Annotated in this window: 414 protein-coding genes, 6 pseudogenes and 1 other annotated feature (2 of these 421 only partly in view); of the genes and pseudogenes, 252 read left to right on the top strand and 168 right to left on the bottom strand. The window is 60.4% G+C overall.

Annotated elements, in window-relative coordinates:
* Positions 1–176 carry the end of a 2-hydroxyacid dehydrogenase gene (locus RC54_RS13880; protein WP_061790499.1) on the top strand. 823 nt of this gene lie to the left of the window's left edge, so only the last 176 of its 999 coding nucleotides appear in the window; its start codon lies beyond the left edge, outside the window; the stop codon is at positions 174–176.
* Here the strand turns inward: RC54_RS13880 and RC54_RS13875 are convergent, their stop codons facing one another.
* Both RC54_RS13875 and hmpA read right to left on the bottom strand, forming a co-directional pair.
* Complete coding sequence (locus tag RC54_RS13875) at positions 177–533, bottom strand: hypothetical protein (protein ID WP_017450564.1); 357 nt, start codon at positions 531–533, stop codon at positions 177–179. It abuts the gene before it with no gap.
* Positions 534–833: 300 nt separating this feature from the next.
* The gene (gene hmpA, locus RC54_RS13870) at positions 834–2,027 is read right to left on the bottom strand and encodes an NO-inducible flavohemoprotein (protein WP_061790500.1); all 1,194 of its coding nucleotides are present in this window, start codon (positions 2,025–2,027) and stop codon (positions 834–836) included.
* 168 nt (positions 2,028–2,195) lie between these two features.
* On the opposite strand from hmpA, the gene norR reads away from it, so the two are divergent.
* A complete protein-coding gene (gene norR, locus RC54_RS13865) occupies positions 2,196–3,785 on the top strand; it encodes a nitric oxide reductase transcriptional regulator NorR (protein ID WP_058895726.1) in 1,590 nt (529 codons plus the stop codon).
* Positions 3,786–3,874: 89 nt separating this feature from the next.
* Here the strand turns inward: norR and RC54_RS13860 are convergent, their stop codons facing one another.
* Positions 3,875–4,075: a hypothetical protein gene (locus tag RC54_RS13860; RefSeq protein ID WP_058895725.1), complete on the bottom strand. Its 201-nt coding sequence runs from the start codon at positions 4,073–4,075 to the stop codon at positions 3,875–3,877.
* Between the two features lie 766 nt (positions 4,076–4,841).
* Here RC54_RS13860 and glgA point away from each other — a divergent pair.
* From glgA to RC54_RS13825, 7 genes are all read left to right on the top strand, one after another.
* The gene (gene glgA, locus RC54_RS13855) at positions 4,842–6,449 is read left to right on the top strand and encodes a glycogen synthase GlgA (RefSeq protein WP_061790501.1); all 1,608 of its coding nucleotides are present in this window, start codon (positions 4,842–4,844) and stop codon (positions 6,447–6,449) included.
* A 119-nt stretch (positions 6,450–6,568) separates the two neighbouring features.
* Complete coding sequence (gene glgB / locus RC54_RS13850) at positions 6,569–8,959, top strand: 1,4-alpha-glucan branching protein GlgB (protein ID WP_082803201.1); 2,391 nt, start codon at positions 6,569–6,571, stop codon at positions 8,957–8,959.
* 2 nt (positions 8,960–8,961) lie between these two features.
* Positions 8,962–11,223, top strand: coding sequence for a glycogen debranching protein GlgX (glgX, locus tag RC54_RS13845; protein WP_061790502.1), 2,262 nt, complete (start codon positions 8,962–8,964; stop codon positions 11,221–11,223).
* On the top strand, positions 11,220–13,112 hold the full coding sequence (gene treZ / locus RC54_RS13840) for a malto-oligosyltrehalose trehalohydrolase (RefSeq protein ID WP_017450572.1): 1,893 nt from the start codon (positions 11,220–11,222) through the stop codon (positions 13,110–13,112). Before glgX ends, treZ begins: the two co-directional genes overlap by 4 nt.
* Positions 13,109–15,370, top strand: a complete 2,262-nt coding sequence (malQ, locus tag RC54_RS13835; RefSeq protein ID WP_061790503.1) for a 4-alpha-glucanotransferase — start codon at positions 13,109–13,111, stop codon at positions 15,368–15,370. The genes treZ and malQ overlap by 4 nt, the downstream gene beginning before the upstream one ends.
* On the top strand, positions 15,370–18,348 hold the full coding sequence (gene treY, locus RC54_RS13830) for a malto-oligosyltrehalose synthase (protein WP_061790504.1): 2,979 nt from the start codon (positions 15,370–15,372) through the stop codon (positions 18,346–18,348). The genes malQ and treY overlap by 1 nt, the downstream gene beginning before the upstream one ends.
* A 246-nt stretch (positions 18,349–18,594) precedes the next feature.
* Positions 18,595–18,945, top strand: coding sequence for a KGG domain-containing protein (locus RC54_RS13825; RefSeq protein WP_058895719.1), 351 nt, complete (start codon positions 18,595–18,597; stop codon positions 18,943–18,945).
* Between the two features lie 203 nt (positions 18,946–19,148).
* Here the strand turns inward: RC54_RS13825 and RC54_RS13820 are convergent, their stop codons facing one another.
* Together RC54_RS13820 and RC54_RS13815 are read right to left on the bottom strand one after the other, a co-directional pair.
* Positions 19,149–20,558 (bottom strand): Fic family protein, encoded by a 1,410-nt coding sequence (locus RC54_RS13820; protein WP_244216348.1) that lies wholly within the window; start codon positions 20,556–20,558, stop codon positions 19,149–19,151.
* A 198-nt stretch (positions 20,559–20,756) separates the two neighbouring features.
* Positions 20,757–21,515, bottom strand: a complete 759-nt coding sequence (locus RC54_RS13815) for a YoaK family protein (protein ID WP_058895717.1) — start codon at positions 21,513–21,515, stop codon at positions 20,757–20,759.
* Between the two features lie 274 nt (positions 21,516–21,789).
* On the opposite strand from RC54_RS13815, the gene RC54_RS13810 reads away from it, so the two are divergent.
* Positions 21,790–22,017 carry a hypothetical protein gene (locus RC54_RS13810; protein ID WP_061790506.1) on the top strand — a complete coding sequence of 76 codons (228 nt, stop codon included), beginning with the start codon at positions 21,790–21,792 and terminating at the stop codon, positions 22,015–22,017.
* Positions 22,018–22,363: 346 nt separating this feature from the next.
* Here the strand turns inward: RC54_RS13810 and RC54_RS13805 are convergent, their stop codons facing one another.
* On the bottom strand, positions 22,364–22,894 hold the full coding sequence (locus tag RC54_RS13805) for a CBS domain-containing protein (RefSeq protein ID WP_058895716.1): 531 nt from the start codon (positions 22,892–22,894) through the stop codon (positions 22,364–22,366).
* Between the two features lie 270 nt (positions 22,895–23,164).
* Between RC54_RS13805 and RC54_RS13800 the strand changes: the two genes are divergently transcribed.
* From RC54_RS13800 to RC54_RS13790, 3 genes are all read left to right on the top strand, one after another.
* On the top strand, positions 23,165–23,452 hold the full coding sequence (locus RC54_RS13800) for a SemiSWEET family transporter (RefSeq protein WP_231738631.1): 288 nt from the start codon (positions 23,165–23,167) through the stop codon (positions 23,450–23,452).
* 130 nt (positions 23,453–23,582) lie between these two features.
* Positions 23,583–24,158, top strand: a complete 576-nt coding sequence (locus tag RC54_RS13795) for a DUF4142 domain-containing protein (protein ID WP_061790507.1) — start codon at positions 23,583–23,585, stop codon at positions 24,156–24,158.
* Positions 24,159–24,280: 122 nt separating this feature from the next.
* Positions 24,281–24,529: a hypothetical protein gene (locus RC54_RS13790; RefSeq protein ID WP_044527909.1), complete on the top strand. Its 249-nt coding sequence runs from the start codon at positions 24,281–24,283 to the stop codon at positions 24,527–24,529.
* A 143-nt stretch (positions 24,530–24,672) separates the two neighbouring features.
* Here the strand turns inward: RC54_RS13790 and RC54_RS25295 are convergent, their stop codons facing one another.
* From RC54_RS25295 to RC54_RS13770, 4 genes are all read right to left on the bottom strand, one after another.
* Complete coding sequence (locus RC54_RS25295; protein WP_156481341.1) at positions 24,673–24,894, bottom strand: hypothetical protein; 222 nt, start codon at positions 24,892–24,894, stop codon at positions 24,673–24,675.
* Positions 24,895–24,965: 71 nt separating this feature from the next.
* The gene (locus RC54_RS13780; protein ID WP_061790509.1) at positions 24,966–25,196 is read right to left on the bottom strand and encodes a hypothetical protein; all 231 of its coding nucleotides are present in this window, start codon (positions 25,194–25,196) and stop codon (positions 24,966–24,968) included.
* Positions 25,197–25,341: 145 nt separating this feature from the next.
* A complete protein-coding gene (locus RC54_RS13775; protein ID WP_058895711.1) occupies positions 25,342–25,599 on the bottom strand; it encodes a hypothetical protein in 258 nt (85 codons plus the stop codon).
* Between the two features lie 2 nt (positions 25,600–25,601).
* Positions 25,602–27,296 (bottom strand): thiamine pyrophosphate-binding protein, encoded by a 1,695-nt coding sequence (locus RC54_RS13770; protein WP_061790510.1) that lies wholly within the window; start codon positions 27,294–27,296, stop codon positions 25,602–25,604.
* A gap of 244 nt (positions 27,297–27,540) precedes the next feature.
* Between RC54_RS13770 and ku the strand changes: the two genes are divergently transcribed.
* From ku to RC54_RS13750, 4 genes are all read left to right on the top strand, one after another.
* Positions 27,541–28,530, top strand: a complete 990-nt coding sequence (gene ku, locus RC54_RS13765) for a non-homologous end joining protein Ku (protein ID WP_061790511.1) — start codon at positions 27,541–27,543, stop codon at positions 28,528–28,530.
* Positions 28,527–31,112, top strand: a complete 2,586-nt coding sequence (gene ligD / locus RC54_RS13760; RefSeq protein ID WP_061790512.1) for a DNA ligase D — start codon at positions 28,527–28,529, stop codon at positions 31,110–31,112. The genes ku and ligD overlap by 4 nt, the downstream gene beginning before the upstream one ends.
* A gap of 193 nt (positions 31,113–31,305) precedes the next feature.
* Entirely contained in the window at positions 31,306–32,370 is a 1,065-nt protein-coding gene (locus RC54_RS13755; RefSeq protein ID WP_244216347.1) for a nucleotide excision repair endonuclease, read from the top strand.
* A gap of 111 nt (positions 32,371–32,481) precedes the next feature.
* Positions 32,482–33,852 carry a hypothetical protein gene (locus RC54_RS13750; RefSeq protein ID WP_244216346.1) on the top strand — a complete coding sequence of 457 codons (1,371 nt, stop codon included), beginning with the start codon at positions 32,482–32,484 and terminating at the stop codon, positions 33,850–33,852.
* Positions 33,853–33,941: 89 nt separating this feature from the next.
* Here RC54_RS13750 and RC54_RS13745 read toward each other — a convergent pair whose 3' ends face one another.
* From RC54_RS13745 to RC54_RS13735, 5 genes are all read right to left on the bottom strand, one after another.
* Positions 33,942–35,075 (bottom strand): hypothetical protein, encoded by a 1,134-nt coding sequence (locus RC54_RS13745; RefSeq protein ID WP_061790514.1) that lies wholly within the window; start codon positions 35,073–35,075, stop codon positions 33,942–33,944.
* Positions 35,076–35,667: 592 nt separating this feature from the next.
* Complete coding sequence (locus RC54_RS25290; RefSeq protein ID WP_156481342.1) at positions 35,668–36,144, bottom strand: YncE family protein; 477 nt, start codon at positions 36,142–36,144, stop codon at positions 35,668–35,670.
* A complete protein-coding gene (locus tag RC54_RS25285) occupies positions 36,131–36,466 on the bottom strand; it encodes a hypothetical protein (protein WP_156481343.1) in 336 nt (111 codons plus the stop codon). The genes RC54_RS25290 and RC54_RS25285 overlap by 14 nt, the downstream gene beginning before the upstream one ends.
* Positions 36,441–38,318 (bottom strand): M23 family metallopeptidase, encoded by a 1,878-nt coding sequence (locus tag RC54_RS13740; protein WP_123020453.1) that lies wholly within the window; start codon positions 38,316–38,318, stop codon positions 36,441–36,443. The genes RC54_RS25285 and RC54_RS13740 overlap by 26 nt, the downstream gene beginning before the upstream one ends.
* Before the next feature lie 9 nt (positions 38,319–38,327).
* Positions 38,328–41,087, bottom strand: coding sequence for a type VI secretion system Vgr family protein (locus RC54_RS13735; protein ID WP_244216345.1), 2,760 nt, complete (start codon positions 41,085–41,087; stop codon positions 38,328–38,330).
* A gap of 278 nt (positions 41,088–41,365) precedes the next feature.
* Here RC54_RS13735 and RC54_RS25280 point away from each other — a divergent pair, with 278 nt between their 5' ends.
* A complete protein-coding gene (locus RC54_RS25280) occupies positions 41,366–41,539 on the top strand; it encodes a hypothetical protein (RefSeq protein WP_156481310.1) in 174 nt (57 codons plus the stop codon).
* A 175-nt stretch (positions 41,540–41,714) separates the two neighbouring features.
* On the opposite strand, the gene RC54_RS13725 is transcribed toward RC54_RS25280, so the two are convergent.
* On the bottom strand, positions 41,715–42,512 hold the full coding sequence (locus RC54_RS13725) for a transporter substrate-binding domain-containing protein (RefSeq protein WP_058895703.1): 798 nt from the start codon (positions 42,510–42,512) through the stop codon (positions 41,715–41,717).
* Between the two features lie 252 nt (positions 42,513–42,764).
* On the opposite strand from RC54_RS13725, the gene RC54_RS13715 reads away from it, so the two are divergent.
* The 3 genes from RC54_RS13715 (at position 42,765) to RC54_RS13705 (ending at position 45,296) form a co-directional block, all read left to right on the top strand.
* Entirely contained in the window at positions 42,765–43,718 is a 954-nt protein-coding gene (locus tag RC54_RS13715) for an HDOD domain-containing protein (protein WP_061789849.1), read from the top strand.
* Positions 43,719–44,233: 515 nt separating this feature from the next.
* Complete coding sequence (locus RC54_RS13710; protein ID WP_061789848.1) at positions 44,234–44,974, top strand: transporter; 741 nt, start codon at positions 44,234–44,236, stop codon at positions 44,972–44,974.
* 115 nt (positions 44,975–45,089) lie between these two features.
* Complete coding sequence (locus tag RC54_RS13705) at positions 45,090–45,296, top strand: hypothetical protein (protein WP_017453574.1); 207 nt, start codon at positions 45,090–45,092, stop codon at positions 45,294–45,296.
* Between the two features lie 84 nt (positions 45,297–45,380).
* Here the strand turns inward: RC54_RS13705 and RC54_RS13700 are convergent, their stop codons facing one another.
* Positions 45,381–46,148 (bottom strand): SDR family NAD(P)-dependent oxidoreductase, encoded by a 768-nt coding sequence (locus RC54_RS13700; protein WP_061789847.1) that lies wholly within the window; start codon positions 46,146–46,148, stop codon positions 45,381–45,383.
* Between the two features lie 187 nt (positions 46,149–46,335).
* On the opposite strand from RC54_RS13700, the gene RC54_RS13695 reads away from it, so the two are divergent.
* The 9 genes from RC54_RS13695 (at position 46,336) to dld (ending at position 57,207) form a co-directional block, all read left to right on the top strand.
* Positions 46,336–47,802 carry an aldehyde dehydrogenase family protein gene (locus RC54_RS13695; RefSeq protein WP_061789846.1) on the top strand — a complete coding sequence of 489 codons (1,467 nt, stop codon included), beginning with the start codon at positions 46,336–46,338 and terminating at the stop codon, positions 47,800–47,802.
* Between the two features lie 2 nt (positions 47,803–47,804).
* A complete protein-coding gene (xylB, locus tag RC54_RS13690) occupies positions 47,805–49,334 on the top strand; it encodes a xylulokinase (protein WP_061789845.1) in 1,530 nt (509 codons plus the stop codon).
* Positions 49,331–50,047 carry an HAD-IA family hydrolase gene (locus tag RC54_RS13685; RefSeq protein ID WP_061789844.1) on the top strand — a complete coding sequence of 239 codons (717 nt, stop codon included), beginning with the start codon at positions 49,331–49,333 and terminating at the stop codon, positions 50,045–50,047. Before xylB ends, RC54_RS13685 begins: the two co-directional genes overlap by 4 nt.
* Positions 50,044–50,883, top strand: a complete 840-nt coding sequence (locus RC54_RS13680; protein ID WP_058895697.1) for a MurR/RpiR family transcriptional regulator — start codon at positions 50,044–50,046, stop codon at positions 50,881–50,883. The genes RC54_RS13685 and RC54_RS13680 overlap by 4 nt, the downstream gene beginning before the upstream one ends.
* Positions 50,884–50,938: 55 nt before the next feature.
* On the top strand, positions 50,939–51,652 hold the full coding sequence (rpiA, locus tag RC54_RS13675; protein WP_017453568.1) for a ribose-5-phosphate isomerase RpiA: 714 nt from the start codon (positions 50,939–50,941) through the stop codon (positions 51,650–51,652).
* Between the two features lie 166 nt (positions 51,653–51,818).
* Complete coding sequence (locus RC54_RS13670; RefSeq protein ID WP_058895696.1) at positions 51,819–52,898, top strand: sugar ABC transporter substrate-binding protein; 1,080 nt, start codon at positions 51,819–51,821, stop codon at positions 52,896–52,898.
* A gap of 35 nt (positions 52,899–52,933) precedes the next feature.
* The gene (locus RC54_RS13665; protein WP_058895695.1) at positions 52,934–54,457 is read left to right on the top strand and encodes a sugar ABC transporter ATP-binding protein; all 1,524 of its coding nucleotides are present in this window, start codon (positions 52,934–52,936) and stop codon (positions 54,455–54,457) included.
* Positions 54,458–54,491: 34 nt separating this feature from the next.
* Positions 54,492–55,502, top strand: coding sequence for an ABC transporter permease (locus tag RC54_RS13660; RefSeq protein WP_082803144.1), 1,011 nt, complete (start codon positions 54,492–54,494; stop codon positions 55,500–55,502).
* A gap of 10 nt (positions 55,503–55,512) precedes the next feature.
* The gene (gene dld, locus RC54_RS13655) at positions 55,513–57,207 is read left to right on the top strand and encodes a D-lactate dehydrogenase (RefSeq protein WP_174526108.1); all 1,695 of its coding nucleotides are present in this window, start codon (positions 55,513–55,515) and stop codon (positions 57,205–57,207) included.
* 13 nt (positions 57,208–57,220) lie between these two features.
* Here the strand turns inward: dld and prpF are convergent, their stop codons facing one another.
* From prpF to RC54_RS13640, 3 genes are read right to left on the bottom strand one after another with little or no spacing between them, the layout of a single operon-like run.
* Positions 57,221–58,411 (bottom strand): 2-methylaconitate cis-trans isomerase PrpF, encoded by a 1,191-nt coding sequence (gene prpF / locus RC54_RS13650; RefSeq protein WP_061789842.1) that lies wholly within the window; start codon positions 58,409–58,411, stop codon positions 57,221–57,223.
* Positions 58,408–61,029, bottom strand: coding sequence for a Fe/S-dependent 2-methylisocitrate dehydratase AcnD (acnD, locus tag RC54_RS13645; RefSeq protein ID WP_061789841.1), 2,622 nt, complete (start codon positions 61,027–61,029; stop codon positions 58,408–58,410). The genes prpF and acnD overlap by 4 nt, the downstream gene beginning before the upstream one ends.
* 53 nt (positions 61,030–61,082) lie before the next feature.
* Positions 61,083–61,805: a GntR family transcriptional regulator gene (locus RC54_RS13640; protein ID WP_061789840.1), complete on the bottom strand. Its 723-nt coding sequence runs from the start codon at positions 61,803–61,805 to the stop codon at positions 61,083–61,085.
* 262 nt (positions 61,806–62,067) lie between these two features.
* Here RC54_RS13640 and RC54_RS13635 point away from each other — a divergent pair, with 262 nt between their 5' ends.
* The 25 genes and pseudogenes from RC54_RS13635 to RC54_RS13520 all read left to right on the top strand — a co-directional run bounded on the left by RC54_RS13635 (position 62,068) and on the right by RC54_RS13520 (position 86,228).
* Positions 62,068–62,805, top strand: coding sequence for an IclR family transcriptional regulator (locus tag RC54_RS13635; protein ID WP_058895690.1), 738 nt, complete (start codon positions 62,068–62,070; stop codon positions 62,803–62,805).
* A 120-nt stretch (positions 62,806–62,925) separates the two neighbouring features.
* Complete coding sequence (locus tag RC54_RS13630; protein WP_082686059.1) at positions 62,926–63,687, top strand: transporter substrate-binding domain-containing protein; 762 nt, start codon at positions 62,926–62,928, stop codon at positions 63,685–63,687.
* A gap of 155 nt (positions 63,688–63,842) precedes the next feature.
* Entirely contained in the window at positions 63,843–64,508 is a 666-nt protein-coding gene (locus RC54_RS13625; RefSeq protein ID WP_058895688.1) for an amino acid ABC transporter permease, read from the top strand.
* Positions 64,508–65,281: an amino acid ABC transporter ATP-binding protein gene (locus tag RC54_RS13620; protein ID WP_061789839.1), complete on the top strand. Its 774-nt coding sequence runs from the start codon at positions 64,508–64,510 to the stop codon at positions 65,279–65,281. The genes RC54_RS13625 and RC54_RS13620 overlap by 1 nt, the downstream gene beginning before the upstream one ends.
* Entirely contained in the window at positions 65,271–65,930 is a 660-nt protein-coding gene (locus RC54_RS13615; RefSeq protein WP_058895686.1) for a HutD/Ves family protein, read from the top strand. Before RC54_RS13620 ends, RC54_RS13615 begins: the two co-directional genes overlap by 11 nt.
* A gap of 115 nt (positions 65,931–66,045) precedes the next feature.
* On the top strand, positions 66,046–67,491 hold the full coding sequence (locus tag RC54_RS13610) for a formimidoylglutamate deiminase (protein ID WP_082803143.1): 1,446 nt from the start codon (positions 66,046–66,048) through the stop codon (positions 67,489–67,491).
* A gap of 12 nt (positions 67,492–67,503) precedes the next feature.
* On the top strand, positions 67,504–68,304 hold the full coding sequence (hutG, locus tag RC54_RS13605) for an N-formylglutamate deformylase (RefSeq protein ID WP_058895684.1): 801 nt from the start codon (positions 67,504–67,506) through the stop codon (positions 68,302–68,304).
* 219 nt (positions 68,305–68,523) lie between these two features.
* Positions 68,524–68,961, top strand: coding sequence for a universal stress protein (locus RC54_RS13600; protein ID WP_058895683.1), 438 nt, complete (start codon positions 68,524–68,526; stop codon positions 68,959–68,961).
* A gap of 378 nt (positions 68,962–69,339) precedes the next feature.
* Complete coding sequence (locus tag RC54_RS13595; protein ID WP_058895682.1) at positions 69,340–69,765, top strand: hypothetical protein; 426 nt, start codon at positions 69,340–69,342, stop codon at positions 69,763–69,765.
* 19 nt (positions 69,766–69,784) lie between these two features.
* Complete coding sequence (locus RC54_RS13590; RefSeq protein WP_231738616.1) at positions 69,785–70,711, top strand: DUF2145 domain-containing protein; 927 nt, start codon at positions 69,785–69,787, stop codon at positions 70,709–70,711.
* A gap of 79 nt (positions 70,712–70,790) precedes the next feature.
* Positions 70,791–71,987, top strand: a complete 1,197-nt coding sequence (gene nhaA / locus RC54_RS13585; protein ID WP_061789838.1) for a Na+/H+ antiporter NhaA — start codon at positions 70,791–70,793, stop codon at positions 71,985–71,987.
* A gap of 490 nt (positions 71,988–72,477) precedes the next feature.
* On the top strand, positions 72,478–72,609 hold the full coding sequence (locus RC54_RS25885; RefSeq protein ID WP_017453549.1) for a hypothetical protein: 132 nt from the start codon (positions 72,478–72,480) through the stop codon (positions 72,607–72,609).
* A 419-nt stretch (positions 72,610–73,028) separates the two neighbouring features.
* Positions 73,029–73,973: a sugar ABC transporter substrate-binding protein gene (locus RC54_RS13580; protein WP_017453548.1), complete on the top strand. Its 945-nt coding sequence runs from the start codon at positions 73,029–73,031 to the stop codon at positions 73,971–73,973.
* Positions 73,974–74,064: 91 nt separating this feature from the next.
* On the top strand, positions 74,065–75,633 hold the full coding sequence (locus tag RC54_RS13575; protein WP_061789837.1) for a sugar ABC transporter ATP-binding protein: 1,569 nt from the start codon (positions 74,065–74,067) through the stop codon (positions 75,631–75,633).
* Between the two features lie 50 nt (positions 75,634–75,683).
* Positions 75,684–76,667: an ABC transporter permease gene (locus tag RC54_RS13570; RefSeq protein ID WP_017453546.1), complete on the top strand. Its 984-nt coding sequence runs from the start codon at positions 75,684–75,686 to the stop codon at positions 76,665–76,667.
* A 12-nt stretch (positions 76,668–76,679) separates the two neighbouring features.
* A complete protein-coding gene (locus RC54_RS13565) occupies positions 76,680–77,693 on the top strand; it encodes a LacI family DNA-binding transcriptional regulator (protein WP_061789836.1) in 1,014 nt (337 codons plus the stop codon).
* A 16-nt stretch (positions 77,694–77,709) separates the two neighbouring features.
* Positions 77,710–78,609, top strand: a complete 900-nt coding sequence (rbsK, locus tag RC54_RS13560) for a ribokinase (RefSeq protein ID WP_061789835.1) — start codon at positions 77,710–77,712, stop codon at positions 78,607–78,609.
* A 20-nt stretch (positions 78,610–78,629) separates the two neighbouring features.
* The gene (gene rbsD / locus RC54_RS13555; RefSeq protein WP_058895677.1) at positions 78,630–79,022 is read left to right on the top strand and encodes a D-ribose pyranase; all 393 of its coding nucleotides are present in this window, start codon (positions 78,630–78,632) and stop codon (positions 79,020–79,022) included.
* 229 nt (positions 79,023–79,251) lie between these two features.
* Complete coding sequence (locus tag RC54_RS13550; protein ID WP_061789834.1) at positions 79,252–80,997, top strand: methyl-accepting chemotaxis protein; 1,746 nt, start codon at positions 79,252–79,254, stop codon at positions 80,995–80,997.
* 189 nt (positions 80,998–81,186) lie between these two features.
* Positions 81,187–83,154 carry an AsmA family protein gene (locus RC54_RS13545; protein ID WP_058895675.1) on the top strand — a complete coding sequence of 656 codons (1,968 nt, stop codon included), beginning with the start codon at positions 81,187–81,189 and terminating at the stop codon, positions 83,152–83,154.
* 290 nt (positions 83,155–83,444) lie between these two features.
* Positions 83,445–83,672, top strand: a pseudogene (locus tag RC54_RS13540) (response regulator); the annotation flags it as partial.
* A 316-nt stretch (positions 83,673–83,988) separates the two neighbouring features.
* Complete coding sequence (locus tag RC54_RS13535; protein ID WP_061789832.1) at positions 83,989–84,930, top strand: hypothetical protein; 942 nt, start codon at positions 83,989–83,991, stop codon at positions 84,928–84,930.
* A 43-nt stretch (positions 84,931–84,973) separates the two neighbouring features.
* Positions 84,974–85,369, top strand: coding sequence for a hypothetical protein (locus RC54_RS13530; protein WP_058895672.1), 396 nt, complete (start codon positions 84,974–84,976; stop codon positions 85,367–85,369).
* A gap of 14 nt (positions 85,370–85,383) precedes the next feature.
* On the top strand, positions 85,384–85,662 hold the full coding sequence (locus RC54_RS13525; protein ID WP_164471218.1) for a calcium-binding protein: 279 nt from the start codon (positions 85,384–85,386) through the stop codon (positions 85,660–85,662).
* A 152-nt stretch (positions 85,663–85,814) separates the two neighbouring features.
* Positions 85,815–86,228 (top strand): DUF2306 domain-containing protein, encoded by a 414-nt coding sequence (locus RC54_RS13520; protein ID WP_082686058.1) that lies wholly within the window; start codon positions 85,815–85,817, stop codon positions 86,226–86,228.
* 3 nt (positions 86,229–86,231) lie between these two features.
* Here the strand turns inward: RC54_RS13520 and RC54_RS13515 are convergent, their stop codons facing one another.
* The 7 genes from RC54_RS13515 to RC54_RS13485 all read right to left on the bottom strand — a co-directional run bounded on the left by RC54_RS13515 (position 86,232) and on the right by RC54_RS13485 (position 90,589).
* Entirely contained in the window at positions 86,232–86,927 is a 696-nt protein-coding gene (locus RC54_RS13515; RefSeq protein ID WP_058895670.1) for a VIT1/CCC1 transporter family protein, read from the bottom strand.
* Between the two features lie 132 nt (positions 86,928–87,059).
* Entirely contained in the window at positions 87,060–87,944 is an 885-nt protein-coding gene (locus RC54_RS13510) for an MBL fold metallo-hydrolase (RefSeq protein ID WP_061789831.1), read from the bottom strand.
* A gap of 28 nt (positions 87,945–87,972) precedes the next feature.
* Positions 87,973–88,401 carry a DUF6691 family protein gene (locus tag RC54_RS13505; protein ID WP_061789830.1) on the bottom strand — a complete coding sequence of 143 codons (429 nt, stop codon included), beginning with the start codon at positions 88,399–88,401 and terminating at the stop codon, positions 87,973–87,975.
* A 12-nt stretch (positions 88,402–88,413) separates the two neighbouring features.
* Entirely contained in the window at positions 88,414–88,848 is a 435-nt protein-coding gene (locus tag RC54_RS13500) for a YeeE/YedE family protein (protein WP_061789829.1), read from the bottom strand.
* A 2-nt stretch (positions 88,849–88,850) separates the two neighbouring features.
* Positions 88,851–89,168, bottom strand: a complete 318-nt coding sequence (locus RC54_RS13495) for an ArsR/SmtB family transcription factor (protein WP_058895666.1) — start codon at positions 89,166–89,168, stop codon at positions 88,851–88,853.
* Positions 89,169–89,280: 112 nt separating this feature from the next.
* On the bottom strand, positions 89,281–89,502 hold the full coding sequence (locus RC54_RS13490) for a hypothetical protein (RefSeq protein ID WP_061789828.1): 222 nt from the start codon (positions 89,500–89,502) through the stop codon (positions 89,281–89,283).
* A gap of 193 nt (positions 89,503–89,695) precedes the next feature.
* Positions 89,696–90,589 (bottom strand): LysR family transcriptional regulator, encoded by an 894-nt coding sequence (locus tag RC54_RS13485; RefSeq protein WP_058895665.1) that lies wholly within the window; start codon positions 90,587–90,589, stop codon positions 89,696–89,698.
* Positions 90,590–90,688: 99 nt separating this feature from the next.
* On the opposite strand from RC54_RS13485, the gene RC54_RS13480 reads away from it, so the two are divergent.
* The 3 genes from RC54_RS13480 to RC54_RS13470 all read left to right on the top strand — a co-directional run bounded on the left by RC54_RS13480 (position 90,689) and on the right by RC54_RS13470 (position 95,269).
* The gene (locus tag RC54_RS13480) at positions 90,689–92,236 is read left to right on the top strand and encodes an NADH-quinone oxidoreductase subunit L (protein ID WP_058895664.1); all 1,548 of its coding nucleotides are present in this window, start codon (positions 90,689–90,691) and stop codon (positions 92,234–92,236) included.
* Positions 92,237–92,258: 22 nt separating this feature from the next.
* Positions 92,259–94,787: a YbcC family protein gene (locus RC54_RS13475; protein WP_061789827.1), complete on the top strand. Its 2,529-nt coding sequence runs from the start codon at positions 92,259–92,261 to the stop codon at positions 94,785–94,787.
* Between the two features lie 113 nt (positions 94,788–94,900).
* Positions 94,901–95,269 (top strand): hypothetical protein, encoded by a 369-nt coding sequence (locus RC54_RS13470; protein WP_058895662.1) that lies wholly within the window; start codon positions 94,901–94,903, stop codon positions 95,267–95,269.
* Between the two features lie 30 nt (positions 95,270–95,299).
* Here the strand turns inward: RC54_RS13470 and RC54_RS13465 are convergent, their stop codons facing one another.
* The 4 genes from RC54_RS13465 to RC54_RS13450 all read right to left on the bottom strand — a co-directional run bounded on the left by RC54_RS13465 (position 95,300) and on the right by RC54_RS13450 (position 98,971).
* A complete protein-coding gene (locus RC54_RS13465; protein ID WP_058895661.1) occupies positions 95,300–96,094 on the bottom strand; it encodes a sulfite exporter TauE/SafE family protein in 795 nt (264 codons plus the stop codon).
* A 39-nt stretch (positions 96,095–96,133) separates the two neighbouring features.
* Positions 96,134–97,801, bottom strand: coding sequence for a bifunctional protein tyrosine phosphatase family protein/NAD(P)/FAD-dependent oxidoreductase (locus RC54_RS13460; protein ID WP_058895660.1), 1,668 nt, complete (start codon positions 97,799–97,801; stop codon positions 96,134–96,136).
* Positions 97,802–97,877: 76 nt separating this feature from the next.
* A complete protein-coding gene (locus tag RC54_RS13455) occupies positions 97,878–98,072 on the bottom strand; it encodes a YgaP family membrane protein (RefSeq protein WP_058895659.1) in 195 nt (64 codons plus the stop codon).
* 23 nt (positions 98,073–98,095) lie between these two features.
* Entirely contained in the window at positions 98,096–98,971 is an 876-nt protein-coding gene (locus tag RC54_RS13450; protein ID WP_058895658.1) for an MBL fold metallo-hydrolase, read from the bottom strand.
* A 269-nt stretch (positions 98,972–99,240) separates the two neighbouring features.
* On the opposite strand from RC54_RS13450, the gene RC54_RS13445 reads away from it, so the two are divergent.
* Positions 99,241–100,569 carry a sigma-54 interaction domain-containing protein gene (locus RC54_RS13445; RefSeq protein ID WP_061789854.1) on the top strand — a complete coding sequence of 443 codons (1,329 nt, stop codon included), beginning with the start codon at positions 99,241–99,243 and terminating at the stop codon, positions 100,567–100,569.
* Positions 100,570–100,656: 87 nt separating this feature from the next.
* A complete protein-coding gene (locus tag RC54_RS13440; RefSeq protein ID WP_156425841.1) occupies positions 100,657–100,821 on the top strand; it encodes a hypothetical protein in 165 nt (54 codons plus the stop codon).
* Positions 100,822–100,920: 99 nt separating this feature from the next.
* Here RC54_RS13440 and RC54_RS13435 read toward each other — a convergent pair.
* A pseudogene (locus tag RC54_RS13435) lies at positions 100,921–101,850 on the bottom strand (cation diffusion facilitator family transporter).
* 342 nt (positions 101,851–102,192) lie between these two features.
* Between RC54_RS13435 and RC54_RS13430 the strand changes: the two are divergent.
* The 3 genes from RC54_RS13430 to RC54_RS13420 are packed head-to-tail and all read left to right on the top strand — an operon-like array spanning position 102,193 to position 104,869.
* Positions 102,193–103,008, top strand: coding sequence for a MetQ/NlpA family ABC transporter substrate-binding protein (locus RC54_RS13430; protein WP_058895655.1), 816 nt, complete (start codon positions 102,193–102,195; stop codon positions 103,006–103,008).
* Positions 103,009–103,044: 36 nt separating this feature from the next.
* The gene (locus RC54_RS13425; protein WP_082803142.1) at positions 103,045–104,217 is read left to right on the top strand and encodes a methionine ABC transporter ATP-binding protein; all 1,173 of its coding nucleotides are present in this window, start codon (positions 103,045–103,047) and stop codon (positions 104,215–104,217) included.
* Entirely contained in the window at positions 104,207–104,869 is a 663-nt protein-coding gene (locus RC54_RS13420; RefSeq protein WP_017453513.1) for a methionine ABC transporter permease, read from the top strand. The genes RC54_RS13425 and RC54_RS13420 overlap by 11 nt, the downstream gene beginning before the upstream one ends.
* Positions 104,870–104,902: 33 nt before the next feature.
* Here RC54_RS13420 and RC54_RS13415 read toward each other — a convergent pair whose 3' ends face one another.
* Positions 104,903–106,234, bottom strand: a complete 1,332-nt coding sequence (locus RC54_RS13415; protein WP_061789826.1) for an APC family permease — start codon at positions 106,232–106,234, stop codon at positions 104,903–104,905.
* Positions 106,235–106,271: 37 nt separating this feature from the next.
* Complete coding sequence (locus tag RC54_RS13410; RefSeq protein WP_061789825.1) at positions 106,272–107,669, bottom strand: amidase; 1,398 nt, start codon at positions 107,667–107,669, stop codon at positions 106,272–106,274.
* A gap of 322 nt (positions 107,670–107,991) precedes the next feature.
* Between RC54_RS13410 and RC54_RS13405 the strand changes: the two genes are divergently transcribed.
* Positions 107,992–108,693 carry a TetR/AcrR family transcriptional regulator gene (locus RC54_RS13405; protein ID WP_061789824.1) on the top strand — a complete coding sequence of 234 codons (702 nt, stop codon included), beginning with the start codon at positions 107,992–107,994 and terminating at the stop codon, positions 108,691–108,693.
* 168 nt (positions 108,694–108,861) lie between these two features.
* Here the strand turns inward: RC54_RS13405 and RC54_RS25275 are convergent, their stop codons facing one another.
* Positions 108,862–109,227 (bottom strand): hypothetical protein, encoded by a 366-nt coding sequence (locus tag RC54_RS25275; protein ID WP_164471177.1) that lies wholly within the window; start codon positions 109,225–109,227, stop codon positions 108,862–108,864.
* Between RC54_RS25275 and RC54_RS13400 the strand changes: the two genes are divergently transcribed.
* The 8 genes from RC54_RS13400 (at position 109,199) to RC54_RS13365 (ending at position 121,287) form a co-directional block, all read left to right on the top strand.
* On the top strand, positions 109,199–110,578 hold the full coding sequence (locus RC54_RS13400; RefSeq protein ID WP_061789823.1) for a DUF1329 domain-containing protein: 1,380 nt from the start codon (positions 109,199–109,201) through the stop codon (positions 110,576–110,578). The two genes, RC54_RS25275 and RC54_RS13400, sit on opposite strands and share 29 nt — an antisense overlap.
* A gap of 106 nt (positions 110,579–110,684) precedes the next feature.
* Entirely contained in the window at positions 110,685–112,370 is a 1,686-nt protein-coding gene (locus RC54_RS13395) for a DUF1302 domain-containing protein (RefSeq protein WP_061789822.1), read from the top strand.
* A gap of 80 nt (positions 112,371–112,450) precedes the next feature.
* The gene (locus RC54_RS13390; RefSeq protein WP_061789821.1) at positions 112,451–114,847 is read left to right on the top strand and encodes an efflux RND transporter permease subunit; all 2,397 of its coding nucleotides are present in this window, start codon (positions 112,451–112,453) and stop codon (positions 114,845–114,847) included.
* Positions 114,848–114,856: 9 nt separating this feature from the next.
* Entirely contained in the window at positions 114,857–115,864 is a 1,008-nt protein-coding gene (locus RC54_RS13385; protein ID WP_061789820.1) for a WD40/YVTN/BNR-like repeat-containing protein, read from the top strand.
* A 53-nt stretch (positions 115,865–115,917) separates the two neighbouring features.
* Entirely contained in the window at positions 115,918–116,685 is a 768-nt protein-coding gene (locus RC54_RS13380; protein ID WP_061789819.1) for a gamma-glutamyl-gamma-aminobutyrate hydrolase family protein, read from the top strand.
* A gap of 143 nt (positions 116,686–116,828) precedes the next feature.
* Positions 116,829–118,199: a glutamine synthetase family protein gene (locus tag RC54_RS13375; RefSeq protein ID WP_017453504.1), complete on the top strand. Its 1,371-nt coding sequence runs from the start codon at positions 116,829–116,831 to the stop codon at positions 118,197–118,199.
* A 103-nt stretch (positions 118,200–118,302) separates the two neighbouring features.
* Positions 118,303–119,754 carry an aspartate aminotransferase family protein gene (locus RC54_RS13370; RefSeq protein ID WP_061789818.1) on the top strand — a complete coding sequence of 484 codons (1,452 nt, stop codon included), beginning with the start codon at positions 118,303–118,305 and terminating at the stop codon, positions 119,752–119,754.
* 45 nt (positions 119,755–119,799) lie between these two features.
* On the top strand, positions 119,800–121,287 hold the full coding sequence (locus RC54_RS13365) for an aldehyde dehydrogenase (protein ID WP_061789817.1): 1,488 nt from the start codon (positions 119,800–119,802) through the stop codon (positions 121,285–121,287).
* Between the two features lie 127 nt (positions 121,288–121,414).
* Here the strand turns inward: RC54_RS13365 and RC54_RS13360 are convergent, their stop codons facing one another.
* Complete coding sequence (locus RC54_RS13360; RefSeq protein WP_058895654.1) at positions 121,415–122,206, bottom strand: IclR family transcriptional regulator; 792 nt, start codon at positions 122,204–122,206, stop codon at positions 121,415–121,417.
* 319 nt (positions 122,207–122,525) lie between these two features.
* On the opposite strand from RC54_RS13360, the gene RC54_RS13355 reads away from it, so the two are divergent.
* The 4 genes from RC54_RS13355 (at position 122,526) to RC54_RS13340 (ending at position 126,065) form a co-directional block, all read left to right on the top strand.
* Positions 122,526–123,293 carry an ABC transporter substrate-binding protein gene (locus RC54_RS13355; RefSeq protein ID WP_058895653.1) on the top strand — a complete coding sequence of 256 codons (768 nt, stop codon included), beginning with the start codon at positions 122,526–122,528 and terminating at the stop codon, positions 123,291–123,293.
* Between the two features lie 81 nt (positions 123,294–123,374).
* Positions 123,375–124,031 (top strand): amino acid ABC transporter permease, encoded by a 657-nt coding sequence (locus RC54_RS13350; protein ID WP_061789816.1) that lies wholly within the window; start codon positions 123,375–123,377, stop codon positions 124,029–124,031.
* Complete coding sequence (locus RC54_RS13345; protein ID WP_061789815.1) at positions 124,028–124,756, top strand: amino acid ABC transporter ATP-binding protein; 729 nt, start codon at positions 124,028–124,030, stop codon at positions 124,754–124,756. The genes RC54_RS13350 and RC54_RS13345 overlap by 4 nt, the downstream gene beginning before the upstream one ends.
* 16 nt (positions 124,757–124,772) lie before the next feature.
* Entirely contained in the window at positions 124,773–126,065 is a 1,293-nt protein-coding gene (locus RC54_RS13340) for an NAD(P)/FAD-dependent oxidoreductase (RefSeq protein ID WP_061789852.1), read from the top strand.
* Between the two features lie 19 nt (positions 126,066–126,084).
* On the opposite strand, the gene pntB is transcribed toward RC54_RS13340, so the two are convergent.
* From pntB to RC54_RS13305, 7 genes are all read right to left on the bottom strand, one after another.
* Entirely contained in the window at positions 126,085–127,494 is a 1,410-nt protein-coding gene (gene pntB, locus RC54_RS13335; RefSeq protein ID WP_061789814.1) for a Re/Si-specific NAD(P)(+) transhydrogenase subunit beta, read from the bottom strand.
* A 2-nt stretch (positions 127,495–127,496) separates the two neighbouring features.
* Complete coding sequence (locus tag RC54_RS13330; RefSeq protein ID WP_058895649.1) at positions 127,497–129,083, bottom strand: Re/Si-specific NAD(P)(+) transhydrogenase subunit alpha; 1,587 nt, start codon at positions 129,081–129,083, stop codon at positions 127,497–127,499.
* A gap of 96 nt (positions 129,084–129,179) precedes the next feature.
* Positions 129,180–130,661 (bottom strand): aldehyde dehydrogenase family protein, encoded by a 1,482-nt coding sequence (locus RC54_RS13325; RefSeq protein WP_061789813.1) that lies wholly within the window; start codon positions 130,659–130,661, stop codon positions 129,180–129,182.
* Between the two features lie 29 nt (positions 130,662–130,690).
* A complete protein-coding gene (locus RC54_RS13320) occupies positions 130,691–131,854 on the bottom strand; it encodes an iron-containing alcohol dehydrogenase (protein ID WP_197416712.1) in 1,164 nt (387 codons plus the stop codon).
* 261 nt (positions 131,855–132,115) lie between these two features.
* Positions 132,116–132,715: a hypothetical protein gene (locus RC54_RS13315; RefSeq protein ID WP_058895646.1), complete on the bottom strand. Its 600-nt coding sequence runs from the start codon at positions 132,713–132,715 to the stop codon at positions 132,116–132,118.
* A gap of 214 nt (positions 132,716–132,929) precedes the next feature.
* On the bottom strand, positions 132,930–133,232 hold the full coding sequence (locus tag RC54_RS13310) for a hypothetical protein (protein WP_061789812.1): 303 nt from the start codon (positions 133,230–133,232) through the stop codon (positions 132,930–132,932).
* Positions 133,233–133,414: 182 nt separating this feature from the next.
* Positions 133,415–134,800, bottom strand: a complete 1,386-nt coding sequence (locus tag RC54_RS13305) for an aminotransferase (protein WP_058895644.1) — start codon at positions 134,798–134,800, stop codon at positions 133,415–133,417.
* Between the two features lie 133 nt (positions 134,801–134,933).
* Here RC54_RS13305 and RC54_RS13300 point away from each other — a divergent pair, with 133 nt between their 5' ends.
* Together RC54_RS13300 and RC54_RS13295 are read left to right on the top strand one after the other, a co-directional pair.
* On the top strand, positions 134,934–135,662 hold the full coding sequence (locus RC54_RS13300; protein ID WP_061789811.1) for an SDR family oxidoreductase: 729 nt from the start codon (positions 134,934–134,936) through the stop codon (positions 135,660–135,662).
* A 538-nt stretch (positions 135,663–136,200) separates the two neighbouring features.
* Positions 136,201–136,965, top strand: coding sequence for an IclR family transcriptional regulator (locus tag RC54_RS13295; protein ID WP_058895642.1), 765 nt, complete (start codon positions 136,201–136,203; stop codon positions 136,963–136,965).
* Between the two features lie 102 nt (positions 136,966–137,067).
* On the opposite strand, the gene RC54_RS13290 is transcribed toward RC54_RS13295, so the two are convergent.
* Positions 137,068–137,658: an RNA polymerase sigma factor gene (locus RC54_RS13290; protein ID WP_058895641.1), complete on the bottom strand. Its 591-nt coding sequence runs from the start codon at positions 137,656–137,658 to the stop codon at positions 137,068–137,070.
* A 359-nt stretch (positions 137,659–138,017) separates the two neighbouring features.
* Here RC54_RS13290 and RC54_RS13285 point away from each other — a divergent pair, with 359 nt between their 5' ends.
* The 10 genes from RC54_RS13285 (at position 138,018) to RC54_RS13240 (ending at position 149,224) form a co-directional block, all read left to right on the top strand.
* The gene (locus RC54_RS13285) at positions 138,018–139,226 is read left to right on the top strand and encodes a porin (RefSeq protein WP_058895640.1); all 1,209 of its coding nucleotides are present in this window, start codon (positions 138,018–138,020) and stop codon (positions 139,224–139,226) included.
* 128 nt (positions 139,227–139,354) lie between these two features.
* The gene (locus RC54_RS13280; RefSeq protein ID WP_082803141.1) at positions 139,355–140,110 is read left to right on the top strand and encodes an IclR family transcriptional regulator; all 756 of its coding nucleotides are present in this window, start codon (positions 139,355–139,357) and stop codon (positions 140,108–140,110) included.
* Between the two features lie 54 nt (positions 140,111–140,164).
* Positions 140,165–141,742 (top strand): ABC transporter substrate-binding protein, encoded by a 1,578-nt coding sequence (locus RC54_RS13275; RefSeq protein WP_061789810.1) that lies wholly within the window; start codon positions 140,165–140,167, stop codon positions 141,740–141,742.
* A gap of 321 nt (positions 141,743–142,063) precedes the next feature.
* The gene (locus RC54_RS13270; protein ID WP_061789809.1) at positions 142,064–143,035 is read left to right on the top strand and encodes an ABC transporter permease; all 972 of its coding nucleotides are present in this window, start codon (positions 142,064–142,066) and stop codon (positions 143,033–143,035) included.
* Positions 143,036–143,048: 13 nt separating this feature from the next.
* Complete coding sequence (locus RC54_RS13265) at positions 143,049–144,014, top strand: ABC transporter permease (protein ID WP_061789808.1); 966 nt, start codon at positions 143,049–143,051, stop codon at positions 144,012–144,014.
* 9 nt (positions 144,015–144,023) lie between these two features.
* Positions 144,024–144,983 carry an ABC transporter ATP-binding protein gene (locus tag RC54_RS13260; RefSeq protein ID WP_058895636.1) on the top strand — a complete coding sequence of 320 codons (960 nt, stop codon included), beginning with the start codon at positions 144,024–144,026 and terminating at the stop codon, positions 144,981–144,983.
* 2 nt (positions 144,984–144,985) lie between these two features.
* Positions 144,986–145,969, top strand: coding sequence for an ABC transporter ATP-binding protein (locus RC54_RS13255; protein ID WP_058895635.1), 984 nt, complete (start codon positions 144,986–144,988; stop codon positions 145,967–145,969).
* A gap of 29 nt (positions 145,970–145,998) precedes the next feature.
* A complete protein-coding gene (locus tag RC54_RS13250) occupies positions 145,999–146,889 on the top strand; it encodes an N-formylglutamate amidohydrolase (protein WP_058895634.1) in 891 nt (296 codons plus the stop codon).
* Positions 146,890–146,950: 61 nt separating this feature from the next.
* Positions 146,951–147,802, top strand: a complete 852-nt coding sequence (locus tag RC54_RS13245; RefSeq protein WP_058895633.1) for a serine hydrolase — start codon at positions 146,951–146,953, stop codon at positions 147,800–147,802.
* 39 nt (positions 147,803–147,841) lie between these two features.
* Complete coding sequence (locus RC54_RS13240) at positions 147,842–149,224, top strand: CapA family protein (protein WP_058895632.1); 1,383 nt, start codon at positions 147,842–147,844, stop codon at positions 149,222–149,224.
* A 92-nt stretch (positions 149,225–149,316) separates the two neighbouring features.
* Here RC54_RS13240 and RC54_RS13235 read toward each other — a convergent pair whose 3' ends face one another.
* The 3 genes from RC54_RS13235 to RC54_RS13225 form a co-directional block, all read right to left on the bottom strand.
* Positions 149,317–149,811 (bottom strand): CesT family type III secretion system chaperone, encoded by a 495-nt coding sequence (locus RC54_RS13235; protein ID WP_061789807.1) that lies wholly within the window; start codon positions 149,809–149,811, stop codon positions 149,317–149,319.
* A gap of 31 nt (positions 149,812–149,842) precedes the next feature.
* Positions 149,843–150,937, bottom strand: a complete 1,095-nt coding sequence (locus RC54_RS13230) for an aspartate/glutamate racemase family protein (RefSeq protein WP_231738611.1) — start codon at positions 150,935–150,937, stop codon at positions 149,843–149,845.
* A 113-nt stretch (positions 150,938–151,050) separates the two neighbouring features.
* Positions 151,051–152,892, bottom strand: coding sequence for a hypothetical protein (locus RC54_RS13225; RefSeq protein ID WP_058895629.1), 1,842 nt, complete (start codon positions 152,890–152,892; stop codon positions 151,051–151,053).
* 378 nt (positions 152,893–153,270) lie between these two features.
* On the opposite strand from RC54_RS13225, the gene RC54_RS25880 reads away from it, so the two are divergent.
* Together RC54_RS25880 and RC54_RS13220 are read left to right on the top strand one after the other, a co-directional pair.
* The gene (locus RC54_RS25880; protein WP_255220997.1) at positions 153,271–153,396 is read left to right on the top strand and encodes a hypothetical protein; all 126 of its coding nucleotides are present in this window, start codon (positions 153,271–153,273) and stop codon (positions 153,394–153,396) included.
* A 75-nt stretch (positions 153,397–153,471) separates the two neighbouring features.
* Positions 153,472–153,921: a CesT family type III secretion system chaperone gene (locus RC54_RS13220; protein WP_231739117.1), complete on the top strand. Its 450-nt coding sequence runs from the start codon at positions 153,472–153,474 to the stop codon at positions 153,919–153,921.
* A 170-nt stretch (positions 153,922–154,091) separates the two neighbouring features.
* On the opposite strand, the gene RC54_RS13215 is transcribed toward RC54_RS13220, so the two are convergent.
* Complete coding sequence (locus tag RC54_RS13215; RefSeq protein ID WP_231738607.1) at positions 154,092–154,514, bottom strand: hypothetical protein; 423 nt, start codon at positions 154,512–154,514, stop codon at positions 154,092–154,094.
* Between the two features lie 150 nt (positions 154,515–154,664).
* On the opposite strand from RC54_RS13215, the gene RC54_RS13210 reads away from it, so the two are divergent.
* The 11 genes from RC54_RS13210 to RC54_RS13175 all read left to right on the top strand — a co-directional run bounded on the left by RC54_RS13210 (position 154,665) and on the right by RC54_RS13175 (position 165,523).
* A complete protein-coding gene (locus RC54_RS13210) occupies positions 154,665–155,951 on the top strand; it encodes a J domain-containing protein (RefSeq protein WP_244216343.1) in 1,287 nt (428 codons plus the stop codon).
* A gap of 15 nt (positions 155,952–155,966) precedes the next feature.
* Positions 155,967–156,509, top strand: a complete 543-nt coding sequence (locus RC54_RS13205; RefSeq protein ID WP_058895626.1) for a hypothetical protein — start codon at positions 155,967–155,969, stop codon at positions 156,507–156,509.
* A gap of 115 nt (positions 156,510–156,624) precedes the next feature.
* Positions 156,625–156,777 carry a hypothetical protein gene (locus tag RC54_RS25270; protein ID WP_164471176.1) on the top strand — a complete coding sequence of 51 codons (153 nt, stop codon included), beginning with the start codon at positions 156,625–156,627 and terminating at the stop codon, positions 156,775–156,777.
* Between the two features lie 133 nt (positions 156,778–156,910).
* A complete protein-coding gene (locus RC54_RS13200; protein ID WP_017453475.1) occupies positions 156,911–157,120 on the top strand; it encodes a hypothetical protein in 210 nt (69 codons plus the stop codon).
* A 121-nt stretch (positions 157,121–157,241) separates the two neighbouring features.
* Positions 157,242–157,403 carry a hypothetical protein gene (locus RC54_RS25265; protein ID WP_164471217.1) on the top strand — a complete coding sequence of 54 codons (162 nt, stop codon included), beginning with the start codon at positions 157,242–157,244 and terminating at the stop codon, positions 157,401–157,403.
* A gap of 395 nt (positions 157,404–157,798) precedes the next feature.
* Positions 157,799–160,717 carry a hypothetical protein gene (locus tag RC54_RS13195; protein WP_123020451.1) on the top strand — a complete coding sequence of 973 codons (2,919 nt, stop codon included), beginning with the start codon at positions 157,799–157,801 and terminating at the stop codon, positions 160,715–160,717.
* A 75-nt stretch (positions 160,718–160,792) separates the two neighbouring features.
* Positions 160,793–161,377: a hypothetical protein gene (locus RC54_RS13190; protein ID WP_061790311.1), complete on the top strand. Its 585-nt coding sequence runs from the start codon at positions 160,793–160,795 to the stop codon at positions 161,375–161,377.
* Positions 161,378–161,447: 70 nt separating this feature from the next.
* A complete protein-coding gene (locus tag RC54_RS25260; protein WP_164471216.1) occupies positions 161,448–161,615 on the top strand; it encodes a hypothetical protein in 168 nt (55 codons plus the stop codon).
* A 98-nt stretch (positions 161,616–161,713) separates the two neighbouring features.
* Positions 161,714–163,300, top strand: a complete 1,587-nt coding sequence (locus RC54_RS13185; protein WP_058895623.1) for a class I SAM-dependent methyltransferase — start codon at positions 161,714–161,716, stop codon at positions 163,298–163,300.
* A gap of 47 nt (positions 163,301–163,347) precedes the next feature.
* Positions 163,348–164,889: a class I SAM-dependent methyltransferase gene (locus RC54_RS13180; RefSeq protein ID WP_061790312.1), complete on the top strand. Its 1,542-nt coding sequence runs from the start codon at positions 163,348–163,350 to the stop codon at positions 164,887–164,889.
* Between the two features lie 190 nt (positions 164,890–165,079).
* On the top strand, positions 165,080–165,523 hold the full coding sequence (locus tag RC54_RS13175) for a hypothetical protein (RefSeq protein ID WP_231738602.1): 444 nt from the start codon (positions 165,080–165,082) through the stop codon (positions 165,521–165,523).
* A 117-nt stretch (positions 165,524–165,640) separates the two neighbouring features.
* Here RC54_RS13175 and RC54_RS13170 read toward each other — a convergent pair whose 3' ends face one another.
* Entirely contained in the window at positions 165,641–166,249 is a 609-nt protein-coding gene (locus RC54_RS13170; protein ID WP_058895621.1) for an RNA polymerase sigma factor, read from the bottom strand.
* Positions 166,250–166,536: 287 nt separating this feature from the next.
* Here RC54_RS13170 and RC54_RS13165 point away from each other — a divergent pair, with 287 nt between their 5' ends.
* The 36 genes from RC54_RS13165 (at position 166,537) to RC54_RS12995 (ending at position 196,758) form a co-directional block, all read left to right on the top strand.
* The gene (locus RC54_RS13165; protein ID WP_244216342.1) at positions 166,537–167,340 is read left to right on the top strand and encodes a hypothetical protein; all 804 of its coding nucleotides are present in this window, start codon (positions 166,537–166,539) and stop codon (positions 167,338–167,340) included.
* A 93-nt stretch (positions 167,341–167,433) separates the two neighbouring features.
* Positions 167,434–167,568, top strand: a complete 135-nt coding sequence (locus tag RC54_RS25875) for a hypothetical protein (protein ID WP_255221008.1) — start codon at positions 167,434–167,436, stop codon at positions 167,566–167,568.
* A gap of 107 nt (positions 167,569–167,675) precedes the next feature.
* Entirely contained in the window at positions 167,676–168,191 is a 516-nt protein-coding gene (locus RC54_RS13160; RefSeq protein WP_231738597.1) for a hypothetical protein, read from the top strand.
* A 1-nt stretch (position 168,192) separates the two neighbouring features.
* A complete protein-coding gene (locus RC54_RS13155) occupies positions 168,193–168,519 on the top strand; it encodes a hypothetical protein (protein WP_061790314.1) in 327 nt (108 codons plus the stop codon).
* Complete coding sequence (locus RC54_RS13150) at positions 168,516–168,968, top strand: hypothetical protein (RefSeq protein WP_058895618.1); 453 nt, start codon at positions 168,516–168,518, stop codon at positions 168,966–168,968. The genes RC54_RS13155 and RC54_RS13150 overlap by 4 nt, the downstream gene beginning before the upstream one ends.
* Positions 168,946–169,257, top strand: a complete 312-nt coding sequence (locus RC54_RS13145) for a hypothetical protein (RefSeq protein WP_058895617.1) — start codon at positions 168,946–168,948, stop codon at positions 169,255–169,257. The genes RC54_RS13150 and RC54_RS13145 overlap by 23 nt, the downstream gene beginning before the upstream one ends.
* A gap of 8 nt (positions 169,258–169,265) precedes the next feature.
* Positions 169,266–171,356 carry a type III secretion system export apparatus subunit SctV gene (gene sctV, locus RC54_RS13140; RefSeq protein ID WP_058895616.1) on the top strand — a complete coding sequence of 697 codons (2,091 nt, stop codon included), beginning with the start codon at positions 169,266–169,268 and terminating at the stop codon, positions 171,354–171,356.
* A gap of 202 nt (positions 171,357–171,558) precedes the next feature.
* Positions 171,559–172,188, top strand: a complete 630-nt coding sequence (locus tag RC54_RS13135) for a hypothetical protein (protein WP_061790315.1) — start codon at positions 171,559–171,561, stop codon at positions 172,186–172,188.
* A gap of 65 nt (positions 172,189–172,253) precedes the next feature.
* Entirely contained in the window at positions 172,254–172,679 is a 426-nt protein-coding gene (locus RC54_RS13130) for a hypothetical protein (RefSeq protein ID WP_244216341.1), read from the top strand.
* 55 nt (positions 172,680–172,734) lie between these two features.
* A complete protein-coding gene (locus RC54_RS13125) occupies positions 172,735–173,772 on the top strand; it encodes an FHA domain-containing protein (protein ID WP_061790317.1) in 1,038 nt (345 codons plus the stop codon).
* 14 nt (positions 173,773–173,786) lie between these two features.
* Complete coding sequence (locus RC54_RS13120) at positions 173,787–175,166, top strand: FliI/YscN family ATPase (protein ID WP_058895612.1); 1,380 nt, start codon at positions 173,787–173,789, stop codon at positions 175,164–175,166.
* Positions 175,163–175,570 (top strand): hypothetical protein, encoded by a 408-nt coding sequence (locus tag RC54_RS13115; RefSeq protein WP_244216340.1) that lies wholly within the window; start codon positions 175,163–175,165, stop codon positions 175,568–175,570. The genes RC54_RS13120 and RC54_RS13115 overlap by 4 nt, the downstream gene beginning before the upstream one ends.
* A 364-nt stretch (positions 175,571–175,934) precedes the next feature.
* Positions 175,935–176,279, top strand: coding sequence for a hypothetical protein (locus RC54_RS13110; protein ID WP_058895610.1), 345 nt, complete (start codon positions 175,935–175,937; stop codon positions 176,277–176,279).
* A gap of 58 nt (positions 176,280–176,337) precedes the next feature.
* Positions 176,338–177,435: a type III secretion system cytoplasmic ring protein SctQ gene (gene sctQ, locus RC54_RS13105; RefSeq protein WP_058895609.1), complete on the top strand. Its 1,098-nt coding sequence runs from the start codon at positions 176,338–176,340 to the stop codon at positions 177,433–177,435.
* The gene (gene sctR / locus RC54_RS13100; protein ID WP_017453235.1) at positions 177,429–178,088 is read left to right on the top strand and encodes a type III secretion system export apparatus subunit SctR; all 660 of its coding nucleotides are present in this window, start codon (positions 177,429–177,431) and stop codon (positions 178,086–178,088) included. The genes sctQ and sctR overlap by 7 nt, the downstream gene beginning before the upstream one ends.
* 41 nt (positions 178,089–178,129) lie before the next feature.
* Positions 178,130–178,393 (top strand): type III secretion system export apparatus subunit SctS, encoded by a 264-nt coding sequence (gene sctS / locus RC54_RS13095; RefSeq protein WP_058895608.1) that lies wholly within the window; start codon positions 178,130–178,132, stop codon positions 178,391–178,393.
* 13 nt (positions 178,394–178,406) lie between these two features.
* Positions 178,407–179,201, top strand: a complete 795-nt coding sequence (sctT, locus tag RC54_RS13090) for a type III secretion system export apparatus subunit SctT (protein ID WP_017453237.1) — start codon at positions 178,407–178,409, stop codon at positions 179,199–179,201.
* Positions 179,198–180,298, top strand: coding sequence for a type III secretion system export apparatus subunit SctU (gene sctU, locus RC54_RS13085; protein WP_058895607.1), 1,101 nt, complete (start codon positions 179,198–179,200; stop codon positions 180,296–180,298). Before sctT ends, sctU begins: the two co-directional genes overlap by 4 nt.
* 8 nt (positions 180,299–180,306) lie before the next feature.
* Positions 180,307–180,900, top strand: a complete 594-nt coding sequence (locus RC54_RS25255) for a hypothetical protein (RefSeq protein ID WP_156481332.1) — start codon at positions 180,307–180,309, stop codon at positions 180,898–180,900.
* A gap of 83 nt (positions 180,901–180,983) precedes the next feature.
* Entirely contained in the window at positions 180,984–181,385 is a 402-nt protein-coding gene (locus tag RC54_RS13075; RefSeq protein ID WP_061790318.1) for an EscI/YscI/HrpB family type III secretion system inner rod protein, read from the top strand.
* A 4-nt stretch (positions 181,386–181,389) separates the two neighbouring features.
* The gene (sctJ, locus tag RC54_RS13070) at positions 181,390–182,322 is read left to right on the top strand and encodes a type III secretion system inner membrane ring lipoprotein SctJ (protein WP_231738590.1); all 933 of its coding nucleotides are present in this window, start codon (positions 181,390–181,392) and stop codon (positions 182,320–182,322) included.
* Entirely contained in the window at positions 182,319–182,945 is a 627-nt protein-coding gene (locus RC54_RS13065; RefSeq protein WP_058895603.1) for a hypothetical protein, read from the top strand. The genes sctJ and RC54_RS13065 overlap by 4 nt, the downstream gene beginning before the upstream one ends.
* A gap of 34 nt (positions 182,946–182,979) precedes the next feature.
* A complete protein-coding gene (locus tag RC54_RS13060; protein ID WP_058895602.1) occupies positions 182,980–183,588 on the top strand; it encodes a FliH/SctL family protein in 609 nt (202 codons plus the stop codon).
* A gap of 101 nt (positions 183,589–183,689) precedes the next feature.
* Complete coding sequence (locus RC54_RS13055) at positions 183,690–183,917, top strand: hypothetical protein (protein WP_017453244.1); 228 nt, start codon at positions 183,690–183,692, stop codon at positions 183,915–183,917.
* Between the two features lie 4 nt (positions 183,918–183,921).
* A complete protein-coding gene (locus tag RC54_RS13050; protein WP_058895601.1) occupies positions 183,922–184,338 on the top strand; it encodes a hypothetical protein in 417 nt (138 codons plus the stop codon).
* Positions 184,335–186,440 (top strand): type III secretion system outer membrane ring subunit SctC, encoded by a 2,106-nt coding sequence (gene sctC, locus RC54_RS13045; RefSeq protein WP_058895600.1) that lies wholly within the window; start codon positions 184,335–184,337, stop codon positions 186,438–186,440. The genes RC54_RS13050 and sctC overlap by 4 nt, the downstream gene beginning before the upstream one ends.
* Positions 186,441–186,792: 352 nt before the next feature.
* A complete protein-coding gene (locus tag RC54_RS13040; RefSeq protein ID WP_244216339.1) occupies positions 186,793–187,401 on the top strand; it encodes a toxin co-regulated pilus biosynthesis Q family protein in 609 nt (202 codons plus the stop codon).
* Positions 187,401–189,122, top strand: a complete 1,722-nt coding sequence (gene pilN / locus RC54_RS13035) for a PilN family type IVB pilus formation outer membrane protein (protein WP_061790320.1) — start codon at positions 187,401–187,403, stop codon at positions 189,120–189,122. The genes RC54_RS13040 and pilN overlap by 1 nt, the downstream gene beginning before the upstream one ends.
* Positions 189,123–189,139: 17 nt before the next feature.
* Complete coding sequence (gene pilO2 / locus RC54_RS13030) at positions 189,140–190,405, top strand: type 4b pilus protein PilO2 (protein ID WP_061790321.1); 1,266 nt, start codon at positions 189,140–189,142, stop codon at positions 190,403–190,405.
* The gene (gene pilP, locus RC54_RS13025; RefSeq protein ID WP_058895596.1) at positions 190,395–190,898 is read left to right on the top strand and encodes a type IV pilus biogenesis protein PilP; all 504 of its coding nucleotides are present in this window, start codon (positions 190,395–190,397) and stop codon (positions 190,896–190,898) included. Before pilO2 ends, pilP begins: the two co-directional genes overlap by 11 nt.
* The gene (locus RC54_RS13020) at positions 190,895–192,514 is read left to right on the top strand and encodes a GspE/PulE family protein (protein ID WP_058895595.1); all 1,620 of its coding nucleotides are present in this window, start codon (positions 190,895–190,897) and stop codon (positions 192,512–192,514) included. Before pilP ends, RC54_RS13020 begins: the two co-directional genes overlap by 4 nt.
* On the top strand, positions 192,504–193,580 hold the full coding sequence (locus tag RC54_RS13015; RefSeq protein ID WP_164471243.1) for a type II secretion system F family protein: 1,077 nt from the start codon (positions 192,504–192,506) through the stop codon (positions 193,578–193,580). Before RC54_RS13020 ends, RC54_RS13015 begins: the two co-directional genes overlap by 11 nt.
* A 19-nt stretch (positions 193,581–193,599) precedes the next feature.
* Complete coding sequence (locus RC54_RS13010) at positions 193,600–194,169, top strand: type 4 pilus major pilin (RefSeq protein ID WP_244216338.1); 570 nt, start codon at positions 193,600–193,602, stop codon at positions 194,167–194,169.
* 111 nt (positions 194,170–194,280) lie between these two features.
* The gene (pilM, locus tag RC54_RS13005; RefSeq protein ID WP_058895592.1) at positions 194,281–194,778 is read left to right on the top strand and encodes a type IV pilus biogenesis protein PilM; all 498 of its coding nucleotides are present in this window, start codon (positions 194,281–194,283) and stop codon (positions 194,776–194,778) included.
* A 101-nt stretch (positions 194,779–194,879) separates the two neighbouring features.
* A complete protein-coding gene (gene pilV / locus RC54_RS13000; RefSeq protein WP_058895591.1) occupies positions 194,880–196,286 on the top strand; it encodes a shufflon system plasmid conjugative transfer pilus tip adhesin PilV in 1,407 nt (468 codons plus the stop codon).
* Complete coding sequence (locus tag RC54_RS12995; protein ID WP_058895590.1) at positions 196,267–196,758, top strand: lytic transglycosylase domain-containing protein; 492 nt, start codon at positions 196,267–196,269, stop codon at positions 196,756–196,758. The genes pilV and RC54_RS12995 overlap by 20 nt, the downstream gene beginning before the upstream one ends.
* Here RC54_RS12995 and RC54_RS12990 read toward each other — a convergent pair.
* Positions 196,743–197,420: a response regulator transcription factor gene (locus tag RC54_RS12990; protein WP_231738584.1), complete on the bottom strand. Its 678-nt coding sequence runs from the start codon at positions 197,418–197,420 to the stop codon at positions 196,743–196,745. The two genes, RC54_RS12995 and RC54_RS12990, sit on opposite strands and share 16 nt — an antisense overlap.
* A gap of 318 nt (positions 197,421–197,738) precedes the next feature.
* Here RC54_RS12990 and RC54_RS12985 point away from each other — a divergent pair, with 318 nt between their 5' ends.
* The 4 genes from RC54_RS12985 (at position 197,739) to RC54_RS12970 (ending at position 204,625) form a co-directional block, all read left to right on the top strand.
* A complete protein-coding gene (locus RC54_RS12985) occupies positions 197,739–198,833 on the top strand; it encodes a type IV pilus twitching motility protein PilT (protein WP_058897566.1) in 1,095 nt (364 codons plus the stop codon).
* Positions 198,834–199,292: 459 nt separating this feature from the next.
* Positions 199,293–199,748 (top strand): CesT family type III secretion system chaperone, encoded by a 456-nt coding sequence (locus RC54_RS12980; protein WP_058895588.1) that lies wholly within the window; start codon positions 199,293–199,295, stop codon positions 199,746–199,748.
* A 35-nt stretch (positions 199,749–199,783) separates the two neighbouring features.
* Positions 199,784–201,994 (top strand): hypothetical protein, encoded by a 2,211-nt coding sequence (locus tag RC54_RS12975; protein WP_061790322.1) that lies wholly within the window; start codon positions 199,784–199,786, stop codon positions 201,992–201,994.
* 264 nt (positions 201,995–202,258) lie between these two features.
* Complete coding sequence (locus RC54_RS12970; protein ID WP_061790323.1) at positions 202,259–204,625, top strand: hypothetical protein; 2,367 nt, start codon at positions 202,259–202,261, stop codon at positions 204,623–204,625.
* A gap of 4 nt (positions 204,626–204,629) precedes the next feature.
* Here RC54_RS12970 and RC54_RS12965 read toward each other — a convergent pair whose 3' ends face one another.
* A complete protein-coding gene (locus tag RC54_RS12965) occupies positions 204,630–206,240 on the bottom strand; it encodes a methyl-accepting chemotaxis protein (RefSeq protein ID WP_061790324.1) in 1,611 nt (536 codons plus the stop codon).
* A gap of 91 nt (positions 206,241–206,331) precedes the next feature.
* The gene (locus RC54_RS12960) at positions 206,332–211,149 is read right to left on the bottom strand and encodes a hypothetical protein (protein ID WP_156481333.1); all 4,818 of its coding nucleotides are present in this window, start codon (positions 211,147–211,149) and stop codon (positions 206,332–206,334) included.
* 488 nt (positions 211,150–211,637) lie between these two features.
* On the opposite strand from RC54_RS12960, the gene RC54_RS12955 reads away from it, so the two are divergent.
* The 14 genes from RC54_RS12955 (at position 211,638) to RC54_RS12890 (ending at position 226,605) form a co-directional block, all read left to right on the top strand.
* Positions 211,638–212,051: a biopolymer transporter ExbD gene (locus tag RC54_RS12955; protein WP_058895583.1), complete on the top strand. Its 414-nt coding sequence runs from the start codon at positions 211,638–211,640 to the stop codon at positions 212,049–212,051.
* A gap of 5 nt (positions 212,052–212,056) precedes the next feature.
* Positions 212,057–212,758, top strand: coding sequence for an energy transducer TonB (locus tag RC54_RS12950; protein ID WP_244216337.1), 702 nt, complete (start codon positions 212,057–212,059; stop codon positions 212,756–212,758).
* A 138-nt stretch (positions 212,759–212,896) separates the two neighbouring features.
* Positions 212,897–215,368, top strand: a complete 2,472-nt coding sequence (locus tag RC54_RS12945; RefSeq protein WP_058895581.1) for a TonB-dependent receptor — start codon at positions 212,897–212,899, stop codon at positions 215,366–215,368.
* 67 nt (positions 215,369–215,435) lie between these two features.
* Complete coding sequence (locus tag RC54_RS12940; RefSeq protein ID WP_082686055.1) at positions 215,436–216,116, top strand: MotA/TolQ/ExbB proton channel family protein; 681 nt, start codon at positions 215,436–215,438, stop codon at positions 216,114–216,116.
* A 112-nt stretch (positions 216,117–216,228) separates the two neighbouring features.
* Complete coding sequence (locus RC54_RS12935) at positions 216,229–216,984, top strand: GntR family transcriptional regulator (RefSeq protein WP_058895580.1); 756 nt, start codon at positions 216,229–216,231, stop codon at positions 216,982–216,984.
* Positions 216,985–217,004: 20 nt separating this feature from the next.
* The gene (locus RC54_RS12930) at positions 217,005–218,117 is read left to right on the top strand and encodes a BMP family lipoprotein (protein WP_061790327.1); all 1,113 of its coding nucleotides are present in this window, start codon (positions 217,005–217,007) and stop codon (positions 218,115–218,117) included.
* Entirely contained in the window at positions 218,114–219,709 is a 1,596-nt protein-coding gene (locus tag RC54_RS12925; protein WP_061790328.1) for an ABC transporter ATP-binding protein, read from the top strand. Before RC54_RS12930 ends, RC54_RS12925 begins: the two co-directional genes overlap by 4 nt.
* Complete coding sequence (locus tag RC54_RS12920; RefSeq protein ID WP_061790329.1) at positions 219,706–220,851, top strand: ABC transporter permease; 1,146 nt, start codon at positions 219,706–219,708, stop codon at positions 220,849–220,851. Before RC54_RS12925 ends, RC54_RS12920 begins: the two co-directional genes overlap by 4 nt.
* Positions 220,841–221,812 (top strand): ABC transporter permease, encoded by a 972-nt coding sequence (locus RC54_RS12915; RefSeq protein ID WP_058895576.1) that lies wholly within the window; start codon positions 220,841–220,843, stop codon positions 221,810–221,812. Before RC54_RS12920 ends, RC54_RS12915 begins: the two co-directional genes overlap by 11 nt.
* A gap of 46 nt (positions 221,813–221,858) precedes the next feature.
* Entirely contained in the window at positions 221,859–222,941 is a 1,083-nt protein-coding gene (locus RC54_RS12910; protein ID WP_244216336.1) for an ADP-ribosylglycohydrolase family protein, read from the top strand.
* Positions 222,938–223,873, top strand: coding sequence for a carbohydrate kinase family protein (locus RC54_RS12905; protein WP_061789562.1), 936 nt, complete (start codon positions 222,938–222,940; stop codon positions 223,871–223,873). Before RC54_RS12910 ends, RC54_RS12905 begins: the two co-directional genes overlap by 4 nt.
* Positions 223,870–224,778: a nucleoside hydrolase gene (locus RC54_RS12900; protein WP_061789563.1), complete on the top strand. Its 909-nt coding sequence runs from the start codon at positions 223,870–223,872 to the stop codon at positions 224,776–224,778. Before RC54_RS12905 ends, RC54_RS12900 begins: the two co-directional genes overlap by 4 nt.
* A gap of 121 nt (positions 224,779–224,899) precedes the next feature.
* The gene (locus tag RC54_RS12895) at positions 224,900–226,015 is read left to right on the top strand and encodes an esterase-like activity of phytase family protein (protein WP_082803115.1); all 1,116 of its coding nucleotides are present in this window, start codon (positions 224,900–224,902) and stop codon (positions 226,013–226,015) included.
* A 143-nt stretch (positions 226,016–226,158) separates the two neighbouring features.
* Positions 226,159–226,605, top strand: a complete 447-nt coding sequence (locus tag RC54_RS12890) for a VirK family protein (protein ID WP_061789565.1) — start codon at positions 226,159–226,161, stop codon at positions 226,603–226,605.
* Positions 226,606–226,633: 28 nt separating this feature from the next.
* On the opposite strand, the gene RC54_RS12885 is transcribed toward RC54_RS12890, so the two are convergent.
* Entirely contained in the window at positions 226,634–226,864 is a 231-nt protein-coding gene (locus tag RC54_RS12885) for a hypothetical protein (RefSeq protein WP_058895571.1), read from the bottom strand.
* A 265-nt stretch (positions 226,865–227,129) separates the two neighbouring features.
* Positions 227,130–227,267 carry a hypothetical protein gene (locus RC54_RS25250; RefSeq protein WP_156425838.1) on the bottom strand — a complete coding sequence of 46 codons (138 nt, stop codon included), beginning with the start codon at positions 227,265–227,267 and terminating at the stop codon, positions 227,130–227,132.
* Between the two features lie 342 nt (positions 227,268–227,609).
* Here RC54_RS25250 and xopF2 point away from each other — a divergent pair, with 342 nt between their 5' ends.
* Positions 227,610–229,520, top strand: coding sequence for a type III secretion system effector XopF2 (gene xopF2, locus RC54_RS12880; RefSeq protein ID WP_156481289.1), 1,911 nt, complete (start codon positions 227,610–227,612; stop codon positions 229,518–229,520).
* A 145-nt stretch (positions 229,521–229,665) separates the two neighbouring features.
* On the opposite strand, the gene RC54_RS12875 is transcribed toward xopF2, so the two are convergent.
* The 4 genes from RC54_RS12875 to RC54_RS25740 all read right to left on the bottom strand — a co-directional run bounded on the left by RC54_RS12875 (position 229,666) and on the right by RC54_RS25740 (position 232,523).
* Positions 229,666–230,475: a TOBE domain-containing protein gene (locus RC54_RS12875; protein ID WP_061789567.1), complete on the bottom strand. Its 810-nt coding sequence runs from the start codon at positions 230,473–230,475 to the stop codon at positions 229,666–229,668.
* The gene (locus tag RC54_RS12870) at positions 230,472–231,473 is read right to left on the bottom strand and encodes an LLM class flavin-dependent oxidoreductase (protein WP_061789635.1); all 1,002 of its coding nucleotides are present in this window, start codon (positions 231,471–231,473) and stop codon (positions 230,472–230,474) included. Before RC54_RS12870 ends, RC54_RS12875 begins: the two co-directional genes overlap by 4 nt.
* An 89-nt stretch (positions 231,474–231,562) precedes the next feature.
* A complete protein-coding gene (locus RC54_RS12865) occupies positions 231,563–232,009 on the bottom strand; it encodes a globin family protein (RefSeq protein WP_061789568.1) in 447 nt (148 codons plus the stop codon).
* Between the two features lie 58 nt (positions 232,010–232,067).
* Complete coding sequence (locus tag RC54_RS25740) at positions 232,068–232,523, bottom strand: hypothetical protein (protein ID WP_156481290.1); 456 nt, start codon at positions 232,521–232,523, stop codon at positions 232,068–232,070.
* A gap of 154 nt (positions 232,524–232,677) precedes the next feature.
* On the opposite strand from RC54_RS25740, the gene nifA reads away from it, so the two are divergent.
* From nifA to RC54_RS12795, 14 genes are all read left to right on the top strand, one after another.
* Positions 232,678–234,306, top strand: a complete 1,629-nt coding sequence (gene nifA / locus RC54_RS12860) for a nif-specific transcriptional activator NifA (protein WP_058895567.1) — start codon at positions 232,678–232,680, stop codon at positions 234,304–234,306.
* 392 nt (positions 234,307–234,698) lie between these two features.
* Positions 234,699–236,276, top strand: a complete 1,578-nt coding sequence (nifB, locus tag RC54_RS12855) for a nitrogenase cofactor biosynthesis protein NifB (protein ID WP_006463072.1) — start codon at positions 234,699–234,701, stop codon at positions 236,274–236,276.
* Between the two features lie 33 nt (positions 236,277–236,309).
* Positions 236,310–236,528 carry a 4Fe-4S binding protein gene (locus RC54_RS12850; RefSeq protein WP_013234835.1) on the top strand — a complete coding sequence of 73 codons (219 nt, stop codon included), beginning with the start codon at positions 236,310–236,312 and terminating at the stop codon, positions 236,526–236,528.
* 9 nt (positions 236,529–236,537) lie between these two features.
* On the top strand, positions 236,538–236,912 hold the full coding sequence (locus RC54_RS12845; RefSeq protein WP_061789569.1) for a HesB/IscA family protein: 375 nt from the start codon (positions 236,538–236,540) through the stop codon (positions 236,910–236,912).
* A gap of 4 nt (positions 236,913–236,916) precedes the next feature.
* Positions 236,917–237,675 carry a 4Fe4S-binding leucine-rich repeat protein gene (locus tag RC54_RS12840; RefSeq protein WP_061789570.1) on the top strand — a complete coding sequence of 253 codons (759 nt, stop codon included), beginning with the start codon at positions 236,917–236,919 and terminating at the stop codon, positions 237,673–237,675.
* Between the two features lie 17 nt (positions 237,676–237,692).
* Positions 237,693–237,989: a nitrogen fixation protein NifZ gene (locus RC54_RS12835; protein WP_061789571.1), complete on the top strand. Its 297-nt coding sequence runs from the start codon at positions 237,693–237,695 to the stop codon at positions 237,987–237,989.
* Between the two features lie 17 nt (positions 237,990–238,006).
* Positions 238,007–238,255 carry a nitrogen fixation protein NifZ gene (locus RC54_RS12830; RefSeq protein ID WP_006463078.1) on the top strand — a complete coding sequence of 83 codons (249 nt, stop codon included), beginning with the start codon at positions 238,007–238,009 and terminating at the stop codon, positions 238,253–238,255.
* Positions 238,252–238,626: a DUF3024 domain-containing protein gene (locus RC54_RS12825; RefSeq protein ID WP_061789572.1), complete on the top strand. Its 375-nt coding sequence runs from the start codon at positions 238,252–238,254 to the stop codon at positions 238,624–238,626. The genes RC54_RS12830 and RC54_RS12825 overlap by 4 nt, the downstream gene beginning before the upstream one ends.
* A gap of 11 nt (positions 238,627–238,637) precedes the next feature.
* Positions 238,638–239,777 carry a cysteine desulfurase family protein gene (locus RC54_RS12820; protein ID WP_061789573.1) on the top strand — a complete coding sequence of 380 codons (1,140 nt, stop codon included), beginning with the start codon at positions 238,638–238,640 and terminating at the stop codon, positions 239,775–239,777.
* 35 nt (positions 239,778–239,812) lie between these two features.
* Positions 239,813–240,022 carry a putative nitrogen fixation protein NifT gene (gene nifT / locus RC54_RS12815; RefSeq protein ID WP_026052155.1) on the top strand — a complete coding sequence of 70 codons (210 nt, stop codon included), beginning with the start codon at positions 239,813–239,815 and terminating at the stop codon, positions 240,020–240,022.
* A gap of 12 nt (positions 240,023–240,034) precedes the next feature.
* The gene (locus RC54_RS12810) at positions 240,035–240,295 is read left to right on the top strand and encodes a hypothetical protein (protein ID WP_061789574.1); all 261 of its coding nucleotides are present in this window, start codon (positions 240,035–240,037) and stop codon (positions 240,293–240,295) included.
* 30 nt (positions 240,296–240,325) lie between these two features.
* Positions 240,326–241,474: a DegT/DnrJ/EryC1/StrS family aminotransferase gene (locus RC54_RS12805; RefSeq protein WP_058895562.1), complete on the top strand. Its 1,149-nt coding sequence runs from the start codon at positions 240,326–240,328 to the stop codon at positions 241,472–241,474.
* A gap of 60 nt (positions 241,475–241,534) precedes the next feature.
* Positions 241,535–241,840 (top strand): 2Fe-2S iron-sulfur cluster-binding protein, encoded by a 306-nt coding sequence (locus tag RC54_RS12800; protein ID WP_061789575.1) that lies wholly within the window; start codon positions 241,535–241,537, stop codon positions 241,838–241,840.
* Between the two features lie 35 nt (positions 241,841–241,875).
* Entirely contained in the window at positions 241,876–242,727 is an 852-nt protein-coding gene (locus RC54_RS12795; RefSeq protein WP_061789576.1) for an SIR2 family protein, read from the top strand.
* Between the two features lie 4 nt (positions 242,728–242,731).
* Here the strand turns inward: RC54_RS12795 and RC54_RS12790 are convergent, their stop codons facing one another.
* The 4 genes from RC54_RS12790 to RC54_RS12775 form a co-directional block, all read right to left on the bottom strand.
* On the bottom strand, positions 242,732–242,968 hold the full coding sequence (locus RC54_RS12790) for an FmdB family zinc ribbon protein (RefSeq protein WP_058895560.1): 237 nt from the start codon (positions 242,966–242,968) through the stop codon (positions 242,732–242,734).
* Positions 242,969–243,051: 83 nt separating this feature from the next.
* On the bottom strand, positions 243,052–243,639 hold the full coding sequence (locus RC54_RS12785; RefSeq protein WP_058895559.1) for a hypothetical protein: 588 nt from the start codon (positions 243,637–243,639) through the stop codon (positions 243,052–243,054).
* A gap of 9 nt (positions 243,640–243,648) precedes the next feature.
* Complete coding sequence (locus tag RC54_RS12780) at positions 243,649–244,053, bottom strand: group II truncated hemoglobin (RefSeq protein WP_061789577.1); 405 nt, start codon at positions 244,051–244,053, stop codon at positions 243,649–243,651.
* A 52-nt stretch (positions 244,054–244,105) separates the two neighbouring features.
* On the bottom strand, positions 244,106–244,537 hold the full coding sequence (locus RC54_RS12775; RefSeq protein ID WP_061789578.1) for a response regulator: 432 nt from the start codon (positions 244,535–244,537) through the stop codon (positions 244,106–244,108).
* Positions 244,538–245,069: 532 nt separating this feature from the next.
* Here RC54_RS12775 and nifH point away from each other — a divergent pair.
* The 13 genes from nifH (at position 245,070) to modC (ending at position 256,842) form a co-directional block, all read left to right on the top strand.
* Positions 245,070–245,948, top strand: coding sequence for a nitrogenase iron protein (nifH, locus tag RC54_RS12770; protein ID WP_013234820.1), 879 nt, complete (start codon positions 245,070–245,072; stop codon positions 245,946–245,948).
* 167 nt (positions 245,949–246,115) lie between these two features.
* Positions 246,116–247,570: a nitrogenase molybdenum-iron protein alpha chain gene (gene nifD / locus RC54_RS12765; RefSeq protein WP_006463091.1), complete on the top strand. Its 1,455-nt coding sequence runs from the start codon at positions 246,116–246,118 to the stop codon at positions 247,568–247,570.
* Between the two features lie 106 nt (positions 247,571–247,676).
* Positions 247,677–249,236, top strand: a complete 1,560-nt coding sequence (gene nifK / locus RC54_RS12760; protein ID WP_058895556.1) for a nitrogenase molybdenum-iron protein subunit beta — start codon at positions 247,677–247,679, stop codon at positions 249,234–249,236.
* A gap of 88 nt (positions 249,237–249,324) precedes the next feature.
* Entirely contained in the window at positions 249,325–250,704 is a 1,380-nt protein-coding gene (nifE, locus tag RC54_RS12755) for a nitrogenase iron-molybdenum cofactor biosynthesis protein NifE (protein ID WP_058895555.1), read from the top strand.
* Between the two features lie 4 nt (positions 250,705–250,708).
* Positions 250,709–252,097: a nitrogenase iron-molybdenum cofactor biosynthesis protein NifN gene (gene nifN / locus RC54_RS12750; protein WP_058895554.1), complete on the top strand. Its 1,389-nt coding sequence runs from the start codon at positions 250,709–250,711 to the stop codon at positions 252,095–252,097.
* Complete coding sequence (nifX, locus tag RC54_RS12745; protein ID WP_006463095.1) at positions 252,094–252,495, top strand: nitrogen fixation protein NifX; 402 nt, start codon at positions 252,094–252,096, stop codon at positions 252,493–252,495. Before nifN ends, nifX begins: the two co-directional genes overlap by 4 nt.
* A 3-nt stretch (positions 252,496–252,498) precedes the next feature.
* Positions 252,499–252,969 (top strand): NifX-associated nitrogen fixation protein, encoded by a 471-nt coding sequence (locus RC54_RS12740; protein WP_013234815.1) that lies wholly within the window; start codon positions 252,499–252,501, stop codon positions 252,967–252,969.
* 26 nt (positions 252,970–252,995) lie between these two features.
* A complete protein-coding gene (locus RC54_RS12735) occupies positions 252,996–253,202 on the top strand; it encodes a CCE_0567 family metalloprotein (protein WP_058895552.1) in 207 nt (68 codons plus the stop codon).
* Positions 253,199–253,504: a ferredoxin III, nif-specific gene (gene fdxB, locus RC54_RS12730; protein WP_006463098.1), complete on the top strand. Its 306-nt coding sequence runs from the start codon at positions 253,199–253,201 to the stop codon at positions 253,502–253,504. Before RC54_RS12735 ends, fdxB begins: the two co-directional genes overlap by 4 nt.
* Positions 253,505–253,564: 60 nt before the next feature.
* Complete coding sequence (locus tag RC54_RS12725) at positions 253,565–254,164, top strand: nitrogen fixation protein NifQ (protein ID WP_061789579.1); 600 nt, start codon at positions 253,565–253,567, stop codon at positions 254,162–254,164.
* 47 nt (positions 254,165–254,211) lie between these two features.
* Entirely contained in the window at positions 254,212–254,967 is a 756-nt protein-coding gene (modA, locus tag RC54_RS12720; protein WP_061789580.1) for a molybdate ABC transporter substrate-binding protein, read from the top strand.
* A 7-nt stretch (positions 254,968–254,974) separates the two neighbouring features.
* A complete protein-coding gene (modB, locus tag RC54_RS12715; RefSeq protein ID WP_017453294.1) occupies positions 254,975–255,727 on the top strand; it encodes a molybdate ABC transporter permease subunit in 753 nt (250 codons plus the stop codon).
* Entirely contained in the window at positions 255,724–256,842 is a 1,119-nt protein-coding gene (gene modC / locus RC54_RS12710) for a molybdenum ABC transporter ATP-binding protein (RefSeq protein WP_061789581.1), read from the top strand. Before modB ends, modC begins: the two co-directional genes overlap by 4 nt.
* A gap of 81 nt (positions 256,843–256,923) precedes the next feature.
* Here modC and RC54_RS12705 read toward each other — a convergent pair whose 3' ends face one another.
* The 14 genes from RC54_RS12705 to RC54_RS12640 all read right to left on the bottom strand — a co-directional run bounded on the left by RC54_RS12705 (position 256,924) and on the right by RC54_RS12640 (position 270,391).
* Positions 256,924–257,217, bottom strand: coding sequence for a ferredoxin family protein (locus RC54_RS12705; protein ID WP_006463103.1), 294 nt, complete (start codon positions 257,215–257,217; stop codon positions 256,924–256,926).
* The gene (locus tag RC54_RS12700; RefSeq protein ID WP_058895548.1) at positions 257,214–258,512 is read right to left on the bottom strand and encodes an FAD-dependent oxidoreductase; all 1,299 of its coding nucleotides are present in this window, start codon (positions 258,510–258,512) and stop codon (positions 257,214–257,216) included. Before RC54_RS12700 ends, RC54_RS12705 begins: the two co-directional genes overlap by 4 nt.
* A 20-nt stretch (positions 258,513–258,532) precedes the next feature.
* Complete coding sequence (locus RC54_RS12695; protein WP_058895547.1) at positions 258,533–259,627, bottom strand: electron transfer flavoprotein subunit alpha/FixB family protein; 1,095 nt, start codon at positions 259,625–259,627, stop codon at positions 258,533–258,535.
* A gap of 31 nt (positions 259,628–259,658) precedes the next feature.
* Positions 259,659–260,504, bottom strand: a complete 846-nt coding sequence (locus tag RC54_RS12690; protein WP_013234807.1) for an electron transfer flavoprotein subunit beta/FixA family protein — start codon at positions 260,502–260,504, stop codon at positions 259,659–259,661.
* Positions 260,505–260,526: 22 nt separating this feature from the next.
* Positions 260,527–260,856: a nitrogenase stabilizing/protective protein NifW gene (gene nifW, locus RC54_RS12685; RefSeq protein WP_013234806.1), complete on the bottom strand. Its 330-nt coding sequence runs from the start codon at positions 260,854–260,856 to the stop codon at positions 260,527–260,529.
* A 67-nt stretch (positions 260,857–260,923) separates the two neighbouring features.
* On the bottom strand, positions 260,924–262,054 hold the full coding sequence (gene nifV / locus RC54_RS12680) for a homocitrate synthase (protein WP_058895546.1): 1,131 nt from the start codon (positions 262,052–262,054) through the stop codon (positions 260,924–260,926).
* 209 nt (positions 262,055–262,263) lie between these two features.
* The gene (fdx, locus tag RC54_RS12675) at positions 262,264–262,602 is read right to left on the bottom strand and encodes an ISC system 2Fe-2S type ferredoxin (protein WP_058895545.1); all 339 of its coding nucleotides are present in this window, start codon (positions 262,600–262,602) and stop codon (positions 262,264–262,266) included.
* Positions 262,603–262,653: 51 nt separating this feature from the next.
* The gene (hscA, locus tag RC54_RS12670; protein WP_061789582.1) at positions 262,654–264,582 is read right to left on the bottom strand and encodes a Fe-S protein assembly chaperone HscA; all 1,929 of its coding nucleotides are present in this window, start codon (positions 264,580–264,582) and stop codon (positions 262,654–262,656) included.
* 3 nt (positions 264,583–264,585) lie between these two features.
* Positions 264,586–264,906 carry an iron-sulfur cluster assembly protein IscA gene (gene iscA / locus RC54_RS12665; RefSeq protein ID WP_013234802.1) on the bottom strand — a complete coding sequence of 107 codons (321 nt, stop codon included), beginning with the start codon at positions 264,904–264,906 and terminating at the stop codon, positions 264,586–264,588.
* A 12-nt stretch (positions 264,907–264,918) separates the two neighbouring features.
* Complete coding sequence (gene erpA, locus RC54_RS12660; protein ID WP_058895543.1) at positions 264,919–265,281, bottom strand: iron-sulfur cluster insertion protein ErpA; 363 nt, start codon at positions 265,279–265,281, stop codon at positions 264,919–264,921.
* 43 nt (positions 265,282–265,324) lie between these two features.
* On the bottom strand, positions 265,325–265,774 hold the full coding sequence (gene iscU / locus RC54_RS12655; protein ID WP_013234800.1) for a Fe-S cluster assembly scaffold IscU: 450 nt from the start codon (positions 265,772–265,774) through the stop codon (positions 265,325–265,327).
* A 13-nt stretch (positions 265,775–265,787) separates the two neighbouring features.
* The gene (locus tag RC54_RS12650; protein ID WP_058895542.1) at positions 265,788–267,011 is read right to left on the bottom strand and encodes an IscS subfamily cysteine desulfurase; all 1,224 of its coding nucleotides are present in this window, start codon (positions 267,009–267,011) and stop codon (positions 265,788–265,790) included.
* Between the two features lie 663 nt (positions 267,012–267,674).
* Entirely contained in the window at positions 267,675–269,177 is a 1,503-nt protein-coding gene (locus RC54_RS12645) for an amidohydrolase family protein (protein WP_058895541.1), read from the bottom strand.
* Between the two features lie 92 nt (positions 269,178–269,269).
* Positions 269,270–270,391, bottom strand: coding sequence for an FAD-dependent oxidoreductase (locus tag RC54_RS12640; RefSeq protein WP_061789583.1), 1,122 nt, complete (start codon positions 270,389–270,391; stop codon positions 269,270–269,272).
* A 270-nt stretch (positions 270,392–270,661) separates the two neighbouring features.
* Here RC54_RS12640 and RC54_RS12635 point away from each other — a divergent pair, with 270 nt between their 5' ends.
* From RC54_RS12635 to RC54_RS12620, 4 genes are read left to right on the top strand one after another with little or no spacing between them, the layout of a single operon-like run.
* Positions 270,662–271,825 (top strand): alpha/beta hydrolase family protein, encoded by a 1,164-nt coding sequence (locus tag RC54_RS12635; RefSeq protein ID WP_058895539.1) that lies wholly within the window; start codon positions 270,662–270,664, stop codon positions 271,823–271,825.
* Complete coding sequence (locus RC54_RS12630; protein ID WP_058895538.1) at positions 271,822–272,127, top strand: subunit of meta cleavage enzyme; 306 nt, start codon at positions 271,822–271,824, stop codon at positions 272,125–272,127. Before RC54_RS12635 ends, RC54_RS12630 begins: the two co-directional genes overlap by 4 nt.
* The gene (locus tag RC54_RS12625) at positions 272,120–272,947 is read left to right on the top strand and encodes a DODA-type extradiol aromatic ring-opening family dioxygenase (protein WP_058895537.1); all 828 of its coding nucleotides are present in this window, start codon (positions 272,120–272,122) and stop codon (positions 272,945–272,947) included. The genes RC54_RS12630 and RC54_RS12625 overlap by 8 nt, the downstream gene beginning before the upstream one ends.
* A gap of 1 nt (position 272,948) precedes the next feature.
* Positions 272,949–273,728: an alpha/beta fold hydrolase gene (locus RC54_RS12620; protein ID WP_058895536.1), complete on the top strand. Its 780-nt coding sequence runs from the start codon at positions 272,949–272,951 to the stop codon at positions 273,726–273,728.
* 68 nt (positions 273,729–273,796) lie between these two features.
* Here the strand turns inward: RC54_RS12620 and RC54_RS12615 are convergent, their stop codons facing one another.
* Positions 273,797–274,672 carry a helix-turn-helix domain-containing protein gene (locus RC54_RS12615; protein ID WP_058895535.1) on the bottom strand — a complete coding sequence of 292 codons (876 nt, stop codon included), beginning with the start codon at positions 274,670–274,672 and terminating at the stop codon, positions 273,797–273,799.
* 428 nt (positions 274,673–275,100) lie between these two features.
* On the opposite strand from RC54_RS12615, the gene RC54_RS12605 reads away from it, so the two are divergent.
* Genes RC54_RS12605 through RC54_RS12595 form a run of 3 tightly spaced genes read left to right on the top strand, consistent with a single transcriptional unit; the run spans position 275,101 to position 278,119 of the window.
* Entirely contained in the window at positions 275,101–276,213 is a 1,113-nt protein-coding gene (locus RC54_RS12605; protein ID WP_058895533.1) for a porin, read from the top strand.
* Positions 276,214–276,254: 41 nt separating this feature from the next.
* Entirely contained in the window at positions 276,255–277,526 is a 1,272-nt protein-coding gene (locus RC54_RS12600) for an MFS transporter (protein WP_164471214.1), read from the top strand.
* A gap of 29 nt (positions 277,527–277,555) precedes the next feature.
* Positions 277,556–278,119 carry a carboxymuconolactone decarboxylase family protein gene (locus RC54_RS12595; protein ID WP_197416710.1) on the top strand — a complete coding sequence of 188 codons (564 nt, stop codon included), beginning with the start codon at positions 277,556–277,558 and terminating at the stop codon, positions 278,117–278,119.
* A 302-nt stretch (positions 278,120–278,421) separates the two neighbouring features.
* Here the strand turns inward: RC54_RS12595 and RC54_RS12590 are convergent, their stop codons facing one another.
* From RC54_RS12590 to RC54_RS12570, 5 genes are all read right to left on the bottom strand, one after another.
* Positions 278,422–280,308 (bottom strand): family 2A encapsulin nanocompartment cargo protein cysteine desulfurase, encoded by a 1,887-nt coding sequence (locus RC54_RS12590; protein ID WP_061789585.1) that lies wholly within the window; start codon positions 280,306–280,308, stop codon positions 278,422–278,424.
* 12 nt (positions 280,309–280,320) lie between these two features.
* A complete protein-coding gene (locus RC54_RS12585) occupies positions 280,321–281,253 on the bottom strand; it encodes a family 2A encapsulin nanocompartment shell protein (RefSeq protein ID WP_058895529.1) in 933 nt (310 codons plus the stop codon).
* A 75-nt stretch (positions 281,254–281,328) separates the two neighbouring features.
* Positions 281,329–281,646 (bottom strand): helix-turn-helix domain-containing protein, encoded by a 318-nt coding sequence (locus RC54_RS12580; RefSeq protein ID WP_058897563.1) that lies wholly within the window; start codon positions 281,644–281,646, stop codon positions 281,329–281,331.
* Positions 281,647–281,657: 11 nt separating this feature from the next.
* A complete protein-coding gene (gene epsC / locus RC54_RS12575; protein ID WP_058895528.1) occupies positions 281,658–282,584 on the bottom strand; it encodes a serine O-acetyltransferase EpsC in 927 nt (308 codons plus the stop codon).
* Positions 282,585–282,650: 66 nt separating this feature from the next.
* Positions 282,651–283,157, bottom strand: a complete 507-nt coding sequence (locus tag RC54_RS12570; RefSeq protein WP_082686053.1) for a rhodanese-like domain-containing protein — start codon at positions 283,155–283,157, stop codon at positions 282,651–282,653.
* A gap of 328 nt (positions 283,158–283,485) precedes the next feature.
* Between RC54_RS12570 and RC54_RS12565 the strand changes: the two genes are divergently transcribed.
* Entirely contained in the window at positions 283,486–283,785 is a 300-nt protein-coding gene (locus RC54_RS12565) for a hypothetical protein (protein WP_058895527.1), read from the top strand.
* Positions 283,786–283,816: 31 nt separating this feature from the next.
* Here the strand turns inward: RC54_RS12565 and RC54_RS12560 are convergent, their stop codons facing one another.
* The 3 genes from RC54_RS12560 to RC54_RS12550 form a co-directional block, all read right to left on the bottom strand.
* On the bottom strand, positions 283,817–286,459 hold the full coding sequence (locus RC54_RS12560) for an EAL domain-containing protein (RefSeq protein ID WP_244216334.1): 2,643 nt from the start codon (positions 286,457–286,459) through the stop codon (positions 283,817–283,819).
* A gap of 97 nt (positions 286,460–286,556) precedes the next feature.
* A complete protein-coding gene (locus RC54_RS12555; RefSeq protein WP_061789587.1) occupies positions 286,557–287,738 on the bottom strand; it encodes an acyl-CoA dehydrogenase family protein in 1,182 nt (393 codons plus the stop codon).
* 171 nt (positions 287,739–287,909) lie between these two features.
* Positions 287,910–288,956, bottom strand: a complete 1,047-nt coding sequence (locus RC54_RS12550) for a purine-nucleoside phosphorylase (protein WP_061789588.1) — start codon at positions 288,954–288,956, stop codon at positions 287,910–287,912.
* Between the two features lie 385 nt (positions 288,957–289,341).
* On the opposite strand from RC54_RS12550, the gene copC reads away from it, so the two are divergent.
* From copC to RC54_RS12530, 4 genes are all read left to right on the top strand, one after another.
* Positions 289,342–289,707 (top strand): copper homeostasis periplasmic binding protein CopC, encoded by a 366-nt coding sequence (gene copC, locus RC54_RS12545; RefSeq protein WP_061789589.1) that lies wholly within the window; start codon positions 289,342–289,344, stop codon positions 289,705–289,707.
* Positions 289,708–289,715: 8 nt separating this feature from the next.
* The gene (gene copD / locus RC54_RS12540) at positions 289,716–290,588 is read left to right on the top strand and encodes a copper homeostasis membrane protein CopD (RefSeq protein WP_244216333.1); all 873 of its coding nucleotides are present in this window, start codon (positions 289,716–289,718) and stop codon (positions 290,586–290,588) included.
* A gap of 155 nt (positions 290,589–290,743) precedes the next feature.
* Positions 290,744–291,130 carry a DUF2946 domain-containing protein gene (locus RC54_RS12535; protein ID WP_156425835.1) on the top strand — a complete coding sequence of 129 codons (387 nt, stop codon included), beginning with the start codon at positions 290,744–290,746 and terminating at the stop codon, positions 291,128–291,130.
* 195 nt (positions 291,131–291,325) lie between these two features.
* Positions 291,326–292,417, top strand: coding sequence for a site-specific integrase (locus RC54_RS12530; RefSeq protein ID WP_244216332.1), 1,092 nt, complete (start codon positions 291,326–291,328; stop codon positions 292,415–292,417).
* 54 nt (positions 292,418–292,471) lie between these two features.
* Here the strand turns inward: RC54_RS12530 and nikR are convergent, their stop codons facing one another.
* Entirely contained in the window at positions 292,472–292,945 is a 474-nt protein-coding gene (gene nikR, locus RC54_RS12525) for a nickel-responsive transcriptional regulator NikR (RefSeq protein WP_061789591.1), read from the bottom strand.
* A gap of 59 nt (positions 292,946–293,004) precedes the next feature.
* A complete protein-coding gene (locus tag RC54_RS12520) occupies positions 293,005–294,072 on the bottom strand; it encodes a HoxN/HupN/NixA family nickel/cobalt transporter (RefSeq protein WP_061789592.1) in 1,068 nt (355 codons plus the stop codon).
* 786 nt (positions 294,073–294,858) lie between these two features.
* Here RC54_RS12520 and RC54_RS12515 point away from each other — a divergent pair.
* Both RC54_RS12515 and RC54_RS12510 read left to right on the top strand, forming a co-directional pair.
* Positions 294,859–295,836: a sigma-54 interaction domain-containing protein gene (locus RC54_RS12515; RefSeq protein WP_058895517.1), complete on the top strand. Its 978-nt coding sequence runs from the start codon at positions 294,859–294,861 to the stop codon at positions 295,834–295,836.
* A gap of 16 nt (positions 295,837–295,852) precedes the next feature.
* Entirely contained in the window at positions 295,853–296,395 is a 543-nt protein-coding gene (locus RC54_RS12510) for an SPOR domain-containing protein (RefSeq protein ID WP_061789593.1), read from the top strand.
* Positions 296,396–296,413: 18 nt separating this feature from the next.
* Here RC54_RS12510 and RC54_RS12505 read toward each other — a convergent pair whose 3' ends face one another.
* Positions 296,414–296,701 carry a 7(1) septoil knot domain-containing protein gene (locus RC54_RS12505; RefSeq protein ID WP_058895515.1) on the bottom strand — a complete coding sequence of 96 codons (288 nt, stop codon included), beginning with the start codon at positions 296,699–296,701 and terminating at the stop codon, positions 296,414–296,416.
* Positions 296,702–296,729: 28 nt separating this feature from the next.
* Here RC54_RS12505 and RC54_RS12500 point away from each other — a divergent pair, with 28 nt between their 5' ends.
* The gene (locus RC54_RS12500; protein WP_058895514.1) at positions 296,730–297,086 is read left to right on the top strand and encodes a hypothetical protein; all 357 of its coding nucleotides are present in this window, start codon (positions 296,730–296,732) and stop codon (positions 297,084–297,086) included.
* A gap of 34 nt (positions 297,087–297,120) precedes the next feature.
* Here RC54_RS12500 and RC54_RS12495 read toward each other — a convergent pair whose 3' ends face one another.
* From RC54_RS12495 to tssC, 18 genes are all read right to left on the bottom strand, one after another.
* On the bottom strand, positions 297,121–297,747 hold the full coding sequence (locus RC54_RS12495; RefSeq protein ID WP_156425834.1) for a hypothetical protein: 627 nt from the start codon (positions 297,745–297,747) through the stop codon (positions 297,121–297,123).
* 73 nt (positions 297,748–297,820) lie between these two features.
* Positions 297,821–298,807, bottom strand: a complete 987-nt coding sequence (locus tag RC54_RS12490) for a hypothetical protein (protein WP_123020448.1) — start codon at positions 298,805–298,807, stop codon at positions 297,821–297,823.
* 30 nt (positions 298,808–298,837) lie between these two features.
* A complete protein-coding gene (locus RC54_RS12485) occupies positions 298,838–301,030 on the bottom strand; it encodes a GNAT family N-acetyltransferase (RefSeq protein WP_082803100.1) in 2,193 nt (730 codons plus the stop codon).
* Between the two features lie 42 nt (positions 301,031–301,072).
* Positions 301,073–302,245, bottom strand: a complete 1,173-nt coding sequence (gene tssA, locus RC54_RS12480) for a type VI secretion system protein TssA (RefSeq protein WP_061789595.1) — start codon at positions 302,243–302,245, stop codon at positions 301,073–301,075.
* Between the two features lie 23 nt (positions 302,246–302,268).
* On the bottom strand, positions 302,269–306,243 hold the full coding sequence (locus tag RC54_RS12475; protein ID WP_061789596.1) for a type VI secretion system protein: 3,975 nt from the start codon (positions 306,241–306,243) through the stop codon (positions 302,269–302,271).
* 6 nt (positions 306,244–306,249) lie between these two features.
* Positions 306,250–307,095, bottom strand: coding sequence for a DotU family type IV/VI secretion system protein (locus tag RC54_RS12470; protein WP_164471213.1), 846 nt, complete (start codon positions 307,093–307,095; stop codon positions 306,250–306,252).
* A 7-nt stretch (positions 307,096–307,102) separates the two neighbouring features.
* Entirely contained in the window at positions 307,103–308,551 is a 1,449-nt protein-coding gene (gene tssK / locus RC54_RS12465; RefSeq protein ID WP_061789636.1) for a type VI secretion system baseplate subunit TssK, read from the bottom strand.
* Between the two features lie 64 nt (positions 308,552–308,615).
* Positions 308,616–309,131, bottom strand: a complete 516-nt coding sequence (locus RC54_RS12460; protein WP_058895507.1) for a hypothetical protein — start codon at positions 309,129–309,131, stop codon at positions 308,616–308,618.
* A gap of 2 nt (positions 309,132–309,133) precedes the next feature.
* Positions 309,134–309,526, bottom strand: coding sequence for a DUF4150 domain-containing protein (locus tag RC54_RS12455; protein WP_058895506.1), 393 nt, complete (start codon positions 309,524–309,526; stop codon positions 309,134–309,136).
* A gap of 26 nt (positions 309,527–309,552) precedes the next feature.
* Positions 309,553–310,110 (bottom strand): DUF3540 domain-containing protein, encoded by a 558-nt coding sequence (locus RC54_RS12450; protein WP_231739088.1) that lies wholly within the window; start codon positions 310,108–310,110, stop codon positions 309,553–309,555.
* Positions 310,107–311,195: a pentapeptide repeat-containing protein gene (locus tag RC54_RS12445; protein ID WP_061789598.1), complete on the bottom strand. Its 1,089-nt coding sequence runs from the start codon at positions 311,193–311,195 to the stop codon at positions 310,107–310,109. The genes RC54_RS12450 and RC54_RS12445 overlap by 4 nt, the downstream gene beginning before the upstream one ends.
* Entirely contained in the window at positions 311,192–313,927 is a 2,736-nt protein-coding gene (locus tag RC54_RS12440; protein ID WP_061789599.1) for a DUF2169 family type VI secretion system accessory protein, read from the bottom strand. The genes RC54_RS12445 and RC54_RS12440 overlap by 4 nt, the downstream gene beginning before the upstream one ends.
* 7 nt (positions 313,928–313,934) lie before the next feature.
* The gene (locus RC54_RS25870) at positions 313,935–317,003 is read right to left on the bottom strand and encodes a contractile injection system protein, VgrG/Pvc8 family (protein ID WP_058895502.1); all 3,069 of its coding nucleotides are present in this window, start codon (positions 317,001–317,003) and stop codon (positions 313,935–313,937) included.
* Positions 317,000–318,085 carry a type VI secretion system baseplate subunit TssG gene (gene tssG / locus RC54_RS12430; protein WP_058895501.1) on the bottom strand — a complete coding sequence of 362 codons (1,086 nt, stop codon included), beginning with the start codon at positions 318,083–318,085 and terminating at the stop codon, positions 317,000–317,002. Before tssG ends, RC54_RS25870 begins: the two co-directional genes overlap by 4 nt.
* Positions 318,049–319,875, bottom strand: coding sequence for a type VI secretion system baseplate subunit TssF (gene tssF, locus RC54_RS12425; protein ID WP_058895500.1), 1,827 nt, complete (start codon positions 319,873–319,875; stop codon positions 318,049–318,051). Before tssF ends, tssG begins: the two co-directional genes overlap by 37 nt.
* A 64-nt stretch (positions 319,876–319,939) precedes the next feature.
* Positions 319,940–320,323 carry a GPW/gp25 family protein gene (locus RC54_RS12420; protein ID WP_058895499.1) on the bottom strand — a complete coding sequence of 128 codons (384 nt, stop codon included), beginning with the start codon at positions 320,321–320,323 and terminating at the stop codon, positions 319,940–319,942.
* A 52-nt stretch (positions 320,324–320,375) separates the two neighbouring features.
* On the bottom strand, positions 320,376–320,948 hold the full coding sequence (locus RC54_RS12415; RefSeq protein WP_058895498.1) for a type VI secretion system tube protein Hcp: 573 nt from the start codon (positions 320,946–320,948) through the stop codon (positions 320,376–320,378).
* 68 nt (positions 320,949–321,016) lie between these two features.
* Positions 321,017–323,626: a type VI secretion system contractile sheath large subunit gene (gene tssC, locus RC54_RS25625; protein ID WP_061789601.1), complete on the bottom strand. Its 2,610-nt coding sequence runs from the start codon at positions 323,624–323,626 to the stop codon at positions 321,017–321,019.
* A gap of 519 nt (positions 323,627–324,145) precedes the next feature.
* On the opposite strand from tssC, the gene RC54_RS25240 reads away from it, so the two are divergent.
* The gene (locus tag RC54_RS25240) at positions 324,146–324,310 is read left to right on the top strand and encodes a hypothetical protein (protein ID WP_164471175.1); all 165 of its coding nucleotides are present in this window, start codon (positions 324,146–324,148) and stop codon (positions 324,308–324,310) included.
* 62 nt (positions 324,311–324,372) lie between these two features.
* Here the strand turns inward: RC54_RS25240 and RC54_RS12400 are convergent.
* From RC54_RS12400 to RC54_RS12390, 3 genes and pseudogenes are all read right to left on the bottom strand, one after another.
* A pseudogene (locus tag RC54_RS12400) lies at positions 324,373–324,521 on the bottom strand (transposase); the annotation flags it as partial.
* Positions 324,522–324,580: 59 nt separating this feature from the next.
* A complete protein-coding gene (locus RC54_RS12395) occupies positions 324,581–325,786 on the bottom strand; it encodes an MFS transporter (RefSeq protein ID WP_061789602.1) in 1,206 nt (401 codons plus the stop codon).
* Positions 325,783–326,148, bottom strand: a complete 366-nt coding sequence (locus RC54_RS12390; protein ID WP_061789603.1) for a RidA family protein — start codon at positions 326,146–326,148, stop codon at positions 325,783–325,785. The genes RC54_RS12395 and RC54_RS12390 overlap by 4 nt, the downstream gene beginning before the upstream one ends.
* 115 nt (positions 326,149–326,263) lie before the next feature.
* Between RC54_RS12390 and RC54_RS12385 the strand changes: the two genes are divergently transcribed.
* A complete protein-coding gene (locus RC54_RS12385; protein WP_061789604.1) occupies positions 326,264–327,085 on the top strand; it encodes a TrmB family transcriptional regulator in 822 nt (273 codons plus the stop codon).
* 17 nt (positions 327,086–327,102) lie between these two features.
* Here RC54_RS12385 and RC54_RS12380 read toward each other — a convergent pair whose 3' ends face one another.
* A complete protein-coding gene (locus tag RC54_RS12380; RefSeq protein ID WP_058895493.1) occupies positions 327,103–327,906 on the bottom strand; it encodes a methyltransferase domain-containing protein in 804 nt (267 codons plus the stop codon).
* Between the two features lie 161 nt (positions 327,907–328,067).
* Here RC54_RS12380 and RC54_RS12375 point away from each other — a divergent pair, with 161 nt between their 5' ends.
* Positions 328,068–328,961 carry a LysR family transcriptional regulator gene (locus tag RC54_RS12375; protein ID WP_061789605.1) on the top strand — a complete coding sequence of 298 codons (894 nt, stop codon included), beginning with the start codon at positions 328,068–328,070 and terminating at the stop codon, positions 328,959–328,961.
* A 9-nt stretch (positions 328,962–328,970) separates the two neighbouring features.
* On the opposite strand, the gene RC54_RS25865 is transcribed toward RC54_RS12375, so the two are convergent.
* Positions 328,971–329,105, bottom strand: a complete 135-nt coding sequence (locus RC54_RS25865; RefSeq protein ID WP_255220994.1) for a hypothetical protein — start codon at positions 329,103–329,105, stop codon at positions 328,971–328,973.
* 471 nt (positions 329,106–329,576) lie between these two features.
* Between RC54_RS25865 and RC54_RS12365 the strand changes: the two genes are divergently transcribed.
* On the top strand, positions 329,577–330,365 hold the full coding sequence (locus tag RC54_RS12365) for a hypothetical protein (protein WP_156425828.1): 789 nt from the start codon (positions 329,577–329,579) through the stop codon (positions 330,363–330,365).
* A 175-nt stretch (positions 330,366–330,540) separates the two neighbouring features.
* On the opposite strand, the gene RC54_RS12360 is transcribed toward RC54_RS12365, so the two are convergent.
* Positions 330,541–330,978, bottom strand: a complete 438-nt coding sequence (locus RC54_RS12360; RefSeq protein WP_123020447.1) for a hypothetical protein — start codon at positions 330,976–330,978, stop codon at positions 330,541–330,543.
* 494 nt (positions 330,979–331,472) lie between these two features.
* On the opposite strand from RC54_RS12360, the gene RC54_RS25235 reads away from it, so the two are divergent.
* Positions 331,473–331,625: a hypothetical protein gene (locus tag RC54_RS25235; protein WP_156425829.1), complete on the top strand. Its 153-nt coding sequence runs from the start codon at positions 331,473–331,475 to the stop codon at positions 331,623–331,625.
* A 105-nt stretch (positions 331,626–331,730) separates the two neighbouring features.
* Here the strand turns inward: RC54_RS25235 and RC54_RS25230 are convergent, their stop codons facing one another.
* Positions 331,731–331,880: a hypothetical protein gene (locus RC54_RS25230; RefSeq protein WP_156481291.1), complete on the bottom strand. Its 150-nt coding sequence runs from the start codon at positions 331,878–331,880 to the stop codon at positions 331,731–331,733.
* Positions 331,877–332,251 carry an aminotransferase class III-fold pyridoxal phosphate-dependent enzyme gene (locus RC54_RS12355; RefSeq protein WP_058895474.1) on the bottom strand — a complete coding sequence of 125 codons (375 nt, stop codon included), beginning with the start codon at positions 332,249–332,251 and terminating at the stop codon, positions 331,877–331,879. Before RC54_RS12355 ends, RC54_RS25230 begins: the two co-directional genes overlap by 4 nt.
* 576 nt (positions 332,252–332,827) lie before the next feature.
* Between RC54_RS12355 and trxA the strand changes: the two genes are divergently transcribed.
* Positions 332,828–333,160 (top strand): thioredoxin, encoded by a 333-nt coding sequence (gene trxA / locus RC54_RS12350; RefSeq protein ID WP_058895475.1) that lies wholly within the window; start codon positions 332,828–332,830, stop codon positions 333,158–333,160.
* Positions 333,161–333,163: 3 nt separating this feature from the next.
* Positions 333,164–334,063, top strand: coding sequence for a hypothetical protein (locus RC54_RS12345; RefSeq protein WP_058895476.1), 900 nt, complete (start codon positions 333,164–333,166; stop codon positions 334,061–334,063).
* 41 nt (positions 334,064–334,104) lie between these two features.
* On the opposite strand, the gene RC54_RS12340 is transcribed toward RC54_RS12345, so the two are convergent.
* The 3 genes from RC54_RS12340 to RC54_RS12330 all read right to left on the bottom strand — a co-directional run bounded on the left by RC54_RS12340 (position 334,105) and on the right by RC54_RS12330 (position 337,273).
* Positions 334,105–335,643: an aminotransferase-like domain-containing protein gene (locus tag RC54_RS12340; RefSeq protein WP_156481292.1), complete on the bottom strand. Its 1,539-nt coding sequence runs from the start codon at positions 335,641–335,643 to the stop codon at positions 334,105–334,107.
* Between the two features lie 109 nt (positions 335,644–335,752).
* Positions 335,753–336,679, bottom strand: coding sequence for a DUF4880 domain-containing protein (locus tag RC54_RS12335; RefSeq protein ID WP_244216483.1), 927 nt, complete (start codon positions 336,677–336,679; stop codon positions 335,753–335,755).
* A gap of 18 nt (positions 336,680–336,697) precedes the next feature.
* Positions 336,698–337,273, bottom strand: a complete 576-nt coding sequence (locus tag RC54_RS12330; protein WP_244216482.1) for a sigma-70 family RNA polymerase sigma factor — start codon at positions 337,271–337,273, stop codon at positions 336,698–336,700.
* 460 nt (positions 337,274–337,733) lie between these two features.
* Between RC54_RS12330 and RC54_RS12325 the strand changes: the two genes are divergently transcribed.
* From RC54_RS12325 to tldD, 8 genes are all read left to right on the top strand, one after another.
* Positions 337,734–338,195: an Lrp/AsnC family transcriptional regulator gene (locus tag RC54_RS12325; protein WP_082686150.1), complete on the top strand. Its 462-nt coding sequence runs from the start codon at positions 337,734–337,736 to the stop codon at positions 338,193–338,195.
* 414 nt (positions 338,196–338,609) lie between these two features.
* The gene (locus RC54_RS12320; protein ID WP_174526102.1) at positions 338,610–340,991 is read left to right on the top strand and encodes a TonB-dependent siderophore receptor; all 2,382 of its coding nucleotides are present in this window, start codon (positions 338,610–338,612) and stop codon (positions 340,989–340,991) included.
* Positions 340,992–341,001: 10 nt separating this feature from the next.
* Complete coding sequence (locus RC54_RS25730; RefSeq protein WP_244216481.1) at positions 341,002–341,787, top strand: TonB family protein; 786 nt, start codon at positions 341,002–341,004, stop codon at positions 341,785–341,787.
* A gap of 54 nt (positions 341,788–341,841) precedes the next feature.
* Positions 341,842–342,573 (top strand): MotA/TolQ/ExbB proton channel family protein, encoded by a 732-nt coding sequence (locus RC54_RS12310; protein WP_058895479.1) that lies wholly within the window; start codon positions 341,842–341,844, stop codon positions 342,571–342,573.
* Positions 342,574–342,583: 10 nt separating this feature from the next.
* Positions 342,584–343,003, top strand: a complete 420-nt coding sequence (locus RC54_RS12305) for an ExbD/TolR family protein (protein ID WP_058895480.1) — start codon at positions 342,584–342,586, stop codon at positions 343,001–343,003.
* Complete coding sequence (locus tag RC54_RS12300; RefSeq protein ID WP_058895481.1) at positions 343,000–344,784, top strand: ABC transporter ATP-binding protein/permease; 1,785 nt, start codon at positions 343,000–343,002, stop codon at positions 344,782–344,784. The genes RC54_RS12305 and RC54_RS12300 overlap by 4 nt, the downstream gene beginning before the upstream one ends.
* 32 nt (positions 344,785–344,816) lie before the next feature.
* Complete coding sequence (locus RC54_RS12295; RefSeq protein WP_061789606.1) at positions 344,817–346,154, top strand: TldD/PmbA family protein; 1,338 nt, start codon at positions 344,817–344,819, stop codon at positions 346,152–346,154.
* A 95-nt stretch (positions 346,155–346,249) separates the two neighbouring features.
* Positions 346,250–347,692, top strand: coding sequence for a metalloprotease TldD (gene tldD / locus RC54_RS12290; protein WP_061789639.1), 1,443 nt, complete (start codon positions 346,250–346,252; stop codon positions 347,690–347,692).
* 802 nt (positions 347,693–348,494) lie between these two features.
* Here tldD and RC54_RS12280 read toward each other — a convergent pair.
* The 5 genes from RC54_RS12280 to RC54_RS12260 form a co-directional block, all read right to left on the bottom strand.
* Positions 348,495–348,980 carry a GNAT family N-acetyltransferase gene (locus tag RC54_RS12280; protein WP_164471212.1) on the bottom strand — a complete coding sequence of 162 codons (486 nt, stop codon included), beginning with the start codon at positions 348,978–348,980 and terminating at the stop codon, positions 348,495–348,497.
* Positions 348,981–349,180: 200 nt separating this feature from the next.
* Entirely contained in the window at positions 349,181–349,708 is a 528-nt protein-coding gene (locus tag RC54_RS12275) for a GNAT family N-acetyltransferase (RefSeq protein WP_164471211.1), read from the bottom strand.
* A gap of 136 nt (positions 349,709–349,844) precedes the next feature.
* On the bottom strand, positions 349,845–350,159 hold the full coding sequence (locus tag RC54_RS25995) for a GrpB family protein (protein WP_061789607.1): 315 nt from the start codon (positions 350,157–350,159) through the stop codon (positions 349,845–349,847).
* Positions 350,152–350,565: a GNAT family N-acetyltransferase gene (locus RC54_RS25990; RefSeq protein WP_123020499.1), complete on the bottom strand. Its 414-nt coding sequence runs from the start codon at positions 350,563–350,565 to the stop codon at positions 350,152–350,154. The genes RC54_RS25995 and RC54_RS25990 overlap by 8 nt, the downstream gene beginning before the upstream one ends.
* Before the next feature lie 462 nt (positions 350,566–351,027).
* The gene (locus tag RC54_RS12260; RefSeq protein ID WP_061789608.1) at positions 351,028–351,339 is read right to left on the bottom strand and encodes a transcriptional regulator; all 312 of its coding nucleotides are present in this window, start codon (positions 351,337–351,339) and stop codon (positions 351,028–351,030) included.
* Between the two features lie 247 nt (positions 351,340–351,586).
* Here RC54_RS12260 and RC54_RS12255 point away from each other — a divergent pair, with 247 nt between their 5' ends.
* The 20 genes from RC54_RS12255 to RC54_RS25205 all read left to right on the top strand — a co-directional run bounded on the left by RC54_RS12255 (position 351,587) and on the right by RC54_RS25205 (position 360,895).
* Positions 351,587–351,772, top strand: a complete 186-nt coding sequence (locus RC54_RS12255) for a hypothetical protein (RefSeq protein ID WP_061789609.1) — start codon at positions 351,587–351,589, stop codon at positions 351,770–351,772.
* A gap of 104 nt (positions 351,773–351,876) precedes the next feature.
* Complete coding sequence (locus RC54_RS12250; RefSeq protein ID WP_156481293.1) at positions 351,877–352,113, top strand: hypothetical protein; 237 nt, start codon at positions 351,877–351,879, stop codon at positions 352,111–352,113.
* Complete coding sequence (locus RC54_RS12245; RefSeq protein ID WP_061789611.1) at positions 352,113–353,888, top strand: replication endonuclease; 1,776 nt, start codon at positions 352,113–352,115, stop codon at positions 353,886–353,888. Before RC54_RS12250 ends, RC54_RS12245 begins: the two co-directional genes overlap by 1 nt.
* Entirely contained in the window at positions 353,872–354,024 is a 153-nt protein-coding gene (locus RC54_RS25225) for a hypothetical protein (RefSeq protein ID WP_156481294.1), read from the top strand. The genes RC54_RS12245 and RC54_RS25225 overlap by 17 nt, the downstream gene beginning before the upstream one ends.
* 1 nt (position 354,025) lies before the next feature.
* Complete coding sequence (locus RC54_RS12240; protein WP_061789612.1) at positions 354,026–354,349, top strand: hypothetical protein; 324 nt, start codon at positions 354,026–354,028, stop codon at positions 354,347–354,349.
* A gap of 223 nt (positions 354,350–354,572) precedes the next feature.
* Positions 354,573–354,764, top strand: coding sequence for a hypothetical protein (locus RC54_RS25220; protein WP_156481295.1), 192 nt, complete (start codon positions 354,573–354,575; stop codon positions 354,762–354,764).
* Positions 354,765–354,771: 7 nt separating this feature from the next.
* Positions 354,772–355,158 (top strand): hypothetical protein, encoded by a 387-nt coding sequence (locus RC54_RS12230; RefSeq protein WP_061789613.1) that lies wholly within the window; start codon positions 354,772–354,774, stop codon positions 355,156–355,158.
* Positions 355,142–355,855, top strand: a complete 714-nt coding sequence (locus tag RC54_RS12225) for an ATP-binding protein (RefSeq protein WP_244216480.1) — start codon at positions 355,142–355,144, stop codon at positions 355,853–355,855. Before RC54_RS12230 ends, RC54_RS12225 begins: the two co-directional genes overlap by 17 nt.
* A 92-nt stretch (positions 355,856–355,947) precedes the next feature.
* The gene (locus tag RC54_RS25860; RefSeq protein WP_255220995.1) at positions 355,948–356,082 is read left to right on the top strand and encodes a hypothetical protein; all 135 of its coding nucleotides are present in this window, start codon (positions 355,948–355,950) and stop codon (positions 356,080–356,082) included.
* 263 nt (positions 356,083–356,345) lie between these two features.
* The gene (locus tag RC54_RS12220; RefSeq protein ID WP_061789614.1) at positions 356,346–357,197 is read left to right on the top strand and encodes a major capsid protein P2; all 852 of its coding nucleotides are present in this window, start codon (positions 356,346–356,348) and stop codon (positions 357,195–357,197) included.
* 12 nt (positions 357,198–357,209) lie between these two features.
* On the top strand, positions 357,210–357,476 hold the full coding sequence (locus RC54_RS12215) for a hypothetical protein (RefSeq protein WP_061789615.1): 267 nt from the start codon (positions 357,210–357,212) through the stop codon (positions 357,474–357,476).
* A gap of 3 nt (positions 357,477–357,479) precedes the next feature.
* The gene (locus RC54_RS25215) at positions 357,480–357,758 is read left to right on the top strand and encodes a hypothetical protein (protein WP_156481296.1); all 279 of its coding nucleotides are present in this window, start codon (positions 357,480–357,482) and stop codon (positions 357,756–357,758) included.
* A complete protein-coding gene (locus RC54_RS12210) occupies positions 357,734–358,126 on the top strand; it encodes a hypothetical protein (RefSeq protein ID WP_061789616.1) in 393 nt (130 codons plus the stop codon). The genes RC54_RS25215 and RC54_RS12210 overlap by 25 nt, the downstream gene beginning before the upstream one ends.
* A complete protein-coding gene (locus tag RC54_RS12205) occupies positions 358,123–358,557 on the top strand; it encodes a hypothetical protein (RefSeq protein WP_061789617.1) in 435 nt (144 codons plus the stop codon). The genes RC54_RS12210 and RC54_RS12205 overlap by 4 nt, the downstream gene beginning before the upstream one ends.
* Positions 358,554–359,321, top strand: coding sequence for a hypothetical protein (locus RC54_RS12200; protein ID WP_061789618.1), 768 nt, complete (start codon positions 358,554–358,556; stop codon positions 359,319–359,321). The genes RC54_RS12205 and RC54_RS12200 overlap by 4 nt, the downstream gene beginning before the upstream one ends.
* Positions 359,314–359,904, top strand: a complete 591-nt coding sequence (locus tag RC54_RS12195) for a lytic transglycosylase domain-containing protein (protein WP_061789619.1) — start codon at positions 359,314–359,316, stop codon at positions 359,902–359,904. Before RC54_RS12200 ends, RC54_RS12195 begins: the two co-directional genes overlap by 8 nt.
* On the top strand, positions 359,901–360,260 hold the full coding sequence (locus RC54_RS12190; RefSeq protein WP_061789620.1) for a hypothetical protein: 360 nt from the start codon (positions 359,901–359,903) through the stop codon (positions 360,258–360,260). Before RC54_RS12195 ends, RC54_RS12190 begins: the two co-directional genes overlap by 4 nt.
* Positions 360,260–360,547 (top strand): hypothetical protein, encoded by a 288-nt coding sequence (locus tag RC54_RS12185; RefSeq protein WP_061789621.1) that lies wholly within the window; start codon positions 360,260–360,262, stop codon positions 360,545–360,547. Before RC54_RS12190 ends, RC54_RS12185 begins: the two co-directional genes overlap by 1 nt.
* Before the next feature lie 10 nt (positions 360,548–360,557).
* Positions 360,558–360,719 (top strand): hypothetical protein, encoded by a 162-nt coding sequence (locus RC54_RS25210; RefSeq protein ID WP_164471210.1) that lies wholly within the window; start codon positions 360,558–360,560, stop codon positions 360,717–360,719.
* Positions 360,719–360,895, top strand: coding sequence for a hypothetical protein (locus tag RC54_RS25205; RefSeq protein WP_156481297.1), 177 nt, complete (start codon positions 360,719–360,721; stop codon positions 360,893–360,895). Before RC54_RS25210 ends, RC54_RS25205 begins: the two co-directional genes overlap by 1 nt.
* A 100-nt stretch (positions 360,896–360,995) precedes the next feature.
* Here the strand turns inward: RC54_RS25205 and RC54_RS12180 are convergent, their stop codons facing one another.
* Positions 360,996–361,355 carry a hypothetical protein gene (locus tag RC54_RS12180; protein ID WP_244216479.1) on the bottom strand — a complete coding sequence of 120 codons (360 nt, stop codon included), beginning with the start codon at positions 361,353–361,355 and terminating at the stop codon, positions 360,996–360,998.
* A 502-nt stretch (positions 361,356–361,857) separates the two neighbouring features.
* On the opposite strand from RC54_RS12180, the gene RC54_RS12170 reads away from it, so the two are divergent.
* Together RC54_RS12170 and RC54_RS12165 are read left to right on the top strand one after the other, a co-directional pair.
* Positions 361,858–362,202: a helix-turn-helix domain-containing protein gene (locus RC54_RS12170; RefSeq protein ID WP_061789623.1), complete on the top strand. Its 345-nt coding sequence runs from the start codon at positions 361,858–361,860 to the stop codon at positions 362,200–362,202.
* 30 nt (positions 362,203–362,232) lie between these two features.
* Positions 362,233–362,517 carry a coiled-coil domain-containing protein gene (locus tag RC54_RS12165; RefSeq protein ID WP_017453330.1) on the top strand — a complete coding sequence of 95 codons (285 nt, stop codon included), beginning with the start codon at positions 362,233–362,235 and terminating at the stop codon, positions 362,515–362,517.
* A 102-nt stretch (positions 362,518–362,619) separates the two neighbouring features.
* Here RC54_RS12165 and RC54_RS12160 read toward each other — a convergent pair whose 3' ends face one another.
* From RC54_RS12160 to RC54_RS12150, 3 genes are read right to left on the bottom strand one after another with little or no spacing between them, the layout of a single operon-like run.
* On the bottom strand, positions 362,620–363,696 hold the full coding sequence (locus tag RC54_RS12160) for a type VI immunity family protein (RefSeq protein ID WP_061789624.1): 1,077 nt from the start codon (positions 363,694–363,696) through the stop codon (positions 362,620–362,622).
* A 7-nt stretch (positions 363,697–363,703) separates the two neighbouring features.
* Positions 363,704–364,420 (bottom strand): VRR-NUC domain-containing protein, encoded by a 717-nt coding sequence (locus tag RC54_RS12155; RefSeq protein ID WP_082803106.1) that lies wholly within the window; start codon positions 364,418–364,420, stop codon positions 363,704–363,706.
* Positions 364,417–364,980: a PAAR domain-containing protein gene (locus tag RC54_RS12150; RefSeq protein WP_082803107.1), complete on the bottom strand. Its 564-nt coding sequence runs from the start codon at positions 364,978–364,980 to the stop codon at positions 364,417–364,419. The genes RC54_RS12155 and RC54_RS12150 overlap by 4 nt, the downstream gene beginning before the upstream one ends.
* A gap of 487 nt (positions 364,981–365,467) precedes the next feature.
* Between RC54_RS12150 and RC54_RS25200 the strand changes: the two genes are divergently transcribed.
* Positions 365,468–365,605 carry a hypothetical protein gene (locus RC54_RS25200; protein WP_156481299.1) on the top strand — a complete coding sequence of 46 codons (138 nt, stop codon included), beginning with the start codon at positions 365,468–365,470 and terminating at the stop codon, positions 365,603–365,605.
* A gap of 377 nt (positions 365,606–365,982) precedes the next feature.
* Here RC54_RS25200 and RC54_RS25195 read toward each other — a convergent pair whose 3' ends face one another.
* Positions 365,983–366,129 carry a hypothetical protein gene (locus tag RC54_RS25195; RefSeq protein ID WP_156481300.1) on the bottom strand — a complete coding sequence of 49 codons (147 nt, stop codon included), beginning with the start codon at positions 366,127–366,129 and terminating at the stop codon, positions 365,983–365,985.
* 338 nt (positions 366,130–366,467) lie between these two features.
* Positions 366,468–367,370: a rolling circle replication-associated protein gene (locus RC54_RS12135; RefSeq protein ID WP_061789625.1), complete on the bottom strand. Its 903-nt coding sequence runs from the start codon at positions 367,368–367,370 to the stop codon at positions 366,468–366,470.
* Between the two features lie 636 nt (positions 367,371–368,006).
* Between RC54_RS12135 and RC54_RS12130 the strand changes: the two genes are divergently transcribed.
* The gene (locus tag RC54_RS12130; protein ID WP_017453335.1) at positions 368,007–368,306 is read left to right on the top strand and encodes a hypothetical protein; all 300 of its coding nucleotides are present in this window, start codon (positions 368,007–368,009) and stop codon (positions 368,304–368,306) included.
* Position 368,307: 1 nt separating this feature from the next.
* On the opposite strand, the gene RC54_RS12125 is transcribed toward RC54_RS12130, so the two are convergent.
* The 8 genes from RC54_RS12125 to RC54_RS12095 all read right to left on the bottom strand — a co-directional run bounded on the left by RC54_RS12125 (position 368,308) and on the right by RC54_RS12095 (position 374,343).
* Entirely contained in the window at positions 368,308–369,615 is a 1,308-nt protein-coding gene (locus RC54_RS12125; protein WP_244216478.1) for a type II secretion system protein GspD, read from the bottom strand.
* Positions 369,612–370,679, bottom strand: coding sequence for a zonular occludens toxin domain-containing protein (locus tag RC54_RS12120; RefSeq protein ID WP_061789627.1), 1,068 nt, complete (start codon positions 370,677–370,679; stop codon positions 369,612–369,614). Before RC54_RS12120 ends, RC54_RS12125 begins: the two co-directional genes overlap by 4 nt.
* 2 nt (positions 370,680–370,681) lie before the next feature.
* Positions 370,682–370,969: a DUF2523 family protein gene (locus tag RC54_RS12115; protein WP_017453338.1), complete on the bottom strand. Its 288-nt coding sequence runs from the start codon at positions 370,967–370,969 to the stop codon at positions 370,682–370,684.
* Positions 370,970–370,981: 12 nt separating this feature from the next.
* Positions 370,982–372,430 carry a hypothetical protein gene (locus RC54_RS25190; RefSeq protein ID WP_156481301.1) on the bottom strand — a complete coding sequence of 483 codons (1,449 nt, stop codon included), beginning with the start codon at positions 372,428–372,430 and terminating at the stop codon, positions 370,982–370,984.
* Positions 372,427–372,621: a hypothetical protein gene (locus RC54_RS25185; RefSeq protein ID WP_156481302.1), complete on the bottom strand. Its 195-nt coding sequence runs from the start codon at positions 372,619–372,621 to the stop codon at positions 372,427–372,429. Before RC54_RS25185 ends, RC54_RS25190 begins: the two co-directional genes overlap by 4 nt.
* A 172-nt stretch (positions 372,622–372,793) precedes the next feature.
* Entirely contained in the window at positions 372,794–373,030 is a 237-nt protein-coding gene (locus RC54_RS12110) for a hypothetical protein (protein ID WP_017454011.1), read from the bottom strand.
* A 385-nt stretch (positions 373,031–373,415) separates the two neighbouring features.
* A complete protein-coding gene (locus RC54_RS12100; protein WP_061789629.1) occupies positions 373,416–373,847 on the bottom strand; it encodes a hypothetical protein in 432 nt (143 codons plus the stop codon).
* 184 nt (positions 373,848–374,031) lie between these two features.
* A complete protein-coding gene (locus RC54_RS12095) occupies positions 374,032–374,343 on the bottom strand; it encodes a hypothetical protein (RefSeq protein ID WP_017454537.1) in 312 nt (103 codons plus the stop codon).
* Positions 374,344–374,518: 175 nt separating this feature from the next.
* Between RC54_RS12095 and RC54_RS12090 the strand changes: the two genes are divergently transcribed.
* The 3 genes from RC54_RS12090 to RC54_RS12080 all read left to right on the top strand — a co-directional run bounded on the left by RC54_RS12090 (position 374,519) and on the right by RC54_RS12080 (position 375,618).
* A complete protein-coding gene (locus RC54_RS12090) occupies positions 374,519–374,842 on the top strand; it encodes a transcriptional regulator (protein WP_050010661.1) in 324 nt (107 codons plus the stop codon).
* Positions 374,843–374,979: 137 nt separating this feature from the next.
* Positions 374,980–375,324, top strand: coding sequence for a hypothetical protein (locus RC54_RS12085; protein ID WP_082803109.1), 345 nt, complete (start codon positions 374,980–374,982; stop codon positions 375,322–375,324).
* Positions 375,325–375,354: 30 nt separating this feature from the next.
* The gene (locus RC54_RS12080; RefSeq protein WP_017454540.1) at positions 375,355–375,618 is read left to right on the top strand and encodes a CCDC90 family protein; all 264 of its coding nucleotides are present in this window, start codon (positions 375,355–375,357) and stop codon (positions 375,616–375,618) included.
* 59 nt (positions 375,619–375,677) lie between these two features.
* Here RC54_RS12080 and RC54_RS12075 read toward each other — a convergent pair whose 3' ends face one another.
* The 6 genes from RC54_RS12075 to RC54_RS12050 form a co-directional block, all read right to left on the bottom strand.
* Positions 375,678–377,174 carry a hypothetical protein gene (locus RC54_RS12075; RefSeq protein WP_156481303.1) on the bottom strand — a complete coding sequence of 499 codons (1,497 nt, stop codon included), beginning with the start codon at positions 377,172–377,174 and terminating at the stop codon, positions 375,678–375,680.
* A 193-nt stretch (positions 377,175–377,367) separates the two neighbouring features.
* Positions 377,368–378,444, bottom strand: coding sequence for a type VI immunity family protein (locus tag RC54_RS12070; protein WP_082803110.1), 1,077 nt, complete (start codon positions 378,442–378,444; stop codon positions 377,368–377,370).
* Positions 378,445–378,453: 9 nt separating this feature from the next.
* A complete protein-coding gene (locus tag RC54_RS12065; protein WP_082803111.1) occupies positions 378,454–379,164 on the bottom strand; it encodes a VRR-NUC domain-containing protein in 711 nt (236 codons plus the stop codon).
* Complete coding sequence (locus RC54_RS12060; protein WP_244216477.1) at positions 379,161–379,724, bottom strand: PAAR domain-containing protein; 564 nt, start codon at positions 379,722–379,724, stop codon at positions 379,161–379,163. Before RC54_RS12060 ends, RC54_RS12065 begins: the two co-directional genes overlap by 4 nt.
* 35 nt (positions 379,725–379,759) lie before the next feature.
* A complete protein-coding gene (locus RC54_RS12055) occupies positions 379,760–380,503 on the bottom strand; it encodes a rolling circle replication-associated protein (RefSeq protein ID WP_061789632.1) in 744 nt (247 codons plus the stop codon).
* A 55-nt stretch (positions 380,504–380,558) separates the two neighbouring features.
* Entirely contained in the window at positions 380,559–380,870 is a 312-nt protein-coding gene (locus tag RC54_RS12050) for a hypothetical protein (RefSeq protein WP_061789633.1), read from the bottom strand.
* Between the two features lie 167 nt (positions 380,871–381,037).
* On the opposite strand from RC54_RS12050, the gene RC54_RS12045 reads away from it, so the two are divergent.
* The 3 genes from RC54_RS12045 to RC54_RS12035 all read left to right on the top strand — a co-directional run bounded on the left by RC54_RS12045 (position 381,038) and on the right by RC54_RS12035 (position 382,128).
* Positions 381,038–381,361 (top strand): hypothetical protein, encoded by a 324-nt coding sequence (locus tag RC54_RS12045; protein WP_174526104.1) that lies wholly within the window; start codon positions 381,038–381,040, stop codon positions 381,359–381,361.
* A gap of 149 nt (positions 381,362–381,510) precedes the next feature.
* Positions 381,511–381,855: a helix-turn-helix domain-containing protein gene (locus RC54_RS25985; RefSeq protein WP_082803113.1), complete on the top strand. Its 345-nt coding sequence runs from the start codon at positions 381,511–381,513 to the stop codon at positions 381,853–381,855.
* 30 nt (positions 381,856–381,885) lie between these two features.
* Complete coding sequence (locus RC54_RS12035; protein ID WP_017454675.1) at positions 381,886–382,128, top strand: CCDC90 family protein; 243 nt, start codon at positions 381,886–381,888, stop codon at positions 382,126–382,128.
* 54 nt (positions 382,129–382,182) lie between these two features.
* Here RC54_RS12035 and RC54_RS12030 read toward each other — a convergent pair whose 3' ends face one another.
* Positions 382,183–382,851: a DUF4145 domain-containing protein gene (locus tag RC54_RS12030; RefSeq protein WP_061789634.1), complete on the bottom strand. Its 669-nt coding sequence runs from the start codon at positions 382,849–382,851 to the stop codon at positions 382,183–382,185.
* A 285-nt stretch (positions 382,852–383,136) separates the two neighbouring features.
* Here RC54_RS12030 and RC54_RS12025 point away from each other — a divergent pair.
* Positions 383,137–384,368 (top strand): IS3 family transposase gene (locus RC54_RS12025; RefSeq protein WP_373281464.1). Its coding sequence is split into 2 segments (ribosomal slippage): positions 383,137–383,419 and positions 383,419–384,368, totalling 1,233 coding nucleotides; the frame shifts between segments, so codons are not numbered across the junction.
* Positions 383,418–383,534: a sequence feature (AL1L pseudoknot), on the top strand. It overlaps the preceding gene by 117 nt.
* On the opposite strand, the gene RC54_RS25180 is transcribed toward RC54_RS12025, so the two are convergent.
* Positions 384,329–384,814 carry a ComEC/Rec2 family competence protein gene (locus RC54_RS25180; protein ID WP_164471209.1) on the bottom strand — a complete coding sequence of 162 codons (486 nt, stop codon included), beginning with the start codon at positions 384,812–384,814 and terminating at the stop codon, positions 384,329–384,331. The two genes, RC54_RS12025 and RC54_RS25180, sit on opposite strands and share 40 nt — an antisense overlap.
* A 69-nt stretch (positions 384,815–384,883) precedes the next feature.
* Between RC54_RS25180 and RC54_RS12020 the strand changes: the two genes are divergently transcribed.
* A protein-coding gene (locus RC54_RS12020; RefSeq protein WP_123020402.1) for an IS3 family transposase occupies positions 384,884–386,118 on the top strand; the annotation gives its coding sequence in 2 pieces (ribosomal slippage) (positions 384,884–385,244 and positions 385,244–386,118; 1,236 coding nt in all).
* Here RC54_RS12020 and RC54_RS25980 read toward each other — a convergent pair.
* From RC54_RS25980 to RC54_RS11985, 8 genes are all read right to left on the bottom strand, one after another.
* Positions 386,090–386,386, bottom strand: a complete 297-nt coding sequence (locus RC54_RS25980) for an MBL fold metallo-hydrolase (RefSeq protein WP_425269542.1) — start codon at positions 386,384–386,386, stop codon at positions 386,090–386,092. The genes RC54_RS12020 and RC54_RS25980 overlap by 29 nt on opposite strands.
* A complete protein-coding gene (locus tag RC54_RS25175) occupies positions 386,316–387,104 on the bottom strand; it encodes a hypothetical protein (RefSeq protein WP_156481358.1) in 789 nt (262 codons plus the stop codon). The genes RC54_RS25980 and RC54_RS25175 overlap by 71 nt, the downstream gene beginning before the upstream one ends.
* 161 nt (positions 387,105–387,265) lie before the next feature.
* Positions 387,266–388,168 carry a rolling circle replication-associated protein gene (locus RC54_RS12010; protein ID WP_061790672.1) on the bottom strand — a complete coding sequence of 301 codons (903 nt, stop codon included), beginning with the start codon at positions 388,166–388,168 and terminating at the stop codon, positions 387,266–387,268.
* An 823-nt stretch (positions 388,169–388,991) separates the two neighbouring features.
* Positions 388,992–389,162: a hypothetical protein gene (locus RC54_RS25620; RefSeq protein WP_208652690.1), complete on the bottom strand. Its 171-nt coding sequence runs from the start codon at positions 389,160–389,162 to the stop codon at positions 388,992–388,994.
* A gap of 121 nt (positions 389,163–389,283) precedes the next feature.
* Complete coding sequence (locus tag RC54_RS12000) at positions 389,284–393,471, bottom strand: SAV_2336 N-terminal domain-related protein (protein WP_061790674.1); 4,188 nt, start codon at positions 393,469–393,471, stop codon at positions 389,284–389,286.
* A complete protein-coding gene (locus tag RC54_RS11995; RefSeq protein WP_082803225.1) occupies positions 393,468–394,430 on the bottom strand; it encodes an AAA family ATPase in 963 nt (320 codons plus the stop codon). Before RC54_RS11995 ends, RC54_RS12000 begins: the two co-directional genes overlap by 4 nt.
* Positions 394,427–396,508: a hypothetical protein gene (locus tag RC54_RS11990; RefSeq protein WP_061790676.1), complete on the bottom strand. Its 2,082-nt coding sequence runs from the start codon at positions 396,506–396,508 to the stop codon at positions 394,427–394,429. Before RC54_RS11990 ends, RC54_RS11995 begins: the two co-directional genes overlap by 4 nt.
* Positions 396,509–396,580: 72 nt before the next feature.
* Entirely contained in the window at positions 396,581–397,711 is a 1,131-nt protein-coding gene (locus RC54_RS11985; RefSeq protein WP_156481360.1) for an alpha/beta fold hydrolase, read from the bottom strand.
* 374 nt (positions 397,712–398,085) lie between these two features.
* On the opposite strand from RC54_RS11985, the gene RC54_RS11980 reads away from it, so the two are divergent.
* The 3 genes and pseudogenes from RC54_RS11980 to RC54_RS11970 form a co-directional block, all read left to right on the top strand.
* Positions 398,086–398,448, top strand: coding sequence for a transposase (locus tag RC54_RS11980; RefSeq protein ID WP_061790760.1), 363 nt, complete (start codon positions 398,086–398,088; stop codon positions 398,446–398,448).
* Entirely contained in the window at positions 398,397–399,245 is an 849-nt protein-coding gene (locus RC54_RS11975) for an IS3 family transposase (RefSeq protein WP_123020443.1), read from the top strand. The genes RC54_RS11980 and RC54_RS11975 overlap by 52 nt, the downstream gene beginning before the upstream one ends.
* A 117-nt stretch (positions 399,246–399,362) precedes the next feature.
* Positions 399,363–399,686: pseudogene (locus RC54_RS11970) on the top strand (helix-turn-helix domain-containing protein); the annotation flags it as partial.
* Between the two features lie 826 nt (positions 399,687–400,512).
* Here the strand turns inward: RC54_RS11970 and RC54_RS11960 are convergent.
* From RC54_RS11960 to RC54_RS11900, 13 genes are all read right to left on the bottom strand, one after another.
* On the bottom strand, positions 400,513–401,364 hold the full coding sequence (locus RC54_RS11960) for a 4'-phosphopantetheinyl transferase family protein (protein WP_061790667.1): 852 nt from the start codon (positions 401,362–401,364) through the stop codon (positions 400,513–400,515).
* On the bottom strand, positions 401,361–402,527 hold the full coding sequence (locus RC54_RS11955) for a PepSY-associated TM helix domain-containing protein (RefSeq protein WP_058895452.1): 1,167 nt from the start codon (positions 402,525–402,527) through the stop codon (positions 401,361–401,363). The genes RC54_RS11960 and RC54_RS11955 overlap by 4 nt, the downstream gene beginning before the upstream one ends.
* Positions 402,528–402,545: 18 nt before the next feature.
* The gene (locus RC54_RS11950; RefSeq protein WP_244216489.1) at positions 402,546–404,669 is read right to left on the bottom strand and encodes a TonB-dependent receptor; all 2,124 of its coding nucleotides are present in this window, start codon (positions 404,667–404,669) and stop codon (positions 402,546–402,548) included.
* A 404-nt stretch (positions 404,670–405,073) separates the two neighbouring features.
* Positions 405,074–405,688, bottom strand: a complete 615-nt coding sequence (locus RC54_RS11945; protein ID WP_082803220.1) for a nitroreductase family protein — start codon at positions 405,686–405,688, stop codon at positions 405,074–405,076.
* Positions 405,685–410,652 carry a non-ribosomal peptide synthetase gene (locus RC54_RS11940; RefSeq protein WP_061790664.1) on the bottom strand — a complete coding sequence of 1,656 codons (4,968 nt, stop codon included), beginning with the start codon at positions 410,650–410,652 and terminating at the stop codon, positions 405,685–405,687. The genes RC54_RS11945 and RC54_RS11940 overlap by 4 nt, the downstream gene beginning before the upstream one ends.
* 41 nt (positions 410,653–410,693) lie before the next feature.
* Positions 410,694–412,118: a cupin domain-containing protein gene (locus RC54_RS11935; protein ID WP_061790663.1), complete on the bottom strand. Its 1,425-nt coding sequence runs from the start codon at positions 412,116–412,118 to the stop codon at positions 410,694–410,696.
* Positions 412,119–412,189: 71 nt separating this feature from the next.
* On the bottom strand, positions 412,190–418,651 hold the full coding sequence (locus tag RC54_RS11930) for a non-ribosomal peptide synthetase (RefSeq protein ID WP_123020442.1): 6,462 nt from the start codon (positions 418,649–418,651) through the stop codon (positions 412,190–412,192).
* Entirely contained in the window at positions 418,648–426,552 is a 7,905-nt protein-coding gene (locus tag RC54_RS11925; RefSeq protein WP_123020441.1) for a non-ribosomal peptide synthetase, read from the bottom strand. Before RC54_RS11925 ends, RC54_RS11930 begins: the two co-directional genes overlap by 4 nt.
* Before the next feature lie 27 nt (positions 426,553–426,579).
* Entirely contained in the window at positions 426,580–436,155 is a 9,576-nt protein-coding gene (locus tag RC54_RS11920) for a non-ribosomal peptide synthetase (protein ID WP_208652677.1), read from the bottom strand.
* 36 nt (positions 436,156–436,191) lie between these two features.
* Positions 436,192–438,360: an AMP-binding protein gene (locus RC54_RS11915; protein WP_061790398.1), complete on the bottom strand. Its 2,169-nt coding sequence runs from the start codon at positions 438,358–438,360 to the stop codon at positions 436,192–436,194.
* Positions 438,361–438,504: 144 nt separating this feature from the next.
* Entirely contained in the window at positions 438,505–439,485 is a 981-nt protein-coding gene (locus RC54_RS11910; RefSeq protein WP_373281461.1) for a TauD/TfdA family dioxygenase, read from the bottom strand.
* A gap of 81 nt (positions 439,486–439,566) precedes the next feature.
* Positions 439,567–440,298: a thioesterase II family protein gene (locus tag RC54_RS11905; RefSeq protein WP_244216475.1), complete on the bottom strand. Its 732-nt coding sequence runs from the start codon at positions 440,296–440,298 to the stop codon at positions 439,567–439,569.
* An 8-nt stretch (positions 440,299–440,306) separates the two neighbouring features.
* On the bottom strand, positions 440,307–440,528 hold the full coding sequence (locus tag RC54_RS11900; protein ID WP_061790400.1) for an MbtH family protein: 222 nt from the start codon (positions 440,526–440,528) through the stop codon (positions 440,307–440,309).
* Positions 440,529–440,993: 465 nt separating this feature from the next.
* On the opposite strand from RC54_RS11900, the gene RC54_RS11895 reads away from it, so the two are divergent.
* Entirely contained in the window at positions 440,994–442,661 is a 1,668-nt protein-coding gene (locus tag RC54_RS11895; protein WP_061790396.1) for a cyclic peptide export ABC transporter, read from the top strand.
* Between the two features lie 12 nt (positions 442,662–442,673).
* Here RC54_RS11895 and fur read toward each other — a convergent pair whose 3' ends face one another.
* Complete coding sequence (gene fur, locus RC54_RS11890; RefSeq protein ID WP_061790395.1) at positions 442,674–443,108, bottom strand: ferric iron uptake transcriptional regulator; 435 nt, start codon at positions 443,106–443,108, stop codon at positions 442,674–442,676.
* A 505-nt stretch (positions 443,109–443,613) separates the two neighbouring features.
* On the opposite strand from fur, the pseudogene RC54_RS25975 reads away from it, so the two are divergent.
* Together RC54_RS25975 and RC54_RS11880 are read left to right on the top strand one after the other, a co-directional pair.
* Positions 443,614–443,754 (top strand): annotated as a pseudogene (locus RC54_RS25975) (transposase); the annotation flags it as partial.
* An 18-nt stretch (positions 443,755–443,772) separates the two neighbouring features.
* Positions 443,773–444,204 (top strand): annotated as a pseudogene (locus RC54_RS11880) (integrase core domain-containing protein); the annotation flags it as partial.
* Between the two features lie 103 nt (positions 444,205–444,307).
* Here RC54_RS11880 and RC54_RS11875 read toward each other — a convergent pair.
* Complete coding sequence (locus tag RC54_RS11875; RefSeq protein ID WP_164471207.1) at positions 444,308–445,072, bottom strand: 4'-phosphopantetheinyl transferase family protein; 765 nt, start codon at positions 445,070–445,072, stop codon at positions 444,308–444,310.
* A gap of 36 nt (positions 445,073–445,108) precedes the next feature.
* Complete coding sequence (locus RC54_RS11870; RefSeq protein ID WP_164471206.1) at positions 445,109–450,796, bottom strand: non-ribosomal peptide synthetase; 5,688 nt, start codon at positions 450,794–450,796, stop codon at positions 445,109–445,111.
* A gap of 300 nt (positions 450,797–451,096) precedes the next feature.
* Between RC54_RS11870 and RC54_RS11865 the strand changes: the two genes are divergently transcribed.
* Positions 451,097–461,373: the 5' portion of a hybrid non-ribosomal peptide synthetase/type I polyketide synthase gene (locus RC54_RS11865; protein WP_061790392.1), read on the top strand. It continues 2,242 nt past the right edge of the window; the window shows 10,277 of its 12,519 coding nt (coding positions 1–10,277); it begins with the start codon at positions 451,097–451,099; its stop codon lies beyond the right edge, outside the window.

Raw genomic sequence — 461,373 nt, 5'->3', positions numbered from 1 at the left:
CCACCATCATCACTGATGACGTGATCCAGCGTCTGGTATCTTTCCCCAACGTGATCGTCACCGGCCACCAGGCCTTCTTCACGGAAGAGGCCATCGGCCAGATCATGCAGACCACCATCGCCAATCTCAGCGATTTTGCTGCCGGCGTGAGCCTGGGAGAACGGCTGGTGGCCTGATCAGTGAGGGACTTGGCGGGTATCGAACAGCGAGCCCAGTTGCTCGCCGATGCGCGGACGCAGGTGCTCATGCACGCGCTGGATGATCTGTTCGGCATCGGCTGCGCCATAGGTCTGGGCCAGTTGCCGGTGCATGTCGAAATGCAGATAGAGCAGGCCGCGCAGGCTCTGGAAGGCGGTCGGATGGGGTTGGCCGCAGACTTGTTCGTTGTTGTCCATCACATGGTTCAGTACACCTGGATCGAACAGGCGCACCTGACAGATCACGGCGAAGCGGACGATTTCCAGGTCCAGCGCTTCGAGCTCCTGGCTCAATTCATCGGGGGTATGGCGCTCGGCGCTCAGTTTTTCGCTCATGATGGTCTTTCGGCGGAGAGGGGAGTACACAGCTTAGCATTTGCTGCGCCGCGGAAAGTTGTTGAAGATCAATCCTTCCCGAATGGGTGGGTTCGGGGGCACCGATTTTTGTAAAGAATCAAGAAAATTGGCTGCCAGGCGGCACAACAGGGGTGTGCCGCCTGGAAGAGCGCGTCAGGCCGCTTCTACCGCTCGACGAACAGTTTGGACAGGCGATGGGCCTCGGCGTGTTCAGGGCGAGGGCGGCACTTGTCCAGATTCATGATGCTTCATCCTTGCTTGAAAAAAGAGGCGAAAAACTCACTGCAAGGTCGCAGCCGGACCAAAAAATTCATATCGGCTCTGCGCCGCCGGTACCCCCAGCTCGGCCAATGCGTGCTTGATGGCCTTCATGAACGGTTTGGGGCCGACGAAGTAGGCATCGATGTCGCGCGTGGCGGGCAGCCATTGCTGCAACCGGGCCGGGTCGATGAAGCCGTTGGCGTGGGCTGCCGGGTCGCCGGCGCGCGCTTGTTCGTAGCAGAAGTGCAGCTGTAGTTGCGGATGCTGTGCCGCCAGTTGTTCCAGCTCGCGCCGGAAGGCATGGACCCCGGCGTGACGGGCGGCATGGATGAAGTGTACCGGCCGCCCACTGGGCAAGGCCGCCGCCAGCATGGTCATCATCGGCGTGATACCCACGCCACCGCTGATCAAGGCCAGCGGCTTGGCATTGGCGGTCAGCGTGAAGTCGCCGGCCGGCGGGAACAGTTCCACCACCGAGCCCACGTGGATATGGTCGTGCAACTGGCGCGAGACCTTGCCGCTGGCCTCGCGCTTGACGCTGATGCGGTATTGCAGCGGCTGGCCAGCCTGACGCAGCGGTGCCGACAGCGAATACTGGCGCCGTTGTTCCAGCCCATCGACCACCATGCGCAAGCCGATGTACTGGCCCGGCTCGAAGTCCAGCAGCGCGCCGCCATCCTGGGGCATGAAGTAGAAGGAGGTGATTTCCTCGCTCTCTGCCACCTTGCGCGTGACCACGAAGTTGCGCGCCCCGCGCCAGCCGCCGGGCGCCTCGGCCTTGGCATCGTATTGCTGGCGCTCGGCACCGATGAGGATGTCGGCCAGTTGGCCATAGGCAGCGGCCCAGGCATCGATCACGGCGTCGGTGGCGATCTCGGCGCCCAGCACTTCGCGGATGGCGCGCAGCAGGCAGTCGCCCACCATGGGGTAGTGTTCCGGCATGACCTGCACAGCCACGTGCTTGTTGATGATCTGCGCGGCCAGCGGCCCCAGTTCTTCCAGGCGGTCGATATGACGCGCATACATCAGCACGCCATTGGCCAGCGCACGCGGCTGGTCGCCGCTGGCCTGGTGGGCGCGGTTGAACAGCGGATGCACCTGGGGATAGTCACGCATGAGCAACTTGTAGAAATGCGTGGTCAGCGCCTCGCCGCCCGATTCGAGCAGGGGAACAGTGGATTTGACGATGGCAAGTTGGGCATCGGTAAGCATGGCGGACCTTTCAATGGTGGAGTGGATGTGCCGGGATGGCCCGGTCCACCATGCTTGTTACAAGAGGCGTGCCACCCTCGATTCCCAATAAAATCAAGGGCTTGGCTTGTTTCTATGTGGTTTGAACCTGTGTCATAATGACTATATATCATTCTGTGATGGGTTAAAATGACTTCCAAAGCCCTGCTCGATGCCTTGTTGCCCCTGGTGGCCGACCTCTCGCGCGACATCGATGACCGCGAGCGTTACCGCCGCCTGCTGCACAGCCTGCGGGCGCTGTTTCCCTGCGATGCGGCGGCCCTGTTGCGGTTGGAGGGGGACTTGCTGGTGCCGCTGGCCATCGACGGCCTGTCCAGCGATACCCTGGGGCGACGCTTTCGCATCGCCGACCATCCGCGCTTCGGCGTGCTGCTGACTAACGCCGCACCGACGCGCTTTCCCGCCGATTCACCCTTGCCCGATCCCTACGATGGCCTGGTCGATGGCTTGAACGATGCCCATTCGGGCGAGCTGGAAGTGCATGACTGCATGGGCTGCGCCTTGTCCATCAATGGCCGCCCGTGGGGCTTGATGACGCTCGATGCCTTGGGACCGGGGCGTTTCGATGGGGTGGACATGGCCTCGCTGCAAGCCTTCGCCGCGCTGGCAGCGGCCACTGTCAACGTCGCCGAGCGCATCAATGCGCTCTCGCAAGCCGGTGAGCAGGCGCGCCAGCGCGCCGAAGCCTACCGGCTGGGGCTGGAAGAGAGCCAGGGCAAGCGCGAACTGATCGGCCAGAGTCCGGCCCAGCGCCAGTTGCTGGAAGAAATCCGCATGGCCGCGCCCAGCGATATGACGGTCTTGGTCACCGGTGAGACCGGCACCGGCAAGGAACTGGTGGCCCATGCCTTGCACGCCGCCTCGCCGCGTGCGGCCAAGCCCATGATCAGCCTGAACTGCGCGGCCTTGCCCGATACCCTGGTGGAAAGCGAATTGTTCGGCCACGTGCGGGGCGCGTTCTCGGGGGCGGTGGCCGACCGGCGCGGCAAGTTCGAGATGGCCGATGGCGGCACGCTATTCCTGGATGAGGTGGGAGAACTGCCGCTGGCGGTACAGGCCAAGCTGTTGCGGGTGTTGCAGAGCGGCCAGTTGCAGCGCGTGGGCTCGGATCGCGAGCACCGGGTGGATGTGCGCCTGATTGCCGCGACCAACCGCGACCTGGCCGAAGAGGTCAAGCGCGGCCATTTCCGGGCCGATTTCTATCACCGCCTGTCGGTGTTTCCGATCCGCGTGCCGCCCTTGCGCGAACGCGGGCGCGACGTCTTGCTGCTGGCGGGCTATTTCCTGGAACAGAACCGGGCGCGACTGGGCTTGTCCAGCCTGCGCCTGTCGGCCGATGCGCAGCACTCCCTGCTGGCGTACCCGTGGCCGGGCAATATCCGCGAGCTGGAACACCTGATCGGTCGCAGCGCCTTGCGCGCCCTGGCTGCGCACCCGACGCGTCCGGCCATCCTGACGCTGGATGCCCAAGCGCTGGAGTTGCACGCGACCGATCCGGGCCCGGTAGCCAGCGCAGCGCCTGTGGCCGCGTTGGCCGAGCCGAGCTCAGACGATGCGCCTGCGCCAGACAGCCTGCGCCAGGCCGTGGAGCGCTACGAGCGTCAACTGGTGCGCCAGAGCCTGGAACGCAATGCCGGCAACCTGGCCGCCGCCGCCCGTGAACTGGGACTGGACCGGGCCAACCTGAGCCGACTGGCCAGGCGGCTGGGCTTGCGTTAAGGGCTATATGAAAGAAAAAGACCGGAACCTTTCTGGGCAGCAGCCCATCCTGGTTCCGGCCTCGGTTTTGTCGTGCTGTAAGTGAAGCTTTACGCCTGATGCACCGATCCGTCCTGAGGCGGCTCACTGTCCAGTTCGGCCAGTTGTCCGCGGATGCGGATGGCGGTCAGGTGACGGGCGGCAGCGGCATCGTCGTTGACGTGTTGCAGGTCTTCGGGCGGCGCGCTGATGACCTTCACGGGAGCACTTGCTTGGGTGCTGCTGGGAATGCCAGGGTTGAGTTGCGACATGATGATCTCCAAGGGATGAAAATCTCGTGCTGGCCCGCCGCCATGTGGCGCACGGGCAGGGCGGCCTATGTTCGGCGCACGCCAGCCAAGAAGGCGGCGACAGTCTGCGCATTAAAGATATGAACATTATGGCAAGCCAGATAGTGGAATATTAGCCCTTTTGGTTGCGCTGCAACAGGTATTGGCTGACTTAATTTTCTGTAGGAAGCGCAGTAGTGTTGAGGCCGGACAATCATTTACGCATTTCAGGATCGGCTTGCTTTGCTGCGCGGCAATGGATGCGCTACCCGTGTGTACTCACCTCCAGGTGAGCCGGAAGATCGGTCTTCGGGTGGTGATCGGAGGATCTGGCGATGGTGGACCAGGTATTCTTATTTTCATATGGTAATGCCATCTTCCATATTTTTCATCTTATATCCAGCCGCGTCTCGACAAGCTCATCTGGCAGCGCAGTATGAGCACCTCATCCGTATTTTCCATGTTGGGGCGGGGCGCGCAAAGCCATTGCCCGCGCGGTTTTCGCCGCGCTGCAACAGTAGGATTCATCCTACGCCATCTCACGTGGCTGTCCGATAGTGGCGACTGCTCCTGATCCGTATAACGTTAATCATCGGCGCACAAAAGACTGTCCAATCCAACACCACAACAAGGGCGGGTCTTCACCCTGGCCCACCGGATCAAGCCACGGCCAAGGGGAAGATCGATGTGATACGTCGAGCCAAGGGTGCTTTCCATCTCAGGTGCTTTCACACATTAGGGGTCCATCTTGCAAGCTCGAGTTCTGTTAGTCAGCTCAGAGGCCGTGCCGCTGGTCAAGACCGGTGGCCTGGCCGACGTGATCACCGCATTGGCGGTGTCATTGCGCCACGTTGGCATCGATGCCAGCATCCTCATGCCCGCCTATCCGGAGGCGGTCCGCAACCTCGGTGAGACCGTGCAGATCGGCTTGAAGCACGGCCTGCCCGGCGGCGCCGGTCGGCTTCTGCGCGGCACCATCCCCGGTACCGACGTGCCGGCGCTGCTGCTGGATACGGCGCGCTTTCGCCAGCGCGGCGCCAATCCCTATCTCGATACCGATGGTGTCGAGTTCAGCGACAACGCGCTGTGCTTTGCCGACCTCTCGCACGCGGCCGTGGCCATCTGCGCCGGAGAAACCAGTCTGCCGGTACCGCATGTGGTGCACGCCAACGACTGGCACGCCGGTCTGATTCCTTGTCTGTTGAAGTTGCGCGGGCTGGATCACATCGGCACCATGCTGACCATCCACAACCTAGCCTTCCAGGGCAACTTCGCCCTGGAGTCGGCCGAGCAGATCGGCATCCCGCAACATCTGCTGACCGGCGATGGCGTCGAATACTGGGGCAAGCTGTCCTTCCTCAAGGCCGGCATCCGCTTCTCGGATTGCGTCTCCACCGTCAGCCGCAACTATGCCGAAGAAATCATGACCCCGCGTTTCGGCTGCGGCATGGATGGCATCCTGTCCTTCCGCAAGCTGGACCTGCGCGCCATTCCCAACGCCATCGATGCCGAGTTGTGGAATCCGGCCCATGACCCGCTGATCGCCCGCAACTTCAGCATCGGCAAAATGAAGGGCAAGGCCGCCTGCAAGCGCGACCTGCAAAAGCTGTTCGGGTTGCCGGTCGATCCCTTTGCGCCTGTGATGGGCCTGGGCTCGCGCATGTCGCACCAGAAAATGGCCGATGTGGTCATCGCCGCGCTGCCGGGCATCATGCAGCGTCATCCGCGCCTGCAGGTGGTGGTGCTGGGGTGCGGCGACCACGACTATGAACACGCCTTCCTGGCGCTGGCCCAGCGCTATGCCGGCCGCATCGCAGTCCATATCGGCTATGACGAACGTCGTGCCCATGCGCTGCACGCCGGCAGCGACATGCTGCTGCATCCGACCCGCTTCGAACCCTTCGGCCTGACTCCCTTGTATGCGATGCGCTATGGGACCATCCCCATCGGCTCGCGCGTGGGTGGTCTGGTCGATACCGTGTGCGACGCCGATCTCGACCCGCAGCGCGCCACCGGTGTGCTGTTCGAGGGCGAGACCGTGGCTGACCTGCAGCACGCCGTGGCGCGCGCCTTTGCGCTCTATAGCGACAACGAGCGCTGGCAGAGCATCCAGCGCAATGCCATGAGCATCGATTGCGACTGGGCCGGTCCGACACGCGCCTATATCGATGCCTATGCCCACGTGGCCGACATGGCAGTGCGCCCCCTGTTCGCGCCGCGGCCACTGCCGGTGACGCGGCCCGCCGCGCAGGCCCAGGCCCACGCGCAGCATGAGCGCATGGTCAGCCCGGCTGCGGCCATCGCTGCCGCCCTGGCCGGTGTGGTGGGCGTGCCGGTGGCGGTGGCGGCTGCCTGAAGCGTCTTTTCAGTTTTCAGCTTGGTTTTCTGATGTGAACCTCACCCGATCCCCAGGACCGGGCGGGGAGCTGTTTTCCGATGTTTCGATCAACCCCGATAACAACAACAGGAGTGTGCATGTCCGGCATGTCTGTCATGGCCTATCGGGCTCGCGGTGAGCCCATGGAAACATCCCCCGAGGCCAGCCCGGCGTCTGCGCCGCCATCCCCCGAAAGTACCGCCTTGTCCCTGTCCTTTGAAGAACAGGGCCTGCTCGAAGCCCTGCTGGCCGGCCGCCTGGCCCAGCCCTTCGGCCTGCTCGGCCCGCGCTACGCCAGCCAGACGGGGGGCGTGAGCGCCATTCGCACCTTCCATCCCGGTGCGGCGGCGGTGCGTGTGCGCTGCCGCCAGAGTGGCGTCTTGCTGGGCGAACTGCAGCCGTTCCAGATCAATGGTCAACCCAGCGGCTTTTTCAGTGGCGTCGCCAGTGGCCTGGACCAGCGTCGTCATCAAGTGCCTTACGTACTGGAAGTGGACTGGTTGATCCCCGATGGCAACCGCAGCGTGCAGACCACGGAAGACCCCTATGCCTTCGGTCTCCTGCTGGGTGAACTCGACCTGCACCTGTTGCAGGAAGGGCGGCATCGCCAGTTGGCCGATTGCCTGGGCGCGCGGCCCATGGAAATCGATGGCATCCCCGGCACCCGCTTTGCCGTCTGGGCGCCCAATGCCGAACGCGTCTCGGTGGTGGGCGATTTCAATCAATGGGACGGACGCCGGCACGTCATGCGCCTGCGCCATGAGCCGGGCGTGTGGGAATTGTTCATTCCCCGCATCGGCCCCGGCGATGTCTACAAATACGAAATCCTCGGGCGCGGCGGCGTGCTCTTGCCGCTCAAGGCCGACCCGGTGGCACGCGCCACCGAAGCACCACCGGCCACCGCCTCGGTGGTGGCCGACGCCCGGCCTTATCTGTGGCAGGACCAGCAGTGGATGGCCGAACGTGCGCAGCGTCAGTCACTCGCCGCGCCGATGTCGATCTACGAGCTGCACCCGGCTTCCTGGCGCCGCATTCCCGAACAGGCACACCGTAACCTGAACTGGGATGAACTGGCCGAGCAGTTGATCCCCTACGTGGCGGCCATGGGCTTTACCCATATCGAGCTCATGCCGGTGATGGAGCATCCCTTCGGCGGTTCCTGGGGTTACCAGCCCATCAGCATGTTTGCTCCCAGCGCCCGTTTCGGCAAGCCGGAGCGCTTTGCCGCCTTCGTCGATCGCTGCCACCAGGCCGGTATCGGCGTGCTGCTGGACTGGGTACCGGCGCACTTCCCCAGCGACGAACATGGACTGGCGCAGTTCGACGGTACCGCCCTGTATGAACACGCCGACCCGCGCGAAGGCTTCCATCAAGATTGGAATACCCTGATCTTCAATCTCGGTCGCAATGAAGTGCGCGGCTTTCTCATCGCCAGTGCGCTGGAATGGCTGGAACACTTCCATGTCGATGGCCTGCGCGTGGATGCCGTGGCGTCCATGCTCTATCGCGACTACAGCCGCAAGTCCGGTGAGTGGGTGCCCAACATCCACGGCGGACGCGAAAACCTGGAAGCCGTGGCCTTCCTGCGCGAACTCAATACCGTGGTGGCGCAGCGCTGTCCGGGGGCCTTGATGATCGCCGAGGAATCCACTTCCTGGCCGGGCGTCACCGCTGCGGTCAAGGAAGAGGCCGACCATCACGGCCTGGGCTTCAGCTACAAGTGGAACATGGGCTGGATGAACGACACCCTGCGCTACATGCAGCATGACCCGCTGTTTCGTCGTTACCACCATCACGACATGACATTCGGTCTTTTATATGGATTCTCGGAAAACTTCATCTTGCCGATATCGCACGACGAAGTGGTCCACGGCAAGCGCGCCTTGTTGAACAAGATGCCGGGCGACCAATGGCGGCGCTTTGCCAATGTGCGCGCCTATTACGGCTTCATGTGGACCCATCCGGGCAAGAAGCTGCTCTTCATGGGCAGTGAATTCGGCCAGCCCGATGAGTTCGATCACGACAAGTCGCCGTACTGGCATCTGCTCGATGAGCATGGCGACCATCCGGCCGGCCATCGCCAATTGCGGCAATTGGTCAGCGACCTCAATCACCTCTACCGCAGCGAGCCGGCCCTGCACCAGCGCGATTGCCGCGCCGATGGCTTTTCCTGGGCGGTGGGGGACGACAGCGTCAATAGCGTGCTGGCCTATTTCCGCTATGGCGAGGAGGGGCCGCCGGTGCTGGTGGTGGTCAACCTGACACCGGTACCGCGCAGCGCCTATCGCATCGGCGTGCCACCGATTGGCCCCGGTCACAACGGGGTCTGGCGCGAAGTGCTCAATACCGACGCCGCCGTCTATGGCGGCAGCAACAGCGGCAACATGGGACAGGTGCAGGTGCAGGAGTCGGGCTGGCATGGCCACCCGGTGTCCATCGAACTGAACCTGCCGCCGCTGTCCACCCTGATCCTGCGTAGAGAGCCCTGAGAATGAGCGTCGCCTTTCCTGATCGCCTGATGCCAGGCCTGCCTTATCCCCTGGGCGCGACTTCCGATGGTCTGGGAGTCAATTTCGCGGTGTTCTCGGCCCATGCCACCCGCATCGATCTGTGCCTGTTCGATCCCTCCGGCAAGCGCGAGTTGAAGCGCATCACACTGCCCGAATGCACGGACGAGGTATGGCACGGCTACCTGCCCGGTGCCGCGCCGGGCCTGGTCTATGGTTTGCGCGCCCATGGTCCGTATGAACCCAACCGCGGCCATCGCTTCAACCCCAACAAGCTGTTGCTGGATCCCTATGCCAAGCGCCTGGTGGGCCAGGTGCGCTGGACCGATGCGCTGTATGGCTACCGCTTGCATTCGGCGCGCGCCGATCTGTCCTTCGACCGGCGCGACAGTGCCGCCGCCATGCCCAAGGCTATGGTCATGGACGATGCCTTCGTCTGGGAGCACGACCGTCTGCCGCAGGTGCCCTGGAACAAGACCGTGATCTACGAAGCCCATGTCAAGGGCATCTCGAAGTTGCGCGAAGATCTGCTGCCGCATGAGCGCGGCACCTTCGCTGCGCTGGCCGATCCGGCCTTTATCGACCATCTCTTGCGGCTGGGCGTGACCACGCTGGAACTGATGCCCATCCACGCCTTCCTGCAGGATAGCTTCCTGGTCGAGCGCGGCTTGCACAATTACTGGGGCTACAGCACGCTGTCCTATTTCGCGCCGGAGCCATCCTACATGTCCATGGGCGACCCCAACGAGTTGCGCATGGCGGTGCGTCGCCTGCACAGCGCCGGCATCGAAGTGATCCTGGACGTGGTCTACAACCACACCAGTTGCGGCAGCGAACTGGGGCCCACGCTGTCCTTCCGTGGCCTGGACAATGCCAGCTACTTCCGCCTGCTGCCGGGCCAGGAGCGTTACCACATCAACGATACCGGCTGCGGCAATACCTTGAACCTGTCGCATCCGCGAGTACTGCAGATGGTGCTGGATTCGCTGCGCTACTGGGCGCAATCGTTCCACATCGACGGCTTCCGCTTCGACCTGGGCTCCACCCTGGGCCGCGAGCCGCATGGCTTCGATCCGGGCTCGGGTTTCTTCGATGCCTTGTTGCAGGATCCGGTACTGTCGCGCCTCAAGCTGATCTCGGAGCCCTGGGATATCGGCCCCGGCGGCTATCAACTGGGCAATCATCCGGCCCGCTTTGCCGAATGGAACGACAAGTTTCGTGATGACATGCGCAAGTTCTGGAAGGGCGATGAAAACATGCGCGGCGGCTTCGCCCAGCGCATGTTGGGGTCGGCCGAACTGTTCGAGCACCACCGCCGCAAGCCTTGGGCCAGTGTCAACTTCATCGCCTCGCATGACGGCTTCACCCTGCGCGACCTGGTCAGCTACAACGGCAAGCACAACGAGGCCAACGGCGAGCACAACAACGACGGCCACAACGACAACGCCAGCTACAACTGGGGTGCGGAGGGCGAAACCGAAGACGCCGCCATCTTGGCCGTGCGCGGCACGGTGCAGCGCTCCATGCTGGCCTCCACGCTGCTGGCGCAGGGCACGCCGATGCTCTTGGCCGGCGACGAATTCCATCGCAGCCAGCGCGGCAACAACAATGCCTATTGCCAGGACAACGAGATTTCCTGGATCGACTGGGAACAGGCGCGCGCCCCGGACGGGGCGGCGCTGACTGCCTTCGTCGGGCGCCTCACCGCCATCCGGCGCGACTTCGAGGTGCTGCGTGCGAGCTACTTCCTGCATGGCGCGCAGAGGGTGGCCGATGACTTGCCGGATGTGGCCTGGTTCGATGAGGCGGCGCGTCCGGTCTCCAGTGCAGACTGGAACAACCCGGTGGCGCGCGCCATCACCCTGCAATTGGCCGGCAAGCGCCACGAAGCGCACAAGCAGTTGAGCTCGCGCTTGCACGACGCGGCCAACGCGGACGGCCCGGGCGAGGTGCCACAAGCCACGCCGGACGTGCTGATGATCTTCGTCAATGCCGGTCATGAACCGATCCAGTTCCAGTTCCCGCGCACCGTAGGCGAGTATTGCCTCTTGCTCGATACCGCCGAGCCGACCGGAATGCCCGACGGCCAAGGCGTCGCCCTCAAGCTGCCCGGCAGCGCCACGGTACAGGTGCAGGCGCACAGCCTGCAAGTGTTTGCCAACCGTCCCTTGCACCTGTCCTCGGCCATCTATCCCTTGGCCGCCAATGAATGGATTACCCGTAACGAATGGGGAGAACGCGCATGAGCGCCCGCTTTTCCGTGACATTGCCGTTTGGCGCGCAAGTGAGCGCGCCCGGCCAGGTACGCTTTCGCGTTTGGGCGCCCGGCGCCGAGGCGGTGGCCGTGGAGATCATCGGTCGTGAGCGCCTGCCGATGACGCCGGAAGACGCCGAGTCGCCGGCCTGGTATGTGCTGGAGGTTCCATGCGATCCCGGTACGCTCTACCGTTACGTATTCCAGACCCGCGCCCAGGGTGAAGTGATCGCCCCCGATCCCGCCTCGCGCGGGCAGGCCGGCGATGTGTTCGACCCCAGCGTGGTGGTGGACCCGCAGGCCTATGTCTGGCAATACCCGCACTGGCAGGGGCGCCCCTGGGAAGAGACGGTGCTCTACGAATTGCATCCCGGCGCCATGGGCGGCTTTGCCGGCATCCAGCAGCGCCTGGGCGAGCTGGCCGAGTTGGGCATCACGGCCATCGAGCTCATGCCGGTGGCCGAATTCCCCGGTGCCCACAACTGGGGCTATGACGGCGTCTTGCCGTTTGCGCCGGATGCCAGCTATGGCACGCCCGAGCAATTGAAGGCCCTGATCGATACCGCCCACGGGCTGGGCATGATGGTGTTCCTGGACGTGGTCTACAACCACTTCGGCCCGGACGGCAATTTCCTGCATTGCTATGCCCCTGAATTCTTCCGCCAGGACCGGCAGACCTTGTGGGGCGCCAGCATCGATTTCCGGCGCCCGGAAGTGGCCGATTTCTTTACCCAGAATGCCCTCTACTGGTTGCAGGAATACCGTTTCGACGGCCTGCGCCTGGATGCCGTCCACGCCATCTGCGAGCCGGACTGGCTGGTCACGCTGGGTCAGCGTATCCGCGCCGAGATCGGCAGCGCCCGCCATGTGCACCTGGTGCTGGAGCATGACGGCAATGCCGCCCATCTGCTGGGCTACACAGCGGCCGCCGCGGCCGAGGCGGAAGTGGCCGAGATCGGCCAGGTGCGCCAGCGCTCCAGCCAGGTCTATGACGCCCAATGGAATGACGATGCCCATCACGTCCTGCACGTGCTGTTGACCGGCGAAGACAGCGGCTACTACAGCGCCTATGCCGACGCGCCCGCCGAGAAACTGGCGCGCTGCCTGCAGCAGGGCTTCGTCTACCAGGGCGAGGTCTCGCCCTATTCGGGGGAGCCGCGCGGCGAACCCAGCGCTGACTTGCCGCCCACGGCCTTCGTCAACTTCCTGCAGAACCACGACCAGATCGGCAATCGGGCCTTTGGTGAAAGATTGAGCGTGCTGGCCCATCCGCTGGCGCTCCATGCCGCCCAGGCGCTGATCCTGCTGGCGCCGCAGGTGCCGATGCTATTCATGGGTGAAGAATTCTGCGCGGTACAGCCGTTCCTCTACTTCACCAGCCATCGCGATGAAGCGCTGGTTGCGGCCGTGCGCGAAGGGCGGCGGCGCGAGTTCGCGCGTTTCCCGCAGTTTGCCGATCCCAAGCTGCTGGAGCAGATCCCGGACCCCAACAGCTTCGCCACCTTCGTCTCTTCCATTCCCGAGCCCGGTCCGGCCCCGGCGTCGGCCGCCTGCCTGCGGCGCGTGGCCGAGCTGCTGCATCTGCGCAGGCACCACATCGCGCCTTACCTGCGCGGTGCCAAGGCCTTGGCAGCACGTGCCATCGGCCCCAAGGCGGTCCATGCGCGCTGGCAACTGTCCAATGGCAGCGTGCTCAACATCACCGTCAACCTGGACCAGGCGCCCTTGCAGGAAACCCTGGACGACCTGGCCCAGCCGGCCGGCGCCGATGTGCTCTTTGACAGCGGCGGGGCACTGCAAGCCTTGGCCGAGGGCAGCTTCCCGGCGCACGCCATCCTGGCCTTGCGCGAGCCGGCCAGCCAGGCGGGGAGGGCAGCATGAGCAGCGCGCTCAGGAGACAATCGGTGCCGACCACGGCCAAGCCGGAGCTCGCTTCGGTAGCTCGCCCGGAAAATGATTTATATCGTTTGGCCCGACGCGCCGGTATTGCCGTGCAATGGACCGATGCCTACGACCAGCCACAGACGGTACAGGAAGACGCGCTGCGCGCCATCCTGGACGCCCTCGAATTGCCCTGTTCGACCCCCGGCGACTGCCGCGACAGCCTGGCCCGGCTGGCGCGCGAGCACGCGGTTGGCTACCTGCCGCCGCTGTTGACGGGAGTGCAGCACCAACCGGTGGTCCTGCCCGCACATTCACGCCTGCATGGTCTGTCCTGCCGGGTCGAGCTGGACAATGGAGCGCGCCTGATGCTGCTCATTTCTTCCGACCTCAACCAGCCGCCTACGCTGCCGCCTATCGAAGTCCCGGGTTATCACCGCCTGCTGGTGGCCGGTCACATCCTGACCCTGGCCATTGCGCCGCCGCGTTGCTATACCTTGGCGGACGCATTGGCCGGGCAGGGCAGTGAGCGTGGCTGGGCGCTGGCTGCGCAGGTCTATGGCCTGCGCAGCGATAGTCTCAAGGCGGCACGCAAGGTCTATGGCGACGGCGGCATCGGGCACTTCGGCGCGTTGGCGCAACTGGCGACGATGGCGGCCGACTATGGCGCCGCGGCATTGGCCATGTCGCCGCTGCACGCGATGTTTGCGGCCGACCCTGGACGCAGCAGTCCCTATTCGCCCTCCAGTCGACTGTTCCTCAATCCCTTCCTGATCGATCCGGCCGGCATTCTCGGCGAGGATGCGCAGGCCCAGGTGCTGGCCGAGGGTGGCTCGGAAATGATTGCTGCCCATGAACGCCTGCAACAAGCCAGCCTGATCGACTGGTCGCGGGCCGGTGCGCATCGGCTGAGCTTGTTGCGGCGTCTATATGCACTTTTTCGTACCGAACAGGCCAGCGATGGCGGGCAACTGGCGGCCTTTGCGGCCTTCCAGCGCGAAGGCGGGGCCGCCTTGCGCGCCCATGCGCTATATGAAACTTACAGCCAGCACCTGAGCAACCAGGGCGCACCCGGTCACTGCGACTGGCGCCAATGGGGTGCTGCCGGCCAGCATCCCGAGACCCCCGAGATGCAAGACTTCGCCCGCCAGCACGCCGGTGAACTGGACTTCCACCTGTTCCTGCAATGGCAGGCGGCGCGCCAGTTGGGCGCTGCCCAGCAACGCGCCCGCCAGGCCGGTATGCGCATCGGCCTGATCGCCGACCTGGCCGTGGGGGCCGACAACGGCGGCAGCCAAGCCTGGAGCCATCAGGGCGAGATCGCCGCGGGCTTGACGGTCGGCGCGCCGCCGGATCGTCTGGCGCCGCAGGGTCAGAACTGGGGACTGGGCGCATTCTCGCCGCTGGCCCTGCGCCGCACCGGCTATCGCGGCTATCTCGCCATGCTGCGCGCCTGCTTTGCCCAGGGCGGCGGTGTGCGCATCGACCATGTGCTGGGCTTGAATCGCCTGTGGCTGGTGCCGCAGGGGCGCCAGGCCGATGCCGGCGCCTACGTCGCCTATCCGCAGCAGGACATGCTGCGCCTGATCGCGCTGGAATCCTGGCGGCATCGCGCCGTGGTGATCGGCGAAGACCTGGGCACGGTGCCGCCCGGCTTCGACCAGGTGCTGGCCGAGGCCGGGGTGGCGGGCATCCGCGTGCTCTGGTTCCAGCGCGACAAGCAGAACTTCCTGCCCCCGGCGGCCTGGTCGCGCCAGGCCATTGCGGTGACCACCACGCATGACCTGCCGACGGTGGCCGGCTGGTGGTCCGGGGCCGATCTGGCTTGGCGCGAACGGCTGGGGCATCTGCCACAGGGCTTGCCGGCCGCGCTGGCGCAACGCAGTCAGGAGCGCAGCCAGCTCTGGCACGGGTTGGTCCAACAGGGCTGGGCCAGCGGCCCCTTGCCACACGTAGCGCCAGCATTGGCCGAAGACATGGCGGCCGCGCCCGCGCCGGCTGCCCTGGAGGATTGCGCCATCGCGGTGGATGCCGCGCTGCAGTGGGTGGCGGCCACGCCCGCGCCGTTGGCCGTGGTGCCGCTGGAAGACATCCTCGGCCTGACCCAGCAACCGAACCTGCCCGGCCTCACCGACCCACACCCCAACTGGCGCCGCCGTCTGCCCGCCGATACCCCGCAACTATTTGCCGACTATGCCGCCCGCGCGCGGCTCGAACGGCTGCGCCGCGTGCGCGGTGCCGCCCCCAAGGAGAACTGATGCCAGATCCTTCCGCTTGCCCAGCGCGCACAGCGCGCCGTGGCGTGCCGCGCGCCACGGCACGGCTGCAACTGCACCGCGATTTCCGTTTCGAACACGCCGCCGAGGTGGTGGATTACTACCAGCGCCTGGGCATCAGCCACCTTTACCTCTCGCCCATTCTGGTGGCGCGTCCCGGTTCCAGTCACGGCTATGACGTGGTCGATACCACCCGCATCAACCCGGAACTGGGCGGCGAAGAGGGCCTGCGCCAGTTGTGCCAGCGTCTGCGCGCCCAGGACATGGGGCTGATCGTCGATATCGTGCCCAACCATATGGCGCTCGGGCAGCACAATGCCTGGTGGCAGGATGTCCTGCGCTGGGGCCGCCACAGCCGCCACGCCGACTGGTTCGACATCCAGTGGGACAGCCCCGATCCGGCCTTGGCGGGCAAGGTGTTGCTGCCGTTTCTCGGCCAATCCTATGCCGAGACCCTGGAAGCCGGAGAGCTGGTATTGCAGTTCGATCCAGAGCAGGGCGAGCTGTACGTGGCGCATAACGAACATCGCTTCCCGCTGGCGCCGCAGGATCACGCGGTGGTGCTGGAGACGGCAGGCAGTGCGCGCCTGGCTGATGCGATGGCAGCCTTCCAGGCCATCGACGCCCGCCATCCCGACCAGGACCGCCAGGCCGCCGCTGCGCGCGAGCAATTGCGCAAGCTGGCCAGCCATGCCGAGGCCCTGGCCGACATCGATGCAGCGCTGGCCGCTTTTTCGGGCAGCCAGCCGCATGGCCGCAGCGCCCTGCACCAATTGCTGGAGCGCCAGCACTATCGCCTGGCCTACTGGCGCAATGCCGCCGATGAGATCAACTGGCGCCGCTTCTTTGAAGTGAGCGAACTGATCGGCATGAAGGTGGAACGTGAAGAAGTGTTCGAGGCCATGCACGCCGAGCTGTTCCGTCTCTATGCCGAGGGACTCATCGATGGCCTGCGGCTGGACCATATCGATGGCCTCACCGACCCGGCCGGCTATTGCCAACGCCTGCGCGCCCGGCTGCGCAGCCTGCGCCCGGATCACGAACCCTATTTGATCGCCGAGAAAATCCTGGCCGGCGACGAAGTCCTGCCGCCCGACTGGACACTGGATGGCACCACCGGCTATGAATTCATGGACCAGTGCGCCGCCGTGCTGCATGACGCCGAGGGCGAACCGGTGCTGGACGAGCTGTGGCGCGATATGGTCGGTGAACTCCCGGCTACCCCCGACCAGCTCCAGGGCCATGCACCCGGCGAGCTGAGTCATTTCGCCACCATCGTGCAGCAGGCGCGGCGCAGCTTCCTGGTCCGCAACTTCGCCGCCGAATTCAATGCCTTGACGCTGTGCCTGCATCAGCTCGCGCGCAGCGCCACCCAGACCCGCGATTTGACGCTCATGTCGATTCGCCGTGCGGTGGCCGAGTTGCTGGTGCATTTCCCGGTCTATCGCACCTATGCCACCGAGCAGGGGATGCCCGCCGGGCAACGCGAACTGCTGGCGCGCACCGCGCAACTGGCGGCGACCACGCTCCATGCGGCCGACCACCCCACGCTGCACGTGGTGGAAGGCTGGCTGGGCGGCGACTTGCTGCTCGATCGCCGCGATACCCAGCGGCGCGCCTTGCAACTGCGCGCCATCGCCCGTTTCCAGCAACTGACGCCCCCCTTGACTGCCAAGTCGATGGAAGACACGGCCTTCTACCGCTACGGCCGTCTGCTCTCGCGCAACGAAGTCGGCGCCGAGCCTGCCCATCTGGCCCTGTCGGTCGCAGGCTTTCATCAACTGGCCGAGCGGCGCGCCCAGCAGAGTCCCTACAGCCTGCTGGCGACCGCCACCCATGACCACAAGCGCGGCGAAGATGCCCGGATGCGCCTGGCGGCACTCTCCGAGATCGCCGAGGAATGGGCCACCGTATTGCGTCACTGGCATCAGTTGAACGCCCCTATCGTGGCCGCCACGGCGGGGGCGCAGGGCGGCATCGATGCGCTGGACCAATGCCTGCTGTACCAGACCTTGGTCGGTGCCTGGCCCGATGGCATGAGGGCCGGCGATGACGACCTCAGCGCTCTGGAGCAACTGGCCGAGCGCGTCATCCAGTGGCAGCGCAAAGCCCTGCGCGAAGCCAAGCGGCGCAGCGACTGGGTGGCACCCCAGGCCGACTATGAAGCCGCCTGCGAGCGTTTCACCCGCGCCTTGCTGTGCGATCCGGGGCTGGACCCGCGCCACCATCCCTTCCTCACCGAGCTGGAAGAGTTCGTGCGCCGCCTGGCCCCGCTGGGCGCCATCAACAGCCTGACGCAGACCATGCTGAAACTGGCCACGCCGGGTGTGCCGGACTTCTACCAGGGCAGCGAGTTATGGGATCTGAGCATGGTCGACCCGGACAATCGCCGTCCGGTCGATTTCGCCCTGCGCGAACGACGCCTGGCCGACGCTGTCAGCCGTCCGGTATCGCTGCGCGATTGGCAGAGCGGCAGCGCCAAGCAGCAATTGATCCACTCGGTATTGCAGTATCGGCGCCAACATGAAGCTTTGTTCAGCGCCGGGAGATACATCCCGCTGTCCACCCACGGCAAGCTGGCGCGCCACGTGATCGCTTTTGCCCGTGTATGGCCAGGTGAAGAAACTGCACAAGCAGCAGCTGCCCAAACCGGAGAGGGCTGGCAAGCCACGCTGGTGATCTGCACCCGCCTGGCCGCGCACCTGCTGTCCTTCGAAGGCCGCCGCGAAGAAGCCTTGCCACTGGTCTCGGCGCAAGCCTGGGGCGATACCTGCATCACCATCCCGCAAGCCCTGTCGCACGCCGGCAAGCAGATGCGGCGCTGGCGCAGCGTCTTCACCAGCGGGCAGGGTGGACTGGAAGAATGCGCGCTGGCGCAAGGCGAACGGGGTGGCAGCATTGCGGTGGCGGAGATCCTGGGTAGCTTGCCGGTGGAAATGCTGGAGTTGCATCTTGCTTGAGCAGGGTTTCCCTATGGAAATGAGGGGGCCGTTTTTTCAAGCTCATCTTCACGTATTCCTACAAGTCCTACAGCCGGCACTGACATGGGCTGGGGAGCTCTTCCGATAGTGAGGATCGGTGAGGCTTTCTACACTGTAGACGTGGATAGATGTTTGGTGCCGCCAGCTTGCCCGCGCAGAGCAGCAGGGTGATCCGGTGGCAGATTTGTCCGCTTAACCTCGACCATCCAAGACAAGGAGTCACACATGGCAAGTTCACAAAATCCGGGGAACAGTAATCGCGGCTTTGCCGCCATGGACAGGGAGAAACAGCGCCAGATCGCCAGCATGGGCGGTAAGGCAGCCCATGCCAAGGGTGCGGCCCACGAGTTCACTTCCGCTGAAGCCCGGGAAGCTGGACGCAAGGGTGGCTTGAACAGCCACGGTCGCAAGAACGCCGCTGCCGCAGCGGCGAGCGCCGCTCAAAATGGCAACACCGCAACCACCTCGGCCCAGCCGCAGATGAGCCAGAGCGCCCCGCAGGAGGTCCATCAAGGTCAGCAACCGTCCCAGCAGCAACCGCAGCAGTCCGACAGCAACCCGCAACAGCAAGGCTGAGCCGTCAGCGGCTAAGTCGCGGGTAAAACAGGCCGCCTCAGGCAGCGGCGGCGCAAGCGGCGATAAGAAAAAAACGAAAGGCGCGTTCAGCGCCTTTTTGCGTTCTGGCTAATAGATGGAGATGGGGCGTTGCTCGAAATTCGTTAACGCTAATCGAGAAATTATAATTTTTTCTCAAAAACTAGAGGATTATTCGTAAAAAATTAATTTCCAGGATGTCGGGGCATCACTACGGTCTCCAAGCTTTCCCTGACCACTTGTTCGATGCGATCCAGGACGGCGACCGGAAGATAGCTGTATTGCTTTCTTCGATGCGCCGAGAGGACGCCTTTGTTGGACTGGGTCATCCGTATCAAGGTCGACAGATCCTTCTGTGGCAAGTCGAACTCCTTATCCAGTTGGGCAAACGCGGTGTCATAGCCCTGCAGGAAGGCCAATTCTTTGGGAATTTCCTCGCGTACCGCCTGTTTGATCATGTCATGCAGAAAACCCACTTCCCGATCTGCCCGCAGGAAGCGGTAGGCACGGCTGCCCGGATGGCTGATGACCACGGGTTCCTGATCCCCTCGACGATAGTCCCACAACGCTGTCACAGGTCTTGAAAACGCCCGCAGTAGCTCGCTGTAGGCTGGGATGTTTTTTTCGATGACCGCAGAGACGGGGACCAGGGTGCCGGGCGCCATGAGGGTCGAGCGCGCCAATATATGCTGGATCAGAAAACGATGCAGACGTCCGTTGCCGTCCAGGAAGGGATGCAAATAAACGAATCCGAAGGCCGCGCAAGCGGCTTTGACCAGCAGGTCGGTGCAACGCTCGCTATCATTGATGAAGTTTTCCCAGCCGCGCATGACCTGTTCCAGGTCTTGCACCGGCGTGGGAAAGAAGCTGACTCGCCCGCTGCTGTCTTCCAGCCAGTTTTGCTGGTGGCGATAGCTGGCTTCCTTGCTGTAGGTATCACGCACGATGACGTTTTGCAGGCTGACCAGCCATTGCTCGTTGACTTCTACCGGTTCTCCGGCTCTTTGCAATAACTGGACGAATCTTTCCTGCTTGTTGAAACTGGGGGCTTCCGATTCGATGGCATAGCTGCTGCGCGTTTCCGACAAATACAGGTAGGCCACTGCCCGCCGATAGAGTTCGGGATCGTCCAGCGCTTCCAGGGCGTGTCTGGCTTCTCGTAGCAGTTCTTCCAGAGGGGGCGTGCGGTCCAGCGCACGGCGACGCACGGTCGGGCAGAAGGCTGGACTGCCCAGGGCATTGTTCCTGACCCGGAATTTGGAGGCGAGTATCGGTTTAGACGAGGTGTAATACACCTCATCGGGGAACAGGTCCACATAGCCGCCGTTGGTGAGGGCCTCGACTTCCAGCTCTTGGCCAGTGAGCCACTCCCATAGAAAACAGGCGCGCCGGATATGCTCGCCCATCGGCTTGGTCTGCCAATGAGCTACCAGGGCCGTGGCAGAGAGGTGCTCGTGCGCAAACGCGGCGTCAATCACTTCCAGGTTGACGCCCTCGTGCCGTAGTGCGAATTCCAGATGACCAATCAAGGTGGACTCAATGGCCACCGAGGTGGGAAAGAGAATGCGCGCCCCGGAGTCCACCCGGCGGTTCACCGAAGAGTCCATGAAGGCGACGTGTTCCAGCGGCGTGACGTTGAGCCGGAGCGTGTCGATCAGATGTTGGTAGCCTAACGGAGTCATGGAAATCGAATTTTATTAATCCTCATCGAGAATTTCTAATTTACCATGCTATTTCTACATATTGATCGAGATTTATTAATTGGGTGCTGAGGAAAACGGTTTTCCTTGTCTTCAACTGCGCGCCAAGTCATCCATCATCGGCACCAGCGCCAGCAGGAACAAGGCCGCGGCCAGCGGCATGGTGGCCACGAAACCCACCAGCTTGAATCCCAGCGCTCCGGTCACGCCGCCCAGGAAGAACATCAGCAGCAGCGAAGCGAGCAGCAGGAACTTGCGCCGCGCGCCCGGTACCGGATCTTCGCTCAGGGAGGACTCGCCCGGCTGGTACGGGGCCAGGGACCAGTAGCACATCTTGCCGATCTCGATGCCGATGTCGGTGACCAGGCCGGTGACGTGGGTGGTGCGGATCTCGGAGCGGGAAATCTTGCTGATCATGGCATTTTGCAAGCCCATCACGAAGCACAGCAGGGCCACCGTGACCGGCACGAACAGGAGGCGATGGTTTTCCAGGTTGCTGCCCAGGATGCCGAAACACAGCAGCAGCATCGCCTCCAGCATCAGCGGCATGGCGTATTCGCTGTGCAGGCCGCGGCGCCGGGCCCAGTTGATCATCACCGCCGAACAGGCGGCCCCCAGCAAAAAGGACAGCAAGGCACTGGCGCCGGCCACCAGCAACAGCGTCTCACCCAACACCAGGTTGTCGGCCAACGAAGAAACGATGCCCGACATGTGCGAGGTATATTGGCCCACGGCCAGGAAGCCCCCGGCATTGACGGCCCCGGCGATGAAGGCCAGCGAGCGGCCCAGGTGGCGGTTGGAAAGATCGGTGCGCGCCGGGCTGGTGAGGCGGCGCAGGTAATTGATGGGCATGACAGGTCCAGGGTTGCAGGTGACGTGGAGGTAGGCCGCAAGCCATATGCCGTCATCTCCCCCGCTGCGTGGCAGGGGCCGCTTCACCCCTTCCTACGCAGATCGACGGCGGCTTCTTGCTGCCTTTTCCTTCAGCGTTTCTTATGCTGACAAGAATACTTCTTCTTGGCCCGTTGTGCTGGAGGATGTCACAATGCCTGACCTGCGTCAGTGCGGGTGCGGCTTGGGTGTATCGTTCCGGCCGGGTCTCCATCGTTGTCTTGAGGAGTCCGACATGAGCATTCCCATCGATATTCCTGGCGGTCAACAGCTGGGCGAGCTGACTCGCCGTGGCTTGCAGCCGGGTGTGCAGCAATCCGCGGAGGGCGGCTTTCGCGGCATCGTGCTCATCGGCGCGTCCTCCGAGGAGGGCGCGGCCACCCACGTCTGCGAACCATTGCGGCCGACCAGTGAACTGGCCTATGCCGACGCCCTGGCTTTTATCGCCGCGCAAGCTAGCTAGCTTGCGGGGTTCAAGCCAGGAGCACAGGCAAAAAAAAGACCGCCCGGGGGAGGCGGCCTGAGGGGGAGGGATATAAGACGCCGAGGATCGGGGGAATCTTCGGAGAATTTCTGCTTATGAAAACGACTCGTGGGGATAAACCGATGGGGGATGGACTTGATTCATGGCGGGACGGAGGGGGACGTTCCGGCCTGAATGTGCGGTCCTCGGTTTCGAGTTCGTTGAGTGCATAGTAGCGATGCAGTGCAAAAAAGTAGATCGGACATTGCCCAATTGATGTGTAGGAAAATGCCTACATTGACCCTGCCGCGCAACTTGAAGGGATGACTGAACACCCGCGCCACGCCTAGCTACGCCCCAGGTTAACCTCGCTCATGTCGCTGTGGCGCACTTCGGGCAAGGCATCGTCGCTATCCGGCGACACGCCCTCGGCGGCACGCACCGGTGCTGCGGGCAGCGAAATTTCGGCCAGCGCCTCGCCCACGCCACGGTTCTGGGTCTTGGCGGCGACGTCGCCCAGGCTGACCATGCCCACCAGGTTCTTTTGTCGGTCCATGACGGGCAGGCGGCGGATCTGGCGCTGCACCATATCGTCCAGCACGTCGTCCACCGGTTCATCTTCATAGCACCATAACACGTCGTGGCTCATGACTTCGGTCAGCGGCAGGGTGTCGGTGAGACGATGAGGGGCCACGGCGCGCAGCACGATATCGCGGTCCGTGACCAGGCCCACCAGGTTGTGCTGGGCATCGCAGACCGGCAGGGCGCCCACGTCCAGTGCTTCCATGGCCTGGGCGGCATGGATGACCGAATCGTCCGGGCTTAAGGTATGGGCGCCGCGCGTCATGACGTCGGCAATGGTTCGGGTAGCGTGCATGGTTGAACTCCTGGACAGAGGGTGAAAAGGGAGAGAATCAGAAGACGATCCACCCTCAGCCTAGGCACCCAGTCGGCACGCCGCAATGCCACAGCACCCCTTTGTCGGGTCGGCAGATTCGCGCAGCGGCGTGCGAATGCACCGACGCCAGCTTGGATGCGATTCTTCCTACAGTGGCTTGCGAGGCCGGCTGATTGTCTGCGCGCCAGGCTTGTTCCACCATCGCACCACCATCTGCTTTGCGGGCCGCTTGCGGCTTTCACCATCACCATGTCCGATCACATCACCGACCTCATCGGCTGGGGTGCCACCCTGATCCTGTTGTTGACCATCTCTTCCCAGGTCTATGAACAGTGGCGCAGCCGTTCCACCCAGGGTGTCTCGCACTGGCTGTTTGCCGGGCAACTGGCCGCCTCTGCCGGCTTCGTCACCTACAGCCTGTTGCAGGGCGATTGGGTGTTCGTGGTCTCCAACGTGTTCCTGCTGTTGACGGCCTTGCTGGGGCAGGTGCTCTACCTGCGCAACCGGCGCCGCCAGCAGGGCGGCTCGCAGGCTTGAGCCTGGCTGTGCCGCGCTCATCGATTCTTACAGCGGTCATTGGCGCTGTCTGATTCATGCCGCCCGCTTTCCTGCTTACAGTGGATTGACGATCTGTTTCCATTTTCATCAACAACAGAAGGAGCCTTCCATGAACCTCATCCCGACCACCCTGGCCCATCTGCCGTCCCAACGCCGTCGCGGCCACCGCCTGCTGGGCGCTGGCGTGCTGCTCATGGCAGGTGCTGCCTTGTCCTTCGATGCCTCGGCCGCATCGATCAGCAGCAAGGACAAGAGCTTCATGACCAATGCTGCCGAAGCCGGTTATACCGAGATCGAAGCCAGCAAGGCCGCCCTGGAACGCAGCAGCAACCCGGCCGTCAAGGACTTCGCCCAGAAGATGATCGACCAGCACACCACCGTCAACGAAGAACTCAAGCAATTGGCCAGCAGCAAGGAGGTGAGCCTGCCTACCGAGCCCAGCGTGGCCCAGCGCGCCAAGCTGGCCATCCTCGACAAGCTGGAGGGCAATACCTTCGACAAGCGCTACGCCAGCATGATCGGGGTGTCGGCCCATGAAGATGCGGTCAAGCTGTTCCAGAAGTCTTCGCAGCAAGCCCAGGATGCCGACGTCAAAAGCTTCGCCGCCAAGACCTTGCCGGGCCTGCAGCGACACCTGGAGATGGGACGCGAGATGAAGCAGACGCTGGATGCCGCCAAGCCATAAGAGAGGCAAGGCGCGTGGGAAGTAAAAAAGCCTGTCACGCGCGCCTTCATCGCCTATGCTGAAAATAGCTTCACTTCACCCGTCATGACGTCCCACCCACGCCCGTGCCCTGGAGACTTGCCATGAAACACTTCGCCAAATCCGTCGAACAGCAGCAAGCCGGCCACTTCATGCCGCGTGTGACCAAGCTGGACAAGCATAAGTACGTCGCCTATCTCGATACCCGGGTTGACCAGCTATGGCATATGGACCTGCATGACATGGGCGGCCAGCCGGTACGCATCTGCAAGAAGCGCAGGCAAGCCGAAAAAGCCGCCTTGCTGCTGTTGGCTGAGGCGATGCGTCAGCATGAGGTGCAACGCCGGAGCTAGTTCGCAGACTGATGTCTGCGCCGCAAGCAGTGCCGTCTGGATCGTTCCGGGCGGCATTTTTTGCGCTTGCCGGTTCAGGTTCATCACGCATAACGAAAAAAATCGAGGGGGCAAACACCCCTCGATTCGTCATCGCTGCTGGATTACTGCTGGCAGGTCAGATCAGCCATCACTCTGCGGTGACTCACCGTGGGCGACGGCGAAGGCTTCATTTTCGTGGCTGGGCGGGGCTGGTGGCGCACTGCCTTTTTCCGACAGGCGCGGCTTGTCGCTGCCGCCTTCTTGGGTTCCAGCAGTTCGGCTTGCTCGAAGCCGTCAGTCACCAGCACGGCGACCTTCAATTGATGGTAGCGATTGCTCATCATGACTCTCCCTTGAAAATGAAAAGGGCGGCCGGCATCCACCGGCCGCCCGTGGTAGGGGGCGGAACGGGCGATCAGTCCGGGCTGTTCTGCTTGACCTGATTGCTGTTCTGGTGGTCGTTGCGGGCCTTGTCCATCTCGGGCGCCTTGTCGATGCGCGTGATGTTGGAGGTGGCCACCGGATCGCTGCCGGGAAAGCTCATCTCATTGGCTTCATCCAGCGCCACTTCCGAAGGCGTGTCGTATTGGTTGGGACGGTGATTGCTGTCGTCCTTGTTGTTCTTGTCGGATTGGCTTGCGCTCATGCTGACCTCCTTGCTGTTCTGTTCAGAAATCGCACCGGCACGTGCTGTGCGCGATACGGCCTGATGTTCAGATTACTGCGCTGTGATCCCTGGCGATATAAGCGTGCGGCGCAACCCGGCGTAAGAATGCGCGAGGCCGTGATCGTCACGGCCAGGGGGCCGGGGTCACGTCCTGGTATTGCGCTTGGGCGTGGCCCTCGGCGGGAGCGCTCTGTGAGGGGCGACCCGGGTGCAACATGCTGCCCGTGATCAGTTCCAGTTCGCGCTCGGCGGCGATGAAGGCGCTGTCTTCCAACGGCTGCTCGGCTACCGGCCAGTGTTCGATGGCCCAGCGTTTGTAATCGGCAAAGCGGGTGCGCAATTGGCGGGCGTAGTCTTGGCGTTGCTGTTCAAGGGCATCCATGCTCAGCCTCCTTTCATGGCGATCAGGCTTTCCTTCACCTTGGCCAAGCCGAAGCGCCAGATCTGTTCCATCTTGATGTGCGGCATGACGGGCAATTCTGCCGGGTCGATAAAGACATCCAGCACGGCCGGGCCGCTGGCCGCCAGTAGTTGTTGCAGGCTGTCCTGCAATTCATCCGGCGTGCGCGCAGTGAAGCCCTGGCCCCCGCAGGCGCGGGCGAAGGCGGCGAAGTCGGCATTGGGGAATTCCGAGCCCTCGAAGGCGGGCATCCCAGCTTCTTCCATTTCCAGGTGGACCAGGCCCCATTCCCGGTTGTTGAACACCACCACCTTCACCGGCAACCGGTGTTCCACGCTGGTCATGAATTCCCCCAGCAGCATGGTGAAGCCGCCATCGCCCACCGCCACCAGCACCTGGCGTTGGCGATCCAGGGCCTGGATGCCGTTGGCCTGGCCCAGCGAGGTGCCCACCGCCGCATTGTTGAAGGAAGCCAGCAGGCGCTGCTGGCCACGCTGGCGTATCCAGTTGCCGCACCACAGCGTGACTACCCCGGTATCGATGACGAACTGGGCATCGTCGTCGGCCAGGTCGCTCAAGGCGCGGGCGAGGCTTTGCGGCTTGATCTTCTTGTGATGGCGCTTGATCTCGGCTGCGCTATCGAGCTTGGCATTCCAGCGCTCGCGCTGGGCATTGGCTTGTTGCAGGAAGCTGCCATCGGTCTTGCCTTCCACCTGTTCCAGCAGGGCTTGCACGGTCGGTCCGACCGAGCCGGTGATGCCCAGCGTGACCGGCGCGCGGCGGCCCAGCACGAAGCCGCGTTCATCGACCTGAATCACCTTGGATTGGGTCGGCAGGAATTCGGAATAGGGATAGTCCGAGCCCAACATCAACATCACCTCGGCCCCATGCAGGGCATCGGTGCCTGGCGCGCCGCCGATCAGACCGACGCCGCCGATCCAGTGCGGATGGTCGAAGGCCACCAGGTCCTTGCCGCGGAAAGTGTGCATCACCGGTGCCTGCAGCTTGCTGGCCAGCGCCAGTACCGGATCGATGGCACCGCGGCAGCCATTGCCGGCGAAGATGGCCACCGAACTGGCGCTATTGATCAACTCGGCCGCCGCCGCGATGTCGGCCGTCGGCGGCGCCAGTTCAGCGCGCTGGCGCAGGGTATGAATGCTGGGCACGGTGCTCGATACCTTGGCCCCGATGATATCTGCAGGAATGTTCAGGTGGGCCACGCCGCGCTGGGCGTAGGCCTGGGCGATGGCCTGGTGAAATACGGCGGGCGCCTGTTCCGGGCTGGTGACGATCTGGCTGTAGGCAGCCACGTCGCGAAACAGCATATCGGGTGAATTTTCCTGCAAGTAATCGGTACCCCGGCGTGCGGCGGGTACGCCGCCCGAGATGGCCAGCACTGGCGCGTGATCCTTGCGCGCTTCATACAGACCCGCCACCAGGTGATTGGCGCCGGGACCGGTGGTGCCGCAGCACACGGCCAGCCGACCGGTCAGCTTGGCCTGGCCGGCGGCGGCCAGGGCGGCGCCTTCTTCGTGGCGCACGCCTATCCATTCGATGCGTTTATCGCGGCGCAGGGCGTCGGTGAAGGGATTCAAGGCATCACCGACCACCCCGAAGATCTGGCGCACGCCGATCTGGTAGAGCGTGTCGATGAGGATGTCTGCAACGGTGGTTGGCATGGCGGCTCCATGGACGAAGATGAGGATGAGGGGAGAAGTATCGCTCAAGGGTAAAGCTGGCGGCACGGCGCCTGTATCGGCGTCTGCGGTAAATCCCTGTAGGAGAAAGACGCCCGGACGCAGTTCACCACGGCGCAGCACCGCAGGCCCGGCACATTCCTACGCCGGCTTCATCAACAGGCCGACTGCGCAGGCGCTGCCCGGCTCCGATAATCGGCCCATCAGCGATCTTGCGGAGGATGCGATGCGACGCGCACTGTGGAGAGGAGCGATCAGCTTCGGCCTGATCCATATCCCGGTGGAACTCTATACCGCCGAAAAACACGATGAGCTGGACTTCACCCTGCTGGACAAGCGCGACTTGTCGCCGGTGGGCTACAAGCGCTACAACAAGACCTCCGGGCGCGAAGTGCCCTGGGAAAACATCGTCAAGGGTTACCAGTACGAAGAGGGCAAGTTCGTTCTCATGTCCGATGAAGACCTGCGCCAGGCCAATGTGGAGGCCACCCAGAGCATCGATATCCAGAGCTTCGTGGAGCGGGAGCAGGTGCCCATCCTGTATTACGAGCAACCCTACTTCCTGGCCCCGGCCAAGGGGGGCGAGAAAGCCTATGCACTGCTGCGCGAGACCTTGTTGGCCAGCCACAGGATGGCGATTGCCCAGATCGTCATCCGCACCCGCCAGCACCTGGCCGCGTTGATCCCGCAGGGGGATATGCTGCAACTGATCACCTTGCGCTACCCCAGCGAATTGCGCGCGCCGGATGACTTGCCGGTGCCGTCGCGCAAATCGAAGAAGTCAGCGGTGAGCGCGCAGGAAGTGGAGATGGCGCGGGCACTGGTGGAGCACATGTCGACCGAATGGGCGCCGGAGCAGTTTCACGATAGCTATCGCGACGATGTGCTGGCCCTGATCCAGAACAAGATCAAGCGCCGTCAGACCCACGAAGTGGCCCAACCGGAGGAGGCCGCCGCTGCCGCCGGCAACGGTGCCAAGGTGGTGGACTTGATGGCCTTGCTCAAGAGTAGCCTGGAAGGGCGGGGCAAGGCCAAGCCGACCGCTGGCGATAAGCCCGAAGAGGGCGCTGCCAAGGTTCATGCGCTGGCCTCCCGCAAGCCCCCGGCCAAGCGCAGCCGCGCCAAGGCTCCCGCCCGCAGCAAGCCGACCGATAAATCCGCCACGCAACGTGGCACCCATGCCAGCCGCAGCCACAGCAGGAGGGCCCAGGCATGAGCGCTTCTTCCCTGGATCGCTACCACGCCAGGCGCGACTTCAGTATTACGCCAGAACCTTCAGGTCATGGTCGCCAAACGGCCCGCTCAGCCCAGGGGCCGCTGCAATTCTTCATACAGCGCCACCATGCGCGGCGCCTGCACTACGACTTCCGGCTGGAGCTTGATGGCGTGCTCAAGAGCTGGGCGGTTCCGAAAGGGCCGAGCCTGGATCCGCATGACAAGCGCCTGGCGGTACGGGTCGAGGATCATCCGCTGGATTACGGCAGTTTCGAGGGCGATATTCCGGCGCAGCAGTATGGCGCCGGCCACGTGGTGCTGTGGGATCGCGGGCAATGGCTGCCGCACGGCGACCCACAGGCCGGTTTGAAGCAAGGTCATCTCGGTTTCACCCTGCAGGGCGACAAGCTGCAGGGCCGCTGGGCGCTGGTGCGCATGGGCAAGCCGGAGCGCGATGGCAAGGAGAATTGGCTATTGATCAAGGAGGATGACGCTGCCGCCCAGACCGGCGAGGCCGCGGCCATTACCGAATTGCGCCCGGAAAGCGTGAAGGATCGCGGCGACCTTCCGCCTGCGGCCAGCGAGCTTGCCCATGGAGCCAGCCAGGCTGATGCTATAGAGCCGCATCCCGCCAGGATGCCGGATGTGATGCCGGCGCAACTGGCGACCCTGGTCGACCAGGCGCCCCAGGGTGAAGACTGGCTCTGCGAACTGAAATTCGACGGTTATCGCGGCCTGTGTCGCATTGAGGGTGGCCAGGCTGCCATCTACACCCGCGAAGGCCTGGACTGGAGCCATCGCTGGCCGGTGCTGGTGCAGGCGCTGGCGCGGCTGCCGGTGGACCAGGCCTGGATCGATGGCGAAGTGGTGGCGCTGGACGCCGCGGGGCACATCAGCTTCGAAGCCCTGCAGAACCTGGTGCGCGGCGACCGTCAGCAGGCCGACGGCATCCGGCTGGCGCTGTATGTATTCGATCTGCCTTACCTGAATGGCTACGACTTGCGCGCCATCCCGCTGACGCAGCGCAAGGCGCTGCTGCGCGAGCTGGTCCCCGGCAGTGATGAAGAGGGATTGCTGCTCTATAGCGAGCATCTCCTCGGTCATGCCGATGAAGTATTGCGCCATGCTTGCCAGCACGGCATGGAGGGCATCGTGGTCAAGCGCGCCGATGCGCCCTATAGCGGCCGACGCGACCGCAACTGGCTCAAGCTCAAGTGCGAGCAGCGACAGGAATTCGTGATCGCCGGCTATACCGATCCGGCCGGCCAGCGCAGCGGTTTCGGCGCCATCCTGGTGGGGGTCTATGACGATCAGGGGCAATTGCACTACGCCGGCCGCGTCGGCACCGGTTTTGATGAGCGCCTGCTGGGCCGTATGCTCAAGCTGTTCCAGCGGCTGGAGCGGGATCGTCCGGCTTTCGTCGATCCCCCTACCGGCCAGCAGCGGCGTGGCGTGCACTGGCTCAAGCCGGAACTGGTGGCCGAAGTGAAGTTTGCGCAATGGACCAAAAGCGGTATCCTGCGCCACGGCAGCTTCGTGGCCCTGCGCCAAGACAAGCCGCCTACCAGTATCGTGCGCGAGACACAGCAGCCGGTAGCAGCCGATGCGCCTGCCGCAGAGGAGGGTACAGCGCCTTCACCCCCGTCACCCCCGTCGCGCAGACCTAGCCCCGCCGATCTCTCCCAACCGGTCATGGTGGCTGGGGTCAAGCTCACGCATCCCGGCAAGATCCTCTTTCCCGCCACTGGGCTGACCAAGCTGGAACTGGCCCGTTACTACCAGAGCGTGGCGCCCTGGATCCTGCCCGAACTGAAGCAGCGCCCGTTGTCGCTGGTGCGCTGCCCGGACGGTCAGGCCGGCAAGTGCTTCTTCCAGAAGCACAGCGGCCAGGGAATGCCTGAAGCCATCGATACCATCCAGGTGCCGGAAGGCGAGGGGACGGCGCAGTACATGATGGTCAATGACGTGGCCGGGCTGGTGGCGACCGTCCAGATGGGCGTACTGGAATTGCACGCCTGGGGCGCCACCGGCCGTGCGCTGGATCAGCCTGACCGCGTAGTGTTCGACCTGGACCCGGCCCCGGACGTGCCTTGGGCCAGCGTAGTGGAGGGCGCCCAACTGGTGCGCGCCCTGTTGCAGGAAATCGGCCTGGAGAGCTATCTGAAGACTTCGGGCGGCAAGGGCTTGCACGTCATGGTGCCGATGCGCCCCGAGCATGACTGGGACGTGGTCAAGGATTGGGCGCACCGGTTGGCGGCCCACCTGGCGCGGCTGCTGCCGGAGCGATTCATCGCCCGCATGAGCAAGGCGGCGCGCGCCGGCAAGATATTCATCGACTACCTGCGCAATGCCCCGGGGGCCACCACGGTGGTGGCCTATTCGGTGCGGGCCCGCGATGGTGCGCCGGTGTCGGTACCGATCACCTGGGAAGAGCTGGAGCAGGGCGTGCGGGCCGATCATTTCAAGGTGGCCACCATGCCCCAGCGGCTGCAAAGCCTGGCCCACAGCGACCCTTGGGCCGGTTTCGGCCAGCCCCGGCAGCGCCTGACCAAGGCCATGCTGGCGGCCTTCGATCCAGTCTGAGTGGAGACAGGGGGCGGCGGCAAGCTCAACAGGCGGCAATGTCCTACACGATCTTCATCTTCCTGCCGACTGTGGCACCCGGGCCCCAACTTCATAATCCACGTTAATTTGATGGCCCGGTGTGTCCTGGCCATCCACCAACCTGAAGAGCACGTCCAGACGTGACATGAACAACAAGGATTTGGCCCACGCCATGAACACCCTCAGCCACAGCACTTCGCTGACCCAGCTGTTGACCCGTCCCCTGATGCCCTCCCTGATGCCCCAGACCTCCGCCATCCAGCCGAGCAAGCTGCCCGTGGCGCTGGTGGAGCGCTTGTTGGAGCAGGAAGATCGCTGCGGGATGCGCCCGGCCGGCTTGCCCCTGGCCACCTTCAATGCGCCCCAGCCAGCAGCGCATCGCGCCGCCACCTTCAGCTATCCCCTGCATATCGACCGCGCCAGCATCGATGCCTTGCCCGCTGCCTGCGGCGTCTACATCCTGCGCGGCGTGGATGACGTGCCCCTGTACGTGGGCCGCAGCGTCAATCTGCGCAGCCGCGTGCTGGCGCAGTTGCACCATCATGAAGATCAGTTCCTCATTGCCCGCACCCGTCGCATCGAATGTCGCCGCACTGCGGGCGCACTGGGCGCGGCCTTGCTGGAAAACTGCCTGCTGCGCGACTTGCGACCGGCCCACAACAAGAAACCGCGCAGCAAGCGTGGTCTGTTCACGCTGCGGATTAGCCCGCAAGGACAGCCGCTGGTAGCCGAGCTCACCGAGCGCGAGTCCAGCCGTGCCGAGAACTTGTTCGGCCTCTACACCAGCCAGCGCGCCGCCCAGGAAGCCTTGCACAAGCTGGTGGAGCGACATGGCCTATGCAGCATCGTTACTGGCCTGGAACAGGCGTCCAGCCCGGGCATGGCCTGCTTCGGCCGCCAGATCCGCCGCTGCCGTGGCGCCTGCACCGGCGAAGAATCGCATGAACAGCACCAGCAACGCCTGCTGCAAGCACTGCAAGACCTGCGCATCCTGCCGTGGCCCTATGCCGGACCGATGGCGCTGGTGGAGCAGGGCGACGGCTGGCAGCAGGTGCATGTGATTGATCATTGGCGCTATCTCGGTTCGCTGGACCGCGACAACCGCCAGCTGGCCAGCCGTCCGGCGGCCAGCCTCAAGGGTTTTGACCTTGAAAGCTACAAGCTGGTGATCCAGCCCTACCTGCTGGGCCAGCTGGAATTGCGCCCCTTGCCGGGCCTGCCGCTGGCGCAGGGCTGAACGCGTTGTTCCTTGGGCCGGCTTTGCCGGCCTTTGCTCTTCACGCGTGGACGCAAGTCCGACTCCATCTCTCCGTATCCTGCTTTTTCTCCCTTTCTTCCTTTCTCCCTGATGCAACGACGATTCCCTTTTCCTGTCGCCGCCATCCTGCTGGCCACCCCCTTCAGCCTGGCCCTGGCCCACGCGGCCGAGACCGGCGGGTTCTGTACCAGTGACCAGACCTTGGACAAGGATCAACTGGCCGCGACCCTGATCCGTACCTACCCCGTGAGCACGGCTTATCTGTCGGTGGGTAAGGAGCCCGCGCCGCTGAACTCGCCGCGCGCCCTGGTGGCCTGGCTGCTGCAAAAGCGTGCTGCGGAGAGGGCCGCCGGGCAAGCCTGCCAGGGAGATAGCTGCAACGTCGACCACATGGCAGCCGATGTGCAATCGCTGCTGGACGGCAAGGATGGCCGCTTCCAGCCCAGTGGCCGCAGCGATGTAGTGGCCTTTTTCGGTGACAACAGCCGTGTGGCCTTACGCTGTACCGCGTCAGGTGCGGCTCCGACGCTGGCCTACGCCGATGCGGCCTTGCGCATGGGCGTGGCGCCGGCCGCGCCGGCTACGCCAGTGGCTGGCCCGGCCACGCCCCCGGCTGCAGGTGCAGCAGCGCAGTCACAGCAGGCCAGTTGGATGGATCCGCTGCGCATTCGCGGCAATCCTGACCAGCTTTCCATCGACCATCGCGACAAGGCGGCCTTCGCCTCGGTCGATCGTGCCCGTGTAGCGCTGGCCAATGACGATGTGGCGCAGTCGCGGACCAATGATGTGGTGGTCTTTGCCGGGTATTCGCTGGACAAGCGGCCCATGGGCGAGCCGGGCAGCACCTATGAGGCGGTGCCTTATGTCGGTTTCAAGCAAAACCGGGTCACCAACTACGATAGCGGCAATCCGGAGATCACCACCACGCGCACCAGCCAGGTGGGCATGCTGTCGGCCTTCCACTTCGCGCATGCCGACACGGCCAATACCGAAGACCTGACGGCGCGTCCCGATTACCTGATCAACAATACCGACGGCAGCCGGCTGTTGACGGTCAACTTCACGCTCACGCCGGTGCGGCCGGGTGTGCTCAATGATTTCCTGCGCTGGAACAACGGGCTGGCCTTCAAGCCGATTCTGATCGGCCAGAGCCGCAATGGTATCTACATCAACCGGGGCGATCCGGATGTGGTGGACCAGCATCGCGACTTCATCCGTTTGGGAGCACAGGCAGGGTTCACGCTGTCTTCCACCAATCCGGCCTTGCCGTTTGATTTCACCACGACCTATACCGGATTGAAGGCTTTGCAGGGCAATCGCAGCATTCATTACTGGAAGTCGGTGCTGACTTACAACTTCAACCAGAACGTGGGCTTGAGCCTGGATTATTCGAATGGTTTGCTTCCCGATAGCGGGGATGCTGAGCGCAAGTGGGGGTTGGGAGTGTCGAGCAAGTTCTGATTAGCGGAGGCAGTAGTGACGGGGGCGGGGCGGCGCGCTGTCGCGATGCTTAACCATCTGCTCGGAACGAAGACCCACAGGTTTCCCGGTCAGGGTGCAGCCCAGAAATCGAGAGTCTTCTTTCCAATCCATTGGCCTTGTAGCTCGTCGCCCTTGATCGTGGCTCGAATCATCGGTTTGGGTGTATCGCTGCTTTCGGACTCTGTGAACTCAACGACGTTGCCATTTACCTTGCCGCTCAGCGGAATCGGCTTGCGGTACTTATCGTAGAAGTAGCTTCCGGACAGCGAACCGTCGCCATAGAGTTCGGACAATGCTAGTGTGATGGCCGCCTGCCCCACTCGGCCTTTCAGAATCTGCCGATACGGTTCGGCACGCGGAGCAGCTTGCGGGCCGCTCATGAACAAGTACTTTCCGTAAGCAGTGAAATACTGCGTCAGATCGACGATTTTGTAAGTGACCTTCTGTTCGCCCACGTCGTCCAGCGCCCGCTCAGCGTGGTTACTGCAGCGCTCATACAGAAAGGTGATGGATTCACGTTCGATTTGCAGCGAGATATCATCCAATTTGTAATACTTGCCATAGTCGGGTGAGCGCATTGACTCCAGGCAGGATTCGTACATGCCGATGGTCAACGCGATGCGCTCTTCTTCCTCGTCTGGTTTGCTGTCGGGCATAGACTGCGGCCACGGTATCGTGATGCCCTGCTTCTTGCGGTTGGCTAAGGCCTCCTTGTTCAGGTCTGCAATGGCTTTCCTGTACTCCGCTTGCCGCTTCGCGAGATTCTGCTTCAGCAGCGCCGCACCTCCTACTGGCGTGAAGATGTCCGAACCTGCGATCTTTCCTCCGGTAGCCGCATCGAAGTTGTAATGCGCCCAGTAATGCTCGCAATAGGCACCGCAGCCCTCGCTATCAACCTCGAGTGCCAGCATCCGATCATCGTTGCGCAACACCAAGAAACTGAAATCCGAGCTGCCTTGGAATCCGATCTGCTCCTTGGACATCTTGACGCCGTCGGAATATCTGGCGGGAGCCGGCTGCGCGATCAAATCGAGGAAGATGCGATGGTTAATGCGGGCGTCACGCTTGGCGTCGCCGGATTCGACATAAGGCAGCGAGCCGTTGTACGTAATTGGCTTCACTTCGATCCGTGCTGATGTGGCGGAAAGGGCAAGCGTTGCCGATGCCGTGGCAACACACGCGATGACTAAGCGAGTGAACATTGAGATCATTTGAGGTGATTGGGAATTTATGCGCTGACAGAGCTGAAGTCGTACTAGTTCGACTGCTTTCCGGGAAATGCGGGGCAAGTTTCCAAATCAAGATTCATGTCGTAAATCACATCGACCACCTTTCCTGTCGTCAGATCCACGATATCGTGATCCACTATCGCTGTTCTGTGATTCCTGCTGAAGGCCGCTTCGTAGGGGCCCCTCGTTCTCGTGAAATGATTGATCGGCTTTCTCGTTTTTAGATCGATGACGTACACCTTATTAACGGGCGGGCTCAGCTCTATTTAAGCGGGTATTTTCTAAATAATTTATGTCAATACCTAGTCCCGCCCGATGCGCGATCGACCCCAACATTGGACGTCAACATGAAGTGACCGTGATCCGATCGACGTTGGCTTCCAGAGCAGCTGCAAATAACGCTGCATAGCCCGCTGGATGAACTCGCGTCAATCCCTCGCCAAGTAAGGATTGTTTGTGCGGTATTACGGAGTGTCATTTGTCTTTCCAAAATTGATATGCTGGTTTGCCGTCTCTCATTATTCGATTGCTGAACATCAGTTCGCCGGCAAATTTGAAGTTGCTTTCAAAACGACTGCTTTCCAGGGAATGATGGACAAGTTTCAGTGACTATCTTTACTTTATCCGTCATGCTGAGCACCTTTCCCGAATTTTGGTCCACCACATAATCATCTACTATCACCGTTTTATGATCCGCGCTGAATGCTGCGCCAAATGGACCACGTGTGATCGTGTAGTGATTAATGATTTTTCTCTTATCAAGGTTAATGATGTAAACCTTGCTTACTGACGGTACACCTAATAGATCTGGGCTGAGGTCGACTCCCCAGACGACGGCGCGAGTTCTAGGACAGTTGATGGACCAACCATTGACGTAGATATCGAGGTGGAATTTAACCGTCCGTGTTCCCTGTTTGAATGAAAACAGATTCTTCCCGCCTCCGAACGAACTGCGAAAATCGAGATTCGCGGCATTAGCTGTACCTGAAACAGGAAGCGCCGTTAGTAGTATTGAAAAAATTAGAACTTTATTTTTCATCATTTAATATCCGGTAGGACAATAATGTTTCGTTTAATCGTCTCGGTGCTGGTGGGCGTTCATAAGGATTAACTAATTTAGTTACAGCGGCAGAAGCTTTTTCCGTAGCCCCACCATCAGCTGCTTTCAGAATATTTGTTTTTACACAGTAGAAGCCAGCGGTATCCACAGCGTTGTAAGGGACGTCTGCCACGATTTGGGGATCGTCAATTACTGGCCCCTCTCGTCCATTGTTGAACCAGTCTGCATCGTAAGAGTTACGATCAAGCCAGCCACGAAATACCCAGTACTCTGAATAGTTATAGCGCCCCGTCAATTGCTTCATCCCCCGGCCTCGAAACTTGATGCCGTCGCCCGTATCCGTATTGCCCAAGTCGGTACGTCTTTCGTAATAACCTTTCCGACCACGTTCCGCAAAAAACAATAGTTGATTCCGGTTGGCTGGTGTGATCTGAAGATATCCGCGTTCTTCGCCTTGTGCCGAGATATGGTTTTCCCTGATTGCATTGCTGACGTTTATGGCAACCTCGCGTGTGGCCATAAATAAAAAGCTTTCTTGTGCAGCCTGTCCAAAGAAATGGGCTATTCTGACGGGCGTATTGAGAAGATATTTCCGAAAAAACGAGATTGAGACCGAGCCGAAATTTTTCCTTGACGGTATCCCCTGACTGACCAACATCTTTATAGACGCTCTCCTTGTCTGCATAAATGTGCTTCATCTCCTCGATGCTTAGCCAGCCGCATTTTCTGAAGTGTTCAATGAATTTCCTGGGATGGAAGTGCCAATGCGCAGACCCAATATCGTCCAGCGCAGCAAGTTCCCAGAAAGCTAGCGCCTCAACATAACGCTGAAATTCGGGAAAGTCCGCTTGAGACAAGTAGGTGCTGTCGTTCAGGCTGGGCGTCGCGCTGGTTTCCCTATCAGGCCCTTCTTGGGTCAGCCAATTCCAGCGCTCCGCAATGCCACTTCGTTGCCATTCAGTCGGAAATTTACACACCATGCCACGCATGGTCCGCTGAACCTCTGCATCTTTCAGTCGATTTTCTGCCTCGGATCGGGTGGTGATCCCGTCGCCGTCTTCGTCCAGCATTTTTCGAAGGGCATCGATATCGCAGCGGCTATCCTGATCATCGTAGTCCATCAATAGTTGCCAGCCAGCCCAATGGGGCGCATCGGCATCGCTGTACTTGAAAACCCCTGTGGCGTTCAGATTCACCCATCCTTGGCCATTCGCCGTGGCTATCTGTCGCCAGTGTGGCGTGTCACCTGGCGTCAAGCGATCAGGTCCCAAGATCCGTCCGTAGCGCAGCAATTCATAGACTGCACTATGCGCCGGTACTTGGCTGGCACGTGCGGCTCTGTATGCCTGAACGACTTTTTCTGCCTGTCGGTAAAGTTCATATTCGGCATCGTTTTCCGTCAGCGTTGCACCCACCCGAGTCCCATCGGCACGGTAGGTACTGACATAAGCGTTTCCTCCTCCAAAACGTACACCGACGAACAGCGATTCGTTCAATACCGTTTCACCGGAGCCTGATTTTTCAGTCAGAGGAGGACGCCGCGGGTAGAGCCGGGTATCGGCAGGCAATCTAAAGTAGATTTCACCAAAGACAGCATCGGTACGACCGTTTGCCGTGATATTGAGGTCACCCGTATTTCGGCCGATCAGTCTTTTAAGGTTGTCGTCATCGCAGATGATCTCAAAGTGGAGGATGTTGGCGTGCCCCTCAAAGGAGCCTGCACTGCCCAACTCGGCCTTGCGATAAATTGTTTGGCCAGCTTTGACGCCGCGTATCGTCTGCAGATGCATGTAGATGGAGTAGAAACGTACTTGCGTTTCTGTATCGTTTTGGGCTCCGATCGTGGAGTCGTGTCGCATGATGACGCAACCGTCATCTGTCCATCCCATATAGCCAAGTACATGCTGTTCATCTTCAGCAGCAGTCGCTGGACGTGCCGTCGGTTGTCGAACATAGGCGACGATGCCATCGGCAATGGCGCGCACGGGTTCTCGTCCTTTGTCGCGTGCCGGAGCTTCCAGATGCAAGCCCCCGTGCCACGATAATTTATGGCTGACGGGGAAGTTTCCATGCTCCGGGCTACGCATGGCTGTCTCTAGATAAGCATCATCGTCCTCGGCAAGACGAGGAGGAAGAAAAGGTGGGCTGATGAGCATAAAACTTCCTTACCGTGAGAAGGAGAATCTCCGCGAATTTTTAACGTTCACAACGCTGTTCGGTAAAGGTGGCAGGCTTGCCGCAGCACTCGCCCCACCCGGAAACGCATGTGCCGCCCCCTTCACCGAAAACGTCCCCGGACAAGCAAACGTGATGTTCCCGTCCTCCAGCGTCACGCAAGACTGCCCCGCCTGCACCACGATCTTGTGGCGCGCCTTGATCTCGATGCTGTCATTGACGCTGGTCACGCTCACCTGCTGGTCGGCCAGGATCTCCAGCGCATCGGTATGCGCCTGGAGCGAGACCGGTCCGTTGCCGGCAAAGACCTGGATGCCGCCCTCATGCGCAAACAGGGTGGCGGCCTTGCCGGCGGCCAGGCTGGCGGTGTCGGCTGCGGTCCAGTGGGTGTCGCCCTGGCTGGTCCAGTGCAGGCTCTCGCCCGCATAGAGCAGCGTGGAGGCGGCGCTGGCCCAGTTGATGTTGGTCGGGGACTCCATCAGCACGGTGGCCTTGGCGAATTTCTCGACCGGTTGTGCGGCGTCGGTCTGGCGCGATTCGCCCTTGGTTTTGAAGGCTTCCTGGCCATTGACGCTGGCCGGATGCTTGCCCTGGTCGGCCGGGTCGATGGCGGCGATGAAGTCGGACTTGGCCTGGAAGGCTGCCGCACTATGCAGCGCCTGCTGCTGGGTGGCGGCGTTGCCCATGTTGTTGGCGAGTTCACTGGCGCCTTTCAGTTGGGCAATCGCTTCGGTGGCATCCATCTGCGTGCCGGTGACACTGGCGCCGGCAGCCGGGCGCGCGGTGGCGGAAAGCAGCAAGCCGTTTTCACCGCGCACCACGCCCCAGGCATCGCTGCGCAACTCGAAGCCCTGGCCGCGGTAGTTGCCGCGCTGGGCGCCGCTGTCGGCCTGGTCGATCAGGTGGCCCAGATTGAGTTGCGATCTGGCCTGGCTGGAGGCCAGCCGCATCCGCAACTGCGATTGCGTGTCGTCCACCACCCATTGGTTGAAGCCGCTGCCATCGTGGGACAGGCTGTGCCAGCCGGAAATCGTGCCGGCATGATTGACGCCCGAATCGGCGCCGGCCGGGAAGGGGGGAGTGTCATTGCCGTTGTAGAGCTGGGCTACCACCACGGGGCGGTCGATGTCGCCTTCGATGAAGTCGACCAGGACTTCGCTGCCGATGCGTGGCGTGAACTGGCTGCCCCAGTTGGGGCCGGACTGCGCTTCGGCCACGCGCACCCAGGTGCCGGAGGCATCGTTGCCGGGGGCATTGCCCTGTTTGTCATCCAGATTGCCGGTTTCGCGCAGGCCGCCCGGATTGGGCGACTGGCCGCGTTGCCAATGGAATTGCACCTTGACCCGGTGATTGCGGTCGGTCGTGACGGCAGTGCCAGGCAGGCCGGTCACCAGCGCAGTCTGGGTGCCGCGGGAGGTGGGCTTGAGGCGTTGCGTGATGGCGGTGGGCAGGATGGGAACGGCGTCGCGCACGACCGTGAAACGGTTGCGGTAGGTGCCGGCCTTCAGTTCGTCGTCTGTGCTGATATCTGATATCTGGGCACTGTCCGGCAGGATGTCGTCGAGGATGCGCGCGATATTGTGCTCGAAGTTGTTGCGCGCGCTGTGCTTGACCGAGAGTACCTTGAAGCGGTTTTCTCCTGCGGGATAGTGGTCGTGCTGGCGCAATGAGAACTGTGTGCCGGCGGCGAGTTGACGCGCCGCGCCGGCGCCTTCGAAGCGTTTGTTCTGCATCTCCAGCGCTTGCAGCATCAGCAAGGCGTGGGTGGCGGCGGCATCCTGGTCGGCGAAGTCCTGCTGGCCGGTGCCGTCATAGATAGGTAAGAGCGGCAGGTCACCGGCATCCAGGCTGGAGCTTTCTTCGGCCGATGGCGAGGAGATCTTTTCCGGGTGCCAACTGGCCAGCGCCACGCCATTGGATTGCACGCTGCGCACGGCGCTGAAGTCGGTGATGGCATCGCTGGCCTCCATGGCGGCCACGCGGTGGAAGCGGATGGTGTCGTCGGCGCCGGGGATGGCTGGCATCTTCGCTTGGCGGTCGAAGATGATGAGTTTGTGGCGTGCTTGTTGTTGACCCTGTTGCCCCTGTTGTCCTTGCTGACCGGCGTCATCGCTTTCCTGCTGGTGCTCGAAGCGGAAGTTCAAGCCTTCCGAGGCCAGGATGCGGCGCAGGAAATGAAAGTCGCTTTCGCGGTACTGGGTGCAGATATCGCGCTTGGCGAGTGTCTGGGTGACGTCCAGGGCGAAATTGGCCTGGGGGTATTCCTTGAAGAGGGCGCTGGCGATCTCGGTGACATTCATGTCCTGAAACAGGAAACTGTCGTGTCGTCGCTCCAGGAAGGCGAGGAAGGATTCCAGCCGCAGGCGATAGCGTGCCAGGCCACCATCCGCACCCAGCCAGGAGGCTTGCGTGCAGTAGCCATGCCAGGCACGCCGGCTGCCGTCGGCTTGCAGCAGGCGCAGGGTGAGCTCGGTGCCGATGAATTGCTTCAGGTCGAGATCGGTGGAGACCGAGAGCGCATCGATGTCGAAATGAAAGTTGTCATTGACGCTTTCCTGGCCGTGGAAGCGCTCCACCACCAGGGATTCGGGCAAGCCATCGGGCTGTGCGCCGTCCAGGGTGATGAGGCGCGCATGTTGCGACAGGCCGGGGCCGAACAGGGCGGAGATGACGGGGGAGAGAGGATCGGGACTGCGCTGGTACGCATCGACAGTGGGCTGCCGATGCCGGGGGGGAACGTCTGGAATCACGGGATCGCCTCAACTTGATGGTTGATCACTCGCCATGGATGGCGAATGCCGGTGTGACTGTCGTCAACACCACGCTTGCATCAAGTGTTCCCCTACGCGTTCCCTGTCATTGACTGCTGCATGGCAGCGGCGCCCGTATCAGAGGCCGCTCATTTTTGTGCCGTGCATTGTGCCAAGCCGGATTCCTTTCCTCCATCGAATTTTTTCGGTAATTCCCTACTTCAAACGATGCTGTATTGCTTGGTCATCCATGATTTGTTCTAGCCTTGCAGATTCTTGTGCAGAAACTCCACAATCTGATTTTCCAACTGTCGATGTATCGCGACACGGTCCACCTCCGGCGCGTCTTTGCAAAGCAAGGTTTCCTGTTCGGCGAACGAAACAGGGCAGGGGTCAAGGAAAACGAAATGCCGTCCGGGCAGGACAACTTCCTGTGGACGGCCGGCAAATAAGTCGCGTCCGATGGTCGATAAAGCAATATCGGCATCGTGACTGCGGTGAGGGCTGCACTGTCGAAAGGAATGGCCAGCGGATCCATCAAGACCATGGCCCTGAGCGAATAGTCGATCGAAATTCATATACAGCAGCACGCAGATGACGTTCGATTTCGCCCTCCTTGCTACTGCATCACTGGACAGTTGCCGCCATCTTGGCCGGCAACGGCACATTGAGCCATTTCTGCACGATGGCATTGAGTTCGCCGCTCTTCTTGGCTTCTGTCAGGGCGTCGTTCACCTTTGCCAGCAAGGCGGTCTCGCCCTTGTTCAGGCCGACGTTGCAGGCCGACTCCTGGATGATGTACTTCAATACAGGTTTGTTGTTGGGGGCTTTCTCGGCCAGGGCATAGGCCACGAAGTCACCGGTGCCCACCAGTTGCACCTGGCCCGAGACATAGGCCGAGATCATGGCGTTGTTGTCTTCGTAGCGCTTGATGGTGGCGCTCTTGGGGGCGGTGTCGGTCAACTGCAGGTCCTGGAAGGTGCCGCGCGCCACGCCCACGGTCTTGCCGGCCAGGTCGGCCGGGCCGCTGACCTTGATACTGGCCACGCCGAAGACGCTGTTGTTGTAGGGGGCGTAGGGCTGGGAGAAATCGATCACTTTTTCGCGCTCGGCATTCTTGCCCAGGGTGGAGATGACCAGGTCGGTCTTGTGGGTCTGCAGGTAGGCGATGCGGTTGGCGCTGGCCACCGGGACCAGTTGCGCCTTCACTCCCATTTTCTGGGCGATCAGCTTGGCTACGTCGATGTCCAGGCCCTGCAATTGCAACTCGGTATTGACCGAGCCGAAGGGAGCGAAGTCTTGCGGCACGCCAATGCGTACCACGCCGGCTTTCTGGATGTCGGCCAGGGCATCGGCGTGGGCTGCGCCGGCAGCGAGGCTGGACAGGGTGAGGGTGAACGCCAGCAGGCTTTGTTTGGGTGTCATCGACGAATCTCCTTAGGGTGGTCTGATCCTTGCGCGGGCCGATGATACGCCTTATTGCGCCATCCATCAGCAAGGTAGAGGCAACACGCCATCCTCGCTGGCCAGGTAGATGCGCTGACCCGGTTGCGGCGTGATGCGATAGCCGCGAGGCCTTGTTCATGTGGCGACGCACAATCATGATTAATTCGGTATGCTTGTCGCCAATGAAAATTGGCCTATCGCCAAGTAAATAAATTAAAAAGACCACTCCTCATGTCCTGCTACGTTGACCACCAGACTTTCCATGAATTGCAAGACTCCGAAGTCTTGCCTGCACCTTCCGGTGTGCGCCTGAAGATCATGCAGATGTGCCAGCAGGAAGACATTGCCCTGTCGGATCTGGTGGCGCAGGTGCAGGGCGACCCGATCCTGGCCGGTCGCCTGATCCAGATCGCCAACATCCCCAATATCAACAAGGGCCGCATGGTGGCCGCGGTCAACATCGATCTGCTGCTGATGGTGGGGCTGCACGCGGTGCGTCAGATGGCACTGGCCATTTCGCTGACCGAATCGGCGCGCCGCGGTGATTGCCAGGAATTCGACTACCAGCGTTTCTGGAGCCGTTCCACTGCCATGGCCTGTGCCGGCCAGGCCCTGGGCGAGCTGCTGCAGGTGGCGCCGCCGGCCGAGATGTTTACGGTCGCCCTGTTGGCCGATATCGGCCGGCTCGGCCTGGCCTCAGCCCGGCCCCGCCGCTACGGCGAGCTGCTGCGCAGTGGCGCGCAGGGGACGGCGCTGCGCGCGCAGGGGACGGCGCTGCGCGCGCAGGAGAAGGAAGTCTTCGGCTTCCATCATCTGGAGCTGGCCGCAGCCATGATGCAGGACTGGCTGTTTCCCCGGCTCTTCTGCGAAGCGGTGCTGCATCATGGCGCGCCCGAACAGAGCGGCCTGGATGAAGCGGATCGCCAGCAGCGCCTGATCCGCGTACTGGAGCTGGCCGCTTGTGTGGCCGATCTTTGCGTGGCCAGCGATGCCGAGCGGACCTCCTTGCTGCCGCGCCTGTTGCGGCTGGGTGGGCCGGTCGAGCTGCCTATTTCCACGCTGGCTTCCGTCTGCAGCCACATCAGCCAGGACTGGAGCCAGTGGGGTGCCTTGCTCAAGGTGCCGGCCAGGGTGCTGCCCGATCTCGGCACGGAACTGGTTGCGGCACTGAAACAGCCCGGCTGAGCCGATGACAAGAAACTTCAGTTTTAGTCAGGAAAAATCGAAGTTTTTCGTTGCAGAGTTGTCAGCCACCGGTGGTACTATCCCCCTCGCTCTGGAATTGAACCGCCTCTGTTGACTGTCAGGAGCGATGTGCTCATGCCGCCTGGTCGTGACCCCTCCCGTCATCACAGACCTGGCGTGGCCTCGCTTCCAGCTGCACGCAAGGTTCGATGAACCCAGCCTCGGATGTTCCTTCCGTAAAAGCCACGGCATTTACCGCAGCCACCCAGGAGAACATATTCATCAAATAGGCCTTGCCTGCGCCCTTACTGTCGGCAATGCATGGGTCTGGCCTTTGTTAATGTGTTCCGACTTGGCAGCGGTGCGATTTCCCTTCGGTTCGCTCCGACCACATCTTTGTCTTCTCCGCTTGCGGTGTGCATGGTCACGCCCTGAGCAAGTGTGGGCCTGTCATCAGGGGGAGGGGTGGATCAATGTCGTACCCACACTGTTTGCAAAAAAATAAGGGGTCTCTCATGAAAAAGAAAATTCTCTGTCTTTCCTGGCTGATGCTGGCAGCCACCCAATCCGCCTTCGCGGCTCACCCGTTGGTCACCGATGACGCCGGAGTACAAGGCAGTGGTGGCATCCAGCTCGAAATGAATACCGACTGGAGCAAGCAGAGCGGCAATGCCGGCCATGTCGGTGCGTTCAGCTTCACCTACGGGGTGACCGACAAGCTGGACCTGTTCTTCAACCTGCCGCAGACCTTCCAGTCCCCCACCGGCACGGGCGTGGGCGATGTCTCGGTGGGCGCCAAATGGCGCTATTACGAAGCCGATGGTCTGTCGCTGGCCCTCAAGCCCGAGTTCTTCATACCCAGTGGCGACGAAACCAAGGGCCTGGGCACGGGTGAAAACAGCGCCGGCCTGACCGGCATCGTTTCCTATGAAACCGGCCCTTGGACCCTGCATGGCAACCTCGGCCTGCGTCACAACAGCTACAAGCTCGCCAGCGACCAGCAGTCGCAGCACAGCACCCTGTGGCGCGCTTCGGCCGCCGTCTGGTATGGGCTCAATGAACAATGGCGCCTGGTGGCCGATACTGGCGTGGCGCAGAACCCCAATGTGGGCAGCAAGACGCTGCCATCCTATGCCCTGTTGGGGGTGATCTGGTCGCCCAACAAGACCGTGGATCTGGATGCCGGCGCCAAATTCGGGCTGAACAAGGCGGAAGTCACGCGCCAGTTCGGGGTGGGTGTGACCTTGCACTTCTGATCAGGGAGTGAAGAAGTTTTCACTCCTGTGCGCTGCAACATGCAATGCGCTGGAAAGCCCCGTCAAATCTGCTATCGTTGACCCTGGCGCAAGGCCACGACTAAGGAGACGATATATGGATCTGGTGGAAAAATTCGATGCCAAGGGCAAGACCGGCGCACCTTACCACGTCGAGGTGTACCAGACGCAGCAGGACGAAGCCGATGAAGCGGCGCAGGCCTTCAGCCGCACCTACAAATTGGCGGATGGCCGGGCGCTGGATCCCCTGACCAACGAGAAATTCAGGATCGTCCAGACCGGAGAGAAGATCTACCGCGTCTGACACCTGCCGCAAGCCAGCAGCAAGCCGATCAAGCCGGCACCGCAAGGTGACCGGCTTTTTTGTGTCCGCCTGCTTTGCCCACGCCTAGATACAGGTGTAGCCGCCATCGGCATTGATCACCGCACCCGTGATGAGGCTGGCGGCGTCCGAGGCCAGGAAGGCCACCACGGCGGCGATTTCTTCCGGCCGTCCCATGCGCTGTTGTGGGGTCAGGTCCAGCCAGCGGGAGATCAAGGCCTGTTCCTTTTCCAGCTCTTGCAACAGAGGCGTGGCGGTATAGGTCGGTGCCACCGCATTGACGCGCACCCCGCGCGTGGCCCATTCCACCGCCAGCGAGCGCGTGAGGTGATGCACGGCGGCCTTGGAGGCGTTGTAGTGGCATTGCGGCTGCGGCACGTTGACGATCATCCCCGACATCGATCCGATATTGACGATGGCACCCCGGCCACGCGCCAGCATTGCGCGTGCGAAAGCGCGGCAGGTCTTGAAGACGCCGCCCAGGTTGACCGATAGCACGCGCTCCCATTCTTCATCGCTCATTTCTTCAGCCGGCGTATTGCTGACCACGCCGGCATTGCATACCAGCACGTCGAGCGCCGGCAGGCGTGCGGCCAGGTTGTTCAGGGCGCTACTGTCGGTCACGTCCAGCGCGAAGGCCTGGGCGCTCGGGCCCAGACGGCTGGCCGTGGCACGGGCGCGTTCGCCATCCAGGTCGGTGCAGATGACGGTGGCGCCTTGCCTGGCCAGAGCGTCGGCGCAGGCCGCACCTATGCCTTGGCCGGCGCCAGTGACCAGGGCCAGGCGAGCGCTTAGGCTGCTCAGGTCGTGAGCGTGCGGGGAAGTGGTTGGCATGATGTCTCCTTCAGAAAATGATTGATGAAAATATAGTAATGCTACATATACAGTAGAAATTCTGGAATTTTTACTTCGTCACATTTCTCTTTTGCGCCTAAATATCCATAAAATTCGACAATTACGGTTTGCGCGCTTTTCTTTTATCTAGTTATACTATATTCACCGTCGCTCAAGGAGATGCGTGATGCAGGAAGTATTGAATCGCCTGTCGGGCCAGCTATTTGCAGCCGGCCAGTTCATCGAAGGGCAGGGCGCGCGCCTGCAGGTGCGTAACCCGGCACGCAACGCAGTCATCGGCCAGATTGCCGTGGCCACGCCGGATGAGATCGCCGCCGCGGTGGCTGCCGCCGTCGCCGCCTGGCGTGCCTGGGCCGGCGCGCCAGCCCGGGTCCGCGCCGAGGCCCTGCATACCCTGGGTCGCCTGGTCCTGGCCGACGCCCCTGCCATGGCCGAGGTTATGACCCTGGAACAGGGCAAGCCCTGCAATGAAGCCCTGGGCGAAATCAAGAAACTGGCCGAAGCCTGCCACTTCTATGCCGAAGAAGCCGTGCGCGTGCATGGCGAAGTCGTTCCCAACGACCAGCCCGGCTACCAGAGTCTGGTGCTGCGCGAAGCCATCGGCGTGGTGGCGGCCATCACGCCCTGGAATTACCCGGCCGAACTGGTGGGCTGGAAGCTGTGCGCTGCGGTCGCAGCTGGTTGTGCGGTCATCATCAAGCCCTCCGAATTCACCCCCTTCACGGCGCTCTACATTGCGCAAAAGGTGCAGCAGGCCGGCATCCCGCCGGGCATCGTGACGGTGCTCACGGGCGATGGCGCCACCGTTGGGCAGGCGCTGGTGGCACATCCCGATATCGCCAAGATCGCCTTTACCGGTTCGTCCCAGACCGGCTTGCGCATCCAGCAATCCTGCCCGAGCATCAAGCGGCTGTCGCTGGAGCTGGGGGGTAATTGTCCGTTGCTGGTGACGCGTCATGCCGACCTGGATCAGGCGGTACAGGGCGCGGTGCGGCGGTCCTTCCGCAACATGGGGCAGATCTGCATTGCCATCAACCGTATCTATGTCGAGCGCGTCGTCTATGCCGACTTCCTGGCGCGCTTTGCAGTCGCCGCACGAGCTCTGGTGATCGGGGATGGCCTGTCCCATCCGGCCGCCGACCTGGGTTCGATGGCACAGGCCGCACCCTTGCAGAAGACGTTGGCCCATCTGGAAGATGCCCTGGCGCAGGGCGCGCGACTGATTACTGGCGGCGCTGCACCGGCAGGTGAAGAATTCGTCAATGGCCTGTTCTTCCAGCCCACGATCGTGGCCGATTGCACCCCGCAGATGCGGGTGATGCGTGAAGAAACCTTCGGGCCACTGGTCGGTGTGGCGCCTTTCGACAGTCTCGCTGAAGCGCTCGCCCTGGCCAATGACAGCCCTTACGGCCTGGCCGCCTACGTCTACACCCAAGACCTGCAGGAAATCCATCGCTGCGCTGCTGCGCTCGATGTGGGCAACGTGGCTATCAATCATGTCGACGCCGGCATCATGAATGCTCCCTACGGTGGCCGCAAGCAGAGCGGTATCGGGGTGGAGCACGCGCGCGAAGGCTTGCTGGAATATTTCCAGTTCAAGCACGTACGCCTGCGTCATGGCGTGGGAGCCTGATCATGCGCGCTTGTCTGCTGGGCATAGACCTGGGCACCTCGGCCTGCAAGGCCCTGCTGTTATCCACCGAAGGTCGCATCCTGGCCTCTGCCAGTGCCGGCTACCCGGTCTCGCAGCCGCACCAGCGCTGGGTCGAGCAAGAGCCGCAGGCATGGATCGCGGCGGCCCGCCTGGCCGTGGCGCAGGCCATGCAGTCGGCAGGGGCGGTCCAATTGCTGGGTATCGGCCTGTCGGGCCAGATGCATGGGCTCACCGCCCTGGATGCGCAGTACCGCCCCTTGCGGCCGGCCATCCTCTGGAACGACCAGCGCAACGAGATGGAAGCCGCCGAGATCACGCAAGCCGCGGGTGGCTTGTCGGCCCTGCTGGCGCAGACCGGCAATCGCATGTTGGTCGGCTATACCGGTGGCAAGCTGCTGTGGATGCAGAAGCATGAACCACACTTGTATGCGCGGCTGCGGGTGGTGCTCAATCCCAAGGATTACCTGCGTTACGTGCTCACCGGCGAGATCGCCACCGAAGTCTCGGACGCTTCGGGCACGGGACTGTTCGACGTGCGCCAGCGACGCTGGGCTGACGACCTGATTCGCGCCGCCGGACTGGATCCGGCGCATTGGCCCACCTGTCATGAATCTCAGGTGGTCAGCGGCAAGGTCCATGCACAGGCCGCCAGCTGGTTCGGCATTGCGCCGGGCATTCCGGTCATCGGTGGCGGCGGCGACAGCGTGATCCAGTCGCTGGGCGCTGGCGTGGTGGCGCCGGGCGGATGGCAGACCACCATCGGGACCGCCGGCATCCTGGCCGCGGCGCTGGAGCGCCCCTTGTCCTCACCGGACGGACGCATCCAGGTCTTCTGCAATGTCGCGCCGGATCGTTGGCACGCCATGGGCGTGTCGCTCAATGCCGGTGGCGCGCTGGCCTGGTGGCGCAGCGCCATGCAGAGCCCAGACTCCGAGGAAGCCCCCAGCTTCGAGGCCATCGTGCAAGCCGCTGCACAGAGTCTGCCGGGTGCGCGCGGCCTGCTGTTCCTGCCTTATCTCAATGGCGAACGCTGCCCCCATCCCGACCCGGCTGCCCGCGCTGCCTTCATCGGCCTGACGGCGCGTCACGGCTTTGCCGACCTGGCGCGCAGCGTGCTGGAGGGCGTGGTGCATTCGCTGTGCGACATGCACGCGCTGATGAGCGCAATGGGTGTGGCGCCCGGCTGGGTCAGTACGTCCGGGGGCGGCGCCCGTTCGGCCCAGTGGCGCCAGATCCAGGCCGATATGCTGGAGTGCGAAGTGGTGACCCGCGAGGGGGCGGCCGAAGGCGCGGCGCTGGGAGCGGCCTTGCTGGCTGGGGTGGGGTTGCAGATATGGCCCGATGTCGAGCACGCGGCCAAGCTGTTGCCCGAGCTCACGCGCCAGCGCCCCGATCCCGCCCGAGCTGCCCACTATCGCCAGGCGCACGCCATTTATCAAACGCTGTATCCCTTGTTGAGCCCTAGCTTCCAGCGCCTGGGGGATCTGGCGGCACAAGGAGAGGCGCAATGAAACAGGATCTCGCGCGCCGCTACCAGGCCTTCATCTTTGACCTCGACGGCACCCTCATCGACAGCGCCCCCGATATCGCTGCCGCCGTCAACGCCTACCTGCAAGAACAAGGTCATGCCGCGCTGGAGGTGGCCTATGTCGAACGCTTCATCGGCAATGGCCCGCGCCGCCTGATCGAAGACATCCTGATCGACCAGGAGATCGCCTTCGATGGCGCCGGGCTGGAGGCGGCCGTGGCCGCCTACATCGGGCACTACCAGCGCCATCCGGCCAGCCATACGCGCTTCTTCCCCTATGTCAAGGAAGACCTGGTCAGCCTGCACGCCGCCGGCATCCGGCTGGGCATCTGCACCAACAAGCCCCATGCACTGACGCGCCAGATCCTCGATCTGCTGCAGCTCTCACCGCTGGTGGAGGTGGCGCTGGGGGCTGATGCGGTGCCGGCCTGCAAGCCCGATCCTGGCCATCTGCGTGCCGTGGCCGCCCACATGGCACTGGCGCCGGGGAGCTGGGCCTATATCGGCGACACCACGGTGGACCAGGCCACGGCCGCCGCCGCTGATGCTCCGTTCTTCGTCGTGCCCTGGGGGGGCGGCAGCCAGGTGCAGGTCGCGAAAACCCAGCGCCTGCATCGCCTGCGGGACTTGCTGTCTTATAGAATCGCGCCTTTGGCCGCACGGCCATCGACCACTACGCTAAAGGACAGCCCATGAGTAACAGCCTGCTGCAGCAGATCGTGCGCGAGCAAGAGGAGATGAAGCCCGCCGAATTGCGCATTGCCCATTTCGTCAGCCAGGCGCCCGGTGAGGTGATCCATATGAGCATGGCCTCGCTGGCCGAACGCTGCGCCGTGAGCGATCCGACCATCGTGCGTTTCTGCCGCCGCTTCGGTTTCAACGGCTACCAGGAGTTCAAGCTGAACCTGGCGCAAAGCCTGGTGCCCGCAGCGCCCTTCGTCTACGAGCAGATCACCCGCGACGACGATATCGACACGATCGTGCGCAAGACCTGCCGCAATTCGCTCTCGGCCATCCAGCGCGCGCTGGACGACCTGGTACCGCAACAGATCGAACAAGCCGCCGCATTGCTGCATTCGGCCACCTGGATCGGCATCTATGCCAGCGGTATTTCGGAAATCACGGCGCTGGATGCCGAACACAAGTTCCAGCGCCTGGGCCTGCGCTGCGCCGCCGTGATGGAAGAGAAAAAGCAATGGATGCATGCCGAGAAATCGCGCCCCAACGAAGTGGCGCTGATCTTTTCGCAATCGGGTCATACCAAGCGCATGGTGGAGCTGGCCATGGCCGCCCGCGCCGGTGGGGCAAGGGTGGTTGCAGTGACGGCCGCCGACAGCCCGCTGGCGCAGGTCACCGATGCCCTCATCGCCGTACTGCCCTATGACCAGACCGAATTCATGACCCCGCTGGCCTCGCGACTGAATCATCACCTGGTGGTCAACATGCTGGTCACCGCCATTGCGGTGGCGAGCAACAGCGAATTCCCCGACCAGTTGCCGGCCCTGGATTCCTGGATGACCGACAAGATCTAGCCGGCCAGGTTGCTGCAACTGGCCGGTCAACAACGCTTTTTTTGAAGGAGACAATATGCAGTTGAATCAGAACGAAGCAAAGAAACTGGCCGGCCGCCACGCCATCCTGGAATTCGTGCGCGACGACATGCGCCTGGGCCTGGGCTCGGGTACCACTTCGCACTTCTTCGTGCGCGAACTGGCCAAGCACATCGCCGATGGTCTCAACGTCACCTGTACTGCCACCTCGCGCTCCACCATCGATGTCGCCCGCGAAGTCGGCATCCCCATCATGGACCCCAATGAAATCGGCCAGATCGACCTGACCATCGATGGTCCCGATGAAATCGACCGCGAGTTCCGCATGATCAAGGGCGGCGGCGCCTGCCTGCTGTGGGAAAAGATCATCGCCCACGCCTCCACCCGCATGATCACCATCTGCGATGAAAGCAAGCTCGTCGAACACCTGGGCGCCTTCCCGCTGCCGGTGGAAGTGGTGCAGTTCGCCTGGAAGCAGACCGAACGCCGGGTCGCCGGCCTGCTGCGCGAGTTCGGCATCGACGCCCGCATCGTACGCCGCAGCCGCGATGAGCGCCCCGTGGTGACCGACAGCGGACACTTCATCCTGGATTGCCATTGCCAGGTCATCGACGGCGCCGAATTGCTGGAGACCGAACTGAACCGCATCCCCGGCGTGGTCGAGAACGGACTCTTCACCCGCGAGGCGGCGGGCATGGTGGTGGGCTGCTTCGATGGCACGTCGTATGTTTCCTTGCGTGCTGCAAGCTAGTAAAACTCCGTGCGACTGGCAAGGACGGTTTCTGGCGGTATATGAAGAAAGTTTCCGGGGTGCTTTTCCCCGAGGATGCCTGCGATATACAGGGTGAAGGATTCTTTCGAGATCCTGTGCATGGCCGGCTTGATAGCAAAACTATATACATCATTTGGAGGCAGACATGACATCGCATCACGCCAACACCCGTCGCCAGATCGTCCTGGGCGGTATCGCCCTGGGTGCCCTGGCCACCACCCGCTGGGCCGGGGCACAGCAGAAGCTGTTGATTCCGTTCAGCAACAAGAGCCTGGACTATTACTTCTTCGTGATCGAAGAAGCGGCGGTCAAGCGCGCCGTCGAGGCCAACCAGGGCAGCTTCCAGGCCACCAATGCCAGCTTCGACAACACCCGCCAGCTGGAGCAATGGCAGTCGCTGATGCTCTCGCGCCCGGCCGCCCTGGTCTCGGACCCCATCGACAGCCAGGCCATCGTCAGTGGCCTGCGCCGCTACAACCAGCAAAAGATCCCGGTGGCCATCATCGATACCCCGGCCGAAAGCGGCAACGTGGCCATCACCGTCAGCTTCGACAATTACCTGGGCGGCGTGATGGCGGCCAAGGAAATCATCAACCGTCTGGTCAAGAAGCATGGCAGCCCCAAGGGCAAGGTGCTCAACTGCTATGGCGCCCTGGCCAGCGTGGCCTGGCGCCAGCGCAAGGAAGGCATGGATGCCGAGTTCGCCAAATACCCCGGCATCACCTATATCGCCCGTCCCACCGAGGGCAAGCTGGACCAGATGCTGGCGGTGACCCTGGCCACGCTGTCCGAGCATCCCGATCTGGATGCGGTACACGCGCCCAGCGACTCGCCGGCCCGTGGCATCGCCACCGCCTTGCAGCAGAAGAACCGCTGGAAGAAAGTGGATGAGAAGGACCACGTGATCTTCGTCACCATCGATGGCGAGCCGGTGGCCTTGCGCTGGATCCAGGATGGCTACATGGATGCCTGCGTATCGCAGGACCCGATTGCCTATGGCGAGGTGGCCGTGGAGATGCTGGTGAAGTATTCGATTGGCGGCAAGGAAGTGCCCATCGGCCCCTATGAAAACAAGAAGTACTTCTGGGAGAAAGGCCAGATCGTCAAGGGCAAGACCGGTCCCACGCTGATCATCCCGCCCTTCGTGATCGACCGCAGCAATGCCGCCGACCAGCGCCACTGGGGTTATGTGGCCGAGAAGGTGTGGGGCATCGCCTATACCTGATCGCGGGCCCAGCACAGCGCATCCAAGGAGACGCCATGACGACTGAAGCATCTTCCGCCCGCCAGGATGGCCTGGCACTGCGGGTGGAAAACCTGAGCAAGCGCTATGGCGCTTTCCATGCCCTGCGCGGCATCACGCTGGGTATCCGGCGCGGCACCATCCACGGCCTGTTGGGCGAGAACGGCGCCGGCAAGAGCACGCTGGTGGGCCTCATCTCGGGCCAGCGTGTGCCCAGCGAAGGACGCATCTTTCTCGATGGCGAGGAAATCCAGGGCGCCGACGTCAAGCGCATGGAAGCTGCTGGCGTGTTTCTGGTGCCGCAGGAACCGATGATCATCGAGCATATGTCGGTGATGGAAAACCTGATGCTGGGGCTCTGGCCGGCCAAGCGCGGCTTCGTCGCCTGGCGCCGGATGCGCGAGAACGCCGCGCGCATGTTGGCCGGCACCGGGATCGACGCCGAGCGCCTGGCCGGCACCCTGGACGCGGTGGCGCGGCGCAAGCTCAATATCCTGCGCGCCATGTTCTCGGGCGGCAGCATCATCATTCTGGATGAACCGACCGCGGCGCTGACGGTGCCGGATCGCCTGCAATTGTTCGCCTTCATGCGCCAGCTACGCGCCTCGGGCGTGACCTTTATCTTCATCTCGCACTTCAACGATGAAATCCTGGACATCTGCGACGCCGTCAGCGTGCTGCGTGACGGTGAGCTGGTCGCCACCTGTGAAGAAGTGTGCAGTCTCAGTTCTTCCCAGCTCTCGGAGTTCGTGCTGGGGCGCGAGTTGGACCTGTTCCAGCGCGATCGCAGGCCGGCTCACGCGCTGGTCAGCGCTGAGGTCATCAGCCTGTTCGGCGTCAGTGGCCTCAATGATGACAAGCTCTGCGTGGATCGCCTGGAGCTCCAGCCCGGTGAAATCATCGGCTTTACCGGCTTGCCAGGGGAGGGCGCCAAGGAATTGGCGCGCGGCTTGTTCGGACTGCTACCCTTGCGCAGCGGACAGATCAGCTTCCCGCGCGAGCCGGCTTGCAGCCTGCCGCAGAGGCCGGATCAAGCCTTGGCCATGGGCATCGCCTATCTCTCCGACGACCGCCGCCGGGATGGGGTGGTCGGCCATCTCTCCATCCGCGAGAACATCGCGCTGTCGTCGTTGCCACGGCGGCTGCGCGCCGGCCTGGTGGATGAAGGGGAAGAACGGCAGGTCTGCACCTCCTACTTCAGGCGCATGGGCATCAAGGCCGATAGTGCCGAGGATGCCGTCAACACCTTGAGCGGCGGCAACCAGCAAAAGGTCTGCCTGGGGCGTGTGCTGGCCACCCTGCCGCGTCTGCTGATCCTGGACGAGCCCACGCGCGGCATCGATGTCGGTGTCAAGCAGGATGTCTTGCGCATCCTCGACCAGTTGAGCCAGGCCGGGGTGAGCGTGATCATCGTCTCCACCGACGTCGACGAACTTGCCCGCGCCGCCGACCGCATCTGCATCTTCCAGCGCGGACGCATCGCCCATGTGGTCAGTGGCGATGACATCAGCACCGACCGCCTGCGTCAACTGGCGCAATGACACCCATACAAAAATGAAACAAGGAGACTCCCGCATGACAACCGCAACCGAGGTCGGCACCACGCCTGGTCCCGACCTGCCCGTGAAGGGGCAAGGCAAGCCGCGCCAGGTCCTGGGCTGGATCTTGCGCAACGTGGTCTGGATCTGGCTGGTGGCGCTGGTGCTGGGCTTTGGCCTGTTCAGCCAGTTCTTCCTCAGTGTGATGAACCTGCAGAACATCCTGGTGCAAGCCACCGTGCTGGGCCTGTTGGCACTGGCCGTGGCGCTGCCCTTGCTGGTGGGCGAGATCGACCTGTCGCTGCCGGCCAACCTGGGCTTTTCCTCGGCCATCGGCGCCTGGCTGTATGCCACTTGGGGTGGTCCCTGGTGGCTGACCATGCTGGTCGGCGTGGCCGTGGCGACCCTGATCGGCTGGTTCAATGGCCTGTGCATCACGCGCTTGCGCATGGTGTCGCTGATCCAGACGCTGGCCATGATGATCGTGCTGCAAGGGGCTTTGCTGGCCCTCACGCAAGGCAAGACCATCACCAACCTCGACGATGGCTACATCTGGATCGGCTCGGCCACCCTGGGCGGCTGGCCGCTGATGCCGGTGATCTTCGTCATCGCCTTGCTGGCCATGTCGGTGCTGCTGCGGCGTACCGTGCTGGGGCGCTCCATCTATGCGGTAGGCGGCAATGCGCTGGCCTCGCACGCGGCGGGTATTCGCGTGCATCGCATCAAGATCATCTGCTATGCGCTGGCCGGGGCCATTGCCGGGGTTGCCGGCTACCTGCTGGCTTCCTGGCAGATCGCTATCACCCCCAACCAGGGCGCCAGCTACCTGCTCTATGCGATCGCTGCGCCCATCATCGGTGGCGTGAGCGTGTTCGGCGGGCGCGGCAGCGTGTTGGGCATCCTGGGCGGCGTGCTGTTGCTCACCGTGATCCAGGTTGGGCTGGCCATCACCAATGTGCCTTCGTTCTACGTGGGCATGATCGGTGGCGTGATGATCTTCATCGCGGTGGCCATCGATGCCATCCGCGTGCGCTTCTTCGTGCAGTGAGTGGCAGAGGATGGCGTTGAGGGAAACATTGATAGAGGGGCTTTGCGAGATCGTCGGCCAGGCCCACGTCTTGACCAGCGCTGCGGCCAAACGCCGTTACTGTCGCGGTTATCGCTATGGTCGCGGCGAAGCCCTGGCCGTGGTGCGGCCGGGCAGCCTGCGCCAGATGTGGCAGGTGCTGCAGGCCTGCCACCAGGCCGATGTCATCGTGATCTGCCAGGCCGCCAATACCGGCTTGACCGGAGGCTCGACGCCTGTCGAAGAGGGCTATGACCGGCCGGTGATTGTGCTCAATACCTTGCGGTTGCGGCGGCTGGACTTGCTCGAGCAGGGGCGGCAGGTCCTGACCCAGCCGGGCGTGACGCTGGATCAACTAGAACGCAGGCTCAAACCGCTGGGGCGCGAGCCTCACTCGGTGATCGGCTCCAGTTGCATGGGGGCGTCGGTCACCGGGGGCATCTGCAACAACTCGGGGGGGGCACTGATCCGGCGCGGCCCGGCTTATACACAACTGGCCTTGTATGCCCAGGTCGATGCCCAGGGCCGGCTGCAACTGGTCAATCACCTCGGTCTGGGGTTGGGCGATACCCCCGAGGAAATCCTGGGGCGACTCGATCGTGGAGAGCTTCCTGAAGGCGCTGGTGCCTGCGACTGTGGTGGACGTCATGCCTCCGATCAGGAATATGGCCAGCACGTGCGTGATGTCGACGCGCCCACGCCGGCCCGCTACAACGCCGATCCGCGCCGGCTGTACGAAGCGTCGGGTTCGGCCGGTCATGTGGTGGTGTTTGCGCTGCGGCTCGATATCTTCCCGGCGGATGACGCGCCCACCGTGTTCTACATCGGCAGCAATGACCCGGCCGAGCTGGAAGCCATCCGGCGTACCTTGCTGCAGCACGCTGTGCACCTGCCGATTGCCGGTGAATACATGCACCGTTCTGCCTTCGAAGCCAGCGAGCGCTATGGCAAGGACTTGTTCCTGTTCATCCAGCGCTTTGGCACCGAGCGCCTGATGCAGGCCTATGCCCTGAAAAGCCGGGTCGATGCCTGGCTGGAGCGGCTGGGCCTGCGTGCTGGCACCAGCGACCGTATCCTGCAGCGGCTTGCGCACTGGCTGCCACCGCATTTGCCTCCACGGCTAGCCGTCTATCGCGATGGCTATGAACATCATCTGCTGCTGAAGATGAGCCAGCAGGGCGCCGACTATGCACGTGGCGTGCTGCAGGCCCGCTTTCCTTCGGCCAGCGGTGATTTCTTCGAATGTGAAGCAGGGGAAGGGCAGGCGGCTTTCCTGAACCGCTTCGTGGTGGGCGCGGCCATCGTGCGTTATCGCGCCGTGCATGAGCGGGAGGTGGAGGATATCGTGGCGCTGGACATCGCCTTGCCGCGCAATACGATCGATTGGTTCGAGCGCTTGCCGCCCGAGATTGCGGACAAGATCCGATTCACGATGTACTGCGGGCATTTCTTCTGCCATGTGATGCATCAGGAATACCTGGTCAACAAGGGTGAAGATTGCGAGACGCTCAAGCAGGCGATCCTGGCGCTGCTTGAGGCCAAGGGGGCCAAGTACCCGGCCGAACACAATGTGGGACATCAATACCGGGCCGAGCCTGCGCTGGAAGCCTTCTATCGCAGGCTGGACCCGACCAACAGCTTCAATCCGGGCATCGGCAAGACCTCGCGCCGCAAGCATTGGCGCTAGGGAGTTTCCGAGCTCAGAAAGCGTCGCCCGGCACCCGTACCCAGCCTTCCATCAGCACCCGGGCGCTGCGGCTCATGATGGCCTTGGTGACCACCCACTGGCCTTCTTCCAGCTTGGCTTGCGCGCCCACGCGCAGGGTGCCGGAAGGGTGGCCGAAGCGCACGCTGTTGCGCTCCCCTCCACCTGCGGCCAGGTTCACCAGCGTGCCAGGAATGGCCGCTGCGGTACCGATGGCCACTGCCGCCGTGCCCATCATGGCGTGGTGCAGCTTGCCCATGGACATGGCGCGCACCAGCACATCGGTGTCTTGCACGGTGACCGTCTTGCCGCTGGAGGAAACATATTCCTTGGGTGGAGCCACGAAGGCCACTTTGGGCGTGTGCTGGCGGGTGGCCGCTTCTTCCACCTTGCTGATGAGCCCCATGCGGATCGCGCCATGGGCGCGGATGGTCTCGAAGCGGGCCAGCGCGGCCGGGTCGCTGTTGATGGCGTCCTGCAGTTCGGTGCCGGTGTAACCGATCTCTTCCGCATTGAGGAAGATGGTAGGGATGCCGGCATTGATCATGGTGGCCTGGAAGCTGCCCACGCCGGGCACCTCCAGGGTATCGACCACATTCCCGGTGGGGAACATGGCACCGCCTGCACCTTCTTCTTCGGCAGCGGGGTCCATGAATTCCAGTTGCACCTCGGCCGCGGGGAAGGTCACGCCATCCAGTTCGAAATCGCCGGTTTCCTGCACCTGGCCGCCACGCATCGGCACGTGGGCCACGATGGTCTTGCCGATGTTGGCTTGCCAGATGGTGATGACGGCCACGCCATCCTGCGGCAACTTGGACGGATCCAGCAACCCGGCGGAAATCGCGAAAGGCCCGACGGCGGCCGACAGGTTGCCGCAGTTGCCGCTCCAGTCCACGAAATCCTTGTCGATGGAGACCTGGCCGAACAGGTAGTCGACGTCATGGCCAGCACGCTCGCTGCGCGCGATGATGACGGTCTTGCTGGTGCTGGAGGTGGCGCCGCCCATGCCATCGATCTGCTTGCCGTAGGGATCGGGGCTACCGATCACCCGTTGCAGCAACTTGTCGCGGGCGCGGCCCGGGACGCGGGCGGCTTGGGGCAGGTCATCGAGCTTGAAGAAGACGCCCTTGCTGGTGCCGCCACGCATGTAGGTGGCGGGAATGCGGATCTGGGGGACTTGGCTCATGCTTGTTCCTTGGCGTTCTGGCCGGCGTTGGCGGAGGCTTCCAGGAAGTCCTGGGCGAAGCGTTGCAGCACGCCACCGGCTTCATAGATCGAGACTTCTTCGGCGGTATCGAGGCGGCAGGTGACCGGTACTTCCACCCGCTCGCCATTCTTGCGATGGATCACCAGCGTCAGGTCGGCGCGCGGACGGCGTTGGCCGATGACGTCATAGGTTTCGGTGCCATCGATGGCATAGGTGTTGCGGTTTTCACCAGGCTTGAATTCCAGCGGCAGCACGCCCATGCCGATCAGGTTGGTGCGGTGGATGCGTTCGAAGCCTTCGGCCACGATAGCTTCCACCCCGGCCAGGCGCACGCCCTTGGCGGCCCAGTCGCGGGACGAACCCTGGCCGTAGTCGGCGCCGGCGATGATGATCAGGGGCTGCTTGCGCTCCATGTAGGTTTCGATGGTTTCCCACATGCGCATGACACGGCCTTCCGGCTCCAGCCGCGCCAGGGAGCCTTGCTGCACGCTGCCGTCGGCTTTCTTCACCATTTCGTTGAACAGCTTGGGGTTGGCAAAGGTGGCGCGCTGCGCGGTCAGGTGGTCGCCCCGGTGGGTGGCGTAGGAATTGAAGTCTTCTTCCGGCAAGCCCATCTTGGCCAGGTATTCGCCCGCTGCGCTGTCGAGCAGGATGGCGTTGGAGGGCGAGAGATGGTCGGTGGTGATGTTGTCACCCAGCACGGCCAGCGGACGCATTCCCGTCAAGGTGCGCGCACCGGCCAGCGCGCCTTCCCAGTAGGGCGGGCGGCGGATGTAGGTGCTCTGGGCACGCCAGTCGTACAGCGGGCTGACCGACTGGCTGCGGTCCACGCGGGCGGCGAACATGGGGGTGTAGACATTGCGGAACTGTTGCGGCTTGACGGCAGCCGCGACCACGGCGTCGATTTCTTCATCGCTGGGCCAGATATCCTTCAGGCGGATTTCGCGGCCCTCGGCGGTGACGCCCAGCACGTCCTGTTCGATGTCGAAACGGATGGTGCCAGCAATGGCATAGGCCACCACCAGCGGCGGCGAGGCCAGGAAGGCCTGCTTGGCATAGGGGTGGATGCGGCCATCGAAGTTGCGATTGCCGGACAGCACGGCGGTGCTGTAGAGGTCGCGGTCGATGATTTCCTGCTGGATCTTCGGGTCAAGCGCGCCGGACATGCCGTTGCAGGTGGTGCAGGCAAAGGCGACGATGCCAAAGCCCAGCTTTTCCAGGTCGGCGGTCAGGCCGGCTTCTTCCAGGTAGAGTTCGACCGCCTTGGAGCCAGGCGCCAGCGAACTCTTCACCCAGGGCTTGCGGGCCAGGCCCAGGCGATTGGCATTGCGCGCCAGCAGGGCCGCCGCGATCACGTTGCGCGGGTTGCTGGTATTGGTGCAGCTGGTGATGGCGGCGATGATGACGGCGCCATCGGGCATCTTGCCGGGTTCGTTCTCGACCTTGCCGGCGATGCCTTGTGCGGCCAGTTCGGACACCGGCAGGCGCTTGTGCGGATTGCTCGGGCCAGCCAAGGTGCGGACCACGGTGGAGAGGTCGAAGCGCAGCACGCGCTCGTACTCGGCCTTGCTGAGGCTATCGGACCAGAGGCCGGCCTCCTTGGCATAGGTTTCCACCAGCTTGACCTGTTCATCTTCGCGGCCGGTCAGCTTCAGGTAGTCGATGGTCTGCTGGTCGATCGAGAACATGGCCGCCGTCGCACCATATTCCGGGGCCATGTTGGAGATGGTGGCGCGGTCCCCCAGCGTCAGGCTGGCTGCGCCCTCGCCATAGAATTCCAGGTAGGCACCCACCACCTTCTGCTTGCGCAGGAATTCGGTCAGCGAGAGCACGATGTCGGTGGCGGTGATGCCGCTCTGGCGGCGGCCAGTCAATTCCACCCCGATGATGTCGGGCAGGCGCATCCAGGAGGCGCGGCCCAGCATGACGTTTTCGGCTTCCAGGCCACCCACGCCAATGGCGATCACGCCCAGCGCATCCACGTGCGGGGTGTGGCTGTCGGTGCCGACCAGGGTGTCGGGGAAGGCTACGCCATCCTTGGCATGGATCACCGGCGACATCTTTTCCAGGTTGATCTGGTGCATGATGCCGTTGCCGGGCGGGATCACGTCTACGTTCTCGAAGGCCAGCTTGGTCCAGTCGATGAAGTGGAAGCGGTCTTCATTGCGGCGGTCTTCGATGGCACGATTCTTTTCAAACGCCTGCGGATCATCGCCGCCGCATTCCACCGCCAGCGAATGGTCCACGATCAGTTGCACCGGCACCACCGGATTGACCTTGGCCGGATCGCCACCCATGTCGGCAATCGCATCGCGCAAGCCGGCCAGGTCCACCAGCGCAGTTTGGCCCAGGATGTCGTGGCACACCACGCGCGCCGGGAACCACGGGAAATCCAGTTCGCGCTTGCGTTCGATGAGCTGGCGCAGCGAATCGGTGAGGGTGGCCGGATCGCAGCGGCGCACCAGGTTTTCTGCCAGCACGCGTGAGGTGTAGGGCAGGGTGTCCCAGGCGCCGGGGCGGATCGCCTCCACGGCGGCGCGGGCATCGAAGTAATCCAGGCGGGTGCCGGGCAGTGGCTTGCGGTATTGGGTATTCATGGCGGTTGGCTCGTGTCTCGTTGATGGAATGGTTGTTGTGCGGGGGATGCGGTTCAGGCTTGATCGCGTTGCTGGTCGGGAGCGCCCGGCGCGCCATGGGCGATCTGGTGTTCGATATTGCGGCGCGAGGCGCCGATGTGGCGCCGCATGAGCAGGTCGGCCAGTTCGCCATCGCCATCGGCCAGGGCATCGAGGATGCGGTGGTGCTCGGCAAAGGCCTGGCGTGGTCGATTGGGGGTGGCGGAATACTGGATGCGGTACATGCGCGCCAACTGGTACAGCTCGCCGCAGAGGATGCGGGTCAGAATCTGGTTGCCGCTGGCCTGGATGATCTTGTAGTGGAAGTCGTAGTCGCCTTCCTGCTGGTAGTAGCCGCGGCCGGCCTGGAAGGCTTCGTCCTTTTCATGGGTATCGAGCACCCGCCGCAGTTCGTCCAGTTCGGCCCGGCTCATGCGCTGGGCGGCCAGACGGCAGGCCATGCCTTCCAGCGATTCGCGGATCTGGAACAATTCCACCAGGCCTTCCAGGGTCAGCGATACCACCCTGGCACCTACATGGGGGACTCGCACCAGCAGGTTCTGGCCTTCCAGGCGGTGGATGGCTTCGCGCAACGGGCCCCGGCTGATGCCATAGGTGCGCGCCAGTTCGGGTTCGGAAATCTTGCTGCCGGGCGCGATCTCGCCTTGCACGATGGCACTCTGGATCTTGCGGAAAACGTGTTCCGAGAGGGTTTCTCCCTCGCGTTCTGCGCCGGATAGTGCAATGAGCTCGCTCATGTCATTTTGACTGTGTCGACAATATTTAGGTTTTGATCTATTTAATCATAGCACTTCACCTGAAAAATGGAAGAAGTGTCGACACTAGAATTTTTTAGGCACTGAGCGGTTAAAAAATAGCATGAGGCAATTTTCGTTACAGGTGAGAAAATTCAGCCGCCGCCTGGGAATATATGAAAAAGCGTCTCAAAATTTTTCAATTTATTTCCCCATATGCGGGAATCATTCGCCTAAAGTGAGAAATTAACCTTATATTGCCGCCATGGACTCTCCACAAACATCTACCATCGTTGATCGCGTTCTTCACGTACTCGCCGGCGTGGCCCGTGCCGGCAAGCCCGTCAGTGCCAAGCAGATTGCTGCGATGGTGCAACAACCGGTCAGTACTGTTTATCGCCACCTGGCATCCCTGAAGAAGTGGGGGTTGTTGCAGGAGCACATGAATTCTGGCACCTTTGAGCCCGGTCCGACCGGCGTGCAGCTGGCCTGGGGCTTCGATCAGAATTCCAACCTGATCGGCCAGAGCCGCGAAGAAATCATTTCGCTGGTGCAGCGCAGTGGCGAAAGCGTGGGCCTGCTGGTTCCCATCAATGGCCAGATGGTGTGCATCGCCATGGAAGAAAGCGACCAGCCGCTGCGCTGTTCCTTCGTCAAGGGCCGGGCGCATCCGCTGCTCAAGGGGGCGTCGGCCAAGAGCCTGCTGGCGTTCATGCCACGCAAGCTGCAACAGAAACTAGTGGCGGACCAATTGGGTGACAAGCCCGAGGAAGTCGCTGCGCTGGAAGCCCAGCTCGATGAAATCCGTCGCCGTGGCTATTCCATCAGTGAGAGTGAAGTGGACCTGGGCGTGTGGGGCGTCTCGGTACCCATCATGACCTCCAATGGGCGCCTGGAAGGCACCATCACGCTGATGGCTCCGGCCCTGCGGGTGGGTAACCGCGAACAGGAGCTGGTACGCATGACGGTGGAGTCGGCGCAGCGCATCTGTAACCGTTTTTAAGCCAGCCCGATCGCGCGGTCTGCAGGCGGCGCGAGCTGGACGCCAGAGGTTTTTGTAGTCCATCGCGTCGGCATCCGCCGGCGTCCAGTCCATGTCGTCGTCTTTTCTGAGGAACTCATGATGAAGCTTTGCAAGCTGCTGTGCGCCTTTACTGCCAGCCTGGCCATGATTTGCGCTGCCATACCGGCCGCGCAGGCCGCCCAACCCACTGATAACGTGATCCGCGTGGGGACCGATGCCACCTTCCCGCCGATGGAATTCGTCAAGGATGGCAAGCGCACCGGTTTCGATGTGGAACTGATGGAAGCCCTGGTCAAGACCATGGGCAAGAAGATCCAGTGGGTCGACATCGATTTCAAGGGCCTCATCCCGGGTCTCATTTCCAATCGTTTCGATATCGCTGCCTCGGCCATCTACATGACCGATGAGCGCCGCAAGGTGGTCGCCTTCAGCGATCCTTACTACCGGGGTGGCCTAGCCGTGCTGGTGCGTCGCGACGACAGCAGCATCAAGGTACCGGAAGACCTGAACAAGGGTAAGCGCGTCTCGGTGCAGGTCGGCACCAAATCGGTGGGCTACCTGCGCGACAACTTCCCCGGCGTGGAGCGCGTCGAAGTGGAAAAGAACCAGGCCATGTTCGATCTGCTGGCCACCGGCCGTGTCAATGCCGTGGTGACCGGCCGTCCGGCTGCGGTGGAATATGCCCGTACCCAGCCGTTGGTGCGAGTACTGGACAAGGGCCTGACCACCGAGTTGTACGGCTTTGCCATGCGCAAGGACGATACTGCGCTGGCCGAGCAATTGAACAAGGCGCTGCAGACCCTGCGCATCAACGGCACCTATACCGCGCTCACCAACAAGTGGTTCGGCAAGAGCGAGTGAGTTCCAGCCGCCACGCTGTCTTCGTTGACTAGACCTACGGCGGCTTGACCTGGCTGTGACTGCTTAGCCAGGGCCGCCGATCTCACCCTTCGAACAAACGCCCCCGGCCCGGTCGATGCTGACCGGGAATGGGTTTCCTTTTGCCGGAGCATTTCATGAAACTGGATTTTTCAGGCGTTTGGGACAGTTGGTCCTCGCTGCTGCATGGCACCATGGTGACGGTGGAAATCACCGCTGCCTCGCTGGTGCTGGGCTGTGTGCTGGGCCTGCTGATCGGCTTGGGGCGGCTCAATCCGCAGCGCCGCCTGATCTATGGCCTGTGTACCTTCTATCTCACGCTGGTGCGCGGCACGCCCCTGCTGGTGCAGTTGTTCCTGTGGTTCTTCGGCTTGCCGCACGTGGGGCTGATCCTGCCGGCCTTCGTCTGTGGCATCCTGGGCCTGGGCATCTACAGCGGGGCCTATATCTCAGAAATCGTGCGCGGTTCCATCCAGTCGATCGAGCGCGGCCAGATGGAAGCGGCACGCTCGCTGGGCTTGCCCTATCGCATGGCGATGCGGCGCGTGATCCTGCCGCAGGCCTTCGTGCGCATGATCCCGCCGCTGGGCAATGAATTCATCGCCCTGATCAAGAATTCGGCGCTGGTATCGCTGCTGACCATCGCCGACCTGATGCACGAGGGCGAGAAGATCATCAGCATCACCTACCGCTCGCTGGAAACCTATCTGGTCATCGCCCTGATCTACCTGGTGCTGACTACCGTCACCACGCTGATACTGCGGCGTATCGAAAAAGTCTTGCGTTCGGAAGGGAGGGTGTGATGCAACAGCCCATCGTCGAGGTCAAGGGCTTGCAGAAGTCCTTCGGACGGCATCTGGTATTGAATGGTATCGATTTTGCCGTCGCGCCTAGCCAGGTAGTGGTTATCATCGGCCCCAGCGGCAGCGGCAAGAGTACCTTCCTGCGCTGTCTGAATGGCCTGGAGACCGCCGAGGGCGGCACCGTGATGGTATGCGGCCATGCGGTGGTGCAGAGTGGTCGCATGATGCCCGAATCCAATCTGGACGCCTTGCGCGCCGAAGTGGGCATGGTGTTCCAGTCCTTCAACCTGTTTCCGCATCTCACCGTGCTGGACAACATCACCCTGGCACCCACCTGCCTGCGTGGCGTGCCGCGCAAAGAGGCGCAGGAGCACGGCTTGCGACTGTTGAAGAAGGTCGGGCTGGAACACAAGGCCAAGGATTATCCCGGCACCTTGTCCGGTGGCCAGAAGCAACGGGTGGCCATTGCTCGCGCCCTGGCCATGGAGCCCAAGGTGATGCTGTTTGATGAACCGACCTCGGCACTGGACCCGGAACTGGTCGGCGAAGTGCTGCAAGTGATGCAGGACCTGGCGGCTGAAGGCATGACCATGCTTATCGTCACCCATGAAATGGGCTTTGCGCGCGAAGTAGCCGATGTGGTGGTGGTGATGGATCACGGCAGCATCGTCGAATCCGGCCCGCCCTCGGCCATTTTCACCGATCCGCGCGAGGCGCGTACCCGCAGCTTCCTGCAAACCATGCTGGCTCGCGAGGTGGCGCATGGTGCTTGAGCTCAAGTCGCAACCGGCGTCACAGCTGGCGCAGACCAGCGGCCCGCAGCGGACCAGCGCCATCCAGTTCGTCGGCGAACTGGGCCGCATTGCTGCCGTGCCCTGGAAGAACGAAGGTGGCCAGACCCGTGAACTGTGCGTGGAGCCGCCCGATGCGGATTTCGCCCATTTCGTGTGGCGCGTGAGCGTGGCCGATGTCGGTGTCGATGGTGAATTTTCCACCTTTGATGGCATCGACCGCACCATCGTCCTGCTGGAGGGAGGTGGCTTCACCATGCACAGCCAGGGTCGCCAGGTGCAGGATCTGGTGCACTGCTTCGTCCCCCATGCGTTCCCCGGTGAACAAGCCATCAGCGTGTGCCTGCATGGCGCGCCGACCCTGGATTTCAACCTGATGGTGCGGCGTGAGAGCGCACAGGGCAGGGTGGAGGTCTTGGGTGACATCCAGGAGCGTCGCCTGCCAGCAGCTACCGTGCTGGTCTATGTCGCCCAGGGGGCGGCTTGCCTGTCGGACCAGCATGGCCTACGCCAGACCTTGCGCCGAGGCGAATTTGCCCGCCTGCGCGAGGAGCCGGGGGCAACTCTCCCGGATCTGCTCTGCGCCCCGGACTCGGTGGTGCTGGCAGTCTGCATTGAACGCAAGGGGTGAAAAAAACGTCCAGCATCCATGCTGAAAGCGCCGAGCCTTTCCGGTTTCCATCCGCTGCAAGCGGCCGGGGAGCGCCCGGCATACACTACAGAATCGCCAAAACAAGGGTGAGCATATGGCATCGCTCTGCGAACAAAAACCGCAACACCAGACTGAACAAGATATAGCTCAAGCAGCGCGCGCACTGTTTTGCCCGCTGGCCTTGCTGCCCCAGGGCTGGTGCCGCGACGTCCTGCTGCGCTGGGATGCCAGCGGTAGCCTTATCGAGGTCCAGACCGACAGCCAGCGCGGCCAGGCCGGCCTGGCCGCAGGACCGGTGATTGCCGGAATGCCCAATCTGCATTCGCACGCCTTCCAGCGCGCCATGGCGGGCTTGACCGAAGTCATGGGCAGTCCCTCGGACTCCTTCTGGAGCTGGCGCAAGCTGATGTACCGTTTTGCCCAGCGCCTGCAGCCCGAGCACCAGGAAGCCATCGCCCGCCATCTGTACATCGAGATGCTCAAGGCCGGCTATACCTCGGTGTGCGAATTCCATTACCTGCACCATGCGCCGGGCGGCGTGCCCTATGCCGATCGCGCCGAATTGGCGCTGTGCCTGATGCAGGCTGCCAGCCAGGTGGGCATCGGCATGACGCTCTTGCCGGTGCTGTACCAGTATGGCGGTTTTGGCAGCCAGTCCCCTTCGGGCGAGCAGGCGCGTTTCATCGGCTCGGCGCAGAGCCTGCTGGCCCTGCGCGAACGCCTGTTGCAAGCCCTGCCGGAAAATCCCATGCGGCGCTATGGTGTGGCTCCGCATTCCCTGCGCGCGGTGTCGCCGGCAGGGCTGGATGAATTGGTACAGGGCCTGCGTCGCCAGTCGGGCGGGCAGGATGCTCCCATTCACATTCATATTGCGGAGCAGTGGCGTGAAGTCCAGGACTGTCTGGCCTGGTGCGGCCAGCGGCCAGTGCAATGGCTGCTCTCGCTGCAACAGCTCGATGCACGCTGGTGCCTGATCCATGCCACCCATATGGACCAGGGCGAATACCAGGCGCTGGCGGCCAGTGGTGCCGTGGTCGGCCTGTGCCCGACCACCGAAGCCAATCTCGGCGATGGCGTCATCGAGGCCGGTCAATTGCTGCAATCGGCCACGCCCTGGGGCATTGGTTCGGACAGCAACATCGCCATCAATCTGCGTTCCGAACTGCGCTTGCTGGAATACGGCCAGCGCTTGCACTACCGCCGTCGCAACGTGCTGGCTTCGCCTGCCGAACCGGCTACCGCCGACCGTCTCTTCGCGCAGGCCGTGGCCGGTGGCGCCGCCGCCAGCGGGCGCCCGGTGGCCGGTCTGGCGCCGGGGCAGCGTGCGGATTTCGTGGTTCTCGACGGCGATGATGTCAACCTGGCCGACCGCAGCCCGGCGCAATTGCTGTCGGCATTGGTGTTCTGCGAGCACGATGGCCAGCCGATCCGGGATGTCTATGTCGGTGGTCGCCAGGTGGTCGCGGCCGGCCATCATCCCTTGCAGGAAAGCGCCCGCGAGGCCTACCGCCAGGCAGTGGTCGATCTGTTGAAGGATTGAGGAAAACACGTCATGCAGCACGCTATCTTCCAGCTACACCAGGGCAGCACGCCCTTGCTCATTTCCATGCCGCACGTCGGTACGCGTCTGCCGCAGGATTTGAGGCCTGCCTTCAGTGACATCGGTTTGCAGGTCGATGACACCGATTGGCACATCGCTGAGCTGTATGACTTCGCCATCGGCCTGGGAGCGTCGGTGCTGCGTCCCGAGTATTCGCGCTACGTGATCGACCTGAATCGTCCGGCCGATGGACAGAGTCTGTATCCGGGGCAGAACACCACCGGCCTTTGTCCGCAGACCACCTTCGATAACCTGCCGCTGTATCGCCCCGGTTGCGCGCCCGATGCAGCCGAAGTGGCGCGGCGCCTGTCGCTGTACTGGCAGCCTTATCACGCCGCATTGCAGGCCGAACTGGCGCGGCTCAAGGCACTGCATGGCTATGCGCTGCTGTGGGATGCGCATTCGATCCGCTCGGTGATTCCCCACCTGTTCGAGGGCGAACTGCCGGTCTTCAACCTCGGTACGGCCAGCGGGAGCGCCTGCGCCGCCGGCCTGGGCGAAGAGCTGCTGGCGCTGGCGCAGCAACTGGCGCCGCACTCTCCGGCCGTGCTCAATGGGCGCTTCAAGGGTGGCTATATCACGCGTCACTATGGGCAGCCGGCGCAGCGCATCCATGCCGTGCAACTGGAACTGGCCCAACGCAGCTACATGCAGGAGCAGGCCCCCTATGCGCTGCAGGACGACCTGGTCGCCCAGATCAAACCGGTGCTGGCGCAACTGGTGTCGCGCTTCCTGGCGTTTCGTCCTGACTGAAGCCAGGGGCCGGGTAGGAACCGGATGGCCTGCCTCGTGCAGGCCGTTTTCGCTTTCGGGGTAGTCCGCGCAGGGCGCCATTTGATCCAGCGCAAATGCCCGCCTGCCGGGGCGCTGGAGCCCTTGCCGCTTGATACATGTCAAGTCGCTTCACCTGCAAGAGGCTTAGGATGCAGTCATACGAAATCAACGCAATGTCTGTCACCCGCTGAGGTCATCATGTTCAAGAACATCCTGCTGGCAACCGATGGTTCCCGCCTGTGCAATGAGTCCGTGAAGGCCGCGATCGCCCTGGCCAAGAGCTGTGGCAGCAAGTTGGTTGGCTTGTCGGTGGCCGGCAATCTGCGTGCGCTGTCGATTCCTGAAATCAGCGTCGGCGTGGATGTCGAGCGTACCGACGAAGCTGGCCGCGCACGTGCCTTGGCCAGCGTCGAGATGATTACTGCGATGGCGCGCGAAGAAGGCGTGCCTTGCACGGTGCAGGTGGCCCAGGGTGGTCGCCCCTACGAAGAAATCATGCGCGTGGCCGAGTTGGAGCACTGCGATGCCATCATCATGGCCTCCAAGGCACGCTCCACGCTGGGACGCTTGCTTCTAGGCAGTCAGACGCAAAAGCTGCTGGCGCATAGCAAGGTGCCGGTGCTGGTTTATCGCTGATTTCAGGAAAGATGAAGGAATGTGTGCAGTAGCAGCGCACATCGGGCGGTTTAAAGAACCGTCATGAAGGTTTGTGGTGTGGAGGGTCGGGCCGTTCCTGTGGAGAGGGACGGCCCTTTTTTTTGTCCGACGGATTGTCAATGACTGTAAGAATCCATCAATCGATGTTAGTGGTGGTTAGTGGCGGTTAACAGCACTCTGTCCGTGCAAAGTTTTGCGACCTGACTGATCGTGCAGGATAGACTCACGCCCAAAACAGTCCCATGAGATCCTGGTGCATCCGGCTTGCCGAATGTGAACAGGCCCTAGCCATCGCACCACGCAGTCCTCCATGACATGAAAAGATTGAATCAGCCCTGCGCGTCGGCAACGGCGCTTGTGTTCTTGCTTTGCGCTCAGCATGGTCTGGCCAAGGGTCTGTCAACCTCGGTCTCGCTGAGCGTCAGCGGTACCGTGACCAGTGTCTCCGAGAGCTTGAGTGCAATTGCTTCGACCGGGTTGGCGCTGGCCAAGCTGGCACATGGTGCCTACCAGGTGACCGATATCAGGGTCGCCGAGGATCGCGAGGATCAGATGCGACTCTCATTGCGCGCCCAGGGCGATGAGCCACGCCCGGACCTTTACCTGTACCTGACTGCGCATGACTACGCGCAGGTCAATCTCGGCGTGGGGCAAACCGTGACCGCGATGCCCAAGCCCTATGGCCTGGCGTTCTACCAGCGCTACGAGACCCAGCCTTTCGTGGTGGTCCTCAACGATCAATGGATGGGCGATCTTCCTGCCCGGCAAGTGGTGTTGCAGTAACGTTGCCGGTGGCTATTGCATGAGCTTGTCCTGGTGCCGTGCCTGGCTGCTGGCGGTCCTTTGCGTATTATGCCTGGGCGCCATGGCGCCGGCGCACGGCGCCAATCTGTTCGTCTATTGCGACCAGACCCTGGAACTGAGCGCGGCCCAGAAGAACCGCCTGCTACTGCTGGCGGCCACCGTGCGCGATGAACTGCAGCGCTCGGGGGAGGGCAGTGCCATCATCTCGCGTTCGGCCATCAATCTGGATCGCTTCCAGATCCGCTATTCCCATGCCGGACTGGCCATCCGTAATGATTCCAACCAATCTTCTTCATGGCGCGTGCGCCAACTTTTCTACCAGTGCGAGAAAGACAAACCGGATATCTTCGACCAGGGTATCGCCGGCTTTCTGCTCGATAACGATAGCGCGTCCATGGCCTACGTTTCGCTGGTCTTTGTACCGGGGACACTGGGGCTGGAGATGCGCCGGGCTGCCTTGGATGACACCCTGTCCAGCCACCTGCTGGGGCAGCACTACAGTGCCAATGCCTATCCCTTTTCCACCCAGTTCCAGAACTGCAACCAGTGGCTCATGGAGATGCTGGCCTTTGCCTGGGGCCAGTTGAGTCTGAAGGATGATGTGCGGGCCGCAGCTCAGCAGTGGTTGCGCCAGAGCGATTACCGGCCCACCGATATCGAGGTGCAGCACGACTATCTGATGTGGGCCAGCCATTTCATCCCGCTGCTGCACGACGAGGATCACCCTGCGGTCAACTTGGAGAAGAACTTGTATCAGGTCACCATGCCGGCCTCGATCGAGTCCTTCATTCACCGCCGTGATCCAGAGAGCTACCGCGTCGAACTGTGCATGAACGAAGAGCACATCGTGGTTCACCCAGGCTGGAGTCGCATTGCCGATGGTTGCGTGGCCGCATCGGGTGACCGGGTGTTGCCCGTGAACTAGACGGCAAGAAGCCTGGAGAAATACTGCCGCCTTTGTTACAGTCAGGCCTTGTTTTGCAAACGACAACAAGGAGCCGGCATTGACCAAGACCCCTCACCAGGCCCAAGGCGGTAACGCCTTCACCCGATTTTTTGCCCATGAAGCCGCTGGCGGCATCGTGCTGGCGATCGCCGCCGTGTTGGCCCTGGTGGTCAGCAACAGCGGCTGGCGCCAGGCTTACGAGGGCTTTACCCGGATCCAGGGAACGGTCGACATCGGTGGCCTGATCGTGCTCTCTAAACCCTTGCTGCTGTGGGTCAATGATCTGTGGATGGCGGTGTTCTTCTTCCTGGTCGGACTGGAAATCAAGCGCGAATTCGTCGAGGGCGAACTGGCCTCGCGCAAGCAGGCCATCCTGCCCGCTGCGGCAGCCCTGGGCGGCATGTTGGTGCCGGCCGGCATCTACGCCCTCATCAACCTGGGCGACCCGGTGGCCCTGCGCGGTTGGGCCATTCCGGCTGCCACTGACATCGCCTTTGCCATCGGCATCGTTATGCTGCTGGGCTCGCGCGTGCCAACTTCCCTGAAGGTGTTCCTGACGGCGGTGGCTATCATCGACGACCTGGGGGCCATCGTGGTGATCGCACTGTTCTACACCGATCACCTGTCGCTGGCCATGCTGGGGGCAGCCGGGGTGGGCACGCTGTTGCTGCTGCTGTTCAATCGCAGCGGCGTGCGGCGTGCCGATGTCTATATTCTGGTCGGCCTGGTGGTCTGGATCTGCGTGCTCAAGTCCGGCATCCACGCCACCCTGGCCGGGGTGGTGACCGCGCTGGCCATTCCCATGCGTGATAAGGAGGGCGAGCCGCTGGCCGGCGCCCTGGAGCATGGCCTGCACCCCTGGGTGGCCTTCCTGGTGTTGCCCATGTTCGCCTTTGCCAATGCCGGGGTGTCCTTGCAGGGCATGTCGCTGTCCAACCTGTTTGAAGCGATCCCGCTGGGCATTGCCGCCGGGCTGGTGCTGGGCAAGACCGTCGGCGTATTCGGTGCCGCCTGGCTGATGATACGCAGCGGCCTGGCGGCCGCGCCTAGCGGGGCCAGTACACGGCAATTCATCGGTGTGTGCATGTTGTGCGGTATCGGCTTCACGATGAGTCTGTTCATCGGCGGCCTGGCCTTCCAGGGCTTGAGCCCGGATTTCGAAGCCAAGCTCAAGCTGGGTGTGCTGGGCGGCTCCATCCTGGCGGGACTGTTGGGCACGCTGGTCTTGTGGCGCAAAGAGATATCAGCGGCGTGAACATCAGGGCGGTCTTCGTTCTACTGGTCTGACCGATGCACGATGCCGCCCAAAAACATCACAAAATCCCCCAGAAGACACATCGAGTCGTCATTTGGCGACGATTTTCCAACTTTCGGTTTTGCGACGCAAAAAATTAATCAAAAAATAAGTATCTGCACACCGTTAGTGCGTTTTTACCCCTAAAGAGCCCGTCAGGACTGGTCGGCTTTCATATTGCGAAGCCATTGTTCAGGATTGCGCAATGGCGAGCGTAAGCTCTGGCTTGGATTGTTGCTCTGCAAAACAATGTATGCTTTACATCATCTTTTGGCAGTAGCAAGATGCTTGCACGGACTGTCGTGGCGCGGTGTGGAAGGGCACTAAGGCCAAGATTGCTGGCAACAGCATCCGCAGCAAGTCGGGGATATTGTCGTTTAGATATTTCACCCCTTGGGGCCATAAGCCGGGCGAATAACAGTCCGGTCATCAAAAGCTGGAGGAGACAAGCATGAACATGAAACTGGTTGAATTGCTCATGGCCTATGGCGGCCAGGCGCTGGTGTGGTACCTGATGTACGTTGTCGTGGGCAGCTGTGCCTTCGGTGCCTACGTCTGGCGGCGCACTCATTTCAGTCACTGATCCTCTTTTCCTGAATTTCCCGGAGCGAACATCGGCACGCGCCTGATGCCGTGCCGTCGGCGACGCCACGCCGGGACAAAGAACCAGTGCCGGCCTGAAGTATGCCGCCGCCCATCCTGCGCACGGGTGCGGACATGGGAGCGGTGCTGCGCTGGTACCCCGTTAATGTCATCTCACATGCCTTTTTTCTCCCGGGCGGCGGGGAGCATCTTGTTGCGATGCTCTCTGCCGTCTTGCTTTCCAGGGACTGGCAGCCTGCATCAAACTTCCCTTGTACTGAACGCGAGATGAAAAAAGCTGCACCGCAGCTTTATTTTCTGATTTCACGGTGCTATTCTCCCATCCGCGCAAACGTTTGCGCATCGATAACGGCGTCTATTTTCTTGGAAACGCCGGCAACATCAATACTGGAGACCCAGATGAACAAATTCACCCGCCGTCATTTCGCCATCGCCGCTCTGGCTTGTGCAGTTCTCCCCGGTGCCGCCATGGCACAGACCCCGGCCAAGCCCAAGGTGGCGCTGGTCATGAAGTCGCTGGCCAACGAGTTCTTCCTGAACATGGAGAACGGTGCCCGCGACTACCAGAAGGCCAATGCCGGCAAGTTCGACCTGATTGCCAACGGCATCAAGGATGAGCAGGATACCGCCAACCAGATCAAGATCGTCGAGCAGATGATCGTCTCCAAGGTCAATGCTCTGGTGATCGCCCCGGCTGACTCCAAGGCCCTGGTGCCGGTGGTCAAGAAGGCCATCGACGCCGGCATCATCGTGGTCAACATCGACAACAAGCTGGACGATGCCGCCCTGAAGGAAAAGGGGATCACCGTGCCGTTCGTCGGCCCCGACAATCGCAAGGGCGCCAAGCTGGCCGGCGACTACCTGGGCAAGCAACTGCAAAAGGGTGACAAGGTCGCCATCATCGAAGGCGTGTCCACCACCTTCAATGCACAGCAGCGTACCCTGGGCTTCCAGGACGCCATGAAGGACGTCGGCGCCAACGTGGTGACCGTGCAGTCGGGTCAGTGGGAAATCGACCAGGGCAATAAGGTCGCCGCCTCGATCCTCAACGCCCACCCGGACATCAAGGCCATCCTGGCCGGTAACGACAACATGGCGCTGGGCGCCGTGGCTGCCATCCGCGCTGCGGGCAAGACCGGCAAGGTGCTGCTGGTGGGCTACGACAATATCAACGCCATCAAGCCGATGTTGAAGGATGGCCGCGTGCTGGCCACCGTCGACCAGTTTGCCCAGCAGCAAGCTGTCTTCGGCATCGAGACCGCCTTGAAGGCGCTCTCCGAGAAAAAGCCGCAAAGCGCCCTGGGTGGCGTGGTCGAGACCAAGGTCTCGCTGGTCACCAAGTAATACCGACGCTCCTCGCGTCTTCTCTGCAGAGTACCTGCGCCCGCTGCCGGGTGCAGGGCTTTGTTCCTCCCTTCTTGCGCGCTACAGAACCATGCAGCCCAACGATTCCCCCTCCCAAGGCTCGCCCCTGCTGACATTGTCCGGCATTGGCAAGAGCTACGCCGCACCGGTGCTCGACGGCATCGACCTGGATCTGCATCCGGGCCAGGTGCTGGCACTGACCGGCGAAAACGGCGCCGGCAAGAGTACGCTCTCCAAGATCATCTGCGGCCTGGTCGATGCCAGCGCCGGTGCCATGACGCTGGACGGCCAGCCCTTTGCACCGGTCTCGCGTACCCAGGCAGAAGGCCTGGGGATCCGCATGGTGATGCAGGAATTGAACCTGATTCCCACCCTGTCGATCGCCGAAAACCTGTTCCTGGAAAAGCTGCCACGCCGCTTCGGCTGGATCGACCGCAAGAAGCTGGCCGAAGCTGCCCGTGCGCAGATGGAAGTGGTGGGGCTGGGGGAGCTGGATCCGTGGACGCCGGTCGGAGACCTGGGCCTGGGTCACCAGCAGATGGTCGAGATCGCGCGCAACCTGATCGGTAGCTGCCGCTGCCTGATCCTGGACGAACCCACGGCCATGCTGACCAACCGCGAGGTGGAACTGCTGTTCTCGCGCATCGAGCGCCTGCGTGCCGAAGGCGTGGCCATCATCTACATCTCGCACCGCCTGGAAGAATTGAAGCGCATCGCCGACCGCATCGTGGTGCTGCGCGATGGCAAGCTGGTCTGCAACGACGACATCGGCCGTTATTCCACCGAACAACTGGTGCAATTGATGGCGGGTGAATTGACCAAGGTCGATCTGGACGCCGAGCATCGCCGTATCGGCGCACCCTTGCTGCGCATCCGTGGCCTGGGGCGGGCACCGCTGGTGCGGCCGGCCAGCCTGGCCTTGCATTCCGGCGAAGTGCTGGGCATTGCCGGCCTGATCGGCTCGGGCCGCACCGAACTGCTGCGCCTGATCTTCGGTGCCGACCGCGCCGACCAGGGGGAAGTCTTCATCGGCGACAGCCAACAGCCCGCTCGCATCCGCAGCCCCAAGGATGCGGTCAAGGCCGGCATCGCCATGGTCACCGAAGACCGCAAAGGGCAGGGCTTGCTGCTGCCGCAAGCCATCAGCGTCAATACCTCTCTGGCCAACCTGGGGCAGGTCAGCCGCGCTGGCATGTTGGACCATGTCGCCGAAGCCAAGGTGGCTGGCGAGTTCGTCAAGAAGCTGCGCATCCGCAGCGGCAGCGTGGCTCAAGCAGCCGGTGAGCTGTCGGGCGGCAACCAGCAAAAGGTGGTGATCGCCCGCTGGCTGTATCGCGATTGCCCCATCATGTTGTTCGATGAACCGACCCGGGGCATCGACATCGGCGCCAAGTCCGATATCTATCGTCTCTTCGCCGAACTGGCCGCGCAAGGCAAGGGCTTGCTGGTGGTCTCCAGCGACCTGCGCGAACTGATGCAGATCTGCGACCGCATCGCGGTGATGAGCGCTGGTCGCATTGCCGAGACCTTCAGCCGGGACGACTGGTCGCAGGAACGCATCCTGGCCGCCGCCTTCAGCGGTTACGTGGGACGCCAGGAAGCCGCCGAAGCGGCGCATGTGGCCGGCAATACGGCCTGAACCGGGCGCACTGCGGCCCGACTATCAACTGCCAAGAATCAACCACACAGATGCAAACTTCCTCTACCCCCGCCGCCAGCCGGCAAGCGGCCTACCTGGCCGGTGTCAAGAACTACCTGGGACTGATCGCAGCCCTGCTGGCGATGTGCGTGATGTTCGCCTTCCTGAGCGAAAACTTCCTCAGCGCCGCGACCTTCATTACGCTCTCCAATGACATTCCGCCGCTGGTGGTGATGTCGGTGGGCATGACCTTCATCCTCATCATCGGCGGCATCGACCTCTCGGTCGGCTCGGTGATGGCGCTGGCGGCCTCCATGCTTTCCATGGCCATGGTGCGCTGGGGCTGGCCGCTGTATGCCGCCGCCCCTCTGGGCGTGGTGGTGGCTGCCCTATGCGGCACGCTGACCGGCATGGTCGCGGTGCACTGGCGCATTCCTTCCTTCATCGTCTCGCTGGGTGTGCTGGAAATCGCCCGCGGCCTGGCCTACCAGGTCACCAATTCGCGCACCGAATACATCGGCAGTGCAGTGGACGTGATCAGTTCGCCCATTCTGTTCGGGATGTCGCCGGCTTTCCTGTCGGCCATTGCCATCGTCATCATTGCTCAACTGGTCTTGACCCGCACCGTGCTGGGCCGCTACTGGATCGGTATCGGTACCAATGAAGAAGCGGTGCGGTTGTCGGGGGTGAACCCCAATCCCAGCAAGATTCTGGCCTTCGCCCTGATGGGCGCGCTGGCCGGCATCGCCGCGCTATTCCAGGTGTCGCGTCTGGAAGCGGCCGACCCCAACGGTGGCGTGGGCATGGAACTGCAAGTGATTGCCGCCGTGGTCATCGGCGGCACCAGCCTGATGGGCGGTCGCGGTTCGGTCGTGAGCACCTTCATCGGCGTGTTGATCATCTCGGTACTGGAAGCCGGTCTGGCCCAGGTCGGCGTGAGCGAGCCGATGAAGCGCATCATCACCGGTGCGGTCATCGTGGTGGCCGTGATCCTGGACACCTACCGCCGTCGCGGCCAACGCCACGCCCGCTGAGCATTAGCCGCCATGTCGACCATCAAGGATGTCGCCAGGCTGGCCGGGGTGTCCTACACCACGGTCTCGCACGTGCTCAACCAGACGCGTCCGGTCAGCGCCGACGCCCGCGAGCGCGTGCTGGCCGCAGTCAAGGAGCTGGACTACGTGCCCAGCGCCCTGGCGCGTTCCTTGCGCAGCAAGGTCACCGGCAGTATTGGCCTCATCATTCCCAACAACACCAACCCGTACTTCTCGGAATTGGCGCGCGGGATCGAGGACCATTGCTATGGGGCTGGCTACAGCGTCATTCTCTGCAATTCCGACGATGACCCCGCCAAGCAGCGCGACTACCTGCAAGTGTTGCAGACCAAGCGCTGCGATGGACTCATCCTCGCCACCCTGAACCAGGCTGATCTCAAGCCCAACGGCAAGCTCGATATTCCCACCGTGCTGCTGGACCGTGCGCCCAAGGAACTGGACATCGACCTGGTCAGTACCGACAACGCCCTGGGCGGCAGCCTGGCTGCGCGCCATCTGCTGCAATTGCAGCGCCGCCACGTGGCCTGCATCGCCGGTCCCAATGGGTTGGAATTGTCCGATGAACGTGTCCATGGCTTCCGCCAGACGCTGCAAGAGGGCGGTCTGACGGTAGCCGACAGCGACCTGCTGCACGCCGACTTCAGCGGCATCGGTGGTTACCAGGCGGCCATGCATCTGCTGCGAGATCGTGCGCTCGAGCTGCGGCCGGATGCCATCTTCTGCTGCAACGACATGATGGCCATCGGCGTATTGCGGGCCGCGGGTGAATTGCAGATCGAGGTGCCGGGCCAGTTGTCGGTGGTGGGCTTTGACGATATCGAACTGGCGCAATTCGTCCATCCGCCGCTGACCACGGTGGCACAGAATACCCGCAAGCTGGGCAACCTGACGGCGCAGTTCCTGCTGGAACGCATTGCCGACCCCAGCCTGCCTGCGCGCCGCGAAACGGTGGCGCCGCAACTGCAACTGCGGGGCTCGACGGCCCCGCTAAAAAAACCGACCTGAAAACAAGAGAGCACACATGATCGTCATCATCGGCAGCGTCAACATGGACCTGGTATTGCGCGTACCGCGGATGCCCATGCCGGGCGAAACCCTGGCCGGCGACAAATTCATGACCATCCCCGGTGGCAAGGGCGCCAACCAGGCCGTGGCCTGCGCCCGCCTGGCCGCGCCTGGCACGGCTGTGGCCATGGTGGCCTGCGTCGGCGACGATGCCTTTGGCGCCCAGATGCGCAGCTCCATTACCGCCTGCGGCATCGATGACCGCTACATCGACGAAGTCGCTGGCGAAGCCACCGGCATCGCCTCCATCATGGTCGACGCCCAGGCGCAGAACAGCATCGTCATCGCCGCTGGCGCCAATGGTCGCCTGGATGTGGAACGCATCGAACGCGCCCGCCCCTTGATCGAACAGGCCTCCATCGTGTTGTTGCAACTGGAAGTGCCGATGGCCACCGTCATCCACAGCATCGAACTGGCCCATGCACTGGGCAAGACCGTGGTGCTCAATCCGGCGCCGGCACAAGCCTTGCCGCGCGAATTGCTGCAAAAGATCGATTACCTGATCTTGAACGAAATCGAAGCGGCCATGCTGGCCGAGCAGCAATCAGAAGACATCCCGCTGCTGGCCGACAAGCTGCACGCCCTGGGCGCACGCAACGTGGTGGTCACGCTGGGCGAAAAGGGCGTCTATGGTTCTTTCGCCGATGGCCAGCAACGCCACCTGCCGGCGCGCAAGGTGCAGGCAGTCGATACCACGGCGGCCGGGGACACCTTCATCGGCGGCTTCATCGGCGCCATCGCCCAGGGCCGCGACCAGTTCGAGGCAATTGCCTATGCCCAGGCCGCCGCCGCCTTGAGCGTGACCCGGGTCGGCGCCCAGACCTCCATTCCTACGCGCGACGAAGTCGTGCTCTGATCGTCTCGTCCAGGCTCACCATGAAAAAGACTGCCTTGCTCAACGCTGCCATTTCCCAGGTGATTGCCACCATGGGCCATGGCGATACCCTGGTCATCGGTGACGTCGGCTTGCCCGCGCCTGCCGGTGTGCCGGTCATCGACCTGGCCGTGACCCGCGGCGTGCCCGAGTTCATGACTGTGCTGCAGACGGTGCTCACTGAATTGCAGGTGGAATTCCATGTCGTGGCCGAAGAATTGCAGACGGTCAGCCCGGCCTTGTCGGCCCGCATCGATGCATTGGAACTGCCACAAAAGCGCAGCCTGTCGCACCAGGATTTCAAGCAGGCAACTGGCCGTGCCAAGGCTTATATCCGTACCGGTGAATGCACGCCGTATGCCAATATCATCCTGGGTTCTGGCGTGGTCTTCTGACATCTATTTGTTATAAAGATCATGTCTACATCTAGTTGTGTGATGACTACGCGACACTTCACAAAAATAATCCGTCGCAACGGTTGCCGCACTGCATCGGATACCTCATCATTGCCGGCACCAGAGTGAAAGGTTCAGTGGAGTTTTCCCTCGCTGTTCAATAAAAACAAGCTGGATCTTCGAGAGGAATGGAGAGACAGATAACAATGAACAGCATAGAGGAACCAGTATGTTTGCCTATTTCGGTAATCTCAAAGTAGCGGTGCGCCTGGCGGCCGTTTTCGCCCTCATCGTGGGCTTGTTGGCGGTGGTCAGCATCACGGCCTTCGTCAAGATCAACAACATCAATCGTTCGATCGACCAGATCATCAACGACCGCTACCTGAAGGTACGCTGGGCCTTCGACATGCGCGATGGCATCAATGAGCAGATCAAGTATCTGCGTGGCATGGCCATCGACATCAACAATGCCGCAGGCAACGAAAAGCGTTTCGGCCAGATGGAAGTCGCCGTCAAACAGACCAAGGAAGCACTGGACAAGATCGCAGCGCGCCAGGTCACCGCCGTGGGCCAGAAGAAGATCAAGGCGGTCGATGAAGCACGTCAGGTCTTCGACACCAGCAGGGCCGAGCTCATGGCCCTGATCCGTGCCGGCAAGGGTGACGCGGCCAATGAATATGTGCTGCGCAAGATCACCGATGCCCAGAACAAATACCTGGACCTGGCACGTGCCTTCGCCGATTCCCAATCCAGCCAGTTGAGTGCCGAGGGCGCCAAGGCGGTGGAAGATGGTGCCATGGCCATTGAGGTGACGCTGGCTTGTTCAGCAGTAGCCGTACTGGCGTCTATCATCCTCGGTTACCTGATGGCGCGCTCCATCGTCAAACCCCTCACCGAGGCCGTGCGCGTTGCCGAGAACGTGGCTTCCGGCGACCTGACCACCCGTATCGTGCCCCACTCCAAGGATGAGACCGGGCAGTTGATGCAGGCACTGCGCAAGATGAACGACAACTTGGTCAACATCGTCTCCGGGGTACGTCGTGGCACTGATTCCATCGCTACCGCCTCGGGCGAAATCGCCAGCGGCAACCTGGATCTCTCGGCCCGTACCGAACAGCAGGCCGGCTCGCTGGAAGAAACTGCATCGGCCATGGAAGAGATGACTTCCACCGTACGCCAGAATGCCGACAACGCCCGCCAGGCCAACCAGATGGCGGCCTCGGCCTCGCAGATCGCCTTGCAGGGTGGCGAGATCGTAGGCCGCGTGGTGTCCACCATGGAAGAAATCAACCAGTCCTCTCGCAAGATCGTCGACATCATCGGCGTGATCGATGGCATCGCTTTCCAGACCAACATCCTGGCCTTGAATGCCGCCGTGGAAGCGGCCCGTGCGGGCGAGCAAGGACGTGGCTTTGCCGTGGTCGCCACCGAAGTGCGCAGCCTGGCGCAACGTTCGGCAGCTGCCGCCAAGGAAATCAAGGCCCTCATCGATGACTCGGTGGCCAAGGTCGAAGGCGGCAGCCACTTGGTGGCCGAAGCTGGCACGACCATGGAACAGGTGGTCAACAGTGTGCGCAATGTGACCGACATCGTCGCCGAGATTTCGGCGGCCAGCGCCGAGCAGAGCAGCGGCATCGAGGAAATCAACCGCGCCGTCACCCAGATGGATGAAGGAACCCAGCAGAACGCCGCGCTGGTCGAGCAGTCCGCTGCGGCCGCCAAGGCTATGCAGGAGCAGGCTGCTGATCTGGCCAAGGCGATCAGCATCTTCAAGTTGGCCGAAGCGGAGATGAAAAAGACCTCCGCACCGGCCATGGTCCAGCCCCAACCCCAACCCATCCGCAAGCCGGCGACCACCATGCCCAAGGCCAGGACCGTGACAGCGCCGGCGCGCCCGATCGTGTCTGCGCCAGCTACCGCGCCGGCCCTGAAGGCCCCGTCCCGCATCGATGACGATGCCTGGGAAACCTTCTGACCTGCACGCTCCCATGCGGACCCTGCCGCTCCTCTGACAAGCAGGCGGCCATCCCTCCTATAGCCATCGGTTGACGGCAAGCTGATACTGTTGCGTTTGACGCGTTCACAGCGGCAGCATTGACGACAACAAGGCAAGGGAGGGCTCATGCGGCTTGCTTGGCACACGGCGCCGAGGCGAAGGACGATAGTGCGGATCTTCACCTGGAGCATCGCCGCGCTGGCCGCCTTGCTGGCGGTCCCCATCCTGCTGGTCGCCCTGTTGGACTGGAACCTACTCAAGCCCTGGTTGAGCCGGCAGTTTTCCGTGGTGTTGTCACGCGAGATCAGGCTCGATGGTCCGATCAGCCTGTCGTGGTCGCTGGCCCCCAGTAGCCCGCAAGGTGGCGTGTCCTGGCTGCCGCAACTGCATTTGACGGCCCAGGACTTGCAGATCGGCAACCCCGCCTGGGCCCACAGTGCCGCTCACCTGCTGCGTGCCCAGCGCCTGGATCTGCACTTTTCCCCGCTGCCACTGCTACGCTGGCACTGGCACGTCACCGACCTGCGCATCGATGGCTTGGACCTGGTCATGGAGCGCGTCGACGAGCACCACAAGAACTGGCGCTTTTCCGACCAGCCACGTTCCCGCTGGAGTTTCGACATCCATCAGATCGTCTTCGACCATGCCCTGATCCGCTATGTGGACCAGCCGCTGGACCTGGACTTGCGCTTTGATGTCAGACCACTGACATCAGATATCAACCGTGCCGCCGCGCTGCGTGATCAGCGCGATCAGCGCGATGATGGCGCCCTGATGCTGCAGGCGGCCGTGAGCGGTCGCTATGGACAGGCGCCAGTGCAGGGCCAGCTCCGTGGCGGCGCCTTGCCGGATCTGTTGAACGAAGGCAGCGTCTATCCGCTGCAAGCCGAGGGTGAGGTAGGGGCGGTGCATACCGTCATCCACGGCAATCTCATTGAGCCTCACCATCTGCAGCGCGCCGACCTGCGCATCCGCTTGAGCGGTGACAGCCTGGATCGCCTGTATGCGGCAACAGGGGTACCGCTGCCTTCGACTCAGCCTTTCAGTACCAGCGGTCAACTGACCATCACCCGTGTCGATGCCGAAACCCGGGCCTGGAACTGGCGCTACGAGCACTTCAGTGGCAAGGTCGGCGATAGCGATTTCGCCGGCGATGCCACCTATTACCGTGGACCACCCAAGAATCATCTGACGGTACAGGCCGAGGCCGCTCTGCTGCGCCTCTCTGACTATCTTCCGGCAGCCGGGACGAAGGAAGCGGGCGGCTCATCCAAGTCGCGCGTGCTGCCCGAAAAACCCGCCCAGCCGCAACGCTGGGCCAAGCTCAATGCCGATATCTCCCTGCAAGCCAAGCGTGTGCAATTGCGTCCTGATCTGGAGTGGCAGGACGCCAGCGTCACGCTGCGCCTGCAGGACCAGGTGCTCACTGCCGCACCGCTGCGTTTCAGCATGGCGGGTGGCAAGGGCGAAGGCGAACTCAGCCTGGATGGTCGCCAGTCTGAGATCGGTTCGCACCTGCAAGTGCGCCTGCACGAACTGCAAGTGCGCCAGCTATTTCCTCGCCTGGCCAAGCTTGATGCCAGCTTCGGCAAGCTAGATGGACAAGCCACGCTGACTGGCCAAGGCAATTCGGTGACCGCCATGCTAGCCAGCGCCCATGGCGAGATCCAGGCCGATCTCAGCCAGGGCACCATCAGCCAGTTCATTCTGGAAGCGGCCGGGCTGAACCTGGCCAATGCCGTCTTCGCCAAGTTCTATCGGGACCAGCAGGTCAAGCTACTGTGTGGTGCGGCCGATGTGCGCATCCAGAACGGACTGGCCCAGGTCCGGCGCGGCATCCTCAATACCGAGGATGCGGCCATCGACATCAGCGGCGAGGTCGACCTGGGCAAACAGAGCCTGGCCCTGAACGTCTATCCACGGACCAAGCAGATGCGCATCCTGTCGCTGCGCACTCCTTTGTATGTACGCGGCAGTTTTGCCAAGCCGGACATCGGCGCCAGCAAGAGCGGCCTGGCCGCACGCACCGGCGCGGCCGCTGCGCTGGCACTGGTGGCGCCGATGGCGGCCGTGATCCCGCTGGTCACTCCTGGCCAGGCGATCCCGGACGATTGCACGCCGCATCCGGCACAGTAGGCATTGCATCGTGCCAGAGCGACCGGAATATTTGGCGAGGCGAGGAGCATTTTGCAGGGGCCGCGGTCATGGTGGGGGATTTGTCCGGGAAGACCGCCCCTGCGCGGAGGTCTCCATTACCATGCCGACAAGCTCTACCGTGACGACGCTGCCGTTGGCGGATGACGCTCATCACTACAAGTCCACCAGGAAAGGCGTTACCTTGGATCAGCAAGCGGAAATGGATGGCAAACATCCCCTTAGCAGTGCCTACCGTCACGCCCTGCTGAAGGCGATCGATGACGGTTTCTGCCGTCGGCCTGCGCAATGGCATGAATAGCCGCCAACTGGCCGACGCCATCTGCGCCCCGCGCCCGGAATTACCGGTACTGTTCGTGACCGGCTATGCCGAAAATGCAGTGCTCAATCACGGTCATCTGGCGCGCGGAATACAGGTGCTGACCAAGCCGTCTGCGGCCGATGTGCTGGCGCGCAGGGTGAAGGAACTGGTGGGGGACGATGGCCCTGCGCCGAAGTAAATCATCCAATCGCAAGTTGGCCTGTGGTCGGAATAAGGAAACCGGCACAACGATCTGATTCTCCATCAAAAAATAATATAAATAATTTCGACAAAAGAAGGCTTGTTCTCTATCTTTGGGGACAAGCTTCTCCTTCTTGAAGAATCATCTGTGCTTTCCAATCGTTGGAGTGCGGCATGCAATTCCTCCTGGCAGGAAGCCCGTCTTGCGGGGCGCTAGCGCCTGACACGTCCCCTATTTGTTCTGCAACGGCTTATTTCTTTGGTGCCACGCATCGTGGCTTTCCATGCTGCCTGTCCGATATTGAGATGAGGTCATGACTTCTCCCTCCAACAACAATGAGACCAAGGCTCGTCAGAAGCGCGGGCGATGGGTGATCGTCATGGCGTTGATTGTGCCCATCCTCTTGTGCGCCGTGGTCTTTCTGCCCGTGATCTACGTGGGGGCGCTCAATCTGGGTACGCCAGGTCCGATTCCAGGTCTGAGGACTGCTGATTCTCCGCGTGAGTATGTGATCGGTGATCTTGGCGGAATGCCGGTCAAGATCGACCACGGGATAGTGCGATACATCGAGTACGACGGCGATCCGCGTCCGGGTGAGAAACGTAAAGGACCGTGGCCAACGCGGACCTATGCCTCGCGGCTAAGTAGCTTTCTTTTCTACGTGCGCTATCCCGATATGGGTTCATTGACCAGCGAGGATATGAAAGCTGATTTTGAACGGTATCACCCCTTGTCGCGGCCGATCGAATATGGACTGCGGCATAAAAATCCTTGGCTTACCGGTGGGATTCAGTCGGGATCAAGTTATCCCGGACATGGATTTTTGGACCGCCTGTATCAAGCAACGACTTCTCACCCCGAGAAGCAAATAGTGGGTAGCCAGCTTGTGCCCTTGACGTCTGAGATCCCGGGACTGGAATTGTTCGTGGATCTGGGTACTGATCCGATTAGCGGCGAACCATGGCGATATTTGAGCATCGGGTCTGGAGATACTTATTTCCACCGTGGGCCAAGCGGCAAGACGACGACATTTATTCATTGTAACTATCGCAGTGGAACTAGGAATTACGCCTCATGTAGCCAGGATTGGAGCATGGAATCTTTCGATTTGAACATCTGGGTCAGCGTGCTTTACATTCCGGCGCTCCTGCCTCAATGGCAGGACATTCAACTTAAGGTCAGTCAGTTCATCTTGACCTTCAATAATCCTGAAGTGGTCGCATCAGATCTTACTGGCTCGAACGCCGGTCGATGAATCCATTTCTGCAAGTCTTGGCACCTAAAAAAGGAGATTTAAAATGTCACAACCTCAAGCATTGACCGAACAAGATATCGCCGACTACGCGACAAAGATTCGTAAAGGAAATACGAACGAAGAGAAGATGTCGGCGGTAATCGATGTCTATCAGCAGCTATATGACAAAGGCTACTCGTATGCTGGCTGGGCCTTGGGAGTGGCGAAGGCGAATACTGTTACTGGAACTGCCGCCCTAGACTATCTAACGGGTACTGCGTTGATGGGAATCGGTAACGAACCCATGTGCCGAAATCTGACTCCGACCCAAATTGACAAAATTAGAGTCGACATGGCGTTGGAGACATTGGCCCAGTTCAGTACTCTGGCGCGTGTAAGCGGTGGCGTGTTGATGTCGTCAACATCGACGATTGGTACGGGACTGACAGGGATTGCATAAAGATCGGTGCGGGAGTGAGTGAGCTACAGATCTGGCTGCGTCGCGTTGAAGATGATCTGGAATTGAGCTTGTTTGAAACCGGAGACAAGCTCAGCGTCAAGGAGTGGTTCACGGACGTCTCCAAGCGACTGGATCGCATTGAGTTGAGCAACGGCAGATGGCTTGGGATGGATGATGTTGAGCCGCTGGTATCGGCCATGTCCACTTTTGCACCGCCATCCGTGGGCCAGGCTGGTTGGTCGGCCAGTTATCAGGCGGCCTTGGGCGCCGTCATAGCGGCAGGTTGGCACTAGGGCCTGTTCACATTTAATCTCGCACTCGCAGATTAAATGTGAACAGGCCCTAACTGCATTTGGCGGCGCCGTATCCACGTTTCGTCGCATCCTGCTTTTTGCTTACCGGCCATATCAGCACAATCGCCCCATCGATTTGCTGAAAGCCTGCCATGGCCCTCACCCCCATCATCGTTATCCACCTCAACGCGGCCCTTGCCGCCGTCCTGATCGGCCCGCTCGCCCTATGGACCCGCCTGAGCCGCACCGTGCGGCCGCGCTGGCATCGCGCCCTGGGCTACGCCTGGTTCACCTGCATGGTAGCCACGGTGTGCTCGGCGCTGTTCATCCGTTCCCATGACTTGCCCAACATCGCCGGCTATACGCCCTTGCATCTGTTGATTCCGGCAACGGCTTTCCTGCTCTATCGCGGACTCTGTGCGGTGATCAGGGGCGATATCGCGCAGCATCGGCGCATCATGCAGCGCGTCTATCTCGGCGCCTGCGTAGTGGCCGGTGCCTTCACGCTGCTGCCCTCGCGCTACCTGGGGCAACTGGTCTGGGGGCAATGGCTGGGCTGGTTGTAAGCCCTAGAGCGCAGCGCCGAAGAAGGAACCGATGGCCGCCGTGCAAGCCATGGCCAGCGAACTCCATACACTCACACGTAACGCGCCCTTCCACAGATTGGCACCTCCTGTCTTGGCGGCCACCGCACCCAGCACCGCCAGCGAGAGCAGGGCGGCGATGACGATGGCCGGCAGCAGGGTCGCAGCCGGGGCCAACAGCACCACGGCCAGCGGCAAGGCGGCACCCACCGCAAAGCTCAAGGCCGAGACCAGCGCCGCCTGTACCGGTCGTGCCGCGGTGGTTTCGGAGATGCCGAGCTCATCGCGGGCGTGGGCGTCCAGCGCATCGTGGGCCATCAATTGGGTAGCGACCAGGTGCGCGGTTTCCTGGTTCAGGCCGCGGCGCATGTAGATGCCCATCAGTTCGCGATGCTCGCCTTCGGGGTCGGTGGCCAGTTCTTCCTGTTCCTGGCTCAAGGCGGCCTTTTCGCTGTCGGCTTGCGAGTGTACCGACACATATTCGCCGGTGGCCATCGACATGGCGCCGGCGACCAGTCCGGCCACCCCGGTCAGCAGGACATTGTCATGACTGGCATTGGCCGCGACCACGCCTACCAGCAGGCTGGCGGTCGATACGATGCCGTCGTTGGCACCCAGGACGGCGGCACGCAGCCAGGAGATGGCGTCGACCTTGTGATGTTCGAGATGGAATTTGGGCATGACACGGCAAGCGGGCGAGTTTGAATTGGCGCAGATTCTAGGGCCGAGCTGGCGGTAACGCTACGACAATTAGCGAAAATGAGGGTAATTCGCATTTGGTCGCCCGCTATGCCGACGTGGAAGCTCGCCGATTTACACCGCGTTGAGCGGGATCTTCAGGTAGCGCACGCCATTGGCCTCGGGCGGCGGCATCTGGCCGGCGCGCATGTTGACCTGCACCGAGGGCAACAACAGCACCGGCATATCCAGCGTGGCGTCGCGCGCACTGCGCATGGCCACGAAGTCGTCTTCGCTGATGCCTTCATGCACGTGGATATTGTGCTGGCGCTCTTCGGCTACGGTGGTCACGAAGCGCAGTTCGCGGCCATTGGGCTGGTAGTCGTGGCACATGTAGAGCCGGGTCGCCGGCGGCAGCGCCAGCACCGCATGAATCGACTGGTACAGGCGTCGCGCATCGCCACCGGGGAAGTCGCAGCGGGCCGTGCCATAGTCCGGCATGAAGAGCGTATCGCCGACGAAGGCCGCCATCTCACCGGCTGCTTCGACTACATAGGTGAGGCAGGCCGGCGTATGGCCGGGCGTGTGCATCACGCGCGCCGGCAACTGGCCGATCAGGAAAGTCTCGCCATCGGCGAAGAGGTGATCGAACTGGCTGCCATCATGTTCGAATTCGGTGCCGGCATTGAAGAGCCGGCCAAAGACCTGTTGCACCTGGCGGATATGTTCGCCGATGGCGATGCGTCCGCCCAGCTTCTGCTTCAGGTAGGGCGCCGCCGAGAGGTGGTCGGCGTGGGCGTGGGTTTCCAGGATCCATTGCACGTGCGCGCCCAGGGCCTCGACGCGGGCGATCAACTGGTCGGCGCTGCGAGTGGCGGTGCGACCAGACTTGGGGTCGTAGTCCAGGACGCTATCGATGAGTGCGCATTGCCCGCTGGCACGGTCCAGCACCAGGTAGCTGACGGTGCTGGTGGCAGGGTCGAAATAGCCTTCAATGTGCATATTTTGCAGGTTTTCCATGACGTTCCTTGAAAGGGGCTTGCCGGCTTCAGCCGCGGGCAGGGCGCTGCAGCCAGCCAAACAGCTTCATCCCGGCCAGCATGGCCAGCACGAAGGCCAGACCTCTGAGTGAACCCATGCCAAGCAAGACCAGTGCCGGTCCAGGGCAGATGCCGGCCATGCCCCAGCCGACACCGAACAACAGGCTGCCCAGCACCAGGCGGCGATCGATACCGGTGGCGCTGGGCAATTGCAGGGGTGCACCCAGCAGCGACTGCTGGCGCTTGCGGGCCCAAGCAAAGGCCGGTACACCGATGCCGATGGCACCCGCCATCACCAGCGCCAGCGAGGGATCCCAGGCCCCAGCCAGGTCGAGGAAGCCCAGCACCTTGGCCGGATTGGCCATGCCGGAGACGATCAGGCCCAGGCCAAAGATCAGGCCGGCGACCCCGGCGCTTAAGCTGAATTTGACGTTCATATGAATCTTTCTTCAAAGGCCCAGGAGGTGGCGCAGCACATAGACACTGGCAAAACCGGCCATCATGAAGCAAAACGTCGCCATGGCCGAGCGCAGCGAAAAGCGTGACAGCCCGCACACCCCATGACCGCTGGTGCAACCGGCGCCATAGCGCGTGCCCAGGCCCACCAGCAAGCCGGCCAGGATGATTTGCGGATAGCCGGCCTCGATCTGGCTGGCGGGCAGGGCGGTGACGGCGCCATACAAGAGCGGGGCTGCCACCAGGCCCAGCACGAACAGGCCGCGCCAGGCCGTATCAGGGTTGCGCGGCGTCAGCAAGCCGGCCACGATGCCGCTGATGCCGGCAATGCGGCCATTGAACAGCAGCAGGACGGCGGCGGCCAGTCCGATCAAGAGACCGCCGATCAAGGACCAGCCGGGGGTGAAGGTGTGCCAGGCAATCTGCATCGTCATTCCTTGGGACAGTAGAGGTGATACATCAGCCCCAGCATCTCCAACAGCCGGGGATCGGCCACGCGGTAATACACCCTCTTGCCCTCGCGGCGGGTACTGACCACGCCTTCGGTGCGCAGCACGCCCAGTTGCTGGGACAGCGTGGGCTGGCGGATATCGAGTGTCTGTTCCAGTTCGCTCACGCACATTTCCTGTTGCGACAGTTGGCACATCAGCAGCAAGCGGTCTTCGTTGGCCAGCAACTTGAGGGCCGCCACCGCTTGCCCGGCGGCGTGGCGCATCTGGTCGGCTTGCAGGGGAACGCGGGCATCCATGGGCTTGATTCAATATGCAATTCAATATTATATTGAAATATATAGTAATGGCCGTGCCTATCGATTGCAAGTCAAAACGAAAGCGCAGTTAAAGTGCGCAGCTAAAGAGCGTTCAGGAAGCGGCGTGGATCAGGTCGATCAGGTGGCGGCTGGCCTGCTTGGCAGCCGCCATGGCTTCTTCTGCAAAGGTGAAGGGGGCATCCTGGTCGCAGAACTGCAGTTCGCCATTGATGTAGAGATCCCAGGTCCAGCCGGTGCCGCTGCCTGTGTCGCTAGGGCATTTGAGCTCTATCCTGACCAGCTCGTCGCGGTACCTGAAAATTGCCTTGCGCATCTTTTCCGCCGATTTTTCTTATGTGAAGCAGCAAGCTCGACCAAGCTCACCCCTGAGCTGCCGAAGTGTACGTCATGAACACCTGGCATGGGTGCAATTAGATTGCAAATATGGCAATAAATCAAGATGATTCTACTCGTGGGTAACATTTATTTCTCACGAGTAATACACCATCTGACGGCGTGTTTCGATTTCAAGCCGCCTGCGCACCTTCACCCAGCAGAGGCTCAAGCAGGTCGGCGTAGTGATGATGCGGTGTGGTGATGGCATAGAAGCTCTCCACCAGTTCGCTGGCCTGACCCGCCGCCACCAGAGTGCCGTTGCGCAATTCATCCTGCACCACCACCTCGGGCAATACCGTGAGCCAGCCGCTGTCGCGGGCGATCAGGCGCAGCATGGCCATGTCATCGACTTCGGCGCGCATCCGCGGGCGCACGTCATTGGAGATGCACAAGGCGTCGAACTGCATCCGCAGTGCATGACGCGGGCCGGGCAGGGCCATATCCAGTCCTTCCAGGTCTTGCGGAATGCGCAGGCTGCGTGCTTCCCAGCGGTGCGCCGGGCCCACCACCGAGACCGCTTGACTTCCCAGGAAGCGGCAGTGCAGAGGCCGGTCAGGGTCGGAGGGCACGGTTTCGTTGGCCAGCACCACGTCCAGCTGGTGCTGCATCAGGCGTTCCAGCAGGCCTTCCAGCAGGCCCGATTCCAGCGTGAGCGATACCGAGGGGTCCGAAAGCATCGGGCGAATCCAGTTTTCCTGGTAGTTACGCGACAGCGTGGCCACGCTGCCCACCCGCAGCCGCGTTACGCCGGCTGAACGGCCCTCCAGCCGGCCCAGCATTTCCTGGCTCAGGCCAAAGATGTTGTCGGCATAGGTGAACACCAGTTGCCCGGTATCGGTCAAGGTCAGACGGCGGCCTTCGCGCAGGAAGAGATCTTCTTCCAGCTGCTTTTCCAACTGACGGATCTGGGCCGAGACCGCCGATTGCGAGGTATGCAGCTCTTCGGCGGCACGCGTGAGGTGGCCCAGCTTGGCCACGCGCCAGAAATAGCGCAGATGATGAAAGTTAAGCTGTTCTAGGCGCATCGTTCGTATTTATCAATGATTTCGTTCTGATAAATGTAATTTACAGAACGATCAATGGCAAGCATCATGGCCCCATTCCAATGCATGAGGTTTTCTGTCATGACGACGCTCCCCCTTCTTTCCACCATCGCCTGGGCGCCTCCGGTGCTGATGCTGGTCACCGCCGCCACATTGGGCCTGTTCCCTCTGGTGCCGGCACGCGCTTGGAAGCTGTTCCAGGCCATGTCGCTGGCCGCGCTGCTGCTGACCTTGGTCACACTGTTTGCCGACCGTCAGGCTAGTCCCTGGCCAGGTGTACTGCATCTGTCCGTGCTGGGAATGCTACTGTCCGTGCTGGTGCAGGGCCTGGGCACGGTGATCGGCAGTTTCTCGGCACGCTACCTGGAAGGTGAACCGGGCCAGCGCCAGTACGCCGCTGCCCTGGCCGCCGTGCTCTGTGCGGTACACCTGCTGCTGCTGGCGGATCACTGGATCGTGCTCATCGCCGCCTGGGCGGTGGTCGGCCTGGCGCTGCAGCGGCTGCTGTGCTTCTATCCCGAGCGTCCCTTCGCACGCCTGGCCTCCTTCAAGAAAAGCATTGCCGACCGGCTGGCCGACCTGCTGCTGATCGCGGCCGCTGTACTGGCCTGGACCACCGTGGGCAGCGGCTCCTTACCGGCACTGTGGGCGCATCTGGCCCAGTACGGTATGTCCACTGGCCTGCAAGCCAGTGCCATGTGTCTGACGCTGGCGGTGATCTTGCGTACCGCTCTGTTGCCGGTCCATGGCTGGTTGATCCAGGTGATGGAAGCGCCCACGCCGGTCTCGGCGCTGCTTCATGCGGGCGTGGTCAACCTGGGTGGCTTCGTGCTGGTGCGTTTTGCGCCCTTGCTGGAGCAGGCCTTGCCGGCGCGTAGCGTGCTCTTGCTGGTCAGTGCCGGCACCGTGCTGCTGGCCGGGCTGGTGATGCTCACCCGCATCAGCATCAAGGTCAAACTGGCCTGGTCTACCGTGGCGCAGATGGGCTTCATGCTGCTGGAGTGTGCAGCCGGACTGTATCTGTTCGCGGCATTGCACCTGATCGGCCATTCGCTCTACAAGGCGCACGCCTTCCTGTCGGCTTCCTCGGTGGTGCGCGAGACCCGCCTGCACGCCTTGCACAGCCCGGCGCAGCCCGCGGGCATCAGTGTGGTCCTGGCGCCGGTGGTGAGTCTGGCGCTGGTGCTGGCCCTGCATAGCGCCAGCCCCCATGCGGCCTGGCCCTGGTGGTGGAGCGGCGTGCTGGGCCTGGCCTGGGCGCCCTTGCTGTGGCTGCCCGCCAGCAGCGGTACGGCACGGGTGCGGCGCGCACTGCTGGGTCTGCTGGGCGCCGCCGCGCTGACATTGGCGGCCTTGCTGGCCCACTTGCTGCCACTGCAGATCGCCGACGCCCCCAATACCTTCTTCGGTGTGGCCGCCCTGCTGACCATGCTGGCGCTCTACACCTGCATGGGCTTGCTGCAACTGACGCCGCACAGCATGGCGGCCTGGCGTCGCCGCAGCTATGCCGGCTTTTACCTGGACGAAGCCTACACCCGCCTGGCACTGCAATGCTGGCCCGCCCACTGGGCCCCCAGCGCACGCCGTGCCGCCAGCGAACTGGTGAGCGATGGCTCCCGCCCGCACTGAACCGAACCCGAGGAGAAACCGTATGAACGCCTTGCATCAAGACAGCCCGACGCCCACCGCCACTTTGATTCCGATCTGGAGTGACACCCTGGAGCAGCAGTTGCAGCAAGCCTGCGTGGATGCTTGCGGCGCCATCGCCCCGGCCTGGCCCCTGGACCGCGCCATCGCCGTCAATCCGCACTGGTCGCGCGTGAAGATGCCGCTGCGCCAGGTGGCTGCCCGCATGGCCCTGCTGGGCGGGATCCAGGTATTCCCACCGCGGGACCAATTGCAGCAGGCCTGGGACCAGGGCCGCGTGACCCGCGCCGATCTGGACTATGCGCTGGCGCAATCCAGCCAAGCCCAGGAGCGCGGCTTGGATGCGGCGCACTGCCTGGCGGTGTTGGCCTCGGCCGCTCTGCCGCCGCGCCTGCCGCTGTTGATCGACGTGCTGGACAACGACCCCCAGCGCCACACCCGGCTGTCCTGGCGTCAGGCCATCACGCACCAGGTCAGCCAGACCTGCGCCGCCTACTTCGACCAGCACCAGGCCGACTGGCAACCCGAGCGCGGTCGTGGCCTGTACGCCTTCTGGCGCGAGACGCTGGAGCACGACCACGGCATCGGCCTGTTGATGGGCCTGCCGCATATCGCCGACGGTATCAAGGCGCTCCCGGCCTGCGCCCGTGAAGCGGAGCGCTGGGTCATGCAACGCCTGGCGCTGCCGCCCGAGGTCTGGGCCGACTACCTGGAGTCGGTGCTGTTGACCGTCAATGGCTGGGCCTCCTGGTGTGCTTACCTGGGCTGGCAGGCGCAGCTGGAAGGCAGCAGCGACGAGCACCTGCGCGAACTGCTGGCCATCCGCATGGCCTGGGGCGCCTTGCTGCTGGAATGCAAGGACGATGACGCCGCCAGCCACGCCTTCCACACTGTGCAGCAAGCCTGGGCCCGTTCCCAGGAACGCTTACAACAGGCCCAGCAAGAACTGCTGGTGGACGAACTCTGGCAGCTCGCCCTGGAGGCCGGTTACCAGCGCCAACTGGCAAGCGCCTTGCGGCAGCAGGGCGCGGCCAGCGTGAAGGATGCGGCGCGCGTGGAAGTGCAGGCCGCCTTCTGCATCGATGTGCGCAGCGAACCGCTGCGGCGCGCCCTGGAGGCCGTGTCACCAGGCATACAGACGCTCGGCTTTGCCGGCTTCTTCGGCTTGCCGGTAGCCTATACGCCGCTGGCCACCCAGGCCAGCCGCCCGCAATTGCCGGGTCTGCTGGCGCCGGCTTATCAGGTACAGGACGTGGTCGCCCCGTCCGGCGCCGCCGATAGTGGCGTACTGGCCGAGGCGGTGGCCCGCGCCCGGCGCAAGACCCTGGCGTTCCAGGATCAATGGCAGGGCAATACGCGCTGGCCGGGCTCGGCGTTTTCTTTCGTCGAGGTGGCTGGCGTGACGGCCCTGGGGGGCTTGTGGAAGTGGCTGCGCCCCGGCCAGGGCGAGCGGGCGCGGGATGACCTGGCCGGTTTGCCGACCCGCTATCGCGAACTCTGTCGTCCGCAACTGGTGGGCGTGGCGCTGGCCGAGAAGGTAGCGCTGGCCGAGCGCGTGCTGCACGCCATGGGCCTGGACCGGCAGGTGGCACCGCTGGTGCTGCTGGTGGGCCATGGCAGCCAGACCACCAACAATGCCCACGCTGCGGCGCTGGACTGTGGCGCCTGCTGTGGCCAGACTGGCGAGGTCAATGCGCGCACGCTGGCGCAGTTGCTCAATGAGCGCGAGGTACGGCGTGGTCTGCTGGAGCGGCAGATCGTCATCCCTGAGGATAGTCACTTCCTAGCCGTGCTGCACAACACCACCACCGATGAAATCGAAGCCTTCGACCTGGATCTGTTGGAGCCGGCGGCGCAAGCGCGCTGGCAAGCCCTGCAACCGCTGCTGGCCGAGGCCGGCGACCGCGTGCGGCGCGAGCGTGCGCCGCGCCTGGGCGTGGCCGATGCCGCGCTGGATGCACCGGCCTTGCTCAAGCAATTGCGTCGGCGCGCCAACGATGGTGCCCAGCCCCGTCCCGAGTGGGGCCTGACTGGCAATGCCGCCTTTGTCATCGCGCCCCGTGCGCGCAGCCGCGGGCTGGACCTGGGCGGGCGCTGCTTCCTGCATGACTACCAGGCCAGCCAGGACCGCGACGGCAGCGTGCTGGAATTGCTGATGACTGCCCCCATGCTGGTGACCCACTGGATCAACTGGCAATACCACGCCTCCACCAGCGACCCGGCGCGCCTGGGCAGTGGCAACAAGCTGCTGCATAACGTGGTGGGCGGCACCATCGGCGTATTCGAGGGCAATGGCGGCGACCTGCGTATCGGCCTGTCGCGCCAGTCCTTGCATGATGGTCGCCAGTGGGTGCATGAACCCTTGCGCCTGACGGTAGTGATCGACGCCACGCAAGAAGCCATCGATGCCATCGTCAGCCGCCATGCCATCGTGCGCCAGTTGCTGGAGCATGGGTGGCTGCATCTGTGGCGCTTTAGTGAAGAAGGTTTCGAGCAATGGCGGCGCGAGGGCTGGAAGTCGCTGGCACTGTGAATTTTCTTGCAGGGGTGACCACTTCAATACGCGCACTGGCCCGTTACACCTGCTGCGCGAGGCCATCCACGGCTACAATCTGTGCCCAGTACACAAGCGATGAGATCCCCGAGATGAAGACCTACACCGTTGTGCCCTGGCTGGTTGTGCTGCTGGCGCTGTCAGGCTGCGCCACCGAAGCCTACCGCGCCACCGAGAACCTGTGCGCGCCGGCCGCCTATGCGCAATATCCGGTGATCCAGCAGACCCGCATGGAAATGCGCAGCCGCCCGATCCTGGTGCCCACCGGCCAGACCCGTTGCTCCTCGGTGACCAATGGCAACCGTACCGATACGGTGTGCCAGGACATCATGCGTACCGAATACCAGCCTTATCCGGTCTACGTCACCGTTGACATCAACGAATACGGCCGCGACCAGGTCATCACCGCCTGCGCGCGCAACCAGTGCATGAAGACCCACGGCAATCCTGATTGCAAATAAGCCGGCGCTGGCTCTGCCTGCTTCGGCTGGTCAGTGCACCGATTTCACGATCAGGCCCAGCGATACCGCCATGCACACCACCGAAAAGGCCAGCTTCAGGTGCGCCGGATGCCAGCGTACCGCGAGCTTGCCGCCGAACAGCATCCCGATCACCGCCCCCGCCGAAAAGGGCAGGCCGATGGCCAGGTCGAAGTGCCCGCTGACCATGCTGGTGGCGACGCTGACCAGGGAAATGAGCGCAATCACCGCCAGCGAGGTTGAGACCACCGACTGCATGGCCAGGTCTGAAAAACGCTGCAGTGCCGGTACGATGACGAAGCCGCCACCCACCCCAAGCAGACCCGAGAGCACTCCGGCCACGCCGCCCATGACGACCAGGCGACTGGCGCAGCGGGGTGTCCAGACGAAACGCCCGCTCTGGTCACGCAGGCAGGGACAGTCCGCATTGACAGTGGCCGCGACCGTCTTGCTGCGACGGGCATCACGCAAGCCTTTGAAGGCCACCCATAGCATGACCACGGCAAAGAGTAGTGTCAGATAGCGGGTATCCAGTTGATGGGCCAGCCACGTCCCCGCAGGCGTGAGCACGATGCCGATGGCGGCAATCAGCAGCGCCGCACGATAACGCACAATGCCGGCGCGCAAACCGATGAGCGCCCCCATGGCCGAGGCGATGCCCACTGCCAGCAGACCGATCGGGCCGGCCTGCGGCACGCTCAGATGCTGGCCGAACACCAGCAAGGGGATGGCCAGGATGCCGCCACCGGCGCCGGTGAGGCCCATGATGCAGCCCACCAGCGCTCCCAGCAACAGACTGATGCTCATGGCCTGGCCTTGGAGGTGAAGTTCGAGACTGCCATGGCATCAACCCACCATTTCCGGTTGCGCCAGCCATTCGTGGCCCTTCAGCATTCCCTCCCAGTACAGCGGTGGCAGGATGCGCTCCTTCAATAGCCAGGCCAACCGCGAAGGTCGCGTGCCCTCCAGCATCCAGCCCGGGAAGCTGGGGGCCAGCTTGCCGCCGTAGTTGAACTCGGCCAGCACGATCTTGCCGCGCTCGACCGTCAGCGGACAGGAACCATAGCCGTCATAACGCGCCTGCGTGGTTTGTCGGCCGAGGTTGTAGAGCACGTTATGCGCCACTACCGGTGCCTGTTTGCGGGCGGCGGCGGCCGTCTTGGCGTTGGGCGAATTGGCGGCGTCACCCAGCCCAAAGATGTTGCCAAAGCGCTTGTGCTGCAAGGTGCTCTGGTCCACCTCGATCCAGCCGGCCGCGTCGGCCAGGGGGCTACTGCGGATAAAGTCCGGCGCACTCTGCGGCGGCACCACGTGGATCATATCGAAGGGGACTTCGATCTTGCCGGGCTGGCCCTCGGGCGAGGTGACGCTGAAGGTAGCGATCTTGCGGCTGCCATCGATGGCGGTAAGGGTCTGGCCGAAGTTCAGCGCGATGCCATAGGCTTGCACGTATTCCATCAAGGCCGGCACGTAGTCCGGCACCCCGAAAAGTACCGCGCCGGCTGCATGGAATTGCACCCTTGCCTGACCCAGCACCCCGGCGCGCCGCCAGGCGTCGCAGGACAGGTACATGGCCTTCTGCGGTGCACCGGCGCATTTGATGGGCATGGGCGGTTGGGTGAAGAGGGCATTGCCGCCCTTGAAGCGCTGCACCAGTTCCCAGGTATAGGGCGCCAGGTCATAGCGATAGTTGGAACTCACGCCGTTGCGACCGAGGGTATCGGTCAATCCTTCGATGCCGTCCCAGTTCAGCTTCAGGCCGGGACAAACCACCAGTTGTTGGTACTTCACCACGCGGCAGCCTTCCAGCAGCACAGCATGGCGGTCGGGCTCGAAGCCGGCCACCGCTGACTTGATCCAGCGCACCCCGCGCGGAATGAGCGAGCCCATCACGCGCGCCGTCTGCGCCGGCTGGAAGACGCCGCCGCCCACCAGCGTCCAGCCGGGCTGGTAATAGTGCACATCGGCCGGATCGATGATGGCAATATCCAGCCCCGGTCGGCGCGCCAGCAGGCTGGAAGCCACCGAGATGCCGGCCGCGCCACCACCGATGATGACTACCTGATGGCTGGAATCGGCTACTTCGAAGGGCGAGGCCTGGCGCTGCTCAAGCCGCCTCACCAGTGCGCTGAGGTCATAGCCGGCCTGGCCGGCGCGGGTGAGGATATCGCCGCTGGCCAGTTGCCCCGCCTGGGACAGGCCCCACAAGCTGGTACTGCGCATCCCGCTGCGGCAATAGGCCAGCACCGGTGCGGGCAACTGGTCGAGCAGGCGGTCGAACTCGGCGGCCTGGTCATCGTCCACCTGACCGGGCTTGACCGGCAGGTAGCGGGCCTGGATGCCCATGGTCTGGGCCGCTTGCTCGATTTCACGGAAACTGGGTTGATCGCCGGCTTCCCCGTCCGGACGATTGCAGATGATGGATTTGAACCCGGCGTGAGCAATGGCTGCCATATCGGCAGGCATGAGCTGGGCCGAGACGGACAGCTTGGCCGTCAGTGGCTTGATGGGCATGGAATGTCTCCTCGGTTGACCTGCGCCACCGCTGACGGCGTCCCGGCACCGTCAGTGGTGGGTTACTTCACTTCTTTCACTTTTCCCTTGTCGGGCAACTGCTGATACCCAGCAGCGGATAGAGCGGACAAAAGCGGAATAGCCCGGTACCCAGGGCAATGAGACCCAGCCAGCCCCACCAACCCACGGTGCCGGTCGCGGCCAGGATCACCAGCACGATACCGATGACGATTCTCAAGATGCGGTCCATGCCGCCTACATTGCATTTCATGATGGCTCCTTCGGGTTGTGAAATCAGACAGTGTTCAGGGGGATCTTCAGGTAGCGCACGCCATTGGCTTCGGCCGGAGGCAACTGCCCGGCGCGCATGTTGACCTGCACCGAAGGCAGCAGCAGTACCGGCATGGCCAGGGTGGCGTCACGGGCGCTGCGCATGGCCACGAATTCTTCCTCGCTGATACCGTCGCGCACGTGGACGTTGCTTTGGCGTTGCTCGGCCACGGTGGTCACGAATTGCAAGGCGCGGCCATTGGGCTGATAGTCGTGGCACAGGTAGAGGCGGGTATGCGCTGGCAGGCTCAACACATCATTGATCGAGTGGAACAGGGTGCGGGCATTGCCGCCGGGGAAATCGCAGCGGGCCGTGCCGTAGTCGGGCATGAACAGGGTGTCGCCCACGAAGGCTGCGACCTGTGCGCCTTCTTCCACGACATAGGTAATGCAGGCCGGGGTGTGGCCGGGCGTATGCATGACCCTGGCCTTGAGATTGCCGATCTGGAAGCGCTCGCCATCGACGAAGAGATGGTCGAACTGGCTGCCGTCATGCTCGAATTGCGCGCCGGCATTGAAGAGCGTACCGAACACGTCCTGCACCTGGCGGATGTGTTCGCCGATGGCAATGCGCCCGCCCAGCTTGCGCTTGAGATAAGGCGCGGCCGACAGGTGGTCGGCGTGGGCATGGGTTTCCAGGATCCACTGGACCGTGGCCCCCAGGTCGTTGACGCGCTGGATCAACAGATCGGCGCTGGTGGTGGAGGTGCGACCGGACTTGGGATCGTAGTCCAGCACACTATCGAGCAGTGCGCATTGCCCGGTGGCGCGATCAAGCACGATGTAGCTCACCGTACTGGTGGCGGGATCGAAATGGCCTTCGATGTGCAGGTTGTCCATGCTCTCTTCCTCTGTCTATGTCACTGATGTGATCTCTATCAAAACCTGTGCCAGTCCCGAAGTGGCCTATAAGTCATTGATATATATAGGGAAAATATTTGTCTGTCATGGTGAGCGATAAGATTGTTCTGCCAGTGACAGTGCCAATTGGCAGTGGCATACTGCCAATTGGCAGAAAGATGGGTGGAAATAACGCAGAGGTCAGCGATGGCAGCGATCTCGAAGTCCTATTGCTACCCGACATCCTTTTGGTGAAAGCGAGCTTGTTCATGCAGTCTCTTCCCGATGTGCTCCAGGCCTTTCAGGTGCAGGCGCTGATTTCGTATCTCGATCACGAGGCCACGCCCATGATCGTGATGAATACCCAGTACGAAATCCTGGCCGCCAATACCGCCTACAAGCGCCAGTTCGCCACGGCGGGCAAGCCCTACATCGGTCACAAGTGCTATGCCATGTCGCATCACTACCAAGTACCCTGTGACCACGCCGGCGAGCACTGCCCCTTGCAAAGTGCCTTGACCACCAAGGGCCCGGACCGGGTGCTGCATATCCATCACACCCCGCGCGGCCCGGAGCATGTGGATGTGGAATTGCGCCCCATCATCGATGAACAGCATCGCGTGGTCGGATTCGTCGAACGCCTGCAGACCGTGCGCCATGCCTCGGTGCAGGCTAGCCGCCAGGGATTGGTGGGCAAATCGGCGGCCTTCAATCGTGCGCTGGGGGAGTTGCAACGGGTGGCAGCATCGGAACTGCCGGTCTTGCTACTGGGGGAGTCCGGCACGGGCAAGGAACTGTTCGCCCGCGCCCTGCATGAGGCCAGTGCCCACGCGCGCGGGCCGTTCGTGGTGCTGGACTGCTCGGGCCTGACCGAGACACTGTTTGAAAGTGAATTATTCGGCTATGAAAAGGGCGCCTTTACTGGCGCCCACGTGCGCAAGGCCGGGCTGGTGGAGACGGCCAAGGGCGGCACGCTATTCCTCGATGAGATCGGGGATGTGCCGCTGGGGATGCAGGTCAAGCTGTTGCGCCTGATCGAATCCGGCACGTACCGCCGGGTGGGCGCGGTCGATACCCAGCAGGCCGACTTCCGCCTGGTGGCGGCCACCCACAAACCACTGCAGAAGATGGTGGCTAATGCCCAGTTCCGGCAAGACCTTTACTACCGGATCAGTGCCTTCCCGATTCACCTGCCGGCCTTGCGCGAGCGCCGCGATGATATCGCCTTGTTGGTGCAATCCCTGCTGCAGCGGGGCAATGGCGCGCCCCAGCAGCGGCTGCAAGTCTCGCCCCAGGCCATGGCCAGTCTGCTCAACTACGACTGGCCCGGCAATATCCGGGAGTTGCGCAACGTGCTGGAACGCGCGCGCTTGTTCGCCGATGATGGCGTAATCAAGCCGGAGCATCTGGCGCTGGAGCCTCCCTTGGCGATACCTGTGCGATCCCTGCAAGCCGGGCGCTCCAGTCATCGGTCCGATCTGGCGGACCTGGCCGACATCGTCAGGCAGTTCCACGGTACGCGCAAGGAATTGGCCCGCAGCCTGGGCTGGAGCGAGCGGACCTTGTATCGGCGGCTGAAAGCGGTGGGGCTGGCGTAAAGCGCAGTCAGGAAGGGCGGCGGTCAGATTCTGTTCTGCCCCATGCGCTTATCCCTGCGCAGACACAAACTCGGAGTCCCCCAAGCCATGCATCCCGACTTCAAAGTATTCATCCGTCAGTATCTTGGCGTCATCTTTGCCGCACTCTTGCCTGTCATCGCGGTGACCTTCCTTTCCCTACCTTTCAATTTGGCTGGACACTCAGGACAATCCCACGCCATGACGGCGATGACGGATTTTCATTTGATCTGAACGCGGAAAAGTAATGACCCAACAGTGGCCAGGAAGCCTTCTGAAAGGGACCGTTTCGACACAGGACAAGGCGATCAATGACCCGTGACAAAATGTGATTTAACCCGGATCCGGTCGACGCCAAGGATCGATATGGGTCATTAGATTAAGGACACGATGGCGCTGCATCACGTGCTGCCTGGCCAGGACGGCGATTTCGTGTCCTGCTTCCACCGTCATCAGGGCATCGACTTCAAGATGGGCATCAACCACGATCATGTCGCCCATCTTGCGGGTACGCACGTCGTGTATGCCGTTGACCCCCGGTGTCTCCAGCAGGGTGCGGCAGATCGCCTCCAACTCATCCTGATCGACAGCGCGGTCCATGAGATCGTGCAGCGCTTCCCAGGCAAACTCCCAGCCCATCTTTACCACCATGACGCCCACGATCAGTGCCGCAATAGGATCGAGAATGGGATAACCTGCCAGATTGCCTGCGATGCCGATCCCGACGACCAGGGACGATGCGGCGTCAGAGCGGGCGTGCCAGGCATTGGCGACCAACATGCTGGATTTGACGCGCTTGGCGACGCTCAGCATGTAGCGGAACAGCAGTTCCTTTGCCAATAACGCGCCACCGGCCACCCACAATGCCAGGACGTGAACCTCCTGAACGCTCTTCGGATTGTCGAGTTTGACGATGGCCTACCAGAGCATTCCGAGGCCAACGGTGAGCAGCAGCATACCCAACACGAGTGAGGCTGCCGTTTCAAATCGATGATGGCCATAGGGGTGTTCCTCGTCAGCATCTTTTTTGCTGTGGTGGTTCGCCAAGAGAACAACAAAGTCGGCTACCAGATCGGAGAGAGAGTGGATGCCGTCGGCAATCAAGCCCTGCGACTTCGAAAATACCCCAGCCATGATTTGCAACAGCGTCAGCAGCAGATTGACCGCCACACTGACCCAGGTACTTTGCGAGGCGGCCTTGGTGCGGTCCTGCCGGGTATGGTCGGTATCTTCGGTATCGTCGGAAAAGTCGTTGTAATGCATGACCGGATCATTGGGTGGAATTTATAAATGGATCATCATGCACGACTAGTCTTAGCCTGGACTTAGCGCCAGTTCCCCAGCTTGGAATCTCGCACGCGCATGGATTGCAAGTGGCATTGCGGGATCCACCGCTTCATGCAAAAAGCGGATAACCATGCATGTTTTACTTTGTAGCCCTAAGCGATCGCCTCGCCCACAATCTGGCTTCGTGGCGGCTGTCGAGTTCGCTCGCTCCCATCGCTGATGCCCGCCATCACCACCGTCCCTGCTGGTTTCCAGCGACGAGTGGCAGCGCGCAATGCCGCTTGCTTTGAATAAATCTTTCCTTTTACGGAGCCTTGCATGAAGCTTTCCCGTTTGTTGCTGCTCGTCCTCACCCTTGCTTCCCTCCCACTGGCCCATGTGGCGCAGGCTGCCGACAAGCTGCGTATCGGCGTGGTGCCCGGTGCCTATGGCGATTCGGTGGCCGTCGCCGCCAAGGAAGCCAAGAGCCAGGGTATCGACGTGCAGGTGGTCGAGTTCACCGACTGGACCACGCCCAATGTCGCCGTGGATGCTGGCGACCTGGATCTGAACTACTTCCAGCACCAACCCTTCCTGGACAATGCCATCAAGAAGAATGGCTACAAGCTGGCCAGTGCCGGTACCGGCATCCTCTCCAACGTCGGCCTGTATTCGCTCAAGCACAAGTCCTTCGCTGAGCTGCCCCAGGGCGCCAAGGTCGGCATCGCCAATGACCCGGTCAACCAGGGACGCGGCCTGCTGTTGCTGCAAAGCGTGGGGCTGATCAAGCTCAAGCCCAATGTCGGTTATCTGGGCAGCCTGGATGATATCGTCGAGAACCCCAAGAAACTGACCTTCGTCGAGGTGGAAGGGCCACAACTGGTGCGTATTACGCCGGACGTCGATCTGGCCCTGGGCTATCCGCACTTCATCGTGGCTGCCAAGGCGTTCGATGCCTCCAGTGGGTTGGCCTATTCCGGTATCAGCGATGCACGCTTTGCCATCCAGTTCGTGACCAAGGCCAGCCGCGTCAATGATCCGGTGGTGCAGAAATTCATCCACATCTACCAGAACTCGGCGGCGGTGAAGGCGGTCATCCACCGCGCCTTCAACAACGACAACCGTCTCTATACGCTGGCCTGGCAGAAGCAGTAAGTGCGGCCAGCCCATCTAGTTCAGGAAGGAAACGGCATGGAACTCACCATCACCGCCAGACAATCGCTGACCGCGCCCAGCCGTTTCGAGCTGCAGCGCGAGCCGGTACCGACCTCGACGCTGGCCGGTAGTAAATCCGGTGCGGCGCGCAAGGGAAGCGTGGCTTTGCGAGGTGTCGGCAAGACCTATACCTCCTCGGCCGGGCCGGTACAGGCGCTGCAGGAGATTGATCTGGAGATTGCACCCGGCAGCATCTTTGGCATCATCGGTCGCAGCGGGGCCGGCAAGTCCAGCCTGCTGCGCACCATCAACCGGCTGGAGACGCCCACCAGCGGCCGGGTCGAGGTCGATGGGGTAGACCTGGCCACGCTCGATGAAGCGCAACTGGTCGATCTGCGGCGTCGTATCGGCATGATCTTCCAGCACTTCAACCTGCTCTCGGCCAAGACCGTGTTCGACAACGTGGCCTTGCCCTTGCGCGTGGCGGGCGTGCCGCGTCTCCAGGTGGAGAGCCGGGTGCGCGAACTGCTGGCCCTGGTCGGCCTGGCCGACAAGGCCGATACCTACCCGCGGCGCCTTTCCGGTGGTCAGAAGCAACGGGTGGGCATTGCCCGCGCCCTGGCCAGCGGTCCCGAGATCCTGCTGTGCGACGAAGCGACCTCGGCCCTGGACCCGGAAACCACCCACGCCATCCTGCAATTGCTGCGCGAGATCAACCGCAAGCTCGGCATCACCATCATCTTGATCACCCATGAGATGAGCGTCATCCGCGAGATCGCCGATCAAGTGCTGGTGCTGGAGCAGGGGCGCATTGCCGAACTGGGGCAGGTGTGGGAAGTCTTCGGCCATCCCAGACACGCCGCCACCCAGGCGTTGCTGGCGCCGTTGCAGCAGGGCTTGCCACCTGAATTGCAGCAGGCGCTGCAAGCGCAGCCACCGGCCACGGAGCATGAGCGCGAATATGAGCGCATATTGCAGTTGCAATACCGCGGCGGCGATGGCCTGGAGCCTGACCTGCTGCGCATCGCCCAGGCGCTGGGTGGCAAGACGCGCTTGCTGCAGGCCAACGTGGAACGTATCCAGGGACATACCCAGGGCCAGCTCTACGTGGCCCTGGCCGGTGTCAGCGAGACGCCCGACTGGCAAGCGCTGACCCAGGGTCCGCAAGCCATTGCACATCACATCAAGGAGTTGGGTTATGTCGTTTAGTCTGTCCATTCCCATTGAGCGCTATGGCAATGCCTTGCTCGACACCTTGCAGATGGTCGGCGTCTCCGGTGCGCTGGCGCTGGTGGCCGGCGTGCCGCTGGCGATCCTGTTGATCGTGACGGCGCCGGGCGGCTTCCTGGCCTGGCCGCGCTTGCATCGGGTGCTGGGCAGCATCATCAACGGCTTTCGTGCCACCCCGTTCATCGTGCTGCTGGTGGCATTGATTCCGCTGACCCGGCTGGTGGCCGGCACTACCATCGGCGTGTGGGCGGCCATCGTGCCGCTGGCCATCAGCGCCACGCCGTTCTTTGCGCGCATCGTCGAGGTCAGCCTGCGCGAAGTCGATCCGGGTCTGGTCGAGGCGGCGCAGGCCCTGGGCTGCAAGAAGTGGCACATCGTGCGCCACGTCTATCTGCCCGAAGCCTTGCCGGGCATCGTCGGCGGCTTCACCATCACGCTGGTGGCGTTGATCAGTTCCTCCGCCATGGCCGGCGCGGTCGGCGCCGGTGGGCTGGGCGACCTGGCCATCCGCTATGGCTACCAGCGCTTCGATACCCAGGTGATGGTGATCGTCATTGCACTATTGATCCTGCTGGTGTCACTGGTGCAGCGGCTGGGCGATGGCTATGTGCGCTGGTTGCGCAATCGCTGAGCGGACTGGATGAAGCATCAAGGAACTGGCCACTCACACGGCCAGTTCCACCCGGTGCCGGGCGCGCAGGAACAAGCCATAGACCACGCCCACGACCAGCCAGGCGGCCCCCAGCTTGAGGGCGATCGGCGCCATGCCGGTAAAGACCATCAGCACCACCGCGATGCCAGCAATGGGTACGCACCAATGCGCGAAAATCTGTTTGCTGCGCTGCTTCCAACCCATGTGCACCAGCACCGAGACGTGCAGGAACAAAAATGCCGACAACGCGCCGAAATTGACAAAGGACGCCAGCCCATCGATGTCATTACGCATCAACAGTGCAATGACCAGCGAAAGTGCGGTTGAAAACAGCATGGCGACGTAGGGCGTGCGATGGGTCTTGTGCAGTGTGGCAAACATCGCCGGTAGCTGGCGGTCACGACCCATGGCAAACAGGACGCGGGCCACGCCGATCTGCATCGGCAAGGCATTGGTGAAGCCAACCGTCAAGGCCAGCAGCCAGGCCAGGGCGATCGCATAAATCGGTCCGAAATGCTGGGCCGTGAGGCTGAAGATGGCCGCTGCGGGGTCATCCACGCGCACGTCTCGCATCAGGCAACCCAGGATCCAGGTAATCAACACACACAGCACGCCGCTGATGAGAAGCACATTGACGATGGCACGCCCGATCAACTTGCGGTCGTCGCTTTTGACTTCCTCGGACAGCGTGGAAATGGCGTCAAAACCAAGGTAGGAGAGGATGCAGATCGAGGTGGCGGAGAACACCTTGCCCAGCGAGAACAGTTCGCTGGAGTAGAAGGGCTGCAAGTCCAGTCCACCACCATGCCCCTTGAGCAGGGCGTGCAGGCCCAGGATCAGCAAGCCCAGCACGATGATGAACTGGGCTGCTACCGAGAGCATGTTCACGCGTGAGGTGACGGTCACACCGAACCAGTTGATCAGCAGGGCGATGCTGACCAGGATGATGATCCAAGTGGCGCGGTCGATCTGCGGCATCAGGGTACCCATGCCCACCGACATCAACAGGAAGATCAGGGACGGAATCAGGAGGTAGTCCAACAGCACCAGCCAGCCCGCCAGAAAACCCGGGAAGCCGCCCAGGCAATAGCGCGCAATGCCATAGACCGAGCCGGCACTGGGTACCACCTCGGTCATGACCGCATAGCTCTTGGCTGTAAAGTACATACAGATGGCGCCCAGCAGGTAGGCCAGGGCGATCAGGCCACCCGAGGCAGCCCAGACGAAACCGAGGGTGGACAAGGGGGCGACGGGGGCGATATAGGCCAGTCCATAGGCCAGTAAATCACGATATTCCAGGCTGCGGGTCAGGCGTACATCTTGGCTGTCAGGGCTTGCGGTCATGGTGTCTCCAAATGAGTGAACGGGATAGTCCTAGCAATTAGAGTGCCGGGTACTTCCAGTCTTGTATTTTTTCCAGTGCCGCGCCGATGCGCACGACCATCGTTTCTTCGAACGTGGGGCCGATAATCTGTATTCCGGTGGGCACGCCATTGCTGGCCAGCCCCGAAGGCATGGCCAGGATAGGATAGCGGCTCAATAAATTGAAGGGGTAAGTCAGGGCATTGGTGAGCAGGTTGTCGTGCGAATCCTGTACGCCCGCAGCAGGGGTGTCGGTGCTGGCCATGGTCGGGCAGATCACGGCGTCGTAGCGCTGGAACAGGGCCTGCATCCGCGCGTGCATGTCGCCGATGACTTGGGTGGTGCCCAGGAATTGCTTGGACGTGATCCTGACAGCGGCGTCAGCAAACTTGTTGACGTAGTCGGTGACCTGCTCGCGCCGTCCTTCGATCGCTTCGGCCAGGCCATGCCCGAGCAGGAAGCCCAGGTAATGGGTGAAGGCATCGCAGACGTCCTGGTTCCAGTCCATCTCGATTTCATCCACCTGCGCCCCCAGGCTGCGCAAGGCTGCCACGACCGCCTGTGTATTGCGCAGGACGTCTGGGTGGATGTTGAAATAACCCAGGTCATAGGACACTGCAATCTTCAATCCATCGATGGGCGTAAAGCTGGTGGGCAGTTCCAGCTTGGGCTTGACGGTGGCCGGGTCGGCCGGGTGCGGGCCATTGATGACATTGAACATCCGCGCGCAATCGGCCACCGTGCGGGCCATCGCGCCGTTGTGGTTACAGGTGTTGATGGCATACGAAAACACTTCTTCCGGCACCCGTCCATAACTGGGCTTGAGACCCACCACACCACAATAAGCCGAGGGGACGCGGATGGAGCCGCCGATGTCGGAGGCGGTGGCCAGCGTGGTCATGCCCGCCGCCAGCGCTGCGGCGCTGCCACCGGAAGAGCCGCCACAGGTGATGTCGTGGTTCCAGGGATTGCGCGTAATGCCGTGGCGCAAGGAACGGGTGAAACCAGCCAGGTAGAACTCCGGCACATTGGTCTGGGCATGGATGACCGCGCCGGCATCGAGCAGGCGCTGCACCAGCGGGGCGTTGGTGCGGTCCGGTTCTTCGCCGCACAGCCAGGAGCCCTGGGTGGTGTGCATTCCGATCAGGCTGTGCTCGTTCTTGATGGCGGTGGGGATGCCCTCCAGAGGGCGCGCTGCTTCAGGGTCGCGCAGATAGACTTGTTCGGCGGCGCGCGCCTGTTGCAGCGCCAGTTCGGTACGGCGTCTGCTGAAGGCATTGATGTCGGGCTCCAGGCGCTCGGCCCTGGCCAGTTGCGCTTGCAGCAATTCGACCGGCGACAGTTGGCGGGTGCGGAACAGGTGTTTGGCTTCTTTGACGCTCAGGAAACACAGATCGGAATCAGCGGGTAGGGACATGGTGTCGATGCCATCGGTTGCAATACGGTTGAGGGATGCACGGCTCCAACTGAATGCACGGACGATAGGCGGACTTATATGCGAGTCCGATATCGGTGCAGGTCAGCGGCGCGGCGGGTGAAATGGTTTATATGTTTTCGATTCTAAGCCGAACAAATGTTCGGGTGCAAGCCTTGTTTGCGTTTATCCTGATGATGGCTTCCGACGGCTCTTGATGGCTGCTTTTACTGGTCTTGTGCAAGAGCCGTCCGAGCAATCTGCGGTAAGATGCGCCGCTTGACCTTGCTGCATTGATGCAGCTCTCCCTGCTCTGAACAAACCCATGGCCAAGAAAAAGACTTCCGCGACTGCTCCCACCCCCAGCGCCACACCCGCCACCACTACGGCTACCGAAGACATGCTGGCGCCGCGGCGTATGCCCAACCAGGCGCGTAGCCGCGAAACGGTAGAACTGGTGTTGCGCGCAGCCGGCACCGAAATCGAACAGAACGGGCTGGACAGCCTGACCACGCGGCGCATTGCGGCGCTGGCCGGCATCTCGGTGGGCACGCTCTACGAGTACTTCCCCAACAAGCAGGCCATCGTCTATGCCCTGGTCACGGACTGGATGGAACGCATCCTGGCGGTGATGGATGCACTCCATCCGCAACACCCGGAGGGCTGCCAGGACATGCTCACTTACCTGGGTACGCAGGTGGACCAGCTTTCGCAGATGTATATAGACCAGCCGGGCCTGGGCGCCCTGGTCACCATGCTGTCTTCGGTGCCGCAGCTGCGTGATGCAGTGCGGGAACACGATGAGCGCAGTATCACGTCGGTGGCCAGTGCGCTGCAGTATTTCGCGCCGGGCGTGGAGCCTGCCGAAGCGCGTTCGATGGCCCATACCATCATCGTGATCGCGCATGAACTGTTGTGCGAAGCCATCGTGCGCGAGGCGCCCGATGCCGCCACCCTGATTCGCAACCTGAAGGTTTGTGTCTTCGCCCTGGCGGCGCGGCTGCAACTGTCCAGCCAGACGCTGTAGGAGCGCCAGGCGCAGCCTTGCTGCGCCTGGGTTTCCGGTGATCTGTTGCGCCTTTCTCCGCGCTTTCTTTCTTCTCGCTCTCATTCACCCTGGTCGACTGATGCCTTTGCTGGGCGACCAGCGACACCTCTTCCAAGCAGCCCGTTTTCTCTCCCTCTGATGGGGCAATCACGCCTCAATGCTGGGCATCGATATCCATTTCTGCATACTATTTGTGCGCCCGGAAACGACCCGAATAAAAAAGTGAAGAGAACGCATAAATGCGCTTGAATCCGAACTTATGTTCGTTTTATACTGAATTTCATCGCGGCAGTGTTCGGCGATAAGAGCTAAAAAATATAAATAATAAAAAGACGACGTCGGTAGCACGGTGACTCTCGTCAAGCGTGGGGGCGATTCACCTTTCATTCGTTCTAAACAGTCTTTTGGGAGTGGCGAAATGCAGGCATGGAAAATTGCTGGTGGAGAAGTTGTGTGCAGGGAGACGGGCAAGCAGGGCAGGGCGATGGCGCAGCGCTGGCCATTGCGGGCCATGGCAGCCGTACTCCTTTGCTGTTGCGGTTCGGCGGCCTGGGCGGCCGATGCCTCGGCGTTGGGCACTACGCTCACCGCACTGGGCGCGGAGAAGAAGGGCAATGCCGATGGCAGTATCCCGGCCTGGGTGGCCGAGCGCCAGGATAACGGGGCGTGGAATCCCAAGGTGTTGCGTGGCGACGCCTGGAAATACAAAGGTGAAAAACCCATCCTCACCATCAATGCGAGCAATGCCGATAAATATGCGGCGCGCCTGTCAGCTGGTCAGATGGCACTGATCAAGCAGATCAAGGGCTATCAGATCGATATCTACCCCACCCATCGCAGCTGCGGTGCGCCTGATTTCGTGGCCGAGAACACCCGCAAGAACGTGGATGAGGCCCGTATCGGCGAGGATGGCTGGTCGCTCAAGGAAGCGGTAGTGCCAGGCATTCCCTTCCCGCTGCCCAAAAACGGGATCGAGGCGCTGTGGAACATGAAGATGCGCTATCGCGGCGTGGGCGTGAGCTTCAAGGGCGCCAGCACCGATGTCTCGCCGCACAAGGGCAGCAATGAGTGGATCGTGGCCGGCTACGATGAAACCTTCTTCTACCCCTGGGGCATGAAGGGGTCGCGCAAGCTCAGTGAAGTGGGGCCCGGTTATTCCAAGGCCTATTACGAATACGCAACCCCGGTGGCGCTGGCCGGACAGGCTGGTTCCATTTCCGACTTCGTCAACCAGGCCGGTACCGAAAGCTATTACTACTTCCCGGGTCAGCGTCGCGTGCGTCGCCTGCCGTCCTACGCCTACGATGCGCCGCAACTGGGCTTCGAGAACCAGTATGCGGTCGATGAAACCCAGGTCTTCAGTGGCGCTCCTGATCGCTTCGACTGGAAGCTGGTGGGCAAGAAGGAACTCTATGTTCCCTATAACTCCTTCGGCGCCTACGACTTCAAGGCCAAGAAGAGCGACGTCTTGCAGCCGGACTTCGTGGCGTCTTCCCATCGACGCTACGAGCTGCACCGGGTGTGGGTGGTGGAAGCCACTGTCAAGTCGGGGGTACGCCATACCTCGCCCAAACGCATCTTCTATCTGGATGAGGATAGCTGGAACGTGGTGCAGGCCGAGGATTATGACGCCCAGGGCAATCTGTGGAAGGTGCGCGAGGGTTACCTGATTCCCGTCTATGAAACCGGCACCTGCGACGTGATGGCCTTTGCCCAGTACAACCTGGCCGAAGGGCGCTACCTGGTCGATTTCCACGCCATCGGCAGCGGCTCCAATCCGCAATGGGCGACCGAACCCGATGGTCCGCGCTACAAGGCGGGCTTCTACACGGCCGAAAATCTTCGTTCCATCAGTGATCGCTGATCGCGGACTGCGAACCCAGGATCAACACTCAAGGATCTCTTCCGACCGCACCTGGAAGTGCGGTCGGGCAGCCTGCTCATTCAGTCAGATCTAGCGGAGGAAAAACATGAACAACATCAAGTGGCGTTTGATCGCCATGGCGGCGGCTACCCTATGCGCGCGTACTGCCGGGGCCTATTCCTTTGACGCCGGCGATGGCGCCATCCAGGGCACCCTCAATTCGACCGTGGCCGTGGGCATCGGTATCCGTACTGCCAATGCTCCCTGCAACACCATCGTCGGCAGCGATGTCAGCGGTTCCACCCCGGGTGGCGGCACGCCTACCGGCACCAGTGCCAGCGGCTGTCTGGATGCACTGGCAGGCTACAACGACCAGGGCAACCTGAACTACAACAAGGGACACGCCTTCACCGAATACCTCAAGGGCACGCACGAGCTGCTGCTCAAGTTTCCCAATGACTACAAGTTCATGGCTCGGGTCAACTGGATCAAGGACTTTGCGGCCACCAGCGTCTCGGGCGCGGTCAGCGGCTACGGCGGCCAGGGGCTGACTTCGGATTCGCAAGATCAACTGGCCAGCAAGGTGCGCCTGCTGGACCTGTGGGTGAGCAAGGAATTCGAGATCAACGACCAGCGCGCCCGTCTGCGCATCGGTAACCAGGTCATCAACTGGGGCGAGAGCATGTTCCTGGCCGGTGGTATCAACCAGACCAACGCGGTCGACCTGATGCGTCTGTCGCAGCCTGGCACCCAGCTCAAGGAAGCCATGCTGCCGGCCCCCATGGCCAGCTTCGCGACCGGCCTGGGCCATGGCCTGAACATGGAAGCCTATGTGCAGACCCACTGGAACCGCAATTACTTCCCGCCCGTGGGCAGCTACTGGTCGACCTCGACCATCGGCAACGGCGCCTCTTCCTTTGCCAACGGCACGCCCAACGTGGCCATGCCGACCGGCAGCACGCCCCGCAATGGCGGCCAGTATGGCGTAGCGCTGCACTACAAGCCCGAGAGTATCCAGGCCGACATGGGCTTCTATGCCATGCGCTATCACGACAAGTCGCCGGTGGCCGTCACCCCCAATGGGGGCGCGACCCAGTTCACTTACCTGCAGGACCGCCTGATGCTGGGGACCAGCATCAACTTCCCGCTGGGGGACTGGGCCATCGGTTCCGAACTGTCCTACCGCCCGCGCGATGCGGTCAGTCTCAACCCGCTGGCGGTGGGCTGCCCGGACAACAAGTGCTATGCCGAAACCAAGAAATTCCAACTGGCTGTGACTGGCATGTTGACCATGTCACCGACCGACTATACGGTGGCCCGCTGGCTGGGTGCCAGCAGCGCCACGCTGATGGCCGAAGCCGTGATGGTGCATTACCCGGAGTTGAAGAGCAGCTATAACGGTGCGCCCCTGGCAGCAGGTTCCTGGTTGTGGGGGGCACTGACCTCCACCGACAGCTTCTTTGCCAACGGCACCGTGCCGTCGCAGGGCACCAATACCTCCTGGGGTTACAACCTGGACTTCAACTGGACCTATGACGGCACCCTGATCCCGGGCTGGCAGGTCACGCCGGAGGTGTATTACTTCCAGGCCGTGCGGGGTCGCACCCCCAATTCGGCGGCGCTGTTCATGCAAGGGGCCAAGTCGGCCAACTTCACGGTGACCTTCACCCAGAATCCGGCCAAGTGGCTCTTCGGCGTCAACTACGCGATGTTCTGGGGCGGCGACCAGGCCCTGGACCAGCCGCTGCGGGGCCGCAATTTCGTGGGTGCCTACGTCGCGCGTAATTTCTGACCTGGCGTCCTGATCTTCCCGGAGAGTGGCACAGCCGGTGTGCGCTCTCCCTTCTTATCGCTTCCTGGAAAAACGGCATCATGTTGAACTTGTTCAAATCGGGCGCAGCGGAAAAAATGCTGGGAAAGGCATTGGCCCGCATGGAAACGCTGCTGTTCCACTACCGCAAGACACTCTTGTGGTTGCTGGCCGGCTTTACCGTCCTCATGGCGATCTCGGCCGCACAGCTGCGCATGGATGCCGGCTTTGAAAAACAGATGCCCATCGGGCATGAGTACATCCGCAACTTCCAGAAATACCAGAACGACGTGCTGGGCGCCAATCGCCTGACCTTCGTGGTCAAAGCACGCCACGGCACGATCTGGAACAAGGCGGCCTTAACGCGTCTCTACGATGTCACCCAGGCCGTCATGCTGCTGCCCAATGTCTCGCGGCTGGGTGTGCAGTCGCTGTGGACCTCCAACAGCTTCGTCAACGAAATTACCGAAGAGGGCTTCCGGGCCGAGTCGCTGATTCCGGCCGATGTCACCCCCGAACTGCTCAACCCCGACAACATCGCCGCCATCCAGCGCGCCACCAGCCAGGGGCAGTTCGTCGGCACCCTGGTGGCACGCGACCAGAGCAGCGCCATGGTCACGGCCGAGCTCAATGAATTCGATGCCAAGGGCAACAAGATCGACTACGTGGCCTATAACCACCTCCTGGAACAACAGATCCGGCAGAAGTTCGAAGACGCCGATATCGAGATCCAGATCATCGGCTTTGCCAAGCAGATCGGCGACATCGCCGACGGTGCCCGTGGCGCCATCATGTTCTGTGTGATCGCCTTGCTGCTGACCGCCGCTGCGGTGTACTGGTACTGCCATTCGATCCGTCTGACGCTGTTGCCGGTACTGTGTTCGTTGACTTCGCTGGTCTGGCAGTTCGGCAGCCTGCATCTGCTGGGCTACGGTCTGGACCCGCTGGCGGTGCTGGTGCCCTTCCTGGTGTTTGCCATCGGCGTGTCGCACGGGGTGCAGCAGATCAACTACATCGTGCGCGAGATCTCGCACGGCAAGAACACCGAACAGGCTGCCCGCGCCAGCTTCACCGGCCTGCTCATCCCCGGCACCCTGGCGCTGGTGACGGCCTTCGTTTCCTTCATCACGCTGGTGCTCATTCCCATCCCGATGGTGCGCGAGCTGGCCATTACGGCCTCCATCGGCGTGGGCTTCAAGATCATCACCAATCTGGTGATGTTGCCGGTGGCGGCGTCCTTGTTGCGCTTTTCCAAGGACTATGCCGATCGCGCCATGCTCAAGCGCGAGCAGCGTGCTCGCTGGTTGCGCTACCTGGCGCGCGTGGCCGAGCCGCGCAAGGCCGCTTGGGTACTGGCGGCCACTGCCGTGATCCTGTGCGTGTCGATCTGGCAGAGCCATGATCGCGTGATCGGCACCTTGCAGCCGGGCGCCCCCGAGCTGCGCGTCGAATCACGCTTCAACCAGGATGCGCTGTCCATCGCCAACAGTTACGACACCGGCCTGGACTGGTTGACGGTGATGTTCGAAGCCGAGCCCGCCTCCTGTGAAAACGTCGCCCTGGGCAGCTACCAGAATGATTTCGTCGGCTACATGCGCGGCGTGCCCGGGGTGTTGTCCATCAGCAGCTATGCCGACCTGCTGCGCACCTATAACGAAGGCTACAACGAGGGCAATCCCAAGATGGCCGTGATCCCCCTGGACGCCGGCAACTATGCCGGTCTGTCGGTGGAGGTGAGTCGTCTGCATGGCTACATGCGCAAGGATTGCAGCATGGTCGCAGCGCATCTGTTCCTGACCGACCATAAGGCGGCCACCATCAATGGCGTGATCGCCAAGATCAAGCAGTTCCGTCAGCAAGACCGTCTGCCGGGCGTCACCATCGCCCTGGCGGCGGGTAATGCCGGCATCCTGGCCGCCGTCAACGATGAACTGGAGCGCAGCGAATTGCCGATGATGCTCTACGTCTATGCCGCCATTGCCATCCTGGTGTTCCTGGTCTATCGCGACCTGCGCGCCGTCGTCGCCTGCTGCCTGCCGCTGACGGTGGGTACCTTCATCGGCTACTGGTTCATGAAGGATCTGGAGATCGGCCTGACGGTGGCGACCCTGCCGGTGATGGTGCTGGCCGTGGGTATCGGCGTGGACTATGCCTTCTACATCTACAACCGCCTGCAACTGCATCTCTCGCACGGCACGCCCATCGTCAAGGCCCTGGAGCAGGCCATGCTGGAAGTGGGGATGGCCACCATCTTCACCGCCATCACCCTGGCCATCGGCGTGGCGACCTGGTCCTTCTCGGCCCTCAAGTTCCAGGCCGACATGGGCAAGCTGCTGGCCTTCATGTTCCTGGTCAACCTGGTCATGGCCATGACCGCCTTGCCGGCACTGGCCGTGTGGCTGGAGCGTCTGTTCCCGCGCAAGAAGGCGGTACGTGCCTCCGGCATCTTCGATCACTGAGGGTTTCCGATGATTACCAAGTACGTAAAAAAACGGCTGCTGCCACTCTGCGTGGCGCTCACTCTCGGTTTGAGCGCGGGCATGGCGTTGGCCCAGCAACCGGAAGCGCCGCAACAGAAGATGGCGCTGCCCGATGTGCAACAGGCCGCTGGCATGTTGCTGGCCGCTGACCATGCGGGCAACCGCCTGGTGGCCGTGGGCGAGTATGGCGCGGTGCTGCTCTCCGATGACGGTGGCCAGCATTTCCGTCAGGCCGGCACCGTGCCCACCCGCGTGACCCTGACCAGCGTGAGTTTTGCCGATGAGCGCAACGGCTGGGCAGCCGGTCATTGGGGGACCATCATCCACACCACCGATGGTGGCCAGACCTGGAGCCTGCAGCGCAGCGATGTCACGACCGACCAGCCGTTGTTCTCCATCCATTTCAGCGATGCCAGCCATGGCGTGGCGGTGGGCCTGTGGTCGTTGCTGCTGACCACCGAGGACGGTGGCCGCAGTTGGCAGCAGGTGAAGCTGCCCAAGCCGCCCGATGGCGGCCGGGCAGATCGCAACCTGATGGGCCTGTTCAACAGCGGCAAGCGACTCTACGCCGTGGCCGAACGCGGCCTGGTGCTGCGTTCGGATGATCTGGGCCAGAACTGGACCTACCTGGACACCGGCTACAAGGGCTCATTCTGGACCGGCCTGGCGCTGCGCGATGGCAGCCTGCTGGTGGCCGGCTTGCGCGGGACCATCTATCGCAGCAGCGATGGCGGTGACCACTGGCAAGCCATCGATAGCGGCGTCAAGAGTTCCATCACGGCGCTCACCCAGATCGGTCAACGCGTCATCGCCGTAGGCCTGGATGGCGTGGTGCTGTGGAGCGATGACCAGGGGCGCAGCTTCCATTCTGCCCAGCGCGAGGATCGCCTCACGCTGACCGCCGTCAGCGCCAGCGGCCCGGCCACGGCCATCGCTTTTTCCAAGCAGGGTGTGGTGCCGGACTTCATGCGCCTGCTGCCCAAGACATCCGATTGACGATTCACCCCATTTTTACCCGATTTTCACTCCATTGTTAGCCCGCTGAGATCATGAACAAGCCGCTCATCATTGTCCCTTCCTGCACCATGAAGATCGATACCGATGCGTATTACCTGGCGCAGATGAAGTACGTGGATGCCGTCTCCCTGGGCGCCGGGTGTATGCCGCTGGTGCTGCCGGCCTGTGCCGCGCGCACCGACTGGGAAGCCGTGCTGGACGTGGCCGATGGCATCCTGCTGACCGGTTCGCCCTCCAATGTACATCCCTCGCTGTTCGGTGAAGACGTCTTGAATCCCGCCTTGCCGCTGGATGAAGCGCGCGATGCACTGACCATCCCGCTGATCCGCAAGGCAGTGGATCGTCGCATTCCCCTCATGGCGATCTGCCGTGGCACCCAGGAAATCAACGTGGCCCTGGGTGGCTCGCTGCATCAGGCAGTGCATCAGGTGCCGGGGATGATGGATCACCGCGATGACGACGATGATCCGCTGGACGTGCAATACGGCCCTGCGCACCGGGTCAGCCTGACGCCGGGCGGCATCGTCTCGGCCGCCCTGGGTGGCCGCAGCGAGTTGATGGTCAATTCCCTGCATGGTCAAGGCGTGGCCAGACTGGCGCCGGGATTGCGGGTGGAAGCAGTGGCCGAGGATGGTCTGGTGGAAGCCTTCAGCGCCGCCGAGGGCGCCGGTTTCATGCTGGCCGTGCAGTGGCACCCGGAATGGAAGATCACCGAGAACCCCGATTCGATGAGCCTGCTGGCGGCCTTTGGTCAGGCTTGCCGCCAATACCAGCAACACAAGAAGGAGGGCAGGGCATGAAGGCGCTATGCACTTTCCTGTCGGGGCTGCCGTAGCGCATCGCGCCGCCTGTGCGTGGGCCAAGCAGTGAGGATGTCGCCACGCCAGTGATGCCCCCAGCGGGCCAGCCAGACCCCAACTACAACGTATTACGAGAGGACCCTATGTCATTGCGCAATAATTTTTCCTATAACGACATGGACCAGTGGCTCAATGAGAATCGTGTCACCGAGATCGAATGCCTGGTGCCGGACCTGACCGGCGTGGCGCGCGGCAAGATCATGCCGCGCACCAAGTTTACCGAAGACCGTGGCATGCGGCTGCCCGAAGCCGTGCTGGGCATGACCGTCACCGGCAACTATCCGACCGATGACGCCGCCTACGAGCGTGCCATTTCTTCCACCGATCGGGACATGATCCTGCGCGCCGATCCCAATACCATCACGCTGGTGCCCTGGGCCACCGACCCGACGGCACAGGTGATCCATGATTGCTATTTCGCCGATGGTTCGCTGATCGACTTCGCCCCGCGCTCGGTGCTGCGTCGCGTGCTCGCCTTGTACGCCGAACGCGGCTGGTCGCCGGTGGTGGCGCCGGAGCTGGAGTTCTACCTGACCGCCCAGAACACCGACCCCGACCTGCCCCTGCGCCCGCCGGTGGGACGCAGCGGGCGCGCCGAAACCAGCCGCCAGGTCTACAGCATCGATGCGGTCAATGAATTCGATCCCTTGTTCGAGGATATCTACGACTACTGCGACATGATGCAGCTGGACGTCGATACCCTGATTCACGAGATCGGCGCGGGCCAGATGGAAATCAACTTCCTGCACGGCGAGCCGCTGGGGTTGGCCGACAAGGTGTTCTTCTTCAAGCGTACCCTGCGCGAAGCGGCGCTCAAGCACAACATGTATGCCACCTTCATGGCCAAGCCCATGACCGGCGAACCGGGTTCGGCCATGCACATCCACCAGAGCGTGGTGGATAGCAAGAGCGGGCAGAACATCTTCAGCAACCCCGATGGCAGTGCAAGTGAAACATTCCGTCATTACATCGGCGGTCTGCAGCGTTATATGCCCGCTGCCATGGCCATCGTCGCGCCATATGTGAACTCTTACCGCCGTATCGTGCGCCACACCGCCGCTCCCATCAACATCCAGTGGGGCCGGGACAATCGCACCGTGGGCTTCCGCGTGCCGGAGGCCGGGCCGCAGGACCGCCGCGTGGAAAACCGCGTGGTCGGCGCCGATGCCAATCCCTACCTGGCCCTGGCGGTGACGCTGGCCTGCGGCTACCTGGGCATGACCCAGCGCCTGGAGCCGACCCCCATGACGGTCAACAGCGCCTATGACCTCGACTACCAATTGCCGCAGACCTTGTCCGAGGCCCTCGATGGCTTGCGCAAGGAAGCCCATCTGCGCCAGGTACTGGGGGAGCGCTTCATCGACGTCTATGCCGCCATCAAGACCCTGGAACACGCCGAGTTCATGCAAGTCATCAGCCCCTGGGAGCGTGAGCACCTGTTGCTGCACGTCTGAGGCCGGCAGTCGGCCATCCTGTTATCTGGCGCTGGATCATTCGCGCCAAGGCACATCATTTACAAGCGCTCTAGGGCGCTCATCCTGAGAACAAAGGTCGATCATGCAATACAACACGCTCAACCCCATCGCCGCCATTGCGCCGCAATTTAATCCCAGCAGCCAGGCTGCCGCCGTCGATACCCGTGCCATCCAGGCGCTGGACGCGGCACACTATCTGCATCCCTTCACCGATCCCAAGGGCATCAACCAGCGCGGGGCGCGAGTCATTGTCAGCGGCCAGGGGATCTACCTCTGGGATTCGGAAGGCAAGCGTCTGCTGGACGGCATGTCGGGCCTATGGTGCATGAACGTCGGCTATGGCCGTACCCGCATTGCCGATGCCGTCTATGCCCAGATGCAGCAACTGCCGTTCTACAACAGCTTCTTCCAGACCACCAACGTGCCGGCGGTTCAACTGGCGGCCAAGCTGGTGGAAATTTCGCCGCCGCAGTTCAACCATGTCTTCTTCACCAGCTCCGGTTCAGAAGGTAACGACACCATCGTGCGCATGGTGCGCCGCTACTGGGACATCAAGGGCCAGCCGGAACGCCACGTCATCATCAGCCGCCACAACGCCTACCACGGCAGCACCATGGCCGGCGGCTCGCTGGGCGGCATGTCGGGCATCCATGAGCAGGGCGGCTTGCCGATTCCGGGCATCGTCCATATCGGCCAGCCCTATTACGTCGAGGGTGGCCGTGGCCAGAGCGAGGAAGAGTTCGGCCTGACAGCGGCTTCCTGGCTGGAGCAGAAGATCCTGGAGGTGGGCGCCGACAAGGTGGCGGCCTTCATCGGCGAGCCGGTGCAAGGCGCGGGCGGCGTCATCATCCCGCCCGCCACCTATTGGCCCGAGATCCAGCGTATCTGCGACAAGTACGGCATCCTGCTGGTGACCGATGAAGTCATCTGCGGCTTCGGTCGCCTGGGCCACTGGTTCGGCTGCGAACACTTCGGCGTCAAACCGGACCTGATGACCTTCGCCAAGGGCGTGACCTCCGGTTACGTGCCGCTGGGCGGCGTGCTGGTGGGCGACCGCGTGGCCGAGGCGCTGATCGAGGAGGGCGGTGAATTCAACCACGGCTTCACCTATTCCGGCCATCCGGTGGCTTGCGCGGCGGCGCTGGAAAACATCCGCATCATCGAAGAAGAAGGCCTGGTGCAGCGGGTGCGCGAGGATATCGGCCCCTATCTGCAGCAGCGCTTCGCCACGCTGGCCGACCATCCGCTGGTGGGCAGCGCCGAGAGCTGCGGCTTCGTGGCCGGTCTGAACCTGGTCAAGAAAAAGGCGGAGAAGGTGCATGACTGCGAACCCTTCGACGCCCAGCTTGACGTCGGCATGATCTGTCGCGGCCACATGTTCTCCAACGGCATGATCATGCGCGCCGTGGGTGACCGCATGATCATCGCGCCGCCGCTGACCATGAGCCATGCCGAGATCGATGAAATGATCGCGCTCATCCGCCTGTGCCTGGACAAGACGCTGGAGGATCTGCGCCAGCAAGGGCTGGTGTAAGTCCCCCTTGATCTTCCTCCTCAACTTGACCGAATCGAGATCATCATGAGCGATACCTTTTGGCATGAACGCGCCGCCGCCGTGCCGCGCGACGGCCGCGCCAGCATTGATGGCCAGCGCGTGGCGGCGCTGTCTGGCGCCACCTTCGATTGCATTTCCCCCATCGATGGCCGCAAGCTGGCCGAAGTGGCCCGCTGCGACACGGCCGATATCGACCGCGCCGTGGCCGCCGCCCGCCAGGCCTTCGAGGACCGGCGCTGGGCCGGCCTGGTGCCGGCGGCGCGTAAGCGCATCCTGATCCGCTTTGCCGACCTGATCCTGCAATACCGCGATGAACTGGCGCTGCTGGAAACCCTGGACATGGGTAAGCCGATCAAGTACAGCCGTAGCGTGGACGTGCCAGCTGCGGCCAATTGCATCCGCTGGTATGGCGAAGCCATCGACAAGCTCTATGACGAAATCGCCCCGACCGGCGATGCCTCGCTGGCCTTGATCACGCGTGAACCGGTGGGCGTGGTGGCCGCCATCGTCCCGTGGAACTACCCCATGATCATGGCGTCCTGGAAGATCGCCCCGGCACTGGCGGCCGGTAACAGCGTCATCCTCAAACCGTCTGAAAAATCGCCCTTGTCGGCTTTGCGGTTGGCCGATATCGCGCTGGAGGCGGGCATTCCAGCCGGGGTGTTCAATGTCACGCCGGGTTATGGCCATGAAGCCGGGGCAGCCCTGGCGCTGCATCAGGACGTCGATTGCATCGGCTTTACCGGTTCCACCCGGATCGGCAAGCAGATCACCCAATATGCCGGCCAATCCAATCTCAAGAGGGTCTGGACGGAGCTGGGAGGCAAGTCGCCCAACATCGTCTGCGCCGACTGCCCCGACCTGGATGCCGCCGTGCGGGCGGCGGTGGGATCGATCTTCTTCAACCAAGGCGAAAGCTGCAACGCGCCTTCGCGCCTGTACGTGGAAGCGGGTATCTATGATCGTTTCATCGACAAGGCGCTGGCGTTGATGCCGTCGTTCCAGCCGGGCGATCCCCTGGATGAAAACACGGTCATGGGCGCCATCGTGGATGAGGTGCAGATGAATACTGTGCTGGGATTCATCGCATCGGGCCGTGAAGAGGGCGCGCAACTGCTGGCCGGTGGGCAGCGGGTGAGGCAGGACAGCGGTGGCTATTACGTCGAACCGACGCTCTTTGCCAGCGTGGGCCAGAGCATGAAGATCGCACGCGAGGAAATCTTTGGACCGGTGTTGTCGGTGTTCCGCTTTACCGACCTGGCCGATGCAATTGCTGCGGCCAACGATACCGCTTTCGGCCTGCAGGCTGGCTTATGGACCGGCAACCTGGCCAAGGCCCATCAGACTGCGCGCGCCTTGCGGGTGGGGACGGTGCACGTCAACCAGTATGATGAGGATGACATCAGCGTACCCTTCGGCGGCTACAAACAATCCGGCAATGGCCGCGACAAGTCGCTGCACGCGCTGGAGAAATACACCGAGCTCAAGACCACCTGGATCAAGCTCTCCTGAAGCAGGATTACCCCGGCAGGTGGTCGCTGCTGCGATTGCGTGCCGGGGCGATCAGCACTATCCGATAGATACCGAGCCCTGTGCAAGCGGCCTGGTTGACCTCATTTGACGAAGCTCCCTCGGCGTCTCACACCAGGGTGCGCACCGAATTGGAAATAGCGCGTGCGCAGTCCAGCACCAGCGGCCCCAGTTTTTTTTCCGCATCTTCCAAGGTCCAGCGGCTGGTCGGTGCGACCACATGCACCGAGGCCACGGGCGTGCGCTCGCTGTTGAAGATGGGCGAGGCAATGGTCATGTCGCCCAGGAACAATTCTTCGCGGTTGCTGGCAAAGCCGCGTTCACGCGTGGCCACCAGGGCTTGCATGATATCGTCCACCTCGGTGAGGGTATGGGGGGTGTGGACCACACGATCGCTAGCCATCAGGATCGTCTGTGCCTCGGCCGCAGATAACGCGCTCAGGTAAGCCCGCCCCGAGGCCGTGCAGTACATCGGAATGCGGCTGCCGATGGGCATGTGGATGGGGATGAACTTGCTGGCCACGAAACGCGCCACATACACCATTTCGCAGTGATAAGGCTCGGTGAGATTGACCGTTTCACCGGTGATGTTGGCCAGTTCCGAGAGGAAGGGATTGGCTACGTCCACCAGGATGTCGGCCGCCAGGTAGTTGTAGCCCACTTCCATCACCTTGGGCGTGAGCTGGTAGCGCCGTGTCTTGGGATGCTTGCAGACATAGCCCAGCGCTTCCAGCGTATGCACCATGCGCTGCGCAGAACTCTTGGAAATGCCAGTGGCGCTGGCGACATCGCCCAGCGTCATGGTGCGGCGCTGGGCATTGAAGGCGCGCAGCACGGCCAATCCTTTTTCCAGCGATTGATTGAACAGCATATCCGATGGCGATTCTTCGACCTCACGCATACGCGCTCCTCCAGGGTGGGAATGACGCCATTCTAAAGTAAATTCGCGTCTATCGTATCGAATATCGATACATAAATATCTATTGACGATTTGTTTAAACCAAATATACTTATTTCAAGACGTCATATTGATATCTTCATCCCGCATCGAGGCCATACCGGGCAGTCCGATGCGAGGTCGTTTCCGGTTTTACAGCACCCGGTCCTGCCAGGGACCGTTGTCGTCCACGCACCGCCGATGGTCGCCACGTCATCGCGCGGACTTCCAGCCGTCCATCCTGATCGCGCCGGGTCGTGATCATGCGTACAAGGGGAGTCGTATGAAACCGTTCCATCATCTGTTGAAGCAATTGTTCGGCGCCATCGCGCTGGGTTCCATGCTGGTCGCAGCGCCGGCCATGGCGCAATCGAGCTACAACGTCGGGGCCACCTCGACCGGGGTGCCGTTCACCTTCCTCGATATCAAGACCAACAAGCTGCAGGGCATGATGATCGATACGGTCACTGCGGTGGGCAGCAAGGCCGGCTTCAGTGTCAACATCCAGCAGACTCCGTTTGCTGCGTTGATTCCCTCGCTGACCGGCAACAAGATCGATATCATCGCCGCCGCCATGCTCAAGACGGAGGCGCGTGCCCAGATCGTCGACTTCAGTGATCCGGTGTATTCCTACGGCGAGGGATTGTTCGTCAACGCCCAGGACCAGAAGGTCTACAAGACGCTAGATGATCTCAAGGGCGAGATCGTCGGTGCCCAGGTCGGCACTGTCTTCGTGGATGCACTCAACAAGAAGGGCGGCTTCAAGGAAGTGAAGACCTACGATTCGGTGGCCGACATGATGCGCGACGTCGGCCTGGGCCGCATCAAGGCTGGCTTCGGTGACCGCCCCATCGTGGCTTACCAGTTGTCGCAGGGCGCCAATGCGCAGGTGCGCCTGGTCAAGGAGTATCAGCCAACGCTGATGGGCGATGTCTGCCTGGTCATCCGCAAGGGTGATCCCAAGCTCATGGAGCGCCTCAACAAGGCCATCGCCGAGCTCAAGGCCGATGGCACGTTGGCGCGCATCGTGGAGCAGTGGAAGCTGAACTGACAACGATACTGTGCCGACCGCCATCCCAAGGCTCGGCACACCTTCCGCCTGTGGTCCTTGCCCTCGCCATTCTCCACGCCCATGCTCCTGCAAAACGTGCTGGACTTCCTGCCCATCCTCCTTCAGGGAGCGCTGGTCACCGTCGAAGTCACGATCCTGTCTTTCCTGCTCAGTTCGCTGCTGGGACTGCTACTGGCCCTGATGAAGGTTTCGCGCATCAAGGCCGTCGCCCTGGCCGGCGCTACCATCGTCAACATCATCCGCGGCCTGCCGATCATCGTGCAGCTGTTCTACATCTATTTCGTGCTGCCTGACATCGGTATCCAGCTCAGCGCCTTCCACGCCGGCGTGATCGGTCTGGGCATCGCCTATTCGGCCTACCAGGCGGAGAATTTCCGTGCCGGTATCGAGGCGGTGGATGTGGGGCAGATTGAGGCGGCGCAATCGATCGGTATGCGCGGACCCCTGATCATGCGCCGCGTGATCCTGCCGCAGGCCTTTCGCATTGCGCTGCCGCCCTACGGCAATACGCTGGTGATGATGCTCAAGGATTCCTCGCTGGTTTCCACCATCACCGTGCTGGAAATGACGCGTGCAGGCCAGATGATCGCTTCCAGCACCTTCCAGAATATGACTGTCTATACCACCGTAGCGGTGTTGTACCTGCTGCTGTCGCTGCCGCTGGTATTTCTGATCCGTCGCCTGGAAATCCGCAATAGCAAGGGGAGGGCACGATGATTGAGGTCAAGCGTATTTCCAAGTGCTTCGGCCAGCACGAGGTGCTCAAGGATGTCTCGCTGTCGGTGGCCGAGGGCGAGGTGGTCTGCCTGATCGGCCCATCGGGTTCGGGCAAGTCCACGGTGCTGCGCTGTATCAACGGACTGGAGTCCTATGAGCGCGGAGACATCCTCATTGATGGCCAGCGTGTCGATCGCGACAGTGCCGACATCCACCGCTTGCGTACCCGGGTGGGCATGGTGTTCCAGCGCTTTAACCTGTTCCCGCATCGCACCGTGCTGGAAAACGTGACCGAGGGGCCGGTGTTCGTCAATCGCGTGCCGCGCGAACAGGCCCGGGTGCAGGCCATGGCGCTGCTGGAGAAAGTGGGCCTGGCGGCGCGTTGCGATGCCTATCCGGCGCAGCTCTCGGGTGGTCAGCAACAGCGCGTGGCCATTGCGCGTTCGTTGGCGATGCAGCCAGAGGCCATTCTCTTCGATGAGCCGACCTCGGCGTTGGACCCCGAACTGGTGGGCGAAGTGTTGGCCGTGATGCGCACGTTGGCTGCCGATGGCATGACCATGATCGTGGTAACCCACGAAATGGGTTTTGCGCGCGAAGTGGCCGACCGCGTGTGCTTCCTGCACAGCGGCAGCATCGTCGAATCCGGTCCGGCCGCGCAGGTGCTGTCGGCACCGCAACATGCACGCACCCAGGATTTCCTGCGCCGCGTGATTGGTAAATGAGAGCGAGGTGGCGCAGATGACGCACGATTTCAATGCAGGCCAGCAGCTCTCCTTGTGGTCCGCTACCGGTGGTGAAATTCCCGTCACGCCGCCACTGCAGGCCAGTGCGCGTTACGACGTCGCCATCATCGGTGCGGGTTATACCGGGCTTTCCACCGCTTTGCACCTGGCCGAGGCGGGTGTCTCGGTGTGTGTGCTGGATACCCATGCACCCGGCTGGGGGGCGTCCGGGCGCAATGGCGGGCAGGTCATTCCCGGCCTCAAGTACGATCCGGATCAATTGCGGGTGATGTTCGGCAGTGCCGTGGCCGATCCGCTGATCGCTGCCATCGGGTCGGCCGCTGATACGGTCTTCGATCTGATTGCCCGTCATGGCATCGATTGCGATGCGCACCGTGGTGGCTGGATCCAGCCCACCCATTCGCCCAAGGTGATGCGCGCACTGGAGTCGCGTGCGCGCCAGTGGATGGCCGAAGGGGCGCCGGCGCAGCTCATGGATGGTGCCGAAGTGGCGCGCCGCATCGGCACCGATGCCTATGTCGGCGGGTGGAAGGATGAGCGTGCCGGCAGTCTGCATCCGCTCAAGTATTGCCGGGGACTGGCGCGTGCCGCGCAGCGGCTGGGTGTGGCCATCCATGGCAATACGCGGGTGGCGCAGCTGGAGCGGCGCCAGGGCGGCTGGCGTGTACATAGCGCGCAGGGGCCGCACATCGATGCCGACCAGGTGGTGCTTGCCACCAATGGCTATACCGATGACCTGTGGCCGCATCTGCGGCAATCGGTAATTGCCGCCAACAGTTTCATCGTCGCCACCCAGCCGCTATCACCGCAACTGGGAGCGAGCATCCTGCCGGCTGGCGAGGTCACCTCCGATTCGCGGCGTCTGCTGCTGTATTACCGGCGCGATGCCCAGGGGCGTCTGCTCATGGGGGGGCGCGGTCCTTTCGGTGAGCCGCGCGGGGTGGACGATTTCGCCCATCTGGAGCGCTCGGTGGCCTTGCTGTTTCCGCAACTGGCCGGGGTGAGCTTCGAGTACCGCTGGTCGGGACGGGTCGCCATCACGCGTGACTTCATGCCGCATGTGCATGAACCTGCGCCCGGGCTGACCGCCGCAGTGGGCTACAACGGTCGCGGCATCGCCATGGCCAGTACCATGGGGCGCTGCCTGGCGCAGCGTCTGCGCGCGCAGGCAGGGGCGGTATTTCCCTTCCCGGTCAGCACCATCAGCCCCATCCCGCTGCATGGATTGCAGCGCTTCTACATTGCAGCCGGCGTGGCCTGGTATAGCGTGCTGGACCGTTTTTCCTGAGGCATTGCTGCGTCCGTGTTCAACCCTTCAGGGCCAGCAATACTTCGTCCAGCATCTTCTTGGCGTCGCCAAACAGCATCCTGGTGTTGTCCCGATAGAACAGCGGATTGTCCACGCCCGCGTAGCCGGAGGCCATGGAGCGCTTCATCACGATGGCGCACTTGGCTTTCCAGACCTGCAGCACCGGCATTCCGGCGATGGGGCTGGTGGGATCGTCTTCGGCCGCCGGGTTGACGATGTCGTTGGCGCCGATCACGACGGCCACGTCGGTGTCCGGGAAGTCATGGTTGATCTCATCCATTTCCATCACGATGTCATAGGGCACCTTGGCCTCGGCCAGCAGCACGTTCATGTGGCCAGGCATCCGGCCAGCGACCGGGTGGATGCCGAAGCGCACATTGACGCCACGCTCGCGCAGGAATGCAGTGATTTCCCAGACGGTGTGCTGGGCCTGGGCGACCGCCATGCCGTAGCCGGGCACGATGATGACGCTCTTGGCTTGCTTGAGCAGACCGGCGGTGTCCTGGGCGCTGATGGCCGTGACCTCGCCGGCGATAGCAGCATGTTCGCCCTGGACCTTGGCAGCGCCCGTACCAAAGCCACCGGCAATGACACTGAAGAAATTGCGGTTCATGGCCTTGCACATGATGGAGGACAGGATGGCGCCCGAGGAGCCCACCAGCGCACCAGTGACGATGAGCAAGTCATTGGAGAGGATGAAGCCGGTGGCCGTGGCAGCCCAGCCGGAATAGGAGTTGAGCATCGACACCACCACCGGCATGTCGGCACCACCGATGGCCATCACCATGTGGATGCCGAAGAGCAAGGCCAGGCCGGTCATGATGAGCAAGGGCAGCAGTCCTTGCGCAGTGCTATCGGCACCCACGAAGTCCACCGCCAGCCAGATCATGAGCAGCAGGCAGGCCAGATTGAGCCAGTGACGTGCGGGCAGCATCAAAGGCTTGCCACCGATCTTGCCGGCCAGCTTGCCGAAGGCGATCAGGGAGCCGGAGAAGGTGACGGCGCCGATCAACACGCCGATATAGATTTCCACCTTCAAGATGGCGCTGCTGGCACCGGCGGCCGACTCGGCGTGACTGAAATAGGACACGAAGCCGATCAGGCTGGCTGCCAGACCCACCAGGCTGTGCATCAAGGCCACCAGTTCGGGCATCTGGGTCATCTTGATGCGCCGGGCGGCGATCAAGCCGATACTGCCGCCGACCAGGATGGCACAGATCAGGTAGGGCAGGCCGCTCATGGTCACATGCGGACCGAAGATGGTCGCCAGGATGGCCACGGCCATGCCGATGATGCCGTAGACATTGCCGCGTCGTGCCGTTTCCGGGTTGGACAGGCCGCCCAGACTCAGGATGAACAGCACGATGGCTCCGATATAACTGGTGGTCACAAGAGAAGAAGCATTCATGATTATCCTTGTTTGCGGAACATCGCCAACATGCGACCCGTCACGGCGAAGCCACCGAACATGTTCACCGCGGTCAGCACGATGCCGGCAATGGCCAAGGCGAATATCAGATAGGAGGAGGGCGTTCCTGACGTTCCCAGAGCCGGGCTCACCTGGGTCATGGCGCCGATGGCGATGATGCTGGAGATGGCATTGGTCACGCTCATCAATGGCGTATGCAGCGACGCCGTCACGTTCCACACCACCATGTAGCCGACGAAGCAGGCCAGGATGAACACGGTGAAGTGTTCCAGGAACTCGGTCGGTGCATAGCTGCCCACCAGCCACAGCAACACGGCGGCGAGGCCACCGAAGATCACCGGGCCCCAGCGCGAGGCGGGCTTTTTGACCGGGGCTGCCTTGGCTTGCGGGGCTGTGGCCGGTGCGTTGGGCGCGGGCTTGGCGGGGGCAACTGCCGGCTTGATGGCTGGCGGCGGCCAGGTCACCGTGCCGTCCTTGAGCACGGTGGCGCCGCGGATCATCTCATCGTCCATATTGACCAGAATGATGCCGTCCTTGGTCTTGCAGAGTTCCTCGGTCAGGCGCAGCAGGTTGGTCGCGTACAGCGTACTGGATTGCTTGGACAGACGTGACGGCAGATCGGTATAGCCGATGATCGTCACATCGTGGCGCACCACGACTTCGCCTGGCACCGTCAGTTCGCAATTGCCGCCCTGTTCGGCGGCCAGGTCGACGATCACGCTGCCGGGACGCATACTCTGCACCATCTCGCTGGTAATGAGCTTGGGTGCGGGTTTTCCGGGGATCAATGCGGTGGTGATGATGATGTCGACATCCTTGGCCTGCTCGGCAAAGACCTGGCGCTGGGCTTGCTGGTAGCCCTCGCTCATCACCTTGGCATAGCCACCGCCACCGGAGCCTTCTTCGACGTAATTGACGCCGACGAACTCGGCGCCCATGGACTTGATCTGGTCGGCCACCTCCTGGCGGGTATCGTTGGCGCGCACCACGGCGCCCAGCGAGACCGCTGTGCCCAGCGCGGCCAGACCCGCCACGCCGGCACCGATCACGAACACCTTGGCCGGCGGTACCTTGCCGGCCGCCGTGATCTGACCGGTAAAGAAGCGACCGAATTGATTGGCGGCCTCAATGACGGCGCGGTAGCCGGCAATATTGGCCATGGAGGAGAGCGCATCGCACTTTTGTGCGCGCGAGATACGGGGGATGCAATCCATTGCCAGCACGGTAGCCCGCTTGGCTGCCAGGGCGGCCATCAGCTCGGCGTTTTGTGCTGGCCAGATGAAACTGATGAGGGTGGAACCTTCCTTCATCAAGGCGACTTCCGCCAGGGAAGGAGCGCGTACTTTGAAAATGAGGTCGGCTGCTTGCCAGACCTGTTGCGGGGAAGCGGCGATGCTTGCGCCTGCTGCGCGGAAAGCTTCATCTGGCATATTGGCCAGCGCACCTGCCTGGTTTTCCATCAGCACCGGGAAACCCAGTGCGATCAATTTGGCGACCATCTCGGGCGAAGCCGCCACTCTTTTTTCTTCAGGAAATATCTCTTTGGGGATTCCAACCGTCAGCGCCATGTTCATTTCCTTTGTGAGACTTGCGCAAGAGCGCCTGGGGCAGGCGGCTCTTGCGAGGGTGATGCGTGCTGCTTGTACTACTTGGATTCGTCCTGCTTAGTAAAGACCCAGTTTGGCCTCATCCATGCTGATGAAGATGTTCTTGCACTGGGAATAGTGCTCCAGCATCATCTTGTGGTTTTCGCGGCCGATGCCGGACTTCTTGTAGCCGCCAAACGGGGCATGGGCGGGCAACTGGTTGTAGGTGTTGACCCACATGCGACCGGTCTCCACACCCGAGGCCACCCGCAGGGCGGTATTGAGGGTCTTGGTCCAGACTGCGCCGCCCAGACCGAACTCGCTGTCATTGGCCATGGCGATGACTTCATCCTCATCCTCGAAGGCGATGACGGCGCCCACCGGGCCAAAGATCTCTTCTCTGGCCACGCGCGAGTTGTTGGTGGTGGCGATCAGGGTCGGCTCCATGAAATTGCCGTCCTGCAGTTCAGTGCGGCCGATACGATGACCGCCGACCAGGACTTCACCTTCCGTCCGACCGATATCGACATAACCCAGCACCGTCTTCAACTGGTGCGCATTGACCAGCGGGCCCATCTGGGTATTGGCCAGCCAGGGCAGGTTGACGTTGACCTGCGAGAAGGCCTTGCCGGCTTCCTCGACGAAGCGGTTGTAGATGCTCTTGTGCACGAAGATGCGGGAGCCGGCGCAGCAGACCTGACCCTGGTTGAAGAGAATGCCAAGCTGCACGCCTTCGATCATCTTTTCCCACGGAGCATCGGGGAAGATGATGTTGGCCGACTTGCCGCCCAGCTCCAGAGTGGAGGGGATGAGTTTCTTGGCGGCGGCTTCAGCCACCGTATAGCCGATATCGGTGGAGCCGGTGAAGGCCAGCTTGCGGAAGCCTTCGTGCTCCAGCATGTAGTTGCCCGTGGTGGAACCCTTGCCGGTGACGATGTTGACCACGCCCTTGGGCAGGATGTCCTTGAGCACCTTGCCCAGTTCCAGCAGGCTCAACGAGGTATCGGACGACGGCTTGATCACCACGCAGTTGCCGGCAGCCAGCGCCGGTGCCAGCTTCCAGGCGGCCATCAGGAAGGGGAAGTTCCAGGGAATGATCTGGCCGACCACACCGATCGGTTCGCGCAGGATCAGGCTCAGGGTGTTCTTGTCCAGGCGGGTGGCGCTGCCTTCATCGGTACGGATGGCGGCAGCGAAGTAACGGAAGTGATCAATGCCCGAAGGAATGTCCACGGCCAGGGTTTCGCGGATGGGCTTGCCGTTGTCCAGCGTTTCGACCATCGCGAAATGCTGTGCCTTGGCCTCGATGGCATCGGCGATGCGGTTCAGGAAGCCGGCGCGTTCGGCTGGGCTGGTGTCCTTCCAGGTCTTGTAGGCCGACCAGGCGGCCTGCACGGCGGCATCGACATCTTCACGATCGGCATTGGCGCAGTGCGCCAGCAACTCGCCGGAGGCCGGGTTGGTGGAAGTGAATTCATTGCCGGAACGGGAGGGGACCCACTCGCCATTGATCAGCAGCTTGTACTGTTTGTCGATATGTTCGGTATGCAATTGGTTCATGATGATGACCTTTGGGAAAACAAACGGGTTCAGCCCTGATGGGCTTGACGGAAGATGCCCACCACCTGTTCCAGCGTCGCCGTGCGCGGGTTGGTGAGCTGGCAGGCGTCTTTCTTGGCATTGGTGGCCATCAGCTCGAAGTCGCTCTCCTTGACACCCAGTACCGCCAGATTGGGCGGGATGGCGACGTCGCGGGCCAGTTGCCGGATCGCCTTGATGGCCTTGTCGGCGGCATCCATCACCGACAGGTTGGCGATCTTTTCACCCATCGCCTCGGCGATGTCGGCGTAGCGTTGTGGGCAGGCGATGAGGTTGAAGCTGCACACCTCGGGCAGCAGGATGGCGTTGCACACGCCATGGGGCAGGTTGTAGAAACCACCCAGTTGGTGGGCCATCGCGTGGACGTAGCCGAGCGAGGCGTTATTGAACGCCATGCCGGCCAGGTATTCGGCATAGGCCATCTTGTCACGGGCTTCCATCTGCTGGGCATTGGCCACGGCCGGACGCAGCCATTGCGAGATGAGGCGGATCGCCTGCAGGGCGCACGCATCGGTAATCGGCGTGGCGGCCGTGGAAACGTAGGCTTCGATGGCGTGGGTGAGGGCGTCCATGCCGGTGGCAGCGGTGAGGGAGGCCGGCATGTCCTTCATCAGCAGCGGATCGTTGATGGCCACATTGGGCGTGCAGCGCCAGTCCACCAGGGCCATCTTCACGTGGTTGTCGGTATTGGTGATGATGCAAAAACGGGTCATCTCACTGGCCGTGCCGGCCGTGGTGTTGATGGCCAGGAAGGGCGGCATGGGCTTGCTGGTCTTGTTCAGACCTTCGTAGTCACGGATATTGCCACCGTTGCTGACCACCATGCCGATGCCCTTGGCACAGTCGTGGGCACTGCCGCCGCCGAGCGAGACGATAGCATCGCAATCGGCGGCGCGGTATAGCTGCACCCCCAGTTCTACGTTCTTGTCAGTCGGATTCGGATCGGAACCGTCATAGACGGTGACGGCCAAGTCCGCGCTCTCGAGGATGGCCTTGATCTTGTTCGCCATGCCGAGCTTGACCATGCCGACGTCGGTACACAGGAACACGCGTCGTGCTCCCAATGCCTTGGCTTGCAGGCCGACTTCCTCGGCGCAACCCACGCCCATGAGCGATACGTTTGGCATGTAGAAGCCAAAGGTCTGATTTGCCATTGCCATAGTGTTCTCCATAGTGCAAAACAACGGCGACGGCCCGATACGGGCCGTGTCTGTTCGCGTGAGGAAATACTAGGCTTCCCTATGGTTGCAACATTGACCTATCGCAAAAGCAAAATGTAAAGATTAGTTAGCTTGTTGTTTCTAATGTTTTCTTGATTGTGATGGGATGTCGATGACCGACATTTGCCTGATATGCACGATGGCCGCTGCGTTGATACCGACGCCCACGCAAGCGCGAACGACTGTTTGCGCCTGTCAATGAAACTGTCGTGTTTCCTCGTGGCGTACCGGTTGAAATCCCCATTCGCCTGAATCCGGTCGGTATAGGGCATAGATCTCTGCCATGCCTGCCACTGTCCAGGTGTGCAGGTAGTGGCTGATGCCCGTAATGTGAATCTTGCGCAGTGCGTCGGCCGCACATCGGGTGAGGGCAGCTTCGGAGGAACGTTCCAGCGCACCGATCTGCTGGCCATAATTCTCGCCACCGATGCTTCCCCACCAGTGTTGGACAAAGGCAGGAATGTCAGCACCGATACGCAACTGATGCAGACCGTGCTGGCGATGGCGCATGTTGAACTGCACCGGCAGCAAGGGCGTAACGAGCGATTGGCTGTCGTCGGCGAGCAGATCCTTGGTATCGGAGGCATAGAACCCCAGCGATAACATGAGTCGCTGTTGTTGCTGCGGTATCGTTGCCAGGGCGCTGGTGAGGTCGATTCGTTCCAGTCGCTCGCGCCGCCAGCCTGTGACGCCGCACGCGGCCAGGTGCTGGCAATAGATTTCTGCATCCAGCGCCGAGGCGAAGGTGAGTAAGCCCATTTCGTCACCCAGTCTGACGATGAAGGTCTGCTGCATTGGTGCTTGATCAGGGGCTGCCTTGGCCTCCAGTGTCAGGCCCCAGAGAGAAAACGGTGAAAGCTTTGCGTGCAAGTCAGGATCTCCCAAAGTGGTTCGGGATGAGAGGGTGAGCTACAGCGCCTATCAATCCCGTCTGGTCTGGGTGGTGGTTTTCCGGGGAGTGGTTCCACACGCAGGCAATGGTGGACCCGGGGCAGGTCACGCCGGGAGGTCAGGATGGCAGGGTGGGCAGTCGCTGCGATGCCGCTCTGTGGATGGCGGCATCGGCCTCGAAGTGGCAGCGATCGAGGAGAATATGGGGCAGTGACTTGTTTTCCAGCGCCACGATACGTGCGGTCAGATGGATCAGCGCTTCATGGGCGCGGTAGAGATTGAATGCATCCATCGCATAGGTGCAACGTTGGGACAGCAGCGTGAGCGCCTCCGGGCTGAGGAGGAAGAGCAGCGATTCACCGCCGCAGGAAAGTTGAAAGAACAAACCTTCGGCGGTCAGGCATGGATAAGAAGAGTTCATCGGGGAGAAGCAATGGCCTCGGCAACAATCGATCACATGACAGGTTGTTTCATCTAAGAATACTCGGTATCTTTAGATAATACGATACTCTATGCCATTTCCTGGTCCCAGGCAAGCGGCTGCAGAAGATGATGTGCCATGCCCGGGCTGGCACAAGGCTGCGATTACGCCATCTACGCCATCTACGCCATCTGCAGCGCCCGAGCCGTATCGTCCAGGGCCAGTGTGAGTTTGTCGATGAGTTCGTCCAACTCGGCAAGACTAGCCACCAGCGCCGGGGCCAGGATGATGCGGGCACCGGAATTGCGCACAATGAGCCCATGATGCTGGGCTCGGCGCATACAATGCAACCCGACCGCATTCTCGTTGGCAAAGCGTTGTTTGCCATCCTTTCCCAAGGCAAGCTGCAGGGCGGCCACCGCTCCGGTTCCCTGAATCTCGTTGACCAGCACATGTGCGCCCAGCCGGCTGCGCAGTTGTGCCTGCAGATAGGGGCCGGTGCATGTGGCCAGTCGTGCCAGCACACCACCTTCATCAAGCAGCGACAACGTGGCCAGCGCGACGGCGGCGGCCACCGGATGACCCTGGTAAGTCAAGCCATGGGCGAACAGACCACCGCACTCGGCCAGCGTTTCGCCGACCCGCTCGGACAGTACCAGGCCACCCATGGGCACGTAGCCCGAGGTCAGCCCCTTGGCGATGGTGAGCAGATCGGGCTGGAAGCCGAAATACTCATGCGCGAACCAATGGCCGGTCCGGCCGAAGCCGCCGATGACCTCGTCGGCGCACAGCAAGACCTCATGACGTTGGCAGATGCGCTGGATCTCGGGCCAGTAATTGTCGGGCGGGAAGATCATGCCGCCAGCGCCTTGGAAGGGTTCTGCCACGAAAGCCGCCACATTGTCCGCACCGAGTTCGATGATCTTGCGCTCCAGGGCTTGTGCCGCGTGCAGGCCAAACTCGACCTCGTTGAGCGGACCGTCATAGCCGAACCAGAAGGGCTGTTCGATATGCTGGACCTCGGGCAGCATACTTGCACCCAGAGCGTGCATGATCTTCATTCCGCCCAGGGAGGCGCTACCCACCGTCGAACCATGATAGCCATTGTGACGGCCGATGATGACGCGCTTGCTGGTGCGTCCGGCGAGCTCCCAGTAGCGGCGTACCACCTTGATGAGGATCTCGTTGGCTTCGGAGCCGGAGTTGCAATACAGGATACGACTGTAATGTGCTGGCAGCAGCTCGAACAGCCGCGCCGACAGCTCGGCTAGTGTGGGGTGGGCGGTGTTGAAGAATTGGCTGCAATAGGACAGGGTGGTCATCTGCCTGGTGGCTGCAGCCACCAGCTCCTGCCGTCCATACCCCAGCGTGGTACACCAAAGACCGGACATGCCATCGAGCAAGCGGCGGCCATGGTCGTCCCATACATACAGACCCTGGCCACGCACGATCACCCGAACATGTTCGGGTTGAAGGAACTTGTGATCTTCGAACGGCAACAGATGTCGCGCCAGATGAATGGCCCGATAGTCTCTTTGCTCCAATGCGCGACCGACGATGTGGTTCATGGAATTTGTCAGCGAAAGTTTGCCTTGGGGAGCGCCACGGATCAGTGCATACCGTGGCGGGCTATTTCTCATTGAGTGGCGCTGCGGTGTCGGCGGTTCCCCCGCCGGCTTGATCCAGACGGCAGGAGCAAACATGAAAGCAATCGTAACTGGCCACACCCGTGGCCTGGGGGCAGCCATCGCTGCCGAACTGATGCAACGCGAGGTTGCCGTATTGGGGCTGGCCCGTCGCCGCAATGAGACGTTGGCCCAGCAATGGCCTTCTTTGTTGCATCAGCAGGTGATCGATCTGGCCGATCCCCGGCAACTACTCTCATGGCTGGACGGCGACGCATTGTCGGCCTTCTTGGCCGATGAGGCAGAGGTGCTGCTGATCAATAATGCCGCCACCATACAACCGAGCGGCGCGCTGCCGCACCAATGTGCGCAAGACATCGCCCAGGCGGTGATGCTCAATGTCGGCGCGGCCCTCATACTGTCGGCCAGACTGGCAACACTTGCGCAAGCTCGCTTGGGGTGCGAGTGTCGCATCCTGCATCTTTCCAGCGGTGCCGGCCGTCAGGCCTATCCGGGGTGGTCGGTGTACGGCGCAAGCAAGGCGGCGCTGGACCACCACGCGCGTGCCGTCGCGCAAGATGGCACGCCGGGGCTGCGCATCTGCAGTGTCGCGCCTGGAGTGATCGACACCGACATGCAGGCAGAACTGCGGGACCTGCCAGAGGAACGCTTCGCCTTGCGCGAACTGTTCCTCTGTCTGCATGCACAGGGGCAACTGGCGGCGCCGGCTACGTGTGCGCGGCATCTGATGGATTTCCTTCTCACTGAAGACTTCGGGCAGCAACCGGTTGCGAGCCTCGGTTGAAGAGCGCAGAGGGTGGCTGTGCCGAGGTGCAGGCAGATGGGTCGGATGGTCGCCACGCTCCTACAAGGGGATGACCGTCACGCCACAGGGCCCAAATCGATCACATGCGGCTGCTGCCGCATCGCTGCTGCAGCGTGCCAGTTCCGTGTAGGCAAATCCTTGTTCTGCTGTTCTTACCCGAACCGTAAATTTTTTCATCAGAGGGGCTCCTTTCCCGGGTTGCGCCGACGTCTGGCACTGCGTGCGTGCCTTGCAGGGGTCAGTGGTGACGGCGCGCCAGATAGTTCGGCGAGGCAATGCGCGGCAGAGCCGGTGTACGTCCGTATTGTTTCCTTCAGGGAAACAGTGTATCGTTTAGCATTCATCTTCAGTTTCATCGGGCGCGGTTCGGCAGGTGGTGCCAGAAGTCGTTACCAGAGTTGCCCGGGCTGGCGACCACGTGCGTGTATTTCTGCGAAAATGGCCTACCCGTGGGGGCGGACAAGGCTCCTGGTGAGGGGCTCGTGAAGATCGAGTTGAACAATAAGGAAAGTGACTTATGAGTTACACCGTCGATGCGGTAAGCAAGGCGATAGAGCTGCTGTTTCTGGTGGCTGAAGAAGGCGGCAATGGCGTGACCGAGCTGGCCAAGCGTTCCGGCAACACCAAGGCACGCGCCTTCCGGCTGCTGACCACCTTGGAAGAATGCGGTCTGGTACGGCGCCAGTTGCCCATGGCGACTTATAGCCTGGGTTATCGCGCCTTGATTCTGGGAACCGCGGCACAGGGCCAGTTGAGCCTGGTCAACGTGGCCCGTGACATCCTAGAAGATATCGGCAACGAATGTAACGAGAGCGTGCTGGTCAGGGTCCGGGATGGCATGGACACGGTGTGCGTGGCCTGGTGGGATGCCCCCCATGCGATCAGGGTCCACAGTCAACTGGGAGACCGCCGCCCCTTGTCTGCCGGAGCCTCTGGCAAGTTGTTGCTGGCGTACGCGCCGGCAGATGTACAGGCCGAGATTCTCTCGGGAAAGCTGGAGAAATTCACCCCGAACACCATCGTCAAGCAGACTGACCTCAAGAAGGAACTCAAGAAGATTCTGGCCGAGGGATTCAGTATCTCCCATTCCGAGAAAACGGCGGACATGGTGGCCGTTGCCGCTCCGGTGCGGGATTCCCAGGGGCATGTGGTGGCCTCGCTGTCCATGACGGCACCCTCTAGCCGTGTGCCCAAAGAGAAGTTGGACAAGTATGTCAAGATCATCACTCAGGCCGCCGCCCGTTTCTCCCGGTTGCTCGGTTACGTCGACGCACTGGCTTGAGTATCACAGGAGAGCTCGTCTCTGTTTCATGCCGGGTTTCTGGCGCGAGGGGTCAAGTCATTCTCTGAGCTCTTCTCTTGTTCTGCCTGAAATGCCTTTTGTTCATTGATAGGCATACAGCAGGGATTTGAGCTTGCGCCGTGCATGAAACATGCGGGTCTTGATGGTATTGATCGGGCATTTCATGGCTCGGGCGATCTCATCGTAGGCCATGCCATGGTAGTAGCTCAGGGCGATGACGCTGCGCTGCTCCGTGGACAGCTCGGATAGGGCGCTCTCCAGCACTTTCCTCATTTGCAGACGGCTCATCTGCTGTTCCGGTCCAGGCGTATCGCAGGGATCGTCCTCGTCGCTCACGATCTCGATCTCCTGCCGCAAGTTTCGCAGCGCTTTCAGTCCTTGGCGATAGGCGATCGCAAAGATCCAGGTGGACACCTTGCAGGTCTGATTGTAGGTATGGGCTTTCTGCCACACCACCAACATGGTGTCGTTGATGATCTCGTCGATGAGGTGAGGGTGGGCAGTAAGCCGGCGCAGGAAAGACGTCAGTCGCGGAAAATACTGTTTATATAATTTTTCGAATACGGCGCGGTTACCCCCTGCGATGGCCTCCATCACCTCGGCGTCGTCATTGGCCGCATCTGCCTCCAGCACGCGGGGCTGCTGCCTTTTCTTCGGCATATCGTGTCGCATCCCGTTTTCCTTGCATTCAGGTTGAATCGGCTGGCATAGGCTGGCGCGCGTTCATTGGCGTGAAGATCGAAGCGTTCCTGCGCTCTTTCGCTCAGTGAAACCGACTTCTCACCCGCGAATGACGCCATACCTGTCTCCATTTGGTGCGAAGTCGCTGTTGGTGCCACTTTCTGGCGCATTTTTCACACCTGAATCTCTGTCCTTGTTTCACATAATAATACAGGATATTTTTTAATGAAACATCGTTGACGATGTCGATGCGGCTGTTTAACATATCGCCTGTCGTGACATTGGTTTGCAGAGTGATACGATGGGGTGATGTATTTATTATCGACAATCTGGTATCAAGGGAGAGTGATGTGAAGAAATCCGCAATTGGACTGGCCTGCCTGGGCATCGTAGGTACTGCATATGCGCAAAGCTCGGTGGAGATCTACGGGGTCGCCACCGCCGGCCTTGGCTACGTGAACAAAGTTGCCACCACCGGCACCAACACCGGTAGCCGCGTGGGCATCGATTCAGGTCAGTACACGCAGTCGCGTATTGGTTTCCGTGGCGCTGAGGACCTGGGCGGCGGAAACAAGGCTGAGTTCGTCATTGAAGGCGGCTTTACGCTCGATAACGGCGCCTCTGCACAGAATGGTGCGACCTTCGGTCGCCGCACCACGGTGGGCCTGAGCGGCGACTATGGTGATGTTCAGTTGGGACGCCGCAAGGACTACACCGATTTCATCGCCAACCAGTATTCCACTGCGTCGCGCATGTTGCCCTTTACTGGCAAGGCACACGGCAACAATCTGGATCGTGCCACCGGCGAACGTGCCAACAACATGATCTACTACACCACACCTAACTATGGTGGCTTCCAGGCCAACTTAACCTACGCCTTCGGTGAGGCGGCTGGCTCCAACAGTACCGGTCAGTCGCTGGGGCTGGGCGCCAACTACGACAACGGCCCGTTCGGCATCGGCTTGGCCTACTGGCAATCGAAGAAGGCGGCTACCGTCGGCTCGGTCTCCACCAACACCAGCAGTGACCAGGGCGCGGCCAGCAACGCTGGCTGCAATACGGCCACGTTGGGCAATGCGGGCGACACTTGCACCAAGGTATGGATGCTGGGCACCAACTACGATATCGGTCCCGTGACCTTGCGCGGCACCTACTCGCTGGTCAAGCAGCCGCTGGTCAACGCATCGTCCGGTACGGCGGCCAACTTCGTCCGTACCGTGACCGCCACCAGCGGTACCGCGGCATTCACTGCGGGCGGCATCAACAACTCTCGCGCTGACATCTATGACGTCGGCGCCGACTACAAGATGGGCAACTGGCTCTTCAAGGGCAGCGTGATCTATTCGCGTTATGACTTCGTGGGTGCTTCCAACAAGGGCAAGCTCACCACGTTTGTCCTGGGTGCCGACTACAGTCTGTCCAAACGCAGCCTGTTGTACGCCATGCTGGCCAATATGCGGGCGTCCGACATGTACAGCCCTGGCCTGACCAGCAATGGCGCACCGGGTGCGGACAAGTCGCAGAACGCCCTGGCGCTGGGCATCCTGCATCGCTTCTGAGGCTTTCGTGTTATTGAGGTGTCTCCTCCTTGCCAATCTCGCGTGCGGGATTGGTTTTTTTCTGGGGCATTGGCCGGCGTATGCCGCGCCGGACCATAGCGCTGGATTCCTGTCCAGACATCTGAGCTATGACTGATTACACGATCGATGCAGTTGAGGAGACATTGGGCTTGCTCCTGTTGGTGGCACAGTGCCCAGGCCTCGGAGTGACGGAGTTGTCGCTGCGCTCCGGGATGACCAAGGCGCGGGCATTCCGTATGCTTTATACGCTGGAGAAGAACGGCCTGGTCTGTCGCGATAACCAGGCACCCATCTATGGCCTGGGCTACAACGCCTTATACCTGGGGGTGGCGGCTGAAGGCCAGATCAGTCTGGCACGACTGGGCAAGAAATACCTGCGCCAAATCGGCATTGCCTGCAACGAAAGTGTGCAGATGCGCATCCGCGACGGTCTGGAGTCGGTCTGCATTGCACGCTGGGAGTCTTTTGAGCCTATTCGCGTCCAGACCCAGTCAGGCAGCCGGCGCCCTCTTTACGTGGGAGCTTCGGGCAAGGTGCTGTTGGCCTATGCTCCCAGGGAGATCCAGGACCATGTCCTGCGTACTGAGCGCAAGCGCTTCACCAGCGCCACGCTGGTCAATCGCAGTAGCCTGAAGCAGGCCATTGCCAAGGTCCTGCAGACGGGACATGCCGTCTCCTACGGCGAGATGTCGGCCGATTCGGTGGCCATTGCAGCGCCCGTCTTCAATGCCAAAGCCGAGGTGATGGCCGCCCTCAGCGTGGCAGGTCCGGCCAGCCGTATCCGTGACGAGGATGTCGCGGCGACGGCGGGAATGCTGCGGGAAGCGGCGCGCCAACTGTCCATGAATCTGGGATATCGTTGAGAGCCGAGTCAGACATGGTCAACTGTTTAACGAAGTCAAGGAGAGGGTCGTAACATGTTCAAGGTAGTGAGGAAAGTATTTGCCGCAGCCTGTATCGTCGTTGGGCTGCTGGGGACGGTCGCGCAGGCGGCTGAACTGAAGATCGGGTTCAAGGCAGAAATTACCTCGGCCGATCCGCACGTCCTCAATAGTGCCAACCGCAACATCTGGGCCCATGTCTATGATTCCCTGGTGGCACAGGATCATCAACTCCGTCCCAAGCCCAGCCTGGCGCTGTCGTGGCGCATGATCAATCCGACCACCTGGGAATTCAAGTTGCGGCCGGACGTCAAGTTTCATGACGGGCAGACCATGACGGCCGAGGACGTGAAATATTCCATCGAACGCGCCATGAACCTCTCGGGGCCGCGCACCTTCCGTTCCTACCTGCGCGAAGTGAGCGCAATCAGCGTCAGCGGGCCCTTGACCGTGCAGGTCAAGACCAAGCATGTCAGCCCGACTCTGCCCGATAATCTCGGCCTCATCGCCATCCTGCCCAAGTCCCTGGGTGAGCACGTCAGCGAAGAGAGTTTTGCCAATGGCAAATCGGCCATCGGCACCGGCCCCTATCGCTTCGGCAGTTGGTTGCATGGACAGAAACTGGTGCTCAACAAGAATCCATCGTACTGGGGCGAGAAGGAGCCCTGGGATAGCGTGAGCTTCCAGTTCATTCCACGCGAACCGGCACGGGCAGCCGCCTTGCTCTCCGGCTCGGTGGATATCATCAACGATATCACTGCCAACATGGAAAGGTCGTTGCGTGCCTTCAAATTGGTCTCGGTGACGTCCTACATGCTCAACTACCTGGCGCTGGATCAGTTCCGTGATATTTCGCCCTTCGTGCGCGATGTGACGGGCGCGCCCTTGAAGAAGAATCCCATGAAGGATCTCAAGGTGCGTCAGGCGATGATGATGGCCATCAATCGCGATGGCATCATCAAGTACCTCATGAAGGACGATGCGACGGCGGCCCAGCAACTGGTGCCCAAGGGATTCTTCGGCTATGACCCGGAACTGAAGCTACCCGGCTACGATGCCGCCAAGGCCAGGGAGTTACTGGCGCAGGCAGGCTATCCGCAGGGTTTCCAGCTGACCTTGCATTGCCCCAATAATCGCTACGTCAATGATGCCAGGTTGTGCGAGGCCGTCGCCCAGCAATGGAGTCAAGTGGGTATCAGGACCGATGTCGCGACCATGCCTTATTCGGTGTTCCAGACGCGCGCCTTCGGTAGCGGTGCCAATGGCGAGCCCGAATTCAGTGCTTTCCTGGTAGGCAACGGGGCGGTGACCGGCGATTCGCTGACGGGGCTGGTCTCGATCATTCACAGCTACAACGCCGCAACCTCGCTCGGTGTCAGCAACTATGGCCGCTACAGCAATAAGGAGGTGGATGCCCTCATCGAACGTGCGGCCGGCACCACTGACGATGCTGCGCGGGAGGATCTGCAACGGCAGGCGAGCCGTCTTGCCTTGACCGATGTCGCCATCATTCCCCTGCAGCACCTCAATGCATTCTGGGCGATGAAGCAGAGCTTGGTGCTGACACCGCGCGCGGACGGTTTCACGATGGCGATGGATATCCGTCAGAAGTAAGGACGTTGGCATGAAAGACAAAAAAGGGAGTGCAAATTGCGCTCCCTTTTTTCTTTGGGTGAACCACGGGCTCTCCTTGAGGCAGGGCATCTTCGCACGGCGCGGGAATAATCGCAATCCCGCTCTGGGTATGGGTTTTCGCCTGGAATTCCAGTGTGAAAAAAGATGTTTCAGATGATGATCTTTGTTTGACACGGTATCGCTTGATAATATATAGTATCGCTGATTGATACAGCGTATCATGATCTTCGAGGTGCTGGAGCGACAGGCTCCTGATTGAGCGGGAAGGGTCCGGCGTGAATTCGACATGGGAGCGGAACGATGTTTGAGATGTTGTTGAGGCGTGCGCTGCAAAGCGTGCTGGTGATCTTTGTCATGTCGATCCTGGCCTTCGTCGGGATCAATCTGGTGGGTAATCCCATTCATTTGCTGGTGGCGCCGGATGCTCCACTGGAAGAGATACAGCGCGCCACCCATGCGCTCGGGCTGGATCTGCCGATGTATCAGCAATACCTGCGATTCGTGAGCAATGCGCTGCATGGCGATCTGGGCAACTCCTTTGTCTTCAACCAGCCGGCCATCGGTCTGATCCTGGAACGTATGCCGGCTACCTTCGAGCTGGCCGTGGCGGCCTTGCTGCTGTCGGCCGTGATCGGCATTCCGCTGGGCATGTGGTCCGGCTTGCGTCCCGGTAGTCGGGTACACAAGTTGGCCATGGGATTTTCGGTGCTGGGCGTGACCGTGCCCGTGTTCTGGCTGGGTCTGATCCTGATTCTGGTGTTTTCGGTCAACCTGGGCTGGCTCCCCTCCGGCGGACGCGGGCCGACCACTTCGCTGCTGGGGGTGCAGGTGAGCTTTCTCAGTTGGGAAGGGTTGAAATACATCGTGCTGCCAGCCTGTACGCTGGCCCTGCACAACATCGCCCTGGTCATGCGCATGACTGAAGCTGGCACCCGCGAGGTGGCGGTGCAGGAGTACGTCAAGTTTGCGCGCGCCAAAGGTGTGGGCGCCGTGCGGTTGATGATGCGACATATCGCCCCCAACGTGATGATTCCCATCGTGACGGTCATGGGAATCGAGTTCGGTCACTTGATCGCCTTTTCCCTGATCACGGAAACCATCTTTGCGTGGCCGGGCATGGGCAAGCTGATCATCGATTCGGTGCTGCAGTTGGACCGACCGGTGGTGGTGGCCTACTTGATGGTGGTCTTGCTGCTCTATGTGGTGATCAATTTCGTGGTGGACGTACTGTATCTGATCCTGGACCCGCGCTTGCGGACCAAATCGGCTTGAAGAGGCAAACATAATGATGATCAATGATATCGAGACAGGAGTGCTGGCAGCGCAGGTTGAGCCCACGGATGGCGCAGCCAGGCCGGTGGGGGATGCACGGGCGTCGGAGTCGCCTTGGCGCGTGCTGGCCAGGCGTTTCTTCAAGAGCCGCATCGGCACGGCAGCGGCGCTGCTGCTGGCCCTCATGGTCGTGGCGGCGGTGGCCTCACCGCTGATTGCTCCGCAGGACCCCTATGACCTGACCAAGGTGTCCATCCTGGAAGCCGAACGCAGTCCCGGAACCCTCAGTACCGACCACACCATGCGCTACGTGCTGGGCACCGACGGTGCCGGTCGCGACATGCTCAGCGCCATTCTCTATGGCTTGCGCATCAGCCTGGGTATCGGGGTGGCCAGCGCCTTGGTGGCGCTGGTGCTGGGCACCAGCCTGGGGCTGATCTCGGCCTACTTTGGTGGCAAGGTGGATGCCTTGCTCATGCGTATCGTCGATGTGCAACTGAGTGTGCCGACGATCCTGGTGGCGCTGGTGTTGCTGGCCGTACTGGGGCAGGGGGTGGACAAGACGCTGATGGCGCTGGTGCTGGTGCAGTGGGCTATCTTCGCGCGCAATGTGCGTGGCGCGGCACTGGTGGAGCGTGGCAAGGACTACATCGAGGCAGCCCTGGGCCAAGGGTTGCCGGCACGTCGCATCATGTTCCGCCATGTGCTGCCCAACTGCGTGGCGCCGCTGATCGTCACTACTACCAACCAGATGGCCAATGCCATCACGCTGGAGGCGACCATGAGTTTTCTGGGTATCGGCCTGCCCCAGACCAAGCCCTCACTGGGTCTGCTCATTTCCAACGGTTTTGACTACATGCTCTCGAACCAGTACTGGATCAGCGTCTTCCCTGGTGTGGCGCTGGTATTGCTGGTCATGGCGGTGAGTCTGGTGGGCGACCAACTGCGCTTGGTTCTCAACCCCAAACTGGACGTATAAGGAGCGAAGATGGCACTGCTGGAAGTCAGGAATCTGGTCACACAATTCCACACGGGAGCGGGCGTGGCCAAGGCGCTGGATGATGTCTCGTTCACGCTGGAAAAAGGGAAGGTATTGGGTATCGTCGGCGAATCCGGGTCGGGCAAGTCGGTGACCGCCTTCTCGCTGATGAATCTGATTGATGCACCGGGCCGCATCTCGGGCGGCGAGATCATCTTCAAGGGCGAGAACCTGCGGGAAGCCAGCGCCAAGCGCTGGAGTCAGCTGCGCGGGGATCGCATTGCGATGGTGTTCCAGGATCCGATGATGTCCCTGAACCCGGTCATGCGCATCGGCGCACAACTGGGCGAGACCATTGCAATCCATCGCAAGGCGTCACGCAAGGAGATCGAGACCCGGGTCTGCGATGCCTTGCGGCGGGTCGGCATCCCGGCCCCTGAAGAACGTATGCGTGTGTATCCGCACGAGATGTCCGGCGGGATGCGGCAACGCGTGGCCATCGCCAATGCCATCATCAATCATCCTGATCTGATCATCGCCGATGAGCCGACCACGGCCCTGGATGTGACGATCCAGGCGCAGATTCTGTACGAAATGAAACAACTGGCGCGAGAAAGTGGGACGGCCCTGATCTGGATCACGCATGACATCAGTGTGGTCAAGGATCTGGCCGACGATCTGTGCGTGATGTATGCCGGCCGTATCATCGAGCGCGGCCCCGTACAGCAGGTGATCCAGCAGCCGCTGCATCCTTACACGCGAGGATTGATCGATTCGCTGCCGCAGGCCGAGTACCAGGGCAAGCGGCTCTATTCCATTCCTGGTGCGACGCCGCCCTTGCTGCGCCTGCCGCCCGGGTGTGCGTTCGCGCCGCGCTGCAGCCGTGCAGAACGAGCTTGCCAGACCATTCCACCGGTAGTTGCCGCAGGCGGGCGAGAACATCGCTGCTTCTACCCACTGAGCGCATGAGGATGACGACAATGCTGACGACCAATGAATTGAGCAAGAGCTTCAGCCTCAAGAGCAGCGGGCTCACCCGCGTGATGGGCAAGCTAGGACTGACCAAGCCGCCGGCGCAAAGGGTGTACGCAGTCAACGAAGTATCGCTGAGCATAGAGCGCGGTGAAGTGCTGGGGCTGGTCGGTGAATCGGGCTGTGGCAAGTCCACTGTGGGCAGGATGATCGCCGGCCTGCTGCCGGCTACCAGTGGCAGTCTCTCCTTTGAAGGCGAGGATATGACCAAGCCGAGTCTGCAGACACATCTGAATATCCAGATGGTGTTCCAGAATCCGTATGCCTCGCTCAACCCCCGCCAGCGCATCGATCAGGTCATCAGCGAAGCGGCCGTGTATCACGGCCTGGTGGAGCGTAAGAATGCCTCGGCCTTCGTTGCCGATCTGCTCAAGCAGGTCGGTCTGGACCCGTCCTATGCCGGACGTTACCCGCACCAGTTCTCGGGCGGACAACGCCAGCGCATTGCAATTGCGCGGGCGCTGGCACTGGATCCAAAGTTCATCGTTTGCGACGAGGCCGTCTCGGCGCTGGACGTCTCGGTGCAGGCGCAGATTCTCAACCTGTTCATGGAACTGCGCGAGACCAAGCAACTGACCTACCTCTTCATCAGCCATAACCTGGCCGTGGTGGAATACATCGCGGACCGAGTGGCCATCATGTATCTCGGCCGCATCGTGGAGATTGCCGACAAGCGGTCGGTGTTCGCACGGCCCAATCATCCCTATACCCAGGCGCTGATGGCCGATGCACCACGGCTTGATGCCAAGGTGGTGGATCACCGGCCGATCCAGGGTGAGCTGCCCAGTCCGCTCAATCCACCTGCCGGTTGTACCTTTCACCCGCGCTGCCCACGCGCCATGCTTCGCTGCAGCCAGGAGCGGCCGATGTTGCGCAGCATCGGTGATGGCCACTGGTCAGCCTGCCATCTCAATGGCGCCTGATGGCGTCGAAGCGACCAACGGAAAAAGCAATGATCAAGTCAGTCAATCAAGTGTATGCACTACAGCGCCCCGGAGTGAGCGAGGCCCAGTTGCCGCTGGTAGTCGATTCGCCCCACAGCGGCACGCTCTATCCCTTCAACAGCGGCATCGTCGCGCCTGCCGATGCTTTGCAGACGACCTGGGATGCTTTCGTCGATGAATTATGGGACTACACGCCGTCGGTCGGAGGCGCCTTGCTGTCGGCTCGATTTCCGCGCGCCTACATCGATCCCAATCGCGCCCCCGACGATATCGACCAGGACATGCTGGTGCAGCCCTGGCCCGATACAGTGACGCCTTCAGCCGCGTGCAGTCGTGGTATGGGCCTGATCCGGCGCCATGCGTTGCCGGGCATCCCCATGTATCCGGGCAAGCTGGACATTGAAGAGGTACAACACAGATTGCGCCATTACTACCAGCCTTACCACACTGTCTTGCAGGCGCTGCTCGATGAATCCGTACAACGCTTCGGTCGAGTCTGGCACATCAACTGCCATTCGATGAAGTCGGTGGGCAACGCCATGAACGTGGACAATGGTGCAGAACGTCCCGATATCGTGGTCAGCGACCGCAAGGGTATCTCTGCCAGCAGTGCACTGACGGAGTGGATCGCCAGTGAGTTTGACCGGCGCGGCTACCGCGTCAGGATCAATACTCCTTACCAGGGCGGCTACATCGTCCAGCATTACGGAGCGCCAACGCAGGCACGGCATAGCATCCAGATCGAAATCAAGCGCAGTGTCTACATGAACGAGAAGCGTTGCGAGAAACATGAGGGGTTCGACCGGCTGCAGCATGACCTGAGCAGCTTCCTGGGTTCGCTGGCCGAACACCTGACGCAAGAGATGAACCAGGAGTCGTCGGCCAAGCGGGCGCCGTAAGGTGGGACCGCCTTCTCCTCACGTTGCACCGAATCTGAAATTGTCTAAAAAGGAAATCAAGATGCAAGATCTGGTAGCGCGCCTCAACGCCATCTGCGATGAGCAACCCTATGTGACCGCCTGGTATTTCAAGAACCTGGTCACCGGTGAAGAGGCTGATCGCGATGGACATGTCGCATTTCCGTCGGGAAGCACCCGCAAGACATCGATCCTGATGGCCGTGCTGCGGGCCATCAACCAGGGCCGGCTCGATCTCAATGCCCCCATCCTGTACGAGGAACGGCTGCGCAAAGGCGTGGTCTCGGGTACGTTCAAGTTCCTCACGCCCGGGTTCACCATCAGCCTGCGCGACGCCCTGGTCCAGATGATCATCGTCAGCGACAACGTCTGCACGGCCATGGTGATGGAGCGCATCAGCCTGGATGAGGTCAATGAATTCTGCCATTCCATCGGAATGCGTAATACGCTCCACCGGAACTCGGTGCCGCGCCCGGATATGCCGACCGATCACAAGCTCGACGAAGTCACCACCATCAGTGCCTGCGACCAGGGATTGCTCTATGACCTGATCCTCAAGGGCAGTACCGATCCTGAGGTCGCGCAGCGTCTGGGCTGCACGCCACAACAATGCGCCTTCGCCATCGAGGTCTTGAGCTGGCAGAAGTTACGGACAAAAATGGCTTCTCTGCTGCCCTCAGACACCAAGGTGGCGCACAAGGGGGGGACCGGCAAGCGCGGTCGCATGGATGGCGGCATCGTGTTCCGCAACGACCAGCCCCTGTTCATCCTGACCGGCTACACTGACCAGGTGCCTTGGGAAATGCCTGACGGTCTGCCTGGCTACGTGTCGGCCTTCAACACCCTGGGCCGCCTGGCGCGCGCCTGCTGGGACGGTATCGGCGCCGACCGATGACCACGATCCCGACCCGCCTAACGTAATGAAAGAGCCGCTATGAACGACAAGCAAGACGCCCATCACGAAGAAGGGACACTGGCCCCTTCCTGGATGGATGCCAACCTGCCTGATGGCTTCACGCTGGTAGCAGCAGGCGACCTGATCTTGACCGATACCATCTTTCCACGACTGCAGCGCAAGAGCCCCGATCTGATCGCCTTGCTCAAGAGCGGGGATGTCACTTTCGGTAATTTCGAAGGAACCGCTATCGATCTACAGCGTTTCGGCGGTTACCCATCGGCGCTGGCCGGCGGTTCCTGGCTCATCAGCACGCCTGCGGTAGCTCAGGATATCAAGGACATGGGCTTCAATCTGATGAGCCGCGCCAACAACCACACCACCGACTGGGGGGTGGAGGGGATGCGCTATACGGATGCGCTGTTTGACAAGGTCGGCATGGTCCACGCCGGAACAGGCGAGACCCTGGCTCAGGCCCGTGCTGCGCGCTTCCTGTGCACACCTGCTGCGCGCGTGGCCATGGTAGCGCTGGCGTCGCGCTTTGAAGCCAACGCCCGTGCCATCGATCCGCTGGGCCAGATTCCGGGACGCCCCGGCCTCAATGCCTTGCGCACCACGCGTCATGTCCTCGTTTCGCCGCAGCGATTGGCGATGCTGGCTGCCATTCGTGATGCGCTACCCAAGGGCATGATGCGCAAGTCCATCCTTGCTGCGGATGGGCGCAATGGCACGGTGACCTTGTTCGACGTCAAGTACCGCGCCAGCGAAGAGGTCGGTGAGGGCGTTGATTTCACCTTCACCATGGATGAGCGTGACCGCAAGGAAATCATCCATCACCTGCGCCAGGGCAAGCAGAGCGCCGATTTCGCCATCGCTTCCATGCATACGCATGAACCCGGAAATTTCTGCGAAACCCCGCCAGATTTCATGCCGCAGTTCGCGCGCCAGGCCATCGATAATGGCGCTGACGCCTTTATCGGCCATGGTCCGCATCAATTGCGCGGCATCGAGATCTACAAGGGCAAGCCGATCTACTACTCGCTGGGCAATTTCTTCTTCATGGAGAACCAGCAGCAGCCTATCACCCGGGATGAACACGAGAAAGACAAGGTCGAGCCGATGTCCATGACCGAGGCCGAGTTCATGGAACATCGGCGCGTGCATGGTGTATTCAAAGAACAGGTGTGGTATGAGAGCGTAGTGGCCGTCAATCGCTATGACAGCCGTGGCCGACTGCAGCAGATCATGCTGCATCCCATCGAAATGCACTGGGCGGGTGAGCGCGATGCCGATCGCGGCATTCCACGCATCGCCCATGGCCAGGATGCCCAGCGCATTCTGCAACGTCTGCAACGGCTCTCTGCCGCCTATGGCACCCAGATCGAGATCGCGGGTGAACTGGGGATCATCAGCCTGGCCTGAACCAGGCACCTGAAAAAAATGCTGCCTGCCAACAAGGCAGGCAGCATGGTCAATGGAGGCGCGCCATCTACGTTTGAACGGCGCGCACTTTCTCAATGCTTGGTGCCATCACCCGGTGCACGGTCCGGTTTACTCCACAGCAGCGGTATCTTGCTGGCATTGCCATGGTGGCGCTTGGCCGGCGGGGGATCGAGGAACTGGTCCTTGCGCCAGTCCATGGCCTTGGCGGCCAGATGCGCCAGGATCGAACGCAGCGTGACGGCATCCATGCCGCTGAGCCGGTAGCGGTTGGCAAACACGATGCGGCCGGTCGCCGGCGAGAGCGTATACATAGGGCCGTTACCGGCATACATCAGCAGATTGGTTTCCAGGAGGGCGCTATAGGCTTGCGCTTCGCGTCCGACTTCCACGGCGCCGAAGTCGCAATAGACCAGCAGCGTGTCAGGGCTAAGCTGCTCGTGGTGCGCCAGCGAGAACACCACGTCGTTGACCGCCACCGGCCCACCCTCCAGGATGCCTTGCGCCCCTTTGATCTGGCATAGGTTGCAGAGCTGCTGGATCAGCTGTTCATAGTGCTGTTTGGACATGGATGACCTCGTTGCTGTTCAATATCCTGGCCTAGCGTGCAAACTTGGTTTCCAGTCGGGCCAGGTTGCGGGAAAATTCGACGGCCATCTCGGCCAGCGACTGGGTCGGGTCAATCAGTTTGATATCGCCGTAATCCTTGTCCTTCAGCGCCAAGGGGATTTCGGTACATCCTTCCACCACCGCAGAGAGTGCATGATCCTTGGCCAGTTCCTGAACCGCCTTGTCCAGTAGTTCCGTTCCCTTTTCCATGTCGCCGAACTTGACACCCTCATAGATGCCCGCCATCACGTGTTCCTTCTGTGATGTCGGTGAGGGCAGTGCCCACTTGATCCGGGGGCAGCCATACTGCTCCATCCGGGTCGCGGTGGTCTGGTAGAGCTTGCTATCGATGGTGCCGCTGGTGGCCAGCAGACCGACCGACTTGTCGGGATCAAGATTCTGCTTTCTGAGCGCCCACATGGTTGCTTCGGCGATGTGCAGCAGCGGCACCTTCAGTTTTTCAGACAGCACACCATGGTAGGCGTGAAAGGTGTTGCAAGGAAAGATCAGGAAATGTGCGCCGGCTGCCACGCACGCCTGGGCCACGGCAAGCGAGCCGTGATACGGGTTGTTGGGATCGTTCTTGAGCAGATGGGCACGCCATTCGTCAGGATTGTTGCGGTCGCCCGTGAAGCTGTTGAGATAGGCGGTGCGGTCTTTGATCAGATTGGGGATATTCATCGTGATGACCTGCATATGGTCCTGGTCGGACTTGGGGTCGCCCACTTCCTTGGCTGTCTTGAACAGTTTCTGGGTGAGGTCCAGCGTCGCTTCCGGGCCCATGCCGCCGACCACGCCGACCGGGACGAAGTTCACGCAGGGTGGCAGCGGCACCTGGGCCGTGTCGATATCTTCCGTGCGCAGGCGCTTGGGCGAGGAACCTTCCCTGAAAGTACTGCCCAGGTCGAAGTTTTTCTCCCAGGTCTTTTCAAGAATGGGATAGATGTCGTCGTTATTCAGTTGCAGCGCAGGGCCCCATGGAACCAGGCGGGCTTGCAAACTGGGAGTGCGCTCCTGTACCGGAGATTGTGCAGAGGAGCTCGCCAGGCTGGTATCGCCTGGTGAGTGATGGGAAATGGCAGCCATGTTATTACCTATAAGTCGAATGGATGGGAGAGGGCACAACCCACGTGCGGCGTCCCGGTGCGCGCTTGGCATCGGTCGGCCGCACAGGATCGCGCTGCCTGGCTCCTCTTAGATCACTTGTCCAGGATGGTGTCGCTCTGGTCTACATTGGTCAGGATGTGCGCTACCAGGCGAGTGGACCACTTGCACAGGTCGGTCATCTCTTCCTTGCTCACGCCGACCAGATCCAGAGTGGCTTCGCTGCATAGCGGCTTCATGAATTCCGAAGCGGGCAGGCCGGTGGCCAGGACCTGTGCCGAAACGCTGGCGAAGCTCTTGGAGAAGTCGCCGCTTTCACCCTCTCGCAGCTTGGAGCCACCATCGATCTTGATGATCGCCGGCACGGCCTTGAGCTGCGGCCCCTTTTCCTTGTCCGAGTAATCCGAATACACGGCCACACGGAATTCGTACTTCATCGACTTCAGCGGCGAATCGTCCTTGGAGACGCGATCAGCGGTCAGGTATTCGGAGATGGTGTACGGGAAACCGCCACGGTCGCCGTAGGTGCCCTTGACGGATTCGTAGGACTCCTTGATTTCCTGGCGGATCAGTTCCGGGGTTTCCTTTTCGGCGATGTCGAAGGCACGGATACCGTCGCCATGGCCAGTGCCACTGGGCTTGATGATGACGCGCTTGCCCTCGGCCAGCATACTCAGGACCTCCTTCTCTACGTCTTCCAGCGTGGAAGCCTGGCGGTTGACGATCTCGCGCGAGAAGCCTGGGTAGGCGGCACCTTCAGCCTTGTTGAACTGGTTGGTAAAGGCGTAGGCATGGCCCTTGGAGGCGGCCGGCACATAGCTGATGTTGTTGGAGGTGAATTTGCTCGTATCGAGTTTCTTGCCGCTATTCTCATTGAGCGCATTGATGTTCAGGACCAGGCGATCGTTGCCGATGAAGCTGACTTTACGGCCATTGAGGAAGGGCGTGCCGTCCTGGATCTCGATGGCCTTGGCCAGTTGCGCGGTATAGCCGACCAGCACGGTAGGTTGGGTGGGGTTTTCCCAGTTGTGGCCATTGAGGATGGTCTTCATCTTTTCCACGCCATCCTTGTCGCGCCCCGGTTTCTCCAACGCCTTGCTGTTCTCGATGACCGGCTTGCCATCCTTCATGACCAGGGCGTCGGCGTCAAAGCTGTCGATGCCAAGCACCTGGACGCCCAGGACCGGCTGGCCGGTCTTCTCGGCCTGCTCCTGCTGTGCCTGCGAGATGGTGGTCTGCATGGCATTGGCGATCATCAGCTTCTCATGGATCTTCTTGCTCTGGCCGAATGCCGGCGGATCTTCACGTCCCGAACAGGCGACCAGGAACAGCGCCGTCGGTTCTTTTTCGAGGATGTGGCTGACATTGCCAAACGAACTCATCACCGTGTCCAAGGTATTGGGTTCCATGGTGGTGATGTTGCCGTAGCCAGTGCCATTGAGCTCCAGCAGGGTGGCGCGGAACTCGCTGGAGTCGCGCACCTTGTAGGGCATGATATCCAGCGGCGCCACCACGAATTCGGTCGGGTTGATGTTCGCAGGCAGTGGTACTGCCGAGGCGTCACCAAAATGCTTGGCCAGCGCCGCGTCCTGGCCGCGCTGGGTCTCGAAGTTCTGTTCCAGTTTGACGTCGCGTACCAGATCGGCGACGCCGGGACTGGTCATCATCTTGACGAAGCCAGAGCCCAGGCGCTTTTGCAACAGCGTCAGGTTCTTGGCCGCTAGGCCATCGTCCTTGCCGGTGATGTTCTGCAGAATCTCGGCGACAACGGGATCGGTGACCGAACGCAGCGCGGAGGCACGCGAGTCGGAGCCGGAAACCCGGGGCGTGCCGCCGGTTTCAGTCGGCGTAGTAGCGCGGGAGGGGGATTGAGGCGGGGTGCCGGCGTAATCGTCATAGTCGCGCTTGACGCCACTGGTGGAAGGAATGTGAGCCATTTTTTTTCTAACCTTTGTATTCTGTGAATTGCTTGATGAACCGAAGATAGTTGCCGTGTAACAGCGGCATGTCCGCGCCAATGGGAGGGCGGTGTGTGCATGTCACGCCAAAAGGTGTCTCCGGGTTGGATGACGGGAAATTTCTTGAACCCGCGCTATTGAGTAGAGACGCGAAAAGAGCTGGTTCCATGGGCTGCGGTGAAATGGGACCAGGCAGGCGCTCAGGCCGTGAACGGTAGATAGGGGAGAGGGCGCGCGGGCGCGTAACTATGCTGAAACCGCGAATGATCGACGCAAGAGAGGGAACCCTGCGCAGTGCAACACTCACTTATGTCGACTCATGTCGAGTCGATCTAACTTCAAGCAAAGGAGTACATCATGTCGCTAATCGGCGGTCTGGTCCACGCACTGACTCATCCACTGGAAACCTTGATGGACCCCGTGGGTACCTTCATCAAGGGATCCGTGGAAGACAGTATTCCCAAACCGGAAGACATCAAGTAGGACTGCAGGCCGGAGCTGGCACGTCCAAGGATGTGCCAGCTCCGGCCTGCAGACACAGCGCCCTCCTTGGCCGACATGGGTTCACCACAACAACAAGCAAAAATGATGATCAGCCGTTACCGCCACTTGATTGAACAACTGGGCGCGCATTTCAGCCTGCCACTGCAGGGCAGCCTGCACCAGGCCACCACCATGCAAGTAAACGGGGTAGAACTGAACCTCTATCACGGTGGGCTGATCGTGCCCGACAGCGTGCTGCTGTATTGCGAGTTCGGCCCGCTGCCACGCTTGCAGCGGGAGCAGGTATTGCTGCGTCTGCTGGAGACCAACATGTATCTCTTCAACGCCAACTGCCCGGCCTTCACCTACCAGGCGCAGAAGGACAGCATCTTCCTCATATGCCGCTTTTCACTGAGTTCGGCGACACTTGAATCGACCCTGGAATTGTTTGATTTCCTGGTGAGCCTGGCACTGCGCTGGCGTCGGGACTACTATCTCTTTGGAGAGGACGAGGCGGGAATCTGAGGGAGGAAGAAACATTCACACGCAGCGCTGTTCCTTTTCGGGGAAAAATAGCCGCAAAGGATGATCCCGGCATCGCGGGATCATCATTGGATTGCTGCGCCACCTGCCGATACCGCACAGGTGGCGCGATGACTAGTCGGACCGAGCCATCGCAAACAGCGCCAAAGGGATCAGCCGCCCTTGATGTCACCGCCGCCAGAGTCACCGCCGGCGTCGCCACCTTTGGCTGCATCCAAGGTCTTGGTGTCCACGCCCAGGGCGCCGGCCAGCTTTTGCTCTTCTTGCGGACTGATGGTGCCTTTGGTCAGTTTCTTGAGCAGCTTCTTGATATCGTCATCGTCACCACCGCCGCCGCCACCACCACCGTTGGCGCCATTGGCACCGTTGTTGGAATCCGATTTCTGTGCCTGCTGCGCTCGATTTTCCAGCTCCTTGACGATGGCATCCTTCTGCCATGGCTCCATGCCATCCTTGCCCAGGGCCTTGAGCAGGTCGCCGGAAGATGCATTTTTCAGGGTCGACGAGAACGAATCCATTTCAGCGCCGGTCGGGATGCTGCTGACGCTGCTAGACGACGAGATACCTAAGCTCATGTTATTTCCTTGTAAGAGTTGAAGGGAACATCATTACTGCCCCGATAGGTTGCAATCCGGGCTGCAACAGTTCCGTGAGGCACTTCCATTTCGTCGCGAAGCCTCGCCACATGGACGCCGGCGCGTCATCAATGGAACCGGAGCAAGGCTGTGGCGACTGAGAAATCAGTTCGGCGATGTGCTCTTCGCACTGCCTCTTTTTCAGGGAAGGACAGGATGCCCATTCATAACAATTTCAGTTTCAGATCGATCAGCGACTATCTCTCGCCACGCGGTGAAGCTGGCACCAGAATTCGCGGTGGTGCGGCCAGGATATCGTCTTCGTTTAGTGCAATGCGCAACAGTACCTGGGCCAAGAAATGTACCCAGTTCGATGCCGCTGGCCTGGCTCAGCGCCTGCGCAGCCATCCGGCTGCGCAACAGGCTTATGCCGTGGCGCGCCAGCGGCTGGGAGAATTGCAGGTGCAGATGACTACGCTGATCCAGGATCTCTATGGCAAGCTCAAGCAATACGGGATCTACAACAGTCATCAACCGCATGATGCAGAGCGCGCCATTCATCTTCACTGGCGTGCCGTACTTCCTCTGGGCGCGACCATTCTGCCGGGTGCGCAATTCGACAAGAAGGCAAGGATGGAAAGAGTGGTATGGCACAGCCAGGGCGTGAAATGGCACGGCACCCATGATGTCAGCACGGGTACGCGCATCTCGGTGAGCGACTGGAAAAGTGCAGGCAATGGCTGGCAGCAGCGTGAAGAGATCGAGCATCATCTCAAGCGTCATCTCAAGCGCCATTGGACGACGAGTCGACATGAAGGGCCACCGCTGCGGCATTTCAGGGTTTTCTCGCCAAGCATTCCCGATAAGCATGGCTGGTTTGTCGGCATGATCCAGGATCACGTCGGCAATACCGAATGGACGACCTATCGCCATCCCGGCCTACAACTGCATTTTCGTCGTACTGGCTGGAGCAAGCCAGATCAGAACGGAGTCGTTTCGCGCACAACCTATGATGAACTGACCAAGAACAACTGGCACGACACCTACAATCCGTCTACCGGTGCACATCACTCGAAGTCGGACTGGAGGACCTGCGCGGATGGCGCTGGGCAGGAACGCACGGTCAAGGATCATGTCACCGGTCACATTTTCATCGAGGTCAATGCAGAGTCCGATCCATCCCGCTTCGCCGATCAGGAATACGTGGGCCAGGACTTGAACAAGCTGGCGCAGGAATCGCTGGCCGCGCTGGGTCTGGAGCCGGGAGAACGGGACCAAGGCAAGATCAGAACGCAATTCAGGATGCTGACCTTGCGCTGGCATCCCGATAAGCAGGCAGGAAAAAGCGACCAGGAAAAAGAGCAAGCGCAGCAGATGTACGCAAAGATCGATGCTGCCTACAAGTTCCTGTCGAGCCCTGCCTATGTGCAGCTTTGAAACGGAAGGTTCAACATGGAACGTGATGCATTGACGACCTACTTCTCCTATCCCGATCCGCATGGAGAAGGTCCGCTGGAGCGCATCTACAGTCATCTGCCGATTCGGCCCGAAGAATTGGTCGGCGGCACCGACTTTGCTGCCCTCGCGCAAGCTGCACATAGCGGTGAGGAAGGAGGCCCGGGACGCCCGCTTCAACAGGAGCAACAGGGGGAGCGGCAACTGGACGCGCTCAAAAATATCGGTCTGTCCGAGCAGGAGATGGAGCTGCTGCGCAAGCAGCTCCAGGAAGGCATGTCGGCCGTGATCGACCAGGTGTTTGCGGTCTTGGTCAAGCCTGCGGTTCAAGCCAGCGATCAGTCCGAAGAAATGGATCTGCGTACCCTGATGAAAATCTCGCGCGATGGCGAATCATTGATCAGGAACGGCAGGGAACTGGCCGAGGACCTGGTCATGGGCAGCCTGGTTAACTGGAGCAACGAAGTCTGGGATCCGAATGATCCGGACACCAGTGCTGCTTCCTCTGATCATCTTCTGATCAAGATGCTGCAGCAGTAGTAGGGCAGCGTGCATAGATGGAACTGGAGTACCACCGGCTTCCACTCATGAAGGACCGTCAGATGGTGCCGAGCTATCCGGCGGCTTTTCTTACTCACTTTTTATGGAGGTCATTATGGCAGCAGTTGCAGGAGGTGCGGCATTGGGTGCGGCACACGGCATCGTCGATCAGGAAGGTACCGACGCGGCCAAGACAGCACTGGACGCAGACAATGCGAAACTGAAGATGGGCAAGGCGGGGCGTGACAACTCCTTGCAGCTTATCTGATCGCGGGTACTTTCATTCTCTAGCTCTGGCGCGAACGGGAGCCTGCCTGCTGGAGGCCTCGTTCCGCCCCCCCCTCATCAACATCGGATGGGGCCGCCGCCGGTACCTGTCCGCCACTTACTGAAGGAATCTCATGAGCACATTTCAAAGCCAGCTTGACAGTGCATATCAAGCGCAGCAGGGCGCTTCCCGCATGGACAGCGCGAATCCCATGGTGCAATCCGCCCAGCAGGGTTCTGCCGAGGCCATCGAGTTCCAGTTGTGGGTATCGCAGCAAGCAACCTCACTAGCCAAACTGAAAATCTTTAACTCCATGGCCAAGAACGTTAACGATCAGCAATAAGCGCGTCAAGCTCTTCAGTATCTCGACATTGCAGGTCGATTTCGGGTCACCGTTCTGCAATCCCTGTGCGCGACCAGTCCCGTCAAATCGTACTTCCGTTTTCAGCATCAAGGAAGAAACCATGATCAGTTCCTCTTCGATTGCCAACTCCGCCGACGGTGGTGCCAGCCGTTCCATTCAGACTCAGGAGGGAGTGAGCGCTGCCAAGGCCGATCTTGACCACGTCGCTATCTTCACCAGATTCATCAAAAAGGCCGAGGAAGCCGCGCAGTCGGCCATCTGAATCATCGGCACAGACCAGCGTAGCTCATGGTCTGTGCCGTCTGCGCCAGCGCTCCATGTGGTCAGCTGCTACCGGACTGTCTGACTGGAACGCATCTCACGCCTATTGATGAAGTGAGTTCTACGTAGATCACAACGCACCTGCACAAGTCTTGGCGGCGAGCCGCCTGCGACGGACGACTCCATCCTTCGTGGTCTATCCCATAGCTGGCGGTGCAATGTGTGCTTGCTACAGGCGTTCAAAAAAGGAACCAAGCCCCGCGCGGCGTCACTCACTCGGGAGTCCATGGGCGTTGCGGCAGTTGAAGGCATGGCGTTGGAGAAAACCATCTCCAGCAATGGATGCCGCCACGCTTCAAGGGCGTGCGGATAGTCCACCATTTTTTGGAGAAATCTATGTCGGTAAATATCACCACCACGACCACCACCACGACCACCTACAACATCGATCAGGAAAATTTCCTTCCTGGCGCATTGCCGGGCGGCCAGTTCAATCCCGAGTCCAGCGATATCCTGTTGAAGGAGGGCGATGGCTCGACCTCCAATATGGTCAACAATCTCCCTATCTCCGACAACCTCAAGGGCGCCATCCTGAGCCTGATGGGGCTGGGCGGTGGACGCACGCCCTCCAGCTTGAGCGCGGCCAACACGATCCGCAATTTCCAGCAGGAGAACAATACTGGGCTGCTGTCAGCCAAGCAGATGAGTGATATCGCCGATACCGGTTACTACCAGGACAAGAACGGCAATCTCAAGCCGGTCTCGGCCGATGTCCAGGCCGCTGCCCAGGCGTTGATGGCCAATGGCGGTGCCCTGTTCAAGCAATTGGAAGCAGCCAACACTGGCAAGCAGGATGGCTTGCTCGGACCCAAGGATTTTCCGGCCGCCATGCGCCAGGGGATCCTGTCGGGGGACTCCGGTGCCAACCGGGCAGTCCCGGGCAACGGGCTGGCGGGTGACTATCTGCTGCAGGCTGTGATGCAGGGCTTGCTCTCCAATGGCCAATCGGGCTACGAAGCGGGCAAGACGATCGATAGCTTCATGAAGGACAACAAGATCGATCTGCTGTCGGCCAATGATGTGCGCGATATGGCCAAGACAGGCTACTACAAGGACAAGGATGGCAGCCTCAAGCCCATCCCCGAAAACGTTCGCGAGGCGGCTGAGGAGTTGATGGAGAACGATGGCGAGCTCTTCAAGAAGCTGGAGGCTGCCAACACCGGCGTACAGGATGGCCTGCTGGGGCAGAAGGACTTTGCCGCCGCCGTCAAGAACGGCAGTCTGGATGGGCGCAACGGTATGGGCAGCGCGAGCGCTTGGAATTTCCCCACCAGCATGACCAGTAACAATCTCTTGCCCTCGGCTTATAGCGCCGGCAACACGATGGATCACTTCCTGAAGGATAACAAGATCGATCTGCTGTCTGCTAACGATGTGAAGAACATCGCCGATACTGGCTACTACCAGGACCAGGATGGCAAGCTCAAGGCGGTGCCGCCCGAAGTGCAGCAAGCCGCCCAGGCACTGATGGCCAATGGCGGTCAACTGTTCAAGGAGCTGGAGTCGGCCAACACCGGCAAGCAGGATGGCCTGCTGGGCCAATTGGACTTCGCCGCCGCCGTCAAGAATGGCAGCTTGGATAGCAATACCACCATGCCCACCGTGGCCTTGCCCAATATCGTGCTGCCTTCGGCTTACAGCGCCGGCAACACGATGGATCACTTCCTGAAGGACAACAACATTGATCTGCTGTCGGCCAATGATGTGAAGAATATCGCCGAGACCGGTTACTACCAGGACCAAGACGGCAAGCTCAAGGCAGTGCCGCCCGAAGTGCAGCAAGCTGCTCAGGCGCTGATGGCCAATGGCGGTCAACTGTTTAAGGAACTGGAGTCGGCCAACACCGGCAAGCAGGATGGCCTGCTGGGCCAGCTCGACTTCGCCGCCGCCGTCAAGAATGGTAGCCTGGACAGCAACACCACCATGCCCACCATCGCCTTGCCCAACAACGTGCTGCCTTCGCCCTACAGCGCCGGCAATACGATGGATCACTTCCTGAAGGACAACAACATCGATCTGCTGTCGGCCAACGATGTGAAGAACATTGCCGAGACCGGCTATTACCAGGATCAGGATGGCAAGCTCAAGGCGGTACCGCCCGAAGTGCAGCAAGCCGCTCAGGCGTTGATGGCCAATGGCGGTCAACTGTTCAAGGAACTGGAGTCGGCCAACACCGGCAAGCAGGATGGCCTGCTGGGCCAATTGGACTTCGCCGCCGCCGTCAAGAATCATGGTCTGGACAAGCAGGCATCGGCATTGCCGACTGATTTCCCGACCATCGTGGCCAACAACAGTGTACTGCCCTCGGCTTACAGCGCCGGTAACACGATGGATCATTTCTTGAAGGACAACAAGATTGATCTGCTGTCGGCCAACGATGTGAAGAACATTGCCGAGACCGGCTACTACCAGGACCAGGACGGCAAACTCAAGGCGGTGCCGCCCGAAGTGCAGCAAGCCGCCCAGGCGCTGATGGCCAACGGTGGTCAACTGTTCAAGGAACTGGAAGCGGCCAACACCGGCAAGCAGGATGGTCTGCTGGGCCAACTGGACTTTGCCGCCGCCGTCAAGAACGGTAGCCTGGACAGCAATACCTCCACGCCCACCATCGCCACGCCCAATATCGTGCTGCCTTCGGCTTACAGCGCCGGCAACACGATGGATCACTTCCTGAAGGACAACAAGATTGATCTACTGTCGGCCAACGACGTGAAGAACATTGCCGAGACCGGCTATTACCAGGACCAGGATGGCAAGCTTAAGGCGGTAACGCCTGAAGTGCAGCAAGCCGCCCAGGCGCTGATGGCCAATGGCGGTCAACTGTTCAAGGAGCTGGAAGCGGCCAACACCGGCAAGCAGGATGGCCTACTGGGTCAACTGGACTTCGCTGCCGCCGTCAAGAACGGTAGCCTGGACAGCAGCACCACCATGCCCACCATCGCCTTGCCTAACAATGTGCTGCCTTCGGCCTCCAGCGCGGGTAACACGATGGATCACTTCCTGAAGGACAACAAGATCGATCTGCTGTCGGCCAACGATGTGAAGAACATCGCCGATACCGGCTACTACCAGGATCAGGACGGCAAGCTCAAGGCAGTGCCGCCCGAAGTCCAGCAAGCTGCTCAGGCGCTGATGGCCAACGGCGGTCAACTGTTCAAGGAACTGGAAGCGGCCAACACCGGCAAACAGGACGGCCTGCTTGGCCAGCTCGACTTCGCCGCTGCAGTGAAAGCCGGTCAGTTCTCGGCCGGATGAGTGACGGACGGTGCCAGGCCTGATGGCATACGGTCTGGCACCGTCTGATCGTTCAGGAAATCGATAGGAAGCATCATGTCAATTTCTCGTATCAATACGCATGGGCATTCCCGTGCGATCGACTACGCATTGTTCCTGCGTGATTACATCGATATGCAGGATAGCCAGTCCACACAGGCTGCTGCCCCTGTGTCGTCAGCACCGGCCCCGGTCGCGCTGCCGAGTGCGCCGGCCAAGGCGCTCGACCATCCCAGGCGGGGCACGCGTGCCTTCCTGGAACGTGCGCCCGGAGCGGCTCAGAGCCGGGTGAGTAACAAGCGTCGTTATGGTGATTCGTCAGAGATTGTCCAGGGCGCCATCACGCACTGGCAGCGCATGGATACGAAGGCCAGTGATGCCTTGGAAGCGATTCCCCAGGGGGATGAGCTGGCTCGCGGCACGCGCGTGGATAAACCCTACATGCGGCGCGTCAGCGAGGGCAGGGCAGTTGCGCAGAAGGGCGATGGGACAGCAGCCGCGCCAACCCTGGCCAACAAGAACCCGAGGAAATGGACGAGCGGGCTTAGCAAGGCCTTGCGCGAGCGTGCCCAGTTCGCCCGTGTGCATGGTGTGCTGTTCGAAGCGCCATGGCTACCAAGCTCTGGTCTGATACAGACTTGAGGGCTGCCGGATCGGTCCCGACAACACTGCTTCAGAAATCAAGTTGCATTCATTCCGGTTGGAGATAAGTATGAAAAGGCATCTGTCTGGCATCGACGCGATGGAGCGCGAGAACGGGCCGCAAAAAAATCGCAAACGCCGCAGGTCACCCTCGCTGGAGCATTTCGGGGATGACGAGGAACTGCGTCTGGACGAGTACTTCCCCTGGCATCGAATCCGCCGCCTGCCGCGCAAGTAAGTCACCAGCAAAGCAGTCGTGGCGGCAAGGTGAGCATTGCGCACGTTCCTGTGCAGCAACGCTGGCTTCGTCATCTCAACTCAATATAAGGAAGATCCATGCAATGGCACGAAGGGTATGTGTCCGATATCGATTATGTGGCTGCGTTCTTTCCTGAACAGAGTCCGGTCCTGTTAAGTTTCGCCTGCTTGCTCAATGGCTGCGAACCGCCTTCCCCTGAGCGGCACTTCCGCTATCTGGAACTCGGATCAGGCCAGGGACTGACTGCCAATATCCTGGCCGCCGCCAATCCTCAATCCGATTTCTATGCCGTCGATTTCAATCCGGCACACATCGCGGCCAGCCGGCAATTGGCGCAAGCGGCTGGGCTCCAGAACATCCACTTCCTGGAAAATAGTTTCGCTGATCTGGCCGAGGGCGTCATTGATCTGCCGCCACTGGATTTCATCACGATGCATGGCGTCTACAGCTGGGTCAACGCCGACAACCGCCATCACATCATGCGGCTGGTCAACCGCTACCTCAAGCCGGGTGGAATCGTCTACCTGAGCTATAACGCCATGCCAGGTTGGACTACGACCTTGCCGTTCCAGCGCCTGTTGCTGGAGCACGCCACTCTTTATCCGGGCAGCAAGCCGGCGCAAATCGACAAGGCCCGCACTCTGGTGCGTGGCCTGATGGAAACGCGTGCCGGCTATTTCACCAGCAATACCAGCGCGAATCTACAGAACTATCTTCGGGGAGCGATGGAGGAAGATGCCAGCCGATCGCCCTATCTAGCCCATGAGTACATGAACCAGGGCTGGGAGCCGCTCTATCACATCGATGTGGCCCGCGATGCGGCCCAGGCCAAGCTGGATTATGTGGGTTCGGCCGATTTGTCATGGGCGTTCCCCGAGCTTTACCTGAGTGTGGAGCAGCGCGACTTTCTGCAGGAGATCCAGGATCCGGGACTGCGTGAAACGGTGAAGGACTATCTCAAGAACACGTGCTTTCGCAAGGACATCTACGTGCGCGGCAAGCGACCTGTGAGCGCCCATCGCCAAGAACAGTGGTTCGGTCGCATTGGCCTGGCGCTGACGGTATTGCGGGAGACGGTGAGCCTGAAGATGGGATTCCCGCTACGCCAATACCAACCCGATGGAGAAATCTATAACGCCATACTGGACGCTCTGGCGCAGGGGCCGAAAAGCCTGGCGGAACTACACCAACTCCCGTCCCTGCAGGGCAAGAGCCTGGGTGAACTTGCCCAGTTTGCGGCCCTGCTGATCGACACCGGACAGGCCGCGCCCTATTTGCTCCAGTCAGTCGTGCAGGATCGTGCTCCGGCGCAGCGCCTGAACCAGGCCATTGCCCAGCTCGATACCGGCTATCGCGTGTTCGCTTCGCCCTTGCTGGGCAGTGGTGTGGCCGCGCCACTCTTCCAGCGACTGGTCTACGACTCACTGGCTGATCCCCAGGCCGGCACCATGAGTTCCACCGACGTGGCCAGCCGGGTGCTGCGCCAGGTCGAGTCGCAGCATGTACCGATTCTGCTCCACGAGCGCGAACTGGTCAGCGAGCAGGAGAAATGGCAGGAGGTACAAGAGACTGTCAAGGCCATCCTCACGCGTCGACGGCCATTCTGGAAACAGTTGTTGATGCTGCCCGAAGCGGCAGCGGCGCAAACCGGGAGCGATATCTGAAGCATCCCGAACCGGTTTTTTGGCTCACTTGTCGATAAAGAGGAAATATGGATTGGAATGAGGGTTATGTGGCCGGCATCGATTACCCGACCGGTTTCTTCCGGGAGCAAAGCCCGGTGCATCTGAGCTTCGCCTGCCTTACCCATGGTGTAGAACCTGTTGCGCTGGATCGTCCGTTCAATTACCTGGAACTCGGGGCTGGGCAAGGCCTGACCGCCAGCGTGCTGGCGGCGGCCAATCCGCAAGGGCGCTTCCATGCCATCGATTTCAGTCCCTCCCACGTACAGTCTGCCAGGGAACTGGCACAGGCGGCCGAGCTGGACAATCTTTGCATCCTGGAACACAGCTTTGCCGAACTGGCAGCCGGGCTGGTTGACCTGCCACCGATGGATTTCATCACCATGTACGGCGTCTATAGCTGGGTCGACGCCGGCAACCGCAAGCATATCGTTGATCTTATCGCTCGCTATCTCAAGCCAGGCGGTATCGTCTACCTGAACTACAACGCCATGCCGGGATGGAGCCCTTCCTTGCCGCTGCAGCGTCTGATCCTGGAGCGGACTCAGACCGATCGTCATGCTACACACGAACAACTGGTACAGGCACGCGAGATGGTGCAGCGGCTGCAGGCACTGGGCGCGACCTTCTTCGATGGCAATCCCAATCTGCAGTACCGGCTCGATTCGCTGCGCGAAGACAAGGGAGGCTATCTGGCCCACGAATACATGAGCGATGGCTGGATGCCGCTATACCATGCCGACGTCGCGCGCGCGATGGCCGGCGCCAAGATGGATTACATCGGCTCGGGGGAGTTGGCGCAAGCCTTTCCCCGGCTTTACCTGACGCCACAGCAGCAAGAGTTGCTCGATACGGTGGACGATCCCATGCTGCGTGAAACGGTCAAGGACTACATGACCAACACCAGCTTCCGGGAGGACATCTACGTACGGGGGGCTCGTCGCATGAGTGCCACGCGGCGTGAACACTGGTTGCGCCAGATCGGTCTGGCACTGACCAGCCTGCCCGATATGCTTACCCTGGAGCTGGATCTATCCATCGGCAAGGTCAAGGCTGACCCGCGCTACTACCAGCCGGTGCTTGATGCACTGGTGCGCCGACCACACAGCCTGGTGGAATTGGCCGAGATTCCGGCCCTGTTCCCACTCAGTCTGGAAGACATCGGCCAGATGGCCGCGCTGCTGACTGCCTCTGGTCAGGCTTGCGCGTATTTCCTCAGCGCTGCGGAGTTGCCGGTAGCGCCAGCACAGCGTCTGAACGCCGCCCTGGCCGAGGCCTCGCGCTTCAAGGACCATTATCAGGTGTTGGCCTCGCCGCTACTGGGCAATGGTCTTGCAGCAGGCTTGATCCAGCGCCTGTTATTCCGTCAGCTGCGCCGGCCAAGCGACAGACTGGACTTGCAGCAGTGCGTCCAGCAAATGCACGACGTCCTGCAGGCGCAGCAGCAGCCTCTTTTTCGAGAGGGCCGGGTGCTGCAAACGCAGGAGGAAGTTCTGGGCGAGTTGCAACACCTGACCGAGGCGATCGTGACGCGGCGCGTACCGATATGGCGAACCCTGAACATGCTCTGAGAAACGGGGCAACTGCCTGCCCGGGCATTGCCTGGCGTCATCATGTCCGGCCGTTGTGGCGGCGTGCCGGCCAATGCGCTTTCGCGGGTAAAATAGGGGCTGCATTAGGCCAGTGCTCTCCGCCCGGCCAGTCATGGCTTCGGGATAGTAGCTGGTCTTTCCCGCCTGCAACGATAGTGAGACGCCACCATTGGATAGTGAAGAAGAAAAGTCTGGTCCTGCCTGCGAGACGCCGAGTGAACGGGTCAGTCGCTTGCTGCGTGAGCTCATCGGCTTGACGGGCCAACCCGATGCGACCGTAGCGACGCTTGAGTTGCAGCTCGGCGAGATTTTTACCCGTACCTTGATCGATCCCGAGACCCCTGATCGCCACCTTGCGATTACCGCGTTGCTGCCTCGTTGCGAACAGCCGCATTACCTGCCGCGAATGTTTTCCCCACCAGGCGCACCGCCCTTGCCGCCGCAGACCGATTTCCTCTGGCACGCCGATCAAGGTTGCTATATCGTCGTGCAGCGCATTGCCGTGGCGGAACTGCCCGACGAGCGCAGCATCATGGATGCCATCCTGATGACCGCCGACATCGCTCGCGACTATCACTTGGCCATCAATGCCAGTGCAGCTTCGGCCGGCTGATTTCCCTTTGTTTCCTTAGCGAGTTCGTGCTGCGCTGCGCCAGTCCGATAAGGCGCGCCTGCCCATTGTGGCCAGGCGCGCACGCCCTGGGCAGACCGCTGCCGCCCAGGGACAGCATCAGGCGTACAGGCCCTGACTCAGCGGCGCGCTGCCATATTTGCTGCGCACGGTGGCGCGCACGCGCGAGACCCGCGAACGCACGGTGCCAATAGGGATATGCAGGTGCTCGGCGGCTTGCTCGTAGGTGGCGTCACCATCAAGCACGGCCTCGAAGGTGGCGCGGATCTTGACGGGGAGTTCGTTGAGCAGGCCTTCGACCTTCTCCGCCATCTGGCGCATTTCGTAGAGAACGGCCGGATCAGCGTGCGTATCGACGATCTGTTCCATGAAATTCTCATCGACGGCGTCGCAACGATCGGCGATGTTGCGACGTACCTGATTGCGCGCCAGATTCAAGGCAATGCCGAACAGCCAGGTAGAGGGCTTGGAGAGGCCAGAAAAGCGATGCGCACATTTGCTGGCCTCGATGAAGGTGTTCTGTACCACATCTTCGGCGTCTTCATAGCTGCCGACATAGCGCTGGACAAAGCGTAACAGATGACTTCTGTGTTCGGTATACAGCTTGACCACATCGATGGTGATCACTTGGGCCGCCGGATGCTCCAGACCATCATCGCCATGCTGCTCGGCGCTGTCGTGCAGGTGTTCTTCCAATGCTTGATTCATTTTCTCCTCCTTGGAAAGTCGAGGGGGTGGGTGGGGGCTCGGTTACGCCGTGTTGAATGGCAAACCTTGGGTGTTGGAGCGGAAGATAGCAGCGACAGATGAAGTTTCATCAAAACGATGAACATTCATGAGACTTTGAAAAATGTTGAGGAAGCTCTTCATCATTGATGAGAAATTCCCGGAACCGGAGATGTTACGTTAGCCACCGATAACGATGTGCACTCGCCATGGGAGCGTAAGAGGAGAGGGAACCATGGATGCAGGCCGGACCACTCAAGGCCATGAACATGAAAATCACCACCTTCGACAGCCTCGACAACCTGATCCCGGATAACACGCTGCCCAGGCCGCACCTGCGTCACGGCCATCGCCTCGGCGTCGATCCGACGATCAATACCAATGCTGCGGCTGAACTTAGTCCGCTGGATGCGCTGGAAGTCCTGGCCGGGGTCCAGGAAGGATTGATCTTCAGCCGCAAGAGTCTGCGGCAGCGCCTGCGCGCACCGGTGCGCGCACAGACCCAGCGAAAGCCTTCGACCCCGACACGCAAGGCCAAAGCTAAAGTGGGCGAGAAGGAAGGCCGTGATGACGACGAGCAGGAACTGTTCGCACCGGTCGAACACACCATCGATCTTCTGCGTAACGGCGCTGATCGCGAGCGTCAGGCCGAAGTGGAGGCCATGCTTGCCAAGTATTTCGATCCACTACAGCGCTACCACGTGTTCTACGAGGCTTTGGACCAGATCGAAGAGAATCCGCTGGGCGGAGGCAGGGATAGATCGGTCAAGAAAGCGCTCACGACGATGATGAACAATCTCATGGAGCGCCATCCGCATGAGCTAAGACGCGCCTTGCAGCAGAGCGATGAGATGGTCAATTCCCTGGAAGCGATGGCGGGCGAGGATGGCGTGAACACCAACGGTCCCAGCACGCGCGAGCTGCGCTTCCTGATAGGCGCCAAGTCCAAGGGTAATTTCGACGCGCCGCTGACCCCGCTGACCATGCTCAAGGCACTGATCAAGAATTTTGGTCCGATCAAGTGCGAGCAAGCCTTGAGCAGCTTGCGAGCACGCATGATGGCCGGCTTCTAGCCCTTCCTTTAAAAAGATGAAATGAAAGTGGAATACGATGCAACGAGTACTGAACTGGCCCGCGCTGCCGCAAGCGCGAGGCGGAGTCGCCGCATGAACATCCGATTCGATTTTGCCGTGGCCGAGGCCCTACGACGCAGCCTCCTGGATGGCTGGCTGCTTACCAATCCGGCAGACCTGAGCTGTCACCGTCAGCCGCCTGGAGCATTGCGCACGCCGGAATTCTGAAACGCCACCGGCGCGCGGCGTGCTGGCACCACTGGCATGGTCGGCAACTTTTTCATTCAATTCTTCCTCAGTGTCCTCATCCACTCACCGGAATAGAAAGAGTCAAGATGAAATCGGATTTGCGCAAGAACCCGCATCGGAGCATGGGCCGCTACTGGCTCACGATGTCTGACGCCTCGGCCTTTACGCTGGTGCGATCATGCATTGCCATTGCTGATGCATTGCGCGTGACGCTCGCCGAGCAAGAAAAGCTGCTGATCAGGCAAAGCAGCGCGGAGCTGGCAGTAGTGCTGCTGAGTGCGGCAGAAGCTGGCTGGGGCAAGGGCAAGGTGGCGCATCTGGTGTCACAGATGGTGGAAGTGCGCAAGCTCGACAACCTTGCCAAGGGCAGGGTGTATCTGTTGATCCGGGATGCCATGGCGCGCTTGCCGATGATTCTGTGGCCACCAGAGAAGATGCAGATGCGTCGCGAATTACTCGAGGAGCTGACACGCCAGATCAACCTCTACCAAGCCGATGTGCCAGCCGTGATGACCCGTGACGAGATTCGAGAACGCCAATGGCGCGAATCCTTGCTTGCCATGCGCAAGCAGGAAACCAGGATCAGGAGCGCAGACCAGTGATATGAACGAGACGCTCACTACCATGATTCATGACGCCAGCCTGCAGAAGGCGGTGGCGACCCTGCCTCTTGATGATGGCTTGGTGCTGTTCGTCTATCCCTTGGTCGACGGCGTTATTGTCGGACTGGGCGGCGCGCGGGAGAGGGCTACATCTGCCAAGCAGGTGCTGAGCAGACGCTCGGAGGACCTGGAACGCTATGGCGCCTGGTTACCCGCCATGTTCAATGACGGCAGCCTTTACGTGCTGCGACGCATGAGCAGCGTCGATGCGCAAGTCCTCCCCATGGACGAGGCGGCGCTGGCCATTGCAGAGGAGTTGCTGAATTGATCAACCAAAAACTGAGCGGCAGTGATCTGAGTACCTTGCGGGGGCTAGACGATCTTGGTGAGATCCATAGCCTTCCTGAGCTGCCCGTCATCCGCAAAGCGTTACCGGAGCTGCTGCCCGGCGAGCAGGAGAGTTCACTGCCGCCTCTGGATATGCCGGTTGATCCGGGGATGGTGGTGCTCAACCGGTTGCTGGGCCCGGAGTGCTCCTCCGATAGCCCGGCATGGAGCGCCAATCCGGTACCACGAATGCGCGAGCTGCAAAAGGCGCTCATCGCGCACTCGCTGCAACTGCCCGAAGAATTGCGCGGCCCCTGCCTGGCCGCGGTCCGTAGGGTCAATGACAACATTGACTGGCGCTTGCGCCTGCAACAGATGCGTCGCAGTCACGCCGAAGGTCCGTCCAATCAGCAAGACCAGGAAGATGATGAGAAGAAAGAGACCGCATGACGCCATGCCCGATGAACTGCTCATGGCCATCGGTCTGGTATGGGGCTACTTCAGCGCCTACCAGTACGAAGCTGCCCATGAGCTGGCCCAAGGTTGCCTGCAAGTCTGGCCGGACGATCCGAAACTGTTCCTGATGGCCTCCTATGCCGCGGCCGAATTACTGGAGCCAGTGGACCGGCAGCGTCTTGAGGCTATGCGCAACAAGGAAAACGAAGCCTGGATCGACTTGATCATTTCCAGGCTCGATGCTGGCGAGGCGTCCCAGGCGCTTTCCGCTACCACTCGCTAGGGGACGGCATGCAAGGAATCGGGATACTGATGGCGCTCAACAAGTTTGCTGCCAAACTTGCTCAGCGCGCTGAATTGATCGTCGCCGCCTTCGTCATCGGCATCGTGTTCATGCTGGTGCTGCCCATGCCGGTATGGCTACTGGACATGCTCATCGCCTTGAGTCTGTGTATTTCCGGCCTGATTGTGATCGTGGCCATGTATATGCCCGGTCCGACGGCCTTTTCCACCTTCCCGGCAGTACTACTGCTGACCACCCTGTTCCGCCTGGCCATCTCGGTCTCTACCACGCGTCTGATCCTGCTGGAGGGCGATGCCGGCCATATCGTCGAAACCTTCGGCAACTTCGTCGTGGGAGGCAATCTGGTGGTGGGGCTGGTCATCTTCCTGATTCTGACGGTGGTGCAGTTCATCGTCATCACCAAGGGCTCGGAGCGGGTCTCGGAAGTGTCGGCACGCTTTTCCCTGGACGCTATGCCAGGCAAGCAGATGTCTATCGACAGCGATCTGCGCGCCGGCATCCTGACGGCCGAGGAAGCCAAGGAAAAGCGCGCCAAGCTTGGTCAGGAAAGTCAGTTGCACGGTGCGATGGACGGTGCGATGAAGTTCGTCAAAGGGGACGCTATCGCCGGTATTTGCATCGTGGCCATCAACCTGATTGGCGGCATTTCGATCGGGATCATCCAGCGCAATCTGGATGCTGCCGAATCGATGCGGGTGTATTCCATTCTCTCCATCGGCGATGCACTGATCGCGCAGATTCCAGCCCTGCTGATCTCCCTCGGCGCGGGCGTGATCACCACTCGGGTCAGTAAGGATGAGGAACCGGGGCAGAGCACCAATATTGGCCGCGACCTGGTCGGTGAGCTCTTTGCCGAGCCGCGGGCACTGCTGACGGCAGCGGCTATCATGCTGCTGTTCGCGGCTATCCCGGGGATGCCCAGCATGGTGTTCATCATTCTGGCGCTAGGTCTGTTCGTGGCCGGCATGGTCGGCGTTCTCAAGCCGCTGGTCGATGCCCAGAGCAAGCTGGAGGCCGAGGAGATCGAACGCGCCAACGCCGGCATCGTCGATCTGACCAACTTCTCGGCCACCACGCCCTTCACGCTGCGTATGCCAGAAGTCATGCGCAACACGCCCGAGGCCGAGATCATTCGCTCTGCGGTACGCATCATGCGCAACGGTCTGTTGGAACGACGCGGCATTCCCGACCTCAAGCCCATCGAGTTCGAGTTCCATGGGGCCGTGCCGGAGGGACGAGTGCAATTCCTGATGGCCGAGGTGCCCTTGATCGACGAGCCCATCATGCTGGGCTGGGGTGCCACCCGTGAGAATCTGGAGCGGGTGACCGAACTCGGATTCGAGGCGCACGAACGCAATATCGCCGGCTCACGGCGTCGGCGGGTCTGGTTGCGCCTGGAAGATGAAGAAAAGCTGTCCCAGACCGGTGTTCCCGTCCAGCGCTGGGAACACGTCTTCTCGGCCGATATCGAGGTGGAGATGTTGCGCAACTGCCAGATGTTCGTCGGCGTCAACGAAGTCATCCGTTTCACGCGCTGGGCCGAGCGGCGTTATCCAGAGCTGGGCAAGGAAGTCATCAAGTCGGTGACCCTGCCACGGCTCACTGAAGTCGTGCAGCGCCTCACCCGTGAGGGCGTCGCCCTGCGCAACGCCCGTCTGCTGCTGGAAACGACGCTGGACTGGGCGCCCAAGGAGCGTGACCCGGATGTGATCGCCGATTATGTACGGCTGGCATTCAAGCGTCAGCTCTGCTTCGAGGTCGCCAGGGAGGGACTCATCGAAGTCATCCTGCTGTCCCCTGAACTGGAAGACAAGCTGCGCAATGCCATGCGCCAAACCAGCCAGGGGAGCTACCTCGATATCGATTCGGAGCTGGAACAGATGTTTCTGGATCGTCTCAACGAATTGTCTTCCAACGTCAGTACACCCATCACGCCACCGGTGCTGGTGACCGCCGCCGACATCCGGCGCTCGGTGCGCAAGCTCATTGAGGAAGAATTCTTTCCGGTCCCTGTCTTCGCATTTTCGGAGCTGACCCAGCACTCCAAGGTGAAACCGGTCGGCATGATCGAGATATGAACCGGGCAGGGCGCAGCTGCACCATCATGGAACTTGTTGCCACAGGCCGACATAAAGAGAGGTAGGTCTTCTCCGTCTCACCCGACTGCAAGCTTGCAGTCGGCCTGTCTGCCGACTGCTTCGATGCTGCTGCGGCGACGGTGAAGATGTCAGGAGCCGCCCTCATGGCGGTCGTCGCAATTCATCTGTTGGAGCAGCAATCATGGCTTTTCATGTCACATCTTCGACCCCAGCCGAGGTCCATCACGATCGTCCCGTCGAGAGTGAATCCTCGTCCGTCCTGGCCAAAGCCTGCCGCCAGGCAGCGTTGCTTTCGCGCCGGTTCATGGGGGCGTATGCAGGCTTCAGTCTGCAGCAGCTTGATCACACCATGCGCGTATTTTCCATGCGCAACGGCGAAGCGCTCGATATCGACGCCTTCTACTCGGGGATATTGGCGCACGCTCGGCATCGACTGCAAGGTAGGCAGGCCGCCGTCGAGCAAGACCTGATTCGTCTCAAGGCGCTGCTGGAAGAAGGCGAGCAACGCGCGCACGCCCGCGCCGCTGAGGACGGCATCGGCGGTGGGGTGCCGACCGACGCGGCAGGACGGGCGCGTCGCGAGCAGGAGCACCATAATGCCCGCCATTATCAGCGCACTTATGCCCAGGCCGGCCGCACCAATGCACTGGCTCTGCTGGGCGGGGAGGGGGCGCCGGCCGCACCGTATGTCGGGCATCCACAGGCATCTCAACCCACGCTCACCGAGATCCTGGATGCCCTGGCACGCCAGCGTCAACGAGACGGCGACGGGGCAGCAGCAGATCCGCTGCATCCCAGCGAACAAAGCTGATCTAGCAAGCGTTCCAGCCTATCGTCCTTTCGCCCCATATCGCTTGACTCAACGGAGTGTAAGTCATGAGCCTTTCTGCAAAAGAAGTACCAGCGCAGCAGCACGCGTCACCAATGACTCGCGAACAAGCGCAGCACATCATCGAACGGGCGAGCAAAGACAGTTTTCTAGCGCCGGAGATCGAACAGCTCAGAGAGAAGTGCTGCCTGTTTATCGGGGAAGTCATGCAGGAGATCAACCAGGCGCTGGCCGAAAAGGAAAAGCGCATTCCGGCCCTGCTGCGCAGCAAGTCCGACAGCACCATCTCCTTGCAGGCGGCCAGTCGGGAACGCGAGAATCTGATCAAGCAACGACGCGAGCTGGCCGAGGCCATGGTTATCGGCGCCTTGCTCAACAGCGACAATCCCGGCTGGAATCCACTCGATCCGTCGACCGGCAAGAGTAGCGGTGGCAGCCTCTTGCTGGCCCTGCTGAAAACCGCCGATTTCTGAGGCTGCGTGCGGGATTCAATCACTGGTTCACTCTTGAATTTGATGGAGCATTGTCATGTATGAAATGCGGATTCTGAATGGTTACCTTCGCGGCGCGACCATTCCGCTCAGTGACCAGGTCTGCATCATCGGCGCCAGCGACGAAGCCGATGTGGTCCTGGCCGACCCGGGCATTGCTGCACGCCACGCCAGTCTTTCGCTCGGTCCCCAAGGCTGGTCGCTGGAAGCGCTGGACGGCCTGCTGCTCAACGCTGATGACAACCACAAGCGTGATTTCCTCCAGCTGAAGATCGACGATTTCGCGCGCCTCGGTTCGATCTGGCTGACCGTTACCGAAGAGGGCAGTGCCTGGCGCGACCCACCCCCGGAGCCAGCCGACAGCATGGCCGAGGCGCAAGATATTGTGGCACCTGCGACGCCTGAAGGCAGTAGCGCCGACGGCGCGGTGCCGCACGATACCGTGGTAACGTCCGATGCTGCTACGGCCACTCCGTCGGCTGACATCTTGCAGCCCATGCCAGTCAGAGCCAGGCGCAATCGCCGCCTGCTCCTGCTACCGTTGTCACTGATAGCTCTGCTTTCGGCCGCAGCAGCCTATGCCATCACGCGCCATTATCCGGCAGGCGGCGAGGAAAGCCTGTCCGCCAATGAGTCACTGCTGGCGCCGCTCGGTGCCAAGGCAGCCATTGAGCCGCCTGCCGCCAAGATGAGTCCCGAGCAGTTGCGTGCCGCATTTCGCAAGCGACTGGCTGAGGTGGATCTGCTCAAGCGTTTCAATCTACAACTGGAGGATCGTGAGTGGATACTGCAAGCGGCCCTGGATGAGGAAGAGAGCGAACGTTTCCAACGAATGCTTGGCAGCTTCGTACGCATCCATGACATCGACTTTCCAGTCAAGGTCAAGATCGGCAGCGCTGAATCGATGTTGCCGTTCCGCATACAGCAGGTCATTTCCGGCAGCAATGCCAGCATCGTCACCGACGATGGCCGTCGTCTCTACATCGGAGACGAATATCGTGGCGTCGTGCTGGCCGGTATCGACGGCAACCAGGTCAGCTTCACCGGTCGCCACAACATCAACGTTAGGTGGTGAACGCGATGGCGACAATGACTGTAGCCATCGAGGGTAGCGATCCACTGGAGCTGAAACTGCAGTACATGCGTCGGCAGCTGGGCGCATGGCGACAGAGCCTGAACCCGCGCCCGGGTTTCGTCAGTTTCGGCAAAGTATCTCAGGTCTTGGGCACGCTGGTGGAAGCCCACATGCCCCCGGTGCAGATCGGTGAGCTCTGCCATCTGCGCGACCCGCACGTGGAGGGACCGCCCATCCTGGCCGAAGTGGTAGGCTTCACTGACAAGGCCGCGATCCTCTCGGCGCTCAGCCCGCTGGAGGGGGTCTCCAGCAGTACCATCATCGAACCCTTGCGGCGCGCCCACAGCATCGAGGTCGGTGATCACCTGTTTGGTTGCGTTCTGGATGGATTTGGACGCTGGATGTTCCGTGCGCCGGCAGCAGCCGAGAACGTGGCGACATGGCGCGCCATGTCGCCGGTGATGCGCGACGCTCCCAAGGCCACTGACCGGCCGCGCATCTCAGTGCCGCTGGCCACGGGCGTGCGGGCCATCGATGGTCTGCTGACCATGGGTACCGGGCAGCGCATCGGCGTATTTGCCGGCCCTGGATGTGGCAAGACCACGTTGATGGCGGCCATTGCACGTGGCTGTGAAGCCCAGGCTATCGTCTTTGGGCTGATCGGCGAACGTGGCCGTGAGCTCAATGAATTCCTGGAGCACGAACTGGATGCCGAATTGATCCGCAAGACCGTGGTGGTCTGTGCGACCTCTGACCGTACCTCGATGGAGCGGGCGCGCGCTGCCTTTACCGCGACGGCCATCGCCGAGGCGTTCCGCGATCGCGGCATGAAGGTATTGCTGTTGGTGGACTCACTGACCCGATTTGCCCGTGCGCAGCGCGAGATCGGCCTGGCCGCCGGTGAGCCGCCTGCCCGAGGCGGCTTCACACCCTCGGTATACACCATGCTGCCGCGCCTGATCGAGCGCGCAGGAGGCACACCTCAGGGTTCGATCACGGCGATGTATACGGTGCTGGTTGACGGCGAATCAGTCTCGGATCCCATCGGTGACGAGGCCAAGTCCTTGCTCGACGGGCATATTTTACTGACCCGCAAGCTGGCTGAACAAGGGCATTACCCGGCCATTGATGTGCTGGCCAGCATCAGCCGGGTGATGAGTAATGTGACCACCCGCGAGCACCGTAAGGCCGCATCGCATTTCCGTGAACTGATGGCGCGCTATCAGGAGATGGAGTTGCTCATCCGCCTGGGTGAGTACAAGAGCGGAACCGATCCGGTGGCCGATCGTGCCGTCAAGCTGCGCGCTGAACAACTAGCTTTCCTGCGCCAGGACACTAGCACCAGTGCCCCATTCCAGCCCACGCTGGACAAGCTCATGGAACTGCAGGCATGACGATCGGACAGCAGTCGGCGGGTGGGATGGGGCGCCGCCCCCGCCGCGAGGTCATTGATGTCCCCGAACGCAAGCGCGAGGACCGTCGGCTCGATCAGTTGCTCCATGTGCGCAAGCAACGTCTGGGACGTCTGGAGCGCGAACGCAACGAAGCCCGCCAAGCCTGGCGCGCGTCACGCAACCAATTGCAGCAGGCCCGGCAACTCTGGCGCGACATGCTTGCCCGCACGCAGGAGCAATGGCAGCAGTCACGCCGCGAGTTCATGCAGATGACGCTAACGACCGGTCAATTCAATCGGGCCAAGGCGCTCTACAAGCGTATGCAAGCTGAAAGCGCTCAACAGTATCTACGATGTCAGGAATGGGTCGAGCGCTGCCGTCAGGCGCGTGCGGTTTTTTTTTGAGGCCCGACGCAAAGTGCTGGAAGCTAACCGGCAGCAAGAAAAACTGAGCGTGTTGCGCGATCAGATGCGTGCTCAGGAACAGATCATGGAGCAATGAACGATGCCACCTCAACCTATCTCCTCGCTCGTGGACACCTTCTACGGCGAGACCATGCCTGTGCGGCGGCCACCCGCCAAACGCGTACCGCCATTCACTGCGCACTTGCCGCCCATGCCGCCGGCGGCTCCATCCCATAGTCAGACAAGCCCTCAGATGAATGCGCGTGCACGTACTGCAGCGGCTCCTAGACGTGTGGCCCAGGAGCGATCCTCCATCTCGAGCAGCAGCGAACGGGTGCCTGCGAATCCCAGCGATGCAACTCGCATGGAAGGCTGCCTCGTGCTGCTCGATGGTCGAGAACAAGGGCACTCCGGGGAGGGCGAAAGCCAGCCCGAGGACAGGCTGGGCAGCGCCGATGCGACACTGAATTTCGATACCGAGGCCTTGCTGGATCTGCTGCCCGTGCAGGCCCATAGTGGTGTCTTCGAGGTCATGCTGCCCAACGGCGAGACCCTGGCCGTGCTGACCGACCTGCGGGATTCCCTGGCCTCGTTCCTGCTGGCGGCCGGAAGTGACCGGTTGCGCGAGACCCTGCTCGGCAAAAGAATGGAACTGGAAAAGGGGCTGGCGCGACGTATGGGCAGAAGCGTGCGACTGGCGGTGCTCTAGCCGGCTGCTACCTGGTCCCCATGCGCCCACGATCAACCATGCAGCAGGATGCCCATTCATGACCGATATCGTTGCCGGCGATCTGACGGAGCAGGACCTCGGGTCCTCACCGTTGAGCGCGAATCCTCTCCTGCACCGTGCGCCCAAGGTATCTGCCAGCCTGGCGGCATTGACGCGCAAGGTCGGACGTGGGCTGCGCATGGTGCTGCCGCCCCAGCAGGCCGAGCTAACACTGCGCCTGGCTCCGGCGAGCCCGGGAACGCAAGCAGCAAACGCCGCGCTTCTGCTGTCGGGCGCAGCCGGTTCCGTAAGGCTCGACGATGGCGCACGCTGGCTGCGCGTGTTGACCGGCATCGATCTGACGGCCGCGCTGGCCGATGCGTCGGGCCAGGACTGCCCGGACTGGCTTACCGCTGCCGTGGCAGCCAAGCTGCAGGGTACCCCGCTGTGCCGAACATCACAGATCAGGCGTGCACCGATCACCAGCGAGCCGCAGACTTGCGCTCTGGAGTTCAGCCTGCATCAAGACGGTCATTTGATGCTGGGCAGCTTTCACGCGACTCCACAGACCTGGCTGCGCTTGCTGGAGGAGTGTGAGGTCACCGCGCTGCGAGCGCCAGAAGACGACTTTCTTGAGATCCCCTGGTGTCAACCGGTCGTGCTCGGATGGCATCGACTGGGCGAGTCGGCCTGCGCCTCACTGGCGGCGGGGGACATCATCTTGCCCTCCCGTCCGGCCTTCGAGCGCAGTGGTATGGGCAGGCTCAATCTGGCCGGGCGCAACTGGCGTGTGCGCTATATAGCACCCGGGCAACTGCAACTCATCTCATCGGAGTCAGGCTTGGATATGGAATCAGTAGAGGATCTCGACCTCGGCGCAGCGCCGGATTCGCCAGCAGGGGGACGCGGCCAGCACGACGATGCGTCAGCTCCGCTGGAAGAGTTGTCGCTGACCTTGGTCTTTGAACTTGGACGCATTGCCTTGCCACTGGGAACGCTGCGCAGTCTGGCGCCGCAATCGATTCTTGCACTGCAGTCGGGCCATCCTGGCAACATCGGTATCTTTTGCGCGGGACGACGGGTTGGACAAGGTGAGGTGGTAGATGTCGAGGGCGCTCTAGGCATCCGTATCGTCCACTGGGGGGGGACATGCTGAACAATCAGTTCGATGTCGTCTCGTTTTCAATCCTGCTGGCCCTGCTGGCACTGATCCCGCTGCTGGTGGTGACGACGACTTCGTTCCTGAAGATATCGCTGGTGCTGCTGGTGCTGCGCAACGCTATCGGTGTGCAGCAGGTTCCGCCGACACTGGCCATCTATGGGATTTCGCTGGCGCTCAGTGTGTTCATCATGGCGCCAACGGTACAGGAAATCGGAGTTCACGCATTGCAGATGGATAGTTCGCAGGTCAGTTCGCGGACCACGCCGCTACTGGTCAAGGCTCAGGAATCCTTCGAGCCTTTGCGCAAATTCATGATGAAGGTAAGCCGGCCGGAGCAGCGCGAGCTATTCCTGGCATCGGCCAGGAAACTCTGGCCCAAGGACGTTGCCAAGGAGGCGCGACCCAGTGATGCGTTGGTCCTGATACCCGCTTTCGTGGTGTCGGAATTGCAGGCCGGCTACGAGATCGGCTTCCTGATCTACATCCCGTTTGTGATCATCGACTTATTGATCTCGAATCTGTTGATGGCGCTGGGCATGCAGCAGGTAAGTCCGCAGACCATCACCATCCCCCTCAAGCTGCTGCTCTTCACGCTGGTGGCCGGATGGGGCAAGTTGCTCAATGCGCTCGCGCTGTCCTATGTCTGACATGGCGGACCGGGTCGACAGAATTTCAAGAGAAAGCGAACATGGCTGATACGCTCAATTTTTTCCAGCAAGGCCTGTGGATGGCGGTGATGATGTCGGCGCCACCGCTGGTCATTGCCACCCTGTGCGGGGTGGTAGTCTCTCTGATCCAGGCTGTCACCCAGATCCAGGACCAGACGTTGCCCTATGTGGTCAAGCTGATGGCTGTAGCCGTCACGCTGGCGACCATGGGGCGCTGGATCGGTGTGGAATTGCTGCGGCTGGCGGACATGGCCATGACCATGGTCCCCGACATCGGCCGCTGAGGCCGCAGCGCCCATGCAATCCTCTACGCTGATCGACCTGCATTCGCTGATGGTGACCATCGCCATCGTCACGCCGCGCGTGCTGGTGTGCCTGGTGATCCTGCCAGGTTTTGGCCTCAACGTGCTGACCGGGATGGTCAAGAATGCGACCGCCATGGCCATCGCGCTGCCGGCCGCAGTACCCACCTTCCTGTTCGTCCAGGACCGAGTTCCCGACTTCCTGCTCTCGGCCATGTTGGCCTTCAAGGAAGCGATGATCGGTCTGCTCTTCGGCGTCTTGATGGCCTTGCCGCTGTGGGTCACGCAATCCATCGGCTCGATCTTCGATATGCAGCGCTCACCCATCCAGATCCAGGCCAACAACGCCAGTGTCGATCGTGATGCCAGTGCCATCGGTGCCATGTTGCTGCAGGCGGTGGTGCTTGTGATGGTGCAGGCAGGGCTGTTTTCGGCGCTGGCGCGCATCCTGCTGGAAAGTTATGCACTTTGGCCCGCCTACACTTTGCTACCGCCTTTCGAACCAGGGCATTTCGAAGTGCTGGTCAAGCGTTTCGGCGAATTCCTGTGGTACGTCGTAGTCTATGGCGCGCCCGTCATCATTCCCCTGATGCTGATCGAATTCGCCTTTGCCATCATTGGTGTATTCGCCTCCAACCTACAGGTCTCCTTCGCCTCGGCACCCATCAAGAGCTTGGTCGGACTGCTGATTCTGCTGATGTACTGGGCCACTTTTTCGCATCACGTGACCGGCGATTTTGCCCATTTGCTGGACCTGCTGGCCAGCCTGACGGATGCGGGGAAGCGATGAGCGAAGAAAAGAACGAAGAACCCACCCACAAGAAGATCGAGGATGCCAGAAAGAAGGGCCAGATCGCCGTCAGTCGCGACCTGGCGCGTCTGGCGATGCTGGTGGTGGTAGCCGAACTGGCCATGGCGACCGAATCGCTCTGGCGCGGTGCGATTTCCAATCTGATGGAGGCCGGTATCCATGGCGTGGGACAGGACTTCATACCAGTGGCCATGACCATCCTCAGTTCGGCCGGGATCTTCGTGGCTATCGTCATCGCCATTTGCTTCGTGGTCTGCATCGTCATCGGCGTAGCCGCACACTGGGGCCAGTTCGGAATGCTGGTGGCGACCGAGGCGCTTACGCCCAAGTTCGACAAGCTCAATCCGGTCAACGGTCTCAAGCAGATCATCTCCAAGAAGAAGCTGGTGGAGCTGATGACCACCGTGGGCAAGGCCTTGTTGATCGGCTGGATCGTCTATGTGCTGGTGCGCGGCAACTTGGCCAATATTGTTTCCCTCTCCAGCGGTGATCCAAAGGACAGCTATTACGGTTTTCTGACCATTCTGCGCGCGATCTTCCACGTCATCATCGTGGTCTGCCTGTGCATCGGCCTGGTGGACTTTGCTATCCAGAAATACTTCCACAAGAAGGAACTGATGATGGACAAGGAAGAGGTCAAGCGCGAGCACAAGGAGTCCGAGGGCGATCCGCTCATCAAGGGACAGCGCAAGCGCCTGGCGCGTCAATGGGCCAACGAGGCACCGGTGGCCAAGACCGCCAACGCCAATGCGGTCGTGGTCAACCCGACGCACTTCGCCGTGGCCCTATACTACGATGCCACCCAGGAGATGGTTCCGCAGCTGCTGGCCAAAGGCAAGAATGAGACTGCACGAGCAATGATCCGGCGCGCGCGCGAGTGCGGCATCCCGGTCATCCGCCATGTCTGGTTGGCACGCCATCTATACGCTAATTGCGACGAGGATGCGCTGATTCCGCGAGAAAGCTATGAAGCCGTCGCCCATGTCTATGCCGTGGTGCATGAACTGGTCGCCAGTGAACAGACGGATCGCCACGTCGAGCTGGAGAGCCAAGGCATCCGGCCGGGTTCATCCTGAGTACCTGCATGATGAAAATGCCGGAATTCTTGTGTGGTGCCGAGCAGCCGCCAACACCTGCCACAGCCCGCGAAGGGCTGCCCCGACGCATGGTCAAGGCTACGCTGAGCCATACCAGCACACGGGCGCTCGTTACCGGGAAGAATGGCTCCGACACCTCGACGCCGATGGTGCAGAGCGTCAGCGTCAGTAGCCTCAGTTGTACCGTCCAGATGGAGATCATCGGTGATGCTTCTGCTGCGGCAGGGCCGTCATCTGTCGCGCCCGGGGGAGGCAGCGCCGGACGTGGCGACCTGCTGCTGGGCGAAGACGAAAGCCTTGGCGATGACACTGTCGGCGTCGCCAATGGCTGCAGCGAGCGCGCCGCAGGCGCAGAAGTGATTGTCGGCAGCGGTGATCGCGCCCCTCATCTTGCACTGAAATACGCGCAAGTCTCGGTACGCTTGCATCCACCTCGGGCCGTCACGCCGCCGCTGATCGCCCCCGGCGCGGCCCTGTCGCCAAGCCAGCGGCAGCGACGCTGCTTGCACTCCGGGTTCTGTGATCCCTCTTCACCCCTTGGTTGCGCCGGGCAATATTGCGATCTCCTTCCCGATTTCTGAGACGCGACGGAACGGAACCGGTACTAACGTAGCGGCCACTCAGGAGAGATTCAATATCTGCCATTTCCTGGAGAGGTAAAAACATGAGTGTGATGACAGAAGCGGCCAGCGCCAGCTATTCCTTTGAGGTGTTGGGAAAGAACAATAACGTGACGCTGGATCTGCAGCCCGCCAATGCGGCCGACAGCGGCGAATTCCGGGCTGCGCTGGAACGCCACCTGAAAAACGATCCGGTCCACTTAAAGACCGATAACGCCTCGCTGGGCTCGGTCATCGTCGGTCGCACCACGCATCTGGCGGCAGAGATCAAGCAAGATCAGCAGTATGTTTCCAAGTTGCTGGAACAAGCCACCCGCACTGGAGACTCCATGCAACTGATGAAGGCAATGATGGCACTCAACTATTTCCAGCTACGGGTGCAGACCGTCTCGAAGGTGGTATCCAAGGCAGTCACCTCGGTTGATTCCCTCACCAAGTTGCAATAAGTCCATGAGCTTGCGACCACTGGAAAATCTATTGATCGTACGCCCGCGCTCACGGTGCTCCACCCGGCTGCTGGCGCACCTTTCGCGCGTGGGGGCGATTCTGGTGCTGCTGCTCCTGCTGTCAGCCTGCTCGCGTTCGGTCAACCTGCAGGCGGGCCTATCCGATGGCGATGCCAATGAAATCGTCCTGGTGCTCAACCGCAAGGGCATCAGCGTCGAAAAGCAGAAGAACAAAGAGGGGGTCACGCTGATCGTCAAGGAGGATGACCTTTCGCGCGCGACCGAGACGATGAACGAAGCGGGTCTGCCGCGCCGCAGCCTGTCCAACCTGGGAGAGGTGTTCAAGAAACAAGGGATGATTTCCACACCCATGGAAGAGCGCATCCGCTATATCCACGGGCTGTCTGAGGAACTGGAATCGACACTCCAGCAGTTCGATCATGTTATTTCTGCCCGCGTGCATGTGGTACTTCCGGAGCGCATTGCGCCGGGTGAACCGATTCAGCCGTCATCTGCCGCAGTGTTCGTCAAATACCGACCACCGATGGACGAGGACATGGTCATGCCGCGCATCCGCAAGCTCGTGGCCTCCAGTATTCCCGGCCTGAGCGGCGAGGAGGGGCGGGCCAAGGTAACGGTGGTGATGATGCCGGGTGAAGTTCCCACGGCGGGAATCGAATGGACTACGCTGGGGCCCTTCGTGGTGGCCGTGTCATCGGTGAGAGCGCTCGGCTTTACCTTGCTGGGGCTGGGCTTGCTGATCCTGCTGGCAGGTGGCTGGCTACTGGTTCTGAATGTCCAGCGCAACCCCAAGCTCATGTTGATGATCGCCCGTCTGTCGATGCGTAAGGCCAAAGCCGGCGATCCGAGTGAATCTGCGCCCGCTGCCGCGACCGCAGCCCCAGCGGCGAATAAGCCAGCCCAGGCCAAATCGTGAAGAACTTCCATTCTGAGCACGAGCCGCTCATCCTGAGCCAGGCATTCCTCGACTGGTGGTTCGCACCATGGCAATACATCGAAACTCCGGCCTTGCCGGGAATGAGCGATACGCTCGTGGCGCGGCGTGACAGCTATCGGGCCTGGTGCGAGCAGGCCGCGCTAGCGCCTGACCTGCCGCGTCTGTTCGACCCGGGCTGGCAGAGCGCGGCCAGCCAGCAGGGGCAGGAACTGCGCCGTCGAGCCGGGCTGTTCGGTGGGCTGTTCGCTGCCCGCGACCGCCAGCAGTCGGTCCTGGGTACGCTGGCGCGGGACCAGCAAAGCTGGTGCCAGCGGGTATCGTTGGCCCAGCCGTTGACTCGCTGCGTACCCGACATCGGTAGTACGGATAGCGCACAGGCAGACGCTGTCGTGGTCGGCCTGGCCGAATTGGCGTGGCGGCTGGAGCAGGATTTTCCTGGGATGTGGGCGCGCTTGCGCGGTTTGCTGGATATGTCCGAACGAACCCGCATCGATGACGCGCTACCCGCTGCTCGCCGTCGTCCAGTGAGCGAATCATCGGCCGCCGCCCGGCGCGCCCTGCGTTGCTGGCAGTTCTGTTGCACCCGTGCGCAACAGGGCTGATTTCCCCCAACGTTTTGAGGAAAGTAAAGAACCCATGAGCGACTTTGCCGTGCAGCGAGTGACCCTGCCCGACCATCTGCGTCCAGCCAATGGTGTGTTGCGCTTGACTGGGCTGACTGTGACCAGCGATGCGGAACAACTGGCTGCACAGATGCTGGCCCAGGCCCGCGAAGAAGCTGCGCAAGTACGTAAGCAGGCCGAAGAGGAGGCCGGGCACGTCGTCATGCGACAGCAGCAGGAGGTCGCGCAGCAGGGCGCTGTATTGCTGGAAGGGCTGCGGCAAGCGCAGGACGACATGCTTGAGCGCATCGAGGAAGTGGTGGTGGACCTCGCGCAGGAAGTTATGGAACGCCTGCTGTTGGAGCTCACGCCACGCGAACGCATTACTGCCATGCTCCGTAGGATACGCCAGGAGGCGCCGCCCAAGCTGCATGAGGCGGTGCTGTGGGTACACCCCGACGATCAGCCTCTGCTGCCGGCCTCATCCTGGGAAATGCAGACCGATTCCGCGCTAGCTCCTGGCAGCTGCCGGCTGGAAGCCGCCAGCGGAGAGTGGCGCAGCGATTTTGCGCTGGCGGTGCAGGCCTTGCGTGATGGCTTGGCGGGGGCAAGCGCTCGCCTCAAAGAGCAGGCGCCGTCCTGAACGGGAAGGTACAGACTTTCCAAAAAATCCGAACCGAATCCCGTGTCGCTGCCACCTACCTGCCGTAAGCCCCCTGTCATCCACATGAGGAGATGAGCGACATGTCGAGCAATCCGGTATTGCAGAATCTGCGTCACATGGACAAGAAGTTCGATGAGATCAGCCAGAAGATCAACGACTTTAACCGCCAGCAGGCCGACGGCGAGATGCCCGATCCGGCTGCCTTCATGGATCTGCTGCAAAAGCAATCTGTCACCAAGAGCGCTATGAGCGCCCAATTCAATCTGCTGCAAAAGCCGTTGAAGACGGTACTCAACGAAACCAAGTAACACCATGTCCATGGAAAGCCCAGACCACTGGCTGCAGACCCTGCCGCTGGATGAACCTGTCGTCATCGATGGTGAAACGGTATTTCTTCGAGTCAAGCCAGAGGGCGCCGAGCTAGGCGTCTACCTGGCCGGCCAGCCCACCGACAGTGCACTGGCCGACGCCATGCGCGTGAGTTTTCAGAGTGCCAGGGAATTTGAGGCTGGCCTTGGCTGGGAGCAGGATGCGGGACTGGTGCTGTCGCGCTGGATTGCCGGTGCGAGTGGCTGGCATGACCTGGCTGAGCCATTGGAACAGATCCTCAACCAGCTCGCCCTATGGCGCGCCGCGATGTCCCGCACGCACTCCAGCCAGGATAAACATGCCAAGCGCGACGAAGAACGCTTCTACAAACTGTTGTCTCAGTCCGGGGGAATGAAATGAATATCCGCGAGTTGATCAAATCGTGGGGTATGGGCGTGTTGCTGGCCGCGCTGCTGCTGTGGGGGACGACGCTGCATGCAGCAGTGCCGGCAGCATGGAAGGACAGCGGATTCTCCATCAATGCCAATGGCATGACGCTCAATGGCGTGCTGGAGGATTTTTCCCGTACCTATGGGGTACGGCTGTCGATGAGCGGTGAGGGCGAGCGCCTGGTGAAAGGGCGGCTCAAAGCCGACAACGGCATTGAGTTTCTCAACCGGCTCGGTGCGACCTACAAGTTTCGCTGGTTCGTCTACAACAACACCCTTTACGTGGCATCGGCTAGTGACAACACCTCCGAGCGACTAGAGGTGGGCGAGGATGCGGTGCAGGATGCCAAGGCGGCCCTAGTCGGGCTGGGTCTGTATGACGAGCGTTTCGGTTGGGGTGAGTTGCCTGATGAGGGCGTGGTCATCATCAGTGGCCCGCGCAGCTACGTCGATCTGGCGCGCAATGTGCTGTTACCGGCCAGCGAGAAGAAAGCCGCTCGCAAGGGTCGGCAGATCATGATATTCCGCCTCAAGTATGCCACTGCGATGGACCGTGTCATCACCTCGCGCGGCAAGACCGAAACCATCCCCGGCATCAAGACCATTCTCAGCAACCTGCTGTTCGGGCCCAGCAGCGGCGAGAAGCTCACCGGTGCTGCGCCGCGCTTCGATGCCGCCAGCAACAAGCGGTCGCGCCTACCCAAGAACGAGCGAGGTCCGATAGGGGAGAACACGGGAGAAGGCCTGGCACCGCTGTTTTCAGCGCCCATGGGCAATGGCACCAACCTGATGATGCCGGGAGGCGGCATGGACGGCGGGCGCGGCGGAGGCTCTTTCACGGCAGATTCGGGGCGCGGTAACGAAGAGGAGGGGCGTCCGCGCATCGAAGCCGATCCCAGCCTTAACGCCATCATGATCTACGACAACATCAACAAGCGCGACATGTATGCCTCGCTAATCGCCGAGCTGGATGTCCAGCCGCAGCAAATCGAGATCGAGGCCCTCATCGTCGATATCGATCGCAGCAAGCTCTCTGACATGGGAGTCGAATGGGGTGTGCGCGCCGGAGCGGTCAACAGCACCATCAATGCCACCACTGCTGCCTCGCAAGGCCTGAACCTGCCGCTGCCGGGGGCTACACTGCTCATCAGCAACGCCGCGCGTTTCTATGCCCGGCTCAAGGCCATGGAATCCAACGGCGATGCTCATGTACTGGCCACACCGACCGTATTGACCCTGGACAATGTAGCCGCTGTGCTAGACCTGAGCCGCAGCGCCTATGTCTCGCTGGTGGGCGAGCGCGTGGCGGACTTGGCCGACATCACTGCCGGAACCAAGCTGCGCGTGATTCCGCGCATCATCCATGACGGTGGTCAGACCCGCGTGAGGCTAGAGGTGGACATCGAGGATGGATCGTTGGACAGCAATGACAACGGCAACTCCGGCAATTCCAACAACAATACGGTATCCACCAGTGTCACCCGTTCGACCATCAGTACCCAGGCTATCATCGATTCGCAGCAGACTCTGATGATTGGTGGTTATCGGGCCGAGGCCTTGAGCAAGAACAAGCAGAAGGTGCCCGTGCTGGGCGACCTGCCGGTCTTGGGCGGTCTGTTCCGTAGCGAATCACAATCCACCAGCACCAAGGAGCGTCTGTTCCTCATTACGCCACGCATCACCGGTACCGATGGTCTGGATGTCGCCACGTCCAGGGCGCTGAAGGAGAAGTCCCCCGATCAACCGCCTGGATCAGGTGCGCCTGCAGCGGTGCCTGCCACGCCTGCTACACCTGCTGCACCGATGCCGCCGCTTCCTCCGGGGATCCCTGGCACCACTACCGGACCTGTGCTGCCGGTGGGGCCGCCTGCACATGCGACCGGCGCGACCGACACAACAGTGGCCGCTGCGACACCCACCACGACGGCTGGTACAGATAGCTCTGCCTCCCCTCCAGGCGTAGTGCCTACTGCGGCAGCAGTAGGTCCAATGAGTCCCATTGGCAATGGCCTGCGCATTCCCACGCGGGTGCGGACCCAGTGCAAGCGACCTGCCGGTGTCGGGATGATGTAGGCGAACGTGTACCGGGCAGTCCTCCTTTGAAAGACATGCCGGTGACGATAAAAGCGACGTCGTGATGAATCGAACGTTCGCACTTTATAAGAAAAGGTAGAGCCGATTCTAAGAAAATAGCGGTCATATTTTTTGAGAATCTCTGTCTTGATTCTTCTTTACTATCAACAAGAAATCAAACGAACAGAAGCGGGCTAATTAACGTTCAGCCAGCCAGCTTCGAGGAGAAATTCCGGGTAGACAGTACTTTCTGTATTGCTGCAAACCGTGACAAGAATATTGACGATGAAGAATTCAACCAAATGACGCATAAGGGTTAGTCATGTATTCAGAACAAATTACTTACAAATGCATGAACAGGGTACTAAGTATTTTTTCCTTTACGCTGGGTTGCACCCTGTCGGTCGGTGGTATGCAGGCAGCCCATGCCCAGGCTACCACCGAGCATCTGTTCCCGGTGACGAGCCGGTTCGACTTGCTGGCCGGTGAGGACAGTCTTGCCGATGATTGCGATACCGGGGTGACGGGCGTGGCCAATGGCGACAATGGCGTGATCATGCTGGCCAAGCTGGATGGACAGAAGACGCGTGCAGGCGGCGCGGCATCGGCGACGGGCGGGAAGGGCAAAAATGCCGCGGTGATGGTACCGGATGTCGAACAACTGCCGGCAGCACTGCCACAGAGCCCCACGGCGCCAGACGCGCAGCAGACCTGGGAGATCATCGTCTCTGACAAGACCCTCAATACCGCACTGGCACGCTGGGCTAGCAAGGCTGGCTGGCAACTGGTCTGGGAGCTGCCGGTGGACTATGCGGTCGAGACCCGGACCACAGTCCACGGCAGTTTCGAGGAAGCCGTCGGTACCGTTGCACGCAGCATGGAAAGTGCCGAGATACCCATGAAAGCCATGTTTTATCAGGGTAACAAGGTCTTGCGTATCGTGGCCAAGGGGGCTGAATGATGATGTCGAAATACTGGGCGCTGGCGCCGCTGGTGGTGATCATGGGCGGATGCACCGCCATCAACAAGATGGAAGCCGAGATCGACGGCGCGACCGACAAGACTGGTAGCCTCGTCAAGGAAGTGGGGCGCACGGCCCCGGGGGCGGTGATGCCCTCGGCGCCGCTGGTGACCCACGACACGGGGATCTGGTTGGGCAAGAATGTGGTCAAGCTGGGGCAGCCGGCATTACCGCCCATCTTTTACGAACCCACCACGTTCGACCGCACCCTCTTTTCGCTGAGCGAACTGGCCGAGCGCATCACCTTGCGTACCGGTATCCCCAGCAGGGTTACCGCCGACACTCAGGAAGTGGCCGGCATGGCGTTTCGTAATCGCCCGGGGCTGACAGGGTTCAATGCCACCCAGCCGCTGCCCCCTGGATTGCCTGGCGAGAATACACCGGCTGCCACACCTGGTACGCCTGCCGCTAGTACCGCTCGCCTACCGTTACCGGCCGCGCCGACGCCGCAACTGCTGTCCCTGCCGGGGGATGCCTCTACGGGCGTACGGATCTCCTATGCCAATGGTTCGCTCAAGGGCTTGCTCGATACCGCAGCTGCGCGTTTCGGCGTCTCCTGGAAATACGTTGACGGGACGATTCAGTTCTTCCACACCGAATCGCGTAACTTCCAGATCAATGCCATTCCGGGCGACTCCACTTTCACGGCCACCGTGACCAGTGGCGCAACATCCACCGGTGGTGTCTCCGGTGGAGGCAGCAGCGGCGGTGGCAGCAGTTCCAGTGGCAGCGCGGTGTCGGCCAACAATTCCCAGAACACCGGGGTCGCCTCGAAGCTGTCGGTCTACAGCGGCATCGAGAATGCCATCAAGGTCATGCTCTCACCCTATGGCAAGGTACTCGCATCGCCTGCCACAGGCGCTATCACCGTGGTTGATACTCCGGATTCTCTCGACAAGATCGCCGCCTACATTGATGGCGAGAACAAGGCCCTGTCACGGCAGATTGCCATCAATGTCACGGTGCTCTCGGTAAGTCTGTCGCATTCCGACGAATACGGTATCAACTGGGGGGCGGTCTACAACAGCCTGAATCGTAACTTCGGCATCAGCAACAGCTTCACGCCAGCCTCGCCTGGTTCAGGCAATTTCACGGCGGGTATCGTCGGTTCGTCGAAGTTCTCCGGGACCACGGCGGTGATCGATGCCTTGTCTGAACAAGGCAAGGTGCGCCGCCAGACCACCGCTTCGGTGGTGACCCTGAACAATCAGCCAGTACCGGTGCAGGTGGCGCGCCAGACCAGTTACCTGCAATCCTCGCAGACTTCGATCGTGGCCCAGGTCGGTACCACGACCACCCTGATTCCAGGGGTGGTGACGGCAGGCTTCAATATGAGCATCCTGCCGCACGTGCTGACCAACGGCACGGTGATGCTGCAGTTCTCTACCGACATCTCCACCCTGCGCGGCATCAGGCAGATCGAAAGCAATGGCAGCCGTATTGAATCCCCAGAACTCGATACCCGCAATTTCCTGCAGCGCGTGGCAATGAAGTCCAACGAGACACTCATCATCAGCGGCTTTGAACAGACCGATGACAACCTCGATTACAAAGGGGTAGGGACGCCCCGGAATTTCCTGCTCGGTGGTGGCGTCAATGGCCAGAATAACAAGGAGATCATCGTCGTGCTCATTACGCCGGTGGCCATGGCTGCGATCTGAGGAATAGGAACCGAGCCATGGCGAGCTATGTTACCCAGATAGAAAAGCACAGGTTCGTCTGTGGGCTTTTCTGGCAATCCCTGTCGCGTCCGCGCGAACTGAAGAAGGAGGCCATTGATCTCGGCCGCAAGATCGATTCCGATCTGCTGGTTATCCGCATGGACCATTCCACCGCCCAGGCTGGTTTTGCGCATAGTCGGGAGGGCGGGCGTTGCGGCATGTTCTCGCTGGCGGCGATCGTCTCCAAGACACTGGCCATCGAGGGCGCCTTCTACGACGGCGAGCAGCAGGCGGTCCACAACTGGCTGGGGGCGTTCATGCTTCCGGACGGAAAATGGCTGTACCTCGCGGTGCGCGACGCCAACTTCCTGCCCAACGGCGACTTCGTGGGTGAGAAGGAAGAAGTACTCGACCGGCTGCACTCCGACTATGCGCTGGGTGGATGGAATGTGGTCATCGGCGAGCCGGAACTGGTCGATATGGGCTTCCACAATTTCAACGCCCGCACTATCGCCACCCTGATTCCGCGCAAGAAGGATGGCAGCATCCGCGTGCACAAGTGGTGGCGTCTGTATCAGATCGATGGCCTACCATCCTGGCTGCCCACTGCGCTGGGCGTCACCGCGGTCCTGTTGGTGGCCGCGGGCGGATGGCTAGCCTGGCGTTATTACCAGCAAAAGCAGGTCGAACGTGAAAGTGAACTGGCCATCGCGCGAGCACGCGAGCAGATACAGCGCGAGGCGTCGGCCGCCGCGCATCCATGGTCGCACATACCACTGCCCGTGCTGATGGTGAAGACCTGTATGGATCGGTTCGATCATCTGACCGCCGGTGGTTGGCAACTGGATAGCTATCTCTGCACGCCGGAACGTCAAAGTTACAGCTGGCTGCGCGGCGACTCGACGATTGCGCTGCTGCGAGCCCAGGTACCGGAAGCAATGATCGATGCCAGCGGCGACAAGGCCAGCTATGTCCGTGCGCTGTCGATGTCCAGCGGTGATAACGACATATTGGGCGAGGCGCAGCCGACCCTGGAAGGATTGATGTCGCGGTTCCAGGCCATTGGTCTGCCCATGAAGCTGAGCGAGGTACCTCCGCTGAAGCTACAGGCACAGCAACAGCAGTGGCAACCCCGCTGGCGCTCTTTTCTGTTTTCCATCAGTGCACATGGCATGGCGCCCGCCGACATTGCCACCATGCTCAGCCGCCCGGGCGTCCGGGTAGAAAAACTTGTTTATCACGGGGCCGAGTGGTCCTTGGAGGGAACGATCTATGCGAAATAAATTGGCGCTGATCTGGGTCGCGGCCACGGCCTTGCATGTTGTGTCGGCCTCGGCTGAAAACATCTCCGAGAGCCTCACGCGGATCGAGGCCGAAACTCTGGTGCTGAAGGCCCGCGAACGACAGCTGGAGATCCAGTCCAACATCGTCACGCGACAAAACGAGATCGCCGTCAAGCAGAACATGACCACGGCCATCACCCAGCCCGTTGTGGTGGGCGATCCGGTGATCCGTGCCATTGAAGGCGTGGGTACCAATATCTTCGCCACCCTGCAGCTCAGCGATGGCAGCGTGGTAGATGTCCAGCAGGGTGACACCTTGTCCAATGGCATGAAGGTGGTCTCGGTGACGCCGCGTGAGGTCGTGGTGATGTCCAAGTCAAATAAGCGCATCCGCTTGGGAACCTATGTACAGCAGAACGTGGGCTTCAATAGCGGCTTCGCGGGTAGCGCACTGGGCCTGCCCGCTGTGCCAGCACGGAGTGCCGCCCGATGATCCAACATGCCGAACGGCAGGAGGGACAAGCGGTGGGCAAGGGGCAGGCCACACTTGGACTCGACGATCTGCAGGCCCTGTGTGGACTTGGCATCCTCAGCAATTCCGGCAGCCTGGAGGCCAGGCCGGAAGAAAAAAAGCTGCTTTGCCTACTGGGCGACGGCCGCCTGCTGGTGGTCGCCGGACAGGCATTCAATCCTCATGTACTGTCCTATCGCGGGCGCCTGGAACGCATGGGCCACCCCTTCAGAGAGGTCCAGGCCAGCATCGAGCTGATCCGGCGCATCAACAGTAATGGATTGCCGCTCCAGGCCGAGCGCAATCAGGAACATTCGATGATGCAGGTCACGGCCAAGGAGATGCTCAACAAGGCCTGCAGGGTGCGTGCCTCGGACATCCACCTGCGGGTGCGGAAGAATTGCACGGAGATCTATTTCCGCATTCACAACGATCTGTTGCCAGTAGGAGGACAGACCCGTGAATACGGTGAGCGGCTGTTGGCTACCTTATATGGCGCCATGACCTCGGTCTCGGACAGTTCCTACAAACCGACCGAACGCCAGGACGCCAGCATCGCCGATCGCGACAAGCTGCCACCGGAATTGTATGGCGTGCGCATCGCCACCGTACCGACCAATGAGGGCAGCCTGATGGTACTGCGGCTGCTGTACAACGATGTTGGCGAAAACCTGGACCTGGGCTCGCTGGGATTTTCTGCCCAGCAGGTAAGCGACCTGCAACGTCTCAAGGAGCAGCCCATCGGCATGAACATCATCAGCGGGCCCACTGGCTCGGGCAAGTCGACCACGCTGCAGCGCGTGCTCAATGGGCAGATCCTTGAAGGCGAAGGGAAACTGCACGTATTGACCATCGAGGACCCGGTCGAATATCCGATCGAGGGTGCGGTCCAGACTACGATAACCAATGCGCATACCGAAGAGGAACGCTCGCGCCTGTTCTCGGCTGCCATCTCCAATGCCATGCGGCTCGATCCGGACACCATCATGATCGGCGAGATCCGTGATCGGGCCTCGGCGCAGAATGCTTTACGCGCCTCGATGACGGGCCACCAGATATGGACCACTCTGCATGCCAACAGTGCGTTGGCTATCGTTGACCGTCTCATCGACCTTGGCTTGCAGCAGAGCCTGGTACTAGATCACACCGTCATTACCGGCCTGATCAGCCAGCGCCTGGTCAAGCAACTGTGCCCCCATTGCAAGAGGCCGTTGCTGGCGCATCTGGATCAGGTACCGGCGGCCTTGCTGGCGCGCTTGCGTCAGGTGATTCCTGACCGCCTGCAAGATGTCTGCATCTCTGGCCCGGGTTGCGAGTTCTGCTCGCATCGCGGCACCATCGGACGCACCGTCGTGGCGGAGGTCATCGTGCCCGACGAGAGCTTCTTCCGCCATTTGCGGATGGGAGAGAAATGTCAGGCCTGGCGTCACTGGAAGGAATCCCTGGGTGGTCGGAGCATCGCCGATCACGCCCTCGACAAGGTGGTGGCCGGCTTGATTGATCCGGCCATGGCGGAAAAGGTGGTCGGTCACTTCCAGGGGCCAGTGGCGGCCTCCGTGCATCATCTGCATGTGGTGGAGGCCGATGGTGCTGCGTGATCTTAATCGCTGGTGGGCTCGGACCCAATTCACGGCCACGGTCAGGTTAAGCCTGTATCGCAAGATCGCCAAGATGCTATCCCACGGTCTGCCCTTGCTCAAGATACTGGAGGAGTTGCGCGACCGCGCCTCCGAACACGGCAAGAAGCCCTACGAGCCACTGGCCATCGTACTGGACGACTGCCGGCGCATGGTTCAGAACGGTCGCCTGCTGGCCGAGGGCCTGGACTGGTGGGTGCCGCGCTCGGAGCAGATGATCATCATGGCTGGAGAACAGTCCGGCAAGCTGGAGCATACGCTCATGGCCGTGGTGGGTGTGGTCCAGGCAGGCAAGAAGCTCCAGGGCGTGATCCTTGGCGGGCTGGCCTATCCGCTCTCAGTGCTGGCGTTGGTGATCGTCTACATCTACCTGTTCGGGACCCGGGTCATCCCCGAGTTCACCCGCATGATCGATCCCTCCGGCTGGCATGGTGCGGCCAGGTCGCTGTACCTGATGTCGGTGTGGGTTCAGCACTGGATGGTCTACGCCGTGCTTGGCTTGCTGGTACTGCTGGTAGTCCTGGTGCTGTCGATGAGCCGCTGGACCGGTTCGCTGCGCATCGTGGTGGACCGGCTGCCGCCTTATTCGATCTATCGTTTGATGGTCGGATGCGGATTCCTCACTGCGTTTTCTGCCTTGCAGTCAGCCGGGGTGACGGTAGAGAAGTCCCTGCTGCGGCTTTCGGCGATGGCGCAACCTTGGCTGCGCGAACGCCTGGACGGCGCCTTGCTGGGGGTGCGTTCGGGGCTCAACTGCGGCGAGGCGCTGCGCAATGCAGGGTATCAGTTCCCGTCCAAGGAAGTTATTGATGACCTGTGCGTCTATGCGGAATACAAAGGATTCGCAGAAGCGCTCAAGCTTCTGGCAGATGAATGGATGGAGCAGGGCGTGGAGGCCATCTCGCTGAGGATGAAGGTATTGAACGGTTTTTCCATCATTACCCTGGCCTTGGTGATTGGCTGGCTCGTGACCGGATTTTTCGGCATCCAGCAGGAAATTGCAGCACTAACGCGAAGTGTCCATTGAACAACCAGACAAGGAAAGCATGATGAAAAGCAAACACATCCATAACAGAAAAGACCATCTGGCCATCCGTTCGGATAGCTTACTGGCGCGGCAGCAAGGGGCGTCGCTGCTGGAAGGCATTGCATACCTTGGTATTGCAGCCATCGTAGTACTGGGCGCGGTCTCGTTGCTGACCGGTGCCTTCGGCAGTGCCAAGGCCAACCAGATGACCGAAGAGGTAGTCGCCATCCGGACCGCCGTCAGAAAGCTCTATATTGGCCAAAGCTACCCGACTTCGTCGCTAGTGCCCAGCCTGCTGTTGGCCAACGCGATTCCCAACACCTTGGCACGACCGACTAACACTACCCTGAGCAACAGTTGGGGCGGGGCAGTGACGATTGTTGGAACCACGACGGGTTTTACCATCACCTACAACGCAGTACCACAGGATGTCTGCGTGAGCATGATCAGCGGTGCCAGCGGCTGGACCCAGATCGACCAGGGTGGCAACAACCCGATCACCAGCTTCCCGGCGACGGTGAGCAACGCCAATTCGCTGTGCTCGGTCAATTCGGCCGCTGGCAATGCAGTGACCTTTACGGCGTCCTGAAAGCCCCTGCTGAACATACCTTCATCGAAGCGAATGGTACGACCGCCGGGTTGATGCATGAACGCAGCGCCACCCGGTGGCAACGATGTCGACCAAGGAAAGGAACGAGCGATGTGGGGCCTCATCGTGGCACTGGTAATGATCGCGGCGGGTGAGTTTTACTCCAGCACCAGCAGCCAGGCACTGGCCGTGGTTCAGTCCAATTCTGGCCGGGAGGTGGCAGCAGAGATGGCGCTGTACCGGCAGGCTGTCATCGACTATTTCAGCGCCCACGACTTGCGTGGAACGAGCGTGTCTATCGAAGCTCTCAAAAGCGCCAAAGCCTTACCGAGCTGGTCGGTGCTCTATCAGCAAAGTGATCGACTGCTCTGGGACAACTACCGAGACCAGGACGGGATCATCTATATCTACTCCACCTCGCTGCCCTCGACAAACATTACTGCCGATCTCAACCAGATCTCCGGCAATTCCCTGCTGGTCGGCGTCTATCGACGCGGCAAGAGCACACTGCAATCGGGCCTCTTCGGCGATACCGGAATTCCGGTCGCCGCGCTGGCGGGCAGGGGCATTGCTGATGGTGCCCCGCTGTGGATCGCTATGACTCAATGAGGATACGTATGCAGCAAGTATCCTGTTCGCCTCCCCGTTTCGCTGCCGTTGCCGCCGTCCATGCAGCCCGGCCTGCACCTTCTTTCCCCGGAGCCGATCCGATGCGCAATTCCCCCTCACGCCCCCGCCCGCAGCGCGGTTTCGCCATCATCGAAGTGCTCGGCGCACTGGTGATCGGTTCGATGATCCTGCTGGGTCTCTCGCGCCTGATCGACAGCTCCATCGATGATCTAAAGGGCACGCAGACCGCCTACTATCAGTCGCAGGTCAGTGCGGCAGCAGCGAAATACCTCAGTGTCAACAACCAGGCCCTGCAGAGCGCTACACCCTCTGCGGCCACGGTTGTGGCTGTCGGTCTGGCCGATCTGAAAGCAGCCAAGCTGGTTGCCAATAACATGGCCACGAGCAATCCCTATGGGCAGATACCCTGCATCCTGATACGCCAGCCCGATCCCGCCGGTCATCCAGGGCAGTTCGATGCCTTGGTGATCACCAGCGGGGGCAGCAAGATCCCTGATCGCGATATCGCCGCCGTCTCCATGAATGCCGGTATCGGCAGCGGCTACATCACCTCGGCCAATCCGGGCGTGGCGCGAGGCGCCTCCTGGAGCATCGCCACCGATCCCTATCGTTCGGTGGCTTGTAGCGGCGCCACAGCACTCAGTGGCGGCGCAGCCGATGGCGGCCATCTGGTATCGAGCATCTTCTACGATGGCCCGGGCCAGCTCTCCACTGACTTTCTCTACCGCAATGCAGTGCCGGGCCGACCCGAGCTCAACCGCATGAATACTGCGCTACGGTTTGCATCGGCAGCCCTGGCGCACAGCGGCACGTCCTGCCTGAACGCCGCTGGTGTGGCAGAGGCGGGTATCGCCATCGACAGCGCCACGCGCAACCTGATCACTTGCGCCAGCAATGGTGTCTGGTCCACGTCTTCCCAATGGCGCGAGCCTGTTGCCACTTGGTCGGACCTACCCGGTTCAGGGAGCCAGGCCGGTGACGTGCGTATGGTCACCAGCCTGAGTCGGGCCTTTACCTATGATGGCGCCAAGTGGGTGGCGCTAGCGGTTGACCAGCAGGGCAACATGAACGTGCCCGGAACCCTTGATGCCAGCAAGCTTGCGGCTAGCCAGTCCATCACTTCCGCGGGAACCATCAGCGCCACTGGCGACATTAATAGCCAAGGCAATGTAGGAGCCGGCAACGATATCAATGCAGGTCGCGACATGACGGTAGGCATCAACTTGGCGGTCGGCAAGAACATCACTGCCGACAACATCTACGCCCAGGGCAACGTCAACTCCAAAGGCGGCATGCATTCGCCGCGTATTCAGTTGTACGACTCCGCAAATCCTCATGATCCCTGCAACTACAACGCAATTGACGACGATGGCAATCCATTCATCAAGTTCCCTATCGGTACGATCTTGATGGACCAGAACGCAACGCCGCTCATCTGCTACCAGGACAAGACTTTTAGATATGCCAATGGTACTTACTCACCCTGATCATAGCGCTGCTGCCGGCATTCCCGTCATACGGCGCCTCGGACGCGACCTGCTGGCCGGCATCCTGCTGGCTTCCAGTTGCGGCCTTGCGCACGCCTGCTGGGAGCAGGTGGCCAACTGGTATGGCGTAAACGTGCATCTCCTGTATGCGATCGCCAAGACCGAATCCAATCTCAATCCTCTGGCGAGGAACCAGAACAAGAACGGTTCTTACGATATCGGCCTGATGCAGATCAACAGCGCCTGGCTGCCGACCCTGAAGAAGTACGGGATCGACGAGTCCCGCCTGAGGGATCCCTGTGTCAATCTTCAGGTTGGCGCGTGGATCCTCTCCCAGAACATGCAGAAGATGGGGCCAACCTGGGAGGCGGTCGGTGCGTATAATGCAAGAAATCCCAAGCTGCGAATCGAGTACGCCAGGCGGGTCTATCGCAACATCCCGACCGAGGCACTCGTTCAGGCAGGGAGGTAGTCGTCCGGATCGGCTGTGTCCGAGGTGGGCGAGGCTTCCTTGCATAGCTCCAGCCGATATCCTTGGTTGTAGGCAGTACGAATCATGACTACCGGCCGGTTGGGGTCGATCTGCAGTTTTTTGCGTAGCTTGTAGACGTGTTGTTCGATGGTGCGGCCAGCGATATCGCTGTCGGTGCTCCAGATCACTGCGCCGATGGTGTCGCGCGAAATGTAGACCCCGGGCGAGGAAAAGAATAGCCACGCCATGCTGAATTCGCGCGGCGTCAGGTTGATCGGGGTTCCCTGGTAGCTGAATCTGGTGGATTCCCGGTTCAGAGAAAACCCGGCGTATTCAATCGTGCGCCGACTGGCGGTAGGCGCCGACCGCCGGATAAGGGCATTGACGCGCGCCGTAAACTCGATGACTTCAAACGGACGGACCAGAAAGTCGTCAGCGCCACTGTCCAGCGTTAGCGCGGCCAGTTCTGCGCTACGCGTCGGCGACAAGACCAGGGTCGGGGTACGATCACCGCTTCGATAGTTCAGCCAGGAGAAAATATTGTCGTCACTTCCAGGGGCAACGGTGATATCGATGATGATCAGGCTAAATCCTCTGCGCCGCAACGCGCGCAACAAATCAGTCTCCGTCGTGAAATGAACCGGTTCGAGGCCGGCTCGCATTAGTGCTTCCTTCACTTGGGTATATACAGCCGGATTACGTAGATAGCATGCTATTTTCATTTCGCGATTCAAGCAGTGTTATGCCATCTCTACGTCGATGGATTTTCCAAATTTCTGTTGTCAAAACGTTGAGAATTCTTGAACATCTCGTCATTCAACGGAAGGTATACTTTAATTATTAATATAGAGCAATTTCATTCGACCCTCCGAGGCTCTGCGATGTCTTCATTCCTCGGTGGCTCAATGCCAAAACTGGATAGGCAAGGCACTAACGTTTCTCCGGTTGCTCAATAAATCATGACCTACCCAGGTGACCGAATGGCAAACAATTCCTCCTTTGCACGAGACCTGCAGCAAGAACTCCTTTTGCTGCTGAACAATCCAAAGACCTTCTCCGATATCCATATCGAGCAGGACGAGCCGGTGATGCTGAAGACGCCTCGTGGCTGGCAGTCTTATGGCGACGTCCCGGTAGCGCTCGACGAGATGCAACCCTTGCTCAACGCAATCGATGAGGATTGGGAAGACAAGATCATCGACAAGGCAATCGATTCTCCGTTCATCCTTGATCGCTGGCGGCTGCGTTGCAATGTGTTTCGCATGGCGCGCGGCACCCGGGTGGCGATCTCGATCCGTCGCTTCCCTCTGGAGCCCATGCCACTGGAGAGCACTGGACTGCCGCCTTACATCAAGACCATTCTGGATGTCACCAAAGGCCTCATTCTCATCACGGGTCCCACCGGTGCTGGCAAGACGACCACCATGGCCTCCATGCTGGAGTACATCAATACGACCCGTCACGCACATATCGTCACGATCGAAGAACCCATCGAATACGAACTTCAACGCAAGCAATCCATTATTTCTCAAAAAGAGGTACCCACGGATACCGCGAGTTTTTCCAGCGGTCTACGCGAAGCCCTCCGTCAAAAGCCCGACGTATTGATGGTCGGTGAGATCCGTGACTTCGAGACTGCCGACACGGTCCTCCATGCCGGAGAGTCCGGGCACCTCGTCCTGGCTACCCTGCATACCAGCAGTGCAGTGCGTGCCATTACAAAACTTCTCAGTTTCTTCCCGCCTGATCAACGGACACAACGCGCGGCATCGCTGGCTGACTCTCTGATCGGCGTCATCTTCCAGAGTCTGCTGCCCTCCGAGGATGGCGAACAACACGTCATGGCCAGCGAGATGGTGTTCAACAACAACCAGCAGATCGCTCCCTTCATCATGGATCCTGAAAAGCTACCGCTGATTGGCGACTTCATGAAGCGCAAGGAAGATAATATGTCCCGCACGCTCAACGATGTCCTGATCCAGCTGATCGCCAAGAAGAGGATCAATCCGCGCGACGCCTTGCGCATTGCCTATAACCGCATCGAATTGCACGAGATGCTGACCAGCAAGCGCTGACGCTTTTTCATGACGGGCGGGGCGTCCCCCGTCCGTATTCTGCCCTGCGGACAAGTCCGCCGGACCCACAACGGTGGAGCAGGACCATCGTATTTCTATCCACGATGTGCACGCAACGTGTACATGACAATCTCCCTTCTTGTTCTCTGAAAGCGTTGGTTTATACCAAGTTCCCGGGAGCAGGTTCTATCGGGCACATCTTTTTTCTATTTCTTTGATGGCGTCGATGGCGCGCGCACGTGCCGGAATCGGCCACTCCACGCCCTGCGGCCCGGTGAACTGCCCGGCAGATGGCGATAAACATGCCGTGATGAGTGGAACTGTGATCACGACGATGGTGACCCATGACTGCGCACGGAGTCGATCGATACCGTCATTGTTGACGAAATAAGCTGACATCTGTGTGACATGCATTGCACAACAGCGGATTTAGTCCGTGGCCAATTTCGAAAGAGCTCAATGAAAGAAACTGACTTTCGCACGCTGGTGGCCGATATTTCGCGCCTTGCCAACACCACTCTCCCGGAGGGGGTGACCGGACATGCGCAACTGGAGATCGACGGCATCAACTTCACACTGATGGACGGCGCTGCCATGGAGGAGGGGAGCATCGCGTACTTCTGCGACTTTGGCCCCATTCCCGACAACGGCGACCGTGCCGACATCCTGCAGCGCCTGCTCGAATGCAATTTGCTGATGTTTGGCGTGGGCACGCCCACCTTCTCGGTCAACTTTGAGACCGGTCACGCCATGCTGATGGGGCGCGCCGAACTGGCCCAGATCGACGCGCAAAAATTGGTCAATGCCTTCATCCACTATGCCACCCAAGCACGGCAATGGCAGCAGAACCACTTCCTGGAAAGTACCAGGCGTACCAGGTCCAAGACCCAACACAGGCTCGTTAGCGCGGCGTAAGCCACGTATGAGCGCATTAGACAACGGAACATATCATGCACATCACAAGGGAAATCACGCAGGCCGACGTCTTGTCGCCGACTCGCGAGGCAGCGTCGACGTCAGCACAGGGTGGCGCCGGTGCGGCCATCAGCATCAGCCTCACGCCGCCGTCGGCCAGCCTGATCGAGATCGTTCAGCAAGAGCAGTCGTCAGCCCAGGAACTGGCTGACCTGCCGCTGGCGTCAGCGGCCGAAACGGCTCGCGCCGGCGATATCGAGCTTCAGCAGATCCTGAGCAATTACCTGCACGTCAAGAATCGACCGATTAACCCCGAACATGCATTGGCGTTCGTCAGGGAACAGCAGATGCAACTGGCAAAGCCACAAGCGGAGCAGGACTGGACCCGCGCTCAGGAACTCTATTTGCAGATGCAACACATCACCTCCGAGGAATTCGAAAGGGTCGTGGGTGGCGTCTTCAAAGGGGGCTGGGTAGGTTCGGGTACGGTCTACGCGCTGAGCAGTCAATTGGGCAATTTTCTTTCCGTGCTGCCTTCCATTTATACCGCTTCAGTCCCGCGCGAAGACCTTAAAAATCATCCGGTCCATTATGCGCTGGTCAATCTATGCATGCAGGTCGGTTTTTCACTGATTACGCCGATGATCAATGCGGCCATCCAGATTCCGATGGTGGCCCGCCAGGAGTTGATGCGTGCTAAGGGGCAGCCGGCACGCTCCAAGGAAATGCGGGCGCCGCTCTATCCCGAGACACGAAAGCAGCTCATCGACGTCACCCGGGAGATGGAGCAATCGGCCAAGCGCATGGAAGAACATAGCCGTGTACTGGACACTCTGGAGCGAGATTCGCCGGCATGGAGTGCGCGGGTTGATGAAATGCAGCGGGACGGTGACGCGGCGGTTGGCCTGATGCAGCAGCACATGCAGTTGCAGAACAAATTCCAGGTGCGCAAGGAGGTCACTGAACTCAATTACGTCAGCCAGTACTATCTGGCATGGAATCGCGTACTGCGTGTGGCGGGCACCCTGGCCGGGCAAATCAGCGGGACGGCCATGGGCAACGCCCACCTGTCGGCCTATATTCAGATCGGCACCGCTGTATTGACCATGGGCCTGCAGCAGTTCTGGGCTGGCCCCAAGGGGCAGTTGGCCAAGCAAAGCGACACCCTTTTGGCCACCTTGCGCTCAACCCGCCTGATCCGTCCCGAGCAGCAGGCGCAACTGGAGGCCGGGCAACTGAACCTGGAGTCTCTGGGCCCGGAGCACCTCGACCTCAGCGATGTCCCGCGCCAATGGACGCGCGGCGAAGAAGTCGCATTGGGTCAGTTCAAGGAGTACCTGTCGCTGCATATCCAGTATCTTGAGCAGGAAATGGCCGACATGCTCGGCATGAATCCGCATGAGTGGCGCGCACTGGTCGCCAACAGAGATGACCCGGAAGCAGGCGAGGGCAACAGGCTGGCCCTCAATGAGCACAAGCTTGATGAGATGAAAGGCGGGCGGCAGCGCTATGAGGCCCTGGGAGCCCAGTTGACACAGTTGAAGGCGGATAAAGCACATGTCCAGGCAGACAATTGGCTGAGCGTCTCGCCGGAAAACCGTGCAATCCTCTTGCGTAGCGTCGATGGCAAGCACGATTGGGAGACCGCCGTGCGCACGGCGTGGGTCCGTATGCGCCTACCGTCGGACTTCATTCCACAGGTGGCGCAACGGGTGGGCGCACAGTTCCAGATGGTGTTCGCCGGCAGCAACATGCCGCTGGTGGTCTCGGCTCTGTTGCGCATGATCCAGGCGGAATCCACCGAAGCGCACCGCCATGCCGTACAGTTGCTGGCCCAAGCCCCAGCGCCGGTCAACAATCTGGCGCCTGTGTTGGCCGCAGCCCCGACCGTGGCGGCCACGGCTGCACCTGTGGTCAGTAACGGGGGGCGCTTCGCCATCGCCTCGGTGATGTCTCTCATCGGTGTGGCCGGGGCCTTCTCCAGCGGCGCACTGGTCAACGACAAGATTACCCAGCGTAGCGAGATGCGCGAAGATGCCAAGCGTGGGGAAACCCCCCGTGTCGGTTTCCAGCCGGGCCTCACTGCCCGCGCTTTAAAGGCCATTGGACGCTCCATGTTTGCGTTGCCCACGGCAGTCAAGAAGCGTGTGCAGATCGAATACACCGCCCGCAGCGCCCGCCATACGCAGGCACAATTGCAGCAGCGCCTTGACCAGGCGAGACTGCTCGCCGACGGTAATAGTTGAGAGGCACTATGCACAGCAGCAGGCGCAATACTGCGCCAGAGCGGGGCAGGGTAGCGACGGCGGCCGGCCGAGATGGCCAGTCGCCATCCCGAGTAGCGCAAGAGGGGCCTGCACGGCAGCTATATGCCAATTACACCAGCAACTGATCTGCTTTATCAATTTTTGCGAGGGGCCGGAACGGGAAGCACTGGATGTTCGACTTAATTCCATCGCAAGCCTTTTTACGCCTTCATGAAAATCGTTTCTTCCTCTTTCGATTTACCCATGCCCTCAGAAGTGCCGCCGCTGGCGCTTGCACCTTCCAACAGCGATCATGGCCAGCCACCGCTGGCCGCCGGCAACGAAGATAGTCGCACCCATTCGCAACATATTTTTTCCGACCGGCGTGCAGCAACGACCTTGCTGGCTCAAGTGCGCAAGACCGCATCGGCACCATTGCCGCAAGGACGCTTTGCCTCACAGTCCACAGAGATCAGCAGCGGCGAGTTGGACCAGGTCGGTCTTGTCGATATCCAGGCTCCTGCTGACGCCGCCGATCCGGTCGCTTCGCCGACGCTGCAGCAGCTCGCGCGGCGCGGCCAGTTGCTTCTGGAGTACCAGCACGCTGTCGATCGCACGCTTGACCTCGATCATGCAGTTGCCGCCATCAAATTGCGGCGCGCCGCCGAGATCTATCTTCCCAAGAGCAATCTTGCCAAGTTCCTGCCGCGCCTGCCCAATTCCGAACGCGCTCGCCAGACACGGGACAACCTGTATCACCAACCCATCGACGATCTCCTCGCCGATGTCCAGCGCCACCCGCAGAATTATTCGCGCACGCTACTCACCGATGTGGCCACCGCGCACATGATGGATGCACTCAATATCGATGTGGCCAAGTATGCGCGCGGGATCAGGGCCGCTGCATGTTATGAGGGCCTGCACAGCGTTGCCGGGCGCATGGTCAGCACCGCTGCCGCGCTTGTGAGCCTGGGCGTATCGGAGTTGCCTGGTGCCAGCGAAGCGATCAAGATACTGGCCGAAGTAGTCAAGATACTGGCTCATGAACTCCCGCCTAACTTGATCAATCCGTTCGTGACCGGCCGGCTACGCACCCTCACTGATGTCAAGGAATCATTCAAGCGCTCCGGCGGACAACCGGTAGTCAGACCCGAGATCGACAAGAGCCCGGACATGGGCCAGATACGACACTCCGCCGTGCTCAGTCGGACCGCCTTGGAGCAGGCGATCACGCGGTTCGAGCAGGTGGCCGACGGTGAAGACAATACCGAAGCGCTGGCCAGCCTGGTCTCGGCTTTCACTACCTTGCACGAGCTGATGGACCGCACCTACCGGCGGCGCATCGGCCTCAATCGCACTCAGACCTACAGCAAAACCTGGGGCATGGCCGTCAATGGCGTGGGCGTGGCAGGTGCGCTGATCACGGCAACCGTCCCCGTCGCCGGTCAGATTGCCGGTCCGGCCATCCTGGGTGCCGCCATCCCCTTGCAATGGGGGGCCGGCTATCTGGATGAGCGGCGCAATCGGCATCGTTACAACATGCGCGCCAATGTGAAGTGGGGTGACTTCCTGCTGCCGCAAGCGGCACAGCGGCATTTTTCGGAACTCACTGCGGCCGACGTGAGCGAAGCCGCCTTGCGCCAATCCTTTATCACCCAGCCGGAGATACAGGTCGCTGCCATCAGGGAGGTGTACGAAGATGCCCTCGCCACCCTGGTCAAGGAGCAGTTGGACCTCGAACGTCAGATCGCCGCAGGCGGCAGCCAGCAACGCCCGCTGGCAATGCTACAGCGGCGCAGCGGTGAACTGGCCGAGGCCATCGCCGCTGCCACGCGCGATATCGATGACTTTGAGTCCTTCGATATGGAGCACTGGCGTCACATCCCCGCAGAGGGGCTGATCGGCCGTTGCCTGGACGATCTGTCCTACCTCGAGAAGCGCAATCGCCATGCCCGCCTGCGCAAGCCGGGCGAATCGGCCCAAATCGTCCAGCGCTACGTGCAGGCTTTCCAAGGCGGCATTTCAACCGGGACCAGCCTACCCATCATCGATACCATCAGTAACATCGACAGCCTGCAAGTCCCTGGCGATAGTCACCAACTTCAACCTGCCGCACTGGCCGGGGTTGCTACCACCGGCGCCATCGGCGGCACTGTCTTCACAGCCGCCACCGGAGAGGTGCGAGTGAGCAAGGCGGAGAACAAGCGCATCCTCTCTGCGATACCGAGCTCGGCGGTGCTCAACCCGCCCCGGGATGATCCCCGCTGGTCCCTTCAGACTGCAAATCGGCGCGTGGACTTGCGCGGGACGGCGGCCTACCGGCGCTTCACCTATACCCGGCGCGACCAATTCATCCTGCTGGGCCGTGCGGTCGGACATGGTCTGATCAGCGGGCCCGTCGGGCTTTACAACATGGCACGCATACGCGGATGGCCTCAAGCTGAGGTAGCGCGGTCGCGTCGTATGCTGCGCTGCGCACTGGATGCGCTGGAAAAAGCCGGCCTGCCAAGGCTAGCGCCGCCGGGCACCCGTGCCGACACCATCTCGGCGATGAAGGACGAACTGTACGACTATCCCGCCGTCCGGTCGCTGCTTGGGCGGCCACAGGCAGGGCAGGGCAGCCCAGCCTGACTCTTCAATACTGCAACGGCAGCGCCAAGGCGTGGGTGGTCGGATGGCTGCCAGCAGCTGTCAGCGCAGGAGTTTCGGGTGCACCCTCAAGCTTGAAGATGCTGATCAGATCGGCCAGGTTGCGGGCCTCATCCTTCATGGCGCAAGCCGCCGCCATGGCTTGTTCCACCAGAGCGGCATTCTTCTGCGTGACGTCGTCGATCAGGTTGATGGCGTGACTGACTTCGGAAATGCCGTTTGCCTGATCCTGCCCCGAGGAGCTGATATCGCCGATGATGGCGGCAACGCTTTCCACGCTTTCGACAATGCCATGGATGGTCTTGCCGGCCTCCTGCACCAGAGCGGTACCGGCATTGACCTTGTCTACTGAATCGGTGATCAATTCCTTGATCTCCTTGGCTGCCGCAGCAGAGCGCTGGGCCAGACTGCGCACTTCCGAAGCCACGACTGCGAAGCCGCGCCCTTGTTCACCGGCCCGCGCGGCCTCCACTGCAGCATTGAGTGCCAGGATATTGGTCTGGAAGGCGATGCCGTCAATGACGCCGATGATGCTGGAAATCTTCTGTGACGAACGGTTGATGGTCTCCATCGTCTGGATCATGCGCGCCACCGCATCACCGCCGGCAGAGGCCGCACTGGAGGCGACGGCCGTGGTCTCATCGGCGCGCCGGGCGTGCTCGGCATTGCGCTTGACGGTGGTGGCGATCTGTTCCATGGCAGCGGCGGTTTCTTCTACCGAGGACGCCTGTTGCTCGGTCCGCACCGATAGATCCTGGTTGCCGGTAGCAATTTCGGCCGAGGCGATCGCGATGCCATGAATACTTCTGCGCAGCTTGCCGATGAGTTCGCGCAGATTGAGCGTCATCGAACGCAGCGACTGCATCAGTTGGCCGACCTCGTCCCGTGCGCCCACCTGAAGTTCTGCCGTCAGATCACCCCTGGCGACCCGTTGCGCGACACTGACCGCTTCGGTCAGTGGCCTGATGATGGATCGCGCCAGCAGGTGCACCACAATGGCCGCCAGCAGCACGGAGAGCCCCTCGAGGATCAACAGCAAGCGACGACTCTGCCCTGCAGTTCGTTCGATCTGGAGATTGATGCTGTCGATCTGATGACGCTGGACGTTGAGAAATTCTTGCATGAGCTGCTGGAAACCTTTGGCCACCGGAACGTATTGTTCTTCCAGAAGTTTGAGTGCCTGTGCGGTCTCGCCAGCGGCCTTGAGCTGGTTCACCTGATCACGAGCGGCCAGATAGCGCTTGCGCTGCACACCGATCTTGTCGAACAGGGCGCGTTCTTCATCGCTGTCGAGCAGGCTGCCGATATGTTCTTGAAGGTCCCCCGATTTCTTGGGACCCTCTGTGGCAAGAAAAGCCGTCAGAGATGGATCGCTGCTTTTGGCAATGGCCGTGGTGCGCATAATACCCGAATCGATGGCACGGTACCAGTCGCTGCTCAGTCGTTCTTTCATCAATGGCTTCTTCATCATGGCCGAGGAAGCATCGCTGAGCGTCTGCAGATTCCACAATGCGACGCCGGTGGTCATGCACGACAAAACCAGAACCAGTCCAAGACCCAATCCAAGCCGCTTGGCTATCTTTAGATGAGTGAACATCACTGCCCCTTTTCGAGAGAACGTTACGCTGCGTACGAAATTTTAGTATCACTGATAGTAACATCGTATTGATCAATGATACATGCAAAAATCATGAGATGGCGAGCGATCCTGCGACATTCCCGTGCAACTCAGCATGGGTGCGGTCTAACCACTGATCGATGGGATCGTAGTCGCTGCGGGCAAAGTTCTTGAGACAGGCGAGCACATCGCGTGCCGAGTTGGCCACATAGTCGGGGCGTCCAGGCATCAGCCTGCGCCAACCACGCCCGCTGTCGGTAGCGCTGGCTAGCGCGCCGTCGCGCAGCAGGTAGCGACGCTGGTCGGGGTTGGGATAAGCCGCGGCCAGGAAGGCATGGATGAGATTTCCGGCTTGCAGGCCGTCGCCGGAAATGCGCACCGGAACTGCCCGATAGCTGGCCTCATGCAGGGTTACGATGTAGTAGCCACGCGGCCCCACGCCTAGCATGGGGGCTACATCGGGGCAATAGGTCAGGTCGAACAGGTCGTGCGTCTTGATGAAATGCCGTCTTGTCAGTGGCACTGCCTGCAGACGGACCTCATCGTTGTGGTCGCGCACCTCTCGTTGCTCCAACAGCAACTGGCCGGCGTCATCCACCTCCATGATCATCATTGGACGATGCAAGGCCGTGGAAAGGGTGCGCGCCAGCATTTCGCCAGGGAAGGGCCGGCCGGGCATGAATGGCTGGCCGGGTGCTGGCAGGTCGAAACGGGTGGCTGGAGTCCAGGCCAGTATCTCGGGCAACACGTTAACGCGCACACGGTCTTTCATGGCTTGACGCCGAGCATCGTCACGCAGTTTGTAGCGATGATTCGGATGATTGACGTCGTAATAGCCACCTTTTTCCCGGAACTTCTCGTGCGATACATTGCGCACGGCGTCATTGAGAAAAGGAGTGATCGGGTGGCCGGTAAGAATGGCGCCCAATATACCCACGCGAATCTGCGCCGGGCTGAGCGCCGAATGGTAGGGATGGCGCCAGCGTGCAGGTTCGTCTTCCCGTGGCTCCAGGGGCGCACCGTGGAAATTGTTGAGTGTTCCACCAGTGAAAACCATTTCCTGGCGTGCCGCATCGTAACGATACATTTGCGCAGTATCCGGGTGGCAGCAGATGGCGCCGTCTTCCAGCTCCAAGCGCAAAGGCTTACCATCCTGCTGCGCCTGCTCCCGAGCTTCGAGATAGCGGTGATAACGCAGTTCGGCCTGGAAGGTGTCGAGCTGGCGGATGTAGAGCACCTGGCCAAGATTGAATTCGTCGCCATCGTCCGAGCGCGACTGAAGTTCGGACTGCCCATTCGGGACCACCCGTGGCAAGGTCTCCGGTGGCGGATCGTGATCGATGCGGTCCAGCACTGCAACCGAACCCGCCATGAGCAGACTTTCCACCTGCATGTGCTCGGCCAGGGGAATGACGGTGACGGCGGTCTCCTGCTGTATCACCATCTTCTGACTGCGATCCAGAGGGGCAGCGCCATAGCCCAGCCCCTGCAAGAAGGTGGCTGCCATATGCCTGGAACTGGTGACGGACATGAATTCGGTCATGGCAAGCAACGCGCCTTCGCCGATGAAGACGGCATCCGGGCCATAGCGTTCACGGGCCTGTGCCTGGCGCGACTGTTCGACGTAGTAGGCATCGGTGACCACGGCCCGGTAGACATTGTGCGGGACGGTCTTGGCGTGCAAGGACATCAGATTGACCATCAGGACGGATAGAGGCGTGACCATACGGTCAGGCTCACCAGTGAGATTGCCGCGCTGGTTCATGGCTGCCGTCTTGAACCAGACTCCGGGGGCCAACCGCAGATAGCGCGCCTGTCCGGTCTGTGCCCAGCGCAGCAGATAGTGGAACAGTTGAGACTCCAGCGTATAGGCGTGGGTCGCCTTCCGCCCTTCCTCGATCATACGATTGCTCAGGCGCTGGTAGTGTGGATTGCTGTGCTCCACCTTCTGTGGCATGCCTGGTGCATTGCCCAGCGTCTGCTGCAATTGCTTGACGTAAGGCACCTGGGCATCGGTGAAGGTGGTCTGCTGGCGTGGAATGCGTTCGGTGCGCGCGAAGGGTGCCGAGGGGCTAGCCGTGTGTGGCAGCGGCGCGCTGATGAAGTCGGGGGAGACCGCGGTCGGATAGGTCATGGCCGGGTTGGCGGCATAGGTCGCCGGAAAGCTTTTCATCAACAGCTCGGTGGCCTTGCGAATGCGGACCGGCAGGCTGGCAATGCTATTGGAGGCGGCTAGCTCCAGATCCGGCATCCGCGAGGGGCCGGCCTGGTCGATATCGGCCGGTCCTGCACGTCCGGATAGCAGGTCCGAGGCGGCGATCATCTCTTGGTAGTAACGTTGGACCTCCTCGAGATGCTGCTGTTGCTGGGCAGGCGTCATCTCATGAAAACTGGCCGCTGCCCGGACCTGTTCAAGCTCGGTGCGCGCAGTACGCGGCGCCTCCAGATTGAGATGATTGATCGCTCGCCGCATGTTCTCCACGCTATCCTTGAGCATGACCGAGGTGCGGCGCAGGGCCTCGATATCCTCCAGACGATCGCGCCCGCCCTCGATCATGCGCTCGGCTTCAACGGAAAAGATGTTGAGTAGATCGCGCACCCGGGCCACCATGTTGTTGGGACTGTTCTCGCGCGCCAACTGGTCCTCACCGGCGCGCGCACTGGCACCGGCCAGGCCGGCACCGGAGAACAGGATCGAGAGAATCGGCAGCAAGGCTTTGTCCACGCCGCGCACACCCAGACGCGTGACGAAGGCTTCCAGATAATTGGTAGGCATGTCGCCGCGTTCAGCGGCCGCGCCGGAAACGTTAGCGGTCAGCGGCGCAGCCCCGTAGACCGCACCCAATGAGCGGAACACCAGATCGGCGGCGAAGAAGTCCATGGCCTTGTAGGTGGCACTGAGAAAAAGATGGTTGTCGGGGTCGCCCGAGCGACCGCGCAGGAACTCTATGCCCGTGAGTACCGTGGCCACGCCGAAGAGACTGTATATATCGTTCTCGTTGCCGCGTGGTAATCCCATGCGTGTCTGGATGCCGTAATTGAGCAGCAGCCGTCCCAGCTCGCCCAGGAAAGGCAACAAAGCCTCATTAAAGATCTGGCCCGCAATTTGTTCCCGGCTCTTTGCCGTGTCCTTGACGAAGTTCTTGTAGGCAAAGCGGTAGGCCTGCGTCACCACGTCCTGCGCCAGCACCGTGACGGCGATGGCGCTGGCGATGGTCTTTTCATCGACGACGCCGGCGCCCGAACCGGTGAAGGCGCGTGCGCCGGCAAACAGGGTGTGGGTCTTTTCATCGCGCAGGCTGTTCATCAAGGCTGTCATCCCATAGACCGTGGTGCCGGTGATCAGCGCGCGCAAGGTGGTCCGAATGACGCCATTGGCCGTAGTGCCCCTGACCATGGGGTTGAGATCATTGAGGATGATATCAGTCAGAACATGGGAGGCCGCCGTGGCGATGCCCTTGAGCGAATGCCGGTCCTTGAGGAAGGGGGCGGCCGGAATTTCCTCTCCGGTGGAGACGATGATTCGAGGATCGGCATAGCCGGCGATGCTGCCATAAGGACCTGTATTGTCGCCACGCCACCCATAGACCGAGACATCGGCACCGGGCAACGGCGACAGCGCCTTGACCGCTTCGCCATGTGGATCGAGCAGGGTCATCTTCAGGCCCTCTGGCGCATATTCGAAGCGGTGCCGGTACTGGTCTTCGGTGCGCACAATGAGCGTGCGGTTGCGCGGTCGGTCGGCCATGAAAGATTCGATGAGTTGACGCATGGTCGCATTCTTCACCCCCGGTGCATCGCTGGGAGCGATGATCTCCACGCCGCGATCGTCGAAACCGGTCACCTGGGCGATGGCGCCACCGCCGATGTTCAGACTGGCCGGATACTGGCCATAGGAACGGCTCTGGATCGGACGTAAGGTGTTGTGGTACTTCTGGTCGGTAAGGAAGATGATGGCGCGGTTTTCCGGCCCATTGAGGTCGCAGTATCCCAGCCGAAAATCACTGCTGTGAGCATCGGCGCGCTGCGATGGCGGGGGCTCGCCGAAGCCCTCGGCCATGTAGTTCTCAGCATTGGCCCATGAAAACTGGCGGGGAAACGGGGTGGCGTTGGGCGGCACTGGCATGACCACAGTATTGCTCTCATCGGCGCTGCGGCGCGCGAACAGAAGCGAGCGGCGCGAACACTCCAGCAAATACGTGCAGAAGTAGGTTTCCATGGTCACCTGTGGTCCCCCCACGCCGGTGCTTTCTGCGGCCATGAGTTCCTCGCGCCGCGCTGCAAAGCCCAGCAGCTCGCGTGGCCCCACCAGCCGATTGGCGTAACCCTTGATGAAATACAGATCGGACGCCCCCTCCGGCCCCGGCACGCTGTCCTTGATCACCAGCAGGTGGGTGGCTACCTTGCTGTGACGAAAAGCGAAGGGAAAACTGGCGATGCCAACGTGATCATTAAGCGAGGCAAGCTTGACGCCGGCTGACGCTGATTCCACGTGACGCCCTTGGAGCGCCGTGACGATGTCGTCGAATTCGGCACGACTGACGCCGCTCTGGCGCATGTCCTGGTGCAGTTGTGTCAGCGCGGGCGCGGAGGCTACCGGTTGCGCCGTCAACGCCGACAGCAGCATGGCCTCGGACGCAATCTCGATATGGACATCAGCCGGGGCGTCGGTGTGCTGATACAGGACCGGGGCTTGCTGGGGCTCGATCCGGCCTTGCAGTTGAGCCGGTCGGCGCTCCAGATCGCGCCTGGAGGCAAGCCGGGATCCCTCGGCTGGTGCGATGGTCGGGTTCGTCTCAGCGGCAGGCGCGGCAACCGACGACGAAGATGTGCCGCTCAGCTCGATGATTTCGTTGAGCGGTGGACGTGAAGAAGAAATATGAGCCATGTTGGTGCAATGGAAGAAGGCTGAAGGGGGTCACGCCGCAGCCAAGGCAGCACAGCAATGACCCAGATGTCTGCTGCTGGGTGGTGCGGATACTGGCATTGTTCCAATGTCATCCAAATGTCATATTTATTTTCGCAAATTAATCAAAAGTGGACCGTACCAATATTTATAAAACAATCCGGTGGCGGCAACAAGTCCGATACACCAAGGGATAGATATGTGCTGGCGGGCTTTATTAAAACGCCCCAATTTAGCGCTCTAGATGGACATTTATGGTGCGAACTGATGATTTTCAGGTAAATGAAACGTGAACAGAAATCGTCGATACCGCATTTTTATTACAGTAATATTAAAAATAGAAAAAACCAAAATATATTTATTTGGTACGTACCAGTTATTGACAGCAGAACGCTGAAATTTCATAATCGCCTCACTTTCAAAGCGCGTGCGAACTCTTCGCTATGCGTCATACCGATCAAGGAGCTGCGATGAGAAGCTGGGGCGAAACGGAAAAGCGCAGGGCGCGTATCGAGATCATTCCCATGATCGACGTGATGATGTTCTTGTTGGTCTTTTTCGTGCTGCTGAGCCTGAACGTGATTCCGGCGCTGGGCATCAAGACCTCCTTGCCCAGCTCCTCCTCGGCCAGTGACCTGCAGACCCAGCATATCGCCCGCATCGCCCTGGGGGTAGATGGCGAGTTGGAGCTGGAAGGCAAGCCGATCAAGCTCGATGCCTTGGTGCCGAACCTGAAACAACTGCAACAGAAGGAGCCCGGCAAGAAGCTGGTGCTCATCGTCAATGCAGATCAGAAAATCGAATTCCAGCGCGTGATCGACCTGATGGACACGCTCAAAGGCAACGGCTTTGATGCGCTGTCCTTCGTTTCCAAGCGCAAATGATGGCCATGCTGCTGATTTATCGTCATCGCGACTGGGTCGCAGCCTTGCCTGCAGCAGGCCTGACATTGCTGCTCGTCACGGCCGGAGTACAGGTCGTCAAACCGCTCAAGCCCAAGTACGACGAGCCAGTGAAATTGGAGATCATCGACCCTGTCAGCCTGCCTCCTGCGCCACAGCCACAACAGCCGCCCATGGCAACGCCGCTCCGGCCTGCCCCCAAGAGCCCGCCGTCGCCCAGGCCGACGCCGCCAGCACCACAGCCCGTGCTGCCCAAACCGGCCGCCGCGCCCACGACGAGCGTGCCGTCAGCCGCTGCGCCGACACCAACGCCTGCGCCTGCAGCCCCGGTACCGACACCCGTCTCGCCGGCGCCGCCACCGGTACCGCCAGCACCCAAACCGAATGTAGAGGCTGAGTTCATCGCCAGGGTGCGCGCCTATCTTAACGCCGTGAAGCGTTATCCGACGGGGCGTGAGGCCAGCCTGCAGCGGCCGGAAGGTACCGTCAAAGTATGGTTCGTCCTCAATCGCGATGGCTCAGTGGTGGATGTCGGCATCGAGCAAAGCTCCAATTCCATGCTGCTCGACCAGGCCGCACGCCGAAGTGTGGGCATGGGACGGTTTCCGTCATTCCCCGAGCAGTTCCAGCCCGGGCAGCCCACACACCGCTTCGTGGTGGATCTTGAATTCAAGCCGTCCACAGACTGATACGTACCAGCCGGTACTGCGCCCGTAAAGCTTTTTCCGAGAAGTCGGTATCGCATTGGCGATGCCGAAGAAATGCCATGACTGTCCGCGCTTGTCCGGCGCGAAACGCAACCGAACCATTCTATGGGAGTCGCAACGATGAAGTTGAAATTCAACAAGCTGGCGCTGCTGGTGTCGAGCCTGTTCCTGGTCGATCTGGCGCCAGCATGGGCGCAAGAAACTAGCAATCTGGGCCAGATTACCGTCAACGGTGCGGCTGAAGCGCCGGGCGCCGGCATGATCCAGGCTGACGACACGCCCAAGGCGCGCAGCTCGGTCAGCCGTGAAGCCATCAGCAAGATGGGCTCCTCCTCGACCGCCTTCCAGATCATCCAGAGTCTGCCGGGGGTGTCCGCCTTCGACCAGGATGGCACAGGCCTCTTCGGCGGTACCCTGCGGGTACGTGGCTACAATGCCAACCAGATGGGATTGACTCTGGATGGTGCACCGCTGAACGACTCGCTGAACTACTCCATCAATATCCAGGAGTTCGCCGACCCCGAGAATACCTGTGATGTCTTCCTCAACCAGGGCAGTGGCGACATGGAAGCACCGCACGTCGGTGCCAGTGGCGGCAACGTCGGCATCAGCACCTGCGATCCTCGTGACACCATCGGCGGAAAATTCAATCTCGCCTTCGGTTCCAATCGCTACAACAAAGAATTCCTGCGCTTCGATTCCGGCAAGTTCGCCAATGACCGGGCCAAGTTCTTCATTTCCATGTCGCAGGCTGGGGCCGACAAGTTCAAGGGCGCCGGCAACGCCAGGCGCCAGCATGTGGATGCCAAGGCAGTCTTTGATTTCGGCGCAGGCAGTTACTCCAAGCTGGCCTTCCTGTGGAACAAGATGGACAACGCCAACTATCGCACCGTCAGCAAGGCAGACCTGGCGCGCTTCGGCTACGGCTATGATTTCGGCACGACGCCGCCGCGCCATCTGCCACCGGTCAGTGGTACGGCCCAAAATGAAGCGACGGCCAATGCCGCCATCCTCGGCAACTACCAAGGCTTCAATAACAATCCCTTTGAAAATTATCAGGTTTCGATGGTCAACCATTGGCAGCTCTCGCCGCAGGCTAGCCTGGATGTCAATCCCTATTACATCTATGGCTACGGCACCGGCGGAAACCAGCTCACCAGCGTCTCCGAAGCGCTGGGCAGCAATCTGCTGCACGGAGGCATCGGCGACCTCAATGGCGACGGTGACAGGCTCGACACGATCCTGGGCTATGGCAGCAATGTCAGCCAGACCAACCGCTGGGGCGTCACCACCAAGGCCAACTATCAGCTAGGCAGCCACAATCTATCGGGAGGATTGTGGCTGGACCGTGGCATTTCGCAGCAATATAGCCCCTTCGTATCCATCGACAGCAATGGCAATACGTCGGATTACTGGCTGACCAACAGTGCCCAGTATCTGAAGTATGCCGATGGCACGCCCTACAATGCGTCGCGCAACTGGTACACCCGGGTGGACGCCCACACGGCGTTTCTGCAGGACAGCTTCTCGCTGATCAATGAGCGCCTCAATATCCAGTTAGGCCTCAAGCGCCAGGAGGTCAAGCGCGACTTTCAGAACTTTGCCAGCGGCTTGAGCGCCAACAGCGGCGGGGCGGACTATGAGGTCAGGCAGAAATTCAGCAATACGCTGGGCAACATCGGCCTGCGTTACCAGCTCAGCGAGACGCAATCGGTCTTCATGAACCTGGGGCAGAATGCCCGCGCCCCGGAGAATACGGCCAATACCGGCCTGGTCCAGACGGCGGCGGCCAGCAACTACACGACCTCCATCGTCAATGGTGCGCTAATCGCGCGCGACAGCCAAGGCAACATCGTGCCGCTGCGCATCGGCTCGCCCAAGGTCAATCCAGAGAAATCCAACGATGTCGACCTGGGCTACCGCTATGCCGGCAACCGCCTGACTCTCTCCGGCTCGGTGTTCTACATCGACTTCAAGGACCGCATCGCCAGCCAGTATGACCCGGTCTCGGCCCTGAGCACTCAGTTCAACGTAGGTGCCTCGCGCACCTATGGCCTGGAACTGGAAGCGGGGTATAAGCTGAACGACAACTGGAACATGTATGGTTCGCTCACCCATGCCGACTCCAGTATGCTCGACGACAAGGTGGCCGTGCGTGCTGCCAACGGGACGGCGACTACCCTGCAGACCACCGGCAAGCAGATGCCGGACACGCCGGAATGGCTGGCCTCGCTGTCGCTGCAGTACAGCAGCGGTCCTTTCTACGCCAGTGCACAAGGGCGCTACGTCGGCCAGCGCTACACCACCTTGGTCAATGACGACAAGATCGGCGGATACACGCTGTTTGACCTGGGCGCCGGTTACCGCTTCGATAAAACCTTGTTCCTGCAAACGCCGACGATCCGCTTCCAGCTGCTCAACCTGTTCGACAAGAAGTACCTGAGCATGACCGGCCCCAGTGGATCGTCCTTCACCACCAATGCCAATGCCACCACTGGCACCAATGGTGCAGCCATCTCGGCAGCATCGGCGCCGCTGTTCTACGTCGGCGCACCGCGTACCTTCCAGGTGTCGCTCAGCAGCGATTTCTGATCCGATCGGCATGATCCGCCGCACTGCCGCCCACAAACCGGCAGTGCCTCTTACCCAAGGAGCTTTTATGAATGCCATCCAGTTATTCCATGAACTGACTTTCTATGCCATGTATGTGGCCGCCGCACTGGCGGTTTTCATGATCGTGGAGCGGCAGTTGTTCTTCATGTTCAGTGCACGCGATGCATTGCGCCTGCTGCGCACGATGAGCGCCAAGGAGGGCGCCCCTCCGGTCATCGACGCCTCCCTGCTGGAGCGTCAGACGGTGCCCGCGCAATTGGTGCGCGAGGCACTGCAGGTGCAGGGCAGGGCCGTCACACAGGCCCAGCGGGAAGACCTCGGCGAGGCGATCTACATCGCCGGCAAGAAGCGCGTCAATGCGCGTCTCTGGGTGCTTGATACCATCGTCACGGCGGCACCGCTGCTGGGCCTGGTGGGCACCATCCTGGGCATCATCGATACCTTCGCGGTCCTGGCTTCATCGGGTATCTCCGACCCCTCTGGCGTTTCCAAGGGCATCGGCACGGCCCTGTATGCCACGGCACTGGGAATTTCCATCGCCCTGTTCGGCCTGCTGTTTTACAACTATTTGCGCGAATGCGCCGACAATCTTAATGACCTTCTCAAGGAGCTGCTGCTGCGCAGTTCCGGTCTCGAGCATGGTCATTGCGAAGGCGACGGTCGCGGCTCACGGGAAGGTAGCACTGTGCCGCGCAACGCCCGCCACCCGGTACTGGCGGCAGGCTGAGCGAACAGGGCAGGTGGGTGCCGGACGGCTCACCTCACGCACGCTGGCCGGTGCTGCATTGGCACGCGCCTTATGATTTACAACTGGTACGTACCAATGTAAGATTGCCGCCATGAAAAAAGACCTCCCCCAAAGCGAAGCCCAGTTACCGCGTTACCGCTGGCTGGCCGACATTATCCGCGACACGATCGACCGCGGCCTTTTTACCGACAACCAGGCACTGCCGCCCGAGAGGGAGCTGGCGGAACATTACGAAGTCAGTCGGGACACGGTGCGCAAGGCGCTGCGCTATATGGAAGAGCGCGGCATCATCTACAGCGACCACGGTCGTGGCACCTTTGTCTCGCCGGCCATCGTGCGAGGTACCACGCGCTTCATCGACAGTTTCTCGCAAGATACCGGCAATCGCGGGGGCGTACCGGGCCAGCGCATCATCAGCATCGAAAACGTGGGCGCTAGCATGGCCATTGCCACCCTGCTCAACATCGAGTCCGGCACGCCGCTGGTACGGGTACGGCGGGTGCGTCTGATCGATGATGCACCGGTCGGCGTGCATGACGCGCATCTGGTCTTGCCGCGTGGATCGCGCCTGACACGCAGCCAGATCGAGCGTAGTGGTTCGCTCTACAAGCTGCTGACGGCTCAGTACGGGTTCGACCCAGCCGAGGCCGTGGAAAATCTCTGCGCCGGGGCTGCCGATGCCGATGATGCGCAGTGGCTGGATGTGCCGGTGGCAGCGCCTCTGCTCATCTGCGAGCGTATCACCTTGTCCGACCGCCGCCAGCCTATCGAGTATTGCCTGATGAAGTACGTGTCCAGTTACCGTTACCGCACACGCATCGCCCGTCACAGTGACGGCACCCGCTGAACTTCCCTCTGTCTGAGCCGATGAATGCCATCTTCCGCTACCTGTTGCCTCGTCTCGCCTGGACGCTGATCCTGTTGGCCCTGCTGTCGCTGCTGGCGCACTGGTCCGATCGGCTGGCAATCAAGGCCAATGGCAAGACGCAGTTACGTGCGGTCCTGTTCATCAATGGCACGTTGGGGGACAAGTCCTTCTTCGATTCTGCGGCCAGGGGAATGCGGCGCGCCGGCCATGAACTACCGGTCAGCGTGCGCGTGGTCGAGGGGGGTAACGACCCGACACGGTGGGAGTCAGGCCTCAGCGATCTGGCCGATAGTGGTGACTACGATATCGTGCTGGCCGGGACCTACACCATGGTGCCTTATGTGCAGCGACTCGCCGCGGAGTTTCCACGCACGCGCTTCGTGATGTTCGATGCCACCGTCGACTATGCCCACTGTGCCTGCGGCAATGTGCATTCCATCCTGTTCCGTCAGAATGAGGGCGCCTATCTGGCTGGCTACCTGGCCGCCATGCTGCTACAGGCGCACTTGCTGCCGGGCGTGCCGCCCAACGCCGGACTGGGCCTGGTGGGCGGGATGCAGTTACCGGTCATTGATGATTACCTGCTGGGTTTCGGCGCCGGAGCCCGCGCAGCCAATCCGTCGGTGCGGATGGCGGTGCAGTATGCCAATGGCTTTTCCGATCCTGCAGCCGGCAAGGATATTGCAAATGCCCAGATCGCTGCGGGCGCTGGTGTCATTTTCCAGGCCGCCGGTGCAACCGGGCAGGGCGTGACTGAAGCGGCCAGCGAGGCGCACCGTTATACCGTCGGCGTGGACCTTGATCAATATGAGATGTATCGTCACAGCAATCCCCAGCGCGCTGCGGCCATCATCACCTCCGTGCTGAAGAACGTGGATGTCGCTATCGTGCAGGCCTTGACCCTGGCGCTGCGGCAGCAACTGCCCTATGGCCGCGCCGATTCGCTCGGTCTGGCCGAGGGAGGCATCGGCATGGCACCGCATTCGGAGGTGCTGGATCGCCTGCCGGTGCCGCTGCGACAACGTCTTGATGCCGTGCGCGCGGATCTGGTCAGCGGTCGCGTGCGACTGCCCAGCGGCTTCGCCTCCGCATCTGCGGAGGCGCGGGGATGAGCGCTAAAGCTGTGATGGGTACGCCAGGAGCACTGCTGGAGCTGCGCGATGTCTCCAAACTCTATCCCAATGGCACGTTGGCCAATGACAACGTGAACCTGTCCATCCGAGCAGGAGAGATCCACGCCATCCTGGGCGAGAACGGTGCCGGCAAGTCGACCGTGATGAAGATGCTCTATGGCTTGGAACAACCCAGCTGCGGCAACATCTGGCTGGATGGCCAGCCACGGGTGCTGCCCGACCCTGCGCACGCCATAGCGGCCGGTATTGGCCTGGTGCCCCAGCATCTGCATTTGCTGCCTTCCTTCAGCGTGACAGACAACATCGTGCTGGGTGCAGAACCGCGCCGCGGGTGGCGTATTGACCGCAAGGCGGCGCTGCAGCGCGTTCAGTCTCTGGTGCAGCGGTTCGGACTGGACGTGGACCCGCTGGTGCGTGTGCGCGACCTGCCGGTCGGGGTGCAGCAGCGCGTCGGAATTCTCAAGGCGTTGTATCGCGGTGCTCGGGTTCTGCTGCTGGACGAACCTTCGGCAGTGCTTTCGGCGCAGGAAGCAATGACCTTGTTCCAGGTGCTGCGCGGCATGGTCGCACAAGGGCTCACGGTGGTGCTGATCAGCCACAAGCTCAAAGAGATACGTGATGTAGCTGACCGCTTTACGGTATTGCGCAAGGGGCGCGTCAGCGGCAGCGGCCTGGTGCGCGACTTTTCCGAGACAGAGCTAGGCAGCATGATCGTCAGCACGGCGCCCCCGCCTATGCCGGCACGCAATCGCAAACGGGCGACGTGCCCGCTGCTCGAAGTCCGTGATCTGGAGGCGCGGCATGGGGATGGACGCCTGGCCTTGCGGTCGCTGTCGCTGGACATCGCGGCCGGAGAAATTCTCGGCATTGCCGGTGTTGAGGGCAATGGACAGGACGTGCTGGCGCGCGTGTTGTTGGGCCTGCAGGCAGCCAGCAGGGGGGAAGGGCGACTGCAGGGTCTGCGCTTCACCGGCCTGAGCGTGCGCCAAGTGCGCGCCTGCGGCGTGGCCTACATCGCTGAAGACAGAATGCACGACGGCGTGGCCGCAGAAATGAGCATCGCCGACAACTTCATCGCCGTCACTTATCACAAGGCGCCGTTCTCGCGTTACGGCTGGCTCGATAGTACCGCCATTGGCCGTGCCGCCACCGAACTCATGCAGCGCTGTGGCATAGTCGCGCCCTCGCCGGCAACCCTGATCGGAGCGCTCTCTGGAGGCAACATGCAAAAGCTGGTACTGGGCCGAGAAGTGGCGGCAGGGCCCCGTCTGCTGATCGCCAGCCAACCCACGCGCGGCGTCGATATCGGTGCCGCACGTGCCTTGCATGACCAGTTGCTGGCCTTGTGCGAGCAAGGCGCGGCGATCCTGCTGATCTCCGCAGACCTGGATGAATTGTTGTCCCTGTCGAACCGCGTTGCGGTGATGGCCGATGGCGCCCTGGTGGCGCACTTCGATGCAGCCGGACTGGGGGCCGATGTCCTGGGCCCCTATCTGACCGGTGCGCGGTGCGAGCAAAATGCTGCCGCCTTGCTAGGTAGCGCTGCCACTGTCACCGGAGTCTCCGCATGAACCAACCGACCGCCTTGCCATTGCAGCAGCGTCTGCAATGGCAGCAAGCCTTGGCCCGGCGCCTGCGGCTGCCGGTGGCGCTGGCAGCCGGCCTGTCGTGTGGCTTCCTGATCATGTGCGCGGTGAGCACCGAGCCATTGCGTGCGTTCCTGATCCTGCTTACGGGAGCCTTGCCACGCTTGCATTGGAGTGCTGGCGAGGGCTGGCAACTGAGCCGCCTGGTACGTTTCGGCGCAGTGATCGAAGATACCATCACGCTCAGCCTGCTGGGTCTGGCCGTGCTCATTCCTTTTCGCGCCAAGCAATTTTCGCTGGGCGCCGATGGACAACTGTTCCTGGGGGCGCTGGCTGCTACCGTGGTAAGCCTGTATCTGCCTGGGCCGTGGTTCGTGGTCCTGCCGCTATCGCTGATGGCAGCCTGTGTCACCGGATTCCTATGGGGATCCTTACCTGGACTGCTCAAGACCCGCTTCCAAGCCAACGAGATCGTCAGCACCTTGATGCTCAATATCGTGGCGGTACAAGCCTATCGCTGGCTGGTCAGCGGCTGGCTGCGTGATCCGAGCGGCGGCTTCATCGTCACGCCTTTCCTACCCACATCGCTGCAGCTGCCGGTGCTGCTGGTCCATACCAACGTGACGGTGATGCTGCTGGCCTTGCCGTTACTGGTCTGGGGTACCTGGCTGCTGCTCATGCGCACCACGCTAGGTTACGAGATTCGGGTGGTCGGACAAGCGCCCGCGTTTGCCTTGCAAGCCGGCCTGCCGGTACAGCGCACAGTATGGCTGTCGATGGGATTGGGCGGTGTGCTGGCCGCACTGGCCGGAATGCATGTCAGCCATGGCTTGCTCAAGCGCCTGCCAGTCGACCTACCCACCGGGCTTGGTTATGAAGGGCTGCTGGTGGCGTTGCTGGCCCGCTGCGAGCCGCGCGCAGTGCCTTGGGCGGCGCTGATGTATGCATATCTGCGCACCGGGGCGCTGGCCATGGAGCGCAGTACGGACGTCTCGCGCGAAGTGGTGCTGGTAATTCAGGCACTGGTGATTCTATTCCTGGTGGCCGAGCGCATCCAGCCGGCCCTGGCAGCGGCCTGGCTGCGCTGGCGCGCACGCGGGGGGGCAGGAGGTCGACATGGGGCATGAATCCTGGGCCTGGAGCATGGCCGCCGTGGCATTGTTGCCGGCGGTGCTACGCGCCAGCACGCCCATTTTGCTAACAGCCCTGGGCGGGCTGCTATCGGACCTGGCGGGTTGCATCAACGTCGGTCTGGAAGGACTGATGCTGGTGGCGGCCTTCTTTGCCGTGATGGGCTCGGTCCTGGCCGCGTATTGCCTGCCTGGCCTGCCCCCGGTTTGGCACGCTTGGCTGGGGGCTCTGGCCGGGGTGCTGGCTGCCATGTTGCTGGCGCTGCTGCTGGCGGTGTTTCACCTGGAATGGGGCGCTGATCTGATCGTGGCCGGTATCGCCCTCAATGTGCTGGCCGCAGGCCTGACGGTGTTTCTGTTGTCGACCTTGGTCGGAGACAAGGGCTCCACCGCCGGTCTCGATACCCCGGTACTGCCGGCCCTGCATCTGCCCGGCCTGCAGTCGTGGCCACAGTTGGACCTGCTACTCAATGGCGAACACGGGCGCGGCCATCACCTGCTGCTGTGGACGGCCTTGCTCGCCATTCCCGTGCTGCGCCTGCTGCTGCATCACACCCGCACTGGCGTGTGGCTGTGTGCATCGGGCGAACATCCCCAGGCCGCTGCCGAAGCCGGAATTCCGGTCAAGCGAATGCGCTATCTGGCGCTACTGCTGTCGGGGCTGCTGGCCGGCCTGGGTGGGGTTTACCTGAGTATGGGCTACCTTAGCCTGTTCCAGGCCGATATGACCGCCGGACGAGGATTCCTCGCGCTGGCGGCGGTCTTCGTCGGCGCCCGCAGCCTCACTGGCACGGTGGTGGCGTCCTTGCTCTTCGGCGCCAGCGCCGTCCTTTCTACCCGGCTCGGTGCGGCGGGCATGGCGCCACAACTGCTGTACATGCTGCCTCCTGCGGTGACTCTGCTGGCGCTGGTCGCCGCGGGCACACGCAAGCGAGGCAGAACGCGCAGATCAACCTAGGCAATACCCCTTCGCATTACAGGAGAAGCATGTGAGCAGCATTATCTTGAGGGATCGAATCTTCGCCTCGCTGGCCTTGGCCGGCATGGGAGACGCCCTCGGCGCCCAGACCGAACAATGGAGCATCGACGAGATCGCCGAGCGTCACGGCGGATTGGTTACCTGCTTCGGCACGCCCCCCGAGGACACCTTTGCCGGTGCCAATGCAGGCAAACGCGCGGAGATCACCGATGACGCCAGCCAAATGTACTACCTGGCACGAGCCCTGATCGCCGCTGGCGGCCAGCTCGACCATGATGGCTGGGTCGCCTGCCTGCTGGATTGGGCCAGCACCAGCCCCAAGGCCGGCTTCATGGGACCGAGTACCGCACTGATGGTCAAGGCCTTGCAAGAGGGGAGCGATGCGAATGATGTCGGCATCATTGGCCGCTCGCGCCGCAAGATGACTACCATCGGCATCACCAATGGCGCCGCCATGCGGGTGGCGCCCGCCGGGCTGATTCATCCTGGCGATCTGCCGGCCGCCTGCGAACAAGCGCTGGTCACCTGCCTGCCATCGCATGACACGGATGTGGCCATCTCCGCCGCCTGCTCGATCAGCGCAGCCACGGCACAGGCCTTGGTCAGCAAGGACTTGCAGCAGGTGCTGGCGGCGGCCACCCACGGCGGTCGCCTGGGTGAGCGAATGGCCAGCCAGCACGCGCGCTCCGTAGCTGGACCGAATTACCTGGCCAGACTGGAGATGGCCTTGAGCATCGCCGCAGAGTCGCGCAATGACCGGGAGTTTCTGGTGAACATGGAAAAGAAGGTCGGCAATTCCGTGCTGGCGGCCGAGTCCGTACCAGCGGCACTGGGGGTGGTGCATTACGCGCAAGGCGATCCGCTGCGGACCATCGCGCTGTGCTCCTCGATCGGGAATGATACGGATTCCATTGCTACCATGGCCGGTGCCATCGTGGGTGCCTTGCGTGGAACAGCTGCGTTGCCGGACGATCTCCTCGTTGAATTCTTGGAGGTCAACCATCACGACTTCGACCTTCACCAGATCGCTGATGGTCTTTGCCTGCTCGCCATGGGCAATATGGTGCGAACAAGGCAGGGCGTCGCGTCTGCACGGGAAGAACCATGACCTCGCGCCCGTACGACATACTGACGCTAGGCGACCCGGTGGCCGACCTCATGCTGCGCGCTGCGCTGCTGCCGCCACCAGGCGGAAAAACGCTAGGACAATGGCTGGGCATCATGCCCGGCGGGACTACGGCCAATGTTGCCTGCGCAGCGAGCCGGCTGGGAATGCGTTGCGCGCAATTCGGGCGCGTTGGCGATGATCCCAATGCGCGCCTGCTGCGAGACTCCCTGGTGGAGCATGGCGTAGCCACCCACTGGCTCAGTGTGCAGCCGCAGGCAGCTTCGGCGTCGGCTGTCGCGATCCTGGCCCCTTCCGGTGAGAAGTCCATCATCTACATGCCTATGCCGGCCGTGGCGCCGGATGAAGAAGCGTTGAAAACGGCCGTGAGCCAGTCGCGTCTGGTCTATGCCATGCCCTACGATCTTGCAGAGCTGGAGATGGTCAGTCGTCTGGCCCATGCCGCAGGCACACTCGTGGCCATCGATCTGGAAGCAGCCGTAGCGCCCAACGCTACCGAGATGTGGCGCCGAGCCTCGCTGGCAGACATCGTGTTTTTCAATGAGGCGGGTTTTTGCAAGGCGACCGGCACGGCCCCGTCTCCTCAGGTGCTGACTGAAGCACTTCGCCTGGGGCCCTCGGAAATTATCGTGACCATGGGGGAGGGCGGCGCCATCGGCGCGGCACGTACCAGTTCGGCCAGACATGCAGCCTTCCCCGTACAGGTGGTCGATACCACTGGCGCCGGCGACTGCTTCAACGCCGCCTACCTGAGCACGCGCCTGAAAGGCCAGCCCTTGTCGTTGGCGCTGCGTTTTGCATGTGCCGCCGCTAGTTGCGCAGTCAGCGCGCTCGGGGCACGCCAGGGCTTACCCGATCAGGGAAGCGTGGCTGCCATTCTGGCCTCGTCTCCTTACGCAGGAGCTGCTTCATGAGATTTGTCATCATCGACTGCGATCCAGGTATCGACGATGCGCTGGCCTTGTTCCTGGCCGCCGGCAGCGTCGAACTGACGCTGTTGGCCGTCACCACTACGGCGGGCAACCGGCCGGCCGCCATCACTGCCGGCAATGCTCGCAAGCTGATGGATCTGGCCGGCCGTCCCAACCTTGCGGTTCATGCCGGCGCCGAGCGCCCCTTGAGTGGGCACCCTGCGCGCTGCAACCTGGTGCATGGTGAAGACGGGCTAGGAGGCGTGCTGCCGGGCAGGCCTGGTGCCATCGACAATGAACCCAGCGCACTGGCGCTGGTGCGCCATCTAAGGGAGGCGCCAGCAGGCAGTATCGATCTGGTGGCAATGGGCCCCCTGACCAATCTGGCGCTGGCCGAATTGTTGGTGCCGGGTACCTTGCGACGGGTGCGGCAGCTTTCCGTTATGGGCGGCGCCTTGCGGGTACCTGGCAACATCACGCCGGCTGCCGAATTCAATTTCTATGTCGATCCGCTCGCAGCAGACGTGGTCATGCGCAGCGGCGCTGCCATCCATTTGTATCCTCTGGATGTGACGCATCAGGCGCTCATGAGCTCGGCGTGGCTGGACAAGATAGGGGGGCTGACCAATCGCTGCGGACAAGCCGCTGCCGCCATGCTCAGAGCCTATGCCGCCCTGGATCCACTGCTGCACGATGTCTGTCCGGTAGCCGGTCTGTTGCGGCCCACGCTCTTTACCGATCAGGCGTGCAGTATTGAAGTCGACTGGCGCCCCGGCTTCACGGAGGGCTATACGCTGGCACACCTTGAGGGACAAGTGACTTGCGACACCACCATCCGGGCCGCTACCACCGTCGACAACGATCGCTTGCTCGGTCTGGTATTCGATAAAATATCCGGCCTCCCATAATTGCAGCTTGATCGTTATCGGGCCAGCAGCAGAAATCTAACTTTTTCTATCCATGTGCTTCCTAGCGTTTCGTGTTTTTCTGATTCGTTCGCGTCCGCGTTCGACGTGGCTGGTCTGGCTCATGGTCTTCTCGTTGGCCGGCTGTGCCGTGAGCGATGGCCATGACACTCCATCGGCGCCTCTTGTTGCCAGCCTGCGCCTGCTTGGCGAGCAGCGCATTGCGCTTAATGCTCCTTTCATGGGGACGGTGATCGGTGGCTTGTCCGGCATCGACTATGATCGGCAATCGGACACCTGGGTCGCGGAAAGCGATGATCGTTCCGATGTCAGCCCGGCGCGCTTCTACTCCCTGAAATTGCGCTTTGACTTGCACGGATTTCACGCACTGCAGGTCAGTGCAGTGACGTTGCTGAGACAAGCGGATGGCAGCCTTTATCCGAATGCCCAAGAGGCGTCGGTTCGGGGCGGCGACATTCCAGACCTGGAATCGATAAGGATTGATCCGGTCGACGGCAGTGTCTGGTACAGCAGCGAAGGCAACCGTCCGAAAAACATGTCTCCCTTCGTCAGGCGAGCCGACCGGGACGGCAGATTCCTGTCGCAGTTTCCGGTAGGCCCCCTGTTCAAGGTGCACCCGGACGTGTCACTTGGACCGCGCGACAATCTTTCCTTCGAAGGTCTGTCCTTTTCTCGCGACGGCCAGACGCTATGGCTGGGGATGGAGGCACCGCTCTACCAGGATGGTGAAGTACCTACGCTCGAACACGGCGCATTGGCTCGTATCACGCACTATCGGCGTGACGGCACGATGATTGCGCAATATGCCTATCACCTGGACGCGATTGCACATGCACCAGGTGGCCGCTATGCCGACAACGGCCTGTCTGAACTGCTGGCAGTCGATGAGCATCATCTGCTGGCACTGGAGCGCTCAGGGGTGCAGGGTAGCGATGGCGTTTTTCGTTTTCATATCCGGCTCTACGAGATGGATATCAGCCAGGCAACTGATATAGCGAACATACCTGCACTGGCCGGCCAGTGCTGCGTCAGGCCAGCCAGCAAGCGGCTGATCCTCGACTTCGATACCTTGCCGCTGCCGCACATCGACAATCTGGAGGGCATGTCCTGGGGGCCGCGATTGGCCAATGGCCACGAGAGTCTAGTTTTCGTATCGGATAACAATTTCAGCGCCTCACAGGTCACGCAGCTATTGGCTTTCGAAGTCATTCCCCGATAGGATCCTCCTCATTGCTGCGCGGGTATGCCGTATCAGCCATCAATGGACTCATCCGCATCGGCCAAACATCGAGTAACGATGCCTTGGGCGAAAATCCTGGAGTGCCAGTTCAAGCGCTCCCTCTTGAAAAGAAAGGACTATCAATGAAACTTCCGTCAGCCGCATCATTGGCCGTCATTGGGCTGTGCTTGATCATGCCATCGGCTTTCGCCCAGACGAGGCCTGCGTCTCCATTGTCTAGTCAGGCGGAGATCGAGCGGGCGCTCGACGAGGGTGCGACCGTGACGCTCTCCCTGGACCTGAGCCGCTGTCGTGCAGATGGAACCACGAGTCGTAGCGGAAAAGCCAAGGGTGGTTTGACTATCGGGGCCTATCTCGTCATGGATGGTTTGCTGAGCTTTTCGGATAGCCATCCGACTGTAGGAAAAAACGGGGAGCCACTGTGGCAGTTCCTGCGCTACCAAGTCAAGGCGGACCAGACCGTGACGTTCACCGCCGATATGTTCCAGTTGCCTGGTTATACCCGAATCGGTGAGCGCATCTCCTACCAGTGCAATATCAATGAAGGAATCCGGTTCTTCCGGCAGTAAACCTTGAGGGCGAGCTCTGCGCTATCGGCTAGCGATAGAGGTCGCGGTTGCACATCAATTCCAATGCTAGTTCGTGACGCGAGGAGGTGAAGGACAAAGGCCGCACCTGACTCTCCTCAGCGTCGAATCGCGCGTTCTTTCGCCACTGCTCCATTTCTTCGGCCACCGTTTGTCGTACGCTGTTGCGAAGTGCAAAGCGGAACAGAATGACGACGAAGATGCCGCAGCCAATCCCCGTGATCTCGAGCCAATCAAGCATGATTCCTCCTGCGTGCCAGGTTTAGACTAAGAATGAAACGCCACGCATAAGTAGGAACGATCCGGCTGAAAGTTCCCTCACTGGCCGGAACGCCAATCAGATTGGCTACCGAGCAGGTTTTTAACGCCACCTTCCGATTTTCCCTTCGCCCGTAAGTAAACCCGGCGCTGAACTCCGAAGGGACACTTCGTCACGCAAAGAAAACACCCCAAAAGTTTGATCGATGTCCGACTTTTGGGGTGCAGGCCAAACCCGGCGCTTTTGCTTACTTAATATCTGCAGCTTTGCTCGCATGTTCCTTCATTGGGTGAGCGTGCTTAAGCTCTTCTTTATCTACCGAATGACCATGGAATGCTTCGGAAAAAGAATGGCCAATGCTATGAAATAGGCTGCTCAAGGACATGTTGTACTCCTTTCATTTGGATTAAAAAATGATAATTCACTCCGAAGAGCGCTAGGGCCTGTTCACATTCAATTCGCGCATCTCGCAGATTGAATGTGAACAGGCCCTAATACGTGTCCTCTCTTTTGCTTAGGTTCCGACGCATCCTGCAGAAACCAGAAGAAAGTCATTCTTCCACGGATTTATTTCTGAAAACAGCACCACTTATTTCACGTAAATCGATTATTGCTTTGCTTCGTTTTTACTGTGACAGCCTATGCATAACGGCTCATGAAAATTCATCGTCATTTCGATTTTTAATTTAATACACCTAGCAAAGAATAGAAGGATTGAATGTTACCCATGAGGATTCCAATCGCAGCAGGCCATGACTCAGTAAATCTCCAAGCGGCAGACGAGATAGAAGAAGTCAAGTCGTCGCCTTCCGCTTCACCAAGCTCTCTCCCGGTGACTGAACTTTTACCGGTTGCTCCTTCTCGCGTCCCCCAGGTTGGGGAAAGCTCCACAAGTAAGCGCTTACGCGACGAAATCGCCCCCGAGAACACAGGTGCTTCAGAAAATCGGGTGAGTGAAATAAGCATCGACATCTCCGAGCAGACCCTGGTGCAGGTCGCGCTCGATAACATTCCCTGGTCCTCTCGCGCCGCTGAAGATCAGCCCTATCATGAGAAACAGAGACAACTGGAGCAGGTCTTTGTTGACTGGGCGGCGCAACTCGTCAAAGCCCGCCAGCAAGCTTTCGGCCCAGCCTATGTCTTCGGTGTGGACATGCGCGCGCCGGTAAAGGAGGCTTTATTGCCTGCTCTTTATGACGGCGTTCGCCAGTTTATCTTTGCCGCTGCGCGAGGCCCGATCCGCAATGCTACCGTCACTATAGTTGGCCCGCGCAAAAATGAAGCTGGTCAAAATATTGGCGAGCTGAATAATGAGTTTAGTGCAACCATGGCGGGCGGCGCCGTAGGAGGCGTTAGCGCCTACTTGACGGAAGCCTGGCTATTGCAGGCAATGGATAGACGCGCCCATCTCTCAAATTTGGCCAAGCTGGAGCCAGTGGACATGCATCTGCTAGCGCCCGATCCTGGTCCGGTGCAATTGCGACTGGTCAATGGTACGAAGGAATATTGGTGTCCAGCCTCCGATCAATACGGCGGCCATGCGGAAATGGGCAAGGATGACACGGATCCCAGCCTGCCGCACGATACCGACCCGACACTGACGATGCTGAAAGACCAAGCCGCTGAACTAAGAGCGTCCTGGGTTCGATGGCAGGGCAATATTGAAGGGAAGGGTATGCTGTCCTGGTTCCGGCCCGGGCTCAGCGGCGCCTTCAATACCGCTCGGCGCACCCTTTCGACCGCGCAACTATTGAAGTCTCCGCTGCCGTTGTTCGGTACCTCGGTGCTGGCGACCAGCGCTGGGGGTGTTGCCAACTTTACGATTGGAATGAGCAAGGCCATGCCGTGGATGTCGCAAGTACAATCAGATAACTTGATCGGTGGAACGCAAACGCTCAATCTTTTCAAGCTGACAATCCCCCAGCCGAACAGGCCCGCAGTTTCCTGGCGAGATGCGGCTTCCTTTCCCAACTATGCAAAAGATGTCATGTGGGAAATGGGAGGGCGCATCAAACACTCTTTCGATCCACAGCGATCATGGCGAGATTTTTCGGTGCAGACCAAAGATGCCATTCGAAACGTCGCCATCAGTGCAATTGGAAGCATGCTATCTGCCGGTGCAGGAAAAAAATTGGCCGAACTCATGCGCAACGGGAATCCAACCGAACTCCCCGGAGAGTCTTTCAAAGCCGGATCAAGTCTTCTGCAGCAATTTGGTCAAAGTACCACCTACGACTATGTTTGGGAGGCATTCAGGGATTTCACCAAAAGCGACACCTATGACATTTCTCCAAGCTTGGATAGAGCGCGTGACCAAAAACAGCTGTCACTACTATTTCAGGCGAAGCAAGAGTGCGGAAAACTTTTGGTGTTGATGTATGAATGGCGCAGGCTCATGCCCCCACATGTTCAAGATATCGAACATATCGCACTTCAGAGCGATCTGTTGGAGAGGGATCTCAATGCTGCTCAGATCAAAGCTACTCACGACGCACTCAAAAGCGAATCTGTTTCGACCTGCCAAAGATCGTCAGCCCAACTTCACTTGTATGCAAAGCTGATCAATACGACAGAGAAGGCAATGAAGCTGATCAATCAACGCGATGCCTTGGTGGCAAAACGCAGCCCCGTCCCGTGAAGGGACAAATCATTAGCCCTTTGAGGGTGTCTCTTATCATCGCCTGCCGGTGAAGTAAAAGTGATCGCACTGGCGCCAACATCGGGGCGTACTGGTTTTCGAAGTCATCTTGTAACTGGCAAATGCATTACAGGAGCAGCGGTAATCAATCTTGCTGAACGGCCACCATCACTGCATACGCCTTGAAAACAGCGGTGGCGCCCTGGCCCACGGTCAGCGATAGCGCATCGATGGCGTCATTGGTCAGACTGGCGGTCATACAGGCGCCACCAGGCAAGGTCAACACCACCAGCGACGATACCGTGCCACGCTCCACGCGTGAGACCGTGCCTTCGAACTGATTGCGTGCCGAGAGGGCAAAGCCGGCAAAATCGGTGACCAGCACCACCGCCGACGACTTGATCAGTGCAATCGCATTGCCGCCGATCTTGATCTTGAGCCGGTTGGCGGCGGTCGTAGTCATGGTGGCCACGATCTCTTGCGCGCCGGCGATGGTGACGGTGACTTGGGTAGTGACAGGGCCGGTATCGATCGCACTGATGACGCCGGCGAATTGATTACGTGCGCTGGTTTTCATTGACATTCTCCTGAGCAGGCCAGCCAAGGCTGGCAGTTGATTAAGCCATGTCTCCTGCCGATGCAGGAATTCGAGATTGCGCCGTTGCAGTTCGCGCCACACGGCCAGCAGTTCCACCGCAGCGGGAGTGAGCCGGGTGCCGCCGCCGCCTTTGCCGCCGGTGACGGTTTCGATCAATGCGCCATTGACCAGGTTGCCAGCTGACTCCAGCAGCATCCATGCGCCCTTGTAGCTGTAGCCCGCCGTACTGGCCGCGCGATTGATCGAGCCGGTTTGCGCGATGGCGTCGAGCAGGGCAAAGAAGCGCTGGTCCAGGCGCTGCACCAGTTTCAGTTCGCTGCTCAACAAGGTGGTATCGGTGGCAGGCAAGGTACTCATGTCCTTGCCGATGGCTGCAGTCCCAGCGCGCCCGCCAGCAAGCTCAGGGCTGCGCGCGCTTGCTGGGGATCATGGCTGGCAGGCTTGAGCAGCAGGCGATGCGGCCCCAGTTGTTTTTGCAGCTGGCCAATTCGTGCCACGCATTGCGCCGGGTCGCCGATGATGGCATTGACCAGGATGACCTGATCGGAGGCATCGGTCTGGAACATGGGCGGGGTGCCACCGGGCGCGAATTGCACTTGCATCATGCGCGGATACGCACGCACACCTGCCAGACCGTGGGCAAGAGCCTTGTGCGCCTCGGGTTCGCAATGGAAAAAGCGGGCGATGGCAAACGGGAATTGACCGCGCTGCGCACGCTGTGCTGCCACCCGCGTGACCACCTGCTCAAGATCGGCGGAGGGTGTGACCATCAATCCGTAATCCTGGCGTGCGGCCAGATCAAGCGAATCTTCGCTCATGCTGGCCAGCCATACCGGGATGGGACATTGCAGCGGCTGCGGTTGCAACTGCACTCTGTCGTAGTGAAAAAATCGTCCCTCGGTACTGAATGGCACGCCTTGCCATGCGCGCTGGATGACGTCCAGCGCTTCAATCATGCGTGCGCGCGCCTGATCGGCACCGCTCAATCCGGCGTGACGATATTGCTCGGGAAACGGGCCGCCGCGTGCCACGCCGAATTCCATCCGGCCGTTGCTGAGCAGGTCCAGCGTGGCGACGTCCTCGGCAACCCGCAAGGGATCATTGAGCGCCAGCAACGAAGCGCCCGTACCGAGGCGGATGCGCGAAGTGCGTGCGGCGATCTGGGCCAGCAGCACCATCAAGGCGCTGCCGATGGCAAAGCTGCTGTAATGGTGCTCGGCGACCCAGACATCGTGATAGCCCAGGGCCTCTGCCACGATGGCATGATCGACGGTCTGCAACAGCGCATCGCGCGCATTGCCGTGGGGATTTTCGACGTTGAGGAAGACACCGTAGCGTTGCTGGCGATCCGGCATGGCAGGTTCACGGAAAAAAGAGTTGGGCATCACTCAGGCCGGCCTTATCAAGAAGCCGGTGCGGGATATGCGATGTCTTATGTAACCGTTCATGGTTCGGACCTTCCCGATGGCCGGATCAGGTCGGCTATCGGCGGCAACATATCGGTGGCGGGCGAGTGAAACCAGCTGCGTACCAGCTCATAGGGGTAGCGCCGCGGCGGTTCGACGCGCGCATGACGTACCAGCAGATGAATCGACAAGGGTTCGGCCCAGGCCCAGAAGTCGGCCCGCAGCGCGGGCGGAAAACCGATATCGTCAAAGGTATGCCAAAGCTGTACCAGCCACAGTTCGCGCCCAGCCTCGTCCAATAACAACGGCAAGCCCGCGCCTGCTTGCAGATGGGCATGGCGTTGGCTGTAGTAGAGCGGGCCGCCACATGACTCGACCACGAAGTCGGCGATGCGCGAGCTGACGCAATCAAAACAATTGTGCGAACGTGCGAACAGCGGGGAATGGCGCAGGCGCCGCATATGATGCAGCACCAGTTTGCGCAAGCCGGATTCATCACACAGCGCCAGCAGACGGTGCGCAGGTTGAGGTAATTGTGGCGGCTCACATATCACCTGTTGCGTGCCGCGCGCCATCGCCGGGCCGGCGATCGGCCAGTTCAGAGTCAGATAACATGCCTGGGAGCAGGGCGCCCAGCACGCACGTGGTGCACCGGGTTCGGAAGTCGAAGGCACATTCATAGTGGGCGATGGTGGATGTTGGAGGTCTGTATATCTCGCTACATAACGCTGGCTGGGCTAACGGCTTGCTTTGCTTTGTCGTTTCGCTTGGCCGGTGACCGGCCGATGTAGGTATGAATAGCCAAAACCATGCCATACAATATTTTTCTTTTAAATCAATGGGATAGCGATGATTTCTGATTGCTGCGCCAGTGGCGATGATTGTCGTAAATCCGACAAAGACGACACCATTGTCGTCAACCCGCCAAGGCGACATCGAGCAAAGCCGGCATTGTGTGGGGTTGCTTGGCGAGATCGATTCATGCATCTGCTTGGGCATGAAGTTTGCTTGACCAGCAAGGTAACTATTCGGTAATTACACGGCGCTTTTTCTGTCGTTTTTCATTATCTCGGATCTCACGACAGAGCAACAAAGCAGGGCTAGCGCTCTCATGCAGTGCATGGGGTTCCAGTATTCACGTTTGGAGAGTCAGATGGCCACTATTCTCGACGACCGCAGTGTGAATTTAGAACTCGTAACGATTTACGAGATCAGCAAGATATTGGGTTCATCGCTGGATCTATCCAAGACCTTGCGCGAAGTTCTGAACGTCCTCTCCGCCCACCTGGAAACGAAACGGGTATTGCTGAGTCTGATGCAGGACTCCGGCGAATTGCAACTGGTCAGCGCCATCGGCCTAAGTTACGAAGAATTCCAGAGTGGCAGATACCGGGTTGGCGAGGGTATCACCGGCAAGATCTTCCAGACCGAAACTCCCATCGTGGTGCGCGACTTGGCCCAAGAGCCGCTGTTCCTGGCTCGCACCAGCCCGCGCCAGTCGCAAGACGGGGAAGTCCTTTCCTTTGTCGGCGTACCGATCAAGGCTGCCCGTGAAATGCTGGGTGTATTGTGCGTGTTTCGGGATGGACAATCGCCCTCGCGCAGTGTCGACCATGAGGTACGCCTGCTGACCATGGTGGCCAACCTGATCGGACAAACCGTCCGGCTGTATCGCAGCGTAGCGGCCGAGCGCCAGCAGCTGCAAGAGGAAAAGCGTCAGTTGTCCCGACAATTGCAGGGCAAGTACAAGCTAGATAACGTGATCGGCATTTCCAAGGCGATGCAGGAAGTGTTTGCCCAGGTCCACCAGTCCGCCCCCTCGCGCTCGACCATGCTGTTGCGCGGCGAGAGCGGCACTGGCAAGGAAGTCATCGCACGCGCCATCCATTACCTCAGCCCGCGCAAGGATGGGCCCTTCATCAAGGTCAACTGTGCGGCCTTGTCGGAAACCTTGCTGGAATCCGAATTGTTCGGCCACGAGAAGGGCGCCTTCACTGGCGCCCAGGGCGAACGCAAGGGGCGTTTCGAACTCGCCCATGGCGGCACCTTGTTCCTCGACGAGATCGGCGAGATCTCGCCTGCCTTCCAGGCCAAGCTGCTGCGGGTCTTGCAGGAGCGTGAATTCGAACGGGTCGGCGGCTCGCGCTCCATCAAGGTGGACGTGCGTCTGGTCACTGCCACCAACCGCGACCTGGAGAAAGCCGTGGCCAAGGGCGAGTTCCGGGCCGACCTGTATTACCGCATCAATGTGGTCAGCATCTTCATTCCGCCGCTGCGCGAACGGCGCGAGGATATTCCCTACCTGGTGGAACACTTCCTGGAAAAATTCCGTGTCGAGAACCAGCGTGCCATGGTGGCCATGTCACCGCAGGCCATGAAGGTCATGATTAATTGCTACTGGCCGGGCAATGTACGGGAACTGGAAAATTGTGTCGAGCGCACTGCCACCATGATGCGCGGCGATCTGATCACCGAGGTGCATTTCTCCTGTCAGCAGAACAAATGCCTGACCAAGGTCTTGCATGAACCCGGCCAGCAGCAACCGGTCGTGGTCGTGCCGCTGGAGCGTATATCCGCGCATACGTTGCCATCTTCGCCGAGTGGGATGGTCAAGGACAAGCCACTGGCCGCCACGCCCCCGACTTCCGAACGCGAACGTCTTATCTGGGCCATGGAGCAATGTGGCTGGGTGCAGGCCAAGGCAGCCCGCGCACTCAACATCTCGCCGCGCCAGATGGGCTATGCGCTGCAGAAATTCAATATCGAGGTCAAGAAGTTCTGAAACACGTCTGCGAGCGTGACGTAATACGCTGCCAGATCCAAAGTCTTTTTCTCATTGCCGTCCTCGCCTTGCGTGCGAGGTCTCTTGGGCGTTGTGCCAGCTGGTTGTGTTGATGGATTCGCCGGCTGGCACGTCCTCTCATTCTCCTTCTCCCTCCTCCACAGCGTCAGGCTCATTGCGGCCCGGTCAATTGCATGCGCCGGCCCGTGCTGCATTGTCGTGTTCATGACAAGCGTCACCCACAATGTATCGCCGATTGTCGCTATCCTCACATCGCCGTGTGACGCAATTTGACGCTATGTCTTTGAATTGATTGAGTATTTTTTCTGGCACGATTTTGGCTATGTCATCAGGAGAAGGCCCAGGCATCACTTTCCTGAAAGGGACTATCCATGCAGCCCACACAATACGTCGGTATCCAGGACATCAAATCGCTAGGCACCTTGCTGGACAAAGTAGCCGAACACAAAGGCTGTGGCACCAGCAGTGAAGGCGGCAAGGCCAGTTGCGGTTCATCCGATGGTCCCGCCGACATGGCACCCGAGGTTTGGGAAAAGGTCAAGAACCATCCGTGCTACAGCGAAGAGGCCCATCACCACTATGCGCGTATGCACGTGGCGGTGGCACCGGCCTGTAACATCCAGTGCAACTACTGCAATCGGAAATACGATTGCGCCAACGAGTCGCGTCCGGGCGTGGTCAGCGAAAAGCTCACGCCCGAGCAGGCGGCCAAGAAGGTCTTTGCGGTGGCATCGACCATTCCCCAGATGACGGTGCTGGGCATTGCCGGTCCTGGCGACCCGCTGGCCAATCCGGCCAAGACCTTCAAGACTTTCGAGCTGATCTCGCAGACCGCGCCCGATATCAAGCTGTGCCTGTCGACCAATGGCCTGGCCTTGCCTGACCATATCGACACCATTGCAGCTTTCAACGTCGATCACGTCACCATCACCATCAACATGGTCGATCCCGAGATCGGGCAGCACATCTATCCCTGGATCTATTACCAGAACAAGCGTTGGACCGGTATCGACGCGGCCCGCATCCTGCACGAACGGCAGATGCTGGGATTGGAGATGCTCACTGCCCGCGGCATCCTCTGCAAGGTCAACTCGGTGATGATCCCGGGCATCAATGACCAGCATCTGGTGGAAGTCAATCGCGCGGTCAAGTCACGCGGCGCCTTCCTGCACAACATCATGCCGCTCATTTCAGCGCCCGAGCATGGCACCGTGTTTGGCCTGAACGGCCAGCGCGGCCCCAGCGCCCAGGAGCTCAAGGCCTTGCAGGATGCCTGTGAAGGCGAGATGAACATGATGCGCCACTGCCGCCAGTGCCGCGCCGATGCGGTGGGGCTGCTGGGTGAGGATCGCAGCGCCGAATTCACCACCGAGAAGATCGAGGCCATGGAAGTGGCCTATGACGGTGCCACCCGCAAGGCCTACCAGGAGCTGGTGGAACAGGAGCGCCAGGCCAAGTCGGCTGCCAAGGCCGCCGAGCAGCAGGAGCTGGCACAGATGGCAGACCAGAGCGGCCTGTCCTTGCTGGTGGCGGTGGCGACCAAGGGGCAGGGACGCGTCAACGAGCACTTCGGACACGTCAGCGAATTCCAGATCTATGAAGTCAGCAGCGCCGGCAGCAAGTTCGTCGGACACCGGCGCGTGGACCAGTACTGCCAGGGCGGCTATGGCGAGGAGGATGCACTGGAGACCGTCATCCGCGCCATCAACGACTGCCATGCGGTGCTGGTGGCCAAGATCGGCGGCTGTCCCAAGGATGATCTGCAGAAGGTGGGCATCGAGCCGGTGGACCGGTATGCCCATGAATTCATCGAGCAATCCGTCATCGCCTACTTCATGGATTACCTGGAACGCGTGCGCAGCGGACAGATCGAGCATCGGCCTCGGGGCGACGCCGATATCCGTCAGGGGGCTTATACCTCCGTGCAGTCGACGTCCGCCGCAGCGTAAGCAGCCAATCAGTTTCACGCAAGGAGAAAAAGCATGGCCTACAAGATCGTTGCCTCGCAATGCACAGGGTGTTCCGCCTGCGAGCCCGAATGCCCGAACGTGGCGATTCGCGAAAAGAACGGGATCTTCGTGATCGATCCCAAGAAATGTACAGAATGCATGGGACATTTCGATGAACCGCAATGCGTGGCTGTGTGCCCGGTCGATGGCACCTGCGTCATCGACAATGCCCAGCCGCGTTACCAAGCGTAAGGAGGAACGATGAACATCACCATCACGCCCGCTGCCGAAAAATTCATGCGCCGCATGGTGCGCTTCAATGGCGGTTCGGTCCAATCCGGCTTTCGGCTCAAGGTGAGCGAAGGCGGTTGTTCCGGGCTGAGTTCGGAGTTCTCGGTCCAGGCGCAGCCCACGCCGGGCGACGTCAGCTTCGATTGCAACGGCCTGGCAGTCTTCCTGCCTGCCGAAAGCCGGCTGCTGCTGGAGGGCGTGACCATCGATTTTGCCGACACCCTGAGTGAATCCGGGCTGACCTTCCGCAATCCGAATGCGCCGGCTGCGAGTTGCGGGACGCATGGCTCTACGCCGCCGGCCACGGCTGCAGTGTCGATCTCCAGCATCCGGCGCAAGGCTTGAGCAATTGGATACGGAGCCCTTCGCGGCGACCGATTGGCAGGGTCAGGCATTGTCGTGTGCCGATTGCGCGCAGATGGGCCGCCCCGCCACGCGGTGTGAACTGGCCAAGGCCTGTGTGCATGACCGTTATGCACGGCGCATCGACCGTTTCTTTACGTGGAATCCGGCGCTGGCCAAGGAATTCCTGAGCCATCCCTATTTCGAGGTGAGGGCGGTGGCGGCCAAGCACGTGGAAGTGTTTTATTTGCCACGCATGATCGATGACCCGGATGCCACGGTGCGCTGGAGTGTGGCGCAGCGCCTGCAGCAGCGTCAGTTGCTGATGTTGCGGCAGGATCCAGATCGCGAGGTCCGTATCCAGGTGGCGCGGAGGCTGCATGTCGAGCAGCTGCACCAGATGATGGGCGATGGTGATTATGGCGTACGTCTGATCGTGGCGCAGCGTATCGAGCCGCAATGGCTGGTACGCATGTTGCACGATGAAGATCGCGAGGTGCGCCGGGTAGTGGCAGCAAGGGTGGGATCGGCGCTGCTCAACGCGATGGCCAAAGATGAAGACGCCGCGGTGCGCACGGTGGTGGCGCAGCGCCTGGCTCCGGCGCAGCTGGTGGCCTTGTGCCATGACCCGGATTGGCGCGTGCGCTACAGCGTGGCAGAACGTATCGATGCAACGCATCTGGGCTTGCTGGCGGACGATGAAGACGAGGCCGTGCGCACCCTGGCACGCCAGCGCAGCGGATTGGCCGGAACCACGATGACATAGCAACAGGAGCTGGGACCATGAAGATCAACCGTGATGATGGCCGGGTCGAACTGGACGGGCCGCCGCAATTCAGCTATGGCGAGAAGGTCAGGAGTACCAAGACCATCCGCAACGACGGCACCTTCGCGGGCCGGGAGATCGGCGACATCCTGGTCAAGAAGGGCGACATCGGCTATGTGACCAGTATCGGCACCTTCTTGCAGCAGTTCTACATCTACGGCATCGAATTCGTCGAACACGGTTACCGGGTCGGCATGAAAGGGCGCGAGCTGCAATCGCTCGACCAGCCCGTCACGTCCGGGCGGGCAGCCTGAATCCAAGGAGCGGCAACATGATCGAACCACGCGTGGCCAGATATGCCTGGGGACAGCGGGTGCAAGCCAGCATCGACCTGTTCAACGATGGCTCCTACCCGGACTGCGAGGCCGAGGCCTTGCTGGTGGCGCAGGGAACCCCGGGCGAAGTAGTGCAGGTGGGCATGCATGAAGAGTCCACCATCCCGGTGTATCTGGTGGAGTTTCCCGGCAACCGTGTAGTGGGTTGTCTGGAAGAAGAAATCGTTTTGCTGGAGCCGGCATGAACCAGATCATCGCCCAGGCCAATGGCATGTCCACCGCAGGTGGCATCCGCAGTTGGCAGCCCAATGAACTGGATCTGCGGCGTATCGAACGCATGTTGCAGAAGCGCGCACGCTACCTGTATGTCGTGCCGCGCGTGGAGATGACGGCAAGCGGCTACCTGATCCAGAGTCCCTGTTGTTCGCGCAATATCGATGCCGAGGGCGGCATGGTCGATATCGCGTTGCTGGAATATGACGCCGGGATGGGGGTATGGAAGCTCTTCCGCAAGGATCACACGGAAGGCGGCTGGGAATTCTTCATGCTCGAACGCAGCCTGCAGGTCTTGATGGATTGCATCAACCGGGACACCGCAAGGTTGTTCTGGCAATGAGGGTGGCGCCCATGGATACCACCATCTATCTCGACAACAACGCCACCACCCGGCCCACACCGGAAGTGCTGGCGGCCATGCAGGCCTGCCAGGATGAAGCCTGGGGCAATCCCTCAAGCAAGCACCGGGTCGGCGACGCTGCACGCCAGCGCATGAACAGTGCCCGCGCGGAGGTAGCAGCCTTGCTCGCTGCGTCGGCGGCCGAACTGGTGTTCACCAGTGGCGCCACCGAAGCCAATCACATGGCCATCCTGGGTGCGTTGGCTCTGCAGCCGCAGCGGCGCCATATCGTGAGCAGCCTGGTCGAACATCCTTCCACCTTGTTGCTGCTACGGCATCTGCAGACGCAGGGCGTGCGCATCAGCTGGATCGCCGTGGATGAGCATGGACAGCTGCAACTCGATGAACTAGCGGCAGCCATCACGCCGGATACCGCCCTGGTCAGTCTGATGTGGGCCAACAATGAAACCGGCGTGGTGTTTCCGATAGCTCAGGCGGCCGAACTGGCGCGCCAGCGCGGTGTGCTGTTCCATACCGACGCAGTGCAGGCAATGGGCCGTGTTCCATGCGATGTGACGGCCATGGGCGTGGATCTGCTGTCCTTGTCGGCGCACAAGCTGCATGGACCCAAGGGAATCGGCGCCCTGTACGTGCGCAAGGGGATCAAGTTGCCGCCCTTGCTGTTCGGCCATCAGGAACGCGGCCGGCGCGGCGGTACCGAGGACGTGGCGGGCATCGTCGGGCTGGGCGTGGCAGCGGATCAGGCGCGTGCCGCGTTGCCACGGATGCTGGCGGTGAGCGCATTGCGCCAGCGCTTCGAGCGTGGCCTGGCATGCCTGCCACAGGTACAGATCAATGGCGCGGGCGCAGCGCGTCTGCCCAATACAGTCAGCGTACGTTTCGGCCAGGTCCATGCCGAGCGGGTGCTGGACCGTCTGGATCGCCTGGGCATCTGCGCCTCCAGCGGCTCGGCCTGCACGGCCAGCGGCGACATGCCTTCCCACGTGTTGATGGCCATGGGCATGTCCAGCGAGCAGGCCGCGGCGACGATACGTTTTTCGCTCTCCCGCGATACCCGCGAGGACGAGATCGATGCGGTGCTGGCGGCCTTGTTGCAGATCGTCCAGCCCTTGCAGGCAAGAGCGGCCTAGGCAGTCTTACCGGACCAACCCATCAGGAGCCCAACGTGAAAGTAATGATCCGCAAGAACTCGGCAGGCTTGCTGTCGGCCTATGTGCCCAAGAAAGACCTGGAAGAACCCATCGTGGCGATGGAAAAGCCCGACATGTGGGGCGGCCACGTCACTCTGGCCAATGGCTGGCAGTTGGTGTTGCCGGTGATGGATGCGGCCACCGTATTGCCGGTGACCATTGATGCACGCCGTCTGGGCGAATAAGGAGTTGATGCAATGAGCCTGTCGCCCCAGCAATTGGCCACCGTCCAGGACGTGCTGCAGGATGCCACCCAGGTCAACGCCCTGGCGGCCCTGCGCAGCGCCTTGCCGGGCCTGGTGTGCAGCCGTTGCGACCAGGAAGACATGCGTGGCGAATCGCCTTACTGGCGCGGGCACAGCTATGCCTTGTTTCTGGTTGATACCGATGCCCATTGCTGGCGTGTGGTCGATGGCCCGGATGAGGCCAGTGGCGTGGTGATCGCCCGTTTGTCCTGAGTTGAGCCAATACCCGGAGGAGTGCATCACATGGAACAGGAATGGATCAAATTGTCGGACCCCGACGTCAGCACCCGCGAGCTGGAAGCCGTCACACGGGTGCTGGTGTCGTCGGGCCTGTCCGCCGGCCCCGTGGTCGAATCCTTCGAAAACGAATTCGCCTCCTATCTCGGCCGTACCTATGGCGTGACCGCCGCCAGTGGTACGGTGGCGCTGATGCTGGCCTTGCGTGCCATGGGCATTCGCGCCGGCGATGAGGTGATTGCCTCCGCGTACTCCTGGCATCAGATCGTCCACGCCATTACGCTGGTCGGTGCCACCCCGGTGTTTGCCGACATCGACTACTGGAGCGGCAATCTGGCGCCGCACAAGGTGGCCGACAAGATCAGCCAGCGCACGCGTGCCATCGTGGTGGGAAATTGCAACGGCCATCCGGCCGCCTGGGCCGAGTTCCGCCAGCTGGCACAGGCGCATGGCCTGCGCCTGATCGAGGATTCCACCGAAGCCATCGGTTCTCGTTACCAGGGCCGCGTGGTGGGCAACTTCGGTGACATTGCCATCTTCGATTTTTCGCAGCCCTCGGCCCTGTGCTGCGGCGAAGGTGCCATGCTGGTGACCGATGATCCAGAGCTGGCCAGTGAATTGCATTACATGCGCAACCGCAACCTGGCCGATCGCCAGTCCATTGCTGTGGCCAGCCGCGTGCCGATGCAGGCCTCGATGAGCGATCTGAGCGCAGCCATCGGCATTGCCCAGCTGGAGCGGCTCGATGAAATCCTGATGCGGCGCAAGCAGGTCGAGGCCTACTACCTGGAGCACGTGCAATTCTTCGAGGGCATCAAGCCACCCTATATCGGCCCCGACGTCGAGGAGGTGTACTGGATGTTGTACCTGGTTCACCTCGGCACACGCTTTACCCGCACCATGCGCAATCAGATCATCGAAGACCTGGCCAGCCAGGAAGTCGAAGCCGCCGCCTGGTGCCAGCCGCTGCACCAGCAGTTCTACTACAGCCGTTTTGGCTGCAAGCGCGGAGATCTGTTGCTGACCGAGAAGATCGCCGACCGCTGCATTGCCTTGCCCTTGCACGGGCACCTCAATACCGACGAAGTGCACTTCATCGTGCAGGCGGCCAAGGATGCCTCCAGCAATGTCGGCGCGGGGGCGGCGATCTACTGAGCGGAGCGCATGCCGTTTCGCATTTTTATTGACCTCATCCACCACAAAGGAGTCCTTACCATGCCCGTCGTTACCATCCAACCCTCCGGCAAGACCATCGAGGTGAGCATCGGCACCACGCTACTGGCCGCCGTGATGAAGGCTGGCGAAGCCATTGCCAACAAGTGCCAGGGCAAGGCCGAGTGCGGCGCCTGCCACATCTTCGTGCTGGAAGGCCGCAAGAGCATCTCGCGTACCACCCCGGCTGAAAACGCCAAGCTCGACAGCATCGTGGGCGTCGGTTCCAAATCGCGCCTGGCCTGCCAGGTGATCGTGGGCGAGGAAGACGTCACCCTCGAATTGCTCAATTTCGCCTCCGGGCGCTGAACCTGCCTTAACACCTGCGCCGAGGAGCAATCGCCATGCCTACCATTGAGGACACCTGTCAAGACCTGTTCGATGCACTCGCCAAGGGAGAGCTCATTCCTTACCTGGGGCCGGGCTTGCTGACGCAGGTGCCGGATTGCCCGCTGCCGGATTCACAGGAAAAACTGGCGGCGCTGCTGTCCGCTCAGGTCACGGTGCCGCACAAGATCCGCAACCGGCTTACGGCCACCGCGCAATTCATTGAGAACTTCAAGCATCGCAAGAGCCTGGTGCAACTGATGCAGGGGGCGTTCTCTGCCGCTCTGCCGCCGTTGCCGCTACAGCAGGTGCTGGCCGGCATACCGGAGATCCCGATGATCGTCGCGCTCTGGTATGACGATGCCATGCGCAGCGCCATGCTGGCCAGCGGGCGGGATGACTGGGGACAGGTGCAGGGGTTGTCGCAGTCCGAGCACTTCGGTAACTGGTATCAGTATTACGATGGCACCGGCCAGGCGGTTCAGGAGAGCATCGCGCCGAGTTGGAACATCTTGCTGTATCAGCCCATCGGCGCGCATGCGCCAGCGGCCAACTATCTCGTGTCGGACTCCGATTTCGTCGAAGTGCTCACCGAGATCGACATCCAGACGCCGATTCCGGCGCACGTGCAGGCACTGCGGCACGGCCGTCATTTCCTGTTCATCGGCTGCCGCTTCAACGATCAGTTGCAGCGCAGTTTTGCGCACCAGATCACCAAGCGCTCGTCGGCGCGGCATTGGGCGGTGCTGGCGGAGACGCCATCGCGCAATGAACAGCGCTTCGTCGAGGAACATGGCATCGAGGTGCTGCCTATGGCAACGGCGGACTTCTCCGCCCTGTTGTGTGCCCAACTGGGGCTGCCGGTGTGATGGCTCACTTCAGTTTGTTGCGCAGTTCCGATGGACGGTAATTGCTGAAGTGTCCCTCGCGGGCGGCTTGCGCGCGGGCGCGCTGCAGGATGCCGGCGCTCTTGCCCGGTGCCTGCGGCGCCGATACCTGCCGCAGCACCGCATGGCTGCCGCAGCTCGGGCAGGCTGGCGTGTCGTCGGCGCGGACCAGTTTTTCAAAATGGGTGTCGCAGGCGGTACAGAGAAAGTCGAAAAGTGGCATGGTCGGCTCGCTGGTGTTGTGGGGGCGTCAGCGCAGGGTGGGGCAGCATTCCTGATGTCTGGCTACCGCCCGACCCTGTGGCGTCATACCGGGCGGTTTTCCTTGATCTTGATCGGCCCCATCACCTCCAGGCCACGCTGGAAGCTGATCTCCTCGAAGTTGCCCTTGAAGCGCAGGGCACCGTCGGCCACCGCCAGGATCTTTTCGGCGGTGTCGAGTTTCTTGAGATCGCCACGCTCGATGCGGAACAATTCCAGCAGCTCGTTATAGACCGTCGATTCGTCCAGCGGCATCACATAGAAGGTGGCACCGCCATAAGGAATCTGGAACCGCAGCGAAATGTCCAGGTTGCAGGCAAAGAAGAAGTATTTGCCATCGGCGGCCAGCTTGTCCCCCAGCACTTCGCACAGCAGCTTGATGTGTTCCAGCGAAGGCGCCATGCCGGCCAGGAAGGGAATGGTGGTGGCACCTACGTCGGCCACCGTCATCACCTGGTCGAACTTGATTTCCGGGGGGCGCTTTTCGTCGGCCAGGCTGGCCTGGTACTTGAGCGCGATTTCGCCACGGAAGGCGACGCGTCCATTGCGCTTGGTCGGGCCCTTGAAGACCGGGCTCAGCAGACGGCCATCATTGTCCAGATCGGCCAGGGGGGTATTTGCGAGAGTGCTCATGAAGTTTCCTTATTGGTTGCACAGAAAATCGGCAGTCTTGAAAAATGCGGCACCCAGTTGCTGCCGCAACACCTCGTCGGGTACCAGTTCTTGTAGTGCCTGGTTCATGCAGGCCATCCACGCATCACGTGCGGCAGCATCGATGGCAAAGCCCGCATGCGCATGGCGCAGGCGCGGATGGCCGAAGGCCTCGGCATACAGCGGCGGGCCGCCCAGCCAACCGGAGAGGAACATGAACAGGCGCTGCCTGGCCGGCGCCAGGTCGGCCGGATGCATGGCGCGTACCACGGCCGCCTGGGGCAGCTGCTCCATCAGGGCGTAGAAACGGTCGACCAGTTGCCGCACGACCGGCTCGCCGCCGATCTGCTGGTAATGCGGATTGGCCAGGGGCGCAGACTTCGATGCACCCGGCATCGGAACTTCCCGATGCGGCAGCTTCAAGGGGACGCGGGTCGCGCACATGGCCTTACACCACCGTCACCGCGATGCCCAGGCCCAAGGGCGTACGTCGGCCCAACTGGGCATCGACCTTGCGGCGCACGGACTCCAGCGTGAGCGGGCGCAGCAGGGTGGAGTTGGCACCTTGCGCCAGTGCTTGGCGGACATGGCTGTCCTCGGCGCTGTCGCACACCACCACGATCTTCAAGGCCGGATGTTGCTGGCGCAACTGGGTCAGCACCTCCATGCCTTCCTTGGCGAGATTGCCCTGGCCCAGCAAGAGCAGGTCGGGCGGCCAGTCCCGCCCCTTGTGCAAGGCACTCTCGACATCCGCCAGCAGGTGCGCCTCGCACTCGTCGGCGAGCATGAACTGCAGCGCCAATCCGCTGACTTCATCACAGTCGACGATGAAGACCCGCTTGTTGTCGACCGCGCGCTGGCTGTCTACACCGATTTGCATGGTTTGCTCCTTGCGTGAGTGGATCGCTGACCGGGCCAGCCGCCTGGCGCAGTCTTTTTTGCCCTGCCTTTCATCCCGATAGCAAACATCGTTCCCGTTATCGGCGAGCCGCTTCTGCTTGTCTTCGGCAGGGTGCGACAAGGCCCGTGGCTGCGGGCCAGCGGGCCGAGAGGGGATCAACAGGGTGGTTTGGTACACGGTTGTGTCAGGGGCGCGGGCTTGTATCGTTCCCTACAGACCAGGTGCCGTTTGTGCGGTTTGTAACACCAGAAAGAAGTGGGTTGAGAGGTTGCGCGAAATGCTGATTTCGCCAATAAAATCAATAACTTGAGATGATTTTTTTATGGTGGCACGGCATTTGCAAAGAGGGGTGTGCACCGACGATGTTTTGCCGAATGCGTGACTTGAGACGAAGACCAATAAAAGTTTCGAAGCGGCGCCCCAACGGCTGCAAGTGTGATGACAAAACTGCTTTGAACGACATCTTAATTTCTTACACCAGAGCTACACCGCTTATTTCTAGGAGAATCAAATGGCCTCACTCAGACAAATCGCCTTCTATGGCAAAGGCGGCATCGGCAAGTCCACCACGTCGCAAAATACCCTGGCCGCGCTGGCCCAGATGGGGCAGCGCATCCTCATCGTCGGCTGCGATCCCAAGGCTGACTCGACCCGCCTGATCCTGCACGCCAAGGCCCAGGACACCATCCTGTCGCTGGCCGCCGATGCCGGTTCGGTGGAGGATCTGGAGCTGGAAGACGTCATGAAGATCGGCTACCAGAACATCCGTTGCGTCGAGTCCGGTGGCCCGGAACCGGGCGTGGGCTGCGCTGGCCGCGGTGTGATCACCTCGATCAATTTCCTCGAAGAAGAGGGCGCCTATGATGACACCGATTACGTGTCCTACGACGTGCTGGGCGACGTGGTGTGTGGTGGCTTCGCCATGCCGATCCGCGAAAACAAGGCGCAGGAAATCTACATCGTGATGTCCGGCGAGATGATGGCCATGTACGCCGCCAACAACATCTCCAAGGGTATTTTGAAGTACGCCAACTCCGGTGGCGTGCGCCTGGGCGGCCTGATCTGCAACGAGCGCAAGACCGACAAGGAACTGGAACTGGCCACCGCCCTGGCGGCCAAGCTCAACAGCAAGCTGATCCACTTCGTGCCGCGCGACAACATCGTGCAGCACGCCGAGCTGCGCCGCATGACCGTGCTGGAATACGCACCCGATTCCAAGCAGGCTGGCGAATACCGCACCCTGGCCAACAAGATCCACGAAAACGCCGGCAACGGCACCATCCCCACCCCGATCACCATGGACGAACTGGAAGACCTGCTGATGCAGCATGGCCTCATGCCTGTCGTTGATGAATCGATGGTGGGCAAGTCGGCCGAAGTAGCGGCCTGAGCATCATCTTCTGCCTGCTGTTGATGCTGCAAGGTCCTGGCTGCTTCAGCCTCTGTTTTCCAAAGCGAAGGCGGCCGGGACCGCAAGAAAAAGGGTAGCGCAGGTTTGTTGACCGGACTGGCATACGACCGGGTATGTCCCCCGCGACTAATTTTATCGGAGGGCCCATGAGCCTCACAGTTGAAGAAACCACGGCACGCAATACGGAATTGATTAATGAGGTCCTCAAGGCCTATCCCGACAAGACCGCCAAGCGTCGCGCCAAGCATCTGACCACCCAGGAAGAGGGCAAGTCGGATTGCAACGTCAAATCCAACATCAAGTCGATCCCCGGCGTGATGACCATTCGCGGCTGCGCCTATGCCGGTTCCAAGGGTGTGGTCTGGGGGCCGATCAAGGACATGATCCACATCAGCCATGGTCCGGTCGGCTGTGGCCAGTACTCCTGGGGCTCGCGCCGCAACTACTACATCGGCAAGACCGGCATCGACAGTTTCGTGACCATGCAGTTCACGTCCGATTTCCAGGAAAAGGACATCGTGTTCGGCGGCGACAAGAAGCTGGAAAAGATCGTCGACGAGATCCAGGAACTGTTCCCGCTCAACAAGGGTATTTCGGTGCAATCCGAATGCCCGATCGGCCTCATCGGTGACGACATCGAAGCGGTCTCCAAGAAGAAGTCCAAGCAATACGACGGCCATACCATCGTGCCGGTGCGCTGCGAAGGCTTCCGCGGCGTTTCGCAGTCGCTGGGGCACCACGTGGCCAACGATGCCATCAAGGAATGGGTGCTGGACAAGATGGACCCGGACAAGAACCAGTTCGTGGCGACCCCGTATGACGTGGCCATCATCGGCGACTACAACATCGGCGGCGATGCCTGGTCCTCGCGCATTCTGCTGGAAGAAATCGGCCTGCGCGTGATCGCCCAGTGGTCCGGCGACGGCACCCTCGCCGAAATGGAAAACACCCCCAAGGCCAAGCTCAACGTGCTGCACTGCTATCGCTCGATGAATTACATCTCGCGCCACATGGAAGAAAAATTCGGCATTCCCTGGGTCGAGTACAACTTCTTTGGCCCTAGCCAGATCGAGACATCGCTGCGCCAGATTGCCAGCCACTTCGACGATAAGATCAAGGAAGGCGCCGAGCGTGTCATCGCCAAGTACAAGGCCCTCACCGATGCCGTGATCGCCAAGTACCGCCCGCGCCTGGAAGGCAAGACCGTGATGCTGTTCGTCGGTGGCCTGCGCCCGCGCCACGTGATCGATGCCTATGGTGACCTGGGCATGAAGGTGGTCGGTACCGGTTATGAGTTCGGCCACAACGACGACTACCAGCGCACCACCCACTACGTGGAGGACGGCACGCTGATCTACGACGACGTGACCAGCTATGAATTCGAGAAGTTCGTCGAGAAGATCGAGCCCGATCTGGTCGGCTCCGGGATCAAGGAGAAATACGTCTTCCAGAAGATGGGCGTGCCGTTCCGCCAGATGCACTCCTGGGATTACTCGGGCCCGTATCACGGCTACGACGGCTTTGCCATCTTCGCCCGCGACATGGACATGGCCATCAACAGCCCGGTGTGGGGCATGGCCAAGGCACCGTGGAAGGCCTGAGCTGAATCGATTCGTGGATGGATGGACACAGGACCGTGCCCAACGCCTGTCGTCCATCCGACCCGAGCCTGGATCATTTGATCAGTTGAATTGAAGGGGTATCATCATGCCGCAAAACGCCGATAGCGTTCTGGATCACGAGAATCTGTTCCGCCAGCCGGAATACCGCGAACTGCTCTCCCGCAAGAAAGAAGAGTTCGAGTTCGCCGTTCCGGTGGACAAGGTGCAGGACGTGGCCGAATGGACCAAGACCAAGGAATACCAGCAAAAGAACTTCGCCCGCGAGGCGCTGACCATCAATCCGGCCAAGGCTTGCCAGCCGCTGGGGGCGGTGTATGCTGCCGTCGGCTTCCAGAACACGCTGCCGTTCGTGCATGGATCGCAGGGCTGCGTGGCGTATTACCGCTCGCACTTCTCGCGTCACTTCAAGGAGCCGACCTCCTGCGTGTCGTCGTCGATGACCGAAGACGCCGCCGTCTTCGGTGGCCTCAACAACATGATCGACGGCCTGGCCAACGCGCTGAGCCTGTACAAGCCGGAGATGATCGCCGTCTCTACCACCTGCATGGCCGAGGTGATCGGTGACGACCTCGACTCCTTCATCAAGAATGCCAAGGACAAGGGCAGCGTGCCGGCGGAATATGACGTGCCGTTCGCCCATACCCCGGCCTTCGTCGGCAGCCACGTGACCGGCTATGACAATGCTCTGAAAGGCATCCTGACGCACTTCTGGGATGGCAAGGCCGGTACCGTGCCGGCGCTGGAAAGAAAACCCAACGAGCGCATCAATTTCATCGGCGGTTTCGATGGCTTCGTGGTGGGCAACCTGCCTGAAGTCAAGCGCATCTTCAATCTGATGGGCGTGGACGGCACCATCGTGTGCGATCCCTCGGAGGTCTGGAATACCCCGACCGATGGTCAGTTCCGCATGTACAGCGGCGGCACCACCAAGCAGGAAGTGATCGAGGCCCTCGACGCCAAGGCCACCGTGGTGTTCCAGGAGTTCAGCACGCTCAAGACCGCCAAGTACATCGCCGAGAAGGGCCAGGAAGTGGTCACGCTCAACCATCCGATGGGCGTGGCCGGCACCGACCAGTTCCTGATGGAACTGTCGCGCCTGAGCGGCCAGCCCATCCCGGCTGAACTGGAGCTGGAGCGCGGCCGCCTGGTGGATGCCATCGCGGATTCGCAGGCGCACTTGCATGGCAAGAAGTTTGCCTTGTATGGCGACCCCGACATGATGATCGGCATGACCCAGTTCCTGCTGGAGCTGGGCTGCGAGCCGACCCACATCCTGTCCACCAACGGCGACGCCGAATGGGCTGCCAAGGTGCAGGCGCTGCTGGATGCCTCGCCCTTCGGCAAGGACTGCAAGGTCTATCCCAAGCGTGACTTGTGGCATCTGCGCTCCCTGCTGTTCACGGAGCCGGTGGACTTCCTGATCGGCAATACCTACGGCAAGTACCTGGAGCGCGACTGCGGCGTGCCTCTGATCCGCCTGGTGTTCCCGGTCTTCGACCGCCATCACTACCATCGCTTCCCCATCTGGGGTTATGCCGGTGCGATGCGGGTGCTGGTGATGATTCTCGACGAATACTTCGAAGCCCTGGATGCCAATACGGTGGTGGCCGGCGAGACCGATTATTCCTACGACATCATCCGCTGAGCGCGATGCACGTCCCGCCAGGCAGAAGGAAGGCCTGGCGGAATGCGTAGTCCCCCGGCACCAACCCAGGCAAGCACGGAGAGCGATCATGACGGCCTTGAAGCTGAAGATCCAGGAAGTCTTCGAAGAACCAGCCTGCGAGAAGAACCAGGCCAAGATGGAGAAGCAACGCAAGGCCGGCTGCAGCAAGCAGCTGGCGCCGGGCGCAGCAGCTGGCGGCTGCGCCTTCGATGGCGCCAAGATCGCCTTGCAGCCCATCGTGGACGTGGCCCACCTGGTGCATGGTCCGATCGCCTGCGAAGGCAATTCCTGGGATAACCGCCATGCGGCTTCGTCTGGTGTCCAGACTTATCGCACCGGCTTCACCACCGACATCAATGAGATCGACGTCATCTACGGTGGTGAAAAGCGGCTTTATAAGGCGGTCAAGGAAATCATCGAAAAATATGATCCGCCGGCGGTGTTCGTCTACCAGACCTGTGTCACCGCCCTGACCGGCGACGATATCGAGGCCGTCTGCAAGGCCGCCAGCGCCAAATTCGGCAAGCCGGTGATTCCGGTCAATTCGCCCGGCTTTGCCGGGGTCAAGAACCTGGGCAACAAGCTGGCCGGCGAAGCCTTGCTCGATTACGTGATCGGGACGGTCGAACCCGAATTCACCACGCCCTACGACATCAACATCATCGGCGAATACAACCTGTCCGGCGAGTTGTGGCAGATCACGCCCTTGCTCGATGCCATGGGCGTGCGGGTGCTTTCCTGCATCAGCGGCGATGGCCGCTATCGCGAGATTGCCTCTTCGCACCGCGCCCGGGCATCGATGATGGTGTGTTCCAAGGCCATGATCAACGTGGCGCGCAAGATGGAGGAGCGTTACGGCATTCCCTTCTTTGAAGGGTCTTTCTATGGCATCGGTGACGTCTCCGATTCGTTGCGCCAGATCGCGCGCCTGCTGGTGCAGCAGGGTGCACCAGCCGAGTTGACCAACCGCACCGAAGCCTTGATCGCGGTGGAAGAGGCGCGCGCCTGGAGTCGTCTGGCGCATTACAAGAAGCGCCTGGCGGGCAAGCGTGTGCTGTTGATTACCGGCGGTGTGAAGTCTTGGTCAGTGGTAGCGGCCTTGCAGGAGGTCGGCATCGAAATCGTCGGCACCAGCGTGAAGAAATCGACGCGCGAGGACAAGGAGCGCATCAAGGAAATCATGGGCGATGAAGCCCACATGATCGACGACATGACGCCGCGCGAGATGTATGCCATGTTGAAAGAGGCACGCGCCGACATCATGCTCTCGGGCGGACGTTCGCAATTCATCGCGCTCAAGGCCAAGATGCCCTGGCTGGACATCAACCAGGAGCGCCATCATGCCTATGCCGGCTATGAGGGCATGATCACGCTGGTCTCGGAAATCGATCGCGCCCTGTACAACCCGGTGTGGGAGCAGGTGCGCGCACCGGCCCCCTGGGAGTAAGGACATGGCCATCGTCGAAACTTCCTCCAAGGCCGCAGCCGTCAACCCGCTCAAGATGAGCCAGCCGCTGGGCGCGGCCTATGCCTTCCTGGGCATGAACCGCTGTATGCCGGTCATGCATGGTTCCCAGGGTTGTACCTCCTTCGGGCTGGTATTGCTGGTGCGCCATTTCCGCGAAGCGATTCCCTTGCAGACCACCGCCATGAATGAGGTCTCCAGCATCCTGGGCGGAATGGAGAACATCGAAAAGGCGGTCTTGAACATCCGCCTGCGCGCCAAGCCGGACCTGATCGCCATCTGTTCCACCGGGCTGACCGAAACCAAGGGCGATGACGTCAATGCCTATCTCAAACTGATCCGCCAGAAGCATCCCGACCTCGCCGATACCGCGCTGGCCTATGTCTCCACGCCTGACTATACGGGCGCCTTCCAGGATGGCTGGGCCAAGGCCGTGGAAGCATTGATCCGGGCGCTGGGTGAGCCGCAGCCGGGCATCCAGACGCGCGCCAAGCAGGTCAATCTGCTGGCCGGGTGCCATCTGACACCAGCCGACATCGAAGAATTGCGCGACATCGTGCAATCCTTCGGACTGGAACCGATCGTGTTGCCGGATGTGTCCGGTTCGCTCGATGGCCATCTTCCCGACAATTTCAGTCCGACCTCGATGGGCGGCACCACCCTGGCTGACATGCGTGCGCTGGGCGCTTCCATCGTCACCATCGCCATCGGCGAACAGATGCGCGCCAGTGCCCAGGCCGTGCAGGAGTTGGGCGGGGTGCCTTATGTGGTATTCGACCGGCTCACCGGCCTGCAGGCCAATGACCGTTTCCTGGCCTATCTGGAATATGTGTCGGGCCAGCCGATTCCGGCGCGCTACCGGCGTCAGCGCAGCCAGTTGCAGGATGCCATGCTGGATGGCCATTTCTTCTTCGGCGGGGTCAAGGTCGCCATCGGTGCCGAGCCGGACCTGTTGCTGTCACTCTCGGCATGGCTGGCCGAAATGGGCTGCGAGATCGGCTGTGCCGTGACCACCACGACCTCGCCGGTGCTCGATGGCGTACCCGCTGCCCGGGTCGTGATCGGCGACCTGGAGGACCTGGAGCAGGGCGCCCGCCGAGCCAGCGCCGGTCTGCTGGTAACACATTCGCACGGACGCCAGGCGGCCGAGCGCCTGCATATTCCCTTCCATCGCGCCGGCTTGCCCATGTTCGACCGTCTGGGGGCCGGGCACTGTCTTTCGGTCGGCTATCGCGGCACGCGTGGATTGATTTTCGAGATCGGCAACCTGTTGCTGGCCGCAGGCCATGCACATACCCCGGATGACTGGCAGCTGCCGCAGAGCACGCGCGATGCCCTGGCGCTGGCCACGTCCGTTCAAGGAGAAAGCTCATGAAAGTGGCATTTGCAACCCAGGATCTGCAACGCGTGGATGCGCATTTCGGCTGGGCCAAGAACCTGGCGGTGTTCGAGGTCTGGCCCAATGGCTACAGCTTCGTGCAGACCCACAGCTTCGACGGCGATCTCAAGGAGGACGGCGACGAAGACAAACTGGCCCCCAAGATCGAGGCCATCAAGGATTGCGCCATCCTGTACGTGGCCGCCATCGGTGGCTCGGGCGCGGCGCGGGTGGTGGCCAACCGTATCCACCCGGTCAAGGTGGCGCAGGCCGAACCTATCCTGGACATCCTCGACAAGCTGCAGGAAGTGCTCAAGGGCACACCGGCACCATGGCTGCGCAAGGCCATGCAAAAGGGCCAGGAACGCGACATCAACTTTGAAGAGGAAGTGTGAACCATGACTGCCATCGCCACTCAAGAGGCCCCGGCCGCCATCGACAGCCCATTCGTGCAGGAGCTCATCAAGCAATGGCGCGCGCAGGATACCCATGGTGCCTGGGACGGCAAGAGCAACGCCGACCTGCTGGCGCCCTACATCATCACGCGCGAGCAGCGCCGCGAGATTCCCATCATCGGCGACCCCGATCCTGAAACCCTGTGGCGCCTGGAACTGTTCTACAACGCCGTGGGGCTGGCCATCGAGCGCCAGACCGGCAGCATCGCCACGCCGATGATGAAGATGTCGCATGAGGGCTTCGGACGCATGGTGCTCATGGCCGGGCGCCTGGTGGTGGTCAACAAGCACTTGCGGGATGTGCATCGATTCGGCTTCGAAAGCGTGGACAAGCTGGCCGAGGAGGGCGACAAGATCGTCACGGCCGGGGTCGAGATGATCCGGCAGTTCCCCGAGGTGGTCAATTACGGCTGAGGGCATCGGCCCCAAGGAGAACGGACATGCAGGACAGGGAAGCGCTCAAGGCGCAAGTCAAGAAGCTCAACCAGCAGGCCACCGCCTTGAAGATGGATCTGCACGATCTGTCCGAGGATTTGCCGACCGGCTGGGAAAACATCCTGGAGGTCGCGCAAAAGGCCTACGATGCCCATGCCGCGCTGGCCCAGGCAAGGCGCGCACTGGAGGATGAGAAGGAAAGACAGCCATGACGACATTCACGGTCAAGCTTCCCGGCGGTGCCGACTGGACGCCACAGTTCGTCGGCCAGATCAATGAAGACAAATGCATCGGCTGCGGCCGTTGCTTCAAGGTATGCGGCCGCGACGTGCTGGCCCTGGTCGGTATCAATGACGAGGGGCAACGCATCGCAGTCGATCCTGATGATGACGAGGATGAGGAGTACGAAAGAAAGATCATGACCATCGCCAACCGTGACAATTGCATCGGTTGCGAGGCCTGCTCACGGATTTGTCCCAAGAAGTGCTACACCCATGGGAGCGCGCAGGTCTGATTGTCCATTTCCCTTTGAAGCTTTTTTCGTTCTCTGACACCGACCCAGGAGGCCCCAAAAATGAGCTACAGCCAGGCAGGTTATGTGGAATTGATGGAAGCAGCGCGCGACCCGGACCATGTGGTGACGCTGGCCTTTGCCGGCCTGATCGCACTGGCCGATCATCGTCCGGCCCCCTATGACGTACCCATCGCCGCGCTTGATGCGGATGCCCTGACGGCCTTGCGTGAACGCTATTTCCCGGAGTTGACGGCGCCTCTGTATGGCTCCCGCAGCGCAGTGGCCGGCGAGGCCTGTGCACCGCCACCGATCGACGAATTCGATGACCTGCTGGCCATGCTGATGGATTGTCGTACCTACGACGACCAGGAAAGTACCTGGCTGGCCCACGCCATTGCCACGGCCTGCATGGGTTCCAACCATCTCTGGCAAGACATGGGCTTGCCAAACCGGACGGCCTTGTCACGGCTGATCAGTCATTACTTTTCCGTCCTGGCCGAGCGCAACGTCAGCGACATGAAGTGGAAGAAGTTCTTCTATCGGCAATTGTGCGAACGCGAAGGGCTGGTGCTGTGCCAGGCTCCCAGCTGCGGCAATTGCTCCGATTACCTCAAGTGCTTCGGTCCGGAAGACGCCAATCCATTGCTCGGCTTGAACTGAGCTGGCGCTGACGTCTTCATTCGCATCTTTTTTCAAGGAAAAAGTCCATGTTGCGCACCCTGATGCTGGCCTGTACCTGGCTGTGGCTGTTGATGCCAGTTGTCCATGCCGAGGAAATCCACGTGGCCGTGGCAGCCAATTTCACCCAGCCGTTCAAGCAGATTGCCGCCGCGTTCGAGCAGGCCACCGGTCACAAGGTGGTGGCGGCGTTCGGCTCTACCGGCCAGTTCTATGCCCAGATCAACAATGGCGCGCCATTCGAGATATTGTTGGCGGCGGACGCCGACACGCCCGCTCTGCTGGAAAAGCAGAAGACCGCGGTAGCCGGCACACGCTTCACCTATGCCCGCGGCAAGCTGGTGCTCTGGAGCGCCAAGCCGGGCGTGGTGGACGCGCAGGGCGAGATCCTGAAGAAGGGCGCCTTCGAGCATCTGTCGCTGGCCAATCCCAAGCTGGCGCCGTATGGCCTGGCGGGCGTGCAGACGATGCAGAAGCTGGGGCTTGAAGAGACCTTGCGGCCCAAGATCGTGCAGGCAGAAAACATCAACCAGGCTTACCAGTTCATCGCCAGCGGCAATGCCTTGCTCGGCTTCGTGGCCTTGTCGCAAGTGGTCAGGAACGGACAGATCGCCGACGGCTCGGCCTGGATCGTGCCGGCCGAGCTGTATGCACCGATCCTGCAGGACGCGGTCCTGCTGGAAAAAGGCCGTGACCATCCGGCCGCGCTGGCGCTGATGACTTACCTCAAGAGCGAACCGGCGCGCCAGGTCATCCGTGGCTACGGCTACGAGCTCGATCGCTAGGCCAGCCATGTGGTTGACCGCCGAAGACTGGAGCGCGGTGCGCCTGACACTGAGCCTGGCCAGCATCGTCACGGTGCTGCTGCTGTTGCTGGGGACCCCGCTGGCCTGGTGGCTGGCACGCACGCGCTCGGGCTGGCGCCATGGGGTGGCCGCAGTGGTGGCCTTGCCGCTGGTATTGCCGCCGGCCGTGCTGGGGTTTTATCTGTTGGTGCTCATGGGACCGCAAGGGCCGGTGGGCCAGCTCACCCAGGCATTGGGGCTGGGCTTGCTGCCCTTCAGTTTTGGCGGACTGGTGCTGGCCTCGCTGCTCTATTCGATGCCCTTCGTGGTCCAGCCCTTGCAGAACGCCTTCGAGGCCATGGGCGAACGGCCCATGGAAGTAGCGGCGACCTTGCGCGCCTCGCCGCTGGATGCCTTTTTTACCGTGGCCGTACCCTTGGCCGGGCCGGGCTTTCTGACGGCGGCAGTGCTCGGTTTTGCCCATACCGTGGGCGAGTTCGGCGTGGTGCTGATGATCGGCGGCAACATCCCCGGCAAGACACGGGTCTTGTCGATGCAGATCTATGACCACGTGGAAGCCTTCGAATACGCCCAGGCGCACCGCCTGGCGGGCGCGATGCTGGTGTTTTCCTTCCTTGTGCTATTGGTGATGATGCGTCTGGGGCGTGCCGGCAAGACCAGGCTCAAGGCAGGCAAGAGTGGCCGCGCACCGCAGGAAGCTACGGCACAATCCGGCGATGCTACCAGGAGGACGACATGAAGCAAGCCATGGTTGGGCCCAGCATCGCGCAGCCCGGGATCATCGCGAGGATGGCCTATGGCTATGGTGGCGCGGGCGAGTTCCAGCTTGACCTGGATCTGAAATTGCCGGGGCAGGGCGTGAGTGCCTTGAGCGGCCCCTCCGGCTGCGGTAAGACCACCTTCCTGCGCTGCATGGCGGGCCTGCTGCGTCCGAGCCGAGGTTATCTGGAGGTCAACGGCGAAGTCTGGCAAGATTCGCAGCGCCAGTATTTTTTGCCGACCCATCGGCGCGCGCTCGGATATGTATTCCAGGAGGCCAGCCTGTTGCCGCATCTGTCGGTGAGCCGCAATCTGGATTATGGTGCGCGTCGCAGCGGGGCCGTGTCCAGCGCCGCGTCACGCCAGAAGATCATCGACCTGCTGGGTATCGCTGCATTGCTGCAGTCCATGCCCTCGGCCTTGTCAGGCGGAGAGCGCCAGCGCGTGGCCATGGCGCGCGCCCTGTTCACGGCACCGCGCCTGTTGCTCATGGACGAACCGATGGCCGCGCTGGACAACGAACGCAAGCGCGATATCCTGCCTTACCTGGAATGCCTGCGCGACGAGCTGGCCATTCCCATCCTCTACATCAGCCACCATCCCGAGGAAATCGCGCGTCTGGCCGATACGCTGGTATTGATGCGGCAAGGCCGCTGCCTGGCCAGCGGTCCTCTGACGACGCTGCTGTCACGGCTGGATCTGCCCCTGGCCCATGCCGAGGATGCCGGGGCCGTGATCGAGGCCAAGGTCGCCGCCCATGACGAGACGTATCACCTGACCAGGCTGGTGCTGGCCGGTGGCGAGATCTTCGTGCCGCGACGTGAGTTACCTGTCGGTCAGCCGGTGCGGCTGCAAATCCATGCGCGCGACGTCAGCCTGGCGTTGAGCCCCAGCCATGACAGCAGCATCCTCAACCGGCTGTCGGCCACGGTGCTCAAGCTGGCACCGGCGCAGCATCCGGCCCACGTGCTGGTCGTGCTGGATGCCGGCGGAGAACAACTGCTGGCGCGCATCACGCGGCGCTCCTGCGATCAACTCGCCCTGGTACCGGGCCAGCCAGTGTGGGCGCAGATCAAATCGGTGGCATTGTTGTAGACGTGATGCAGTTGCTTGATTCTTGATATCACGTGAAGAGCCGCAGCCGTGTTGGCGATGCGGCCTTCTCTCAGCGTCCCCTCAGCCGAACTTGAACAGGATGCCATAGCCGCCACGTGGATATTCCCAGGCCACGTTGCGGTGTTCGGTGCAGATCACGCGGCAGGTGCCGCATTCCAGGCAGCCATCGGTGGTCAGCAGGATCTGGCCCCCGCCTTCGGCGGTATAGCAACCGGCCGGGCAGCAAGTCAGGCATTGCTGGGTCTTGCATTGATCGGCGCATACCGACTGGTTCTTGATGGCGATATGCGGACGGCCGCTGTCGATCTTGTAGCGGTTCTGGAACAGTTTTTCCTCGACCTTGGACGTGCTCATTCGAAAGCCCTCCACATTTTGTAGGCATCACCCACCAATCCGAATAAGGAGCGCCGCTGGGTGAAGCTGCGCCGGATGTCTCGTTCCTTGGATTTCTTGTCGGTCCCGTCGACCTTGAGCATGTGGTGCGCCGCCTGGTTGAGCAGTTCGGGGTAGGTGTTCAGCAAGTGCGGATTGCGATGGAAGATGCCGGGCAGGGCGCGGTATTTCTTCATATCCTTGATGACGAAGCTCTCGTTGAGGGCGGCGCGGTAGCGTGCCAGGTTGCGTTCGTTCATAGGCAGGCCTTCGGCACGCAGGGCGATCACGGTTTCGGCTGCCAGGCGACCGCTGGTCATGGCGAGGTTGGACCCTTCACGATGTACCGCGTTGACGAACATGCCGGAGTCGCCGACGACAATCCAGCCACTGCCATAGAGGCAGGGAATGGAGTGGTAGCCGCCCTCGGGAATGAGGTGGGCTGCATACTCCTTCATTTCTCCGCCTTCGAGCAAGGGAGCGATAGCAGGATGGGCCTTCATGTCTTCCAGCAGTTGGTAGGGCGAGCATTTCTGTCGTTTGAGGTCGGACAACATGCAGCCCACTCCGATGGTCACCGAGTCGCGGTTGGTGTAGAGGAACCCGGTACCCATCATGCCCTTGGTGATCTTGCCGACCATCTCGATGACCACGCCGGCGTCGCCGCTGACGTTGAAGCGGCTGGCAATGGTTTCTTCGGGCATGAAATGGATTTCCTTGACTGCCAGCGCCACCTCGGCCGGATCGAGCTCGGGGCGAAAGCCGGCCTTGCGGGCCAGCACTGAATTGACGCCATCGGCCAGCACCACGATGTCGGCATAGATCGAGCCGCCCACGCGATCGGTCTGCACGCCCACGACGCGCTGGCCATCCATGAGCAGATCGGTCACGGTGGTCTCGCAGATCAGCAGGGCGCCAGCCTCTTGTACCTTCTGCGAAAACCATTTGTCGAACTGGGCGCGGATGATGGTGTAGCGGTTGTAGGGCGGTTTGTTGAAGTCTTCCGAGCGGTAATTGCCGCCGATAAAGGACTGGTCGTCGAGCACCCACATGCGTTGCTCGATGATGTGGCGTTCCAGCGGCGCGTCTTCGCGAAAGTCGGGAATGATACGTTCCAGCGCATCCGAGTAGAGGATGGCGCCTTGCACGTTCTTGGAACCGGGATATTCCCCTCGTTCGATCTGCAGCACCTTCAGTCCGGCCTTGGCCATGGTGTAGGCGCAGGCATTGCCGGAGGGGCCGGCGCCGACTACGATGGCATCGAATTTTTCAGTCATGCTGTTCTCCCTGTTGTGGCTCAGCTCGCCATGCGCATCGTGGTCAGTTGTTGACGGAAGGCCTCGGTCAAGGCTGGCAGGATGGTCATGGCATTGCCGACGATGCCGTAGCTGGCGAAATCGAAGATGGGGGCGTTGGGATCACTGTTGATGGCAATGATCACGTCTGAATCGGCCATGCCGACACGGTGCTGGATGGCGCCCGAGATACCGGCCGCGATATACAGCTTGGGCCGCACGGTCTTGCCGGATTGCCCGACCTGGCGCTCGGCCTGGACCCAGTTGGCTTGCACCACCGGACGCGTGGCCCCCACCTCGGCCCCCAGCACCATGGCCAGATCCCAGATCAGCTGAAAATTCTCGGCCCGCTTCATGCCGCGTCCGCCGGCCACGATGATGTCGGCAAAGGGTAGCTGCGGCTTTTCCTGCTGATTGTCGGGGATGTATTCCAATACCTTGGTGATGATGTCGCTCTCGACCAGGCACAGCGGGTGTTCGATGATCTGGCCGCTGCGGCTGCGGTCGGGCTCCGGCATGGCCATCACGCGCGGCCGCACGGTGGCCATCTGCGGCCGGTAGTTCAGCGTCAGGATGGTACACAGCAGGCTGCCGCCAAAGGTCGGACGCGATGCCGCCATGCTGCGGTTTTCCATGTCGATGGTGAGCCCGGTGCAGTCGGCAGTCAGGCCGGTCTTGAGCGTGGTGGCGACACTGCCGGCCAGGTCGCGTCCTTGCGCGGTCGCTCCCAGCAGCAGGATTTCCGGCTGATAGCGGTTGACCAGATCGGTAAGGCCCTTGGTGAAGGGCTGGTTACGATAGGCCGACAGGGTAGGGTCGGCCATCAGGTAACAGCTATCGGCACCATGGTGGAACGCCTGTTCGCAGAACTGGCGGGTCGCCAGGTCGGGCGCGCCCAATACCACGCCCGAGAGTGACACGCCGAGCTGGTCGGCCAGCTTGCGGCCTTCGCCCAGCAGCTCCCAGGAGACCGGATGGACTTCGCCGCGCTCGTGTTCGATGAATACCCAGACGCCTTGATAGGCCTTGAGGCGTTCGTCCAGTTCGTATTTTCCCTTGCCGCCTTTGCGCTCTGGAGCAGGCTTCTCTTGGTTCATGCTGTGCCTCGTAGAATCGATGTGGGGTGGATCAAGCGACCTTCCTGGCAATGGCCTCACCCAGTTTCGGGTGTTGCGTGAAGAGCTTGCCGACCAGGGTGACCGCCAGGTCGCGCGCTTCGTCGCCTTCGGCCGTGATGATCTCGGCGCGGCGCGCGTTGGGCTTGGGCGCAAACACCTTGCTCACCACGGTGGGCGAGCCCTTCAAGCCGATCTTGCTGATGTCCTCGATGCCGGCAGCGGTACGGTCCCAGGTACGGATCGGATGGCGGGCGGCGCGGAACATGTTTTCCATGGTGGCAAAGCGCATCTCGTTGCTGCCTTCGAGCATGGTGATGAGGCAGGGCAGCCGGGTCTGGAGCACCTGCACCCCGCCTTCGGCACGGCGCTGGATGACGATTTCGCGCGCAATCGGGTCCAACGACACGATCTTGGAGACATAGGTCAGCAATTGCAGATCGAGCCGCTTGGCGATGCCCGGGCCGACCTGGGCCGTATCGCCGTCGATGGTCTGCTTGCCGGCCAGGACCAAATCGACCGCCTGGTCTTGCGAGATGCGCTGGATAGCGGAGGCCAGGGCATAGGACGTGGCCAGCGTGTCGGCACCGGCAAAGGCGCGGTCGGTCACCAGGATGGCGTCATCGGCGCCGAAGGAAATGCATTTGCGCAGCGCTGCCTCCGCCTGCGGTGGGCCCATGGTCAGCACCGTTACCCGTCCGCCGACCTGATCCTTGATGCGCAGGGCTTCTTCCAGGGAAAACAGGTCGTAGGGGTTGATGATGGCCGGCACACCCTGGCGCATGATGGTGTTGGTGACCGGATGCACGCGGATCTGGGCGCTGTCGGGTACTTGCTTGATACAGACGACGATATGCATGGTGTTCTCCAAAAGGGCAGGCTCAGGCCTTGGCCGGCAGGGACATGCGCAGCATCTCCAGGGATACCGACTTGCCGTGGGCATCCTGGAAAACCTTGAAAACCTTTTCCTGTGCCGGTGTGGAATGGACGAAGTCGTCATAGGCGGCGGCCAGCATGGCACGCAGCTTCTTGAACATCTCCACCTCGTCCAGCTCATCCAGCCCGCGCTCCTGGCGCATGTACTGGTAGAAGCGCTTCAAGATGTGCAGGCGATTGACGTTCACGACCGCTTGCTGGTAAGGCACCCCGAAGAAATCGAGGAACTCTTCGGCGGCGGACAGTTGCTTCAGTTTTTCGGCCAGGGTCAGCATGACGGGCTCTCTTTCTGGGTTGAGAGGAACACAGGCGCAGCGCGCGGAAACGGGCGAAACCAAATGCTTACATCTGGCTGGCCGCGCAGGCGCCACTTTCCAGGAAAAATCGCGTAAGTTCATCTTCGCTGGGCGCCGCCTTGGCCACCATGGTGTGATCACGGATGCGCAGGAGCATGGCTTGTGCCTGGCTGTCCGAGAGCAGTATTCCCATCTTGGCGAAGGCATCCTTGACGCCGCGCGAGCCGGAATGCTTGCCCAGCACGATGTGATGGCTGCGGCCCAGTTCGGCCGGGCTGAAGTGTTCATAGTTGGCCGGGTTCTTGAGCAGGCCGTCCACGTGGATGCCCGATTCGTGCGTGAACACGGCTTCGCCGACGATGCTCTTGTTGGGCGCCACCGCCTTGCCGGAGGCCTTGGCCACCAGCCTGGAAATGGCCGGAAGCGAACGTGTATCGACCTGGCTCTCAATGCCATGCAGATGGCGCAAGCCCATCACCACTTCTTCCAGCGGGGCATTGCCCGCGCGCTCGCCCAGACCGTTGACAGTGGTGTTGACGTGGCTGGCGCCGGCATTGATGGCGGCCAAGGTGTTGGCCGTGGCCAGGCCCAGGTCGTTGTGGGCGTGCATTTCCAGTTCGATGTCGACTTCCTGGCGCAACTGGCGGATCACTTCATAGGTCGCAAAGGGATCGAGCAGCCCCAGCGTATCGGCAAAGCGGAAGCGCCGGGCGCCGGCGGCCTGGGCCGTCTCGATCACCCGCAACATGAAGTCCAGGTCGGCGCGAGAGGAATCCTCGCCACCGAGGCAAACCTCCATGCCCAGGTCCAGTGCCTTGGGCAGGAAATAACGTATCTGCGCCAGCACCCAGTCGCGGTCGCGTTGCAGCTTGTGCTGGATATGGATGTCCGACACCGGCATAGACAGGTTGACGATATCGGCGTTGCAGCGCGCGGCGGCAGCCAGGTCGGCTTCGCACATGCGGCCCCACACCATGGTCTTGCTGCGCAGGGGCAGCGCGGCGATGGCCTGGATCACCTCGATTTCGGCCTCGCCCATGATGGGAATGCCGATTTCCATCTCCGGCACGCCGATCTCATCAAGGGCGCGCGCGATGGCGATTTTTTCTTCCGCTGTGAAGGCAACACCGGCAGTCTGTTCGCCGTCGCGCAGGGTAGTGTCATTGATTGTGACCATCTCGGATTCTCCGGCAATGCGATACGAAAAATGTCTTCTGATCCTGATTTAGCAATTCATGTGCCAATCGGATTTGCAAAATAAATTCCTTAAAAATCAATGTGATAAGCGACTCTTCTGGTGTTTTGCGGTAGTCCGCGGCCCTTGTCACTTTTGTCGTGTTTGTCGTGTCTTGTCCGGCCTTGCCGCCCCGGCACACCGCGCAGTCCTCAGTCCCGTTCGCGTGCCAGATTGACGGTGTAGAGCGGCAGCTCGATCACCAGGTCCTGCTGCCTGAGTACCACCTGGCACGCCAGGCGCGACTGCGCGCTCAAGCCCCAGGCACGGCCCAGTTGGTCTTCCTCATCATCACTGGCCGGCGCCAGAGAGTCGAAGCCTTCGTGGACGATCACATGGCAGGTGGAACAGGCACAGGATTTTTCGCAGGCGTGCTCCAGTGCGATCCCGTTCTTGAGCAAGGCATCGCACAGGAACTGGCCGCTGCGCGCATCGAAGCTGCTGCCTTCGGTGCACAGGACGGGATGGGGACGAACGGTGATGTGCGGCATGGCAGCTCCCGATGAGGCCGGGATGGCCCCGGTCAGGGTTGGAATATCAAGTCATGAGGCCAGGTCGATGGCGTCGAGGCGCTGACCTGAGAGGGCCAGCGAGACACTGGCATTCATGCGCCGGGCGGCGAATTCCTGGGTGGCCTGGTTCAGGGCATCGCAAGCTCGGCCGAGCGCAGCGATGTTGTCGTCATTGGCTTCGCGTGCTGTCTCGATCAGTTCCGTCAGGGCATAGAGGTGCTGGCGGATGTGCGCCTGTTCGGTGGCGCTGAGCAGGCTGTGGCCGTCGCGCTTGAGGGCGGCATCGGTGGCGTCGGCCACCTGGCGGGCATTGACCTGGGCTTCACGCAGCGTACGCATCTTCATGTCATCGGTGGCGTGCCCTGCGGCTTCGGAGAGCATACGGGCGATGTTGGCGTCATCCAGTCCATAGGAGGGCTTGACGGTGACAGCCGCTTCCACGCCGGTGCTTTGTTCGCGTGCCGAGACCGACAGCAGCCCGTCGGCATCGATCTGGAAAGTCACGCGGATACGGGCCGCACCGGCCACCATGGGAGGAATACCGCGCAACTCCAGGCGCGCCAGAGAGCGGCAATCGGCCACCAGTTCCCGTTCGCCTTGCAGCACATGCACGCTCATGGCGGTCTGGCCATCCTTGAAGGTAGTGAATTCCTGCGCCCGTGCCACCGGAATGGTGGAGTTGCGCGGGATGATCTTTTCCACCAGGCCGCCCATGGTTTCCAGCCCCAGCGAGAGCGGACAGACGTCCAGCAGCAGCCAGTCGCTTTGCTGGCGATTGCCGGCCAGGACATTGGCCTGCATGGCCGCGCCCAGCGCCACGACCTGGTCTGGATCTAGATCGGTCAAGGGCGGTTGGCCGAAAAAGTCGGCCACGGCGGCGCGCACCTGCGGCATCCGGGTCGATCCTCCGACCAGGACCACGCCGTCGATCTCAGAGACGCCTAATCCTGCGTCGCGCAGCGCCTTGCGGGTGGGCAGCAGGGTACGGGCCAGCAAGCCCTGGCTGATGGACGCAAATACCTCGCGCGTCAACGCCAGTTGCACGGCCTGCCCTGAGGACAGGTTCAGTTCGATGGTCGCGCTGGTCTCCCGGCTCAGGGTTTCCTTGGCCTGGCGCGCAGCAGTGAGCAGGCGCCGGGTATCTTGCGAGGTGAGCCCTGCACTTGCCAGCGGACTCTGGTCGAGGACCCAGTCATGGATGCAGCGATCAAAATCATCGCCACCCAGAGCGCCATCCCCATTGGTGGCCAGCACTTCAAAGACCCCGCGTGAGAGCTTGAGGATGGAAATGTCAAAGGTGCCGCCCCCCAGATCATAGATGGCGAACACGCCTTCGGCAGCCTGGTCGAGGCCATAGGCGATGGCGGCGGCCGTCGGTTCATTGAGCAGCCGCAGCACATTCAGGCCGGCCAGACGCGCGGCATCCTTGGTGGCTTGGCGCTGGGCGTCATCGAAGTAGGCCGGCACCGTGATGACCGCACCACTCAGTTCGCCCCCCAGCGAGGCTTCGGCCCGCTGGCGCAATACCCGCAGGATGTCGGCCGATACGTCGATGGGTGTCTTGATACCCGCAGCGGTGTCGATCTGGACCAGGCCGGGCTTGTCGATGAAGGCATAAGGCATGTCAGCGCTGTTGCCTGCGCTGATGTCGGCGCGGTCACGCCCCATCAGGCGCTTGATGGAGGACAAGGTATTGCGCGGATCATCACTCTGCGCGGCCTTGGCGGCATGGCCGACGACGGTCGGCGGCCGGTCTGCCGGCTGCAGGGAATGGGCCGGCAGATAGCGCACCACCGAGGGCAGCAGCGCCTGCCCGGCCTCATCCGGCAGGATGCGGGCCTGGCCGGACTGGACCGTGGCCACCAGCGAATTGGTGGTGCCCAGGTCAATGCCCACGGCCAGCCGGTGCTGGTGCGGCGCCGTGCTGCGGCCAGGTTCGGCGATCTGGAGCAGGGACATGGCCTAGACCGCGAAGCTTTCGCCGCAGCCGCACTGGTTCTTGGCGTTGGGATTGTTGAACTTGAAGCCTTCGTTGAGCCCTTCGCGCACGAAGTCCAGCTCGGTGCCATCCAGGTAGGGCAGGCTCTTGGGATCGATCAGTACGGTCACGCCATGGCTTTCGAAGCGCACATCCTGCGGCTCGGCGACGTCGGCATATTCGAGCGCGTAAGCCATGCCGGAGCAGCCGCTGGTCTTGACTGCCAGGCGCAAGCCGACAGCGCTGCGCTTGGCCAGGAAGGCGTGCACGCGGCGCGCGGCGTTTTCAGTGAGGGTGATGCTCATCGCCGTCTCTCCTCAAACCGAGAATGAACTGCCGCAGCCACAGGTGGTGGTGGCATTGGGGTTCTTGATGATGAAGCGGGAGCCTTCCAGGCCTTCTTCGTAGCCGATCTCGGCACCATTGAGGTATTGCATGCTCATGGCATCGACCAACAGCGAGACACCGTTGCGCTCGATGCAGAAATCGTCTTCGTTGACGGCATCGTCAAAGGCAAAGCCATATTCGAAGCCGGAGCAGCCGCCACCGCTGACGTAGATGCGCAGCTTGAGGTCAGCATTGCCTTCTTCGCTGATCAATTCACTGACCTTGGCCACGGCCGAGTCGGTAAAGATGAGGGGGGCGTCGGCGGTGATGGTGTCGATATCGGTATCGGACATGATGGACCTCCAGGAAATGGGGATGGGAACCGGCCGTGCCGTCTCAGTCGGCGATGGGCGCGCAGATCGGGTATTGCTTGGGGGCCGGAGCCGCCTGCTGCACCTCGGGCGCAGCGTCATGCCGGCTGCGGTAATCCGCCACGGCGGCCTTGATGGCATCTTCGGCCAGGATGGAGCAGTGGATCTTCACCGGCGGCAAGGCCAGTTCGTCGGCGATGGCGGTGTTCTTGATGTCCAGCGCCTGGTCCAGGGTGCGTCCCTTGAGCCACTCGGTCACCAGGGAGGAAGAGGCGATGGCCGAGCCGCAGCCGTAGGTCTTGAATTTGGCGTCTTCGATGATGCCGTTGTGATCGACCTTGATCTGCAGCTTCATTACGTCGCCACAGGCGGGAGCACCGACCATGCCGGTGGCCACGCTGGTGTCGTCCTTGTCAAAGCTGCCGACGTTGCGCGGGTTTTCGTAGTGGTCCATCAATTTGTCGCTGTAAGCCATGATGTGCTCCTTGTCAGTGTGCAGCCCATTGCACCGTGGAGAGGTCAATGCCGTCCTTGTACATATCCCACAACGGCGAGAGTGCGCGCAGCTTGCCCACCTTTTCACGGATCACGTTCACGGTGAAGTCGATCTCCTCGATGGTGGTGAAGCGGCCGATGGAAAAACGGATGGAACTGTGCGCCAGTTCATCCGACATGCCCAGTGCGCGCAGGACATAGGAGGGTTCCAGGCTGGCCGAGGTGCAGGCAGACCCGGAGGACACCGCCACATCCTTGATGGCCATGAGCAGCGATTCGCCCTCGACATAGTTGAAGCTGACATTGAGGTTGTGCGGCACGCGACGCTCCAGGTCGCCATTGACGAAACATTCCTCGATATCGGCAAAGCCCGCGTGCAGGCGGTCGCGCAACATGCGGATGCGTTCGTTCTCGGTGCCCATGGCCAGGCGTGCCAGTTCGAAGGCTTCACCCATGCCGACGATCTGGTGAGTGGCCAGGGTGCCCGAGCGCAGGCCGCGTTCATGTCCGCCGCCATGCATCTGCGCCTCCAGCCGTACGCGCGGCTTGCGTCCTACGTACAAGGCGCCGATGCCCTTGGGACCATAGGTTTTGTGGGCGGAGAACGACATCAGATCGACCTTGAGGCTGGCCAGGTCGATGGCCACCTTGCCGGTGGCCTGGGCGGCGTCCACGTGCAGGAGCACGCCGCGTGCGCGGCAGATGTCGCCCAATGCGGCGATGTCCTGGATCACGCCGATCTCGTTATTGACGTACATCACCGAGGCCAGGATGGTATCGGGCCGCAAGGCTGCTTCGAAGGCGACCAGGTCGAGCAGGCCGTCGCTGCCGACTTCCAGGTAGGTCACTTCAAAACCGCGGCGCTCCAGCTCGCGCATGGTGTCGAGCACGGCCTTGTGTTCGGTCTTGACGGTGATGAGGTGGCGGCCCTTGCTACGCAGGAATTCAGCGGCGCCCTTGATGGCCAGGTTGTTGGATTCGGTGGCGCCGGAGGTCCAGATGATTTCGCGCACGTCGGCGTTGACGAGTGCCGCGACTTGCTCGCGTGCATGTTCGACCGCCGCTTCGGCGGCCCAGCCGAAGCTGTGCGAACGGCTGGCTGGGTTGCCCGGAATATCGGTTAGATAGGGAATCATCTTTTGCGCAACGCGCGGATCGACCGGAGTGGTCGCCGAATAATCCAGGTAGATCGGTAGCGATAAGGAAGAGGAGGGCATGGTGGCTCCGGCAAACTGTGTGGGAGAACGGGTCTGTGCCTGGCTGCGGTAGGAGCTTCAGCAAAGAGCGTGCCATGCAAGGATTTGCATCTAAGCTACTGAATACAAAGGAATAAATTAATTTTTTGGTAGGTAGCATTCCGTCTGACGGATTGTCGTTTTTGTTGGATTTGTGACGACAGGACGAATTCGATGTGTTTTTTTATGACCGTCGAGTGACTATGCCAAGCTTAGCTCGTTTCCATACGCCAGCAGATAACACCCGGCCATATAACAGTCACCAGTTGGCCGGAGCATTTTCTTTGCTTCTGCGTAGAACTCATTTCATCAATAGGCGTGAGTGCGAGCGAGTCCCGTTTGGGATGAAGTGCAAGGCGCGAATTTGGGTCAAGACTGGGCGTCTTGACCCAAATTCGTAACGCAGCAATTCGCCCAAACGGGCCGCTCCCTTCGGGTTCTGCTCAGAAAGGGCGCTGGCCGCGTTGCGCTCCTTGCCAGCGCCCTTTCTGGGCAGAACGCATCTCACGCCTATTGATGAAATGAGTTCTAGTTACCCCAAATTGCATGAATACCTGGTTCGATATACAAAACAGCTGACCGCTCATTTCCTTTTGAGATGCTCTGATGGAGGATGAGCGGCCAGGTTGTTGGAACGCTAGCCGGTCAGGTCTTCGCCATACCGAGCGGAGGGAGCTTCGTGCGCGCCCGCAGACCTTGCAAGGCGGTACTTGCGGTCCTCATCAGTTCAGGGACGTTGACCGTCGTCAGTGTCCCTTTGCGCTTCAGAATCCGCCCGTCGACGAGCACGGTGTCGATATTCTCTGGCCGTCCCGAGGAAACCAGCAGCCATGCGGGATCGATATCAGGGGCAATCTGCATGTTGATGTCGCTCTTGCGAACCATGATGAGGTCGCCACGCTTGCCTGGCGTCAGCGAGCCAGTCACGTCCTGCAGGCCGTGGGCGACGGCGCCGCCGAGGGTTGCGATCTGCAGGAGTTCGCGTGCGGTCGGCAGGTTGCTGCCGTTGGCCCGCATGTGGGAAGCGGCCCACTCGACACGCATGTTGGTGAACATGTCGGCGGCAGCCTGTCCAGATGTATCGACAGAGAACGACAGTTTGATCCCGGCGGACATCGCCCCTGGGACCGGCGGCACCAAAGGCAATGTCATGGGGTCGATCGTTGGACTGAGGGCCACGGTCGTGCCTGCCTCGACAATCTGGCCGAAGTAGGGTTCGATGCCGTTGCCGTGCAGTAGCTGTACGTCCGGGCCTAACAACTTCGCGTCGATCAGGAAGCGTACTGAGTCTGGACTGTCAGGCCCCGTTGCAAGTTCATGAATCGAGATCGGAAGTCCCAGCTTACGGGCTTTTACCATCTCGGCGGCAACACCGGTGATGGTTTGCGGGCCGACTCCGGCTGCTGTGGAGGCGATGCCATAGGTCATCATGCGGTCGCCGGCAGCAAACCATTGCTTCTGTACACGCACCACATCGTCCCAAGGAATGCTGGGCAAACCGAAAGGAGCGCCGTAACTCCAGCGGAATCGCACACCTGAGGCGACATGCGCGGCAAGCTCTGCATCGGCATGGGCTGGTGATCGTACGTTGTTGGCCCAATTGTGCACCGTGGTGATGCCGCCATTGATCGCCTCAGCCAATGCCAGCCGTACGCCAGCCACGCTATCCTGCGGCGTGTAGGCAGGCCCCAGCCGACCATAGATTTCAAAGTAGGTATAGCCAGGTTTGTCGTTGACCAGGCCGCGCCACAGCGAGTTCATCATGTGCCAATGGCCATCGATGAAGCCAGGCATGACGATGCAATCGGTGGCGTCGATGATTTCTGCGGTCTGAGAAGAAATCGAGCGACCAACACTGAGAATGACGCCGTCTTTTACATGAACGTCGCCCGTTGCAAATTCTCCGATAGCCGGATCCATGGAGAGGATATAGCCATTGCGGAAGATATATTCCCCCCTCTTGGGCAAGGGCGACGTTGCCTGCTCCTTAGGCTGCGCATTGGCGCAGATGGCTGCTACGGGGCTGGCCAGCAAGGCGCCAGCAGCGCTGGTCTTGACTGCGGTATGAAGAAAATTCCTGCGGTGCGCATCTGCCGGTTGGGAATCCGTACTACTCTCGGTAAACCCTTTTTTGTACTTATCCACCATGATGTCTCCTTAACTGGTCGTTTGGGAAATGCTGAACTGGAGCGAGAAGGTCCTCTGCGTTGAGGCCGGAACCGTTCGTCCAGGGATTGGGTTTAGATCGGTTCTGCCAATGTCTTCAAGGACTGTTCAACAAGGATGGTCTGCTCGGCAATAGGCCGGCCAGCTTGCTCTCGCCGGCCGATCTCCATGGAGTTTTTCACGACCAGCAGGCAACGTTCATAGCGTCGCGACATATAGCGCTGCAAGGCGTGCTCAATCCTGTTCTCCTTTCCCAGTTCTTCTGCCAGGACCAGCGCATCTTCGGCGGCCAGGCCGGCGCCTGAGGCCAGTTGAGGCGTAGTCGGGTGGGCGGCATCACCGATAAGCAGGACCCGGCCCTTGAACCATGGACCGGGCAGCAGGAATGCCTCCAGCGGGCGGTGAACGATGGTGTTTTCGGCACTGAGGGATTGGCCGATGTCACGGATGATGCCGCCATAAGGACGCGTCAGGCGCGCCAGTTCTGCAGGGAGATCGTGGTCGGGAATGCGCCGTTTTTCCTTGGAGTTCTCCAGCAGGAACATGTACATCCGATCCTGGGACACCGGAGTCAGGCCGACCTTGTAGGGGCCGCCCAGGAAGAAATGGCGCCGGTCGATTTCTGGAGGACGGGGTAGTTGTGCGCGCCAGGCGCTCTGCCCGGTGTATTGCGGAAGGGGAGCATCGGGAAAGAGTAGGCCGCGTATACGCGAAAACAGGCCATCTGCACCGACCACGAGATCGTAAGCGGCTTTGCTGCCATCAGTGAGTTCCACGTCGACCTGATCTGGCGTTTGTTCCAGCTTGTCCACCGACAGGCCCAAACGCACATTGACCCCCGCAGCCAGCACCTTGTCTGAAAGAATCTTGTGCAGTACGGGGCGCATGATGCCGCCACAGCCGGGAATACCATCTTCCAGACGAACGGGAGTAGGCAGTACAGCCAGACGCGCGCCTTCGGACGAGCATACCTGGATGCCGGTACCGGTATATGCCTGCGCCTCGATGTCGGGGAGCACGCCGAGGGCCTTGAAAGCCCGCAGGGTCGGTCCGGTAATCGTGATGCCGGCCCCATACACACGCCATTCAGGATCAAGGTCAATGAGATCCACCCGATGGCCAAGCCCGGCCATTGCGATGGCTGTCGACATGCCACCAACGCCTCCGCCGACGATGAGGATATTTTTCTGTTGCATCGATACGAGTCTCCAGTTGCCGGACCTTGCGTGACGATGCCGCCGCGAAAGGCCAGGATGTTGTTCATTTCAGCAGCGTAACTGGGTACATGGAGAAAATTTGCCTGAACTCGCGATGCTATTTGTCTCTGAGCGAAGCAGGGGGATGGCGATGCTGCGCTGAAAGTCAAAAGGGATAGCACAAGCGGCAAAGTGGTTTGCTACCGTGCGTCTAGGATGACACTCCCGGACCCATGTGAGAAAGGGTCTGCAACTGACAGAGGTGACGAATTGAGCAATGACGCAGAGAAGACGGGCGCCGTACAGGGGCGCCCCAAGACGCTGGCTGAAGCCAAGCAATGGATGCTGGACAAGCTTGCAGCGAAGGTACATCCGATGAATCAGGTGCCGCAGGACGAAGGAGCGCGCCTGATCGAGTCGCTGCAGGGACTGGACGGCGCATCATGGGCGGCCGTATGGGGCAAGGCGGGTGACGAGACGCGTGCGCAGGCCGATCTGGCCAGTGAGCGCGGCCAGGACAAAGAGGCCGCAGCTCTTTACATGAAAGCCAGCGGATTCTATTTCATGGGCCGCTTTCCCTGCCCTAACCATCCCGATAAGGAACGCTGCGCCCAAGCCGAGCGCGAAACCTATGTGCTGGCGGCCTCCTATTGGGATAACCCGGTACGGCGCGTCACCATTGCGTTTGACGGACGCAGCGGAGAGGGCAAGGAAGTCGTATTCCTGATCCGTCGTCCTCACGGGGTGGAGCGCCCGCCGGTGGTAGTCATGTGGGGTGGCGTAGACGCATGGAAGGAACAGATGACCGCAGCGTGCAATGCCTTCCTGGCCGCTGGTGTCGCAACCATCGCTATGGACAATGCCGGCACGGGTGAGTCGCCGGTCAAAGGCGTCCAGGATGCAGAGCGCCAGTTCCTGCCGGTGTTCGAATGGGCTGCTGCCCAGGAGGATCTGGATGCCGCCAAGGTTGGCATTCTGGGCCGCTCCTTTGGCGGCTACTGGGCGACCAAACTTGCGCACCTGCACCCGGAACGTATCAGTGCTGCCGTGAACTGGGGTGGTGGCGCTCACTATATGTTCCAGGCAGATTGGATTGAATCGTCCCGCTACCCTGACAGCTACCTGATGGAACTGGTTGAAACCCGCCAGCGCATGCTGGGTGCCACGACAGATCAGCAATACATCGACGGCTTCAGGCGCTTGTCCTTGCTGGACCAGGGTCTGCTGGACCGGCCCAGTGCACCGATGTTGCTGGTCAACGGCAAAGAAGATAAACAGTGCCCTCCGGCTGACCTCCATCTGCTGACCGAGCACGGTTCTCCCAAAGCCGTCCGTCTGTTCCCGGGCGGCCATATGGGCAACACCCCGCAGACCTTGCCGACCATCGTTCAGTGGCTTTCTACCCATGTCAAAAACAAGATGGAGGCAGCATGAGCGAGAACTGGGTCCAGCAGATTCCTTCGCAGGCCGCCTACTGGATGAACAAGGTGCTTTTCGAGGTTCACCACAATGACGGCCATCTGAAACGCTACCTGGCGTCCCCGAACGATTATCTGTCAGCCGTACCCATGCCGCAGCACCTGCGCGTGGCGGTGCGTGACAACGACATTGGTGCCATGTATCTGGCCGGTGCCAACCCCTATCTGCTCAGAGCGCACTGTCTTGGCTTGCGCATCCCGGAGCAGGATTTCCTGGCTTCCCTGAAGGCCGTCACAGGAGGAAAAAAGAATGGCTGAACTCGTAGGAATCTATGCGGCGAGCCACACGCCAGTCATGCTGAATTTCCCGGATGCGATTCCCGATGATGACCGGGAAGCCATTTTCGGTGCGTTCAAGGACATGGGCCAGCGCATTGCTGACTCAAGACCAGATACGGTGATCGTCATTTCGGATGACCACATTCACAACTTCTTCTTCAATAATTTTCCAGCGTTCTGCATTGGCGCCGCTGATAGCTACCGTACACCGGTTGAGCATTGGCTCAAGGCAGATCCGCAAGTATTGCCGGGTGACGCGGCCTTGGGTGCACATCTACTTGGAGAGGCGCTGCAGAACGGCTTTGATCCCTCGTTTTCGATTGAACTGATACTCGACCACGGTTCGCTCACTCCGCTCCTGTTGGCGGGCCTCGTGCCGCATGTGCGCGTGGTTCCGCTGCTGGTCAATTGTGTCCAGCCGCCGTTGCCAACCATGAGACGCTGCGTTGAGTGGGGAGCATTCTTGCGCAAGGCCATCGATAGTTACGATGCCAGCCAGCGTATCGCTATTCTCGCTACCGGAGGGATTAGTCACGACATCGCTACGCCTCGGATGGGTATGGTCAATGAGGATTTTGACCGCCAGTTTCTGGACAATCTGCGTAGCGGCAATACGGATGCCATCGTGGCGCATGCGACAAACCATGTCGCCGAGGCTGGCAATGGTGCTGAGGAAATTCGCAACTGGCTCATTGGCCATGGTGCGGCCGCCGGTGCTCGGTTTGAATCGCTGTACTATCAGGCGGTTTCCAAGTGGTACACCGGGATCGGCTTGGCGCGATGGAGTGTGAAAGACTGATATGGACACGGAAATTGTTTCTCTCGCCGCCGAATCACTGAGCAATGCAGAGCGCCATGCTGTCGTATTGCTGCATCCTGTCTGTGTCAATCGTGATATCTGGCGCTTGCAAGTGCCAGTCTGGTCGCAGTCCTTCCGTCTTATACTGGTCGACCTTCCCGGCCACGGGCTGAGCAAGGCACTCGGCGGCCAACCTACTCTGGCCGACTTCGCGCGCGGACTGGCGCTCACCCTGGACCGTACCGGAATCGGCCAGGTATCGCTGGTGGGCGTATCGCTCGGCGCAATGGTCGCACAGGCATTTGCGTTGCAGTTCCCGGAGCGCATCCGAAAACTGGTGCTGGCCAATGCTGGCGCAGTGACTCCCGAGCCTGTCATGCAGATCTGGGGCGCGCGTCAGCGAAGCTATGTTGAGCTTGGGTCCGAGCAGCACGTGCGATCGACCATCGAGCGTTGGTTCGATCAAGACTACCGTGAGCGCGCACCGCTGACCGTGAACTGGGTCGAGTCTCTTGTGCGAAGTACTTCGCAGGAGGGCTATTTCGAGGCGGTCGATGCGATCAAGCGTTTGGACCACGCGTCACGATTGCGAGAGATATCCGCACCTACGCTAGTGATTGCCGGCGAAAAGGATGCGGCTGTCAGCCCGGAAATCTGCCGCAAGCTGGCCGATGCCATCCCCGCCGCCCGGTTGACGATACTGCCAGCCGGCCATCTCAGTAATATCGAAGCGGCAACCGAGTTTGCCGAAGTGGTTGGGCAGTTCCTGCTGGCTGATTAAGCGGCGGACAGCCGCCGAAGGCATCGATCCGCTGGTCAGGATCGATGCCTTCGGCACGCAAGCGTCCGTCACCCGTGCATCTTCCTGTACGCGCGTGGCGTCATGTTGAACTTTTCCTTGAAGGCACGGCTGAAGTGGGCGACGTCGCTGAATCCCCACCCGTAGGCAATCTCGCCGATTGGCCGATTCGATAGCTGACGTGACACCAGGTCTTCCCGGCATCGTTCCAGTCGTTCCGACCATACCCACTTCATCAGCGAAGTTTGTTCGGCGGTGAAGAGCTGATAGATGTGGCGCGTCGATAATTGGACAGCCTGCGAAATCATTTCTGCATCCAGCGATGAATCGTGCAGGTTGTCGCGGACAAATGCCCGGATACGCTCAAGGTGGAATAGCTGCAACCTGGAAGGGCAGGCCATCATTTCCTTGTCGCAGTGCGACAGCGCAATCGCAAGCGAATAAGGAAGCGCCTGAGCAATACGGGCTGCAGTATTTTCGTCGAGCTCGGTGGCCATCTCGAACATCTCATCGCTCATTGCCCGAAAGATTGCTCCTGGTCCGCAAGCCGTCTCGATGCGCACTGCCGTGCGCCGGTCTGCATCAGGCATGACCCGCTTCAGAAGCTCGGAGTCAACGTAGGTGGAGTGCGTCACCATATGTCCGGTTTCGATGCGAAATGGCGAACCCAGGTCGATGAGCACCATGTCTCCGGGCCGTAGATGACTGTGGCGCCCACCTTGAGACACACTGGCTTCCCCCTCCTTTTGAATCGTGACCAACCATCTGCGCGTGTCAGCGCGGCTCGCAGGCGCGGAAGTCTCATGGGGAGAAAAGCGGATGGAAGCAAATTGCAGGCTTCTGCCGCAATAAGCTTGCATGTGAGTGCTCAAGGGCTGGTCTTTGCCTGAGTCCAGCGACAGGCCAATGGAAAAAAGGCTGGCCATCTGCCGTTCGAATAATCGCGCTCCCTCACGGGATGGATTCTCAGTAGTAGAGAAAGTGCGAATCAAGATATTTGTCTCCGTTGTTGTGGCCACTGTTCTTTTCTCGCGAGTGAGATCATGGTCTCCCGCTGCAGTTGCCTTATCAGTCAAATTCTAACGCGAACTGAAGCAAGATGGCGCCTCGCAAAGGAATAGATTAGCGGTACTCCCACCGGGACATGGGAGTTGCACAGTATTACGGGTATCAACCACGGGCTGCTGCCAAATGCCGCCCCTGGAGAAGTTCATCGGCGTCATCGCACACGGTGCTCAAGCGCTGAAAAATTACATCGTCGTAGCGAGCGACGTGCAACAACCACAACAACGAGACGAAGTATCGCGCCTGGCCGACGAAGCTGGGTATGCGTTCGAAGAGAGGAAAGACAGACATGAAGAAGTATAGAAGGCAAAGCGCTGCAATTGCCGCGCTGGCCCTATGGCCAGCCGCTACCTGGGCGCAAAGCAGCGTCAGCATCTCCGGCATCATGGATGGGGGCGTCTCCTACGTCAGCAACCAGGCGGGGAGCAGCAACCTGCGCGCAGATAACGGTATCGGTGCGCCAAACATTCTGTTCATCAAGGGTCAGGAAGACCTCGGTGGAGGAACGGCAGCCATCTTCCAACTCGAAAGCCAGTTCAACCTCAGTACCGGCGCCTCCCTGCCTGGCAACAATCTCATCTTCGGCCGCCAGTCATTGGTGGGTCTCAAGGACAAGCAATGGGGAACACTGACCGCCGGCAATCAGTACGAATTCATGCATGATTCGCTGCTGTTCGGTGGTTTCGATTCCGCGCTGACCTATGGTGGCTACTACACCTTCCGCCAAGGGCCGTTCTCAGCTTTGGCCATCCCAAACAATCCAACAGGAGCGTCGGACTTCGACCGCGTGGCCGGCTCATCTCGCGTTGCCAACTCCGTCAAATATCTGAGCCCGGATGTCAGCGGCGTGACATTCGGGGGCATGTATGGTTTCGGGGAGGTGGCCGGTGACACTGCCTCCTCCCGGACTGTCAGCCTGGGCGCCAATTATGCCGAGGGACCCTTCGGCCTGGGCGTAGCCTACACCGATGCGCGCTACTCCAGCATGAACAGCGGACATGATGGCATCAGAAACTGGGGCCTGGGAGCGCGCTACCAGATCGGAGACTACAAGCTCAATCTGCTCTATACCAATACGCGCAATACCCAGACGGCGGGGCAGGTCAACGTCTATCAAGCTGGCGTCAACTGGCAAATGGCGGTCGCCTGGAACCTGGGGCTGTCCTACGAGTACATGCAGGGCAATGCGCAACTGGCAAACAATTACGCCCATCAGGGCAGTGCCACACTGCAATACTGGCTCTCGAAACGAACGGACGTCTATCTGCAGACCGTCTATCAGAAGGCGGGGGGCGATAACACCAATACCCAGGCCTGGATTAATGGGCTGTATGGCCCGAAGGCGATGTCCAGTTCCAGCAGCCAAGCCATCTTCCGGGTGGGTTTGGTAACGCGCTTCTGAGTTGCAGAAGTCGTGACATTAAAGAAATGAATGGAGATAACATGAATACATTACCCGGTGGAGTGCCTGCCCCAGTGGTCGGAGAAGACTCCTGGCGATATCGTGGATGGGTGGTGGTGCTGGCATCGATGGTTGCGTTGATGTTCGGGCCCAGTACCGTCGCCGTACTTAGCCTGGGTCTTTTCATCAGGCCTCTCGAAGCCGATTTCGGCTGGAGCCGTACCCAGATTGCACTGGCCAGTTCGATCGTGTCATACACGGTGATGTTGATTTCCCCGATTCAAGGCTACCTGACTGACCGCTTCGGAGCGCGTGCTGTCATCGTCCCCTGCATCCCCTTGTTTTGCGTGGCTGTCGGACTGATGTATTTCATGCCGCCAGTACCGTGGATCTACTACGCTGCCTGGATCGCGTTGCCGGTGATTGGCATCGGGATCTTCCCGCTATCCTATCTTCGCGTCGTCAGCTCCTGGTTTGACAAGCGCCTGGGCCTGGCGATCGGTATTGCCAATGCTGGCATTGGCATCGGTGGAGCAGTGATTCCATTGTTGATTGGCGCGGTGATTGCACATCAAGGCTGGCGGGCCGGATTTGTGGGTCTGTCCGCTCTGGTGGCGTTGACGCTGCCTCTGGCTTACGCCTTCATCCGGGAAAAGCCGGGCACGGAGCCCAAGAAGGGAAGGGTACAGACTGTCCCCGGCGTGGACTTCAAGACGGCGTTGCGAAGCCGGGAATTCAAACTCCTGATTGGTATTTTCCTCCTGCTTGGTGTCATCAATACTGCATTGATCGTTCACCAGATGCCCATGCTGATGGATGCGGGTGTAACGCCACAACGCGCAGCCATGGTACAGGCGACCTTCGGTATCTTCGTCATTGCGGGCCGCCTGCTCACTGGCCTGCTCATCGACTATATCTCGGCTGTCTTGGTGATGTGCTTTCTTGTACTGGGAGGGACGATTGCTTGCTCTTTGTACGCCTATGGCGTGACCGGCAACGTGGTTTTCCTGTGTGCTGCCTTGCTGGGAATGGTTCTGGGGGCCGAGTTCGACGTGCTCAGCTATCTTCTCAAACGATATTTCGGCATGCGTGCTTTTGGCAAACTCTATGGCGTCATCTTTTCCGTTTTTCAGTTCGGCGCAGGTGCCGGTGCAGCACTTCTTCCTCTGATGCGGCAAGCCTCGGGGAGCTATCGGAGTGGCCTCACGACATTTGCCATCGCCACGTTGACTTGTGCATTGCTGCTCATAGTGCTCCATCTCGGTGGTGACAAGAGGTTGGCAAAACTGCGTCAGCAACAACTGATTCACTGAAAAGGAGACCATCCATGGAGCGTGACATTGTGGAGCCGCGTCTTACTCCTGTCGATATGGCAGCCGCATCACCGGAACAAAAACGCGTTCTGGAAGATATCTTGAAGGGCCCGCGCGGCAACCTGTCGGGGCCCTTCCTATCGTGGATTCACAGTCCCGACCTCGCACAACATGCTCAGAAGCTGGGCGCGTTCTGTCGCTATCACACGAAGTTGCCATTACACCTGTCGGAGTTGGCCATCCTTTGCACGGCGGCAAAGTGGCGAGCACAAGCCGAATGGCAGATTCATTATCCCATCGGGATTGAGGCAGGGCTGGATGCGGCCAATATCGAGTTGATCCGCCTCGGGAGGAAACCGGAGTTTCAAGCAAAAGAAGAGCAACTGATCTGGGCGCTTATCGATGAACTCTACGAAACGAAGCGTATTTCCGGTCAATTATATAAACAGGCTGAGCAATGCTTTGGCGTCGAAGTGTTGGTGAATCTGGTGGGATTGTTTGGCTATTACGCGTTGGTTGCCATGACGCTAAACGTGTTCGCGGTTCGCCACGGAGACGGCCCGCTGCCCTTTGAGGAGCATGACAGCCATTGATGTGGCAACTCTGCGTATGTGTTCTTAGGACGCGCCAAGACCTGAGCGCTTACATGTTGTCAGCTTTCTTTTTATCTGCGAGAGCAGTTTTGTAGCGTTGGAGAACATCCTCAATATCTGGAGTCTTAATTATTCCGAATTGCATGCGTAAGGGGAAAGGAATAGAGCCCTCTTCAATTTCCTTTTCATGCACATCTTGCGGAATTGCCAACTCCTAAGGCTTGTTTCTTGCGATTAAAAATTGTGCGGACTCACAAAAAAAGGCCGCGCGAGGCGGCCGTTGCAAGCGTGCTGAAGCAGAATCAACGTCGATGACGCTGGGCCGACAGGCGCCGTACTACCGTCAACAGACAGTCGATTTCTTCGAAGGTATTGTAAAAGGCCAGCGAGGGCCGCACCGTGGTTTCCACCCCGAAGCGGCGCAGGATGGGCTGGGCGCAGTGGTGGCCGGTACGCACCGCGATGCCTTCCTGGTTGAGCGCCTTGCCGACTTCCTCGGTGCTGTAGCCGTCCAGTACGAAGGACATCACGCTGGCCTTGTGGGCGGCGGTACCGATCAGGCGCAAGCCATCAACCTCGCCCAGTTTGTGCATGCCGTATTCCAGCAAGGCATGTTCGTAGCTGGCGATGTTGTCGATGCCGATGCGATTGACGTAATCGATGGCCGCACCCAGTCCGACGGCATCGGCAATATTGCCGGTGCCGGCTTCGAAGGTGTTGGGCAGGGGCTGGAAGATGGTCTTTTCGAACGTCACATCGGCGATCATGTTGCCACCGCCTTGCCATGGCGGCATGTCTTCCAGCACTTCGCGCCGGCCCCACAGGGCGCCGATGCCGGTCGGGCCGAACACCTTGTGACCGGAGAAGACGAAGAAGTCCGCCCCCAGCGCCTGCACGTCGGTGCGCATGTGCGACACCGATTGCGCGCCATCGACCAGCGTGCGCGCCCCGGCCAGGCGGGCCAGTTCCACGATCTGCTTGGTCGGTGTGACGGTGCCCAAGGCATTGGAGACCTGGGTGACCGCCACGATCCTGGTGCGTTCGTTCAACAGCTTGGCGTATTCATCCAGCAGCACCTGGCCGGAATCATCGACCGGGATCACGCGCAGCTTGGCGCCTTTTTCGGCTGCCAGTTGTTGCCAGGGCACGATGTTGGCGTGGTGCTCCAGGTGCGAGACGATGATTTCATCGCCCGCGCCCACGTGCTTGCCGCCCCAGGACTTGGCCACCAGGTTGATGGCTTCGGTGGTGCCGCGCACGAAGATGACTTCGTTCACATCCGGCGCGTTCAGGAATGCCCGTACCCGTTCGCGTGCACCTTCGTAGGCGTCGGTGGCGCGTGCGGCCAGTTCGTGCGCCGCGCGGTGGATGTTGGAATTCTCCCGGCGATAGAACTCGCTGATGCGGTCGATCACCGCCTGCGGCTTGTGTGTGGTGGCGGCGTTGTCGAACCAGACCAGGGGCCGGCCGTTGACGCGCTCTTGCAGGATGGGGAAGTCGCGCCGCACGGCGTGGACATCGAAGGCCGCCGTCTGCTGTGCGCCAGCCGGCTGGTGCACGGCATGAGGCGCCGGCTTGGCCGGGGTGACGTAGCCGCTGGGCAATTCCACCGCGTGCAGGAAGTAGTACTGCGACGTACTGGCCGGCACGGCAGGTGCCGCAGTCGGTGCCGTACTGGCGCCGCCACGCGGATGACCATGGCCGTCATCGAGGAAGTAATAGCCTGCTGTCGACGGGGCTGCCGCCGGTGCCGCTGCCACCGCCTGTGGCGCACCGGTCACGGCCCCGCCCAGGCGCGGTTCATAGGCGGGCAGGGCGGCAAAGACCTTGTCCGGCGTGCCGTTGCCGGCCGGTGCGGCCGGTGCCAGCGCCGGCGCCCGGTTACCCAGCGTGAGTACCTGGTGCGGCGAGGAGGGAATCAGGTTCAGGCCCGGCGCCAGCCCTTGCGGAATGGCCGTGCCGGGCACGCCCTGGCTGGTGCCGGCCGGGCTGGACAGGGGTGAGGCCGGTGGCGTGAAGTTGGCCGGAGGCTGCGCGCCCGGTACCTGGCCGGGAGACCAGACGGGTGCGGCGGGCGCGGCGAACAGCTCGTTGGCCAGTCGCGCCAGCAGCGCCGGGTCGAACGGCGCTGCCGACGCGTCCTGGCCGGGCAAGCCGGCGCTGTGGGAAGCGGGAGTGAGGATGCTCACGTTGGCGGCCTCTTATTTGTAGGTGTCGGGATAGTCGTGGTACTTGTTGATCTCGACATCGTCCAGTACCGCCAAGGCGTCGGTGGTCAGCACGGCCAGCGAGCAATAGAGCGAAATCAGGTAGGACGCGATGGCGTGATTGTTGATGCCCATGAAGCGCACCGACAGGCCCGGACTCTGTTCACCAGGCAGGCCCGGCTGGTACAGGCCGACCACGCCCTGGCGCTTGTCGCCCACGCGCAGCAGCAGGATCTTGCTCTTGCCATCGGCCACCGGCACCTTGTCCGAGGGAATCAGCGGCACACCGCGCCAGGTGATGAACTGCGAACCGAACAGGCTGATGGTCGGCGGCGGCGTGCCGCGGCGGGTGGCTTCGCGGCCAAAGGCGGCAATCGCTTGCGGATGCGCCAGGAAGAAGGCGGGTTCCTTCCATACCTTGGTCAGCAATTCGTCCAGATCGTCCGGCGTCGGGGCACCGGTCAGCGGGAAGATGCGCTGCTCATCGGTCACCTGGGCCAGCAGGCCGTAGTCGGGATTGTTGATGAGTTCGCTTTCCTGGTTTTCCTTGATGGTCTCGATGGTCAGGCGCAGCTGCTCCTTGATCTGGTCGTGCGGGCTGCTGTACAGGTCGGAGACGCGGGTATGCACGTCCAGCACGGTGGAGACGGCATTGAGGAAATATTCGCGCGGCTGTTCTTCGTAGTCCACGAAGGTACGCGGCAGCTGGTTTTCCTCCTGGCGGGCGGTGCAGGTGACCTTGATCGATTCCGGGTTCTTGACCTTGTTCAAGCGATAGATGCCGGCTTCGACCGGGACCCACTGCAGCAGGTGCGTGAGCCAGCGCGGGCTGATGGTTTCGAGCTGGGGGGCGGTCTTGGTGGCATTGGCTAGTTGCCGTGCTGCATTATCGCCGAGTGCGGTGGTACCGCCGACAGTTGCGGACATCTGGACTCCGTAAGTAAGGGTTGCAGGGAATGGGGTAAGTGAACAGGCGAAGTGTCGTGGCTCAGCCTTTGTGGCTCAACATGCTATAGCCATCAACTGCAAACCGCGCACCAGGTTCTGCTGGTTGATGCGTTCCCCGTGGGTGACCAAGGCCGAGGGCGCGAGCGTGAGGGCGTTGGCCAGTTTCTCCACCGTCACCAGCGAGGCGATTGCAGTACCGCGTTCGATCTCGCCGATGTAGGAACGATTGAGGTTGGAGTTCTCGGCCAGCATCTCCTGCGACCAGCCGCGCTCGCGTCGCAGCTGGCGCACGCCGATGCCGAAACTTTGCACCAGCGCACTGGTGAGGGCCTCTTCATCGGCATGCCTGGAAGCAATGACGGGATTGCTCATGACCACCTCGCTCATGCTGCTGCGGCGTTGGCCAGGGACAGCGTGTCTTCGCGGGAGGCCGCCTGAGAAATGTTGGCACCGGCTGGCACATCATGCGTGAGCCAAACGTTGCCACCGATAATCGCGCCGCGTCCCAGGCGGATGCGTCCGAGGATGGTGGCTCCGGCATAGATCACGACATCGTCTTCCACGATGGGATGGCGCGCTCGGCCTTTTTCGAGCTTGCCCTCGGCATCCGTCGGGAAGCGCTTGGCACCGAGCGTCACGGCCTGGTAAATGCGCACGTTGTTGCCGATGATGGCGGTCTCGCCGATCACTACGCCGGTACCGTGGTCGATGAAGAAACCGGTGCCGATCTGTGCGCCCGGATGGATGTCGATGCCGGTGGCACCATGCGCCAGTTCGGCAATGATGCGCGCCAGCAAGGGCAGGCCCAACTGGTAGAGGCGATGGGCCAGGCGATAGTGGATCATGGCCAGGGTGCCGGGGTAGCACAGCAGCACTTCGTCCACGCTGCGTGCGGCCGGGTCACCCTGGTAGGCGGCCAGGACGTCGGTATCGAGCTGGCTGCGGATCTGGGGCAGGGATGCACCGAAGGCGCGGGTGATGGAAACGGCGTCCTCTTCGAGTGTGGGCGTGGCCCGGCCGGCCAGTCCGGCACTGTATTTCAGTTCCAGCCGCACCTGCTCCAGCAGCCCATGCAGGGCGGCGTCCAGCGCGTGGGCGACGTGATAGTTTTCACTTTCCTGGCGTAAATCTGGCGGCCCCAGGCGCATCGGAAAAAGTACGCCCTTGAGCGTGGTGACGATGCCATCGAGGGCATCGCGCGAGGGAAATTCGCGGCCGTAGGAATCATTGTTGCGCCGCTGCGCTACTCGCCAGCCTACACGAGCTTCATGCAGCGACTGGACGATCTGGTGGATATCGAAAGTGGCCATGGGACTCTCTTGACGGTTCTTGTTGGGGGCCGCAGGCGGTCATGAAGTAAGGGCGTATGGGCGCAGTCAGTCCTGCACCCAAGGCAGGCCGTGGAAGCGCCAGCCGTCGGCCTTGCCGCGCTGCTGGCTGGCGTCAAGCTCGCCTTCAAAGCCCTCCAGCACGTTGAAGATACAGGTCAGCCCGGCCTTGGTCGCAGCTTCGGCGGCCGCCACCGAGCGCTTGCCGCTGCGGCACAGCAGCAGTGCCGGCACGTCCTTGCCGCCCAGCTTGCTTTCCAGTTCGCGCACGAAGCGCGGGTTGCGCGACAGCGAAGTGCCGGTGGCCCAGGCCACATGCAGGCTATGGGGAACGTGGCCGACGAACTTGCGTTCTTCTGCCGTGCGCACGTCCACCAGCACCACCTTGCCAGCGGCCACCAGTTCCCAGGCTTGCTGGGGACCGATGCCGCCCGCGTAGGGCAGGCCGTCCGCCATCGCTTGTGCGCGGATCTGCGCCAGTTCAGGCGGCAGCTCGCGGGTAATGACGGGGGGCGCTTCGGGGTTCAGGGCGGCAACGGACGACAGGGAAGACATCTCGGGTTCTCCATGGACAAGTGAGGGTGGCGCTATCGGTCTGCCATTTGGTGGCTATAGACGGCAACCAATAAGTTCACTGTAAGACTGGCCGCGGCTTTGGTGAACGAATAAAACAGAGGCTGGAAAGAAGAAAAATGCATATGCGGTGGAAGGGGGCAGGTACCGGGGGGAGGGGGACGGGCATTCGTGTAAAACCGGATGTATGCCTGATTTTTACCGCGACATGGGAGCCCGGCCTTCTTGTTCAAGTTGAAATCAGGAAACTCCTGATGGCGGTGCTACCTGCCGCGACCTATCTTGGTTTTCACAACAAGGAGGGGAGACCATGTGTACCAATGCCATGAGCATCGCGAGGCGGCACCTGAGCATCATCGTGCGCCTGTGCGATATGTCGGAACAGGAGGCACCGGTGGGCGAACTGGTGCGTGCCACCGTCAAGAATTGCCTGCTGGCCATGCAGACCACCGGCACCGAAGCCAGCGAGGCGGCCGAGATCATCGAGCAATTGCTTCAGCATGAACTGGCCACACTGCCGGCCGAGCGCGACAAATGCCGCAAGGTGCTGGAAGCAGCGCACCTGCACGCGGAATACCTGACCGTGGCTCAGCACAAGGCCACGCATTGAGACGATTATCCCGGGACTGCCGGTAGTGGCCTCATCCCACCGCGTCAAACTGCTCCGCAGGAAGCGGTCGTCCGAACAGGTAACCCTGGTAGCGCGTACAGCCCAGCAAGGCCAGGAACTGCTGCTGCTCGCGGGTTTCCACGCCTTCGGCCAATACTTCCAGTCCCAGCGCATTGGCCAGGGCGATGATGGTCTTGGCGATGGCGACATCGCTGGGCGCTACCAGCAGTTCGCGCACGAAGGATTGGTCGATCTTGATCTGGTCGATGGGCAGGCGCTTGAGCAGCGACAGCGAGGAATAGCCGGTGCCGAAATCATCCAGTGACAGTGCCAGGCCATGACGCTTCAATTCCAGCATCTTCTCGATGGTGGCCTGCACGTCCTCGACCATGGCCGATTCGGTCAACTCCAGCTTGAGATGGCTGGGGTCGGCGCCGGTGGCTTGCAGGGTCGCCAGGATGTGTTGCACGAAGTCGGGCTGGTGCAACTGCACGGCGCTGACATTGACTGCGATGACTACCGGCGTCTTGTGGCCCTGGCGGTTCCAGCGCACCGACTGGCGGCAGGCTTGCTGGAACACCCATTGTCCCAGCGGCAGGATCAGGCCCGAGGCTTCGGCCACCGGGATGAAGATGGCCGGCGAGACGCTGCCGCGGAAGGGACTGTTCCAGCGCGCCAGCGCTTCTACCCCGATCAGGGTACCGTCCTGGTCGCGTTGCGGCTGGTAGTGCAATTCGAATTCGCCACTGTCGATGGCGCGGCGCAGGTCGCTTTCCAGACCGGTGCGAAAGTGCAGGGCATATTCCATTTCCTGATCGAACAGGCAGAAGGTATTGCGCCCCTTCTGCTTGGCCGCATACATGGCCAGGTCACCCTGGCGCAGCAAGTCTTCGACGTTGGCGCCGTGTGCCCGCATGAGTGCCACGCCCACCGAGCAGGTGGCGAAATGACTGACGCCGGACAGGTCGAAGCGCTCTTGCATGACGTCGATGATGCGTTGAGCGAACTGGCTGGCGACGTCTTGTTCCTGCTTCTGGTCCTGCACCGCCAAGGCCGATGGCAGCAGCACCACGAATTCATCCCCACCCAGTCGCGCCACCAGGCCACTGCTGCCGGTCAGTTTCAACAAGCGCGCCGCGATCTGGCTCAATAGCTGGTCGCCCAGGGAGTGGCCCAGGGCGTCGTTGAGATCCTTGAAATTGTCGATGTCGACGAAGAACAGCGCCCCGGCTACCTCGTTGCGGGTACTCTCGCTGGCACCGGCCGCCTCGATCTTTTCCAACAGCAAGCGCCGGTTGGGCAGGCCGGTGAGCGGGTCGTAGAAGGCCAGTTGCCGGGTTTCTTCCTGCAGGCGTTTCTGACTGCTGATGTCGACCTGGGTGCCGACGTAGTGGCTGACCTTGCCGTGCGGATCGGCCACGGCGGTCAGGGTCAGCATGGCCCAGAAGGTCTGGCCATTCTTGTGCAGCACCAGCAGCTCACCCTGCCATTTGCCTTCGTACTGGACCCGTGTCCAAAGCTCGGCGCGGAAATCGTCATGGAGTTCGTCGCGACGGCAGAGCGGCATTCCATGCTCATCAAGTTCATCCTGGCGATAACCGGTCAGTTCGGTAAAGGCGTCATTGGCTTCCAGCACCTTACGGTCGGCATCCATGACCCAGATCGCTTCAGACGAATGAAAGGCTGCGGCGGCGATGCGTAGCGAGGCTTCGCTTTGCTGCAGGCGCGCGGTACGGCGTGCCACTTCACGGCGCAGGTAGATGGCCATCAGCGAAGCCACCACCAGCAAGGCCAGCGCGCCTCCCAGCAACCACCAGACATAGGTCGGCACTGCGGTATTGCCACGTCCCCATTTGCGCAGGATCTGGAAATAGATTGAATCGGGATCGGCCTGCCATTGCAGCAGCGCACGGTCGATGGCGGCCAGCGTTTCATGGGGCTGCGCCTTGCCGCTGACGAAGAACAGCTTCACCGGCTGGAACACGATACTGGTGTCGGAGAGGCGATAGCGCTCGGCCAGCATGTCGCCGGCCTGCTGGCTGGCGATGATGCCGTCGAGCTTGCCGGCGGCGGCCATCCTGAAACCGATCTCGATATTGCTCAGGGGTACCAGTTCGACCTTGATGCCAGAGTTCTCGACCAGACTGCGGAAATAATTTGCCTGCACCGAGTTGTCCAGCAGGCCGATTTTCTTGCCCTTGAGATCGAAGACCGAATTGATACTGACCGCACTGCTGCGATACAGGATGGACCAGCTGTAGAGCGCGGGCGCGCTGGGGAACTGCAGCACTTTCTCGCGCTGCTCGCTCCAGGCGACGTCGGGCAGGATATCGATCTGGCCGCTTTCCACCTGCTGCAGGCAGGCTTGCCATTCGCAGGGCACGAAGCGTAGTTGCCAGTGTTCGCGCTGGGCGATCAGGCGCAGCAGGTCGATGTGCAAGCCGGTGGCCCCACCCTGGCCATCAAAGAAGATCTTGGGCGGATTCTGGTACACGCCTACCGTGAGCTCCCGGCCCTGAGCCTGTGCCTGGGGCAGCCAGCTCGACAGGAGCGAGAGCAACAGCAAGAGCGCAGGCAGCCAGCGCAACGCAAACCCGGGGCCATCCGATTGGCCGCTACGGCAACCGGACGACAACTCACCGTTCGCAGCCAGATTACTTGCTGGAATGTTCATGCAGCCTGCGCTTTTCCCTGATTTGGTTTTTTGTCTACTTTATAGAACATCCCACCAAATGGAAACCTTTATCGGCGCAGGCAATGCACTTTCGGATTTAGAAGAACCCCTGCGTGGGCAAGCTGACCTGGTTCACGCTCAGGTTGCCCAGGGCATAGGCCTTGTGGGAGGTCGGATTATGGGTGGAGATGGTGCGGATATTGCGCCAGTGACGATCCAGGTTGAGCTGGGTCAGCGTGGCCGAAGCGCCGGCGATGTCGAACAGGGCCGTGGCAGCATGATGGGCGATGCGATCCACGGTGATCTTGGCCTTGGCTGCGGCGGCCGCGGCGTCCTGCAGGAGTGCATCGGCATCGACCGCGTTGGTTTTCAGGGCGGCATAGGCCTGATCAGCGGTGGCGGCCGCTGCCAGTACCACGGTGCGTGTGGCGAAGGCATCGGCTTCGCGCTCACCCTGGGCCGTCAGGAGGATGGGGTCTTGCGCCGCCGAGGGCGTGGGCGCGTAGTAGTAGTTGCGTTTGCGCTTGCCCAGCAGCGCGGCGCCATCGCGCGCGACGGCCGCGACCACGCCGGCAATCACCGAGGTCAGGAACAGTTGCGCGATAGTCGAGCCGAACACGGCCTGCTGAACCGGCACCTGGTCCGGCAAGACCACTTCATCGGCGCTCACCAGCACGTTTTCGAAGACGGTGGTGCCGCTGCCGGTCAAACGCTGGCCCATGCCGTACCAGTCATCAAGGGTCTGTATCCCTTCGCGCAGGCGCGGCAGCAGTACCACGGCACGGCGGCCGTCTTCCACCGAGACGGTCACGTGTAACCAGTCCGCAAAGAGCGAGCCGGTGGAATAGAACTTCTGGCCATTGAGCACATAGTGATCGCCCTGGCGCACCAGGCGTGTGGTCAGCGGCGCATTGCCGCCGATCTGTGCCTGGCCCAGCTCGGTATGCGAGGCGCCGACCAGATCGCCTGCGCGCACGCGTTCACGCAGGCGTTGCACGCCCGGGTGCTGCAGCGGGGTATTGAGTAGACGCTCCAGCGCCACGTGATGATTGCGCCAGATGTGGGCGATATTGGGATCGGCCGCGCCCAGCTGGATGGCCGTGTCCAGGGTGTCGACCAGGCTGGCGCCGCCGCCACCATGGTCGGCGTCGAGCCGACCGGCGCCGAAGCCGGTGGCCTTGATTTCCTGGATCAGGTCGAAGGGTTGTTTACGCTGGGCGTCACGCTGGGCGGCGCCATCGGCGATGCGCTGCAGGAGGCTGGGGGAAATTGTGCTCATGGGGTGTCTGATGAAGTCCGGCTTGCGCGGGGTGGCAAGGATGAGGACATCATAGGGCGAGGGGGCGTCGGGCCAAACTGAGAATTTCTTATTAGCTTGCTTGGGGGCCGCATACCTTCGCCCACGCCCCCGGCCGTGCCGCCTCCGCAGCGGCGGCACGCGACCCTGCGCTCACTGGGCAGGCACTCCCTGAGACCAGCGCGCCCAGTCCGATACGATGGCTTCGACCAGCGGGGAACCAGCCCGGTAGAGGTTCTCGGTGGCGATGGCAAAGCCGCCCTGGGTCTCGAAATTGAGCAGGTTGGCCGCGTTGGAGAGGCCTGGCGGCGGACGATCGAAGTCCGACCCGGTGCGCAGCAGCGCCACCCGCGCGGGATTGACCAAGCCCTCGGCACCAGCGCGCCGCAGGGCTTCCAGGGTGGCATTGTCTTCCTGCTGCGCGGTACAGTACTGGCCGCGCCCATCGGTGAGCAGGCCGGTCCATTGGGTAGCCCGCTGGCTCAAGCGATGGCCGGAGAACCAAGTATCGCTGGAGACGGTATCGCAACGCGTGACCTGCGGCTTGGCGCGTGCCACGGCCTGCTTATAGTTGGCGCGATAGCGGGCGGCCTGCTCATCGTCGCGCAATACCACCTCGCGCGAGAGCCGATAGGCGGCCTGCTGCAAGGCGGCGTCGAGCTGGAACACCTCGGTACGATAGTCCAGCGGCGGTTTCTGGTTGGGATCGCGGGTATTGATGCCCAGGTAGCCGCCGCGCCAGTTACGGGGGATCTCGCGTGCATCCAGTTCCCATTGCAGGCCGAAGTCCACGGCATAAGCAGCCCAGGTCGCTGTGCCCAGAGTACCGTAGTCAGGGTTGATGCCGGCAATGCCGGCGATGATGAAATAGGTGTGCCGCAGGTCCAGCCGCGGGGACAAGGTCAGCGCCATGGTGGAGGCCGCCGCATTGGCATGTCCCATGCCCAGGATAGCCAGGCAGGCGCCGTCCTGGCGGCAATAGACGGGGTTGTCCGCGCCCAGGCCAGGTATCACGATCTGTTCAGTGTTGCCCCAATGCTCCAGCCAGTGTTGCGCCTCCGGCTTGAACATGGAGAGCACCATCACCTTGACAGGGCGGGGCGCGTCCGCGGCCGTTGCGCCCTGGACCCAGGCCAGGGCCAGCAGGGCCAGTGCGGCGCCGGCTCGGCGCAGGGGGCGGCTCAGCCTTGACTGGCGCATTCTCGAGAGCGCGCCGGTGATGGGTCCTCGCGGGTGGTTTGCCATGTGCAGTTCCTTGTTGGATGGATTGATAAGCGGGTGTTGAGGGGAATGGATAGGGGAAAAGTCTTGCTATGGACGTGCCGACCGCGATATTGCCATAGACGGCCAGCCGTCGGCTATGCCGGCCTCTGGCTAGAGCGCGGAGGGCTGCGGCAATTTGTCGCGCTCCTTTTTTTGTGGACGGCGTAGACTTTAGTCCTCTGTCCTCTGTCCTCTGTCCTCTGTCCTCTGTCCTCTGTCCTCTGTCCTCTGTCCTCTGTCCTCTGTCCTCTGTCTTCTTCCTTCATCGCATCCACATCAGTTCTTTCTTGTTAGTCTTTTCGTCGTTCATCAAATCAAGCTCATGAAAACAATCAAACGCCTCCTTGGACTGGCCGCGCTGGCCGGTCTGGTTCTGACGCAATCGGCCTGGGCGCACGCTCACCTCAAGACGGCCGAGCCGGCTGACAAGGCCGTGGTGGCCTCGCCTGCGGATCTGACGCTGGGCTTTTCCGAGGGCCTTAACCTGAAGTTCAGTGGCCTCAAGCTGCTGGGACCCGATCAGCAGGAAGTCAAGCTGGGCCAGGCCATGCTGATGGATGAGGGCAAGTCGTTGATGGTGTCGGTGCCTGCACGACTGCCCGCCGGCGCCTATACGGTGCAATGGCACGCCTTGTCGGTGGATGGTCACAAGACCGAGGGCAGCTACAGCTTCTCCGTGGCACCTTGATCTCTCCGGTGTTTCTGCTGGGACTGTGCCGCCTGGCGCTGGACGGCGCAGCCTTGTTCCTGTGGGGCATGGCGCTGATGCTGTTGACGCTGGTGGCAGACCCCTTGCGCACATCGCTATGGCAGCGCCTGTCCGTCTGGCGCAAGCTGCTGTGCGGGCTGGTCGCACTGGCTGTCGTCGTCAGTTTGCCGGTGCAGGCCAGCATCCTGGGTGAGGGCTGGCGCGATGCCTTGCGGCTGGACATGCTGGCCGATGTCGCCAATGGCACCTCGATTGGCACGGCATGGTGGTGTCAATTGGCGGCGCTGTTCGTGCTGATGGTGTGCTGGCGCATGAGCGGCCTGGCCAGTCTGCTGGGGTGCGCAGCAGGCAGCGGCATCCTGCTGGTCAGCCTGGCCCTGACCGGACATGCAGTTATGGATGATGGCTGCAAGCGTTGGGCCCATCAAGCCAGCGACCTACTGCATGTAGGCAGCGTGGGCGCATGGATGGGGGCCTTGCCGGTGGTCTTGCTGGTCTTGTCCAGGCAATGCCTGTCGGTGTACCCGGCGCTGGCCAAGCAGATCCTGCGGCGCTTTTCCAATGTCGGACACGCGGTGGTTGCCCTGGTACTGCTCAGCGGCCTGTGCAATACCTGGCTCATTCTGGGCGGCTTGCCGCTGGATTGGCGCTTTCCTTATCAGGTGCTGTTGGCGCTGAAGATCCTGGTGGCAGTCATGATGGTGCTCATCGCCATCTTCAACCGTTATGTTCTGGTGCCGGCCATGCGTCATGATCGCAGTGCGCTGGACCGGCTGCGCCGCTTGAGCCTTCTGGAGATCGGGCTAGGCTGGCTGGCGCTGTTGCTACTGGCCTGGCTGGGGATGTTGCAACCCAACTGAAACGCCCAGTGCTGCGGCAAATTGCCGCAGCACTGCCTCTTCCATACCATTGGCGGCGGGGGCGGCCTTATCATTAGAACGCATCTCACGCCTATTTATGAAATGAGTTCTAGTTTCTATTTTCCCTCTTGCCTACCGTATCGGGCTTACAGAACATGAGCTTGGGCCGACGCCTTCATCGATCGCTCGCATGGCTGGCGCTATGCGTGGTGGTCTTTGGCGCCGCGGCACCCACCATTTCACGGACATTGGCGGCCAATAGCCAGCTCGCCTGGATGGAAGTCTGTAGCGCCAGTGGTACCCAGCGTATTGCCGTCCCTGCAACCCGGAAAGCGGGGCAGGAACCCATTCCAGCCGATGGCAGCCATTGCGGCTATTGCGTCCTGCAGCAACATGCACCAGCGCCCCCATCGACACCGGCCAGTGCAGCGCCGCAAGTTCTGGTGCTGGCGCAGCCACTGTCCATCGTCCCCGAGTTGGCCGTCGTCCCTGAGCTTGCACCGACGGCACATCGCAGCCGCGCTCCACCAATCCTGCTCTGATCCCTGTCCAGTGTGCATGATGTGCCTCATGCCTGTCCTGTTGGCGGACCGGCTGTCGGCTGCACACGCATGAAGGGCTGCGCCAGCAACAAGCAGGCATGGGAATTCAATAGCGGATTGGCTAGCCGTTCGAGCAGGCGATCTAAGTCCCATGACATCTGACCTCTATGAAGTGAAGTCAATGCAGGAGCAAACATGTTCGACGTAATCGATAGGAGTGCCCTTCAATGCCTGCCGGTGGGCAGGCATCTGGGTATTCCTCTAATTCCTTACGTTCCCAGGCAGCTGACGGTGCAGCAGATCGGGATGCGCTATTACGAGGGGCACGTCAGGCAGCGTTGGGGTGAGCGCGGCGCCAGGGAAGTGTGGCGCATCTTTGCCCGTACGCTCGGCGAGTTCGGCCAGGTGGCCGCGCATGAGATCAATGAAGACAGCGCCGGCAAGTTCTTGAGCACGTTCCTGGACCGGCCCATCCAGGGCAGCATCACCCGGCGCGAGCTGGGGGCGGCGTGGGACTATGCCATCAAACAAGGATGGCTGCCCCCGGACACTGTCAATGTCTGGCGTCTTGTCCTGCGTGGCGCCTTCAAGAGCAAGGGCGTGCGGGTCAAGGGCGTGCATCGCGGCCCGCGCAAGCGCTTGCTGTCGGTGGCTGAACTGGCCGTACTGTTGCCCTGGTTGCGCCATTTCACCAGCGCCAATGAAGATATCTTGACCCTGTTTGCCTGGACCTGCGCGCCGGGTAAGGATATCTGCGCCATGCACGCCAGCCAGATCAGCCAGGAGCCCGATGGCTGGTGGTGGACCATCCCGCAAGACAAGCTGCGGGCACGACGACGCGATGCGGCCATGGATCATCGAGTGCCGCTGGTGGGGCGGGCACTGGAGATCGTCCGGCGTCGCGTGCAAGCCAGTAGCACGGGTTACCTGTTCGAGGGGCGCAAGGGCGGAGGCTTCGATCCCAAGAATGTCGGCGTGGCAGTCTGGAATGCCCGCGAGGATTGCGAATCGCGCCCCGACTACCAGCGTCCGCGCTTGCCGATATCGGACTGGACACCCAATGACCTGCGGCGCTCAACGGCGCAACTGCTGTTGGCCCTGGAATGTCCGCAGGAGATGGTGGCCGCGGTCCAGGGATGCCAGACCCGGCGTTTGCGCCTTGCAAATGACAGGCATAGCGATGACGCCCTCAGGCGACTCTGGCTGACCAGGCTGGCGCAAGTGCTGGAGCCCTTGATGCAAGGGCGCCTTCCAGCACCTTGGAGTGAAGAGGAACTGGCTGCCTAAGCCTGAGCTGCCTGTCATGGCTCCATCGTCCTGTGGGACGATGGAGCCATGCGGCTAGCTGTTTTTCCGCTGCGGTGAGGCCGAGGCTAGCGGGCCATGCTTGACGCGCAGGTAAGTCCCTTTTTCAGGTTCGAGGGGGACGATATGGATATTGCCGTGCCGCACCCCGGTCTGCGCGACCATCGCCTCGGCACAGGCCCGGACCTCACTCACGCGACCTTTGAGGATGACGGTTTCCAGGCAGTTGTCATGATCCAGATGCACATGCTGGGAAGCCGCTGCGACGCCATGGTGGTCGTGCTGCAACTGGTTGAGCCGGTTGGTCAACATGCGCTCATGATGGTTATAGAGATAGGTGACGGTGGCCACGCACCATTTGGCCTTGCCGCCTTGCATCTCGGATTGGCCGAGTTCTTTGCGCACCAGGTCGCGGAACGCCTCGGAGCGATTGGAATAGCCTTTGCCAGCAACGAATTTGTCGAAGTGTTCTGCCAGGTCGTCATCGACCGAGATAGTCCAGCGCTGCATTGCCATTCCCCAAAAGTGAATGTCGGATCATAGCAATGCCGCACCTGGCAGGTCAAAGTCTAGGATAGATCAGGAGCGCGCAGCTCCAGATCGTCGTAGCCACGCCATTTGTAGATCAAGAGAGAGACGATCCAGCCAATCATGAACAGGGCGATGATAAGGTAGCCGATCATCCCGAAATGCTCGCCAAGGCTGCCGATAGCGTCCCAGAACGGCCCCGACAGGTGCAACTGATCCGCAACCAAGCCCAGCACCTCGATCCCGCCCACGATCAAGGCCACCACGACCGACAGGGAGGTGATGGCCATGTTGTAGTACAGCTTGCGCACCGGTTTGACGAAGGCCCATTGATAGGCACCTAGCATCAGGATGCCATCTGTGGTGTCCACCAGCGACATGCCTGCGGTGAAGAGCAGGGGGAAGATCAGGATCGACCAGATCGACAGGCCATTGGCCGTCTGGGTGGCGGAAATGCCCAACAAGGAAATTTCGGTGGCGGTATCGAAACCCAGGCCGAACAGAAAACCGAGCGGGAACATGTGCCAGCTACGCGAGATCAGTCGGAACATCGGTCGGAAGATGCGGGCCCAGATGCCGCGCTTAGCCAGCAATATATTCAGGTCTTCTTCGTCATAGGCCCGGCCCAGACGCACCTCCCGGAACTTGCGCCAAAGAGAAATCAGGATGGCAAGATTGAAGGCCGCAATCAGCAGCAGGAAAAACGCGGAGATCAGAGTACCGATGATGCCGCCGATTTCATGGAAAGACTCCATGTGCGCTTGCATCGCCATGGTGGTCAAGGCCAGCAGCAGGCAAGCCAGGATGACCACAGTGGAATGTCCCAGGGAAAACATCAAACCGACGCTGACCGGTCTTTTTCCATCCTGCATGAGCTTGCGCGTGACGTTGTCGATGGCGGCGATGTGGTCGGCATCGACGGCATGGCGCAAGCCGAAACTGTAGGCCAGGAAAGCCGAGCCCAGCAGCAGGGGAGTCTGCCGGAAGACGGCAAAGGCAGCGACCCAGGCCGCGACGTTGAAGAGAATCAGGAAGCAGTAGATACCCCCGACTTTTTTGCGGAGATCGGGCGCTGTGTCGTCCAGCAGGGTGCGCATGACAGGGAACATGAGGCGTGAATGGCGATATAGGAGCCCGGAAGGGGGCTTCAGGGATGATTTATGAAGAATTATTTTTTTATCATACGTTATGCCGCCTCTTCCTACAATCTTTTGGGGGGATTGCTTGGGGCCATATGAAGATGTTTGCAAGCAGCCCCCATGCATGGCGCCACCATCTTCAATGACCTCCTCAGCGACGATAAATCTGAGACGGAGGGCAGCCGATCGCGAACGCCGATGATGTGATTCGCTTGCACAATGGAAGGGAAATCGCCGGCAGACATATCTGTTTGACAAGACCAAGCGGGTCCTGGACGGTACGGCCTATGAAGTCAAGCTTGCCGGTCGCCGGCAGTCGTGCAATTCCTAGGCTTTGAGATCGCCGACGCGGATCAGGACGGGAAAACCCGCTCTCTTTGATAGTTTAGAATTTCGCTGGGGTCTTACCATAGCGGGGTCTGTACGTCCTATAAGTTGCGGGGGCAACTGTAAAGACACCGTTGCGGTGATCCGGGCGCCATCCATCTGTCATGCCGACGGGGAATGTCGGGACGGCAGGTAACTCCGGGAATACTGGTCAGTAGCCATTCCATTCGCCAGTAGTGCAATCACCATGCAACGGCCAAGTGCGGAGCGCATCATTGAGCCTTAGCCGATTCGCCTCCTGTCACAAGTGTAGACATCATCGACCTGTCAATTGCTGTCAATGGATTGATACCGGTGAACGATAAGTTTCTATCATTGCTGGATCTGGGGTAGCAAAAAAATCTAATAAGATACGATGGGGCTGATCTGATGGATGATTTTCGTCGTTTGCACATGATAGGTTCGTCGCCGCAGATGGAGCGCGTCGATGCGCAGTTACGAAAGATGGCCAGCGTGGAGGCCACCGTCCTGATCGAAGGTGAAACCGGCACCGGCAAGGAACTGGCCGCGCGCGCCATCCATTATCTGGGGCCGCGTCGTGACAAGCCGTTCATTCCCATCAATTGCGGCGCCTTGCCCGAGCAACTGATCGAGAGCGAGCTGTTCGGCCATGAACGGGGCGCCTTCACCGACGCCAAGAGCGCTGCCCCGGGCCTGGTGGCAGATGCCGACGGCGGTACCTTGTTCCTGGATGAGGTGGATGCTCTGAACTACAAGGCGCAGACCGCCATCCTGCGCTTCCTGCAGGACCACACCTACCGGCGCGTAGGCAGCGGCGTGACCCGCAAGGCCAACGTGCGCATCGTCGCCGCCACCAACAACCGGCTCAATGCCCTGGTCGAAACCGGCCGCTTCCGGCGCGACCTGATGTATCGTCTCAATGTGTTGAGCATCAACCTGCCGCCGCTGCGCGAACGCGGCAACGATGCGGTGGAGATGGCACAGGCCTTCCTGTCCCGCTTTGCCCACCAGTACCGTATGCCCGATCGGCGTCTACACGCCTCGGCGCTGGATTTCATTGCGCAGTATGACTGGCCGGGCAACATCCGCGAGCTGGAAAACATGATGCATCGCGAATTCCTGATGAGCGACACCACGGATATCTATCTGGGCACGCAGCGTCCGGTACAGGGCAGTGCCGACGAGGATGTCGTCCAGTTCAAGCCGATGAAGGAAAAGATGATCCACGACTTCGAACGGCGTTACGTCCGCGACGTGCTGACCCGTGTGGATGGCAACCTGACGCGCGCGGCCAAGCTGGCAGGGCAGGAGCGCAGCGCCTTCGGCAAGTTGGCGCGCAAGCATGGCCTGAGCCCGTCCGGCACCTCGTCGGCGATCGACGGCTAAACGGGCTGCGCATGTGATGGCCAAGCTGGGCTTCATTTTGCTGGTTGTGCTGTTCGGCTCCTTGATGTTCATTGCCGGCACGCTGGCGCCGGCAGGTATCGGGCAGGGCCTGAATCAGGCGGCCGAGCAGGTGATGGCGGCGCTGCCATGGCGCAAGACTGAACAGAAACTGGAGGCGGGCGTTGCCAAGGGCGCCCCCGCCCATCTGGCCCCGCCAGCGGTTGCTGTCGGTGCCAGCAAAGCCACGCCGCTGGCGGCGTCCAGCCTGTTGATCCCGATTGTGCCACCTGCAGGCAGTACCTACGGATTGCAGGCCGGCCAGTTCCTGGTAGCGGGCGAGGCCGATACCTTGGCCAGCAGCATCAAGGCCGCGCGGCTGCCCGCGCAACAGATCGCGAACGTGCAAGACCAAGGTGGCACCCTGTGGACGGTGGTCGCCGTCGGCCCCTACGGCAGCTTGGACGACGTCAACGCTGCCAATGCTGCCGTCGCCGCGCAACTGGGCCTGCCGGGGCCGCTGCCCGTGTTACTGCTGCCGGCACCGCCCGCCAAGTCTTGAACTGCAATCGATGTCGGGCTAGAACTTCCCGTGATAGCGCAGGGCCTGCCGGCTGCCGTTCTGCCACCCGGCACGGCCCCAGTCGTCAACGAAATGGACCTTGACCTGCGCCATGCCTATGCTGGTGAAGACCAGACGCGAGGTCGCCTCATGCCGGTCCTTCGTGATGTACCAGAACCCGTCACCTTGTGCGCTGCCCTGGTCCGCAACGCGGTAAACGAGCAGGTCGGCCATGCCGAGGTCGGCCACGAGAGCCACGCGCAGTGTTGCGTCGCCCATGCTGGTGGTCTGATAGATACGTGCCATGTGATGCATGTCCTTTCTGGAGTGGAGAATGACGGTAAAGCTAGTACTCGGCCTGCGCAACAACCAGCATCGGGTCGACCTGATCAAGACGGACGAGAGCCCGCGTCCGGTGCTGGGCACGGCATCGCCGTCGACAGACGAGATGGCGCGCCGCGAGCATGTCACGCAACACTGGCGCGGCCATGCCGCTTCGCCCCGTGCGCCGCGCCTGCCCACCATCGACGAGCCGCTGGACCAGCGCACCCAGACCACACTGTACTACCGGGTCGACGAAAAGGTCAGGCAACGGCTGGATGGCCGGCGTCCGACGGCAACGGCGTCGCGTCGTGAAGAGGGGGATCCGGAGCAGGTTTCATTGCAGTCGCCTGACTTGGGGACGTTGTGACGGAGCGCAACGCCGGACGTCTTTCACCGGGATGTTATTCGTGTTTGAAGTGGGTGAGTGCCCCGGAACTGAATGAGCGCTCCAGAGCCTTCTTCTGATTGGGCTGCGTTGCTGGTCTTAGATAGGAACCGTGGAGATTAGTATATTTGCCTGGGTTGTGCAGGCCACCGGGTGGGTGAAACTCGATGTTGCGCTGGCCTGGGATCAGATCGCCCTCCGGTTTCTTTCTCGTCGGTGGTAATGGCGTCATCTTTTCAAACGCGGTGAAACCGCCTCCCGCCGTATATTCGCGGTTCTTGAGATCCGCGTTGTTAGTGAGATCGGTGAGCCTGGATTGCATGCGTGTATTCGGATCCATGTTGCCGGCGCGATAAATCAGATCTGCGAAACCGCGGATCACGGACCGCTCCTCCTGCGGCGAGTTGCCGGCCATCATCTCATGATGAGAGCGGGCTGCCTGGACCATCTGGCTGGCGTTAAGACTGTAGACGTGCGACATGATGTCGTGCGCTTCTATTTCATCGACAATGACACGTCTGCCCTGATGCACGAGCATCGCCGATTGTGATGCATGTGCCGGATGGGATAAAGGCATGTGTTCTTCGCCGATCGGTGAAACGAATCTTGTGTTGCTCCTGCGTGGATGATCGTCACTGTTCATTTCTTCATTCTCCTTTTCGCAATCCAATTTACATACAGAGCTGTCCGGTCCAGGGAAGCACAGCCGGCTTGGCTCATTTGAAATGACCACCTTTGTCTCGGCGCGCCATGTCTACCTCGTGTTCTGCCATGCAGTATTGGCAGGAGTTCGCCATGCTGCTCAGACTTTGGCTTCTCGCTCTTCCACTGATCGTTGTCTCGAACGGCTGAGGATTGGGTTCAATATGGCCGGCCGGTAATGGTGAGGAAAAGCTGTCGATATTCTTGCCGTGATCGCTGGTGGCTGTCTGCATCGCCTCCAATAACATGTCGGGCGAGGGAATATCGGATCGCTGTGGTTGCACGTCAGGGCTCATCAGGCCGGCGGCAACATGAGCCGTCAGCGACGCGCGCTTAGCGGCACAGATATCCTTGAAAAGGGTTTCGGCAGAAGGCGAGGCGACCTCTGGTACTTGCACTGGAACCAGGCGAGAGCTCCACTTGGCAGAACCACCTATCTGATCGTAGGCCTGCTGCAGCTCCAGCATGCGCGCCTGTACGGCCTCAATGAGGTCGTTGGCTTCGATCTTGCCGGAGATGCCAAATCCCAGGTGCCCATTCACATTGGCGATACCGACCTGACCGATTTTGCGTTTTTTCCACTTATCAGTCTGTTGCAGCTCGGTTTGCGCCTCTTCTGCCATGCTGGCAGTGAAGCGCAAGGCGTTGACTTCTGGCATTCCGGCCGGATGCCTTGCGGCCATGTGCGGTTGGGAACTGGACGAAAACTGGGCTTGACTCTGTAATAGAAGTCCTTTTCGGACGTCTTGTTCACGCTGTGCACCGAACTTTGTCAGTGCGTCTGTCGACTCCGCGAGCTGTTGCAATGCCTCCGTATTTAGGCGTCTCAGACTGTTGGCCCGGGTGCGATTGAGTTGTGGAGTGCCGAACGGCAGTGAGGGCTTGTTCTTACCGGTGGCCGCCGGTACATCCTGGGTGACGTCGGGGGCGCGTCCCCGTATGGTATGGCTTCTCACGTGCTCGTCGTCGGTAGTGGAGGAATGTGCAGATGCATTGTTCATGAGGGCTCCCGTGATGTTGAAAGGTAGAAATCAGTCGTGCACCGATGTTTCAGATTGATCTTCAAGCTCGATCCGGTAATCAATCGATGCACACAATTGCCGGAATTGCTGAGTGTCATGGCCATCTTCAGCTTGACCGTCCCGGCAAGCGGTGACATCGTCGGACAGTGGGAGCCGGTAGAACAGCAGATCGTCGTCCGGTGCCGCTGCGCGCAATGCCATATGGCGGAAGCCCAATCGCTGCAGGGCTTTTCGTGAACGGTGGTTGTCACGATATGCAGCCGTGAACAGTGCGGTCAGGCCATTTCTGACCGCCTGCGCAATGAACAGTCGTGCCGCTTGCTGCCCCCATCCCCGATCCTGGAAGTCGCAACCGATCCAGAAATAGAAATAGCCCGCCTGCTCCCCACGGTGCAGGCTCACCACACCGATGAAGCCCCAACTGTCGTGGATGACTGCGCAGCATTGGCGTGCGTCACTGCTGGTATGTCTGGCGATCCAGTCGCGGGCGTCCGCCACGGAGTCCAGTTCCGGCAGGCGCGTCATGACGCCGATCTGCGCATCGCGATATTGATGGAGCAGGCTGTCGGCATGCTCGGGACCGAGCGGCTCCAGTGTCAGTTCACCATCGCTGGCGATGTCTTGGTCGAACCATGCGGTGGTAAGGATGGCCTGCTGCCGATGAGGCAGTTGGTCCCGCAAGGATCTGCAGTGCGCCAGGCTGTCCGCATCGTCGGGCGCCGCCGCCGGAGCCATGTCCAGAGCCAGATCCAGCAGGGGCAAGGCACGTTCGCGCTGGCCGGTGGCGGCGTGGCACCGCGCTAGCTGATGCAGGCCGCGCACGCTCGGGCCATGCAGCAGCATGCCGTCCTGCAGACAGGCCCGGGCCAGCGCCCAGTCGCCCAGATTCGCGGCCAACGTACCGAACGCATGGGTAAAACCATCGTCGAGGATGTCCGGGACATAGTGGTGCCAGGTCTGGCGCAGCGCGGCTTGCCAGCTTGGCACGCCGCTGCTGTCCAGTGCCGCATCTTGTGCTACTCCGGCGCTCAGGCCCGCCTGCAGGACCGCGGGATCATGGCCGGATATGGTCAGCAGGTGCAGCAGGGCAGTCTGTGTCAGTGACTGATTGGTACCTGCCAGCGCCACCAGTTGTGCGGCAAGATCCGGATGTGCTGCCGCCAGTGGCGCCGCCACCGCGTCCAGCAGCGCCCCGAGCGGCACGCTGTCGGGCAGGCGACAGGCCAGATGCAGCACCATGCCGCCGTCGCTGAGCTGGTGTTGCCAGGTGTTGGCCCCGTACCGGCGCTGGTGCAGGGCCAGACTGTGATAGTTGACCGGCAAGCGGCCATGTGCCGGTGGCCAACTGCGGGGCAAGGTCGGCAGATGGGCGCGCAGTTGCCTTGCCGTGCCCACGCCATGGTCCGTCGCCAGCAGCAGGTAGCGCCTGCTCGACAAGCCAGTCAGCCGGTCCAGTTCCTCGCAGGCGGCGGTCGGAATCGGGACCGGCACACCAGCCATGTTGTCCAAGCAGTCTTGTAGCAGATGCGGATAGGGATGCTGCTGCGCGACGTCGGGATCGGCCTTCTGCCATGCATAGTCGAGCGAACCATCGCCGTCATCGACCATGATGTCGGGCGTCCATAGCTGGCCCTGGTCGGCACCGACTAGCTCGCAGCCGAGACTGCCGAACCATTGCCAGCCCAATATCACTACCGGATTGGCGAGATGCAGTAGTGTCACGCCCCGCTGCTGCAGCGACAGGCCGGCGCCTCTGTCGTGCAGCAGCCCGAGGTCGAGGCTGCCGCGCTGGAAGAAGGGTGCTAGCCAGGGATGATCGTTGCGCCAGCCGAGCGCACCGGTCTGCGGTGCACAGGCGACATAACAGACCCGCCAATCGCCCAGGCCGAAGGACGACAGATCGTCCAGAGCCTGCAGCACCTGCATCGCCAGTGCGCCGTTGGCCGGGGCGGGGTCGATGATATGCAGGGGTTCGCGCGGGTCCAAGACGCCGGCTTCCCGTTGCAGACACCAGAATTGCACGATGGCGTCGACCCAGGCCCGCACCAGTGGAGGCGCAGGTCGGGATGCCGGTGACACAGGCTGGCAGTACAGGCCTGACAGGCTCGGCAAAGTGGCCAGCCGCAGCGCAGGCACGTGCGCCGTCGGCGTAGCGTGGCAGGCCGCGTCGGGTGCTGCGGTAGAGTGATGCTGTGTGACCATCTGTATGCTCCTTGCTCCGGTGTGCCAGTGCGAACCGCGTGCTCAATGCTTTTCTGGCGACTCGGCCTGACTCAGGCCGAGCATCTCGAAGATGTTCAACTGTCCGCCCAGGCGCAGGAACAGCTCCTGATACAGGTCTACCGTGTTCATTTGACCCCATTCGGTCGCGCGCTTGACCAGATAGGGAACAGGGCTGTGCGGCTCTAGCTGCATTAGGAATTGCGCCGTCTCGGCCAGTCGTGCATAGGCTTCCATCCGGTCCCGGATAGCCGCGGCTGGAGGCGGATGCGGCTGTCCGGACGTGACCGGTGCACCATGAAGTGGATCACTGACGGCGCTGCCCTCAGGGGAGGCAGCCGGCGCGGTTGCGGGCGGTATCGCACCAAAGCCGCGCCGCTGCAGCTCGCCCGCGAACAGGGCGCGGATCTGTTGCAGGCTGAGCTGCAACGCCTGCATACCGGGGGCTTCTGTGCCGAACAGCGGGTCGATGGTCTGCGTCAGCGCCTCCAGCGCGCCCAGCGACAGGTCCAGTGCAGCCCTCCGCGCCTGCAGGAAAGCGGTGGCTGTATCCGCCAGGGCGGCAGTGATCTGGGCCACGCTGGCGACGTCCGAGTTGTCGGGCGGGCGTTGCGCCTGTGGTTGCGCGGCGGCCTGTGCCGCTTTGGCCTGTTCGTAGCGCCGAGCAAGCTCCCAGTCGGCCCAGTTGTACTGGCGCGGCTGCTCGGTAGCCGTCAGCGGCACCAATCGCATGAGGGGCAGCAGCTTGTCATTGACCCACTGGAAGATGTTGGCACGGTGTTCCAGTTCATCTTGGTCGGACTTGGGGTACAGGCCATCCCAGAAGCCCTGGCACAGTCGCTGCATCAGATGCAGGCAGGGGCCGATACCGTCGAAGCCGGACTGGTTGATCTGCGCTTCCAGCAACCACGCCGCCAGTTGCAGATCCTTGCTCTGGGTCGTCAGTGCCTGCGCGCACAGGTATTCGACCTTGTGCCAGTCGGCGCGCTTCAGTTCATGTTGCCAACTGCCCATGGGCAGGCTGGCATCATCCTGTCGGCGCGCCTGCGAGATGGCGCCGTAGACCGGGCCGCCGCGCAGCGACTGGCCGGCGGGATGCTCGCTGTCCACAGGCGCTAGCAGGTCGGCCAGACTCACGTGGAGATGGGCCTGGAAGTAGCCATCGCTGGTCGCGTCGAGTTCGGGATAGTCGGACATGCTGTTTCCTTTCGGTGAAAGCGTCAGGGCGCTGAACGCGGGAATCCCTGCGGTAGCTTTAGGCTGACCGCGGCATGGGTCTTGGGGTCGGTACCACTCAGGTTCAGGCCCACATAGAGTTTCGCGGTGCTGGTGGCAAGCTTGCCTGTCGCGTTGCCATTGCTGGTGACCGGCACAAGGAATTCCAGCATCAACTTGTTCGGTTCCTTGCTGCTGGCGACGTAGCCATTGGCCGGCTGGTGTTTCTCGATCAGGCGCAACAGCGCCCAGTCACCGCTGGCCGAGAAGGATGCCCCCAGGCCGCTGGTGTCCAGATCGGTCTGCTGCAGGTCCGGCGCAGGTTGCCATTGCGAACCGCTGGCCCAGGTCAGATCGAGCACCAGCGCCTGGCCGTAGGCCCAGTCCAGCGTCGTACCACGATTGGGGAAGGCGGCCTGCTTGCTGCCCGAACTGAGTGCCCAGTTCACCAGTTGCTCGGCACCCGACGAGTTACCAGGCTGGGCGTGGAATTGCACGGCCAGCTTGACCGGGGTACTGGCCAGCGCGGCATTGCTGTCACTGTCGGCGGGTGCCGTGGAGGTCGTCTTGGCGGCGGCTGGCGGTGTCGGCGTCAGGCTGAGCGTGCCCTGGAAGAACTTGCCGGTAGCATCCAGCTGGTTCAGGAATTGCTGCGCCGAGGTCCAGTACGGCCCGCTCAGGCCCTGCAACGATGCCCGCAGGCTGGCCCTTTGTGCCATATAGTCGGCGAAGAACTGCCGCACCGTGACCAGGCTGGCATCGGCACTGCCAAGCGGACCGAAGGGGTAGCGTCCCGCCAGCTCGCGATTGAAACGGGTCGCCAGCCTGCTATAGGCCTGCGAAGCATCAGCGTCCCGGCCGCTCTGGCAATTGGCCTGGATCAGGCTTTCCAGCTTCAGCCGATGCGCGGAAAACAGGTCGTTGCCATAATCGGCCGGCTTGTAGGTGGACAGGATGTCGGCGCAGTTGCCGGTGTCGAGATCGGGCATCTGCTTGAGGAATAGCTGATCCAGCTGCGCCACTTGGCCGGCCGGCTCCTTGAACTGGACATAACGGTTCAGCTCGTTGATGGTATTGCTCCAGTAGGCCGCACTCTGGGCATTGCCGTTACGGGCATTGTTCTGGCCCCCGCTGTTGTTTAGGTAGGTCAGGAAGGCGCTGGCGTAACCGGCCAGCACCTGGGTACGCGCTACCTGACGGGCCAGGTAGTCCTTGATCACCGGCGTGGTACCGAGGTCGAACATGGGGCCGGCGTCGGTGCTGCTGACGTCGTACAGCAGGCTGATGTCGCTCAGGTTCTGCACGCGGGCCAGGCTGTCGCTGCTGTAGCTGCCGATGCACTGGTTGAGTTGCGTGGCGCTGGCCGCGAAATTCAGACTGCGATAGCTGCGCAGCAAGCTTAACAGGGGTTCGAGCAAGGCGCCGAAATTGCTGCTTTCGCGGGCCAGCGCCTGATCCTCGCTGGCGCTGACATCGACTGCGACGACGGCCGGACCGGCAGCGATCTGTGCATGGCTGAGATTATTGTTGAGCGCGGCTTCTAGCTGGCGCAGGGCGATCCGCTGGTACAGCGGCTGCTGGCTGGCGCCACCATTGTTACTATCGCTGACCGGCGTAGACGGCTGCGCGCCGCTGATGAACTGGGTGTATTGCGTCACATAGCGGTTGGACAAGCCGATATCGCTGGCACGCCATCCGGCAACCTTGGTCTGGCAGATGAAGGGACGGGTGTCCTCGATCTGCATGAAGTCCAGCGCGAGCAGCGCCTTGAGCCCGGCCTGCTCGGCCCGCAGTTGCGTATTGAGCGCCAGCCCCTTGGCGTCCTGCGTGAACAGCGAGCCGTAGGGAGCCATCTGCATACCGCTCAGCGTCGCCAGGTTGGGGGTGTAGCAGGACGACGTACTGAAATGGCCGGTCATGCTCCGCAGTTCGGCCTCCGGATAGCCGTAGGCGCGTAGCTGGTCTGCCTGTCGCTGCAATTGCGTGGCGACGCTGGTGCAAGGATTGTCCTGCGCGCTGGAGCCCGACCAGGCACTGCCCACCCAATCCAGCCAGTGGCTGAAATGGCGCGTAGCCGGCAGTAGCGCCGTACCGGGCCGCTCTAGCTGCGTCAGCAGGTCAGCGCCGGCACCCACTTCCTGTTGCATCTCGCGCGCCAGTTGCTGGCTGTCGCGGTCCAGCTGTCCGGCCAGTTGCGCCTTCATCTGTGCCGGCAGATTCAGCGCAGTCGTGTACTGCGCCCGCCGCAGTGCCGTCTGGAGCACGGCCTTGTTGCGGGTGCTAGCCACCGACAGCGAGGCGCCGTAGACATCGTTATACAAGGCGATGAACGGTGTTAGCAGATCGTGCCGCTTCAGGTCCGCGGGCGTAATGGCGATGTCGTCGAAACGCGCTTGGTTCTGCTGCCAGCGCAGGATGGCGCCGCTGCGCGCGACTAGAGCACGGCGGGTGGTCTCGAAGGCCAGTGTGGCGCCGCTGCCCGCTGTGGCCGGTGCGACCGGCGCCGGTTCGGCCATAAGGAGCTGGGCCTGCTGCCCGAGCCGGCAGGCCACGCCGCTCAGCACCAGGTTCTGTAGCACGCCGGTGATGAGGCGCTGCGCGTTGTCGCTGCCGGCACGGTCGCCTAGCCAGGAGGCCGGTATCGGCCAGTAACGTGGATGACCGGGATAGCGGCCGATCTGTTCCAGTGCCTGTGCCACGACGTCCGAAGGCGCACAACTGGCACTGCCCTGGCTGCCATCGCCAGCTTGTTGCGCAAGCTGCTGCAGGGCGACCAGTGCGCTGTTGCCTGCAGCTTCCTGCCGTTGCAGCTCGACGCTGGCCCAAGCCAGTGCCGCGAACAGGACGACCAGCATCGTCACCCCGGTCAGTTGCAGGCGCCGCAGCAGGGTGCTGCGCGACCAGATGCCATGACGGGTAGGACGTGCCAGGCGCGGCTCGGCAAGGATCTTGCGTATCACTAGGTCGTCGACAAAGGCGATGTCGTTGCGGGCCAGGTCGTCGCCAGCGGCGATTGCCGACGCATCCTCAGCGGGCAGGGCGCCGGTGAAGTACAGGCCACGGCAGAAGCAGCCGGTCTGCCAGGACGAGGCCTGGAACACCTGCGCCATGCAGGCGCGCACCGGCTCGCGCAACTGCTGGAGGTGGCGCGGGAACAGCATGAACTGGTCGATCTGCGCCGGATCGGCATGATGATGTTTGGCGGCAGCCTGGATCTGCAAATCCCTGAGCTGCCCTGACAGGTAGTCGAAGGCGTGGTCGACCCATTGTTCGGTGGCTTCCGAGCCTGTCGTCAGCGGCATAGACCAGCCCACCATTTCGCGGCGCTGCACGGCGCACTGGGTCTGCCAGAATGCGGCGAAGCCGCTGACCGTATCCATCTCGCTGATGACCACATAGACCGGCAGCGAGAACTCGACTTGGCGTTCGAGCAGTGCAAGCTGGGCCCGCAGCGACTCGGCCAGTGTCAGGCGCTGGGCGCCGCTGTCGGCCTGCAGGCTGCGCGCCGAGACCACCAGCAGGACAGCGTCGATCGGGCGTTCCGGGCGCAACAGGTCAAGCTTGCCCAGGAAGCCTTTCCACACCAGACCAGGCTGGCTGTTGGCCTCGGCAGCGGACCAGCGTCCAGGCGGATCGATGAGCACGCCGCGCGGCAGGAACAGCCAGTCGCTGCCGTCGATGATCAGGGCCTGCTGCTGTTCCGATGGCGTCTGCCATTGGGTTGGATCGAGCGAGGCCAGCAGGCTGGATTTGCCGGCACCCTGCTGGCCGATCACGAGGATCCACGTGCTCCGGTAGCTGGATTCGCGCGGCGTCGTCAGATAGGCCAGCGGATGCCACAACAGCATCGCCAGGAGGCACCTGCAGCGTGCGACGAATGCGCCCAGCGGCTTGCGGACCGGTTTGCGCGCGCGCCAGATCAGGATGGACAGCACCAGGGCGATCAGTACGGCACAGGCGATAACGATGTAGAGCAGCATGAGGCGTCAGGGCTTCCATAGGTGATCGGGCGGGTAGAGCAGCACGATCCAGATCAGCGTGGACAGGATCAGGTAGCCCAGCAGCGCCAACTTCATGGCACGCCGCCAGCGCGACACAGGCGCCAGCCGGAGGTCCTGCCCATCGGTAATATTGTGTTGATAGGCTTGTACGAAGCCCGGTGCTGGCAGGGCGATGCCAGCCACACTGTGCTGCCAATCGGTATCGCGGGATGGGGCGGGCTGCTCCAGCCGACGCGCGCCGCCATCGGCGATGCGGAACAAGGCGTGGCAGTAGCGTTCCAGCGCCTTCGCACCTTCCGGCGTGCGGTGCTGGCCCTTGAAGCCGAGTTGAAGCGTCAGCAGAAAGACGCTGGCCAGGTCGGCGCGAAGCGGATCCTCGTCGCCGCCAGCGATGAGCTTGTCGGCCAGTTCGAAGAACATCTGTCCCGAATGCCGGGTCTTGAACATCTGGTTTTCCAGCAACACCGGAAACCAGTGCTCGGCTCCCGGCCACGACAATTCCAGCAGCAGCACCTCATCGGCCAGTGCCGCCATGAGGTAGAGCGTCGTGTTGTGCATCTTGATCTGCTGGGCAGAACCCTGGCGCCGGAACGCCAGATATTGCTCGCGCATCAGCCGTAGCAGGCGCGCCGCGGTACGGGTGGCATAGTCGGGCGCGGACAGGCTGGCACCGTCCGGCGCCAGGTAAGCGGCCAGCGTGCCGGCGCGCTGGCAACGTCTGATGGCCGCCAGCTCTTCGTAGAACGCAGTGAAGCTGGCCAATAGCACGGACCCCGATGCTGCCGGGGCCGCATCGGTGGATGTCCATTGTGGGATTGGCGCTTGATTCATCGTGACCTCAGACGGTGTCGCTGCCTTCGCTGACTTTCTGATACAGGAAGATGGCCGCAGGTGTATGCGGGCCGGCATGACCCTGGATGAACAGCGACTGCTCGGCGGCGAAGAGCTTGCTTCTTCCCGTGTCGGCCAGATCGACCACCCGGTTTTCGACGACGAACAGATCGGCCAGCGCCGGCAACTGTTGGCGGGTGACTTCATCCGTGTCCAGCGGGCGCACCCGGGCGCCCGGTACCCGCTGGCGTTGCAGCTGCGGGATCAGGCTGATGCCTGCGATGTCCGCCTGCTTCAGCCAGCGGCCGACATCGGCGCTGCTCTGGCCATCCCGCGGCTTGATCTCGATGATCAGATCATTGTCGATCTGTGGCGGCAGCTTGCAGCTAAAGCCGCCGTGCTCCTGCGCCTGGAAGGCAATGACCTCGTACTCGGCGCGCGGCGCCCGCAGACGATCCTGCTGCACTCGGTCCATTTCCGCCGCTAGGGTTTCGTCGATATAGCGCAGTGCGGCCCGGAACTGCGCCAGGCAGTCGTCATGCTGGTAAGGCGACATCTTCAGCGGCAGCGGCGAGGTAGCAAACTGGGCCACATGCCCGACCACCTCGGCCAGGCACTGGTACAGCCGCTCCGGGTGGCTGGCCGCATGCAGCAGAGCCGACAGCGACGGCAGCGCACCGCCCAGATGGCGCGCCACCATCTGGTTGCGCAGGCCGGCGCTGTTGAGCTTGCCATCCAGGCCGTAGCCACTGGCTTCGCTGGCCAGTTGCTGGGCCTGACTCCACCAGCGTTCATGACGGGCATTGAGCTGGCTGAGCAGACCGGCCGTGCCCAGGTGGCTGCTGGCCGATAGGCAGGTCATCGGCGGCAGGTAATCGTCGATGCGCAACAGTCCTTGTGCATCCCGCGTCACCTCCAGCAAGGGGCAGGCGCCTTGTCCGGGCGCCGGGTTGGTGCGGCTCAGCACCAGTTCGTAGCGTAGCTGCAGGCGTCCCACGGGGATATCGCCGTCGCCGGTATTCTCGTCGGCGGTCATCAGGCCGACCTGCGAGTCGTAGCGTCGCCCGGGGTCGGTCTGGCGTGCTGCAGCCTGGCTGCGCTCCGGCACCATCAGCCACAGGCGCATGGGAGGCTCGCCGGCACGGCAGGCGCTGACGTCGAGCTGCAGCAGCGGGTCGGGCTGGCGTATGAAATTCCCGGGGTGGCACAGCGTCACGCCATTGGGCAGCACGCATTCCAGTTCGCTGACGACAATGGTGTCCCTGACCAGTTGTACCGCCAGGTGGCGTACACCCCAGAAATGCGGCGCGATGCACGCCAGCCGGTGACGCAGATGCTCCTGCCAGTAGATATCGTTCTGTTGCATGTGCTGGGGTCCGAGCAACATGCCTTCCGACCATTGCACAGCATCCGGCAAGCGGGACGGTGCCGGTGCAGAAAGGGAAGAGCTGTTCATGGCGCTGTTCATCGCATTCATTCCTTGTTCATCGTGTCGTCGTTCATCAATCGGCGTGCCGGCCCTAGAACAGGCTCATCAGATTGCCCAACCAGCCCTTGGGCGGCGCGCCCGTGAGCGTGACCGCATCCGGCGCGAGCGTGATGCCGACTGCGCCATAAGGCGTCAGGTTGAACATCGGCTGGCCCGCAGCAGCGACATAGTTGGCATAGGCGTAGACACCGATGGCCTTGCGATAGCCGGCCGGGAAGCCGTGGTCTTTGGGCATATTGACCAGGTGCATCGGCGGGATCTGCAGGCTCACGACCTCCAGCGAGGTCGCCAGCCCAGCTACCAGCGCGTCCTTGCCAGCGAACCAGGCAGGTCCTGTCTTGGGCAGTAGAGGCAGGACGTTGATGTTGTAGACGAACACCAGATCAATGGCCGTGGCATTGTTCTGGTTGGCGCCGGCCGTGGCCGAGATGAGGATGGTCTGCAGGCCGGTAGAAGGCGGTGCACTGGCGCAGCCGGACAGCATGGCCAGCAGGAGCAGGGTCTGCAAGCGTGGCAGCGAGGGCCGGAGGCGGATTCGAATCTGCATGGTCAACTCAGGATCACCACGCAGGTCTGGGCCGGTACCAGCGTGGCGCCGACGGCATTGGCCACCTTGCCGTTCTGCGCGGTCAGGCCGGTCAAGTGCGAGGCAAACGCTTCGCCCATCATCACCTTGAAACTGCCAAGGGTGGAAGCATCCGGGCCGATGAACACCTGCGACACCACGCCGCCCATCACGCCAGGCTCATCGCCGTTACTGATGGTGCCCGGGGTCAGCAGGTTTTCCGCGAAGCCGCCGCAGATGATCACGTTGGGCACTGTCGGAATATGCGTGGTCGACAGCGCGATGTTCGGATACGGCAACGGTTCGGCCAGCGGTGGCGTCTTGCAGACATCGGGCGCGGCCATGTTCATGACGCCCAGGCTGGTGTTGGCAAACATTGCACTCTCCTCGTGATTGGGGGCGCTCAGCCCAGGCTGATGCGCTCGGCATCGATCTTGACGTCTTGCTCGGCTGTGATGCTGGTCTGCTGCCCATGCACGCGGAACAGGTCCGTGACGTCCAGCAGGTATTGCCCGACGCGGCCGATGTAGTGCTGCACGTTTTCCACCAGGCTCTCACTGACGGTGGTGAACAGGTTGCGGGCGTTCAGACGCAGCACGCCGCTACTGGCCGTGACTTCCACGTCGCCCAGCGCCGCCAGGCCCAGGTCGCCCGTGGCCACAATGCCGATCTGCGGCTGGGTGATGGTCAACTGCTGTACGCCGGGCAGGTTCAGGCAGGCGCTGGTGCCGCGCTGGCGCTGCAGCAGGTGCAGGATGTAGATGTCGCCGTGCTGGCAGACCGTGATCAATGCCTTGTCACCGACGCATGGCTTGAGCAGGCAGGACAATGCCTGCTGCGCAACCCGGCCGTCATCGAGCAGATAGTTGCCGTCGTTCAGTTCCAGCACCACCTGCGCTTCGGACCAGTTGGGGCCGAGCGGAGCGGGGGTGGCCTGCGTTGATTCGATAGCGTGCATCATGTTTCCTCCGTCGAGAGTGTTCTTGCCTGCGCCGCCAGCAGGGCGTCGTCGGTCAAGCGCATGGTTTTCCTGTCTGCCCCCGCGAAGGTGCATTGTTCTAGCTGCGCATCATGGAAATTGCTGTGATCGAGGCGGGCGTGGTCGAACGTCAGATCCCGGCCGCGCGCATGGTCGAACTGGCTGTAACGGAGATCGCTGCGCGCGAAACTTAGACCGGACAGCCGGCTCTTGCTGAACACGGCGCTACTGAAGCAGGCGTCGTTCAGCCTGCAATCCAGCAGCGTGGCCTGATGGAAGATGGCACTGTGGAAGTCGCCCTGTGCCATGTTGGCCTGCTGCAGCGTCGCCTTGGCAAACATGCCGTGGCTGGCCAGCACGCCTTGCAGATTGGTGCGCACCAGGCGTGCTCCCATGAAACTGGACTGGCTCAGGTCGGCACCTTGCAGGTCGGTGTCGTCGAGCAGGCTGTCGGTGAACATGCAGCGCTGCAGCTGTATACCGGACAGCGCCTTGCCGCGCAGGTCGGCCTTGGCCAGCACGCTGCCCTGGGCGCGCAGGCCGGTCATCGTCACGCCCTGGAAATCGATGCCTTGCAGGGACGCGCGCTCCAAAACGACGCGGCTTAGGTCTGCGCCATCGGTCTGGCACTGGTGGAAACTGCTGCGTTCGAGCCGGGCGTCGCGCAGGTCTGTGGCGGAGAAATCGCATTCGCTGACGGTGCACAGGTGCCAGTGCGACTGCTGCCAGCGGCTACCACGCAGGTCGCACTTGATCATCGTCAGCCATTTCAGATACGCCGTTGGCAGCACCGCCTGCGGCATCCGGCAGCGGATGAACGCAGTCTTGCACAGCGTGCTCCCGCTCAGATCGATACTGCTGAGGTCGCAGTCGATGAAGCTCGTCTCACTCAGGTCGCACTGCACCAGGCGACTGCCGCGCAGATCGACGTGGTTGAAGGTGAGACCACGCAGATCGCGGCCGGACAGCCGCAGGCCCTGGAAGTTGCTCTGATGCACTGGTCGGGCCATACGCCTGGCCTTGTCGATCTCGTTGTAGAACCCAGCATGGATCGTGTCGTGGCTCATGCCGCCCTCCGCTGGTCGTCCAGGCGCGTCTGCGTCAGTGTCGCCCCGGTCAGGTCGGCCCCGCTCAGGTCTGCCTGGATCAGGCTGGCCAGATGCAGATTGGCGTCGCTGAAATCGGTCTTGCGACACATGGCTTGGTAAAAGTCGGCTTGCATCGCATCGGCCCGGTGGAAGCGGGCGTTCATGAAGCGTGAATTGGCCAGCAGGGTCCGATGCAGTCGCGCCGCATCGAAATCGCAGGTATCGAAGGTGCAGCGCAGACAGTGCGCGTCCGACAGATCGGCCCCGCAAAATCGGGCACCATGCCAACCGCACTGTGCGGCGCGTAGATCGCGCAGATCGGCTCCAGACCAGTCTGCCGTGCCGCCGGCGACCACCTTGACCAGGTTGGCGGCCTGCCAGCGGCTGCCGACCAGGCTGGCATCGAGCAGGGTGACCCGCTGTAGCTGCGCCCGGGAAAAATCGGCATGGTCCAGCACGGCCTTGAGCAATACGGTCTTGTCCAGTGACGCACCTTGCCAGCTACTGTGCGGCGCCTGCGCCTGCAGCAGGCTGGCGCCGCGCAAGTCCGCCAGGTCCAGGCAGGCGGACGTCAGGTCGATGTGCTGGGCCAGGCAGTCATTGAGCCGTGCTGCGCGCAGCGTGCTGCCCTGCCAGCGGGCATGGCTGACGCGCGCCTGGCGCAGGTCGGCACCGGCAAAGCAGGTACCCGCGGCGCTGGAAGCGCACAGATTGGCGTGATGCAGGCGGGCATCGGTGAAATCGGCACCGTCGAGCATGGCACCGCACAGCACGGCGCCCTCCAGATTGGCACCGGCCAGACAAGCACCGCGCAGATCGGCCTGTTCCAGCATGACTTCGCGCAGATCCGCACCACGCAGATCGGCCTCGCGCAGATCAATGCCGGCCAGATCACGACCCGCCAGCAGGGCGCCGCCCTGATGCCATTGCCGTATCTGCAGACCCAGCCATGCGGCGACTTCCGGTGCCAGGGCCTGTGCCGGCGCGCTCGGTGTCATCGCGGCATGCCGGCCACGGCGGCGCAAGGCAGGTAGCTGCAACAGCGACTGGCTGAATTTCTCACGCAGCGACGCGATGACCGCCGGATCCTGTGGCGCAGGCAGCTTCAGGTTGGCCAGCATCGCGTCAACGGCCGGCGCCAGCGCAAGCGCCTGGCTGTCGGCAGGCAGCAGGTCGTAGGCGGGTACGCAGGCCAGGTCGAAGGCGGCATTCTTCTGTGCGACGGTGTCGCCTGCCAGCCTATGCTCTGTGGCCGTCCCGGCGTGCTCACCATAGGTGGCCTGCAGTTCGGCCTTCATCTGCTGCAGCCGGGCCATCTGCTGCTCCCCGTGCGTGCGCGCCTGGTCGGCACGCGCTCTGGCCTGCGCAACCACACCGGTAAGGTCGAAGTCACCGTCGGCGATTTCCTGGGCGCTGAGGCGGGCGCTGGTATCAGCTGTCTGCATTGCCACGGGTCCCGCTGGCACCCCGGGCGTCGGCAAGGGCAGGTCGTATCGTTCACATAGGTCCTGCTGGATACCGGCGGTGGCCGTCTCCACCCTGGCCTGGCGCGCCAGCGCCTCGGCCTGCCGCTGCGCCTCGCGCCCAGCCAGCACGGCGTCACCGGGCAGCGGCGCTAGCTGGCTCTCGTTGTACAGGTGCAGAGGCGCGGTGTCGGCGTCAGAGCGCAACGCGAACACGTCCCGGTAATGCTGCATCGACCGTGGCGCCTGCGCATCTTCATAGGCGACCATGACGGCCGTGATGTCCTGCGCTTCCGCATCGTCGATCTCGATCTGTCCGTGATAGATCAACAGGCCGATGTCCTGTTCCGGGAAGAACCACACCGTATCGGGCTGCAGTGCTACTTCCTCAAGCTCGCCACCATGCCGCTGGACGAAGCCGCGCGCCACAAAACCGGGCAGCACGCCGGCGATGCGCGGGTGCTGCGGGTGCAGGTGCTCCAGGCAATACGCTTCGCCGCCGACCAGGGGCTGCGGCAGCCATTGGTCGGCTGGTGCCCGGTTGAAGGCGAGTGGATCGGTGTCGGCGGCAAGGCCTGGCGCGTCGTGCTCGATCCAGTGCTGGTCGAAGCTGCCAAACCGCTCGCGGCGAGGGCTCCAGTGCAGCGGCAGCGGTCCGACGCCGGCCGGCGCATAGGCCTTGGCCGGGGACAAAACCGGCGCGTGCGGATCTTCCAGATTGGGCAGCACGCCTCTGTTGACCCCGAACAGCGCCGACATCGCATGGCCGGTATAGCCGCGGCCTTGCGGGTTGGCAGTGTGCCGGGGACCGCCATAGGCGCGTTCCCAGCTCAACGGCATCTGCGTGAACGGGGCTGGTTCGGACACCTGGTAGAGTGGCAACAGACTGTTGACCCAGCGACGATCACCGATGACGCGCAATTGTTTCCTCCAGGATTCCAGCTGCAAGCTGACGGTCAGTTCCGTCACCGGCTTGCCTTGCGGTGCATGGGCGCTGGCCGTCAGCAGCACCTCGCTGCGCGCCTTGGGCATGATCTCATCCACCGCCTGACCGGCGGGCAGGACATGCAGCAGTTTCTGCCATTGCTGGCTGTCTGGCAGGAACCGGAAATTCTGATCCTGAGCATCACTGGTATAGGCGACGCCCAGCCTGAAGAAGCCGAGCGCACTGACGACCAGATAGTGCTGGCCCCTGAGCTGGTAGGGCTTCTTCATCAGGCCCAGTGTGGTCGGTTTGATGTGTTTCATGGTCGGTTCACAGGAAGGTCGTCATTTCGTTGATGTGGTTGACCACACCACCGATATAGGTCGCGAGCACGCCAGGTTCGGACCGTGTACGGGTACCACCGCCGCTGACCTCAGTCTTGTCGATGGCCCCGTACTCGCGGATGATGACCTTCGATGCCGATGTCTCGTTTTCGATCGAGCTGGCGCTGGAGTCGCTCTCGCTCTTTGAAGCGAACTCCTTCACGACGTTATCGGCCGCGCCGTTCTGAATGATGGATCGGGCCACCAGTGCGTTGGTGATGTCGGTCACCATTCCGCCATAGGTGGTCATCGAGGTCACCAGCCCGAGTTTGGTATCGGCATTGCTGTAGATGCCTAGGTGGGTGCTGGCACTGGTGACGGCACCGGCATAGGTGCTGGTGTCGAACACGGCGGCCAAGTAGCTGTTGGTGTTGGTGACCACACCGCCAACGGTGTTGGTGGTGGTCACCGCGCCGCCCTGGGTCGTGGTATTGATGATGTCGCCGGTCTGGATGGTGCTGGTGTTGATCTTGCCTTGCTGCTTCGTGAAAGTGCGGGTATCGCCCACCGTCACGCTGACGTCAGTGTTGTCGCCCAGCATGGTGTTGAGACTGATGTTGTCACCATGGAAGGTATTGACGTTGGTCGACTGGCCACCGATGCTGTTGACGTTGAGGCTGGATCCCAGGTTGTTGCTGACGGCGCTGCTGCCGTTGTTGATGGTGTTCCAGGCCACGCTGGTACCTATCGTGCTCTGGTTGAACGTCGTGCCGACGTTGTCGACGGAGGACGTCACGTTGGCCCAGGACTGGGTATAGCTGGAACCATAGGACTCCGACACGTTAAGCAGCAGATTGTTGGCCACCATGGGCACGACGGTGGTCACACTGAGGTCGGGCGTGCTGACATCCGCCGTGGACAGCGCCGAATTCATGGCATCGTCCAGCGCAGGTGGCGTCAGCGATGCGGTCGTCGGAATCGGGCTCAGTCCGACGACCCCAGGTACCGGCGGCGTCGGGGTGAGCTGGACCGCTGCGTCCGGACCGCCACCAGTGGTCGCGCCAATGTCGTCGAGCTGGGTTTCCTGCTGGCTGGCGTTGAGCGTGGTCGCGCCGGCCAGGCCTTCCGCCACGGAATAGTTGTAGCTGGCGCCCTGCGCATAGCTTGCATTGCCGAAGAAGCCGGTACCGTACTGCCTAGAGACGATACCCACCGCGGTGTTGTAGACGGACGTGGCATTGCCGTCGCTGCCGGCTGCCGTGATGACCGAGTTCTTGCCGAAGGAATAGCTCTGGTTGTCGCCGAAGCTGGTGGAATAGTTGTTGCCGACGCGCGAGCTGGCTTCCCAGCCCGAGGGTGTAGCGCATTTGCTGCCGCTGGCCGAGATGATGTTCTGGATCTCGGGCAGTTCCGATTCGTTCTGGGCACGGCTGACCACCACAATGGCACCGGCTTCTGGCAGTGTCTGCATACTGGCCGACAACTTCACGAAGAACGGCGTGCCGGATGGATCGGCGGCGAACACGACGTTCACACCGGACGGCTGGTAGAGCATGGCACCCGCATTGGCGGTGAAGCTGGCGGTCTCCGGATGGAAATAGTCGGGCGTGAACGATTGCCAGTTGGCCGGTGTGTCCACCACCACGGCCAGCAAGGTCTCCTGTTGCGCCTGTTCGATGGAGAAACCGCCGATCAGGCCGTTGACAATGGTGGACGAAAAGTTGTTCTGGTATTTGCCGTCGGCGCGAGCCTGGTGCTTGATCTGCGTCAGCACGAAGCTGTTGCCGGCGAAGGACGGGCGAAACAGCGTCGGGTTGGCCGGTGCCAGTGGCCCGGCATTCTGGCTGGCGATGTCTGCCAGGCGAAACTGATGACCGACCCGGAATTGCGGGCAGAACGCATTACCCGAGAATTCGACCGAGGCCGCCACCAGGGCAGCATTGGCGGCATTGGTATAACTGCTGACTTCGTCGGCTACATCGCCGAAATCATAGTTCTTGTACAGGGACAGCGGCAGCGCCACCGTCTGTGCCGGCGCGGTGTCGGCACTGGCCAGATAGAACGGGGGCACGGTCGGCGAGTCGTCCTCGAAATTGGCGTATTGCCGGGTGAAGCTGCTGCTGATGCTGCTGCTGCTCAGCGCCCGCTGGTAGCGGTAGCCGGTGATGACATCTTCTTGGTCCAGATCATCTTCCGACATGTCCGTTAAGGTATAGCGAAACGCCGTGATCGGCGTGTTGACGGCGGGATAATACAGATTGCTGATATCGGCGAAGACCACGGTATGGTCGGTGGCCGTATGCTGGAAATAGAAGCAGAGATTGGCCTTCTTCACCAGGCGTTCGATGAAATCGTAGTGGCTTTCGCCGCCCTGCAGCCAGTCCTGTACACGCGAGGTAGCCACGCTGCTGCCATCGGTGCGCACCGTGGACTGCATCCGGATCGGCACGGGAAAGCCGTCGCTGGCCTGCATCACTCGGGCGATGGTGTCGATGACGCTGCTGTTGGTGTAGATGGTGTAGGCATTGATGTGTTGGAGCTGCGCCAGGGCCGGCCCCATCGTGACGTAGTAGACGCCCTGGTCGCCCATCGAGATGGCGGTGATGATGCCGTTGAAATAGGCCAGCACCTGATCGGTTGCGACGTCCAGCGCCGCGCTGCCGGCCGGCGGTGGTGCGCCGCGCACGGCGGCCGCGAAGTATTGCGATATCTCGCTGGCATCCAGATTGCAGCTGCAATTGACGCCGACCGTCACCGACAGGCCGATCAAGTCGTCGATGCTCAGCTGCACGTCGGCTGGCAACGGCGGCACGGTGCTGCCCAGATAGGGTGGCGTCAGGCTGGTATCGGTATTGGCATGCAGTTCCAGTTGGAACTCGAACAGTGCGGACGCACTTTCCTGGCCGTCGAAACTGACCAGGCGGAAGGTCTCATCGCCGAGGATCCCCCCCGGTGCCCCGGCAGAAGCCGGAAGGAAGATCGCCACATGCAGGAATGGCGCGGGTGCACCGCCGACGACCGTTGCCTCAGGCGTGATGCTGACCTGCTGCAGGCTGATGGGAAGCGTGGCGTTCATGGCGCCTCCGTGGTAGCGAACGCGGGAATCAGGTAACGCGCCATCGCCGGTGGCGACGACTGTGCCGCTTGCGGCGCGCCGCCCCCGCGCCCCAGCCATGCGCTGTAACCCAGACGCAGGCGGCCCTGCTCACGCGCTTGCAGCCGCGCCGCCGGTATCGATGCACTCTGTACGTGCAGTTCGACCTCGCAGTCGTGCAGGCCGTTGAGTAACAGGCGCAGCAGGCCCACTAAGCCGAAATGGCACGCACGTTCGGACGGATTCGCAGCCTGCGCGTGCCCCGGTGGCAATAACTGGCAGAAGCGCGTGTATTCCAGTCCCTCGATCACCAGGCGCACGCGCGCGGCCTGGTCCCAGGCGCGCCGCCCGAGCAGCGTGCTGCGACCCAGCACATTGCCGCGCCGCCCCAATGCCATCCGTTCCTGCGGTGCGATGTCGTGCCAGGCACCGATCAGCGGCTCGACCCGCACCTTGCTGCCGATGTAGACGCTCAGAGTCTGCGACAGCGCTGCCTGACTCCGGCGACAATTGGCCAGCAAGCCGGCTAGACCCAGCCAACTACGCTGCGGCAGGGGGATCTGCACGGCCAAGTGCGGCAGGCCCATGCCCATGATGGCGGCCAGTTGCGCGGCATGTTCCGTCTGTACCGGCGGCTGGTTGTTCAGGCCCAACGTGTGGCGAGTTTTCAACTGGAAGCGCAGCTCGTTGAGGCGCTGGTTGAAGATGTCCAGGAAATCTGCCATCGCAGGCGAACCCGCACGCTTCAGATCCCGAACCCATTCGGTGAAGGGTTCGGGCAGCGGGCCCATCAGACTGGCGATGCAATAGTTGGGCGTGTCGATGTCGATGACGTCAGCGCCGTCAGCGGCCGGCGCGGGGGCATGGCGCAGGGCACTGAATTCGTGCCCGCCGAAACCGGCCGACAGGTCGGCACGGAACCGCAGGCGCACTGGCGCAGCCTGCGGCGAACCCGATGGTGGCCATTGCAGCAGCCGCAACAGCTGGAAGCTGTCGAAGCGGCTGAATTGTGCCAGCAGCAATTCCTTCAGAGTACTACCTGTGCGCCAGCCAAGGGTTGCCATTGTTTTTGCACGCCGGTGAGGTTGTTCATTTCCAGGCTGACTTCAACCAGTTGGTTGACGGTCGCGTAGGAGCGGAAAAAATGGCGCAGCACGGCGCAGAACAGCACGGCGCTGGCATCTTCGAAGCAATGCTGGTCGATCTGCAGGCGCACGTCGTGCCCTCGCACGAAGCCGCGCCAGCCATCGATGTGCCGGTGGCGCATGATGGAATGGCAGTGCAGCCCCTGCAACCCTTCGATCTGGCGCAGGCCATGGCCTGCATTGGGGCCGAGGTGCAGGCGCAGGATGTCCTTGAGTGCGCCGAGTGCCAGCGGGCTGTCGGCTAGCGACAGGTGATTCAGGCTTAGTTGCGATACCAGTGCCCACGGCCGGGTACCGATGATCGGCGGATTCTGGTGCGGCGACGGCTTGCTCAGGACGGTAATGGCGCTGACTGCCCCTGGCCCCTCCAGGTACAACGGTGCGCCGCAATCGAGCTGTTCCGGCAGGCGACGGTTGGTACACAAGGCGCGGCCGCCGATGACCTCATCGACCAGCTGTGTCGTGTTGAATTGCTGGTCGAGGAAGGAAATGAATATTTCGCTGCCCGCGATATCGACACCCTGGCTGGCCTCGCGCCGCGTGGTGTAGAAATAGTCTTGCTGTTCCAGCCGATCCGACTGGTCAATGGCGAAGTAGGGCGCGATGGTGCGCGTCCCGCTTCTGGGGCTGCTGGACTCCAGCGTCTCGATCGCATAGATCTCGCAATAGCGGTGGTTTTCCAGATCGCCCAGCAGATGATACTCATACTTGCTGTGATCGAGCTTGAGTGGATCCAGTCGTTGCGGATACAGATTGACCAGCGGCACGCAGTTCAGCCGTAGCGTCTGAGCCGGATAGCTGCTGTATTCCTGGAGCTCGCTATCGAGCAGGAACAGCAGATCGAACTGGTCGCAGACGCCGCCGAAATCGATCTGACTGACTTCGAAGAACATGAACTTCTCCGGGAAGGAGAAATACTCCTGCAGCAACCGGTAACCGGGATGCGTCTGCGGATTGCAGGGCAGCATGGCTTCGTCGTCGGCTTCGCCCAGCCAGCGGAATTGCTCGACCGGCAGGCGGCGCGTCTGGCTTGTCTGCGGCACGGTAATGGCCATGCTGTCCAGATGCAGCGCCAGCAGATCGTACAGGTCGTAGGCGCCGGGTTCGGTCGGATTGAGGAAGAAGCGCAGGCGGCCACGGCCCTTCAGATTGGCAACGCCCTTGCTGCGCAGCGAGACGCGCAGGACCGCGCTGTTCTTGGTGTCACCGTTGCCATCCTCGCACAGCCAGGGATAGGCTTTCAGCGACTGCGTCTGGATCGCCGTCACCTCGAACGGCATCAATGGCGTCTCGTAGGCAGTGCGAAAACGGCAGTCGATGCGCCGACCAGCGGCACTGAATGCTGGGGTGCTGATGTTGCGGCCACGCTCCAGCACCTGTTCGTGCGACAGGTCGTTGCCCTTGGGCTTGACGCTGATTTGCGCCACCAGCATCGATGGTACCGGGGCGGCTAGATGTGGATAGAGGGAATTCAGCAGGGCGTTGGCCGATGCTGCCTGGTCGATTTCCATCTGGTATTGCAGGCGTCCGGTCAGGAAGGCGAACGACTGCATCAGCATCTCTACCTGCGGATCGCGTGCCTGGCGCGGGTTCAGGCCCAGCGCGTGTGCCAGTTCGGGATGTTGCTGCGCAAATGCCATGCCTTCCTGGCGCAACGAGGTCAGCTCGGCATGGTAGAAGTCCTTCAGCTTGGTATTGGCACTGTGCATCGCAGGATCGGGCAAGACAATACTGGGTTGATCAAATGAGACACCGCGTGATGCCATCGCGCTTTCATGGCAGCGGCAGCTCGAAGCAAAACTGCTCCGGGTCTGCCCCGGGGGCCAGAGATCCCGTCACCAACAGCTGGTAGGGCGTCAGCGCCAGGCCAGTCGCGACAATGGTGGTGCGGGGTTGCAGCAGACGCGGCTCGTGCCGCAGGATCAGCAGTGTCAGCTGCGTGGCGTAGCGTTGCAGCGCCAGTTGTTCCTGCACGCCTTGCTCGACCACGTGCGGCAGGCCGGTCTCGAGCAGGCTCGTCCCGTTCCTGCTGGCCAGCGTATGGGTACTGACGATGCGCTGAATCTGCGCCCCCACCAGCGGGCGAAGATCGACCATTCCGCATTGTCCGGCCCCCGCCGGCGGCGGATTGGCCAGTCGTTCCAGCAGGTAGTGCATGACTGACCTCCATCCTCAAACTGCATTGCGTCGCAGCGGCTGCATTGGAGACCTACGCTGTCGGTGCCGCCGACAAGGCTTGGTTCTGACGCACGCTCCAGCCCTTCATCAGCATCCCGCCGACCGACGTATCGTTGGCCTGCGGATAGTAGGTCCACATGATGTCGGTGAAATTGATCTTGAACTGCTCGGTCGGCATGTCGTTGGGATGCGTCTGTGTCTGGATCTCGCTGACCATGGCGTTGTACAGGTCGATCTTCATCAGGCAGGCCAGTTGGTCGCCGGAGTTGCGCAGCAGGAAGATCGACGTGCACTTGGCGCTGGTACCCAGCGGATAGGCGCGCAGGCAGCGGTCGTACAGCAGGGTGGAGGCATTGTCGATGTACTTGACGCAGGTGATATCGGTGATGACCGGACGACCCGAGGTACGGGCGTTGTTGCTGACGTCGGTGGTCATCTGCTGTTTCATGCCGAAATGTACGGAGGTCATTTCGAAGCAGGGGGCGGTCGGCAGGCCGGCAGTGCCGCTCGGCCACGAGGCAATCTGGCTGCTCTGGGCGGTCGTCCAGTTGGAGGCGCCGGCCAGCACGGTGCTGTCGCCAGGCTGCAATAAAATCAGATCCATGTCTGTTCCTGTATCGGTGAAAATCGGATAGTGCGGGTAACGTGATTGGCGATAGGCGGTTGCCTGACTTAGCTAGGCAGGTCCGCGACCAGCCGGATTGAGGTCGTCAGCTCTTCCAACTGGAAGTGCGGCTTCAGGAAGACCGTGGCGCGATAGGCGCCCGGTTGTCCCGGGACATCGGTTACCACCACCGACGCTTCGCGCAACGGAAAGGCGGCCTTGGCATTCTGGGCGGCGTTATCGTCGAGCAGAACGTAATTGGTAATCCAGTTATTGAGGAAGGACTCGACGTTCTCGCGCGTCATGAAGCTGCCGATCTTGCTGCGCATGATGACCTTGATGTAATGCGCGAAGCGGGATGCGGCCAGAATATAAGGCAGCATCGATGAGATCTTGGCATTGGCATTGGCGCTGTCCGAGAAATACTTCTTGGGAAGATTGGTGGTCTGGCCGCCGAAGAAGGCAGCGTGGCCGGAGCCCTTGCAGTGGATCAGGGAAATGAAGCCTAGGTCGTTCAATTCCTTTTCACGGCGATCGGTGATCGACACTTCGATCGGGCAGAACAGTTCGCTGCTGCCGGAATCCGAGGTGTAGGTATAGAGCGGCAGATTTTCCACCAGACCGCCGCCTTCCACGCCGCGAATGGCGGCAGTCCAGTTGTACAGGGCAAAGGCATTGGTGATACGTTCGGCCAGTACGAAGGCGGCGTTGCCCCACAGGAAGCTCTGGTTGTCCGGCTTAGGATAGCCGGTGATCTCGCCTTTGGCGTTCAGATAAGGACGCAGGTTGGCACCGCTGACGTCCTCTTCGAAATTGATACCTTCGCAGGGCGTGGTATTGCGCTTCTCGGCCTTACCATACGGCAGACGCAGCAACACGCGTGGCAGCACCAGCGTGACGTAACGCGAATCTTCCATCTCGCGGAACTCGCGCCATGCCGTCAGTTCGGCATTCTCGAAGATCTTGGCCAAGTCGCGCGGCTTGTCCAGCTTGTCGAAACCGGACAGGCCGAACATGGCGGTCGAGGCGGCGGCGATGAAAGGGGCATGTGCGGAGGCCGCGACTTCCGACATCTTCTTCAGGAATTCGATGTCGGCGGCGTCGGCGCCCAGCTCGTAGTCGCCGATCAACAGGCTGTAGGGGAAGCCGCCGTAGGTGCCGTATTCGGCTTCGTAGATCAGCTTGAACAGAGCGCTCTGGTCGAATTCGACGGCCTTGCTCATGTCCTTGATCAGCTCGTCCTGGGTGGCGTTGAACACCCGCAGCTTGAGCTTGGTGCTGGTCTCGGTGTTAAACACCAGGTGCGCCAGGCCACGCCAAGTGGCTTCCATGCGCTTGAAGCCAGCGCAGTGCAGCACGGCGGTCAGCGCGATGCTGAGCAACTGGTCGATGCGCGCAACCAGTTCATCGATCACTGCTGCCGAACCGCGCTTCTGTGCCGCCATCAGCCCTTGCAATTGCTGCTCCTCCTTCATCAGGTCGGCGACCTGGCTAGCGTAGTGGTGCAGCCACAGCAACACTCTGGCCGCGTCCGTCTGCAGCAGCGGCGCTACCGCGGCTACCATCGCCAGTTGTTCTGCACTGGGACCGGTGGCGGCGAGCGCTTGCAGGTAATCTGCAAAATGCAGGAAGGCGTCACGCGCGTCATCGTCCGGCATGCTCAGGCCGAGCAGCATCAGCGGCTTGCGCCAGAGCGGGTCGCCTGCCGGCAGGTTCATGCCGCTGGCCAGAGTGGCCGACTTGATGTCAATCACTGACTGGTCAAGTGTCTTGTCTGCCGTCACCGGATCGAAACCGAGCTGGGCGAGCAGTTTATCGCGCTTGGTGAAGGGAGCCTTTACCTCCTCGGTGGCATCGGCTGCCGGCGCGCCAGGCAGTTGCAACTGTTCGACCAGCAGCTTGGCCTTGACCCGATTGTCGGTCGTATCCTTTGCCGCAAGCGCTTGGGACAGTGCGACCGCCTTGGGGTCGGCAGCGGCAACCAGCTTGGCCAGCTTGTCCTTGTCCTTCTCGGCCGCATCGGCCACCGCCATCAGGGACCAGGTCGGATAGACCTTGGCCTTGTCGGCATCCGCACCTTGATTGACCGTGTCGAACAGACCGAACAGCGCGTGACGCAGTGCCGGGCGCTCGGTTTCAGCGACGGCATCGAACTTGCCCATCAGCTTGAACGTGGATGCCTGCGTGGTCGGGTCTTCGTTCTGCAGCAGGGCATCCAGATGGTGAGCGGTTTCGTCATCGGCTTCGTATTTCGCCTGCAAGCTGCGGATCAGGCCGCGTGACTGGTACAGGTCATTCAGCGAGGGCAGCTTGCGGATGATCTGCATCGGCTCGAAATCATCGAGGCTCTCGAAGACGATCTGCTTGTCGCCCGGCGTCCCCAGCAGCGATGCGGCCGCAGGCACGTCCTTGGGCACCTTGGTCAGATCCACGCGCGGTCCGATCGACTTCATGATTGCGTTGAAATTGTCACGATCGATGTCGGTCATCTGGCGTTCTTTCAGTGGCCGGGAGGCCAGAGTGTCCGCGGGATCGCGGTCACCTGAGAGATCGGCAAAGATCCCCACGATGAACGGCAACTCCTGTTTTTCCATGGCGCCACCAGTTTCCACGTCGTAGGTGATCTTCACCCTTGGTGGCCTTACCCGCAGTAGTTTTTGCTGAATGCTTTCTGTCATTTCGTAGCCTCGCCTCGAAGTCGCCGATTGAATTAAATAACACCCTGGATGTGCCGTGTGCTCGTTCTGCTTCCCGCATCGTCTGCCCCAACAACGCCTGATGCCGGATTCGTACAGCGGACAGTATTGCAATTGGCGTGCCAACACGATGTTCATGACCAAGTTATTGATATTCAACGATTTATTATTTTTATCTTTGCCCGGGATGGGTGTATTTCCCCCCTGGAAACCGGCCTCCGCGGAACCATCGGTCAGGCCGATGGCGGGTTCGGGAGGGGGTAGGAATTCACCCTGTGGAGCGAGAAAAATACCCACTGTGGAGGAAGTAAAAAAGTAACGAAGTGGCAGTGATCCTTGTGCTAATCTGCGGCTGTCTCCGGTACGCCATGTGGCCGGAGTTTTACTTCGGTGCTCACCTGGATGCGCCTTTTCTAAAGTCAGCCTGTCCGCATGGATAACGAATTACACCAATTTGCCAAAAGCGAGATCACGCGATATCTACAGGCGCGTCCGCACAGCATGGACACGGCTGAAGGCATCCATCAATGGTGGATCATGTGGCCGGGCCAGCCTGAATCGCTGGAGATCACCGTGGTCGCGCTGGCTCAGTTGGAGACGGAAGGCCTGTTGCAGAGCCTGAAGATGGGCGCGCGCGTGATCTGGCGTTTGCGGCGCGCTGAGTGAGTACACTTGTTCGGCTTGGTCGATGCCAAACGGGAGCGATCCATCAGCAAGATGAAAGACATCGCCGATGACAAAAAGACTTCGTGGATATGAGCATGGCGTTCATAACGAATCTTCAGGCGCCGAAACGAATGCAGCCTGGCAATCGAACGTTCGACTGACCAACGGGTTTTACCAAGCCCGCTGCCATGGACGCGCCGATTTTCGCGAGCATCGATCAAATCGCGGAAGTTAACAGCCCCGAAATTTAATTTTGCAACTGCCTCTAAGTCAAGCTTGCCGGCCGCCCGCTGTTGTAGCCCCGGGCGGGGACAACAAGCTGATGATCGCCGCGCTGGCTGTGGCAACCGCAGCCAATAAGGCAAGCACCTCCCAGCCGGCACTGCCGACGATGACGCCCGCCAGGGCAGCGCCAATGGTGCCAGCAACGTAATAGAAAAACAGGTAAGCCGAATTCAACACCCCTGCGCGCGACGGCTCGATCGCGACTACACCTGCCTGGTTGGCGACCTGTGCGGTGAAACAGCCGGCGTCGAACACCGCCAGCGCGACTGCGATGGCGGCAGGATGCCCAAGTACCAGCGCCAATCCAATCGCGGCAAAAAAGGCAGAAATCAGACCACTGACAACCACCCGCCGATGACCAAAGCGGTCTGCCAGACGCCCGGCCACGCGCGTCATGAGCAGGCCCATCAGTCCGGCAAGGCTATAGAGTCCAATGTGCGCCGCATCCAGGTTAAAGGGAGGCGCCGCCAGGCGCACGACCAGGCCGACCCAGATCAGATTGAAAGCGAAGAACCACAGCATCCCTGCGTAGATGCGCAAGCGCAGTTCCCTCGATGTCTTCATCAGTATCGGCATACTGCGCAAGTTCGAAAAGTATCCGCTTTGCGCATCTGGACCTTGCGTCGGCAATAACGGAAGCACGCAAAGGGCTGACACAGCGGCGAAGGCGGCAAAGGCCAACAGCGCGCCTCGCCAGCCCCACCACTGTGCCAGTACGCCACCGACGAATCGACTCAACAATATTCCTGCCGATATGCCCGCCGAAATCGTCGCCATGCTAAGGGCTCGGTGCTGAGCGTGGGCGTACTTGCCGACCACGGCACTGCTTTGCGCAGCCACCGTCGTTGTCGCGCCGATCAGAACAAAGCAACCAATCAGTACCTCTGGACTTGCGGCCCAAGCGGCAAGCAGCAACGCACATGCAAGCGCGAACAACTGTCCCGGAATCAGCACGCGCGGGCTCAACTTGTCCGTCAGCGGAACCAGCAGCACCAGGCCGAGCAGATAGCCGATGATGGCCGCGGATGCCAAGGCCGTCATCGGTGCCACCGGAACGCCAAAGTCCGCAGCGATGAGCGACAGCGCCGGTTGCATGGCGTAGTTGTTGGCAATGGCGCTGCCGGCGGCCACCGACAGCACCGCCAGTGCGCGGCCCGAGAGCCGGACGTGCTGATCAGTCTGCGACTTCACTTGTCGACTCTGACAGCAATGGCCTCCACCTCTGCCAGGATCGCGTCATCGACGAAGGGCAAGGCATGGACCAGTGAAAAAGCAGGCCGGATACTGCCGTAGACCTCGCCATGCGCCCGCGCCGCGTCTTCCCAGTGCGCGAAGTCGGAGACGACCAGGCGACTCTGCACCACATCAGACAACTGGAAACCATGGTCGGTGAGTACCTTCTCGACCGTGGCGAGCGCATCTCTGGTCTGCGTGTAGACGTCCGGGCCTTTCCCGGCCGTTCCTGAAATATAGATCGTATCGTTCACGATCACCGCCCGTGAGTACCCGACTTTGGGCTCCCAGGGAGAACCTGTGCTGATGAGTTGACGCATTTGTCTGATCCTTCATGTGATTGATCCAATATTAACTACTTGAGTAGTAGTTATGAGGAATCGTATACTACCTGAGTAGTTAGTCAATCCCTTGGATACAAAAATAGAGTCAGGCATGACGACAGAAAACGAATTGATCGCCGCGATGACGCGACTGGGATTCACCCAGTACGAAGCGCAGGCATACACCGCCCTGGTGGGGCAGGCCGCCTTGACCGGCGCTGAAGTCGGTCGTCGAGCCTCGATGCCACCCTCCAAGGTGTATGAAACACTGACCCGTCTGGAAACGCGCGGGGCGGTCCTCGTGAACCGCTCCGAGCCTGTGCGGTATAGCGCTGTGCCGCATACTGCGCTGTTGGCAGAGCTGCGCTCACGTTTCAATGCTGATATTGAATCAGCCGCTGCCGCCCTGGATCGCCTGCCGGTACAACAGGAGCCCGGATTGGTCTGGTCGCTTAGCGGCACCAAGGCAATCGTCCAGGCCTTTGCGCATTCGATATCGAGTGCGCAAAAAAGCCTGTTCGCCGGTATTTGGGATGAAGAACTTGATGAGTTGGGGCCACTGCTTGAAGCGGCCAGTGCCAGAGGGGTGGACACCCATGTGGCCATCTATGGCAAGGGGACGTTGACCGGCCCGCAGACCTACGACATGGCCGAATGCGGCGCCAGCGCGAGACTGCGCCTGGCCGGGCGGCGCCTGGCGGTGCTGGTGGCAGATGATGAGTCTGCCGTGGTGGCCGAGTTCGGCGATAGCAGCCCCGACCAGGCCACCTTGACCACCAATCCAGTCATTGCGCTACTGGCCGTCGAGTACATCAAGGCCGATGTCAGTGGTCGTCTGATGATCGATGCGATGTCTGCTGCCAGCTATAAGAAGTTGCTGGCAACGCCGGCCATGCGCGCCATGCTTGAGCCGGTTGCGCCGGCCAAGCTTTAAAGGCAGTTCCTGGGAACTCAGCTCGGCAAGGTCAGCATGATGAACATGCGCTGGAACGGTAGCAAGGTGCTGCCATCAGCGCGTGGTGGGTAAGCCCGTTGCATACGCCGCGCATAATCAGCCCGGAACGCCTGCAGTTGCTCGCCCTCCATTTTTTCCAAATAGGGGCGCAGGCTGCTGCCGCTGGCCCATTGCAGTACCGGGTCCGCTCCCTGGAGGATATGCAGGTAGGTCGTCTGCCAAATGTCCAGTGTGGCCACCTGTGGCCGCAGCAGGTCGTAATAGCTGCCCATATCCAGTACATTGCGCCGCTCCGACACTTCGCCCAACACACCGGCATACGCGGGTGAGCGTGCCAGCTCCACCTGTGCCAGCCGCAACGGCGCGTCGTGCATCACCGGCATCTGTACTGCCAGGCAACCACCAGGATTGAGGAAGGAGAGTAGCCGCGGAAACAGTTGCGCGTGATCGGGCAGCCACTGCAAGGTCGCATTGGTGTAGATCAGGTCCAGCTTGTGCTCCGGGACCCAGTGATTCAAATCGGCTGCGACGAAGCGGACCTGGGGCACGCTCACGCGCGCCTTGGCCAACATGTCCTCGGAACCATCCACACCGAGCACCTCGGCCTCTGGCCAGCGCTGCTGCAGTATGGCGCTCAGGTTGCCGGCACCGCAACCAAGGTCGAGGATGCGCGCGGCTGTCTGAGTTGGCAGATGCAACATCAAGTCCAGCGCGGGGCGCAGGCGTTCGCCGCCGAAACGCAAATACTGGGCGGCATCCCATTGAACCTGGGGTTGTTGTGTGTCTTGAGAATCTGGCATGGGGGGCTCCTGTGTGGTTTTCGGATTCAAGTCGGTTTCTACGAACACTGGATAGGCTTGCCGCGGCTAGCCCGCAAATGCCCTCCCGGCTGGCTTGGATCTTGAGCGCTTCAGGAGAAGCAGTAAAATGAAATTATTTCGAAGATTAATAAGTTTTCCTCATGAAAATAGACATCCTCGGTGTGCAGGCGTTTGTCGCGATTGCCGATCAAGGCAGCTTTCAGGGGGCTGCCGGTGCATTGCATGTGACACAAACGGCAGTGACGTTGCGTTTGCGCAAGTTGGAGGATTTTCTGGGCGTAACGTTGATAGAGCGCACTACACGTTCCATCGCGCTCACGGCGATCGGACAAGACTTCCTTCCTCAGGCGCGGCGACTCCTTGCCGAACTGGCCGAGGCTCTCGTGGAGATTCGAGAGACGGGTATTGCTCGACGTGGAGACGTCTCGATTGCCTGCGTACCCACCGTAGGTGTGCAGTACCTGCCGCGTATCATGCAAGCGTATTCTGCGCGTTATCCGCACAACCGCATCAAGATCCTTGATCACGCCTCATCGGCTGTAGCGGAGGCTGTGCTACGTCGAGAGGTGGAATTCGGCATCAATATTGCGCGAGAACATCATCCCGAGCTCGTCAGCATGGCGCTGACCGAAGACAGGTATGTACTGATTTGCCATAAAGATCATCCGCTGGCCAGACGGCGCCGCATCGCCTGGATGCAACTGCAGTCCTATCCACTGATCTTTGCGGGCGAGGTGAGCGGCAATCGGGCCTTGCTTGATCCGGCACTGAAAGCCAATGGCTTCGTCTTGCGTTCCTTCTACGAAGTGCAGCGTAGTTCGACAGCTGTGGGATTGGTTGCCCAAGGTGTGGGGGTGGCTGTCGTACCGAAGCTGGCCGTGCAGGAAGGTGCCTATCCCAATGTGCGAATGATAGAACTGGTCGACCCTGTCGTTTCCCGCACTCTTGTTCTGATCACGCGCAAGGCTGCCCATCTGTCGCCGGCAGCTCAGGCGCTCTACGACATGATCCGGGAACAAGAAAGTAATAGCTGAGAATAAGTGTCAGCTCTTGCCCTTCCAGAGAACTAGTGCACGCTCCAGCAAGCGCATACCGTAACTGAAGGCGAACGTGCAGGAGGCAATCAGGGCGGTGCCGACAAAGACCGCATCGGTGGCCAGGGAATGGGAGGCGGACATGATCGGCAGGACAATTTCAGCCAATAACGAAAAGCCGCGCATAAATTCGGGGCTTTTTACTCGCTAGATGCATTACTGGCAGTCGCCGCTGCTGTCGCAAGCTCTGCTGTAAAGTTGACCACTAGCCCAAGCTAGGCTCAACAAACACAGAGGATGCGAAACTGACCAACAAAACAGCAGCAACAACGGTCTTGATGATACGCATTAGAACTCCTAGAACTCCTGAAAATATGGATAAACCCTTCATAGACCAGGAATAAGGCTGCGCAAAATAAGCTCAGCAAAGAAAACACGATCAATTAATCACATTTTCTCTGGGGCCTAGCACCGCACCGAGAGAATTAGTGCTTGCAAGCGTCATAATCTAGCAGGCATAGGCTGATCAGATGGAACCCTCACCTATTGTTCGTTACCTAGCTGCTGGTAACAGTTGATAGATTTAGCTAGCGTAGACCTACCAGAGGCAACATCATGATCTCCAAGTCGAATCCCATTTCTTCCAGTGAGCATATTTCTAATGTGCTTGAAAGTGAACCGCCAACAAGCGGTGACGACGATTCGTCAGTTTCTCCCTCCCCGGACAATACGAAATCTGAACGTTTTCATCCACATGAAATTACAGGAAAGAGCATTGCCGCCAAATTGCGATCAATGCTACACATAGGCCGCCACACATGGGCGCCAGAGAAGCGATTTGTTATATCGAGCATGAGCGATCGCCTAGTACGAGACGGCGGCGTGATTAATGCGAGGGCCCATAATGTCCCAAAGTCAAACCGCTTCGAACTGGAGGAAACATCTCACTGTTCGGAATTCGGGGAGCAATTGCGCAATGGCTCCCTGGGTAGGCTCGATCGTACTTGCCGGCTTGATTTGCACGGCCATGGGGATATGTTTGGGTTCGAAGGCGACGGGCCGTTTATCCTCGCTTGCAAACTAAAGAGGGCAGGGTTGAAAGAGGTAGGCGTGATCAAGCTCCAAAGCTGCCGTAATGGTAAGGGTGATTTCCTTAAAGAGTTTCTGGAGGCCTTATCTCAACTGGGAATTAAGGTCGGATATGTCTCGGCTCCTGTAGCAGATCTACTAGAGAACCGTTCCGTGGCTAAGATTGCCGGTCGTGAATTTACCTATCAGGCGCTCTTTTATATGCCGAGTAAGCTAATACGTAAAAAATATGGCCTATTTATTCCAGAGACCTTTGGTCTAAAGGTTGTCAAAGGAAATATCGATGTCCGGTTCCCGGGCACCAGATATTCATAGTCTAAACAGCTTCTCCGTTCGATCTGGTCGAGCATCGTCGCTGTCGATGTGCAAGGGCGTTCGATGTCAAACGTCGATGTACGCGATCTATCCAAGTTCGGTTTCGGGAAAGACGGTATTCACCAGCTCTCCGCTTATATCTAAACGGAGAGCCGCACTTTCGGAACACCGAAAGTTAAAACTGCTGATACCCGACCCAACGTGAGTTGCCTGGACCAAGTACCATTGTGTGTGGGTTGCCGTTGCTGCGCATGTGAGCCTCGATAGAGGTTCTCATAGCAGTCCAAGCCTCAATTTTCTCGTTCAGGTCAGTTAATGTGGATTGAGGGGTGATAACGCCAGGATGAACACGCGAAATCTCTGCTAGATAGTCGTGTATTACATCTGCCATTCGAAGGGAGTTATTCGTTGCTGTAAAAAGACTGTTATAGCGATTACGAAGCTCTTCGGGTGCTGTATTAACAACGTATTCGTATTGGATTTGCGTTACGCCAGCAGCATTTCGTAGCTCATTTCGTTTTTCCAGAATTTGTGCTGCAAGTATGTGATTCTCGTGATTAGGAGAGTCAACTTCTTGAGCACCTCTAGAACCACCAACACATAAATTTCCCATTAGTAAGCCTCAACAATATAAATTCGATCAAAGTTAAAAATTGCGACGTTGCGCATGCATATGTGAAAGCATGTCGATAAAGAGTTCTTTGGAAAAATGCTGTAGGGCTAAATTTCGCATACCGGCCTCTTGGGCGGGGCGCAGTTTTGTACAACAAAGCACTCGATGTGGTTTGGATTGCGACTACCCTTTACCAAGGCATTGGCATATCGAATCGTTCTCGATGATTGGTCTAATTTATACAAGTAAGAAAGCGAGTCTTATTTTCTAATTGTTTTGATGTGCATTTAATCCAGCTGTGCGCAGAACAGCCGCGAGACACGTTTTCCCCTTAAATAGTTCCGTTTTTTTTCCTCAAATAATTCCCCTATGTCATCAAAAATTCATCAATTTGACAGGACTTTGTCAGGAAATAAATACGAGCTTATAAGAGAATAAGAGTGTCACATATCTGACGTGACGTTCCCCTCTCTCTAATTTTTAGGAGTTACTACATGCGTATCATCAAGACCCTTGTGGCTACAGTTCTGTTTGCGGGTTTCGCATCGGCTGTCTTTGCCAAACCTTCTTTGCACTTGCCACCAGTTGCTGAGAAGAATCCGCCGGAGTGTGTCACTGATGCAAATGGTCAAACTATTTGCTTCTAAGATTCTTACTGCGTTGCGCTGAATCTGATACGTAGAAAAAGCCCCGGACTTCCGGGGCTCAGGTTGATGACGAACCCCGTGTTTTCGAACACGGGGTTTTGTTTTTCAGGCGCAGGTAATTTGCAGATGGTCGATGGCGCAGAAGCCAAGCAAGGCGCGCATTTTTCTCTGTAGCCACTTTTGTACGCTGGCAGAGGCGCTCAAGCCGTGTAAAAGCGCGCGCAAGCGCGCCACCAACAGGGCAATCTTCTTCATGTTCTGGGCCGCCGCTGACCTGCTGCAGCGCCCCCCTGTGTCATGCCGTGATAGGCGCCCTGAAACGCCAGTACCGTGCCGCCACCGGTGGCGCTCTTGACCAGCTTGAGCGCGGCCTCGATGGCATCGGCGCCGGTCGGGCCGCAGAACTGGATGCGGGCCTGGCGGGCGAACTCGGGCGGCAGGATCTCCAGCAGGTCTTGCATGAAGCGGTCCTTCACCGGTGTGGTCAGATCCAGGGTATGCAGCGCCGCGCCTTCATGCAGCAATGGGACGATGGCTTCGATCACCGCCGGATGGTTGTGGCCCAGCGCCAGCGTGCCGGCACCGGCCAGGCAATCGATGAAAACGCGTCCTTCGATGTCCTCCACAGCTAGACGGTGGAAGTTGGGTCTCACATGGAGAGGGTCAAATCCGCGAGCAAATCAACAGCTGTCGAGGAACACCCAGCCGCAATCGAGAAGATGCTCCAACTGCGCCTCCCAGGTATGGCAGCAGAATTTGAACGACAAATTCACGGCTAAAGACACCGCTCGTTCCCCCAAAATTTCTACCTCTCGCCAATTCCTCCGTGCGCATGCCTTAGTAGCAAAAAAACAAGTATATTTGTCAGCGTGCAAATCACTGAAGTAATTTGCAACAGAGAGTGACCAGCGCCCGACTGCAACGCATCGTCATGCCCTTGCTCAAGTCGCCGGCCTGAACCTGCGCCAACGCAAAGCAGGACTTAACTGTCATGATCGAATGGTCATGACAGCCAAGTTTTTCATCACATCAACTGTCGTGATCTTCGCGCTGTCATTCGACGATACTTCGCATGTTCGATATGCCCGGTGCCCGATGGTCTGTGGCATATCGCCAGCAGCAGAAGATCAACCTGAGAGCCGGTTCATGATCTTGCTGCTTACTCCTGATTTCAGATCATCAACAGGCTTCAAGGAAATTTCATGTCCAGCAACATCATTACCGTGACCGACGCCTCGTTTGAGGTCGATGTCCTGCAATCCTCGCAAGCCGTCTTGGTGGACTTCTGGGCGCCCTGGTGCATGCCCTGCAAGATGCTGGCGCCGCTGCTGGCCGATCTGGCCGAAGAGTTCCGCGACACGCTGCGTATTGCCAAGATCAATGCCGACGAAAACAAGCTGCATATGGAGAAATACAGCGTGCGCGGCCTGCCGTCGATACTGCTGTTCGTCGATGGCATAGAGCGCGCGCGCCTGGTTGGCATGCAGAGCAAGACACGCCTGGTGACCTTTATCGAAGACCAGTTGGAGCTTTGAGCCATGTCTACCAATCTGACACGGGTTACGTCCCTCACGTTTCATGACAACCAAGCCCTCAAGCAGGCCATGTTGGCGCGTTTCTGTGCGCATCTGGAAGCGGGCCAGGTGAAGGGTATCCCGAATACCTGGAATGGCGAATCTGGCAGCGTCATCGGTTGCGCCACCGAGAGCGATGATCTTGCCGTCTGGAGCACGGCACTCGGCTTGCCCAAGTGGCTGGCATTGTTGATCGATGCGGTCGCGGCAGGGCAGGGCACGCCAGAGGCATTCGCCTTGGCTGGCCAGCCCACGCTGGAGGCGATTCCGGTTGGCGTCGACCTGGAGCGGGCCGGTAGCGCATTCGTGCTGAAGTTGCTGGCCGATATCGGTATCTGGCTCGGCAAGGCGGCTCCCCATGTGCCGCTGTCCGAGGTGCTGGCGACGGTCACTTCGCTGCATGAGGCGGTACTTGGTGGGAAGCACCCAGAAGCCGCCGTTTGGCGCGCCGCCCGTCGGGCGGCAATGGCCGTGGCCGATACCTGTGTGGAACATTCGATCGAGCAACAGATGGCACGCACCGTGGAAGCCGCTGGCTGGGACGCCGGTCATTCGCCGACCATGACCACTGACGTCATGCGTGCATGGGTCAATGCTTATAGTGCCTATGCTTTGCTTGATTCTGGCTGGACTGCCGCCGACGAGGCCAACGTGTACGTACGCCTGAAGGAAATGCACGATCGCTTTCTCAAGGACAATCCAGAGAGCAAGCGCACGGTATTTGAGCATTACGCCGAGCAATATCCTGCGGAAGAGGAACGCCTGCGTTGGCGCATGCGCACCGCGCGCGAGGCAGTGAGCACGGCTAACGCGATGGTGTCGACGATGTTATTGGCCGTATTGAAGTCGCATGCGGTGGATTGATCCTTGCCGCTGTATGTCTCTGGCGCAGGCGAAACACGTTCTCAGCCGGATGCGCTGCGCTCAAGCACGCTTGACAGCGCCCGCAATGCGTCATCGTCGCTCGAGGCGACGTTGAAACGCATGTGCGAACGTGCCGCCTCGCCTGACGAAAACACCGGCCCGGGTGCGGTAAGGTAGCCGTTCGCCAGCATGCGCTCGGCTACCTCCATGGCGTTGAGGTCGCCAGGGAGTCTGCCCCAGAGATATAGGCCGGCGTCGGGTCGATGTTGCAGTACGATGCCGAGCGCCTCAAGTGCTGCCATCAGCCTGGGGCGCGCCTGGTCGAGCCTAGCGCGCAACTGCTCACAATGGCGGCGATAGCCGCCTTCGGACAACAGCCGGTAGATCATACGTTCGGCCAAGCTGCCATTCGAGGCCCGGCTCACCAGTTTATACAGCAGCAGCCATTCGATCTGTTGCGGGTTGCCGGCGATGAAACCGACGCGCATACCCGCGCCGAGCGTTTTGGAGAAGCTGCCCACATACAGTACATGCTGGAGCTGATCCAGGCTGGCTAGCCGCGTGGCGTGGGGGGGGCGATGCACTGGTGCAAGGTCGCCGTAGGTATCGTCCTCGACGATGGTGAAGTTGAATCGTTCGGCTAGGCGCAGGATCTGAAACGCCCGCTGCGGAGAAAGTCCGGTGTAACCCGGACTGTGCAACAGAGACTGGCAAAAGTAGAACGCTGGACCATGTTGTTCGCAGGCGTTCTGCAGGGCGGTGATATCAGGGCCGTCAGCGTCGCGCGTAACGCCGATAATGTGCATTCCCGATGCCAGCAGGCGATCCATCAGCAGGAATGAACCTGGATCGTCGACCAGCACCGTCATCCCGGGCTGGCGCAGATAGCTCATGACAATCAGATTGATGGCGTCGGTCGCACCCAATGTGGTCAGCACCTGACGCGGCGTGACATCAATACCGATGTCCGCCAGCTTGCGTTGCAATTGCTGGCGCAACGGTAGATAGCCTTGCGCATCACCATACCCGGCTGCCCAGTTGATGTTGCTGCGTGACACGGCACGCAATGTGGCTGCCAATTGCGGCACATTGAGCCAGTCAGGAGGCAAGTCGCCGCTGCCAAGGCCGCGGTGCAGCAGGGTACGTGGATCAAGCAGGCGCTGGCGCCAGTTGGTCAATAATGGTGCTGGCACCGCCGGCGTCTGCGCATTGGCAACCTGGTTGTCAACCCTGATGAAGAAGCCCGCGCCCGGTCGGGTGTAGACGTGCCCGTGCGCCACCAGTTTTTCATACGCGCGTGCCACCGTGTCGCGGCTTACCTGGGCCGATTCGGCCACCACACGCAGTGATGGGAGTTTGTCGCCATGCGCCAGCCGGCGCGTACGCACGCCTTCCAGTACCGCGGTGAATATGCGATCAACCAGCAGCCTGGCAGAGTGCTTGTCCCCCATGTCGCCGAGCGCGGCCCTATCGATGGCGAATTTGCGCGACGAACTAGCGTAGGCTGAGGAAGGCATGGGAGTCGATGCGGTGGGGATGCAATGAGTGAAGCTTGTCAAGATAATGGTATTGGTCGTCAATGAGAATATGGTTGTCCGATTTCAGTGAAAAGGGAAAGAAAATTCCAGATCAGGCTAGCCGTTGCAAATACCGCGGGCCATGGTCTCCATTCAGGTTCCCAGACGCTACCTATGTCTCACTAACCGTCACCAGAAAGCGGCCATAGCTCTCCACCTTCAGCGCAACGGTTTCCGCCAGCTGGCGCAAGACTGCATCGGGCATACGCATGTTGAAGATGCCGCTGACACGCTTGGCAGCCGCCTTGCGGGTGACGCGTATCACTCCCTGGCGGTGCCGACGCAATACGCCGATCACGTCGGCCACGGCTTGATCCGATGCCACAAACAGACCCTCAGTCCATGCAACGGCATTCGCGAGTGACTGGCTGCTGCGTTCGATGCCAGCTTCGCTCAGGCTGACCACGTCGCCCTGGGTGATCATCTTGACCATGCCATCCGGGGTTGTCAGCGTGGCGCTGCCTTGTACCACGGCGACCAGAGAGTGCGTTTCATAAGAGGAGAAGCTGAAACGCGCAGCGCTGGCGTGCAGATTGCCGCGTGCGGAAAGGATGTCGAACGGTTTGCGGTTGTGCATCGCATTGACCAGCATCTGGCCCGACTCCATGCGCCAGCCGGTAGCGGTCGCATCGACGATGGTGCCGGCATCCAGGGTGACCCCGATATCCGGATTCAGCGCGGCTTCGCGCAGCTCGCCGGTGCCGGTGCGTAAGGTGGCGTCGTAACCGCAAGCTTGCAGGCCGCGATAACCGAGCGCACCCACAACGGCCAGTCCGACCACGCCAGTGAAACTGTTGCGCAGCATGCGTCGCCTTGATTGGCCGGCATTGAGCAGCGCCTGGCGCCCGGCACCCTGCGCCTGCGCGCTCTGTCCGAACGAACGGAACGACGTCAGCTTCTGCTGCAGTGACTGCCACGCCGCCCGGTTGGCCGCGCTGGCAGCGTGCCATTCGGCAAAGCGGGTCTGATCTTCGATGCTTGCTTCACCGGAACGCATCAGCACTTCCCAGGTGATGGCGGCCTTAATTGGATCTTTCAATTTGTCATCTTCCAGGGTTCAGTTACTTTCATAGCACTTTGCCAGCGCCTGGGCGATGTACTTGCGCACCATGCTCACGGACACGCCAAGCAGTTCAGCGATTTCGCGGTACGTCAGTCCGTCCAGTTGGCTGTACAAGAACGCTTGCCGTGCGTTCTTCGACAATCCGTACAGCAGCCGGTCAATATTGACCAAGGTCTGCACGACTTCGAGGACGACTTCCGGGGATGGGGTATTGGCTTCTTCCGTGGTGGCCAATGCGGCCAGGTAAGCAGCTTCCAGATCGCGTCGGCGCCATAGATCGAATACCAGGCGCTGCGAGATCGTGGTCAGCAGCGCACGTGGTTCACGGATGATCGAGACATCGGGAATGCCGGCCATCTCGAGGAACGCCGCCGAGGCGACATCCTCAGCGTCGGCCAGAGACTTCACCTGTCGCCGCAGATACTGCTTCAACCAGCTATAGCTGTTGGTGAATTCCGTGACCAGAAAATCATGCCGGAATGGCTGATCCGCATACGAGTGAAGCGGGCCAAGCACTGGTTCCGCGGACACGGCCCCGCCCGACAAGCCATCTTTGTGATGATATTTCATGATTCACCATATGTTTTACGCGAGCCTGCCGCAGCGCTCTGCGTGGAATAAACCCGAGCCTGTGCCCCATGCGACCACGTTCTTTGCAGCGTTGCTATTGTCTTCAAATTACCGATTTGGCGCATTGCTAAAAACGCATAAGCTTTGTCGTTTCCGACAATCTGACTTAGGCAATTAGCGTGCCACCATGAGCATGAGAGTAGGGGCTGCATGCCGTTTCTTGAAAAGAAATTGTGAGTTTTCCCGCTATCAAAGCATGACGTTGCATCGAATGGCGAAGGGCACACGCATTGTCGAAAATGGTTTTGAAAATTATTTTCAAAACCTGGTGTCACTTTTTCCGCGTCGTTGCACATCCCTATTGAAACCATCCAATGCAAGTGTAGATGATCCGGCCGCGAGGAGGCGTGCGGATGATCGACGCAGGCATGTGCAGCTATCAACGAGAGGGGCATCGGTGATTGACAGAACAGACCGTCGGATCCTGGAGATCCTGCAAGAAGACAGCACGCGCGCTGTGGCCGAAATCGCCGAGTGCGTCAACTTGTCGACCACCCCATGCTGGCGTCGCATCCAGAAGCTAGAGGCGGAAGGGGTCATCAAGCGCCGCGTGGTGCTGCTGGACGCCGAAAAACTCAATGTCTCGGTGACGGTTCTGGTGGAGATCAAGACGCGCCAGCATAGCGCCTCCTGGCTGAAGAAGTTTCGCGATGTCGTCACCTGCATTCCCGAGGTGGTGGAGGTGTATCGCATGAGTGGACACATCGACTACATGCTCAAGGTGATGGTGCCCAATATTGGCGCATATGACAGCGTCTACAAGCGCTTAATTAGTGCGGTGGAACTGGATGATGTGAGTTCGAGTTTTTCGATGGAAACACTGAAGTCCACCACCGCTTTGCCGCTGATGTACGCGGATTAGGTTTTCTGTGGGTTAGGCATGGCGACAGAATGTCATTCCTGTGGATGATGAAAAACAGAAATGAAAATCTAAATTCACCTGGAGTTGCATGTGAAGTTTGAAAAATAAATTCGATGGCCTATGGATAAACTTTTATATCAATTCGGCACGCTATCAGGCGACTTTCGAATGGCAGGGAAGTATCACCGGATGTCGTGGAAGAGATGATGGGAAGCGCGGAAAACAGCGTGAAGTTTGGTTTTTGGGTGACAACAAAAGATGTGCAATGTCATGGTCATGCACTTTAACGGGGATGCCTGATCATCGGCAAAACGCAAAAGAGAAAATCGTTTTCAGAACTCTGCGATCAGCCTGTTTCAGGCTGCTTTCAATTTGTTCAGCAGAGCCAATCTAACATTATTACTAGAAGTCAACATGAAATTACTCTCCCATTCTGTAAATTGGTCCAGCCCGAAGGTGATCGTGCTGGCCTTGGCCACGATGACCTCCTTGTCTGTGCCAGTCACGTCTGCCTATGCTCAGTCTGCCGCTGCGCAATCGTATCATTTGCCGAGTGCGCCGCTTGACCAGACCCTGCTGCAAATAGCTCAACGAAGCGGCTTGCTGATTTCATACGAGCCGTCACTGGTGAAGTCGCTGCAATCGGCACCGGTAGAGGGCAACTTCACCGCAACCGAGGCGATCAAGCAAGCGCTCAGCAATACCGGGCTGGAGCTGGTCGCCACGCCGAGCGGCAAGTGGACGCTGCGGCCTGTCGCCGCCACCAGCGCCACCGAGGCGCAAGCGCGCAAGGCGGTCGCCGATGCGGAGTTGCCGCTCATCAGTGTGGCCGCCACTGCCGATTCCGGCGGTACGGGTTTTGTGGCCGAGAATTCCGCAACATTCTCGCGTACCGACACGCCCTTGAGCGAGACGCCAAAGTCGGTATCCGTGATCAATGCCGCCGTCATTCAGTCGCAATCGGCGCAGACGCTGTCAGACGTCCTGCGCAATGCCTCGGGGGTGGTGACACGTCCCGGCCCGTATGGTGTGCCGTCGTTTGTCATTCGCGGTTACGCGGGTACTGCGCCAGTGATGTCGGATGGGCTTTCGGCATATGGATCCGCCGCCTCTCCCGCAGCCCTGACGCCGACCATCGCCATCGCCAGCGTGGAAGTCGTCAAGGGGCCGTCGGCCATCATGGCTGCCGATGCACCTCCTGGCGGGGTCGTCAACGTGATCAAGAAAGCCCCGCAAGTCGAGCCGTTTCATGAAGTTCAGGTGGCCTATGGTTCTAATAATTTCAGCCAGGTGGCATTCGATTCGACCGGTGCGATTGACGAAGATAAGCGACTGCGCTATCGCTTCGTCGTGTCGGCCGACAAGTCCAGCGAAAACTCCATGGGCTATGACGGCGGCCACCACTTCTATATCGCTCCGACCTTGCAATGGAAGGATCGCAGCACCGACCTGACCCTCGGCTATTCCCACACAGTGACGCGCGATCCGTTTCCACAGTACACCGTGGGTTATGCCAAAGGGGGCTACGTGGATGGCTACATCGAGCATCCGTTGGGCAACCGCGGCGACGACTTTTCGATGACAGCGGATGAATTGACTGCCAAGCTGGAACAGAAACTCAGCGATAACCTGACGTTCGTCAGCAAGAATGGTTATACCAGCACCACACAGGGGCAGAACGGCTGGGCAGCCGCGTCGACGATCAGCAAGTCCAATTCACTCACTTTGCTGGGGTTCAAGTCGTCGGCCAATTATTACACCGCCAATTCACAGAATTACCTGCGGCTCAAGTCCGATCTCGGTAGCGTGAAGTCGACCGCATTGGTTGGCGTCGATTATTCCTATATGCACTATGCGCAATATGACAGGAATTCTTCGAGCATCACGACGATTCCGAATATCTTCGGGACGATCAACGTAGCACCGATCAGTTCGCCGCTGACGTATCAGTTCGGTGGACAAACTCAGCGGGTCGGCAGCTATCTGCAAGAACAGTTGATGTACAGCAATCTCACCGTGCTAGCCTCGATCCGTCGCGACAGCTACCTCAGTAGCACCAATATCGTCGGTAGGGCGCCGAGCGGTGGCTTGCATCAGACGGCCTATAGCCCCAGTCTGGGAGTGATGTACCAGCTGACGCCGGAAATTGCACCGTACGTCAACTGGAACAAGGGATTTCAGCCTAACAACGTGACTACCTATAGCGGCGGTTTGTTGCCGCCGATGCAGAGCGAGCAGTTCGAGGCGGGTGTGAAGTTCAACCTGATGGACGACAAACTTAATCTGACCACGGCGCTCTACCATATCGACTACACCAATCAGAATATTGCCGACCCGCTGCATCGCGGCTTCTATCTCCCGACCGGGGGAGCCGTGAGCCAAGGGCTGGAGGTCGAACTGAAGGGGCAGATCATGCCGGGCATGAACGTCGTCGCGCAGTATGCCTATAACAATTATGTTCAGAACTATGCGCCAACTATCAAGGTCAATCTGCCGCGTCATACCGGCAGTATCTGGACGACCTACAACTTCCGTAGTCCGGCACTGCAAGGCTTGGGGGTGGGCATGGGGGTCTTCATGAGCAGTGGGCAGGACGTTGGCAACACGGGAAATTATCACCTTCCTGGCCAGACCGAGACCGATCTTGGCCTGTTTTACAAGATGGAAAAATACAGCTTGAATTTGTCAGTGAAGAATCTGTTCAATCACAAGCTTTATTCCAGCTCGACCAGCGCTACCTTCATTCCGATGGGGCCGGAGCGTACCCTGATGTTGACGGGAACCTATGATTTCTGACTTGGCAATCATGAGTGCACCGGATCAGATGCGCGCCAGGACTGCTGCACGCAAGTCGGATGTCAGGGTGTCGGCCGTGACCGCCGGTGTGCTCTTGCTGCATGCGATCGGGCTGGTTTGGCTGTGCTATCGACCCAACGTCACGCTTAGCGCTGCTGCCGTCGGGCATGGCGGACAGTCGGTCGCGGTCCAACTGGTCAGTCGCGCATCGGTGGCAACGCCGGTGCGCCCGGCGGAGGCGAAGCCTTTGCCAATGCCGATGGAAAAGCCGCGGCAAAAGCCGCCGCAAAAGCTCAAAGCACCTCCGGTGCTGACTACGCAGGCGGCGTCGACACAGGAGACCCAGTCGGACGCACCCGCCAGTCCACCGACAGCAGCACCGACAGCAGCGCCGGCAGCGGTGTCGCCAGCGGTGTCGAGCGCGGCCTCATCCGCGCCGATGCCAGCTTCAGGGCCGCCGACGGCGGCCGCTGCTGCGCCGGGTAGTGGTGAAGCGGCGCTGGCCCTCAAGTCAATCAACGCGAGCGAAATGGCGCAGCTCAATTGTCATATTCCGGCGCCCGTATACTCGGCAAAATCGCGGCGGCTGGGGCAGAAGGGGATGGTCACATTACGGCTCATGATCGGCGTTGATGGCCGTATCGGGCAGGTCAGGGTGACGTCGAGCAGCGGCTTTGCCGAACTTGACGCGGCCGCTGTGGCGGCATTGCAGGCTGGCCGCTGCAGCCCCTACCGCGTAGCAGGCGTTGCCTTGGAGGTCGAGGCTGCGCAGCGGATTTCCTTCGCGGACGACTGAAAACGCTTTTCAAGTTCATCGCGCTACGGCGCACGACAAATCAAGGAGCATGCAATGGAAAACTATGGATTGGCCAATGTCTGGCTGCAAGGCGATGTAGTGACCCGGTTTCTGATCACTATCCTGTTGGGCATGTCGTCCGTGTCATGGATCGTGATGATCGTCAAGGGCATGGCAAATCGTCGTCTGTCACGTATTGGCTTGCAGGCACACAAGGAGTTCTGGGCGGCTCATTCGATCGAGGGCGGCATTGCCGCAATCGGTGCGGGCACCGACAACCCCTACAGCAATATCGCCACGGCCGCGGTCGAGGCGCACGCACAGAAAGACCAGCCGCTACTGGAAGGAAGCACCTCCAACACGGAATGGGTTGCGTATTGCGTGCGTAACGCACTCGACGAACAGATCGCGCACCTGCAGGGCGGTCTGGCCGTACTGGCGTCGATTGGCAGTACTTCGCCATTCATCGGCCTGTTCGGCACGGTCTGGGGCATTTATCACGCACTGATTACCATCGGCGCATCGGGACAGGCAAGCCTGGATCACGTGGCCGGGCCAGTCGGGGAATCACTGGTGATGACAGCGGTGGGCTTGTTTGTGGCGATTCCCGCCGTGCTGGGTTACAACTACGTGTCCCGCGGTAATCGCACCGTGGCGCAGAAACTGATGCGTTTCTCGCACCAGTTGCACGTGTACTACGTGACTGGCAACAAGATGAAGGAAGCGCAGGCTGCCAAAGAATCTAGACATCCGGCGCACAGACCGGCCACCGCAACCAGCGCCTGAGGAGCTTGCCATGTCGATGATGAACGATGCGGGTGGGGATGGGCTGGCCACCGAAATCAACATGACACCGCTGATCGACGTCATGCTGGTGTTACTGATCATTTTTATCGTGACTCTGCCGGCCATCAATCAGGCCGTCAAGGTGACGCTGCCGAAGGCCACTGCGCAGCCCACCGAGACGGCAAGCAAGGACATCGATATCTCGATTCAGGCAGACGGCACCGTCCTGTGGAACCGCGTGCCAGCGAATCTCGATGAACTGCGCACGCGCGTGGCAGCCGCTGCAGCGGCGGCAGTGCCGCCGGCCGTCAACGTCTATGCCGATGAGAAAGTGCCCTACGGCAGTGTTGCCAGGGTACTGGCGGGGGTGCAATCGGGCGGCCTGACCAAGATCAACTTTGTCACGGAGCCGGTGAAGGACACACAATGACGCAGCAATCCTTGCACGACCTCAGCTATGCCGAGGTGGAAGGAAGCCAGCGTGCGCATTTCAGGACATCCATCTGGTGGTTGTTCAAGAGTTACTGGACTTCGCGCGAAGCACCGGTTTCGGCCTTGCTGGCCGCTTTCATCGTCGGCTCCGGCTTTGTCGGCGTCTATTTTTCGCTGCGCGTCAATCAATGGACCGGCAAATTCTACGACGCCATCGGCAGTGGCCGTTTCGGCACGATTCCCGCTCTGCTGACGCTGTTTCTGGGCCTCATCATGGTGACGGCGACGCTGACGATCAGCGCCTCGGTCGCCGCCGATGTGCTCAAGCTGAGGTGGCGCACCTGGCTTACCACTACATTGATCGACCAGTGGACACGTAGCGGCGCCTACTTCCGCATTGAGCGCGACAAGTTGCTCGACAACGCCGACCAGCGTATCTCGGAAGACGTAAAGCTGTTCGTCGATTACACGGTGACGATCACGTCACACCTGTTACATGTGCCGGTCAGCGCGGTTACCTTCAGCATCGTGCTGTGGGAACTGAGCGGCAGCTATCTGCTTGAACTGGGGCATCTTGCCATCACCATCCCGGCCTACATGTTGTTCGCGGTCTATCTGTATTCGGGCACCACGCTGCTGCTGACCCATCTGTTAGGCCGCTCGCTGATTCCGATCAACATCCGGCAGCAGAAGGTGGAAGCGGATTTCCGCGCATTGATGGTACAGATCAGAGAAGGGGCGGAGCAGATCGCATTCTACGATGGGGCCAACGTGGAAGCTTCCCGGCTGCGCTCCACCTTCGCCAACATCCGTGCCAATACATGGAGGATTATCCGCGTTGCGGCGCAGGTCATGTTCGGCGTGCAGGTGCCCGGCCAGATCAGCTCGATCCTGCCGGCGCTGCTGGTGCTGCCGCAGCTGATGGCGGGAACCATGACCTTGGGCGGGATGATGCGGGTGAGCGCCGCGTTCGGTTCGGTGAGCAGCACGCTGGCGTATTTTCCCCAGGCGTATCAAACGTTTGCCGCCTGGCGTGCAGTGGTGCGCCGCTTGCTGGCGCTGCTGGACGCCACCGAGATAAAGTCGCCGACCTTTGAATTGACTGTGCTGCAAAGACCGCAACAGACGACCATCGAGGTTGGCGCGCTGACGCTGACCGATCCGCACGGTAATCCACTGTCTCGGATCCCGGCCTTCGCGGTCAAGCGCGGCGCCCGCTGTCTGATCCGTGGCCGCTCGGGGTCTGGCAAGAGCACGCTGCTGCGCGCGCTGGCCGGCATCTGGCCGTTCGGGGTTGGCAGCATCGCCGTGCCTACACGCACCAGCATGATGTTCGTGCCGCAAAAGAGCTATGTGCCGGTGGGCAGCTTGCGCCAGGCATTGGCCTATCCTGGCGCCGAGGCAGACGTCAGCGATGCGCTGGCGCAGGACATCCTGACGGCGGTCGGTTTGGCGCAATTTCTGCCCGTGCTCGATCAGCCTGATCGCTGGGGCGGGCGTCTTTCGGGTGGCGAGCAGCAACGCCTGGCCTTTGCCCGCATCTTGATTGCCAGACCCGAGCATATTTTTATCGACGAAGCCACCAGCGCGCTCGATGACGAATCGGAGCAGCGCATGTATTCGCTCCTGCTTGAACGTCTGCCACACAGCACGCTGATCAGCGTGGCGCACCGCAAGGAGGTGGCGGCGTTTCACGATCAGTTCGTCGATCTGACGCCGGACGCCGTTGCGGCATCCGCGCCAGGGGTGACATCGAATCAACCCAAGAGCAAGGAATGAGAAGCTTACGAGCCATTCGTAACCTGAATACCATGAAAGATTGCCAACAGCATTTCGAAACCATCGCGCAGCAGACACTTGAGGTCGCGCGCCGTCACGGGGCCACGGCTGCGGCGGTACAGATTGAGGAGGTAGAGTCGCTGAGCGCCAGCGTGCAGGGTGGTAGGCCCAACGAGCGTGCGCTGCGTCAATCGACCCAATTGCGCCTGAGCCTGTTCCTCGGTCAGCGCGAAGCGTCGGTGTCTTCATCCGATCTGTCGCAGCAGGGCGTGGCGGCGTTGGTGGCACGCGGCATGGATAGCGCCGCGATTGCCGCCGAAGATCAGCATGCGGGGTTGCCGGGCCTGTCGGCCTATCCAATCGACGATGTGGATCTGGAGCTTGACCACGCCTGGCAGCTCAGTCTGAGGGATGCCGTGGCGCTGGCGGCGCGCATCGAGCGTGCGGCGTTGGCGGTCAGCAGCGCGGTACCGCAGATAGAGCGGGCGGTACTGTTTAGCAGTCGTACCCGCCGCATCCTGGCCAATAGCGAAGGCTTCTTGCGCAGTAGCGCATCGACCCGTCATTCCCTGTCGTGTACGGCCGTGGCAATCCGTGATGGCGCCAAGGAAATCGAGTCCTGGTGGGATGCCCGGCGTGATCCGGCACAGCTTCCGAGCCCCGAGTCGATCGGCGCCTGTGCTGGGCGGCGCGCGCTGGCCCGGCTTGGCGCGCGCCAGGTCGCTACCCAGACCTGTCCGGTCCTGTTCGAGCCGCAGGCGGCGGCAAGCCTGCTCAACGAATTCGTGCAGGCCATTTCAGCGCGTCCGCTCTATATGCATAGCTCGTTCCTGCGCGATGCACTGGGCCAGGAGGTGTTCGCTGCGCACATGAATATTTCAGATGACCCGCTGCTCAAGGGCGGCATGGGCAGCCGCAGCTATGACGGCAACGGCGCTGCCCTGCGCCCGCGCACGCTGATCGCGGGCGGTCGCCTGCAAGGCTATTACCTTGACGCTTATGGTGCGCGGCGCATCGGCTTGCCGTTGGTAGAGCATGGCGCGGGCCCCAGCAATGTGATGGTGTCGAGCACCACCAGCGAGGCCAGTGGCGATCTGGATGCGATGATCAGGCGCATAGGGACGGGGCTGGTGGTCAGTGGGCTGAACGGGCAGGGGGTCAATTTGATGACGGGCGATTTTTCGCGTGCGTGCAGTGGCTTCTGGGTGGAAAACGGCCAGATCGCTTATCCGGTGGCGGGCATCACGGTGGCATCCAATCTGCGTGAGATGTTTGCCGGCATCGTCGCCGTGGGCAATGACCGGCTCACGCAGAACGGTACCACGACGGGCTCGTGGCTGATTGACAAGATGCGTGTCGGCGGTATCTGAGTATCCGAAGACACGCAAACACGGAAGCATTCATGAAGACAATCAACCAGCTGGCAGCAGTGCCAGAAACTAATGATGGCGGAGCTGACTCCGGCATGTCCACCGCCTATTGTCGTGCCAGATGGGGGCTGCTGACAGCAAGCGGACTGGATGAAACGCAATTACTGGCGGGCGTGTCACGGGCGCTGCGCAAAGGCGGCGACTACGCCGATCTGTACCTGAAGTCGAACATCGCAGAAAGCTGGCACCTTGAGCGTGGCAAGGTGGCACGCAGCAACTACAACCAGTCGCAGGGTTTCGGGCTACGCCTGGTGGAAGGCGAGCAGTCGGTGTTGACCTCGGCTGATCGATTCGACGCTACTGCGATTGGCAAAGCTGCCGACTTGGCGGCCGATGCCGTGGGCCATGTGCCGGTATCGCCAGCGGGCCTGGTGCTCAGGCTGCCCAAGCATGGACCGACCTATTACACGCTCGATGATCCACTGCCTTCGCTCGATGCCGCGCACAAGATCGCCTTGCTGGAATCGGTCGACCGCGCCTGCCGCGCCCGTAGTCCTCTCGTGGTGGAAGTGATGGCGAGCCTGTCGATATCGCTCGACCTGGTTTTTCTGGCGCGCAACGACGGCTATTGCGGTGGCGATGTACGTCCGCTAGTACGGCTCGACGTGGCAGTGCAGGTCGTCCGCAATGGCCGCCGCGAAGGCGCCTCGCGCACCTTGGGCGGGCGCGTGGGGCTGGCGACCTTCGATCGCACTGCGATTGAGTCGGTCGCTGCTCTGGCGGTGGACGCTGCACTGATCAAACTGGAGGCACGCGCGGCACCGGCCGGCACCATGACCGTGGTGATCGGCCCTGGCTGGAACGGCGTCATGTTGCACGAGGCAGTGGGACATGGCCTGGAAGGTGATTTCAACCGGCGTGGTTCCTCGGCATTCGCCGGGCGCATCGGGCAACGGGTGGCGGCTCCCGGTGTGACCATCGTTGACGACGGCACCGTGCCGGGCAGTCGCGGCTCGCTCAACATCGACGACGAAGGCACGCCCGGGCAGTGCACCACGCTGATCGAGGACGGTATTCTAGTCAGCTACATGCAAGATTCGCTGAACGCCAGGCTGATGGGTGTCGCCAACACGGGCAACGGGCGCCGCGAATCCTACGATGTGCTGCCGATGCCACGCATGACCAACACCTACATGCGTGCCGGCGGAGTTGATCCGGCCGAGATCATCGCCTCGGTCAAGCAGGGGATCTACATTGCACATCTAGAGGGCGGTCAGGTCGATATCAGCAGCGGCCGGTTCATGTTTGCCGCGTCGGAAGCGTTCTTGATCGAGGATGGTCGACTGAGCGCGCCAGTGAAAGGCGCGACGGTGCTCGGCAACGGCCCGCAGTCACTGAAGAACGTGAAGCTGATCGGCAACGATCTGGAAATCAACACGGCCTCCGGCGTATGTGGCAAGGCCGGACAATCAGTGCCTGTGGGCGTGGGTCAGCCGACGCTGAGGATTGACGGCATGACCGTGGGCGGTACCGCCTGAATCGCCGGCAGTTTTCAGACAACAGCTTTTCGATATTGGCCATCGCTTCAGTTGTCTTGGCACTGGCAGCCGCGCTACGAGGGTGACGCGTGGCTTCTGCGAGGTTGTGCTCAAGCAAAGTACTCACAGGTTGTGGGCAGCTGCATTGACGTTGTTGCGGATATCCCCCGGTTAGTGCGATCTGTAATTCGCATGAGGAAAAATCCAGAGTTAGATAAATTTTTAGGACAGAGTGGTCTGCACAAGGGCGCGAAGATTGATTGGCCGATCTATCTTAATGCAGAGAAAAGTTACAAGTGGATGCCTCGCGATGCAGCCAGCAAACTCGCGAATCTGCTTTATCTTTGAGTTAGATCGGCGATGACAAGAACGGGATGACGCTCAGAGACAGCGGGATGCGACGTACTTGGCCATCATTGTAAGTACGCACCTGGAGCGCTTCACAAATTCGTGCGTCGACGTCATGTATGACGATGGAACTGCATATGACCAGCCGGCCGATGCTGAGACCGGCTATCACGAGGTGACAACCACGACATCCACCATCGATCCGATGGAATTTGACGTGAACTGAAATTCAGGAGCTCTATTCCGCGGTTGATTGCACCCGCCAGGTAGTGCATTGCCTCTTCGCGAAGACTTGCAGACGATTTCTGGATTCGACGCGCAAAACGTTGCAGGCGGTTCGGGACGCTGCGGTGGCCAACAAATTAAACAGTCGGCCTAGGAAAAGACTGGGTTTTAAGACACCGCATAAGGCGTACCATGGCGTCCGGCGGGGTGTTGCACTTGGTGCGTCAATCTAAGCCACATCGGCTTCTGGCCGTTGGATAGAGAGAATTGTTTGCTTAGCAGAGAAACGGACAATCTCACGCAAGGGAGTGAAGCCGAGCTTTTGAAGCAGCCGAATGGAGCGAACGTTGGCTGATTGCGTTTCGGCGATGACGCGCTGCAGCCCGAGCGCCCAAGCTTCCCGAAGCGCTGCAGCAACTGCGGCCTTTCCGAGGCCAAGCCCCTGTACCTCTGAAAAGAGTACGAAAGAGACTTCAACATCTTCATTATCATGGTGGAGGCTCAGGCTGACGATGCCAACGGGATTGGACGAGCCGGGCTTTACCACAACCCATGCAGGGTACCTACGCGTGGCGCTAACTAGATCGAGTGCAGAAGCATGAGCTTGTGTTTGGCTACGTGGTCCGCCAAGGTAACGCCGGATATGTGGGTCCGTAAATAACCGTACCAACGCATGGGCGTCATTAGAGTTGGGATGTCGCAACGGTGATTGCATGGCAGTCATTTTGTCTATGAGGCCTAACGCCAAAGTTAACCGGAGCCGAAGGCGGAGGGGGCCAACACTGGCCATGAAAATGGCGAAGCCATGACCAGTGTTGGCGTCCGCGTTGAACGCCCAGTTAGGCACGGGCGCGGAGGAGAGGGCGCTGGGAACATGAGGTTCATTCCATGTATTTGAGTTTGAGCCAATAGAACCTAGCTGTAGAACTTCCCTGTGGGCCTCGATATGACCCAAAGAGTCTCAAGTTCCAACGGGTTTGAGGGGAGGCGCTGAGTGCGTGCGGTCGGCGTAAAACCGAACTTGCGGTAGAACGCCGCAGCTCGGGCATTTGAATTGGCAACCCATGCATTTACGCTCTCAACTCCCCGAGTAAATAGCCATCTGTTTGCTTCGTCCACGAGCATCGTTGCTCCGTTTGAGCCGCGATGGTTGGGCGCTAGCCAGAGCGCGCAGATGTACGCCTGGCCTGAGGATGCCGCCTCTATAAATGCGCCAACTGTACCGACAACAGACATCTCGTGGTTGAGGAAGAACGAAGTTGAGGTTTCAGAGGTTGCATGGCGCGCAGCAGTTGCATCAAACTCATCAAGCGGCTGCGCCAATGCTTCCTCAAGTGTGGCGCCAAAAGCATAAGGTGCGTCAGTTAAGGCAGCGATTCTGATTGAACGCAACGTCTCCCCATCATCTTTGGATATTTGACGAACTTGGTATGAAGAACTCATAAGCCTTGTGTAAGGTAAGCGGAGCCGAAGGCGGAGGGTACCGAGACTGGCCATGAGAATGGCGAAGCCATGGCCAGTGTTGGCGTCCGCTTGACCATGCTGTTAGGCCACGGATATTGGTTTTGGGTGTTGCACTTCATGTGTGAAGCCGCGTCCCACTTCGCGTGCAGCGTGCCCAAGCAAGAGCCGAGAACTCATGTTCTTTAATGAATGCATCCTTGCCATCCATATATGCTACGAAATCATCTGGATGAGCGTTGGCCAAGCGTTGCTTCAGTTCACTGTAGGCCGCCGCAGCATCCGCGTGCGCGTTCATGTAGTCGCGGAAAGCTAGGTGGCGCTCGATGTGCGGACTACCGAATTGGAAGGCGTGGACTTGATGAGTTCTCACGCCTTCGGCGGAGTCCTTGCGGAAGTACCGCTCATGGTGGTGGGTATTGAGCCTAAGCATTATCGCGCATATTGGACCAGCCGGCGCTGTCTTTGGGAACGAGAGAGTACACGACGGCATCGTGAGGCGCACCTTGGAAGTACAGGCGGTTTCTTGCCTGACACTCTCGCGATGCGCCAAGAGACGCAGCTACTCTCTGGCTGGCAGTGTTGTGAGTAAGGGTGATGATCTCCAGCCTAGTGAGACCTAACTCGCCGAACCCTAGTAGCGCCGCTTGCTTGGCTGCGAAGCGAGCAACTCCCCGGCCAACGTGAGGAGTACTGACCCAGTACCCAATGTTTCCGACACGGTAGGCTTTATTGATTTGGTTGATGCCCGTGCCTCCGACTACAGAACCCGTTTTGGCCTCAAAGATGCCTAAAGGAAATTCTGTCCGGTTGAGCCACGCTTCTTGGGTGAACTGAATCTAGGATTCCGCGTCTTCGAGTGCGTAGTCTTGCTTGCACCATGGCATCCAGTAACCCAGCTCAGCCAACGAGACGCTGACAGCTGAAAAAAAGGACAGTGCGTCCGAAGGGGAGAAGCAGCGGATAAAATATTCGGATTCTGCCGACATGGTGATGAGGTTTCTTTGTGATGCCTAACGTCAGATGTGGCGTATTTTTCGAAAAGCCTAACGTCCGCGTTAACAGGCGGCAAGCCGCGTAGCAGATTGACGTCCTGTTGAACAACCAGTTAGGCTAATTTTTTTGTTAGTCATATCACGCGCAACGGGAATTGGCAAATTTGCTTCAGTAAATTGGGTACTTTTACTTCAACGAACGGCAACTGCTGCTTCATGAACAGTTTCAACTTGGGTCGCGGTTTTACATAATACAAATTCTTCCAGCCTCACCTACTCTTTACCTCATGCCACCACGCCGGAAAGTCAAGCCGGGCGCGGAGTAGGGCGTGGCATGAGGAAATCAAAAGACTTCGCTACCTTCTTCGCGAGTCCCTCCCAGAATGCCCGCATTTCCGGCGATTTGGTGCGCTCGGCATTGGCCGCTGCAATCGGAAGAATCGGGTCAATTTCAAGAATCTGAGCGACCTTGTAGGCCGCGTCATCATCCATGCGGCTGCGGCCAGCGCGATAGCCGCTGATGGTCGAGGCACGCATGTTGAGCGCCTTCGCCAATGCATAGTCGGATTCGACGCCAAGCTTTTGCTTAGCCCTATCCAGAAATTCAGTCGTGTTCATAGGCTCTCCTAGGTCTAGGTGCGCCTAGGCGTAGGCGTACCGTGCAGCCGTAGGATAGTTCAAGGCGCTCAATGGTTCAATGTTCGCGACAATCGAACGTTCGAGGCTCTTGACATGTTCGAGAGCCTCGATATACAGTCCTGCCCATCGACCGGGGAATCTCATCTGCTCCCCTAGGCATAGCGGCCCCGCCGCCCCCGGTCGAGTTTCGCCGGGGGAGGGCCAAGACCAAGACCTAGGGGGTCATATGGACAAAGTAGAAATTACGCGAGAGCAATTGTCGGTGATCAGGGCCGCGCTGATCATGCAAGCGATCCACTGCAAAGAAGAGGCAGTCGAGTGCGCACGCCTCGGACTGAATCAGGCGGCGAAGGATTGGATTGCTGATTCGGAAGCCGTAGCAACTGTCAACCGCCAACTGTGGAACCTATGACCATGGCCGCAAAGATCAAAGACATCGCCATGTGCGCGATCGGCTTAGGCCTGCTGTGCTCGGCAACCATCCTGGCCGCGCTGGACGTGGTGAAGGGCTGAGACATGGCAATCGTTCACTCCCACGCAATGGAAGACGCGCAGAGGGTACTGGCGCTGGTCAACACGATGCAAGAGCGCATCAACCAAGCCTATGAACTGCTGAAGGCAACGGGCGTAAAGATCAACGAAGAGTCGATCAAATCGGCCTACTGGAGCTTGGACGATCTGTCATCAGAGGCGCATCGGGTAATTCTGGCCGTGCTGGATGAGCAAGATGCACAGAAGGCGAAAGCGCACTGATGCCAGTCATCCGGCAAGAGAACGGCATACGGACCATCGCGGGATTGCCCCCGCGCTGGGGCCGTAAGGCGTACCGCGAGTTGCACCAGGCTCGCGGCGGCGTCGTGGTCGGTCAGTTGCCGGAACGGTATCTCAAGCTTTCGGCACTGCTGGACGAGGTCACAGCCGCGCCGATCCCGTTGGATGCCACGGATTCACAGTTGTGTGTGGCAGCACTGCACAGATCGCAAGAGTGCATGTCGCTGTCGGGACGGATTCATGACAAGGCAGCGCTGCGCGCCCGTATGCAGATGCTGTGCGATCTGCAAGGCGTGCCGGCGCCAGGAGTGGAAGACGATGCGCAATTTATCGCCCGTTGCTGTGATCCGGCCTGGTGGCGGAAACAGTTTCGCAAGGTGTTTGGCCGGACTTTTGAGCACGCCGCTGTGCGCCTGGGTCTGGTTTCCGTTCGCGCTGGAGCATATGCAAGCGACGAAACCGTGCTGCGCCGACTGGAGCAAAACCGTCGCAACGCCAAGATACTGGATGCGGTCCAGATGGCGAACCATCAGGGACAAGAATTCTCGTTGGCTGATCTGGTTTCAAAAAGTGTTGCTAACAGAAAGGTGCGGCGCGGCGAGCTGATGCTAAGGATGCGTGGCTGCGAGGAAATAGCCAACGAGCTAGGCCATGTGGGGGTGTTCGTCACACAGACTTGCCCCTCAAAATTTCATGCCGTGCTGGCGCAGTCCGGCACGGTCAACCCGAATTACAACGGCGCATCTGCACGCGAAGGGCACGCCTACCTACAACACGTATGGCAGTGCGAGCGCGCAGCGTTTGCCCGTGAAGGAATCCAGCCGTATGGATTTCGCATTGCTGAACCGCACCATGACGGTTGCCCGCACTGGCACATGCTCCTGTTCGTGGCCGCTGACAAAGTGGAGCGGTTCATAAAGATCATGAAGTCATACGCCCTGGCGAAAGACGGCGATGAACCTGGCGCAAAGCGAAACCGGATCAAGATAGTGCGCATCGAGGCAGGGAAGGGGACTGCAGCAGGCTACATCGCAAAGTACGTGGGCAAGAACATTGACGACGAACACGTGCCGGAACACAAAACACGTGACGGCGCTGTGATCGAGAAAGACCTGATCGGAGATGAGGTGATCCGTCCGTGTCAGCGAGTGGAAGCCTGGGCGGCCTGCTGGGGAATTCGCCAGTTCCAGGCCATCGGGCAACCACCTGTCACGGTATGGCGCGAACTGCGCCGAGTGGCCGCTGACAAGGTAGAGGGAGCGAGCGAGCAAGTGCGCCAGGCGCACGCCGCCGTCCAGAAGACAGAAGACAAGCCGGCTGACTTCGCCGCCTACATCAGGGCGCAAGGCGGCATTGGCGTAGGACGGAATTACCTCATTGCCGTAGCGAAGGAAGTGCGCACGGTACAGGGTAAATACGGCGTGTACGAGGGCGAAAAGCCTTGCGGAGTTTGGGATAGGACCAGGCCGGAGGCCGGCATCTATGCCTCGACTCGGTATGAGTGGCGCGTGGTCGGGAAAATGCGCGCCGTTGACGTTCCTTGGACTGGTGTCAATAACTGTACGCCGCCATCCTGGGCGGCGGAAGTGAAAGGCACGAATCCGGTACCAAAATTCGATGACTCGGGCTGGTTCGCCAGCGATGAATACCGGGAAATCGCCATCAGTGAGGGTCGGATGCTGGATTTGATGGACCACGCCCAGCAGCAGGCCCGTGAACATCGCAAATACGGGAGAAACCATGCGCGAAAAAATTGAAGCTGCCTTGCTGGTGGTGGGCCTGATGGTCCCGCGAGGCGTGCGCCAGGTATTGATTGACTTGGGAACGGAGTTCGACCGCCTCCGCGCCGAAGTGGACGAACTGAAGCGGTTGAACTCAAATGATGGGAAATGACATGAACACCTTGCAAGAATCGAAAGGGCGGCTGCGCCTAATGCTGGCCTCGCTGCTGACCATCCGTGATAACTACGGCATCACCAGCGCGCAATCGACCAACTTTGCAATCGCGAAGGATGAGCTCGAAGACATCATCGCCAACATGGCGGACGTGCCGCCGCCAGCACCGGTCACCGTGGAGGATGTCGTCGCGGGCGTGATGGCCGGAGTCAGTGGTTTGCAGGCGGCAATCGACAACTCGAACAATGGCGCATTGCATGACCTGGGCGTGAAAATCGATTCGTTGATCGCCCTGGCGAACGCGCACGGCACCGCGCAGTAAGTTTTTTCAATGGGGCGGCGTGCTCATAAGGCGCGCCGTCGCCACCACCAGGCCGCGCCTTACCGGGCGCGGCAAGAGGGGACATTACATGGCATCGAAAACGCTAGGCAGGACGGCCTGCCCGTGCTGCTCGTATGAAGCGGCGCACGTAAAAATCAAGACCGACAAGGAAGAGGGAAAGACCGCCCATCCCTTCGTCTATTGCCGGGAGTGCGGAATCCAAATGCACACACGGACCCGCGAACAGGCTGAACACCTGTTGCGCAAGACCCGCGCCGAAAAGCTGGACCTGCCGACGCCGGCACCAGAACCCGCGCCGGAACCAGCGCCAGCGCCGGCACCTGCCGACCTGCCGACCGCCCCCATCCCGCCGAAATCTGGCCGACCAATGTTCGGAGGGCTGTTCCGTGACTGAGCAAGATATGCAAGCCCTGATCGCGCAGGGCGACACCATCGACAACAACACCGCGCAGCAAGAGCAAGCCGCCATCGCAGGGCCGGCACCGGCCAATCCTGACGCTGCCGCGATGGAATGGATCATGATTCCTGAAGCTCTGGCCTTCGTCATCTGCGGCATGTTCCCGGAAGTGGCCGCCGCCTACACCGACGACGCAAAGCTGAACCTCGCTCGCAAGATCGCACCAGTGGCGGAAAAACACGGGTGGAATGGTCCGGGCGACTCCCCGGAACTGATGCTGGCAATCGGGGCTTTCGGGTTCTCCATGCCGGCGATCATGGCCTACCGCCAGCGCAAGATACTGGCCGACAAGAAATCGGAAGAGGGCAAGCCTGATGGCAGTCCAGAATGAGGCCCAAATCTGGGCCATCCTGGGCCAATCGGGGACCGGTAAAGGGGCATGGGTCAAAGCAGAGCTAAAACGCCGCAAAATGCGCCGGATTTTGATACTAGACCCACAGGACGAATACGGGGCATTTGCTCAACCGGTTTCGAAGGCTGGCGACATGGCGCGCATCGTGGCCGCTGCCGGTGAGCGCGGCGCGTTCGCGGTGCGCTACGTGTTCCCCAAGATGTGCAGCGCGGAACACTTCGCCCAGATTTTCGACCTCGCGTGCCAACTGACCTACGGCGCCCGGAACTGCTGCTTTCTGGTCGAAGAGCTGTCCAACTTCACCACCGCGCAGCACGCGCCGCCGCTCTGGCGACGCATGTGCAATTCGGGGAGGCATGAGGGCGTGCATGTCATCGGGTGCAGCCAGTTCCCGGCACAGATTGATAAATCGTTCCTCTCGAATGCGACCTTGATCCATGTCGGATTCCTGGGAGAACTGCCGCACCGGAAGGCCGTTGCGCAGCGCATGGACGTAGACCCGGACCTGATACGCGATCTTCCAGACCTGCACTATCTGGAATGGCACCGCAAGGGCCGGAACATCGTGCGCGGCACGATTCACCCGGCATCGGGCCGGATCACCGAAAAACCGTTGCAGGTAGGCGACGAAAAAACCAGCCAGGTGCGCAGCACTACGGGAAGGAAACGCGCCTAGGCGTAGGGGTATCCGTAGGCACAGGGGAGGGGGCTGTTTACGTGCAGCCGAAAATGGTCAGATGAAGCCTGATTCAACGAACTGAAGAAGGCATGAACAAGTTCTTTCCATCGGCGGAAAAAATCTCTCAAGAAATCATCGCTACGGGCATCGCGGTCATCGTGGTGGCCTGGGTGGTTTCCCGAGTGCCGGCACTGAAAGCCCTTGTCAAGTCCTACGATTCTTAACACTGGGGAACCCATGAAAACCTACCTGAAAGAAGCCGCATTCATCCTGGCCGTGATCGCTGCCGCCAAGCTGGTGAAGAACAACGTCAAGTTGCCTTCCAGCGTTGCCAGCCTGCTGCCGTAACTCCACGGCCACCGCCATGAAAGACGCCATCAAGACAACCATCGTGACGCTGGCAGTCATCTACTGCATGAACCGCATCAGCGTCACTCGCCAGTTCGTGCAAACCGCACTGCTGGCATAACACGGGAACAGAACAACCATGATCAATTATCCTCTGCAACAGCCAGTCAACGTGGCATCCGGCGCAGTCGCAACTCTGCGCGTTCCGGCTGGCGGCTCGCAAACGCTGGTGGGCATCATGCTGGCCCTGTCGGGCACCACCTTCACCAAGGCGAATATCGGGGCCATCAAGGTGAAGATCGGCCCCCGCCTCATGTGGGACCTGACCATCGCCCAGCTAAACGCCATCAACAACTACAAGGGCAACGCGGATCAGACCGGTTTCCTGTACCTGGACTTCACCGAACGCGACCAGGCCATTTTCCCCGTGAAGGAAGTGGGCGGCATCGACCTAACCGCCGCGCTGCCCGTGGGTGATGTGATCGTTGAAATCACCATCCTGGGAACCGCCGTCGCTCCGAAGATCGATGCAACCGGCTTCTTCGAGCCCAGCCAAAACAACCCGCTGGTGCTCAAGTTGCTGAACTTCCCGGCATCCAGCGCGGTCGGCGGCAAGGTGACCCTGCCACTGTCGTTCCGTGGTGCGCTGCTCAAGCGCCTGCACCACCAATACGCCGGCACCAACTTCACCGCCAGCGCAAACGGCAACCTCAACCGCGTGGAAGTGAAGAAGAACGGACAAGTGATCTGGGACCAGACCTGCCTGGCGAACCGCTTCCTGCAAGTGCAGCAGAAGAAGGCTCCGCAGGCGCAGTTCTACATAACGGACTTCATCATGGACAACAACCACGATGCGCACGTGACAACCGTCAGCAACGTGGCGAATGGCACAGCGCAGGTGTATGACACCTTCGAGGTGAACACCTACCTGACCGCCGCGGATTCGGTCAACACCGTGGTCGAGGTGCTGGACGCCATCACCAACCTGTAATCGGGGGACGACATGGACCCGATCAACTCGGCAGTGTGGCCGAACGGTGTACCAGACCAGCTTTCGCCGCAGCAGATGAACCCGCAGGCGGCAAACTGGGCGGACCTGTTCCTGTATGGGCTCTCGGGCGCAGCGGTCAATGCCGCCTACAACCTGTCGAACACCGTTGGCGCGCCGCAGAGCGGCCCGACCATCGGTGTATCGGTCGGCACAAGCGGAAACATCATGCCGCTGCTGATCCTGGCGGGCCTGGCTTACGTGGTGTTCTCGAAGGGCTAAAACATGACGATGCCAATGAGCTTTTCGGCATCGGCGGCGGCGCAGTCGGGGAGTTCAAACTTTTCGACGCTCACGCCATCGGTGCTGACGCCGCTCAACTTCGATAATTCGGGCTGGGTGGTGCAAATCAAGAGTTCGGGCAACCCGTCCGCGCAAGGATCGACCGGCGCGAACGGAGGGGGGCTGAATTCAGCACCGGTGGGCTCCACGGCTGCACCACGCTTGAATATGACGCTGATTACTGGGGCTCTGGTCGTATGGCTGCTGCTGCGGAACAACTGACCTTTGCCCGTTGCGATATGGGCGAGGTGTGGCACCTGCTGAAAGCGGCGCGTACAGAGCGCGTGAAGACGAACCCAGCTGAAACGCTGGATCAGTTAATGGCGCGTGGCGAGGCATTCAAGGTGGTGCTCGACGGGGAAATCGTTGGCGCGTACCTGTTGGAAGTTCATGGGCCTGAAGTATGGATTCTTCTGGCTGGTGGAAAAGCACCGGTTGACCTGGCGCATTACGGCCTGGCGATGATCGAAAGCCAGGCGCAGGAATTTGATTCAATCGGCTTCCAGACGCGACGGCCAGGCCTGATAAAGAAAGCCAAGCGCGCCGGCTTCGAGGTGGCAGCGGTGGTGATGAGAAAGAGACTGCGATGAGCGATAGCAACAGCGATTCGTCCAACAAAAGCGAAACAACGACGACGAACAACACCACGTATGAAGATAAACGCAACGTGGCGAGTGAGGGTGCGGTGGCTGTTTCGGGCGACGGCAACACCGTGACGAACAGCTACCAGACAACCGACCTGGGCGCGGTGCAGGCTGGCGTTACGCTGGCCGGCAACGTTGCGACGAAGGCTCTAGACCTGACGAATACCGGCCTGGCCGGGGTGCTGGACGCCATGAAGGCAAGTGCCACCGCGAACAAGGAAATTTTTGACCAGACACTGAAGCTAGTGGGCGATAACACCAAGGATACGAAAGAAGCATTCGTCAAGGCCACGGAAGAAGTCAACGGCAATCGCGTGCTCGTCGGCATGGGTGTGATCGCTATCGGCTTCGCGCTGGCGAAAGGGGCTTACAAATGATGAATTTTCCGCTGAACTTGGCAGTTGGCTTTGCGCAGCCGGTCAATCAGGTGGGCAACTATGTCTACTACAAGGCCGGAAGTGCTGGCGGTGCTGACCCTTCGATCAAGGTGAAAACCGACCAGGGCGACGAATACATTTTGATGCCGGGCCAGGGGTTCCGGCTGGACAAAAAGACATTCACCAATCTGCAAGTGACAAACGCTGGTGGAGTGGCAACCATCATCGGCTTACTGATGATCGCAGACGGCGGCTTCTTCGACAACCGGGTAACGGGATCGGTGGAAGTGATTGACGGTGGCAAGGCGCGAACCTTGGCGGGATCGGCATTCATCGGCACTTCAAATGCAGCGGCAACCGCTGGGAACTACGGTTTTGTGCAGCTCTGGAACCCACCTGGAAGCGGGAAAAACATAATTGTCGAGCGGATCACGGCTAGCAGCGCAACAGCGGGGGCGTTCGGCATGTTCGTGGCAAACGTCGCCATTGCAAACAGTTCTGGCGTAACACCGGTATCGAAAAAAGCTGCTGCTGGTGTCCCTGCATCGGTCACACAAATTCGATACGAGATAAACGCAGTAGGAACGGTTACCGGTTCGTCTGGCTTCATGGATAGCCGATCAAACCAGGCAAATAGCTCGGTCGAATTCAAGGTTGTGGAGCCGATCATCGTAACTCCTGGCTACGGAGTGCATGTAGGAACTGGCGTGACAAACCAAGATATACGGGCGGTCTTCGAATGGTTCGAGGAATCCAATGCGTGACGATCTGTTGATCGTGGCCGGGCTGCTGGTAGCCGCATATGTCGTGATGAAAGCGGACAGCCAGGGATCACCGATCAGCGAATTCACCCTGACCACGGACCTGACAGCCGGGGATGAGCAATCGAATTTTATTGAGGATGCGGCAGACAATATGCAAAGCATGATTACCGGGTGGCCGGCAGGGTCCGGCCCCTATCAACAACTCATCACGGACAGCGCGAACGCCAACGGCCTGCCTGTGTCGATCTTGGCCTATCTCCTGTGGAAGGAAAGCCGCTACCGCCAGGAAATTATCGACGGAACGGTGCGCAGCCGTACCGGCGCGATGGGCATTGCCCAGTTCATGCCGGCCACGGCTCGCGAAGAACTGGGCAGTGAGGGCGCCGCACTGGACCCCGCGCAAGCAATTCCCGGCGCGGCACGATACCTGGCGAAGCTGGTGCGCATGGCCGGATCGCTGGCAGGTGGCCTGGCCGCATACAACTGGGGAATCGGCAACGTACAGCGCAAGGGACTGGCCGCTGCGCCGGCAGAAACCGTGGACTACTACACCACAATCATGAAGAAAGCGGGGCTCGCATGAGCAAGGCAATGAGCGGGGGAGGGGGCGGAAACAACGATATTCTGCTGCTGGGAATCGTCATCATCGGCGCGATGATGTTCTCGCGCACGGCACGCGCACAGCAGCAGACAGCGCCGCGCACTGTGTACGTGCCGGCCAGCGCTTCGGGCGCAAGCGGAACCGGCGCTGCGCAGATCGCGGGCGGCATCGCTGGCGGCCTGGCCGCGTGGCTCGGCAACCTAGGGGCGGCTGCTGGAAGCATCAACACCAATCCGGGCAACGGGTACGACACTTGGAACGGCACGGCAACCGTGCAGAACTCGTTCGGACTGTATGGCCCCATCGGCGGCACCGCTGAAGACCCCTGGTACGGCTGATGGATCGCGGCGACTTCATCATGCTGGGCGTCGTGGCCGTGGCCGTGGTGGGCGCGGCTTACTACGCAAAGAAGAAAATCGGCGCGATGATTCCGCCAGTCGTGCAGGACGGCGTGCAGGCGGCAGGACTGATCGGTTCCAACTTCGCCAATATACTGACCGATCCACTGGACGCCTTTGGCGTCCGGCCACCGGTTAATAACGTGTGGGTCATCACTACGCCTTGGGAAAACCCGAACGACCCAGTGAGCAACAACAGCAGCGGGATGAATTTCAACTACTTTTGAGAGGAAAGATATGGATCGAATCAAAGAGCCCAGCACCTGGGCGGGCCTGGGTATCCTGGCGCAAGTCATGAAAGGATTCTTCCCGGCGTACGCGCTGGCCCTGGATGGCGTCAGCGCGGCTGCTGGCGCACTGGCCGGCGTGCTGACAGAGAACAAGGGCAAGGCCATCTGATGGAAGTCACGTCCGAACTCATCGGCCAGGTGTTGACCGCGCTTGCAACGGGCTCGGGCGTGTATGCGGGCATCCGTGCCGATATCAAGGCACTGCGGGAAAAGGCTGACCGCGCCCAGAACACAGCCGACACAGCGCACAAGCGCATTGACGCAATCTATCGGAGGGAAAAATGAAACGACGCACGCCGCCGCGCAAGGCAAACGGCCAATTCCGCAAGCGCAAGAAGTGAAAAAGCCCCGGATTACCGGGGCTTTTCGTTTGTTGGCCAACAGATCAGGCCGCGCAGGTGAACTGCAGGGTGACCTCATAATCGTTGTCGTCCGAAAGGGTTGGAACCCAGGCACCGACATAGGATGCCAGCTTGCCAGCGGTGGCCAAGTTTTTGTTGGTGTCCTCGCTAACGACACCCTTGTATTTGGTCTGCGTGCTGACCACTTCGAGCCGTCTGCTTTGCTTGTCGCACGCGGCCTGAGCAGCCTTGAGCGCGGCGCCCTGGGCGGCGTTCTCATCTTCGCCGAAACCGGTAGTGCGGTACTGACCACCGGCTATAGGCATGACGTTGGCGGGCTTGGTGGATGCGCAGGCCGACAGGATGAGGGCCAGGCTAATAGCGGACAGGTGTTGCATCTTCATTTCTTATTTTCCTCGTTAGATGATGGCGTTTAAAGCAAATCTCGCATGGTATGCCGGTTGCGGACGGTCTATGATGGATTCAAAGTCCCCCCGGAGCTTCGCCGCCTTGATCTTATCGACCACGCCCCAAGTGCGGACGTAGTTGCGGTAAGAGCGCTCCGGCGAAAGCCATCTTGGTGAGATAGCCTGGACCCATCGAAACACGTCTTCCTCTGTGACCGGCACCTCCCCAAATAGGTCTCGGCACATAGTTGTCTATTTTGCAAATTGCGGGGCCATTTTGGGCCGGTTTGTAAATCTGCGTAAAGAAGAAAAGCCACCTAAAAAGGTGGCTTTTTTCTGGGTGCTGAGTAGGTGCGTCTGGAATTTTACATAATACAAATTATGCGAAATCGGCGATATTCCAAATGCGGGAAAGCAACCACATAAATTCTCGCAATTTGGGAACATATTTTTCTTGGCAACCACCTATCAACCCAGATAAACGAAACGCGAGCCACATATGAGATATCCCAATATCAGATACGGCCACCAAGGCGAACTTGAGTTTTGGATGCAAGGACATTCAGTAAAGGAAATTGCCAAACGGCTTAAACGTTCTGAACGATCCGTGCATGATTGGCTGCACGGCAAACGGAAAATACCTTGGTGGGTTCCAGAGATTCTCAGGCTCCAGCACTACGAATACCAAGATCGACTCAGGCAAATGGGCTTCAAAGCGCCTAAGACAAAGCTGGCCATCGCTACCGCCGACATCCTAGAGTTTCCTAAGCCCCCCGACCCGACAAGCGCCCCAAGAAAGCCCTCGAACCAGTACGCCGAATTCACCCCAACCAGCGCCCGCTAACACGGTGCTATACTGACTGAAAGCAGCCCAATGGCAACTACACTTTTTGATACCCACGAATACGTCAAACGACTTGAAGCCGCTGGAATTCCCAGGGACCAAGCCGAAGCCCACGCAACCGGTCTTGCAGAAGCCATGAACAGCGAACTCGTAACAAAATCAGACCTCAACGCATTCCGAGCCGAAGTATCAAACAACTTCGCCTCAGTAGCTACAAGCTTCGCCGAGGTACGCGGCCAGTTCGAACTGCTTAAATGGATGCTTGGTTTTATGCTGGCTGGCACCGTGGGGATTTTGTTCAAGATTTTCCATTGACAAGCGCCCTACTCTTTACCAAACAAAAAGCCCCGGATTTCCGGGGCTTTTTTCTTTTCAAATCGCTTATACACAGCGCCAGGATAAGCAAACTCGGGTGAGTTATAGCCTATCTGGGAGCGTTGTAGATTTTGTCAGCTTAGGTTCATCTAGCAATTTCGCTTTGTATTGCATCAATTGAGCCTCATCAATGTCAAATCGATTTAACCATTGTTCCGCAGCCCAACCGATCAATCTAGGCTCCCCATGCACTGACGTACTGTGCAAGCTAATCTGAGGCGAGCGAACTTCCTTAAACAACATGTTTGGCAAGACCAAGCTAGCAGGCATCGGCTGATCTGTCGGCGCAGCATCGGGCTTGGGACCAGCTTGAACGACTAAGCCGTTACCATAATCGTAGAGCGCAAACCAATTCATAGGAAGCTCAGACCGAATGGTCGTAATACCACCAATCTGCTTCACCATTTCATGGTTTACCGCCGTTAGCCATGAGACAGTCTTTATACCATTACGAGCATGTCTAGAGCCACCAACCGGCTCACCCGCATCAAAGCCCTTCAATTTTTCAGACAGATAGGCTTCAAAGGGCTGATTATCCTGTTCCCGTGGAGCGGATAAGACAAGTCCATATCCAGCATACCCATGTATTGCATTTAAACGACGAGCAAAATTAACAAACAATTTCTGAAATGCACTCGGGTTCTCTTCAACATACAACAAAGGTACGCTGAGTCTTAACGCTGAGGTTCCTCGAGCCTTCATTTTCGCTTCCCAGCCACGCCGTCCAAAAACTTGAAATTCCCAGTCGCCAGCGTCAAATGATTGCTTGCCGCTGGTATAAACAAAACTTACGAGATCATTTTCACCCATACGGCCCATCATTCCACGCATTGACGGTGCATCTCGATAAGGAAATTTGTCAGGACCTTCAGGCGGCTCTGCCCTCCAAAGCCAAGTCAGATGCTCTTTCGCGATAGCAGCATATTCATCAAAGCACAAGCAAATTGCTTCCCGTACATTCGGCAAATGCGCGTCATAGAAAAATAAAGTTCCAGTGATTGCTGGAACTGATCCCACATAATCTTGTGCACCTTGTTTAGTTAATAGCCCACCCGGAATACGCATCTTTTCCGGGTGGTCGCGCATTAACTGAATGGGATCAAATGGTAAGTCGCTCATAAATATCCTAAAAAGCAGGAGTCGGAACTCCACCCGGCGGCGGGCGTTTTGTCACCAGCATATAAAGTATTCTTAATGCAGTAGCTGCAACACCCAATTCTTCCACTGGAATTTTTGATTCTTGCGGCTCAGGCTGACTGCAATCACAATCTTGCGGCCCAACTGTCACTAACTTTTTTTCATCGCCAGCAATTTCTATGTAAGCGTCCTGTTGAGGGGTTGTAATTTTGTCAGGTGGAAATTTTATCTCTACGATTTGCTTAATGTTCTCTTGCGTCGGAGGCTTTCGGGGATCAAGTACCGTAATGACGTCGGGCCTTCGGATCATGCCGGCCCCTTTCAAATACGGAGAACCGTGGTCCACTTCCCAATACTTGCTAATCCAACCGGGCAACCAATCATGTACCTTAGTCTCTATGCTTGAATCCATAATCGGTTCTGGCGGCATTTTGGTCATATCATAATTGACCTCAGGTTTATATGGACTGCGATGCTCCAACAGCTTATCAAGCTCTCGAAGTCGGCTTGAGACACAAGATTGCTTTAGTGATCTGCCGTCTTTTCCAATGCCCGGCGCGTCATTGCATTTGCAAATCGCAGAGCAAAGCACCTTCTTATCTTTAAAATCAAGAGCGGGCTGATTGATCTTCACAACGGTAGTTGTACCGTCACGCGACATGCCGCCCGTTGCAAGCGGTGTAGAAGGAGGAGTCGGCTCTGTCACGTTACGCTCTTCTCAGTAAGATCAAAAGCTAGCGCTTCACGTGCGGTGCGCTCTACCCATTGTGTAAATCCGTCGGCGTCGGTGGAGCCGGTCAAATATTGACCACTTGTAGAGCGAACTCGGACTGACTGATCAGTCACCGGCTGTCCGGAAATAGCATCGACAACTTGGAATCGCCCCCTAAAACGCTGCCCGATGTCGTCCAACGGCTCATCGTGATAGCTTGCCGCAAGATTTGATCCGATAGGGCCAAAATCACCCGATGCAAGAGAGGCGCTAGGCGCAGCAACACTTGAAGGATCAGTAGATGTGACGCATTGAGTGGAAATCAGTACGGCTCCGCAGGCAACCTTGCAACCATCGTAGGCTACTGCTTTCCCATCATCGAGAAGGCTATTGTCGCCCTGGCTTATCGGAAAAACACCCCGGCAGCGTGGACAAGAGACCATATCACCCACCCGTGCCCAACCTTTTCCGTGGGTGGCGGAATTCACTGATGCGGAAATAACGGTTCCGCCGTGACTTGTTTTATCACCCAAAACAATGATGTTACTCGACATGACACGCTCCCCAATTGCGTAACACAATGAGCATTAGAACGGAACAGCCTCCAAAGTTCCCGTGCTTTGATAATGTAATGTTGCAATCCAGATAACGTCGAGCGCTTTGTTGTACCAGAACTGCGCACCGTCCAAGAGGCCCGTGCCGGCAATTACAAAAGTCGTCTGCACTGCTCCGAAGAGAGTTAGGGCTTGCAAGCAACCAGCTCTACAAATCCAACTTGGCCAATCGTTCAATGCCTTTATGCGGTAAGCAGCGAAGAACCCTGAAACAGATGTTCCTGGATCTAAAAGAACTGGGATATGAAGGGTCGTACGACCGTGTGGCTGCCTTTGGTAGACGGTGGAAGGTGGGTCAAATGGAGAGGGTCAAATCAGTGAGCAAATCAACACTTGACCAGTTGGAACCTAACTGCATCAGTGACCACGTATTAACTCTCTTCCAAGAGAGCCATTATCTTTTAATTTAAATAGAAAGGACCTCGACATGTCTCTGAACAGCCTATTTCATACCATTGGCCATTCTCTTTCCGATGCATTTCATGGCCACAAGGTAGATAAAGAAGAACTGAAACAGGCCCATCCAATGAAGGAACACGGGGCAAAAGCAGAAGACATTAAGTAATCAAAAGTCCCGGCTGGTTCCGGGGCTTTCATGCCAGCTAGATAATTAGAAACAAATCTTCTGACCATCTTCGTAGGTGCAAGCGGGATCATCCTTCGCTGCGTTCACGCGACGGCCACTGGCCAAATTGGGCTCCGCAAAAACCGAGGATGCAAAAAAACAGAACAGCAGTATTTCAACAGGCTGGAAAGTGTCTAGTGCGACCGGGGCGATTCATTGCTCATCGACACCGACGATGCTTGACCAGCTCAAACGAAGAAGCTAGTAAACACTTCATCTAGCGCACCTGCGGGGAAAAATTTCTCCCGTTGGAAATTATTACATTTGATCAAAAAAAGCCCCGGCTACATCCGGGGCTTTTCTGCTTGCGAGAAGCCTTAGTTGCAGATTTGCCCACCTTCGTAAACCAAACAAGCAGGATCATCCTTTGGAGTATTAATATGAAGGCCTTTTGACAAAGCAAACGCCGAAGACGAAATACCGACCAACAGAGCAGCAGCGACGATGACTTTGAGTTTGCGCATAATCTTAATTCCTTATGAATTTACAAGAGAGAAGTCGTTAAAAAAAACGACAGCTCATTGTTTCATAAGCTCGCATTTAATACCTGACAAAATACTGTCAAATAGATGACATTATGATGAAATACGGAAACTTTTTTATTAAAAATAAGGGAACTTTTTACTTAATTATCTAACATTGTGAGAAAAATACTATTATTAAGGTGGCCGTCAATGATTTTTGAGCCGCGAATATGCTGCCAGCGATCAGGAATAAGGCTGCGCAAATAAGCTGAGTAATGATTTATTGAAAAATAACTCGTATTTTTATCTATTGATTTTTATTAAGGAAAATTTTTTCCTTAAAAAGGGAGCGTTTCCAACGTGCCGATATTTTTGTAAGGCGCAGTTGCAATCCAGATAACGTCGAGCGCTTTGTTGTACCAGAACTGCGCACCGTCCAAGAGGCCCGCGCCGGCAATTACAAAGGCCGTCTGCACGGCACCGAGCGAATTAGTGCTCGCGAGAGCCCAGCTCTGCACATCGGGCTTAGGGATGCCCCGAGAGGCGAAATACCGCTTCTGATCGAAGTCCCTGCATTCCATTTGTTTGCCGCAGTATTTGGCGATATAAGAGGCGAGCTTGTGAATGCCGTCCTTCCCGAAACCGAACTTGGAGGGATTGCGTACATCAATGTTTGACATCGAGCGCCCTTGTTCATCAACACCGACAATGCTTGACCAGATGGAGCGCAGGAGTTGATAGCACTGACGGCCACGGACAGCCACATGAAAATGCAAGGCCCCGCGCTGCTGTTCCTCAATCACCGCCACGTAATGGAAATCCACGCACCTCCCGACGCGACGCCGGAACTTGTCCCAATCCTTCAACGCCTTTTCACGATCAATCATGTTATCGCGATAGGTCAGCGTAATCATCCGATCCGCTCCGATGGACTTGCAGCGCTCCCTTACGTTTTTCTTAGCATTGCGAGCGGCCACCGCTTCGTTTCGTTCGCGGTTTTCTGATTCGCCGCGCTTGGTGCGCTTGCCAATGATCGGGGCCGGGCCTTTGAAGTGTTTTTCACGGCAGACGGTCACTTCCATCTGTCCGTCTGGATATGTGACCTTGCGCGCCACGTAGCGGTCATTCCACGTGTTTCTGATGCCCTCATCGCTCCAGCCTGGAGCCTTTTGCTCGAATTCGTTGCAGGCATCAAACGAAACGTTTGACAGATCAAAATCCGGGGTATAACTTGCAGACATTCATTCACCTATCTCAGCTAGTTGGATGAACGCCCTGATCGGATCGCGAGTCCTTTCAGGGCATTTTCTTTTGTGGACTGCCCTTCCCTACTCTCTTTTTTCTTTTCGGTTTGTCTGCCTTGGCATCCCGCTCCAGGCTTGTTTCCGTTAAGTATGCTTAATACAAGTCTAGGCGCTCGCTTCGCTCGCGCCGTCCTCGCAAGCTGCGGGCGGCGCGATCTTGCTGCGCCTATTTTTCGTTACGCGTAACGGAAATTCCCCTCCTCATCGAGCGCCGCAGCGCCCTTGATCAACCGCATAAAACCTGGCTTGTGAGTGCTACGCACTCATGGGCAGTTGAGGTCGTTTCTCCGATCAACCCGCCACCGTATTCCAGAGTTCTCCGCCTTTTCGATGAACGATAGCCGGCGCGTCTTTTGCCGCAAGGGGGTATTCATAAAAGCGCCAGCAACCGCGCTTTTACAAACCTTCCCCCTTGCGGCAAAAGCCTCATGCGCCGTCTATTCGATCATCGGGCGAAGAACTCAGGAAAACGGCGGCAGGCGGTAGACGAGAAACGACCGAAACCGCCGGTCTTACGGAGGGCTCTGAATCTAGGAACCCGGTCAGCTTTAACACCACCTCGAAGGCGCGATCATGGAACAACCAGAACTGCCCCTGCTGCATTTCCCCTATCAACCTTACTTCGCTCATTTCAAGCGCACACGTAAGGCGCTGGCCCCTGCCAACTTCGTTCCGCCGTGGAAGCAACTGCGTCTTACGCTCTATGTCCGCAATCTGATGCGCAAGGGCGCGGCCTTCATCTGGACACGCCCGGATGGACGTCAATTCTTCTGCAAGACCATGCGCCAACTGGTGGCGCGGATCATGGACTATGACGGCTATATCCTGCATACGATTTTCCAGTACAAAAATGGGCGTTTGATCCGCACCTAATTTATAGGCGTGACACCTGAAGGACGAGAAGAATTTCCGTCTTGCTGTTCTGGCCGGTATTGGAGCGCATCCAGTCAGGCAGGAACGAAAAGCCAATGCGGCCGGAGCTTTCGCGGTTCTCTGCAAGACCGCCAATGATGACGACATCACCGTCCGCGACCGACAATGAAGTGCTGACTTCGCGCTTGGTCAGCGTGGGCGAATTGTTGACTCCGGTTTGCGTGACAATGAAATTTGATAGCTGCTGGCCGACTGTCAGATCCACTACGGACTCCCGCACAATCGGTTTCAGATCGAAGATAACCCCCGAGCTGCGATACTCCACCGACTGCACCGGAGCGCTTCCATTCCCCGGATAACTGATCGCGCCCAGTACAGGCACATCCTGACCAACCGCGAAGCGGCCAGCGGCACCAGAGCGCACACGTAACGATGGCGCAGATATCGTCTTGAAGCGGCTATCACTGGAGAGCGCTGCAAAGACGGCATCAATGGATGAATTCTTGAGGCGTACAAAACCATCGAGCGTGGAAGGTTGCGAAACGCCCGCAGAGACAGTGCCGCCGAGCAGATGCAGCGCGAGAGAAAACGCCGAGCCTTCCGCACCATTGGAAGCGACTTCAAACACCTGGCCACGCACCATCACTTCCCCTTGTCGCGTATCGAGTTGCGCAAGCAACGCGGACAGTTTCTTGATATCGGTTTCCGTCCCATTGAATACCAACGCATCGGGATCAGTATCGAGCAGCGAGGCAGCAGACCCTGCCGGAGCTGGCGCTTTCGATTGGCCGGTCGCCGCATCCGCCGTTATCGCTTGCGGCGCGCCATGAATAGATCGGGTGGAGGTGAATTCCCCCTTTGGGAAAAGACCGCGCAATAGCTCAACTAGATAAGTCACATCGCGATACTTCGGTCGATAGACGAACGGCTCTTTGTCCGGTTCCGCCTCTTTAACAATCCCGACGATGTCAACCCCGTTCACTGTGCGCACTGATAAGCCAAGTAGCCCCATGAAGCGCGAGACTTCAGATCGAGCAGACACGCCAGTGCCGAATCGGAATGAGACAAGCCGCTCATCGGCCACCACTTCAGGCTGTATCAAGTATGGCGTCTTGAGTATCTGCGTATACATCGCTTCGACCGCTTCCGCCACCCTCACCCGCGAAAACTCCATTGCGCTATCGGACTGTGGAGGCGCACCAGGAGGAAGCGGCATAGACAAGGGCGTGAGAGGCAGCAGCGGGCCACTCGGAGCAGCGACCGCGAGCGTGCTGTACGCCATCAGTAACGCCGTAATCATGCGTTTCATTTCTTCCCCTCGATGTGAACTGAATGAATGACCGCGCCGGAATAGCGCGTCACTTTGGCACCATCAATTTCCCCGATGGTCTGCGGCCCCATTTGCACGAACATCGAGGGAGATTCATAGCGAAGACGGCCAGCTTCATCCGCAATAACGACATAGCTTGTCGTACCGAACCGAGCCGTTCCTACGATGCGCCACGTATCTGAGAATGCAGGCTTTGTGGGCTGCACAGTAGATTGCTTGCCGTTGTTAGTGCTTGTGTCTTGCCTTCCTGCCTGAGTCGATTCGGCAACTGGCTTCGGATGAAAAAAACGATTGATGCTGTACAAGCCAGTCACCAAGGCGACCAGAAGAACCCCGCCTGTCATCCATATCTTTTTACGCGCCAGCATGTTTTGGCGCTTATCGACGTTGACGATTTTCCCGTCCGCGCCACCCTTGAAGGATGAATATAAGGGGAAGATATCTTTGCGGTACTTGCGCAGTTCGACACTAATGCGCGCCGCCTTGCTCTGCTTATTCCCCTCAAAAATCGACACGCTGTAATGCGTGGGCATCCCCAGGGAGATTTTCTTGTGCGTGCGAATGTGAAACGCCACCACGTTCTTTACAAAGCGATTCAGCGTGGACATGTCCTGAATCATCAGCACTAGATCGCAGGCCACGCCGGTTTGCTCATTGGTGAAATGCCGATGCTCTAAGAAGAAGCTTTTATGCTCTTGCAAGAGATTCGCGCCAGTCGCCGGCCAGAACCGCCACGCCTCATCAATGCACACCAAATCCCCTGGCTGGACGATGGTATCGGTATGTGCCCCTTTCTTGTCGTCGTAATAGGGGAAGAAGTTGGCGAGCGCAACATCGCCATTCGTGACATGGACCACCTCGCCTAATTGCTCGGGAACTGGCTTGTAATTCTTTTCGATGTAGGCTCGAATCTTGTCCCCATCGATCCCATCCACATTGGTGACTACCCGCCGCCCTTTGGCGATCGCAGGGACAATGACCTCTGCTACCACTTCATAGCTTTTGCCAGAGCCCATCAGGCCGGTATAGACATTGATGCCCATGATCAGCCAATCAGCGGAATACGACGAATCGTGAAGCGCGTCACGTAGGCCGACAGCAGCAGCGGTATCCCAGCCTTGATATTGAACAGATTGAGGAAATACCAGACCGCATTAGGAATGCCGCCGAAGGCATTCGTGAGCTGGTCTCCAGTTGGAAGGAATTGCACGATGACGGCCATAAATTCAGTCGTCACGAAGAACAGTGCGAAGAACACGACGAACTTAACAATAATCGACCGCAGGACGAATGCAAGGACGGCATTGAGCGCCGATAGAACGATGCCAAACATGTCGCCTCTCCTTTATGAGCGAAGCACAATGAACAGCGCTAGGAGCGCATAGACCACCGCCATTGCGGCATAGAGAGACGACCTTGATTGCTCCAAGAGCGGGCAATGATCCTTGAAAGCAATCTCTTTGCCGAAGACGGGAACGCTCCACGTCGGGCATTGCACATCCACACTAGGCACCACGAAAGACTTGAGCGTCGGAAAGATATTGCGCGTAGGCGCAATAATTTGCGTGGCGGTCGGAATGGGCTCTAATGACGGCGCGCCGATGCCAGGATCAGGGCCGAGATTTTCCAGCGGCTGATTGCTGGGATTCGTACCCGTATTCGGTGCCGAGCTGGAGGGATCGACCGAGGATTGCGGAGTGCTGGAGGTGGGCAAGCCGAATGGCGACAATCCAGCAGGAGAACTTGAAACGGGGCCACTGCTCGGAATCGGATTAGTCACATTGCCCGTTGCAGGATCAACTGGCGAGGCCTGCTGTGGCGTTACAAAGTCCCCTACTGTCGGCCAGTAATCGGGATGCGAAGATTGCCAGTTGGAGACATCGCCCGTTGTGATCGGATTGGAGGCGTCATAAGGCAAGCCATCATAGCCAGACGAACCCGCAGCGCTTCGCCACGCTGCATTGGCGATATCGGCAATAGGCTGAGTTGGCAGAGGCGCTACAAGATCAGAAGAAGACAGCGACTTGGCAGCATCAGCGGCGCTCATAGTAGGAGCCGGGTCTAACTCTTTAAAATTGGAGGCGGGACAGACGCCATTTGTTGCCGTGAGCTTGATGCCAGGACAAAGCGTTTTATTGCCGGACGACTTCTGAGGCCAGCCCAATGACCCCATGTCTATGGTGTAAGGACTCCCCGTATCTGGAGTCACGGAGCGGATCAGGTGGCAATTGCCATCCGAATTCATAACAGCACGTTGCGTACCGTGCCCACCCGGCATCGTAAAGTCGGTATACGACGCACCTAAACATGCACCGTTCGGAGAACTCGCCACCGCATTGGAAAAGATATAAATCGTATCGGGAGGTGCCAAGCCAGCAGGTGTATTGATCGAGCTTGGATTATCTCCAACCTGTACGTTGCCGTTTTTGCTGTAATACCACTTTGCCGCGAGATAGCCGATAGCCCACCCAACTGCGGTAGCCGCTACCATAGTACCGATGACGATAGCGCCGACCGTTCCCCACGCCACCAGCGCGCTCGATGCGGCAGCAGCCCCGCCAGCGGCAGCTCGTGCTTGCGTCGCTTCAACCATGGCATCCGTGAGCGGATAAGAAGAACGTACTAAGGTATTGGTCAAGCGGGGATCAGAAGCCGCAATACCATTGGACACTGCCTTAGCCTGAATCACACCGGCAAGCGCATTCTGCACTTTGGAGACTGGCACGTTAGCGCTATGTGCATCCAGCCAAACGGTCCACAGCGCTACGAGCAAGAGGAAATGAGCGCGCTTCATTTTGAAACCTCAAGGCCGACGACCACCGCCCACGCGCAAACCATGCCCCACGCGAATGCGATCAGATACCACCAGTTCGAATAATTCATCGCTTCCCCCGCGAAGACAGTTTGCTCATCAGCGTTTGGCAAATCGATACGATGCAATAAGCAAAAATGCACCCGACGCAACTGGCTGAAATCAAGAGCCAAGCAGACATGCGTGCCAGCGCATGAATATCCTCAGATGAAATCGAAACGGCGATGTTTGAACAAAACACGGATTTCCCCTCCCAATGGCTAACTTCTGCCCCGACCAGAATTAGCAGACGTAAAAAAAGGACGATGCAGCGCTACATCGTCCCTGATTACAGCTTGGCGAACCTTAGGCCGACTTCAGGAACGCCATCACCAGCTTGGCCGCTTTCACGGTCACATGCACCACGGCCAACACTGCGCCGATGGCCAGAACGCCGGTCACGATGTCACCGGACGAGACAGCACCGGTAATCGAGCTCAGATCAACGCTGGAGCCAGCGGCATGAGCAGGCAACGCTGCGACTGCGGCCAGACCAGCAGCGGCAACGGCTGCACCTTTCTTGAACTTGGAAAGCACTTGCATGGTTTTACCCCTATAAATCGCCGGAAACGTCCGGCAACGCTTGCCCAACATAGGCAAATCTTTAGCAGAAGGCGCGGAAGATCAACACGAAGTCCAGCACCCACAGAGCGGCAACGCCTGCCGCCAATAGTCCAGTTATTGCGCCTCTCGACATCACCCCTCCCGGATCATTTGAAGTACGGCCCCGATACACCGCCCGATTAGGAAACACGCCATCACCAGAGAGAAACCGGCAGTCCAGACACCGGCGACCGACGAGGCATCAGGCGTATCCAACGTTGTTTCCAGCAGCCCGACCTGTAGCGCCGCCGTACCGCCATCGCACGAAAGCTTGCCGTCTACTGACACGCTAGGTGCAGCATCTTGCGAGCAGTACAGGACGTACTTAGGCACGGTCAGCAGCTCCAGAATGGCGCAGCTTTGTTTCTTTAATTTGATTGTGGAAAAAATTTCTGGTGTATTTCAAAAAGAGGTTGAAACGTCGAGCGTCGTACTCTTCCAGAGAAGAGGAAAAAGAGACGATCCGAAAGTTTCCAGTATCAAGGACGTGCCCAAAACGATCTTGAATGCTGCCGCCTTGCAAATCTCCCAACAAGAAATAGCGCCGCTCTGAAAGGTTGAGAAAGAACGAATCCGCATCACCTTCCTTCAGGAATACGCCAAAACTCACCGGACGGTGCGGATTGCGACGATGGAGTTCAACCGCAACACGATCTATGAATTGAAAAACGCGATGCTCGCTAAACAGTACAAAGAAGAGCCGCCAAAAGAACGCCACAAAGATACTGCTACGAGGCTTCGCTTCGAATTGATTCATTCTCAAGATTCCCCTGTATTGGAATTTCCGTTACGCGTAACGGAAATTAAGAAATCGAACTTGCGCCGCTGGCGAAACTCGCGCTGACGTTGTGCATTCGTTTTAGGTGCGAGCTTCGGCGGGCGGCCACGGCGAGGACTACTAAACAAATCCGCCGTGAATTTATCCGCCGCCTGTTTCATGGTCAGGCCGCAGCTTTTGCTGGTTCTTTTGGCGTGGCCTTCGGGACATAGGGAACGATGGTATCGACCACCGACTGAATGCGCTTGTCTTGTGCGACCGACAGGCGGAAATCAACTTCGTACATCCCTCGCGGAATATCGTTGTATTGCTTCGGCAGGAGCAGTTCACCAACAAGCGGCTCCACTTGGCCAGTCTCTTTGTTGACGTGATGAACGATGCATTGCGCAAAGCGCATGTCATAAGCGTTACCGGACTTTTTGCCGACGCCAGACAAAGGAACAACGTGGATGATTTCAATGATCGATTTAGCCATTTTTTCGAGCCTCTAGACTGAATAGAAAAAGATGAAAATTCGCGAGACTAGCCGTTTCGCTTAGTACACGCGTACTTGTGCTATCGTATGAATAGCCCAAATGAACTAAGTACAAATGGGCTAATTCAAAACGAATGTTAGCCCAAACGTACAAACTTTGTAATTGGAGTTTTATATGATTTACGAAGAATTAATAGCCAAGGCTGTCAAAGGAAGAACTGTGAATAGCCTTGCGAAAGAATGGGGAATACCTCAGAAAACCTTGGACAACTACGTCAAAGGAACGCGAACCCCCGACTTTCATACCGCCCTAATTCTGGTTAGAGAAACCGGATTAAGTGCAGAAAAAGTGCTGATGGTGTTGGCAGAGCATGAGGCAAATCGCAAGCTGACCAAAAGAGATTTAAGCGCAATTACCGATAAATTTTCGCCGTCTTTTGAAGCGTTACTGCGCTTGGCGAACACTTGCTGGAATCATCTACAGCGAGTGGCGCAGTAACTAATTCGCCGGTTTCGGTAAATACAAATTATGCGAAGTTTGATGGGCGAGAAAAAGCGAGTGGACTATGGCCGATCGCAGAACTACTGCTCCGAGCAAACCACTCATATTCCCATTTAATGAGAACCGGAGGAAGCATGAAATATCCGAACACCCGTTACGGCCACGTGGGAGAACTAGAATTTTGGATGCAAGGCGAATCGGTGCGCCGAGTAGCAAAACGACTAAAAAGATCAGAGAAAACCGTCCAATATTGGCTAACGGGGAAAAACAAAATACCGTGGTGGGTTCCGGAGATCCTTCGACTTCAACACTACGAATACCAAGATCGGCTTAGGCAAATGGGTTTCAAGCCGCCTAAAACAAAGCTGGCCATCGCTACAGCCGACCGCCTGACATTTCCCACGCCAGCCAGCACGGTCAGCGCTCCGATAACGCCGCTCCAAAAGCCCCTTGAATCTAACCAAACCAGCGCCCGCTAACACGGTGCTATACTGAACGAAAGCAGCCCAATGGCAACCACACTTTTTGATACCCACGAATACATCAAACGGCTTGAAGCAACCGGAATTCCAACCGAACAAGCCGAAGCCCACGCAACCGCACTAGCCGAAGCCATGAATAACGAATTGGTCAAGAAATCTGATCTGAATGAGTTCCGTGCCGAAGTCGCTACCAGCTTCGCCGAAGTACGTGGTCAGTTCGAACTGCTCAAATGGATGCTGGGTTTTATGCTGGCTGGCACCGTGGGGATTTTGTTTAAGATTTTCCACTGACAAGCGCCCTACTCTTCACCAAATAAAAAGCCCCGAATTTTCCGGGGCTTTTTTTTATCTTACTTACTTTTTCCAGGCCCTTTTTTGGCAAGTCGTTTTTCTGGAGCAGCAAACATCACTTCTCGAATACGATCCGCAAGAAATTCTTCCTCAGGCCGGTTGAGTGGATTATCAGCTTTCTTTTGCAACATGTTTATGACATCTTCATCCAACACAGGAAGTATAAGCTCTTGCTTAGCTGCGAATAAATCATGGCAGCGAGCAATTAGTGTCGGGTAATCAGAGACAGAACGACATACCAAAAAACCGAATTGGGAAAGCCTGAACGAAAATCGCCCTGCGAGCTGATCCAGTTCGGGATTAGCGACATCCTTAGAATAGTTCTTGCACTCGACCATCACATAAGCCGCCGAAATTCTCTTTGTCTGCAGTCGATATAATTCGCCAGAAGACGCCGCGTTATCAAAGACGATATCTATTCGCTTCCGCCCATCATAAATCTCCTGCTCTTTTCTAGGACGAGTCAAACTCGGATAAAAGAGAAGCTCTAAAATGCCAACGATCAGCTTGTGATACGCAGATGCATGGTCATTCCCTGAAGGTGTTTTTCTCAGAACATCAATTAGGTGCAAAGCAATGTCTGACACCAGCAACCTGCCGTCGATTTCCTGACTTTCTAATGGCTTAGCATATTTCTTCGCATCCTTCCGAAAGTTCACAAAGAGATCTTTATGTTGTTCGGTATATCCGGCAACAAAATCCTTATCGGGAGGCGCGACGTGCTTACGCATATCGCCCTTAGTGACCCACACTTTCGTCCTCCCGTTCGCAAAAGTCTTGTTGCGAACGAACGGACCATTATTCACAAGGTGATCATGCTTAACAAAATTCAACAAATATCGGTTGTAATATCGATCAAACGAATACACTAAGCCATAACTAACTAAACATTTAGGCACGAGCAAAATAGGACGGTTACTTATGACAAGCATGTCATGGTGCGATCGCTCCCATTGCCTAGTTACCTCGTTCCAGTAAGGACCGCTTGCGATATTGCTTTGCAAAGGGATGTCATGCAAACGACATTGCTCTTGCGTATATTCGATTAGATTTAATCGAATAATATTGGTTGTCATATCCGAGACCTTATCAGGTCCGATTCCTGGAACAAAAATCCGAAAATCCTCTAGATGCTCGAGAACACCGGTTTCAATAGCTCTACTCTCCATAATGCTATTGAAAATATCTCCAGCTTGCTTATTCGCAACACCTCGACCATTCGGTCGCCCCTTCGAAGATCCTAGACAAGTTTCATTTGGCTCATGTAAGTGCGAGAACAATGCCCGCGCCCTATCGACTTCTCCTCTGCGTACCAATTCGAGAAAGAAATTAAAAAAACTCGATATGGTCGCATGACAGTCATGAGAAAAAGGATGATCGGAGATGCCTATAAGGTGAGGATCTATGTATAGCGGAATGTCTTTATCAATATCAATATCGATAAAATCTAACTCGGCCTGAGTTTTTCCCAATTTGAATTTTTTACTTACCCTCATTATTCTTCCCCCGTTAATCTTGCTTCAAAACTAGCAATAGCTCCCCTCATGGAATGTTCGTATTGCCAACCCGAATGAGTCAAGGACTTTATTGCGCAAAGATTGAGAAGAATCAGTTTTTCTATTGAGGTTTTTCCCTATGGCAATTGCAAAGCCCCGGAAATCCGGGGCTTGTTTTCACGAACTGTACCGATTACAAGCGGCCTGATCGGATGCTTGCTTTAGTAAGCTTAGGCTCATCTAGCAGTTTCATTTTATACGACATCAATTGAGACTCATCTATATCAAAACGCTTTAACCATTGCTCCGCAGCCCAGCCAATCAAACGAGGCTCGCCATCAATCGATGCACGATGCAAACTAACTTTTTTGGTACGCACTTCTTTAAAAAGCATATTTGGCAAAACCAATCTGGCTGGCATCGGCAGATCAGATGGAGCAGCCTCAGGCTTTGGGCCGGCCTGTATTATTAAGCCAGAGCCGTAATCGTAGAGTGCAAACCAGTCCCTCGGAAGTTCCGAGCGGATCGTAAATAGTCCTCCTACTTTTTCGACCATTTCATGATTCACAGCAGTAAGCCAAGAAACAGTTTTTAAACCTTTATCAGCAACCGAAGCGGCGCCAAGTGGGCGCCCAACATCTAGTCCTTTTAGCTTCTCAGATAAGAAAGCTTCAAACGGCTGGTTATCATTTATACGAACAATCGACAAAACCAATCCATGACCGCCATAGCCATGACGTGCTTTTAATCGCTTAGCAAAGCTTAAAAAAATCTCTTGAAATGCTGTTGGATTTTCTTCGACATAGAGAAGAGGCAAGCTAAAACGCAATACGGATGTCCCCCACCCGCCTGACTTTGCTTGCCATCCACGAAGGCCAGAAACGTAAAACTCCCAGTCTCCGGCATCATGCGGTTGGCGACCACTGATGTATGCAAAGGTGACAGAGTCATCTTCCTTCATCACCTCAATCATTTTCCGCATTGATGGCGCGTCACCATAAGCAAATCTATTAGGCCCTTCGGGCGGTTCCTCGCGCCATAACCAGGTCAAATGACCCTTTGCGATAGCTTCATAATCATCGAAGCACAAACAAATAGCTTCGCGGACTTCAGGCAAGTGCGCACCATCAAAAAACAAAGTGCCAGTTATTGCTGGAACACTTCCAACATAATCTTGAGGCCCTTTCTTTGTCAAAAGACCGCCAGGTACGCGCATCTTTTCTGGATGCTCGCGCATTAATTGAATAGGATCGAAAGGGAGGTCGGTCATGATGCACTTTCAAAAAGCCGGGGCTGTAGTCGGAGGCGGCTTCTTTGTTAATAGAGTATAGAGAATTGATGCCAGAAAACTGGCCGCGCCAAGTTGTTCTATCGGTATCTTTGACTGCTCCGGCTCAGGTTGATTACAGTCGCAATTTTCTGGACCTATCGTAATAAGCTTACTATCGTCCCCTGCAATACGTGTATAAGCCGCTGCCTGCAATTCATCCATATAATCAGGCGGAAATTTTATCTCTACGACCTGCTTAATGTTCTCTTGCGTCGGAGGCTTTCGGGGATCAAGTACCGTAATGACGTCGGGCCTTCGAATCATGCCGGCCCCTTTCAAATACGGAGAACCGTGGTCCACTTCCCAATACTTGCTAATCCAACCGGGCAACCAATCATGTACCTTGGTCTCTATGCTTGAATCCATAATCGGTTCTGGCGGCATTTTGGTCATATCATAATTGACCTCAGGTTTATATGGGCTGCGATGCTCCAACAGCTTATCAAGCTCTCGAAGTCGGCTTGAGACACAAGATTGCTTTAGTGATCTGCCGTCTTTGCCAATGCCCGGCGCGTCATTGCATTTGCAAATCGCAGAGCAAAGCACCTTCTTATCTTTAAAATCAACAGCGGGCTGATTGATCTTCACAACGGTAGTTGTACCTTCACGCGACATGCCGCCCGTTGCAAGCGGTGCAGAAGGAGGAGTCGGCTCTGTCACGTTACGCCCTTCTCAGTAAGATCAAAAGCTAGCGCTTCACGTGCGGTGCGCTCTACCCATTGTGTAAATCCGTCGGGGTCGGTGGAGCCGGTCAAATATTGACCACTTGTAGAGCGAACTCGGACTGACTGATCAGTCACCGGCTGTCCGGAAATAGCATCGACAACCTGGAATCGCCCCCTAAAACGCTGCCCGATGTCGTCCAACGGCTCATCGTGATAGCTTGCTGCAAGATTTGATCCGATAGGGCCAAAATCCCCCGATGCAAGAGAGGCGCTAGTTGCAGCAACACTTGAAGGATCAGTAGATGTGACGCATTGAGTGGAAAGCAGCACGGCTCCGCAGGCAACCTTGCAACCATCGTAGGCTACTGCTTTCCCATCATCGAGAAGGCTGTTGTCGCCCTGGCTTATCGGAAAAACACCCCGGCAGCGTGGACAAGAGACCATATCACCCACCCGTGCCCAACCTTTTCCGTGGGTGGCGGAATTCACTGATGCGGAAATAACGGTTCCGCCGTGACTTGTTTTATCACCCAAAACAATGATGTTACTCGACATGACATGCTCTCCCCAATTGCCGAACACAATGAGCATTAGAACGGAACAGCTTCCAAAGTTCCCGTGCCTTGATAAGGAGCCGTTGCAATCCAGATAACATCGAGCGCTTTGTTGTACCAGAACTGCGCACCGTCCAAGAGGCCCGCGCCGGCAATTACAAAGGCCGTCTGCACGGCACCAAGCGAATTAGTGCTGGCGAGAGCCCAGCTCTGCACATCGGGCTTAGGAATGCCTCTGGAGGCGAAATAGCGCTTCTGGTCAAAGTCCCTGCATTCCATTTGTTTGCCGCAGTATTTGGCGATATAAGAGGCGAGCTTGTGAATGCCGTCTTTCCCGAAACCGAACTTGGAGGGGTTGCGTACATCAATGTTTGACATCGAGCGTCCTTGCTCATCCAGTCCGACGATGCTTGACCAGATCGAGCGCAGGAGTTGATAGCACTGACGGCCACGTACAGCAACATGGAAGTGCAATGCCCCCCGCTGCTGTTCCTCAATCACGGCCACATAATGGAAATCGACGCACTTTCCAACCCGGCGCCGGAATTTGTCCCAATCCTTGAGCGCCCTTTCGCGATCAATCATGTTGTCGCGATAGGTCAGCGTAATCATCCGATCCGCCCCGATGGACTTGCAACGCTCCCTTACGTTCTTCTTGGCATTGCGGGCGGCGACAGCTTCATTACGCTCGCGGTTTTCTGATTCGCCGCGCCTGGTGCGCTTGCCGATAATCGGAGCCGGGCCTTTGAAGTGCTTTTCACGGCAGACAGTTACTTCCATCTGACCGTCTGGATATGTGACCTTACGGGCCACGTATCCGCCGCCTGCTTCATGGTCAGGCCGCAGCTTTGACCGGTTCTTTTGGTGCGGCTTTTGGTACGTAGGGAACGATGGAATCCACTACGGACTGGATACGCTTGTCTTGGGCGACCGACAGGCGGAAGTCAACTTCGTACATCCCTCGCGGAATATCGTTGTATTGCTTCGGCAGAAGCAGTTCGCCAACGAGCGGTTCCACTTGGCCGGTCTCTTTGTTGACGTGGTGGACGATGCACTGCGCAAAGCGCATGTCGTAAGCGTTGCCGGACTTTTTTCCGACGCCAGACAGGGGAACAACGTGAATGATTTCAATGATCGACTTAGCCATTTTTCGAGCCTCTAGACTGAATATTGAGAAGGGATAAGCACAGAGCCAGACGGATGCCCTCGCGCTTGTGATATGGTACGCATTAACCAAATATGCTTTAACCAAATATGGTTAGCGCAAGGCAAATATTAACCATATTTGGTTAGTTAACCTAATCGGAGTTTTAAATGACCTACGAAGAATTCATAGCAAAAGCCATTCAGGGGCGTAGCGTTAACAGCTTGGCGAAAGCCTGGGGCATACCTCAGACATCCCTGAGCAACTACTCACTAGGAAAAACGCTCCCGGATTTTTCGACGGCATTGCTATTAGCCAGAGAAGCGGGAATGGAAGAGGCTGAAGTGTTCCGATTGCTCGCACGTGAAGATGCGAGGCGAAAAAAAGAAAAAGGACGAATCAAGCAACCGCTAGAAAAATTATTACCGTCTTTTGATTTGTTACTGCGTACGGCAAACACCTGCTGGATTCGAATCCGGCGAGTGGCGCAGTAACTGATTTTGCCTATCAAACTTCCTACAAATTATGCGAAATCGGCGATATTCCAAATGCGGGAAAGCAACCACATAAATTCTCGTTATTTGGGAACATATTTTTCTTGGCAACCACCTATCAACCCGGATAAACGAAACGCGAGCCCCATATGAGATATCCCAATATCAGATACGGCCACCAAGGCGAACTTGAGTTTTGGATGCAAGGACATTCAGTAAAGGAAGTTGCCAAACGGCTTAAACGTTCTGAACGATCCGTGCATGATTGGCTGCACGGCAAACGGAAAATACCTTGGTGGGTTCCAGAGATTCTCAGGCTCCAGCACTACGAATACCAGGATCGACTCAGGCAAATGGGCTTCAAAGCGCCTAAGACAAAGCTGGCCATCGCTACCGCCGACATACTAGAGTTTCCTAAGCCCTGCGACCCGACAAGCACCCCGAGAAAGCCCTCGAACCAGCGCGCCGAATTCACCCCAACCAGCGCCCGCTAACACGGTGCTATACTGACTGAAAGCAGCCCAATGGCAACCACACTTTTTGATACTCACGAATACGTAAAGCGGCTTGAAGCAACTGGTGTTCCAACCGAACAAGCCGAAGCGCACGCAACTGCCCTAGCCGAAGCCATGAATAACGAACTAGTCAAAAAAGCCGATCTAACAGAATTCCGCGCCGAGGTGCGCGGGCAATTCGAGCTGCTCAAATGGATGCTGGGTTTTATGCTGGCCGGCACAGTGGGGATTTTGTTTAAGATTTTCCACTGACAAGCTCCCTGCTCTTCGTCAAACACAAAGCCCCGGAATTTCCGGGGCTTTTTTTCAAGCCATTACAAAATCACTCAAAAACTTGCGCACGCCAGTAATCATATCGACCACCTGACCTGAGGAATATTCCTCTGTCTTACCATGCGCTGCACTGTTACCAATTGCTGCTAATGCCGTAACCATTTTTTGTTGAACCGTTGTGTAACGGCCTGCCTTTACCAAGTCCGCATTCATCTTATCTAATTTCTGCATAGGAATTGATTCTCTGTTGCAAAGTTCCTTTATCGCCGATTCGAGCACAATACGGGCACCAACAGCCGCCGCAGCATGATAACCAGACGCCAATAGTTCCTGCGCCATATCCAATTCGTCGCTGAAAAGCTCTGCTTGAACCAAAATACGCACCTGAAGCAAATACCCGCCCTCAAAGTCACTTTTTGCAGCTTTTAGCGCAGATCGCAACCGTTTCAGGATTGAGAGGTTCGAATCGCCGAAATGGGCCTTCTCCAACTTTGCAAATTCACGGAGATATAGCGAATCAGCCCCACATGTTTGCGTCAACAGATTCAAGACCTTAAGCTTCCACTCGATAAATTTTTCATTATCGACATACTCTACGTTTGAACCAAGATATTCACTCCAAGAGGTAGTTTTATCAGCCACTAGAGAATCGGCTTCATCTAATAACGCGGTATACCTTGCTTGAAAAATGTTTTTAGACATCCATTGCTCCTAAAACCAACGCCAAGCCCCCCCCGAATTCTAGGGCGACTTACTTCACTTTACGAAGCATCTCTCGCCATGAAATTCGAACCGTATCTCTCCATCACTTCTGGTCGTTAAAACAAAGCGATTGCCTGCAGTCCCCCTAAAGCCATAAATACCCTTCGCTTTACTTTGATAGTACTGAACTGTTTCTTGTGATTGGTATCTCTTGGCACAATCAGAAATAACGATCTGAACCGCCCCGGATTTTGAGGAGGCTCTAACTCTTGAGAGAATAGAGCCATGAACAAGAAATCAAGCAAGTTTTCCCCTGAGGTACGAGAGCGTGCGGTGCGCTTGGTGCGTGAGCAGCGGGATGAGCATTCCTCCACGTGGTCTGCGGTCCAATCGATTGCGCCGATGATCGGCTGTACGCCTCAGACGCTGCTGGACTGGGTCAAACGCGCCGAGGTCGATAGCGGCGAGCGGGATGGCGTCAGCACGGCCGAGCGTGAGCGTATCAAGGCACTGGAGCGCGAGGTCAAGGAATTGCGCCGTGCTAACGAGATTCTCAAGACCGCGAGCGCTTTTTTCGCGCAGGCGGAGCTCGACCGCAAACTGAAGTCGTAAATACCTATATCGATCGCTATCGGGATATCCACGGGGTCGAGCCGATCTGCAAGGTATTGCAGGTTGCCCCGTCAGCATATCGGCGTTATGCAGCGAGGCAGCGCAATCCTCAATTGTGCTGTGCTCGTAGCAAGCGTGATGCGGTACTGCGAGTTGAAATCAGCCGGGTGTGGCACGCCAACATGCGTGTGTACGGTGCTGACAAGGTGTGGCGACAGCTGAATCGCGAGGGCGTATCTATCGCACGTTGTACGGTAGAGCGGTTGATGCGAAAGCAAGGGCTTCAGGGAGCCCGGCGTGGTAAGCAACTTCGCACCACGCGTTCTGATCCCAAGGCAGCCTGCCCGTTGGACCGGGTCAATCGTCAGTTCAAGGCTGATCGTCCCAACCAGCTTTGGGTGTCCGACTTTACCTACGTATCGACCTGGCAAGGCTGGCTGTATGTGGCCTTCGTCATCGACGTGTTTGCCCGTCGCATCGTTGGCTGGCGTGTCAGCAACAGTATGACGACGGACTTCGTGCTAGATGCGCTGGAGCAGGCGCTCTATGCTCGCCAGCCCGAAGGCAACGGCGGCTTGATCCATCATTCCGACAGGGGATCGCAATACGTCGGGATTCGCTACAGTGAACGCCTGGCCGAGGCGGGCATTGCGCCATCGGTCGGAAGCCGTGGCGACAGTTACGATAACGCCTTGGCCGAAACCATCAATGGCCTGTACAAAGCTGAATTAATTCATCGCCGTGCCCCTTGGAAAACCAGGGAATCCGTCGAACTGGCCACGCTCGAATGGGTGGCTTGGTTCAACCATCATCGACTGCTGGAATCCATCGGCTATATCCCTCCGGCAGAAGCTGAGGCAAACTACTACAGCCGGTTCGCCAGCAATACTGCAGTGTCGGCATAACTTAAACCAAATAGCCTCCGCGAAAGTCGGGGCGGTTCAATCAGTTGGGGATTTGCACCAAAGTCATCAAACAACTCCTCACATACTCCGTTGGCCCTGCCGTGATGGGGAGCAACAAGAACATCCAGGCTTGGCATCAAAGCAGCGAAGTCTTGAAGACGCAGTAAATTTCTCAGACCGTCGTGTTCTATATCGCCGGTAAACAAAAACGTAAAGCCGCGGATATTGAGATAAAACACGAAAGAAAGGTTATTCTCGGTATCCCAATACGGCCACTTATTATAGAAAGACCTATATGAAACATTTGGAAAAGCCGGTGGATCACCCTGCCCCCCGTTCGCCTCGATATTAGTTAGGGTATTAACGATTACGTTAATGCCAGGCCCCATACCATCTTCGGACTTCAAATGCGTAATAACCGCAGCCGGAACACTTGGATTGCCCAAAATATAGTCAATGGAATAGCCCCTTGAATCTCAGGACACGAAGACTCTCTTAAAATAGAGGACAGTCTTATGACCAGTTTTACGACTAGGCAAACCGTGGACCATATCGAGATTCTGACCGAGCCGGAGCGTCGCAGAAGACGCACGCCCCAAGAGAAAATAGCCATCGTCCAGGAGACCTTGGCTCCTGGAGCTTCCGTATCAGCCGTTGCCAGGCGACACGGGGTGAACGCGAACCAGGTGTTTGGTTGGCGCAAGCAGTACCAGGAAGGCAGTCTGACTGCCGTCAAGGCTGGCGAGACGGTAGTGCCGGCCTCGGAGCTGGCCGCGGCCATCAAGGAAATCAAAGAACTGCAGCGGCTGTTGGGCAAGAAGAGCATGGAGAACGAGATTCTGCGCGAGGCCGTCGAATGGGGCCGGTCAAAAAACCTGATTGCGCGCTCGCCCTTGCTGCCGGAGGACGACCAATGAAAGTGGTTTGTGACGTTCTCGGTGTGGCGCGCTCTGCAGTGGCAGTAAAACGAGCCCGGAGCCCGGAATGGCGAGATGGCCGCAGTGTTCGCAAAGTCGACGACAGCGGCTTGCTCGAAGAGATTGAACTGCATGTTGCGAGCTTGCCGAGCTATGGCTATCGCCGCATCTGGGCTTTGCTGCGACGTAGCCGGGAATCTCTGGGCCAGGCGTGCGTGAACCATAAGCGGGTCTATCGCGTCATGCGAGAGCACGAGTTGCTGCTGCGCCGCCCTGGTGTGAGACGTGACAATCGACGCCACGATGGTCGCGTAGCGGTCAAGCAAAGTAATGCGCGCTGGTGTTCGGACGGCTTCGAATTCCGTTGCGATGACGGGTCTGCATTGCGAGTGACGTTTGCGCTGGATTGTTGTGACCGTGAGGCCATCAGCTGGGCGGCCACTACCGGTGGGCATAGCGGGGATGTCGTGCGCGACGTGATGCTGGCTGCCGTAGAGCAGCGGTTTGGGAGCACGCAGACTCCAGAGGTGATTGAATGGCTCAGCGACAACGGCTCTGCCTACATCGACCATCGCACACGCAGCTTCGCGCGCGAGCTGGGACTGGAGCCCTTGACCACGCCCGTGCGCTCGCCACAGAGTAACGGCATGGCGGAGCGGTTCGTAAAAACGATGAAACATGATTACATCGCCTTCATGGACAAGCCCGATGTGCCCACGGCGCTCACACATCTGGCCTCTGCCTTCGAGCAATACAATGAGCACCATCCGCACAAGGCCCTGAAATACCGCTCGCCTCGCGAGTTCAGACGGGCTGCAGCATCACTAACTTAACGATGTCTGAGTGTCCTGAATTGCGGGGGCAACTACAGTCAACTTTAATGCCCTCTTCGACAAGGTTAACTGCCCCGCTAGCATGATCCTCATCGTAGTTGGTACATACAAGCAAATCAACTTTTGAAACGCCAATATTTCGAAGATGTGTACCAGGATACCAAGGCCCTTCATTCGAGTCAGATAAATGACCGCAGTCAATGAGAATCCGGTGGGCTACACCATCCGCTCCTGGGATTGTGAGCAGCGCACATGCTCCGTGATCCATGTCGAAGAACTGCAAAACACCATCGTTTAGCGGCAGTATCATTTTTTTCCTTGTCTTCTTCAGCATATGCGTATGAATTAAACACCTCAATCGCGTAATGACGGAAAAATTTTAGGTATCTGAAGAGCATCGCGACAGCTACAAAAGCCGAAATCAAAGAGATCCATAAATGAATTTTTGGGCCATCGTGAAACAAATACGACCAACAAAGCAGGCCAGAATCAAAAATCGCAACAAACGCAACGTTTCGACAGAAGCCATATAGATTTAGAAAATTCGCGAGCCGATCCGCTACAGCAGGAACTCCCTTTATGCGAGTGTGCGCGGCTGCGAACAACGCTAGACCAGGCTCTTGAATATTTAGCTTCCTAGACTTTTCTAGCAAGAGCAATTGAGTTTCTTCAGGTAGAGGCTGGAAATATCCGAAAAAAATATATCGCAAAAACTTATGGGTATGAGTCTTGGCAAATAATGTATTCGATGGAGAACCTAAGACCTTTCCAACAAGAAGGCGCTCAAATACGAAGCTAGAAAAGCTCGCAATCATCTGCCCAACTACATATGCAGAAGACATGGCGATAACGCCTTGCACAACAGTCCAAGATTCCCTCATCAACAAATTCGATTCAGCAACTTGATCCAGTGCAAAAAGCAAAAGGAAGCCAGCCGATAGGTAGGCCCAGAAATCGTATGAAGTAAACGGAATTTTTTGATCCATCTATGCCCGCCTTAATTGGATCGGCCAATAAGCTATGCAACGCCAGATAGCTAGGTGTGCATAGCTCCCCGTCCGCTACGTCGACAAAAATGGAACGTCCCAAGATCCATTTCCCTATATTGTTATTTTATCCATAAATTTGTAAGGCAGCGTGCGGCCAATCAAAAAGGCACTGAATTTAAGCTTCCTAATCCCTCATAGGGAGCCGTTGCAATCCAAATAACGTCTAGAGCTTTGTTGTACCAGAACTGGGCACCGTCCAAGAGGCCCGTACCGGCGATTACGAAGGCCGTCTGCACCGCACCGAGAGAGTCAGTACTCGCGAGCGTCCAGCACTGCACATCGGGCTTAGGGATACCCCTTGAGGCGAAATAGCGCTTCTGGTCAAAGTCCCTGCACTCCATCTGCTTACCGCAGTATTTGGCGATGTAGGACGCTAACTTGTGAATGCCGTCTTTGCCAAAGCCGAATTTGGAGGGATTACGGACATCGATGTTTGACATCGAGCGCCCTTGCTCATCCAGTCCGACGATGCTCGACCAGATCGAGCGCAGGAGCTGATAGCACTGACGGCCACGGACAGCGACATGAAAATGCAACGCTCCGCGCCGCTGTTCTTCAATCACCGCTACATAGTGGAAATCGACGCACTTTCCAACCCGGCGCCGGAATTTGTCCCAATCCTTCAGCGCCTTTTCACGATCAATCATGTTGTCGCGATAGGTCAGCGTGATCATCCGATCCGCCCCGATGGACTTGCAACGCTCCCTTACGTTCTTCTTGGCATTGCGGGCGGCGACAGCTTCATTACGCTCGCGGTTTTCTGATTCGCCGCGCCTGGTGCGATTGCCGATAATCGGAGCCGGGCCTTTGAAGTGTTTTTCACGGCAGACGGTCACTTCCATCTGCCCGTCTGGATATGTGACTTTGCGGGCCACATAGCGATCATTCCACGTGTTTCTGATGCCCTCATCGCTCCAGCCTGGAGCCTTTTGCTCGAATTCGTTGCAGGCATCAAACGAAACGTTTGACAGATCAAAATCCGGGGTATAAGTTGCAGACATTCATTCACCTATCTCAGCTAGTTGGATGAACGCCCTGATCGGATCGCGAGTCCTTTCAGGGCATTTTCTTTTGTGGACTGCCCTTCCCTACTCTCTTTTTTCTTTTCGGTTTGTCTGCCTTGGCATCCCGCTCCAGGCTTGTTTCCGTTAAGTATGCTTAATACAAGTCTAGGCGCTCGCTTCGCTCGCGCCGTCCTCGCAAGCTGCGGGCGGCGCGATCTTGCTACGCCTCTTTTCCGTTACGCGTAACGGAAATTCCCCCGCCTCATCGAGCGCCGCAGCGCCCTTGATCAACCGCATAAAGCCTGGCTTGTGAGTGCTACGCACTCATGGGCAGTTGAGGCCGTTTCTCCGATCAACCCGCCACCGTTTTCCAGAGTTCTCCGCCTTTTCGATGAACGATAGCCGGCGCGTCTTTTGCCGCAAGGGGGCATTCATAAAAGCGCCAGCAACCGCGCTTTTACAAACCTTCCCCCTTGCGGCAAAAGCCTCATGCGCCGTCTATTCGATCATCGGGCGAAGAACTCAGGAAAACGGCGGCAGGCGGTAGACGAGAAACGACCGAAACCGCCGGTCTTACGGAGGGCTCCGAATCTAGGAACCCGGTCAGCTTTAACACCACCTCGAAGGCGCGATCATGGCGCTTTTGCGGAGAATATTCAGCATCACTTCCCCCGTTATTTGTATGCTTCACCAGCGCGCAACCACTCGTCCAATAAAGCAGCCGTGATACATGAAATCTCTGAGACCAATCGGCTCACATCTTGAATACCCCGAATGATCACTGCATGCTTGTGTAATGACCCAGCGAAACCTGCTCAAGTTATGCGGCGAAAGCAAACGCCTCAGCCGGTGTCTTCATGCCCAGCATAAGATTGGCCGACAAGTTACGAGTCTTGAGCGCCTCGCGTCGCCCAATCTTGCCGCTGCGAATATCGCTGCATATCTGTATCTTGAATTGCGGGCTGTGCCTCCGATATGGACGTGATGCCATGATGTCGCTCCTCCTGAGAAGGCTCGACAAGCGTATCACTTCATCTCCTGGCCTTGGTCCAGCCCGAGGGCTTCACTCCATAAGTGGGTCAGTTTTCGATGCAATTCAACAATACGCTCGCTTAGCTATTTTCATCGTCGTAATCGTAATTTTCGTCCTCGAAAAACGGCTCCACATTTCCAAAATCGACCCTTTCAGCAATCGGATCAATCGCAACTCGCTGAAGGATGGGAAGATCATCTCCGAAATCAGAAAAGTCGAATTCTGCGCCAATATCGAAGGTAATTCGGCGCTCGTGCTCACTATCGCCTAAGTGCACCATGTCCTTGTCGATGCCGTCTTTTACGGAAAAGCTGAAGGAACAGTGAACTCGCACAGTCATATGGATGCTGCGTCGGACCGTAAAGATATCATCTCGATATTCAACCGGTTGGAACTCTGCACCCTCACGCCCTTCGAATTTCCAATCTTCAACAATCGCGTACGGGTCATCTGCATCCCAAAATGCGGTAGAGCTAGCATCGATTTGCCAACTCGCACTATCTATGGCCTCATCGATCTCTCGCTGCAATTGTTCCTTGAAGTCCGAAATGGAATCCGTGTCTACCAAATCAGTAAGCTGTTTTGCCAATGCATCGACGTCGACTTGATCTTCGTCGTCCGACATATTATTTGCTATAGAACTCGTAGCGACCGTTTCCGACTTCTCGCCCAAATCAATGATATCTCCAACATTTACGTGGATCAGATCGAAGCCTCTGCGATAAAATGAATAGGTTAACTGTCCGTCTAACCCGATGTTATTCCAGCAAATACCGTCTGCTTCGCTCCAGTTGCTGCGGATGCCTTTGACAATAGCCTGAACGGCGGCACTATTGTCCGCGTAAAGACCTTGCGCGTAATCAAGCAGTTCTTCAAAATTCTTGGAACCTATCATCACAAACGATAGTGGACGTCGCACATGAAAACGTAATGCCCCCAAGTCTTCGTCCGCTCTCAAAAGTAAGGATAGCGAACGGATGATTTCTACGTCGTTAGAATCTATTTGGTATGCGTGGAGAAACTCCCCTTTTGTTGCTTGCAGTTGCCCACTCTCTTTTTCGATGAGATCTGGTGTTGTCAAATAGTCGAACGCAGAATTGAACGGGTTAGGATTAAGACAGAACTTCCAGAAATTCCTATTTGCCGGTATCGATACGATAGCGAGTTTTTTATTTATCAGCTCCCTTTTGATTTGATTGGCTTTAGCTATTTTTTCAGAAGATACTGAATCGTCGTCTGCCACCACTGTCTGACCAGAGTATCGTACTTCTTCGCCCTCATGATTGAGATGCGGCAATACCTGTGCCGATTCCATAGAGGCAGTTGTGGAGTATTCTTCTAAGGCGCGACGTAGTGATCGTTCGAATTCATCAGGAGAATGCACCATAATCACTGCCCGATCTCTCAGCAGCCCTTGGCGGAAACGCTCCATCCGGTCAGGCTCGCTCTTATACGGATCGCCAGAAAATGACTCATCCTTAAGCATGAATACCATGATCGGCTTGCGAAGTCGAAGTGCCGTCTGGTACTCGAGTTCGACGTGCAGAACTTTGTTCGGATCTGAATTTTGAGCTGCCTGCACAGACTCATTGTATGTCCCGACGAGCAACAGAACTATGTCGCACAATTCGAACTGATCAAGCCTTGTCGGGGTATTGGGGTGTGACTCTATAGGGGGCTCATTCAAAATCTCATGACCGAGGCCTTCCAGCAACTGCAACGCTTGCACACGATATTCGGCGAGCCCCGAGCCAGTTAAGCTGACCAGAATTCGCTTAGCTTCGTCGTCGTTAACGGAAGAGTGCCTTACACTTGGTCGTGCCGCGAGCTCGTCGAGCAAGTAGTGCACGTCAGGGTCATCACGACCAGCTGCTTGTAGCCGGCGTTTCGTATCAACTGACATGTCGTATATCTGGGCTTGCTCTTGCTCCGAAAATGTAGGCGCGGCTCGATGAAGTGTTAGCCCTGCTTGGAAGGCTAGGAAAGCTTGATCGCCGGCAATGCAATTGAAGAGCCACCCAATGTGGGCTGGGTCGAATCTATGCTGAAGAGCAACGATCGCTACTAGTTGGTTTCCAGCTGAGCTGCTCTGAGTGGCCAGTGTTATATCGGGTTCCAGAATAGGCGGCACGGCGGCTATCTGGTCCACGATGTTTTGCATTGATTCAGTCCTATCAGGGCTTGGTCTGGCGCTCGCGCGTATCTTATCGTATTCAAGTGCTAGGCCGCGTAGCTGGACTAGTGCTCCGTTTTGACCGCCTGGAACCATAGCAATGACGGCCTGCTCCAAGGTGCGCGGAGAAGGAAACAGAGTTGGACTGTAATACCAGTCCGACGTATTAGACGCGCCGAAATTCACCACCGACTCACCTAGTGAATTCTGCTTCGGCATTACTGGAAGTGCATCAAGCCAGCTGCTCGTGCGCTGTATCTGACGTGCAACACGCCTAGTCTCGACGTCGTCTAGGACAAAGACCATTGCATGGTTAGATGCCACGAGCCAGCTGTGTTGCTTGTCGGTAGCGAAAAACAGCAGGCATCGCAGTTCCGAAGAGCCAAGCTCGACAGCGCCTGTACTCAAGACATATTCCTTAACTTCGTTTTCGGATAAGAAGTAGAACTCAGCTTCGTGCTGACCCGTTGAGGACAATGCTGTTGTCATTTCGGCATTTTCACTTCCGTTCGATCGCGGAAGTCCCTTGGCAAGCACCGACCAGAGGTTTTGGCTAACGCTGAGGAAGGACCTTGCCTGCTCCAGAAGTAGCTCATCACCCATTGAGTCAGAAACTAGCGCAGGAAAGGTGGTATTCGCACTACCTACGTATGTCTCCACAAAGCGACGCGCTTGTTCGGCAATTTTTGACACTGATTCAGTGATGTGATTGCCTTCACTTAATGTCAAGCTGTCGAGTAACTCTTCTCGGATACCGGGCACGAAATCGTATTCAATTAAGTCCGCCGGAAGGTCCGCATTCGGTGGTGTTATCCGTTCAATCAGCCCGCTCAGCAAGACCTCCGCCAGATGGAATTGAGCCCTTTCTGGCATACCCATTTGCATCAAGCGCATCACCGGCAGGCTAAGTGGCATACCAGAGAGAAGGCGCAGCAGTTGAAATGCGGAAGACGAAGCGATCGCGCGAAATGCGACGATGCGCTGGCGGGCTGATACAGCTTTTATATTTGATTCTATTGGCTGCGATGCAGTTTCTAGGCGGATAGCTGCATGAGGAACCCGACGTGAAGCCATCGAAAAGCGTGCCCAGGTTTCAAGCCGGGCAGGCTCCAAGCTCGTCACCGGCACGGTTAGCGCATCCCGCGCAGGCTCGATCTCGCCAGTAAATGGATTGCGTAGCCGCAGGCGTCCCGTAGGAATACCAGGTGCATGCGCAAGGACTTCTTCGCTTGCGTCGCCAAGGAGTGTGTGAGGCCAAGTATGATGTGGCATCAGTTGCACGATCGCTGTCGGTCCACAACGTCCGAGTGCTGCCACTAGATCTGTTAAAGCTGCGTGCTGCCAGAGGGGGGACGTGCCGGTCGTGACGAACCAGCATAACCGCCTCCCCTGCGGGTCTATTAGAATCTTCGGTGTCGACTCCGTAGAGCTGGGTGTCTTCAAAATCAAGGCGTTCTTACGCATTGCGTAGCGCCACAGGCGTACGCGCCGGAATGCTCCATGCCTCGCCAACATACGCTGTAATTCCAGTAGCGTGGCGTCCCAGACATGCATTGCATCACTAGCCTCAGCTAGGATTGCAACTTCAAACCAGCGTTCTAGCGACGGCCGATAGACTGGTGTTATCGAGCGCCATTCGGCACTCGCCTCAGCGGTTGCAATCGGGTCGAGTTCTGTTTGTTGGGACGACAAAAGGCGACGCTTGAACGGCTTCAGGGCTCGTTCTAGGAACAGTCGCTGTGGGAGCGCATCCCCGGCCGGGATATTGATCCGCGACGCCCCGATCTTACCGAAAGGGTGCGTGAAATACGACGGATAGATTGGAACTACCGAATCACTCTTCTCGTTGTCGGCCGTGGTGCCCTGCTCCATCTGAGAGTCATCAAGAGACTCGTCTACGGCGTGTGCTTTCTGCGCAAGTTGAGTGCTGCTGGAACTCTCAGACATGACTGTCTCATCCGGCTTGGCCGCGCCCCGTAGCGCCAACTGCAGACCCAGCCAGACAACGTCGGCCAGCGTGTCCGCGTCGGGGGCCACTACTCCCAGCGCGAGTAAATGCTTCCGACACAGCCTGGCTGCGGAGGAGGAGTTCATCCGTCCAGTTCCTGAAACACAGTAAAGAGCATGCGCTTGCGATCGGCGTCCGATTGGAGCTTATCGGACGAGAGCAGCAGATGCACGGCATTGAGTAACTGGTCAGTCGCCAACGTCGCGGTATTTCGCATTTTCACGAAATCCGAAATAATCGACTCCACATTCTCGCCCAATAACAGGCCGTCGAAGTGAGCTTCAACAATACCTTGCAACTCGCTCTCATTCGGTTCTCGGATCTGGCACTGCACGCATCGCCGAAGGAACGGAGCCGGAAAATCACGCTCCCCATTGCTAGTCATGACTATGAAAGGATACTCTGTGAAGGTAATCTCTCCCAGATGCACATCGATCTCTTCGCCCCGTGCCGGAATCCTCACCTTTGGGTGACGTGCAGCGGCACGCTTAAGTTCAGGAATCACAAAATGACCTGTATCGAGTACGTTCAACAGATCATTCGGTAAGTCGACATCACTTTTGTCGATTTCGTCGACCAATAGTGCTCGCGGCGCATTTGGGGATGCGAGCGCGGTGCCAAGTGGGCCAAGCGTCAGAAACATGCCAAGTTCTTCAGCTTTCTCAGCTTGCACACCAGCCCCCGATCGGGCGCTCGCTTGCTGTATATATTGTAGACGTGCAAGTGCATCGTATTGATACAGCCCCTCTTGTAGCGTCGACCGAGAGTTGACTGCCCATTCAATTACCGAACCGAGGCCTAGCTGATGTGCTACAGAATGTGCAAGCGAGCTTTTTCCGGTGCCTGGTCTGCCTGTTAGTAGCAGCGGTCGCCGAAGATAAAGCGCGGTGTTGACCGCATCGACGACTTCCGGATCTGCTTTGAAAGTCCGTGCAAGGACAGCCTCTCGCTTTTGACCTGGCTGGCGCCAAGGTGGAGCAGGTGGCAACGAGATCCTCTGTCCAACGGGGGGGGACAGCGGGTCGTAGATTTTCCAGTTCGTCATGATATCGTCCTCTGAGTTGTTTCCGTAAAATTCCACCCGTAAGGATTGCGGCTGGGATCATCTATGAACAGCCAGAGACTGCACAGAACGGGATCTTGGTCGTTGCTGCGCTCTTGGCGTAATGCTTCGGCGAGAATATAAGGCCGCGTTGCTTGACTTACTCCGTGGTGTTGGATGAACTCGCGTACTTTTTGCTTGAATTTGCTCGGTTCGCTAGGCTCAATGCGAGGCCAGCACATCCACGGATCCCCCTTCAGAAGAGCACCAAAGAACGATGACCTATTGCGGTTTGGCTCTACAAGCGATGGCCCCGGGAATGGCAGGCCAACAATGTGCCCACGCTGTAGCTCGTTAGGCCAATCAATATCGAGATCTGGGTTGGTGGCGACATAATTTAATTTAATCTCCGACTGTTGTAGCCAGTTACCAGGTTGAAAACGAGGAGGCCCTTTCATTCGGTCATGCCAACGAAGGACCAAGGCACACTGGGCTTCGAGCCATGTGCTGGTGCCCAATTCGTTATCCACTAATTCGAACAGTTCGCGTGGACTGCACAGCAGGTCATTCGGCGCAAGTAACTCCACAATCAGTTGGCGACGATACTTGATCTTGGCTATCTGAATTAATTCATTGATTTGTTCAATTAACCTTTCGGCATTCGATGAAACTTGCCAAGATGGATCAATTTCATCGTCCTGATATAACCACGACCCGGCAAGCGACAATACCTTAGTAGCCTCGGCGTATTGCAGCCCAAGCAACAAGAATACCGGTCCGTCCATTCTTGGCAAACTCGCTACCGCGCCATCCCAGCGGGGGGCTAGCTGCGCCATACCACGCGCTTGCGCTTCGAAATCTCGCGCATTAGCAGGTACTTTGGAACGGGCCCGCCGTGCCGCCAGTGCCAGCAGCCGGATGCAAGAATCTAGTCCCCGCTCCAAATTCATTTGATCCAATAAGCCCACCAAAAGGCTAGCCAGGCTGTCCGACGATAACGCATCTAAGTTATCGATCGCAACGATCTGTTGACAAAGCTCCTGCCAATCGCTCCATGACAGGCCGATACGTTGGCATAAGGATTCAAGTTCGCGTGCTAGCTGCAAACGCTGCCAGGCATCGTGCAGAACTTGTCCGTGAACCCGCGGAGTCTGGCTGCCCACTTGATTCAATTCATTCAACAAGGCGTCCATGCTATTGTGCCGCAAGGCATCACAGAGCCGCTGATTATCAACGACGCTATTAGCAATTGCACTGCGCAGGTAGTCGAACTCCCGAAGACTGCAGCGTGCGGCACGCGCGAAGGATCTCGATACATTCTCTCTCTCTCCCCCCAAGTAATCCCACATATCGCCGGATCCAGTGGTTCGTTGCAGCAGAAACGCACGAGTGGATAGGGGCGATTGATCCAAGCGGCGCTGCAGTTCCGCAAATAAAGGAGCCGGCTGAGGTGGAAACTCCCGCTGTGAGTCAATGAGTAGGTCGATTACGCTACCCGAGAATCCAGACGTGCTAGTGCTGGCCGCTACCACCTCTGCTGCGGCCGCGGAGAAATAGAAATATTGCTCCGTCGGTATATCTCCTGGGCCTTCAAATCGAAGCACTTCAGAGGCCTGGACGACCTGTGCACAGGCATCGAAGAATCCAATCTGGCACCGAGGGAAGACATCGCTGCGTAGACGTGTAAGGAGTGAGTCGACATCGATTGCGCGCAGATTCGAGAGATCGCGAGAATCGGCACACAGTAGCATTCGTTCGTTGCTAACCATGATGCCATGACCTACCCAGTAAATTAGCAGTGTTCCGTCTCCTTCGAGTTCAAGCAGCGCGTTCTGCAGCTCCTGCTGAGTGGCGCCGGTTTGCGAGATTCTTCCTGAAAGCTGTTCGATTTGTTCGTTGTAGCTAGGGGTAGTGGGAAGTGAGTAGCTCAGGACAATATGTGCTAAGGGATCACGTTCTGCAATCGAGCGAGCGAGTGAAAGAGCCCTCTCACCAATTGGTGATGGGATATCGAGTCCGTTGTTAGCAATGCCGACCGGCCCATAGCGTTCGACGGCGACGATCCATACAAAGGTGGTCATATAGTCGCTTCCCGAAATGCATATCCCCACTTCGGACTCCGAATGTAGGTAGGCAGTGTTCCAAGAAGAAAATCAAGGTAGGAAACGGTCAATTTCGGCCCAGACTTCTGCATCGTTATGCCAATACGCACTGTGCGACTCGGGAAATGGCTGTCCGTTATCGACCTTGACGTCATGTGCGAATCCTTTGAAAAGCGTCTGCCCGGCATACGAGAGAAAGTCGCGAGGGTCGTAAAAATTGAGCCAGCGCCGTGGGAAAAAATCAGGCAATCCGGCACCGTAAGGACGGGATGCCAGCGCATCAATTTCATAGAAGAAAGGAGCCTGAGAACCCACCGTTATCAAGGCTGCTAAGTTCCGATTGTCGCTGGCAAGCCAATCCACGGCTGCAACACCTCCTAGGCTGTGCGCAAGAATAACGCTTGCACCAGTGTGCTTGACGCGTTCACCAATGAAGTTTCGCAACGTCTCACCGCGGGCTTGATAACGCAGGATATCTCCGAGCGGTGCGCCACTCGCATCGGACAGTGCGCCACGTCGCGGAACCATGAAGTTGGTGACCTTGCCTAGGAACCAATCTTTCACACCGAGACCGGCCCCACCAAATTGCGACTGCAGGGCCGCCACCAGTTGGTCGCGCTGTTCTCCTGTCATGCCTGGTAGGGCGGACTCGCGCAACCAAGCAGTAAACGCAGCCACTACCGCGCGAGACACTAGAGCCGATAGTTGCCCCTCTGTTCCGCCAAGTGTTTGGAATGTCCCACTCCATGCGACGTCGGCAGCAAGATCAGCAATAAAACCTGGCCACAGGTCGGCTAGCTGCCAATTCTTCAAGATTTTAAGTGGCGTTTCCGCGGCACCTGCTGCTACGAGCATGTCCCACACTGCAGGCCCCCGCGAACCACCGAGTGGCTTTGGCAAGTCAGTGACACGTAATTCGAGCAACGGATCTTCTGCCAATAGCGTCCAGCGGGCCATGGCTGCTGCCTCGATTGCCGCAGGCGCTGCACTTCCGTTAACATAGCCAGGAATTGACAGTCCCTGAGAATTCAAGCGAGCACCGAAGAGATCGCCCCAATTGCAACCCACTATTTCATAGCGAGGAAGATAAGCTTGAACCTTGCTTGCAATTAGCTCCAATGACCGCTCAAAAGCTACAGTTCGAACTCCAGTTCCGTGGATGAAAAGAATTTTTTCGCTCACAAGCTCCCCCTTTATATTCGCCAAGCCAAAGTATCCCCAAAGCCGACAATTTTTCGGTATTTTAACGGTTAACTACGTCGTATATGCATAGAGTTGGGCGCAATGCCAGAAAATATTGCCACTCTAAAACAATCAAACATCGAAAAGGCCTAGTGCCCCTAGATCTTGCAGGAAAAATGGCATGATTTTTCTTTGAGATTCTTTGGATAATCAGGTCCTAAGGTCTTTTCCCGCTACGCTTCCTCTGCAGCAAGCACATATTCTGTTGAATTGCATCGAAAACTGTCCCATTAATGGAGTGAACCCCTCGGGCTGGACCAAGGCCAGGAGATGAAGTGATACGCTTGTCGAGCCTTCTCAGGAGGAGCGACATCATGGCATCACGAGGTCCATATCGGCGGCACAGCCCGCAATTCAAGATACAGATATGCAGCGATATCCGCAGCGGCAAAATTGGTCGACGCGAGGCACTCAAGACTCATAACTTGTCGGCCAATCTCATGCAGATGTGGCTAGGGCAGTTTGATCGCGGTGAGCTGGATGCAGAAGATGCTGCTGCGTCGACGGTTGCAGAGTACGAGGCACATATTGCCGCGTTGGAACGGAAGGTAGGCCAGCTGACGATGGAGTTAGATCTCCTTAAAAAAACGCCACGGTTACGACTCGTCAGCAACAACGAGAACTCATCGATCGTCAGCGGCCCCAAGCCTGCTCCATCCGACGAGGATGCCAAATGATCGATCTGCCGCGTAGCAGCTACTATTATCAGCCCAAGCCGGCTACTGCCGCACTCGGTGATGCTGAGTTGGCCCATCTGATAGAAGACATCCACGATGTATTCCCTGGCTATGGCTATCGTCGAATCACATTGGAATTGAGGGCACGCGGGCATGTGGTCAATCACAAGCGCGTAGCCAGGATCATGCGTGAGCACGAGGTATACGGCCATCATCGGCGCAGGTTCAAGCCAGTGGCCGGCTCTGAAACTGACGTCGCCGTCTTTCCTAATCACTATCAGAACATCATTCCAACGGAGCCAGATCGTGTCTGGGTTGCCGATATCACCTACATCCGAATAGCATCCGGCTTTATCTACCTGGCCGTTGTTTTGGATGCTTGCAGCCGCAAGGTAATCGGCTACGCTTTATCTAAGCGGATCGACACGCCTTTGGCCCTGGCCGCGCTGACGGCCGCCTACAGAATTCGCAAGCCGGCGCCAGGCACCTGCATTCACCATACGGATCGTGGGTGTCAATATGCCAGTGCCTTATACCGGGATTCTTTGGAGGAATTTGGTCTGATAGGATCGATGAGTGCTCCAGCCAATCCATATCACAACGCCCAGGCGGAGAGCTTCATGAAGACGCTTAAGGTCGAAGAGGTTTATCTGGCCGGATATGAGAAATTCGACGACGTGGCAGCGAGACTGCCATACTTCATCGAAGAGATTTACAACGAACGGCGTATGCACTCGGCGCTGGGCTATCAATCACCTAACCAGTTCGAAGCACAACTTGCTCGGCAAGCGGCTTAGTTTCTCGACCAACCTTGGTCCAGCCCGAGGGGTTCACTCCATAACAAGAAATTTGCATCCTAAGTTGACCCATGTTTAGACCACAATCCTGCTCAAGACAGCGAGCGGGAGAACGGAGTGATAAACGTGGCCCTACTTGGAATTATTCGGCGCTGGTACATCAGAGACCGCGTTTCGATCAGGGAAATAGCCCGTAGGCTAGACATTTCCCGAAACACTGTTCGTCGCTATATTCGGTCCGCGGCGATCGAACCGTCCTCTCCCACCAGGCAATCACAGAGCTCGCTCGATGAATTCGCGCCTAGACTTTCCGCCTGGCTGAGCGCTGAGGCAGTCAAATCACGGAAGCAAAGAAGAACCCTGAAACAGATGTTCCTGGGACCTGAAAGAGCTGGGATATGAGGGTCGTATGACCGCGTAGCTGCCTTCGGAAGGCAGTGGAAAGTGGATCAGATGGCGAGGGTCAATTCTGCGAGCAAATCAACAGATTCGGCGCGATATCACAGTGTTCACATAACACAGTAGTAGTTCTAAGCTGCATCGCTCTATCTCGCACCTGCGCACAAGCTTAGAACCTTTTTTTAGCTCAACCTTCCTTACCTTGCGCACCCGTACCCCAATGACAATCAGCGCTCCGCCAGCAAGCCCTTACTAGACTCCCGTCGAGCTAGACTCTGACGCAACACTCGAGCTCGAAACTAAAAATTTACTACCGATAAGTGTTGCATTCGGAACCGCTTCAAACGCAACAAAAGGGAGGCACCAACGACGCAACACTATTAAAGCAATAAATCAGGATTTCTGAGTGAAATTGCTCGCAACACAGCACCTGAAGTACCAAGATTGCGAAGTTTGATAGGCGAGTAAAAGCGAGTGGACAAAGACCCTTTGCAGAACTATCGCATCGAACGAGCCACTCATATTCCCATTTTATGAGAACAGGAGGAAGTATGAGATATCCGAACACACGTTATGGCCACTTAGGCGAATTAGAATTTTGGATGCAAGGCGACTCCATCCAAAGAATAGCAAAACGGCTAAAAAGGTCAGAAAAGACTGTCCAAAATTGGCTAAATGGCCGAACCAAAATACCCTGGTGGGTCCCGGAGATACTTCGACTGCAACATTACGAATATCAAGAACGCCTCCGGCAAATGGGCATTCCTCAGCCTAAGACCAGGCTGGCAGACCTTTAGCACCAGATGTCCGAGCTTCTGACTTCGCATTTGATGCTTACCCAATGGTGGGCTTACGGCAGCACACGGCGCTAGTAAGTTTCGGCAAAGTACCAATCAGACCGCCTCAGATCCGCAACGCACACCTGCCCCACCCTCCCAACATGCTGTCCCACGTCCAACGCCACTGCCAATTCATGGCCTTGTTCGCCATCGCCGCGCAATTGCTGATGATGTAACCACCAGTTCCGTGCGACGAGTTGTGTGAGTTGCTGATGTTCCGGGATGCTGGCGGCGATACCCTTCCCCAACTGCAACGCAGGTTGCTGGTCGACATTAAAGCACAAGGCAATGTGAGCGGGGCTGATAGACAAGCCGGCACCAGTAGCCTTGAGCCAGGCCTCCTTGAGGGCCCAGGTACGCAGAAAGGCGCTGGCCGCTTCCCCGGGAAATTCCCGTTCGTAGTGTTCGACATGACGGCGCTCCTGCGGTGCTAGCACCAGATCGTACAGTTCGCGGCTCTGCTGCGCACTGAGCTTGCCCTGTAACTCGACGTCGACACCGACCGCACAATCTGCGTGGCTGAAGGCCAGCGCAATCATACCTTCCGTGTGGGATACATTGAATTGCAGCAGCGGCACGGTCAGAGCCGGTTTGCCATAGGCATTGTGTGTGAACTGCCAGACACCTGGAGCGATCTGCGGGTGATAGTCACTCAGCACTCTGCGCAGCATGCCACGCGCGGCTAACGTCCGGCATTGGTCGTCGCAACGCTGCAAGGCATGCACGCGGCGGGTTTCCTCGGGAGCAAGAAAGACCGCCAGCGCGGCGGCCAATGGCGGGGCAATAGCCTCGGCCCCGGTAAACAGGAACAGGTCAACAGTGCCCGGCACCGGCATGCTTAGGCACTGGCCACGGTAAAGCGTCTGGCCATTGTCGTTCAACCGCGCTGACCCGGCACCGCCTTGACGGACAGAGGCGGCTGCCCCGGCGGCGCCACGGCCTTACGTCGCAATATCCATAACACCAGGCCACTGACCAGCACAGCGATGGTGACCAGATCCAGCAACGCCCAGATGATCTTCAAGGGAATGCCGCCAAAGTCGCCGAAGTGCAATGGCCGTGAACTCAGCAAGACCGTCAGATACCAAGGCATCGGCAAGGTAGCGCTGAGCTGGCCGCTCTGGGCATCGACCAGAACCGGCGTGGCCAGTCGCGACGTCAGCGCCGTATCGCCCTTGGTCCAGATCAGGTAGTGGTGCGGACTGCCGAACTGGTCATCGGGGAATCGGATGCTTCGCACGCTCTTGCCCGGGGTGGCGCGCAAGGCGGTGTCATAGGCGGCCTGCAGCGAACTGAGCTGGTGCGGCATTGCATGGCCCTGATAAGGCTTCAGCAAGGCCTGCATCGCGGTGGCGCGCCAGATGTCGTAGAGCGGCGTGGACAACTGATTGATGATCCCGGTCACGCCAATCAGCAGCGCCCAGACGAACGTGACGATGCCGAGCAGGTTGTGTAGGTCCAGCCAGTATAGCCGTGCAGCCTTGCTCCTACGCACCGTGCCGAAGGCCTGATTCTTGGTGTAGGGCGCGTACAGCACCACGCCTGACACCGTGGCGATCACGAACAGCAAGCCCATGACCGCCAGAAACATCTCACCGGGCAACCCGGCGAACCAATCCGTATGCAGTTTGAACATCAGCCCCACCCATAAGGGCGAGGTGTGTTCGCCCGACCGGGCCGCATGAATCAGTGTGCCGCTGCGGGCATCGAAGCGCACCACGTGGTCCTGGTTGCGCGGGGCGTCGTAGGAGGGGCCCAGTCCCAGCCAGATTTGGCCGCTGTCTTCTTCAATAGAAAGCCAGCGCACCGTCTCGTTGGGGAACACTCCACCCTGGCCAGTCGCCGCCAGCACCAAACGGTCGAGATTGACCAGCGGCGTGCCGGCCGTAAGCTCCTCGGCCGGCGGGTCACCTCGCCAATGTTCGCTGATCTCGTCAAGGAAAATCAGCGGCAGACCAGTGAGGCACAACACCAGCAAAAACACGGTGCAGATCAGACTGGACCACTTGTGCAGCCAGTACCATTGGCGGATCGTCAAGGCCACGCGAAGCTCCGGTACTGGTTAGAGATCGACGCTGGCCGACAGCGTGAAGGTCCGCGGACGGCTTTGCATCACGAAGCCGTTGCCACCCAGCCAATAGCTCTTGTTGGTCAGGTTCTCGACGTTGAAGCGGAAAGCCGTGGGATGGCCCGCCAGCGTGGTCATGTAGCGCAGACCGGCGTCGTAACGCACCGAACTCGGGATGGATTGCAGATTGGCGGTGTCGATGTATTCACGTCCGGTATAGATGGTGCGCCCGCTAACGGTAAAGCCCGGTGCAAAGTCCCATTCCAGACCAAGGTTGGCCTGTACGTCGGCAGCGGCCTGTACCTTCTTGCCGTTGTTGGTGCCGTTGACGGTGTTGGTCTGGCGCGCATCGGTGAAGGCGACACCACCCAGCAGGCGGACATCGCGCGTCAACGAACCATAGGTATTGAGCTCCACACCCTTGGTACGCTGCTCGCCGTCGACGGTATAGAGCGTGCCGTTGGCTTGCGCATTGGGCGTCGTCAACTGGTAAGCATTGAGCGTGGTGAGGAAGCCGCCGAAGTCGTACTTGGCGCCGATCTCATATTGCTTGGAGACGTACGGAGCGAATACCTGCCCAGCATTGGTATAGCCGGACGGCACTTCCACCCCGGCTTGCAAGCCTTCGATATAGTTGGCATACAGCGAGAGATTGTTGATCGGGCGCACCGTCAGCCCGGTGGCATAGGTCAGCTTGCTCTTGTCGTAGCGCCCGGTCATTGCGCCGGTGGCCTCGGTATAAGTCTTGGTAGCGACGTTCTGTTCGCGCACGCCGATGGTCCATTGCAGCTTGTCGTTCAGGATAGACAGCGTATCCGACAAGGCGATGCCCGACAAATCGGTGGCGCCGGTCTTGTGCACGCTGTTGGAGTCGCGCAGCCCGGCGATGCTGGGCTGGCCGAAATAGACCGGGGTATAAATGTTAGAGGCGGTGATGCCGAGGTCATTGAGCGCGATGCCGTTGGTGACACTCAGGGTGGACGCTGTCAGCGACCACTTGTGTTTGACCGGACCGGTGTTGGTGGTACCGCGCAAGCCGGTTTCTGCGGTCCAGGTGTTGCGGTACAGCGGCCAGTACACCGTGCGGCGCAGCAGTGCTCCGGTAGATGAGGTCAGGAAGGTGTTGGCAAACAACTGCTCTTCCTTGAACTGCGAGCCACCGATGGCGGCATAGGCAGTGACGTCGGGTGTGATGTCGACCTCTGCACGCGCCGTGGCGAACTTGGTCTCGGTATTATCATAAGTCCATGAGTTCTGCCAGTTCTGCTTCGGATCGCTGGGCGGCGACGGAATTTGGAAGGTGCTGGTCAGCATGTAGGTGGTACGCGAAGGTGACTGGTTGTCGTTCTTGCGGTAACCCACATTGGTCGAGACACGCACGCCGCGACCGCGCCAGTCCATGGCGACCGTGGCAGTTCCCACTGTGCGCGACTGGTTGTTGACGGCTGTGTCGCCATCGCGATAGGCGGCGTTGACGCGGATGCCGAACTGGCCGTCTTCGCCCAAACGACGACTGAAGTCGATCGCGCCGCCGAACTGGCTGTCGGAAATCCAGCCAAAGGTCAGGCGCGTCAGTGGTGTTTCCAGCGCTTTCTTGGGCACCTGATTGATCATGGCCCCTACGCCACCACTGGGACCCAGACCGTTGAGTAAGGCATTGGCGCCGATCAGCACATCGATACGCTCCAGCGATTCGATGCCCGGGGTGCCGATACCATAAAGGCCGTCATAAGCGATATCGAGCTGAGAGACTTTGTTGCCACGCACGAAGAAATCGGTCGAACCGTCGTTGTCGGGGTAATAGATGCGCACCGAAGGGTTGTTGGCAAGTACGTCGGAGACCGACTTGGCTTGCTGATCTTCGATCAGTTGTGCGGTGTAGCTTACGGTATTGAAGGGGGCGTCCAGCACGTCGCGATTGCCTAAAAAGCCGAGGCGGCCGCCGGTGGCCACCTGACCGCCGGAGAACGGTGCCGGCAGCGCGTCAGGTGTCGGCACCTTGTCGCCGGTGACCACGACCGACGGCAGATTCCCGCTGGCGGTGGTGTCCTCGCTGTTGTCTGCAGCATAAGCATGTTGAGCGCACAGCACCGCGATAACGCCGGCGCAGGTTTTCATCTTGAACACGAAGTACCTCTTCTCTGTCATTGAACATGGCCAGCCCACGAAAGTGGACAGACGCCTTTATTGTTTGATTGGTATGGCTAAGGCTGGCTGGGGTATCGAGATCCCTCACGTTACCCGTGGCTGGAATACTGGTTGATTGACTTCTGGTTGATTGCAACTTCAGTAATGTGGGGTGGTGCCGTCTTGATAACACGCAAAGTCGCACCTTGTGGGCGGAAAGACGTCGGCCCTAATGATACTTGGCGAGTGAGTTTTTGTTATTTTCAACAAATAATAATAGTAACAATAATCATTATCAAAAGTAAAATCAAATCTGATTGTGGTAATTACGCAGAAAGCCACGTGCGGCGTATCACAACAACCTCCAACAATCCCTGACTCTGACAACCGCCCCCTCAGTCCAGAACGGCTGTGCGGCTCTTTCCTGATGCTTTCTTGCAATCCACTGGATGGCGCGCGCGCCGGCGCCCCGGAATACCGACCTCCCCCGGTGTGCCGACCAGCAGGCAGCCGGCCAGCTGCACCTGTCCGCGAAATCCCAGTCCAGCGCTCACCATATGTTCGCCGTCGGCCGTGCGCGCTGCGCCCACCGCCCAGCGCGCGCCGTAGCCCAACGCATGCACACTGTTAATGAGGTTCAACGCCACCGCCCCCAGCGCCAGCATCTGAGCCTCATCGGAGGCCTCGGGTGCTCCAGATAGCTGCCATTGCTGCCGGGCATCAGTGCCCAGAGCGATCACCAGTGGCACCTGCATCACGTTACTGGAAATAGCTTGCAGGGTACTTTCCGGCGCTGCGGGTGCGCGTTGCCGGGCGGCGTCGACCAATAGCCGTCCCAGCAACTGGCGGGCGCTGCCGCGCACAAACACGAACTCCCAGCGCCGCAGCTCATCTTGTCCGCGCAGCCTCAGTGCGGCATCGAAGATCAGTGCTAGCTGTTCATCCAGCGAGACGCCATGGCGCACCAATGATGCCGCCGATGGAGCATCGGCCGGGGATGATGGATTCATATGCCCTCCCCGGCTGGACTGACCGTCGGTAACAATGCCTGAATGGCATCGACCAACTGCGGCGACTTGACGATCTCCCGGTGCGACACCTGGGCGATGTGGTTCACCGACATCGTGCCGGTGCTGCTGTCTTCCCAGCCCTGACGCTGTTGCGGCGGCGTTTGGGCAGACCACCAGACGTGCAAATCGGCCCTGATGCGGCGCTCCAGTCCGGCGGAAGTTAGTGCCATCACGTAGTTCGGCGCACGTGCCAGATTTTCGGCTAGCCGCTGCTGGTCTTGCGCTGCGCCCCGGCTTTGCGGCTGAACATCGGCCAGGAATTGCGCTGCACCGTCGTCGCGTTCGGCCAGGCTGGTCCAAAACCGCTCCATTTCCTGAGCGCTGGGCTGGGTCCGGCGTACCAGTTCACGATTCTTGCCCAGCCGGTCGAGCGCGCGCTGCTGTGGTGACTTGGCGTCGACGGCACCGACCCACGCCACACTCTGGCCACGGCTTTCCAGTTGACTGGCGATTTCCAGCGCAAGCAGACCGCCCAGGGACCATCCCAGCAAGTGGTACGGCCCCTGCGGCTGCATGCTGCGTAGGCAATCCACGTGCAGTCGTGCCAACGCAGCGAAGTCACCGGGCCAGTCAGCGCCATCGCGCTCCAGCGGCACCTGCAGACCGATTACGTTGCAGCGTCCAGCCAACGCCTGCGCCAGATGGCGATACTCGAACACCACCCCGGACGAGGGCGGCAGCACGAACAGCGTGGGGCGGGAGGCATCGAAGTCGTTGAGCAGCATCATCGCGCCATCGCTGGCGCCGGGGTCGGGCCGGAGGCAATGAAGCGCCAGCGGGGCAATGCTCGGGTAGCGGAACAACAGCGGCATGCTGAAGCCGCCAATCGCACGCTGCCGCGCCAATCCGGCCACGCGCAGCGCCAGTAAGGAGTTGCCACCGATTTCGAAGAAGTTGTCGGTGACACCAAAATCGGCATGCCCCAGTACTTCCTGCCAGATCGCCAGCAGCGCTTCCTCTTGTGGTGTCGAGGGTGCCACCGGTTCGCGCGCGGCGGGGCTGGTGTCATGCGCCAGCAAGGCAGTGCGGTCCAGCTTGCCATTGGGCATCAGCGGCATGGCCGGCAGTACCACCAGCGCTGACGGCACCATGTAATCCGGCAGCCGCCGTTGCAGATAGGCGACCACCTCGGCTTTGTGGAAATGGCCGGTGGCAAACGCCACCAGCCTTGCTTGCGCGCCCTCCCCGACCAGTTCGACAGCGACATCGGCGACCCCGGGGGCACCGCGCAGCAGGTTTTCTATTTCGCCCAGTTCGATGCGCAGGCCGCGCAGTTTGATTTGCTTGTCGCGCCGGCCTATATAGTCGATGGCGCCGTCTGGGCGGGCGCGACAGATATCACCGCTGCGGTACATACGTGCACCAAAGGCACCTGACGGATCCGGAACGAAGCGTTCGGCGGTCAGGTCCGGGCGGCCCAGATAGCCGCGCGCCAGCGTATTGCCGCCGATGCACAGCTCGCCCTCGGCCAACAGCGGCATCACGTTGGCGTCGTCGTCGAATACCGCCACCTGGCGGCTGGGATAGGCCTGGCCGATCGATACGATGGCGTGCGCACCATCATCGGGGCGGGTCTGGCGCAACATGCATGCCACCGTGGTTTCAGTGGGGCCATACAGGTTGGCCACGGCGATATGGCGTAACGGGCCGCGGTGCCAGGCTTGCAGGGCATCGCCGTGCAAGGCCTCGCCACCTACGGTGATCTGGCGCAGGCGTGGCACGGTCTCGGCCGCAGGCAAGGCCTGCAGCCACTGTTGCCAGTAGGCGGTGGGCAGCCGCGCGAAACTGACCTCATGCTCAGCCAGTGCCCGCCCGGTGGTCTCCAGGTCCCAGGCGGAGGGGCCGCGCATGACGATGCTGCCGCCCTGAATAAGGGCCGGGAATATTTCATGCAAGGCAACGTCGAAGTTGATGGTCGACATGTGCAATACCTTGTCCTGCTCGCTGATGTCGTGGGTGGCGATGAAATCGTCCATATGCTGCACCAGTGCGCGGTGGCTGACGGCCACGCCCTTGGGACGACCGGTCGAGCCGGAGGTGTAGATCACATAGGCCAGTTGTTCGGGATGGACTTGCGGCCAGAGTGGCTCATCCGTGCGGCCCAGATCCTGCGCAACAGGGCCATCGTCGACGCCCAGCAGCATGACCTCGAAATCATCGATCAGCTCGGGAAACTTGCGCAGTGAACCCGGATCTGCGAGCACCCGCCGTACGCCTGCGTTGCCTAGCATGAAATTGAGGCGCTCCTGCGGATAGCTGGGGTCCAGCGGTACGAAAGCGCCACCGGCCAGCAACACGCCCAACATCGCCGCCACCATGGCTGCAGAACGTTCCACGCAGATGCCGATGCGCTCATCGGGCTGTACCCCCATCTGCAGCAGACGTGCACCGATCCGGCTGGCATGTTGCGATAATTCGGCGTGGCTGTGTGCCATGCCCTCGCAGTGGATGGCCAGCGCCTGTGGTGTGCGTGTGGCAGTTTGTAGCACGCGCCACGCCAGGCTGGTGAAACGCTCCGAAGACGGCGAGCGCGACACACACAGATGCGGTTCACTGGCGTGGCCCAGACGCAGGTTACCTACCGCCAGTGCCGGATTGGCCACACCCTGCTGCAGCACCAGCAGCATGTCATCAACCAGCGCTTGTGCCACTGCAGGTGCAAAACGGTCCTCCGCGTAGACCAGTGACAGGCGGATGCCGTCGGTGCGCTCATAGGCGTTGAGTGTCAGGTCGAATTTGGCGCTTTCCTGCGCCAGCTCCAGCGCGCTGCTGCGCAACCCCGGAAGCTGGGCGCCGTTGCTGTGTACGACATGGTTGAACATCACCTGAAACAACGGCGTCTGGCCCAGCTTGCGTTGCGGCGCCAGCGCCTCTACCAGACGGGCGAACGGCAGATCCTGATGCGCCTGCGCCTGCAAGACTGCCTGATGCAGGTTTTGCAGCAGATGCTCGAAACGCTGAGCGCCTCGCAATTGCTCGCGCAATACCAGTGTATTGACGAAAAAACCCACCAGCGCCTGGGTCTCGCTGCGCTGTCGTCCGGCCACCGGCACGCCCACACGCAGATCGGTCTGACCGCTGTGGCGGTACAGCACCGCGAACCAGCCTGCCAGCAACAGGACGAACGGCGTGGTCTCGTATTCCCGGGCCATGTGTTTGATGCCTTGTAGCAGTTTGCCGTCGATTTGCCGGCTTACACGTGCGCCAGCCCGTGTCAGTTCCGCGCCTGCCGCTGCCGGACCTGCGCCAGCATCGGCGGCGCCCGGCAGATTCAACACAGGGTGTTCGTGGCCCAGAGTGTTGACCCAGTAGTCAAGTTGGGATTGCATCGCCGGCGCGTCGCGCCATTCGCGCTGCCATGCGGCGACATCGGCAAATTGCAGGGGCAGTGGTGCCAGCGCCTGCGACGGGGGCTGGCCGGCCACCAGCGCACTATAGGCGGCGTGGAATTCGCGCGCCAGTACCGTGTGCGACCAGGCGTCGCCGACGATGTGGTGCAGCACCACTTGCAGCACGTGCTGCTGCGGTCCCAGACGTATCAGCAGCAGTCTTAGCAAGGGACCACGCTCGAGGTCGAAGGCTTGTTGACTGTGCCCACGCAGCCGCGCATGCAGCCGTGCCTGCACATCGGCACTGTCCGCGGCGCCCGGTCGGGTCAGGTCGAGCTCCTCCCAGATCGGCGGCAGATTGGCGTGGATGCACTGCCACGGCGACTCGCCTTCCTGAGTAAAGGTGGTGCGCAGAATCTGATGACGCTGCACGATATGCCCGAAGGCAGCACACACAGCTTGCGCATCCAGTTCGCCATCCAGTTGCACCGTGTTGGCCATGTTGTAAGCCGCGCTGTCGGGCGCCAGCTGCCACAGGAACCACAGTCGCTCCTGTTCGTGCGACAAGGCAATGCGCCCGGTCTCGCGTGCCAGCGCCACCACCGGCAAGAGCGTCGCCGCGATGCCGCGTTGTGCCAGTGCGGCGCGGAAACCTGCCCGCTGCTCCACCGGCAAGGCCGCATAGCGTTGCGACAGATGCTGCATCTGCTGCGCCTGTTCGGTTGCGCCATCGGCGCTGACCGTCACCTCAGCCACGGGCGGTGCCGGCGGCTTGGCCGACATCGCCTGCGAACGGGCCAGAAACGGACAGCGACTGGCCGCCGGGGTGTTGTCATCAGGCAGGAAGTACTGCTTCCATTCGAGGTTGCCGGGGTCGCCATAGAAACCGAGGTCAGGATGGGCCGGTACCGCGTCCCATTTCAGCAGGCGCCGCCGCACTTCCTCGCGCGCCTGCTGGCCGATCACGCGGTTGGTGACCTTGTCGACAAACACACTGCGCGGCTGGAAGAGCAACACCATGCCGGGGCCCAGATTACGGCTGTGACGGGCACCGAACGAGGGGCAGGCGCACACCACGAACATTTCCACGCCGGCGAACGAGAACTCCCACTTAGGGTCGTCCGGCGCCGGCTGGTGGTCGGCATATGGATCGGGGTCATGGTCGTGCAAGGTTTGCAGGATGTGCCAAAAGTGATCGTGATACCGAGTGTGGCTGAGGGCTTCGCTATCGGGTTCGAAAAAAATGGCGATATTGTTTTTCTCGAAGGCCGGCAACTTGGCCAGCTCGCCGAATTTAGCCATGGTGGCCGGCAACTGCGAGATATCCTTGCCCTGTACAAAGGAGTAGAACATCTCGCCGCGTTTTTCGGCCATAGTGCCGAAGAAGCAGGGATACGCCGGATCCATCACATAAGTGCGCAAGGTGGCGTAACTGCTTTCCAGCCACGGTGGCAAGGCAAGATCGCCTACCTGCTCGCCCAGTATCACGCGCTGACGCCAGTCGGAGGCGGGTTCGTCCCGTGCCGTCTTGCCCGGCTGCGGCGCGGATTGCGACTGTTCTTTCAACTCTTCCATGGAATGTCCTCGTTGGATGGCGATGATGACGGTAGCGGCGCTCAGGCCGCCGGCATGACGATGTCGGTGCTCAGTTCGGCAATCCACTCATTGGGAATGATCGGCTGGTGATAAGTGCATTCCTCGGATAGCACAGTGGAGCCGTGCAGACGGCCATCGGGGATCAGCACCATATCGCCCTTGTGCATCTTCAGCTGCATGCCGAGGTTGCCCCAGAACAGCATGTCTCCGGTTTCGATCACCACCAGCCGGTGATCGTTGTGGACGTGCGTGGTGGAGCACATCTCGCGCGGCTCGACGAAGGTTTCGCGGTCGATGCCGGGGCATTCCTGCTGGATGCGAACGTCCACTTCACGCGCGAAACTGCAATATTGCTCGATCGCGGAGAGCCACTTGAGCTGCTCGTGCAGGTCCCAGCGTGCGCGCTCGGACAGCGTCACATGCGCCACGATGCCCTGGCTAATGCGCGCCAGCCCGCTGGTGCCGTAGCGTTCCAGAGTGCACGCCAGGCCGCGTTCGTGACGCCGCGCCACGGCGGCGGGATCGAAGTTTTCATCATGGGCATCTGCCGGTGCACGCAGGTGCGGGCAGGCCAGTTCGATCGCGGCGATGAAACTGAGCCAGTCCAGCTCCAGCGCCATGGTGGCACCATACAGTGCCAGCGCCCGATCGGGACGGGCGGCCAGCGCATGCACCAGGTTGCTGCCAGCCAGACTAGTTGGTAGGTAGAACTGCCAGTAGGAATGGCTGCGACGGGTCACACCGCTCATGGAGGCAATGCGCTCGACCAAGGGGTCGCGACCGGTGGCCAGGTGATAGCGAGGCCGGTCTTCCGGTTGCAGGAAATCGAAGTAACCATTGACCCCGGCGCGTTCGACGGCTAGCCGCATGCCCGCCAGCAGGCACCACTTTTGGATCACGATGAAGCGCAGGCCATCCTGCAGATAGTCCTGCTTGACCAGATGTGCGAACACGCCTTGCCAGAACTGCGCTTGCTGCTGCTGGTGATGACCGAGCAGGGTCTGGGCCTGCACTACCGAGGTGGGGATGTCTCGGTCGCGGCTCAGATAGTCGAAGGCATAGCTCTCCAGAAACGGGCGCAGACGCGTCGCCAGTAACTGGTTTTCCTCGCCGTAGAAGGCCTGAAAGCGTTGCCACTCGGCGATGTCACCGTCGAGCGGCAAGCGCGCGGCGGCGAAATCATTGATGCACAACAACATCCGGTTACTGGCCAGTGACGGCAGCCGGCTGACGGTCTCCGGCCGGATAGCTTTCTTGAAGTAGAGATAATCCAGATCTTCCGGCCGTAGCGGCCGACGATAGAAGTCGTCCTTCAGCTCCAGTTCGTCGACTGTGGCACTACGAAATCCGGGATGCGCAGCGAATTGGCGGATCAATGCACGATATTCTTCATTGCGGTCGGCATATGGGCTGAAATCAAACAATGGGGCGAGCTGCGGGGGCATGAGATGACTCCTTAAGTTGTTATTCAGAGTTGCGCAGATACAAGATGGGCGGCATGGTGCGGCGTCAGCTGTCACCCGTTTTCCAGTGCGGAGGTTTCGAATTGCCGCAACAGTGCATCCAGCGATGCTACGGTCGTGTCACCGCTGCCCACACTGTTGGTCCGGGCATGGCTGGCCAGCGCCGCCAAGGTACCGTCCTCGAAAAACAGACGTAGCGGCAGTTCATACAGCAGCCGTTGACGCACCAAGGCAATGGCGCGCGCCGCCAGCAGGGAATGGCCGCCGAGGCGGAAGAAATTATCCGTGGCCCCCACCCGTTCCACGCCCAGCACCTCTTGCCAGATGGCAGCCAGTGCGGTTTCGATAGGGCCTTCGGGGGCGACATATTGGTCCTGCACGGCCTCGGGTGGCGGCAGTTGTTGACGGTCCAGCTTGCCGTTGGCGGTCAGCGGGAATTGATCAAGCAACATGTAATGGGCCGGCAGCATGTAGTCGGGCAGACGTGTCGCCAGCGCGGCGCGCAAGCCATCGCGGGCCAGATCGCTGGGGGCCACCAGATAGGCGACTAGTTGTTCGCCTGCTGCGCCCTGATGAATCAGCACCACGGCATCAGTGACGCCCGGCTGGGCTTTCAAGGCAGCTTCGATTTCGCCAAGCTCGATGCGGAAACCGCGCAGCTTGACCTGCCGATCATTACGGCCGAGGTATTGCATGCCTTCTTCAAGGTGCCAACGGGCCTGATCGCCGGTGCGGTACAGACGCCCGGAACCGAAAGGATTGGGAATGAAACGTTGTGCAGTGAGTGCGGGCCGTCCCAGATAACCGCGTGCCAGCCCGGCACCGCCGATGTAGAGTTCGCCGGTGACGCCGGGCGGCACCGGATTGAGGGCATCATCCAGTACATACCAACTGAGATCGTCCAGTACTGCCCCAATGGGGCTGACGGACCGCCGGCAGTCATCAATCGTGATCGGGCGATAGCTGACATGGACCGTAGTTTCGGTGATGCCGTACATGTTGACCAATTGCGGCTGATGGTCGCCGAAGGCGTCGAACCACGGCTGCAGGCTGCCGGTGTCGAGGGCTTCACCACCAAAGATCACCAGTCGCAAACGGCCTGCATCGTTGGTGCTCAGGGCTTCCGGGATCAATTGACGGAAGGCCGATGGAGTCTGGTTGAGGACGGTTACACCTTGTTCAAGCAGCAAGCGATGAAAGTCTTGTGGCGAGCGGCTGACCAAATGCGGCACGACAACCAGACGGCCGCCATGCAGCAATGCGCCAAAGATTTCCCAGACCGAGAAGTCGAAGGCGTAAGAGTGAAACAGTGTCCAGACATCCTCCGGGCCGAAGCGGTATTGACCGGCAGTGCTCTGGAACAGTCGCGTGACGTGACGGTGCGTCAGCAAAGCGCCCTTGGGCTGACCGGTGGAGCCGGAGGTGTAAATGCAGTAGGCCAGATTGCCGGGGACGGATTGATTAGATGGATTGCTCTCTGGTTCTGCGCTGAGATCCAGAGCGCTCAGATTGATGCCCTGAACCGTGTTCACGGGGAGATCAATACCATTCTCGGAGAGCACCAGCACCGGCTGTGCATCATCGATCATGTAAGCCAGCCGCTGCGGCGGATAAACGGGATCCAACGGCAAGTAAGCGGCGCCGGCCTTGAGCACGGCCAGCAAGGTGATGATGAGATCTGGCCCCCGCTCCATGGCAACGCCGACCAGGCGTTCTGGTCCGGCACCAAGTTGGATCAGCCGATGCGCCAGCCGATTGGCGCGGCGGTTCAGTTGGTCGTAGCTGAGTTGGTCGACTGCCATTGCATGGGGGCGATGCGCAGCTTGCGCTTCGATCAGGGTATGCAGGCAGGCTTGCTCTGGGTGGTCCAGCTGTTGCGGATTCCAGTCTTGCAGCAGGGCTTGGCGCGTGGTCGCATCCTGCAGTGGCAAATCGCTGATGCGGGCAGTGGGATCGGCCACCATGCCTTCCAGTAGCAACAACCATTGGTCGGCCATGCGGTCGATGGTGGTTGCATCGAACAGGTCGGTGGCATAGGTCAGCATCAGCTCCATCCCGCCCCGGGCATCTTCGATCACGGCGACGTCAAGGTCGAACTTGGCCAGATGGCTGTCGCGCCGGACGGCCTCTACCGTCAGACCTGCGATCGGCATGCGCTCATCGGCGTCCAGCCGCTCGTGATTAAACATCACCTGAAACAAGGGCGTGTGGTTGAGGCTACGTTCGGGCTGCAGCGCTTCGACCAACTGCTCGAATGGCAGATCTTGATGGGCCTGCGCCAGTAGCACGGTTTCACGTACCTGCTCCAGCAACTGCAGGCTGTCCATGTCACTGCGCAGTTGGGCACGCAACACCTGGGTATTGACGAAGCAGCCGACCAAGCCTTCAGTTTGCAGATGATGACGATTGGCTACGGGGACTCCCACGCGCACATCTTGCTGCCCGCTCAAACGGTAAAGCAGCAGTTGCAGGCTAGCCAGCAAGACCATGAACGGCGTGGCTTGCCGGGCCCGGCCTAGAGCCTGTACGGCAGGCGCCATGGTCAGTGAGCGCCGAATGCGCGCACCGCGGTGGCTGGGCTGCGGCGGTCGAGGGCGCTCGCCGGGCAATTGCAACAGCGGTTGCTGCTGGCCCAGCGCCTGCTTCCAATAGGCGAGTTGCCGTGCGCCCTCCCCGCTGGCCAGCCATTGCGTCTGCCAAGAGGCATAGTCGAGGTACTGGATCGGCAGCGCCGGTAAGACGGCGGTGCCCTCGTAGAGTTGCCGGAATTCGCGCAGTAACACACGCATGGACCAGGCGTCGGCCAGGATATGGTGCAGGCACAGCAGCAGCACATGGCGCTGCTGCGGCAAGCGGAGCAAGGCCAGACGCATCGGCGGCCCTGCGCGTAGGTCGAACGGCTGCTGCGCATGCTGTGCTATCACCTGCGTGGCTTGCAACTGCGCCTGCGGTGGCGGAAGCTGCGTCAAGTCGATATGCGCCAGCAGTGCCGGGGCCACCGGCAGCACCTGCTGCTGCAAGCCCTGAGGAGTGTCGCGCAAGACGGTGCGCAGTATCGCATGGCGTGCCGCCAAAGCATCCAGACTGCGCTGCAACGCCGGTAGGTCCAGCGCACCGCGCAATTCCATGCCCATGGGGATGTGATAAGTGGCACTGGCAGCCCCGTCTGGTGCCAATTGCCACAGGAACCACAGCCGGCTTTGCGCCAATGAAAGCGGGCCGCTGGATTGACCCAGCGCCGGGATTAAGACTTGCGGTGCACGGTCCTGTCGGCGTTCGATTTGTTGCGCCAGTGCCCGCAGATTGCGGCTCTCGAACAGACTGCGCAAGGCGATACGCCGTCCAAGCTGGTGCTCCAGACGCGACGCCACCTGTGTCGCCAACAAGGAATGTCCGCCGAGGGCAAAGAAGTTGTCGCTGGCGCCGACCTGAGGCACGCCCAGCACGTCTTGCCAGATGGTGGCGATAGCGGTCTCGGTGGGGCCGGCAGGAGCAATAAAGGCTTCATGCTCCGGCGCCACCGACGGCAATTGCTTGCGGTCGATCTTGCCGTTGGCGGTAAGTGGCAACTGCTCCAGTCGCACCCATTGCGTAGGCAACATGTAGTCAGGCAGACAGGCCGCCAATTGCTGTTGCAGCGACGCCTGATCGAACCCGGCATCGGTCACCAGATATGCCACCAGCCGCCCTTCACGCAGTACCACTACGGCCTGACGCACCTCGGCATGCGCCAGCAGATGGGCTTCGATCTCGCCCAGTTCGATGCGGAAGCCGCGTAATTTGACCTGATCATCGATGCGCCCGACATAGTCGATAGCGCCATCCGGCAAGCGTCGCGCCAGATCACCGGTGCGATACAGGCGCGCGCCCGGAGCACTGCAGGGATCGGGGATGAAGCGCTCAGCCGTCAAGCCGGGACGGCCACGATAACCGCGTGCTACCCCGTCGCCACCGATATAGAGCTCGCCCACCACATTGGCTGCGCACACCTGCATGGCCGCGTCCAGCACGTGCAGTTGTGTGTTGCCGATGGGGCCACCCAGCAGCGGTTTGGGAGCATCGATGGTGAGTAGCTGGCGCGCCGACCAGATCGTAGTTTCGGTGGGGCCGTACACATTCCACACATGTGCTCCGGTGGCCAGCAGGCGCGCAGCCAGGTCTGCTGGCAAGGCTTCGCCGCCGCACAACAGTGTGCGTCCATGCAGCAGCGTGAGGTTGTCTTGTTCGCTGAGCATGCGCCATGTTGACGGGGTGGCCTGAATTACCGAGATGTCATGCTGGGCAATGAGCGCTAGCAACTGGCGCGGGTCTTGTGCCTGATCTCGGCTGCTGAGCACCAGTTGTGCGCCCTGTAACAGCGGCAGCCAGATTTCCAGACCGGCGATGTCGAAAGACAGGGAAGTCAGGCCCAGAATGCGGTCGTCGCGCGTCAGGCCCGGGGCCTGTGCCATGGTGTACAGGAAATTGACCAGATTGCCATGGCTGATCATCACGCCCTTGGGCTTGCCGGTGGAACCGGAGGTGTAGATGCAATAGGCCAGATTGGCCGGTGTTACCGTGCTGGTGACCACCTCGGTGCTGAGTTCTGGCAGGCCGTCAATGATGAGGCGCTGGCCGGCCATGGGCGGCAGATTGACGCTGGATTGGGTCAGCAACAGCAATGGCTGGGCATCGTTGGCCATGTCTGCCAGACGCTGGGCGGGATAGGCGGGGTCCAGCGGCAGATAGGCGCCGCCGGCCTTGAGGATGGCCAGCAGGCTGATGATCTGTATCGGTCCGCGTGGCATGGCCACGCCCACCAGCACATCCGGCCCCACACCAAGTGCCTGCAGGTGGACGGCCAGGCTGTTGGCGCGCTGTTGCAGTTCGCCATGGGTCAGGTGTTGGTGATCCATGATGAGGGCGATCTCGCCCGCACGCTCGTGGACGCGTTGCTCAATCAGTTGGTGCAGGCACGCCGTACGCGGATAGTCCATGGCGCTGGCGTTGGCTTGCTGTATCTGTGCCAGTTCTGCTGTGGGCAACAGCGGCAGTGCGTCCAGAGGTGCATCGGGATTAGCCACCACCGCTTCCAACAACTGCTGCCAGTACTCGCTCAGGCGACCAATGGTAGCGGCTTCAAACACGTCGCTGGCGTAGGTGAAGGCGCCGCGAACACTGCCGTCCAGCTCCAGTGTGTTCAGTTCGAGGTCGAACTTGGCGGATTGGACTTCCGAGGGCGCAATGCTGACCCGCAAGCCGGCCACATCACTCAGGTCGGCCTGCCGCCGGCCCGCCTGCAGGTGGCTGAACATCACCTCGAACAGCGGTGATGCCATGCTGCGCTCAGGTCGCAAGGCTTCCACCACCTGCTCGAAAGGCAGGTCCTGATGTGCCTGTGCGCCCAGCACGGCTTGACGCACCTGTTCCAGCAAGCTGCCGAAGGACTGCCGACCGCCCGGCGTCGCCTGAATCACTTGGGTATTGAGAAACAGCCCCACCATGCGTTCACATTCGTGGCGATCTCGGTTGGCCACGGCGATACCGATACGTTGCGGGCACGCTTCTTTCTGCCCACTCAGCCTGAACAGCAAGGCATGAAATGCCGTCAGCATCAGCGTAAACAGGCTGGTATCCTGGCTGCGCGCCAGTTGAATGAGCGCAGTCGACAGCGACAGCGGCAAAGCGAAACGGTGTTGCGCGCCCTGCATGGTCCGCCCGGGCCCGGGCACTCGCATGTGGTCCACCGGCAAGGCCAACGGTGCGGATTGTCCGACCAGCGTCTGACGCCAATAAACTAGTTGGCTGGCGCCCTCGCCCGCCTCCAGCATATGGCGCTGCCACAGGGCGTAGTCGGCGTAGCTGACGGTGGCCGGCGGCAACGTGACCGGCTGCTGCCGGACATGTGCCGCATACAACAGCATCAGCTCGTCGATGCAGACGCGCAAAGAGCGCTCGTCGGCCACGATGTGATGCAGCACCAACGAGAGCCAATGCGACTGTGGTCCCGGCCCCAACTCCAACTGCAGCAAGCTTGCGCGCACCAGCGGATCCCGGGCCAGATCGAACGGCGCTGCGACCTGCGCGGCAATGGCAGCACGCGCGGCCGACTCCGTCTGAGGATCGGCGATTTGCTGCAGCGTGATGCCATGTGCGGTGCTATCGGCGGCACGTACGCTGGCGATCACCTGCCCATCTGGGCCGGCATGGAAGCTGCTACGCAATACCGCGTGGCGTCGCACCAGCTGGCCCAGTGCCGACGATAGCGCGGCGACGTCCAATGCGCCTTCCAGATGCAGTACCAAGTTGATGTGATAAGCGCTGTCGTCCGGCGCCAAACGCCACAGGAAATACATGCGCGTCTGGGCGTGCGAAGCCGGCGCGCCGGTGGCGGCCGCGATGCCGGCGGGTAGCGGCAGCAGGCTCGGGTCAATGCCCTCGGCGCGCATACGCTGCCAAAGGTCGCGGCGTTTGGCGGTGGGCAGGTCGATGAAACGACGTGCCAGTTGCAAGGATTTCTGTTGATCCAGCTTCATGCTTCGGTCTCCGAGAGCAAGGCATCGATGCGCTCTGACATCGTGCCGCCCAATCCGTCGCCGGCGGTAGCGTCGAGTTCTGCCGCCAGCTGGGCGATGGTGCCGGACTCAAACATGCTGCGCAGGGGCAGCACCAGGCCCAGCTCGTGGCGCACCCGCGCCGTGACCTGAGCGGCCAGCAACGAATGACCGCCAATGTCGAGAAAGTGCTCGTCGACCCCCACTTCGTCGATGTCCAAAACCTCGCGCCAGATGCGCGCCAGCTCCAGCTCCATGGGACTGCGTGGCGCCAGCTTGGGTCCGCCGCCCGGTTCCGTGTGCTGGCCAGATTGTGGTGGCGGCAAGGCCTTCAGGTCGACCTTGCCGTTGATCATCAACGGAATGGAAGCGACCGGCTGCAGTGACGGCGGCACCATGTATTCGGGCAAGCCCGCCCGCAGATGCAGGCGCAGGCTTTCCTGGTCAATCTGCTGCCCACCCTCCTGCGCCACCCAATAACCGGCCAGTTGTTTGCCCGAAGGCGTGTCCAGCGCCACCACCACGGCATCGGCCACGCCGGGATGGCCCTTGATGCGCTCGCTGATTTCGCCTAACTCAATACGGAAGCCACGAATCTTGACCTGATGATCAAGTCGTCCCAGATAGCGGATGGCACCTTCCGTGCCCCACAGCCCGAGGTCACCGGTACGATACAGCCGCTGGCCGGCCGGCCCGAACGGGTCAGGCACGAAGCGTTCGGCGCTCAGGCCTGGTCGGCCGAAGTAGCCACGCGCCAGACCGATGCCGCCGATGTACAGCTCGCCCGGCACGCCCGGTGGGACTGCATGCATCTCGGGGTCGAGAATGTGAATGCAGGTGTCATGAACCGGATAGCCGATCGGAATGCTGGCGGCACGGTCATCGCTGCAGTTCCAGTAAGAGGTAAAAATCAGTGCCTCGGTGGGGCCATAGCGGTTGTGCAGGGACACCCATGGCAGGCTGGCGAACAACAGCCCTTGCAAGTCGGCGCTGAGCGCATCGCCCCCAGAAAACACTCGGAGCAGGCTGGTGCAGGCGCACGCATCGGGATCGGCCAGGAACTGCCGCATCATGGCTGGCACGAAATGCACGAACTGGATAGCGTGACGCCGGATCAACGCACACAGTCGCTGCGGATCCTTGTGCTCATCGGGTTCGGCGATGACCATGCGGGCACCGCTGACCAGCGGCAGGAACAGCTCCCAGACCGAGACATCGAAGCTGAACGGCGCCTTGTGCAGCAGGATGGTATCGGGCCCTACGCCGTAGTGCTCGCGCATCCACAGCATGCGGTGGGCCAGACCTTGGTGGGTATTGACGACGGCCTTGGGTTGGCCGGTCGAGCCCGAGGTATAGATGCAATAGGCCAAATTGTCGGGCGCGGCCAATGACGGTAGATCGTCATCGGGCTGGGATGCGGCCTGCTCCCAGTCGGCATCGACCCGCCATACCGGCGGCAGTATGCCAGCCGGCAGGCGTGCTTGCAGGTGGGCCTGCGTCAGCACCAGACGCGGCGCCATGTCCTGCAGCATGAACGACAAGCGCTCGGCCGGATGGTCCACATCCAGCGGCAGATAGGCGCCACCGGCCTTGAGGATGGCCAGCAAAGCCACCAACAGTTCGGTGCTGCGCGTCATGGCCACCGCCACCACGGTGTCCGGCCCCACGCCCTGGTCGCGTAACCAGTGCGCCAGTCGGTTACTGCGGGTATTGAGTTCACCATAGCTCATCTGGCGCTGTGCAAACACCAGCGCCACGGCCTGCGGTTGACGCGCCGCCTGCTGCTGGAACAATGCGGTCACATCATGCTGATGTACATACCCGCTGCCGGCCCGTGGTGCACTCCACTGCGCCAGTTGCTGTTGTTGCGCCGTGTCCGGCATTTGCAGCTGGCCCACGGTCAGACCGCTGGCGCAGGCTTGCGTCATCTGCATCAGCAAGTGCTGCAGATGACCATGCAAGGCGTCAATGCGGACCTCACTGAAATGACGTCGCAGCCAGGTGTACTCGAACCGCAACTGCGTCCCAGCCTCAACCGCGATGGTCAGCGGATAGTGCGGCGTTTCGTGGTCGGCCACCTTGGACAAGCTGAAGCTGCGCGCGCAGCGTTTGCGCAGCGCCTGGTCGGTGGGATAGTTGTCGAACACGATAATGGTGTCAAACAACGCCCGCCCGGCTTGTCCTGTTTGTCCTGTGGCGTCGCTGGCAGCGGACCAGCTCTGGATCTGCTGCAACGGGGTCTGCTCGTACTCGCGCATGTCCAGATTGTGTTCCTGTAACGCCTGCAGCCAATCGGTGACGACCTGCCCAGGGTCCGGGGCAGCGATCACAGGCAAGGTGTTGATGAACAGTCCAAGAATCGCCCCCGCGTGCGGCAAGTCGGCCGGACGACCGGCAACGGTGGCGCCGAAGGCCACCTGGCTGCGGTTGCAATAGCGCTGCAACAGCACGATCCAGGCAGCTTGCACCAATGTATTGAGGGTGATCCGGCTGGTCTGGGCGAAGCGCTGCAGGGCTTGCGTCGCTGCGCTCGTCAGGCGGTGGGTGCGGACCTGATGCGTGGCTTCGCCTGCGCCCACTGTTGGTCGCTCGTGCGCCAGCACGTTGGCCAGCAAGGTCGGTTCCGGCAACTGACGCAGGCGCGCCAGCCAGAATTGGCGCGCCGGCTCCTGTTCGCGGGCAGCCAGCCAGGCAATATGTTCACGATAACCAGGCGCGGGCTGGCTGGCGCCGGCCTCGCCCAAGTAGTGGCGCCACACCTCCGCCATCAGCGCTGCGGTGCTCCAGCCATCCATCAGCAAATGATGATGGGTCCAGATGAACTGGTACCGCTGGGTGCCGGGGCCGATGTGGGCCAGGATCAGTTTTTGCAGCGGCGCCTGCGCCAGCTCGAAACCTTGTTGCAGAGCATGCTGCTGCAAGTCCTGCAAACGGGCCTGCTGCGCCGGCGGCGCAAGCTGCCGAAGATCTTCCAGCGCGACCGGCATGCGGGCGTGGCGATACACCACCTGCAAAGCCTGCGCCGGCCCACGTCCTGCCGGGATGACGAAACCGGTTCGAAGGATCGGATGGCGCGTCACCACATGCTGCCAGGCGGCAATGAAACGGGAGGCGTCCAGGCCATCGATATCCAGCACCAGCTGATTCAGGTAGACGCCCTGTCCGGGCTCCAGCAAGGTATGGAACAGAATGCCCTGCTGCAGCGGCGCGGCGGGATACAAGTCTTCCACCCTGGACCAATCCACCGGTAAGTCGTCCAGATCTTGTTGGCTGAGGTCGGCCAGCGGGAAGTCACTGGGGGTGACGGCGGCGCGGGTGCTGCTATCCAGACAATGTTGCGCCATCGTTTCCAGCGTTTGCTGCCAATCCTGCAGCAAGCTGTTGATGGTCGGTGCATGGTATTGCTGCGGGCTGAATTCACAAGTGAAGCGCAGTTGCCCGTCACGCACCGCGCCGTTGAAGACCAGCCAGTTGTCCAGCGGCGCCTGTTGCGAGCGGCTGGCACCGAGTTCTCCGCTGACCAGACGCAAACCATCCTGCTGGGCGGTCAGGCTGTCGAATTGACCAAGGTAGTTGAAGGTCACGCGGGGCTGGCCCAGTGTCGGCGCTTCTAGCGCGGGATGCCGTGACAAGTGGCGCAGGATGCCATATCCCAGTCCGCGTTGCGGTACCGCGCGCAGTTGCTGTTTGACGGTCTTGATCGCGGCAGCCGTGCCGTCATCTGCAAACGGTCCCAGTCGCACCGGATAGACACTGGTGAACCACCCCACCGTACGGCTCAGGTCGATGGCGCCGTCTTCGTCCTCGCGACCGTGGCCTTCAAGTTCGACCAGCAACGAGGTCTGGCCGCTCCACCGGCACAGGCACCGCGTCAGTGCCGCCAGCAGGATGTCTTCGATGCGGGTGCGATATGGTGCATGTACCTCGCGCAGCAGTGTGGCGGTCAGCGTGCGCTCCAACGCCATGCCAGCCTGGCCGCGTTCGGCCAGATTGCACGGGGCACCCGGCAGTTCACGCGGGAAGTCCGGCGCATTTTCAAGCTGCGCATGCCAGAACGGCAACTGCGCCAGCAACGCCGGAGCGGCCGCCAACTGATGCAGATGCTGCGCCCAGCGCTTGAAGGAGGCACTGGGCGCGGCCAGCGCCCCCCCCTTGCACAGGGTGTTGAGGTCTTCGACCAGAATCCGCCACGATACGCCATCGACCACCAGGTGATGCGCCACCAGCAACAGGCGGCGCTGGCCATCCGGCCATTGCGCCAGAACCGCTTTGAGCAAGGCCGGTCGTGCCAGATCGAATCCGGCTTGCACGCGGTTGGCAAGCTGCGCCATGTCTGCATCGCCTTGCACCTGATAGCATTGCAGCAGTGCCGCCTCGTCGGTCTGACCATAAAACTGGCGCCATTGGCCGGCCGTCAGCGTAAAGGCCAGGCGCAGTCCTTCGTGATGGCGCACCAGTGTGGTCAGGGCCTGCGCTAGCGTGGCCGGCCTCAGCTGCGACGGCACGCTCAGCAGGATCGCCTGGTTCCAGTGATGGCGCTGCGCCATGGGTCGCTGCAGGAACCACGATTGCACCGGCGTCAGCGGCACATCACCACTGCGCTGTTCCAGATGTTTCTGCTGGTCTGCTTGCGGCGGCGCTGTGCCGACGATGGCGGCCAGCGCACGGATGTGCTGATGCAAGAAGATATCCTTCGGATGCAGGCGGATCGCCGCTGTACGGGCGCGGGCCACCATCTGTAGAGAGATGATCGAATCCCCCCCCAGTTCGAAGAAATTATCCGTGGCCCCTACCCGTTCCACGCCCAGCACCTCTTGCCAGATGGCGGCCAGTGCGGTTTCGATAGGGCCTTCGGGGGCGACGTATTGGTCCTGCACGGCCTCGGGTGGCGGCAGTTGTTGACGGTCCAGCTTGCCGTTGGCGGTCAGCGGGAATTGATCAAGCAACATGTAATGGGCCGGCAGCATGTAGTCGGGCAGACGTGTCGCCAGCGCGGCGCGCAAGCCATCGCGGGCCAGATCGCTGGGGGCCACCAGATAGGCGACTAGTTGTTCGCCTGCTGCGCCCTGATGAATCAGCACCACGGCATCAGTGACGCCCGGCTGGGCTTTCAAGGCAGCTTCGATTTCGCCAAGCTCGATGCGGAAACCGCGCAGCTTGACCTGCCGATCATTACGGCCGAGGTATTGCATGCCTTCTTCAAGGTGCCAACGGGCCTGATCGCCGGTGCGGTACAGACGCCCGGAACCGAAAGGATTGGGAATGAAACGTTGTGCAGTGAGTGCGGGCCATCCCAGATAACCGCGTGCCAGCCCGGCACCGCCGATGTAGAGTTCGCCGGTGACGCCGGGCGGCACCGGATTGAGGGCATCATCCAGTACATACCAACTGAGATCGTCCAGTACTGCCCCGATGGGGCTGACGGACCGCCGGCAGTCATCAATCGTGATCGGGCGATAGCTGACATGGACCGTAGTTTCGGTGATGCCGTACATGTTGACCAATTGCGGCTGATGGTCGCCGAAGGCGTCGAACCATGGCTGCAGGCTGCCGGTGTCGAGGGCTTCACCACCAAAGATCACCAGTCGCAAACGGCCTGCATCGTTGGTGCTCAGGGCTTCCGGGATCAATTGACGGAAGGCCGATGGAGTCTGGTTGAGGACGGTTACACCTTGTTCAAGCAGCAAGCGATGAAAGTCTTGTGGCGAGCGGCTGACCAAATGCGGCACGACAACCAGACGGCCGCCATGCAGCAATGCGCCAAAGATTTCCCAGACCGAGAAGTCGAAGGCGTAAGAGTGAAACAGTGTCCAGACATCCTCCGGGCCGAAGCGGTATTGACCGGCAGTGCTCTGGAACAGTCGCGTGACGTGACGGTGCGTCAGCAAAGCGCCCTTGGGCTGGCCGGTGGAGCCGGAGGTGTAAATGCAGTAGGCCAGATTGCCGGGGACGGATTGATTAGATGGATTGCTCTCTGGTTCTGCGCTGAGATCCAGAGCGCTCAGATTGATGCCCTGAACCGTGTTCACGGGGAGATCAATACCATTCTCGGAGAGCACCAGCACCGGCTGTGCATCATCGATCATGTAAGCCAGCCGCTGCGGCGGATAAGCGGGATCCAGCGGCAAGTAAGCGGCGCCGGCCTTGAGCACGGCCAGCAAGGTGATGATGAGATCTGGCCCCCGCTCCATGGCAACGCCGACCAGGCGTTCTGGTCCGGCACCAAGTTGGATCAGCCGGTGCGCCAGCCGATTGGCGCGGCGGTTCAGTTGGTCGTAGCTGAGTTGGTCGACTGCCATTGCATGGGGGCGATGCGCAGCTTGTGCTTCGATCAGGGTATGCAGGCAGGCTTGCTCTGGGTGGTCCACCTGTTGCGGATTCCAGTCTTGCAGCAGGGCTTGGCGCGTGGTCGCATCCTGCAGTGGCAAATCGCTGATGCGGGCGGTGGGATCAGCGACCATGCCTTCCAGTAGCAACAACCATTGGTCGGCCATGCGGTCGATGGTGGTTGCATCGAACAGGTCGGTGGCATAGGTCAGGATGGCATCCATCTGACCTTGGCCGTTGACGATCACCGTCAGGTCGAGGTCGAACTTGGCCACATGCACGGCGCGATCCAGCTGGCGTACCGACATGCCCGGCCATGTCTCCCAATGTCCCTGATTTTGCTGTTGGTAATTGAACATGGCCTGGAACAACGGATGGTGGCTAAGGCCGCGCTGCGGCTGCAATGCCTCCACCAACTGGTCGAACGGCAGGTCCTGTTGGCCTTGCGCCTGAATCACGGTATCCCGCACCTGTGCCAGCAACTGCGCCACCCGCATGTCGTCCGTCAGTATGGCCTGCATCACCTGCGTATTAATGAAGCACCCGACCACCTCTTCGGTTTCGCTGCGCTGGCGATTGGCCATGGGGACGCCAACGCGTACCTGGGCTTGTCCAGACAGTCGGTGCAACAACAATTGGAAACCTGCCAACAGCAACATGAACGGCGTGGCTCCGTGATGGCGCGCCTGTTCGTGTAAAGCCTTCACCAGCGGCGCCGGCAACCGGCACCGCAACGCTGCGCCCTGCCAGCTGGATTGCGCCGGCCGCGCGCGGTCGTGTGGCAGCGCCAGCAGTGTATGGTCCTGGCCCAGCACGGTGCGCCAATAAGCCAACTGGCGTTCGCCCTCGCCCGCCTCCAGCCAGGCGCGCTGCCAGACGGCATAGTCGGAATAGCGCAAGGCAGGCGCCGCCGCTTCCACATCAACATCAGCATCAACAGCGGCAGGATCGCAGTGTTGGGAATACCGCAGCGCCAGTTCCTGCATCAGCAGTTGCAAAGACCAGCCATCGGCCACGATATGGTGCAGGCACAACAGTAGCACGTGGCGTGCCGGTGCCAGACGCACCAAGGCCACCCGCATCAGGACGTCTGTGGTCAGATCAAAAGGTGCCAGCCCATGGCGCTGGGTGGCAGCAGCCAAGGCCTGTTGCTGGGCGGTGCCGATCAGCGCGGACAGATCGATCCATTCCAGCGCGAAGCTGCGGGTCGTATGGACCACTACCGTCGGCTGACCGTCGCGTTCGATAAAGTTGCTGCGCAACACCGGATGGCGCTGAGCCAGTCCTTCGAAAGCGGCGGACAGTGCGCTGGTATCGAGCTCGCCCTCCAATTCCAGTGCGCCGGGAATGTTGTACAGGGCACTGTCAGGCGCCAACTGCCACAGGAACCACAGCCGTGACTGCGACAGCGACGGCTGGTCTTCATGACCCAGCGCCGGGGGAATCGGAAACTGGCGCAAATCGATACCGGCATCCTGCAATTGCTGCCAGAACAATTTCCGCTTTGCCGCAGGCAAGGCGAGGAAGCGGCGTACGGTGGCGATCTGTTGGTCCATGTCGGGTCTGTTTGCTTGGGTTAAGGGCTACTGCTCCAGTGCAGCGAGCAGATCGGCCGCACGGGCACTGGCTTGCGCGCTGTCGGGCACGGCACCAGACGTCAGGCTGTCGATATGGCGAGCCAGTTGGGCCGGCGTCAGCAATTCAAAAAACACCTGTAGCGGCAGGCTCACTTGTAGTTGCCGCTGTACGCGCGCCATGACGCGCGTCGCCAACAAGGAATGTCCGCCGAGGGCAAAGAAGTTGTCGCTGGCGCCGACCTGAGGCACGCCCAGCACGTCTTGCCAGATGGTGGCGATAGCGGTCTCGGTGGGGCCGGCAGGAGCAATAAAGGCTTCATGTTCCAGCGCCACCAACGGCAATTGCTTGCGGTCGATCTTGCCGTTGGCGGTAAGTGGCAACTGCTCCAGTCGCACCCATTGCGTAGGCAACATGTAGTCAGGCAGACAGGCCGCCAATTGCTGTTGCAGCGACGCCTGATCGAACCCGGCATCGGTCACCAGATATGCCACCAGCCGCCCTTCACGCAGTACCACTACGGCCTGACGCACCTCGGCATGCGCCAGCAGATGGGCTTCGATCTCGCCCAGTTCGATGCGGAAGCCGCGTAATTTGACCTGATCATCGATGCGCCCGACATAGTCGATAGCGCCATCCGGCAAGCGTCGCGCCAGATCACCGGTGCGATACAGGCGCGCGCCCGGAGCACTGCAGGGATCGGGGATGAAGCGCTCAGCCGTCAAGCCGGGACGGCCACGATAACCGCGTGCTACCCCGTCGCCACCGATATAGAGCTCGCCCACCACATTGGCTGCGCACACCTGCATGGCCGCGTCCAGCACGTGCAGTTGTGTGTTGCCGATGGGGCCACCCAGCAGCGGTTTGGGAGCATCGATGGTGAGTAGCTGGCGCGCCGACCAGATCGTAGTTTCGGTGGGGCCGTACACATTCCACACATGTGCTCCGGTGGCCAGCAGGCGCGCAGCCAGGTCTGCTGGCAAGGCTTCGCCGCCGCACAACAGTGTGCGTCCATGCAGCAGCGTGAGGTTGTCTTGTTCGCTGAGCATGCGCCATGTTGACGGGGTGGCCTGAATTACCGAGATGTCATGCTGGGCAATGAGCGCTAGCAACTGGCGCGGGTCTTGTGCCTGATCTCGGCTGCTGAGCACCAGTTGTGCGCCCTGTAACAGCGGCAGCCAGATTTCCAGACCGGCGATGTCGAAAGACAGGGAAGTCAGGCCCAGAATGCGGTCGTCGCGCGTCAGGCCCGGGGCCTGTGCCATGGTGTACAGGAAATTGACCAGATTGCCATGGCTGATCATCACGCCCTTGGGCTTGCCGGTGGAACCGGAGGTGTAGATGCAATAGGCCAGATTGGCCGGTGTTACCGTGCTGGTGACCACCTCGGTGCTGAGTTCTGGCAGGTCGTCAATGATGAGGCGCTGGCCGGCCATGGGCGGCAGATTGACGCTGGATTGGGTCAGCAACAGCAATGGCTGGGCATCGTTGGCCATGTCTGCCAGACGCTGGGCGGGATAGGCGGGGTCCAGCGGCAGATAGGCGCCGCCGGCCTTGAGGATGGCCAGCAGGCTGATGATCTGTATCGGTCCGCGTGGCATGGCCACGCCCACCAGCACATCCGGCCCCACACCAAGTGCCTGCAGGTGGACGGCCAGGCTGTTGGCGCGCTGTTGCAGTTCGCCATGGGTCAGGTGTTGGTGATCCATGATGAGGGCGATCTCGGCCGCACGCTCGTGGACGCGTTGCTCAATCAGTTGGTGCAGGCACGCCGTACGCGGATAGTCCATGGCGCTGGCGTTGGCTTGCTGTATCTGTGCCAGTTCTGCTGCGGGCAACAGCGGCAGTGCGTCCAGAGGTGCATCGGGATTGGCCACCACCGCTTCCAACAACTGCTGCCAGTACTCGCTCAGGCGACCAATGGTAGCGGCTTCAAACAGATCCTCGGCGTAGGTGAAGCTGGCCTGCAATTCGTCCCGGCTGGTTTCCTGCAACGCCAGCTCGAGGTCGAACTTGGCGATCACGTGAGCACGCGGCATTTCCTGCAAGGCAGCCTGCCCCAGATGAGGCAACAACGTGGCATCGGCCTGACGATAATCGAAGGCGACCTGAAACAACGGATGGCGATCTAGGCTGCGTGCCGGTTGCAGGACTTCCACCAACTGCTCGAAGGGCAATTCCTGATGCGACTGCGCCTGCATCACCACTTCCCGCACTTGGGCCAGTAGCGCCCACAGACTGCCAGCTCCATCAATCTGCGTGCGCATGACCTGAGTGTTGAGGAAACATCCTACCAGGCCCTCGGTCTCCAGTCGGGGGCGATTGACCACCGGAACGCCGACGGCGACATCGGCTTGTCCGCCCAGACGCCATAACAGGCACTGGAACAGGGCCAGTTGCGCCATGAACGGAGTGGCACCGGCACGTCGCGCCAGTTCGAGTACGCTACGCGCGAGCGGCGCCGGTAAGCGCAGCAGCAGCTGCCCACCCCGATGGCTGGGTTGGCGCGGACGGACATGGTCGGTCGGCAGGCGGGCCTGCTCCGGCAAGCCTGCCAGTGCTTGCTGCCAATAATGCAGCTGGCGTTGAGCGTGGCCGGCGGCCAGCCACTGCTGCTGCCAGTCGGCATAGTCGGCGTATTGCACCGGCAGCGGCAACAGTGTGTCACCGCGATACAGGGCCGTCAGTTCCTGAATCAGCAACTGTACGGTACGGGCATCGGCCACGATGTGATGCAGGCTGATCTGCAGGTATTGGACGCCATCAGCTGCATCAGCTGTTTCCGCCACGGCAATGCGCCATGCCGGTCCCTGCGTCAGATCGAAGGGCATTTGTGCTTGCTGTTCCAGCCAGTCAAGCGCATTCTGCCGATCCGCCGCGTGATGCCATTGCGGGCGCACCACCGCTTGTGTGAGGATGTCTTGCTGCACCAGCCCATCATGCTGCTCGAAGCGAGTGCGCAGCATCGCCTGACGCTGTGCCAGCGCCAGCACGGCGTGTTCCAGAGCGGCAGGATGGAGCCGGGCCGACAGCGAAAAGCGGCGTGTGATGTGATACGCGGTGCTGCCCGGTGCCAGTTGCCACAGGAACCAGAGGCGCTGCTGTAGCGGCGATAGCGGGGCCTGATGCCTGTCTTGCGCGATGATTCCGGGACCGACATTGCCGGGCGTGACGAGCGCGGCCAGAGCGCCCAGCTGCGGTGCCTCGAAAACGGCGCGCAGAGGCAAATTGGCGCCCAGGTGGTGGCTCACTCGCGCCACCACTTGAGTTGCCAGCAGCGAGTGCCCTCCCAGTTCGAAGAAATTATCCGTGGCCCCTACCCGTTCCACGCCCAGCACCTCTTGCCAGATGGCAGCCAGTGCGGTTTCGATAGGGCCTTCGGGGGCGACATATTGGTCCTGCACGGCCTCGGGTGGCGGCAGTTGTTGACGGTCCAGCTTGCCGTTGGCGGTCAGCGGGAATTGATCAAGCAACATGTAATGGGCCGGCAGCATGTAGTCGGGCAGACGTGTCGCCAGCGCGGCGCGCAAGCCATCGCGGGCCAGATCGCTGGGGGCCACCAGATAGGCGACTAGTTGTTCGCCTGCTGCGCCCTGATGAATCAGCACCACGGCATCAGTGACGCCCGGCTGGGCTTTCAAGGCAGCTTCGATTTCGCCAAGCTCGATGCGGAAACCGCGCAGCTTGACCTGCCGATCATTACGGCCGAGGTATTGCATGCCTTCTTCAAGGTGCCAACGGGCCTGATCGCCGGTGCGGTACAGACGCCCGGAACCGAAAGGATTGGGAATGAAACGTTGTGCAGTGAGTGCGGGCCGTCCCAGATAACCGCGTGCCAGCCCGGCACCGCCGATGTAGAGTTCGCCGGTGACGCCGGGCGGCACCGGATTGAGGGCATCATCCAGTACATACCAACTGAGATCGTCCAGTACTGCCCCGATGGGGCTGACGGACCGCCGGCAGTCATCAATCGTGATCGGGCGATAGCTGACATGGACCGTAGTTTCGGTGATGCCGTACATGTTGACCAATTGCGGCTGATGGTCGTCGAAGGCGTCGAACCATGGCTGCAGGCTGCCGGTGTCGAGGGCGTCACCACCAAAGATCACCAGTCGCAAACGGCCTGCATCGTTGGTGCTCAGGGCTTCCGGGATCAATTGACGGAAGGCCGATGGAGTCTGGTTGAGGACGGTTACACCTTGTTCAAGCAGCAAGCGATGAAAGTCTTGTGGCGAGCGGCTGACCAAATGCGGCACGACAACCAGACGGCCGCCATGCAGCAATGCGCCAAAGATTTCCCAGACCGAGAAGTCGAAGGCGTAAGAGTGAAACAGTGTCCAGACATCCTCCGGGCCGAAGTGGTATTGACCGGCAGTGCTCTGGAACAGTCGCGTGACGTGACGGTGCGTCAGCAAAGCGCCCTTGGGCTGGCCGGTGGAGCCGGAGGTGTAAATGCAGTAGGCCAGATTGCCGGGGACGGATTGATTGGATGGATTGCTCTCTGGTTCTGCGCTGAGATCCAGAGCGCTCAGATTGATGCCCTGAACCGTGTTCACGGGGAGATCAATACCATTCTCGGAGAGCACCAGCACCGGCTGTGCATCATCGATCATGTAAGCCAGCCGCTGCGGCGGATAAGCGGGATCCAGCGGCAAGTAAGCGGCGCCGGCCTTGAGCACGGCCAGCAAGGTGATGATGAGATCTGGCCCCCGCTCCATGGCAACGCCGACCAGGCGTTCTGGTCCGGCACCAAGTTGGATCAGCCGGTGCGCCAGCCGATTGGCGCGGCGGTTCAGTTGGTCGTAGCTGAGTTGGTCGACTGCCATTGCATGGGGGCGATGCGCAGCTTGCGCTTCGATCAGGGTATGCAGGCAGGCTTGCTCTGGGTGGTCCACCTGTTGCGGATTCCAGTCTTGCAGCAGGGCTTGGCGCGTGGTCGCATCCTGCAGTGGCAAATCGCTGATGCGGGCGGCGGGATCAGCGACCATGCCTTCCAGTAGCAACAACCATTGGTCGGCCATGCGGTCGATGGTGGTTGCATCGAACAGGTCGGTGCTGTATTCGAACACGGCGTTGAGCTCATCTTCAATCTCGCTGGTGTGCAGGCTGAGGTCGAACTTGGTGCTAGGCAGCGTGGTATCCAGCAGGCTGATATCGAGTCCCGGCAAGCGACGCAGTGTTTCGACATGACGGACCTGATGATTGAAGACCACCTGAAACAGAGGCGTATGTGCCATGCTACGCGCTGGCTGCAGCGCTGCCACGACTTGTTCAAACGGCAGATCCTGATGCTGCTGGGCATCCAGCACCACATTGCGGACATGGGCAAGCAAGCCCTGCAGGTTGCTGCTGCTGGCAGTATCGATCCGTAGCGCCAGCATGTTGACGAAGAAGCCGATCAGGGCTTCTGTCTCCTGCCAGCGGCGATTGGCGACTGGCATGCCAATGGTGAGATCGGCTGCCGCGCCGTGGTGGCGCAACAGCAGTGCAAAGCTGCTCAGCAAGGCCATCGAGAGCGAGGCATCTGCGTTGCGTGCCAGAATGCGCAAGCCACTGGTGACATGGTGCGGGATGCGCCGCCGGATCCACGCGCCGGCGCCGCTACGCACAGTCGGACGCGGATGGTCATAGGGCAATGCGGGCAGTGCGTCGGCGCCGTTCAGACGCGCTAGCCAGTAGTTGCGCTGGGCTGGCCAGTCGGTTTGCGTCTGCGCTTGGTGTTGCCAGGCGGCATAGTCGGCGTACTGGATGGGCAGCGGCTGCCAGTCTGGAAGCCGGCCGGCGCAGGCAGCCTGATAAGCCAGCACCAGTTCTTCATACAGCAGGTTGAGTGACCAGCCATCGCCACAGATGTGGTGCATGGACAAGACAAGCACATGGTCGTCGCAATTGCCCTGTTCTCCCGTGCGCGCCAGCAGTAGCGCGCGCAGCAAGGGACCTTGCGTCAGATCGAAAGGTAGACGGTCCAGACGTTCGCGCAGGGCGGGCAACGCGCTGTCCGGCAGGTCGGGCGGCAGCGTGTCGTGCGCCAGCACCAATTGCGCATCCGCAGCCGCATGGACATGCTGCCGGGCGGAGGTGCCTGCCGGGATGAATACTGTGCGCAGGCTCTCGTGGCGCGCCACGAGCGCATCCAGTGCCGACTGCAGGGCCGCCACATTGAGCTGGCCCCGCCAGTGCATGGCCTGGGTCAGGTTATAAGCACGGCTTTGCGGATCCAGCGCCCACAGCAACCATAGCCGCTCCTGCGCATGCGACATGGGCAAGGCGCGCGACCGGTCTGCTCGGGGGACGGTGACCGGCGCCTGCCTGGTGGCACCCTCGCCGATACCATTTTTATCGTGGAGCCCCTGCGCCAGCGCGGCAATACTTTGCTGCTCGAAGATCTGCCGAGGACTGAGCTTGATGCCGCGCTTGCGCGCACGCGCGATGATCTGCAGGCTGAGGATGGAGTCCCCACCCAAAGCAAAGAAATTGTCATGAATGCCAATCTGCTCGCACTTGAGTACCTCTGCCCAGATGGCGGCCAGAGTTTCTTCCAGCGGATTGCGGGGCTTTGCGGCGCCGACGGCCTCTGCCAGCGGCGAGGCAAAACGGGGCAGACGCTGGCGATCGAGCTTGCCATTGGCCGTCAGTGGCAGCGCATTTAGGCGCTGCAAGGACGCCGGCTGCATATAATCGGGCAACAGGGCCTGCAAAGCATCCTGAAGCGCCGCTGGTTGTGGGGCATCTGGCGCACCGGCAGTGTAATAGGCGTGCAGGCGCAGTTTGTCGGGTTCGTGTTCGTCAGCCAGCGTTACCACCACTGCCTGATCCACCCCCGTCAGGCCGCGCAGCACCTGCGCCACCTCGCCGGGCTCCACCCGATAGCCACGGATCTTGACCTGATCGTCGGCGCGGCCGAGGAACTCGATACTGCCGTCACTGCGGTAACGGGCGCGGTCGCCGGTGCGGTAGAGCCGTTCGCCAGAGTCAGTAAAGGGATCCGGCACGAACCGTTCGGCGCTCAGGTCTGCGCGACCGTGATAGCCGCGTGCCACGCCCACACCACCCAGATAGAGTTCGCCCGGCACACCCGGCGGAAGCCGTTGCAGATGGGCATCAAGGATGCTGGCGCGCATGCCGGGTAAGGGCATACCGACTGGTAATGGAGTGGCCGGCAGCGACAGCTTGTCCATCACATGGGTGAGCACGCCGACAGTGGTTTCGGTGGGGCCGTAGTGGTTGATTACGCGGCACTCCGGGCGCAAGGTGCGCAACTGGTGCAGCAGCTCGACCGGCGCAGTCTCGCCGCCAATGATCAAGGTATGCCAAGGCAATGCACCCTGAGCATCGGCCGCATGCAGTAAGGCACTCAGATGGCTCGGCACGATTTTCAGCACCCCGATGTGGCATTGGCGCAGATAAGCGGCAAAGGCATCCGGATCGAAACAGACCTGTGGCGCCAGCAGATGCAAGGTGTGACCGCCGCACAATGCGCCGAACAGTACCGTGTGCCCGAGGTCAGCTGCTGGCGTCGACACCATGGCCATGGCCAGCGGCTCCTTGGCAGCCAGGCGTTGCAGCAGACCACCGGTGTAGTTGGCCAATGCCGCGTGACTAACCACTACGCCCTTGGGACGGCCGGTCGAACCCGAGGTGTAGATGATATAAGCCGCTTGTTGCGGATGGGGAAGCGGCAGCGCCGGCAGTCCTGACGGTTGCACTGCTGCTTGCGGGTACCCTGCCAGCGACAGGCACACCAGCCCTTCCGGCTGTGACGCCATCCATGACAGGTGTTGCGGCGCACCCAGCACGATTCGGGCGCCGCAATCGGCCAACTGCCCTCGCAGGCGGGCCGCCGGCAGTTCGGGATCCAGCGGCACGTGGATGCCCCCCGCCTTCATCACCGCCAGCATGCCCACCACCAGATCGGCTGAGCGCGGCGCGCACACCGCTACCGGCGTTTCCGTCGTGACGCCGGCCTCAATCAAGGTGTGCGCCAGACTGGTAGCAGCCTGTTCCAGCTGCGCATAACTGAGCTGCTGTGTGGCGTCGCTCAGCGCGGTTTGTTCGGGGTGCGCCATTGCCATGGCCTGAAACATCTGCAGCACGCTACCGACCTGCAGCGCCGGATCTGGCCCTGTCGACCATTCCACCAACTGCTGCTGTTGCTGTGGTCCGAGCAAGGCGATCTGATCGATAGAACGGTCGCTGTGCGCGGCGGCTTCGTCGGCAAATACTGTCAATTGCGCCGCCAGGCGTGCAATGCGGTCAGCATCGAATAAAGCGGTTGCGTATGTGAAGCAGCCGTCGATGTGCGCGCCGAGGTCGGTGGCGTCCAGACTCAGCTCGAAATGGCTGTGCAGCACCGGGCTGTCGCGCATTGTGAAAGCCAGTCCGCCACCCTGCCAGTGGCGTTCGATCGGTACCATCATCGTGAATTTGGCATCGAACAACGGATTGCCCTTGGCGCTGCGCTGCGGGTTGAGCGCTTCCACCAGTTGGTCGAACGGCAGATCCTGATGCTGCTGGGCCTGGATGAAGTTGTCGCGCACGCGACAGAGCAAAGTGTCGAAGCTGGGCGCCCCCGTCAGATCCGTACGCAGCACCTGGGTGTTGACGAAAAAGCCGAGCATGGCTTCGGTCTCAGGATGGGGACGATTGGCGTTGGGTACGCCGATCCAGATGTCCTGCTGGCCGCTGTGGCGATACAGTACCGCCTTGAAGCAGGCCAGCAAGAACATAGCCAGCGTCACCCCGGACGTCTGACAAAACGACTTGATGCGATCGCTCACGTCCGGCGTCAGGCTGAAATAGTGGTGAGCGCCGGCATCGCCTTGCGCGGTGGCGCGCGGCCGGTCGCTGGGCAGTTCCAGCCGAGTCACATGGCCGCCCAGTTGACGCGTCCAGTAGTCCAGTTGACGCGCCCGCTCGCCCTGCTCCATCCAGCGTCGCTGCCAGGCAGCGTATTGCGGATATTGCAACGGCAACGGCGCCAACGTCAGCGGCGCGCCGCCGGCGTGATGGGCATACAGCGCGCGCAACTCGTCCGGCAGCAAGGCCAAGGACCAGCCGTCACTGATGCTGTGGTGCATTGTCAGCAGCAACTGATGCATTTGTGGACCTAGCACCAGCAAACGGGCCCGCAGCAACGGACCATGCTGCAAATCGAAGGGGCGGTGTGCTTCATGGCGCGCGAGTTCGGCGGCATGTTGCGGTGTCAACGGCGTATCGAGGGTACCCTCCACCGGCAGCACCACCGGCCCGGGGTCAGCCACGCATTGCCAGGCTTGGCCATCTTGCTCCGCAAAGTGAGTGCGCAATGCGGCGTGGCGCGCTACCAGGCTCGCTAAGGTCCGTTCCAATGCCGGCAGATTGAGCGGGCCTTGCAGATCGATGATGTTCGACAAATTGTAGGCCGGACTGGCCGGATCCAGCTGCCACAGGAACCATAGCCGCTGCTGGGCATAGGACAAGGGCGCACGCGACTGGTCGGGCTGAGCTTGCGTCTGTTCCAAGGCATAGGCCGCAGGCCCGGCGTCGGGCAGCAAGCCCTTGGCGCGCAACATGGTCAGCGCTGCCTGGCGTTGTAACGGTGACATTCCTTCCAGAGCATCCAGAACCGAAGACATGCTTTCTCACTTTCCGTTGTCGGCGGCGATCACCTGCCGCAAGTCGTATTCGGACATCTCCTTTACCTCGGCCAGCATGCGCGCCACTTCGTCCGAGGCGGCCAGCGGCTGAGCCAGGCCCGATTGCGCGCGCAAGGTGTCGATGCGTGCCGCCAGTGCGCCCAGCGTGGGTAAGTCGAAAATATCCTGCATCTCCAGCGCCACGGCGAACTGGCGTCGGACCCGGGCCAACAGTTGATTGGCGCTGAGCGATTGCCCTCCGCAGGCAAAGAAGCTGTCTTCCACACCGAACGCGCGCGCGCCCAGCAAGGTCTGCCACAACCCGGCCAGCGCTAGCTCGGTGGCACTGGCCGGGGCAGCGCCCTTGGCATTGACGGGAGCCTGGCGGGCGTCGAACAGCGCATGAAAGATGAAATCCGGATTGCGCTGCAGCGTCAGACAAGAGGATCGCTGCAGCTTGCCGCTGGTGGTGCGGGGCAAGGTACCGGGGTGCAGCAACATGACCAGATCCGGTGCTTGGCCCACAGCCTGCGCCACGGCGTCGCGTACGGCGTCGATCAAATCTTGCGGCATTTGCTTGCGTTGCGTGGCGCGCGCCACCTCAGCAGCCACGCCGATGCCTTCGATACCATCCGTCACCACCGGGAATGCTGCCACGCGGCCGCTGCGTAGCGCTGGCACGGCGCTTTCGAGATACATTTCGAGGTCTTGCGGGTAGATGTTGTGGCCGCGCAGAATGATGGTGTCCTTGAGCCGGCCGCTGATATACAGGTGACGCTGATGCAGAAAGCCCAGGTCACCGCTACGCAGCCAGCGGCGGCCCTCCTGCTGTGGGAAGGCCGCAATGCTGGCCTCGGGATTGTTCCAGTAGCCGTCGGCAATGCTGGGCCCAGCGATCTGCACCTCGCCGATTACACCGTCTTCCCGTACCTTACCGCTGGCCGGATCGACAATTCGGATCTCGTGCGCGCGCACTGGCAGACCTGAACTGACCAGACGAACGGCATCTGCAGCGCCCGACACTTGCAGGCGCCCGCCCGCCAGTGCCACCGGATCGGCATCGACATGGCGCACCCCGGTCAGCGGCAAGCCGCCAGTGATCACCAGTGTGGACTCGGCCAGGCCGTAGCAGCAGTACAGCGCCCGGGCATCGAAACCGGCGGCGGCGAAACGGCTGGCAAAGCTGTGCATGGTCTTGGCGCGCACTGGTTCTGACGCGCAAAAGGCCACCCGCCACTGGCTCAGATTGAGCGACTTCAGGGTGCTGTCAGACAGCCGTTCGACGCACATGCGGAAGGCGAAATCAGGCCCGCCGCTGTGGGCGCCGCCATGCCGGCTGATCGCCTTGAGCCAGCGAGCCGGGCTTTCCTGAAAATGTGCGCCGGTCATCAGCACCAGGCAGCCGCCCCAGCGCAGCGACTGCAGCATGGCACCGATGAGCCCCATGTCGTGATATAAGGGCAGCCAGCTGACGGTGACGTCGGTGTCGCGCAAGCCCATGCTGTCGCGCATGGCCTGGGTATTGGCGATCAGATTGGCGTGCGTCACACGCACGCCCTTGGGCGTGGAGGTCGAACCCGAGGTGTATTGGAGGAAGGCCAGGCCACTGTGTGCCATGCCGGGCAGTTCTTGCCGCGTGGTGAGTTGGTCAGTATCGGGGGCGAATTCAGCGCCGGTGTCCGTGGTTTTGATCAGATCATCGGTGGCGATCAGGCGCGGCAGCCGTGGCAACTGCAGCGCTTGCAGCCAGACGGCGGTGTGCGGCAGATGTGCCAGATCGGTGAGCACCAGTGCCGTCTGCGCGTCACGCGCCATACTTTGCAGACGCTGGCGATGCTCCTGATGGGCGGCATCCGCCGGATAGGCCGGCACCGCAACAATCCCGGCATACAGGCAGGCGAAGAAGGCCATCACATAGGCCGGTCCATTTTCATACATCAGCAGCGCCCGCTCTCCGGAGCGGGTAGATGTGAGTAATTCGACCGCCAGCGCCGTGACCTGGCGGTCCAGTTCGGCGTAGCTTGCCTGATAGGTCACGGTGTCGCCATCGCCGAGAAATTTCAGCGCGATACGCTCGGGTGTCTGGCGGGCATGATGGCGCAGTTCGCTGGCAATATTGTTTGCCGTCGGCGTGCGCAGCCGAGTGACTTGGGCGGCGGGCGTGTTTGGAGGCATGTTGATTGTTCCTGGAAAGATGGCTAAGCCCATGCATGCGAGGCATGCAGAGGAAAAAGCGGGAACCTGGGGCAAATGGCGAGGCGTACGAAGTGACCTGAGATGTTCTTTGGAAGCCAGGGATCCGAGCGCCAAGGCCCTGACTCAGGCGCCATGCTCACGCGCCATGGCCACTACTACCTTGCGCGGTCCTTTGAAGGTGGAACGGGCATGTGCCACCAGCATGTTGTCCAGCATCAGTACATCGTCGCGCTGCCAGGGAAAACTGATGGTCTGGTCATCCAGCACACCACGGATCTCGTCGAGCACGCTGTCTTCGATGTCGCTGCCGTCGCCGTAATAAACATTACGCGGCAGGTCTTCCGGCTCCACCACTTGCATCAGGGTCTCGCGCAGCTGAGGATCCAGCCCTGACACATGGAACAGGTGCGCCTGATTGAACCACACTGCCTCGCCGGTGGCGGGATGCCGTGCGGTCGCCTGACACACCTGACGCGTGCGCAACTGACCGTCTTCCTTCCATTCGCAGGCGATACCGTGCTGTTGGCAATAGGCTTGCACAACGCTGCGCTGATCGGTGCCGAACACCTGTTGCCATGGAACATCCAGCCCGTTTCCTGAATTGCGCACATACATCAGGCCGCGCTGCTCAAAGCGCTGCCGGATGGCAGGATCAACCAGACGGTAGATGGCGCGGCTGTCGGCAATCGGGGTCTCGCCACCTTCGGCCGCCGGCAACGGGCAATGAAACCAGATACGCAAGGGCCAGCGCCGTGTATATGACTGTTCGTTATGCAAGGGGATACGCTGGTGGGCCGGGTATTCCGTCGAGGTATAAACACCCTTGCCAAGCGCTCTACGCGGTGTGGACCCGAATTCATAACTGAGCAACGGCGCACCGAACGCGGCGGCGAAGCGGTGGAAGCTGTCAGCGGAGCTGAAGTCGAAACCGCGGAACAGGATCGCACCGACCTGTTCCAGTTGCGCCTGCACGCAATCCTCGATAGCCGCGAAAGCTGCATGGGGATCGCGCTCCAGCGCGTCCGGTTCGACCAGCAAGGGCAAGGCCTGTTTCTGCAACGCGCCGATGCGTAGCAGATATTGTGCCGTTGGCGTGGCGCCGATAGTTACGTTGATCACATTGATCTCCTTGGCGTGCTGCAGCGGCTGGCCGCGTCGGCACAGCGCAGACTCGTTCTTGACGTGTTATGCCGGCAGCGCCTGACGCTGTGGCCAGGCCGCTTGCAGCAAGCTGCACAGGCGATCCACGACTTGCGCTTGCGCGCTGTGGATGAAGAAGTGGTCGCCTTCAAACATATGGATGCCGGACGGGCCGCTGCTCTCGCCGCGCCATGCCAGCAGCGCATCGCGGCCGATGGCATCGGTAGTTCCGCCAAAGACATGGAGCGGACAATCCAATGCCGGCAGCGGCGCCTCACGATAGCTGGCGCACAATTGCAGGTCGGCCTTGATGATGGGCAGCATCAGTGCCAGCAACTCCTGGCTGGCCAGCACTTCGGCCTCCATGCCATTGAGCTGGCAGACGTATTCGAGCACTTCACGGTCGCCCTGCAAACCAGCATAGACAGCCGCGTCCCGCCCGCCCGGCGCCTCGCATCCCGACAGCAGCACCGCCAGGGGCGCCGCGGCAGCATGCGTGGCCAGCCGGCGCGCCACCTCGAAGGCCACCAGGGCGCCCAGGCTGTGTCCGAACAATGCGTACTGTGTCGGCAGGCCAGGTTCGATCTCGGCACACAACTGTGCAATCAGCGCTGGGAAGTCCTCATGCAATGCTTCGCTCATGCGCGCGCCTCGTCCGGGATATTCGACCGGGCATAACTCCAGCCACGGTGGCAGCATGCGTCGCCACCGGCCGTAGATCGATGCGGCGCTGCCGCCGGCATAGGGAAAACAATAGAGGCGCAACCGTGTTACCACGGCCGGATTCACACCTGGCCCTGGGAGTGCGCTTGCATATGCTGGCGCAGGCTCAGCGGACGCATGTCGGTCCACACTTCATTGATATAGGCGAGACATTCCTGCTTCTTGCCGATCTTGCCGGCGTCGCGCCACCCAGGCGGAATTTCCTTGTACTCAGGCCAGATCGAATACTGCTCCTCGTGGTTGAGCACCACGCGAAATACTGCTTCTTCATCATCCCAACTCATGGAGTTCCCTTCCATTGCTAATAGGCAAATGAACGCATTGCAGAACATCGACCCGGTGGCCGAAATGGCCATGACATGCTGCGCATGCATGGCGAACGGACTTTTTTTGCTGCCGTTATTTATGGAATCATTCTCAACAAGATAGTTATTCTCATTTAATGAGTCAAGAGAATTTGTGAGAATATTTCCTAAATATTTTTTCTCCGTTATTAGATTTTTTCTTGAACATCTCCTTGTAAACTGAGTAATCTGAATGCGGATACACGGCTGAACAGGCTGCTAGTGGTTAAGCTGTTTTCCGATGAAGAAGTATTCAATTAGAAGTAATTGTCATCTGAGTATGATGCATGCAGGCGAGCACGCCGGACACTGCTACGCCCTTCGTCTTTTCTTCCTGCTGTTCCTTTCGCCGATCGCCGCCGCCATTCGACGACATAGCTGCCTCTTACAAAAGAAAGGTAAGTGATGTCCCTGTTCCGTTACCTGCTGGCGAGTGCGCGCTGGCAATTGCCGGTCGCCTTCGGTGCCAGTCTCGCCGGTGGTTTTTCCAGTGCGGCTCTGGTGGCCATGATCAATCAGGCGTTGCATGCGCCGCGTGAAGCCCTGCTGACGATGGGCTGGCGCTTCCTCGCGCTGGCGTTGGCGGTGCTGCTGCTACGTTCGTTGTCGCAGACCATGTTCATGCGCATGGGGCAACAGGCCAAAGCGCAACTGCGCCAACGGCTCACGCGACAGATCACGCAGGCGTCATTTCGTCAGCTCGAAGCACGCGGGCCGGCCAAGGGCACCAGCATCCTGGCGCAAGATCTGGATGCCATCGTGCTGCTGTTCATCGGTCTGCCCAATCTGCTGATGCAAGGCAGTGTTATCGCCGGTTGCCTTATCTACTTGGGTGTTCTCTCGTGGCAGGTGCTGGCGTTTGCGCTGGTGAGTGTGGCGCTGGGCGCGGTCGGATTTCATCAGGCCAACAGCCGGGCGTTGTTTCATCTGCGCGGTTCGCGCAAACGTGAAGACGAATTGCTACGTCATTTCCGTGCGCTGTTCGATGGTGCCAAGGAGCTCAAACTGCATGCGCAACGACGCGAACAGTTTCTCGACACCAGTATCATGCCCAGCATTGAGGCCGCACGCGTCCAGCGCACGCGTGGTTATGTGTTCCACGCGATTGCCACCACCTGGGGCAACTTCATCTTCTTTGCCTTCATTGGCATCGTGCTGTTCGTGCTGACGCGGGTACTGACGATCGACAGCGTTGCCATGTCCGGTTATGCAATGATTTTCCTCTACATGATCCTGCCGATCGAAGCCGTGCTATCGGCGGTGCCCAGTCTGAGCAGTGCGCGCGTGGCGCTGGAGCGCATCGATCAGATCAGCACGGAGCTGCCGCCCGAGGATGCAGGCATCAGCGCCGCTGCTGCACCCATGCGCCAGATTGCCATGCACGGCGTCACCCATAGCTACTACCGTGAACGCGAGAATGGGATCTTTGCGCTGGGACCAATCGACCTCGATTTCAGACCGGGTGAACTGGTATTTCTGGTCGGCGGCAACGGCAGCGGCAAGACCACGCTGGCGAAGTTGCTGGTGGGCCTTTATGCCCCCGAGGAAGGTGTGATTAGCCTCAACGGCGAACGGGTAGGACCGCACAACCTGGGTACCTACCGCGCGCAATTCTCGGCCGTGTTTTCGGACTTCCACCTGTTCGAGAGCCTGGTGGGGTTGCCGCCGGAGGGGCTAGACGACAACGCACGCCTGCTACTTGATCAGTTGCAGTTGCAGCACAAAGTGGCCATCGAGGACGGGCATTTCTCCACCACCGCTCTGTCACAAGGACAGCGCAAACGCTTGGCACTATTGGTGGCGTACTTGGAAGACCGGCCGTTCTATGTGTTCGACGAATGGGCGGCGGATCAGGATCCGGGCTTCAAGGATGTGTTTTACAAGACCCTGTTGCCAGCCCTGCGCGCCAGGGGAAAGACCGTGCTGGTGATCTCGCACGACGACCGTTATTTCGACTGCGCTGATCGTTGTATTCGTCTCGACTACGGACAGTTGGCACCGATGGAGAGATCGAGGAGCGCGGCACAGACAGACGCAGGCCCGGCGCCGGGCCTGCAGCCGGTGGTGGTCTGAAGGCGTGCCACCTCAAGCCTTGTGTGGCTTGGGGCGGCAGTCGCGGCAATAGCCGTAGAGCGACAACTGATGCTCGGACATCATGTAGCCGAGAGACTCCGCCGCCATTTTCTGGCGTGCCTCAATCACCGGGTCGTGGAACTCGTCCACGCGGCCACAGCCGAGGCAGACAATGTGATCGTGATGCGGGCCGTTATTCAATTCATAGATAACCTTAGTGGCATCGAAGGTGCTCTTGATCACGATGCCGGCGGCCTCGAACTGCGCAAGCACCCGATACACCGTCGCCAGGCCGATGTCCATTCCCTCCGCCGTGAGCTGGCGGTGCACTTCTTCCACGCTGAGATGGTCTACGCTACTGCCATGGAACAGTTCCAATATCTTGACGCGCGAAATGGTGGCCTTGAGGCCGGCGTTCTTCAATTCTTCCAGGCTTTGACTGCTCATTGACTTTCCCCTGTGCGATGCAGATGTTGTCTGCGCTCATGGAGCGCTAATTCTTGCCACAATTATAAGAAGAAAGTTGCCGCAGGGGGCGGGTCAGTGTCAATCATAGGCCAGCAGGGGCAGGCTGGCGCCGATATTCTTATGCAGGAAGGCGGCACGGTGTCAGTGTTCCGGCATAACGGGAGAGCGAACGCCGGTGGCATCGACTTGCACGGTGCCTGCCCAAATTTCAGGGACTGGGCACCGGATTCAACTGAGACGCGTCCAACTTGAAAGTGGATACAGCCGGCCAGCGCACTTGCCTGCTCCATCATCGAGTTTGCGGCAGCAGCGGCTTCTTCCACTAGAGCGGAGTTTTGCTGCGTCGTCTCGTCCATATGTGTCACAGCCAAGTTAACCTGCGTGATCCCATGGCTCTGCTCCTGGCTTGCATGCGAGAGTGACCGGCCTGAAACAACTGGTCCGACTTGAAATTTCATATGCTATTGAAAAGGAGAGTCAGAGCATGCCCAAGAAGCGATTCACATCCGAAGACATCATCCACAAACTGCGCGAAGCAGAAGTCATGTCTGCACAAGGCAAGACGGCGTCCGAAATCAGCCGCCAACTCGGCGTGACGGAGCAAACCTACTTCCGTTGGCGCAAGGAATATGGCGGTCTGAAGATTGACCAGGCCACCCGCCGCTGTCTGGCGCTGCACGTGGCCAGGCAAATTCGCAGTAATGACGTCATCGATATCCAGGCTGAGGCCATGGTGACCTACGGTGTTCCGGCCTATCTACGCTCTGACAATGGTCCGGAAATGGTCGCCAAGAACCTTCGGCGCTGGCTTGCATCGGTTGGTTCAAAGACGCTGTATATCGAGCCAGGAAGCCCCTGGGAGAACGGATACTGCGAGTCCTTTAACGGCAAATTCGGCGATGAACTGCTCAACGGAGAAATCTTTTATACCCTCCGAGAAGCTCAGGTCATCATCGAGCGATGGCGTCATCAGTACAATACCGTTCGGCCGCATAGCTCACTGAAATACCGGCCGCCGGCACCGCAGGCTACACTGCCGGCATCAACCCCAGCACCACTGCGGCTTGCCGCTTAGACAAACTTTAAGTCTGGACCAGTTGTTTCAGGCTGGTCAGGGTGATCCAGCAAACAATATCCATACAAATTCCGTTGCAGCAGGGCAAGGCCCACCGCTACGGTCACTGCAAGGAATGTCGCTCTAACTCTCCATCGATGGGTAGGTGCACATCCACCGCTGCAGCGGCTGTGCTCTCAGAGCATGCGATCCAGGTAAGCAACTGCTGGGCGCCAGCAGAAAATCCTCCCGTAAATTGTTTGCCTTGCAGCAAGCCTTCGGCCAGATCCTGATTCAATCGCAGGGTAAAGCGATGGCTCAGGTCATCCACTGCGCACAACTGCGCGCAGTGAAAATCAAAGAAATGGCCCACCCTCGCAAACAATGCCTTGTACAGGGACTCCTTGGCCGAAAAGGCTAGCGTGAGCAAGCGCCCATGGGACCAGTGCGCAGCCAGCCCGTCGAGCTCGCCCGGCAGGGTGATGCGGGACTGGATGACGCTTGCGGTGGCCGCCGGTATCCAGTGCTCCAGGTCCAGTCCCAGGACCCTGTCGCCCCGGTCCGGCCACAGCGCAGCCACGGCGCGGTTACCGCTGTGCGTGATCGATCCCAGCCAGCCCGCAGGCCAGAGCGGCTGGCGATGCGGCCCGATGGCCACTTGCCCCGCTTGTCCCTCCGCCTGCAACAGCAAGCGGCACAGGTAGCGTCCGGCCAGATACTCAGCCTTGCGTTTGACCACCGCGCCCATGATCTGCGCAGGCTGCGCCACACCAAGGGTCGCATAGAGCGCATCGTGATAGGCCTGGCGGTCGAACGTGCAGGACAGCACCCGTAACTGGGAGCCGGCCTGCAGCGATAGCGGCGTGATGGTCGGGATGAAACTGCACATCTGCGCGCCTGCGTCGGCAAGCAAGACCTCCATGCGCTAGCCCAACGACTGCCGGATCAGTGCCGCCAGTTCAGCGGCCCGTATGCTTTGCCAGTGATCGCCCGGCAAGCTCAGGCAGCGGGCGCGCGAGCACAGGCTGGCGGGCCAGACAGTCGTGATGTCGACCCAGTCCTGGCGCTGCTGAGCAGCCTTGCACAGGTAGACCGTTTCCACGAAATCAAACGACTCGGGCAACTGATACCGCACCATGGCGTCGATGCTGGCGCGTACGCCATCGATGAAACGGCGCAAGGCCGGATCGTCCAGCTGATCTGCCAAGGGCAGGTTCGCTAGCATCTGACGCCAACAGGCCAGCTTGGCGGCGGGCGCGAGGGCCGCGTACTGGGTCGCATCGATGGCCATCGGTGCGCCCTCTTCCGGAAGGAAGGAAAGCAGCAGGCCGTATTCACTGGCCGCCAACGATTGCATGGCGCGTTGGTCCACCGGATCGATCAACCATAGCGCCGCAGCGCGACGGCCGGTGAGTACAAGATGCTGCCTTGCCATTTCGATGGCGGTGTAGGCGCCCATGGACCAGCCCAGGTAAGCGGTCGCGGCGTTACGTTCTGTCTCGGGTAACTGGCCGTGATAATGCTGCGCCATCGCTTCGATACTGCCTGCCATGCCAGGCGGCAACACTGTGGGCAACTCGGCGCCCAGGCAGCGGACCTGTCCTTGCAGCAGCCCCGCCAGAGCATGGTAGGACATGGCCTTGCCGTCACTGGCCGGCAGGCACAGCAACGTGGGCGCAGCGGCGGCTGCCGTATTGAGCGGGACTAAGTCCATGGCGGAGCTTGCGCTTGAACTGGGGCCTGGGCTTTGCGCTTGCAGTTGGGCCACGGCCTGCGCCTGCTGCTCTAGCCGGGAGGTATCGAAGAGCTGGCGGATCGGGATGCTGACCTGGAAACGTTCCCGGATCGCCGCCGCCAGGCGCGTCACCAGAAGGCTGTCGCCGCCCAACTGGAAGAAATCGCTGTCGCGGCTGGTCACGGGCTGCTGCAGGATGTCTTGCCATATCGCTGCCAGGCTGCTTTCGCTGCCTGCGCGTACCGGCGTTTCCGGCGGCGCTGCCGATGGGCTGGCCGGCACCGGAGCGGGAAGCCGGCTGCGGTCCACCTTGCCATTGGCCGACAAGGGCAGCGCATCGAGAGACTGCAGATGCGTGGGCAGCATGTAGGCCGGCAGGCGCTCGGCCAGATGCTGGCGAAGGCTCTTGTCGTCGCATACCGCGACAGCCTTGGTCCACCGGGCTACCAGCACCTGCTGGCCGACGAAGCCCATGTCGCTGTCTTGGGCGGGATAAGCGCCGATGGGCTCGTATCCGCTTGCGCCCAATGCCGCGATCCACTCGTCAGTACCACGCAGCCTGCTCTGGCGATGCTGTGCCGCACCCTCCTGCGTCGCTTCCAGTACTGCCGCCACGGTAACCCATTGCAGCCTTTTCTGGCGTGTGGCCTCGCACAGCACCAGCAGGCCATCCGGCTTGAGCAGGCTGCCCAGGTAGGACAGCGAGGCATCCAGGTCCAGCGCATTGTGCAGCACATTGGAGGCCAGGATCAGATCCAGCGAGCCCGGCGCAATGCCCTGATGCGCAGCGGTGCGGTCGATGTCGAACAGAGCGAAACGGGCACCGGCATGCGTGCCGAATTTTTCCCGGCCGATCTGCAGGAAGAAGTGACTGAGGTCGGTGTAGTGGTAGAGGGACTGTGGGCTGGCTTGGGACAAGGCCGGCAAGGCGTACATGCTCAATCCGCCGACCCCGGCGCCGACTTCCATGAGTTCGAGAGGCCGAGCGCAGTGCTGCACCTGATGTTGCAGGCAACGCACTACGATGCCGCCCAGATAGGCGGCCACGATGTTGTCGCCATAGAGCCCCTCCGCGCCTTCGCGCGCCCCTTCGGGGAAGATCAGTTCGGTGGACATGAGCTGGCCGATGAGGCTGCGCCACAAGCTCGTCGCCGACTGGAACAGCCAGGCCAGGAAGGCCTGGCCATGATCCAGCCATCCAAGGCTGCCCTGCAAGCTCGTCCTGGCTTCGTGCAGAGCGGCTTGCAGCACGTCGCTGGATGGGAAACTGCGGGCGACCCGCCATTGCTGCTCGCCCAGCGGAACCAGCCATTGCTCGTCGCAAAGTATCTGCATCCATGCCTCCAGCACCGGCGCGTACCGTTGCTGGACAGCGTGATTGTCCAGCAGGGCCGCAAGCGAGAGCACTTGCCCCTGCTCGGCGCACAGCTTCAGCTGGATCAGGTTATGCAGGATCAGCAAGGGCGCCAGCGCCTCGCTCTGTTGCTGGAAGCGTGCCAGCGCATCCCGGTCGGTGTCGCCAGGCAACTGGCCGGCAGCTTCCTGTAGGACTGGCGCAAGCAGCGACGGCAGGCGCGACTGTGGCGTCGGACTGGCGGCGGGCTCAGGGACCACGAAGCCCGCCAGTTGCTGTGCTCCGGAGGGCGTGCGCCAGACCGTGACGACCGACGCCTTCACGCCGGGGCAGCTGTTGAGCGCGGCCTCGATCTCGCCCAGCTCGATGCGGTAGCCGTTGAGCTTGACCTGGCTGTTGACGCGTCCGAGGAATTCGATGCAGCCATCCGGCCAGTACCTGGCCAGATCGCCGGTGTTGTAGAGGCGGCCATGCCTGGGGTGCTGGCTGAAGCTGGCCGCGGTCTGGTCGGGCGCATGCCAGTATTCACGGGCCAACCCCGCGCCCGCGATGAACAGGCGGCCCGTGACCCAGTCGGGACAGTCGCGTCCTTGCGCATCCAGGATGTGGTATTGCTGATTGGCCAGGGGGAAGCCATAGGGGATGGATTTCCATTCAGGCGCAATGTCAGCGACCTCGAAACAGTTGGACCAGATCGCCGCTTCGGTGGCCCCCCCCAGAGCCAGCAAGCGCGCCTGCGGGGCATGCTGGCGCAGCGCCTGCGGCAGATCCAGTCCGATCCAGTCGCCACTGAGCATGACACGGGTAAGGCTGGCGGGAATACCGGCATCATCGTGTGCGGCCTGTTCCAGCAGCATGCGGCACAAGGCCGGCACCGAATTCCATACCGTGACCCCATGGCGCTGCACCAGGTCCAGCCAATGCGGGGCATCGCGCAGGGCATCGGGCTCGGGCAGCACCAGCGCCGCACCCTGGCTGAGGGTGGCAAAGACATCGTAGATGGCCAGGTCGAAATGCAGCGCTGAAATGCCGAATACGCGGTCAGCCGCCGATAGTCCAATGCGCTGGTCGATATCGGCCAGGGTATTGGCCGCGGCGCGATGGGTGATGGCCACCCCTTTGGGTTCACCAGTGGAGCCGGAGGTATAGATGATGTAGGCCAGGTCATCCAGCGCGCTCTGGTGTACCGGACTGCTCAGGGGGACGGTCGGCACGTCCTCCCATTGCGCGGGCGGTGTCATCAGAATGCGCGGGCAGCCGGGTTCTTCCATCGGTTCTGCGGGGTCCAGCAGGATGGCGTCGATACCCGCCCTTTCTACGATGGCCCGGGTGCGCTCGCGCCCTTGTCCTGTGGGCAGCGGCACCAACACCGCGCCCACTGCCAGGGTGGCCAGCGCCGCAGCGACCTGCATCGGGCCTTTGGGTAATGCGCATGCCACCAGATGGCCGGGCTGGATGCGGTGCGCTCTGAGCCGGTCCATCTCCTGTTCCACCAGGGCGCCAAGTTGTCCATAGCTGATCTGATAGTGAGCACCCAACAGCGCGGCCGCCGCTGGCTGGCGGCGGCACTGGGTGAAGAAGCCGGCATGCAGCGGGGCGAGGGTGAAAGCGGTCGCGGTCTGGTTGACCTCGGTGCGCACACGCAACTGCGACTCCGGCAGCAACTGACCAACCGGCTGCTCCCACTGTTGCGGCTGCTGCGCCAGTCGATACAGCAACTGGCTGTAACTGTCGAACATGGCTTGCGCCATGCCTTCCGGGAAGAGCTGGCGGGTGATGATCCAGTTGTATTCGAGGCTGCCTTTGCGCACCATCACCTGATGATCCAGCCAGACCTGGGGCGTGCAGGTGTAGAGGAAGTCCGGCTCGCCCAGGGTATCGGCGCCCCGCACCAGCTCATCAAGGTCAATGCCCAGCAAGCTGGTGAAGACCACCGGCATGAGGCTTCCCGCCGCTGCATCAGTCGCATTCCTGCGGCCCAGTTCGCGCAGCACTTCTACGCCGCCGAAGCGGGTATGACCCAGGCATTGCCACAGGCTGGCCTGGACTTGGCGCGCACGTTCGACGAAGGATAGCGTGCCGCTGCAATCGAGCGTGAGCAGCAATACCGAGGTGAAGTCGCCCACCAGTTGATCCACGTCCGGGTGGATGCGGCGGCGATTGAAGTGCGTCAGGTTCAGCGTGAACCGGGGATCCGCTGCCCAGGTGGCCAGCACTTCGGCAAAGGCCGTCAACAGCACTGCCGAGGGCGTGATCCCTTGTGCCGAAGCCAGCGCAGACAGCGATTGCCAGGCCGTCTCGGGCAGGCGGTGCTGAAGCCGGATGAATTCAGGCTGGCTCAGTTCGGCCGGTACGCAGGCCAACGGCAACACGGGGGCGGGCGCGATCGTCTCGATGCGTTGCAGCCACCACTGGCGATCCTGCTGGTAGTGCAACTGGTACTGCGGTTCCTGCTGGGCCAGCATGTAGTCGCGAAAGCTCAGGCCGATGGGATCGACGCTGCGCTCAGGGTGGTGGTAGCGCTGCTCCAGCTCGGCCAGGACGATGTGGAAGCTCTGCACATCAAACATGAGCAGGTCCAGATCCAGATGCAGGCGCACGACCCCGCCGGACTCCAGGCTGGCCGACAGATCGAACAGCGGCCCATGCTCGGCATCGAGCACCTGCGCGCACATCCTGGCGCGCTTGGCGGCCAGCGCTTCGGCCTGGGCGCTGGGTGCGAGGTTGCGCCAGTCATCGACGGCGATGGCGTAATGGGGAAGCTCGGCCAAGATGCGCTGGCGGCCATCGGCGCCGATCACCGCGCGCATCATGCCGTGCCGGGCGATGATCTGGTTCCATGCCTGCTCCATGCGTTGCAGGTCCAGCCCTGCGATGCGCCACTCGAAATACACATGGCAGGACACCCCGCCCAGGGACAGGCTGTCACCCCGGCCCAGCCAATAGGCGTGCTGGATATCGGTCAGAGGGAAGGACGGTAGGGATGGTCCGAAGATGCAGCCATGGCAGCCCTCGGTCAGCACCTGCTCCAGCGGCGCAAGGCCCGTCAGGCTGTCCGGCTGCGCACCGATGAGCAGCAGGCGGCCCTGCGGCGCCAGCTGCGCCAGCAGCAAGGGCAGGCCGCTCTGCCATGGCTGTGCGCCCAGCGCATCCAGATCCACCACGATGAGCGCATAGCCGGATGGATCATGTTGCGATGAACCTGCCTGCCAGTGCTGGTCGAGCAATGCCCAGTCGAGCGGCAGGCGGGTCTGCCTGCGCGCGGCCGACAGGCGCAGGCTGGAGAACAGTCCCACGGTGTAAGCCACTGTGTCCATTGTGGCCGCTGAGACCGCTGAGCCCGAGGCAGCCGCCCAGCGTGCGCTGATGAGGCGATAGAACGCCTCATCTTCCCACCCTACTTGCAGGCAGCGCAGCGGCTGCGGCTGGCCGGCCAGACCGACCTTTTCCAGCAGTGCCGACAGGCAGACGGCGACTGGGCGCACGCCCTGGCCATTGGAGCGCGGCTCACTTCGTTGACTCAACACAGGCATCCCCTTCCGACGTGAATTTTGCATACGCACCACCCGACGCGGGATGGTCGGGGATGCTCTTTCGGGCTGGGGAACAGGGCCGTCACAACAGGGCCGGAACTGTGGTCCGGAACTGCACTTGCGGCACAACAAAAATGACCTGGCGAACCATCTTATCTAAAAAAATGAATATTGCAAATAGCAATCATTATCATTTAGTATGCCATCGACCTGTACTTTCATTTCACAGCCGGGCACCACCATCGGAGCCTGGCTGTGCTCTTTACATGCTGTTCAACTGAGGATTTCGCCATGACCGACCATGCCCACGACCTGAGTAGCAAACCCGCTTTGCCAGACTGGCTGGAGCATTGGGCCCGGCAGAATGGGGAGCGGGAAGCCCTGCATTTTTCCGACAGCCGCCAGCAGCGGCTCAGTTATGGCGAACTCTCCGAGCGCGTGCGCGCACATGCCGCAGCGCTGCAACAGCGCTGGACGCCAGGGACGGTGGCGCTGATCCTGTTCCCCTCGGGACTGGACTACGTGGTCAGCCTGCTGGCCTGTTTCTATGCCGGCATCATCGCCGTGCCGGTCAATCTGCCGGGGGCAGCGCGGGTCAAGCGGGTGCTGGCCAAGATCGACGCCATCAGCGACGACTGCAAGCCGGCCTTCGTGCTCACGGGCGAAACAATCGAACAGGCGTCAGGCGATGAGCTCAAGCAGTTTGCGGCCCGGCAGGCCATGGACATCGTCCATCTCGAATCGCTGGTGGCCGATGCGGCTGCATGGCAGCGTCCGGATGCACTGAACGCGCAAGCCATCGCCTTCCTGCAATACACCTCGGGCTCGACCGGTCTGCCCAAGGGCGTGGTCAACCGCCACGGGCAACTGCTACACAACATCCAGTTCCAGCGCCGCCTGCTGGCGCCGCAAGGCCAGTCCTGTACGGTGGCGTCGTGGCTGCCGCTGTTCCATGACCTGGGTCTGATCATGGGCATCCTCGCACCGCTGGCGCTGGGTGGCAGGGCGCTGTACATGCCGCCGATGTCCTTCGTGGCCGCCCCGCTGGACTGGCTGCTGCTGGCCAGCCGCGAGCGCGCCACCGTGCTTCCCTGTCCCAGCTTTGCGCTGCGAAGCTGCGTCAGCGCGCTGGCCACCGCCACGCCGCAGCAGCGCCGTGAACTGGACCTGTCCTCGGTGCATTGCCTCATGCCCGCCGCCGAACCAGTGCTGCCGGTGCATGTGCAAGGTTTCATCGACGCCTTTGCACCCTACGGATTGACCGCCACCGCCATGCGCCCTGCCTACGGCCTGGCCGAAGCCACCCTGGTGGTATCGGCCAATACCCATGACCGCGGGCCCTGCCTGCTGGCCGTGGACCGGCAGGCCATCGAGCGCGATATCGTCCTGCCTCATCCTCCCCAGGAGCGCGCCCGCTGGTATGTGGGCAATGGCGACGACTTTGGCGCGCAGGAAGTGCTGATCGTCGATCCCGAACACAAGCGCTGCCTGGGCCAGGACATGGTGGGGGAAATCTGGGTGCGCGGGCCCAGCGTGGCCGGCGGCTACTGGGGCAAGAACCAGAACGACGAAGCCTTTGCCGGAACACTGGTCGATGCAGCGCCGGGAGAACATCCCTTCCTGCGCACAGGCGATATGGGTTTCCTGCATGAGGGCCAGTTGTTTGTCACCGGACGGCGCAAAGACATGATGATCTTCCGTGGCCAATGCCACTACCCCAATGACATCGAGGCCAGCGCCAGCCAGTGTCATGCACTGGCTGTCGAGGACAGTGCGGCGGCGTTTTCCCTGAGCGATGACAGCGGTGAGGACAGACTGGTGATCGTGCAGGAGGTGCGCAAGAGCGCTCAGGCCCAGAGCTCAGACTACGCCGACCTGGCCGCGACCATCCGCCAGACGGTGGCGCAGGAGCATCAGCTGAGCGCGCATGCCATCATCCTGATCCGCAAAGGCACCCTGCCCCGCACCACCAGCGGCAAGATCCGGCGGCGCACGGTCAGGCAGTCCTATCTCGCGCGCGAGCTGGTAGTCTTGCATGAGGATATCCTGACGCCCGCTGCACCGATGGCAGCGCCGACCGCGCCAGCCTTCGACCTTTCCCTCCGTGGCCTGGGCCAATGGCTGGCGCAACACCTGGGCAATGTCTCCGCGCGTTCGCTGGACCCCGAGGTGAGCCTGTTCCAGTATGGTCTGGATTCGATGAGCGCCGTGGATCTGACCGCCGCACTGGGCCGTGAACTGGGCCGCAACCTGCCCGACGATCTGCTCTACCAGCATCCCAGCATCCATGCACTGCTCAGACAGTTACGCGCCGATCTGGAGCCAGGCCCGGCTGCAGCAGCGCCGCAGACTAGCGACAGCGCACGGACAAGCGACATCGCCATCATCGGCATGGGCTTGCGGCTGCCCGGTCCGGATGGCGCCGACATCGTCACCGAAGACGCCCTCTGGGACATGCTGGTGCAGGGCAAGGACGCCATCCGCAGCATGCCGGCACAGCGCTTCCGCCGGCGCGACGATATCCCTGGGTTGGGCAGCTACCTGGAAGACATCGACCGCTTCGATGCGCCCTTCTTCAAGATGTCGCCGCGCGAGGCCATCAATACCGATCCCCAGCAGCGGCTGTTGCTGGAAGAGTGCTGGCACGCGCTGGAAAATGCGGGACTGACGCCCTCCTCGCTCAAGGGCAGCGACACCGGCGTGTTCGTCGGCATCGGCACGGCCGACTACGGCCACCTTCCGTTTGCCAGCGCCGATCCGGCGCACCTGGACGCGTACTACGGCACCGGCACCGTCTTTGCGGCGGCGGCGGGACGTCTGTCCTTCCACTTCGACTGGCATGGTCCGGCCATGTCGGTGGACACGGCTTGCTCCTCGGCCCATAGCGCGCTGCACCTGGCCGTGCAGAGCCTGCGCGCGGGTGAATGCCCGCTGGCCGTGGCCGCCGGGGTCAAGCTGCACCTGGTGCCCGAGATCGATGTGGTACTGAACAAGGCCGGCATGCTGGCTGCCGATGGCCGCTGCAAGACCATGGATGCGGCCGCCGATGGATATGTGCGTGGCGAAGGTTGCCTGGTGCTGGTGCTCAAGCCGCTGCAACAGGCCCTGGCCGATGGCAATACCATCCGCGCCGTCATCCGCGACACGACCGTGCGCCAGGACGGCAGCGGCAGCAGCCTGTCGGCGCCCAATGGACAGGCTCAGTTCCAGCTATTGCGCCGTTCGCTGCAACGGGCCGGACTGAGCCCAGCGCAAATCGACTATGTGGAAATGCACGGCACCGGCACCCGCCTGGGCGACCCGATCGAATATGACTCGCTGGCGCAGCTCTTTGCCGGGCGGGCAGACGATGACCCTCTGTGGCTGGGCTCCATCAAGACCAACATCGGCCACCTGGAAGCCGCTGCCGGGGCGGCGGGCATCGTCAAGACCATCCTGGCGCTGGAAAAGGGGCTGATTCCGCCGCTGGTCGGGCTCAATGAAGTCAACCCGCTGGTTGACCTGCAACGCATCCCTGCGCGGCTGCCGACGGCACCGCAGGCGTGGCCGCAACGCGCACCGGTCCGTCGCGCCGGTGTGACCTCCTATGGGTTTACCGGCACCATCGCCCACGTGGTGCTGGAACAGGCGCCGCCACCGCTGTCTTGCTCCCTGAGCACCGGGCAGCAGCAAGCCGCCGGGCCCTACGTCTTCCACTTCTCGGCCCAGACCGAGACCGCCTTGCGCCAGTTGCTGGCGCGCTATCACGCCCATCTGCTGGACGCAGCCTACCCTCCCGCCCATCTGGCCAATACCTTGGCGCGACAGCGCGAACACCTGCCAGTGCGGCAAGCCCTGGTCGCGCAGGATATCGCCCAACTGCGCACATTGCTGGCCCAACCTGTGGAGGACGGTACACCCGCCACGCAGCCGCCACGCATCGCGATGATGTTTACCGGCCAGGGAGCGCAATACATCGGGATGGGCCGGCAACTCCATGAGCAACAGCCGGTATTTCGCGCCGCCCTGGACGAGGTCGATACATTGATGCTGCCCTATCTGGGCCGCTCCATCATTGATCTCATGCACCACGGCGAGGAAGCATTGCTGCAACAGACCTGTCACGCACAGCCCGCCTTGTTTGCCATTGAGTACGCACTGGCGCGGCTGTGGCTGCATCTGGGCGTAGCGCCGGTGGCGGTGATGGGCCACTCCATCGGCGAATTCGCCGCCATGGTGATCGCCGGGGCCTTGCCACTGGAACAGGCCTGCCGTCTCATCGTACGTCGCGGCCAGCTGATGCAGGCGCTGCCTGAGGGCGGCAAGATGCTGGCGGCCCGCCTCACCGAAGCACAGGCCAGCGATCATCTGCGGCAGCTGCCGCCGGCCTTGCAGGAAGAGCTGGCCATTGCGGCCATCAACGGCCAGCAGGATGTGGTCTTCTCCGGTTCTGGCAGCGCCATTGCCGTGCTGGCCGAACAGTTGGCCGGCGCAGGCTGCCACTGCCGCGCCCTGAGCGTCTCGCATGCCTTCCATTCGCCCTTGCTCGATCCGATGCTGCAAGAATGGGAGCAGGCGTGTCAGTCGGTCACGTCCAGCGCCCCCGCCACGGCCATGCTCTCCACCCTGACCGGAAGCTGGCTGCAGGAGGCGCCCTCGGCCCACTACCTGCGCCAGCATGCGCGCGAGCCGGTGCGCTTCCACCAGGCCCTGCAGGCGCTGGCCGAGGTGGCCGACGTAGTGCTGGAAGTGGGACCGCATGCCGTGCTAACGGCCCTGGCGCAGCGCAGCCCGTTGTCCAGCCCCGTGCAGTTCGTGGCCAGCCTGCTGCGGCAGCAGGATGATGGCCAGAGCATGGCGCACAGCTGTGCCGCCCTGTACCGGCTGGGTCAGGACTTCCTCTGGGAGCATAGCCATCCCGGCGCCACCGTGGCCGCCCACACGCTGCCGTCCTATCCCTTCGACCGCCATTCCTACTGGCTCGAATACGACGAAGATGCTCCCCGCCATGCACCGCTGGCGCTGCCCCCCCGGCCTCTGCCGGCGCAGGCGGCGGCGGTCCCGCTCTACCAGATCAGTTGGGAAGCCTGGAACCCACCGCAGCCCAAAGCGAGCGACCCGGCGCCGGGCCTGTGGCTGGCCAGTGCGCGCCAGCACGGAGGCGCATCGGCGCAGGCATGGCGCTGGTTCGATCCGGACCAACAGGCGCAGCTTCCCGGCAATGACGACATGCTGGTCTTCCTGGCGCGGGCCAGCGATGAAGCCGCGCCGTTTGCCCACGACGATATCTGGCATCTGGTGCGCTGCCTGCAGACCCTGCAACGCCATGCACGCACGCCCGCCATGGTGTTGCTGACCGAACGGGGACAGGCCGTGGCCGGAAACCAAGTTCATCCCGGCCAGGCCGCCCTGTGGGGGAGTGCGCGGGCGCTGGCGCTGGAGTATCCGGCGGTACGCTGGCTGATGATCGACAGCGAGCATGCGGCAGACCTGGACTGGATCGCGGCCCAGGCCGCGCAATGGCAAGCGTGGCTGCCGCAGGAAAATGCCCTGGCCTGGCGACAAGGCCAATGGTGGACGCCAAGACTGGCGCCGCTGCCAGAGATGGCGACGCCAGCCGACGCCACTTTCCGCGCCGATCCGGCCGGACTGTATCTGGTGGCTGGCGCCAACGGTGCGCTGGGGCGGCATATGGTGGACTGGCTGGCGCGACATGGTGCGCGCCATCTGGTGCTGCTGGCGCGTCAGCCGGCCAGCGGGGTGCAGGCGCGGTGGCTGGCCCTGTTGCAGCAACAGGGCATCCGGATTGATCAGGTGCAGGCCGATATCGCTGAGGCAGCCTCCATGCAGCAAGCCTGGCACAGGATTGCTGCATGCGAAGAAGAAAGCGGCCATACCCTGTCTGCCCTCTTCCACTGCGCCGGCACCAGCGTCTTCCGCGAACTGGCGCTATTGACCCCAGAAGACTACGAGCGCGTCAGCAGCGCCAAGGTCGAGGGCGCGTGGAACCTGCACCGCCTGAGCCTGCAACGGCCACAGGCCAGCCTGATCTGCTTTAGCTCCATCTCCGGCATCTGGGGCTCGCGCCTGCAGATTCCCTATGGCGCGGCCAATGCCTTCGAAGACGCCCTGATCCGCCTGCGCCGCCAGCAAGGGCTGCCGGGCATGGCCATTGCCTGGGGTCCCTGGGGCGGCGGCGGCATGTCCGACGTGGATGAATCCCTGCTGCAGTTGTTGCGGGCCGCAGGCATCCGACGCCTGAGCCCCGAACATTACCTGCAGCGGCTGGGGCAACTGCTGTCCTGCCCCAGCCTGCTGACCGATGGCTGCGCAGTGGCGGTGCAGGCCGACTGGTCCAGACTGATCGCCCTCATGACGCTGTATCAGCCTCTGGCCTTGTTCAGCCGCTGCCAGGACTTGCTTGGCCAGCGCCAGCCAGGAGCACTGGCGCAAGCGCTCGATACTGCTGACCGGGCCGCGCTGGCCGCCGCCATCCCCGGCTTCGTCACCGCCGAACTCTCGCGCATCCTGCGCATGAGCCCGGCCGAACTCACCCCGGACGCTTCGCTGCTGCGCCTGGGCATGGACTCCATCCTGATCATGGAGCTGGCGCGCCAGTGCGAGCTGACGCTGGGCATCCGCTGCGAGCTCAAGGCCCTGTTCGAACACACCACGGCGGCCTCGCTCACCGACTACCTGTTGCAACAGGCACAGCAGCAGGTCCAGGCGTCCGCCAGCGCGTCCATGGCGGCGGCTGAACCTATCCATGCTGATCCCGCACAGGCCGACCAACCCTTCGTGCTGACCGAACTGCAGCACGCCTACTGGGTCGGCCGGCAAAGCCATTACGCCCTGGGCGGCGTGGCCTGTCATGCCTATCTCGAAGCCGACGCCGTCCACGGCCTGGACAGCGCACGGCTGGAGCGTTGCTGGAACGTGCTTATTGCCCGTCACGGCGCCTTGCGCATTGTCATCGGCAGCGACGGTCTGCAACGGATCCTGCCGCAGACGCCGCATTATGCGATCCAGGTGGCTGACTGCCGCCAGCACAGCCAGGCGCAAACCGACGCATTGCAGACACAGTGGCGCCAGGCCATGTCGCACCAGGTGATGGACAGCCAGCAATGGCCGCTGTTCGATGTGCGCGTGATGCACTGCCCGGAAGGCCGCAGCCGCCTCTTCATCGGCATCGACATGCTCATCAACGACGCCACCAGCGGCCAGATCCTGTGGGAAGAACTGGCGGCCCTGTACCAGGCCGATGGCGATGCACAAGCGGCGGGACTGCGCCCCTTTAGCATCAGCTTCCGCGACTATATCCAGGCCAAGTACCAGCACAGCACGGCCCGCCAGGCTGCACGCGAACAGGCGCGCCAGTTCTGGCTGGAACAATTGCCGAGCTTGCCGGCCGCGCCGCAGTTGCCGCTGCGCCACGAAGCCCTGCAGCAGCACCAGCCACGCTTTAGCCGACGTCAGCACCGGCTCGACGCTCACCAGTGGAGCCGGCTGCGCGAGCAGGCCGCAAGCGTGAACTGCACCCCGGCGGCCTTGCTCATCACGGCCTTTGCCGAAGTGCTGGCAGCCTGGAGCAGTGAGAAGCGCTTTACGCTGAACCTGACCACTTTTGACCGCCTGCCCTGGCACGAGGATGTGCCGCATCTGCTGGGTGACTTCACTGCCGTCACCCTGCTGCCGCTGGACCTGTCCTCACGCAGCGGCTTTGCCCAGCGGGCCGCGGCGGTCAATGGCAGCATCCTGGGTTATCTGCAGCACCGGGCCTTCAGCGCCGTAGACGTGCTGCGCGAATGGAACCGGGGCCGCGAGCGGGCCGAGGCGCTGTCCATGCCGGTGGTCTTCACCAGCCAACTGGGCATGAGCGATCCCACCAAGGGTGCGGCCCGCCAGAGTCCACTAGGCGAGGTGGTGTACGGCATCAGCCAGACTCCGCAGGTCTGGCTGGACCATCAGGCCTGTGAACAAGAAGGCGCGCTGGTGTTCAACTGGGATGTGATCGATGACCTGTTCCTGCCCGGCGTGGTTGATGCCATGTTCGATGCCTACTGTACGCTGCTGCACTACCTGGCCGCCGATCCGGCGCACTGGGAGACGGCGCTGCCGGCCATGCTGCCGTTGCGCCAGCAACAGGTACGGCAAGCGGTCAATGACACCCCGGCGCCCTTGCCGCAAGCCTGCCTGGACCAGCTGTTCTTCTCGCGTGCGCAGCAACAGCCAGAGCAGCTCGCCCTGGTTAGCCGCGAGGGTCAATGGCGCTATGGCCAGCTTGCGCAATGGGCGCAGCGCCTGTCCCAGGCACTGCTGGCGGCCGGCGTGCGACCGGGCGACCGGGTCGCCGTGCTCATGCAGAAATGCAGCCAGCAGGTGGCGGCCTGTCTGGCCATCCAGCAATGCGGCGCGGCCTATGTGCCGGTCGATAGCAGCACCCCGTCCAGCCGGCTGCACAGCATCCTGGCCGGCAGCACCATCCGGGTCGTGCTCAGCCGCAGCGCCGAGCGCGCTCACGTGCAATCCCTGCTCGATGGTCAGGAAACGATCCTGCTGGAAGCCGATGAAGACCAGCTGGCCAGCTATCCGGCCCATACGCCCGAGGCGCCGCGCAATCTGCACGATGCCGCCTATGTGATCTACACCTCAGGCTCAACCGGCACGCCCAAAGGCGTATTGATCGACCACATGGGTGCGGCCAATACGGTGCTGGATATCAACCGGCGCTTTGGCATCACTGCCGGGGACAAGGTACTGGGGCTTTCTTCACTCTACTTCGACCTGTCGGTCTATGACATCTTCGGTACGCTGGCCGCAGGTGGCACACTGGTACTGCCGGATCACGACAAGGTACGTGATCCGGGCCACTGGCTCAGGCTGGTGCAGGAGCATGGTGTCACCGTCTGGAACAGCGTACCGGCGTTGCTGGAATTGCTGCTGGACAGTGCCGAACAGAGCGGCCAGTCCCTGCCCGGACTGCGCCATGTCCTGCTGAGCGGCGACTGGATCTCGCTGGGCCTGCCGCCGCGCCTGCGCCAGGCCGCACCTGCGAGCCAGCTTATCGCCATGGGCGGTGCCACCGAAGCCTCGATCTGGTCGAACTGGTTTGCGGTGCAGGAAGTGGCCGCGCACTGGCGCTCCATTCCCTATGGCAAACCCTTGAGCAACCAGGCCTATCACGTCCTGGACGCCCACGGCCAGCCTTGCCCCGACTATGTGACGGGCGATCTCTACATCGCCGGCATCGGCCTGGCGGTAGGCTATGAGAACGATGCACAGAAGACGGCCGACAGCTTCATCCACATGCCCGATGGCCAACGCCTCTACCGCACCGGCGACCTGGCCCGCTACTGGACCGATGGCAACCTGGAATTCCTGGGCCGCCGCGACTTCCAGGTCAAGATCGCGGGCAACCGCATCGAGCTTGGCGACATCGAGGCAGCGCTGCTGCGCTGCCCGGGCGTGCGCGAAGCAGTGGTCGATACCATCGGCACGCCACCGCAATTGAGACTGGCAGCCTGGGTGGTGCCACAGGGCGGTCCTTCGCCCATCCTGCAGGCGCTGGAGAGCCCCTTCACAGAGCCGGAGCGGCTCTGGCAGGACATCCTCTCGCACAGCCAGCAAGTGTTTGCCGGCCAGCCGGCGCAGGCTGAGCGTCTGCAGGACTTCTGGCAGCTGATAGATCAACTGGGGCTGCGGATGATGCATGACACCCTGGCGCAGGCAGGCATCACCGATCCCGCTGGCTGCAGCGCCGACCAGCTCATGCAGCAGACCGGCGCAGCACCGGTCTTTTTCAGCCTGCTGCAACGCTGGCGCACGCTGCTGGCGGCGCAGTCTGCCCCCCTGCCGGACTGGGCTGAACTGCGCGCGCTGGCCAGCGTGCAGCAACTCCCCGCCACGGTGCTGGATAGGCTGCAACACAGCGCCGCATTGCGGCTGGCCATCCTGCGCCAGCAGCGCGACGCCATGGAGTTGTTCTACAGCAGCGACGAGACCCTCTCGCCCGAACAACTGACCCAGCTCAACCCGTTGGCCACCAGCGCCACCAGCGCCATGGCCGAAGCGATCAGGCAGCTTGCCCGTGCCAGTGCGCAACCGCTGCGTATCCTTGAAGTGGGGGGGCGCAGTGGCCTGGCCGCGCAGCAATTGTTGCTGCAGCTAGCCGGCTGCCCGCTGCATTACCACCTCAGCGATCCGTCGCGCACACTGCTGGAACAGGCGCGCCAGCGGCTGTCCGCGCATCCTCATCCAGAACATCAGTTCACTTTCGAGCTCACGCAAGCGCCGCAGCATGGCCCGCAGGCCGAACACGACATGGACCTGGTCGTGGCCTTCAATGCCCTGCACCGGGAGCGCGACATTGCCGCTCTGCTGCGCGCCCTGCGCCAACGGCTGGCGCCTGGCGCTTGCCTGCTGGCCGTGGAGACCACCCGCAACAGCCACTTCCAGCTGGCCACCGTGGCCCTCTTGGAGCAGGGCTATACCCAGTTCGCCGACCAGCGCCAGCACAGCGGCGACGCCTTGCTCAGCGCCGACCAGTGGGTCAGCGCTTTCAACGAGGCTGGCTGGGAACGGGCCGGCTG

It is taken from the genome of Herbaspirillum rubrisubalbicans (assembly GCF_003719195.1).
Taxonomy (GTDB): domain Bacteria; phylum Pseudomonadota; class Gammaproteobacteria; order Burkholderiales; family Burkholderiaceae_D; genus Herbaspirillum; species Herbaspirillum rubrisubalbicans.
Note: the sequence above shows the minus strand (reverse complement) of the source record. Positions and strands in the feature narration are given on the sequence as shown.

Bases quoted from the DNA above. Each gene is read 5' to 3' on its own strand.
- RC54_RS13745 (WP_061790514.1), bottom strand. From the start codon at position 35,075: ATGTTCACTCGCTTAGTCATCGCGTGTGTTGCCACGGCATCGGCAACG.
- RC54_RS13495 (WP_058895666.1), bottom strand. From the start codon at position 89,168: ATGGATGCCCGCGTTCCCCTGCAAGCCGACCAGATGCGCCACGCCGCC.
- RC54_RS13115 (WP_244216340.1), top strand. From the start codon at position 175,163: ATGACGATCGGACAGCAGTCGGCGGGTGGGATGGGGCGCCGCCCCCGC.
- sctV (WP_058895616.1), top strand. From the start codon at position 169,266: ATGCAAGGAATCGGGATACTGATGGCGCTCAACAAGTTTGCTGCCAAA.
- glgX (WP_061790502.1), top strand. From the start codon at position 8,962: ATGAGCGTCGCCTTTCCTGATCGCCTGATGCCAGGCCTGCCTTATCCC.
- RC54_RS13505 (WP_061789830.1), bottom strand. From the start codon at position 88,401: ATGAACGTCAAATTCAGCTTAAGCGCCGGGGTCGCCGGCCTGATCTTT.
- RC54_RS12295 (WP_061789606.1), top strand. From the start codon at position 344,817: ATGAAAGATTGCCAACAGCATTTCGAAACCATCGCGCAGCAGACACTT.
- RC54_RS12225 (WP_244216480.1), top strand. From the start codon at position 355,142: ATGGCAGTCCAGAATGAGGCCCAAATCTGGGCCATCCTGGGCCAATCG.
- RC54_RS25880 (WP_255220997.1), top strand. From the start codon at position 153,271: ATGTCGCTAATCGGCGGTCTGGTCCACGCACTGACTCATCCACTGGAA.
- RC54_RS13270 (WP_061789809.1), top strand. From the start codon at position 142,064: ATGTTTGAGATGTTGTTGAGGCGTGCGCTGCAAAGCGTGCTGGTGATC.
- RC54_RS13710 (WP_061789848.1), top strand. From the start codon at position 44,234: ATGAAAAAGAAAATTCTCTGTCTTTCCTGGCTGATGCTGGCAGCCACC.
- RC54_RS12850 (WP_013234835.1), top strand. From the start codon at position 236,310: ATGGCCTACAAGATCGTTGCCTCGCAATGCACAGGGTGTTCCGCCTGC.
- RC54_RS12795 (WP_061789576.1), top strand. From the start codon at position 241,876: ATGCCTACCATTGAGGACACCTGTCAAGACCTGTTCGATGCACTCGCC.
- RC54_RS11895 (WP_061790396.1), top strand. From the start codon at position 440,994: ATGTCCCTGTTCCGTTACCTGCTGGCGAGTGCGCGCTGGCAATTGCCG.
- RC54_RS12830 (WP_006463078.1), top strand. From the start codon at position 238,007: ATGATCGAACCACGCGTGGCCAGATATGCCTGGGGACAGCGGGTGCAA.
- RC54_RS12565 (WP_058895527.1), top strand. From the start codon at position 283,486: ATGTGTACCAATGCCATGAGCATCGCGAGGCGGCACCTGAGCATCATC.
- RC54_RS13775 (WP_058895711.1), bottom strand. From the start codon at position 25,599: ATGGATGCCCTTGAACAGCAACGCCAAGACTACGCCCGCCAATTGCGC.
- RC54_RS12345 (WP_058895476.1), top strand. From the start codon at position 333,164: ATGTCTACCAATCTGACACGGGTTACGTCCCTCACGTTTCATGACAAC.
- RC54_RS12160 (WP_061789624.1), bottom strand. From the start codon at position 363,696: ATGAGCGACTTACCATTTGATCCCATTCAGTTAATGCGCGACCACCCG.
- RC54_RS13620 (WP_061789839.1), top strand. From the start codon at position 64,508: ATGCAACAGCCCATCGTCGAGGTCAAGGGCTTGCAGAAGTCCTTCGGA.
- xylB (WP_061789845.1), top strand. From the start codon at position 47,805: ATGCGCGCTTGTCTGCTGGGCATAGACCTGGGCACCTCGGCCTGCAAG.
- RC54_RS11875 (WP_164471207.1), bottom strand. From the start codon at position 445,072: ATGTGCAGTTTCATCCCGACCATCACGCCGCTATCGCTGCAGGCCGGC.
- RC54_RS13580 (WP_017453548.1), top strand. From the start codon at position 73,029: ATGAACAAATTCACCCGCCGTCATTTCGCCATCGCCGCTCTGGCTTGT.
- RC54_RS12505 (WP_058895515.1), bottom strand. From the start codon at position 296,701: ATGGCACGTATCTATCAGACCACCAGCATGGGCGACGCAACACTGCGC.
- RC54_RS13780 (WP_061790509.1), bottom strand. From the start codon at position 25,196: ATGAGCGCAAGCCAATCCGACAAGAACAACAAGGACGACAGCAATCAC.
- RC54_RS12800 (WP_061789575.1), top strand. From the start codon at position 241,535: ATGCCCGTCGTTACCATCCAACCCTCCGGCAAGACCATCGAGGTGAGC.
- RC54_RS12615 (WP_058895535.1), bottom strand. From the start codon at position 274,672: ATGGCCAGCCTTTTTTCCATTGGCCTGTCGCTGGACTCAGGCAAAGAC.
- RC54_RS11950 (WP_244216489.1), bottom strand. From the start codon at position 404,669: ATGAAAACCTGCGCCGGCGTTATCGCGGTGCTGTGCGCTCAACATGCT.
- RC54_RS12825 (WP_061789572.1), top strand. From the start codon at position 238,252: ATGAACCAGATCATCGCCCAGGCCAATGGCATGTCCACCGCAGGTGGC.
- RC54_RS12695 (WP_058895547.1), bottom strand. From the start codon at position 259,627: ATGAACCAAGAGAAGCCTGCTCCAGAGCGCAAAGGCGGCAAGGGAAAA.
- RC54_RS11945 (WP_082803220.1), bottom strand. From the start codon at position 405,688: ATGAATCCATCATCCCCGGCCGATGCTCCATCGGCGGCATCATTGGTG.
- RC54_RS12260 (WP_061789608.1), bottom strand. From the start codon at position 351,339: ATGAACACGACTGAATTTCTGGATAGGGCTAAGCAAAAGCTTGGCGTC.
- RC54_RS13225 (WP_058895629.1), bottom strand. From the start codon at position 152,892: ATGGCTCACATTCCTTCCACCAGTGGCGTCAAGCGCGACTATGACGAT.
- RC54_RS13325 (WP_061789813.1), bottom strand. From the start codon at position 130,661: ATGAACCAATTGCATACCGAACATATCGACAAACAGTACAAGCTGCTG.
- RC54_RS25285 (WP_156481343.1), bottom strand. From the start codon at position 36,466: ATGAAGCAATTGACGGGGCGCTATAACTATTCAGAGTACTGGGTATTT.
- RC54_RS12205 (WP_061789617.1), top strand. From the start codon at position 358,123: ATGAGCGATAGCAACAGCGATTCGTCCAACAAAAGCGAAACAACGACG.
- RC54_RS25295 (WP_156481341.1), bottom strand. From the start codon at position 24,894: ATGATGAGCAATCGCTACCATCAATTGAAGGTCGCCGTGCTGGTGACT.
- RC54_RS13190 (WP_061790311.1), top strand. From the start codon at position 160,793: ATGTCAATTTCTCGTATCAATACGCATGGGCATTCCCGTGCGATCGAC.
- RC54_RS12555 (WP_061789587.1), bottom strand. From the start codon at position 287,738: ATGAGCACAATTTCCCCCAGCCTCCTGCAGCGCATCGCCGATGGCGCC.
- nifV (WP_058895546.1), bottom strand. From the start codon at position 262,054: ATGGTCACAATCAATGACACTACCCTGCGCGACGGCGAACAGACTGCC.
- RC54_RS25195 (WP_156481300.1), bottom strand. From the start codon at position 366,129: ATGCGCAAACTCAAAGTCATCGTCGCTGCTGCTCTGTTGGTCGGTATT.
- RC54_RS13715 (WP_061789849.1), top strand. From the start codon at position 42,765: ATGTCCTGCTACGTTGACCACCAGACTTTCCATGAATTGCAAGACTCC.
- RC54_RS12495 (WP_156425834.1), bottom strand. From the start codon at position 297,747: ATGAACAGTGACGATCATCCACGCAGGAGCAACACAAGATTCGTTTCA.
- sctT (WP_017453237.1), top strand. From the start codon at position 178,407: ATGCAATCCTCTACGCTGATCGACCTGCATTCGCTGATGGTGACCATC.
- RC54_RS12625 (WP_058895537.1), top strand. From the start codon at position 272,120: ATGGCTGAACTCGTAGGAATCTATGCGGCGAGCCACACGCCAGTCATG.
- RC54_RS11935 (WP_061790663.1), bottom strand. From the start codon at position 412,118: ATGCCCCCGCAGCTCGCCCCATTGTTTGATTTCAGCCCATATGCCGAC.
- RC54_RS13310 (WP_061789812.1), bottom strand. From the start codon at position 133,232: ATGAACTCTTCTTATCCATGCCTGACCGCCGAAGGTTTGTTCTTTCAA.
- RC54_RS25200 (WP_156481299.1), top strand. From the start codon at position 365,468: ATGTCTCTGAACAGCCTATTTCATACCATTGGCCATTCTCTTTCCGAT.
- RC54_RS12620 (WP_058895536.1), top strand. From the start codon at position 272,949: ATGGACACGGAAATTGTTTCTCTCGCCGCCGAATCACTGAGCAATGCA.
- RC54_RS25865 (WP_255220994.1), bottom strand. From the start codon at position 329,105: ATGTCCGCCTCCCATTCCCTGGCCACCGATGCGGTCTTTGTCGGCACC.
- tssF (WP_058895500.1), bottom strand. From the start codon at position 319,875: ATGCACAGTGCCAATACCAAGCTGAAGGACTTCTACCATGCCGAGCTG.
- RC54_RS13445 (WP_061789854.1), top strand. From the start codon at position 99,241: ATGCAGTCTCTTCCCGATGTGCTCCAGGCCTTTCAGGTGCAGGCGCTG.
- RC54_RS13460 (WP_058895660.1), bottom strand. From the start codon at position 97,801: ATGCCCATCAAGCCACTGACGGCCAAGCTGTCCGTCTCGGCCCAGCTC.
- RC54_RS13250 (WP_058895634.1), top strand. From the start codon at position 145,999: ATGATCAAGTCAGTCAATCAAGTGTATGCACTACAGCGCCCCGGAGTG.
- malQ (WP_061790503.1), top strand. From the start codon at position 13,109: ATGAGCAGCGCGCTCAGGAGACAATCGGTGCCGACCACGGCCAAGCCG.
- RC54_RS12230 (WP_061789613.1), top strand. From the start codon at position 354,772: ATGCAAGCCCTGATCGCGCAGGGCGACACCATCGACAACAACACCGCG.
- RC54_RS13170 (WP_058895621.1), bottom strand. From the start codon at position 166,249: ATGAATCAAGCATTGGAAGAACACCTGCACGACAGCGCCGAGCAGCAT.
- RC54_RS13020 (WP_058895595.1), top strand. From the start codon at position 190,895: ATGATCCAACATGCCGAACGGCAGGAGGGACAAGCGGTGGGCAAGGGG.
- sctQ (WP_058895609.1), top strand. From the start codon at position 176,338: ATGACCGATATCGTTGCCGGCGATCTGACGGAGCAGGACCTCGGGTCC.
- dld (WP_174526108.1), top strand. From the start codon at position 55,513: ATGGCGTTGAGGGAAACATTGATAGAGGGGCTTTGCGAGATCGTCGGC.
- RC54_RS13450 (WP_058895658.1), bottom strand. From the start codon at position 98,971: ATGGACAACCTGCACATCGAAGGCCATTTCGATCCCGCCACCAGTACG.
- RC54_RS12070 (WP_082803110.1), bottom strand. From the start codon at position 378,444: ATGACCGACCTCCCTTTCGATCCTATTCAATTAATGCGCGAGCATCCA.
- tssG (WP_058895501.1), bottom strand. From the start codon at position 318,085: ATGGCAACCCTTGGCTGGCGCACAGGTAGTACTCTGAAGGAATTGCTG.
- RC54_RS13575 (WP_061789837.1), top strand. From the start codon at position 74,065: ATGCAGCCCAACGATTCCCCCTCCCAAGGCTCGCCCCTGCTGACATTG.
- RC54_RS13410 (WP_061789825.1), bottom strand. From the start codon at position 107,669: ATGTCCCTACCCGCTGATTCCGATCTGTGTTTCCTGAGCGTCAAAGAA.
- RC54_RS12995 (WP_058895590.1), top strand. From the start codon at position 196,267: ATGGTACTTACTCACCCTGATCATAGCGCTGCTGCCGGCATTCCCGTC.
- RC54_RS13455 (WP_058895659.1), bottom strand. From the start codon at position 98,072: ATGAAATGCAATGTAGGCGGCATGGACCGCATCTTGAGAATCGTCATC.
- RC54_RS12080 (WP_017454540.1), top strand. From the start codon at position 375,355: ATGGCAACCACACTTTTTGATACCCACGAATACATCAAACGGCTTGAA.
- RC54_RS12560 (WP_244216334.1), bottom strand. From the start codon at position 286,459: ATGAACATTCCAGCAAGTAATCTGGCTGCGAACGGTGAGTTGTCGTCC.
- RC54_RS13790 (WP_044527909.1), top strand. From the start codon at position 24,281: ATGAAACACTTCGCCAAATCCGTCGAACAGCAGCAAGCCGGCCACTTC.
- RC54_RS13245 (WP_058895633.1), top strand. From the start codon at position 146,951: ATGCAAGATCTGGTAGCGCGCCTCAACGCCATCTGCGATGAGCAACCC.
- RC54_RS11980 (WP_061790760.1), top strand. From the start codon at position 398,086: ATGGCATCACGAGGTCCATATCGGCGGCACAGCCCGCAATTCAAGATA.
- RC54_RS13220 (WP_231739117.1), top strand. From the start codon at position 153,472: ATGGGTTCACCACAACAACAAGCAAAAATGATGATCAGCCGTTACCGC.
- RC54_RS13625 (WP_058895688.1), top strand. From the start codon at position 63,843: ATGAAACTGGATTTTTCAGGCGTTTGGGACAGTTGGTCCTCGCTGCTG.
- tldD (WP_061789639.1), top strand. From the start codon at position 346,250: ATGTCCACCGCCTATTGTCGTGCCAGATGGGGGCTGCTGACAGCAAGC.
- RC54_RS11930 (WP_123020442.1), bottom strand. From the start codon at position 418,651: ATGAAGCTGGATCAACAGAAATCCTTGCAACTGGCACGTCGTTTCATC.
- RC54_RS25870 (WP_058895502.1), bottom strand. From the start codon at position 317,003: ATGAACGCCACGCTTCCCATCAGCCTGCAGCAGGTCAGCATCACGCCT.
- RC54_RS13365 (WP_061789817.1), top strand. From the start codon at position 119,800: ATGAGCGATACCTTTTGGCATGAACGCGCCGCCGCCGTGCCGCGCGAC.
- RC54_RS11940 (WP_061790664.1), bottom strand. From the start codon at position 410,652: ATGGAAGAGTTGAAAGAACAGTCGCAATCCGCGCCGCAGCCGGGCAAG.
- RC54_RS12310 (WP_058895479.1), top strand. From the start codon at position 341,842: ATGGAAAACTATGGATTGGCCAATGTCTGGCTGCAAGGCGATGTAGTG.
- RC54_RS25235 (WP_156425829.1), top strand. From the start codon at position 331,473: ATGCGTATCATCAAGACCCTTGTGGCTACAGTTCTGTTTGCGGGTTTC.
- RC54_RS13340 (WP_061789852.1), top strand. From the start codon at position 124,773: ATGACGCACGATTTCAATGCAGGCCAGCAGCTCTCCTTGTGGTCCGCT.
- epsC (WP_058895528.1), bottom strand. From the start codon at position 282,584: ATGGCCACTTTCGATATCCACCAGATCGTCCAGTCGCTGCATGAAGCT.
- RC54_RS12050 (WP_061789633.1), bottom strand. From the start codon at position 380,870: ATGGCTAAGTCGATCATTGAAATCATTCACGTTGTTCCCCTGTCTGGC.
- RC54_RS13740 (WP_123020453.1), bottom strand. From the start codon at position 38,318: ATGCTCATCAGCCCACCTTTTCTTCCTCCTCGTCTTGCCGAGGACGAT.
- RC54_RS13315 (WP_058895646.1), bottom strand. From the start codon at position 132,715: ATGCAGCAGACCTTCATCGTCAGACTGGGTGACGAAATGGGCTTACTC.
- pilP (WP_058895596.1), top strand. From the start codon at position 190,395: ATGCGAAATAAATTGGCGCTGATCTGGGTCGCGGCCACGGCCTTGCAT.
- RC54_RS13535 (WP_061789832.1), top strand. From the start codon at position 83,989: ATGACTTCTCCCTCCAACAACAATGAGACCAAGGCTCGTCAGAAGCGC.
- pilV (WP_058895591.1), top strand. From the start codon at position 194,880: ATGCGCAATTCCCCCTCACGCCCCCGCCCGCAGCGCGGTTTCGCCATC.
- RC54_RS13380 (WP_061789819.1), top strand. From the start codon at position 115,918: ATGAACAAGCCGCTCATCATTGTCCCTTCCTGCACCATGAAGATCGAT.
- RC54_RS12375 (WP_061789605.1), top strand. From the start codon at position 328,068: ATGAAAATAGACATCCTCGGTGTGCAGGCGTTTGTCGCGATTGCCGAT.
- RC54_RS12650 (WP_058895542.1), bottom strand. From the start codon at position 267,011: ATGCCCTCCTCTTCCTTATCGCTACCGATCTACCTGGATTATTCGGCG.
- RC54_RS12420 (WP_058895499.1), bottom strand. From the start codon at position 320,323: ATGCACTACCTGCTGGAACGACTGGCCAATCCGCCGCCGGCGGGGGCC.
- RC54_RS13805 (WP_058895716.1), bottom strand. From the start codon at position 22,894: ATGCACGCTACCCGAACCATTGCCGACGTCATGACGCGCGGCGCCCAT.
- RC54_RS13490 (WP_061789828.1), bottom strand. From the start codon at position 89,502: ATGCGCAAGGCAATTTTCAGGTACCGCGACGAGCTGGTCAGGATAGAG.
- RC54_RS13520 (WP_082686058.1), top strand. From the start codon at position 85,815: ATGGCCCTCACCCCCATCATCGTTATCCACCTCAACGCGGCCCTTGCC.
- RC54_RS13600 (WP_058895683.1), top strand. From the start codon at position 68,524: ATGTTCAAGAACATCCTGCTGGCAACCGATGGTTCCCGCCTGTGCAAT.
- RC54_RS12045 (WP_174526104.1), top strand. From the start codon at position 381,038: ATGACCTACGAAGAATTCATAGCAAAAGCCATTCAGGGGCGTAGCGTT.
- RC54_RS13470 (WP_058895662.1), top strand. From the start codon at position 94,901: ATGAAGACCTACACCGTTGTGCCCTGGCTGGTTGTGCTGCTGGCGCTG.
- RC54_RS12690 (WP_013234807.1), bottom strand. From the start codon at position 260,504: ATGCATATCGTCGTCTGTATCAAGCAAGTACCCGACAGCGCCCAGATC.
- RC54_RS13265 (WP_061789808.1), top strand. From the start codon at position 143,049: ATGATGATCAATGATATCGAGACAGGAGTGCTGGCAGCGCAGGTTGAG.
- ligD (WP_061790512.1), top strand. From the start codon at position 28,527: ATGAGCGCTTCTTCCCTGGATCGCTACCACGCCAGGCGCGACTTCAGT.
- RC54_RS13800 (WP_231738631.1), top strand. From the start codon at position 23,165: ATGTCCGATCACATCACCGACCTCATCGGCTGGGGTGCCACCCTGATC.
- RC54_RS12210 (WP_061789616.1), top strand. From the start codon at position 357,734: ATGGCTGCTGCTGCGGAACAACTGACCTTTGCCCGTTGCGATATGGGC.
- RC54_RS13130 (WP_244216341.1), top strand. From the start codon at position 172,254: ATGAGCCTTTCTGCAAAAGAAGTACCAGCGCAGCAGCACGCGTCACCA.
- RC54_RS12330 (WP_244216482.1), bottom strand. From the start codon at position 337,273: ATGAAATATCATCACAAAGATGGCTTGTCGGGCGGGGCCGTGTCCGCG.
- RC54_RS13200 (WP_017453475.1), top strand. From the start codon at position 156,911: ATGAGCACATTTCAAAGCCAGCTTGACAGTGCATATCAAGCGCAGCAG.
- RC54_RS12385 (WP_061789604.1), top strand. From the start codon at position 326,264: ATGACGACAGAAAACGAATTGATCGCCGCGATGACGCGACTGGGATTC.
- RC54_RS13860 (WP_058895725.1), bottom strand. From the start codon at position 4,075: ATGTCGCAACTCAACCCTGGCATTCCCAGCAGCACCCAAGCAAGTGCT.
- RC54_RS25730 (WP_244216481.1), top strand. From the start codon at position 341,002: ATGAGTGCACCGGATCAGATGCGCGCCAGGACTGCTGCACGCAAGTCG.
- RC54_RS13640 (WP_061789840.1), bottom strand. From the start codon at position 61,805: ATGAGCGAGCTCATTGCACTATCCGGCGCAGAACGCGAGGGAGAAACC.
- RC54_RS12090 (WP_050010661.1), top strand. From the start codon at position 374,519: ATGATTTACGAAGAATTAATAGCCAAGGCTGTCAAAGGAAGAACTGTG.
- RC54_RS12580 (WP_058897563.1), bottom strand. From the start codon at position 281,646: ATGAGCAATCCCGTCATTGCTTCCAGGCATGCCGATGAAGAGGCCCTC.
- trxA (WP_058895475.1), top strand. From the start codon at position 332,828: ATGTCCAGCAACATCATTACCGTGACCGACGCCTCGTTTGAGGTCGAT.
- RC54_RS11995 (WP_082803225.1), bottom strand. From the start codon at position 394,430: ATGACGAACTGGAAAATCTACGACCCGCTGTCCCCCCCCGTTGGACAG.
- RC54_RS12805 (WP_058895562.1), top strand. From the start codon at position 240,326: ATGGAACAGGAATGGATCAAATTGTCGGACCCCGACGTCAGCACCCGC.
- RC54_RS13590 (WP_231738616.1), top strand. From the start codon at position 69,785: ATGAGCTTGTCCTGGTGCCGTGCCTGGCTGCTGGCGGTCCTTTGCGTA.
- RC54_RS13110 (WP_058895610.1), top strand. From the start codon at position 175,935: ATGGAAGGCTGCCTCGTGCTGCTCGATGGTCGAGAACAAGGGCACTCC.
- RC54_RS12195 (WP_061789619.1), top strand. From the start codon at position 359,314: ATGCGTGACGATCTGTTGATCGTGGCCGGGCTGCTGGTAGCCGCATAT.
- RC54_RS13145 (WP_058895617.1), top strand. From the start codon at position 168,946: ATGAGAAGAAAGAGACCGCATGACGCCATGCCCGATGAACTGCTCATG.
- RC54_RS13215 (WP_231738607.1), bottom strand. From the start codon at position 154,514: ATGAGCTTAGGTATCTCGTCGTCTAGCAGCGTCAGCAGCATCCCGACC.
- RC54_RS13795 (WP_061790507.1), top strand. From the start codon at position 23,583: ATGAACCTCATCCCGACCACCCTGGCCCATCTGCCGTCCCAACGCCGT.
- RC54_RS13420 (WP_017453513.1), top strand. From the start codon at position 104,207: ATGTCGTTTAGTCTGTCCATTCCCATTGAGCGCTATGGCAATGCCTTG.
- RC54_RS12490 (WP_123020448.1), bottom strand. From the start codon at position 298,807: ATGAACAATGCATCTGCACATTCCTCCACTACCGACGACGAGCACGTG.
- RC54_RS12010 (WP_061790672.1), bottom strand. From the start codon at position 388,168: ATGTCTGCAACTTATACCCCGGATTTTGATCTGTCAAACGTTTCGTTT.
- pntB (WP_061789814.1), bottom strand. From the start codon at position 127,494: ATGAATGCTTCTTCTCTTGTGACCACCAGTTATATCGGAGCCATCGTG.
- RC54_RS13345 (WP_061789815.1), top strand. From the start codon at position 124,028: ATGATTGAGGTCAAGCGTATTTCCAAGTGCTTCGGCCAGCACGAGGTG.
- RC54_RS13425 (WP_082803142.1), top strand. From the start codon at position 103,045: ATGGAACTCACCATCACCGCCAGACAATCGCTGACCGCGCCCAGCCGT.
- RC54_RS13400 (WP_061789823.1), top strand. From the start codon at position 109,199: ATGGCGCAGCGCTGGCCATTGCGGGCCATGGCAGCCGTACTCCTTTGC.
- RC54_RS12415 (WP_058895498.1), bottom strand. From the start codon at position 320,948: ATGGATCTGATTTTATTGCAGCCTGGCGACAGCACCGTGCTGGCCGGC.
- RC54_RS11990 (WP_061790676.1), bottom strand. From the start codon at position 396,508: ATGACCACCTTTGTATGGATCGTCGCCGTCGAACGCTATGGGCCGGTC.
- RC54_RS13295 (WP_058895642.1), top strand. From the start codon at position 136,201: ATGAGTTACACCGTCGATGCGGTAAGCAAGGCGATAGAGCTGCTGTTT.
- RC54_RS12645 (WP_058895541.1), bottom strand. From the start codon at position 269,177: ATGGTGGATAAGTACAAAAAAGGGTTTACCGAGAGTAGTACGGATTCC.
- erpA (WP_058895543.1), bottom strand. From the start codon at position 265,281: ATGTCCGATACCGATATCGACACCATCACCGCCGACGCCCCCCTCATC.
- RC54_RS12445 (WP_061789598.1), bottom strand. From the start codon at position 311,195: ATGAGCCACGACACGATCCATGCTGGGTTCTACAACGAGATCGACAAG.
- RC54_RS12060 (WP_244216477.1), bottom strand. From the start codon at position 379,724: ATGTCGAGTAACATCATTGTTTTGGGTGATAAAACAAGTCACGGCGGA.
- xopF2 (WP_156481289.1), top strand. From the start codon at position 227,610: ATGAGGATTCCAATCGCAGCAGGCCATGACTCAGTAAATCTCCAAGCG.
- RC54_RS12220 (WP_061789614.1), top strand. From the start codon at position 356,346: ATGATCAATTATCCTCTGCAACAGCCAGTCAACGTGGCATCCGGCGCA.
- RC54_RS12390 (WP_061789603.1), bottom strand. From the start codon at position 326,148: ATGCGTCAACTCATCAGCACAGGTTCTCCCTGGGAGCCCAAAGTCGGG.
- RC54_RS12240 (WP_061789612.1), top strand. From the start codon at position 354,026: ATGAACACCTTGCAAGAATCGAAAGGGCGGCTGCGCCTAATGCTGGCC.
- RC54_RS13255 (WP_058895635.1), top strand. From the start codon at position 144,986: ATGACGACAATGCTGACGACCAATGAATTGAGCAAGAGCTTCAGCCTC.
- RC54_RS12550 (WP_061789588.1), bottom strand. From the start codon at position 288,956: ATGCGCCAGTCAAGGCTGAGCCGCCCCCTGCGCCGAGCCGGCGCCGCA.
- RC54_RS13305 (WP_058895644.1), bottom strand. From the start codon at position 134,800: ATGAACCACATCGTCGGTCGCGCATTGGAGCAAAGAGACTATCGGGCC.
- RC54_RS12835 (WP_061789571.1), top strand. From the start codon at position 237,693: ATGAAGATCAACCGTGATGATGGCCGGGTCGAACTGGACGGGCCGCCG.
- RC54_RS13685 (WP_061789844.1), top strand. From the start codon at position 49,331: ATGAAACAGGATCTCGCGCGCCGCTACCAGGCCTTCATCTTTGACCTC.
- RC54_RS13500 (WP_061789829.1), bottom strand. From the start codon at position 88,848: ATGCAGATTGCCTGGCACACCTTCACCCCCGGCTGGTCCTTGATCGGC.
- iscU (WP_013234800.1), bottom strand. From the start codon at position 265,774: ATGGCTTACAGCGACAAATTGATGGACCACTACGAAAACCCGCGCAAC.
- RC54_RS12170 (WP_061789623.1), top strand. From the start codon at position 361,858: ATGAGATATCCCAATATCAGATACGGCCACCAAGGCGAACTTGAGTTT.
- RC54_RS13370 (WP_061789818.1), top strand. From the start codon at position 118,303: ATGCAATACAACACGCTCAACCCCATCGCCGCCATTGCGCCGCAATTT.
- RC54_RS13230 (WP_231738611.1), bottom strand. From the start codon at position 150,937: ATGGCTGCCATTTCCCATCACTCACCAGGCGATACCAGCCTGGCGAGC.
- RC54_RS13235 (WP_061789807.1), bottom strand. From the start codon at position 149,811: ATGTCCAAACAGCACTATGAACAGCTGATCCAGCAGCTCTGCAACCTA.
- RC54_RS12875 (WP_061789567.1), bottom strand. From the start codon at position 230,475: ATGAGTACCTTGCCTGCCACCGATACCACCTTGTTGAGCAGCGAACTG.
- modA (WP_061789580.1), top strand. From the start codon at position 254,212: ATGTTGCGCACCCTGATGCTGGCCTGTACCTGGCTGTGGCTGTTGATG.
- RC54_RS12110 (WP_017454011.1), bottom strand. From the start codon at position 373,030: ATGCAAGTGCTTTCCAAGTTCAAGAAAGGTGCAGCCGTTGCCGCTGCT.
- RC54_RS12000 (WP_061790674.1), bottom strand. From the start codon at position 393,471: ATGAACTCCTCCTCCGCAGCCAGGCTGTGTCGGAAGCATTTACTCGCG.
- RC54_RS13395 (WP_061789822.1), top strand. From the start codon at position 110,685: ATGAACAACATCAAGTGGCGTTTGATCGCCATGGCGGCGGCTACCCTA.
- hutG (WP_058895684.1), top strand. From the start codon at position 67,504: ATGCAGCACGCTATCTTCCAGCTACACCAGGGCAGCACGCCCTTGCTC.
- RC54_RS12900 (WP_061789563.1), top strand. From the start codon at position 223,870: ATGAGATTTGTCATCATCGACTGCGATCCAGGTATCGACGATGCGCTG.
- RC54_RS12940 (WP_082686055.1), top strand. From the start codon at position 215,436: ATGAATGCCATCCAGTTATTCCATGAACTGACTTTCTATGCCATGTAT.
- RC54_RS12520 (WP_061789592.1), bottom strand. From the start codon at position 294,072: ATGTTCCCTGTCATGCGCACCCTGCTGGACGACACAGCGCCCGATCTC.
- fdx (WP_058895545.1), bottom strand. From the start codon at position 262,602: ATGCCGCACATCACCGTTCGTCCCCATCCCGTCCTGTGCACCGAAGGC.
- tssA (WP_061789595.1), bottom strand. From the start codon at position 302,245: ATGTCCGACTATCCCGAACTCGACGCGACCAGCGATGGCTACTTCCAG.
- RC54_RS13330 (WP_058895649.1), bottom strand. From the start codon at position 129,083: ATGGCGCTGACGGTTGGAATCCCCAAAGAGATATTTCCTGAAGAAAAA.
- RC54_RS12975 (WP_061790322.1), top strand. From the start codon at position 199,784: ATGCACATCACAAGGGAAATCACGCAGGCCGACGTCTTGTCGCCGACT.
- RC54_RS12570 (WP_082686053.1), bottom strand. From the start codon at position 283,157: ATGTCTTCCCTGTCGTCCGTTGCCGCCCTGAACCCCGAAGCGCCCCCC.
- RC54_RS12785 (WP_058895559.1), bottom strand. From the start codon at position 243,639: ATGAGCACTCTCGCAAATACCCCCCTGGCCGATCTGGACAATGATGGC.
- RC54_RS12790 (WP_058895560.1), bottom strand. From the start codon at position 242,968: ATGCCACTTTTCGACTTTCTCTGTACCGCCTGCGACACCCATTTTGAA.
- RC54_RS13430 (WP_058895655.1), top strand. From the start codon at position 102,193: ATGAAGCTTTCCCGTTTGTTGCTGCTCGTCCTCACCCTTGCTTCCCTC.
- RC54_RS12455 (WP_058895506.1), bottom strand. From the start codon at position 309,526: ATGTTTGCCAACACCAGCCTGGGCGTCATGAACATGGCCGCGCCCGAT.
- RC54_RS12135 (WP_061789625.1), bottom strand. From the start codon at position 367,370: ATGTCTGCAAGTTATACCCCGGATTTTGATCTGTCAAACGTTTCGTTT.
- RC54_RS12985 (WP_058897566.1), top strand. From the start codon at position 197,739: ATGGCAAACAATTCCTCCTTTGCACGAGACCTGCAGCAAGAACTCCTT.
- RC54_RS25740 (WP_156481290.1), bottom strand. From the start codon at position 232,523: ATGCCCAAGCAGATGCATGAATCGATCTCGCCAAGCAACCCCACACAA.
- RC54_RS12130 (WP_017453335.1), top strand. From the start codon at position 368,007: ATGGAACAACCAGAACTGCCCCTGCTGCATTTCCCCTATCAACCTTAC.
- RC54_RS13165 (WP_244216342.1), top strand. From the start codon at position 166,537: ATGAAAATCACCACCTTCGACAGCCTCGACAACCTGATCCCGGATAAC.
- RC54_RS12035 (WP_017454675.1), top strand. From the start codon at position 381,886: ATGGCAACCACACTTTTTGATACTCACGAATACGTAAAGCGGCTTGAA.
- RC54_RS12190 (WP_061789620.1), top strand. From the start codon at position 359,901: ATGAGCAAGGCAATGAGCGGGGGAGGGGGCGGAAACAACGATATTCTG.
- RC54_RS13135 (WP_061790315.1), top strand. From the start codon at position 171,559: ATGGCTTTTCATGTCACATCTTCGACCCCAGCCGAGGTCCATCACGAT.
- RC54_RS13160 (WP_231738597.1), top strand. From the start codon at position 167,676: ATGAAATCGGATTTGCGCAAGAACCCGCATCGGAGCATGGGCCGCTAC.
- RC54_RS12970 (WP_061790323.1), top strand. From the start codon at position 202,259: ATGCCCTCAGAAGTGCCGCCGCTGGCGCTTGCACCTTCCAACAGCGAT.
- RC54_RS25205 (WP_156481297.1), top strand. From the start codon at position 360,719: ATGGAAGTCACGTCCGAACTCATCGGCCAGGTGTTGACCGCGCTTGCA.
- RC54_RS13385 (WP_061789820.1), top strand. From the start codon at position 114,857: ATGATTACCAAGTACGTAAAAAAACGGCTGCTGCCACTCTGCGTGGCG.
- RC54_RS12275 (WP_164471211.1), bottom strand. From the start codon at position 349,708: ATGAGTTCTTCATACCAAGTTCGTCAAATATCCAAAGATGATGGGGAG.
- RC54_RS12215 (WP_061789615.1), top strand. From the start codon at position 357,210: ATGGACCCGATCAACTCGGCAGTGTGGCCGAACGGTGTACCAGACCAG.
- RC54_RS12120 (WP_061789627.1), bottom strand. From the start codon at position 370,679: ATGGGCATCAATGTCTATACCGGCCTGATGGGCTCTGGCAAAAGCTAT.
- nifH (WP_013234820.1), top strand. From the start codon at position 245,070: ATGGCCTCACTCAGACAAATCGCCTTCTATGGCAAAGGCGGCATCGGC.
- RC54_RS13635 (WP_058895690.1), top strand. From the start codon at position 62,068: ATGGACTCTCCACAAACATCTACCATCGTTGATCGCGTTCTTCACGTA.
- RC54_RS25190 (WP_156481301.1), bottom strand. From the start codon at position 372,430: ATGAAGCGCGCTCATTTCCTCTTGCTCGTAGCGCTGTGGACCGTTTGG.
- RC54_RS12255 (WP_061789609.1), top strand. From the start codon at position 351,587: ATGGACAAAGTAGAAATTACGCGAGAGCAATTGTCGGTGATCAGGGCC.
- RC54_RS25260 (WP_164471216.1), top strand. From the start codon at position 161,448: ATGAAAAGGCATCTGTCTGGCATCGACGCGATGGAGCGCGAGAACGGG.
- RC54_RS12925 (WP_061790328.1), top strand. From the start codon at position 218,114: ATGAGCGCTAAAGCTGTGATGGGTACGCCAGGAGCACTGCTGGAGCTG.
- RC54_RS13875 (WP_017450564.1), bottom strand. From the start codon at position 533: ATGAGCGAAAAACTGAGCGCCGAGCGCCATACCCCCGATGAATTGAGC.
- RC54_RS13705 (WP_017453574.1), top strand. From the start codon at position 45,090: ATGGATCTGGTGGAAAAATTCGATGCCAAGGGCAAGACCGGCGCACCT.
- hscA (WP_061789582.1), bottom strand. From the start codon at position 264,582: ATGTCCCTGCTCCAGATCGCCGAACCTGGCCGCAGCACGGCGCCGCAC.
- RC54_RS13825 (WP_058895719.1), top strand. From the start codon at position 18,595: ATGGCAAGTTCACAAAATCCGGGGAACAGTAATCGCGGCTTTGCCGCC.
- RC54_RS13510 (WP_061789831.1), bottom strand. From the start codon at position 87,944: ATGGAAAACCTGCAAAATATGCACATTGAAGGCTATTTCGACCCTGCC.
- RC54_RS12515 (WP_058895517.1), top strand. From the start codon at position 294,859: ATGGATGATTTTCGTCGTTTGCACATGATAGGTTCGTCGCCGCAGATG.
- RC54_RS13180 (WP_061790312.1), top strand. From the start codon at position 163,348: ATGGATTGGAATGAGGGTTATGTGGCCGGCATCGATTACCCGACCGGT.
- RC54_RS12280 (WP_164471212.1), bottom strand. From the start codon at position 348,980: ATGCAATCACCGTTGCGACATCCCAACTCTAATGACGCCCATGCGTTG.
- RC54_RS13155 (WP_061790314.1), top strand. From the start codon at position 168,193: ATGAACGAGACGCTCACTACCATGATTCATGACGCCAGCCTGCAGAAG.
- nifK (WP_058895556.1), top strand. From the start codon at position 247,677: ATGCCGCAAAACGCCGATAGCGTTCTGGATCACGAGAATCTGTTCCGC.
- RC54_RS12955 (WP_058895583.1), top strand. From the start codon at position 211,638: ATGAGAAGCTGGGGCGAAACGGAAAAGCGCAGGGCGCGTATCGAGATC.
- RC54_RS12890 (WP_061789565.1), top strand. From the start codon at position 226,159: ATGAAACTTCCGTCAGCCGCATCATTGGCCGTCATTGGGCTGTGCTTG.
- RC54_RS13755 (WP_244216347.1), top strand. From the start codon at position 31,306: ATGAACACCCTCAGCCACAGCACTTCGCTGACCCAGCTGTTGACCCGT.
- RC54_RS11920 (WP_208652677.1), bottom strand. From the start codon at position 436,155: ATGTCACCGTTACAACGCCAGGCAGCGCTGACCATGTTGCGCGCCAAG.
- RC54_RS12950 (WP_244216337.1), top strand. From the start codon at position 212,057: ATGCTGCTGATTTATCGTCATCGCGACTGGGTCGCAGCCTTGCCTGCA.
- RC54_RS13390 (WP_061789821.1), top strand. From the start codon at position 112,451: ATGTTGAACTTGTTCAAATCGGGCGCAGCGGAAAAAATGCTGGGAAAG.
- RC54_RS13205 (WP_058895626.1), top strand. From the start codon at position 155,967: ATGGAACGTGATGCATTGACGACCTACTTCTCCTATCCCGATCCGCAT.
- RC54_RS12450 (WP_231739088.1), bottom strand. From the start codon at position 310,110: ATGATGCACGCTATCGAATCAACGCAGGCCACCCCCGCTCCGCTCGGC.
- hmpA (WP_061790500.1), bottom strand. From the start codon at position 2,027: ATGCTTACCGATGCCCAACTTGCCATCGTCAAATCCACTGTTCCCCTG.
- RC54_RS13060 (WP_058895602.1), top strand. From the start codon at position 182,980: ATGAGCGACTTTGCCGTGCAGCGAGTGACCCTGCCCGACCATCTGCGT.
- RC54_RS12990 (WP_231738584.1), bottom strand. From the start codon at position 197,420: ATGCGAGCCGGCCTCGAACCGGTTCATTTCACGACGGAGACTGATTTG.
- nifW (WP_013234806.1), bottom strand. From the start codon at position 260,856: ATGCTGACCCTGGCCGAAAAACTGAAGCAACTGTCCGCCGCCGAAGAG.
- treZ (WP_017450572.1), top strand. From the start codon at position 11,220: ATGAGCGCCCGCTTTTCCGTGACATTGCCGTTTGGCGCGCAAGTGAGC.
- sctS (WP_058895608.1), top strand. From the start codon at position 178,130: ATGGCTGATACGCTCAATTTTTTCCAGCAAGGCCTGTGGATGGCGGTG.
- RC54_RS12640 (WP_061789583.1), bottom strand. From the start codon at position 270,391: ATGCAACAGAAAAATATCCTCATCGTCGGCGGAGGCGTTGGTGGCATG.
- RC54_RS13700 (WP_061789847.1), bottom strand. From the start codon at position 46,148: ATGCCAACCACTTCCCCGCACGCTCACGACCTGAGCAGCCTAAGCGCT.
- RC54_RS13275 (WP_061789810.1), top strand. From the start codon at position 140,165: ATGTTCAAGGTAGTGAGGAAAGTATTTGCCGCAGCCTGTATCGTCGTT.
- RC54_RS13120 (WP_058895612.1), top strand. From the start codon at position 173,787: ATGACTGTAGCCATCGAGGGTAGCGATCCACTGGAGCTGAAACTGCAG.
- RC54_RS12775 (WP_061789578.1), bottom strand. From the start codon at position 244,537: ATGCAAATCGGTGTAGACAGCCAGCGCGCGGTCGACAACAAGCGGGTC.
- RC54_RS13260 (WP_058895636.1), top strand. From the start codon at position 144,024: ATGGCACTGCTGGAAGTCAGGAATCTGGTCACACAATTCCACACGGGA.
- sctU (WP_058895607.1), top strand. From the start codon at position 179,198: ATGAGCGAAGAAAAGAACGAAGAACCCACCCACAAGAAGATCGAGGAT.
- RC54_RS12125 (WP_244216478.1), bottom strand. From the start codon at position 369,615: ATGAAACGCATGATTACGGCGTTACTGATGGCGTACAGCACGCTCGCG.
- RC54_RS12735 (WP_058895552.1), top strand. From the start codon at position 252,996: ATGCAGGACAGGGAAGCGCTCAAGGCGCAAGTCAAGAAGCTCAACCAG.
- RC54_RS13480 (WP_058895664.1), top strand. From the start codon at position 90,689: ATGACGACGCTCCCCCTTCTTTCCACCATCGCCTGGGCGCCTCCGGTG.
- RC54_RS12470 (WP_164471213.1), bottom strand. From the start codon at position 307,095: ATGAATCAAGCGCCAATCCCACAATGGACATCCACCGATGCGGCCCCG.
- RC54_RS13280 (WP_082803141.1), top strand. From the start codon at position 139,355: ATGACTGATTACACGATCGATGCAGTTGAGGAGACATTGGGCTTGCTC.
- RC54_RS12820 (WP_061789573.1), top strand. From the start codon at position 238,638: ATGGATACCACCATCTATCTCGACAACAACGCCACCACCCGGCCCACA.
- RC54_RS12485 (WP_082803100.1), bottom strand. From the start codon at position 301,030: ATGGTCACACAGCATCACTCTACCGCAGCACCCGACGCGGCCTGCCAC.
- RC54_RS13320 (WP_197416712.1), bottom strand. From the start codon at position 131,854: ATGGCAAATCAGACCTTTGGCTTCTACATGCCAAACGTATCGCTCATG.
- RC54_RS12945 (WP_058895581.1), top strand. From the start codon at position 212,897: ATGAAGTTGAAATTCAACAAGCTGGCGCTGCTGGTGTCGAGCCTGTTC.
- pilO2 (WP_061790321.1), top strand. From the start codon at position 189,140: ATGGCGAGCTATGTTACCCAGATAGAAAAGCACAGGTTCGTCTGTGGG.
- RC54_RS11900 (WP_061790400.1), bottom strand. From the start codon at position 440,528: ATGAGTTGGGATGATGAAGAAGCAGTATTTCGCGTGGTGCTCAACCAC.
- RC54_RS13040 (WP_244216339.1), top strand. From the start codon at position 186,793: ATGAACAGGGTACTAAGTATTTTTTCCTTTACGCTGGGTTGCACCCTG.
- RC54_RS13010 (WP_244216338.1), top strand. From the start codon at position 193,600: ATGATGAAAAGCAAACACATCCATAACAGAAAAGACCATCTGGCCATC.
- tssC (WP_061789601.1), bottom strand. From the start codon at position 323,626: ATGACAGAAAGCATTCAGCAAAAACTACTGCGGGTAAGGCCACCAAGG.
- RC54_RS12030 (WP_061789634.1), bottom strand. From the start codon at position 382,851: ATGTCTAAAAACATTTTTCAAGCAAGGTATACCGCGTTATTAGATGAA.
- acnD (WP_061789841.1), bottom strand. From the start codon at position 61,029: ATGAATACCCAATACCGCAAGCCACTGCCCGGCACCCGCCTGGATTAC.
- RC54_RS25860 (WP_255220995.1), top strand. From the start codon at position 355,948: ATGAACAAGTTCTTTCCATCGGCGGAAAAAATCTCTCAAGAAATCATC.
- RC54_RS12810 (WP_061789574.1), top strand. From the start codon at position 240,035: ATGAGCCTGTCGCCCCAGCAATTGGCCACCGTCCAGGACGTGCTGCAG.
- RC54_RS13240 (WP_058895632.1), top strand. From the start codon at position 147,842: ATGAACGACAAGCAAGACGCCCATCACGAAGAAGGGACACTGGCCCCT.
- RC54_RS25240 (WP_164471175.1), top strand. From the start codon at position 324,146: ATGGACACGGCTGAAGGCATCCATCAATGGTGGATCATGTGGCCGGGC.
- RC54_RS13665 (WP_058895695.1), top strand. From the start codon at position 52,934: ATGACGACTGAAGCATCTTCCGCCCGCCAGGATGGCCTGGCACTGCGG.
- RC54_RS12360 (WP_123020447.1), bottom strand. From the start codon at position 330,978: ATGGGAAATTTATGTGTTGGTGGTTCTAGAGGTGCTCAAGAAGTTGAC.
- prpF (WP_061789842.1), bottom strand. From the start codon at position 58,411: ATGAGCCAAGTCCCCCAGATCCGCATTCCCGCCACCTACATGCGTGGC.
- RC54_RS13550 (WP_061789834.1), top strand. From the start codon at position 79,252: ATGTTTGCCTATTTCGGTAATCTCAAAGTAGCGGTGCGCCTGGCGGCC.
- sctJ (WP_231738590.1), top strand. From the start codon at position 181,390: ATGAGCTTGCGACCACTGGAAAATCTATTGATCGTACGCCCGCGCTCA.
- rpiA (WP_017453568.1), top strand. From the start codon at position 50,939: ATGCAGTTGAATCAGAACGAAGCAAAGAAACTGGCCGGCCGCCACGCC.
- RC54_RS13610 (WP_082803143.1), top strand. From the start codon at position 66,046: ATGGCATCGCTCTGCGAACAAAAACCGCAACACCAGACTGAACAAGAT.
- RC54_RS12780 (WP_061789577.1), bottom strand. From the start codon at position 244,053: ATGCCGGGTGCATCGAAGTCTGCGCCCCTGGCCAATCCGCATTACCAG.
- RC54_RS12085 (WP_082803109.1), top strand. From the start codon at position 374,980: ATGAAATATCCGAACACCCGTTACGGCCACGTGGGAGAACTAGAATTT.
- nifD (WP_006463091.1), top strand. From the start codon at position 246,116: ATGAGCCTCACAGTTGAAGAAACCACGGCACGCAATACGGAATTGATT.
- RC54_RS12475 (WP_061789596.1), bottom strand. From the start codon at position 306,243: ATGCTGCTCTACATCGTTATCGCCTGTGCCGTACTGATCGCCCTGGTG.
- modB (WP_017453294.1), top strand. From the start codon at position 254,975: ATGTGGTTGACCGCCGAAGACTGGAGCGCGGTGCGCCTGACACTGAGC.
- RC54_RS12845 (WP_061789569.1), top strand. From the start codon at position 236,538: ATGAACATCACCATCACGCCCGCTGCCGAAAAATTCATGCGCCGCATG.
- RC54_RS12380 (WP_058895493.1), bottom strand. From the start codon at position 327,906: ATGCCAGATTCTCAAGACACACAACAACCCCAGGTTCAATGGGATGCC.
- RC54_RS12740 (WP_013234815.1), top strand. From the start codon at position 252,499: ATGACTGCCATCGCCACTCAAGAGGCCCCGGCCGCCATCGACAGCCCA.
- RC54_RS25210 (WP_164471210.1), top strand. From the start codon at position 360,558: ATGGATCGAATCAAAGAGCCCAGCACCTGGGCGGGCCTGGGTATCCTG.
- RC54_RS13565 (WP_061789836.1), top strand. From the start codon at position 76,680: ATGTCGACCATCAAGGATGTCGCCAGGCTGGCCGGGGTGTCCTACACC.
- RC54_RS12920 (WP_061790329.1), top strand. From the start codon at position 219,706: ATGAACCAACCGACCGCCTTGCCATTGCAGCAGCGTCTGCAATGGCAG.
- RC54_RS13405 (WP_061789824.1), top strand. From the start codon at position 107,992: ATGGCCAAGAAAAAGACTTCCGCGACTGCTCCCACCCCCAGCGCCACA.
- pilM (WP_058895592.1), top strand. From the start codon at position 194,281: ATGTGGGGCCTCATCGTGGCACTGGTAATGATCGCGGCGGGTGAGTTT.
- RC54_RS13360 (WP_058895654.1), bottom strand. From the start codon at position 122,206: ATGCGTGAGGTCGAAGAATCGCCATCGGATATGCTGTTCAATCAATCG.
- RC54_RS12630 (WP_058895538.1), top strand. From the start codon at position 271,822: ATGAGCGAGAACTGGGTCCAGCAGATTCCTTCGCAGGCCGCCTACTGG.
- RC54_RS13750 (WP_244216346.1), top strand. From the start codon at position 32,482: ATGCAACGACGATTCCCTTTTCCTGTCGCCGCCATCCTGCTGGCCACC.
- RC54_RS13815 (WP_058895717.1), bottom strand. From the start codon at position 21,515: ATGCCCATCAATTACCTGCGCCGCCTCACCAGCCCGGCGCGCACCGAT.
- pilN (WP_061790320.1), top strand. From the start codon at position 187,401: ATGATGTCGAAATACTGGGCGCTGGCGCCGCTGGTGGTGATCATGGGC.
- RC54_RS25225 (WP_156481294.1), top strand. From the start codon at position 353,872: ATGCGCGAAAAAATTGAAGCTGCCTTGCTGGTGGTGGGCCTGATGGTC.
- nikR (WP_061789591.1), bottom strand. From the start codon at position 292,945: ATGCAGCGCTGGACTATCTCGGTCGATGACGACCTGGCAGAACACTTC.
- treY (WP_061790504.1), top strand. From the start codon at position 15,370: ATGCCAGATCCTTCCGCTTGCCCAGCGCGCACAGCGCGCCGTGGCGTG.
- RC54_RS13290 (WP_058895641.1), bottom strand. From the start codon at position 137,658: ATGCGACACGATATGCCGAAGAAAAGGCAGCAGCCCCGCGTGCTGGAG.
- RC54_RS12705 (WP_006463103.1), bottom strand. From the start codon at position 257,217: ATGAGCACGTCCAAGGTCGAGGAAAAACTGTTCCAGAACCGCTACAAG.
- RC54_RS25175 (WP_156481358.1), bottom strand. From the start codon at position 387,104: ATGGATCAAAAAATTCCGTTTACTTCATACGATTTCTGGGCCTACCTA.
- tssK (WP_061789636.1), bottom strand. From the start codon at position 308,551: ATGAACAGCTCTTCCCTTTCTGCACCGGCACCGTCCCGCTTGCCGGAT.
- RC54_RS11925 (WP_123020441.1), bottom strand. From the start codon at position 426,552: ATGGACCAACAGATCGCCACCGTACGCCGCTTCCTCGCCTTGCCTGCG.
- RC54_RS13440 (WP_156425841.1), top strand. From the start codon at position 100,657: ATGCATCCCGACTTCAAAGTATTCATCCGTCAGTATCTTGGCGTCATC.
- RC54_RS13680 (WP_058895697.1), top strand. From the start codon at position 50,044: ATGAGTAACAGCCTGCTGCAGCAGATCGTGCGCGAGCAAGAGGAGATG.
- RC54_RS12100 (WP_061789629.1), bottom strand. From the start codon at position 373,847: ATGAATCAATTCGAAGCGAAGCCTCGTAGCAGTATCTTTGTGGCGTTC.
- glgB (WP_082803201.1), top strand. From the start codon at position 6,569: ATGTCCGGCATGTCTGTCATGGCCTATCGGGCTCGCGGTGAGCCCATG.
- fur (WP_061790395.1), bottom strand. From the start codon at position 443,108: ATGAGCAGTCAAAGCCTGGAAGAATTGAAGAACGCCGGCCTCAAGGCC.
- RC54_RS12600 (WP_164471214.1), top strand. From the start codon at position 276,255: ATGAATACATTACCCGGTGGAGTGCCTGCCCCAGTGGTCGGAGAAGAC.
- RC54_RS13075 (WP_061790318.1), top strand. From the start codon at position 180,984: ATGAGTGTGATGACAGAAGCGGCCAGCGCCAGCTATTCCTTTGAGGTG.
- iscA (WP_013234802.1), bottom strand. From the start codon at position 264,906: ATGAGCATCACCCTCACTGAAAACGCCGCGCGCCGCGTGCACGCCTTC.
- RC54_RS12305 (WP_058895480.1), top strand. From the start codon at position 342,584: ATGTCGATGATGAACGATGCGGGTGGGGATGGGCTGGCCACCGAAATC.
- RC54_RS13415 (WP_061789826.1), bottom strand. From the start codon at position 106,234: ATGACCGCAAGCCCTGACAGCCAAGATGTACGCCTGACCCGCAGCCTG.
- RC54_RS25215 (WP_156481296.1), top strand. From the start codon at position 357,480: ATGACGATGCCAATGAGCTTTTCGGCATCGGCGGCGGCGCAGTCGGGG.
- RC54_RS13695 (WP_061789846.1), top strand. From the start codon at position 46,336: ATGCAGGAAGTATTGAATCGCCTGTCGGGCCAGCTATTTGCAGCCGGC.
- RC54_RS25290 (WP_156481342.1), bottom strand. From the start codon at position 36,144: ATGATGAAAAATAAAGTTCTAATTTTTTCAATACTACTAACGGCGCTT.
- RC54_RS13055 (WP_017453244.1), top strand. From the start codon at position 183,690: ATGTCGAGCAATCCGGTATTGCAGAATCTGCGTCACATGGACAAGAAG.
- RC54_RS13530 (WP_058895672.1), top strand. From the start codon at position 84,974: ATGTCACAACCTCAAGCATTGACCGAACAAGATATCGCCGACTACGCG.
- RC54_RS25265 (WP_164471217.1), top strand. From the start codon at position 157,242: ATGATCAGTTCCTCTTCGATTGCCAACTCCGCCGACGGTGGTGCCAGC.
- RC54_RS25250 (WP_156425838.1), bottom strand. From the start codon at position 227,267: ATGTCCTTGAGCAGCCTATTTCATAGCATTGGCCATTCTTTTTCCGAA.
- RC54_RS12440 (WP_061789599.1), bottom strand. From the start codon at position 313,927: ATGAAACACATCAAACCGACCACACTGGGCCTGATGAAGAAGCCCTAC.
- nifE (WP_058895555.1), top strand. From the start codon at position 249,325: ATGACGGCCTTGAAGCTGAAGATCCAGGAAGTCTTCGAAGAACCAGCC.
- RC54_RS25620 (WP_208652690.1), bottom strand. From the start codon at position 389,162: ATGGCATCACGTCCATATCGGAGGCACAGCCCGCAATTCAAGATACAG.
- nifX (WP_006463095.1), top strand. From the start codon at position 252,094: ATGAAAGTGGCATTTGCAACCCAGGATCTGCAACGCGTGGATGCGCAT.
- RC54_RS12150 (WP_082803107.1), bottom strand. From the start codon at position 364,980: ATGTCGAGTAACATCATTGTTTTGGGTGATAAAACAAGTCACGGCGGA.
- RC54_RS25230 (WP_156481291.1), bottom strand. From the start codon at position 331,880: ATGAAGAAGATTGCCCTGTTGGTGGCGCGCTTGCGCGCGCTTTTACAC.
- RC54_RS13485 (WP_058895665.1), bottom strand. From the start codon at position 90,589: ATGCGCCTAGAACAGCTTAACTTTCATCATCTGCGCTATTTCTGGCGC.
- copC (WP_061789589.1), top strand. From the start codon at position 289,342: ATGAAAACAATCAAACGCCTCCTTGGACTGGCCGCGCTGGCCGGTCTG.
- RC54_RS12930 (WP_061790327.1), top strand. From the start codon at position 217,005: ATGAATGCCATCTTCCGCTACCTGTTGCCTCGTCTCGCCTGGACGCTG.
- sctC (WP_058895600.1), top strand. From the start codon at position 184,335: ATGAATATCCGCGAGTTGATCAAATCGTGGGGTATGGGCGTGTTGCTG.
- RC54_RS13725 (WP_058895703.1), bottom strand. From the start codon at position 42,512: ATGACACCCAAACAAAGCCTGCTGGCGTTCACCCTCACCCTGTCCAGC.
- RC54_RS25875 (WP_255221008.1), top strand. From the start codon at position 167,434: ATGAACATCCGATTCGATTTTGCCGTGGCCGAGGCCCTACGACGCAGC.
- fdxB (WP_006463098.1), top strand. From the start codon at position 253,199: ATGACGACATTCACGGTCAAGCTTCCCGGCGGTGCCGACTGGACGCCA.
- RC54_RS12535 (WP_156425835.1), top strand. From the start codon at position 290,744: ATGAGCTTGGGCCGACGCCTTCATCGATCGCTCGCATGGCTGGCGCTA.
- RC54_RS13570 (WP_017453546.1), top strand. From the start codon at position 75,684: ATGCAAACTTCCTCTACCCCCGCCGCCAGCCGGCAAGCGGCCTACCTG.
- norR (WP_058895726.1), top strand. From the start codon at position 2,196: ATGACTTCCAAAGCCCTGCTCGATGCCTTGTTGCCCCTGGTGGCCGAC.
- RC54_RS25255 (WP_156481332.1), top strand. From the start codon at position 180,307: ATGATGAAAATGCCGGAATTCTTGTGTGGTGCCGAGCAGCCGCCAACA.
- modC (WP_061789581.1), top strand. From the start codon at position 255,724: ATGAAGCAAGCCATGGTTGGGCCCAGCATCGCGCAGCCCGGGATCATC.
- RC54_RS25270 (WP_164471176.1), top strand. From the start codon at position 156,625: ATGGCAGCAGTTGCAGGAGGTGCGGCATTGGGTGCGGCACACGGCATC.
- RC54_RS12245 (WP_061789611.1), top strand. From the start codon at position 352,113: ATGCCAGTCATCCGGCAAGAGAACGGCATACGGACCATCGCGGGATTG.
- nifN (WP_058895554.1), top strand. From the start codon at position 250,709: ATGGCCATCGTCGAAACTTCCTCCAAGGCCGCAGCCGTCAACCCGCTC.
- RC54_RS13355 (WP_058895653.1), top strand. From the start codon at position 122,526: ATGAAACCGTTCCATCATCTGTTGAAGCAATTGTTCGGCGCCATCGCG.
- RC54_RS13475 (WP_061789827.1), top strand. From the start codon at position 92,259: ATGAACGCCTTGCATCAAGACAGCCCGACGCCCACCGCCACTTTGATT.
- sctR (WP_017453235.1), top strand. From the start codon at position 177,429: ATGCTGAACAATCAGTTCGATGTCGTCTCGTTTTCAATCCTGCTGGCC.
- RC54_RS25980 (WP_425269542.1), bottom strand. From the start codon at position 386,386: ATGGATCACGGAGCATGTGCGCTGCTCACAATCCCAGGAGCGGATGGT.
- RC54_RS12585 (WP_058895529.1), bottom strand. From the start codon at position 281,253: ATGTCCGCAACTGTCGGCGGTACCACCGCACTCGGCGATAATGCAGCA.
- RC54_RS25275 (WP_164471177.1), bottom strand. From the start codon at position 109,227: ATGGCCCGCAATGGCCAGCGCTGCGCCATCGCCCTGCCCTGCTTGCCC.
- RC54_RS12115 (WP_017453338.1), bottom strand. From the start codon at position 370,969: ATGTTTGGCATCGTTCTATCGGCGCTCAATGCCGTCCTTGCATTCGTC.
- RC54_RS13185 (WP_058895623.1), top strand. From the start codon at position 161,714: ATGCAATGGCACGAAGGGTATGTGTCCGATATCGATTATGTGGCTGCG.
- RC54_RS12200 (WP_061789618.1), top strand. From the start codon at position 358,554: ATGATGAATTTTCCGCTGAACTTGGCAGTTGGCTTTGCGCAGCCGGTC.
- rbsD (WP_058895677.1), top strand. From the start codon at position 78,630: ATGAAAAAGACTGCCTTGCTCAACGCTGCCATTTCCCAGGTGATTGCC.
- RC54_RS12870 (WP_061789635.1), bottom strand. From the start codon at position 231,473: ATGCCGGATCGCCAGCAACGCTACGGTGTCTTCCTCAACGTCGAAAAT.
- RC54_RS13615 (WP_058895686.1), top strand. From the start codon at position 65,271: ATGGTGCTTGAGCTCAAGTCGCAACCGGCGTCACAGCTGGCGCAGACC.
- RC54_RS12915 (WP_058895576.1), top strand. From the start codon at position 220,841: ATGGGGCATGAATCCTGGGCCTGGAGCATGGCCGCCGTGGCATTGTTG.
- RC54_RS12500 (WP_058895514.1), top strand. From the start codon at position 296,730: ATGACGGTAAAGCTAGTACTCGGCCTGCGCAACAACCAGCATCGGGTC.
- RC54_RS13810 (WP_061790506.1), top strand. From the start codon at position 21,790: ATGAGCATTCCCATCGATATTCCTGGCGGTCAACAGCTGGGCGAGCTG.
- RC54_RS12530 (WP_244216332.1), top strand. From the start codon at position 291,326: ATGTTCGACGTAATCGATAGGAGTGCCCTTCAATGCCTGCCGGTGGGC.
- RC54_RS25885 (WP_017453549.1), top strand. From the start codon at position 72,478: ATGAACATGAAACTGGTTGAATTGCTCATGGCCTATGGCGGCCAGGCG.
- RC54_RS11915 (WP_061790398.1), bottom strand. From the start codon at position 438,360: ATGCCTCCAAACACGCCCGCCGCCCAAGTCACTCGGCTGCGCACGCCG.
- ku (WP_061790511.1), top strand. From the start codon at position 27,541: ATGCGACGCGCACTGTGGAGAGGAGCGATCAGCTTCGGCCTGATCCAT.
- RC54_RS12185 (WP_061789621.1), top strand. From the start codon at position 360,260: ATGGATCGCGGCGACTTCATCATGCTGGGCGTCGTGGCCGTGGCCGTG.
- RC54_RS12935 (WP_058895580.1), top strand. From the start codon at position 216,229: ATGAAAAAAGACCTCCCCCAAAGCGAAGCCCAGTTACCGCGTTACCGC.
- RC54_RS12320 (WP_174526102.1), top strand. From the start codon at position 338,610: ATGAAATTACTCTCCCATTCTGTAAATTGGTCCAGCCCGAAGGTGATC.
- RC54_RS12075 (WP_156481303.1), bottom strand. From the start codon at position 377,174: ATGAGGGTAAGTAAAAAATTCAAATTGGGAAAAACTCAGGCCGAGTTA.
- RC54_RS12700 (WP_058895548.1), bottom strand. From the start codon at position 258,512: ATGACTGAAAAATTCGATGCCATCGTAGTCGGCGCCGGCCCCTCCGGC.
- RC54_RS12165 (WP_017453330.1), top strand. From the start codon at position 362,233: ATGGCAACTACACTTTTTGATACCCACGAATACGTCAAACGACTTGAA.
- RC54_RS25220 (WP_156481295.1), top strand. From the start codon at position 354,573: ATGCACACACGGACCCGCGAACAGGCTGAACACCTGTTGCGCAAGACC.
- RC54_RS12605 (WP_058895533.1), top strand. From the start codon at position 275,101: ATGAAGAAGTATAGAAGGCAAAGCGCTGCAATTGCCGCGCTGGCCCTA.
- RC54_RS13350 (WP_061789816.1), top strand. From the start codon at position 123,375: ATGCTCCTGCAAAACGTGCTGGACTTCCTGCCCATCCTCCTTCAGGGA.
- RC54_RS12905 (WP_061789562.1), top strand. From the start codon at position 222,938: ATGACCTCGCGCCCGTACGACATACTGACGCTAGGCGACCCGGTGGCC.
- RC54_RS12095 (WP_017454537.1), bottom strand. From the start codon at position 374,343: ATGGCTAAATCGATCATTGAAATCATCCACGTTGTTCCTTTGTCTGGC.
- RC54_RS12725 (WP_061789579.1), top strand. From the start codon at position 253,565: ATGAGCTACAGCCAGGCAGGTTATGTGGAATTGATGGAAGCAGCGCGC.
- RC54_RS12250 (WP_156481293.1), top strand. From the start codon at position 351,877: ATGGCAATCGTTCACTCCCACGCAATGGAAGACGCGCAGAGGGTACTG.
- RC54_RS13375 (WP_017453504.1), top strand. From the start codon at position 116,829: ATGTCATTGCGCAATAATTTTTCCTATAACGACATGGACCAGTGGCTC.
- RC54_RS12365 (WP_156425828.1), top strand. From the start codon at position 329,577: ATGATCTCCAAGTCGAATCCCATTTCTTCCAGTGAGCATATTTCTAAT.
- RC54_RS13670 (WP_058895696.1), top strand. From the start codon at position 51,819: ATGACATCGCATCACGCCAACACCCGTCGCCAGATCGTCCTGGGCGGT.
- RC54_RS13050 (WP_058895601.1), top strand. From the start codon at position 183,922: ATGTCCATGGAAAGCCCAGACCACTGGCTGCAGACCCTGCCGCTGGAT.
- RC54_RS13125 (WP_061790317.1), top strand. From the start codon at position 172,735: ATGTATGAAATGCGGATTCTGAATGGTTACCTTCGCGGCGCGACCATT.
- RC54_RS13660 (WP_082803144.1), top strand. From the start codon at position 54,492: ATGACAACCGCAACCGAGGTCGGCACCACGCCTGGTCCCGACCTGCCC.
- RC54_RS13770 (WP_061790510.1), bottom strand. From the start codon at position 27,296: ATGCCAACCACCGTTGCAGACATCCTCATCGACACGCTCTACCAGATC.
- RC54_RS13515 (WP_058895670.1), bottom strand. From the start codon at position 86,927: ATGCCCAAATTCCATCTCGAACATCACAAGGTCGACGCCATCTCCTGG.
- RC54_RS12885 (WP_058895571.1), bottom strand. From the start codon at position 226,864: ATGCTTGATTGGCTCGAGATCACGGGGATTGGCTGCGGCATCTTCGTC.
- RC54_RS25995 (WP_061789607.1), bottom strand. From the start codon at position 350,159: ATGCTTAGGCTCAATACCCACCACCATGAGCGGTACTTCCGCAAGGAC.
- RC54_RS12960 (WP_156481333.1), bottom strand. From the start codon at position 211,149: ATGGCTCATATTTCTTCTTCACGTCCACCGCTCAACGAAATCATCGAG.
- RC54_RS12510 (WP_061789593.1), top strand. From the start codon at position 295,853: ATGGCCAAGCTGGGCTTCATTTTGCTGGTTGTGCTGTTCGGCTCCTTG.
- rbsK (WP_061789835.1), top strand. From the start codon at position 77,710: ATGATCGTCATCATCGGCAGCGTCAACATGGACCTGGTATTGCGCGTA.
- RC54_RS12460 (WP_058895507.1), bottom strand. From the start codon at position 309,131: ATGCAGATTCGAATCCGCCTCCGGCCCTCGCTGCCACGCTTGCAGACC.
- RC54_RS13465 (WP_058895661.1), bottom strand. From the start codon at position 96,094: ATGAGCATCAGTCTGTTGCTGGGAGCGCTGGTGGGCTGCATCATGGGC.
- RC54_RS13630 (WP_082686059.1), top strand. From the start codon at position 62,926: ATGAAGCTTTGCAAGCTGCTGTGCGCCTTTACTGCCAGCCTGGCCATG.
- nifB (WP_006463072.1), top strand. From the start codon at position 234,699: ATGCAGCCCACACAATACGTCGGTATCCAGGACATCAAATCGCTAGGC.
- RC54_RS12980 (WP_058895588.1), top strand. From the start codon at position 199,293: ATGAAAGAAACTGACTTTCGCACGCTGGTGGCCGATATTTCGCGCCTT.
- RC54_RS12965 (WP_061790324.1), bottom strand. From the start codon at position 206,240: ATGTTCACTCATCTAAAGATAGCCAAGCGGCTTGGATTGGGTCTTGGA.
- RC54_RS12895 (WP_082803115.1), top strand. From the start codon at position 224,900: ATGGTCTTCTCGTTGGCCGGCTGTGCCGTGAGCGATGGCCATGACACT.
- RC54_RS12300 (WP_058895481.1), top strand. From the start codon at position 343,000: ATGACGCAGCAATCCTTGCACGACCTCAGCTATGCCGAGGTGGAAGGA.
- RC54_RS25985 (WP_082803113.1), top strand. From the start codon at position 381,511: ATGAGATATCCCAATATCAGATACGGCCACCAAGGCGAACTTGAGTTT.
- RC54_RS13195 (WP_123020451.1), top strand. From the start codon at position 157,799: ATGTCGGTAAATATCACCACCACGACCACCACCACGACCACCTACAAC.
- RC54_RS13300 (WP_061789811.1), top strand. From the start codon at position 134,934: ATGAAAGCAATCGTAACTGGCCACACCCGTGGCCTGGGGGCAGCCATC.
- RC54_RS12180 (WP_244216479.1), bottom strand. From the start codon at position 361,355: ATGAAGATGCAACACCTGTCCGCTATTAGCCTGGCCCTCATCCTGTCG.
- nifA (WP_058895567.1), top strand. From the start codon at position 232,678: ATGGCCACTATTCTCGACGACCGCAGTGTGAATTTAGAACTCGTAACG.
- RC54_RS12055 (WP_061789632.1), bottom strand. From the start codon at position 380,503: ATGGAAGTAACTGTCTGCCGTGAAAAGCACTTCAAAGGCCCGGCTCCG.